This window comes from Arthrobacter sp. GQ119 (assembly GCF_059759125.1).
Map to the genome: position 1 here is coordinate 55559 of NZ_JCAXEA010000001.1, position 362890 is coordinate 418448.

A 362890-nucleotide genomic window follows, 5' to 3' on the forward strand; every position below is an offset into this window, starting at 1 on the left:
GGTTGATGGCCAGCACGGTGACCACGATCTGGACCTCGTTGCGCAGGCCCTTGACGAACGCCGGGCGCAGCGGACGGTCCATCAGGCGGCAGGCCAGGATGGCTTCCGTGGACGGGCGGCCTTCGCGGCGGAAGAACGAGCCCGGGATACGGCCGGCGGCGTACATGCGCTCTTCGACATCAACCGTCAGCGGGAAGAAGTCGAAGCCTTCGCGCGGGTGCTTGCCGGCGGTGGTGGCGGAGAGCAGCGCGGTGTCTTCGTCGATGTACACCATCGCTGCGCCGGCTGCCTGCTTGGCAAGACGGCCGGTTTCAAAGCGGATTACACGCTTGCCAAAGCGGCCATTGTCAATGACTGCTTCTGAGAACTGGATTTCGGGACCCTCCAAGAGAGTCACCTCCGTTTCTTTGGTAACGGAAGTCCAGCCGCATCAACCCAGTCCAGCATCTGTCTACTGGCCTGCACTGCACCCGGTCATCGATCGAGACCCTCGGGCCGGCTTCAGTCAGCGAAGCTTCCCGGGGATCACTACCGAGGACCGCGAATGCGTGATGCGGTTGATCCTCCTGTTTAGTTTTCTACTGAAGAAGGCGGCCCGTTCCGTGCAGGAAAGGGCCGCCCCCTAAGTCAGACTAGCGGCGCAGGCCGAGACGCTCGATGAGCGCACGGTAGCGGGCGATGTCAGTCTTCTTGAGGTAGGTCAGCATGCGCTTGCGACGACCAACCATGGCCAGCAGACCGCGCTGGGTGTGGAAGTCGTGCTTGTGCTCCTTCATGTGCTCAGTGAGATCCTTGATCCGCTGAGTCAGGACGGCAACCTGGACCTCGGGTGAACCGGTGTCGCCTTCGGTGGTTGCGAATTCCTTGATGATGGACTGCTTTACAGCGGCGTCAAGTGCCACAATAACTCCTTGAGATGTGCCGTGAGGCCCGAATCAGTAACTCACTGCCGGGTGTGCAGGCGCGCACCAGCCCGTCAAAGCAGGCGGTACGCACGAAACAGGATCCAGCAACCACGGACTGCAGCCGGATCCACCGTTTAGTTTACCGGCCTTGTCGCAATCTTGTCGAAACGCCGCGGCAGCAGTCCGCGGACGGCTGCCATGCCGCGGTGGAGCTCCGCGAAGCTGGTGCTCAGCGGCGACAGGCCGATCCTGATGCCTTCCGGGGCACGGAAATCGGGGATGACGTCCTTGTCCCACAGTGCGGCGGTCACTTCCCGGAAGGACGGATGGTCGACGGTGATGTGGCTGCCCCGCAGCTCAGGGGCGCGGGGTGTGGCGAGCCGGACGCCTGCCGGGGCCAGCCAGGCGTCATGGAGTTCCAGCGCGTACGCGGTCAGGTGCAGGGATTTTTCGCGGACTGCCGCCATCCCCACTTCCTCCAGCAGGTCAAGGGTGCCGCGCATCGCGATCATCCCGAAAATGGCCGGGGTTCCGCTAAGGAAGCCGCGGATGCCCGGAGCAGGCTCATAGCCGGGGCCCATCTCGAATGCGTCCCGGCGTCCCATCCAGCCCCAGATGGGCTGGGCCAGGCCCGCAAGGTGCCTGGCATTGACGTACGCGAACGCGGGCGATCCGGGCCCGCCGTTGAGGTACTTGTAGGTGCAGCCCGCGGCAAAATCGACGCCGGCTGCGTCCAGCTCCACCTCCACCGAACCCGCCGAGTGGCACAGATCCCACACCATCAGCGCTCCGGCGTCGTGCACTGCCGCCGTGATGCCCGGCAGGTCCGCGAGGAACCCGGACCGGTACGCCACATGGCTGAGGAGCACGACGGCGGTGGACGGCCCCGCTGCCTCCCTCACCTGGTCAAGGGTTACCCCGGAGTCGGGGTCGGCGTCGATCCAGCGCAGTGTCAGCCCCTCTTCCCGTGCGATGCCCTCGACAAGGTAGCGGTCCGTGGGGAAGTTGTCGGTGTCCAGGACGATCTCTGTCCTCGCAGGATCCTTGACGGCGGCAAGGGCGGCGCGGATCAGCTTGTAGAGCACCACGGTGGTGGAATCGGCAAGGATGGTCTGGCCGGGTGCGGCGCCCAGGACGACGCGGCCCAGCTGGTCTCCTATGGCCTGGGGCAATTCCAGCCATTCCTCGTCCCAGCCGCGGATCAGGCGGCCTCCCCAGCCGGCATGGATGAAGGCGTTGATGTCGTCGGCTGTCCGTTTGAGCGGGCGGCCCAGGGAGTTGCCGTCAAGGTAGGACAGGTCCGTGTCCGTCCCGATGAACTTCTCCCGGCAGGCGGACAGGGGGTCGGCGTCGTCGAGCAGGTGGGCGCGCTCGAGGAGTACGTCGTCGTGGGCCTCGCTAAGGGTGGTCACTGGCCGATCTCCGTCCGCACGGCGAACAGTTCGGGGAAGAATGTCAGTTCGAGGGCTTTCTGGAGGAAGGCCACGCCGCTGGAGCCACCGGTTCCGCCCTTCATGCCGATGGTCCGCTGCACGGTCCGCAAGTGCCGGAACCGCCACAGCTGGAAGTTGTCCTCGAGGTCCACGAGTTCCTCGCATGCCTCGTAGGCGCCCCAGTTGTCGGACGCGTTCTCGTAGATGTGCTTGAACAGCGGGACGAGCTCGGGCGCGAACTCGTGGGCCTTGGTGACGTCGCGGTTGAGGACGGAGGCGGGTACCTCGAAGCCCTGACGGTGCAGGTACGCGAGGAACTCGTCGTAGATGCTCGGAGCGTCAAGGACTTCCTGCAGCAGGGCGTGGGCCTCCGGGTCCGATTCAAAGACCGGCAGCATCTTCCGGTTCTTGTTGCCCAGCACGAATTCCACGGCCCGATATTGGCTTGACTGGAATCCCGAGGAGTTCCCGAGGAAGCCGCGGAACTGCGAATACTCCGTGGGTGTCAGGGTGGCGAGCACGGACCACTGCTCGGTGAGGGTTTTCTGGATGTGCTTGACGCGGGCGATCCCTTTCAGGGCAGTGCCCAGATCGTCCGCCCGGAGGTGTTCTGCCGCGCTGCGAAGTTCATGCAGCACCAGCTTGAGCCAGAGCTCGGTAGTCTGATGCTGGATGATGAACAGCATTTCGTCATGGTGTTCCGGTGTGCTGACGGGCTGCTGCGCACTCAGCAGCGTGGGCAGCTGCAGGTACGCCCCATAGCTCATTCTGGAACTGAAATCGCGGACGATTCCCTTGTCCAGTTTCCTGGTGTTCTTCTCCACGGTCACAGCGTTGCCTTCCTTGCCAAGTACTGTGTGGGGCGCCGAATCAGCGCTTGCGAAGGAGGTCGTGGGCCTGCACGACGTCCTGGCGCATCTGCTCCACGAGGGCTTCAGGCCCACGGTACGCCACCATGCCACGGAGCCTCGCGACAAACTCCACAACTACTGTCTGGCCGTACAGATTGAAGTCGTCAATGGATTCCTGGGGACGGTCGATGACGTGGGCCTCCACCTGGCGGCTGACGCCGTCGAAGGTCGGGTTGGAGCCAACCGAGATGGCGGCCGGCCACCGGGTGCCGTCCTGGTCCACCAGCCAGCCTGCATAGATGCCGTCGGCGGGGATGAGTCCGCTGGCGTCAGAGGAGAGGTTGGCGGTGGGAAAACCGAGGGCGCGCCCCCGGGCGGCCCCGTGGACCACTTCCCCGCGCATCTGGTGCGGGCGTCCCAGCACGGCAGCCGCCGTGGCGACGTCGCCTTCCATCAGTGCCTCACGCACCCAGGTGGACGAACAGCGGCGGTCCATGCCGCCGTCGTCGTGGAGGGGAAAGCCCTCCGAGCCGAATTCACTGATAACGAGAACCTCAAAGCCGAACTCCTCCCCCAGTTTCCGCATGGTGTTCAGGTCTCCGGAATTGCCGCGGCCAAAACGCGTATCGTGGCCAATGACCACGTGGCTCGCATGGAGGGCGTCGACGAGGACCGTGCCTACGAACTCCTCCGGGGTGAGGCTGGCGAGTTCGAGCGAGTACTTCATGACGAGCACCGCGTCCAAACCGAGTTCGCCGAGCGCCTGGAGCTTGTCCTGCAGTCCCATGATGAGCTCGGGTGCGGACTCCGGCCGGTGGACCTGGGAGGGGTGGGGGTCAAACGTGACGGCGACGGACCGTGCCCTATTCAGCCTGGCTGTCCGGATCAGCTGGGACAGCACCTGCTGGTGGCCGCGGTGGACGCCGTCGAAGTTGCCGATAGTGACAACGGAAGGACCAAAGTCGCCGGGGACTTCGGTCGGATCGTTCCAGATGTGAACCATCAACCTCGCCTTTTACTGCCTGACACGAATCTGTCCGGCTGCCGCCGGGGCGCCGGAACTCTCTAAGGTTACCCGCAATCGCCGGAGCGCACGGACGGCCGCCTGCGCCGGGATCAGTCCCGCGGCGGACCTAGCGAGCGGCCGCGGCGGGCCGCCTGCGGTACAGCCAGACCAGGCCCAGCACGGGGAGGACCAGGGGAATGAAGGCGTAGCCCCGGCCGAACAGGGACCACACCGTCTCATGCGGGAACTGGACAGCGTCGAAGACGCTCAGCGCGCCCACGACCACCACGCCGACGAGTTCCACGAGCACGGCGGCGACCGATATCCGGAACCAGATCCGCCCCGGCTTGGCGAGCGAAACCGTGGCCACAACGTAGACCAGAGCGGCGAAGGCGGACAGCAGGTAGGCCAGCGGCGCCTCGGAGAACTTGGTGAGGATCTGGTAGCCGGCGCGCGCGGTGGCTGAAATGGCGAACACCGCGTATACGGCGATGAGGAGGCGCCCCGGGCCCGTGTTGCGGGTGTCGGTGGTCTTGCGACTGTTATGTGCGGTGTGCGCGGGCGTTGCGGTCACGTTGTTTTCTTCCAATTCAGTACCAGATCTGGTTCATTCGCGCGGCCATGACCAAGGCAGTCACTCCCACGGCGGCGAGGACAAAATTGCTCCAGCGGGTCCGTTCCAGGATGGACCAGTACACCGCCGCGACGGGCAGCAGCAGGGCAGTCACGAGATAGCCCCAAAACTCCCAGGCCTCTCCCGCGATCGGCTCCCCGGCGATGACCCTGACGATCGAGCCCACGAGATAGACAAGCAGGGCCAGCTCCACAGCGGCCACCGACAGGATGGTGACATCGTTGGGGGCCTTCTTCAGGATTCCCGCGACCGCACAGATGACGGTGGACAGGAGCCCGACAACAAGGATGATGTAGAAATAGGCGTCCACGGTCAGCCAGCCCGCTCGCTGGGGGCGGTGCCGCCGGTTCCCGGCGCAAAGACGAGAACCGGCTTGGCGAAGCTGCCGGTATCAGCCAGCAGTGCCACGAGGGACCCGTCGGGAGCAAACGCCGCGGCCGGGCGTTCAGCGGTGGCCGCCTGGGCAGAGCCGGCCGGTGCCCCCGCAGCGATGCGGCGGCCAAAGGATATCTCCGTGGTTTCATCCGCGGTGAGCTCCCGGTTGGGCATCAGCGCACGGGCTGCCTGGGAGATATCCAGAACCTCGAGGTCGTCGGCAAGCTGTTCGAGGGTCCGGGCCTGGTCCAGGGAGTAGGGTCCCACGTGCGTCCTGCGCAGCGCCGTCAGATGGCCTCCGACACCAAGCGAGCTACCCAGGTCCCGGGCCAGTGCACGGATATAGGTTCCGGAGGAGCACTCCACGGTGACGTCAACGTCCACCACGGAACCGCCCCTGTCAGGCCGGATGCCGTGTACCTCGAAGCGGTGGATGGTCACCGCCCTGGCCGCGAGCTGAACGTCCTCGCCGGACCGGACACGGGCATAGGCCCGCTCTCCGTTGACTTTGATTGCGCTGACGCTGCTGGGCACCTGCTGGATGTCGCCCGTCAGGGATGCAATTCCGGCGCGGATGTCCGACTCCGTGACCGCGGCCGCGCTGGCCGTGGCCACCACCTCACCCTCGGCATCGTCAGTGACGGTGGATTCGCCGAGCCGGATGGTCGCCGTGTACGTCTTCGATGTTCCCACGATGTACGTGAGCAGGCGCGTGGCCTTGTTGATTCCAACCACGAGCACGCCGGTGGCCATGGGATCCAGCGTTCCCGCATGGCCCACTTTCCGGGTACCGGCGATCCGCCGCATCCGTCCAACCACATCGTGGCTGGTCCATCCCTGCGGCTTGTCCACTATTACCAGTCCAGAAAGCACGCCTCCCAGTATATCGGCGCGCGCCGACCCGCCCGTCAGCCTCCTTTCTCCCTTCAGGCCGGCAGGCCTGCAGCACACCAGCTGCGCCGGGCTAGGATGACGTCATGCCTGAGCTTGCACAGCACATACGCGACGTCCCCGTCAATCAAATCCGTGAAATCACCGAGGCGGCATGGCGAACGCCCGGTGCGGTGGTGCTGAGTATCGGCGAGCCCGGGTTTCCGCTCCCCCGGCACGTGCTGGACGCGGGCATAGCGTGCCTGGACCGCGACGAAACGAACTACACGCCAAACGCCGGAATTCCGGCGCTCCGGGAAGCCTTCGCCGCCAGGTTCCGGGAGCAGTCCGGCGCCGACATCGGCGCGGACCGCGTGTATGTGGTGGCCGGCGCGCAGCAGGGGCTGCACCTTGCCATGAGCCTCCTCCTCGGCCCAGGGGATGAGATCCTGATCCCCAACCCCGGCTATCCCACGTTCGCCATGACAGGCCGGCTGCTGCACGCTGTCCCTGTGCGCTATCCCCTCTATCCGGAGTACGACTTCCAGCCGCGGATCGAGGACGTGGAAGCGCTGATCACGGACCGGACCCGCGTCCTCATGCTCAATTCGCCGTCGAACCCCCTGGGTGCCGTGCTGGGCGAGGACGTGACCCGGCAGCTCGTAGACCTTGCGCGCCGGCATGACCTCTGGATCATTTCCGATGAATGCTATGAGGCATTCACCTATGACGTCCCCCACGTAAGCGCCGCGCGTTTCGACAGCAGCGAACCCGGTGAGGCGAGGGTGTTCACCTCGCTGACGCTTTCCAAGACCTATGGACTGACAGGACTTCGGATCGGCGCCCTCGTCTGCCCACCGGGACTGGAGCAGCGGATGAACAATGTGATGGAGGCTGTGGTCTCCTGCGTGGCCTCGCCCTCGCAGTATGCGGCCCTTGCTGCGCTGACCGGTCCGCAGGACTACGTCGCAAATGCGCGCGCACATTACCGGGCCAACCGCGATGCCGCCTCCGCCATCCTGCGCGCCAAGGGCATTCCGTTCCTCTCCGCACAGGGGGCCTTCTACCTGTGGGCGGACGTGTCCCATGTGAGCGGGGGCGATGTGCGGACCTGGGTCCGGACGTTCCTCGCGGAGGCGGGCGTGTCCTTCGCTCCAGGAACCGCGTTCGGGTCCATTGGAGAAGGCTGGATCCGGATCGCGCTGTGCAGCAGCCCGGAAGGACTCGTGGAGGGCGTCAGCCGCCTGCCGGCGCGGTGCTGAGTCCGGGCTGCCGCATGCAGCGTACGCCGTCAGCCGCGGCTGCCGGCGAGGGCTGACTCCAGCCAGGACCGCAGCGCGGGAGCAGGAGCCGCCCCGACCTGGCGGGCCACGACTTTCCCGTCGACGATGATCATCAGCGTGGGAATGGACTGCACGGCAAAACGCCGGGACAGTTCCGGGGCACGGTCCACGTCAACCTTCACGAGCTTGAGCTGCCCGGCCTTCTCGCGGGCAATCCCGTCAAGGACCGGGCTCACCGTCCGGCACGGGCCGCACCAGGCGGCCCAGAAGTCAACGAGGACCGGGACCGTGGACTGCTCAGCGATGCCGGTGAAATCACCGTCGCCCGCCGGAACGATCCATGGCAGGTCCTGGCGGCAGCTTCCGCAGCGCGGGTGCCCGGCGGCTGCAGCGGGAAGCCTGTTGGTCTTGCCGCAGCGGGGACAGGTGGTCAGCTGGGACTGCATGGGTCAGTAGTCGGTGCGTTCGACGTTATTGAGCCAGGCGTTAAAGGGAGCGCCCGACGTCGGAACCGGGGTGTGGCTGACCGGCAGCAGCTCCGGCCGGGTACCGCCGAAATATTCGTAGAACACCGCATCGTCGAATCCGGCGGCCGCGGCACCGTGGCGGTCGGCGGCGAAGTAGACGCGGTCGATGCGGGCCCAGAGCGCCGCCGCCAGGCACAGCGGGCACGGCTCGCAGCTGGTGTATAGGACGGCACCGCTGAGATCGAAGTTCGCCGTTTCCGCCGCCGCGGTGCGGATGGCCACCACTTCGGCATGCGCCGTGGGGTCGTTGTCCCGGGTGACGCGGTTGACGCCTTCATGCGCCGTTCCGTCCGCGGTGACCACGAGCGCACCGAAGGGTCCTCCCCCGGCCGCCACGTTTCTCTCGGCCAGGGCGACTGCCTCGGTCAGGTACTCCAGGACATCTGCTTCGGTCGGTTGCGCAGGCATGCTCTGATCATAGCCAGAACGGCGCGTTTTGCCGGGGCTTCCCCTCAGCGGTTTTCCGCGGCCATCGACATCTCCCTAAGAGCGGCGCTAAACTACGCGCGTTGGGGCGCCCTGTTTTTACGGGCCGGTTCAATGGTCTCTATGCACTGGATGCTAGCACCGACATTGGAGACGCAATGAAAAGCCAATTATCATCCGTAGCAGTTCTGGCCATCGCCACTGCACTCTTGGCCCCAGCCCCCGCCACTCATGCCTCCGAGAACAGCGTGCCAGCAGCACCCGTGGTTCTAGCCGGGGGGCTGGTGAGTCCCTTGCACATCGGCTCAGGGCCGAATGGCTCCGTCCTGGTAAGCGAGCAATTCGCCGGCAGGCTGACGCAAATCGCAGCGAACGGTGAACGTTCCGTAGTTTACGAAAACCCAAAGTGGTCTGTTGCTGGCAGCGACCGTCGCGGCGGAACTATCTACGTTGCTGAAAGTCAAGGGGCGGGCGGCTTTGACGGCATGCCGCTGGCGGGGCACATTCGGAGCATAGCTGCCGACGGCACGCAGCGGACCTTCGGCGATCTGGCTGCCCTGGAAATCAGCGAAAACGCCGACGGCGGCACGAGCTACGGTTTCGAAAACCTGCCCACGGAGTGCGCCGCCTTGCTGCCCCCGGAAGTGCGGGTGGCGTACAAAGGCACGGTTGACTCCCACCCCTATGGAATGGACATTGGCGTAAATGGCAGCACCATTTATATCGCTGACGCAGGAGCCAACAGCATAGTCGCTGTCAATGTGAAGACTGGAGAAACGGAAACTGTCGCAGTTCTTCCACCACGGCCTTTCCTTGTAACTGCCGAAGTGGCAGGGAGCCAGGGACTGCCGGCGTGCACGGTAGGCCATACTTACGCGTTTGAACCAGTCCCGACCGACGTTGAGCTGGGCCAGGACGGCTGGCTGTATGTAACGTCTCTGCCGGGAGGACCGGAAGACCCGGCGCTCGGTGCACGCGGCGCCGTGTTCAAGGTCAATCCGGACGACGGTGAGGTGAAAGTGTTTGCCGACAAAATTATGTCGCCGACCGGAATCGACATGGATGATGCCGGAAATGTGTATGTGGCGTCTCTCTTCGGGGAAGGTGTTCTCAAGCTCTCTGCGCACTCCGGCAAGCAGCGTGTGGTCCTGTCCGCGATGCTCACCGCCGATGTGAACGTCAGCGGCGGTAAAATCTACGCCACGGTGAACACACTGTCGGAGCCTCCGGCTCCGCCGGCAGGGCAGGTAGTTTTCCGCCCGCTCAAAGATCGCTAGATGTATTAATCGATAACCAGCGCAGGTCAAACCAGGGCTGGCATGAGAAATGGTGCGGCCGGATCCATTGGATCCGGCCGCACCGTTTTCTTTACTGCTTTTCTTTACTGCTGACTCGCTCTGGGCCTACTTGCTCTGGTCCTCGTCGATGTCGTCGTTGCCGCCGAGGACCGTGTCCTCTTCGTCGAAGTCGTCTTCGTCGATGTCCACGTCCGCCGGAACGTCGCTCTTGTACGGGTCCGCGTCACCGGCGTGCTTTGCGTTCTCCGCCAGCGCCGCAACCTCGGCGTCGCGCTTCTTCGCGGCGCGGAGCAGCTCCTCCAGGTTGGAGGCGTTCACGGGAATCTGGTCCGCAACGAACTCCAGCGTGGGGGTCAGCCGGACCGTGATGTTGCGGCCGACTTCCTGGCGCAGCACACCCCGTGCCTTCTCCAAGCCCTTCGCAGCATCAGCCTGCACGGCCTGGTCACCGAACACGGTGTAGTAGATAGTGGCGTGCTGCAGGTCATTGGTCACCCGGGCATCAGTGACAGTAATGCCCTCAAGCCGCGGATCCTTAACCTTCCGGCCAAGGGCCTCTGCAACAACAACCTTAATCCGCTGCGCCAACTTGGCAGCGCGTGCCGGATCAGCCATTTTTACTCCTAAAAATTTAAATGTACGACGGCGCAATGGCAGTAACGTACACAAGTTCGATTGATTGCCGTGCACTTGGGGGCGGGCCCCTTGTCGGCGGCAAAATGCGGGGCCGCCGGAAAATCCAACGGCCCCGCACCTATGTAACGCTAGGACACTTTAGACGCGCGGCTTCTCGCGCATCTCGAAGGTCTCGATGATGTCGCCTTCGTTGATGTCGTTGTACGAACCAAGCCCGATACCACACTCGAAGTCCGTGCGGACCTCGGTGGCATCGTCCTTGAAGCGCTTGAGCGTCTCAACGGTGAGGTTGTCGCCGATGACCTTGCCGTCGCGGCTGATGCGGGCCTTCGTGTTGCGTCGGATGATGCCCGAGCGAACGATGGAGCCTGCAATGTTGCCGAACTTGGAGGAACGGAACACCTCGCGGACCTCGGCGGTGCCAAGCTGGACTTCCTCGTACTCCGGCTTGAGCATGCCCTTGAGGGCCATCTCAATGTCATCGATTGCTGAGTAGATGACGGAGTAGAAGCGCATGTCCACGCCTTCGCGGTCTGCCAGTTCGGCAACACGCTCGGCGGGCTTGACGTTGAAGCCGATGATGACGGCGCTGTCGACCGTTGCCAGGTTGACGTCGTTCTGCGTGATGGCACCGACACCGCGGTGGATAACGCGGAGCTGGACACCCTCGCCGACGTCGATCTTGAGCAGCGCGTCCTCGAGGGCTTCCACGGCACCGGACACGTCACCCTTGAGGATGAGGTTGAGGGTGTCGATCTTGCCTTCGGCGACGGCCTGGTCGAAGTCTTCCAGGCTGATGCGCTTGCGGCGCTTGGCCAGGGCGGCGTTGCGGTCGGCTGCTTCACGCTTCTCGGCGATCTGGCGGGCGGTGCGCTCGTCAGCGGTCACGAAGAAGGTGTCGCCGGCGCGCGGCACGTTGGACAGACCCAGGACCTGAACGGGGCGGGACGGGCCGGCCTCGGTCAGGGCGCTGCCGTCGTCGTCGAACATTGCACGGACACGGCCGTGGGCCGTACCGGCAACGATCGTGTCGCCGACGCGCAGGCTGCCGGACTGGACCAGGACAGTTGCCACGGAACCGCGGCCCTTGTCGAGGTTGGCTTCGATCGCGATACCGCGGGCGTCCTTGTTCGGGTTGGCCCGCATGTCCAGAGCGGCATCTGCCGTGAGCAGCACGGCCTCGAGCAGCTCGTCGATGTTCAGGTTCTGGCGTGCGGAGACCTCAACGAACATGGTGTCGCCACCATACTCTTCGGGAACCAGGCCGTACTCGGTCAGCTGGCCGCGGACCTTGTCCGGGTTGGCGCCTTCCTTGTCGATCTTGTTCACGGCCACGACGATCGGCACGTTGGCCGCCTGGGCGTGGTTGAGGGCTTCCACGGTCTGGGGCATGACGCCGTCATCCGCTGCGACCACGAGGATGGCAATGTCCGTGACCTTCGCACCACGGGCACGCATGGCGGTGAACGCCTCGTGGCCAGGGGTGTCGATGAAGGTGACCTTGCGGTCTTCGCCTTCGTGGTTGTGCGTGACCTGGTAGGCACCGATGTGCTGGGTGATGCCGCCGTGCTCGCCCGCCATGACGTCGGACTTGCGGATGGCATCGAGCAGGCGGGTCTTACCGTGGTCGACGTGGCCCATGACGGTGACTACTGGAGGACGTGCCTCGAGGTCTTCGTCGCCTTCTGCCTCAAGCTCGGCGTCGAAGTCGATGTCGAAGGTGCTGAGCAGCTCGCGCTCCTCGTCCTCCGGCGATACGACCTGAAGCTTGTAGCCAAGCTCCTCACCCAGCAGTGCAAAGGTTTCCTCATCCAGCGACTGGGTGGCCGTTGCCATTTCACCGAGGTGGAAGAGCACGGTCACCAGCGCAGCGGGGTTCGCCTCGATCTTGTCGGCGAAGTCCGTGATGGATGAGCCACGGCGCAGCCGGACTACGGTGTTGCCGTCGCCGCGGGGTACGCTCACGCCACCCAGCGACGGGGCGCTCATCTGCTCAAGTTCCTGACGCTTTGCACGCTTCGACTTGCGCTGCTTGCCACGGCCTGCGCCGCCCTTACCGAAGGCACCCTGGGTTCCGCCGCGGCCGCGGCCGCCCTTGCCGAAACCGCCGCCGGCCGGAGCGCCGCCGCCTGCACCGGGAGCACCACCGGTGCCGGGGGCACCGCCGGGACGTCCCGGACCACGGCCTCCGCCGCCGGGACGGCCTGCACCAGCCGGTGCCGGACGCTCAGTGCGGTTGGGCATCATGCCGGGAGTGGGACGGTTTCCACCGGCTCCACCCGCGGGACGCGGACCACCAGCGCCCGGCGCGCCACCGGTACGCGGAGCACCGGGACGGGGACCGCCCGAAGCACCACCGGTACGCGGAGCGCCCGGACGGGGACCGCCGGCGCCTGCTGCGGGGCGGGGACCGCCGGGACGGTCACCGTCAGTGCGGCTGCCGCCCGGACGGGGCATGCCCTGGGACGTCGCGAACGGGTTGTTGCCCGGGCGCGGCGGACGGTCTCCGTCGCCGCCACGCCCGCGGGGCATGCCCTGGGACGTTGCAAACGGGTTGTTGCCGGGACGGGGACCGCCGGGGCGGGGAGCGGAGCCACCCTGTCGAGCCGCGGGCGTTGCCGGAGCTTCTGCTTTGGGGGCCGGACGCGCGCCGGGCTTGGCGCCCGTCGAGGGAGCGGCGGGGGCAGCCGGCGAGGGAGTTGCCGGGGTTGCGGCAGCGGGAGCAGCAGGTGCTGCAGGCGCGGCCGGCGCTGCCGGAGTTTCAGCCTTGGGTGCCGGTGCCGGAGCGGGTGCCGCTGCCGGGGCCGGAGCCTGGGCCTTCGGGGCAGCCGGACCGGGAGCCGGGGCGGGGCGTGATTCTGCTGCCTTGGCCGGAGCCTTGGGAGCGCTGGCGGGCGCTTCGGTCTTCGAAGCGGCCGCAGCCGGGAAGGCGTTACGGAGTTTCCGCACAACGGGGGCCTCAATGGTGGAAGAGGCAGAGCGAACGAATTCGCCCAGTTCCTGCAGTTTTGTCACTGCATCTTTGGAAGTAATACCGAGCTCTTTAGCAAGCTCATGTACGCGGACCTTGGCCACATTTCTCCTGTCTCGGTCCGCACCGAGCCAGGCACGAACCGTCTACTTCTTACTGCGGACCTCCGCCGCGAGTGCAGCTGAAAGGTCCATTGCAGAGCGCAACAAAGTTGTCATCGTTGCGCACTCATCGCTGGGAACTCATCGGGTTTCCATCAGTTTTCTGACCCGCTTTCAGGTTGGACGGTTGTTGCTGCGGCCACCGGGGTGTCCACGGCGTGCGTGCCTGCCATGATCCGGCGTTCGACGGCTGCGGTCTCGGTTGCGCCCCTGAGGGCCCTTCCAAATGCACGCCGCTTGACCGCCAGGGCCAGGCACGCTTCGCTGGGGTGCAGCCATGCACCCCGGCCAGCCATCCGGCGTCGTTCATCCACTACGACGGCGGATGATCCGCCGGCGTCGGAGACGAGCCGGAGTAACTCAGACCGTGGCCCTTTCTTTCGGCATCCGATGCAGGTACGTTCCGGCTGATTCCCGAGGTGTTGCACTGCTGCCACTGTCGAGTATCTTCCTGCCTGTACTTATCTGCCTGCCCGCTGCTCTGCCGCTGCCGTCTGGCAGAGGCGGGAACACATATGGGCACACTGATGCCGGCTGCTAGGCACGGTCATGTTCCATTCTAGCCCCTCAGGGCCCCCTGACCCGAAATGCCGGACGAAACTGCCCGCTGCAATCGCGGGCAGTCTCACATCCGGCCCAGGCGCGGGTGAACTGCGGAAACGTTCCTTTTACGTGCGCGGCGCTGCAGCGTCGGACACAATATCGATGCGCCAGCCGGTCAGCTTCGCCGCGAGCCGGGCGTTCTGGCCTTCCTTGCCGATGGCGAGGGACAGCTGGTAGTCCGGCACAACAACGCGGGCGGACCGGGTGGCCTCATCCGTAATGGTGACGGAATTCACACGCGACGGGGACAGTGCGCTGGCGATGAACGTTGCGGGATCCTCGCTGAAGTCGACGATGTCAATCTTTTCGTCGTTCAGCTCGGTCATGACTGCGCGCACGCGGGAACCCATTTCGCCGATGCAGGCGCCCTTGGCGTTAATGCCGGGGGTGTTGGCCTTCACGGCGATCTTGGTGCGGTGCCCGGCTTCGCGGGCCAGCGCGACGATCTCCACCGAGTGGTCGGCGATTTCCGGAACTTCCAGCTCGAAGAGCTTCCGCACGAGGCCCGGGTGGGACCGGGACAGCGTGATGGAAGGGCCCTTGGTGCCGCGGTGCACGTCGATCACGTAGGCGCGGAGCCGGTTTCCGTGGAGGTACTTCTCCCCCGGGACCTGCTCGGGCGGCGGCAGCAGCGCTTCCACGGTTCCCAGGTTGACCTGGATCATGTGCGGGTTGTTGCCCTGCTGGATCAGTCCCGCTACGAGTTCGCCCTCGCGGCCCTTGAATTCGCCCAGGACGTTGTCGTCCTCAACGTCGCGAAGCCGCTGGAGGATGATCTGGCGCGCGGTGCTCGCCGCGATCCGGCCGAAACCGGCAGGCGTGTCCTCGAACTCGCCGATGGGCACGCCGTCGTCGTCGATTTCCGTGGCCCAGATGGTCACGTGCCCGCTTTTGCGGTCCAGTTCCGCGCGGGCTTTCTCGAAGGCGCCCGGGGACTTGTGGTAGGCGACCAGCAGTGCCTGCTCGATTGTGGGGATGAGGAGATCCAGCGGGATTTCGCGCTCACGCTCCAGGAGTCTCAGTGCGCTCATGTCAATATCCATCAGGCCTCCTCAGAAGGTCCATTGTGCTCATTTTCCAGACCGGCCTCGTCGAGGTGGCTGAACTCAATTTCGACTTTTCCGCTGCGGATCTTGTCGAAAGGAAGTTTTACGGGGTCACCCTGCTTGGGCTTCATGCCTTTTTTAACGGCAATTTCCGGGACCAGCGTCACACCGGAATCGTCAACCGACTGGATCCGGCCCGTGACGTTGTCACCCTGGATCACGCTGACGCTCACCATCCGGCCACGGGCACGGTGCCAGTGCCGGGGTTCCTTCAGGGGGCGCCCCACTCCCGGCGAGGAAACCTCGAGGTCGTACGGGCGGCTGTCCGTGCTGGGGTCGTTGTCCAGAATGTCGGAGAGTTCCTTGGAGATGTCCGCGATGACATCGAGGCTGACCCCGCCGGTTTCTTCCTGGGGCAGGTCCACCACCACGTGGACCACGCGGTTGGAGCCTGCGACGTTGATGGCAACATCCTCCAGGTACAGCCTGTGCGCCTGAACCGCGGGCTCAAGCAAAGACCGGAGGCGTTCAGCCTCGGGGTTAAGGACAGCCGCGGGCTCAGCCTTTCCCGCGTCGGTCCGGTCTGATGAAGTCGTGGCTTCTGCATTGCTCACGATGCCGGCCGCCTCCCTATAGATGATGTTGTGACTACTAGCGTAACGATATTCCGGCGGCCTTGGTGCACGGAGTTCGCTGCGGCCATGACAACATAGTCTGTTGTGAAAGACGACACCAGGGAAAGCGGCCGGACGACGAACTATTTCCGGTATGCCCTCGCCGCCTTCACGGCTCTTCTGGTGCTCAGCCTGGGTTTTGCGCTGATTCCGCGGCCCTCTGCGGAGCCCGCCGCCCCGCCTTTTTCCGAGCAGGCACGGGCATCCGCCCTGGCTGAAACCCTGCGGCTGCGGTCAGTCAGCCAGCAAATGGCAAAGGACTCCTCCGGTGCCGAGCGGCTGATGTATTCCCGCACTGTGACATTGCTGACTACGCAGGCGAGGGCACTGCTGCTTCCCTCCGATGCCACTGAGTCTGCTGCTCCTTCCCCGTCGCAGACGGAACCTGCGGGGTCGGAATCTGCGGGGTCGGAGTCTGCGGGTTCGAAGACTGCGGGTTCTGAGACTGCGGCGCCGGCCGCCGCCGGTGGACCTCCAACTGCCTCTCCTCCGCCGTCGGCTTCCTCGCTGTCGGCCGGGCTGTCTGCCAGCGGCAAGCTGCGCCTCGCCCATGCCCACACAGCCGACGGCGGGATGGCGCGCCTGCTGGCGGCCGTCGGCACCGCTCAGCTGGTGCAGGCGATCGCCCTCGCCGGGGCTTCCGGGACACCGGTTCCTGACCTGCCTCCCGCCCCGGCACCAATGCGTACCCTGGCCGCCGGATGCCAACCATCCGGTACCGCAGCTATGCCTTCAGGCGAGGGAGCGCCGTCAGACGAGGGAGTGCCGACAGGCAACGGAACGCCGGCGTCCGTCCCGGCCGAGCCGGCCGGCACGGTACCGCCGGTGGGCGCTGAGCCAAACGAGTCCGCCGGTGCTGCCTCCGCAACGGCTGCCCTCGGACGCGTAGTCCGCACGGAGGTGGAGACCGTCTACGGCTACCAGGTAGCGCTCACCCGGCTCGATGACCAGGCGGCCAGCCAGCGTGCCAGGGATCTGTTGGCCACGCACGAGGCACTGGTGGACGAAGCAGAGACCCACACCCGTGTCCACTGCGCGCCGGTCCCGCCCCGCGAACCCGGCTATGCGCTGGATGCATCATTCCTGAAGAATCCGGCCACCGGATTGGCCAGCCTCGAGGCCGGCACCTTGCCCGTCTACGGCGATCTTGTGGCGCTGAGTGACGGGCCCACCAGGCACTGGGCAATCGCATCGCTCCTGGGAGCCGCACAGCGTGCCGTTGGCTGGGGATCCGATCCCGGCCCCGTCCCCGGACTGGTGCTCGACACCTCGCAGCTTCCCCCTTTGCCGGAAACCGCCACGCCCACAGCGTCGCCTTGACCCCACCGTCCTAATTTCCCGCCGGCCTCTGGCAGGCGGGATGCGGGGGTGGTTTGCTGGATCCATGGAGTCAGCGGACGTTGCAGGATCTCCCCACAACGGATGGCACAACAACGAGCCCCACAACAACGACGTGGTCCACCGCCTGAACTGGCTTCGCGCCGGCGTCCTCGGCGCGAATGACGGCATCGTGTCGGTCGCCGCGATCGTGGTGGGCGTTGCCGGCGCCACCAGCGAGCACGGCCCCATCCTTGCTGCGGGCGCCGCCGGAATGGTGGGCGGCGCAGTATCCATGGCCCTGGGCGAATACGTGTCTGTCAGCAGCCAAAGCGACAGCCAAAAGGACCTGATCGAAAAGGAACGCCACGAGCTCTCCGAGGAGCCTGAGGACGAGCTGCTCGAACTCACGGCCATCTACCGGAGCAAGGGCCTCACCGAGGAAACGGCACAGAAGGTGGCCCGCGAACTCACCGAACACGATGCCCTGGCGGCGCACCTGTCAGCGGAACTGAATATCGACGAACAGGACATCGTGAGCCCGTGGCATGCCGCGTTTGCCTCCGCCATAGCCTTCACCCTGGGTGCGGTCCTGCCCATGCTTGCGATCCTGCTGCCTCCGGAAACCATCCGCGTTGCCGTTACATTCGGAGCCGTCCTGGTGGCCCTGGCCCTCACCGGTGCCCTCGCAGCATGGATCGGTGGCGGATCCAAGGTCCGCGCCGCCACACGCGTGGTGGTGGGCGGCGGGCTCGCACTTGCCGCGACGTTCACCATCGGCAACCTGCTGGGGGCCAGCGGGATCGTCTAGGCGGGCGGCGGCGCTGCCGCGCCCGCGGTATTTCCGGAGCCAGTGAACATCGGCCGGCGGGAGGGCCGCGTCAACTACGATGGGGCTGATGAGCCGCACAACTGCCCTTCCCATACCACCGGACTTTGCGCGCCGCTACTCCCGCAGCAGCGCCGGCCGGTCGTGGTTGGCTTCCCTCCCCGGGCTTGTGCGCAGCCGCATCGAGCATTGGGATCTGGAGGTTGACCTGGAGCCTGGCGCCCTGCCATGGAGCGGGCACGGCGGGATTGTAGTGCCGGTGCGGGCGCAGGGGGTTCCTGCGGCCCTGAAAGTGGCCTTCCCCCACGACGAAGCCCTCGTGGAACGGCATGCATTGGCTCTCTGGAACGGGCATGGAGCCGTCCGCCTGCTTGCCTCGGACGCCGGAACGTGCTCGATGCTCCTTGAACGGCTGGATGCCCAGCGGTCGCTCCAGTCAGAACCAATGGACATTGCCGCCGACGTGTGGGGCAGGCTCATGCGGGAGCTCAGCATCGTGCCCGACGGCCGGACGCAATGGCGGGAGTTCGTCCACGTCGCCGCAAGGGCGGAGCAGTGGAGCGACGATCTTCCCGCCGAATGGGAGCAGCTCGGACGGCCCTTCCCCCGGTGGCTCCTGGAAGCCGCACTTGAAGTGTGCCAGACCAGGGGCGCCGTGGGTCGCCGGACCGGCACTGACGTGCTCGTCAACACGGATTTCCACTTTCTCAACATCCTCGCAAGGCTGGACCGGCGCCCCGGACACGCGTCCTATGCCGCCATCGATCCGCAGCCCATGGTGGGTGAAGCGGAGTTCGCCGTGGCTCCCGTGCTCTGGAACCGGATACCGGACCTGCCTGCCGCGGACCCGGAAGCAGGGCTGCGGGCCCGATGCCGCGACTTCAGCATGGCAGCGGGGCTCGATGCTGAGGTAGCCCGCCAGTGGAGCGTCGCCCGCGAAGTGGACAACGCCCTGTCCTATGCTTCAAAGCCGGGCCACGGCGGTGACCTCGCCAGGTCCCTGTGGGTTGCCAGCACCCTTGCCGGACGGACACTGGAGGGGCTCCCCCCGGCGCATGCGCTGCCCGAGCCGGGCCAGGCCCCCGGGGATTCGCCACCGGTTTAGGGCAAGGGACTCCTGTGCCGTCAAGGGCGGCCGCGGACCGTTTCGAGTGCCACCCGCACCGCCTCCACTGCCGTGGCGACGTCCCCGGCGTCGGTGGTCCAGTTGCTCACGGATATCCGCACCACATCCCTGCCGTGCCAGCGGGACCCGGACATCCACACGGTTCCGTCGGCGATGAGCCTCTCCGCCACTTCGCGGGTTGTGGCGTCGTCTCCGAAGGCCAGCGTGATCTGCGTGAACCCCACCTCGTTCAGGACCTCCACGCCGTCAATGGCTGCGAGCCTTTCCGCCAGCTGGGCGGCGGTGGATGCAAGGCGGCGGACCTGTTCGGCCACGCCCTCGCGTCCCAGGGATTTCAGTGCTGCCCACACCGGCACACCCCTGGCCCTGCGGGAAAGCTCCGGAACCCTGTGGCTGGGATCGCCGGAACCGTCGGCATCCTGGAGGAGGTAGCTGGCGTGCAGTCCCATGGCGCTGCGCAGCGCCTGCGCGTCCCTCACGACGACGATGCCGCAGTCGTACGGGACGTTCAGGCTTTTGTGGGCGTCAGTGGCCCAGGAGTCGGCCTGCTCCACGCCTGCTGTCAGCCCGGCGAGTTCCGGGACGGCCGCGGCCCAGAGGCCGAAGGCTCCGTCCACGTGCACCCAGGCGCCGTGCGCCTTCGACACAGCGATCGCCGCGGTAAACGGGTCGAAGGCTCCAGAGTGGACGTCCCCGGCCTGCAGGCACACCAGTATCGGGGCGGGTCTGGGATCTTGGGCGCGGTGGTTCGGGTCGCCGTGTTCCAGGGCGATGCGGTCCAGGACACAGTCCAGCTCGGCGGCGTTGATGCGCCCCTGGCTGTCGGAGGGAACCACAGTGGGACTGCCCATGCCCAGATAGCGCAGCGCGAGGTCAACCGTCTCGTGGCGTGCCTCCCCCACAATGCAATGGATCCGGGGCGCACCGAAGAGTCCGTCGCGGTCCAGGTCCCAGCCGGCGTCCTGCATCAGCCGCCACCGCGCGGCCGCCATCCCGGTGAAGTTGGCCATCGTGGCTCCGGTGACGAAGCCGACGTCGGATTCCTCCGGCAGGCCGAGCAACTGGAGCAGCCAGTTGCCGGCAGCCTCTTCAATGGCGGCAATGGCCGGTGTGGCATAGCGGAGCGCAGAGTTTTGGTCCCATGAGCTGACCAGCCAGTCCGCCGCCATGGCAGCCGGCAGGGTGCCGCCGATGACCCAGCCGAAAAAGCGCCCTGAAGGCATGGCCATGAGGCCGGGTTCGGCGTGGCTGGCCAGGTAGTCCACGACGTCTGCCGGGGCCATGCCGGACTGCGGCAGCCCGCCGTCGAACGCTGCCGCGAGTTCACTGGCCGCCTGCTGCGGGCCTACCCTGCGGTGTGGCTGGCTTTCGAGCCAGCGGATGGCATGCCGGACGGCCGCAGCAAGGGCTTCCTCATACGGTTCCGCACCCGCTGACATAGAGGCATGCTACGCCGCTCCGGGGCACCTGCGAAGAGGCTGCTCAGGCGAAGTTTTCCTGCCAGACGTCGAAGCCAAGCTTGACGATGAGGGCACCGACCACGGCGAGGAACACCAGGCGCACGAAGCGGCTCCCCTGCCGGACCGCAGTGCGGGCGCCCAGGTAGCCCCCTGCCATGTTGGCCAGCCCCAGGAGCAGGCCGATTCCCCACAGCAGCGAGCCGTGCGGCAGGAAGAACAACAGCGCGCCGGCGTTCGTGGCCATGTTGACGATTTTGGCCTTGGCGCTTGCCTCAAGAAACGCGTAGCCCATCGCCGACACCAGGGCGATGACCAGGAATGACCCCGTGCCCGGACCGATCAGGCCGTCGTAAAAGCCAATCACGCCGCCGATGGTGCAGGCCACCACATAGTGGGTCCCGCCGTCGTGCCGGAGAACGGTCAGGTGACCGGCGTCAGGCTTGAGCGCCGTAAAGAGCGCGACGGCGACCAGGGCAACGACGATGATGGGCTTGAACACCTCGGCCGGCAGCCGGGCCGCCAGCAAGGCGCCCCCGAAACTGCCGGCCAGGGCTATGGCCGCCATGGGCAGCGCGGTGCGCAGGTCCGGCCGGACCCGCCCGTAGTAGGTGACGGCGCTGGTGGTGGTGCCGAAGATGGAGCCCATCTTGTTCGTGGCGAGTGCCTGCACCGGGGTGATGCCGGGCACCAGCAAAAGCGCCGGAAGCTGCAGCAGGCCACCGCCGCCCACCACGGCGTCGACCCATCCTGCGGCGAAGCCCGCCACCACGATCAGGATGATGGTGGCGAGCTGTATCGATTCGAAACCCGACAGCACCTGGGACTGCGGGGTGTCAGTTGCTGCGGACGGCGTTGACCACGAAGTCAACGGCCTTGTCCACGGCCACGTTTTCCGCTTCGCCGCTGCGGCGGTCCTTGATCTCGACGACGCCGTCCACGAGCCCCTTGCCGACGGCCAGGATCGTGGGGACGCCGATGAGTTCGGCGTCGCCGAACTTCACGCCCGGAGAGACCTTGGGGCGGTCGTCGTAGATCACGTCAAGGCCGGCGGCTTCGAGCTCGAGGGCGAGCTGTTCCGCCGCGGCGAAGATCTCCTCGCCGCGTCCGACGGCCACGACGTGGACATCGGCCGGGGCCACAGAGCGGGGCCAGACCAGGCCCTTGGCGTCATGGTTCGATTCCGCCAGGGCGGCAACGGCACGCGTCACGCCCACGCCGTAGGAACCCATGGTGACCACGACCTGCTTGCCGTTCTGGTCCAGGACCTTCAGTTCCAGGGCTTCGGCGTACTTGCGGCCGAGCTGGAAGATGTGCCCCATTTCGATGCCGCGCGCCGTCTCCAGGGGGCCGGACCCGTCCGGGGCTTCGTCACCGGCACGCACTTCGGTGCACTCGATGACGCCGTCCCAGCCGAAGTCGCGGCCTGCCACGAGGCCGAAAACGTGCTTGCCGGCCATGTTGGCTCCGGTCACCCAGGACGTGCCGTTGACGACGCGCGGGTCCACGAGGTAGAGGAGCTTGGCGGCGCCCTCGAGGCCGAGCAGGGGCGAACCCAATGACATGCCCGGGCCAAGATATCCACGGACGATGAGGGGGTTCTTGGCGAGGTCCTCGTCCCCCGCAGCCTCAACGGTGATTTCCCCGGCGACGGGGAGGTAGGCGCCGATGTTCGCCTCGACGCGCTTGAGATCGATGCCCCGGTCACCGGGCACGCCGATGACGACGATCTGACGCTCACCGGTGGGCAGGGTGACGGCGAGGACCACGTTCTTCAGCGTGTCGGCGGCAGTCCACGGGCCGCCGTCGGCATCGCTGCGGGGAACGAGCTCGTTGGAGGCGGCGACGAGGGTCTCGATAGTCGGCGTGTTCGGGGTGTCCCGGATCTCGGCCGGGGGTGCGTTGGTGTAGTCAATCTCGGCCGGGACAACGGTGGTCACGGCCTCGACGTTGGCCGCATAGCCTCCGGCGGAACGCACGAACGTGTCTTCGCCGATCTCCGTGGGGTGCAGGAACTCTTCGCTCCTGGAGCCACCCATGGCGCCTGCCGTGGCGGCCACCGGAACTACGTCCAGGCCGAGCCGTTCGAAGATCTTCAGGTAGGCGGCGCGGTGCGCGTTGTAGCTCGCGTCCAGCCCGGCGTCGTCCACGTCGAAGGAGTACGAGTCCTTCATGATGAACTCGCGGCCGCGCAGCAGGCCGGCACGCGGGCGGGCTTCGTCGCGGTATTTGTTCTGGATCTGGTAGATGCTCAGCGGCAGATCCTTGTACGAGGAGTAGAGATCCTTGACGAGCAGGGTGAACATTTCCTCGTGTGTCGGGGCGAGGAGGTAGTCACCACCCTTCCGGTCCTTGAGCCGGAAGATGCCCTCGCCGTACTCCGTCCAGCGGTTCGTGGCCTCGTAGGGCTCCTTCGGCAGCAGGGCAGGGAAATGGACTTCCTGGGCGCCGATGGCGGCCATCTCCTCGCGGATCACCTGCTCCACCTTGCGCAGGACGCTCAAACCCAGCGGCAGCCACGTATAGATGCCCGGCGCAGCCCTGCGGATGTAGCCGGCACGGACCAGGAGCCGGTGGCTCGCTACCTCAGCGTCGGCGGGGTCTTCGCGCAGGGTGCGCAGGAACAGCTTGGAAAGTCGAAGGACCACGGGTAAGTATCCGTTTCTGGGGGAAGTGCTGAAATGTCTGGGTACTAATCTACCGGCAAGGCAACGCCTCGGCTTCCGCGGGGGTTCCGCAGGGCTCGCGCCCAAGAACCGAACCGCAACAGAAGAGCCACGCCCCACAGAGAAGCCCCTGGCCGTCTCCGGCTGGTCATCCCTGTGGTGACGTGGCTCCACGGCCGGTCATGCCGTTAATTCTCTGAGACCATCCCGCACCCGCAGGCACGATTAGGTAGAACCTATGTGATGGCAGTCACCGATTTCAAATCTGCCTGCGTTAAATCTGCCTGCACTGAATCGGCCGCGCACTGAATCGTCCTGTACTGCACTCAGAAGAGAACCGTGGCGAACGTTCCCACCTGGCGGAAGCCAACGCGCTCGTACGTGGCGCGGGCGCGCGAGTTGTAGTCGTTGACGTAGAGGCTGGTGATCGGAGCTATTTTTTGGGCCAGCAGCACCACGGCCGCCATGTAGCCAGCGCTGAGGCCAAGTCCGCGGTAACTGGGGTTCATCCACACGCCCTGCACCTGGGTGACCTCTGAGGTCACGGCGCCGAGCTCGGCTTTGAACACCACTTCGCCATTATTGAGGTGCACCAGGGAGTGGCCCTGGCGGATCAGTCCCGCGACGCGCCGGCTGTAGAAGTCGCGGCCTCCGAGGTACGGGGAATAGCCCACTTCCTCCTCGAACATGGCGGCGCACGCGGGGAGGATGGTGTCGAAGTCGGCGTCCTGCCCGAAGCCCAGCTGCCAGTTGGGCTCGACGGCGGGCGGGCCGGCAATGGTCATCAGGGGCTGGTCCGCCCGCACTTCGTGGGCGAGGTGCCCCAGATGCTCCAGCTGGCTGTGCAGCGCCAGCACGGTGGGGGCGGGACCGAAGATGGACGCATACCTGCGGCCCGAACGGTGGGCTGCAGCAGCAACTGCCCCGGTCAGGGCGGGGGCAAGCTGCACCGGGACGAGGTTGGCGCCTGCCCAGCAGGCGCCAACCAGCGAATCTCCGTCGAAGACACCCAGGATGTTGGCGCCTCCGGGAGTCGGGGCAGCTGTCCCCGTCGATTCCAGATGGGACAGGATAAAGACATTGGCCACAGGATCAGCGCCGGCCAGCTCGCGCAGCCCGGCTGTGTCCGCGGCACTCAGTGCCCGGACAGTTATCCTGTCCGGAGCGGCTCCGTCCTTATGAGACGCTAACCACGGGGCTACCCTTGACAGCATCTTCGCCATCGGCCTCCCCCATCTCTTCCGCGATACGCATGGCCTCTTCGATCAGTGTCTCAACAATCTGGCTCTCAGGGACAGTCTTGATGACCTCGCCCTTCACGAATATCTGGCCCTTGCCGTTGCCGGAGGCAACTCCAAGGTCCGCTTCGCGTGCTTCGCCGGGTCCGTTGACCACGCAGCCCATGACGGCAACGCGCAGCGGGATCTCCATGCCTTCCAGTCCGGCAGTGACCTGCTCGGCGAGAGTGTAAACGTCCACCTGGGCGCGGCCGCAGGACGGGCAGGACACAATCTCGAGTTTGCGCGGGCGCAGGTTCAGCGACTGCAGGATCTGGTTGCCCACCTTGATCTCCTCGACCGGCGGGGCGGAAAGGGACACGCGGATGGTGTCGCCGATCCCCCGCGACAGGAGGGCGCCAAAGGCGGTGGCGGACTTGATGGTGCCCTGGAAGGCGGGGCCCGCCTCGGTCACGCCCAGATGCAGGGGCCAGTCCCCTTTTTCGGCGAGCATCTCGTACGCCGCCACCATGATGACGGGGTCGTTGTGCTTGACGGAGATCTTGAAGTCGTGGAAGCCGTGCTCCTCGAACAGGGAGGCCTCCCAGACGGCGGATTCCACCAGCGCTTCCGGCGTGGCTTTTCCGTATTTCTTCAGGATGCCTGGCTCCAGCGATCCGGCGTTGACGCCGATGCGGATGGAGGTGCCGTGGTCCTTGGCCGCCCTGGCGATCTCCTTGACCTGGTCATCGAACTTACGGATGTTTCCGGGGTTGACACGCACGGCGGCGCAGCCGGCCTCGATGGCCGCGAAGACGTACTTCGGCTGGAAGTGGATGTCGGCGATGACCGGGATCTGCGACTTCCGGGCAATGATCGGAAGGGCTTCGGCGTCATCCGCTGACGGGCAGGCCACGCGGACGATGTCACAGCCGGTCGCGGTCAGCTCGGCGATCTGCTGCAGGGTGGCGTTGATGTCCGTGGTGGGAGTGGTGGTCATCGACTGCACGCTGATGGGCGAATCGGAACCGACGCCCACGGGGCCGACTTTGATCTGCCGCGTCTTGCGGCGCGGAGCAAGGACGGGAGGCGGTGCGGATGGCATTCCCAGGCTGACCGAGGTCACGTGGTCTCCTTGTATCGAAAAATGTAGTGGGGGCTATGCGTGGTCGGCGAGAAGGCCGGTCACGGGAACCCATTCCGTGGTGCGGGTGCCGGAGATGGCGCCGGCGGAGGCGAAGGGGTCCTGTTTGAGAATGTCGTTCAGGGCGTTCTCGTCGGCGGCTTTGAAGATCAGCAGGGCTCCGGCGCCGTCACCGTAGGGTCCGCTCGCCAGGAGTACCCCGTCCTGGGCCAGTGCCGCGGTCCATTCGCGGTGCGAGGGGCGGCTGGCGCTGCGGGCTTCGGAGGATTCGGCGTCGTACACGTACTCAACAGCAAAAACAGTCATACAGATACCCTATCCCGCGGCTGCCCTAGCCGAGGAGCGCCACCTTCGTAAAGGCCGCAACGCCGGCAGCCCACAGCATCGACGAGAGGGTGCCAATGATGAACCGTTCGGCGGCGACCGGCGTCTCCTTGAGTTCGGCAAAGCGTCCCAGGCCTTTGATGGCCACCACGTAGGCGATGGCCACAGGCTGCCCGGCGAGGATGGCAAGGCACACGGCCAGCCGTTCCAGCACCCCGATGATGGCCCCGCCCCGCAGGATCCGCGTGGCGGGCTGTTCCGCCGGAGCATCACCCGGCACCGTGATATCACCGTTCACGGAGTTCCCGGGGGACGCCGTTCCTGCAGTCCCGGCGGGGCTTTCACGGTCCACGGTGACATCGGCGGAGGGGTCATCCGTGCCGGCGGCCGGACCGGCGGCGGCATCGGCTTTGTCATCGATCGTGCGTGCGAGCCTGAACACGAGGGCCGTCACCGGCCAGCCGACGAAGCCTGCCGTCAGCAGGGCCAATGCGATCCAGAGTGCGTTCACCGTTCTCCTCGGTTGGGTGCTTCCGGGCCGGATGCTTCCAGGACCAGCCCATGTGCGGTGGCCAGCAGCATTTCCACTGCGGGTCTCGCCGCCCATTCTTCCTGCCATCCGGACCTGATGATGGCCCGGCTCACCGATTGTTCGCTGATTCCCAGTTCCTGCGCCACCTGCTTCTGCTGCCCGTGCCGGCCGGGATCGTGCCCGTTCCGGGCACGCAGCGCGTCCACCACGCGCCATTGCGCCTCGGTGCGCTCTTGGACCAGCCGCCCCACGAGGCGCAGGACGGCTTCGGCGTTGGCGCACGCCCTGGCTCCGGCTTCACCCTTGCCCGTTTCGGCCGCGGCGCGCCGGACACCGCCGGACATGACGGCCAGCGGGACGTGGCTGGCCGCAGCCTTGGCCCGGTCCACCGCCTGCCGCGCCGCAACGAAGGCGGCCCCTGATCCTTCCCGGGGGCTATCGGGCAGCGGCTCATTCACGGACCCGATGCCGATGCCCACATACCAGAGGCCACTGCGGAGCGCGTGGAGGGCCACTTCCACCACATCCGCCGGTTCACGGAGGACGCCCTGGACCTCATCGCCCACCGAGCGTTCAAAGCCGCCGCCTGTCGGGCGCAGGCCGTCTGTCAGGCGCAGCCCCTCAAGCAAGGCGGGTACCCGGTCTATGTCGGTGCTGCTGCCGCGCTGGTCAATGGTCAGGACGTACATGCCACAACCGTAACCGGCAGATTCGCAAATATCAATCATAAACAGCTGATTAATACAAATCAGCCGAAAAACGCTGATAATTCGGAATCAGCTGAAAAAGGTTATCCGAAGAGATTGACGGGCTTCACGATGTCCGCATAGATGAGCAGCGCGCCCATGCCCATCAGCAGCACAGCCACCACATAGGTCACAGGCAGCAGCTTGGCGATATCGAACGCGCCCGGATCCGGTTTGCCGAAGAGCTTCGCCACGCGGCGCCGGGCCCCTTCGTACAGCGCCCCCGCAACGTGGCCGCCATCGAGCGGCAGCAGCGGCACCAGGTTGAAGACCGCGAGGGCGAAGTTCAGGCCGGCGAGCAGCCCAACCAGTGCGGCCAGCCTGGACTGCACCGGCACCTCTTCCATCGCCGCAACCTCGCCCGCCACCCGGCCCACGCCGACGACGCTGATGGGGCCGTTCGGATCCCGCGGCTCCTCACTGAACGCGGCCTGCGCCACGCCCGCAACCCGTGCGGGGAGGTTCAGGATGACGCCGGCAATCTGTCGGATATTCTCTCCCGCCATCGGCAGGACGGACGACGCCGGCTGGGCAACCAGGGCGGTCTGTGCACCGATGCCGAGGAAACCGACGTCCTGGTACATCGGCTTGCCCTGGTCGTCCTTCGCCTGCCGTCCGTCTGGGCCGATGACCGGACGCGACGACAGCACCGGGGTGACCGTTGTGTTCACGGGCGCGCCGTCCCGCTCCACCGTGATGCGTACCTCGCGGCCGGCGGATGCGCGGATCCAGCCGGTGAGCTCAGCCCAGTCAGTCACGGCCTTGCCGTCGAACGAGGTGATGACGTCCTTCGGCTTCAGGCCGGCGGCGGCGGCGGGCGTGAGCTTACACGCCGCGGAGTCCGGATCGACCGTCTCCCCCGCCTTGACCTGGCATTTCGAAACGTCGGCGACCGTCGTCGTCGGCTCGGCCAGGCCGAAGCCCATGAGCATCACAGCGGTCAGCACGAGTCCGAGCAGCATGTTCATGGCCGGCCCGCCGAGCATCACGACGATTTTTTTCCAGACCGGAAGCCGGTAGAACAGCCGGTTTTCGTCGCCCGGCTGCACCTCTTCATGGGCCATGGAACGCGCTTCGGTGGCGAGCGTCTGGAACATGCCGGTGCTGGAGGGGCGCACCGAACCGTCGTCCTTGTTGGGCGGGTACATGCCGATCATCGACACGAAGCCCCCCAGCGGCAGGGCTTTGAAGCCGTATTCCGTCTCACCCTTTTTCCTGGACCACAGCGTGGGGCCGAACCCGATCATGTACTTGGTGACGCGCACCTTGAACAGTTTGGCGGGAAGCAGGTGGCCCACCTCGTGCAGGGCAATAGAGGCGGCGATGCCCACCGCCACGAAGGCCACACCGAGGATAAAGAGGATAACGGGACTCATGCTTTGATCTGCTGCTTCCTAGAGACTGCTCACTGCTAAACGTTCGTGGGTGCGCGCGCGTGCCCACCTTTCAGCATCCAGCACGGACTCGACCGTCAGCCGGGAGGAACCCGGATGTTCGCTGAGGACAGCTTCGATGGTATCCACAATGTCCGTGAACCGGATGCGGCCACCATGGAACGCCATGACGGCTTCCTCGTTGGCGGCGTTGAATACGGCAGGGAACGTGCTCCCCTGCCTGGCCGCGTCCTTGGCAAGCCTGACGGCGGGGAACGCGGCGCCGTCGAGTGGCTCGAAGGTCCAGCTCGTGGCCTGGGTCCAGTCACACGCCGACGCCGCGTTCGGAACCCGGTCCGGCCACCCCAGGCCGAGGGCGATGGGCAGGCGCATGTCCGGCGGCGAGGCCTGGGCGATGACGGAGCCATCCACGAACTGCACCATGGAATGGACCACGGACTGCGGATGAACCACGACGTCGATGCGGTCAAGCGGGATGTCGAACAGCAGGTGAGCCTCGATCACTTCCAGCCCCTTGTTCACGAGGCTGGCGGAGTTGGTGGTGACCATCAGGCCCATGTCCCAGGTGGGGTGTGCGAGGGCTTCCTCCGGACTGACGCCTGCCAGCTGTTCGCGGGTGCGGCCGCGGAACGGGCCGCCGGACGCCGTGAGGATGAGCCGGTCCACCTCGGCGGCGGAGCCTGAGCGCAGGCATTGGGCGATGGCGGAGTGTTCGGAGTCCACGGGCACGATCTGCCCGTCCGCGGCGGCGGCCTTCACGAGCGAGCCGCCCACGATCAGGGATTCCTTGTTCGCGAGCGCGAGTGTGGCTCCGGCCTCAAGAGCGGCGAGCGTCGGCGCCAGGCCGATGGAACCGGTAATGCCGTTAAGCACAACGTCGGCATCCATGGCCGCGATCCTGGTGGCGGCGTCCGGGCCGGCGATGATGTCCGGCCGGTAGGACGCAAGACCTGCCGAACGGGCGGCATCGTCGATCAGTTCCTGGAGCCGGCCCGGGTCGCCGGAGGCGATCCCCACTGCCAGCGCCCGCGTATGGACGGCCTGCCGCGCAAGGAGTTCCAGGTTGCCGCCGCCGGCGCTCAGCGCCACCACCTCGAAAAGGTGCGGGGCGCCGTCGACGACGTCAATCGCCTGGGTGCCGATGGAACCGGTGGATCCGAGGAGGACGATTCTGCGCATTGCTTAAGTATCCCGCACCCGCACCGGCCGTCGGATGCGGAGGTTGCCCTCGCACAGAACAGCCGTCCCGGGACAGCGGTTCCCGGACCCTCAGCTCACACGAGTTAGGTAGACTACGCTCAACAGTGAGTACCCACCGAGGATCAGCCCATGAAGCGCAAGGCCACCGCCCTGGACGTCGCCAAACTGGCGGGCGTCTCGCGCAGCGCCGTGTCACTCGTGCTCAATGGCCGGGGTGACGGCAACGTCGCCCTCGAAAGCCAGCAGCGCATCCGGGAAGCGGCCGCGGCCCTCAACTACTCCCCCAACGCCATCGCCCTCAGCCTGCGGAACCAGCGGACGCGGGTGATTGGCATCGTGTCGGACCACGTGGTCGTCAGTGCCTTTGACGGGAACATCATTGGCGGGGCCGACGACGTCGCGCGGAGCCGCGGCTTTGTCACCGTAGCCATGGACACGGAGTTCGACGCCGCCCGGGATGCGAGCGCCGTCGAGACCCTGCTGGACCGGCAGGTGGAGGGACTCATGTACGTTACCGAGGGCCTCAAGCCCCTGGACGTGCCGCCGGGAATGCTGCGGGTTCCCTCGGTCCTGGCCAACTGTTTCGACAGCGCCCCGGCCCCGGCACTTTCCCATGTGATCCCGGACGAAGTGCGCGGCGGCATGGAAGCCGCCAACCACCTGCTGGGACTGGGCCACCGCGACATCGCCCTGGTGGCCGGCCCCGCCGAAGGCTCGGCCGCACCCCTCCGCGTCGCCGGCTACCGCGAGGCCTACTCCGGGCGTAACCTTCCGGTCCGGGAAGACCGGATCAGCTTCGCCGGATGGGACATTGACGACGGGTTCCACGGCGCCATGAAACTGCTCGACGGCGTACCTCCCGCCCAGCGGCCCACCGCCATCATGGCCGGCAACGACCGCGTCGCCATCGGCGTCATGCTGGCCGCCGCCCGCCTGGGCCTCAACGTGCCCGGGGACCTCTCGATCATGGGCTACGACGACGAACTGCACATCGCCGATACGATGGTTCCCGCGCTCACCACCATGGCACTGCCGCTTCGGGAGATGGGAGCCGCGGCCATGAACCAGCTGTTGGAACTGATCGAGGGCGACGGCGGTCCGGAACCCGCGCGGGTCGACGGCCTCGAGACACTGGTCCCCTGCCGCCTCATAGTCAGGGAGTCCACGGCGCCCGTTCCGGCTGGGCGCAGCTGAGTGCGCTAGTTGGGCTGGGCGAGTTCCCACACCTCGGCCTGCGCCCCGAGGGGAAGCTCCAGGTGCCATTCCTCACCGGGAAGCGGGTAGGCACGAACGGTGGTTGCCACACCGTTTGTCCGGTACACCTCCACAATGGACGCGTCCACGAAGATCCGGAGTGATCCGCCCTCCGGCAGCGGCTCCGCGAAGACGACCTGCTGGTTCCCGCCAGTCTCCCCGCCCCCTCTGCCAACAAGCAACAGGCGAACCTCGCCCAAGCCTGCGGAGATACCGCCGCCCTCCATCACCAACGCCTCCGCCGCACTTGGCAGCACCACTGTGCCGCCCCGGGCCTTCGCCACGGACTGGCCGCGGTAGGCCGTGATTTCGGGGGCAGGGGTGACGGCAAGGGCACCGTCCACCACGGAGAGTTCACGGGGGAAGGTCAGCACACCGGCCCAGCCGGCGGCGTCAATGTCGTCCTGGCTGCGTCCCCGGCGCCCGTTGCGCCCCGGGCCCTCGTTGGCCCAGCCCCACAGCAGGGCCCGGTCCTCCAGGGCGACGATCTGCGGTGCGTAGAAGTCGCGCCCATGGTCGGACCTCCCGCCGCCGCGGGGCGTGAAGACCGGCAACCCGGTTTCCGGGTCCTCGGTCAGGGAACCGATGAGGTGGCCCACTCCGTTGACGTGCTCGTGCTCGTCACCCGACAGCCAAAGCGAGAACATCATCAGCCAGGTCCCGGCGTCGGCGGAGTCCGCGGCGTACTGCCCGGAGGAATCCGGCACCCGCACCAGTTGCGGGCATTCCCAGATCTCAGCCGGCGTGAATTCGGAGGCCACCGGATTCTCCGACGTCAGCCAGATCCCCTGGTACTTCCAGTTGGACATGTCCTCCACCGTGTACAGGAGCAGCGCGGCCTGCCCGTTGGCGAGACCGGCACCCTGCATGGCATACCGCTTGCCGTTGAACCGGAAAATGAACGGGTCGCGCACCGCGGTGACCTGCCCGCCGTCGGGCATGGTGGCAGCCACGTGCCCTGTCTGTTCCCAGGTGACCAAATCGGAAGATCCGCGGGCGATGACCACCTGCGAGTGGCCCCCTTCGCCGCGGACGCCCGAGTACGCTGCGGTGGGAACACCGCCGTCGTCCGTCACCACACCGGTCCAGCAGCCGTACTCGTCCGGACCGCCGTGCTGCGGGCGCAGCGCCACCGGGTGTTCCTCCCAGCGCACCAGGTCGGCGGAGCTCACGTGGCCCCAGGCGATCCTGTGGTGCCGGGCGGAGTCCGGGTTGTACTGGAAGAACACGTGGTACCGGCCGTTGAGGTAGCTGATTCCGTTGGGGTCGTTAATCCATCCCTGCGCGGGACGCGGGTGGAACCGCGGGAAGGTGGGGTCGGTGTGGGCGGCGGCGACGTCGTCGAAGCGGACGGCGGCGAGGTCCTGGGAGGACATGACAGGGCCTTTCGGTGAGGAGGTTATTTTCCGGTGCCGGCCGTGAGGCCGTCCTGGAGTGCGCGCTGGCCGAACATAAAGACCACCAGCGCCGGAATCATGGACAGGACCACGCCCGCGAGCACCACGGAGATGCTGCCCGTTCCCAGGTTGCCCTGGAGCGAGACGAGTCCCAGCGGGAGCGTGAAGTTTTGTTCGGAGATGGTCAGAATGAGCGGGCGGAAGAACTCGTTCCAGTGGAAGTTGAACGCGAGGATTCCCACGATCGCCATGCCGGGTATCGCCAGCGGCGCGTAGACGGACCGGAACGTCCGCCAGGGCGACGCGCCGTCGATCGCGGCGGCCTCTGCCAGTTCGACGGGAAGGCCCATGAAGTATTGACGCATCAGGAAGGTGCCGAACGCCGTCGGAATGGCCGGGAGGATCAGCGCCAGCAGCGTGTCCGAGAGTCCCATGCCGCGGATCAGCATGAAGACGGGAACAATCGTGACCTGTACCGGCACCATCATGGTGGCCAGCACGATCGAAAACAGTGCGCCGCGGCCGCGGAACTTCAGGTGGGCGAATGCGTAGCCTGCCAGCGCCGCGGTGACCATCTGCCCCACCGCGATCAGCCCGGTCACCAGGGCGCTGTTGAGGACGAGAAGGAAGATGTTCAGCTGCCGGAAGACCTCGCCGTAGGACGTGAAGTCCGGGTCCCAAGGGATGAACGACGGCGGCAGTTTGAAGGATTCCGACGGCGACCGCAGCGACGTGGACAGAGTCCACAGCACCGGGCCCAATGTCATGGCGGCCGCGAGCAGCAGCAGGAGGAGGCGGACGGCGAACGGCCAGCTGAACCTGCGGCGGGTGGGTGAAGTTTCCGGAAGGCCCTCGGACAGCCGGGGGGAATGCCCGGGAGCCAGGCCGTGCTCTGTTGTGGTGGTCATGGCTGGCCTTACTGGTAGAAGACGAATCGCTTGCTGAGCCGGAACTGCGCGGCCGTGATGGCCATGATGATCAGGGTGAGGAGCACGCCGATGGCGGACGCCTGACCGAATTCGAGCCGCTGGAAGGCCGATTCGAAGATCACCATGACGGCGGTGCGGGTCGAGTCACCGGGGCCGCCGCGGGTCAGCACGTAGGGCTGGTCGAACACCTGCAGGGCGCTGATGATGGCCATCACCGAGGCCACCAGTGTGGTGGGGCTCAGCAGCGGCAGCGTCACGTGCAGGTGCTTGCGCCAGCCGGTGGCGCCGTCGATGGATGCCGCTTCATAGGTCTCCACGGGGATGGAGGCCAGGCCGCCGATGAACAGCAGGAAGGAGAACCCAAAGTTCTGCCACACGTACACCAGGATCACGACGGCGGCGGACCCGCCCGGCGTGGTCAGCCACGGCACCGCGGGGATGCCCACGAGGGACAGGAACCAGTTCACGACGCCGAACTGCTCGTTGAAGAGGTAGCGCATGAAAATGGACACCGAGGCCGCGGACAGGATCAGCGGGAAGAAGAACGCCGACCGGAAGAACACCCGCAGCCAGGCCGGCATCTTTTCCTGCACCATGACCGCGAGCGCCAGGGCGAGCCCCAGCTGGAGTGCCACGGCCACCACGACGAACACGATGGTGTTCAGGAAGGACACCCGGACGGTGGGGTCCTGGACCACCTGGGAGAAATTGTCGAAGCCCACAAAGGCGGGCGCGGAGATGATGTCCCAGCGGAAGAAGGCGAGGACCACGGAGGCCACGATCGGGACCAGCGTGAACAGGCCCATGCCGAGGATGGTGGGGGCAAGGAAGATCCAGGCCAGCCAGCGCTGGCTGTGCCTGCCGCTGGTCCGGGCGGCGGCGGATTTGGCTGTGGCTTTGGCATCAGGCGGCGTCCCCTTGCCTGCCGACCCGGCCACGTCCCGGGCAGTGGTGCTCATGACGTCCTCCTCAATGCCAGTTCGAGGTCGCGCTGCATCGAGGCGAGGGCCTGCTTGAGCTGGCGTTCGTCGCCGCTGACAGCCAGCGATACGTTCTTCATCAGGGCCGTTTCGACGGCGGCCTGCTGTGGTGGCGCCGGAATGGGGCCTGTGGTGGGGAACCGGTCAAGGGTGTCGTAAAAGACCTTCCAGTGGGCGGGGCCCTTGCCGGCGTAGAGCTGCCCGTTGACCATGGAGCGCCGCGCCGGGGTGGTGGCCGGGTTGGCGAAGATCAGTTCCATCGCCTCGCGGCTCGCACTGAATTTGACCCACTCCCAGGCGGCGTCCTTGTCCTTGGCGGTCTTCATGATCGCGTAGCCCGCGGTGCCGAACTGGTGGCGCTGGGTCTTCCAGCGCGGGAAGAACTGGACGTCGAAGTCGCTTGCGCCCATCCCGGCCTCATGCAGGCCCTGCACCCAGTAGCCGCCTGCCGGCGTGGTGCCGATGCGGTTGGAAGCGAACAGCCCCACGAGGGAGTTGCCGCCGCCTTCCTCCGGGCGGACACCGAGCCCGTCCCTGACCAGCCCGCGAAGGTAGTCGAAGGACTCAAACACACGGTCGTCGTCGGCGTTGGGCTCCAGCCACTGGTACCCGCCGGACCGGAGGCTGCGGGAGGGATCGCTGGCGTAGAAGCCGTCCCAAAGCCACTCCCCGCCGGCGGACCTGGTTTCCTTCAGGAAGCTGGTGTCATTCGCGTAGAGCCACGGCACTACCCCGCCGAAGAGCCGGTTGGTCCAGTAGTAGGGCGTGAAATCCGCGGTGCGGGCCTTGCGCATGGCGGCGAGGCTGTCGCGGAAGTCCAGGTGGGTCCAGTCGTCCGCCGGGCGGTCCAGCCCTGCCTGAGCGAACGCGGTGGTGTTGTAGTACATGTTGGCGGCGTTCCAGTCCATGGGGAGCTGGTACAGGCTGCCCTTGTACATGAAGGCCTCCACCAGGCTGGGGTGGACGTCGTCGAAGAACTCGGCCATGTCCGCGGCGTCGCGGCGCACGTACTCGTCCAGCGGGTGGGCAAGCTTTTCCGCGAAGAGCTGGGCGCCCTCCGTGGCGACGTACACCACGTCCGGCGGCGTGCCAGCGGCCACCATGGTGAGGATCTTGGTGAAGAAGTCTTTCCAGTCCACTGCCTGAATGGCCTGGACCTTCACCTTGATGTCCGGGTGCAGGCGCGTGAAAGCGTCGATGGCGCGCTGGCGGGCGGCGGCGTCCGCGGCGGTGCCCAGGATGGCGATGCTCAGGCTGTTGTCTCCGCGGCCCGGGATGTCCGTCCCGGAGAGCCGCGGCCACGATGCCGCGGTTGCTCCGATGATTCCCACGCCGAGGGCACCGAGGGCGGTGCGACGGGAGATCTCCCGTAAGTGCCGGTTAGTGGCTCCGGTCATGTCGAATTCCTTCCTAACACGTGTTAGGTACTGTATAAGACGCCCCTAACACGTGTCAAGAATCACACTTCAGGGCGGGTGACCGGGGAAGCTGCCCTTGCTGGAATCTGCATAGGATGGCAGGACCATGACCAGCCCGGACACCAGCACGCGTGCAGGAGCCCAACCGACCCGCGCCCCTCGACGCGCCATGGTGATGGCCGTCGCCTCACTGTTGGGGGCGACGCTGTTCTGGGCCGGCAACTACGTCGTCGGCGCCGGCGCTGTCGAAAGCATCGACCCCCTCACTCTCGTTTTGCTGCGTTGGGCCCTGGCCCTCCTCCCGCTGCTGGTGATCGCACAGGTCATCGAACGTCCGCAATGGCGGCAGGTGATGGCCGCATCCCCGTGGCTGATCGCCCTGAGCGCGTGCGGGCTGCTGGGCTACAACCTCCTGCTGTACGCGGCACTGGAACACACCGACGCGTTCAGCGCCTCACTCATCAATGCCTTCAACCCGGCGCTGATCACCCTGGCCGCCACCATCTTCCTGCGGGAACGCCTGACCCTGACGGCGATCGGCGGGGTGCTGATCGCCCTGGCCGGCGTCCTCGTCGTCCTCAGCGGCGGCGACCCGGCCACCCTGCTGGGCACGGGGTTCGGAACCGGGGAGCTTTTCATGATCGGCGCCATCGCGGCGTGGACCGCCTACACGATCACGGGGCGCCTGGCCCCGAAGGTCCCGCCGATCACCGCCACCGCCCTCCAAGCCGCCATCACCGTCATCGTGCTCACCCCGATCAGCCTCGCCACCGGCGGACCCGTCCTGCCGGCCACGGCCGAAGCAATCACATCCCTGGCCTTCATCGCGGTCTTCCCATCAGTGCTGTCCTACCTGCTGTGGAACCGTGCGCTGACCGTCATCCCTGCCGGCAGCGCCGGCGTGTTCCTGAACCTCATCACCGTCTTCACCGCCGCGATCACCATCCTCGGCGGCCACCCCTACACCGCCGCCCAGGTCATCGGCGGACTTGTCGTCATCGCCGGCGTCATCCTGACCAACGCCCCCAGCCTGCGTGTCGGTCAGAACCGGCCCTGACGGCTGCGCACCTTGACGCGTTTCTTGCCGTGAGTAACGTGGAAGCGTGGACTGGGCCGCGTGGCTTGACTGGTTTAACGCGCCGGACTACGAATTCGCCCGGCAAGTGCTGCAGCGTGGCGTCGCGGCACTGTTCTTCGTCGCGTTTCTTTCATCGCTGAACCAGTTCCCGGCGCTGCTCGGCGAGCGCGGACTCCTGCCCGTGCCGGACTACCTGGAAGCGTTCACCAGGCTGCGCCGACCCACACTGTTCCGCTGGCGCTATTCAGACCGGCTGCTGCGGGCGGTCTGCGGGTCGGGGATGGCCATCTCCGCACTTCTGGTTGCCGGCCTTCCGCAGCTCGGTCCCCCGTGGCTGCCGCTCATAGCCTTCCTGGCGCTGTGGCTGCTGTATATGTCGATCGTCAACGTGGGGCAGACGTTCTACGGTTTCGGCTGGGAGATGCTGCTCCTCGAGGCGGGCTTTACCGTGGCGTTCCTCGGCTCGGACCAGACCGATCCGCCCCGGACCATCCTGCTCCTCGTGGCCTGGCTGGTGTTCCGCCTGGAATTCGGCGCGGGCATGATCAAGATCCGCGGCGGCCGGGAGTGGCGGGACCTCACGGCACTGTACTACCACCACGAGACGCAGCCGATGCCCGGTCCGCTGAGCCGCCAGGCGCACCTTCTGCCCAAGCTGTTCCACCGGATGGAGGTGCTGGGCAACCACTTCGCCCAGCTGGTGGTGCCGTTCTTCCTCTTCGCCCCGCAGCCCATAGCCAGCGTCGCTGCCGGCATCATCATCTTCACCCAGCTCTGGCTCGTGGCCAGCGGCAATTTCGCGTGGCTGAACTGGATCGCCATCGTGCTGGCCTTCGCGGCGGTCAGCGATCCGGTGGCGCATGCCGTGCTTCCCGTCCTGCCGCTGGACTGGCACGCGGCCGGCGGCACCGAACAGCAGATGCCGCTGTGGTGGCTGGTCATCACGCTCGCGGCGACGGTGCTGCTCGTGGTGCTCAGCTACTGGCCAATCCGCAACCTGTTTTCACACCACCAGCTGATGAATGCCAGTTTCAACCGTTGGCAGCTCGTGAACACCTACGGCGCGTTTGGCACGGTCACCAAGCAGCGGATCGAGGTCGCGGTGGAGGGGACCCTGGATGAGGAACCGGACGATGCCGCGGACTGGAGGGAGTACGGCTTCAAAGGCAAGCCGGGAGACGTGCGCCGCCTGCCCCGGCAATACGCCCCCTACCACCTGCGGCTCGACTGGCTCATGTGGTTCCTGCCGCTCCGGACCGTCCATGAGGAGTGGTTCTACGCGTTCCTGGCCAAGCTGCTGGAGGCGGACAGGACAATGCTGCGCCTGTTGCGCGATGACCCGTTCGACGGCGAGCGCCCCCGCTGGGTGCGCGCCCGCACGTACCTGTACCGCTTCTCCAGCCGGGCAGAGTTCCGCGAGACGGGCCAGCGCTGGATCCGCACGCCGCTGTACGAGGCCATCCCGCCGCTTTCGCTGCGGCACGCGCCAGGACGGCGGCAGTAGCAGGGCGGCAAGTCAATCCGCCTAGGTGCTGGCGCCTGCCCGCCTGATGGTGGACTCCGCGTGCCTGAGGATGGGCCCGTCGATCATCTTGCCGTCGTACTGGAATACTCCGCTGCCGGCCGCGTTTGCAGCGTCCAGCAGTTGCCGGGCCGCGGCAACGTCTGCTTCGGACGGGGCGTAGGCGCCGCGCACCACGGCCACTTGAGTGGGGTGGATGCACGCCTTCGAGCTGAATCCGGAAGCCACAGCATCGCGGGCCTCGGCCCCGAGGCCTTCAAGATCCGGGATGTTGACGTAGACGGCGTCCACGGCTTCCTTGCCGAAGGCCCCAGCCGCCAGCAGCACAGACGACCGGGCATGCAGCGCCACGGCGCGGTAGCCGCCGTCGTCCTTCCTGCTCGAGGTGCCGCCGAGTGACGCGAGGAGGTCCTCCGCTCCCCACATCAGGCCCACCACGTTGGGCTCGGCGGCGATGGCAGGGGCGTTGATGATCCCGGCCGCCGTTTCGCACAGGGCAATGACGTGGAAGCCCCCCAGAGTCCGCAGCTGCTCCGCGCTTTCCGTCTTGGCGAGCATCACCGTGCGGTAGGGCGTATGCGCGAGGCAGTGGAGGTCCTTTTCGAAATCCTCAGTGCCTGCCGGGTTGATCCGGATGATGGTCCGCGTGGGTTCAAGCTCGGGGACATCGCCCTGGGCACCAACCTGGGCGAGGATTGCACCCCTGGCACGCTTTTTGTCTGCAGGGGCCACCGCATCTTCAAGGTCCAGGATGACGGCATCGGAGCGCTCAGCGGCCTTCTGGAAGCGTTCAGGGCGGTCGGCAGGGCAGAACAGCAGGGCAGGGCCCATGACGAAACTCATGGATTCATTCTCCCCCTTGAACCGGGTTCCGCGCCGCCTCCGCCTCCAGATGCGCCTCCCGCGTCCACATCAGGCAGCTGCGCGTCGCCAGGGCCACCACCGCGCCGTCCTGGTTCCGGCCCGTGTGCTTCATGGTGACAATGCCCTGCCCCGGGCGGGAGCCGGACAGCCTTTTTCCGGTGACGACGGTCTCGGTATACAGCGTGTCGCCGTGGTACAGCGGGCCCGGGAAGGACACATCGGTGAGCCCCAGCTGCGCGATGATGGTGCCCTGCGTCAGTTGGGCCACGGACTGCCCGACGACGGTTGCCAGGGTGAACATCGAGTTCACCAGCCGCTGCCCGAACGGCTGCCCCGCACTCCACGCCGCGTCCAGGTGCAGGCCCTGGGTGTTCATGGTCATCGTGGTGAACAGGACGTTGTCCGTTTCCGTGACCGTCCGGCCCGGGCGGTGCGCGTACACGACGCCCTCCTCGAGTTCCTCGAAGAACAGCCCGCGCTGCTCGATCACGCGGGGGCCGCCCGTGGTTGAGCCTGTCGAAACCCCGTCAGCACTCCCGTCAGGATGCGCCGTCATACGGTCAGTTCCTGGTCTTCCTCGAACAGCTCGGCGCCGGTGGCCGCGGCCACGTCCTCGACGGAAACATTGGGCGCCAGTTCGCGCAGCACCAGCCGGGACGCCCCGCCGTCAGCGACCACGTCAATCACAGCAAGGTCGGTGATGATGCGGTCCACGCAGGCCTTCCCCGTCAGGGGCAGCGTGCACTGGTCGACAATCTTCGGCCTGCCGTTCCGGTCCACGTGCTCCATCATCACAATGACCTTCTTGGCTCCGAAGACCAGGTCCATGGCGCCGCCCATGCCCTTGACCATCTTGCCCGGGATCATCCAGTTGGCCAGGTCCCCGTTGGCGGCCACCTCCATGGCGCCAAGCACGGCAACATCCACGTGGCCGCCCCGGATCATGCCGAAGGACAGCGAGGAGTCGAAGAACGCCGCCCCCTTGTTTACGGTGACGGTTTCCTTGCCCGCGTTGATGAGGTCAGGATCGACCTCATCCTCGCCGGGGTAGGGCCCGACACCCAGAATGCCGTTTTCCGAGTGCAGTACAACCTCCACCCCGGCAGGGATGTAGTTGGGAATCAGAGTGGGCATGCCGATGCCCAGGTTGACGTACTGCCCGTTGCTGAGCTCCTGGGCCACCCTCGCCGCCAGTTCGTTGCGGGTCCAGCCCTTGCCTTCAGGGTGCGGCGTCGCCGCACGGTATTCGTGGCGGACGCCTTCGGGGCGGGGCGGTGCCCCCGGCGAGCTGATCGACTCCATGGCTACGCTCCTGCCTGATCGGTGGTGCCGGACTCGGTGGTACCTGGCATTGCCGTGCCTGATGTGGCGGTGCCTGACATGGACGGGGCAGAGAGTGCCACCGTCCGCTTCTCAATGCGCTTCTCGCCCTGCGGCGCCACCACGACGCGCTGGACGAAGATTCCGGGAAGGTGCACGTGTTCCGGGTCCAGCTCCCCCGGTTCCACCAGCTCCTCGACCTCGGCAATGGTGGTCCGCCCTGCCATGGCGCACAGGGGGTTGAAGTTCATGGCCGTGGCGTGGAAGACCAGGTTTCCGTGCCGGTCCCCTTTCCAGGCGTGGACCAGGCCGAAGTCGGGTGCAAGGGACTCCTCAAGGACGTAGTCCACCCCGTTGAAGCTGCGCACCTCCTTGGGGGCGGAGGCGACCGCAATGCCGCCGTCGGCGTCGTACTTCTGCGGCAGGCCGCCCTCCGAGACCTGCGTGCCGACGCCCGCTTTCGTATAGAACGCGGGGATCCCGGCGCCGCCGGCGCGCAGTTTTTCGGCGAGCGTCCCCTGCGGGGTCAGCACCACCTCGAGTTCACCGGCAAGGTACTGGCGGGCGAACTCCTTGTTCTCGCCGACATACGAGCTGACGGTCCGCCGGATGCGCCCGTCCCGGAGCAGTATTCCGAGGCCCCAGTCGTCAACCCCGCAGTTGTTGCTCACCGTTTCCAGCTCCTTGGTGCCGGCGCGGTGGAGCGCATCGATGAGCGCCACCGGGATCCCGCACAGACCAAAACCGCCGACGGCCAGCGAGGCGCCGTCGGAAATATCGGCGACAGCCTCGTCGGCGCTGGCAACAACCTTGTCAATCATCATTGATCCTTTCAGGTCCCGACAGACTCGGCCACCGGGCCATTTAGAGCCCGAGTTCCCGGGCGATCAGCATCAGCTGGACCTCCGTGGTGCCCTCCCCGACCTCAAGGATCTTGGAGTCGCGGTAGTGGCGTGCCACGGTGAACTCGTTGATAAAGCCATAGCCGCCGAATACCTGGGTGGCATCCCGCGCATTGTCCATGGCCGCCTCGCCTGCGACCATCTTAGCTATGGCTGCCTGGGTCTTGAACGGCTTGCCCGCAAGCATCCGCGCGGCCGCGTCGTAGTAGGCCAGGCGGGCCGTGTGGGCCCGCGCCTGCATCCGGGCAATCTTGAAAGCGATGGCCTGGTACTTGCCGATGTTGTTCCCGAAAGCGCTGCGGTCCTTGGCGTAGCGGACCGAGAGATCCACGCAGCCCTGCGCGGCACCGGTGGCCAGGGCGGCGATGGCGATGCGGCCCTCGTCGAGGATGGAGAGGAAATTGGCATAGCCGCGGCCCTGCACGCCCAGGAGGTTGGCTTCCGGAACGCGGACATCCTTCAGCGTCAGGGGGTGGGTGTCGGACGCATTCCAGCCCACCTTGTTGTAGGCCTTCTCCGCCGTGAAGCCCGGTGTGTTGGTGGGCACCAGGATGGTGGAGATCTCCTTCTTGATGCTGCCGTCCTGGCGCTCCTGCTTGCCGGTCACGGCGGTGACCGTAACCAGCCGGCTGATGTCCGTTCCGGAGTTGGTGATGAACTCCTTATTGCCGTTGATGACCCAGGTTTTTTCGTCGCCGGCGCCTTCCAGCCGGGCCGTGGTCTTCGTCCCTCCGGCGTCGGAGCCGGCCTCCGGCTCGGTCAGGCCGAAACCTGCGAGCGCTTTTCCGGACGCGAGCAGCGGAAGCCACTCCTCCTTCTGCGCCTCGGTTCCGAAGCGGTGCACCGGCATGGCGCCGAGGGACACGCCGGCTTCCAGGGTGATGGCCACGGACTGGTCAACGCGGCCCAGCTGTTCCAATGCGAGGGCCAGAGCGAAATAGTCCCCGCCCATGCCGCCGTATTCCTCGGGGAACGGCAGCCCGAACAGGCCCATGTCCGCCATCTGCGAGACCACCTCGTACGGGAAGCTGTGTTCTTCATCGTGCTTGGCCGAGACGGGCGCCACGACCTCGTCGGCAAACTCGCGCACGGTGTTGCTGAGGTCCTGGTACTCCTCGCTGAGCTCAAAATCGGCCATACCTAGGCTCCCTTACGTTCATTGGCTGGATCTTGGGTGGGCGGTTCGCCGTTGTGGGAGGCCCCTTCGGCATGGATGGTGGCCAGCACCTGGTCTGCCTTCACCAGGTCCCCTGTCTTCACCGTGATGTGCACCGTGCCGGGCACTTCCGCCACGAGCTGGTGCTCCATCTTCATGGCCTCCACCGAAAGGAGCACCTGGCCGGCCGTTACGGCGTCGCTGTTATCCACGGAGACAGAGACGACGGTCCCCGGCATGGGCGAGCGGACTTCGGGATCGGCCGCGCCGACTTCCCGCTCGATGGCGGCCAGCACGCGCGCAAGCTGGGCCTCCCGGCTGAGCACTTCCAGCCCGCAACTCCAGCCGCCGCTGCCCACGTGGATGGTCTGCGGGCGGCCGCCCTCTGGACGGTCCTCCCGCTCGTACCCCAGGGCGAAGATCCGCTCCTGGCCGTCGACGTCCAGGTGTATCGACTCGCCTGTCAGCCCCAGGACGCGGACCTCGTGGTCAGGCCCGTCGTCGACGCGGACCAGGGCATGGCCCAGGTGACGGTCACTGAGCCACGTGACGGCAGTGGTGGCAATGGCCCCGCCGGGGAGGGCGAAGCTGATCCTCCTGGGCGCGGGACGGCCCAGCCGCCAGCCGCGGACACTGTCCCAGGGGGAGGCGATGCCGCGTGGACCCTCATCGCGGACCCAGAACTGCATGGCCGCTGCAATGAGCTCCGCATCGCCGGCGGTCCGAAACGACATCCCTGGCATTTTGCGGTCGATCAGCGTGGTGTCCAGGTGGCCGGCGCGGACGTCGTCGTCGTTGATCAGGAGCCTGAGGTATTCCACGTTCGTTCCCACCCCCAGGACGGTGTACCGGGCCAACGCCGCGTCCAGCCTGTCGAGCGCCGACTGGCGGTCCTGGCCCCAGGCGATGACCTTGGACAGCATGGGGTCGTAGTCACTGGAGATATCCAGGCCCTGCAGCAGCGAGGAGTCGATGCGGACGTGCCGGTCCGCCGGAGCCCCGGCCCCTGCATCGGCACCGGCACCGTCATCGGCCAGCGCGGCAAAGACTGTGCCGTGTTCGTCGAGCAGGACCACTTCGCCGGACGATGGCAGGAAGTTCCGTTCCGGAACTTCGGCGTACACGCGCGCCTCAACCGCGTGGCCGTCAAGCACGACGGCGTCCTGTGCCACGGTGAGCTCCTCACCGGCGGCGATGCGCACCTGCCACTCCACGAGGTCCACACCCGTGACCATTTCGGTGACGGGGTGCTCCACCTGCAGGCGGGTGTTCATCTCCATGAAGAAAAACTCGTCCGGGGCGTTGTCCGAGACGAGGAACTCGACCGTTCCCGCCCCGGTGTAGTGCACGCTGCGGGCCGCCTGGCAGGCGGCTTCACCGATGCGCGCACGCGTCGCACCGCCGTCGTTCAGGGATTCCAGCAGCGGCGACGGCGCTTCCTCGATCACCTTCTGGTGCCGGCGCTGCAGGGAGCATTCGCGCTCGCCGAGATGAATGACGTTGCCGTGGGTGTCCGCCAGGACCTGGACCTCGATGTGGCGGGGAGCAGCAACCAGGCGTTCCAGGAAGAGCGTGTCGTCGCCGAACGCGCCGGCCGCGACGCGCCGGGCCGTGGCCAGGATGGCGGGGAGGTCTTCCGGGCGCTCCACGATGTGCATGCCCTTGCCGCCGCCGCCGGCCGACGGCTTGATCAGCAGCGGAAAGCCGACGCCGGCCGCAGCCTCGACCAGTTGGCTGTCCGTCAGGCCGGGCTCGGCGATGCCGGGAACAACCGGGACGCCGTAGCCTGCCACGTGGTTCTTGGAGCGGATCTTGTCCCCCATGACATCCAGGGACTCGACGCCCGGGCCGATGAAGGCGATGCCGGCCGAGGCCAGCGCTCGGGCGAACGCGACGTTCTCGCTCAGGAATCCGTAACCGGGGTGCACCGCCTGGGCTCCGCTGTCTTTGCAGGCACGGATAATCGCCTCGATGTTGAGGTAGCTCTCCGCCGCGGCCGCCGGCCCGATCCGTACGGCGGCATCTGCTTCCCGCACGTGCCGGGCACCGGCGTCGGCATCGCTGTAGACGGCGACCGACCGGATACCCATGGCGCGCAGGGTTCTGATCACCCGGCAGGCGATCTCGCCGCGGTTGGCCACCAGCACGGTGTGGAACAGATTGGCATTAACTGGATTGGTCATGGCTGGCTCACATCCGGAAGAGGCCGAAGGAAGTCTCCGGCAGCGGGGCGCGGGAGACGACGTCGAGGGCAAGACCCAGCACGGTGCGCGTGTCCGCGGGGTCGATCACGCCGTCGTCCCAGATGCGGGCGGTGGAGTAGTAGGGGCTGCCCTGGTCCTCGTACTGCTGCCTGATGGGGGCCTTGAACGCTTCCTCATCCTCGGCGGACCACTCCTGGCCGGCAGCCTCGTACTGGTCCCGTTTGACCGTGGCCAGGACGCTCGAGGCCTGGTTGCCGCCCATCACGGAGATGCGGCTCGCGGGCCACATCCAGAGGAAACGCGGGGAGTAGGCACGGCCGCACATGGAGTAGTTGCCCGCACCGAACGATCCGCCGATCACCACTGTCAGCTTGGGCACGCGTGCCGTGGCCACGGCGGTGACCATCTTGGCACCGTTCTTGGCGATGCCTCCCTGTTCGGAATCCTTGCCCACCATGAACCCGGAGATGTTCTGCAGGAAGACCAAAGGGATGCCGCGCTGGTCGCACAACTCGATGAAGTGCGCGCCCTTGAGCGAGGATTCGCTGAAGAGCACACCGTTGTTGGCCACGATGCCCAGGGGGTGGCCGTGCAGCCTGGCGAACCCGGTGACGAGGGTGCTGCCGTAGTTCTTCTTGAACTCGTGGAACCTGCTGCCGTCCACGAGCCGGGCGATGACCTCGCGGACGTCGTACTGCGCGTTGACATCCGTGGGGACGGCCCCGTAGATCTCCCCCGGATCAACCACGGGTTCGACGGCGGTGTCCACGTCCCAGGCGGGGGCAGCGGGCCGGGGCAGCGTGGCGACGATGTCCCGGACAATCTGCAGGGCATGCTCGTCGTTTTCAGCGAGGTGGTCGGACACACCGGAGATTCTCGAGTGGACGTCCCCGCCGCCCAGTTCCTCCGCGGTGACGATCTCGCCGATGGCAGCCTTCACCAGCGGCGGCCCGCCCAGGAAGATGGTCCCCTGGTTCCGGACGATGACGGTTTCATCGCTCATGGCAGGCACATAGGCGCCTCCCGCCGTGCAGGAGCCCATGACCGAGGCAATCTGCGGAATCTTGGCCGCGGACATGCGGGCCTGGTTGAAGAAGATCCGGCCGAAGTGCTCCTTGTCCGGGAACACCTCGTCCTGCCTGGGGAGGAACGCTCCGCCGGAGTCCACGAGGTAGATGCACGGCAGCCGGTTTTCGAGGGCGATCTCCTGGGCCCGGAGGTGCTTCTTTACCGTCATGGGATAGTACGTGCCGCCCTTGACGGTGGCGTCGTTCGAGATGACCAGGACCTGGCGTCCGTGCACCAGCCCGATGCCCGCGATCACTCCGGCGCCCGGTGAATCGTCGTTGTACATCCCGTTGGCCGCGAGCGGCGCGATCTCCAGGAAGGGGCTGCCGTCGTCCAGGAGCTGGTCGATGCGTTCGCGCGGAAGCAGCTTGCCGCGGGACACGTGGCGCTCGCGGGACTTTGCCGGTCCGCCCAGCGCGGCCTCTGCGAGCCGCTTGCGCAGATCGCCTGCGAGCGCCTGCTGCGCAAGGCTGTTGGCCTCGAAGGCCTCACTGGTGGGATCCAGCCTGCTGGCGAGTGTCTCCATTGACTGCTTTCCGTTCCCTGGCCTGCCCGAAGGACCGGGCCGCCTATTTTCGGTTAGTGCCGTGTAACTGAAATTCAGGTTAGTCTCTATTAACTGTGATGTCCAACACACCGGAGGCTTGTTAGAGTTTGCTGGTTCGAGGAGGAAATGTGCCGATCACAGAGCAGGGCAGGCTTGCCGGGGGCGACCCGGCCGCACCACCGGAAGCCTTGGGCGACGACGCCCGTCCCACCGCCGCTACGCAGCGCAGCCGGGCCAAGGAAACCCGGCGTCAGGCGCTGCTGTCCGCCGCCGCATCCCTCTTTGCCGTCAACGGTTTCAACAAGGTGTCCCTTGAGGATCTGGGCGCCGCAGCCGGGGTCAGCGGACCCGCCGTGTACCGCCATTTCCCCGGCAAGCAGGCTGTGCTGGGCGCCCTGCTGCTCAGCGTCAGCCAGGACCTGCTGGACGGCGGCCAGAGGGTGGTGGCGGAGGCCCGCGACCCGGCGTCAGCCCTGGCGCGGCTGGTGCAGTTCCATGTGGACTTTGCCCTGAGCAACCCGGACGTCATCCGTGTCCAGGACAGGGATTTCAGCAACCTCTCCGCCGAAGACCAGGCACAGGTCCGGGCGCTCCAGCGCAGTTATGTGGAGCTCTGGGTCGATGTGCTTGCCGGCATCCACAGCGGAACGGACATGGCTGATCTCCGGATGCGGGCCCATGCGACCTTCGGGCTGATCAACTCCACGCCCCATTCCGTTCGGAACCATGGCCGCCGGATGGCCATCAAATCGGCCCGCCCGCTGCTGGAGAACATGGCGCTGGCGGCATTGACGGCACCGGACGCGCCCCCTGAATAGCCCTGGAGCCCTGAGTAGCCGTGGAGCCGGGTGGGCCGCTCCCCCGCTCCGCACTGAGGAGAATGGATGCCGTAGCAAGGGAGAGGTTCCTGACTTGCCCGCTTCGTGACGGCCAGCAGCGCTGCTGCAGGCACTGTCCATGAGGAGATCTGTCGGTTCAGCTTCCCTGCTACTCACCATGGCGACCGGGCCGGATGGGGTTGTGACTTGATAGGAACGTGCAGCTTAGCTCTTCAATGCTTTGTCCGCCCGGCCCGGTCACCGTGCTCGCCTTCACCAGGACCGATAGGAAAGGTGCGTATGAGTCTCGTAACGACGACAGCTCTGGTCAGGACAGTCACCATCGGAGTGGACACCCATTCACTCATTCACCATGCGCCGCGGTCGATCAGGACGGCCGGCTGCTCGGAACTGCGACGTTTTCAGCAGATCCTGAGGGCCATCAGGGGCTGTTGGATTGGGCTGCCGGATTCGGCATTATTAACGCCTTCGGGGTGGAATGCACAGGCTCCTACGGGGCCGGGCTGACCCGGCACCTGCTCGCGGCAGGGGTCGACGTCGTCGAAGTCAACCGGGGTCACGCGCAAGTGCGCAACAGGATGGGCAAAACTGACGCCATCGACGCAGAAGCCGCCGCCCGCAAAGTCCTCTCCGGGGAGTGCTCATCACCGCCGAAGGACACCACCGGAGTAGTGGAAGCCATAAGAAACCTTCACCTTGTGCGCGATTCAGCCATCAAATCCCGCAGCAGCGCCCTAACCCAGCTCAGGGACATCCTGCTCACGGCGCCGGGAGACCTCAGAACGCGCTTGGACGCCAAAACCCTCGAAGGGAAAGCCACTCAGGCACGGAGCCTACGACCCGTCCTCAGCCGCCTTCACGAGCCTGAACAGGCGGCGAAATACGCCCTTCGAGAGCTGGGCCGACGCGTCCAAGACCTCACGACGCAGATCAAAGAAGTAGAGAAGCACCTCACCCAACTGGTCAAAGCCGTTGCGCCGAGAACGGCTGCGCTTCCGCAGGTCGGAATCGTAAGCGTCGCCCAGCTACTCATCACCGCAGGGCAAAACGTCGACCGGTTCCACAGCGAGGCGGCTTTCGCCAGGCTCTGCGGAGTCGCGCCGATACCCGTCTCTTCCGGGAAGTCACACAGAATGCGGCTTCACCGAGGAGGTAACCGCCAGGCCAACAGAGTCATCTACCTCATCGCCATCTGCCGCCTGCGCTACGACCCGCGATCCCAGGCCTACCGTGACCGCAAACGCGCCGAAGGGCACTCCAACTCAGACGCCATCCGCAGCCTCAAACGCTATGTCGCAAGAGAGCTTTACTACACCCTCAAATCCGACCTGCAAGGGAGGGGCAAGAGTGATTAGTCATGGTCAGCAGGAGGTGTGTGTCCACTGATTCCACCGGGCTAGCCCATTATCAAAAAGGAGTGTGGCTTGTAGTCTCTGACTATGGAAGGCCCAGAAGGGCCCAGGCGCTGGGAACCCAAGATGACTCGCGGCGGATTTAATGTTCGTCTCCTTCACGATCATTGCGCTAGGGCAGTTTTTTGAATCCGGAAGGGCTTGCGCAGGTACCCGTCCGCGGCCCGGTAAGACCAGCCCGATTAACTGTCCGCTGAGGGGGACTTATATGGCACACTGCTACTCGCTGGCCGCCTGTCGCAGTGGCGACATCTTCGTGGTGACCAAGCTCGACCGGCTAGCCCATCGATCCTGGACGCGTATGAGATCACTGACGAACTCGCCGCGCGGGGGTAAAACTGAGCATCATGGATTGGTTCATGACCCTGCGGACCCGATGGGCAAGCTGCTGTTTAACATCCTGGCGATGGTTGCTGAGTTCGAGGGCGATCTAATCCGGGCCCCTACCAGAGAAGGCATGAAGATCGCCAAGGCAAAGGGTCGGCTGCGCGCAAAGAAGCCCAAACTCTCACCCCGACAGGAGGCCCACCTCGTCGAACTGTATTCTGCAGGCGAGCACACGATGTACGAACTAGCCGAGCCATTCTCCATTGGCCGTTCCACTGTTTATCGCGCCACCGAACGTGCCCGCCAGAAAGCGGAAATCACAGACAACCGCAATGCAGCCGACGTCCTCACCGAACGGAATGACGAAGACGGCAGGGGCAGCGGGTGACGCTCTCCCAACGGGTACCACGGCTGACCCTGGCCGCCTTCAGCGTGGCGGTCCTCTTGGGTGGGGCAAACTTTGTCGCGGTCCGGCTGAGCAATCAGGAGCTGGCCCCGTTCTGGGGTGCCGGCCTGCGCTTCGGCCTCGCCGCAGTGCTTTTCATCCTGATCGTGCTCTTCCTGCGTCTTCGTTGGCCGCGTGGCCGACTCCTGGCCTTGACGGTCCTCTACGGCGCCCTCGCGTTCGCAATCCCCTATGCGCTGCTGTACTGGGCCCTGACCCAGGCTACCGCCGGCACCGCCACAGTGGTCATGGCCGCGGTCCCGCTGGTGACGTTGCTCCTGGCTGTGACCCAGCGACTCGAGCGGTTCACGGTGAGAGCGCTGGCGGGGTCTGTCCTGGCCATCGGCGGCATTGCATGGATGGTCCTGGGATCGGAGGGACTCAGCGCTCCGGCAGGTTCGGTGCTGGCCATGCTGGCCGCGACCCTGTGCGTCGGCCAGAGCATCATCCTAGGAAAGCGGCTGTCTGGCAATCACCCAGCCATGACTAACGCTGTCGCTATGATAATCGCTGCAATATTGCTGATTATTCTGTCTGCCTCGGTGGACGAGGTATGGGTCCTGCCAAGTCAGCCCGGTGTGGCAGCGGCCTTGGCCTACCTGGTGACGCTGGGGTCGGTCGGCTTGTTCGTACTGGTCCTGCTTGTGGTACGTACCTGGACCTCGTCGGCGAGCTCGTACATGTTTGTCCTGTTTCCGGTGGTCACCCTGGGGCTGGCGGCTTGGCTCATCGATGAGCCGGTGACCCTGCCTGCCGTCCTCGGTGCCGCGCTGGTTATGACCGGAGTCTGGTTCGGCGCCCTGTCCCGGGCCGCATCGCCGGCTCCAGCCACCCCGGGTCCGGCGAATCGCGAATAGCGCGATTCAAGCCGTACCGTCAGCGACGGCGCGGAATGCCCCGTCTGCCACACGGCCACGGCGGAACTGTCGTCCATCCCGGCGGCGATGTCGACGTCGTCCGCGTACCCTTCACCGATGGTTCAGTGGGCAGCCGCCATTGAATGATTCGCGATGGCTTGACTATAGGAACATCAGGAACATCTCCCCGGCCTAACCCGCCATAAGCGGCCCCAGCCTGCACAGGCGGCCCGGGCCCTCATAACCGCAGTTGGGCAACAGCGGCCGTGAGGGCCCGGGCCGCTTTTGTGCGCGGAAGGACGGTCAAGGTTGGCTGCTCAGGTCAAGGTTGGCTGCTCAGGCCAAGGCCAGCGCCATGCCGGGATCCGCCAGGAGTGCGCCGACATCAGCGAGGAACCTCGAGCCCTGTTCCCCGTCAACCAGCCGGTGGTCGAAGGACAGGCTGAGGGTCATGACCTGCCTGAGGGCGATCTGGTCCTGGTATTCCCATGGCACCTTCCGCACGGCACCCATGGCCAGGATGACTGCCTCGCCGGGGTTCAGGATGGGCGTGCCGGCGTCGATGCCGAAAACACCGATGTTGGTGATCGAGATGGTGCCCCCGGAAAGCTCCGCCGGGCCCGTCTTTCCGGCCCGGGCGGTTTCGGTCAGCTCCGTCAGCGCAGTCGAGAGTTGGGCCAGGGTCATCCGGTCCGCGTCCTTGATGTTAGGGACCGTGAGGCCGCGCGGTGTGGCGGCCGCGATCCCGAGGTTGACGTAGTTGAACTGCACGATTTCCTGGTTGTCTTCGTCCCATCTGGAGTTCAGCGTCGGATTGCGGCGCAGGGCAAGCAGCGCCGCCTTGGCCACCAGCGTGAGGGGCGTGAGCTTGAGGCCGGCGAAGGCCTTGCCGGCCTTGAGCCGGGCCAGCAGTTCCATGGCCGCGGTGACGTCGACAGTGAGGAATTCCGTGACATGCGGTGCGGTGAAAGCACTTGAGACCATGGCGGCCGCCGTGAGCTTCCGGACCCCCTTGATGGGCGTTCGCACTTCGCGTTCGCCCTGCCCGGTCCCGGGAAATTGCTGTGCCGCCGGTTCCTGCGATGCGGCCGGCACATCCCCGCCCACAAAATTTCGCACATCATCCCGCGTTATCAGTCCGCCGGGGCCAGTGCCCCTGACCTCCTCGAGGGACACCCCCAGGTCTTTCGCCAGCTTCCGCACGGGCGGTGTGGAGCGGGGGCGCTCGTCCAGCATGGTTACGGCAGGCGCGGTGTCGGCGGGCCTGGTTTCGGCAGGCTCCCCCAGCCGCCGTGCGGCAGACTCCCGCGGTGGCTCTGCGGCAGCGAAGGTGCGCTGCCTGCGCACCGGATGCCCGGAGCTTTCGACGACGGCGCCGTACCCCACGAGGTTCGGTTCCCTTTTGGCAGCGGGAGCCACCGTCTCTGGTGGAGCCACCGTCTCTGGTGGAGCCGCCGTCTCTGCTGGAGCCACTGTCTCTGCGGCATCGGGCTGTCCTCCGGCGTCATTCTCCACCTCAAAGGAGACGATCGGTTTGCCGACCTCCACGACCGTGCCCGGCTGCTCATGCAGGGCGGTGATCACGCCTGCGAACGGGGAGGGAAGCTCCACCACAGCCTTGGCAGTCTCCACCTCGGCGATGATCTGGTTCAGGCTTACGGTGTCCCCAACATTCACCTTCCAGCTGACGATTTCGGATTCGGTCAGGCCTTCGCCGAGATCGGGCAGCCGGAATTCCTTGATCATGGTGGCGGTCATCCTTCCAGCCCGCTCAGCGAATTCGGCCGGCCGAGCGCCCGGTCCACGCCGTCGAGGATGCGGTCCAGGCTGGGGAGGTGGTGCATCTCCAGCTTGGAAGACGGGTACGGCACGTCAAAACCTGTGATGCGGACGGGAGCCGCCTCCAGGTGATAGAAACAGCGTTCGGTGATGCTGGCCGCCAACTCGGCGCCGAGCCCACCTGACTGCCCCGCCTCGTGGGTGATCACGAGCCTGCCGGTCTTGCGCACAGATGCCTCCACGGTGGAAAAGTCCACGGGAGCAAGTGAGCGCAAATCAATGACTTCCACTGACAGGCCTTCATCGGCGGCCGCCAGCGCGGCATCCCGTGCTGCCTTCACGAGCGGCCCATAGGCCACCAGCGTGACGTCGCGGCCGTCCGTCACCACCCGGGCCTTTTCCATCGACAGCGCACCGGCGACGTCGGTGGACTCGTCCACTTCGGCTTTGTCGTGGTAGCGCCGTTTGGGCTCGAAGAACAGCACCGGATCATCGCACAGGATGGCCTGCTGGATCATGACGTGGGCGTCCTGCGGGTTGGACGGGCTGATGACCCGCAGGCCGGAGGTGTGAGTGAAATATGCCTCCGGAGATTCGGAGTGGAATTCCGGGGAACCGATCCCGCCACCAAATGGGATGCGGACGGTGATGGGCATCTTGACCGCGCCTTGCGTGCGGTAATGCATCTTGGCCACCTGGCACACGATCTGGTCGAAGGCCGGGTACACGAACCCGTCGAACTGTATCTCCACCACGGGACGGTAGCCGCGGTAGGCAAGCCCCACCGCGGTGCCCATGATGCCGGACTCAGCCAGCGGGGTGTCAATGACGCGGTGGGTGCCGAAGTCTTTCTGCAGCCCGTCCGTTACCCGGAAAACGCCGCCAAGCGCTCCGATGTCCTCTCCCATGAGGATGACCTTCGGATCGTTTTCAAGGGATTTGCGCAGCCCGGAATTTATGGCCCGGGCAAAGGTCAACTGGGTCATCAGCGTGCACCTTCTTCAGAGGCGGCTCCTGCGGGATCACCGAAGGATGCCAGATAGCGGGAGTAATGGTCCTGCTGGCGGTCCAGCCACGAGTTTGGCGTGTTGTAGACGTGTTTGAAGACGTCAAGCGGCGCCGGGTCCGGCATGTTGATGCAGCCGGAACGCAACTCGCGGGCCACGGCCTCAGCCTTTTGGTGTACCGCGGCTTCCAGCTCCTGCGTGAGCAGGCCCTTGCGGTCCAGCAGTGCCTTGACCCGGCGGATCGGATCCTTCGCGGCCCAGTCCTCAAGTTCATTGGCATCGCGGTACCTGGTGGGATCGTCCGCGGTCGTATGCGGACCCATCCTGTACGTGACGGCTTCGATGAAAGTGGGTCCCCCGCCGCGGCGGGCGCGGTCCAGGGCAACCCGGGTGGCGGCCATTACGGCGAGGACGTCGTTGCCGTCCACCCGCATGCTGGGAATCCCGAAGCCCGCGGCACGGTCCGCAATGTGAATGTGGGACTGCAGCCTGACGGGTTCGGAAATGGCCCAGTGGTTGTTCTGGCAAAAGAATACGACCGGCGCCTGGAAGCTGGCCGCGAAGACCATGGCTTCGTTGACGTCGCCCTCGCTGGTTGCTCCATCGCCAAAGTAGGTGATGGCCACAGAATCAGCACCGTCATTCTGGATGCCCATCGCGTAGCCGGTGGCGTGCAACGTCTGCGAGCCAATGACGATTTGGGTGGTCGCCATGTTGACGGCGTAGGGATCCCACCCGCCGGCGGCGTTGCCGCGCCAGACGCGGACGATGTCCGTAAGCTTGACTCCCCTGCAGTAGGCAACTCCGTTGTCGCGGTAGCTGGGGAAGACAAAATCGTCCTCCCGGAGTGTCCTCGCCGAACCGATCTGGGATGCTTCCTGGCCCAGCAGCGGCGGCCACAGTGCCAGCTCACCCTGCCTTTGGAGTGCCGTGGCCTCCGTGTCGATCCGCCGAATGACCACCAGGTCCTCGTACAGCGAACAGAGCTGCTCGTCTGTCACATCCTGGACCCAGGGATCGTACTCGGGGTGGCTGACGCGTTCCCCTGCGGGGGTGATCAGCTGGACCAGGTTCCGGCCAGTCCCGCTTTGATGTCCGGTCCCGCCTTGATGTCCAGTCCCGCTTTGATGTTCTGCCCTGTTGCCCGGGCCTCCGGCGGGTGTACCGCCCTGGCCCGACTCGTCTGTCAACACAGTTGTGCAACCTTCTGACGTCGTGTCACCGTGCCGCGAAATGGACTCGTGATCCTTCCGCTTTACGGCCTTCCGGGCGCCGTTGCTCCGGATAATTGTGACCATACTCACAATGCTCAGGGGGTACAACCACCGCCGGGGAAACTGAGCATAATGCACCATCTGGCGGGCTCAGACCGTGCTAGCCTTGCGCATTATGCAAGCTTTGGATGGCACTGACACCCGCCTGCTTTCGGCATTGGCGAGGGACCCCCGCCGGACAGTCGTTGCCTTGGCCCAGAAGCTGGGCCTGTCCCGAAATACAGTCCAGGCCCGGATGGCGCAGCTTGAAAAGAAACATGTCTTCCTTTCCTTTGAGCGCCGGATTAATCCGGTTTCCCTGGGGTATCCGCTGATGGCCTTCATCTCCGTTCATGTCCAGCAGCGGAAGCTCGGCAGCCTCGCCGAGGAGCTGGCCAGCGTCCCGGAGATCCTCGAAGGTTACGGGCTCACCGGCCCGGCTGACCTGCTGCTGCGGGTGGTGGCGCTGGACGCCGAGGACCTGTTCCGGATCAACGGAAAAATACTTGCCTGCGACGGCGTGGAGAGAACTGACACCGCGCTGGCTATGGGAGAGCTGATTCCGTTCCGGATCCAGCCGCTCCTGGACCGCGGTTCAGCAGAAGAGTGATGGCTCCGCAGAAGAGTGATGGTTCGGCAGAAGAATGACCGGCTCCGCAGAAGAATGAAAGGCTCACCGTGAGCAACACCCAGAACCCTTTCCACCAGCGTCGGCGCCTGCGGCCGCCAAGCCGACTACCGGCGGAGAACCGCAAGGGACTCTGGATAGTCCTTGGCATCGTGGGAGGCGTCCTGTTGCTGGTGGCCGTGGGAGTCGCGCTCCTGATGAACCTGGTGGGCGGGGCAACCCGCCAGGCCTCGGATCTGGCGGACAGTTTCACCAGGCTTGTCATCTCGGGTGATACGGACAAGGCCTACGACGACTTCCTGGATCCGGCGCTGAAAGAACAACTGCCGCGGGAGGACTTCACCTCCGGCGTTCAGAATCTGCATCTCGACCCGTCCTGCACCACAGCCTTCGACGACGTCAAGGTCAGCGGTGAGGACGGCTCCAACATCGCGGACGTTTCCGGCGTCATCCAATGCAACGGCAGGGACGTGGACCTCGTTTACCGCTTTTCCGGAGAGGACGAGCTGAAGATGGTCACCATCCGGCTCAAACCAAAAGGCTGAGCCTCACGCGTCGCAGGCGGGAGCCCCCGTCACATTTTAGTGCGGGGGCTCCTGCCGTGCCTGCCCGTAGTCGGCGGGTCAGTGCTCCGCCGCGGTCAGTGGTCGACGGCCTTTTCCGCGCCCACACCGGTCAGCGAGCGGACTTCCATCTCGGCCTGCTTGGCGGGGTCTTCCCTCCTCTTGTCCAGGACCGTACCCAGCCAGCCGAGGAAGAAGGCCAGCGGGATGGACACGATACCGGGGTTGCTGAGCGGGAAGACCGCAAAGTTGACGCCCGGCATCATGGACGTCGCGGCGCCGGAAACCACCGGGGACAACGCGATCAGGAGAATGGCTGAGGCCAGGCCGCCGTACATGCTCCAGATGGCACCCTGCGTGGTGAACCTGCGCCAGAACAGCGAGTAGATGATCGTCGGGAGGTTGGCGGAAGCCGCCACGGCGAACGCGAGCGCCACCAGGAAGGCCACATTCTGCCCGTTGGCGAAGATGCCGCCCACAATCGCCAGGACCCCGATGACCACCACCGTGCGGCGGGCCACCCTGACCTCGGTATCGGCGTCGGCCTTTCCCTTGGCGATGACGCTGGCGTAAATGTCGTGCGCAAAGGACGCTGCTGCAGTGATGGTAAGTCCGGCCACGACGGCGAGGATCGTGGCGAAGGCCACCGCGGAGATGAAGCCCAGCAGCAGCGGACCGCCCAGGTGGAAGGCCAGCAGCGGAGCGGCCGAGTTGACGCCGCCGGGAGCAGCCTTGATGGTGTCCGCCCCCACGAGGGCAGCGGCGCCGTAGCCGAGGACCAGGGTGAAGAGGTAGAACAGGCCGATCAGCCAGATGGACCAGACCACGGATTTCCGGGCTTCCTTGGCGGTGGGGACCGTGTAGAAACGCATAAGCACGTGCGGCAGGGCGGCCGTGCCGAGCACGAGGGCCAGGCCGAGGGACATGAAGTCCAGTTTGGAGGTTTCCGTCTTGCCGTACTGCAGGCCCGGGTTGAGGACCGCAGGATTGTTGGCAGTGTCCACCGCGGCGCCCAGCAGGCTGGAGAGGTTGAAGCCGTAGATGGCCAGGACCCAGAGTGTCATGACGGCGGCACCGGCGATGAGCAGGATGGCCTTGATGATCTGCACCCAGGTGGTGCCCTTCATGCCGCCGATCAGGACGTACATGATCATGAGTGCGCCCACGACGATGATTACGAGCGCCTGGCCTCCCCAGTCGCTGATGCCCAGCAGCAGCGAGATGAGGCTGCCGGCGCCGGCCATCTGGGCCAGCAGGTAGAAGAAGCAGACAGCCAGCGTGGAGATGGCGGCGGCGATGCGGACCGGACGCTGCTTGAGGCGGAAGGACAGGACATCGGCCATGGTGAACTTCCCGGTGTTCCGCAGCAGCTCGGCCACCAGGAGGAGCGCCACGAGCCACGCGACGAGGAATCCGATGGAGTACATGAACCCGTCGTAGCCGTTGATGGCGATGGCTCCGGTGATCCCCAGGAAGGAGGCTGCGGACAGGTAGTCCCCGGCGATGGCCGTGCCGTTCTGCGATCCGGTGAAGGAACGTCCGGCGGCATAGTAGTCAGCGGCCGTCTTGTTGTTCCGGCTCGCCCGCAGGACGATCACCATGGTGACCGCGACGAACAGGCCAAAGATGCCCATGTTGAGGAGGGTTGTTTCCTTGAGTGCGGCGACGTCCACCGCTGTTGGAATGCTGATCATTTACCTGCTCCGCCCGCTGTGCTGCCGGACATTCCCGTATGCGTCCGGTCAAACCCGTCCGCCCCGTCAAACCCGTCCGCCCTGTCGAATTCGTGGTCTTCAATGCCGTGCCGGATGTCGGCGGCGATGGGGTCCAGCTTCCGGTTGCAGTAGCTGACGTACCAGCCGGTGATCGCAAACGTGGTGACGAACTGGAGCAGACCCATGATGAGCCCGATGTTGATGTTGCCCCACACCTTGGTGGACATGAAGCCCACCGCGTAGTCGGCCAGCAGGACATACGCGAAGTACCACAGCAGGAACGCAACGGCCATGGGAAATACAAAGCTGCGGTGGCGCTTGCGCAGTTCCTTGAACTGCCCGGTGGTTTGGACTTCCTCGAAGTCCGCGGACGCCGCTGCGTCCGGAGTTCGGGCATCAGTACCCATCTTTCCTCCTCGTTGAGAGTGTCTTCCACACCGGCTTTGCACGCTTCCACGGCCAGTGTGACCCCCATCACTGTGCTCCACCCCCGGGCGCGGTTCCAGTATTTGCGGGCTCCCGGGCGCCTAGCGGTGGCGATGCTGCGCCAAACGGCACGCGATACGCTGGGCAGCATGCCCGACTCCCCGCTCTACGCCGCAGCCGCCGTTGCGGTGATCGCCTTGGCGATTGCCGTCGTCGTGGGCGTTGGGCTCAAGGTTCTCCGGTCCTTCCGTGAGCTGGGCACCGATGCCGAGCGCGCCACCTACAACACCCTGCATGCGGCGTCGAAAGCCGGCCAGCACCTGCGGACGGGGCTCAATCCCGCAGGCGCCGCCAAGGCCAGCCGGCAGCTGCGGGGACTGCTGGGATGCGACGCCCTGGCCATTACCGATATCTCGGGGGTGCTGGCGTGGGACGGCGCGGCCGAGGAGCTCAAACCACGGCTGATGCCGCTGGCCGCCGATGTCCTTGCCGGCGGGCGGACGCAGGTGATAAACGCCGGGGAGTTTCCGGAGCTGACTTCCGGGCGCGTCAGTTCCGCGGTCATCGCACCGATCCGCGCCGGGTCCCGGGTGGTGGGCGTGGTGGCGGCCTTTGCGCCGTCCGCCGGTGCGGGGCTGGTGCGTGCCACGAGCGAGGTAGCCGATTGGGTGGCGGCCCAGGTGGAGCTTGCCGAACTTGATGCGTCGCGGACGCTGCTGATGGAGGCGGAGGTGCGGGCATTGCGTGCCCAGATCAGCCCGCACTTTATTTACAACTCCCTGAATGCGATCGCCTCCTTCATCAACACTGACCCGGCCCGGGCGCGTGAACTCGTCGTGGAGTTTGCGGACTTCACGCGCTACTCGTTCCGGCGGCACGGCGACTTCACCACGCTCGCCGAGGAATTGCGGTGCATCGACCGCTATCTCCTGCTGGAGCGCGCCCGCTTCGGTGAACGGGTCCAGGTCAGCCTGCGGATCGCTCCCGAGGTGCTGAGCACCGTCATTCCGTTCCTGAGCCTGCAGCCCCTGGTCGAGAATGCCGTCCGGCACGGCCTCGAAGCGAAGGAGGGACCCGGGCACATCACCATCACCGCCAATGATTCGGGCGCGTTCGCGGAGGTCACCATCGAGGACGACGGCGTGGGGATGGATCCGGTGCAGCTCCAGTCCATGCTCGCCGGACACACGGACGGGGAACACGTTGGCCTGCGGAACGTGGATGCACGCCTGCGGCAGGTCTACGGTGACGATCATGGCCTGGTGATTGAGACGGCGCCCGGCGAGGGGACGCTGATCACCATGCGCGTCCCAAAGTCCCAGCCCGGACACGACGCCTGAGGCGCGGGCACGGCGGCGGGAAGGCCCGGCGGGCAGCAGATAACCTTGAATCATGATTAACGTCCTCGTCGCCGACGACGAGTTGCCAGCCATTGAAGAACTCGCCTTCCTGCTGGGCAAGGATGACCGCGTCGGCACTATCCTCCGCGCTTCGTCAGGCGCGGAAGCGCTGCGGGCGCTGGAAACCCAGGCGGTGGACGCCGTCTTCCTCGACATCCACATGCCGGCTGTCTCCGGGCTGGAGGTCGCGGCGGTGATTTCCCGCAGCAGCCGCCCGCCCGCCGTCGTCTTTGTCACCGCAGACGACGACTGCGCGCTTGAGGCGTTTGAGCTGGCGGCGGTGGACTACCTCCTGAAACCGGTCCGCGCCGAGCGTCTGGCCCGCTCCGTGGGGCGGATCAGCGAGCTGATCGGCGACGGCGGCCCCGCACCGGAGATGATCACCGTGGACCAGGGCGGCACCACGAAAATGATCAGGCGCGACGACGTCACCTATGTTCAGGCGCAGGGCGACTATGCGAGGCTCCACACCGCTGATGCCAGCTACCTGATCCGGGTTCCGCTGGCGGACCTGGAACAGCAGTGGGCGGACGCCGGCTTCATCCGCACGCACCGTTCCTATCTCATTTCCCTGTCCCACGTCTCGCACCTGAAACTGGCCGCCGTGCGGCCCAGCGTCACGGTGGAAGCGGCCGAACTGCCGATCAGCCGCCGGCACCTGCCGTCCGTGCGGGAGAAACTGGAGGCCACCCGGATCAGGCCGCAGGCATGACACGGGTGAGGGTGACCGCCCCCCGCTCCGCGGCGCGGCCTGCCGTGGAGTCCCGCGAAGCGGCAGAGGAATCCGCGGTGGGGCAGGTCTTCGTCCGGTCCCTGATCCGCTCCCAGCTCCGGCTTGCCCTCGTGGTAGCAGGCGGTTTCCTGCTGGTCCTGGGGGCGTTTCCGCTGCTGGCTGCCATCCCGGGGCTGGCGGAGTCGCGGATCGCCGGCATTCCCCTCGACTGGCTGCTGCTCGGCGCAGGCATCTACCCCGTGATGGGGGTCAGTGCCTGGCTGTACATCCGAAGTGCGGCGCGGAACGAGGCCCGCTACCGCGACCTCGCCGGGGACAGGTGAGGGGCCGGTGAACCCGGCCGTCGGGATCGCGGCTTTTGCGGCGGTAACAGTCGCCACCGCGGTCATCGGCTTCTACGGACTGAGGATTTCCCGGACCACCGGCGACTTCTATGTGGCCTCGCGCACGGTCCCGCCGTGGTGGAATGCGTCGGCGATCGGCGGCGAGTACCTGTCCGCTGCGAGCTTCCTGGGCGTGGCAGGACTCATCCTGCTGTCCGGCACCGATGCGCTGTGGTTCCCTGTGGGCTACACCGCCGGATACCTGATGCTCCTGCTGTTCGTGGCCGCCCCGCTCCGCCGCTCGGGGGCCTACACCATTCCGGATTTCACCGAGTCCCGGCTGGATTCCCGTGCCGTGCGGCGGGTGACCAGCCTCGCGGTGGTCATCGTGGGCTGGTTGTACATCGTCCCCCAGCTGCACGGCGCGGCCCTCACGATCCGGACCACAACGGGCCTGCCCTCATGGGTGGGGTCCACCGCCGTCGTCGTGGTCGTGAGCCTGACCGTGGTGGCTGGCGGGATGCGCTCCATCACGTTCGTGCAGGCCTTCCAGTACTGGCTCAAGCTCACCGCACTGGCCGTGCCTTTCATTTTCATCGTCCTTGTCCTGGCGGAGAACAGTTCCCCCACCCTGGCCGCGGCTGCTGCGAACCCCACGGGCCTGGCACCCGCCGGCCCATACCAGAACATCTCGCTGCTGGTTGCCCTGCTGTTCGGAACGCTCGGGCTGCCGCACGTGCTCGTTCGCTTCTACACGAACCCGGACGGGCAGTCAGCCCGGAGAACCACGCTGATAGTGCTGGGCCTGCTGTCCGTCTTCTACCTTTTCCCCACTGCCTACGGTCTGGTCGGGCGGATGTTTGCGCCGGGACTTGCCCTGGCCGGGCAGGCCGACGCCCTCGTCCTGCTGCTGCCGGGACGCCTCATCGGCGGACCGGGCGGCGAACTGCTCTCCGCACTCGTGGTGGCCGGCGCCTTTGCCGCGTTCCTGTCCACCACCTCGGGGCTCGTGGTGTCGCTCGCCGGCGTGATCAGCCAGGATGTGCTGGGAGGCAGCGTCCGCGGCTTCCGGCTCGCTGCGCTCGTTTCCGCAGCGGTCCCGCTGGGCCTGGCGTTCATGACGGACTCGCTGGCCCTCGCCGGCAGCGTCGGCCTGGTCTTCGCTTTTACAGCCTCCACCATCTGCCCCGTACTGCTGCTCGGCATCTGGTGGCGGGGACTGACCGACGCCGGCGCCATCGCGGGCATGGCGACCGGCGGCCTGCTGTGCGGCGGCGCCATGGTGGCGGGCACCGTGCTGGGTGCCGGCACGCCCTTCTGGCTGGCCCAGCCGGCTGCTTGGACGGTGCCTGCCGCGTTCGCCGTCATGGTCCTGACGTCGCGGGCCACGAAGTCACGGGTCCCCCGCACGATCACGAAGGTAATGACCAGGCTCCATACGCCCGAAAGACCGCTGGCCACAGGCGCTGACATGACGCGGCGCTGAGACGCCCGGCGGCCGTATCGTTGGTCGGCGTAGCCAGCCAACGTGGGCGTGTCAGGCGAAGTCAGCCCCCGTATTCAGCCTGCGTGGCCAGCCTGCGTGGTCAGTCGATGGCGGCCATCAGCTCGATCACGCGGTCCAGGAACGCATCCACCTGGGTTTCCTCGTACCCGACCTGGCCCACCGCCGGACGGAACACCGCGCGCCGGACGTTGTCCACGCTGAGCGGCTTGTCCTCTTCAAGGTAGCCGATCAGGTCCACGCACAGCCTGTCCACGTCCCGGGTGTTGTAGCTGCGGGTCTTCTTCCCGGCCGGGCGGCGGAACCGCTCCCCGTCGGGCCGGTGCAGGCGGCCCCGCAGGGTGGCCGAAAGCTGCCCGATCTGCCGAAGCCACGCTTCCTCCCCCTGCGCGGCGATGAGTTCGTCCCGCTCACGGCGGGCGAAAGCATCTTCGAGACGGTCCAGTGCCGCGTCCACAGTAGTGGCGGAATAGCCGCCTTTGACCGGGTCAAAGGACACCGCGCGGACGTCGAAGCTTTTGACGGGGTGGGCGGCGGCGTCGGGTGACTCCAGGGAAACGCGCGCCCGTTGCAGGAACTGGTCCACCTGCCTGGCGTTGTAGCCATATTCGTTGCGGGGCACGCGCTCGAAAGCGGCCGGAATGTGCCGTTGGTTGTCCACTCTCACTATGTATCCTTCGGTGCTTTTCAGCTGCGTTGTAACCGCAACATTCTATGGCGGGCGGTTGTCAGGCTCCGGAAACGAGGACGAAGAGGAGATAAGCCACCGGGGAGGCGAACACAATCGAGTCCAGCCGGTCCATGACCCCGCCGTGCCCCGGAAGAATGCTGCTCATGTCCTTCATGCCGAGCTCGCGCTTGACCATGGATTCCGCGAGGTCCCCTGCGGTGGCGGACGCCACCATCCCCACGGCAAGAACGACGCCCACCCACCACGGCTTTCCCAGCACGAAGGTGCAGGCCAGAACGCCGATGAGCATTGCTCCCGCGATGGACCCCGCAAATCCCTCCCACGATTTCTTCGGACTGATCTTTGGAGCCATGGGGTGCTTGCCCAATGAGGCCCCCACAATATAGCCGAAGGTGTCGTTGGAAACCACGAGCAACAGCAGGATGATCACCTGCCAGGCGCCCTCCGGCACCGTTCCTCCCGGCCACGGGCCGACGGGCGTCACACCGCCCGCGACATGGAGCGGCAGTGCCGAGAAGCTTATGAGGAAGGGCACCCAGGCGAGGGTGAAGACCCCCGCGAAGATGCTGCGGGCCGAGCCTGTGGCGCTTTCGATGGAACGCCACAGGAGAACGGCCACGCTGCTGGCCAGCATGGCGAACAGCAGGCTTTCCAGCCCGCCGAAGTAAGCCGCAAAGGGCATCGCCACGGTGCCCACCATGACCGGGACGATGGGCAGCCGTGTGCCGTTGCCTTCCAGGGCGCGGAAGATCTCCCACACGCCGAACACGGCAAAGGTGGTGGTGACGGCGACGAAGCCGAGCGGCAGGAACAGCAGTCCGCCCAGGACCGCGAACAGCATGGCAAGCCCGACGGCGGTGGCCGCCGGAAGGTTGCGCCCCGCGCCCGGCGTGGGGTTAGGCCTAGGCTGCCGTGCCTGGCGGGTCTGGGATCGGTCCCGCGCTCCGGGGGCCTGCTGTGCCTGACCCATCAGACTTCGAGCAGCTCTGCTTCCTTGCGCTTCAGCAGTTCATCGATGCCCTCGACGTGCTGCTTGGTGATGGCGTCCAGTTCCTTTTCACCACGGCTGCCTTCATCCTCGCCCGCCTCGCCGTCCTTGACCAGCCGGTCCAGGGTTTCCTTGGCCTTGCGCCGGATGTTGCGGATGGAGACCTTGGCGTCCTCACCTTTGGACTTCACGATCTTCACGTATTCCTTGCGGCGCTCCTGGGTGAGCTCCGGAATGGTGATGCGGATGACGTTTCCGTCGTTGGACGGGTTGGCGCCGACCTCGGAATCGCTCAAGGCACGTTCGATGTCACGCAGGGCGGTCTTGTCATACGGCGTGATGAGGATGGTGCGCGCATCGGGAACCGCGAAGGACGCCAGCTGCTGAAGGGGCGTCGGCGTGCCGTAGTACTCCACCATCACCTTGTTGTAGAGGCCCGGGGTTGCCCGGCCGGTCCGGATCGAGGCGAAGTCTTCCTTGGCTACCTCAACCGCCTTGTCCATCTTGTCCCCGGCTTCGAGCAAGGTTTCTTCGATCACGATCTCTCCTCAGCAATTGGTTCCCGGCAGAACCGGGGCATCTCACAATCCGGGTTCCGCCCGATGGACGGAACCTTCCTAGAAATATCCTAGCTGTAACTAGGGGGTGACCAGCGTTCCCAACTGCTCGCCGAGGATGGCCCGGGTGACGTTGCCTTCGCCTTCCATGCCGAACACCACCATGGAAAGGTTGTTGTCCTTGCACATTGTCATGGCGGTCTGGTCCATGACCCTGATGTCCCGGCGGAGGGCGTCGTCGTAGCTGAGCTTTTCGAGCTTCTCGGCGGCCGGGTCCTTCTTCGGGTCGGCGGTGTACACGCCGTCGACGCCGCTCTTGGCCATCAGGACAACGTCTGCGTGGACTTCAAGGGCACGCTGGGCTGCAACCGTGTCTGTGGAGAAGTACGGCAGGCCGGCGCCGGCGCCGAAGATGACGACGCGGTTCTTCTCCATGTGGCGGATGGCGCGGCGGGGAATGTAGGCCTCGGCCACCTGCCCCATGGTGATGGCGCTTTGGACACGGGTCTCAACGCCCGCCTGCTCCAGGAAGTCCTGCAGGGCGAGGCAGTTCATGACAGTTCCGAGCATGCCCATGTAGTCAGCGCGTGAGCGGTCCATGCCGCTCTGGGACAGTTCGGCTCCGCGGAAGAAGTTGCCTCCGCCCACCACAATGGCGACCTCGACCTCGGGAATGGCTGCGGCGATCTGCTTGGCGACTGCCCGGACGGTGTCCGGGTCGACTCCCAGCTTGCCGCCGCCGAAGACCTCACCGGACAGCTTAAGGAGGACCCGGCGCCTGCTCTTCTCTGACTGGACTGAAGTATTGACGGCTTCCATGATGCCTTCCGTTGGTGGTTCTGAGCAAAGATTATCGTGCTGAGCGGCCAAAGCTCATATTCCGCCCTGGCCGGTGCATGCAAAAGGGGCGGCCACCGAAGTGACCACCCCATTGCTTGTTTGACTAGGAACCGACGCGGAAGCGCGTGAAGGCTGTTCCCTTGACGCCGGCCTCTTCGAGGACCTGGGCCACAGACTTCTTGGCATCCTTGGCGAAGGCCTGGTCAACGAGGACCTCACCCTTGTAGAAGCCCGTAACGCGGCCTTCCACGATCTTGGTCATGGCGGCTTCGGGCTTGCCCTCAGCCTTGGCGGTCTCCTCGGCGATGCGGCGCTCGGACTCGACCAGTTCAGCCGGAACGTCCTCGCGGGAGAGGTAGTTCGGGGCCATGGCGGCGATGTGGACAGCAACGTCGTGGGCTGCGGTGGCAGCAGCGTCGCCTTCGCCGTCAACAGCGAACAGGACGCCGACCTGGGCCGGGAGGTCCTTGGAGGTCTTGTGCAGGTAGGCATCGACCGTGGCGCCCTCGATGCGGGAGATGCGGCGGACCACTACCTTCTCGCCGAGGACAGCGCCTTCTTCGACAACAACCTCGGACAGCGGCTTGCCGTCCACGTCGGTGGCGAGCAGGGTCTCGAGGTCGGCGGCGCCGGACTCGACGGCGACGGCCAGGACCTTGTCGGCGAGCTGGATGAACTTGTCAGCCTTGGCGACGAAGTCGGTCTCGCAGTTGACCTCGATCATTACGCCGACGGTGCCGTCGACCTTCGCAGCAACCAGGCCTTCGGCCGTGGAGCGGCCTTCACGCTTGGTGGCGCCCTTCAGGCCCTTGATGCGAATGATCTCGATCGCCTTCTCGGCGTCGCCGTTGGCTTCGTCGAGCGCCTTCTTGACATCCATCATGCCGGCGCCGGTGCGCTCGCGCAGAGCCTTGATATCAGCGGCAGTGTAGTTCGCCATGTGAACCCCTCTGTCTAGAAAATTTATGTGGTGTACGGACTGACAGGACGGCAGCCCACATGGTGGGCCGCCATCCTGTCAGTTGCCCCGGCGCCCGAGAGCGCCGGGAAATCCCGGTGGAGTTGTTTACTTGTCGGCGTCGGTAGCCTCGGCAGCAGCCGGGGCTTCCTCTGCAGCCGGAGCAGCTTCAGCGGCGGGTGCCTCAGCAGCCGGAGCTTCAGCGGCAGCGGCCTCAGCCTTGCTGCCCTCGAGGAGTTCGCGCTCCCACTCGGCCAGCGGCTCTTCCGGAGTCTCGGTGGTGCCGGTTGCGCGCTGGTTGCGGGCGATCAAACCCTCGGCAACGGCGTCGGCAACAACACGGGTCAGGAGGTTCACGGAGCGGATGGCGTCGTCGTTGCCCGGGATCGGGAAGTCGACTTCGTCCGGGTCGCAGTTGGTGTCCAGGATGGCCACAACCGGGATGTTCAGCTTCTTGGCCTCGTCAACAGCCAGGTGTTCCTTCTTGGTGTCCACGATCCACAGCACGGACGGTGCCTTGGTGAGGTTGCGGATACCGCCGAGGTTGGACTCAAGCTTGGTGAGTTCGCGGCGGAGGAGCAGCAGTTCCTTCTTGGTGTAAGCGGAACCGGCGACGTCGTCGAAGTCGATCTCTTCGAGTTCCTTCATGCGCTGGATACGCTTGGCGACCGTCTGGAAGTTGGTCAGCATACCGCCGAGCCAACGCTGGTTGACGTACGGCTGGCCAACGCGGGTTGCCTGCTCGGCAATTGCTTCCTGGGCCTGCTTCTTGGTGCCGACGAAGAGTACGGTGCCGCCGTGTGCAACAGTGGCCTTGACGAACTCGTAGGCGCGGTCGATGTAGGACAGCGACTGCTGGAGGTCAATGATGTAGATGCCGTTGCGCTCGGTGAAGATGAAGCGCTTCATCTTCGGGTTCCAACGGCGGGTCTGGTGTCCAAAGTGGACGCCGCTGTCAAGCAGCTGGCGCATGGTTACGACGGGCATGCCGACGCTCCTTCCGGCAGGTCATTCATGAGAGCACCCGGAGGCCACTCTTACCCTGCCAATAGTTGACGGTTATTAGCTTCGCCCACGGCGGGCGACGCTCCTGGCATCCATTGCACTTCTCATCCGGGCTGTTGGCCCGGACCGCAAGAGGCACAATCCTCCTCCGGGAACCTAAGGCTTCCGGTGATGGAGGGCTGGATGCGCGTAGTCAGCTGCCGTTCCCCCGCACTCCTGAATGGGGCGTGCTGACGCTACCCAAGGGATTGGAATGCGTTGAGGGCACAGCAAACTGCTCCGTCAAGTGTACTACAGCGCTCCCCTGCCTCCGCACCATTCTTCCCGCCCTTAACGGGGTTTTCCACATAGCCCCTGAGGCAGGTTTTTATGGCAAGGCCTCCCCGCCAGGCTGGAGGGATGAAGACACACGCGCTCCCGGCCGTTCTCTTGCTCGCCGCCATGGCCGCCGCCCCGTCGGCACCGCCGCCAGCAGTACCGTCAGCATCGCCATCAGCACTCCAGGAAGAGCTGGGCGCGGCCTACGCTGCGCCGGCGGCGCCGTCGTGGAGCTGGCCGCTAAGTCCGCGACCGCCGGTCCTGCGGCCTTTCGACCCGCCGGACAAACCGTGGATGAGCGGCCACCGCGGCGTGGACCTGAAGGCAGCGTCCGACGGCGCCCCGGTCACCTCGCCGGAGTCCGGCACCGTCAGCTTCGTCGGGGTGGTGGTGAACCGTCCCGTCATCACCATTGACCACGGCAATGGCCTGCGCAGCAGCTTCGAACCCGTGCGCAGCAGCCTGGCAAAAGGCGACGCCGTAGCCAAGGGAGACGTCCTGGGTGCAGTGGTCATGGGACACTGCGGAGCCACACCATGTGTTCACTGGGGCGTGCGCCGTGGCGACGGATACCTGAATCCGCTCGAATTTGTTCTGGATCTCAGGCCATCCATCCTGCTGCCGCTGTACGGGAAGTGAGCCTAGACGATGGCAGAGACGCCGGTGACTGCGCGTCCTGTGACCAGCGTGTTCACCTCGTGCGTGCCTTCGTAGGAGTAGATGGCCTCGGCATCGGCGAAGATCTTGGCCATCTCGAAATCGGTCACGATCCCGTTTCCGCCCAGCAGGCTGCGGCCGATCGCCACGCTCTCGCGCATCCGCGCGGTGGTGAAAGCCTTTGCCAGCGCCGATTGCTCGTCCCTGGCGTCTCCGGCATCTTCCAGCTGGGAGAGCCGGACCATCATGCCCATTGAGCTCACGGCATTTCCCAGTATCTGTACGAGTTGGCTTTGGACCAGCTGGAAGGACGCGAGCGGGCGTCCGAACTGGTGGCGCTCAACGGCGTAGCGGCGAGCGACATCGAACGCGGCCAACTGCTGGCCCACAGCCTGCCAGGCCACGGCGAGGCGCGTGACTTTGAGGACTTTGTTGGTGTCCCGAAAGCTGTTGGCGTGTGCCAGCTTGAAGAAGTCCGGAACGGCCACATCCTGAAGGGTGATGTCCGCATTCTGGACCGTGCGCAGTGAGATCTTGTTCTCAATCTTCGTGGCACTGAACCCGGGAAGGGTCGTGTCCACGAGGAATCCCTTCACCTGGTTGTCGGCGAGATCCCGTGCATAGATCACCACCCAATCCGAAAACGTGGCATTGCCAATCCAGCGCTTGGCGCCGTTGAGGATCCACTGGCCGCCCTCCCGCCTGGCCGTGGTGCGCGTGCCGCCGGCGACGTCGGAGCCGCCCAGCGGCTCCGTCAGGCCGAAGGCGCCGATCTTCCGAAGGGAGTAAATATCGGGCAGCCAGGCGTCCTGCTGCTCGGCCGATGCGAGTGCTTCGATGGACCCGGTGAACAGACCGTCGTGAACGCCCATGAAGGTGGCAATCGAGGTGTCCGCACGGGTGACTTCAGCATGGACAATGCCGGCGAAGAGGTTGGAATGGCCCTGGCGCCGAACTGGGCTGACGAGATCTATCTCGGCCAGCTTGGGAATCAGCTCCATGGGGAACTCGCCACGGTTCCAGCAGTCCACGGCGATCGGCTTTACCTCGCGGGCCAGGAAATGCCGGATCTCCGCCAGCCGGTCCTGTTCCTTGCTGCCGAGCAGCTGTTCGAAAGCGAAGAAGTCGCCGTCGGCGTAGGGAAGGTTGTTGATGTCGATTGCGGCTTTGGACATGGGATTCCTTCACGGTGATCGGCAGTGACCCGACAGGTTCAGGCCTTGCGCACGAGTATGTTACTGACGAGTAACATACTCCACTTGCCGCGCTAAATAAAGCCGCCGCCGTTTCGACGGTTCCCTGCAGGCTCGACGTCACGCACCATCGAGTGGTGCAGGAACCGTCGAAATGGCCACAAAAACAAAAGGAGCCGCGGCCGACGTCGAAACGTCGGCCCCGGCTCCTGTGCAGAACAGGTAGGGCTACTCGGACTTGAACCGAGGACCTTAGGATTATGAGTCCCGCGCTCTAACCAGCTGAGCTATAGCCCCTTGTACCTGGGATGTGTCCCACATGCCCTGGCGCCCGGACCCCGGGGCCATCATCTGCGGGGCAAAAACACTCTAGCAAACTGGCGAACGGCTTTTGGACCATCCCCGGTTGAGCGGCACTTTCCTAAACGACTTTGTCCTCGTAGTTCGCGCCGCGGTACAGATCTTCAAAGGTCTGCAGGGTTCCCTGGATGCTGTGCGGCTCCACCATGCAGCGGCTCGCCTCGCCCATGGCCTTCCGTTCCGCTTCCGGCAGCCGCAGAATCCGGGTGATTTTCTGGGCGAGGTCGTTGCTGTCATTGGGTGTGAACAGGTAGCCATTCTCACCGTCCCGCACCAGGTGCGGAAGCGCCATGGCGTCAGCCAGCAGCACCGGCGTCGAGGCGGACATCGCCTCCAGCGTCACGAGGGACTGCAGCTCGGCCGTCCCCGGCATGCAGAAGATGTCTGCCCTGATGTACGCCCTGCGCAGATCCTCGTCGCTGGCGAGGCCCAGGAACTTCACGCGCTCCTGCAGCCCGAGCCGCTCCACGAGCGAATCCAGCTCCGGCCGTACCTCCCCGCCGCCCACGATCTCCAGATGGACGTTCAGATCCGCCGGGGTGGCTGCCACCGCCTTGATCAGTACGTCAACGTGCTTCTCCTCAGCCAGCCGGCCGGCAAAGAGCACCGTCGGGTTGGCATGGGGCTCGATAACCTCGTCCGGCTGGACTTCGTAGGCTGCAGAGTCGATGCCGTTGGACAGCGGCAGGACTTTCCGCAGGAAGGCGTGCTGGTGCATGGCCTTGGCAGCCAGCGGCGTGGGCGTCGTAACGACGTTGGCCTTGCCCATCACCTCGCCCATGTCCTTCCAGGAAATTTTCCCGATGATGTCCTTGAACCACTGGGGGAAGGGCAGGAACGGGTTGAGGTTTTCCGGCATGAAGTGGTTGGTGGCAACGATCCGGATACCACGCTTCAGTGCCTCGTACAGCACATGCTCGCCAATCATGTAGTGGCTTTGGATGTGCACCACGTCCGGCTGGACCTTGTCGAAGAGGAGGCTGATTTCTTTCTTGATCTCCCAGGGAAAACAGATCCGGAAATACTCGTGCGTGAAGACGCTGTGTGAACGAAGGCGGTGGACGGTGGCTTCCGCGCGGAACTCGGTGAAGCTCTTGCCTTTGTCCTGACGGCAGGCCAGGACGTGGACGTTATGGCCGCGGCCGGTCATGCCCTTCGCCAGCCGGTAGCCGAACTGGGCGGCACCGTTGACGTGCGGCGGATAGGTGTCGGCGGCAATCAGGACGGTCAGTGGGCGCTGGGCATCGGGCATGGTCATGTGGAGAGCTCCTGGGGGTCACGGCGCGGTCAGCTGTAGCTGTCCACACCGGCTGGCACTGGCACATATAGCGCTGGCACGTTCGCGCCTGGCCCGCTTTGGAAAAGTCGGCTAGTGGGACGCCCTGCCCGCGGCTTTCCGAGCGTCTTTCTTCCGTTTGGTCACCTCGGGGTGGTGCCGGGAGAGGGCGATTACCCCCACGATAGCAAGCGTTGCGGCCGTACCCATGGCTATCGCCATCACGGCGTGGACGTCAGGCCGCAACTCACCGAGGATAGCGATGCCGATCGCAATGCCCACAATCGGGTCGATCACCGTCAGCCCTGCGATGACCAGGTCCGGCGGCCCCGTGGAGTATGCACTCTGCACGAACCAGGATCCGAGCCCTCCGGCTGCCACAATGGCGACCACGGAATACCACGGGACATTCAGGAGGGCCAGGCCGTTGGGATCGAGCAGGTGCTTGCCGATGATGCGGGTCAGGACCGCCACGAAGCCGAACAGCACTCCGGCGCCAAGAATGTAGATGAAGGCACTCATGCGGTGCTTGAACATGGCCGCCAGCGTGCCGAAGAGACCCACCGCCAATCCAAGCAGCAGCACAATGGTGAGTTCGTCGTCGGCATTTACCTGGTGGTTTTCCTGCGTGACGTTCACGGCGAGCAGGACGAACAGCGCAGAACCGGTGACGCAGGCCGAGATGGCCACCACCGTGGCCCGGTTGATGCTCAGCCCCTGGTCCTTGGCATTGACCACCGTGGTGATGACCAGCGCGATGGCACCGATCGGCTGCACCACCGTCAGCGGGGCGGTCACCAGCGCAACAGCATTCATGCCCATACCCACGCACAGCAGCAGGAGCCCGAACACCCAGCGGGGGTTCCGCAGGAGGCGCAGGAATCCGTTGGAACTGAGGGCCAGCCCGCCTGTATCTGCCTTGACGGCGCTCCCCTGGCGCTGGGCGCCGAAGGCCAGGAAAAATGCGCCCAGGACGGCCAGGAAAACCGCAAGCCACACCATCAGCTGCCCCCGTCGTCGCCGGCGGCCAGCAGTTTGCCCTTGCGGCGGATGGCCCAGAAATAGTTGTAGGCCGCCACCCAGTGGCCGATCAGCCCCAGCCCGAGCACGATCCAGGCAGCAACGAAACAGGCACCGGCCAACGGAAAGTCCAGTTTCGAGAGCACCAGGAGCGGCGTGCCCAGCAGCAGCAGGCCGGTGCGTACCTTCCCGATCAGGCTGACCGGAAGGCCCGGATGGCTGTGGAAATAGAAAAGCGACATCGCAAGCAGCACGGCGTCCGGAATGACGAGCGCCGCCAGGAACCACCAGTGGACCACTCCCGCGATGACAAGCGTCACCGCAACGGCGAGCAGGGCGATCCTGTCGGCGATGGGGTCCATGACCCTGCCAAGCTTGGACGCCTGGTTGAACCGGCGGGCAACGTAGCCGTCCACCCAGTCCGTACTGCCCATGATTGCCAGCACCAGCACGGCGTACCCATATTCTTTTTGCGCCAGCACCAGCCAGATGAAGATCGGCACGCCCATGAAGCGCAATACCGTGAGGAAATTGGGGACAGTGAAGATCAGGTCACGATCGACGTGCGGCTGGCCGGGGCGGGAACCAGCGCCGATGAACCTCATCCGGTCCCCCTCTCCTCCGCCGGGGGCGTCTTCCTGTCAGAGTTCAGGACAACGCTCAGCTCTTGAACAATTTCCGTAGCAGGGCAAGCAGCACCGCAGTGGACGCCGCGAACGCCAGAAGGGGCTTCCACCGGCCTTCCAGCCGTTCCGGCAGTGACCCCGTGCCGACGTCCCCGGAGGATGAAGCGGACCGTGCCGCCAGCCTTTCACCGATCCGGTCCTTGCTGTCTTTGAGCTTGTCCCTGCCCTCATCCAGCCGGTGCCTGGCCACGCCAAGCAGAGCCTGCGTCTGGGTCTTGACGTCGATTTCTTCGCCGAGGTCGTCACGCACACCCGTGAGGTGTTCACGCCGCTGCTTCAGGCGGCGCTGGACTTCGGGCTCCGACACAGGCGGGACCTCGACGGCTTCTGCCGCTTTCCTGGACTCTTTCTCAGCCTTGGCCCTGGCCTTGGCAGCTGCCTGGGCTTCCTTGGCGGCCTTGGCCTGCGGCGAGTTGGGGTCCAGCACGGCGGCGTCGAAGTCCGAACCCTCTTTGGCAATACCGAGGTCATGCTTCAGGCCCCGGATGGTGTCCTCCGGCATCAGTGGCATGGCTTGCTTGAACTTCCGGAGACCTATGAGCCCGCCGATCAGGGCGATCAGCAGGAAGACGGCGCAGACGAGCAGCGCCGCGAGCCATGCGGGCATGATGGTGGCGAGTCCCATGATGGCGGCGACGATCAGTCCGGTGACCAGGAAAGCCAGGAACACCGCGGCCACTCCGAAGAACGCTCCGGCCACGCCGAGCTGCTTGCCCTTGCGCTTGACCTCAAACTTGGCCAGGGCAATCTCGTCGTTGAGCTGCCGCGGCGCCAGTTTGAAGATGAGCCTCAACGTTTTTGGCAGCGCAGTAATGCGCAATCCCTGGTTGGCCCGCCCGCTGTGACGCCCGCTCATAGGTTCCGCCTAACTGGTTCCATAGTCGATTCTTCTTCGGTTGCGCAGGGCCTTATCCCGGCTCGACGCGCCCACGCTGACAAAACTATCATTCAGGGTCGATACCAACTTCTGGATATACGCCACGGCGTGCCCTCCAACGATGTAAAAGTATGATCTTTGGGCCCTAGGATTGATCCCTGTGACCATCACCAACCCGGGCGATGCCCTGAGCCGACGCCAGAAATTCCTCTACATCCTCCTCCTTGGCGCCCTCACCGCTTTGGGCCCCTTCACCGTGGACCTCTACCTGCCGGCCTTCCCTGCATTGGAGAGCAGCCTGAATGTGTCGGAGGCCGCGGTTCAGCTGACCCTGACCGGCACTACTGTCGGCTTCGCCCTGGGGCAGCTGGTGGTTGGCCCGTTCAGCGACAAGTTCGGCCGGCGGGTGCCCCTCATCCTGGCCACCGCTGTGCATATCGGCGCCTCGGTGGGGGCCTCGCTGTCCACTGACATCGGCACCCTGGGCCTGTTCCGTGTCCTGATGGGCATCGGCGCCGCAGGCGGGGGCGTCGTGGCCATGGCCATGGTGCGTGATCTCTTCAGCGGCTATGCCATGGTGCGGATGTTCTCGCGCATGGCCCTCGTCAACGGACTGGCTCCCATCCTGGCGCCGGTGATTGGATCGCAACTGCTCCTGGTGATGGAATGGCCGGGCATCTTCGTATTCCTGGCCTGTTACGGCACCACGGTGATCGTCGCGGCCATGTTCCTGGTCCGGGAGACCTTGCCGCGCGGGCAGCGGGGGCAGTCCGGGATGACTGCCAGCCAGCGTTACAGGACGCTCTTCTCCGACCGGATCTTCGTTGGCCTTTTGCTGGTGGGCGGCATGAACTTCGGAGGCTTGTTCACTTACCTCTCGGCCTCCCCGTTCCTCTTCCAGGACATCTTCGGCTTCACGCCGCAGCAGTACGGCCTGCTGTTCGGCGTCAACTCACTGGGCATCGTGGCCGGCGTCCAGACGAGTTCGCGGCTGATCAAAATGGTGCCGCCGCAGTGGATCCTCGCTGGCTCCACCGCCTGGATGTTCCTGATGGCACTGCTGATTGTCCTCTTCGATCAGCTGGGGTTCGGGCTCTGGGGCGTCCTGGTTCCCCTCTGGTTCTACATCCTCGGAACGGGCTTTACCTTCCCGAGCGTCCAGGTCCTGGCCCTGGCCAGCCACGGCGCCCAGGCCGGCACGGCCGCTTCACTGCTGGGAGCCTCCACGTTCCTGATGGCCGGCATCATCTCACCTGTGGTGGGCTGGGTCGGCGGGAGTTCCGCCACCCCGATGGGTGCCGTCCAGGCCTGCTGCATCTTCCTGGCGGCTGCTGCCCTGTGGCTCGTGGTCCGCCCCAAGACCGTGCCGTCCATCCACTAGTACGCTGGCCGCATGACGCGAAAACCGCACCGCAATGGCCGTGGGCTCTTCCTCGGCGCGATCCTTGGGGCCGTGGCCGGCTTCTTTGTCGGCCGGGCGGCCGGCAACGCAGCGGTGGGCATCATGCTGGGCGCCGTGGTGGGTTCGGCGCTGCTATACCGGGTCAATCCGGGGCCCTGGAACCGCGGTTGAAAAACAGTGGACCGCGGTTGAAGACAGGGAACCGCGCGGTTGAAGACAGCGGACCGCGGTTGAAGACAGCGGACCGCGGCCCGGACAGCGGCATCTGTTCCGCAGGGCCCGCCGAGAGTTAAAGTTGTTACGTGCCCCACTGGCAGGATCATCCTCCACTTCCGGCCACGTGGCAGCGGTGCGACACCGGCATACTGCCGTTGTGGTGGGACCGGCTGTGCACCCAGACCAGTGCGCAGTCGGCAGCTCTCTATGCCGCCGGACTCTTCACGGAAGACCGCCGGCGCCCCATAGCCCAGTGGTACAACCCGGCGTCCAGCGCAGCCCTCCTGGTGGCCCCGGAGACCTCTCCGGAATGGCCTGTGCAGCGGTTCGGCATCTTCTACGCCCCGCCCGACGGCGGCTTCACCCGCGTACACTCCTCACCCCATGAGTGGCATCCGCGCCAGCCCCGCACGCCTCCCACCGAAAGCGAGGCCTTCGCGGGCGCCGTCGCTGAAGCCGAGCGGTTCCTCCAGGTGGAGATGGACTTCGTCTGAGGCGGACCGTCGCCCTGCAGAACGCTCTGGCAGGCCGTTTCCCCGAGACAAAACCAGACACAAAACCAGACACAAAAAAGGTCCCGCAGCCGGCTGTAAGACGGCTGCGGGACCTGTGCGCTCCTCCTGCTGGACTTGAACCAGCAACCCTTCGATTAACAGTCGAATGCTCTGCCAATTGAGCTAAGGAGGAATGAAGCAGGTATGACATTAGCAAAGGTTTTGCCGGTATGGGAAATCGACGGCGGCAGGGGCAGGAAATACCCCGCCTGGGTATAAAAAAGTCCCCGTTCCGGGGGCCGGAACGGGGACTGTGCGCTCCTCCTGCTGGACTTGAACCAGCAACCCTTCGATTAACAGTCGAATGCTCTGCCAATTGAGCTAAGGAGGAATGAAGCGGATATAAGCCTAGCAAACACCCCGGCGGGAAACGAAATCGGGCATGCGCGGTCCTGCTGAAGAACGCCGTCAGCCGTCCGACGCGTCAGCCATAGGAACCGTCAGCTATCCGAACGCAGCGAGCGGCGTTCCATTTCGAGCATCATCAGTTCGCGGTTGAGCCGCTGGAACTCCTCCGGGTGGGCTGCCGCGTCCAGACGCTGCAACTGCCCCATCTTGTCTGCCTTCACGCGCGTGATCTGCAGTTCGAAAAGCCTGGCCAGGATATCCCTGCAGTATTTCTGCACGGCCTCGGCGGTGTGTGCCGGCAAGGGAACCACCGCGAGTTCCGAAACAAGCGGCTGCAGCGGTTCGGGCACCTCCTGGCGCAGCTTCTCGACCCACATCACGGGGTCAGCGGCATAGGCCAGCCCGGTGGCGCGGATTGCATCATGGATGGCCTGGTAGGCGGGGGTGGCGAACTGCACCGCGGTGAACCGTTCCCAGATGCCGCCGCCCAGCATCCCCGGCTCCTGCAATGCCACTTCCAGCGCTTGCCGCTCCATGGACGCCACCGGATCGCGGGGATCAGGGCGGTTATAGGACGGCATAACGCCCGACGCCGGCAGCGGGGCAACGCCGGGAGCAGAGTTCTGCGGGCCCTGGGCGCCCCGCTTGGCAGCAGCAGCCACCGCACGGCCTACCTCCTCAACGGGCATGCCCAGCCAGCCTGCGAGCTCGCGGGCGTAGCCGGGCCGGATGCCGGCGTCCTTGATCTGTGCCACCACGGGCGCCGACTCTCGCAAGGCTGCGATGCGGCCTTCCACGGTATCCAGGTTGTGCTTCCTCAGCGCCGCCCGGATAGCAAACTCGAACAGCGGACGCCGGGTGCTGATCAGCTCCCGGACAGCCGCATCCCCCCTCGTCTGCCGCAGGTCGCAGGGGTCCGCGCCGGTGGGCTCCACGGCGACGTAGGTCTGGGCCACGAAGCGCTGGTCTTCCTCGAACGCCCGCAGCGCGGCCTTCTGGCCGGCGGCATCGCCGTCGAAGGTGAAGATGACCTCTCCCCCGGTGCCGTCGTCGGACAGCAGCCGGCGGGCGATCTTGATGTGGTCGGCGCCGAACGCGGTGCCGCAGGTGGCCACCGCCGTCGGGATTCCCGCCAGGTGGCAGGCCATGACGTCCGTATAGCCCTCCACGACCACCAGCTGGCGGTCCTTGGCGATGTTCCGCTTGGCCAGGTCGATGCCGTACAGCACCTGGGACTTCTTGTAGAGGGTGGTTTCCGGAGTGTTGAGGTACTTCGGACCCTGGTCGTCCTCGTAGAGCTTGCGTGCGCCGAATCCGATGGTGTCGCCGGCGATGTCGCGGATGGGCCAGATCAGGCGGCCCCGGAAGCGGTCGTAGATGCCCCGGTTGCCTTCGGAAAACATCCCGGTGAGCTTCAGCTCCGCGTCGGTAAAACCGCGGCCGCGCAGGTGCTTGAGCAGGGCATCCCAGCCCTGGGGCGCGTATCCGACGCCGAAATGGTCGGCGGCTGCCCGGTCAAAACCCCGCAGCTGCAGGAACCGGCGGCCTTCGGTGGCACCGGGCGTCAGCAGCTGGGCGCGGAAAAACTCGTCGGCAATCTTGTGGGCGTCCAGGAGCCGCTGGCGCTTGCCCACTTCCTCACGGTTGGGGCCCGTGCCGCCGTCCTCGTAGCGGAGTTCGTACCCGATCCGCGCCGCCAGCTTTTCCACGGCTTCGTGGAACGAGGTGTGGTCCAGCTTCTGCACGAAGGAGATGACGTCGCCGTCTTCGCCGCAGCCGAAGCAGTGGTAGCGGCCCACCTGCGGCCGGACGGTGAACGACGGCGAGCGCTCGTCGTGAAAGGGGCACAGGCCTTTGAAGGAACCCAGACCCGCGCCCTTGAGCGTGACGTAGCTGTCAACGACTTCCTTGATGTCCGTGCGCTGGCGGACTTCATCGATGTCTTCGCGTTTGATCAGGCCGGCCACGGAGCCATCCTAATGGCGCGCACCGACAGGAACGCGCCGCTTGTGGCCCGCATCACCACAGGGACGGCAGGCTTCCGACGAGCCGCTCGTACATGGCCAGGGCCGAGCCGTCGGTCAGCGATGCCACCTGGTCGATGACCACCCGCAGCCGGGCGCCGTCGTCGGCCGCATCACGCCAGTCGGCCGCGAACATCGGTTCGAGGTGGCGGTCCCCGGAGGCGTTCAGCGACGTGACCAGGGCATGCAGGACTTCGCGCTGCCGCTCGTAGATGGGCTGCCGGTGGTCGGTGGTCATCACGAAGGTGGTGGCCAGGCCCTTCATCACGGCAATCTCCATGATGGTCTCATCCGGGACCATGAGCTCCGCGTTGTAGCGGGTCAGCTTTTCCGGCCCGTAAACGGCCCGGGTGGTTTCCAGCGCGCTCTGGCAGAACCTGCCGATCAGCTGGCTGGTCATGTTCTTCAGGGCGGCCATCGACTTGCGGCTGCCGTCCGCCTCGCGGACCCACACGTCCGTCGCTTCGAGCCGGGCCAGGGCGGCGTCAATGGCAGCGGGGTCGTTGTGCGGCAGGTACCACTGCTTGGCGTAGCCCACCACCCGGGCACGGTGGTCAGGGTTGTCCATCCAGCGCAGCTGGAAATGGCCGGCCACGATGGCGTCCTCGACGTCGTGCACGGAATAGGAAATATCGTCCGCCAGGTCCATGACCTGGGCTTCGAGGCAGGACCGCCGCGCGGGCGCTCCCTGGCGGATCCAGTTGAAGATGGGCAGGTCGTCCTCGTAGGCGCCGAACTTGCTGGTCCGCTGCCCGTGGATCACCGGGGCGTCCAAGGCGGACCACGGGTATTTCGCCGCGGCATCGAGGCTCGCCCGGGTCAGGTTCAGCCCGGCGGGACGGCCTTCGGGATCCAGCACCTTCGGCTCGAGCCGGGTCAACAGCCGCAGCGTCTGCGCGTTGCCTTCGAAGCCGCCGATCGCGTGCGCCATCTCGTTCAGGGCGGACTCGCCGTTGTGGCCGAAGGGCGGGTGCCCGAGATCGTGGCTGAGGCAGGCGGTGTCCACCACATCAGGGTCGCAGCCCAGGGCACGCCCGAGTTCGCGCCCCACCTGTGCCACCTCGAGGCTGTGCGTCAGCCGGGTGCGGACAAAGTCGTCCGTATCCGGCGCCACCACCTGGGTCTTGGCGCCGAGCCGGCGGAGCGCCGAGGAGTGCAGTACCCGGGCACGATCGCGCTCGAAGTCGGAGCGGTAGGTGCTTTTGGGCGGTTCCTCCACCCAGCGGGCGGAGTCCTGGGGTCCGTAGCCCGGCAGGGTGTGGGGCGTGGTGCGGGGCTCTGCCAGCCTGCTTTCACCCACCGGACACGTCCAGTTCCGCGGCGGAAATGTCCCGGGTCTGGTCCGCGTTCAGCTGCCGGCTGAGCAGCCAGTCCTTGGGCAGGGCCGGCTTCTTGGGCGAGCCTGCGCGGCCGCGGGGACCTTCGGAATCCGTGCCCGGGTACGGCAGGTCCATGTCCAGTTGCTCCAGCAGTTCGCGGAGCACCTCAAGGGTGGGCACGGTGGCCAGTTTGGCGCGCAGTTCCCCGCCCACCACGTAGCCCTTGAAGTACCAGGCCATGTGCTTGCGGATTTCGCGCAGGGCCTTGTATTCGTCGTTGCCGAAGGTCTCGACCATGAGCTCGGCATGGCGGTAGACGCCTTCGGCGACCTGGCGCAGGCCAGGCCGGTGGCGGTGGTCGCTTCCTTCGAAGGCGGCCTGCAGGTCGCCGAAAAGCCAGGGCCGTCCCTGGCAGCCGCGGCCCACCACCACGCCGTCCACGCCGGTTTCACGGACCATGCGCACCGCATCCTCCGCGGACCAGATGTCGCCGTTGCCGAGGACAGGGATGTCCGGGAGTGCCTCGCGGAGGCGGGCGATCGCTGACCAGTCCGCCTGGCCGGAGTAGAACTGCGCAGCCGTGCGGCCGTGGAGCGCGACGGCGGCGACGCCGGCATCCCGGGCGATCCGCCCGGCGTCGAGGTACGTCAGGTGGTCATCATCGATGCCCTTGCGCATCTTGATGGTGAGCGGGATGCCGCCCTTCGAGGCCTCTTTCACCGCAGTCTGCACAATCGCGGTGAAGAGGTCGATCTTCCATGGCAGGGCAGAGCCGCCGCCGCGCCGGGTGACCTTGGGCACCGGGCAGCCGAAGTTGAGATCGATGTGGTCGGCACGGTCTTCCTCCACCAGCATGCGGACAGCCTGTCCCACCGTGACCGGGTCCACGCCGTACAGCTGGACGGACCGGACCTTTTCGTCCTCGTCGTGGGAGATGATGCGCAGCGACTCCGGGGTGCGTTCCACGAGGGCGCGGGAAGTGACCATCTCCGCCACATACATGCCGCCGCCGTATTCACGGCAGAGCCTGCGGAAGGCGGTGTTGGTGATACCGGCCATGGGCGCCAGCACCACCGGGGTGTCCACGGTGATGGGGCCGAGCTTCAGCGGCGGAAGCTCCAGCTTGGGGGCAGGAGGCGTTGCTACAGCAGTCACCCGTCCATTGTCTCAAAGCCGGGCAAATCGGGCATGACGGCCCGCAGGCCGGGTTCAACCAGGCGGGTTCAGCCAGGCGGGTTCAGCCAGGCGGGTTCACTCGCGCTCGGCGGCGCGGCGGCCGCGCCGGGTGCCGGCTTGCAGGCCGGCGGAAGGACCGGCCGGTGACCGGCCTGCGGGCCGTTCCGCCGCCGTCGTCCGTTCCACGGCGACGGCGGCCGCCGCCGCCAGCGCGCCGGTGTCCTCGACGTCGTCGGGCGTTATGGCGGTCTGGCGGCCGGCGCGGATCCCGGTGGCCTTCACCACGAGGACCGCGATCAGCGTAGTGACGGGGATCGCCAGCACCAGGCCGATGGAGCCGACCAGGGTGCGGATGACTTCCTCGGACAGTTCGGCGCTGGTGAGCGCCTCCCCCAGCGGACGGTCGTAGAGCATCACGATGATGAGAATCGGCAGCGCGGCGCCGGCGTACGCGAAGGCAATCGTGTACACGGTCGAGGCGATGTGGTCCCGGCCGATCCTCATGGCGGACGTGAACAGCTTGCGGGCGCTCGTGGCCGGCGCCAGTTCGTACAGTTCCCACACCGCTGAGGACTGCGTGATGGTGACGTCGTTGAGAACGCCCAGCCCCGAGATGATGAGGCCGCACAGGATGATGCCCGAGATGGAGATGTTGCCTGAAATGTTTGCGAGCGTGGCAGCGTCGTGGCTTCCCACTCCGGCGAGGTTGGCGGCGTCAGTTGCCCAGGCTGCCAGCAGTGCGGTGATGCCCAGGCCGAACATCGTGCCGAGCAGTGCCGTGGAGGTCCGGGCCGAGAAGCCGTGGGCGAAGTACAGCACCCCGATCATGATCACCGTGGAACCCACCAAAGCCAGCAGCAGCGGCGGCTTTCCCTCCACAAGGCCGGGCAGCATGAAGCTCACCAGCACGAAATAGGCGCCGACAAGGCCGATCAGGGCGCGCAGCCCCCGCCAGCGCGCCACAGCCACCACGACGAGGGCGTACAGGACCGCCAACAGAATGATGGGCATGGTCCGGACGAAGTCCACGAAGATGTATGCCGGACCATTGGCGGCGGGGGCGTTCGGGCCCGCCGCCGCAGCACCCTGCGCGTTGGTGAGGTTGAGGTAGCGGATGTTGTCCCCCACGTCCACGCCATGGGATTTGGCGATATCCGGGTTGATCACCACTTTGACGGGGTTGCCGCCCTTGTCCGGCTCGGTGAAGGCGAAGGTGCACTGTGATCCGCCGTCGGACTGCCCGCCCGGCTGAGTTCCGGGGGTCCCCTGCTGCGGCGCCTGGCTGGCCGCCGCCGTACAGCTCTCGGTGACCACTCGCTGGATCTTGCCCGTGTCGAATGTCACGCCGGGTGCGGCGTTGTATGGGTTCGCCAGTGTGAGGCCTTCTCTGCTGCCCGAGGGCCAGAGCGCCGCCATGGCGGCCAACGTCAGGAGGGTCAGCGGAATCAGCACGGCAGCCAGGATCCGGTTGGCCTTCCGCCGGGCAGCCATCGCTTGGGGTGTTGGCTCCGAATGACCCGTATGACCGTGGGAGTGACCGGCGCCCATCAGCAGCAAAACCTCATGCTTGAACTCTACGGCGGTCACCTTAATGTTGATAATGGACGACAGGAAGTCGGAGGAACCGGAGTGAGCTACCGCAGGACTGCCAAACCTGAAGCGTCAGGAGCCGCGCAGAAAGCCATGCTGACCGTCCTGGCGCCGGCAGGCGTGACGCGCGGTGTGGCCCTGGTCCTCCACGGCGGCCGGTCACACTCGTTCGAACCCGTCCAGGCCCGCCATCTCAGCCCCGCCCGGATGGTGCCCTTCGCGCGGCACCTTCACCGGGTAGGCAAAAAGCACGGCCTGGAAGTCTGGATCCTGCGGAACCGGGTCCGCGGCTGGAACGGCGAGGAAATGTCCCCACTGAAGGACGCCCGGTGGGCCCTGTCCAAGATCCGCGAGCAGCATCCCGGCGTGCCGGTATACCTGCTGGGGCACTCCATGGGTGGCCTCACCGCCATCTGCGCGGCCGATGATCCGCAGGTGGACGCCGTGGTAGCACTTGCCCCGTGGCTCGACAATGCAACACCGGCCACCCCTCTCACGGGACGGAAGGTCCTGATCGTGCACGGCGACCAGGACCGCTGGACAAGCCCGACGGCGTCCCTGCGGTTTGCGCGGCGGGCGGCGCCTGCCGCCGAGGTGCTGCAGTACGTGTCGCTCAGGGGTACCGGCCACTTCATGTTCCGGCGTGTGCGCCTGTGGCACACCCTGGCCACCGGGTTCCTGCTGAAGGCCTTCGCCGAACGGGCCGGAATCCCCGATGGCCGCGCTGTCCGGGCTGCGGTTGTCTTTGACCGGCTGGTTCCGCCCGCCCCCGGAACGATGCCGGCCGTGCTGTGACCCCCTTCCCCCTGGACCGCTTCCTGGCCGGCCTGCCGTGGACGGCGCTCGGCGTCCTCGTCGTCCTCGCGGTGACTTTTTCAGTGGCGGTGGCCCAGCGCAGGCATTCGGTGATGGATGTGGCGTGGGGTCCGGGTTTCGTTGCCGTGGCAGCCGTGTCCTTCGGGCTGTCGTCCGGTGCCGGGGACGATGGGCGGCGTCTGTTGCTGCTGGCGCTGACGGGGATCTGGGGTCTGCGGCTCGGCCTGCACATCGGCTGGCGGGCCGCAGGCGGACACGAGGATCCCCGGTACACCGCCATGCTGGACGGCGCACCCGGATCCCGAAACACCTATGCCCTCCGCCGCGTTTATCTGCCGCAGGGCCTCGTGATGTTCTTTGTTTCGCTGACTGTCCAGGTGGGCATGTTCGCCGCCGGCCCCCCTGGGGTGGCTCGCCCTCGCCGGAACCCTGTTGTGGATCACCGGCTTCGTGTTCGAAACCGTGGGCGACTGGCAGCTTGCGGAGTTCAAAAGAGACCCCTCCCGGAAGGGAGGGGTCCTGGACACCGGGCTGTGGCGCTACACCCGGCATCCGAACTACTTCGGCGACGCCTGCGTGTGGGCGGGACTTTTCCTGGTGGCCGCCGACTCCTGGCCGGGCGCCCTCACGGCCCTCTCCCCTGCGCTGATGATCTGGACGCTGGCGGGCAAGACCGGCAAGCCGCTGACGGAGAAGGCCATGTCCGGACGCCCGGGCTACCGTGAATATGTGGAGTCCACGAGCGGGTTCATCCCTTGGCCACCGCGGAACGCGCCGCACCCGCGGAACGGGGCCTAGCCGTGGCGCGGGGCCTAGCCGTGGCGCGGGGTTCAGCGGCGCGGGGTTCAGTGGCCCATGTGGATGCGGAAACGGCAGCCCTCCGGCAGGCGCTGCAATCCGGAATCGACGCGTGCATGGCCAGCTTCCCGCTGGTTCCCGAACCGGGAAGCTGGTGGATGCCGGCAGACCAGGGCGGGGGCGCAATGTCCGAGGCGGAGCGCCAGAGGCTGGACGCCGAGGACCTGGCGAGGGGCCGCCGCCGGGGACCGGACCTGTCCGGTCCCCGGTGGGAGAGCTAGCTGAGTACGGGCGCTAGCCGAGTACGGGAGCCACCATTCAGCTGACGGGGATTGTCCGCCAGCTAGTCCGAGACGACGAACGTCTCGGCACCTTGGCGGCGTGCCTTGCCTTCTTCCAGAAGGGGCTCGACGACGGCGCGCAGCGCTGTCATGGAGTCGTCCAGTTCCATGAGAACCGGGTGCTGGTACGCGATCAGGGCCAGGAGGTCACGGACGGCGGCCTGTGCCTCGTCGGCGGCGAGTTCCGGCTCATGGCCAAGGAACACATCGGACGGCTGGCTGTTCTGTCCCTGCTCCGCGCCGGGCTGGGCGTAGCTGATGGCGAATGCCTGCAGCTTGCCCTTTTTCGATGCGGGAACGCCCTGGCCGAAGGCGCTGGCCTTTGGCGCGCGCAGCACGATCGCCCCGTGGGCGCCGCTGAGCTCGTCAAGGAACAGCCGCTGGACTGTGGGAATGCCCAGTTGGCCCGGGCTGTCCCAGTCGTGGACGGACGTGTAGTAGCGGCCCACCACATCGGACAGCTCCACGGAGCCGGTGGCCAGGTCCTCGATGCGTTCCGAGGCCGCTTCCTCGGAGCCGTCGCCGAACACCGGAAGCTTCAGGGCACCGGGTTCCACCACCACGAGCTGCGAGCGCTGGATCGGCGTGAGGCCGGCCGCCTCGGCGAACGCCGCGCCGGGGGTGGCCGGCTCCACCTTGCAGCGCAGCCGGGTGATGCCCGACGGCGACCCTTCGGCTTCGCGGCGCAGCATCATGAGCAGCGTGGAGCCTATGCCGGAGCGGCGATGGTCCCGGGCCACCTCCACATACACCCACAGGCGTTCCGGATGCAGCGTCGCCTCGTGGACCACGCCGGCTGCCACCGGGATCCCGACGCCGTCAACGACGTCCTCGGCCACGATGCAGCGCCGCCATGGTGTGTTGCTGGATGGCGCCAGCGTCCCGCGGAACTGTCCGGCCTGGACGGTTTCCGGATCTCCCCAGATTTGCAGGAGCGTGAGGTCATCGCCCTCGCGCCATTCGCGGTACTCGATCGCCACGGTCAGGCGCCGATCAGCCGTGCGGCCAGGTAGCCCTCCACCTTGTCCAGGGAGACGCGCTCCTGGCTCATGGTGTCGCGCTCACGGATCGTGACAGCCTGGTCATCGAGCGTGTCGAAGTCCACAGTGATGCAGAACGGGGTGCCGATCTCGTCCTGGCGGCGGTAACGGCGGCCGATCGCGCCGGCGTCGTCGAAATCGATGTTCCAGTTCTTGCGGAGCTGCACGCCGAGGTCCTTGGCCTTCGGGGAGAGGTCCTCATTGCGGCTGAGCGGCAGGACTGCGGCCTTGACCGGTGCGAGGCGCGGGTCAAGCTTCAGCACGGTGCGCACGTCCACGCCCCCCTTCGCGTTGGGAGCCTCGTCCTCGGTGTAGGCATCCACCAGGAAGGCCATGAATGAACGTGTCAGGCCGGCGGCGGGCTCGATGACGTAGGGGGTGTAGCGCTCGTTGGTGGCCTGGTTGAAGTAGCTCAGATCGGTGCCGGATGCCTTGGCGTGGGTGGAGAGGTCGAAGTCCGTGCGGTTGGCGATGCCCTCAAGCTCGCCCCACTCGGAGCCCTGGAACCCGAAGCGGTACTCGATGTCCGTGGTGCCCTTGGAGTAGTGGCTGAGCTTGTCCAGCGGGTGCTCGAAGAAGCGGAGGTTCTCCTCGCGGATGCCCAGGCCGGTGTACCAGGCCATGCGTTCCTTCATCCAGTACTGGTGCCATTCCTCGTCCGTGCCGGGCTCGACGAAGAACTCCATTTCCATCTGCTCGAATTCGCGGGTGCGGAAGATGAAGTTTCCGGGCGTGATCTCGTTGCGGAAGGACTTGCCGATCTGGCCGATGCCAAACGGCGGCTTCCTCCGGGACGTGGTAAGGACGTTGTTGAAGTTCACGAAAATGCCCTGGGCGGTTTCCGGGCGCAGGTAGTGCAGGCCTTCCTCGCTGGCAACAGGGCCGAGGAAGGTCTTGAGGAGGCCGGAAAATTCCTGCGGTTCGGTCCATTCACCGCGGGTGCCGCAGTTGGCGCAGGCGATGTCCTTGAGGCCGTTTTCCGCCGGGCGGCCCTTCTTCTCCTCGTATTCCTCCTCGAGGTGGTCGGCACGGTAACGCTTGTGGCAGGAGAGGCACTCCACCAGGGGGTCGGAGAAGACCTCGACGTGGCCGGAGGCTTCCCAGACCTGGCGGGGCAGGATCACCGAGGAGTCCAGGCCCACAACGTCCTCACGGCCGCGCACCATGGACTGCCACCACTGGCGCTTGATGTTCTCCTTCAGCTCCGCACCCAGGGGTCCGTAATCCCAGGCGGAACGCGAACCACCGTAGATCTCGCCGGCCTGGAAAACGAAGCCTCTCCGCTTGGAGAGGGAAATGACCTGGTCGAGGACGGATTTTGGTGCCATGGGAACTCCAATTTCTACAGGGCCGCTGGGTGCGGTCCGCGGTTTCTGGCCCCGAAACCCCGGCTGGTTGCCGGGCGGGGGTATGCGAAGGGGAAAACAGTGCAGGAAGCTGCGTGTCCTAGCCTACCGGGCGCTACCTCCGGAAGGCTCCCCGCGGCCACGGAAGGGTGGCGATCACGATGGCCGCAAGGGTCAGAACAGTGCCGAGGACCGTGGGTACCTCCACAACGCTGCCCGGCGCCGGCACCAGCAGGTCAAGCCCGAGCGAGCCAAGGAGCTGTCCCGCAATCATCCCCAGCCCGGTCACCAGCACACCCAGGCTGCGAACCAGCAGGGCTCCGAGGCCGATGAACACGCAGCCCATGGGGCCGCCGAGGTAGTACCACCACTCGCCCGGCAGCGGGTTGCCCGTACCGGCCACAGCCACCTTGACGAGCCAGGCCACCCACAGCACACACGTGCCGGCCATGAAGTTCACCAGGGTTGCCGCGATCGGGGTGCCGTAGTGCATGGTGGCAGTGCCGTTCATCGCCTGCTGGAAACTCATCAGGAAACCGGCCAGGACGGGAAGCATGACCGGCAGAATGAGCTGGGCGGGGTCGCCTCCTGCGGCGGCCGCTCCGCCGTCGGACGCACCGGAACCTCCACCGAAACGCGGCGACACCGCCCACGCGACGGCTGCAATGGTGAGGATGCAGCCGATGACACGGATGCCGGTCACTGCTTTCTTGCCGCCCGGACCGATGCCCAGCCGGTCCACCAGCAGCCCGCTGACCGTCTGTCCCGTGACAGTGGACACGGTGAACAGCGCAACCCCCAGCAGTCCGATGGTGAACGACTGGGCAAACACGAAGAAGGCGCCGATGCCGCCGGCCAGGACGTAGTAGGGCGGGAAGCGCCGTTCGCGTACGGCGGGAAGGATCCGGGCCAGGCCGGCCCTGCCGCGCGGCAGGATCAGCGAGACGAGAATCATCAGGACCAGGCCGGTGCTGAAGCTGACCACGGCGGCGGCAATGCCGTCTCCGAGGCGGGCGCCGAGCGCGCCGTTGATCCGCCCCTGGGCGGGGATGGCGAGGCCGGCGGCCACGGCCATCGGAAGACCTGCGGCAAGGGGCAGCCGCGGTGCGTGGGTCATTGCGTTTACCTAACGTCAGGCATCATTGCTTGTATGAGCAACCAGGAAATCGAAGACATCCCCATCCGCGACGACATGATCCGCCTCGGTCAGCTCCTGAAGCTCGCGAATCTGGTGGAGGACGGCGTCGAGGCCACCGAACTGATCAAGAACGGCCTGGTCAAGGTCAACGGAGAAATCGACGACAGGCGCGGGCGGCAGCTCCATCACGGGGACACGGTCACGCTCAACAATCGCACCGTCCGGATCAGCGCGCCCGGCGCCTGACCCCGGGGGACGTCGGAACAGTTACCGCGAACGGCTACTTGTTCAGCACTTCGTGCGTCAGGAACTCTGACACATGGCCGATCTCCTGGGCATTGATCCCGTGCCACATTCCGGTGTACAGGACCTTGGTCAGCTTCACGTGGCTGCGGACCCAGCCCATCGTGTATTCGATCTTGTCCTCGGTGATCACCGGATCCTGCTGGTCACGCCCCCAGAAGAACGGCACCGTACCGTCGAGTTCGGCGTCGCGAAACTCGCCGTCGGGTCCGGCATCGACGACAAAACCGGAAAGTCCGACGACGGCGGCAAAGTCAGCGGGACGCTTCCGCAGCAGCGTGGTGGCCATGGCCATGCCCATGGAAAACCCGAGGAGCGTGATGGACGGGTGGCTGGTTTTCACCGTGTCGAGCCAATCGAGGACGTATCCTGCCGCGGACTTCACCGCCTCCAGGGAGTAATCGACGGCGCCGGTCAGCGGGAACCAGGAAAAGCCGGATCCCATGGCGAGGGGCGCACGGACTGAGGCCACTGCAAAGTCGTCCGGGAGCATGTCCGCCAGGCTGAGCAGATCCTGCTCGTTGGCGCCGTAGCCGTGCAGCAGGACGAGCAGGGGCTTGCCGGCCCGAGCTTCCTCAGGCTTGGACCACAGGACAACGGGAGCGGGAAATGAGTCGGCTAAAGTCATGGCTCCATTCTTACAGTTACCCGCCGGCAACTGCCTACGCTGGCGCGGCCGGGCCGGGAAGGGCAGGATGTGAACGTGGACACGGAGGCCGTTGTACGCACCCGACTGGCAAGCCAGCAGCTGCGCGACCCCGCGGCAGCTTCGGCGGAGGATGCACTGAAGAACCTCCTGGCCGTCCAGGCCCAGGAGTTTCCCTATGCCCGCTGGTCGCTTGCCCAGCGAACCGCCGGTGCAACCGCGAACGACGTCGAGCAGGCAGTCGCTCACGGACGGATCCTCCGGACGCACATCCTGCGGCCCACCTGGCATTTTGTACACCGCGATGATCTGCCGTGGCTTCGGGCGCTGTCCGCCCCGCGCCTGCACCAGGCCAATGCCGGAATGTACCGCCGGGCCGGTATTGACCCGGCAGCAGCGGCCCGCAGCGGAGCGGCATTGGCAGCCGCCGTGGCGGGCGGCCGGCAACTGACGCGCGAACAGGTGGCGGCCGAACTCGAGCGCGCCGGCTTCGTTGCCAAGGGACTTGTCCTGGCCTACCTGATAATGCACGCAGAAATCAGTGGCGTGCTCGTCAGCGGAGCGCCGGTGCGGAGTGCCTCTGGCGCGGTCCCGCAGACGTACGCGTCCTTCGCTGAACGGGTTGGCCCGGACGCGGCCGGGGAGCTGCCGAGGGAACAGGCCCTCGCTGCCTTGGCGGTGCGGTATTTCCGGAGCCGCGGGCCTGCCACCGTCAAGGACTGCGCAGACTGGTCCGGGATGACCATGGCCGACATCCGCCTGGGCGTAGCCCTTGCCCTGGAGGACGATCCCGCGGCGCTCGAGCAAGCGGTGATTGACGGCGTCGTTTTCTACCTCGACCCTGGAGCCGAAACTTCTGGAGCCGTAACCCCGGGCCATGGCAGCGCGGAACACTCCGGTTCCGCCCCGCGCATCGATCTGGTCCAGTGTTATGACGAATACATCATGGGGTACTCCGTCTCCCGCGGATACCTCGGCGGGACCGCGCCTGCCTTCCCTGTGAACGACGCCCCCATCCATGTTGTACTGCTGGACGGTCGCATGGCCGGCGCCTGGCGGCACAGCTTTGTGCGGCCTGGGACACCCGGCCAGCGTTGCCACCTCGACATCCGGATGAGTGGCCCCCTTGGCCCGGCGGAAGGCCTCACCGCGGGAGCCCTGGCGGACGGAGCCCTGGCGGACGGAGCCTTGGCCGGCGCGTTGGACCGCGCGTTGGACCGCGCCGTGGCAGAGTATGAAGCGTTTCTGGGGATGCCGACAACGCGCTGACCGGCACACCCAGGGCTTCGGGGACTAAGCTGGATTGACACCCATGAGAGGCCCGCACTGCTATGAACAACCTGTTCTTCTGGATCATCATTCTGTCGTTCCTGATTCCCATCGGGTTGCGCATGTACCGGAGGTCGGTCCAACGGCGGGAGCAGGACGGAAACTTCTACGGGCAGAATCCGGGCGGGTTTCCGGGCCAGTTTCCGGGCCAGGGCAGGCCAAAGAACACGCCCCGGGACGGCTACACGCAGCAGGACTACATGAGCGGAGGCTTTGGCCATCCGCCGGCCCGTGACCGGGAGCAGCTTCCGCCTCTGGACCAGCCGTACCCGAATACGCCGTACCCCCAGTTCCCCCAGGCCGGCCAAGTTCCCCAGCCCGGCCAAGTCCCGCCGCCTGGAACACCTTTCGGGCAGCCCGGCGGCGTTCCCTATGAGGACAGCCCTGAGTACCGCGCCAACCCGCCGCAGCCGCAGCAGGCCGGTCCGCAGCCGGAAACGGGCCCGGCCACTCCCCCGCCCCCGGCCGCCCCGCAGGGTTACCGCGCACGCAAACTGGCCGAGCTCGACCAGCAATACAGCAACGGTGAAATCTCCATGGAGGAGTACATGTCCCGGCGCAACGACATCATGAACGGCTAGCCGCACAGGCTTCAGGCCGCCCGCGCCGTTTCCGCCCGGAACCGTTTGCGCGCTTTGGCAAGGCGCCGGTGTTCACGTCGTTGCTCGCGTCCTTGGCGTACTTCTTCGGGGCCCACGCCCTCACGCTGGATTTCCGGCACCAGCAGGGTTCCAGGCAGAGGCGGCGCGGTCGAATAGTAGCTGTGCCCGGTGGGGGTCCGTACCTCGAGAGTGTGCCTTGATCTCCCTGTGCCCGCTTCTCCACGGCCAGGCGCCCGGAAACGAGGTTTCACCGACCATCCATGCGATTCTTTGGTGTGGTTGCAGGCCTCGCAGAGTCCGGCGCCGTTGCCCGAGCTCGTGGTCCCGCCGTCATGCCACGGGATGATGTGGTCGTGGTGCCGGATCGGGGCGTCGCAGTAGGGCGTGCGGCAGGTGTCATCACGAGCGTGAATGAAGCGCCACAGCCCCGCTGGAAAGAGCCTGGCCCTCGAATCCATGGCGACCAGCTCGCCGCTGCCCGGGGCGGTGTACAGCCGCCGAAGCCACAGACCAAAGGCAGGGTCATCGGAGGCGGTGCCGCCGCCATATTGCAGGGTCTCCCTTGCCCAGGCTGCCGGGACCACGCCATAGCCGGGAAAACGGGCAGGTTCACTGTCACCTTGGAAAAGGGTCCGGTCGGTCATGATCAGCTGAATCTCGACGCCGGTGACTCCGCCGGGCGTGCCGGTGGCCCGCTCGACCAGGGTATCGGCCATGATCTGGCCCTCGGAGCGCGCATCTCCATCAGAACGTGCTGTGTCGGCATAGCGGCTCAGCGCCGCATATACTGCCACTCCTGCCTGTACGGGCAGCAGAGCGGTCAAGTAGGTCATCGTGTCCGGCGCTGGCCGCAGGCTGACTCGCCGCTCGGTCACGGCATGACTGGCCCGCTTCACCACCGAGTGTGGCTCCAGCGGGTAGGCGGCAGCCCGCACCGCCGCAATCAGGGCGCGGTCGCCCACGCCTGCAAGTGCCCCGGTGTCCGGGGCGAGCTCTTCATCCACAGCGCACCGGTCCGCCGCGGACAGGCATGCCGTCTCGCGCACCAGCAACGTAGCCCGCCACTCATTCAACTCCCCGGACTCCAGGGCTCCGAGAGTGCGCGGCATTTCCGTCACCAGCGCCTTCGCAAGGCCCAGCAGCCGGCCGCCACGGGCCGGAGACTCCCGCCGGGCCAGTGCGATCTGCGCGCCGACACCCTGACCCAGCTCATCCGCCGGCAGCCCGGTCTCGGCCTGCTCGCGGCGCTGCAGCACATCAAACGCCACCGCGACCCGGGCCTGCAACGCAGCCGCAGCCGACTTCAGATCCTCCAGATCCCGCAACTGGTCAATCAGGGCAGCGCTGTCAGCGCACGGCTGGACAGCGGCGAGGAACGCGGCCAGATCGCTGACCGTGACACCACCACCCGCTACTGCCGCTGTCGGAGCCTGATCCGGCCCGCCGTTGCCTTCCATGAGGACAGTCTTTCAGTGGGCACGGACATTATTAGCGGCCGTGAAGCAGCGACAGCCCGCGCCCCGCCGCTGTCAGCGGAGGGACGCGGGCTGTTCTGCTGCAGTCTGTCCTGCTCCAGGCTGCCCTGCTCCAGACTGCCCTACCCCCAGACCGGGTGGGGTTCGGCCTGCCGGCTAGTCGACCTGCGGGAACCCGAGATCGATGACGGATGTGGACGGATCGGGCCAGCGGGTGGTGACCACCTTGCCCCGCGTGTAGAAGCGGATGCTGTCCGGGCCGTACATGTGCGTGTCGCCGAACAGGGAGTTCTTCCATCCGCCGAAGGAGAAGGTTCCTACCGGGACGGGAATCGGCACGTTGACGCCCACCATTCCGGCCTCGACGTCGAACTCGAACTGCCGGGCGGCGCCGCCGTCGCGGGTGAAGATGGCCACCCCGTTGCCGAACTCGTTCTCGTTAACCAGGCGGACGGCGTCGCTGTACGTGTCCACGCGCACCACCGAAAGAACCGGGCCGAAGATCTCGTCGTCGTACACCTTCATGCCGGGCTTGACGTGATCCACCAGGCTGACGCCGATGAAGAAGCCGTTCGAATCGAACTGCTGCGAGCGCCCGTCGACGACGACAGTGGCGCCTTCGTCTTCCGCGCCTGCCACGTAGGAGGCCACGCGGTCCCGGTGCTCCGCCGTAATCAGCGGCCCCATCTGCGACGACGGGTCGGTGCCGGGACCGATCTTGAGGTCGGCCATCCGGCTCGTGATTGCCTTCACGAGGTCATCGGCGATGTTGCCGACAGCCACGAGCACGCTGACCGCCATGCAGCGCTCCCCCGCCGAACCGTAGGCCGCGGAGATGGCCGCATCGGCCGCCATGTCCAAATCGGCGTCGGGCAGGACCACCATGTGGTTCTTGGCGCCGCCCAGCGCCTGGACGCGCTTGCCATGATCTGCCGCGCGCTTGTAGATCGACTGGGCAATGGGCGTTGAACCCACGAAGCTGACGGCCTTCACGTCCGGATGTTCAAGCAGCACATCGACGGCCTCCTTGTCGCCCTGCACGACGTTCAGCACGCCGGCCGGCAGCCCGGCTTCGGCAAAGACCTCTGCGATAAAGACGGCCGAGGACGGGTCCTTCTCGCTGGGCTTCAGCAGCACGGTGTTGCCGCAGGCGAGCGCACTGCCGATCATCCAGAGCGGCACCATGGCCGGAAAGTTGAAGGGCGTGATGCATGCCACGACGCCGACGGGCTGCCGGACCGAGTGAACGTCGACGCCGCTGGAGACCTGTTCTGACCGCTCACCTTTGAGCATGTGGGACAGTCCGGTGGCGAACTCGATGTTCTCGAGGCCGCGGGAAATCTCACCTTCGGCGTCGGAGAGCACCTTGCCATGCTCGCTGGTCAGAATCGCCGCGAGCTCGGATTTGCGCTGCATCAGGATTTCGCGGACCCGGAAGAAGATATTGGTGCGCTTCGCGAGGCTCGTGGCCCGCCACGCAGGCAGCGCCGCCTTGGCCGCCGCGATGGCCTCCTCGACCCTGGCGGCCGAGGCAAGCGCCACTTCCTTCTCCTGCTCTCCGGTGGCGGGGTTGAAAACGGGTCCGAACCGGTCGGCGTCGCTGACACGGCTGCCGTTGATGAAATGGGGAATGGTTTCCATGGAGTGTCTCTTTCTTGCGCAGTTTCTTGGGGGCACGGGACTGGGACGTGCCGGGTAAATACAGGGCGCCCGCTACTTTGGCGGGCCCGGCTACTTGGCGGGCTGCAGGGAACCGTCCACGAGCTTGATGATCATCGAGCAGTCCTTGCCCGACTCTCCCGCGTCAATGAGCTGCTGGAACAGCTGCTGGACGTGCTTGCCGATTTCCAGCGGCGTCCCGGTGTCCTCCGCCGCGCTGATGGCCAGGCCGATGTCCTTGTTGGCAAGCTCAGTGGTGAACGTCGGCGCGAAATCGTTGTTGGAGGCGGCGGTGGAGACCACGCCGGGCACCGGATACCAGGTGCGCAGGGCCCAGCTGTCCCCCGAGGAGACCGAAGCGATGTCCCAGAACACCTGCTTGTCGAGGCCAAGGCGATCGGCCAGCACGGCACCTTCAGCCGTCGACGCCAGGTTGATGAAGAGCATCAGGTTGTTGCAGATCTTGGCTGCCTGGCCCGTGGTGGCACCGCCGGTGGGAATGATGTTGGAGGCCATCGGCCCGATGTAGCCCGTGGCGTCAGCCACCGCGCCCTCTTCGCCACCCACCATGAACGTGAGCGTTCCGGCCTTCGCCCCGCTCATTCCGCCCGAGACTGGGGCGTCCACGAAGCGGAAGCCGGCGGCAGCGGCGGCGTCGTGCAGTTCCTGGGCGGACGCGATATCGATCGTGGAGGAATCCACCAGGAGGGTGCGGGTATCGGCACGGGCCAGGACCCCGTCCGCGCCAAGGTAGACGGCCTTGGCGTGCTCGCCCTTGGGGAGCATGGTGAAGACGACGTCGGCGCCGTCAACCGCCTCGGCGATGCTCTGCACGGGTTTCACTCCGCCGGCCTCCGCGGCGGCGACAGCAGCCGGGTTGAGGTCGAATCCGCGCACCTCGTGCCCGGCCTTTGCCAGATTTGCTGACATGGAACCGCCCATGTTCCCCAGGCCGATCCAACCGACTACTGCCATCGCGTAAGCTCCTTTGCTTTTGGGTCCGGCCTCCGGGCCGGAAGATCTCTGTCAACCATCACATCCTGCTAGAGTGCAATCAAGGGGAAAAACTACAGATGGTATGTGCACTGATGCACATTGGGTGAAAGGACGCCAGGTGCGTCGGCTTCCAAGTCCGGACGATTTGCTGATTTTGCTGACCGTCGCCCGCCTGGGGCGGTTCAACGCCGTCGCGGAGACGCTGGGCACAACTCACACCACGATTTCCCGCAGGATCATGGCGCTCGACAAGCAGTTGGGCGGGCGTACGCTGGAACGAAGCCCGCATGGCTGGGAACTGACAGAGCTCGGAGCGTCAGCGGTCGCGGCGGCCGAAGCCATTGAAGAAACCCTTGGTTCACTCTCGGGCCTCATCGGCGAGGACAAGAACGCGCTCTCCGGCCTGGTGCGGATCAGCACATCGGACGGGTTCGGCGCCGAGTTCGTGGCCCCCGCGCTGGTCCGCCTCCAGCGCCGGAATCCGCAGCTGAATGTGGAGATGCTCAGCGCCACCCGGAAGGTCAGCCAGAACAGGTCCGGCGTGGATCTTGAAATCGTGGTGGGCCGGACCGATGTCAGCAACGCCCAGCCCATCTTCCTTTCCAACTACTTCCTGCGGCTCTATGCCAGCCCCGCCTACGCCGCAGAGCGCGGCCTGCCTGAAACGCTCGACGCCGTTGGGCAGCACGGCTTTGTGTCTTACGTTGAATCGGCACTCCAGGTGGCCGAGCTTGGCCACCGGGCCTCACAGCTGCCCATGCCGAAGTCCAGCTTCCAGGCAACCAGCATCTTTGCGCAGGTGGAGGCGGTACGCCGGGGTGCGGGCATCGGCCTGCTGCCGAATTTCATGGTGGCAGGCAGGCCCGACTTCGTGCCGGTGCTCCCGGACGACTTCCAGCGCCAGCTCGCCGTCTGGGCGGTGGCGCGGCCAGAGTCGCTGAGGTCCGGCAGGGTGCAGGCCGTCCTCGCGGCCCTCAAGGACGAGGTGCAGGAACGCCAGGACGTGCTCACGGCCTGACGCCGTCTGCCTGTAAAGGCTTTCAGGCCGGGAACACACCTCCGGCACGGAACTGAGTCAGGCACGGAACAGCCGCCTGACCACCTCTCCTGCGGTTAGCGCGTCCAGGCCCTCGTTGATCTCTTCCAACGGCTTGGTATCCGTATGCAGCAGCTCAACGGGCAGGCGGCCCTCACGCCAGTACCCCAGGTAGAGGGGGATGTCCCGCTCGGGCAAGGCGTCGCCCATGTAGGAGCCCAGCAAACGCTTGCCCGCACCGGCGAACTGCAGGGCGGGCACCGTCAGTTCTGCGGAGGGGTGCGGCAGCCCCACGGAGACCACGGCACCGCCGCGCGTCACGTGCTCCAGGCAGGAGGCAATCACGCGGGCGGAACCCACTGCTTCGATGGCGGTGTCCACGCCGTCACCGGTGGCCTCCGCGATCAGCCGCGCAGCCTCCTCTGGCGTGCCGACGGCAGTGGCACCGCAGTCCAGGGCGAGCTGGTGCTTGCTGGTGTTGGGGTCAATCGCGATCACGGCCGCGGCGCCGGCGAGGGCCGCTGCCATCACTGCGGAGAGCCCGACGGCTCCGAGGCCGAAAACGGCCACCGACTGGCCGTCGTCGACCGCTGCCGTATTAAGGACCGCCCCCATTCCGGTGAGCACGGCGCAACCGAACATCGCGGCCACCGTGTCCGGGACGTCGTCGTCAATGACCACCACCGATTCACGGGCCACGACGGCATAGTCTGCAAAGGCGGAGACGCCCAGGTGGTGGTTGATCCGTTCGCCGGACGGAGCCCGGAGCACCGCCTCACCATGCAGAAGGTCACCTGACCCGTTGACTTCGGCGGCACGGTGGCACAGGGCGGGACGCCCGGCCTTGCAGGCCCGGCAGGCGCCGCAGCTGGGGACGAAGACCAGCACAACGTGGTCCCCCACGGAAACGTCCGTAACGCCGTCGCCCACGGCTTCGACCCGCCCTACTGCTTCGTGCCCGAGCGCCATTGGAAGCGGCCTGACCCGGGACCCGTCAACCACGGACAGGTCTGAGTGGCACAGGCTCGAGTAGGTGATGGCGACGCCGAGTTCCCCCGCGCGCGGTGCGGGCCGGTCCAGCTCCTGCACGAGGAGCGGACGGGCTTCGGCGTAGCGGGTTCCGGAGGGAACGGTGGCATAGAGGACAGCTGCTCGCATGGAATTCCTGCCTTTGGGTGGATTGCCGGCACGCAGCTGCCCGGGCCTGCGTGGTCGCGGGTCCGGGCAGCTGGGCCGGCTGTTGTGCTTGCTTCCTGGTGGCTACTTTTTGCCGGCGGCCAGAAGGTCGGCGGTGCCCTGGGCGTCGGCGGCGTCGACGTCGTGCAGAGAAATGCCGCGGGTTTCCTTGAGGAAGAACACCGAGATCAGGGTCACGATGCAGGCCCCGAGGAGGTAGAGCGCCACAGGGGTGGAGGACTTGAAGCTGCCCAGCAGGGAGGTGGCGATGATCGGTGCCATGGAACCGGCCACGATGGACGTCACCTGGTAGCCCAGCGAAACGCCGGAGTAGCGCATCCGGGTGGGGAACATCTCGGCCATGATGGACGGCTGGCCGGCGTACATGAGGGCGTGGAACATCAGGCCGATGGTGATCGCGGCGAGGATGATGAGGTCATTGGCGGTGTCCATCATGGGGAAGGCGAAGAAGCCCCAGGTTCCGCCCAGGATGGCGCCGGCCATGTAGACGGGACGTCGGCCGAAGGCGTCGGACAGCTTGCCGACCAGCGGGACCGTGCAGAAGTGGATGAAGTGCGCCACCAGCAGGAGCAGCAGGATCCGGGACGTGTCGGTCTGCACGACGACCTTCAGGTAGGTGATGGAGAACGTCACCACGAGGTAGTAGAGGATGTTCTCGGCAAAGCGCAGGCCCATGGCGGTGAAGACGCCGCGCGGGTAGCGGCGGAAGACCTCGGCGACGCCGTAGCCCTTCTTCTCGACGGTGACTTCCTTGCGGGCTTCGAGGAAGATCGGTGCGTCCTGGACCTTGGTGCGGATGTAGTAGCCGATGATGACGATCACGGCAGACAGCCAGAACGCCACGCGCCAGCCCCAGCCGAGGAATGCCTCCTGGGACAGCGTGGAGGAAAGGGTGAACAGCACGCCGGTGGCCAGCAGGTTTCCCATGGGAACGGCCGACTGCGGCCAGCTGGACCAGAATCCGCGGGACTTGTTGGGGCTGTGCTCGGCAACGAGCAGCACGGCGCCGCCCCATTCACCGCCGACGGCGAAGCCCTGGACGAAGCGGAGGAACACCAGCATCGCCGGGGCCCAGTAACCGATCTGGGCGAAGGTGGGCAGGCAGCCCATGAGGAACGTGGAGACACCCACCAGGATGATGCTCAGCTGCAGCAGCTGCTTGCGGCCGAACTTGTCACCGAAGTGGCCAAACACGATGCCGCCAATCGGCCGGGCCACGAAGCCCACGGCGTAGGTGACGAACGCCGCGATGATTCCATCCAGCTCCGTCCCTGAATTGGGGAAGAACATCTTGCCGAACACCAGGGTGGCTGCGGAGGCATAGAGGAAGAACTCATACCACTCCACCACGGTTCCGGCCATGGAGGCCGTAACCACTTTCTTCAGGCCCGAGGCCTTGACATCGGTTTCCTCTACGCGGCTTGCGGCCGGGTTTTCCGTACTCATTGTGTGAACTCCTTCGGCGTCTTCGTCGACACCACATGGGACCAGGCTCTGGCGGACCTGTGATGTGTGCCACTGGCCGCCGTTTCCAACGAGTATGGTCTGCCCCTGCCGCAAGCTCAACGACAAATAGTGCAGGGCGCATCTGCATAAATGCACAGACACGGGGCACTAAAGCCATCGCCTGCGGCGTCGGAGCCGGTCCCGGGAGCCGGAGTTCAGGCTGGGAATCAGGCCGAGAAATGCCCGCGGAGCTGGGCGCTGAGCTGCCCGATCTCGGTGAGGAAGCCGTCGTGGCCGATCGGCGCTTCGATGACATGGACATCCACGTCACCCGGGAGGGCGTCCGCGAGTTCACGTGACTGGGACGGGAAGTACAGCCGGTCCGAGTCGACGGCGGCGATAAAGAAGTCCGCCGTGGTCCGCGCCAGCGCTTCCTTCAGGGTTCCGCGCCCTCGGCAGATGTCATGGCTCATGAGGGCTTCGGTAATGGCGATGTAGCTGTTGGCGTCGAAGCGCTGGACGAGCTTGCTCCCCTGGTGGTCCAGGTAGCTTTCCACCTGGTACCGGCCGCGGTCCCGGAGGGCATCCGCCTGCAGCGGAGCTTCGCTGTCCTGGGCGTTCCGGCCGAACCGGAAGTCCAGCTCGTGCGCCGAGCGGTAGGTAATGTGGGCGATCCGGCGGGCGAGGGCCAGCCCCGCTTCCGGGATCGGGCCCCCGTAGTAGTCGCCGCCGTTGAAGTTGGGGTCCTGGCGGATGGCGAGGGTCTGCGCCTGTGCAAAGGCGATCTGTTCGGCGGTGCTGCTCGCCCCCGCGGAGATCACGCCGCAGCGGCGCACCCGGTCGGGGAAGGTGACCGCCCACTCCAGGGCGCGGGCGCCGCCCATGGAACCGCCCACAACGGCAAACCAGCTGCTGATGCCGAGCTGGTCAGCCAGGCGCGCTTCGGCAACGGTGGAGTCCCGGAGGGTCACCAGCGGGAAGCGCGAGCCCCACGGCTTGCCATCAGGAGCGGCCGACGCCGGTCCCGTGGATCCGTAACAACCGCCCAGGATGTTGATGGAGACGACAAAGAACCTGTCCGTATCCGCCGGTGCACCCGGTCCGGCCAGCTGCTCCCACCAGCCTTCCTCGTCCCCGCCGCCCCGCGTCACATGGGTGCTCCCGGTGAGGGCGTGCTCCACCAGGATGGCGTTGGAGCCGTCGGCGTTGAGCGTCCCCCATGTTTCGTAGGCAAGCGTGACGTCTGGGAGGAATCCGCCGGCCTCGAGCTCGATGCCGCCGATGTTGGCATACTGGACTGTGCCGTCGGGAACACCGTCCGGAACTCGGCCGTCCAGAACTGTGCCATTGGGAGCTGTGCGATCCTGCACTGCGCCGTCGGGAACTCTGCCGTCCGGCACATCGGTGCGGGTAACGGAAATCGTCATCGGTATACCTCTTCTACGCGCTTGCCCGCCGCCAACTGGCCGGCAGGCCAGGTCTTCACCCGGGGCACCCCACCGCGGAAGGAGGGTTGCCGGCCAGCAAGCCGGGGCTGTCGCTGGCACTCATGACCTGGACCAAGCTTACGAAAGGGCCCACGCTCCGCGCGAAGATTGTGACGGCTATGTGACTCCAGCGGGCCCTGAAGGCTGGCGGCGGGCACCGGAGCGGATCCCGGAAATCTGCTCTTCCGCACATAGCCCGAACGGGTTAGGCAACCCTTAGCTGAGAGCCGCGTCACAAGATGCCAAGATGAGGGCATGCGCATGGATCACGTCTCTTACGCCTGTGAACACGATGGCCTGGCGGCCACCACTGAACGAATTTCGTCCGCCCTCGGCGTTGAAGCCGTGAAGGGCGGAGTACACCCCCGTTTCGGAACGCGGAACATGATTATCCCGCTCGCGGGACACAAATACCTTGAGGTCGTGGAGGTCCTGGACCACCCGGCGTCGGACAAAGCCCCGTTCGGACAGGCCGTGCGCGCACGCTCTGCCGCCGGCGGCGGCTGGATGGGCTGGTGCGTCGAAGTGGACGACCTCGCCCCGTTCGAGGAGCGTCTGGGACGCGCCGCAGTCAACGGCAACCGCAAGTTCCCGGATGGCCGCGAACTCGTGTGGAAGCAGATCGGCATCCTGGGCCTCATTGCGGACCCGCAGGTCCCGTACATGCTGAAGTGGGAGGGCGATCCTTCCCTGCACCCGTCCAACGCCTATGACAGCAACGTGAAGATGTCCAGCCTCACCATCGCTGGCTCCGCCGAACGGGTCACCGAGTGGCTCGGTGAGCCTGTCGAACGGCCCCTGGAGGATGTCGCCGTCAACTGGATGGCTCCGCACGGCACCCCCGGCATTCTGTCCGTCACGTTTGAAACCGCAGCAGGCGCCGTCACCATCTGACGCGCGCGGCAGCAGGCTGCAACTGCACAGCACGCTGCCACTACACTTCGGCCGCCATCAGCGGGTGTCAACGACGCCACCCACCGATGGCGGCCGAATTATTTTCCCTACCCCAGCCCGATGCTCTTTCCGAACAGGCTGAAGCCGACAAAGGCCACTATGTCCAGCAGTGCATGGGCGATGACCAGTGGCATCACCCGCCGGGTTTTGGTGTAGATCCAGGCGAACACCACGCCCATGATCGCATTGCCGATGAACGGCCCCAAGCCCTGGTACAGGTGGTAGCTGCCGCGCAGCATGGAGCTGGCGAAGATCGCCACCGGCACGGACCAGCCGAGCTTCCCGAGTCGGTCCAGCAGATACCCCACCACAATGACTTCCTCCACGATGCCGTGGCGGACCGCGGAAAGAATCAGGACGGGAATCGTCCACCAGTACGCGTCCAGCGCGCTGGGGATGATTGCCGTCGTAATACCCAGCGCGCGGCCCGCGGCATAGAGGCCCAGAGAGGGAATGCCGATCAGCGCCGCCAGCCCCAGTCCCTGGAGCAGGTCACGCCCGGGGCGGGCGAAGTTGAAGCCGAGCTTCCGGAAAGCCGAGCCGCTGTCACTGTCCGTCCCGGCCTTGGGCTGCCGCTGCTCCGTCATGAAGTACAGGACCAGCAGAACGGGCACCAGCGCGAAGATGATGTCCAGGAGCTGGTAGGTCAGATCGAAATATTCGCGAGTGCTTTGCGAACGGTTCAGCGTGGACGTGCCTTGGGCGAGCGGCGCCTGGCTCATCTTGTCCAGGAGCTGCACCACCGAGTAGGCGGCCGACTGGCCCAGCGACAGTCCCAGGACTATCCAGATTTCGATCCGCAGACGACGGCGGGAAGGAACCAACATGTTCCTATCTTGCCTGCAGTTGCTGGTACTTGCCTGTTGGGCTTCCGGACGTATCTGCCGCTGTTGGGTACCAGGCTGGCCCTATGCTGGGAAACTATGAGTGCGCCCGGGAAAATCATCATGATCCGGCACGGCCAGTCCGCCGCCAATGCCGACACCTCCATTTACAACCGGGTGCCCGACTACAGGATTCCGCTCACGCCTTTGGGTGTGGACCAGGCCAGGGCCGCCGGAGAACGCATCCGGCGCGAGCTGGATGGCCAGCAGGTGAGCGTCTATGTCTCGCCCTATCTGCGCGCCTACCAGACGCTGGAAGCACTCGATCTGGGCTCGCTCACGGAGCGGGTGATCGAGGAACCCCGGCTCCGTGAGCAGGACTGGGCCAATTTCCAGATCTCCGGCGACATCGAGGACCAGAAAGAGCTGCGGAACGCCTACGGCCACTTCTTTTACCGGTTCCGCGAGGGCGAGTCCGGGTCGGATGTCTATGACCGCATTTCGTCATTCATGGAGACCCTGTACCGGCACTGGGCCAAGCCGGACTACTCCCCCAACGCCCTGCTGGTCACGCACGGCCTGACGATGCGCCTGTTCTGCATGCGCTGGTTCCACTGGTCGGTGGAGTACTTCGAGTCGCTGAACAACCCGGACAACGCTGAGATCCGGATGCTGGTGCGCACCGGAGACGGCAAGTACGAACTCGACCAGCCCTTCACGCAATGGGTGGAGCGCCGGGTGGACGAGACCGTCCTCGACGCCCCGCCCGTGGTGTTCTAGGGCCAGCGGCTTTCTAGGGCCAGTGGTTTTCTGGAACGCTGCTGCCTTCTATGGCGCCGGCTCCCTAGGCCTGCCGTGTCCGCGGCGTTTCCGGCGCCACGATGACTTCGGTGCCAATGGCTTCAAAGGCGGCCTTGTCCTTGGCCGAGATGCCGGAATCGGTGATCAGCCGCGTGAACGCATAGCCGTCCATGGTGGCGAAGGCCCGGCGGCCCACCTTGGACGAGTCCGCAATCACGTAGGACACGCTGGCGCGGCTGGCCAGCAGCGCGTTGACGGACGCCTCGCCTTCCCCGGTGTTGGTGGGGCCCACCTCCGGATCGATGCCGTTGACGCCGATGAACGCGATGTCCAGCACCACCTTCTGCATGATGATGTCTGTGTACGGTCCCACGAGCTCGTACGAGCGCGGATTGAGGATGCCGCCGGTCACCATGACCTTGATATTGGGCCGCACCGCCAGCTGGCCGGCGATGTTGATGGCGTTGGTGACCACTGTCAGCGTGGGCTGGTTGGACGGCGAGTTGAGGTCCTCACGGGTGGCCAGGATCTGGGCCAGGGCGGTGCTCGTGGTGCCGCCGCAGAGCCCGATGACCATGCCCGGAGAGATGAGGGCCGAGGCGGCGAGGGCGATCTCCTGCTTGGCTGCCGCGTGGTCGTCACGGTTGTACCGTCCGGGGAGGTCGTAGGCCAGCGCGCCCGTGGTGGCCCCGCCCCGGGTCCTGGTCAGCAGCCGCCGCTTGGCCAGGCTGTCCAGGTCGCGCCTGGCCGTGGCCGGCGACACTCCGAGCCGGGTGACGATTTCGTCCACCTCCACCTGCCCGGTTTTGGCAAGGAGATCCAGGATCGCCGTCAGTCGGTCGGTGCGGGTCATGCTAGCCTCTCGGTGATCAAACTGCCGTCAGAATTGACGTTTTCTGATTGTAACAGACGGCAAACGATCATCTAACGTCACGCGGACGGCCGGACCCGCGGTCCTACCGGGCCCTGACCCCGGCCCGCCACACGGCGTGCGTCAGCGGCATTCCCGGGCGGTAGGCCAGGTGCGTCGCGGCCGGCGCGTTGAGCACATGCAGGTCCGCGCGGTGCCCGACGGCGATCGACCCCACCGCGCGTTCGCCGTCGGCGTCCTTCCCGGACTCACGCCCCAGCGCCAGTGCGCCGCCGTATGTCGCGGCGCGGACGGCTTCGTGCACGCTGAGTCCCATCTGCAGCACAGCGGTGGTCACACAGTATGCCATGGAACTCGTGTAGGACGTCCCGGGGTTGCAGTTCGAAGCCAGCGCCACGGGCACTCCGGCGTCCAGGAGGCGCCGCGCGGGCGCGAGCGGCTGGCGGGTGGACAGGTCGCAGGCCGGCAGGCAGGTTGCCACAGTGCCGCGTGAACCAGTGCCAGCGCCGGACCAGCTTGCGGCCAGCGCGTCGACGTCATCGTCGGACAGGTAGTTCACGTGGTCCACGCTGGCGGCGCCGAACTCGACGGCGAGCCGGACGCCCGCTCCGGGGCCCAGCTGGTTGCCGTGGACGCGCAGCCCGAGGCCGGCGGCGCGGCAGGCCTGCAGCACGCGGCGCGACTGCTCCTCGGTGAAGGCGCCCCGTTCGCAGAACACGTCGGCCCACTGCGCGTACGGGCGGACCGCTTCCAGCATCGCCCCGCAGACGAGGTCCGTGTACTCGTCGGCATCCATCCCCGCCGGCACCAGGTGCGCCCCGAGGTAGGTGACTTCGTCGGCCACCGTGGACGCAATCCGTGCACTCCGTGCCTCCTGCTCCACATCCAGGCCGTACCCCGTTTTGGTCTCCAGATACGTGGTGCCCTGTGAGACTGCCTCTGCCACCCGGCCGAGTGCGAGCCGCGTGAGGTCATAGTCCCCGGTGCCGCGGGTGGCCCCGGTGGTGACTGCGATGCCGCCGGCGCTGTAGCTCTCCCCGGCCATCCGGGCCTCGAATTCCGCGGTCCGGTCACCGGCAAATATCAGATGCGTATGCGAGTCCACCCAGCCCGGAAGCAGGGCGCGGCCGCCGGCGTCGTACGAATCATCCGCCGCCGGCGCGTCCGCCGCGGCTCCGAGCCAGGCGATCCGTTCCCCCTCGATCACCACAGCGGCGTTCCGTAATACACGCTGTTCGCGGTCCTGGGTCATCAGTTCGCCGATATTGGTAAGAAGGGTGCTCATGAATCCATTCTTCAGCGCCGGATGGACCACCGCGTCGCAGCGAGCGCCTCTGCTGTCCGGGATTCCGGACCCGGGCCCCCGCCGGAGCTGTGTCCAAGTATCTGGGCAGCGGCGATTTCGGCAATCGCGGACGACGTCTGGAACCCGTACCCGCCCTGGCCGGCGAGCCAGTAGAAGCCCGCCGCTTCGGCGTCGAAACCCGCCACGGGGATGCCGTCCGCCGCTTCGGTTCGCAGGCCTGTCCATGCGGTCCGTACGGCGCCGATGCCCAGCGTCGTCAGGGAATTGAGCCGGGCGATCAGGCGCTCCACGTCGCCGGGGAACGGCCGGGCGTCCTCCGCTGCGCTGACAACGTGTTCCGACGGCGAGATCAGGACGTCCTCCCCTTCCCTGCGGAAGTAGAAGGAGTCGTCCGCTGCCGCCACCATGGGGGTTCCCTCAGGGAGGGAATGTCCGACGGCGGCAATCGCCGCGGTGCGCCGGTACGGCTGGAGGCCGAGCTTTTCCACACCGCTGATGACCGCCACCTCGTCCGCCCACGCCCCCGCCGCGTTGACGAGCACGCCGGCCTGGAACGCCTCCTGCCCTGCACCGATCTCCCACCCGCTGCCGAGGCGCTGGGCCGAATGGAGCTGGGCACCCGTGATGATGTCCGCGCCCGCTGCCTCGGCCCGCGCCCGGTGGTCCTCCAGGAGGACCGGCGCGTTGCAGGCGAAGGAGCCGTTATCCAGGCCTGCCGCGGAGAAGCTTCCGGGCTTCAGGACCGGGCACAGCTCCAGCGCTTCGGCGTGGCTGATCATTCTCATTCGGCTGCTGGATCCTGACCTGACGGTTTCCTCGTCGCCGACCAGCATGAAGCTCCGCGGGGCCAGCACGGGCACGGGAAGGGCGGCGTCCCGCGCCGAGATCAGTTCCAGCGTGCGGACCGTCAGCTCCTGGACCACAGGCGGGCCAAAACTGGGGATCAGCTGCCGGGCCGAGCGGGAGGACGTGTGGTACGCCAACTGCTGCTCGGCCTCGACCAGCGCCACGCTGCAGCTGCCTGCCAGGGTGGACGCCAAGGACAGGCCGGCGATCCCGCCGCCGACAATGACCACGTCATAAGTTGCTGTCATGGCTCCATCCTTGCAGACGGCCGGGAACTATCCAGCTACGGTGTTCCGGCTCTTCACGAAGGCCCGGACGCACGTTTCGACGTCGTCGGAGCTGTGCGCCGCTGACAGCTGCACGCGGATGCGGGCGGCCCCACGCGGCACCACAGGGAAGCTGAAGGCCGTGACGAAGACCCCGTTCCGGAGCATCTCGTCGGCCACTTTCGCTGCCTGGACGGCGTCGCCGAACATCACCGGAACAATGGCGTGTTCGCCGTCGAGCAGCTCAAAGCCCTCCTCCGTCATGCGGCGGCGGAACAGCGCTGCATTCTCGAACAGGCGTGCCCTCAGCTCGCCGGAGGTCTCCACGAGATCGAGTGCCTTGATCGTGGCAGCCACGATGGCCGGGGCCACGGAATTGGAGAACAGGTAGGGGCGGGCCTTCTGCCGGAGCATGGCCACCACTTCACGGCGGCCGGAGACATAGCCGCCCGACGCCCCTCCGAGTGCCTTGCCGAAGGTGCCGGTGTAGATGTCCACACGGTCAGACACGCCTGCGTGTTCCGGGGTTCCGGCCCCGGTGGCACCCATGAAGCCGACAGCGTGGGAGTCATCCACCATGACGAGGGCATCGTGCTTTTCGGCGAGGTCGCAGATGGCCTCCAGCGGCGCCAGGTAGCCGTCCATGGAGAAAACACCGTCCGTGACGATGATCTTGCGGCGGGCTCCCGCGGCCTCCAGGAGCTTGGCTTCGAGGTCGGCCATGTCCTGGTTGGCGTAGCGGAATCGCTGCGCCTTGCAGAGCCGGATGCCGTCGATGATCGACGCGTGGTTCAGGGCGTCGGAGATGACGGCGTCCTCCGGACCGAACAGGGACTCGAAGACTCCGCCGTTCGCGTCGAAGCAGCTGGAAAACAGGATGGTGTCCTCCGTGCCGAGGAACTTGGACACACGTGCTTCAAGCTGCAGGTGGAGGTCCTGGGTGCCGCAGATAAACCGGACGCTGGCCATGCCGAAGCCGCGTTCGTCCATGGCTGATTTGGCCGCGGCGATGATGTCCGGGTGGTCGGCCAGGCCGAGGTAGTTGTTGGCGCAGAAGTTCAGGACCGGCGAGGGCTCCTGCCCGATCTGGCCTGCGGCGATGCGGTTGGCCTGGGGGGAATCGATGTGCCGCTCGGTCTTGTAGAGGCCGGCAGTACGGATCTCATCCAGTTCGCTCCGCAGCTGGTCTTTAATTGCTGAATACATAGGGGGCTCCTCGGCTCGTCAAAAGTCTCGTTGGGGTGATGATGGGGATCAGGGCTGCTCAGAATTGTGACCAGTCGAGCACAACCTTGCCGCCGACGCCTGCGCGGGCAATATCGAAGCCCTTCTCCCACTGCGCGGCCGGCAGCACGTCCGTGACCACGGCGGAGATGTTGGCGTGCAGGCTTGGGTTGGAGGACAGCATGGCGCTCATGGCGTACCAGGTCTCGAACATTTCGCGGCCGTAGATGCCCTTCAGGGTCAGCATATGGGTGACCACCTTGCCCCAGTCGATGTCGATCGGCTGGCTGGGCAGGCCCAGCATCGCGATGCGGCCGCCGTGGTTCATGTTGTCGATCATTTCCGGCAGTGCCGTGGGGTGCCCGGACATTTCGAGTCCGATGTCGAAACCCTCACGCAGGCCCAGTTCGCGCTGCGCCTCCCGGACACGCGTCGTGGAGACGTCGATGGCCAGGTCGACGCCGAGCTGCCGGGCCAGCTCCAGGCGCGGCGCCGAGACGTCCGTAATGGCGATCTTGCGGGCTCCGGCGTGGCGGGCCACGGCGATGGACATGAGGCCGATGGGTCCGGCGCCGGTGATGAGCACATCCTCGCCGACCAGCGGAAAGCTCAGGGCCGTGTGCACGGCGTTGCCGAAGGGGTCGAAGATTGCCCCGAGTTCCGGGGTCACGGAGGAATCGTGGTGGACCCACACGTTGGTTTCCGGGATGACCACGTACTCGGCGAACGCGCCGTCCCGCTGCACGCCAACGCTCACCGTGTGGATGCACATCTGCCGGCGTCCGGCGCGGCAGTTCCGGCAGATGCCGCAGACAATGTGCCCCTCGCCGGAAACCCGGTCCCCTACCTTGACGTCTCTGACGTCTTCCCCGATTTCGACGACTTCACCATAGAACTCATGCCCGGCGATGAGGGGGGCCGGGATGATGCTCTGGGCCCAGGCGTCCCACGACTGGATGTGCAGGTCCGTGCCGCAGATGCCGGTGGTCAGAACCCGGATCTTGACGTCGTCGGAGCCGGCTTCGGGCTCCGGACGGTCAACGAGCTCGAACCCGGCTTGCGCGCCGGCCTTGTACAGAGCCTTCATTGGCTTCCTTACGTTGGGCATGCGCTCAAGCTGCATGCGGGGTGGAATCTCCCTTCATTAGAGCCACTCCAACGCGTTAGCACAAGGGGATTTTTCTCAATCGACGATTTAGGAAAAGCTAAGGCATAAGATGGGGCCATGGAAATCCACCAGCTGGAATTGCTGCGCGAGCTCGGTGCCCTCGGAAGCGTCAAGGCCGTGGCGGACACGCTGCTGGTCACGCCGTCGGCCGTCTCCCAGCAGCTGGCACAGCTGCAGAAGAGCGTGGACGTTCCGCTCACGCGCAAGGAGGGCAGGAATCTGGTCCTCACGGAGGCCGGGCAGGTGCTTGCGGACGCCGGCGCCGCCGTCGTCAGCGCGATGGCCGATGCCCGCATGGCGATAGGCGCCTACCACGGCTCCACGGTGGCCCCGGTGACTGTCAGCGGGTTCCACAGCGCCGGGCAGGCACTGTTCGCGCCGCTCGCACGGCTGCTGGACGGGCCCGACAAGCCGAAAGTCCAACTGTTTGATGAGGACGTGGCACAGCAGGACTTCCCCGCCCTCACGGCGCGGTACGACCTGGTGCTGGCCCACCGCATGGACCACAGTCCGCGCTGGCCCACCGAGCGGGTGGCGGTGATACCCCTCGCGCATGAGCCCCTCGACGTGGCGCTTCCGGCCGGACACCGGCTGGCCGCCCAACAGTCGCTGGAACCGGAGGACGTCGTGGGCGAATCCTGGGTAACCAGCCGCACGGGCTATTCACCCGCGGACGTGCTGTCCGCCGTGGCCGCCGTATCCAGCCGTGAACTGAACATAGTGCACCGCATCAACGATTACTCCACGGTGGCGGCGCTGGTGGCCGCGGGCGGCGTGATCGGTCTGCTGCCGAGGCATACAGCACGGCCGGTGCTGAGTCCGGACATTGTGTTGCGCCCGCTCAGGGGCATCAGCACCCGCCGCAGGATCGATATCCTGGCCCGGCCTGAGAACCTGAAGCGGGCGTCCGTGATGATGGTGTGCGAAGCGTTGGAGGACATCATGGCCCGCCTCGTCCACGATTAGGGCACGTCGTCGCCCTGGCCCCGGCCTTGGCCGAGTCCCTTACCGTGACCGAGTCCCCTGCCTTGGCCGAGTCCCTTACCGTGCCCGAATCCCTTGCCTTGGCCGAGGCCTTTTCCCTTGCCGCCGGCGCCTTCAATGATCGTCGTCGCGGCGATGGACGCGCTGTTCTTGACGCCCCTGATGCGTACGGTGTCCCCCTGCTTGAGGTCCGCTGCTGTGGCGGCCGAGGGCTTGGCGCGTTTGCCCGCGTCGTCCTTGGGCGCGGTGCCGTCAGGAGCGGCTGCGGCCTGCTTGCGGATCCGGGTGTCGGCACCGATGGCATAGGCCAAGGTGTAGCCGTCCTCGCTCTTGACCGTGATGGACGTCTCGCTGACGGACTCCACGGTGCCCAACTGTGTGATCCGCGTTTCAAGGGTGCCGTCGCCCTTTTTGACAACGCTCTCGCTGTGAAGCTCACGCCCCTTGCCCTGGCCTCTGGCTTCCTCCGCTTTGCCCTGGCCGCCGGGCGCTGGCGGCGCGGGCTGTGAGGAAACCAGGGCGGCATCCTCGCTCCCGGCGGTCTCGCCGGCGGCCCGGACCGCCGCTGCTCCGGCCCCGCTCAGGGCGAGTACTACGGCGCCGGCCAGCAGGGCGCGCCCCAAAATGTTCGGTTGTAAAGCCGGCATGGCATGTCCTTCCTCCGCACCGGCGGGACTCCGGCGCCCTCAATCCAGACTTTAGGGTCGGGACCTTATGGAGAACATGGAGCCTAAAACCCGTTAACCCTCAACTGGGTGGCAGTAGGTGTCGTTCTGAGCCCTCAAAACGACGTTAACTGCCACCCAGTTGGGTGAAAGCGTTAGGCGCTGACGCCCAGCTTTTCCAGGATCAGTTCGCGGACGCGGCCGGCATCGGCCTGTCCCCGGGTGGCCTTCATGACGCCGCCGACGATGGCACCGATGGCCTGCACTTTGCCGCCGCGGATCTTGTCCGCGACGTCGGGCTGTGCGGCGAGGGCTGCGTCGATGGCTTCCAGGAGGGGACCGTCGTCGGACACGACGGCGAGGCCGCGTTTCTCGACGATCTCGGTCGGGGTGCCTTCACCGGCGAGCACGCCGTCCAGCACCGCGGTGGCCATCTTGTTGTTGATCTTGCCGTCTTCCACCATCTTGCTCAGTTCAACGATGGTGGCCGGTTGGACGCCGAGCTGGCCGGGATCGACGTCGGCGTTCTTGGCACGGCCCACGATCTCACCCATCCACCACTTGCGTGCCACGGAGGCCGTGGCACCGGCGGCGATGGTTTCCTCGATTTCATCCATCACGCCGGCGTTGACGACGTCACGGAATTCGAGGTCCGAGTAGCCCCAGTCCGCCTGAAGCCGCTTGCGGCGGGCCGCCGGAGGCTCGGGCAGGGTGGCGCGCAGTTCCTCGACCCATTCGCGTGAGGCGACCACGGGAACGAGGTCGGGTTCCGGGAAGTAGCGGTAGTCATCGGCGTCGGATTTTGCCCGGCCGGACGTCGTGGTGCGGGTGTCCTCGTGCCAGTGGCGGGTTTCCTGGATCACCGGCTCACCGGATTCCAGCACGGCGGCGTGCCGCTGGATCTCGTAGCGGACGGCGTGTTCGACGGCGCGCAGCGAGTTGACGTTCTTGGTCTCGGAGCGGATGCCGAAGCGTTCGCGGCCGTGCGGGCGCAGTGAGACGTTGGCGTCGCAGCGGACGTTGCCGCGTTCCATCCTGGCGTCGGACACGCCGAGGTTCTTGACGATCTCGCGGACCGCGGCCACGTAGGCCTTGGCCAGCTCCGGGGCCCGGGACCCGGCGCCCTCGATGGGCTTGGTCACGATTTCCACCAGCGGGACGCCGGCGCGGTTGTAGTCCACGAGCGAGTAGTCCGCGCCCTGGATGCGGCCGGCGGAGCCGCCGAGGTGGGTCAGCTTGCCGGCGTCCTCCTCCATGTGTGCGCGCTCAATTTCGACGCGGAACACGGTGCCGTCGGAGAGCTCGATGTCCAGGTGGCCGTCGTACGCGATCGGTTCGTCGTACTGGGACGTCTGGAAGTTCTTCGGGGTGTCCGGGTAGAAGTAGTTTTTCCGGGCGAAGCGGCAGTAGTCGGCGATCTTGCAGTTCAGCGCCAGCCCGATCTTGATCGAGGACTCCACCGCGGTCTTGTTCAGCACGGGGAGCACGCCCGGCATGCCGAGGTCCACTTCGTTGACGTTGGTGTTGGGCTCATCGCCAAAGACGTTGGGGGCGGAGGAGAACATCTTGGTCTTGGTGTTGAGCTCCACGTGGACCTCGAACCCCAGGACGGGATCATACTTCTCCATGGCCTCGTCGAAGCTCAGGATTGGATCGGACATCAGTGTGAACCTCCGTGGCTCGTAACAGTCTCGGCGAGGGAAGGTGCCGGCAGTTCGGGAGCCGGCAGTTCGGGAGCTTTGTCCAGCAGCGGACCGCCCCATTTCTCCTCAAGCAGGGATTCCAGCACGGCGCCCACCCGGTACAGGCGCGCGTCCTCGCGGGCAGGAGCCAGGAGCTGGATGCCGACGGGCAGCCCGTCCTCATCGGCGAGGCCGCCGGGCAGGGACAGGCCGGGAACGCCTGCCATGTTGGCCGGAATGGTGGCGACGTCGTTCAGGTACATGGCCAGGGGGTCGTCCAGCTTTTCGCCCAGCTTGAAGGCCGTGGTGGGGGCCGTCGGGGAAATCAGGACATCGGCCTTGGCGAAGGCGGCCTCGAAGTCGCGCTGGATCAGGGTGCGGACCTTCTGCGCCGACCCGTAGTAGGCGTCGTAGTAGCCGGCGGAGAGGGCGTAGGTGCCCAGGATGACACGGCGCTTGACTTCGTCGCCGAAGCCGGCGGCGCGGGTGGCCCCCATGACGCGCTCAATGGTCATGGGCGGCTGCTCGGGAAGCACACGCAGGCCGTACCGGACGCCGTCGAACTTGGCCAGGTTGGAGGAGGCCTCGGACGGCATGATGAGGTAGTACGCACCGAGGGCGTACTTGAAGTTGGGGCAGGAGACCTCGACGATTTCCGCGCCCGCCTGCCTGAGCAGCTCGAGGGACTCGTTGAAGCGGTTCTCGACGCCGGCCTGGTAGCCCTCGCCGTGGAGTTCCTTGATGATGCCGATCTTCATGCCGTCCACGTTGCCCAGCCGGGCGGCGGCGACGAGGTCGGCCAGCGGGTCGGGCAGCGAGGTGGAGTCGTGCGGGTCGTGGCCGCCGATGACCTGGTGCAGCAGCGCCGAGTCCAGGACGGTGCGGGACACGGGGCCGATCTGGTCCAGTGAGGACGCCATGGCGATGGCGCCATAGCGGGACACGCCGCCGTAGGTGGGCTTCACGCCCACGGTTCCGGTAACGGCGCCCGGCTGGCGGATGGATCCGCCGGTATCGGTGCCCAGGGCGAGCGGTGCTTCGAAAGCGGCGACGGCGGCCGCCGAGCCGCCGCCGGAGCCGCCGGGAATGCGGTCCAGGTCCCAGGGGTTGCGGGTGGGGCCGTACGCGGAGTGCTCCGTGGAGGAACCCATGGCGAATTCGTCCAGGTTGGTCTTGCCCAGGATGGGCATCTTTGCGGCGCGGAGCTTCTCCACGACGGTGGCGTCGTACGGGCTGTGCCAGCCTTCCAGGATCTTGGATCCGGCCGTGGTGGGCTGGCCCACCGTGACGATGAGGTCCTTGACGGCGATGGGAACGCCGGCAAGCTCGTGCAGTTCGTCGGCCGCAGCGCCGCCGGCGGCGCGGATGGCGTCCACTTCGGCGGCGACGGCGAGCGCCTCTTCGGTGTTGACGTGCAGGAATGCGTGGACGCCGCGGTCTCCGCCATCGACTGCGGCGATGCGGTCCAGGTGGGCCTGGACAACCTCGACGGCGGTGACTTCCCGGGCGGCCAGCCTGGCGGCCAGCTGGGCTGCGGTGAGGCGGATCAGCTCGGTGCTGTTGTTTTCAGTCATCTGTTTTTATGCCTCATCCAGGATGGCCGGGACCTTGAAACGGTTCTCATCGGAATCCGGAGCTCCGGAGAGTGCCTGCTCGGCGGTGAAGGTGTGCCCCACCACGTCCTCGCGGAACACGTTGTTCAGCGGAATCGGGTGTGAGGTGGCCGGAACGTCGTCCCCGGCGGCTTCGCTGACGGACTTCACCGCATCTACGATGACGGCCAGCTCGCCGGCCATCCTGTCCAGCTCTTCAGCACTCATCTCAATGTGCGCGAGCCGCGCGAGGTGCGCGACGTCGTCACGGTTGATCGCAGCCATGGATCTCCCCTGCAAAGTTCGAATTGTTTTCCGATCCAGTCTAGTGGGCAAACGTCAGTGCCCGCCTGACGACCCCCAGCGGGCTCCAGGCGGGCACATCCGGCCGCGCGGCGTGCCGCGGGCAGCTACAGGTTAGCCGATGCCGATGGCTCCGGTCAGCATCCCGACGGCAAGCATCACCAGGGAGACCACCGCGCTGCGCCACAGCACCTTCTTGTGGTGGTCGCCGAGGTCCACCTTGGCGAGCGAAACCAGCAGCAGGATTGCCGGAACCAGCGGGCTCTGCATGTGGAACGGCTGTCCGGTGATGGAGGCGCGGGCCATCTCGGCGGCGCTGATGCCGTAGTGGGCGGCGGTCTCGCTGAGGACGGGCAGCACACCGAAGTAGAAGGCGTCGTTGCTCATGAAGAACGTCATGGGGATGCTGAGGACGCCGGTGATGACGGCCATGAGCGGCCCCATGTCCGAGGGGATGATCTGCACGAGCCAGGCGGACATGGCCTCGACCATGCCGGTGCCGGTGAGGACTCCGGTCAGCACTGCGGCGGCCATGACCATGCTCACCACGGCAACGATGGACGGGGCGTGGGCGATGAGCTGGTTGGCCTGGTCCTTGACGTGGGGGAAGTTCACCAGCAGGGCGATGGCCGAGCCCACCATGAAGACGTACGGCAGGGGCACGAGGTCGGCGATGAGCATGCCCATCACGGCGACGGTGAGGCCCAGGTTGAACCACTGCAGCTTGGGACGGAGGGTCTTGCGGTTCGGGTCCAGTGCCGTGTCCGCCATGGCGGTGTCGCTGTCGTCGACCAGTGTCTCGGTGCGTTCCAGGACAGCCACGGACGAGCCTTCAGGAGAAAGGCCGGCGGGGGCCACACCGGCAGGGCCGGAGACCTTGCCGCCGCGGCCGGTTCCGCCGCCGGCGGTGCCGCCGTCGAACCCTTCAGCAGTTTCAGGGACACCCCAGATTTCCGGCTGGGTGGCGCGGAGCCGGTTGCGCTCCTGGATGCCAAGCAGCCAGGCGAAGGCCAGGACGACGGCGATGCCGGCGAGCAGCGACGGGAGCATGGGGACGAAGACGTCGTTGACGTCGATTTTCAGGGCGGTGGCGGCGCGGGCCGTGGGACCGCCCCACGGCACGATGTTCATGGTGCCGTTGGCCAGGCCGGCCACGCAGGTGAGGACCACCGGGCTCATCTTCAGGCGGAGGTAGATCGGCAGCATCGCCGCGGTGGTGAGGATGAACGTGGTGGAGCCGTCGCCGTCGAGGGACACGGCGGCAGCGAGCAGGGCGGTGCCCAGGACAACCTTGGCGGGGTCATTGCCCAGCTTGCGCAGGATGAACCGGACCAGCGGGTCGAACAGCCCGACGTCGATCATCAGGCCGAAGTAGATGATGGCGAACATCAGCAGGGCGGCGGTGGAGGTCATGGACTTCATCGAGTCCATGACCATGTCGCCGATGCCGAGGCCGGCGCCTGCAAACAGCCCGAAAACGGTGGGGACAATTATGAGCGCCAGCACTGGCGTCAACTTTTTCGTCATGATCAGCACCATGAATACCGCGATCATGGCGAATCCAAGTAATACCAGCACGGCCGGCTCCTTTTTAATGAACGGCACCACCTCGATGTGATGCGCACTACAGACGTTAGAGTGGCCCGGGTCACGGCAGTGCCTTTGGCTCAATTGATTGGCATACTGCTTATTGGGAGCATTTTGCGCATTCTGCTCACGGCCCCGCCCGGACCGTCTGCGCACAAGCCGGTAATGTCTACCCACGTCCTTGGCAGCCCTGCCTGCCTTTTCTTGCGTCGAGGAGGAGCGCCATGACCGCACCGTCCCGGCGCCTGCCGCTGCGGTTCTCCACGCAGACCCTGCTGCTGCAGCTGGGCGTGGTGCTCCTCGTCGTGCTCCTCAGCGCAGCCGTCCACGCCTGGCTGACCTACGAACGTCTGGGGCGCGAGGCGGAAAACCAGGCGCTCACGCTTGCCCGGACCGTGGCCTCGGACCCTTCAGTGCGCGCCGACGTTGCGCAGATCAGCCGACAGGAAGGCACTCCCCCGCGGGACCGGCTGTTTGCCGGTCCGCTCATGGCGGCGGCGGAAGGTGCACGCAACCGGACCGGCGCCCTGTTCGTGGTGATCACGGATGAAACGGGACTCCGGCTGGCCCACCCCGAGGCCGACCGGCTCGGCGAACGCGTCAGCACGGATCCTTCGGAGGCGCTGGCGGGCCACGAGGTCACCACGCGCAACACCGGGACGCTGGGCCCGTCGGCCGGCGCCAAGGTGCCGGTTTTCGCACCGGGTGCGGAACCCGGCGCCGGTGGCGCTGGTGCCGGTGCCGCCGGCACGGTCGTGGGCGAAGTCAGCGTGGGCTATTCCACCGAGACAATTGGCCAGAGCCTCCGGCGCGACATCGTGCCCATCGCCGTGACGGCGGCGGGATCGCTCGTGGCAGGTGTATTGGCCTCGTTCCTGCTCCGGCGCCGGCTGCACCGGCTCACGCTCGGCCTGGAACCGGAGGAGATCAGCACGCTGGTGCATGACCAGGTGGCTGTGCTGGAAGGTGTGGACGAGGGCGTGGTGGGCGTCTCCGCGGACGGCCGCATCAGCGTCTTCAACGCCGCAGCGCAGCGGCTCCTGGGGCAGCCCGACCTGACCGGCACGCTGTGGTCCGGGGCACCGGTTCCCCCGCAGCTCAGGGCGCTGACCGAAGCCGACGCCAGGGAGGGCGAAGCCGTGGAGCTGATCGCCGGCGGCAGGGTCCTGGTGGCGAGCGCCCGCAAGGCCCTGCACCGCCAGGAGGACCTCGGCTGGGTGGTCATGCTCCGGGACCGCACCGAACTGCAGCAGCTGACGCGCCAGCTGGACGCCGTCGGGACCATGTCCACGGCGCTCCGCGCACAGCGGCACGAGTTCGCCAACCAGCTGCACACCATCGCCGGCTTCATGAGCATCGGCCAGCACCAGCAGGCACGTAAATATCTGGAGAAGCTTGCCGCCACCGGGCCGCTGAAATTCCCGGTGGACCAGGCAGAGCTCCTGCAGGACCCGTACCTGCAGGCGTTCGTTGGCGCGAAGGGCGTGGAGGCGGACGAGCGCGGCGTGGCGCTCCGGATCGGGCCGGAGACCCTGGTGCGCGGGCAGGTCACGGAACCGCAGGACGTGACCACAGTCCTGGGCAACCTGATCGACAACGCGGTGAACGCCGCCGTCGCCGGTTCGGCCGGCGAGCGGTGGGTGGAACTTGAACTCCTCGACGAACCGTCGGACGACGGCGGGACCCTGCACATCGTCGTCGCGGATTCAGGCGACGGGCTGCCGGGCGGAACTGATCCGGAGGCCGTGTTTGCCGAGGGATTTACGACGGCGGCGGGCCAGGTCTGCACCGCAAGTGGACCCGTCCGCTCCGGAGGGGGACCCGTCCGCTCCGCAGGCGGCCAGGGCCTGGGGCTGGCTCTCGCCCGGCAGCTGGCGCGGCGCCGCGGCGGCGACGTCCGGGTGTTGGAGCCCGGCGGCGCGGGCGGACCCGGCGCCGTGTTCATGGCGACGCTCCCCGGTACCACCAATTCCGGCAAGGACTGACGGGCCGCGTGACAGGCAAACCTCCATATGAACGAGACACGACGATAGGACGATGATGTCTGAGGATTTCCGGGTGCTGATCGTGGATGACGACTTCCACGTCGCAAAGCTCCATGCCGCCTACGTGGATTCGGTGGCGGGATTTCTAGCCCTGCCGCCGGCCGGCTCGGCCTCACTGGCGCTGCAATCCATCCACAGCCTGCGGCCGGACCTGGTGCTGCTGGATGTGTACCTGCCCGACGCCTCGGGCCTGGATCTCCTGCACCAGCTGGACGTTGACACGATGATCCTGAGCGCGGCCTCCGATGCCGCATCGCTGCGGACGGCGTTCCGCCGCGGCGCACTCGGATACCTGCTGAAGCCGTTCACCGCGGAGTCTCTCTCCCAGCAGCTTCGGTCCTATGCCCGGTACCGGCGGATCCTCGGCCAGCCGGGGGCGTTGGACCAGGACACGGTGGAACGGGCCAAACGCGCCCTGATTCCGGGGGAAGTTTCGCCGTCGGCCAGGCCGCGCTCGGCCACTGAAGCGGCAGTGCTGGAATCACTGGTGCCGGGCGAACAGTACTCCGCAGCCGACGTCGCCGGGCGCGTCGGGGTGTCCCGGGCCACCGCCCAGCGGTACCTCTCATCGCTGGCGGATGACGGCTCCGTCGAAATCCAGCTCCGGTACGGGACCACAGGCCGGCCCGAACACCGCTACGGCCTCCCCTCCTCCTAACCAAGTAGCGCGAACTTGCAGCTAATGCCCTCAAAACCGGGATTTGAGGGCATTAGCTGCCAGTTCGCGCGGGGGGTGTAGGTGCTAGCTGGCGCTCTTCTGTGCGACCAGTTCGATTTCCACGAGCATCTCGGGATCGAGGAACGGCAGCACGTGAACCAGGGACAGCGTGGGGCGGATCTCGCCGAAGACCTCGCCGTGGGCACGGCCGGCGTCTTCCCACTTGCTGATATCGGTCACGTAGAGCTTGGACTGCACGACGTCGCCGAGGCCGAAGCCGGCGTCGGCAAGGACCTTTTCCAGCTTCTGCAGGATGTACTTGGTCTGCTCATAGAAGTCGCTGCCGACGATGCCGTCCTCGCCGCTTGACGACGTGGCAGAGATGTACAGCGTGTTGTCCACCTGGACCGCGCGGGAATAGCCGAGGGTCTGCTCCCAGACGGAGCCGGTGCCGAAGGTCTTGCGCATGGTGCGCCTTTCGCTGGGGCCGCACGCCCGCCGGCCGCGTTCGCAGCGGTGGGAAATGGGCCGGAGGAATGAGTCGGCACCACTCTAGGTCGGCTGGACGTCCAGCCGGAAAACCAGCAGCTTTATGTCGGTGTCCGGCACAAACCAGTCCCGCTCGGGAACACGACGGAATCCGGTCTTCCGGTACAGCCCGTGGGCGCTCTCCCAGGTCCTGCCCGTGGTCAGGGCCACGGCGCGGATGCCGTCCAGCGACCTGGCGTGCTCGATGATGGCTTCGACCATGGCCAGGCCCGCGCCGCTGCGCTGCACCGCAGGGTCCACCACGAGCATCCGGAATTCGAGTTCGTCGTCGAGGGCGATGTCCGCATACGGCTCGCCGGCAACCGCCAGTGTCACCGAGCCCACGACCTGCCCGTCCCGCTCGGCGACCCAGATGGTTGCCTGCGCCGCGCGCCGGGCCACGTCCTGGATCTGCCTCATGTACGGGTGGTCTGCGCTGTTAAAGTATCCCGCCGCCAGGTAGGAGTCGCGGGTAATGCGCGCTATCGCCTCGTAGTCGGCGGGGACGGCTGGACGGACAATGATCTGCGGCTGCACCTGTCAATGCTAGTTCCGGCTGCCGGATGCCCCGCGCGAAACAGGCGTTTCAGTGATTGAACTATCACCCCGCCTGCTGTCGTGTCAGAGCGGGAATTTGCCGGAAAGCTCCAGCGTGCCCGCGCACGTCCACGCCGCAAGCCGCTCCTCGTCGGACGGTCCGCCGTCCAGCGGGCTGGTCAGCCGCGGCCTGCGTACCCAGCAACCCGCTTCCTCGGCAATCAGCGCCCCCGCCGAAAAGTCGTGCTCGTTGAGGCCACGCTCACCAAAGGCGTCATGGGTGCCGTCTGCCACCAGGCACAGATCCAAGGCCGCGGAGCCGAGCCTTCGGATATCCGCAAAACCCTCCATGAGACCGCCGAGGAGACTGGCTTGGTCCTCCCGCGTGGCGGGATCGTAGCTGAAGCCCGTGGCAAGGATCTGCCCCTGGCGCCCAATCACGGGTCCAGTGAGCTGGGTCCGGCTGCCGTTGTGTTCGAGCCAGGCACCGTGGCCTCGGGAGGCGTAATACACGCGGCCCAGCGCCGGGGCGTTGACGACGCCGGCCAGCCACACGCCGTCGGCGTCGGCAACTGCCACGGAGGTGGCGTAGTAGACGATGTTGCGGATGAAGTTGGTGGTCCCGTCCAGCGGATCAATGGACCAGCGGAGACCGCTCGGATCCTCGGGGCGCGTGGTGCCCTGTTCCTCGCCGGTGATGATGTCCTGCGGACGGGCGGAGCGGATGGCGTCCCGGACCGCTTTCTCGGCCGCCACGTCGAAGGCCGTCACCCAGTCGCCTGCGGCGCTCTTATTGCTGACGTCCGCCAGGGCTGAGTCCTGGCGCGTGGAGAGGACCTCGGCACCGGCGGCAGCCGCCGCCTTTGCCACCTCAAGCAACTCGTTCACGTCCGGGCTCATTCGGCGCCGTTCCCGTCCAGGCCGGCGGATGCTTCCTCGGAGTCACCGGCGGGACGGTCATTGTCACCGTTGGCACCGGCGCCGTTCTGCCCGTTTGCCAGCAGTTCCCGGAATCCGGACTCGTCGAGGACGGGCACGCCCAGCTGTTCCGCCTTGTCCATCTTGGTCCCGGCGTTGTCTCCGGCGACCAGGTAGCTGGTGTTCTTGGACACCGAACCGGCCGCCTTGCCGCCGCGGACCAGGATGGCTTCCTTGGCCTCGTCGCGGCTGAAGTGTTCCAACGTCCCCGTGACCACGATGGTCAGCCCTTCGAGGGTGCGCGGCGTGGATTCATCCCGCTCATCCTCCATGCGCACGCCGGCAGCGGCCCAGCGGTCGATGATTTCGACGTGCCAGTCCTCGGCAAACCATTCCTTGAGCGCGGCGGCGATGGTGGGGCCCACACCGTCAACGCCGGCCAGTTCTTCTTCCGAGGCCTGCCGGATGGCGCCCATGGAGCCGAAGTGGTTGGCCAGGGCACGGGATGCGCGGGGGCCGACGTGCCTGATGGACAGGGCCACCAGCACGCGCCACAGCGGCTGGGTCTTGGCCTTTTCGAGTTCCTTGAAGAGTTTCCCGGTGGTTGCGGTGGGCTTGGACGGGGACTTGGCCGTGCCCTTGCTGTAGAAGTAGGGCACGAGTTCGTACTCTCCCGTGCCCACACCCTTGGTCCGCTTTTCGCGCCGGATCTTCACCGGGGCGAGATCCTCCGGCGTCAGGTCGAAAAGGGCGGCTTCGGTGGTGAGCGGCGGGACATCCGGCTCTGCCGGCTGGGTGAGTGCGATGGCGGCCTCCCAGCCCAGCGCTTCGATGTCGAACCCTCCCCGGCCGGCGAGGTGGAAAACCCGCTCGCGGAGCTGGGACGGGCAGGACCGCGCATTGGGGCAGCGGATATCGACGTCGCCCTCCTTCGCCGGGGCGAGCGGGGTGCCGCAGGACGGGCACTCGGTGGGCATAACGAAGTCGCGCACCGGCGGATGCTGCTGGTCACGCAGGGCGAGCACCGGACCCACGATCTCGGGAATAACGTCCCCGGCCTTGCGGAGGACCACGATGTCGCCGATTTTCACGCCCTTGGCCTTGACCACGTCCTGGTTGTGGAGGGTGGCCATTTCAACGGTGGATCCTGCCACCTTCACCGGCACCATGATGCCGAACGGCGTGACGCGCCCGGTGCGCCCGACGTTCACCGCGATGTCCAGGAGCTTGGTGTGAACTTCTTCGGGCGGGTACTTGTAGGCCACCGCCCAGCGCGGAACACGCGTGGTGAAGCCCAGGGCACGCTGGGTGGCGAAGTCATCCACCTTCACCACAATGCCGTCGATCTCATGCAGCAGGCTGTGTCGCTTGTCCCCGTACTTGGCGATGAATTCCAGGACTTCTGCCAGGCTGCCGAGCACCTCGAAGTACGGGCTGACGGGCAGCCCCCACTCCGCCAGCAGCTTGTACGTCTCGGACTGGCTGGCGCTCGGAAGGCCGTCGCGGGCGCCGATCCCGTGGACGAACATCTTCAGCGGGCGCTTGGCGGTCTCAGCGGGGTCCTTTTGCCGGATCGAGCCGGCAGCCGCGTTGCGCGGATTGGCCAAAGGCGCTTTTCCAGCCTCGATCAGTGCCTCGTTGAACTCAGCGAAAGCCTTGGAGGGAATGAACACCTCGCCGCGGACCTCCATCTCGGCGGGGAACCCGCTGCCGCTGAGCTGCTGCGGAATTTCCTTGATGGTGAGCACATTGTGGGTGATGTCCTCACCGGTGGTGCCGTCACCGCGGGTGGCCGCCCGGACCAGCTTGCCGTCCCGGTACAGCAGATTGACCGCCAGGCCGTCGATCTTCAGCTCGGTCAGCCACGCCGCTGCGGGGCTTCCAATCTTGGTGATGCCCGCCTCCGCCTTGGCGATCCAGGCTTCCAGCTCCTCGAGGGAAAACACGTCCTCCAGGCTGTACATCCGCTGCAGGTGTTCGACGGCTGCAAACGCCGCCGACACTTCCCCGCCCACTTCCTGGGTGGGTGAATCGTTGGATACCAGTTCGGGATGGAGCGCCTCCAGCTCCTCCAGCCGCCGGAACAGGGTATCGAACTCCGCATCGGATACGAGCGGCTCGTCCTCCTGGTAGTAGGCGAACCGGTACTTCCTGACGAGATCCGCCAGGTTCTGGTATTCGTCGCGGACCGACTCAGACGGAATCGCTTCCGGCTCGAGCTGGTCAATTCCGGATGCCTGGTCGGTTCCGGATGCTGCCGTTTCTGCGGGACCTGATGCTGTGCTCACAGACCTATCTTGCCTTACACCCCGGACATTGGGCCTGAACCGTCAGGCTTACCAGTGGCCCGCGAGGCGGTTCCTGGTCCACAGCGCGAGCACGAGGACGCCGAAGCCCACCAGCAGGACCCCTCCGGTGATGACGAAGACACTCAGGGTTCCGGCGTCCGGGCCTTGATCGTCCTTGCTGACGGCAGCAGCGTGGCTCGCCTTCGTGGGCGATTCAATCGGCTTGTTCCAATTGGACTCGGCCGTCGGGCTGGAATCGGAACGGCTCGGCGCGGCACTGGCCGTGGTGGGGACCGCCGTCGTGGGGGCGGAAGTAGTGGACGGTGCCGCAGTCGCCGTCGTTCGCCCCGTGGCCTGCGCGGTCGGAGCGGGCTCTGTGGTGGGGACAGCCGGAGCCGGATCCACGGAAGGCTGGGCCGGAGCCACCGGCTGTGTCGGTGCGGGCGCTGGCGGCTTCTTTGCAGGCGGCGGCGCCGGCGAAGGCTCGGCTGTCGGCGTCGGCGAACCGGTCGCGCACGGTTGTGTGGGCAGGCACAGCAGACCGGCCTGAGCGGCCCCCGCACCGGCTGCCAGCGCGACGAAGGCCAGCGCTGTGGCAGCGAGTCCGAGCACGAGCGCGGTCGGCAGGAAATGAGTTCTAGTCATGGGTCACCTTTGCTCCCGCGCGCAGGACTCCCCGCACCGAGTGTCTGTCCTGGGTATTTTCCTACAGGCCTTTTGGGACAACCAAATCCCTCACTGCCGGTTTTCCGGTGGCAGGGCGATCTGAAGCTTGCGCACCTTGCCCCTGCCCACGATGTAGCCCCTGCCGGGAATGAAGTCAGAGCTGACCCGCCCGAGCGATGTGTTGAGCAGGCTGTCGCCGTCAATGTCACCCGGGTTAATCAGGAGTCCGCGCCGTCCGGACTTGAACGGCTGGGCCAGCGACCATGCCGAGGACCAGGTGGAGGTCTCGGATTCACCCACGACCCACTGGTCGGCCTTGATCGAAGCCGTGACAAGCCGCTCCACGCCCGATTCGGCGAGGGTGCCCGTGAACTCCGTAAGTCCCTCGATGAAGATGGCCAGCTTCCCCGGGTTGGCCGAGGAATGGTCGGTCAGTGCCTCGACCGCCTCCTCGACGTCGTCGGCCCCCACCAGCGAACGGTTCCAGACCGGCAGTGATGCCACCGCGGATCTCCGCGAGGCGATGTACACGAGCTCGGTGTCGGGGTTTGAACGCCGCAGCGCATAGGCCAGCGTCACGAGCGCCACGGTCCGCCCGGAGCCCGGCGGGCCGGCAAGCAGCAGCGGGCCCTTGGCCAGGAGGACTGCGGGCTGAAGCGTCTCGTCGTCGACGCCGACCACGGGCTGGTCCGTCCGTCCGGCGGGCAGGATATCCAGGTCCACCTGCTCCGGCAGCCGTTCGATCCGCGGGGCCGGCTCCACGCCCTGACGAAGCATGGCCTCGCTGAGCTTGTGTACCTCCCGGGCCTGCAGGGCCAAGTTGGAGTTGCCGCCCAGAACGGCCAGTTGCACTTCGTGGTTGCCGAGGAGGCCGCGACCGGGAGGCGAGGCCTTGCCGAGGACGTCCTTCGGGACGTCCATGCTCATGTAGTCATCCTCGGAGGACAGCCGCAACACCAGCCGCCGCTGGATGGAGGCAAGCAACGACGGCGGGACCGAGTTGGGCCGGTCACCGGCAACAATGAGATGGATGCCCAGGGGACGGCCGTCTGTGGCCAGCTGCAGGAAGATGTCCCACAGCCCGGACAGCCGCGTGTACTCGTAGGCCTCCCGGAATGCGGACATGCCGTCCACGAGCACGAAGATGCGCTTCTCGTCCGGCATGCCGGCCAGCTTCCGGTACTCCACGATCGTGGATGCCCGGACCTCGGCGAAGCGGGAGGCACGGTCCTCGGCGAGGTCGCGGAGCCAGCGCAGGAGACGGCCCACCCGCTCGGCGTCATCGCCGTCGATGATCTCGCCCACGTGCGGGAGTTCCTCAAGCATTGTCAGGCCCGCGGAACCGCTGTCGATGCCGTACACGTGCACGGGGCCGCCGCGCGGCGTCACGGCGGCCGCGATGGCGATGCCCCGCAGGGCCGCGGACTTGCCCGAGCCGCCCGTGCCGTAAATGGCCATGTTGCCGTCCCGGTCCGGCTCGTAGAAGACCGTGGGCTGGTCCTGGCGGGCAGGATCGTCGGCGACGCCCAGCAGGAGCCGCTCGTCGGTGCGCGGGTTGGGGAGCAGGGAGAAGTCGTAAGTCAGGGCCAGTTCGTTCAGCCACGGCTTGCGTGGCGGTTCGATGGCCAGCATGTCCGCGGCGCGGATGACGTTGGCCGTCATCCGCGCGATGTCGTTGGGCCCTGCGGGTTCTTCCCTGAGGGCTGTCTCCGGCGCCGGGGTTTCCCAGGCGGGGCCGGAACCAAAGGCCATCTCCACGATGTCGATCTGCGGGCGCTGCGGCCGTTCCGTGGTCCAGCCGCCGGCGTAGCCGGTCTGGAAGCCCTGGATCCGGCCGGGACCGGTCTTCGCGGCGCCGCGCCCCGGAATGGAGGGATCGAAGTAGGCGGCGTCCGGTACCCCCAGGATGTCCGTGGCGTCGTCCTCATCGGCCATGCGCAGCGCGACCCGGAGGTTGGTGTTGGCACGCAGGCTTTCCTTGATGACACCGGCCGGGCGCTGGGTCGCGAGGATCAGATGCAGCCCGAGCGACCGGCCCCTGGCGGCGACGTCAACCACGCCGTCCACGAACTCCGGCACTTCGGTGGCCAGGGCAGCGAACTCGTCCACCACAATCACCAGGTACGGCGGCGCGTCCGGATCGGCGTCGCGCTGCAGGGCCAGCAGGTCCTTGGCCTTCTTTCGGTTCAGCAGGCGTTCGCGGTAGTGGAGTTCAGCACGGAGGGACGTCAGCGCCCGACGCACCAGGTGCGGGGAAAGGTCGGTGACCAGGCCCACGGTGTGCGGCAGGTGCAGGCAGTCGGCAAAGGCGGCGCCGCCCTTGTAGTCCACGAACAGGAAACTGATCCGGTCCGGGCTGTAGGCCGTGGCCATGCCCAGTACCCAGGACTGCAGGAACTCGGACTTACCGGCACCGGTGGTGCCGCCGACCAGCGCGTGCGGCCCTTCGTTCTTGAGGTCCAGGTACAGCGGCTCGACGCCCTTGGAGCCCACGAGGGCGCGCAACGATCCGTTGTCCTTGCGGTTCGCGACGGCGGTGGACCGGACGGAGTTGTTCTCCTGCCAGCGTTCAACCACTGCGTCGGGGTTATCCAGGAAGTCCTTGCCGATCAGCGCCGCATAGGACACGGCGCGTGGCAGGTTGGAGTCGTCCTCCAGGGGTTTCCCGGCGTCGACGACGGGCGAAAGCATGCGGGCCAGCTGGGCGGCGAGTTCAGCATCGAGGCTCTCGCAGCTGACGGGATAGGTGTGGCGCCCCAGCCTCACCTGCCCGGTGGTGGTGCCGTGTTCGCCGTCGACCTCCATGAAGTCGCGGCATGCGGCGGGAATCGCCTCCACGCCGGTGGCAACCCACAGAACGTGCACGCCGGCGTCGGGTCCGCGCTCCACCAGCCGGGTGAGCCGTCCACGGTCCACGGGGGCGTCGTCCTCGATGATGACCAGCACAGAGGGCAGCACCGGGGCGGGAACATCGCCGTCGTCGCCGTGGATGCCCGGCCTGAGGCCGGGGCCCTGCGACTGCAGCGCGGCTTCGCGCGATTCCACCAGATCCTCCAGGCGTGCCAGCAGGCTCGCCCCGCTGGCCGAGCCCGTGGCGAGATGGTCGCCGGCGAGCGGGCTGTGGCTCGAGCCAACGTGCGGAAGCCACTGCAGCCAGTTCCAGCGTTGCCGCGAACGGGCGGAGGTGATGGCCGCGACGGCCACCTCGGCGGGCGAATGGAGGCCCACCAGCTGCAGCACCATGCCACGTGCCACATCGTCCACCAGTCCCCGGGGCCCGGCCAGGCCGAACGCACCGGAGGAGCGCAGCTGCGACACCACGGGCACGCCCTCGATCTCCCGGAATTGCTGGAGGCATTCCTGGATTTCGAGCCGGAACTCCGCCTCGGTCTCCGCGGTGTTCGGTTCCTCGAGCGGGATCCGCGACGGAGCCGTCCCCAGCCCGAAGCGAAGGCCGAGGAAGCCCGGGTGCTCAGGACGGTGGGTCCAGAGCAGCGGGCCGAGCTTGTAAATGGAGTCCACGGTGTCGCTGACCGACGGAGCCTCCTGGAGCCGGACGGCCCGCTCCACCTGCTGCAGGGCGGTGAGCTCCTGCCGGAACGCGGCCATGGACTCCCGGTACTCCTTGAGCTGTTCCTTTCGTTCCCGCTTGCTCTGCAGTTTCTGGTCCACGTAGTGCCCGACGACGAACAGCGGCATCATCAGCACGAAGAGCATCGAGAGCAGGCTCTGCGTGACGGCGAACAGGACGGCCCCCATCAGCAGCGGGGCAACCAGCATGATGTAGGGGAACGCGTGGTGGTCCGGGCGTTTTGGTCCGGCGGGCGGGATCCGCCGGGCCGGCGCGAACCGGGGCACCACCCGGGGCGAACGGTTGAAATCAACCAGGGGCGACGTCGGTGCTGCCGCGCCGCTGCGGGCCAGCGGCACTACCGTGATCTCTGTGTCCCCGAGCGTTACCGTGTCCGAGGAGCTGAGCGTGGCCCGGGTGATGGGCAGCCCGCCCATCTGCAGTCCGTTGGCGGAGTTCGTGTCGACGATCTCGACGCTCTCGCCCACGCTGATGCGCGCGTGCCGCTTCGAGGTGAGAGGGTCCGTGAGCCGGATATCGGCGTCGCGGTCCCGGCCGATGTAGCTGGCGCCGGACGGCAACGAAAACTCGCGCCCGACGTCGGGCCCGGACAGTACGCGGAGTGTGGCGGCGGCGGGTCCCCGGCCCGCCCCCTGGCCGCCGGTCCCCGGGATGCCGAACTGGTCGCTGACCTGCGTCAGGGACACCACCGATCCGGGCCGCAATCCCGACTCCAGCAGGTGGTCTCCGCGGTTGAGCACCAGGCCGCGCATGCCGCCGGCCACGAACGCCTCGTCGATGCGGAGGGAGAGGTTCGGCGGGGCCGGGTCGTTCCGCCGCCCGGGGTCGGCGGTCCAGAGTTCCGTCGCGATGTCGGCCACTGTGGCCAGACCATCCACCGTGACGGCAAGGTCCTTGGCTTCGGCGGGATCACGGCGCAGCGTCAGGCGGATTTTCATCCTTCGTCGACCCCTCTCATCTTTTCAATCAGGTACAGGTCATCGGGGGTCACGAGGTGCGAGGTAACGGCGTGCTCCACAAGCCGGGCACGCCGGTTGGTGGCCAGTTTGCCGCCCCCTCCCCTGAGGCCGGCCACGCCGACGCGGTCCAGCTTGTCGCACACGTTGTCCAGCTTCCGGTTGAACCGGGTGAGTGCCCAGCCGAGGGTCTTTGCGGCGGCCGCGGACGACGGTATGGCGCTGAATCCGGTGCCTTCCCTGCGCAGCATGGGCTCGGCGAGCGCGACGATGAGTGCCTTCTGGGAGTCGGTGAACACGACGGGGCCAATGGTCGTGTCGCCGGCCGTGTCGTCCCCGCGGGTTTCCTGGCGGAACGCGGGGGTTTTCACGTGGACGCTGAATTCGTAGGTGGTGGGACCGGCCGTAAAGATGATGTTGGTGTGGCTGAAGACCAGGGGCAGCCGGGCGCCCGGCGACAGCCAGGCCTGCATGCCGCCGGAGGCGTCGGCCACCGTGGCCGAGAGCATGCTGCCGACGTTGCTGAGCCACCAGATGCCGTCGTACCTGGCAATCTGGAGGAAGCGGCGGTGGAGGTAGGGGTTGTCGTCCACCTCAAGGTCCCCTTCACGGCCGATGCTGAAGACGTCGTCGTCCGATGGCTCGTACCACTCGCCGCAGAAATCTACCGCAAGATCTCCCATTTTTCCGTGTCTCCTCATTAGCTGTTCAGGCCCATTGGCTGTTCGGGCCAGTGCGCGGCGTCAGACGCACGCAATGGAGTCCTCGCCCGCCGGGGATGCCGAACCGTCATTGCGCACGATGATCACCTGCACGCATGTGGGTTCACCGGGATTGGCGCTCACGTCGACGCTCCGCGCGGCGGTTGACAGGTAGTTCCCGCCGCCTTTGACGGTCTTGATCCGCCACTTGTACATGTCACCCTGTTTCGGCTGCGGGTTGGTCCAGGTGAACCGCACCTTGCCGCCCGCTCTGGCGCTGCCCGTGAGCTTGGCGACGTCCGGCACGGAGCCGTCGTCCAGGGCGTCGGCCGGCGGCTTGCTCGGCTGCTCACTCGGCAGGGCCTGGGGCGGCGGCGCGGCCGACGCGACAATGATGCCCACGACGACGGCCAGCACCAGGAGCGTTCCGCCTGCGATGGCCAGCCAGAGGTTCCGTTTCCCGTGGTCCTCGCTGGGTTCCGGGTTTTCCGGGTTTTCCGGTCCTTCTGCCTGCGGGGTCCGGCTGCTCCGGAGGACAGTGGCCCCCGCCCAGTCGCCCTGCTCCGGTTCGGCAGGCTGGAATGCCGCGGTCTGCGGGACGGCCTGCGGCAGCGGAGCCGGGGCCTGCTGCCCCTGCGGCACGCCATTCAGCGGCGTCACGCCGGTCAGCGGCCAGGTCCGTGACGGAAAAGTCGGGCCGCTCCCGGTTTTCTCGGGGTCGATGGAGGCAACGTTCCGGACCCGTGTCTCCTCCACGCCCTCGTCGGTGTGGTCATCCTCCGGGTGCCGCTCCTCCAGGACTTCGAACGGTGTTACCGAGAGGTTCAGCTCCGCCTGGATCCGCTGCAGCGAGAGGGCGAAGGCGTGGGCCGACGAATAGCGGGACGTCGCTGATTTTGCCATCGCCGTTGCCAGTGCGAGCTCAAGCGATTCGGGCACGTCGGCCCTGCCAAGGCGCGGCACGGGCATGCTGGTGATCCGCGAGATCAGTTCGCGCTGGGAGTTGTCCGCGCCGGGCAGGACAAACGGGGACCGTCCGGCCAGCAGCGTGTACAGGGTGGCGCCGAGCGCCCACACATCCACCAGGACGCCGTCGACGTTTCCGTCACGGAACTGTTCGGGCGGGGACCACGGAATGGACATCCCCGCGTCTTCGTCCGCGTCGCCGCCGAGCGTGCCGGAGATGCCGAAGTCCGTCAGCGCGGGACGGTTGTAGTCGGTGACCAGGATGTTGGCGGGCTTGATGTCCCGGTGCGCAATGCCGGCCCGGTGGGCGGTCTCGACGGCGGAGGCCACCTGGATGCCGATGGCCAGGACCTCGTCGACGCTGAAGCGCTGCCGCCGGTACCGGACGTCCAGGCTGGGCCGCGAGCAGTATTCCATGGCGAGGTAGGAGTGTCCGTCCTCGGTGACCTCGGCTTCGAAGATGGTCACGATGAAAGGGTGCGAGGACAGCTGCGCCATGAGGTTGGCCTCGGACTCGAACCTGCGCCGAGCGCCTTCTGTCTTGAGGCCGGAGAGCAGGACCTTCACGGCCACCTTGCGGCGTGGACGGTCCTGTTCATAAAGATAGACGTCGGAGAACCCGCCCGATCCGAGCAGGCTGACGTACGTGAAACCGGGGATGTGGGGCGGCGGGGCTGGCGGCCGCTTGGAACTCAAAGAATCTCCTCAAAACGCAACGAGACATCGTCGCCAAGTTCTGCGATGTCCCCGTCCAGGACGATCGCCATTTCATTCTGGGCCAGGCGGCGCGGCGGCTGGCCCTCGCGGACCAGCACAGTGCCGTTAGTCGCCTTGAGGTCGCACAGCATCACATGCCAGCCCTCGAGCCGGACCTCGATGTGGGACCGTGAGATGTCGCCGCCGGGGCTGGCCACCTGGACCAGCCGCGGCATGGCACCGCCCTGCACCCTGGAAACGGACGGCTGCCGGCCAATGACAAGTGACTCATCGAGTCCGATCACTTCACCGGTGGAGAGCCGCACCTGCCCCAGCCGGGGACGGGGCACCTGCACAGCGACGTCGGGAAGCGGCGCACCGCACATGGAACACTGCCCGTTGGTGGGAGGGTTCGCGTGGCCTTCTGCGCATACCCTGGCCAGCACCAGTGGACCGGCGGCCAGCGGACCGCCGCCCGGCGCTGCCCCGGACGCGGTTTGTGGCTGGGCCGGCGCAGCCCTGAGCTCACTCTTGAGAACGGTCTGGCCGTCGTGGTCGCCGTCGCCGGGAGTGGCCGGCGCCTCCGGATGGACCTGTTCCGGCTGCGGCTTGTCCGCGGCCGTTTCGGGACGGGCGGACATTGGGGTGAACGACGGCGGCGCAGGAGGACGCTGCCCGCTGTCACTGTGGGTGGCCCACGGCACGGAATCGATCAGCCCTCCCGCCGCTGCGCTTGCCGCCAGGCCCGCCTCCGCGTATCCGGTACTTGGTGACTGGTTCTCCGGTGACGGGCTTTCCGGTGACTGAATATCCGCTGAGGCATCCGGAATGTCAGGAGCACCGTGTGATGCGGCTGCAGCCTCCGGAAGGTCTTCATCGGCGTCTTCACCGGTCCGCACAGCCGCACCCTCGATGCTGCGCACCACGGTCTTGTCCCACAGATGGTCGTATGAACTGGTGAGTTCGCTGGCCGGCTGCAGCACCTCCGCGGAACTTCCGTCCTCTTCCAACGCCAGCTCGTCCGGCTGCAGCTCATCCTGCTGCGGCTCATCCGGCACCACAGCATCCACCCGCGTCTGATCGAATACGGTCTCGTCAGCCACCGTCTCATCAGGCTCTGCCTGCTCAGTCACCGCCTGCTCCGACACCGTCTCACCAGACTCTGCCTGCTCAGACACCGCTTCACTGGCCACGGCCGGTTCCAGGCTCGCCGCCGCTTCGACGGTTGCCACCGGCGGAGCCGCCATGGTTTCCGACGACGCTTCCACCGCCGCCAAGGTCACTGCCGCGGCACCGGCCGCGGCACCGGTTCCGTCCCCGGCCATGGCCAGCCGCAGTGCCTGGAGAAGGAACACGCCCTCTCCAACTGGCAGTTCAAGGGCGGGCAGCTCAGCGGCCGCGGATGACGGCAGGCCGGCCTGACCGCCTGACGCGCCGGGAATGGCCAGGCTGAACCACTCCGGAGAGTCCAGCCACCGCTCCGTCCACGTGGTGACATTCCGGCCGTCGAGCGCCACGGTGCCGCTCTCAAGGTGGACAGCCAGGTCGAGGTCGCCGCGGAGGAAAACCCGCAGTGACTCGCGGAAGCCGATGATGCAGAACTGGGGACAGCGGGACAGCGGCACCCCCAGGCCGCCCGTCACAGCGTGCAGTACCTCGTGTACCTCAGGCCCGCCTTGCAGCAGGTCCCAGACCTTCCGGACGAGGGCAGGTTCCGACTCCGGGCCCAAAATGACTGCCGTCCCCGAGCGGAGGATCCCGAACCAGCTGCCGGGAGCGTAGCTAGCTGCCGTCATTCACTTTCCCCGTTTCCCGGGTGGCGCGGCAGCGTGTCCTCGTCCTCCGCTTCGGCCGAGGTCCTCGGTGCGGTGGTGGAGACGCCGTCCTCGTTCAGGACATTCCGGGCATCGACGACTATCACCGTGACGTTGTCGCGGCCGCCGCTCCTCAACGCAGCCTGGATCAGCTGGTCCACGGCTTCTTGAGGGTCCGGGAACGCGCTGAGAATGTCAAACATCTGGTCGTCTGTGAGTTCGCCGTTGAGGCCGTCGGAGCAGACCATGATGCGGTCGCCCTCCTCGATGGGAAGCAGCCAGTAGTCAGCTTCCGTCTCATCTCCCGTGCCCAAAGCCCGGGTGACGACGTGGCGGCGCGGATGGACGGTGGCCTGTTCCGCGGTGATCTCTCCGGTGTCCACCAGCTCCTGCACTTCCGAGTGGTCCACGCTGACCTGCTCGAACCTGCCCTGGCTCAGCCGGTACGTCCGGGAGTCACCGATGTTCATGACGAGCCAGTACGGGATGCCCATCTGCTCCACCACCACCACGCCGGTCAGCGTGGTGCCCGCCCGGGATCCTGTGGCGGTGCGGATGGAGTCGTCCGCCATGGCCAGGTACTGCTGCACCACCGAGGCGGTGGCTGTCCGCTCTCCGGTGGCCAGCTGCGGAAGTGTTGCCAGGGCACGCACGCACATTCCGCTGGCGACTTCGCCGGCCTCATGGCCTCCCATTCCGTCCGCGACGGCGAATACAGGGTCGGACGCAATAAAGGAGTCCTCGTTGAGCTCGCGGCGAAGGCCGCGGTCCGTTCCGTAGCCGTAGCTCAGGTGGAGGCCTGGCTTGCTGCCGGCCGATTCGGTGCGGGCCGCCTGCTGTGAGTTCATGCCTGTCCTACGTTGAAGGTGCGGTCCCCGAAATGAACGGTGGTTCCGGGGCTGACAAATGATGGGACGCCGGGCACTAACGCGGTGCGTACGCCGTCCGGTGTGGTGACAGCACTGCCGTTGGTCGAGTTGCGGTCGGTGACCCATACGCCGGCGCCGTCGGTAAGCAGGTGCAGGTGCGTCTTTGAAATGGTCCGACCTGGATCCGGGACGGCCAGCAGCTGTGCCTGGGACTCTCCGGCACCGGCGGCGGGATTGCGCCCGATCAGCACGCTGCGCTCCAACCGGAAGTCGCGGCCGTCGTCGAGCCTTATCCGAAGCACGGCCACAGGCGGTGCCTCCTGCCGGGAACCGCGCAACTGCGTGCTGTCGAGCCCATCGTCAGGGTGGCCGGCATCCGGCGGGCCGGAGTCCGGCTGAGCGGGCCCGGGCCGGTGTGCGGCGCCGGCCGCCACGGCCACGGGTGAAGTGACCTGCTGGACAGGAGGGAGGTCCAGCGGGGCGAAGCTGTACGGCCCCTGGATGCCGCCGGTCGTCACTGGGTTGCGTCCGGCAGACACATCAAAAACAAGCGTTTTGGCGGCCCGGTCCTGCCAGCCCTGGAGCCCACCTTCCCTGTCCCAGGAGTTGGAGACGACGACCACGACGGCCCATGCGGCCCCCACGAGGGCCAGTGGGCCGAGGATCAACGGGGCGGCATCGAACCACTTGAAAATCACCACGACGACGGCGGCCGCAACGGCCAGCAGCACACCGGCGCCGGTGACGGCTCCCCGCAGGAAAACGGCGCCCGTCCCCGGGGCGTAACCGTCCTTGTCCGTAGTGCGGATGCCCATGGCCCGGCTGCCAATAGTGCTGCCGGAACGGCCCTCAATGCTGGCGAGGACGGCAATATAGACGAGGGTCAGGCCCACCGCGATGCCTCCCAGCAGGGCAAGTGTTCCGGTGTCGTAGACGATGAAGCCGCCGCTGCGGGAACTTGTCACGCTGGCGAAGCCGAGGGAAAAAAGGACCACGAGGACCAAGGCCGGTGCAAGCCAGTCAAGCACCGCGGCGCCGAGGCGCTTTCCGGGCGCCGCCGGGACCAGCTCCAGTTTGGTTCCCATGTCCGTTCCTTCCCCCTGCAGCTCCCCCTGCCGCTCCCCGTGCCGTTCCCCCTGCCCTGTGGGGTTGATGCTACCGGGAAACCTTACGGGCTGCGTTGCCGCCCCGCAGGCGCCACAGTAGCTCGCCCCGGCACGGAGCGGCTGTCCGCAGTGGCCGCAGCGCCTCGTCTGCACGGGCTTCCTGCCGCCAATCTTCGGGTCAGTCATGATCGGCCCGGCCCTCGCCATCCTTGGGAGCGCCCCCATCCTTAAGTGCGCTCCGGCGCAGCGTCACCGGCAGGCGCAGCCCCCGGACGAGGCCCGCCCCGGGGGCGCCGCGGCGGCTGAGCGCGGCGCGGGCGTCGGCGAGCAGCGACCGCGGCGAGAACCGCGCCTGCTGGCGTCGCCAGAAGCCGACCGTCCCCGTCATTTCCTTGAGCGAACCGTCCACGATGGTCCAGTACTCCCGGACCTCTTCTTCGCTGGGCTGGCCGGCTCCGAAAATGGAGGCGTCCGCCCTGTGGGCCAGCAGTGTGGTGGCAGTGCCCGTGGCGGGAAAGGCCCCCGCGACGACGGCGGCTGATTCCCTCCGGGTGGCGCGGCTGTCGACGGCCGCGCCCATGTCGGTTGCGAGGCTGAGGACCTCGTTCCATCCGCCGCCCACGCGCTGCGCGGGGTGTCCCTCGGTGAAGCGGGACTTGCGCCGCCGCGACTTCAGGAGCGCGATGAGCAGCAGCGGCAGCGCCAGGATTCCGAGCGGGATCATGGCGATGCCGACGGCGCTGAGGAGGGGACCCCAGAACAGCCAGGGGTTGTTTTTCTTCTCATCGGCGTCCAGCGCGTCCGGAGAGGAGTCCGGCGGAAGGTCCGCCGGCTCCTGCGGCGGGGGCGGGGGCTGCAGCACCTGCGGCTTGGGCTTGGACTTGTTTTCGGGGTCCGGCGGAATGGGAACGTTGTCCTTGGGCGGAGTCGGGTCGAAGGCCACCCAGCCGACACGGTCGAAGGCCACCTCGACCCACGCGTGGACGTCCTTGCCCAGGATCTTGATTTCCCCGGCACCGTTTTCGGGGCTCTTCGGATCGGGATAGAAGCCCATGACCACCCTGGACGGGATGCCCAGGTGGCGCAGCATAAGTGACATGGCCACGGCGTACTGTTCGTCGTCGCCGAGCATCTGCTTGGCCGTCAGCATGTCGCGGATGCGGGCAGCACTGTGGCCGGACACGCTCGGCAGCTGGCCATCGGCGATGAGCCCGTTGCTGAAGGCGCCCTTCTTTTGGAAATGGGCTTCGATTTGCCGCACCTGGTCCACGGCGGTGGGGGCGTCGGCCGTCAGGTCGTTGGCCTGCGCACCGACAACGGGCGGGATGTCCGCGACGTCCGGGAGAGTCATCTTGGCGAAGTCGTACTGTGTCAGCTGTCCGTGTTCGAGCTTCACCGGCTCCGAGACCTGGACGCTGTACGAGTCACCCCTGGACAGGCCGTGCGTGGTGACGGCGGTGTCCGTTCCGGAGTTGAAGTACAGTCCCGAGGCCGGCGTGGAGGAACCGGGCGCGAAGCTGAGGCCTGTGGTCTTCCTGCCGCCGGGAACGAAGTAGCCCTGGTAGTCCTCGACCGTGATGTCCAGGGTGTAGTCGTTCGTCGGGACCGGTCCGGCGGAATCCGCCAGCGTGTTGATGGATTTGGCGTCACCCACCTTGCTGAAGTTGCCCGACCCGTTGGGATCCATGGTGTAGTTCGTCCCGTTGAAGGCATCCAGCGCCCCGAGCCGCACGCGTGCGTCCTTGGGAAGGCCCTTGACCGCAAACAGCGCGTCATCCTTCTTGTCTTTGACGAAGTTGCGGAAGCTCGCCAGGGGTGTGACGTAGTCCTTGGGGTCGAACGGCGGCACGACGACGTTGCGCAATACCCGCCGCTCGTCCCCCGCGGAGATCAGGGGCGAGATGGCGGCCGTGATACCGACAGTGACGGCGATGACCGCGGCCCCGGCGGCCAGCCGCCGCATTCTGGCGCGGCGGGCGGTGTCGGCGTCGTGCTGCGGGCGGTTGACGGACACCTTCAGGGTGTTGCTTCGCCGCAGGCAGTCCCGGCGGAAGGTCGCCCACGCGATGCCCACAACAGTCAGGCCCACGCCCCGCTCCACGGTCAGGAATCCCGCGTTCGTGCTGAAGGCGATGCCGGTGACGAAAAGGGCCAGTACAGGCAGCAACGGCCAGTAGGGGCTCCTGGTCCGCCAGGTCAGGATGCCGCCAATGAGTGCGGCGATGAGCGAGCTGAGGAAGGGGACGATGAGCACTCCCCCGGCGGTGCCCACGGGAACCCCGACCGTAAGCATGTCCTTCCATGCGAACACGATGCCGAGCAGCAGCGTACGCAACGACTCGAGGCTCGGGATCACCCCGGCGATGGCCGCGCCGGGTACGGCGAGCGCGGTGCCGAGGACCAGGTATGCCCCGAGCGCCAGGGCGGTGGTGATCAGGAGCCCCAGTCGGAAGCGCGCGTTGCACGCGGCAATGGCCAGTCCGAGGAGGATGCCTCCGAACCCGGCGGCCAGGTAGTACGGGTCGCCGCCGAAGCTGAGGCTGAAGCCCAGGACCCCCAGCCCCAGCAGGATGGTGAGCGCTCCGGCGTCGAGCATTATGTGCCACGGCGGCTGGCCGGTGGTGAAGGCCGACGGAGGCGGAGCCTGCCGGCGCGGGCGGAGACCTGTTGCCTGGCTCATGCGGCTGCCTTTCGCAGGACGGCGGGAAGGTCGGAGAGTTCACCGAGGGTGAGCACGGTGAGGTCTCCGATGTTCGCGCGGGCAGGTGCAGCACCGGCATCGACCCGGACTGCGAGGCTGCGGACCCCCGGTGCCACCGAAGCACCTGCTGAACGCAGCTGGGTGGGCGTCACCTGGCTGCCCACCACGAAGAAGACCACCGAGGCGTTGGGGACGGTGTCGGCCAGCGACCGGGCGAGGTCGACGGCGGTCTTCCGCAGGGGGGTGCCGGTGATCCGGGTCATGCCGTCCAGCATGGTGCGGCCGGTCTCGCAGCGCAGCGGCCCCGATTGGGTGAGGACGTCCAGCTCGCGCTGTTCACGGATGGCCTGGCGTCCGATGGAGGCGGCGGCGGAGATGGCCATTTCGAATTCGTGCTCGGACGCGTACTCATCGGTGTTGACGGACAGCGATATGGCGAGGTGGGCGCGGCGGGTCTCTTCGAACTGGCGCACCATGAGCTTGTTGGTCCGGGCCGTGGTCTTCCAGTGGATATGGCGCCGGTCATCGCCCGGCACATAATCACGCAGCGCGTGGAATGAGACGTCTGCACTGGAGAGGTCGGTGGTGGGCATGCCTTCCAGGTCACGGATAAAGCCGGCGGCGGATCCTGCCAGTGCCACCGTCTTCGGGTGGACGTAAAGGTCCTGGGGCTTCGTCCAGAGCACCTGGCGGCGCAGGAGGTGCAGCGGATCGGCCCGGACGGAACGCACCGGTCCGACGACGATCACCGCGCGGCGTGCGGTGGGAATGGTGAAGAGGTCCTCGTGCACCTGCTGCGGTTTCATGCGCGGCAGGTGGAACACAGCCGTGGAAGCCCCCACGGGCAGCTCAAGGTCTGCGGGCAGCAGCGGACGCGCCGAGGTGTTGGACACGGCGATGCTGCCCACCGCGTCGTCCCCCACCGCAACCCGGGTCCGGGCCAGGTCCAGCAGGACGCCGTAGGAGGATCTGCCGAGGATAAAGCCGACGGCGATGAGGAACAGTACCAGCGCTGCGAGGGCAGCGGCCTTGGCCTCCTGCCAGCCGTAGGCGTCCCCGGCTGCCCACAGCAGCGCGGCCGCCCCCAGGACGGACCAGCCCAGGACGCTCACCACACCCAGCACGGGCTGGACGTGCCGTGACCAGCGGCCTCGGAGGGTTTCCCAGACCGGAGCAATGGCCTGCCCGGCGGTGCTGGCGGCCTCGGTCCATACCGCCGACGGGCGAAGCCGCACGTTCCTGCCGGTGGGGAGTCCGCGGTTGCGGAAGGGCCCGTCCGCGGAAAATGGCCGGCGAAGGCGGCCAGCAAGCCGGGTGAAGGGAGAGCCGGTGGACATGTATGGAACCTTTTTGTTAGCGCTGGAAACGTAAATTCAGGGCCGAAGCCCGCGGTCTAGACAGCTGCGCGCTGCTGGGGAGCGGCGACATCGGCCAGGACACGTGTCAGGACCGCTTCCGCCGTGGCTCCGGAGAACTCCGCTTCGGGGTCCATGACGAAGCGGTGGGTCCAGACGACCCCGGCCAGTTCCTTGATGTCGTCCGGGAGGACAAAGTTCCGTCCCTGGGCGGCTGCCCAGACTTTGGCTGCCCGGACCATGGCCAGCGCCCCGCGGACGGATACGCCGAGCCGGGTCTCGGGGGCGTTGCGGGTCTCCTCGCACAGCCGTGAGATGTACTCGAGCACCGCGGTGTCCACGTGCGTGGTGGCTGCGAGGTCGGCCATGTCCGCCACGGCCTGGGTGGTGATGACGGGGCGCAGGTCCTTGGAGCGGTCCTTGAGGTTGGTGCCGCCCAGCAGTTGCACGGTGGAGGCGTGGTCCGGGTACCCGATGGAGGTTTTGATGAGGAAGCGGTCCAGCTGCGCCTCGGGGAGCCTGTACGTGCCCGCCTGCTCGATCGGGTTCTGCGTGGCCATCACCATGAACGGGCGGCCCGCCTCGTAGGTGGTGCCGTCCACCGTGACACGGGATTCCTCCATGACCTCGAGCAGGGCGGACTGCGTCTTGGGCGAGGCCCGGTTGATTTCGTCGGCGAGGACAATGTTGCTGAAGATCGGCCCCTTGTGGAACTCGAACTTCTGCGTTTTCTGGTCGTAGATGGTCACGCCGGTGACATCCGAGGGCAGCAGGTCCGGCGTGAACTGGATGCGGCTGTTGGATCCCTGGACCGTGGCGGCCAAGGCACGCGCCAGCGACGTCTTACCGGTTCCGGGCGCATCCTCGAAGAGGACGTGGCCTTCGGCAAGCATCGCCGTGAACGTCAGCCGGATGACGTGGGACTTGCCCAGCACCGCCTGGCCCACGTTGGCGACGAGTTTCTCGAACGTGCCCGCAAACCAGGCGGCTTGCTCGGTTGTCATGGTCATGGGAGGTTCCTCTTCCGTTTCGTGCAGTCAGTTGTTGTACTCAAGGCGTTGTGCCCAGGGCGTGCGGAAAACACGCGGTCCTTACCGTCTCGGCATTCCAGGCGGCGGGTTTCCGCCGAGTGATGTGGTATCGCTCCGTACGTAGTTGCCGGCAGCGGGACCGGACGTCAGGTGGTACCACACGCCCGTGGGATTGTTGCTGGACGTGCTCCACACCACATAGTGGTCGCTCTGTGCGGTGATGCCGGTATCAAACCACCTTCCCGGGCTGATGCACTGGTCGGGGTTGGAGTTCCGGTAGCTGTCGGTGGTCCTGTTGGGCTCCGTGCAGGAGCGGACCGGAGTGGCCCGGATACTCCAGGACGTGGGCGGCGGCGGCGTCGGGTCAGCACCCGAGGTGGCGGCAGCAGAATCCGCTTGTCCGCAGTCCTTGTCGCCGTCCGTTCCGTTGCAGGCACGGACCGCAAGCGTGTGCCTCTCGTTCCAGCCCCCGACGTTGCGGCTGAACTGCCGGTCCAGGCCCACCGACCGGAAGCCGGTACCGTCGAAGTTGACCTCGTAGCGGTTGATGACGCGGCCATTGTCGTTCGGCTTGCTCCACGTCCAGTGCACCTGGGAATCGCCCTTGGCGGACGTGCCGCCGGTAACCACCGGGGCACCCGGCGGACCGTAGGGAACCGCTGAACCAATGGCCTTCGCATCCCCGGAAACGTTGTTCTTCGTGGAGTAGGCGATGATGTTCACCGTCACGTTCTGGCCGTTCGGCTGCCCGTAGATGGTGCCGCCGGGGGCGTTGATCGGGCCGGAGCCATAAGCCGTGGACCAGCGGTAGCCAATCTCCGATGCTTGCGATCCGTTCCGCTGCGCCTGCGTCAGCGGCGTGAACGTGACCTTCAGCTGGCCGCTGTTTCCCGGCGCCGCCACCGTGCCGCCGCCAACGGTCCCGGGCTTTCCCGCGGCGCGGATGGGCGCGGACTGGGCGCTGGTTCCGGATGTGCCGGCCTTGTTGGTGGCTGAGACGGTAAAGGCGTAGTCGGCCTCGGAGTTGGACACCGTGACGTTCTGGGAGGTTCCCGAGACCTGCTGGCTCTTCACCACCGAGCCTCCGCGCAGCGTGGTCAGCGTGTAGGCGGAAACGGCGTCGCCGTTGTTGTTGGGCGCGGTCCAGTTCACCTGCAGCTGGCTCTGCGTTCCCACAGAGCCGGCGCCGGTGACGCTCGGCGCGGCAGGAGTCAGCGGCGCACCGGCGGGTATCTCCGCAGCCGAGTACTGGCTCCATTCGGACGGGTCCTTGGCATCATTGCGCGCCAGGACGCGCACCTTGTAGGCCACGCCGTTCGTGAGGCCCTTCCAGACGTAGCTGGTGGCAGTCAGGTTCTGGATCTGCGCATTCTGGCCGCTCGGCGCCGGCGAGATTTCGAGGTCGTAGGACCTGACCGGCGACCCCTTGCTGGCCGGTGCATTCCAGCTGACGGAGAGCTGCTTGTCGCCGAACTTCAGCGCCGGAGCCAGTGGGGTGTCCGGTTTAACGTCTGGCCGCACTTCTGCCGAGGCGGGCGACCGCCCGGACTCGCCGAATTCGTTCGTGGCCGTCACCTGGAAGTGGTACTTGGTGTTGTTCACCAGATTGTTCAGGGTGCACGAGTTGGCTGGGCACTCCTGTTTGAATCCGCCTTCGCCGTAGACCGTGTAGTGGGTGATGGCCGAGCCCCGGTCCGCCGGTGCGGTCCAGTTCAGCAGCGCAGTGCTGTCACCCACGCTTTGGGCGTGCGGCGTAGTGGGGGCGAGCGGCTTGTCCTTCACGGTCAGCCGGATCCTGGCCGTCGCCTGCCGTGAAGCTTCCCCGGTCTTATCCGCGATGGTGTAGGCAACAACCATGGTTCCCGAGAAGCCGGAGGCAGGCGTGACCACAACGTTGTCCCCGTCAACGGCCACGTTGCCTGTCCCGGTCTCGGCCGTCGCGGCCACGATCTTCAGCGGCGTCTCCGGGAACGGGTTGGCGTCGTTCGCCAGGACCGGCACGGTCACCGGCTTTCCGGCCGCGGCACTGGGTTCCAGGTCGTCGTTGGCCACTGGCTTGGGGCGGTTGGAGGCTGTGACGGAGAGCCGGTACGTGGCGGTAGCCTCGAGCCCCCTGGGGTCCCTGGCCTTCACCTGCACGGCCCCGTCTTCGCCCGGCCGCGCGCCGTCCTTGGCGGAGACCGTGAGCGAGGCGCCCTCGATGCTGGCGTCGAAGCCGGCCGGAGCACCGCCGACGAGCTCGTACTTCATGTTCTCTGCATCGTCGCCGTCGGGATCGGAAACCAACTTGGCCAGGTCTGTCTGGGCAGACTCCCCCTGCGGCACGTCGACGGCGGCACCCAGCAGTGTGGGCGGGTTGTTGCGGTTCGGATCCGGCAGGACCTTGGTCCGGATGCTTAGCGTGGACTTCAGGCCTGCGGGGTCGTCCGGGCCGGTACCGTCGGTCACTTCGAAGGTGATGGAGCCGGGCCCCACGTAGTCCTTGCCCGCCGTGTACTTTAGCGCGGTGCCGTTGCCGGCCACGGGGTCGCCGGCATCCGCACCGATGAGCTTGATCCGGTCGGTCTGGGTCAGCCTGGGTGAGCGCCCTTCCCGGACCTTCACCCATTCGGGCAGGTTGGCCGTGACGGACTGGCCCGCCACCACTTCCAGAACATCGTCCTTGGCGAGCGTGGGGACCTGCTGCCCGAGGCCCGGCACCCAGATGATTGCGGTGGACTTCTTTCCGTCCACGTCCTCCACGGTGTACGGCACCAGCTGCGGCTGCCCGGTCAGTTCGACGACCACATTGCCGTCGGGGCCAGGGCGCGCGGTTTCGCTTCCGCTGGTGACCTTCAGGTTCTCGCCGACGCCGTCGGGGTCCTCGTCATTCTTGAGAACGGGAACGTCAACGGCTGTCTTGCCGAGGGTCTGGGCTGACGTCACACGGTCGTCCCGGGCTATGGGAGCCAGCAGCGGAACCTGGCTGTCCACGACCATTTTGATGGCGGCCTGGGCCGAGGCGCCACGCTCATCGGCGACGGCGTAGCGCACGTTGACGGTGCCCTCAGCGGCTGGGGCCTGCAGGAGGATGCGGCCGCTTTGCTTGCTGACTTCGGCCTTCAGGGCGGGGTCCGCCTCGATGCCGTCGGTGAGGATGCGGATCGGGTCGCCGTCGGGATCGGAGTCGTTGCCGGCGGCATCGACGGCGATCTGCCGGCCGGGGCGGACCTTGACCTCATCGTCCACGGGCGTGGGCTTCTGGTTGGTGTCGCCGCGGGGCGCGATCCCCACGGTGACCGTGCCGGTGTTCACAGCGCCCTGCCGGTCCACCACTTTGTAGCGGAAGGAATCCGTTCCGGCGCCGTCTCCGGCGGCGACAAAGTCGATGAAGTTGCTTCCGGCCGTCGCGGTCCCCATGGCGGGAGAGCTGTCGATGCCGGTCAGCTGGACGGAGTCGCCGTCGGGGTCTATGCCGTCCAGCGGAACCGGGATCCGCACCGTGCCGGCGGCCACCACCCGGGCCGTCAGGTTCCTGGGCTGCGGACGGGAATTTTCGGCACCTTCGAGGGGCAGGATGTGGATGGTGACGGCCGCGGCGCTTTTCTGCCCCTGCGGATCCACGGCGTTGTAAATGGCACGGACGGTTTTAGGCTCACTGCCGGCGATGAAGCGGAGCATGTTCTCCGACACGAAGCTTGTGCCGTTCGCGGCCTCGACGGGCTGGGGAAGGACCGGATCAACGGTCAGCTTTTCGCCCTGCGGATGTGTGTCGTTGTCCAGCACGGGGATGGTGACCACGTCATTGACGCGGACGTTGACCTCGTCGGGTTTCGGCTGCGGTGCCTCTACGACGGGCGGGGCCGGGACCGGCACCACCGAAACGCTGCCCGTGGCGGAATCCTTGCCGTTGGACATGGTGTACCGGAAGAGGAACGGATCCTTCGTCCCGGCGATGTCCGTGATCCGCAGGACGCTGTGGTTGAGGACGCTGACCGAGGCGGTGGCGTTTTCCGGCAGGGAAACGGACTGAAGCACCAGCACGCCGCCGGACGGATCCGAGTCGTTGGCCAGAGGGTCCAGCAGGACGCTGCCGCCGACCGGCAGGAGTGCAACATCGTGGACGGCAACGGGTTTGCCCGCGTCCTTGCCCGATTCGACATCAACGCGGATCAGGCCCTGGCTGCTCTGGGGTCCATTGCTGGCGACATACGTCAGGTACACGGGCCCGGGGGTGCGGCTGCGGAAGGTGAAGGTACCGCCGTCGGTGACGGGACCGAGTTCGGCAGGGCCGCTGGCCTCCACCTGGGCGAGCCGGAGGGCGCCGCCGTTCGGGTCGACGTCGTTCTTCAACGGTGCGATAACGAGGTCCTGGCCGGCGACGGCGGTCACGTGGTCCGCGTTGACGACGGGAGCCAGGGCGCCGGGGGGCTGGACGTTCACCACCACTTTTCCGGTGGTGGTGGCGCGTCCGTCCCAGACGGTGACGGTCACGGTTTTCTTGCCGGCCGTGGCTCCGGAATCCTGGAAGGTCAGGAGTCCGTCACGGCGGATTTTCACCTGGTCCTGCTGGTTGTCGGCCGTCGCCGACATGAGGACGAGGTCGTCGCCGTCCGGGTCCACCCAGTCGGTCAGGATGTTCTGGCTGACGGTTTTCCCCTGCTCCACGAGCAGCGTAGTGGGATCGCCCCGCTTGAAGGCGGGCGGCCGGTTCTCGTCCGGCCCAACGACGTTCAGCGTGACTTTTCCGCTTGCGGACAGGCCTCGGCCGTCGGCAGCGCTGTAATCGAAAGACTCCGTGCCCGGCGTGGCGTCGGCCGGGACCGTGATCTGGAAGGCTGATCCGCCGTAGATGCTCTCGAGGCCTCCTGACCGGAGGCCTTCACTGCCGGTGGAGGCGGTGAGGACGTCCCTGTCGGGATCGGAATCGTTGTCCAGCACGCTCAGGACCGTGGTGCGGCCGGGCCGGACGCCGACGACGTCGGGCTTGGTTTCCGGCGGACGGTTCGGTTTGGTGCGGTCCGGCAGGACGTTGATGGTGTTGTCGTCCGCGGATTCCTCGTCCTGGTCATCCGCCTGGTTCTTCGGCGGCACCACGTCGTCCCAGTTGTTGACCAGCTGCATGTTCTGGTTGACGAGCCACACATTTCCGGAATTCACGTCGTTGAGCACCACGAGGTCGCGGTTGACGCGGAACACGTAGCTGGGCGAGGCGCTGGCTTTCGGAACGGCCACGTTTTTGTCCTCGCCCTCGTTGGCGCAGTCGCGGACGTACTTGTTCACGCCGGACCACGCCGCGTGAATGCAGCCGCCCAGCTGGACAGGTGCGGCGGGAACCCCCTGGCCGCCTGGGGCGACCTGCCGCGCCGTCGAACCGTCCAGCGGCTGCTTCAGCAGCGCCTTGGGCGTGGCCACGGCCACTGCGTCCGACGCCGGACCGGACTGTTGGAGCTTGGCATCCCGTGCGTCCGGCACAGGCACTTCCCGGCCGCCTGGCAGGAACAGGCTGCCCCCGGCCGCGTCAAGGACCACCGGCTGGTCGCCCACCACGGCCAGCTGGAGGTCACCGGCACCCTTCAGCCCGTCCCAGGTGCTGGATTCCGTCTCGGCGGGCTCACCGTTGGCGTCCACGGAGGTGACGGTCACCTCGCCTGTCTGGGGATCCGCCGAGTAGATCCGGTCATCGGCGCCGACGGCGGATACCAGGCCCTCCGAACCGTCAACGGCCGGCTCGCTCGATTCCTCATCGAAGGCGTTCACGGTCGACGGCGACATCGCCCACATCTTGCCGGCGGCAGGGTCTGTGACGGAGATGACCTCGGAGCCGAAGCTGACCTGGGCGGCTCCCGGGAGCTGCTTGTCCCCGCCCAGCCGCATGTTGGCGGCGGAGACCTGGTTCAGGGTTGAGCCGGATTCGTCGTCGACGAACACCTTGCCGGCGTTCTGCAGCACATCGAAGGCGGTGCTGGCCGGCGTCACGGCTCCGTCGAGTACGCGCGAGGGGTAATTCAACCGGCCCACTGCGTTCCGGGACTTGCTGACCACCCATACGCCGCCGTCGTTGAGATCCACTTCGGTGGTCTTGAACCCCGGGTAGATGATCGCTCCGGCAACGAGTGCGAGGGCGGCCGCTGAAAAAGCGGTACCCGTGATGAGCTTGTTGCGGCGGTTCCTTGGCCCCAGCCTGCCGAACAAAGTTGACACAGCGTTATTATTCCCTTGACATCACAGCCGCCTGAGCGCAGCTTACGGGCCCCTGGTGAACACCAGGAGCCGTGACATTCCGCCACTCCCCCATAGAGACGCCGGAACAATTCTGAGTTCTGACTATTACATGGGCGCGGACGGCTTGTCCAAGAAGGGTCCGTACAGGACGCTCCGTTACCCGAGCAAGACTACCCACCTGCCATGCCATCGGCGATGGGGAGGAGTCCCCCACCCCGGGCAGGACCAGTCCAAGTGGCGGGACCAGTCCAGTTGGCGGGACCTAGTCCAGGACGAGCCCCTTGCCCTGGCCCCGGGCCAGGACCACCGGCAGTATCTCGCCGAAGCCGCGCACGTTTTCCGCGTCCTTCGGAATCAGGACAAAGCGCTCGTCCTGGTCAAGGGCTGCGGCGGTCATGGAGTCGATCAGCACGGTGCCGGGGTCTGCCAGCGTGGTCAGGCGGGCGGCCAGGTTGACGGTGGGTCCGTAAATGTCCCCGAGGCGGGACAGAATCCGGCCCCACACCATGGCCACGCGTGCCTCCGGAAGGATCTCGTCCCGGGTAAAGGCCTCGGCCAGAGCCAGCGAGATCTCCGCTCCCGCGGCCGGCGTCTCGGCGATGTACAGGACTTCGTCGCCCACCGTCTTCACCAGCCGGCCGCCGCCCACAGAGATGATCTCCGCGCACTTGTTCTCGAATCTCTGCACCAGCTTGGCCAACGTCTTTTCGTTCATCCGCCGGGAAAGGCTCGTGTAGGACACAAGGTCGGCGAAACCCACGGCCCGGGCCAGGGGCAGCGGCGCGTCGTCCTCGTCGCCTTCCCGGCCTTCCTCGCTGGCCTGGAGTCCCGCCTCTGCCCGGACGGCAAGGCGCTGCACGGCCGCGTTCAGCTGGCGCCGCCACGAGTAGACGAGCATCTCCTCGAGCGGGTCAACGAGTGCGGGCAGTTCATTCACTAGGCGCTTTCGGGCCACGGCGTCCGTGACGCCCTGCTCATGGACCATGTCCTCCACGAGCGCCTCGATCTGCCAGACGACCATGCGGTCGGTCATTTGGCCGATGGCGCGGGTGACCGAAATGGCGGCCTCTTCGGTGAGCTTGCCGGTACGGACCATGTCCACCGCGGTGCTCAGCGCAGCCTGGTCGCGCTCGGTGAAGGCAACCTCGTCGTCTCCGAGGTTGGGGAACCCCAGAGCACGCCACAGCTTCCGGGCGGACAGCAGCGACAGACCGGCACCGGCGGCTACCTCGCGCCGGCGCAACTTTCGCTCGCCGCCGAGGAGCCTCGCCTCAAGGGCCTTCATGGCGATCCGTTCGACGGACATCGTGCCGGTGGAAGGAGCCTCTACGGCGGCGTCGGCCACCTCGTCACTGCCGTCTCCCTGGCTCACGCGGTGATCCTCATCGTTCATCTCTCCCACCTTCTCTCACATCCCGCGGAAATCCGGAGTCGGACCCGTCCTGCACATGACCCCATTCAAAAAACTCATCCTTCGGCAGCTCGTCCAGCGCATCCAGCACAAACCTGTGGAAGGTGGCAACTTCGGGCACATCCCGTAGTACGGCGCTGAATTGGTGCCCGGCATCCAAGGATATAGTCCCGGAGCGCAACATCCGTTGGAGCACCGTCTGGGTGACCGTGACGTTGCGCACCGACGCCAGGAAGACCTGCTGGTCCCGCCGCCGGAGCATGCCGTAGCGGGCCATAATCCTGCGGCTCGTCAGAAAGTACCGGGTGCCGTGCCATCGCAGCAGCCGCGGCAGGCAGTATCCGCAGAGCCCCCATAGGGCAGCAAGCACACTTCCCCCGACCAGCCAGATAGTCCAGTCGGCGGTATATGCCGGGTATAGGTCACCGGGCCCGCCGCGAATGATCCACGCGCTGGCAAAGGCGGCCAGCGCAGGTGCCACAACGAACACCACCGCCGGAATGAACAGCATCCTGGGCTGTGGGCGGGTCATCACAATGACCTGCTCCCCCGGCAGGAGGTCTTTACGCATTGCCGCTTTCCGCAGACTCCCCAGGCGGAGTCCAGGGGCGCAGGTGGATGACGTCCCCGGCCGTCACCACATGCTCGCGGGCCGAGGAATCCACCACCAGGAGGGAGCCTGAGTCGTCCAGCCTGGACGCGTGCCCGATGATTTCGTGGTCGCCGGGAAGGTGGGCACGCACCTGCTGCCCCAGCGTGACCATGACGGCTTCCACGCGCTTGTGCAGCGAGGGGCCGCCCGCGAGGCCCGCTGTGGGGTCGCCGTCGGCGTTGCAGAAGCTGCGGTACAGCGTGCAAAACCGGGACAGGTAGCTCTTCAGGAGGGCCGTGCGGTCCACTGTATCGGCGCCTTCGAGCTGCACCGAGGTGGCCGTGGGCACAGGGAGCTCGGCCTCGGTCAGGGTGACGTTCAGCCCGGTGCCGAGGATCACGGGGGGCACGGAGCCGTCCCCCATCGGGCCGAGCTGGGCCAGGATGCCGGCGATCTTCCTGCCGCGGACCAGGACGTCGTTGGGCCATTTGAGCTCCGCGCGCAGCCCGGCCGTTTCCAGCAGCGCGTCGCGGAGCGCGAGGGCGGCCAAAAGCGAAAGCCAGGAGTAGGTCTGGGTCGGAAGCGGCCGGCCGTCGGCATTGACGGGGCGCAGGACGATGGAGACCAGGACGGAGCTGCGCTCGGGCGCCTCCCAGGTGCGGTCCAGCCTGCCGCGGGCAGCGGTCTGGTGCTCGGCGGTAAGGACGGCGAGGTCCTGCCATGCCTTGGGTTCGACGGTGACGGCGCGCAGGAGGTCGGCGTTGGTGGAGCCGGTGGTGTCTACCACCTTCAGCTGCGGGATGCCGTGTGCCGACAGGAATTCGGCGCTGCAGAGCGCTTCCCGGTCCAGAGCGGGCCGCTCCGGCAGTCCCCGCGATCCGGACAGATTTTCCTGCGCTTTTTCCTGTGCTTCGGGGCTTTCATCAGGGCGTGCGGCATCCATGCTTGCATCCTACCGAGTTGCCGGCCGTCGCAGCCGGTCCGGGCAGGCGCACGGGAAACTCAGAGGAAGATATCAGGTACCAGCTGGTCCTCGTCGGCGCCCAGGCTGTACGGCCGGAAGTCCCCCACACCGGCGGCGGCGAGCACCTGCTCGTCCGTGTAGAAGTTCCCGGACGGCGCGTCGGAGTCCGTGAGGTTGCCGCCGGTGAGCACGGCGTGGGCTGCATCCGCCATGATCTGCGGGCCGCGGGCAGCCAGGACCATCGACTCGCCACCCGGCATGTTCCGGATGGCAGCGGTATCGATCAGGGTGCATGGCCAGAGTGAGTTGACGCGGATGCCGTCCGCTTTGAGCTCCTCGGCCAGGCCCAGCGTGGTCAGGCTCATGCCGTACTTGGCCAAGGTGTAGGCGAGGTGCCTGCCGGCCCATTTCGGGTCCAGGTTCAGCGGCGGCGAAAGGGTGAGGATGTGGCCCCCGGCCGATTTGCGGAGCGCGGGCAGGGCGAGTTTGGACAGCAGGAAAGTCCCCCGGACGTTGATGTCCTGCATCAGGTCGTACCGCTTCATGTCGACGTCGTCGGTACGGGACAGGTCGATTGCTGAGGCGTTGTTGATGACGACGTCGATCCCGCCAAAATGTTCGACGGCGGCACCCACCGCATGGGCGACGTCGTCGTCGTTGCGGACGTCCCCCACCAGGGGAAGCGCCCTTCCGCCGGCGGCCTCCAGCTCATCGGCGGCGCTGAACACGGTGCCCGCGAGCTTGGCATGCGGCTGGCCGGTCTTGGCCAGCAGGACGATGTTGGCGCCGTCGCGGGCGGCACGCAGGGCAATGGCCAGGCCGATGCCGCGGCTGCCGCCGGATATCAGAATGGTCCGGCCGCGGAGCGATCCGGCGGCGCGGTAGGGGGTCTCTGGGAGTGCGAAAGCGTCGTTGCCTGAAGTCATACGGACACTCTAGCCGCTGAATGTTACCGATGAGTAACATAGACGACCCTGCCGACACGTTCGATGAAAATTGTAGGATCCCTACAGCAGCTCCCGGAATACGCGTCACTAGACTAGCCAACAGGGCCTTTGATTTGTGTGGAAGCTACTTAAAGTGGCTCTCCATGCCAAGACGGACGCCCCGGATTACGCTGCTACAGCATGCATCAGCTGCAGCACAACAGCTACAGAGCCGGAGACACTTCATGAGCCATGACCTGACCACGACGGCGGGAAAGATTGCCGATTTCCGCGACCGCCAGGCCAGGGCAGAGCAGCCCTCCGGCCCGGAAGCGATCGAGAAGCAGCACGCGCGCGGCAAGAACACCGCCCGTGAGCGCATCGACCTCCTCGTGGACGCCGGCTCCTTCGTCGAGTTCGACGCCCTTGCAGTGCACCGGTCCGCGGCCTTCGGCATGGAAAAGAAGAAGCCTCTCGGCGACGGCGTCGTGTCCGGCTACGGCACCGTGGACGGCCGCCTCGTGGCGCTGTACAGCCAGGACTTCAGTGTTTATGGCGGCTCGCTGAGCCAGGTCAACGGCGAAAAGATCGTCAAGGTCCAGGAATTCGCGCTGCGCAACGGCTGCCCGGTGGTGGGCATCAATGACGGCGGCGGCGCCCGCATCCAGGAAGGCGTGGCCTCGCTGGCCATGTTCGCGGACATCTTCCGCAACAACGTTCACGCCTCCGGCGTCGTCCCCCAGATCTCCCTCATCATGGGCCCCTGCGCCGGCGGTGCCGCCTACTCCCCCGCCCTCACCGACTACGTGGTGATGGTGGACAAAACCTCGCACATGTTCATCACCGGCCCCGACGTCATCAAGACCGTCACAGGCGAGGACGTGGACATGGAAACCCTCGGCGGCGCCCGGCAGCACAATGCAACCACGGGCACCTCCACCTACCTCGCCTCCGATGAAGCGGACGCCATTGAGTTCGTCCGGGAACTCCTGGACTTCCTGCCCTCCAACAACCTCTCGGAGGCTCCCGTGCTGGATCATCAGCAGGAGCTCGAGCTCGACGACGACGACCTTGCCCTGGACACCCTCATCCCGGACTCCGCCAACCAGCCGTACGACATGCGCAAGGTCATCGAGCAGGTCGTCGACGACGCCCACTTCCTCGAAATGCAGTCCCTGTACGCGCCGAACGTCATCATCGGCTATGGCCGGGTCGAAGGCCACACCGTCGGCATCGTGGCCAACCAGCCGATGCAGTTCGCCGGAACGCTGGACATCTCTGCATCCGAAAAGGCAGCCCGCTTCGTGCGGCACTGCGATGCCTTCAACATTCCCATCATCACCCTGGTGGACGTTCCGGGCTTCCTGCCCGGCAAGGACCAGGAATTCCAGGGCATCATCCGCCGCGGTGCAAAGCTCCTGTACGCCTACGCGGAGGCAACGGTGCCCAAACTGACCGTGATCACCCGGAAGGCCTACGGCGGAGCCTACATCGTGATGGGCTCCAAAAAGCTCGGAGCGGACCTCAACCTTGCCTGGCCCACGGCCCAGATCGGCGTCATGGGCGCGCAGGGCGCCGTCAACATCCTCTACCGCCGCGACCTCGCCGCCGTGGCGGAGAACGGTGGCGACGTCGAGGCCAAGCGCGCCGAGGTCATCCGCCAGTACGAGGAGGAGCTGCTCAACCCGTACCAGGCCGCCGAGCTTGGCTACGTTGACGCGGTCATCGCACCGTCGGAAACCCGCCTCCAGATCATCAAGGGGCTGCGGGCGCTGCGCGACAAGCGCGCCAGCCTTCCCACCAAGAAGCACGGAAACATTCCGCTGTGAACGCGCAGGATCCCGTGTTTGAGCCTGGCGAAACCAAGCCGCTGGTTGAGCCTGTCGAAACGCCGCTGTTCTCTGTCGTCAAAGGTGATCCGACGCCGGAAGAGCTGGCGGCACTGACCGCCGTCGTGCTTTCGCTCGGGACAGCCGAAACGGCTGAACGCGGCAAGCCCACCGTCCGCCACTGGGTGCGGCGGCAGCAACTGCGGCTCGCGCCGACGCCGGGTCCCGGTGCCTGGAAGCGCAGCCGGGGCTAGATCCCCGCCGCGGAGGCCTCTGCCGAAAACTCAGTGAGTCTTTCATAACTGGAGCAGCGCCGTTAGTCTCGTGGGGTGACTAGTGAACCTGCCGCCCCCGCGCGCCCCCGGACCGCAATCGACGCCGTCGCCGACGCCCACACCGACACCCTGGTTGCGTTGGATCCGAGCCTGGCCACCACGCTCGGCATCCCGGGGCACGACACCGAGTTTCAGGACTTTTCCCCTGCCGGGATCGCCAAATTCGCCGAGGCGGCCCGGACAACGCTCGCTGCCCTCGAGGGGCTGGAACCTGTTGATGACGTCGACGCCGTCACCCTCGATGCCTTGCGCGAACGCCTTGGCCTCGAACTGGAGATCCACGAATCGGGCTGGGATGCGGCAGAGCTGAACAACATCGAATCGCCTGCGCAGAATATCCGTTCCATCTTCGACCTCATGCCCACGGACACCGAGGAACACTGGTCCAACATCGCCGGCCGCATGCACAGTGTGCCAGGGGCCATCGACGGCTATATCGAGTCCCTGCGCGCGGCGCGGGACAGTGGCCGTGTCTCGGCCCGGCGCCAGGTGTCGATCGTCATCGAGCAGACCGCCAAGTACGCGGCTGCAGACGGCTTCTTCGCGAAGCTCGTTGCCGGGGCCAAGATGCCCGGCGGCCCGCTGCCCGCCGGGCTCCAGGAAAAGCTCGACGCCGGTGCTGCCGCTGCCAGGAGCGCCTACTCAGACCTGGCTGCCTTCCTGAGGGACGAACTGCTGCCGGTGGCACCCGGGAAGGATGCTGTGGGACGGGACCGGTATGCCCTTGCATCGCGGCTGTTCCTTGGCGCCGCCGTCGACCTCGAAGAGACCTACGCCTGGGGCGTCGAAGAACTTGGGCGGATTATTGCCGCCCAGGAACAAGTCGCCGGGGAAATCAAACCAGGTGCCTCCATCGCGGAGGCCAAGGAGATCCTCAACAGCGATCCTGCACGCCAGCTCAAGGGAACCGACGCCCTGAAGGCGTGGATGCAGGAGCTGTCAGACCGGGCCGTTTCCGATCTCGCCGGCGTGCATTTTGACATCCCGGACGTCATGAAGACACTGGAGTGCCTCATCGCGCCGACCGACGAGGGCGGCATCTACTACACGGGCCCGTCGGATGACTTTAGCCGTCCCGGACGCATGTGGTGGTCCGTGCCGGCCGGCGAGGACACGTTCACCACATGGGCGGAAACCACCACCGTCTTCCATGAGGGCGTGCCCGGGCACCACCTGCAGATCGCCACGGCCGTCTACCGGCGCGAACTCCTGAACAGCTGGCGCCGGAACGTCTGCTGGACCTCGGGACACGGCGAAGGCTGGGCGCTTTACGCGGAAAAGCTCATGGAGGAGCTCGGTTACCTCAAGGATCCTGGCGACCACATGGGCATGCTGGACATGCAGCGGATGCGGGCTGCGCGGGTGGTCTTCGACATCGGCATCCACCTTGAGCTGGAGATGCCGGCCCGCTGGGGGTCGGGCACCTGGACGCCGGAAAAGGGCTTCGGCTTCCTCAAGGAAAACCTCGCCATCAGCGAAGGGCAGCTGCAGTTCGAGTTCGCACGCTACCTCGGCTGGCCCGGCCAGGCGCCGTCCTACAAGGTGGGCCAGCGGCTGTGGGAGCAGATTCGGGCAGAGCTCGAAGCCGGGCCCGGCTTCGACCTCAAGGCGTTCCACACCAAGGCATTGAACATCGGCTCCGTGGGGCTCGACACCCTCAAGCGCGCCATGCTCGGGTAGTCTCTTCCTGCTTTCGCGCCATGGCCGCCTTCCTCCGCGTGCTGCTCCTTCGTCGCTTTGACGGACGCTTCCGGAAGACAGTCATGCCGCACAGTTGGAGATCTTTGCCACACGTACTGCGGGAATAACTTCATAAAAGACCGGCTCTTCGCTGGATTTCCGGGCATGTGGACGGTTGTCACGTGCTACTCCCGCGTAATATTTCTCAACCTCGGGTGGTAGCTGTATTTTGTGCGGCCGTAGGTTGTTCCGGTGAGCAATCAAACCAGCACCCCGTCTTCGTCCGGTCAGACCGGCTTCCAGCTGCCCCGGTGGGCAGGCTCCTTCGGCTTCCAGATCATCGCCGCCCTCGTAGTGGGGCTCGGGCTGGGCCTGCTGGCCAAGTACACGGGCAGCACCAAGGCCAGCCCGAATGGACTTGGCGCGACGCTGCAGACCATCGGCTCCAGCTACGTCTCGCTGCTGCAGACCGCCGTCGTGCCCCTGATCTTCACCGCCGTGGTGAGTTCCATCTCCAACCTCCGCGAGGTCTCCAACGCGGCCAGGCTGGCCTGGAACACCCTGCTCTGGTTCGCCATCACGTCCCTCGCGGCCGTGCTGATTGGCATCGGACTGGGCGTGCTGCTGCAGCCCGGCGCAAACACCGGCATTTCCGGCGAAACCAAGGAGTTCGCAGGGAAGTCCGGCGACTGGTGGGCGTTCCTGACCGGCCTGTTCCCCAAGAACTTCCTGGGCCTGGGCGCGAGCTCCACGGTGGCGGAATCCGGTGCCGTGACCACGGCCGTCAGCTTCAACGTGCTCCAGATCCTGGTGATCGCGATCGCCGTCGGAATCGCCGCCCTTAAGGTGGGCAAGCAGGCTGAGCCGTTCCTGGCACTCAACGCCTCGGCGCTTGCCGTCATCCAGAAAGTTCTGTGGTGGATCATCCGGATCGCGCCGATCGGCACGGTCGGACTCATCGGCAACGCAGTGGCCGTCTACGGCTGGGACACCATCGGCTCGCTGGGCAAGTTCACTGTGGCCATCTACGCCGGCCTGGCCCTGGTCCTCTTCGGCGTATACCCCGCACTGATCCGCTCCCACGGCCTCTCCGTCAAGCAGTACTTCTCGGGCGTGTGGCCGGCAGTGCAGCTTGCCTTCGTTTCCCGGTCATCCATCGGCACGCTGCCGCTGACCCAGCGCGTCGCCGAACGGAACCTGGGTGTTCCCCGTGCCTATGCCTCCTTCGCCGTTCCGCTCGGGGCTACCACCAAGATGGACGGCTGCGCCGCCATCTATCCGGCCATCGCCGCCATTTTCGTTGCCCAGTTCTTCGGCATCGAGCTCGACGTCAGCCAGTACCTGCTGATCGCCCTCGTGTCGGTCCTCGGTTCCGCTGCGACGGCCGGCACCACCGGCGCCGTGGTCATGCTGACCCTGACCCTGTCCACGCTGGGCCTTCCGCTGGCCGGCGTCGGCCTGCTGCTCGCCATCGACCCCATCCTGGACATGGGCCGCACCGCGGTCAACGTGGCCGGGCAGGCACTGGTCCCCGCCATCGTCGCCAAGCGCCAAGGCATCCTGGACGAGGCGCTTTACAACGCACCGCGCTCCGGGGATCCCTTCACGGATGATTCACCGGCTGAAGAGGCCGCCGAGGGGTCGTCGGAGGCCGGCGAAACCCCGACAGACCGGGAGCTGGCCGACGCCAGGGCGTAGCCGCACGCCCAAGATTCCGGTTAGGGTACCGTCATGGACGTCATTCTGGTTCCCGGATTCTGGCTGGACGCTTCTTCGTGGTCGGAGGTGACTCCCCCGCTGGTGGCGGCGGGGCACCGCGTCCATCCGCTCACGCTTCCTGGGCTGGAGGCGCCGGATGCCCCGCGCTCCGGCATCGGGCTGCGCGACCACATCGATGCCGTTGTCTCCGCAGTGGACGCCGTCGACGGCCCTGTGGTGCTCGTGGGCCACTCCGGCGGCGGGGCCATTATTCACGGTGCAGTCGATGCGCGGCCGGAGCGCGTGGCGCGGGCCGTTTACGTCGACAGCGGTCCGCTCGGTGAGGGCGGCGTCATCAATGACGAACTGCCCGCCGACGGCGACGAGGTGCCCCTGCCGCCGTGGGACGGCTTCGAGGAGGAGGACCTCGTGGACCTGAACGACGAACTGCGGGCGATGTTCAGGGCGCGCGCCATACCGGAGCCAAAGGGTGTGGCATACGACCGGCAGCACCTCCACGATGAGCGCCGCTACGAGGTGCCCGCCACCGTCATCGCGTGCGAATTCCCGACCAGCCTGCTCACCGAATGGATGGATGCCGGCCACCCGTACGTTGAGGAACTCGCGCGCATCCGCGACCTCGACCTGGTGGACCTTCCCACCGGACACTGGCCGCAATTCACCAAGCCGGCCGAATTGGGCGCGGCAGTGCTGGCGGCCGTGAACCGTTCGGCCTGAGCCCGTACCGGCACCGGAGCGTTAGTGCCGGCCGCCGCCAATCACACCCTGCTCCACCGCCTTGGTCACGGCGTCCGCTTCCGCCTGGGTGAGCGTGCCGTCTGCAACCGCCTGATCCAGGCGCGGCTTCAGCGCTGCCGCCCGGCTCTTCTGTGCTTCGCTACGCAGTTCTTCGAGGGCGGTCTTCACCTTGGCTTCATCCAGGCCGAGGGATTTAGCCAGGGATGCGGCCAGCGCAGCCTCCTTCGCCGCGCGGTCCGGCTTCCGTCCGTCCGCCGCCTGTCCGTCCCCTCTCGTCCCCGAAGGGCGGTTCGCCTCGCGGAATGCCCTGAGCGCGTCAATCAGCTTGGCCTCATCCACGCCCAGTTTGGCTGCAAGTGACGCTGCCTGCACGCCGCGATGGCCGTGGCCGTGCCCGTGCTTGCCCCAGCCGAACCGGTGACCGTCGGGAGCGGGCGTGCCGGAAGGGCTGCTGGACGTGGACGGGGGCGTTGGAGTGGCCGTCGTCGCCGCGGCCATTTCCGTCACACCAAACCCGGCACCGAGCGCCACCGCCCCCGCACTCAGGCTGAGGGCCACCTTCTTCATGCGATTCATGGTCTTCTCCTGGATCTGCCGGACAGGACGGCGCCTTCGCCGCCGGCCGTACCGGCCATGGGATCAGGATGCGCCTCCCGCATTGCGTGGGGCTATGAAAAGGCTGTGAAGTACATGTGAATATCGGGCCGAAGCTGTGAATGGGGATAAATCTTGCGCAGAGTGCAAAGATGCACGTAGTGTAAGTGGGTGTCTACTTCCAGTTCCGCCTCGCCGCCATCGCCTCCCCCGCCTCCCCCGCCTTCTCCGCCTGGCCCGGTCCCGTCCCCGACCCGCCGGGAACTGAACAAAGCCGCAACCCGGCAGGCCATTTCGGATTCAACCCTTGAGCTTCTGCGCAGCAAGGGGCCCGGCAAGTTCACGGTGGAGGACATTGCCGAAGCAGCGGGCATCTCCCGCCGTACGTTCTTCAACTACTTCAGCAGCACCGAAGCGGCCATCGCCTCTGTGACCCATGGCTTCCTCGACATCGCGCTGCAGCAGTTCCGGCTGCGGCCCGCGGATGAGCCCATCCTCGAGTCGGCGCGGGCGGCCCTCGTGGAACTGGCCGATCCGATGACCGTCGCGCCGATGGCTGAGCTCTTTAGCCTGACGCAGGCCAGCCCGCTGCTGGCGCGTTCCGAGCTGGAGGCGTGGGACCACTGCACGGAGCAGATCATTGCCGCCGCCCGCGAGCGCGCTGCCCACAGCCCGGCGGGTGACATGGACGAGCTTTACCTGCGCGCCCTGGCCGGTTCCGTCATCTCCTGCGGCAGAGCCGCCATGGAGGTGTGGTTCAGCCGCTGCGGAACGGACCTCTCGGCGGAATCCCTCGCCATCCTCCGGCAGCTGCTGATCGATTCGATGGGACTGCTGGGTGCCGGCTTCGCGGCACTGCCACCTGCCGCCCCGGAAACCCACCTCCCAGCCCCTTCCGCCGCCCCACACTCTCCAGAACGGTCCTGACATGGCACTTCTCCTCTACCGCCTCGGCAAGTTTTCCTACCGGCACCGCTGGCTTGTCATCTCACTGTGGCTTGCGGTCCTCGTGACCGTCGGCGGGTCGGCGGCGGCGTTCCACGGAACAATGTCCAACAACTTCCAGATCCCGGGCACCGAAACCCAGCAGATGGCGGACAAGCTCAAGAAGGAACTGCCCTCAGCCTCGGGCGGCTCCGCCGGAATCGTCTTCGAAGCCAACGATGCCCAGTTCAGCCAGGCCGGCAAAGACGCGGTGTCCGCCGCGCTTGCAAGGCTTCAGAGCCTCCCGGACGTCCGGGGAACGGTGGACCCGTTCGCCACCCAGGTCCGGCTGGACAAGGCTGCGGCCGACCTTGCCGCCGGCGAACAGAAGGCAGCCGAAGGCAAGTCCCAGCTGGACAAGGCCGCCGCTGAACTCGCCGCGGGCAAGGCCCAGCTGGAGGGTGCCGAACAGCAAATGGCCGCTGCCGGCCTGCCGCCGGCGGCCGTCGAAGCCCAGCTTGGTCAGCAACGGGCGGCCCTCGCCGCAGGGCAGGAAAAGCTCGACGCCGGTACAAAGGAACTGGAGGCAGCCAACGAGAGGCTCGCCCTCGGCAAACGCGAACTGGCTGCCTCCCAGGGGATGCGCTTCGTCTCCGAGGACGGCAAAGCCGCCATCGCCCAGGTTCAGTTCAGGACCTCCATCAACGGCCTTGAGCCCCAGGTCCGCCAGGAAGTCCAGGATATCGTCAAGGAAGTATCCTCCGCCGGTGTCACCGCCCTGCCCAGCAAGGAAATCACCGAGGACGTCTCCGAGATCTTTGGCGTTGCCGAGATCGTCGGCATCGCCGTGGCGGCGCTTGTCCTGGTCATCATGCTCGGCACGCTGATCGCCGCAGGCCTGCCCCTGGTCATGGCACTGGTGGGTGTAGCCGGAGGCGTCGGCGGCACGTTTGCCCTGAGCGGCGTTATCGACATGAGCTCCATCTCCCCGATGCTGGCCCTCATGCTCGGCCTCGCCGTCGGCATCGACTACTGCCTGTTCATCGTCAACCGGCACCGCAGCCAGCTGCTGGCCGGAATGGATGGCGAAGAATCCGTGGCCCTAGCCACCGGAACCGCCGGCAACGCCGTGCTCTTCGCCGGGCTGACGGTCATCATCGCGCTCGCGGCCCTTGTGGTGCCGGGACTGCCGTTCCTTGCCGTGATGGGCCTGTCGGCGGCCGCCACGGTGGCCGTCGCCGTCGTCGTCGCCCTGACCCTGACCCCCGCTGTGCTCGCGCTGGTGGGCAGGAGGCTGATCTCCAAGCGCGCGTGGGCCAAGGCTGAAAAGCACAACGCCAGCCCTGGCCACGAGGCCGAAGACCGGGCCAAGGACGAACACCGCAGCAGCCACGGCTGGGGCGGCCTTGTCACCAGGCACCCGGTGGTGGCCACGCTGGCCGGCGTCCTGCTCCTCGGCATCGTGGCCCTGCCGGCCAGCCAGTTAAGGCTCGCCCTGCCGGATGGCAGTTCCGAACCCGTCGATTCCCAGGCCTTCAAGGCCTACGACGTGACCAGCCGCAGCTTTGGTGAAGGCACCACCGGCCCGATCGTCGTTGTCGGCGACTTCCCCGAAGGCCTCAGCGAAGCGGATGCCAAGGCCAGGCAGCTGGACGTTGCCGATGTCCTGCGCACCACGGATAACGTCATTGCGGCCATCCCCGTCGCACTTAGCGAGGACCGCCGAACCGCGGTGTTCCAGGTCATTCCCAAGGAGGGACCGGCCAGCGCCAGCACCGTCGAGGTGGTCTCCGCGCTGCGCGCCGAGAAAGCCGCGATCAAGGACTCCCTCGGCGTGGGCATCGGACTAACTGGCCAGACTGCAGGCAACATTGACGTGTCCACCAAGCTCGGCGACGCCCTGCCCCCGTACCTGGCCATCGTGGTGGGACTCTCGCTGGTCCTGTTGCTCCTGGTGTTCCGCTCGATTGTCGTGCCGCTGCTGGCCACCGGCGGCTTCCTGCTGTCCCTGGCTGCTGCCTTCGGCGCTGTTGTGGCCGTCTACCAGTGGGGTTGGCTGGGGAGCGTGTTTGGCGTCGACAACCCTGGGGCCGTGCTGAGCTTCCTGCCCATCATCCTGATTGGTGTGCTGTTCGGGCTGGCCATGGACTACCAGGTCTTCATTGCCTCAGGCATGCGCGAATCCTTCATGGACGGGGAAACGGCCAAGGATGCGGTGCGTTCCGGCTTCAGCCACGCGTCCGCAGTGGTCACCGCCGCCGCCATCATCATGGTCAGCGTGTTCTCCGGCTTCATCTTCTCGCACCTGAATATGGTCCGGCCGCTGGGCTTCGCCATGGCATTCGGGGTCCTGGTGGACGCGTTCGTGGTGCGCATGACGATTGTCCCGGCCGTGATGTACCTGCTCGGCGAGAAAGCCTGGTGGCTGCCGCGCTGGCTGGAACGCATCCTGCCGGACGTTGATGTGGAGGGCGCCAGGCTGCGCAAGCCAGGAACGACGGCGGTGGGCGTCTCCGCGCCCGAGCCCGCCGGGGTCCCGGCCGGCTAGCGGGGCAGACAGCACCGTTCGTCACAGGCCATTCACGCCGCGAGCGCACGCTCCGCCGCACGCGCACCTCGGGTCCGCATGCGAACCTTCGCGTGGCGGCGGAGTTCTCGCCGTTGCCGGGTAACTTCCGTGTTCAGAGCGTCAAGCTGCGTCCCGGAGAGCGGCGGTGCTGTGGAGTGGTAGCTGTGGCCGGTGGGAGTGGTGAGTTCGAGGCTGTGCCGGAGACTTTTTGTTTCAACGGGGCCGGGACGTGGCCGGCTTGTCCAGCCAGAGGCTTCCTTCGTGTTATTGCAGGCTTCGCAGAGCCCTGCCCCGTTGCTGGTTGTTGTGGTTCCGCCGCGGTGGCAGGGCACGATGTGGTCGTAGTGGCGGATGGGCGCGTCACAGTAGGGCGTGCGGCAGGTGTCATCGCGGGCTTGAATGAAGCGTCGCAAACCGGACGGAAATAGCCGGGCGCGGGAGTCCATGGCGATGAGCGCTCCGGTGCCAGGTGCGGTGTACAGCCGGCGCAAAAACGTGCTGAGAGGTGTACCGGGGGAAGCGGCTGTCCCACCCTCACTGGCAGCGGCTTCCCTGACAGCATTGCGCGCCCAGCCCGCCGGGACGACGCCATATCCGGGGAGGCGGGCAGGCTCTGAGTCGCCCTGAAACAAGGTACGGTCCGTCATGATGAGCTGGATCTCGATGCCCGTGATCCCGCCCCGGGTACCGGTGACGCGTTCGACCAGGCTGTCGGCCATGATCTGGCCGCCGCCACGATTGTCGCCGCCCGAGCGCAGGGAATCGGCGTGCCTGGTGAGGGCCGCAAGCACGGCCACACCCTGGGCGACCGGGAGCAGCGCGGTCAGGTAGCACATGGTGTCCGGCGCCGGCCGAAGGCTGACGTGACGCTCGGCGGCGGCGTGGCTGGCCCGCTGGGTAACGGACCGGGGGTCGCGGCGGTAGGCGGCCCTGCGGGCGAGAGCAACAAGGGCGCGATCGCCGGCACCGGTGAAGGTGCCGGCGTCGGCCGCCAGCTCGTCGTCGACGGCACAGCGGTCCGCTGCGGACAGGCACGCCGTTTCCTTCACGAGCAGGGTGGCCCGCCATTCGTTCAGCTGCCCGTTCTCCAGGGCCGCCAGAGTGCGGGGCATTTCTGTGACCAAGGCCTTGGCCAGGCCCAGTAGCCGGCCGCCGCGTGCCGGAGATTCCCGCCGGGCCAGCGCGACTTGGGCCGCGACCCCGGTGCCCAGCTCTGATGCGGGCGTGCCGGCGTCGGCCTGCTCCTGGCGCTGCAGCAGATCGAAGGCGACCGCGATCCTGGCCTGGAGCGCGGCCGCCGCCGACTTCAGGTCCTCCAGCTCCCGCAGCTGGTCGATCAGCCCCGCACTGGCGGCCGCAGGATGCACCGCAGCCAGAGTTCCGATCACGTCCATGACCGTTACACCGCCTCCTGCTGCCGCCACTTCGGCTCCCCGATTGCCGTCCATGCCCATAGTGTTTCAGGCACCTGTGACATTAACAGGCGGATGCAGTGAGCAGTCCAGGCTAGGGAATCAGGACCACCTTTCCCCGGGAGCGGCGCCCTTCTATCGCAGGGGCGTTTTGTCGGCCTGGAGGGCCTCAATGCCAGCTGCCCAGCTGCGCCACAAGGCCAGCCGTAAAAGGGCCCACGAGCGAGGGAATAATCAGCCGCTGCGGTTGACAGCTGATCTGGGCGGAATCAGTCCCCGGCCGCCCACTGTGTCCTGGATTCGGCGGCAGGGTAGACGCCAAGGATCCGTACCTCGGTGGTGAAGAACTCCAGTTCCTCCAGCGCCCGGCTAAGCGGTGCATCCTCGGGGTGCCCTTCAACGTCCACCATGAACATGGTCGCGGCAAACTCGTTTCCCACCATGTAGCTTTCAAGCCGCGTCATGTTCACGCCGTTTGTGGCGAAGCCGCCCAGGGCTTTGTACAGGGCGGAGGGGACATTCCGGACACGGAACACAAAGCTGGTGACTGCCGGTCCGCGCAGTTCTTCCCGTCCGGGCAGCTCCGTTTCCCGGGCCAGGACTACAAAACGCGTGGTGTTGGAGGGATCGTCCTCGACGGCTGAGGCCAGAATCTCAAGGCCGTAGAGCTCGGCGGCGAGCGGGGGCGCCAGGGACAGCTTGGTGGGATCGTTCCATTCCCGTACCTCACGGGCAGACCCGGCGGTGTCGCCGGCGATCACGGGTTTTAGCCCAGCCTCGCGAATCAGCCGCCGGCACTGGCCCAGGGCGTGAATGTGGCTGTGGACCTCGGTGGCCGCCTCGATGGTGCTGCCGGGGATGCCGAGCAGATCGAAGTGGATGGGCAGAAAGAACTCGCCCACGATCTGCAGACCCGAGTGGGGCAGCAGCAAGTGGATGTCGGCTACCCGGCCTGCGATGGAATTCTCGATGGGGATCATCGCCAGGTCCGTCTCACCGCTGGACACCGACTCGAAGGCGTCCTCGAAGCTGGCGCAGGGAACGCTCGCCATCCCGGGGAACATCCGTTTGCAGGCAATATCTGAGTTGGCGCCGGGCTCACCCTGGAACGCAATTTTCTGGGCCATGATCCGTATCGTTTCACGCACAGTGGCGGCTAACCCAGCGACGGCGCCATAACGCCGTCATACGGGCCTTCGCCGGGCTAAATCCTCCAGTCGAACTCGTGCTCCGGGGCCCGCATCAGCGCACGCGCGTGTAGGTGAGGTAGAAGTCGTGTTCCAAGGGCGCACCCGGCTCGGTGCCCCGCTCCCAGCGGCCCAGAATGGTGTTGCCGTCCTCGCTCAGTTGGCCGACGTAGCGCTGCGGCCAGTCTGGCCCGTCGCGAAAAAGCGTCCAGACGCCGCCTTCGAGAGTCATCTCATAGACGCGTGCGACGCCGCGGGAGTCGAAGTAGTGCTGCTGCAGGCCGCCGTCGGGGCCGGTTGCGCCGATGACGCAGATACCGTTGGGGAACTCGGGGCGATCGACGGTCGAGCGCTCGATCAGGAAGCCACCTCCCTCAAGCCACTCGAACGTTGTCCTCCCATCAGCCTCCAGGCCGGGGACTGCGGTTTCCCACTCCCCGACCAGAATGTCGAGGCGCTCCAGCGAGCCACTCCTGTCCGATGCCATCGGTACTCCTCGTTAAGGTCCTGCGACGTTAAGGTCCTGCGAAATTTAAGGTGCCAGCGAATCAGGCCCAGCCTAGGGCTCCGGCGCCCCAAAGAACACTGGAGGGAATTAGGCTGGAACGGTGACCCGCCTCATTCTTGCCTCCCAGTCCCCCGCCCGCACCAAGCTGCTCAGCAACGCCGGCATCGCCCACGAAGTCCTTGTTTCCGATGTCGATGAGGACGCCGTCCAGGCCCGCTACGGCGTGACAGACCCGCACGACACCGCCCTGCTGCTCGCGCGTGCGAAGGCCGAGGCTGTGGCCTCCCTGCCCGAGGCCGAGGGCGCCCTGGTGATCGGCTGCGATTCAGTCTTTGAGTTCGACGGCGAGGCCCACGGCAAGCCCTACACCGCCGAGGTGGCCAAGGAGCGGATGCTCCGCATGAGCGGCAGCATGGGGGTGCTGCACACAGGTCACTGGCTGGTGGATTGCCGGGACACCGCCAACACCGCCAACTCCGACAACGGCGAGGACGACGGCGCCGGCGCCGGCTCCGGCGCGACGCTCGGCTCCGTTTCCTCCGCCGAGGTCCACTTCATGGAGATGAGCGAAGCCGAGATCGACACGTACATTGCCACCGGCGAGCCGCTTCAGTGCGCCGGGTCCTTCACCATCGACGGCTACGGCGGAGCGTTCATCCGTAAGGTCGACGGCGATCCCCACACCGTCGTCGGGCTCTCCATCTCCACCCTGCGCGGCCTGCTGGGCCAGGCAAAGGTGGATGTCACGGCGTTGTGGACCAGCGGCGCCGTCGATCCCTCCGAAGTCCGGGCCGAATGAGTCAATTGGCGGCACGTTGTAGCAACCCTACAAAGCAACGGCCGCGTACACGCGGATTCCGCCAGTAATATCGGCGGAATCCTCAAAATCAGGCTAGGCTCCCTGAAGGAAAGAAGGAGACGCCTTGTCAGTTAAGCCGGAGCAGTCCGCAAATCCAGAGCAGTTCACCGCCGCCCCGAGCCACGCAGGCGCCGTCCTGACGAGCTCCAAGCGGCTGAGCAAAGTGCTGATCGCCAACCGCGGGGAAATCGCCGTGCGCATCATCCGCGCGGCCCGCGACGAAGGCATCGCCTCCGTGGCGGTGTACGCAGACCCGGACCGCGATGCCCTGCACGTCCGGCTGGCAGACGAAGCGTACGCCCTGGGCGGCAACACTGCCGCGGAGTCCTATCTCGTCATGGAAAAGCTGATTGAGGTGGCCCACCGGTGCGGCGCCGATGCCATCCACCCCGGCTACGGCTTCCTGGCCGAGAACGCCCAGTTCGCTGCCATGGTCATCGGGGCCGGCATCACCTGGATCGGCCCGTCCCCGGAGGCGATCTCTGCGCTCGGCGACAAGGTCCAGGCCCGCCACATCGCCGAAAAGGTGGGGGCGCCGCAGGTCCCCGGCACGACTGACCCGGTGGAGTCCGCCGAAGAAATCCTCGAATTCGTGGACAAGTTCGGTCTGCCTGTGGCCATCAAGGCAGCCTTTGGCGGCGGCGGGCGCGGCATCAAGGTGGCCCGCACCCGCGAGGAAATCCCGGAACTCTTCGAATCCGCTGTCCGAGAGGCAACCGCCGCGTTCGGCCGCGGCGAATGCTTCATCGAGCGGTTCCTGGATGCTCCGCGCCATGTGGAAACCCAGTGCCTGGCAGACTCCTACGGCAACGTGGTGGTCGTCTCCACCCGCGACTGCTCCCTGCAGCGGCGCAACCAAAAGCTTGTGGAAGAGGCGCCGGCACCTTTCCTCACCGAAGAACAAAACCGCCGCCTCTATGAGTCGTCCAAGGCGATCCTCAAGGAGGCCGGTTACCTGGGCGCCGGGACCTGCGAATTCCTGGTCGGCCAGGACGGCACCATCTCCTTCCTTGAGGTCAACACCCGCCTCCAGGTGGAGCACTGTGTGTCCGAAGAGGTGACGGGCATCGACCTCGTCCGCGAGCAGTTCAGGCTGGCCCGCGGCGAGAAGCTGGGCTATGACGACCCGGAGGTCCGGGGGCACTCCTTCGAGTTCCGCATCACCGGCGAAGATCCGGGCCGGAACTTCATGCCCGCCCCGGGCACCGTCAGCACGCTGAAGAACCCCACCGGCCCCGGTATCCGGATCGACTCGGGCGTGGAGCAGGGTGACGTCATCAGCGGCAACTTCGACTCCATGCTGTCCAAGCTGATCGTCACGGGCGCCACCCGCGAGCAGGCACTGGAGCGCTCGCGCCGGGCCCTTGAGGAAATGGTGGTGGAAGGCATCCCCACCGTCATCCCGTTCGACCTTGCCGTGGTCAGCAACCCTGACTTCGCCCCGGCAGAGGGACCGTTCAAGGTCCACACGCGCTGGATCGAAACCGAGTTCGTCAATAACCTGCCGGTCTGGACGCCGGCAGGCGCCGCCCCCGAGGCGGAGGAAGCCGGCGAGCGCCGGACCGTGGTGGTGGAGGTCGGCGGCAAGCGGCTGGAAGTCGCCATCCCCGCATCCCTCGGATTCAGCGGCGCGGCATCGGGCGGCGGGAAGCCGGCCAAGTCCAAGAAGCGCAGCCGTTCAGGCGGCGCCGCCCAGGCGGCCGGCGGCAATGCCCTGACCTCCCCCATGCAGGGCACCATTGTGAAGGTGGCAGTGGCCGAGGGCGACGTCGTCGCAGAAGGTGATCTCGTCGTCGTGCTTGAGGCCATGAAGATGGAACAGCCGCTGACCGCCCACCGGTCCGGCACGGTGACCGGCCTGGCCGCGGCAGCCGGCCAGACCGTCGCGGCGGGCGCAGTGATTGCGACCATCGAGGACTGAAAACACGCATGAAAATGCCCGGTGTGAATTCACACCGGGCATTTTCATTTAAGGAGCTCAGGCCACGTTGTTTTCGTAGTCCGTGTCCTTGGTTTCCCGGGTGATCCACAACGCGATGAAGGTGAGCACCGCTGCGGCCGCCATGTAGACGCCCACGAGCCAGGTGCTTCCGCCGGCGGCCTGCCACAGGGCAATGGCGACGAACGACGCGGGAGCTGCACCGATCACGCTGGAGAGGTTGTACGCCACCGCGGAGCCCGTGTAGCGCACGTTGGCCGGGAACAGCTCGGGCAGGATCGCTGCCATCGGGCCGAAGGTGAGACCCATCAGGGTGAAACCCACGATGAGGCCGACGATCGCGGCACCCGCACCGGGGCCGAACATCGTGAACCACAGCGCACCGAACACGAAGATGCCCGCAGTCACGCCCAGGAGGAACTTCCGGCGGCCCCACTTCTCGGCCAGCGGGCCGGAGACCAGCGTGAAGATGCCGAAGAAGACGACGCCAAGGATCAGCATCCAGAGGAAGTCTCCGCGGGCGATGCCCAGGCCGGGAACGAAGTTGGCAATCTCGGCGGCGGACATGGGCTTGCCGGCCTTCTCAGCGGCGGCCTGTGCAGCCTCAACGGTGGCGGGCTTGGTGCCGTAGGTCAGGGTGAAGGACGTCATGATGTAGAACAGCACGTAGGTGGCCAGCATGATGAAGGTTCCGGCCACCACCGGGCGCCAGTGGCTCTTGAAGGTTGCCGTGAACGGGACCTTCGCCACCTTGTCTTCCTTGAGGACCTTCTGGAAGGACAGGCTCTCGACGAGCTTCAGCCGGACGTAGAGACCAACGATCACCAGGACGGCGCTCAGCAGGAACGGAATCCGCCAGCCCCAGGCGAGGAAGTCTGCGGCGCTGAGGGTTGCGTTGAACCAGATGAACAGCAGGTTGGCCAGGATGAAGCCGATGGGCGCGCCGAGCTGCGGGAACGTTCCGTAGATGGCGCGCTTTCCCTCGGGGGCGTTCTCCGTGGCCAGCAGGGCCGCTCCGGACCACTCGCCGCCCAGGGCCAGTCCCTGGGCGAACCGCAGCAGGACAAGCAGCAGCGGCGCAAAGATGGCCCAGCCGGGGACGGAGGCTGTAGGCAGCAGACCGATCAGGAACGTCGCAACCCCCATCGTGAGGAGCGAGGCCACGAGGGTGCCCTTGCGGCCGAACTTGTCGCCGAAGTGTCCGAAAAGAACCGATCCGATGGGCCGGGCGATGAACGCCACACCGAAGATCGCGAAAGAGCTCAGGAGTGCGTTGATTTCGGTGGCTTCCGGGAAGAAGAGCCGCGGAAAGACCAGCACCGACGCGGTGGCATAGATGTAAAAGTCGTAGAACTCGATCGTGGTGCCGATGAGGCTGGCAAAGATGACCTTGCCTTTGGAGTTCACCGGTTTGGCTGTGCCATATTCCGTTGACGTTACAGGGGATGACATGAAGTGCCGCTTTCTGAGAACTGGACGGACTTCGATGCCGACGCCGCCCGACTATGGAATAAAACAGAGTTCAATATTAGTTCCCGCAATCCAGCGAGTGGACAATTAGTCCACCATCCGGACGATCCAAATCGTCTCACCATGAGGGCTTCCGACACGCCTAACCCCGTTACTTTGCCGCCGATAGGCAAATGTCACAGCACGTTAACAAACGGCGACCGTCCTCGAAACGCGGCTTCCCTACCTTGGTAAAGACAACAATCCCCAAGGAGGTACACCGTGACTGCTGACCGCACCGCAGAATCCGGCACCGGCAATTCCCTCGATCTTGCCGCGGAGCCGACACCCGGGAGCGGCTCCGCATCCCTGAATGTGCAGACCGCTACAGCCACCGCCACCCCCGCCCTCGAGGTCCGCCCCGGCCGCTGGATTGCGAACTGGGATGCAGAGAACAAGCAGCAGTGGGAAAACCAGGGCCGCTCCATTGCACGCAGGAACCTCAACTGGTCCATCTTTGCCGAGTTCCTCGGCTTCGTCGTCTGGCAGCTGTGGTCGATCGTCGTCGTTCAGCTCCCCGCCGCAGGCTTCACGTTCACCACGTCCGAAATCTTCTGGCTCATCTCCATGCCGAGCCTCGTAGGCGCCACACTCCGCATCCCCTACACCTTCATGGTCCCGAAGTTCGGCGGCCGCAACTGGACCATCGTTTCGGCGCTGCTGCTCCTTATTCCGTCCATCGGACTCGCGATGTGTGTCTCCAACCCCGAGACTCCGTTCGGCGTCATGCTCCTGGTGGCCGCCCTGGCCGGCTTCGGCGGCGGCAACTTCGCCAGCTCCATGGCCAACATCACCTTCTTCTACCCTGCCCGTGAAAAGGGCTGGGCCCTGGGACTCAATGCGGCCGGCGGAAACCTCGGTGCCGCCGTGGCGCAGCTGGCCGTTCCGATCGCCATCACACTCCTGGCCGCCGGCACCGTGAATCTGCCCATGGCCGGCCTGATGTGGGTCCCGCTCATCCTGATCGCGGCGTTCGGCGCCTTCAAGTACATGGACAACCTCACCAGCGCCAAGGGTGACGTGGCCGGCTCCCTGGCCGCGCTCAAGGAACCGCACCTGTGGATCATGGCGCTGCTCTACATCGGCACCTTCGGCTCGTTCATCGGCTTCGCCGGCGTCTTCCCGAAGCTCATCAAGGACTACTTCCCGGCCTTCTCCTCCATCGGGGTCGGCACGGTGGCCCTTTCGCTGGCCTTCCTCGGACCGCTGGTCGGCTCCCTGGCACGCCCCTACGGCGGACGCATGGCGGACCGCATGGGCGGCGCCCGGATGACCGTGGCCGCCTTCGCCGCCATGGCCGTGATCACCCTAACCATGATCTGGACGCTGCCGCTGAAGAACTTCTGGCTCTTCCTGGTCCTCTTCCTGATGCTCTTCACCGCCAGCGGCTTCGGAAACGGCGCCACGTACCGCATGATCCCCGTCATCTTCGCCATCTCCAGCCGGGCAGCCCGCTCCGGCGCCAGCTCGGTGACAACCCAGCGCCTCGCCTCCTCTGCCCTCGGCCTGATCTCGGCGATCGGTGCCTACGGCGGGTTCGTGATCCCGCAGGTGCTGAACGCCTCCAACACGGCCAGCGGCTCCTACACGCCGGCGTTCTACGGCTTCGTCGGCGCCTACGTTCTGATGCTGGCGGTCTGCTGGTTCTGCTACATCCGCAACACCAACCGAAATGCGATGGGACACGTCTAACATGACCAAAAGCGCCGACACGCACTGCCCTTACTGCGCCTTGCAGTGCGCCATGACGCTCAAGTCTCCAGCGGCTTTGGCCCCGGCTGTCCAGCCGGGGCCACAGCCCGTGCTTGCCGCACCGGCCCAGGACGTGACCGCCCCTAACGCACCCGCGCTGAAGGGGCCGGCCCTCGAAGTGAACGGCCGCGACTTCCCCACCAACCGCGGCGGCCTCTGCCGCAAAGGCTGGACCTCGGCCTCGCTCCTGCAGCACCCCGGGCGCGTCACCGAGCCCATGTTCAAAGGTCCCGACGGCGTCTTCCGCCCCATCACGTGGGACGAGGCGCTCGCCCGCATCACCACCGCCGTCCGGGACACCCGTGCCAAGCACGGAGCGGACGCCATCGGCGTTTTCGGAGGCGGCGGCCTCACCAACGAAAAGGCCTACCAGCTGGGCAAATTCGCCCGCCTCGCGCTGGGCACGTCCCGCATCGACTACAACGGCCGGTTCTGCATGTCTTCCGCCGCCGCTGCCGGCATGCGCGCCTTCGGCCTGGACCGCGGCCTGCCGTTCCCGCTTGAGGCACTGAACACGGCCAGCACCATTCTGATGCTCGGTTCCAACGTCGCCGAGACCATGCCGCCCTTCGTCCAGCACCTGCAGGGCGTCCGCGACGCCGGCGGCCTGATTGTGGTGGACCCGCGGCGTTCCGCGACGGCAGCCTTCACCTCCGACGGCGGCGGAATGCACCTCCAGCCGCTGCCCGGCACCGACCTTACTCTCCTGCTTGGCCTGTCCCACGTGGTGATCCACGAGGGCCTCGTGGACGCCGACTACGTCGCAGCGCGCACCACCGGCTACGACGCCCTGGTCCGCAGCGTCAACGCCTTCTGGCCGGAGCGGGTCCAGTCCATCACCGGTGTTCCCGCCGGGCTCATCCGTGAAACCGCCCGCCTGCTTGCCGAGGGTGCCCGCCGCGGCGGCAGCTACATCCTCACCGGACGGGGCGTGGAACAGCACGTGGACGGCACCGACACCGCCACGGCAGCCATCAACCTCAGCCTGCTGCTCGGGCTGCCCGGAACGGCCCGCAGCGGCTACGGCACGCTCACCGGCCAGGGCAACGGCCAGGGCGGCCGCGAACACGGCCAGAAAGCCGACCAGCTGCCCGGCTACCGCAAGATCACCGACCCGGCCGCGCGGGCACACATGGCCAAGGTCTGGAACGTCCCGGAGGAACTCATCCCCGGCCCCGGGCTGCCTGCCGTGCAGCTGCTCAAGTCACTGGGAGAGCCCGACGGCGTGCAGTGCCTGTTCGTGCACGCCTCCAACATCGCCGTTGCCTCCCCCGATGCCAACGACGTCATCCGCAGGCTTCGCACCCTGGAATTCCTGGTTGTCTGCGACTTCTTCATGTCCGAGACCGCCGCCGAGGCCGACCTCGTCCTGCCGGTGCTCCAGTGGGCAGAGGAAGAGGGCACGCTGACCAACCTCGAAGGCCGCGTGCTCCGCCGCCGCCAGGCCATCCAGCCACCCGCCGGTGCCCGCAGCGAACTGTGGATCATGGCCAGGCTGGCAGAGGCACTCGAGGCGCCGTCCACCTACAGCGACGATCCCGAGACGGTTTTCGAGGAGCTCCGCCTGGCCTCCGCCGGCGGCGCGGCCGACTACTCCGGCATCGACTACGCCATGCTCGACGGCGGAGCAGCCGCCTACTGGCCCTACCCCGCGGGCAGCACCGGAACGCCGCGGCTCTTCCTGGATGCGTTCGCGCACGCTGACGGCAAGGCCGTCATGACCCCGGTGGCGCCCCGCCGCCGTCGTGCTCCGGGAGCACATGCCGACCCGACTGCGAAGCCTATGACCCTCATCACTGGCCGCCTGCTGGAGCACTACCAGTCAGGCGCCCAGACCCGCCGCGTCTCCGAGCTCCTCGCATCCCAGCCTGAAGCCAGGATGCAGATACATCCCGCCGCCGCAGCGGCCATGGGCATCACGGACGGCGCGCAGGTGTCAGTGGCGAATGAGCGCGGGGAGGTGGTGTGCCGGGCGGAACTCAGCACGGCCATCCGTCCGGAAACCGTGTTCCTGCCGTTCCACTTCCCGGAACTGGAAAGCGCGAACCGGCTGACCGAAGCCGCCACGGATCCCATCTCGGGGATGCCCGAATTCAAGTACAACAAAGTCTGGGTCCGGTTGGCAGCGAACCTACAGGACATCAGCGTTCTTCAGACATCGGAGGCCTCATGAGCGAGCAGATTGTAATTGTCGGATTCGGTCCGGTGGCGGCGCGGCTGGTCGACGAGTTGCTGCCCGCGCTGCGCGCCGGGCAGGCAGGGCTGACCGTCATCGGCCAGGAGCCTGACGCCGCCTACAACCGCGTCCTCGTCGCTGACCTGGGCGTGGGCCGCACCACGCCGGAGGCACTGGCCCTGGCCGACGCAGCTGCTCTCGCGGTGGACGGCGTCGATGTCCGGCTGGGCGTAAAGGTCAAGCGCGTGGACCGGGCACGGCAAAACGTCCTCCTCTCCGACGGCACGTCCGTCCACTACGACCGGCTCGTCTTCGCCACCGGCTCCCGGCCCGTCATCCCCAACCTCACCGGCATGAACCCGGACCCGGCAGCCCCCGTCCTCCCGCCCGGCGTCACCGCCCTGCGCGACCTCCGCGACGCCGAGGTCCTGCGCCAGGCTGTCGCGGGCCGCAAGCGCGTGGTGGTGCTGGGCGGCGGCGTGCTCGGCCTCGAGACCGCCCTCGCGGCGGCCGAGGAAGGCGCCACCGTTACCGTGGTGCACAACGGCCCCCACCCCCTCGGCCGGAACATCGACCGCGGCGGCGGAGCAGTGCTCGCCGCCAGCCTCCGGAACTGCGGCGTCCGCGTGGCCGCCAACGCCCGCTCCACGGGCGTTGAGCACAACGCTCCCGGCGGCGGGTTCTCGGCTCTGCTGCTCGACGACGGTTCGGCCATCGACGGCGACCTGCTGGTCCTCTCCTGCGGTGTCCGGCCACGGACCGAACTGGCGGAGGGCTGCGGGCTTTCGACGGGCACCGGCATCCTCGTGGACCACCACCTGCGCGCGCACCATGAACCGCACATCTTCGCCATCGGCGACTGCGCCGAGGTCCGTTGCCCGGACCCGGGCTGCCTCGAGTGCCGGACGGCGCGCGGTCCGTCCGGCCTGGTTGGTCCGGGGTGGAGGCAGGCCGAATGGCTCGCCGAATACCTGCTGCGGCTGGCCGAGGGACCGGAGGGTGACGCGGAGTCGCTGCCCCCGCTCCCCCAGGAGAAGCCCGGGGTGATCGTGCTCAAGGCCCGCGGCATGAACATGGCAGTGGCCGGGGACAACTCCGCCGAGCAGTGGCATGAGGACGTCCTGACCGCCGGAGCCGTCAACGGCAGGCCACGGCTGCAGATCGCCCAATGGGCCGATCCGGAGCACGGCCGCTATGTGAAGATGACCACCCGCGGCGGCGTGCTTGAGGGCCTGGTCAGCGTGGGAATGCCCCGCACCGCCAGCGAACTCGTGCAGCTCTTCGAGCGCGGCGCCGAACTGCCTGCGGACCGTTCCCTGCTCCTTCGTCTGGACGGTCCGGACCAGCTGGCGCCGTCCGCGGCTTCGAGCGATCCGGAAAGCACCGTCTGCCGCTGTGCAGGTGTCAGCGGCGGCAAGATCACCGAAGCCGTCACCGGCGGCTGCTCCACCGTGGCCGACGTTTCCTCAGCCACCCGCGCCGGCACCGGCTGCGGCGGCTGCCACGAGGACATCAAGGGGCTCATCGAAAAACACTTCCAGGCGGCAGCCGCCTAAAACCTGACCAGCACCCTTGCACAAGGGGCCTCCGCCCCCGCGTCACAGAAATCGGGCATGCCGCGGATGGCAGGTAGCATCTGAGCCATGAGTGCCGACGAAGACGACGACATCACTGATGAGCTGCTGGCCGACGCCGAAAAGCTCACGGGGCTGAGCCTTGAGCTCCTGGGGCTCGACCCGCATCCCGATGACATGACCGCCGAGCAGCGGCTGCAGTTCGACCCCGATGACCTGGAAGAGATGGCGTCCGTAGCTCCCGATGAAAGGCAGCGGTCCGTGCGCCAGACGCACCTGCTGGCGGGACTCCTGTGGAACTCCTCAAGCGTCCTCATGGACCAGCTGTTCCGTGACCTTGGAACGCTGGGCGAACTGGACACGGTCACGCCTGCCGACGTCGCCGGGACCTCCGTGCTGTCCTCGCTGCCGCCCCGGTTCGCCCACAGCTACGACGCCACGTTCACGCAGAAGTTCATCGTCGTCGCGGCGGACGTCACCGCATCGCTGGCGCGCGGCTGGACCGCTCCCGGCTGCCTCGCGGCCGAACTCGCTGTCCGCTGCCTGCTGGACCAGGCCCAGGTGACCGAGGAAATCTACGACCTGGACCTTCCCGGTGAGTGGCGGGCGATTGTTGAGGAAGTCCTGCTTGAGGACGCAGAGTGCGAAGCACTGTATTCGGACGCTGCCGGCACGCCGGACATCCAGCGGTGGTTCACGCCCTTCACCCCGGGCGACAGCGTTCCGGCGTACGCCTTCGCGTAACCCTGGATGTGCCTGACCCTAGTTGTGAACATGCAGGCGCCTGGCTGCTTCGGAAATCGAGCCGCTGAGCGACGGATAGACGGTGAAGGTGCTGGCGACGTCGTCCACGTGCAGTTTCTGCTTCACTGCGATGGCGATGGCGAAGATCAGCTCGGAGGCATTCGGACCCACCACCACGCCGCCGATCACAGTGCCTGACCCCTTGCGGGCGAAGATCTTGACGAAGCCGTCTTTGACGTTGCGCATCTTGGCGCGGGCATTGCTCTTCAGGGATAGCTTGATGATGTCGCCCTGGTACTTGCCGGACTCGATCTCCGCCTCTGACACACCCACGGACGCGATCTCCGGTGAGGTGAAGATGTTGGACGCGACCTGGTGCAGCTTGATGGGGGTCACCTGGTCCCCCAGGAAGTGCGCGATGGCGATCCGGCCCTGCATCGCGGCGACGGAGGCCAGTGCCAGGACGCCGGTGCAGTCGCCGGCGGCATAGATGTTCGGCGCGGTGGTGCGGGAAACGCCGTCGACCTTAATGTGGCCGCTCTCGGTGACCGCAACGCCTGCCTCTTCGAGGCCGATACCGGCGGTGTTCGGGATCGAACCCACGCAGACCAGGCAGTGGCTGCCGGTGACCTTGGTGCCGTCGCCGAGGGTGACCACCACGCCGTCGCCGGTGCGCTCCACGGCTTCGGCCCGGGCGCGGGACAGGACCGTCACGCCGCGGCGCTCGAACACCTCTTCGAGCACCTCGGCGGCGTCGGTGTCGGAGCCTGGAAGCACCCGGTCCCGGCTGGAAATCAGGGTGACCTTCGACCCAAGGCCGTTGTAGGCGGAGGCGAATTCAGCGCCGGTCACACCGGAACCCACCACGATGAGCTCTTCGGGCAGTTCATCCAGGTTGTAGATCTGTGCCCAGTTCAGGATGTGTTCCCCGTCGGGCCGGGCGGTGGGCAGCTCGCGCGGGTGCGCACCGACGGTCAGCAGGATCGCATCCGCCTCGACCGTTTCCGTGCCCTCGGCGGTGAGGACTTCGATGGTGCGGTTGTTAACCAGCTTGCCGGAGCCGATCAGGATGCGGACGTTCTGGTGTTCCAGGCCGGCGGTGATGTCGCGGGACTGCTGGCGTGCGAGGCCGAGCAGGCGGTCGTTGATGTGCTTGAGGTCCGCGCGCATGACGGGTACGAAGTCGCCGCCGCCGTCGACGTCCAGCTTCACGCCCAGCTCCCCCGCCTCACCGACCCGGGTCATGAGGTCCGACGTCGCGATCAGCGTCTTGGAAGGCACGACGTCGGTGAGTACGGCGGACCCGCCGAGGCCGGCGCGCTCGATGATGGTGACCTTGGCCCCCAGCGCGGCGGCAACCATGGCGGCTTCGTAACCGCCCGGGCCTCCGCCGAGAATTGCGATTCGGGGTGCGCTGAAATCAGGATGCATAGTCACAGTCAACCATTCTCGCCCATTGGCTGCCGCACCACCAACAAACTGCAAGCGCTGTGCAGGCGTGTGCTGCCGCGCTGGGCGGATTGCGCTTCGCGCTGGGCACCTGCGCTGCCGCACGATAGCTTGTACCAGTGAGTAATACAGAATTCCTGAACACTGACCCGTTCGAGGTTGCCCGGACCGCCGCCGACTACATCGCGGCCAAAACCGGCGTTGAGTCTCACGACGCCGCGCTGGTCCTGGGCTCCGGCTGGGCCGAGGCCGCCAACCTGATCGGTGAGACCACGGCAACCCTGGCGGCCTCCGAGGTGCCGGGCTTTTCCGCCCCTGCCGTGGAGGGCCATGTGGGCACCATCCGGTCAGTGCTGACGAGGGAAGGCAAGCGCGCACTGGTTCTCGGTGCCCGCACCCACTACTACGAGGGCAAGGGAGTCCGCGCCGTGGTGCACGGTGTACGCACCGCGGCGGCCACCGGCTGCAGGACACTGGTGCTCACCAACGGCTGCGGCGGACTCAATGAGAACTGGACACCGGGGACGCCGGTCCTGATCAGGGACCACATCAACCTCACCGCCACCTCACCGCTGGAAGGCGCCACTTTCGTGGACCTGACCGACCTGTACTCGGCCCGGATCCGCGGCCTCGCGCGGGAAGTGGACCCTTCCCTCGACGAGGGCGTGTACGCGCAGTTCACCGGGCCGCACTACGAAACCCCGGCCGAGGTGCAGTACGCCAAGCGCATCGGCGCCGACCTCGTGGGCATGTCCACCGCCCTGGAAGCCATCGCGGCACGGCACGCGGGCATGGAGGTCTTCGGAATCTCGCTCGTGACCAACCTCGCCGCCGGCATCAGCCCGGTGCCGCTCAGCCACGAGGAAGTGCTCGAGGCGGGCCACGCTGCCGGGCCGCGCATCTCCAAGCTCCTGGCCGAAATCATCGCCAGGCTCTGATCCGGCCTTCCGAAACAGTCGCGAAGATGTGACCGGGCGGCCGGCTTATCCGGCACCCGCCGCCCGGCTTTGACGATAGTTTGGATCCTATGATGTCCTCCGACGCCGACTCCCAGCTGTTCAGCGAGGCCCGCGCCTGGGCCGACATGGACCCGGATCCCGCCACTTCCGCATCCCTGGCCGAGCTCCTATCCCAGGCTGAGGCCGGTACTCCTTCCGCCCTCCAGCAGCTGAAGGACAGCTTCAGCGGCACGCTGCAGTTCGGCACGGCCGGCCTCCGGGCGCCCCTTGGCCCCGGACCCAACCGGATGAACCGGGTGGTGGTCCGCCGCGCAGCGGCAGGTTTCGCGAACTTCCTGACCCAGGCAGTCGAGGAGGCCTCACCGGGAACCCGGCCACGCGCCGTCGTCGGCTTCGACGCGCGGTACAACTCGGACATCTTCGCCCAGGAGACTGCCGCGATCTTCACGGCAGCGGGCATCGACACCCTGCTGATGCCCGCCGCGCTGCCCACGCCGCTGCTTGCCTACGCCGTGCGGGCGCTCGAGTGCGACGGGGGCGTGATGGTCACAGCCAGCCACAACCCGCCGCAGGACAACGGCTACAAGGTGTATCTTGGCCGCCACGCGGTGGAGGAAAGCGGCCGCGGCGCGCAGATCGTGGCTCCGTACGACGCCCTGATCGCGGCCGAGATCGACAGGGTGCCTGCCCTGGATTCCATCATCCTGGCCCAGAACGGCTGGGGTGTGCTCGAAGCCGGCATCGCCTCAGACTATGAGGCGGCCATCGCAGCCCTGGCAAAGGCGGATCTCTTTCCGGCCCGTGACCTCAAGATCGTCCTCACGCCCCTGCACGGAGTAGGCGGGGACACCGCAGTGGCTGTTCTCAAGGCAGCGGGGTTCACCGATGTCACGCTGGTCAGCGAACAGTCCCAGCCGGACCCGGACTTCCCCACCGTCAGTTTCCCCAACCCCGAGGAACCGGGGGCCCTTGACCTTGCCCTCGCGGCGGCCGCGCAGGCCGGTGCGGACATCGTCCTGGCCAACGACCCCGACGCCGACCGCGCGGCAGTGGCGGCCAAGGATCCCGACACGGGCGCGTGGCGGATGCTGCGCGGCGATGAAGTGGGGGCGCTGCTGGGCGCGCATGTGGTGGCGCGGTTGTCCGCGCCCACCGGGGAAACGCACGACGGCGTGTTCGCGAGTTCCGTTGTTTCCTCGCGGCTGCTCTCGCGCATCGCGGCAGCGGCAGGCTACGCCCATGAGGAAACCCTGACGGGGTTCAAGTGGATTTCCAGGGTTCCGGGCCTGGTGTACGGCTACGAGGAAGCGCTGGGCTACTGCGTGGCCCCGGACCTGGTCCGGGACAAGGACGGCATTTCCGCGGCCGTCCTGATCGCCGAGCTCGTGGCAGCCGCCAAGGCGGACGGAAAGACCATCTTTGACACCTTGGACGAGCTGTACCTGGTCCACGGGCTGCACGCCAGCGACCAGCTGAGCATCCGCGTGGCGGACCTGGGCCTGCTCAGCGCCATGATGAACCGGCTCCGCGTGAGCCCGCCGGAGTCGTTCGGCGGATCGGCCGTGGAATCCTCCATTGACCTTGCCGAAGGCAGCGACAAACTGCCGCCGACGGACGGGCTGCTCTACCTCACACGCGATCTCACCCGCGTGATCATCCGTCCGAGCGGCACGGAGCCGAAGCTCAAGTGTTACCTGGAAGTCATCCAAAGCGTAGGCTCGGCGGCCGAGCTGCCCGCGGCCCGGGCAGCTGCGCGGGCCGCACTGGACCGGGTGCTGGGCGACGTCCGCGAGGCCCTGGGGCTGTAGGGCCGGCCACAGGGCTGGGTTAAGGGTTGGGGCTACAGCGCGATTTCGACGTGGCCGTCTGCAATCCGTGCGGCGAACGTGGCAAGGCGAAGTTCAGGGCTGCCAAAGCACTCGCCGGTTTCCAGGTCGTAGACCTCTTTGTGGAGCGGCGACGCAATGGTGGGACGCGTGCCGCGTGATCCGAGGATGCCCCGTGCCATGACGAACGCGCCGGTGGCCGGGTCTTCCTGCGCCACCGCGAAAACCTCACCGGGCGCGGTGCGGAACAGTGCTATCTGGCGGCCGTCAACGAGTGCCGCCTCGCCCCAGGAGAGCTCCAGTTCGTCCACGGCGCAGACCCGGTGCCAGCCAGTGGCATACCCGGTGGTCAGATCCTCAAGTTCCAGTGTTGCCGTCATGTCGGCTCCTCTCCCTTTGCCTGCATCCCGGCGAACGGCCGGTTTCCGCGAGGCGATTTCGCCTGCTTTAGCCGCCACTGCGGCGGTATATCCAAAGTAGGTTCCCGGTGTTTCAAAGGCGTGCAGCCAATGTGTCCGGAACGTAAAAGACACCTCACTTGCCCGGAAATGTGTTCGTGATGCAGAAGTTAAGATCACGAAACAAAAGGGAAACTGAAGCGAAACTGCCCCTGCCTAGTCTGGATGGACAAGCTGCAGAGCCCCGTCTGCGGCCCATGCGAAAGGCCCCTAAGTGACCGGACAGACTTCAAGCACAGAGACACCGCGCCGCATCGTCGTCGCCGGAGGCGGCCCTGCTGCCCACCGTTTTGCGGACGCCATGCATGCCCGTGGCCTCGAAGGCTGGCAAGTAACTGTACTTACGGAAGAAGCGCATCTGCCCTACGACCGCGTTGCGCTGAGCAAGGCACTCACGGACAGCACCGTTGACCTCACTCTCGGCGCCGCCTCCATGTGGGACCACGAGGCAATCACCCTGAAGACCGGCGAGCGCGTCGTTAAGGTCGACGCCGCCGCCAAGGCGGTCGAGACCGCCGCCGGCCACCGCTATGAATACGACGAGCTCGTGGTGGCTACCGGTTCTGACGCCGCCAGGCTCCCGATCCCCGGCGCCGAGCACGTGCATGTCTACCGCACGCTCGAGGACGTCTGGGCCATCAACAAGTCCATCGCCGAACTCACCGGGAAGCTTGGCCGCAAGATCAACGCCGTCACCATCGGTGGCGGCCTGCTGGGCCTGGAATCCGCAGCCGGCACCGAACAGCTCGGCGCCACTCCCGTGGTGATCAACGGCGCCCCGTGGCTCATGAACACGCAGCTCGACGAGGGCGCCGGCCAGGCGCTGGGCCGCCTGATCGAAGCCAAGGGCTTCGAGGTCCACGGCGGCGTATTCCCGTCCGAAATCCTCGCCGACGACGACGGCCAGGTCACCGGCGTGCTGATGGCCGATGGCCGCACCATTGCTGCCGACCTCGTGGTCGTGGCCATCGGCGTCAGGCCCCGCGATGAACTCTTCCGCGCCGCCGAGGGTGAGGAACCCCTGTTTGATCTTGGCCCCCGCGGCGGCGTCGTCATCAACGATGACTGCTCCACCCAGGTCCCCGGCATCTGGGCGATCGGTGAGGTGGCAAACTTCGGCGGCATGTGCCTGGGCCTCGTGGCCCCTGCCAACACCATGGCCGAAATCGTGGCGGACCGGCTGCACGGCGGCGAAGCCACCTTCCCCGGCTTCGACACCGCCACCAAGCTGAAGCTGTCCGGAGTGGACGTGGCCAGCTTCGGTGACGCCTTCGCCAAAACCGAGCACGCCCTCGAAATTGTTTACGCGGATCCGGCGCGCGGCGTGTACCAGAAGATCGTCACCACCGACGATGCCAAGACCCTCCTCGGCGGCATCTTTGTTGGCGACGCCGCCCCGTACACCAGCCTCCGCCCGCTCCTGGGCCGTGAGCTTCCGGCCGAACCCGGCGCCTACCTGACTGCGGCCGGTGGCGGCGAAGCCCCAGAAACCGAGCTGCCGGACGATGCAACCCTGTGCTCCTGCAACAACGTGACGGCAGGCAGCATCCGCGACGCCATCAACGGCTGCGGCGCCTGCGACGGCAACGCCCCCGTCCAGGAACTCGGCGAGCTGAAGGGCTGCACCCGTGCCGGCACCCAGTGCGGTTCCTGCGTGCCGATGCTGAAGAAACTGCTGGAAACCGAACTCACGAAGTCCGGCGTCGAGGTTTCCAAGGCACTCTGCGAGCACATCGAGCTGTCCCGCCAGGAGCTGTTCGACGCCATCCGTGTCCTGGAGCTGACCTCCTTCGAAGAGATCATGGCCAAGTACGGCACAGGCGCAGGCTGCGACATCTGCAAGCCGACCATCGCCAACATCCTGGCGAGCCAGAACAGCGCCTACGTCCTGGACGCCGGCCGCGGCACCCTCCAGGACACCAATGACCGCGCCCTGGCCAACATGCAGAAGGACGGCACGTACTCGGTGGTCCCGCGGATCGCCGGCGGTGAGATCACCCCGAAGAAGCTGGGCGTCATCGCTGCTGTGGCAGAGAAGTACGGCCTCTACACCAAGATCACGGGCGGCCAGCGCATCGATATGTTCGGCGCCCGGCTGGAGCAGCTGCCGGAAATCTGGAAGGAACTGGTGGATGCCGGCTTCGAGTCCGGCCAGGCCTACGGCAAGAGCCTGCGCACGGTGAAGTCATGTGTCGGCTCCACCTGGTGCCGCTTCGGTGTCCAGGATTCTGTGGCCATGGCCATCCAGCTGGAGCTGCGCTACCGCGGCCTCCGAAGCCCGCACAAACTCAAGATGGGTGTCTCCGGCTGTGCCCGGGAATGCGCCGAGGCCCGCGGCAAGGACGTCGGCGTAATCGCCACGGCGGACGGCTGGAACCTGTACGTTGGCGGCAACGGCGGTGCCACCCCGGCGCACGCCCAGCTGCTCGCGAAGGACCTGGACGACGAGACGCTGATCAAGTACATCGACCGCTACTTCATGTACTACATCCGCACTGCCGACCGCCTGCAGCGCACCGCACGCTGGCAGGAGGAGCTCGACGGCGGCATCAAGCATGTTGAGGACGTCGTTGTGCATGACACCCTGGGCATCGCCGAGGAGCTCGAGGCGGCCATGGCCAAGCATGTGGACACCTACGTCGATGAGTGGGCCGACACCCTGACGGACCCCGAGCGCCTGCGCCGGTTCCGCTCCTTCGTCAACGCCCCGGACCAGAAGGACGACTCCATTACCTTCGTCCCCGATGAGCGCGGCCAGATGCGCCCTGCCACGGCTGAGGAAAAAGGCAAAGTGCTGATCGGGGCCTCCATCCCCATGAGGCCCTCCACTCCCGAACTGCTGGATGAGAACGAGGTATAGCATGCAGCTCAGCATTGATCTCACCGGACGCGAGGTCCTGGTTACGGGTTCGGACGCCGCTGCCCGCCAGGCGGTCCGCCGCTTCGAGGCGGCCGGAGCCATCGTCTACCGCCTCAGCACGCCGCAGGGTGCCGGGCACGACGGTCCCCTGCCCGAGCGACCCTTCCTGGTGGCGGCAGTCAACGACGGCCAGCCCGGCTGGGAACCCCTGCTGGAGCGCTGCCGCGCCGCCGGCATCCCTGTCTCCGCCGAGCCGGCCGCCGGCCCGCCGGGACACGTCACCCTGGTCGGCGGCGGTCCGGGTACGCCCGAACTGCTGACCGTCGCGGCCGTCAACGCCCTGCGCGATGCCGACGTCGTGTTCTACGACCGGCTGGCCCCCTATCAGGAGCTGGCGTCCATGACCTCGGCCGAACTGGTGGACGTGGGCAAGAAGCCCGGCCACCACAAGGTGAGCCAGGGCGACATCGAAAAGCTCATGGTGGAAAGTGCCCTGGCCGGCAACAACGTGGTGCGTCTCAAAGGCGGTGACCCTTATGTCTTCGGCCGCGGCGGCGAGGAAGTTGCCTCCTGCGTGGCAGCCGGCGTCCCCGTCCGGGTGGTCTCCGGCGTCACCAGCGCCATCTCGGTGCCGGCCGCTGCCGGGATCCCGGTGACGCACCGCGAAGTCAGCCACATGTTCACCGTGGTCTCCGGCCACGCGCCGCTGACCGAGCAGGAGCTCACGCACCTGGCTGGGCTGGGCGGCACGATTGTGGTCCTGATGGGCATCGGCACGCTGCACCACCTGGCCGCTGGCCTGCGCCGTGCCGGGATGCGCGCCGACATGCCCATGGCCGTGGTGGAGCGCGGATACCGGCCCGGCCAGCGCACCACCATCGCGGAACTGGGCACGATTGCCGCAGCCGCGGCAGGCTGCAGCAACCCCGCCGTCCTGGTGATCGGTGAGGTGGTGCGGGTGGCTGAGGCCAACCGCGGGCATGCCGAGGCCGCCGCCGACCTTGACCGCCTGGCGGCCTCCCTGCTGGAATCGTGAACGTCATGAGTGCACTGAATGCCATCGCCCCCGCCGAAACAGAACCTGTAGTGCGGGAACCGCACGAGTCGGCCGCCGCGGAGCCGGCCGCCGAGGCTCCGCTCGAAGGTTTCCGGATCGGCGTCACCTCACACCGCCGCTCCCGCGACCTGATCGAGGCCCTGGAGCGCCGCGGCGCCGAAGTGCTGCACGCCCCAGCCCTCAAGATTGCCCCGGTGAACGAGGACATGACCCTGATCGAGGACACCAAGGCCATCATCGCGGCGAAGCCGGACCTGTGCATCGCCACCACCGCCTACGGGATGCGCCGCTGGTGCGAGGCCGCGGACGCCTCCGGCATCGGCGAGGAACTGCTCGACACCCTGGCGGCTTGCCGGATGTTCGTCCGGGGGCCCAAGGCCCGCGGTGCGGTCCGCGCGGCCGGCCTCGCCGACGTCGGCATCAGCAGCGACGAAACCACGGCGACCCTCGTGGACATGCTGCTCCAGGAAGGCGTGCGCGGCAAGACCGTCGCCGTGCAGCTGCACGGCTACACGGATGTCCGCCAGCTTGAGCGGCTGCGGATGTCCGGTGCCACGGTGCTCACCGTCACGCCTTACCGCTGGGTGAAGCCCGATGGCGCAGACCGCCTGCCGCGGCTGATTGAGGCCGCCTGCAGCGGCAACCTCGACGTCCTGACCTTCACCAGCGCCCCGGCCGTGGACGCGATGTGGAGCACTGCGCACGAAATGGGACTGTACAAACAGCTCGTGGAGAGCCTGAAGACCACCGTCACCACCGCCGTCGTGGGTCCCGTGACCGCCCAGCCGCTGCTGGACGCCGGGATCACCCCCCTGGTTCCTGAGCGGTTCCGGATGGGTGCCCTGATCAGGCTTGTGTGCGAACACCTCGCACTGAACCATGTCCGCCGTCTGGAAACCCGCTCCGGCAGTGTGGAACTGCGCGGCCGCTCGCTGCGGATCGACGGCGAGCCGGTGGAAGTTGCCCCGGCTCCGCTCCTGCTGCTGCGCGCCCTCCTTGGGGCAGGAGGCGCCGTGCTCTCCAGGGAGTCGCTGTCCGAACTCCTCGAACTGCGCGGATCTGTGCACGCCCTCGACATGACGGTGAGCCGGCTAAGGTCATCCCTGCCCGACGGCCGTCTCGTGGAGACCGTGGTGAAGCGCGGCTACCGGATCCGCGTCTAGCGCCTCAGCACGCCGCGGGGCCGCGCCCGCCCACTCCGCCGCCCGGGATGGGCCCGGAGCGGCCCCGCGTTTCGTGTATTACCGTCGGGTAAAAACTGGCGAACAGGCGGGGATAATTTGGCAACAGCCGGGAAATATGTGCGAAAAACCGGCCGTCTACGCTGTGTCCTGTCAGCACACCAGGGCCGGAATCCGGCCCGCCTGCAGTATCTGAAAGGGCCCGCACATGTCCGCTCCGGCACAGTTTCCGCTCATCCCCACCGCTCCTGGCTCCGTCCCTGCTTCCGCCACGACCGACACCGCACGGACCGACACCCCACCGAAGGTGGTCATTGCCGGCGCGGGTCCTGCAGCCCGGGCACTCGTCAGCCAGCTCGCAAAAGTCAGGTTCCCGGGAACTGTCACGGTGTTGAGCAGCCGGGACGATGCGCCGGATGAGCTGCTCGACCTCGCGGCCCTGCCGTTTGTCTCCGTACGCTTCGGCCAGGCCGCAAGCCATGTCGACGCGGCAGCCCGCGTGGTGACCACCGCCGACGGCATGGAATTCAGCTATGACCAGCTGGTGATCGCCACGGGCTCGGCTCCCGCCCACTCCCCCGTTGAGGGCGCCGGCCGCTGCCTCAACTACTCCACGATCGATGACGCGGCCAGGATCGCTGACGCGGTCAGGGAAGTCACCCGGGTCCTGGGCAGGCGCCCCCTCGGAATCCTCGTCGGCACCGGAGCCGCCGCCGGGCAGGCCGAGGCTGTGCTCCGCGCCCGCGGCGTCCGGCCGGTCCGCACCACCGCCAGGCCCGCTGCCGTTGTCCCCACGCTGGCCGGTTCGGTCCTGCCCGCGGCCGGGATTGTTTTTGACGACGGCAGCCTCATGAACGGGGACCTGGTGGTCCTCGCTGAGGACCGGATCGCCCGGGACAGCCTCGGCGCCGCCGCAGGGGCGAAAACGGCCCCAGCCGGCGGAATCGTGGTCGGCCGGGACTACCGGACGTCTGTCCCCGGCATCTGGGCCATCGGGGACGCGGCATCGTTCGACGGCGTGCGGCTCGGACTGCTGGTGGCCTCCGGTTCGGCCGCGGGCGTCTGCGCCGCGGAGCTGATGTCCACGGTCCCCCGGACGCCGCTGGCCGCCGCCGCGTAGCCCCGGCTGGCGACCTCGGGCTATGGCAAGATGGTCACTCAGGGACCCGCGACACCCGCGGATCCTGTGGCCCACGAGGCCCGTGGAAAGGACCAGCATGAGCAACGAAGCCAGCCCGGGAGCGGGCACCGCAACCAGCCCGGAAGGCATCCCTGCCGGCGCTGAACCGTCCAACATCGCGTCCTACATTGACCACACACTGCTCAAGCCGGAAGCCAGCACGGCGGAGATCCTCAAGGTCTGCGCCGAAGCTGCCGAGTACCGGTTCAAGTCCGTCTGCGTGAACCCGGTCTGGGTGAAGACCGTGAAGAAAGCCCTCAAAGGCTCCGGTGTGCTGACGTGCTCGGTGGTGGGGTTCCCGCTGGGAGCCACGCCCAGCGACGTCAAGGCCTTCGAGGCGCGTGGCGCCGTACTGGACGGGGCGGACGAGATCGACATGGTCATCAACATCGCCGATGCCCGCGCCTCGGACAAGGGCGCGCTCGTGGACGACATCAAGGCCGTGGCCGAGGCTGTCCACGGCGGTGAAGCCATTCTGAAGGTCATCATCGAGACCGCCCTGCTCGGCGACGACCAGAAGGTCCTGGCCTGTGAGGCCGCCGTGGAGGCAGGAGCGGACTTCGTCAAAACCTCCACCGGCTTCAACGGCGGCGGTGCCACGGTGGAGGATGTTGCCCTGATGCGCCGGACGGTCGGTCCCCGCATCGGTGTCAAGGCGTCCGGCGGAGTACGTTCCCTGGCAGACGCTCAGGCTATGATTGCTGCAGGTGCAACACGTATTGGTGCCAGCTCCGGAATCGCGATCGTCAAGGGCGAACAGGGTTCGTCCGCCTACTGATCCGCCGGCAGCCGCCACAGTTTGAGCCCCGCGGGGCCGAGGAGGAATGAATGTCCAGCAAGACCACCACGCAGGTCAAGACACCCCAGAACGAGAACAGCCTGGTCACCAGCATTGTCCTCTTCGTCGTAATGATGGCCCTGTTCCTGGGGTCCATTTACTCGCTGTCCTTCCTGACGCTGGGCAACCCCTGGCCGATGGCCGTGTGCCTGGGCCTGTTCGCCCTCGCGTTCTGGATCCCGCAGACCATCCTTGGCCGCTCGGACTCCGCCGGCGAGCACTGAGCCGCCCCCCCCTTACAAAAAGCTGCAGCCCCGGAACGTTCCGGGGCTGCAGCCTTTTAAGCGCCCGCTCAGGGAATGCCCGGCAGCCCGCTCGCCAGCCTGGCCACGAGCGCCGCAGCTGCCGGAATGTGCGTGCCGGCCAGGGACCACGCCGCCCCGAACATCCCCACCATCGCGTAGCCGCTGACCGGTATGAGCACGAGCCATTCCCGCCGGGATCCGGCACGTCCCAGGACCGGAATGGACAGCGCCCCGTTGGACCGCCACACATTTTTCAGCAGAGGCAGCCGGCGCAGGGCCTTCGGCGGCCTGATGACGAGCGGCCAGAGCAGCGGCACGCCCCCGACGGTCACGAGGTCCCCCACGATGTGGACCACGACGCCGATCAGCATGGAGACCGGCAGCCAGGTCCACTGGTCCGGCGCGAACCACGTCACCAGCCCGGCCATTGTCAGCGCGAAGATCCAGTTGCTGATGAAGCCCGACTTGGGGAACAGTTTCAGGGCCTTCGCCGCGATATTGATCATGAACATGCACAGCAGGCCGGCGCCGACCGAGAGCAGTCCCCAGTGGCTCTGCAGCTGGATCTGCCCGGCCATGGCAGCGAGCACAACGAAGAATGCCGCCCCCAGCACAGAATGCGTCCCCTGCCGGTGCCCTCCGCTTGCGTTCTCGATCCCCCGCGCAATCGCATTGGACAGTGGCGGCAGCGAGTGGGCAATGGTACTCGAGCGGTGGTCCCAGTCGCATACCAAGGCGGTGCCCGCCGTCGCCATGCCGCCGATCAGCACACCGACGGGGTCCAGCGGATACCATCCCAGCGTATAGGGGCCTGTCGAGGCAACAGCCACCCACGCCGCGGCCCCTGACGCGGCGTGGTGTCCTCCCATCATCGGCTCAGCCGCCGACTGCCGGCGCGGCAAGCGGGGCGTCGGAGAAGATATTCCGGATCACGCCGTTGGCCCACTCCAGGATCTCGGCGTCCTGCAGGTCGCGGCCGCCGATCTTTGCCGTCTTCGGCTTGGGGATGAGCACGGCGTCCAGTGCCGGCTTGGACTGCGCGCCGGGGTACATGCGATTGAGCCGCATGGTCTTCGATTCCGGCAGCTGCGCGGGAGAGAACCGAATGAAGTTGCCCTGCAGCGCGACGTCGGACAGCCCGGCTTCCCGGGCGCCCACGCGGAAACGCGCCACAGCCACGAGGTTCTGGGCGGGCAGCGGCGGCTCGCCATAGCGGTCCACGAGCTCCGCAAGGACCTCGTCGATCGCCTCGTTCGTCACGGCTGCAGCCAGCTTCCGGTAGGCCTCCAGCCTGAGGCGTTCGCCCGGCACGTAGTCGTGCGGCAGGTGGGCGTTGACGGGAAGCTCGATCTTCATCTCGGCGGCCTTTTCCTCGGCCTCGCCGCGGTAGTCCGCCACGGCCTCGCCCACGAGCCGGATGTAGAGGTCGAAACCGACGCCCTGGATGTGCCCGGACTGTTCACCGCCAAGCAGGTTGCCCGCGCCGCGGATTTCAAGGTCCTTCATGGCCAGCTGCATGCCGGCGCCGAGCTCGTTGTGGGTGGCCACGGCCTTGAGCCGCTCCAGGGCTACCTCTCCCAGCGGCTTCTCCGAGGGGTAGAGGAAGTACGCGTAGGCCCGCTCGCGCCCGCGGCCCACGCGTCCGCGCAGCTGGTGGAGCTGTGACAGTCCGTACTTGTCCGCGCCGTCCACGATCAGGGTGTTCGCGTTGGAGATGTCCAGGCCCGTCTCGATGATGGTGGTGCAGACCAGGACGTCGAAGCGCTTTTCCCAGAAGTCCACGATGATCTGCTCCAGGCGGCTTTCGGACATCTGTCCGTGCGCCACTTCCACCCTGGCCTCCGGGACCAGCTCGCGGATCTTTGCGGCCGTGCGTTCGATGGTGGAGACGCGGTTGTGCACCAGGAACACCTGGCCTTCGCGCATGAGTTCACGGCGGATCGCTGCCGACGTCTGCTTGTCCGTGTACGGGCCCACGTAGGTGAGGACCGGGTGGCGTTCCTCCGGCGGCGTTGCCAGCGTGGAGGTTTCGCGGATCCCGGTCAGGGACATTTCCAGGGTGCGGGGAATGGGCGTGGCACTCATGGCGAGGACGTCCACGTTGGTGCGCATCTTCTTGAGCGCTTCCTTGTGTTCCACGCCAAAGCGCTGCTCCTCGTCCACGATGACGAGGCCCAGGTCCTTGAAGTCAAAATCCTTGGAGAGCAGCCGGTGCGTGCCGATGACGACGTCCACGGTGCCGTTCTTCACGCCCTCCACCGTTTCCTTGGCCTCCTTGGCACCCTGGAAACGGGACAGCGGCTTCACACTCAGCGGAAAGCCGGAGAACCGCTCGGTAAACGTCTCATAGTGCTGCTGCGCCAGCAGGGTGGTGGGGACGAGGACCGCCACCTGCTTGCCGTCCTGTACGGCCTTGAAGGCGGCCCGCACGGCAATCTCTGTCTTGCCGTAGCCGACGTCACCCGAGACCAGCCGGTCCATGGGGATTTCCCGTTCCATGTCCGCCTTGACCTCGTTGATGGTGGTCAGCTGGTCAGGCGTCTCCACATACGGGAACGCTTCCTCCAGCTCGCGCTGCCACGGGGTGTCCGGGCCGAAGGCGTACCCGCGGGAGGCCATTCTCGCGGAGTAAAGCCGGATGAGTTCCCCGGCGATCTCCTTGACTGCCTTGCGCGCCTTGGATTTGGTGCTGGCCCAGTCGGCGCCGCCCATCTTGCTGAGCACCGGCGTGTCGCCGCCGACATACCGTGTCACCTGGTCCAGCTGGTCGGTCGGAACGAACAGCCTGTCGCCGGGGGCACCGCGCTTGGACGGTGCATACTCCAGCACAAGATACTCGCGGACGCCAATCGAATTTTTGGAGCCCCCAGCAGTAACATTTCGCTGGATCAGCTCCACAAAACGGCCAATGCCGTGCTGTTCGTGCACCACGTGGTCGCCCGCCAGCAGCTGCAGGGGGTCCACGGCGTTCCGCCGCTTGGACGGCATGCGGCGCATGTCCTTCGTGGAACCCGCCGACGTGCGCCCCAGCAGATCGGCTTCCGTCAGCAGCCCAAGTTTGAGTCCGTCCAGGACAAAACCGCGTCCGACGGCGGCGGTGGTCACCTCGATGATGCCCGCCTGGGGCTCGTGGTCCAGGGAGTCCACGCGGGCACAGGGGATGTCTGCATCATGGAACAGCTCCGCCAGCCGCTGTGCCGGCCCCGGGCCCTCCGTGGCCACGACGATGCGCCACTGGTCCTTCACGTGGGAGCCGATGAAGTCCATCATCTCCGCCACGTCGCCCTGGTAGCCCCGGGGTTCCCGGGCATGAAGGTTGAGCACGTCGATGTCCGGCGCAAGCTCCTCGTCGGTGGCCAGCGAGGTGATGGACCACCAGGACACCTCGTGCGCCAGGGCCGAGGACCGGGTTTCCGCCAGCGAGCGGAAGCTGGCTGAGTGCAGGGCCGTCGAAGCCTGCGAACCGAGGACAGTGTCCAGCGCCAGAGGCGCCTTTCCGCCGTCGGACGCCGTGGACCATGCCGCCTCCAGGAACTCCTCGTTCGTCGCGGCGAGGTCATGGGCGCGGGTGCGCACCTTTTCCGGCTCGATCACCACGGAGATGGACCCGGCGGGCAGCTGCTCCATCAGGGGAACCATGGCGTCCACGAGCACGGGGGCAAGCGACTCCATGCCTTCCACGGCGATGCCGCCGGCGATCTTCTCCAGCATGTCCGCGGCCGCCGGCAGCTGGGACTTGAGTGTGGCGGCCCGGGACATCACCGACGGCGTGATGAGGATTTCGCGGCACGGCGGCGCGTGGAGCTCGGTGGGGTGGTGCAGGCCGGGCGAGGAGAGGGACCGCTGGTCGGCCACGGCGAACCAGCGCATCTGGTCCACCTCGTCCCCGAAGAACTCCACGCGGATGGGGTGGTCCTCGGTGGGCGGGAAGACGTCCAGGATGCCGCCGCGCACGGCGAACTCGCCGCGGTGTGTCACCATGTCCACCCGCGCGTAGGCGGCGTCGGCGAGGCTGCGGATCACATCATCGAAAGGGACCTCCTGGCCGACCCTCAGGGTGACCGGGACCAGGTCGCCCAAGCCGGCGACGATCGGCTGGACCACGGCGCGGACGGGAGCCACCACCACCCGCAAGGGACCCGCCGTCGATGTTTCCGGGTGGGCCAGCCGGCGCAGCACGGAAAGCCTCCGCCCCACGGTGTCCGAGCGCGGCGACAACCGTTCGTGCGGCAGTGTCTCCCAACTGGGGAACTCCGCCACGGAGTCGGCCGGGAGGTACGCGCGCAGCGCCGCCGCGAGATCCTCTGCCTCACGGCCGGTCGCCGTGACGGCCAGCACGATGCCGGGACGGACGCCGTCGGCATTCTCCAACCCCTCTGCCATCTCGGCCAGCAGCACCGCGCGGAGACCTGCGGGTGCGCTGACCTGGTAGTCCTCACTGCGCACGCTGAAGCTCCGGGACGCCTCCGCCTGGACGCGGGCGAAAGTCTTGTCTGCGGCAAGGACGCGTCGCAGGCCGCTGAGGGGCTGGCCTTTGCTGGGCTGGCCGGTGGGGCTCATGGCAGGATCTCCTGGAATATTCACTGTGAACGCAGGCAACACGAAAACCCGAAATTCGTGAGAATGCCGGGTCATCCCAGCCTACCGCGCCGGGAACCGGGCGGCATCCGGGCGGCATCCGGTCCGTCCCGGGCGGGCATCCGGCCCGTCCCCGGCAGGGTAGGACAGGCACGTTGCTAAGCTTGCTTGGCAGGTGGCGTCGGACCCGGCAATGCCGCCATCCTAAGGAGGCTCCCGTGAGCGACCAGACCGGAAATGACACCAGCCCGGACACCCGGAAGGGCAACAGCAGCGGCCGGACTGTGCTGGTCACCGGCGCCACGGGCTACATTGGCGGCAGGCTGGTCCCCCGGCTGCTCGACGCAGGGCACCGGGTCAAGGTGCTGGTCCGCTCCCCCGACAAGATCGCCGGCGTGCCGTGGTTCAACGACGTTGAGGTGGTGCGTTCCAGCCTCGACGATGCTGCCGCCATGGAGGACGCACTCAGGGGCGTCGATGTCCTGTATTACCTGGTGCACTCCATGGCGGCCGGCTCCGGCTTCGAGGCCAAGGAAAAGGACATGGCGGAACTCGTGGCCAAGGCGGCCGCGGCAGCGGGTGTGCAGCGGATCGTCTACCTGGGCGGGCTCCACCCCCGCAACACCGAACTGTCGACGCATATGCGCTCCCGCGAGGCCGTCGGCGAAGTCTTCCTGTCCGGTCCCGTGGATGCCATCGTGTTCCAGGCCGGAGTGGTGATCGGCTCCGGCTCCGCGTCCTTCGAAATGATCCGGCACCTTTCGGAAACCCTGCCCGTCATGCCCGCGCCCAGCTGGGTGCGAAACCGCATCGAAGCCATCGCCGTTCGGGACGTGCTGCACTACCTGGTTGGGGCCGCGTCCTTGGAAGAGCGGCTCAACCGTACCTTCGACATCGGCTCCCGGGACGTCCTGAGCTACGCCGGCATGATGAAGGAATATGCGGCCGAGGCCGGGCTGCCGCTGCGGCTGGTGCTGGCGCTCCCCATCCCCGCTCCCCGGCTGGCCGGCCTCTGGGTGGCGCTCGTGACCCCCATTCCGCTGTCCATGTCCCTCCCGCTGGTGCAATCGCTGCAGCACGACGCCGTCTGCGCCGAACATGACATCGACAACTACATCAGCCAGCCCGACGGCGGCCTCACCGGCTACCGCACGGCCGTCGCCCTCGCGCTGGGAAGGGAACGCGACGCACAGGTGGAGACAACGTGGGCCAACGCGGGAGCGGACGCCGATCCCCTGCCGAGCGACCCGGACTGGGCGGGACACACAGTGTACGTGGACGAGCGGAGCTTCCACGGCGACGTGGACCCCGCGCACGTGTGGACCGTCATTGAGGGCATCGGCGGCCGCAACGGCTGGTATTCGCTGCCGCTGGCCTGGAGCGTGCGCGGCTGGCTGGACAAAGTTTCCGGCGGAGCAGGCCTGCTACGGGGCCGCCGGCACCCCCACCACCTGGTCGCAGGCGAGGTGGTGGACTGGTGGCGCGTGGAGCGGATCGAGCGGGGAAAGCTGCTTCGGTTGCGGGCCGAAATGCGCGCACCGGGACGCGCCTGGCTGGAACTTGGCGTGGAACCCGACGGGAACGGGAGCCGTTACCGGCAGCGGGCCATTTTCTTCCCGAAGGGACTCAGCGGGCGGCTCTACTGGCTGGCCGTCCTTCCGTTCCACAGCCTGATCTTTCCGGCCATGTCACGCAATATCATGGCCGCCGCCCGGAAGATCGCCGGTGCGGAACAGGCCGGCGGCAATGGACACGGTGCCAGGGAGACGCAGGCAACCCCGTAGGATGTGTGGAGCAAAAAGCGTTTTGACCCCACAACAATGGAGGATCCATGGCACTGAGTGCTTCCACTACCCTGCCCCACGGCGTCGACAGCGTCACCGCCGTCTTCACGAATGAAGACTTCCAGCGCCACACCAGCGAATACGTTGGCGGCAGCCTCGAATCCTTCACCGTGGACGGAGACGTTGCCGGAGCCTTCAGCACCACGTCCGTGCGCACGCTCCCGACCACCCGGCTGCCGGAAATTGCCCGCAAGTTCGTCGGCGACACGCTCAAGGTGACGCAGGTGGAGAACTGGGACGCCCCCGCCGTCGACGGTTCGCGGCAGAGCACCATCTCCCTGAAGATCGCCGGAGCCCCGATCGATGTCTCGGCAGTCCAGCGGCTCGTGGCAGACGGCGGCAGCACCCGCGTTGAGCTCGAGGGCAACGTCAGCTCTTCCGTGCCGTTCCTGGGCGGCAAGATCGCCGACGCCGCCGAGCCCATGGTTGGCAAGGCCCTGAACATCCAGTCCCAGCAGGCGCAGGCCTGGCTCGAAAGCCACTAGGCGATGGACATCCCCGCGATCCTTGCCTGGGTCCTGATTATTTCGGGGTTCTGGTCACTCGTGGTGTGGCCGCAGTTCCTGCGCCGGGTCATGAAGGACCCGAGGGCGCGGGACGCCGCAGGCAAGGCCACCAAGTTCCTCACAGTGCACATCGTGCTGGTGACGGTGTCCATGATCCTGGGGGCGGCCACGGCCGGGATCGGGATCGCCGGGCTGATGGGCTAGCGGCTGCCCCAGCTGTACAGCCAGCCCTTGGCTGTGCAGCTGGGCCCCCTGCCTGGCTATATAGCTAGGCTGCCTGGTTGAGCGCGTCCTCCGCGGCAACCCAGGAAATCATGGCGCACTTCACGCGCGCCGCGTAGCGGGCCACCCCTTCAAATGCGGCGGCGTCGCCCAGCACCTCGGGATCGGCGTGGACCTTGCCGCGCGAACGGAGGACCTCCCGGAAATTGCCGATCACCGAGCGCAGCTCCTCCACTGACATGCCTTCGGCCATCTCGCTCAGGACGGAGGCGGAAGCCATGGAAATGGAGCAGCCCGCACCGTCCCACGCCAGCTGCGCAACGGTGCCATGGTCCACGGCAACCCGGAGGGTCACCTCGTCGCCGCAGACAGGGTTCAGCTGGTGCGACTGGCCGGTGGACGCGCCCTCCGGCACTGGCGTTTCCGCCAAGCCGCTGCCATGCCGGGCCTTGGAGTGGTCCAGGATAATCTGCTGGTAAAGCTGGTCGAGGCTCATGCTGCGGTACCTGTCTTCAGGGTTCCGGCACTAGGCGCGGAAGTAGGCGCGGACTCCGGAGACGGCATCCAGGAATTCGTCGACGTCGTCCGTGGTGTTGTACAAGTAGGCGCTGGCCCGTGTCGTGGCCGTGAGGCCAAGGCGCCGATGCAGCGGCTGGGCGCAGTGGTGACCCACGCGGACGGCGATTCCGCGTGCGTCCAGGAACTGGCCGACGTCGTGCGCGTGAACACCCGCGACGTCGAACGCTGCCAGCCCGATGCGGTCCTGTCCGGCAGCCGGTCCGAGGACACGGATCCCTTCAATGGCTTCGAGGCCCGCCACCATGCGCTGGCCGAGTTCGGACTCCCAGCGGTGGACGCGGTCTATGCCGGTCTCGGTCAGGTAATTGACGGCGGCGGCGAGCGCCACGGCCTGGGAGATCTTCTGGGTCCCGGCCTCGAACCTCTGCGGCGCGGCCAGGTATTCGGCCCGTTCCATGGTGACGGTGGTGATCATGGAACCGCCGGTCAGGAAGGGCGGCAGCACGTCCAGGAGGTCCTGCCTGCCGTAAAGCACGCCAATGCCGGTGGGTCCAAGCATCTTGTGGCCTGAAAAGACGGCAAAGTCGACGTCCAGCTGCTTGACGTCGAGGGACAGGTGCGGCGCCGACTGGCATGCATCCAGCACCACCAGTGCGCCGGCCCGCCGGGCAATGGCGACGAGCTCCGCCACCGGGTTGATCGTGCCGAGCACGTTGGAGGCGTGCGTAAACGCAAGAAGCCGCGTGCGCTCCCCCACGATCCCGGCTGCCTGGTCCAGGTGAAGTCTCCCCGAGTCGTCGACGGGAATGTATCGCAGCACGGCGCCGGTCCGGTACGCCAGCTCCTGCCAGGGAATGAGGTTGGCGTGGTGCTCCATTTCGGTGACCACGATTTCGTCCCCGGGGCCGAGCCCGAGCTCCCGCAGCCGGGCGTCACCGCGGCCCTGCGCAGCCCACAGACTCGCGTTGGAGAGCGCGTAGCTGATCAGGTTCAGGCCTTCGGTGGCATTGGATGTCCACACGACCTCCCCGTACTGCGCGCCGACGAAATCGGCAACGGTCTGCCGTGCGTCCTCGAACACCTCAGTGGCTTCGACGGCAAGGTGGTGGGCGCCGCGGTGCACGGCGGCGTTGCGCTGCTCGTAGAATTCCTGTTCGGCCTCGATCACGCTCAGCGGATTCTGCGACGTGGCACCGGAGTCCAGATAAACGAGGGGGCGGCCGTTGACCAGCTGGTCCAGGACCGGAAAGTCGTTCCGGATCCGGAGGACCTCGGCATTATCCATCGCAGGAAGCGCACGCTCCAGCGTGGTTGGCGTTGTTACTACGGCCAATGGGACTCCTTGGGATGCCTTGAGGTACCCCTCAATTGTCCCACAGCGCCGTATCCCCGCGGGTAGCCAGACGCAGGGCCAGTCAGAAGGCAGAACTAAGGGCCGGCGACGGCTGGGGGGAGAGCCTCGGTCTCAGAAGGCTCTGACGTCGCCGGCCCCGCCTGAACCCGGCCCCTGGGACCGGAAGCTCTTGCACTGCGAGACCTGGAAGTTCTTGGTGGCAGCTTCCGCGGTGACTTCGCCACCGGTTTCTGCTGCCAGTAACAGTTAATCGCGTACCGGGTCCTACAGCACGAGTATCGAGTACTCGTTTTTTCGGGTAGTCGGCTACTGGTTTCCGCAGGTAGGGGTGTCGCGGCCGGGACAGGAGACAACATGCCGATCGGGGCGCGGCGCAGAAGGGCCCGGACGGCAGGCGAAAGGGGCGATTCCACTGCGTTTGCGCCGCATGTGGAGGGCTTTGCGCGGGGGGGGTGCGAAGCTTCTTCGGCAGGCTACTTCTTCGGAAGGCTACTTCTTTGGAAGGGCAAGGGCGAGCTCGTCCCGCCTGCGCACACCGAGCTTGACGTAGCTCCGGTACAGATGCCCTTCAACGGTCCTCACCGACACCATCAGCTGCTGGGCGATCTCCCGGTCGGACAGCCCTTGCACTGCCAGCTCAACGATGTCACGCTCCCGGCGGGTCAGATGGACGCTCGGCATGGAGGCAACGAACGGGCTCTCCCGGAAGCGCTCACCCAGTTCCTGGTCGCACTTTTCGCGGTGGGCCACAGCCTGCCGCGCGCGTCGCCGCTCCCCAGCCGCGTCCAGGATGGCACCGGCCCGGGCATAGCCCTCCCTGGCGAGGTTGACCAGGCCTGCCTCCTCAAGGCCGGCAGCCGTTTCCATGAGCACGTCAGCATCCTCGCTGGCCCAGGCCTCGGCAAGCTGATGCCAGCCGGCGGCCCAGCGGCCTTCAACGTAGTCAGCAAGGGACGAAATCTCGTCGACCACCGATCGGTCCCCGAGATCGGAACAGAGGATCAGGCATTCCAGCCTGGTTCCCGGCTGGGCAACAACACGCGGTGACGCTGCCAGTTCCCGAAGCTTGGCCAGGCCGCTGCCCTTGCGGTCGAGATATTCGGCAGCCGCTGCCGCGTAGGCCTCGGCGAGGAGTTCACAGCCGGGCCCGCTGGCGTGCCTGGCGGCAATCAAGTCCTGTTCGAGGCGCTGCGCCTGTGCGCCGTCCCCCAGCCGCGCAGCCGCGTAAAAGGCGAGCGCCGTGCCGAACCGGAACTGCTGGAGTGGATCATTGATGCGAAGTGCTTCGACGGCGGGCAGTAGCACCTGGTAGGCACGCTCCAGCTGTCCTTGCCGGAGGAGACCCAGCCCGCGGAGGACGTGGAAACCCCCGCCGAAGGTGGCCGCCCCTTCGTTTTCCTCAGCATGGGGGCTGGCCAGTTCGTGCTCCGAAGTCTCCCAGTTGCCGGCCGCGAGCGAGGCTGAAACCAGGCGCGTCAGGACGAACTCGTTGAAGAAGTACAGGCCGCCCTGGAGTGCCTGCATGGAGGGTGCCGCTGCGAGGGCGGCGTCGTGGGCCTGATGGGCAAGCCCGGCCGAGACGAGGGTCTCGGCGAGCAGGGCATGCGCGACAGCACGGGTCGCCGCAGTCACCGTTGCGGGCAGGGGCTCGATCCTTTGGCGCTCCATTCCGGCGTCCCCTGATTCGGCAAATCCTGACGTGCTGTCCGGCGTCCCTGCGGCTCCGGCCGCGGCCACCTTGGCTTTGACGGCTCCGGAACCAGGGCCTCCCGATGCTGCTTCCAAGCCTTCGTCGTCGTCCAGGGAGGAAATAAGGTTCCGGATCCCCTCGTGGTCAGCGGATTCAGCCATCTCCAGCAGATGGTGGATACGGTCCTGCCAAGGGGCCTGGGGGTCGTTCCCGGCATCGTCGAGCTGCTTGCGCGACTCGGCCCTGATCAGCTCGGCAGACTTACCGAGCGCCAGATGTGCCGATGCCCTGAGCATGAGGACGTGAGGAGCTTCCGGGGCTGCTGCCAGTTCCAGCCAGCAGCTATCCAGGAGACCCGCGGCCTCCCGGTATTTGCCTTCATTGAAGAGTGCCCTGGCCGAGATGGCTTGGGCACGGGCACGCAGTGCGGGGTCCGTCACGTGGTCCGCCATGAGTCTCGCACCGGAGTTGTTGAACATCGCCGCAGCGAGCAAGGCCGCGTCGAGTAAGTCGGGGTCGGACACGTCCATCCCGCACTCCAGCGACCACTCGACCAGCCGCAGCCTGCCTTCGGCACCGGCCGTCACCGGATCGATGTGGCCCTCCAACTTTTGCCGCAGCTGGAGGCTTCGGGAAACTGACACCAGGTGCCGCATGGCTTCGCCAAGGACGGCGTGCCAAATCCTCAGTTGGCTGCGCCGCCCGCTGGATTCGCTCACCAGCTGGTGGTCCAGCAGGGACCGGACCACGGCGGCACCACACAGGTCCTCGATGAGGCCGCGATCCACGGGCTCGGCCAGGGCAATGAGCCGCAGGGCGTCCTGTTCTTCCGGCGTTCTGCGGAGAAGGTCTTTGACAACAACATCGGACAGCCTGGGCCCGTCCGCCGGCAGAGGCCCCAGCAGCAGCCAAATCCCGTTCCTCTTGGCAAGGATGCCCGCTTCGACCGCATCACGCAGAAGGCAGTCCAGGAGCATGGGGTTTCCGCCCGAAGCGGACCAAAGTGACTGCACCGTGTTGGCCGGGACCGTCCCGTGGAGCGCATGCTCCACGACTTCCGTCACCTGCTCCCCGTTCAGGGGCGGAAGATCGATCCGCTCTGCCTGGCCGTCGTACCACAACTGGTTCAATGCCTGCGGCAGTCCGGGGCGCGGACGCCCCGACGCCAAGACGCCGGCCCATCCGGCGGACATCATGTCCACCACCATGTTCGCCGTGGCTTCATCGAGGTGGTGGGCATCGTCAATGACGAGGAGCAACGGCACGTCCTTGCCTGCCTTGAGCTCCTGGAAATAGGCCCACACAGCCCTCAGTACTGCCACGGGAGAGTCTGCCTCTTCCAGCGGGAGAGCGGCTGTGTAGGGAGCCAGCACGCCATAAGGGACCTTGGCGAGCGAAGAACTGCCGTGGATCCGGAGGATGGTCATTTCGGCGGACAGATTCTCAGTGACGGCGTACGTGAGCGAGGTCTTACCGAGGCCCGGCCCGGCCATCAGGAACACGGCCTGGTTTGACCGGCTGCGGATGGTGCCGCAGACGTGGTCAATCACTTCACGCCGCCCGGTGAGCTGGCGCTGGTCTGCTGCCGGTTCCGACTTCTGGGTACGGCCCTTAGACGAGTCCAGGCAGATCACCCCTCGAAGTCACGCCGAGTTTCGTAAACACCTGGTACAGGTGGCCCTCGACTGTGCGGACGGAGACACCGATTTCCAGTGCAATGTCGCGATTCGACACACCCCGCCCGGCCAGGCGGGAAATCTGGCGTTCCCGTGCAGTAAGGAGCGGGCTGCCGCTGCTTGGGACGATCGGCAGGCTGGGAACTGTGGCTGTGAGGGCGTCCAACCGGGCCTGGGCAACACGGGCCGATGCGGAATCGCCTGAATGCCTGGCGAAGTCCACGGCGAGCGCCACGCACCGTGCTTCCACGGCGTCCAGTTCGAGTTCCGCGGCGAGGTGCGCGCCTTCCAAGAGCACTTTGGCGTCCTTGGTGCGGCTGCCGACGGCGATCAGCCGGGAAATCTCTGCCAGCTTCCCCTGCCGGTGGCCGGCCACCTCTTCCATGAGCCGGAATTCGTCGTCGCTTCCGTTGACCGTGGCACCAAGCAGGCTTATGCCGGCGAGCGTATAACGTCCCGCCGAGGCGTCCCTGCGGGCGGCGTCCAGGAGCCGTCTCACGGCATCCGGATCGCCGAGCCACCGCCCCGCCATGTCGGCGCAAAAATCAGTAATGGTCCGCGTGCGGAAATTGCAATGCCCGCGTACGCCCCGCAACTTGTCGAGGTACTTGTGGGCCTGGCCGGCGTTTCCGATCTGCGCGTAGGCAAAAGCCGTAGCGGCATAAGCAGCCTGGAGCATGTTCACGACCGGACGGAGTTCCAGCTGGGCCACGGCGGACAGCAGGGAATCCAGGGCCACGGCACCGCGGCCAGAGTATACGTAGGCGATGCCTGTGGCCAGTTCCATGGCAGACGTCCTGTGTGCCAGCCGGCGTTCCTCATGCCCCTTGGGCGGACCCACCAGGTCAAGGCAGCGCCGCCACTGCCCCGCATGGAGCAGCACGGAGAAAGCCGTCATGGCGAACATCTCGCGCAGTCCCGTCATGGGGCCTGCATCCGATAATTGGCCCCCGACCCGCCGCATCAGCTGGAGGGCGTCCATCTCCCTGCCCACCGCAGACAGGGCGTGCATCAGGATCAGGGCCGACTGGATGCGGAAGCCTGGATCCTTGTTGATCGCAGGATCGGCGGCCTCCTCAAGCGCCGGGATCATCGGCGCGTAGTCGCCCATGAAAGACCGGTATTCAAACTCTGCCAGCGTGATGACATTGGCAGCCGCCCCCAGGGCGTCCGGCCAGCTGCTCGCCAGTCCCGGTGCAACGCCCAGGCGCCGCCGGGCGTCGGTAATCTCCGCCGGCACCTTGCCGCACAACTCCGGCAGCCACATCATCACCCTGCACTTCGCAGCCACAACCCTGGCAAATTCCTCCACGCCCAACTGGTCCAGCTGTGCCTGGGAAATGCCGTCCAGGGCGTCCATGGCCTGGAGCGGCAGGTCCAGCAGGAGGTAGGCCGCGGCCTTGTGTTGCTGCCCGGCCACCCATTCCGGGTCGGTTCTCTTGAGTCCTTCGACGCAGCTGAGGGCAAAGCGGGGGTCGAACATCTGCACGGCTGCCTCGGCCGCTGCCACCGCCATGGCCGGACTGAGCTCTGCCTGGCATTCCTTCGTCCATGCGGCGAACTCAATGCGCTCTTCCAGGCTCAGTTTTGTCAGCTCGGGTTCCTTGTCGCCGAGCAGCTCGCTTCTGAGCTCCCGGCGCCGGGAGATGCTCAGCCAGGACCGTACGACATCCCCCAGGTACTGTTCCCGCAGGGACACCCAGCGGACCTCAGTGTCCCCCACCTTCAGCAGCCCTGCGTCCTCCATGTCAGCCACGATGTCCGTGCCGTACAGCTCGGTCAGCCGCGAGAGCGGCACCCGGCGCGCGCAGGACAGCATTTCCATGACCTCGCGGCTTTCCGGTGTTTCGCGGGACCAGCGGGAGCGGACAATGTCGTCCAGGCCCGCGGCGCCGTCAAGGATGACTTTGTCCCGCAACGTCCATACAGAATCGGAGAGGACAAGGTTCCCGGAGTGCTGCTGCTCCGTAACAAGGGCCTTGAGCAGCAGGGGGTTACCGCCGACGATGGCGTGGTAGGTACTCACGAGCGATGCCGACACACGGTGCCCCAGCAGGGTCAGCAGTACCTGCCGGGTCTGGAGCTCGTTCAGGTTTTCCAGCCGCACCTCGGTGAGGCGGCGGTCCGTCAGCAGCCAATGGAAGTCTGCGGGCAGGTCGCTGGTACCGGGGGCGATCGCGATCACCCGTGCCGTGCGGGTCAGCATGATGTTCAGCAGGATGCCGGCACTCATGTCATCGATCATGCCCGTGGTGTCCAGGGTGATGATGCATTCCCTGCCGCCGGCGTCGTTCTTGATCAGTGACGTGATGCCCTGAAGGATGGCCGTTGGTGACCCCATCGCGGACTGTGGAAGGCGGGCCAGGAGGAAGGCCAGGCAGCCGTAGGAGGTCTGTGAACCGGCGAGCGGGCTGCGCAGCTGGAGTGCCCAGACGTCCGGGCCAAGGTCGGCCACGGCGGTCCTGGCCAAGGAGGATTTGCCGACGCCGCGGGCACCGGTGATGACGACGCCGAGGGAGTCGGGATCCGTCAGGGCATTACGGATGGATTCGAGGTCGGCGCTGCGCGCTGGGACCGACCAACGTTGAAGGTCCGTTCCGCCGGCTGAAGCGCCTGGTCCCGCCAGCACCCCCGCCGTAGACCCACGCCCCCAACTCAGTGGCTCATTTGACATGAACTTTTCCTTACATCCCGCTTTGCAGGATAAAGGCCCCATCGCCTCCCCCGCTTAGGAGACAGACTACCCCGTTACCCCTGACATAAAACAGGGCAAGCGTTCCACAATTCGCCGTGTCCCCCAGCGTGGCCGCCGGCCGCCGCCGAGGTCAGACCTTGGCCGGATGGAATCGCTGCTGGGCCGCTGTGAGGCCGTCCCGAATCAGGAGCTCGACGGCGTCCGCTGCCTCATCTAGCAGGAAAGGCAGTTCCTTCTTTTCCGCCAGCGCAAAATCGCGCAAGACGAAGTCCGCTGTATCCATCCGCCCGGGTGGCCTGCCAACCCCCACCCGGACCCGGAGGTAGTCCTTGGTGGCGAGGGCCTTGGACATGTCCCGGAGACCGTTGTGGCCGCCCTCGCCGCCACCGATCTTTAGCTTCACCGTGTTAAAGGGAATGTCGATCTCATCATGAACTGCCACGACCCTGGACGGGTCGACGTCGTAGAACCTGGCCAGGGCAGCGACAGGCCCGCCCGAGACGTTCATGTAGGTCACCGGCTTTGCCAGGACCATGCGGGGACCACCAATGCTCAGCCGGCCTTCAAGCACCTGCGCCCGGGCCTTGTGGATCTTGAAGTTTCCGCCGATGCGGGCCGCAAGCTCATCGAGGACCATCTGGCCGACGTTGTGCCGGTTGCGGCTGTACTCGGGCCCAGGGTTTCCAAGGCCGACGATCAGCCAGGTATCAGTCATGGATCAATCCTAAAGTGGTTGCTTGGAGACTCCGCCCGGCGGGTACACCAGTGGCCGGGCCCAAAGGACCCGGCCACTTGTACGCACGCAAGAATGCGGTGCGGGAGAAACAGTGCCCTGATTACTCGGCGGCAGCTTCTGCGGCCGGAGCCTCTTCTGCTGCGGCACCTTCTTCGCCTTCTTCGGCCGATACAGGGGCCTCGGAGATGTTGACGACGAGAGCCTCGGCGTCGGTCAGCAGGACGGAACCCTTGGGGAGCACGAGGTCGGAGCCGTGGATGTGCTCGCCGGCGCCGCGGCCTTCGATGTCAACCTCAACGGCGGTGGGCAGGTGCGTTGCCTCGGCCTCGAGGGACACGACGGTCAGTTCCAGGTTGTGGACGGTCCCGGGTGCGGTTTCGCCGGAGACGTGCACGGGAACGTCCACGGTGACCTTCTCGCCCTGGCGGACGGTCAGGAGGTCGATGTGCTCGATGATCTGCTTGATCGGGTCGCGCTGGACGTCCTTGACGAGGGCGAGGTGGCCTTCACCGTCGATGTCCAGGGCCAGCAGGGCGTTGGCGGTGCGCACGGCCAGGGTGGTGGCCTTGGCCGGGAGGGTGATGTGGATGGGCTCGGCGCCGTGGCCGTAGATGACAGCCGGGATCTGGCCGGCCATGCGGGCACGGCGGGCGAAGCCCTTGCCGAATTCGGTGCGTACTTCTGCTGCGAGCTTCTGCTCAGACATGGATATCTCCTTGTGGCTTTGGGTTTTCTGCAAGCTTCTTGAGCTTCAGCAAGGGCGGAGGTCTGGAGCGACCTTCAACGCCGGGGCCCGGAGGCGCCCATCCAGAAGGGAGATTCAGACCCAGTCGATAACGGAGACCAGCAGTCCGGGTTCCCGTGTGTACGGTTTTCCGGTGCTCTCCCTCGCCAAGGTATCGGGATAGATCCTACCAGCGTCGGGACCGAATACTGAAAACGGACCCGACGCCTGCTGGTTGAGCTTGCCGAAACCCGGTCCCGGCAAGCTCACCCGGCGCAAGCTCAGCCGGCGGAACCGGACTGCGTCAGGCGTTGCCGTCGAACAGGCTGGTGACCGAACCGTCGTCGAACACTTCACGCACGGCCCGGGCGATGAGCGGCGCGATGGACAGCACCGTGAGCTCCGGGAAGCGCTTGTCTGCGGTTATGGGCAGCGTGTCCGTGACCACCACTTCGCGGGCGCCCGACTCGGACAGCCGGCGGGCCGCAGGGTCGGAGAAGACCGCGTGCGTCGCCGCGATGATCACGTCCTTGGCCCCGGCATTCTTGAGTACCGCGACGGCTCCGGAAATGGTGCCGCCCGTGTCAATCATGTCGTCGATCAGGACACAGGTGCGTCCCTCGATCTGGCCCACCACAGTCTTGGATACGGCCTGATTTGGAACCGTAAGGTCGCGGCTCTTGTGGACGAAGGCCAGGGGCGCGCCACCGAGGCGTTCGGCCCACTGCTCGGCGACGCGGACGCGGCCGGTGTCCGGAGAGACAACGGTGATGTTGTCCGCTGCGACCCGGGTGCGGATGTAGTCAGCAAGCAGCGGAATGGCCATGAGGTGGTCCACGGGGCCGTCGAAGAAGCCCTGGATCTGCGACGTGTGCAGATCCACGCTCATGATGCGGTCCGCTCCGGCCGTCTTGTACAGGTCTGCGACCAGGCGCGCGGAGATCGGTTCGCGGCCGCGGCCCTTCTTGTCCTGGCGGGAGTAAGGGTAGAAGGGCGAGACCACCGTGATCCGCTTGGCCGAGGCCCGCTTCAGCGAATCGATCATGATCAGCTGTTCCATGAGGTGGTTGTTCAGGGGTGCCGGGTGGGACTGGATGACGAAAGCGTCGGTGCCGCGGACGCTTTCTCCGGCGCGGACGTAGATCTCACCGTTGGCGAAATCGTAGGCGTCCACGGGCAGCAGCTCCGTGCCGAGCTCCTTGGCGATCTGCCGGGCAAGCTCCGGATGCGCCCGCCCTGCGGCGAGCACCAGCCTCTTTTCGCCGCGAGCCGTAATTTCGGTCATGGTTGCTTGCCCTCTTCTGTAGATACTGGGGAATTGGAACTGCGCGTTTCGCCTGCCGCCGCAGCCAGGGCCGCGGACACCGAACCCGGACGGTTGGCGATTACCCAGCCCTCCGCATTGCGCTGCGCTGCCACGGACAGGGCCAGGGCCCCTGCGGGTACGTCCTTCCGGATCACGGCACCGGCGCCGCTGTAGGCGCCGTCCCCCACCGTGACCGGAGCAACGAATACTGTGTTGGAACCGGTGCGGACGCCCGAGCCGATCACCGTGCGGTGCTTCTTCTCGCCGTCGTAATTAGCAGTGATGTTGCCGCAGCCGATGTTGGTGTCCTCACCGATCTCCGCGTCTCCCGCGTAGCCCAGGTGGGACAGCTTGGAGCCGCGGCCGATGGTCACGTTCTTGGTTTCGTAGAAGGCGCCGATCTTGCCGGTCTCGCCCAGCACGGTCCCGGGACGCAGATACGTGAACGGGCCGACGCTGGCCCCCGCGCCGATGTCCGCGCCGGAGCCGTGGGTGCGCGTCACCTTCGCGCCCTCGCCGATGCGGACATCGGTCAGGGTTGAATCGGGACCGACGACGGCGTCACGCGCCACGATGGTGCTGCCGTGCAGTTGCGTATTGGGCAGGATCCGGACGTCCTCCGCCAGGGTGACGGTGGAATCAATCCATGTGGTGGCCGGGTCAACGACCGTCACGCCGGCGCGCATCCAGGCGTCCACGATGCGCCGGTTGTGCTCCGCTCCCAGGGCAGCGAGCTGCACCCGGTCATTGGCGCCTTCGACCTGCCAGCGGTCCTCCGTGATGACTGCGGCAACCCGGCCGCCCGCCCCGCGCGCCAGCGCCAGGACGTCAGTCAGGTACTTCTCGCCCTGTGAATTGTCCGTTGTGACGTGGCCAAGGGCGTCCCTGAGAACTGCTGCGTCAAAGGCATAGATTCCCGAGTTGATTTCCAGGATCCCGCGCTCGTCATCGGTGGCGTCCTTGTGCTCGCGGATTCCGGTCACCGTGCCGTCCGCGCCGCGGAGGATGCGGCCGTAGCCCGTGGCGTCCTCGAGCAAAGCCGTCAGCACTGTGATCGCGTTGCCTTCGGACTCGTGTTTGGCGACAAGTTTGGCCAGCATGTCGCCGGTCAGCAGCGGCACATCACCGTACGTCACCACGACGGTGCCTTCCAGGAGCGCGTCGGCGTCCAGCGCTTCAAGGGCGACCTCGACTGCCCGGCCCGTACCGGGGATCTCGTCCTGGTCGACAATCACGGCCTCGGGGTCAAGCTCCTTGAGGTGGGCGGCCACGCGGTCGCGTTCGTGCCGGACCACAACGGCCACCCGCTGCGGATTGATGGCGCGTGCGGCGAGCAGCGCGTGTCCGACCATGGAACGGCCGCCGATTTCGTGAAGGATCTTGGGGGTACGGGACTTCATCCGGGTACCGGCACCTGCAGCTAGGACGATTACGGCGGCTGGGCCGGACTTCTCGGGGCTCACGTACGGGCTCTCCTTGCTCGGTTGCGCGGTCCTGCATCGGCTTGCCTGCGCGGCGGTGCCCGAGCCTGCGCCCGGAGCCGGCAACAGGCTTCATCCTACTGGACACCGCCGATGCAGCAGTTCCGCCCATAGGATTCGAACCTATACTCCACGGCTCCAAAGGCCGGGGTGCTGCCATTACACCAGAGCGGACCGTGCCGGGCGCTAAGCCCGGGCACGAGAACCAATTCTGCCACGAACGTTGAGGCTCGTGCGACCTCGCCCCGCACAGGCCGCATGAGCCTCCACACTGGCCCTCCGCGCTGGCCCGCCGCGCTGGCCTTCCGCAATGGTCCCTGAGCGGCAGGCGCCAACACGCCGCCAACCACGGCGCCTTCCTGGCATGGGGCATGATGGGACGGTGAGCAAGAGCACAGGGAGAACTGAGGGGACAGGAAACCCGGCAGCGACGGCGGAGGCACCTCCCGTGCGCATCCCACGGCCGCGGATGACGGGCCCCCAACGGCGTTCACAGTTGGTTGACGTGGGGCGGGGCCTGTTCGCCGTGCGGGGCCTGGACGGCACCACCATCGAGGAGATCGCCGCCGCCGCTGGTGTCTCCAAGCCCGTGATCTATGAACACTTCGGCTCCAAGGAGGGCCTCTACACCCAGGTGGTGGAGTTTGAATACAGATTCCTGCTGGCCGCCATCAATGATGCCCTCACCGAGGAAGCGAAGCCGCGCATCCTGGTGGAACGTGCCGCCCTGGCCCTGCTGACCTACATCGAGGACCGTACCGACGGCTTCCGCATCCTGATGCGCGACGCTCCCCCGTCCCAGCCCGAAGGCGCCTTCTCCACCCTGCTCTCGCACGTCACGGAGCGCGTGGAACACATCCTGTCCGACGAGTTCTCCCGCCGCGGGTTCGGCGCAGCTGACGGCGCCATGTACGCCCAGATGCTGGTGGGCATGGTTGCCATGACCGGCCAATGGTGGCAGGACAGCCGCCAGCCCGACAAGCGCGCCGTAGCCGCGCACCTCGTAAACCTCGCCTGGAACGGCCTGACCGGCCTGAAGAAAGACCCGGAACTCCGCAGCGAGGGGTAGCCCTCTCCGATGCCCACCTCCGCGGCGTGACGGGGCCCTCGCCCGTCGTCCGTGGTTGCCTTCGCGGTGCAGCGGACCTTCGCCGTCGCTTAGACACAGCGCATAGGGGCCCCTGCGGTCGCTGAGCGACCTCCGGAGCCCGATGCGCCGCGATGCGCTCCTCTGCGAAGGCCCCCAGCACCGCTCGTGATTTGCTTCAGGACCGCTGTTTATTCAGGACGGTCAGAGCGTCGCTTGCCCGCCTGCAGGCAGGCAGGCCCTCAGCAGGCAACCGTGGCGGATTGCCAGGACGTTGCGTCGGGTCTCGCCGTTGAAGGGTTTCGAGCTCAGAGTGAGCTTGGACCTCATCCCTTCCTTCCCAACGACAATCCATCGGTGAAGTAGGCCACGTCGGCGGACGGCGGTCCTTCCGAAGGAGCGCATCGCAGGGCATCGGGACGTGGAGGTCGCACAGCGACCGGAGCGTCCCTTTTGCCCTGTGTCTAAGCGACGCGGAAGGGGTGCCGTCCAGCGCCCTTGGCTTACTCCCCGAGGACTTCGAGGGCTTCGAGCCATTCGAGTTCGAGGGCTTCGCGGTCATCGGCCAGGGTCTTCAGCTTTTTGTTGAGCTCAGCCATGGTGTCGAAGTCGTTGTCGGCCGTGCTCTTGACCATTTGGGCGTGGATCTTTTCTTCCTGCTGTGTGAGCTTGCCCAGCTGGCGCTCGATGCGGTTCTTGGCCTTGCGGGCGTCGCGCTTCTCGGCTTCGGACGCTCCCGAGACGGCTTCTGCCGGGCCGGAGCTTGCGGATGTGACCGGGTTTCCGCCGCCGGTGATGGTGGATCCGGCCAGGGCGGATTCCCGGAGTTCAAGGTACTGGTCGACGCCGCCGGGCAGGCCGCGGATCTTGCCGTCGCCAAGGAGCGCCATCTGGTGGTCGGTGACGCGTTCCAGCAGGTAGCGGTCGTGGCTCACGACGACGAGCGTACCGGGCCAGCCGTCAAGGACGTCTTCGACGGCGGCGAGGGTATCGGTGTCGAGGTCGTTGGTGGGTTCGTCCAGCATCAGCACGTTGGGCTCCCCCACGAGCAGGCGCAGGAGCTGGAGGCGGCGGCGTTCACCGCCGGACAGGTCCCGGACCGGGGTCCACTGCTTCTGGTTGGTGAAGCCGAGCTGCTCCACGAGCTGGCCGGCTGTGAACTCCTTGCCGCCCACATTGAAGGACCGCTTTTCACGCTCGATGACCTCGATGACGCGGAGGTCTGCAACGTCGTCGAGCTCCTTGACTTCCTGGGTCAGTACCGCGGTGACCACGGTCTTGCCGCGCTTGACCTTGCCGGAGCTCGGCTGGATCTCGCCGTTGAGGAGTTTCAGCAGTGTGGTCTTGCCTGCGCCGTTGACCCCCACGAGTCCGAGGCGCTCGCCCGGCGCCAGGCGGAGGGTGATGTTGTTGAACAGCTTCTGGCCCTCGTCACCGCCGAGGAAATCCAGGGACACGTTTTCCAGGTCCAGGACGTCCTTGCCCAGGCGGGCGGTGGCCATCTTGCTCAGCGCCATGGAGTCGCGGGGTTCGGGGACGTCCGCGATCAGCGCGTTCGCGGCCTCGATCCGGAACTTGGGCTTCGCGGTCCGGGCAGGGGCGCCGCGGCGCAGCCAGGCGAGTTCCTTTTTCACAAGCTGCTGGCGCTTGCCTTCGACCACGGACGCCATGCGGTCGCGTTCCGCGCGGGCCAGCACGTAGGCGGCATAACCGCCGTCGAACGGGTCAACGATCCCGTCGTGGACCTCCCAGGTCTTGTTGCAGACTTCGTCAAGGAACCAGCGGTCGTGCGTGACCACGAGGAAGGCGCCCTGGTTGGCCCGCCAGCGCGTCTTCAGGTGCCGGGACAGCCAGGCGACGCCTTCGACATCGAGGTGGTTGGTGGGCTCGTCGAGCATGATGACGTCGTGGTCCTCGATGAGGAGCTTGGCGAGCGCCACGCGGCGCTTCTGGCCTCCGGAGAGGGCATGCACATTGGCGTGCCAGTCGACGTCGGACACCAGCCCGCCCATGACCTCGCGGATCTGGGCGTTGGCGGCCCATTCATAGTCCGCCTTGTCCCCAACAATGGCGGCGCCAACCGTGAGGTCGGCGTCGAGGACGTCGCTCTGGTCCAGGTAACCGACATTGACGTCTCCGCGCTTGGTGACGCGGCCGGAATCCGGTGTGGACCGCAGCGCCAGCAGCCGCATCAGCGTTGACTTGCCGTCACCGTTGCGGCCCACCATACCGATGCGGTCGCCCTCCTCGAGTCCGAGGGTGACGCCATCGAGAACGGTGCGGGTTGCGTACGAGACCGTGAGGCTCTCGCCGCCGAGCAGGTGTGCCACGGGGAACTGCTTTCTTCTGCGTATTTCTTCTGGGAATTCTTCTGCGAACGGGGGGGCAGAAAGTTTAAGGGTATTAAAGGAGCGTATCGGAGATGATGCGCGCGCCGGGCACCGGGCCGTGGACCGGGAGCGCTGTGAGCCCCTTGTGCCGGAGCTCTTCGGCGAGCCCTTCGGCGGCTTCCGGGTTGTGGGCCAGCAGGGCAATGGTGGGACCCGATCCCGAGACGATCCCTGCGATGGCTCCGCTTGATTCGCCGAGGCCCAGGGTGTCGCGGAGGGTGGGTGCCAGTTCGATGGAGGCCCGCTGAAGGTCGTTGACGAGCACCCGGCTCAGCGCGTCGGGGTCACCGCTGCGCAAGGCCTGCAGGATCTTCGGGTCTACGGCTGTGGGCTCGTCCACGTTGAGCCCTTCGGCCTCCCGCAGCCTGTCCAGTGTTTTGAAGACGTCCGGTGTCGAAAGCCCGAACTCGGCGGTGACCAGGACCCAGTCCATCTGGGCTTTGGCCAGGGCGGGAGAAAGATCATCGCCCACGCCAAGCCCCACCGCCGTGCCGCCCAGGAGTGCGAAGGGCACGTCGGCGCCCAGTTCCGCGGCCAGCTGGGCCAGTTCGTCCCGGGACAGGCCGCTGTTCCAGAGCGCGTCGCAGGCCAGCAGCGTGGCGGCAGCGTCAGCGGATCCGCCGCCCATGCCGCCCGCCACGGGAACCCGCTTGGTGATGTCGAGGTGTACCCCCGTGGAATGCTCGGATACCTCTGCCATGAGGGCGGCCGCCTTGTAGGCCAGGTTGCGCTCGTCGAGCGGAATGTCGACGCCGTCCAGGTCAAGCGTGCTGTCCGCATTGATGCCGACGGTAATGCCGTCCCCGGGGGTGCTGGTGGCGGCCACTTCCTCATACAGAGATACGGCCAGGTAGACGCTCGCCACGGAGTGATAGCCGTCGGGACGCAGCGGGCCCACATTCAGGGAGACGTTCACTTTGCCCGGAGCCTTGACCCGGACAGTCCTCGCCGCAAAGCGCCCTCTCACTGCGTTCATGCGTCCACGCTAGGGCATGGCAGTGCCGGGCTCCAACAAGGGCGCGGCGGTTCAACGGCACCCGCGTCCGCTGTTTCCGGAGTCAGACCCGCGCCAATCAAGCGTCCGCAGCCTGGCGGGCTTCGGCGATCCGGGCGAAAGCGGCAATGTCGATGACCTCACCGCGGGCAGTGGGGTCCACACCGGCCGCAACGAGGCAGCGCTCCGCCTCTGCCGCACTTCCGGCCCAGCCGGCCAGGGCAGCCCGAAGGGTTTTCCGGCGCTGCGCGAATGCGGCGTCGATCACGGCGAAGACCTGTTCCCGGCTGGCCGTGGTGGCCGGCGGTTCCCGGCGGGTGAACGCCACCAGCCCGGACTGGATCTTCGGGGCAGGCCAGAAGACGTTCATACCGATCACTCCGGCCTTGCGCATGCTGCTGTACCACGCAGCCTTGACCGACGGCACCCCGTAGATCTTGGATCCGGGACCGGCGGCGAGGCGGTCGGCCACCTCGTCCTGGACCATCACCAGACCATGCTGGATCGACGGAAAGTGCTGCAGGAGATGAAGGACCACGGGAACGGCCACGTTGTAGGGAAGGTTCGCCACGAGGGCCGCGGGCTCTGCCGGCAGTTCGGTGACCTTCATGGCGTCCGCGCGCACGAGATGGAAGTTGCCGGCGGCGTCCGGCCGCCACTGCCGCACAGTTTCCGGCAGTTTGGCTGCCAGTACCGGATCAATTTCGACGGCGACAACGGACTTCGCGGCGTCCAGCAGCCCCAGCGTCAGGGATCCGAGCCCGGGCCCGACTTCGAGGACTGTCTCCTCCGGCCCGATTCCCGCAGCGGCCACAATCCTGCGGATGGTGTTGCCGTCGATCACGAAGTTCTGCCCCAGCGTCTTGGTGGGGCGTACACCGATTTCCTCGGCCAGCCTGCGGATATCAGACGCGCCGAAGAGAGGGGCGGGCGCGGTACCGGGGGCGGAGGGGGTCGGGTCAGTCACCTAGGTATCCTATCCCGCCGCCACGCCACGTCAGGCAAGGGCGGGACTCAGGTTATGCGGGACGGCAGGCAGGCGGGACACAGGCATGAGGGACGGCAGAGGCCGGGCCCGGAGGTTCCGGACCCGGCCTCTCGCAACCCCCGCAGCCGTGGTCAGCTGCCGCAGAGGGCCTTGATGCCTGCGCTTCGCGTCGGGGCGTTTTTAGCCGCCTGCCGCCCAGCCGCAGCCCCAGGGCTGCAGGCCGCGTTCGGCGTAGACGCGGTTGGCGATGTCAATCTGCTGGGCCTTCGTGGCCTGGCTGGCATTGGGGGCGTAGGCGCCGCCACCGGCACCGATCCAGGTCTGGATGTCGAACTGCAGGCCGCCGTAGTAGCCGTTGCCGCTGTTGATCGACCAGTTGCCGCCGGATTCGCACTGCGCGATCTTGTCCCACATGGCCACGTTCATCATGGCCGGGGCGGCGGCGCCGGTGTTGGCGTCTTCCTGCGTCGGTGCGGGCTTTTCCTTCGTACCCACGGTAATTTTCTCCGTTACGGGCTCGAGCGTTGCGGTCCGGGAGACCAGCGTCCGGCTGGCTTCCCGGCCGTCGACCAGGACGAGCTTGTACTTCTTGGTCACCGTCCCGGGGACACCGGCCTGGGTGACTTTCTCTTCACCCTTGAGCATCTCGGCGCTGTCCGTGGTCAGCGTCTTGAACGGGACCTCTTCGGTGACGGTGGCCGTCTTGCTGGTATCCACGCGGGACACCTTGATCACCATGTTGTTGACGACGTGCGCGTTGGCCGGCTGCGAGGTGCGGTCGGCAGTTGCCAGCTTGACCCCGGCGTCCTTGAGTACTTCGCCAACAGTGGTGGCGGTGGTGGTGGTTTTCGCAGCCTTGCCGTCGGCCAGGATGCTCACGGTCTTCGGCGTCGAAATGGCTACAAACGAGCCGTCGACAGATAACTGGGCGGTCTTCGGCACCGATAGTTCGGATGCACTGGCCACTCCGAGCTGGGTCACCAGGCCGGCCACGTCCTGGGCCGTGGTGCTGACGGTCTTTTCTGCCCCGTCGAGGCTCACTTTGACTTCCTTGGCCAGATTTACGTTGATCACGGAGCCGTTCTCAACGTGCGCGTCCAGTGCGGGGGACACGCGGTCGGAGGCGTGAAGGTCCACCTTGGCGGCCTTGACGACCTGCTCCACGGTGCCGCCGAACGTCTGGACGGAGCTCACTTTGCCGTCAACGTTCAGGGTGACTGTCTTGTTGTTGCCCACAAAGGCCACCAGCCCGAGTACCAGCGCCGAGAGCACCGCCATCTGGGCGGCTACCTTGACGAAACTGAATTTGCCGTCCGACGTAAAGAACTTGACCACGATTGCCCATATCTTTGGAGCCATCCGGGCACGGGGAAAAACGCACAGGGGTACCTGCGGCAAGTCACCCGGGGGTGGCTCCGGACCAGCCCGGAGGTCTGCAGCAGGCTTGTGCGCCGCCACACTCACAAGGCAGGACACCAGAGGCGCCCTGCCTAAAAACGTGAGTGACATCATCCGGAGGCCTTCCCCGACCCCGGCTAATAGTTGTTCACTGTAACCGATCCGTTATAAACCGGCCAAAAATATTACATACCGGGTATGCATGGGCGGCGCCCGGACACCGGCCGCCTCACTCCCAGGATCCGTACGCCCGCACGGTATTTTCACTGATCCGGCCGCACAGCCCGGCCAGGTCCGAGTCTATCAATTCCGCCATGGCCCGCACCGTGTACGGGACCATGTAGCTGGCATTGGTCCGGCCCCGGTGGGGGTGGGGGGTGAGGAACGGCGCATCAGTTTCCACCAGGACCAGTTCCGGGTCGGCAACCGCAAGCGACGCCCTGAGGTTGGCTGCGTTCTTGAACGTGAGCGTTCCGGCGAAAGACATGAACCACCCTTCCCGGTTGCAGATCCTGGCCAGGTCCTCGTCCCCGGAATAGCAGTGAAAGACCACACGGTCCGGAGTGCCCTCCTCCCGCAGCACCTGAACGACGTCGTCGTGGGCGTCCCGGTCATGGATCTGCAGCGTCAGGCCAAGCCTTTTGGCAATGTCGATATGCCGGCGGAATGAATACCGCTGGTGGACCAGCCCCTCGCCCTCGGTGCGGAAAAAGTCGAGGCCGGTTTCCCCGATGGCCCGGATCCGGGGGTGCGCGGCAAGCTCCTCGATTTCGCGGAGCGCCGCCTCAAGCTCGCCACGCCGGGCATAGTCGGGGGCGTCGTTGGGGTGGATTGCCACGGCGCCGAGCAGCCGGGGGTCCAGATCAACCGCACGGACCGTAAACCGTGAGGATTCAAGGTCGGTGCCGACCTGGATGGCTCCCCGCACCCCTACGGCCTCGGCAGTGTCCAACGCGGCCCCGAGCTCCACCTGGGGGTCCGCGCCGGGGTAGTCGAGGTGGGTGTGGTTGTCCATCACCGGGACGGGCAAGGGCTCGGGAGCAGGAGGATAGCCCTGCTTGCCGGACCCGTCGGTTCCGGGCGCCCGGTACGCCTTGGGAGTCAGGGAATTGCACATTCCCCCAGCCTAGCGGCGGCGGCACTCCACGCGTTGACGGACCGGCGCCGGCCCGGGCAGCCGGAGTCCCGGCAGTGCGCCCAGAATTACCCGGAACTCTCTGTCAGGTACGGCAGTTGTCTTAGTAGGCTGGTACGGAGAGATGTGATCGCCCAAGACGGGCAACGGCAGGCTGCTGCTGCACCGTTTCCCGCGTCACTCAGGGCTGAAAGGTTGCCGATGGAACCGCACCGACGCACCAGGATGGATGATGACATAGTTCCCGGCGGAAAAGGATTCGCCGAAAGGGCTGCGCAGGGCGGAAACCAGTTCAACGGCCACAGGCCCGGCGCCCTGGGTCCCCAGGCCTTCCGCGCCGCAAGTGAACGCATCCTGACCGCCATCAACACGGTTATCGATGGCAAGGCTGAAGCCGCCAAGCTGGCCCTGACGGTGCTGCTGGCGCAGGGCCACCTGCTGCTGGAGGACGTGCCGGGGGTGGGCAAGACCCTCCTTGCAAAGACACTGGCGCGCACCATCGACTGTTCCGTCAGCCGGATCCAGTTCACCCCCGACCTCCTCCCCTCCGATGTGACCGGCGTTTCCATCTACAACCAGTCGTCGCGCCAGTTTGAGTTCCGTCCCGGTGCCGTGTTCGCCAACATCGTCATCGGCGATGAAATCAACCGCGCCTCGGCCAAGACCCAGTCCGCCCTGCTCGAATGCATGGAGGAACACCAGGTGACGGTGGACGGCCACTCCTACAAACTGGCCGAACCGTTCATGGTGGTGGCCACCCAGAACCCCATCGAGATGGAAGGAACCTACCCCCTCCCGGAAGCGCAACGGGACCGGTTCATGGCACGGATCTCCATGGGTTATCCGGACAAGGACTCCGAGATCGAAATGCTGGAAACCCATCAGGCCACGTCACCGCTGGCCCGGGTGACCTCCGTGGTGACATCCGCGGACGTCGCGGCGATGATTGCCACGGTCCAGCAGGTCTATGTGTCCCAGTCCGTGAAGGAGTACACCGTTGCCGTGGGTCGCGCCACGAGAGACAGCGCCATGCTGCGCCTTGGTGCCAGCCCGCGTTCAATGCTCCAGTTGCTTCGCGCGGCAAAGGCCACGGCGGCCCTGGACGGCAGGGACTTCGTGCTCCCCGACGACGTCGTGGCTGTTGCCGAGTCCGTGCTGGCGCACCGCATTATCCTGGACCGCAAGGCCGTCAGCACCGGAGAGACGCCCCAGAGCGTGATCCGCGGCGTACTCGCCAAGCTTCCGGTCAGCCAGGAGATGACCGAGTCCGCCCACGCCTCCCGGCAGGCCAGGGCTGCGGAACTGCGACCCAGCCGCTAGTCAGGATTCGCCATGGCACTCCTGGACCGTCTCCCCCGACACCTGTTCACCTCCCGCGGCTGGGGACTTCTGGGCGCAGGCATCATTTCCCTGCTCTGCGCCCAGGTCATGGGCCGCCGGGACCTGCTCGGCCTGGGTGTCCTCCTGGTGGTCCTGCCTCTTGTCTCGCTGGCCGGCATCAGGCTGGTCAAGCCCCGCTTCCGCGTGTACCGGGAGTTCAGCCCGGCCACGGTGGAGACCGCGTCCGCCACCACCGTGCGGCTGGCCGTCGCACGGACGGGGCCAGAGACCGGAAGGATCATCATGGAGGAACGGATCCCGTCAAGGTTCGGCGAGTCGCCCGCGTTCCGCTTTCCCTCCAGAACCGCCAGCGGCGGTACCAGCCGCTACGAGTACCGCCTGCGCTCCGGGAGGCGGGGCCAGTTCACGATCGGCCCGGTCACGGCCGAGTTCACGGATCCTTTCGGGCTTTCGCTGCACAGGCACACAATTGACGACGGCGACACGCTCACCGTGACGCCGGCCGCCGTCGAGCTTCCCGCCACGGGACTGGCCGGCGCCAGGGGCAACGACGGAATCACAGCCACGCGGATCCGGGCCAACCCCAGCGACGATGACGTCATGACGAGGGAGTACCGGCACGGCGATCCGATGCGGAGGGTCCACTGGCCCGCGACTGCCCGCCACGGCGCCCTGATGGTGCGGCAGGAGGAATCGGTGACCACGCCGGAGGCGACGATCATTCTCGATCAGCGGTATGGCGCCCACTCCGCCGGTTTCGGCGCGGTCTTCAGCGGCCAAGGCGACGACGGCAGCGACCTCGTCACGAGCGACACCTTCGAATGGGCCGTCACGGCCGCCATGTCAGTAAGTGCGCACCTGTCCGAACGGAATTACGCCCTCCGGTTTCTGGATGCCGCCGGCGATCCTGCATTCCACCGCTCCCCCTCCGCGCCGGAACCTGACTGCGAGGAATACAGCGGCGCGGCAGGACTCCAGTCCATCGCCGAGAGCCTGGCGGCCATCCAGCTTTCCGGTCCGCACCACATCCGCCGGGAGCACGAGACGTCGCTCCGGGAGCATTCCGGAGGCGGCGACTCCGGGCAGCCGGTGTTCGATGACCGGCTCATTGACAAGCTTGCAGCACACCGGATGCGCGGCCCTGTACTGGCGGTCCTCGGAAGAATCTCGCTGGCCGAGGCACGGGCGTTGGCGCCTGCGGCCGGTTACGCGGCAAACGCCTTTGCCATCGTGATCAGCGACAGGCCCGCGGAGTCCTCCGAGGTACTCGAGGCCCTGCGCCTCGGCGGCTGGCGTGCCGTGGCCGTGGATGCGGCCACGTCCCTGCCGGCCGCATGGACGTACTTCGATGAAGGCGACGCCACGCTGGCAGCTGCGGCTGCCGACGTACGGCGTGGTGCGGGCGTGGCCCGGTGACTCTCGCTCCCCAGCGCCAGACCGGCGCCGCCGCGCCGCAGCCATCGGCGGCTCCCTCGGAACGCCGCCGTCGTCCGGGTGCCGAGGCTTATCCCTGGGCGATGTCGGGGGCGGTGGCGGTCGCCGTGGCCGGGGCTTCCGTCTCCCTCAACGGGGTGCTGCGTGGATGGGCCTGGTTCCTCCCCGTGCTCACCACCATCATCGTGGTGTCGCTGACCATGGCGGGACTCCGCGCCCTGAGGGCGCAGCCGCTGCTGGTCACCCTGGGCGGCTTCGTGTCCCTGCTGTTCATCCTGATATTCACGTTCTTGCGCCGGGACAGCTTCGCCGGCTTCTTTCCCACGGAGGCCACAATGGCGGCGCTGGGCAGGCACCTCCGGCGGGCCAGCGAAACCGTGCTGTCGGAAAGCTCTCCGGTGGCGCCGAACGCAGGCATCGTCCTGGTGACGTGCGCCGCCCTGGGGCTGGTTGTCATTCTCGTGGACGCGCTTGCCCTCCCCCTGGGCATGCCTGCCACGAGCGGCCTGGGCCTGCTGGCCGTGCTCGTGGTGCCGGCCATGATCAAGCCACAAAGCGTCGGGCTGGTGGGGTTCCTTGGGGCGGCAACAGGCTTCCTGCTCATTCTTGCGTGCAGCCAGTGGTTCGCCCCGGACGCCCGGGTCCAGGCCGACACCGCGCGGAATCCCGGGCAGATCAAGCGTGCCGCCATGACCGGCGGCGTGGCGCTGGTGGTCACGCTTGTGCTGCAGCTCATCATTCCCGGCTTCGACCAGGGCACGTTCCCGCAAGGTTCGCGGCTCAACCCGTGGGCCTCCTCCAGCGGCCTGAACCCCATGATCAGCCTCGGCAACAGCCTCCGCCGCCCATCCGGCGACGGGCGGATCACCTATGCCACCAATGCCACCACTCCCCTCTATCTGCGCTCCGTGACAGTGGACCGGTTTGACGGCGAGGCGTGGTCCCCCGACGACCGCAACGCGTCCCGCCGGACTGGGCCAGGACGCATGGAGGTGGGCCATGAGATGCTGGCCCCGGAGCAGGTCCGCCAGGTCACTGTAGTCAACACCGGGCACTTCACCAGCCCGTACCTGCCCGTCCCCTATGCGCCCGAAGCCGTCAACGGACTGACGGGCCGGTGGAGCTGGGATCCCGCCACGCTAAGCATCAGGGGCACCGACACGAATTCGCGGAACCAGCAGTACCTGGTTCGGTCCTCAGCCCCAAAGCTGACACAGGAACTTCTGGACGGATCTTCGGCGCCCGTGAGTGGAATACCCGAGGAGTTCATCAGGCCGCCGGCGAACGTGCCGGAAGTCGTCCGGACCACCGCCGACTCGGTGACGTCGGACAGCAGGACCGCGTACGAGAAGGCAATGGCCATTCAGAGGTACCTGCGGGGCGGACCGTTCACGTACTCCCTCGAATCGCCGGTCCAGGGCGGCTATGACGGCAACGGCCTCTCAGTGCTGGCGGACTTCCTGAATCAGAAAAGCGGCTACTGCATCCACTTTGCGTCGGCCATGGCGGTCATGGCCCGCCTTGAGGGAATCCCCAGCCGGATCGCGGTGGGATATGCCCCGGGCCGGCTGACAGGGGCCACGGTGTCGGTCGCCGGTCAGGGCGCGCTTCCCGAATTCGAAGTGGATGCCCGTGACGCCCATGCCTGGCCGGAACTGTACTTCCAGGGGCTCGGCTGGGTTCCGTTCGAGCCCACCCCCTCGCGCGGTGTAGTTCCGCCGTACGCCCAGGACTCCTCATCAGGCGGCGCCAGCACGAACGACGGCACCAATGACGGCCTGTTGCCCACCAACGGCGCCACTCCCCCGCCCGCAACAGACCCCGCGCCGTTCCCCCTCCCCGGCGGCGGAGAGGCAGGGGCAGGGAACCGGATGGTTGCAGCGGCCTATGCGACGGCAGGAGCGCTCCTGCTGGTTCTGATCGCCGCGGCCCCGCGGATGGTACGGACGCGGCTGCGCTCCAGGCGCCTGCGGGGACCGGCGGCCCGGGGAGGGCAGGCGGCTGCACCGCTCGCTTGGGCGGAGCTGCGCGACCTCGCCACGGACTACGGCGTTCGCCCACTTCCCAGCGAGACGCCGCGCGCGTTCTCTGCCCGGCTTAGCGGTTCGCCGGCGCTGGGGCGGACTCCCGCCACGAATGCCGTTGAGGCATGGGCCCCGAGGCCAACAGGGCGCCCCGAGGCGGACACCGCCGTGCGTGATCTCACCGCGGCCTTTGAACGCCACCAATACGGCCGGCCGGCCGCAGGGACCGGCACGGCTGCGTCCGCTGACCCGTCCACGGCCGCTGACTCATCCACGGCCACTGGCCCGTTGTCGCAGGCTGACCCGTCCACAGCACAGAAGATCGCCGCAGTCCGGAGGGCGCTGCGCCGTAATGCGGGACTGATGGGACGCCTGCGCGCCGAGTGGCTGCCGCCGTCGGTGATGTCACACTGGGGCAGCATTGCCAGTGCACCGTTCCGGGCAGTCGGCAGTACGGCCGCGCATGCAGCAAAGGCCGCCGCGGGCTCCTGGACAAGGGCCCGCGACGGCCTGCGGCGGCTCCGTAACGGCTAGCCGGCGTACGGGTCGGCGATACCGATGTACTGGGTGTAGAGGTATTCCTCGATGCCCTCAAGGCCGCCCTCGCGTCCGAGCCCTGACTGCTTGACGCCGCCGAACGGCGCCGCGGCGTTGGAGACAACGCCGGCGTTCAGGCCGAGCATACCGGTCTCGAGCCGTTCGCCCATCCGGATGCCGCGGTTCAGGTCCTTCGTGAAGACGTACGCTACGAGCCCGTATTCAGTGTTGTTGGCCAGGCGAATGGCCTCGTCCTCGGTGCCGAACGTGATGATCGGTGCCACGGGTCCGAAGATTTCCTCGGACAGGATCCGCGTTCCCTCGGTGACGCCCTTGAGGATGGTGGGCTGGTAGAAGTAGCCCGCGCCGTCCACCGGCGCCCCGCCGACCACAGCCTTGGCGCCGGAGGCCAGGGCATCAGTGACGAGTTCGTGGACCTTGTCCCGGCTCTTGGCATCGATCAGCGGCCCGACCTTGGAGTCGGGTTCGGTGCCCCGGGCCGTGGTCATCTCCGCCATCTTCGCGGCAAACTTCTCCGCGAACTCGTCCGCGACGGACTCGTGCACGATGAACCGGTTCGCGGCAGTGCAGGCCTCACCCATGTTCCGCAGCTTCGCCAGCATGGCGCCGGCGACGGCGGCGTCGACGTCGGCGTCCTCGAACACCACGAAGGGGGCGTTCCCGCCCAGTTCCATGGAAGTCCGCAGGACAGTTCCGGAGGCGTCAGAGAGCAGGCGGCGGCCCACCTCGGTGGAGCCGGTGAAGGACAGCTTGCGCAGCCGGGCATCCTTGATCAGCGGGCCGGTGGTGGCCCCGGCCGTTGACGTGGGGATGACGTTCAGGACGCCGGCGGGCAGGCCCGCCTCCTGCATCACGGCGGCGAACAGCTGTGACGTCAGTGGAGTCAGGTTCGCGGACTTGAGGACCATGGTGCAGCCGGCGGCAACGCCGGGGGCGACCTTGCGCGTGGCCATCGCCAGCGGGAAGTTCCACGGGGTGATCAGCAGGCACGGGCCCACGGGCTTCTTAGTGACCAGCAGCCGCGACTTGCCGTCCGGGGAGACCGAGTAGCGGCCGAACGCGCGGACTGCCTCTTCGGAGAACCAGCGCAGGAACTCGGCGCCGTAGGTGACCTCCCCGCGGGCCTCGGCCAGGGGCTTTCCCATTTCCAGGGTCATCAGCAGTGCGAAATCCTCGGCCCGCTCGGTCACGAGCTCAAAGGCCCGGCGCAGGATCTCGCCCCGCTCCCGCGGCGGGACCTTCGCCCAGGACTCCTGGGCGGCGGCAGCCGCGTCGAGGGCCGCCATGCCGTCCTCGGCTCCGGCGTCGGCAATGCTCAGCAGAACCTTGCCGGTGGAGGGGTCTTCGACGTCGAAGGTCTTGCCTGATGCCGCGGGGCGCCACTCGCCGTTGATCAGCAGGCCGGTGGGAACAGAAGCGAGCAGTTCGCTTTCGCGCTCTGCGGTTACGGCGGACTGTGTAGTAACAGACACGGTGACTCCCTCGTCAGCAATCGGATTGCGGGTTGGTGCAGCCGCCTGCGGTGGGTCGCCTGGGGCTGCTTTTTCTTGGCTGGTTTAATGCCACGCTACTGCCCGCATCTCTCCAGTGTCTACGCATCCGCGCACTACGCACAGCCCATATTGCTGTGCAAATGCACAGCCCGGGAACCCGGTGGATCAGCGGGCCGCGAGCACCGCGGCATACAGCTCCCGCTTGCTGACCCGGACCTCTTCCGCCACCGCCGCCACTGCGTCTTTCAGCCGCAGTCCCTGCGAAACAAGCGCGTTGACGGCCTCCACGTTATCCTCCGGTGTTCCGGGCGCCCTCTCGGGGGCGCCGCCCACCACCACAGCGATCTCCCCACGGACTTCGTTGGCCTCGGCCCACTGCAACAGTTCCCGCAGTGTGCCGCGGAGGACTTCCTCATACGTCTTTGTCAGTTCGCGGCACACGGCCGCCTTGCGGTCCGGTCCGAACCGTTCGTGCAGCGCCCGCAGCATGGCCTCAAGACGGTGGGGCGCCTCGAAGAACACCATGGTGCGGCGCTCGGCGTCCAAATCAGCCAGCCGCGATGCGCGTTCACCGGCCTTGCGCGGAAGGAATCCCTCAAAGCAGAAGCGGTCGGTGGGGAGCCCGGACAGTGCCAGGGCGGTCAGGACAGCGGACGGGCCGGGAACGGCGGTCACCGTGAGCCCCGCGGCTACGGCTCCCTCGACCAGCCTGAACCCCGGATCGGAGACCGCCGGCATGCCGGCGTCCGTGACCATGACGATGGTCTTGCCCGCTCGTACCTGGTCCAGCAGCTCGGCTGTCTTGGTGGCCTCATTGTGCTCGTGATAGCTGATGATCCGGCCGCCCACAGTGACCTCCAGGCTTTGCACGAGCCGATGCAGCCGCCTCGTGTCCTCGGCGGCCACGATGTCGGCCGTGGCCAGCAGCTCGATCAGCCGTGCAGACGCGTCGCCCACGTTGCCGATGGGCGTGGCCGCCAGCACGATCCTCCCGGGCCGGTTTCCGGGAACGTCCGAACCCGCCGCCTGTTCGGAAGGGCCGGTCTGCGTGCTGTTCGGTTCATGGTCCACGCATCCAGCCTACTGCCGCCGGCGGTCACCGGGGCACTCGGCCGCAGGGGGGCGCCAGGAGGTGAATGGCGGAGGAACCCTGCAGGAGACGCCCAACTGCGAAAGGTAGCATGGGCACGTGACGCAGACCTCCGTTCGGCCTGATGCGGCCGGTTCCGCCAGTACACCGGCTTCCGCCGCCGAACCCGGGGCCCGCGGCCTCGAGGGCGCCGGCTGGATCAGCCGCCCGTCGGAAGCCTTCACCGCCGGGGAACTGACACGGCGCCTGATCGGGGGCATCCGGAGCTGGCGCGACTACCCGCCGTCGCTCAGGCTTTGGTTCTGGCTGGTGCCGGCGCTGACCGCTTTGGTGGGCGGGATCCTGCGCTTTGCCCGCCTGGAGGTGCCCGGGAGTTTGGTCTTCGACGAAACGTACTACGTCAAGAACGCCTACTCGTACCTCATCAGCGGCTACGAGCGGAGCTGGCCCGAGAAAGCGAACGACTCCTTCAACGCGGGAAATCCCGGGGTGCTGCTGGCGTCGCCCGAATATGTAGTCCACCCGCCCGTGGGCAAGTGGATGATTGCCGGCGGCATGTGGCTCTTCGGTCCGGACAACCCTCTGGGCTGGAGGTTTTCGGCGGCACTGGCAGGCACGATATCCATTGCCCTCGTGGCCCTGATCGCCCAGAAGCTGTTTGGTTCCTTAATCCTGGGTGCCGCGGCAGGTCTCCTGCTCGCCGTCGACGGCCATCACCTCGTCATGTCCCGGACATCACTGCTCGACATCTTCCTCATGTTCTGGATCCTGGCCGCGTTCGGTGCGCTGCTGATGGACCGCGATGATGGCCGGCGCCGCCTGGCCGTTCGGCTGGCACGGCTCGCGGCCGATTCCCCAACAGGCCAGCCGTCCCATCTTCAGCTGCTGTCCGGGCCTTGGCTGGGGGTCCGCTGGTGGCGCATCCTCGCAGGCGTCTGCCTGGGCCTTGCCGTCGGCACCAAGTGGTCGGCGCTCTTCTTCGTCGCCGGCTTTGGCCTTCTGACAGTGTTTTGGGATCTAAGCGCACGCCGTACCGCGGGCATCCGTGGCTGGATCAGCGCCGGCATCCTCAAGGACGGCATCGTGGCGTTTCTCAGCATCGTCCCCGTGGCGGCCCTGACGTACGTCGCCACCTGGGCAGGATGGTTCAGGTCAACGGATGCCTATTACCGTCAATGGGCTACGACGAATCCGAGTGTGGACTGGGGCTGGCTGCCGGACACCGTGCGGTCATTGGCGCACTACCACCTCGAGGCGTACAAGTTCCATCAGGGGCTGAGTTCTGAGCACCCGTACGAGGCCAGCGCATGGAGCTGGCTGGTGATGGGCAGGCCCACATCCTTTTACTACGAATCCCCCAAGCAGGGCACAGCCGGCTGCGACGTCAGCAGCTGCACTTCGGCGATCCTGTCCGTGGGGAACCCGCTGATCTGGTGGGGAGCCACGATCTCCCTGGTGGTGCTGCTGTTTTGGTGGGCGGGGCGCAGGGACTGGCGTGCAGGCGCCGTACTCGCTGCGGTGGGTTCCGGCTACCTCCCATGGTTCCTGTACCCGGAACGCACGATGTTCTTCTTCTACGCAGTGTCCTTCGAACCGTTCCTCATCCTGGCGCTCGTGTATGGCCTGGGCCTGGTCCTGGGCCGCAGGACAGACCCGCTGTGGCGCCGGCGGTCAGGACTGTACGGGATAGTCCTCTTTCTTGTGGGAGCTGTGCTGCTCTCCGCGTTCTTCCATCCGGTGTGGACCGCAGAGATCATCCCCTACCAGGACTGGCGTGTCAGGATGTGGATGCCTTCCTGGATCTGAGGCCCGGCAGCAGCTCAAAGCCGGACGGACCGGTCCTCGCCGACTTCGGCGCCGGACTCCGCTTCGGCATCGCCGCCTGTGCGGGACTTCCTGGCCCGCTTCGGCAGGCCGCGGCGGCGCCGGGTGGGCCACGTCAATATCAGGGTGACCACCGCAGTAAGCAGAACAAGCGCTGCGATGGCAATGCCCGCGTCGATCCAGAACTGCCCCGGGAACAACCGGATGAGCGTGTCTTCCAAGGCAAAGGTCCACGTACCGCTGGCGAAGAAGATCCGGTGGAACTCGGTAAAGAACTGTTCCCAGCCGAGCAGCGCCAGCCCGGCAAGCGCGGAGATAAACGCGAGCGTCACGATGGAGCCGGCGAACAGGCCGCGCCTGACACCGCCGGAGCTGCGGCGGCGCAGGTAGACGATGACGGCGATGCTCAGCAGGAGCAGGAGTGCGCCTGCGCCGAAGGCGGACAGGATCACAAGCTTGACATCGGCCATGTGGCTGACTTCGCCGTCCTGGAAGAGTTTCTCCCCGTTGCGGTTGACGAGTTCGCCGAGGTACCGCGGTCCTGACCAGTTGCTGAGGTAGTCCACGGCGTAGGATCCATAGGTCATGCGGTCGTCGGAGTTGAAGCCGTAGCCGTCACCGGGGAAGCCCGGCCGGTGGTACTCGATCCAGAGGAAGAGCGGGCTGGTGACGGCGCGCACTGCCAGGACCAGGAGGACCACGGGGTAGAAAACGGCGAGTACAACCTGCATGAAGCGCGGCAATACAGGCTTTGCGTTCGCCGCCTGCTCGCGCTCCGCGTTCCGGCGTTCCACGTCCTCGCGCGGCGGGCGGATCTGAAGGGCCGACGTCGGGAGCTGTTCACTGTAGTGGGCGCCACCGGATGGCGGCGTGTCGGCGTCCGGCGGCAGGTCCAATGGACCGTTAGCGGCGGCGGCAGCCTCGGCGGCCTTGCGGTCGGCCCTGCTTCCGGCCTGGACCTGGCCGGCAGGCTCGCCGTCGGCCGGCTCCCCGGCGCCGGAACCCTGGTGTGCTGCGCTGTCATCCGCTGCTGAGCGGTTGGCTGCGGCACCGTTGGAAGGGGCGTCCTCCGCGAACCTGGTCGCGGGGGAAGCCGACATCCACTCGAACGCCGGCTCATCGGAGTCGTGGGCAGGATCAAGCACCGGTTTGTCGGCTTCCCGCTGCGGATCGAGCCGTCTGGACGGGATCGAAGTATTGTCGTTCACTGCAGCTTCACTTCCGTAGGCGTCCGCGCTCCAGGCCGGTGCCAGGCAGCGCTGTATATCTCCTAAAGAGCCTACCGTCCGCTCCTCTGGCACGGCGAGATGAAACCCGCACTGCCGGAATCATGCGGCTATTTCGTTATAACCCTTGCGGCGTTCCAGAGCGTGGACGCTACGGTGTGCGGCAACTGATCTGCGGCAAATGGCGCGCGGCTGCTACCGCTTGGCGTACTGCGCCCAGGGGATGTTCCAGTCGCCGTAGCCCTCCAGCGGTTCGACCGGCGGCGCCCCTGTGTTCAGCGTCTGCACAACGTCCCCGCTCTTCATGTTGTTGAAGAACCAGGCAGCATCGGCGGGCAGCAGGCCAACACAGCCGTGAGAGACGTTGTACTTGCCCACGGCGCCCCAGGCGGACTGCAGGGCCTGGTGAACGTAGACACCGGAGGACGTCAGCCTGTTGGCATACTCAACCGTGAGCGGCGGGTAGTATCCCTTGTCCCCCGGTTTGAGGCCGATGCTTCCGGCGTTGAACTTGGAGCGGCGTTCCTGCTCCATGATCACCGCGTAGCCGGTGGGTGAGAGCCATTCGGCATCACCCAGGGTGACGGGGGCGGTCTTGACGAGCTTGCCGTCGAAATAGACCTTCATGGTCTTCGTCGTGTCATCCACCACGGCCAGACGCTGGGGTCCTACCTTGAACTGCACCTTGGCGTTGAAATTGCCGATCATGCTGTTGCCGAAATCGACGCCAAACAGCTTCATGTCCACAGTGACCTGGCTGTTGGAGGCCCAGAACTTCTCGGGACGGATGCGCACACGCTGGTCTGTGTACCAGTGCCACGCCACGGGCTGTTTCGAGGAGACTGAGATCTTTACGGCTTTCTCCACCGCTGCCTTGTTAGCCACGGGTTCGCTGAAGACGATCTCGATGGGCTGCCCGGAGCCGACCGTGGAGCCGTTCTCAGGGTAGACAGCAGCGTCGGCCTCGTTGGCGCTTTCGACGGTGGTGAACGTCTGCGCCTTCTTGGTCTCGCGGCCAGCTTCGTCAACGATCGTATAGCTGTAGTTGTAGACCGAGTTGAACAGGAGCGGATCCAGCGCTGTCCAGGTGCTGCCGTCGGCGCTCATGCTGCCCTTGACTGGCGCACCGCCCGCCGCCGGTGCCAGGATGACGTCCTTAAGCTTGCCGTTGACCGCCTTGACGGACGGTGCCACTGCGGGGTTAACGCCTTTTGCGCCGTCGGTGGGTGTCACACCCAGCTCCACGGCCTTCACCACCGGGGCTGCGAGGCCGGGCTCGTTGCGGACGGGCGTAGCGGCCTCGGACTCCGGAGCGGAGTTGGCCCATCCCGGCGCGGTGGCAACACCGAATCCGCCGGCGGCAACCGCCGTGCAAATCGCCGCGACCGCAAGGATCTTGCCGATCTTGCGGCTGCTCTTTTCCGTCATGACTGGTTCTCCATGTCCCCCGCCGGGCCGCCAACAGGCGTCCGTCCGTGTGCCCAGCAGAAGCGCTGACCAGTCAATTTTATCGCACGCCTCGGCCGCCCCGGTCCGCACGGCCCGGGGCGGGCCTCGCCGGGAGCCCAATTTCCGGGCTCCCGGCGTGCGTTCCAGCCTAGTACCGCGTTCGGGCCTAGTACCGGTAGTGCTCCGGCTTGTACGGCCCCGCCACATCCATGTCGAGGTAGTCAGCCTGGTCCTTGGACAGTTCGGTCAGTTCCACACCCAGGGCATCCAGGTGCAGGCGTGCCACTTTCTCGTCCAGGATCTTCGGCAGGACGTAGACCTGGTTGTCGTACTCCCGCTCGCCCTCAGGCTGGTCCTTCTTGGTGAACAGTTCGATCTGGGCGATTACCTGGTTGGCGAAGGAGTTGCTCATGACGAAGGACGGGTGGCCCGTGGCGTTGCCAAGGTTCAGCAGCCGGCCTTCGGAGAGCACGATGATGGACCGCGGGCTGGAGCCGTCTGCAGCGTCGTCCTCGAAGACCCATTCGTGGACCTGCGGCTTGATCTCGACCTTGCGGATGCCCGGAACGCGGGCGAGGCCGGCCATGTCGATCTCGTTGTCGAAGTGGCCGATGTTGCCCACGATGGCCTTGTTCTTCATGCCGACCATGTGCTCGGCCATGATGACGTCCTTGTTGCCCGTGGTGGTGATGAAGATATCGCCCTGAGCGAGCACGGACTCAAGTTTCGCCACCTGGTAGCCATCCATGGCCGCCTGCAGCGCACAGATAGGATCGATTTCGGTCACGATCACGCGGGCGCCCTGGCCGCGGAGCGCTTCGGCGGCACCCTTCCCGACGTCTCCATAGCCGCAGACCACCGCCACTTTTCCTCCGATGAGGACGTCAGTGGCCCGGTTGAGGCCGTCCGGCAGGGAGTGGCGGATCCCGTACTTGTTGTCGAACTTGCTCTTGGTCACGGAGTCGTTGACGTTGATGGCCGGGAAGAGGAGCTTGCCCTGTTCCGCCAACTGGTAGAGGCGGTGCACGCCCGTGGTGGTCTCTTCGCTGACGCCGTGGATTCCGGCGGCGAGGCGTGTCCACTTCTTTGGGTCCTCCGCCAGCGTCCGGCGCAGCAGGTCCAGCACGATGACGTGTTCCTCGGGGTCATTCTCCGCTGCAGCCGGAACCGCGCCGGCAGCCTCAAATTCGACGCCGCGGTGCACCAGCAGCGTGGCGTCGCCGCCGTCGTCGAGGATCATGTTGGGGCCAAGCTCCGGATTGGTGTCCGCGCCCGGCCACGTCAGGATCTGCTCGGCCGTCCACCAGTATTCCTCGAGGGTTTGGCCCTTCCAGGCAAAGACCGGAACGCCCTGGGGGTCTTCCACCGTTCCGGCGCCCACCACCACGGCGGCCGCGGCTTCATCCTGCGTGGAGAAGATGTTGCAGGACGCCCAGCGGACCTCGGCGCCGAGGGCTGTGAGGGTTTCGATGAGCACGGCAGTCTGCACCGTCATGTGCAGGGAGCCGGCGATGCGTGCGCCCTTCAGCGGCTGGCTGGGGCCGAATTCCTTGCGGAGCGACATGAGGCCCGGCATCTCGTGCTCGGCGAGGCGGATCTGGTGGCGTCCGGCCTCCGCGAGGGAGATGTCGGCAACCTTGTAATCGAGGGTCATTGGTGTCCTTTGCTGTATCCGGCGTCTTGCCTTCTGCGGTGCGGGCTGGGGTCTAGGCTGTTGAGGCGTCCGGAGTTGCCGGGCCGGAAGTTTCCGCGCTGGACGTTTCCCGGCTGCCCAGACGGGCATCGTGCTGGTCTGACCGGGCGGCGTTCGCGGCTGCCAGCAGTTCAGGGGGAAGGAGCAGCGGAATTCCGTCCTCGATCGCATAGCGCAGCTTTTCGCCGCCGGCCCCCGCGGCGGTGGTCACCAGTTCCTCGCCCTCCTGGGTCAGGGCCGAGCCGGTGACAGGGCACCTCAGGACGGACAGCAGTTCAGGACTGATCTTTGGCATGATGGAAGCTCCCTGGGTGGGCGAACGCGCGCCATGGCGGACGGATTTGCAGCTTCCAGCCTACCGCCAGTTGGCCTCAGGACGGCTCGCGCAGGACTCGGAGGTGCCCGCGGCGTGTGCCTTCGGTTCCGGCCGGCGCCTCAAGCGCGGCATGGGATCCGCGCTGCCCCTGCTGCGTTGCTGATGCTGCGGGCCGGGCGGCGGCCTCGCGGACTGCGTCGGCGAGGGCGAGAAGGTCGTCGGGTCCGGGTTGCTGAGGCTGGGACGGCATGGCCAGGCGCAGGACTTCCCAGCCCCGCGGAACGGTGAGCGAGTCGGCATGCTGCTCGCAAAGGTCGTAGCAGTGCGGCTCGGCATACGTGGCCAGCGGTCCCAGCACGGCCGTTGAATCGGCGTAGACGTACGTCAAAGTGGCCACCGCAGACCGGCGGCAGGCTGACCTGGAACATTGACGGATAGCACCCACGACATCACAGACTACTCCGGATGGCGCAGGATTTCCGACAATGACGGCACCCCGGGATTCGGCGGTGCGGCCCGGCGGGGATTATGTCGCGCAAATGATCCGGCGGGTCTAGAGTCTGTATATGCAGTCATCGCACCAAGATTCGGGTTTTACGGTCCGGTTGGCTGACCCCGAGGCTCCCCAGGATGCCGCCGGCTCGGCCGCCAGGCGGAGCTTTGCACAACGACGCCGCAACCGCCACGGACGCGGTCTTCGCGGGGAACTCATGTTGCCCTCGCTTCCCGCGTACCGGACACGCTCGGACCGGTTCGACGAACTCGTCATGGACTCCGCGCAGCGGCTCCACGATATCTGGGGCAAGCCTCTCGACGGCGTGCGTTTTGCGGTGGATGAAATCCCGCCAAACCTGGAGCAGCTGGTAGCCGACGGCTCGCCCCCGCCGATGGGCTGCTACACGCCCGCCACGGAGGATGAGGGGCCGATGATCACGCTGTACCGCCGCGTGGTCGAGCAGGGCTGCCCGGTCAAGGAGGAACTTCAGGACCTGGTGCATGACGTGGTGGTCGAACACACTGCGGAGATGCTCGGCGTGGCCCCGGAAACCCTCGACCCCGTCTACCGCCGGCGCTACTGACAGCCGCCGGGCCGCAGGCCTAGTACCCCAGCGTTACCGGGACTTTTTGCTGCCCCTCTGCGCCCGGCGTGATCGCGACGGTTGAGACATCGTTCCTGCCGTCCCGTTCAAGGAGCACCGTGCCGTAGGCGGCGCCGCCGGCCGCCGAAACCACGTATCCGACCACGGACGACTTTTCGATCTGCTCCGGCACCTTCAGCGACGTGGTGGTTCCGCCAGCGATGTCCGCGGTGGCCGCCGGCCGGACCTTTCCGTCGGCCGTGATGGGTGTGTACGAGATGGTGGCACGGTCTGCAAGCGCCCCGAGCACCAGGAACCGTTCACCTTCGGCGGGGACGGGAACGACGTGCTGGCTGCCGAGTCTGCCGGTTGACGGCGCCCAGGAGAAGTCCGTACTTTCGGCGGCCTTCAGCCCACGGGTGACGCGGGCAGCGGCCACGATTGTCACATCAGCGCTTGCGGAGACCGTGTACTGCCCTGCGGGGACTCCGGTCAGCGGAACCTCCGTCACGGTGCCGGCCTTGGCCGTGACCACACCGCCGCGGGGCAGCGCCTTCTGCCCGCCGCGGCCGAAGAGCCTGACTTCCACCACGGCGTCCACGGGACCGGGGACGGTGATGTGCAGGGAGGGTGCGGCATCGCCGAAGCCCCGGGTTCCGGTGAGATCCGCCAGGCCGTCAGCGTCCTGGATGTCCACGCCGGTCATGACCTGGAGGGCCGAGGGTGGCGTTCCCGGGGCAATGAAGTCAACTCCCCCGGGAGTAAGACCACGAAGCGCGCTCTGCTGGATGAATGCGCTCACGGGGCCGCCGGTGCTGCGGGCGTGGATACTCAGCCGTTCCTGGCCGGGGGCAAGGCCCGCGAGCACGATGGAGCGTGTTGTTCCCGGGCCAACCAGGAGTCCGCGGCTGCCGGGTGCCCGGATCTGGCCGTCCTTGCCGAACAGTTCGAGATTGACCGTGGCGGGAGTGGTTGAAGCGTTTGTCAGATGCAGGACGCTGCTGCGGCCAACTGCCGTGTTGGCGCCTGTCAGCCAAAGGTCATTGAGCGGTGCCTGGCAGGCTGCAGCGGCCGAGCCCTGCAGGTCGCCGTCCGTTGCGGAGTAGCTCATGACTCCGGCCGCAGCTGCCTGCCGGTTGCCAAGGGCGTCGGCGCTCAGGACGCTGACGTCCTTCACCGCATGTTGCGCGACGACGCCTGCCAGTTGGGCTGAGGCGCCCGCAGGGGCCGATGCGGTGCCCGGATCCTTAGCAATGCGCACGAGTTCGGAACCGTCCAGCGCTGAGAGCCTGCTGCCCGGAAGCAGAGCCCCGGCCGCGCCGACTACTGCTGCGGAGACCGCGCTCCTGGCCGTGGCGGACTCGGGGCTGAACTGCGGGTCCGTTCCCACGGGTGTCCCTTCGAGCAGCTTCGCCGGGCCGGGGCACACGTCTTGGCTCATGCCTGCCGGGACGGATGCCAGCGGCACCTCGAGTTCCTGGCCGCCGGACGGCTGCGGAGCGAACGATGCCGCCGCTACCAGCCCGCCCCCGGCGACAACGATCGCTGCCGCCGACAGCAGACCGGTCAAAGTTCCGCGGCGGCGTGCATCCCCGCCGCCCCTGTTCACCGCTGTGGACCCCTTCACCGCTGTGGACCCGGCCTTCTTTGCGGCTTTCGGCCGTGCGCCCCTGCGGGCAGCGGATGCCGGGGGGAACGCGGGTGCGGACGCCGGCGCCGCCGGTGTGCCGCCGTCGTTCTCTTCCTTATGCATTCTGGTATTCCTTACGCAGCGAGCCTTCATCCCTGGACAGCCCCGTGTTGGGGCGCCGCGCGGGCATGGGAAGCGCCAGCAGGGCGGTCAGGCCGATCACAGTTGCCTGGACGATGCCGGTCCAGAGGGCCCACGGATTGTCGTAGCGGACCGTAACGTGGCCGGCCTGCGGAGGCAGCGTAAAGGCCTGCGACCAGCCGGACGTGGTGGACGTCAGCTTTCGCCCGTCCAACCAGGCCGTCCATCCCGAATCCGCGCGCTCTGTGAGGACGAGCAGCCTTCCCTCGGGCCCCTTCGGCACGTCAGTGTCCACGCCCGTCAGCCCGGAGGGAAGGAGGTTGGTGGTGTCGCCCTTGGCATCGACGATGCGGGCGCGGTGTGCGACGTCGGCGGGCTGGAGGACCTGGTCGTTCAGCGGACTGACACGCCAGAGCCAGCCGGAGTCTGTCAGGCCAACGGCGACGAGACCCGGAACGGCGTCCATCCGGCTTGCGGTCAGCTGGGCCGCGGTGTCCGTGGACCGGAGGACAACGAATCCTACGCCCAGCCGCTCCAGCTCGGGCCGCGGGTCGACGCCATGGGCGGCGACCACCGTGGCGACAGTCGTGCGCAGGGCGGCAGTCACCTGATCATCCTCGCGCACGGATTCTTCACCCGGGACTCCACGGATATCGCGGGCCGAGGCGATGGTGGAGAGCGCATCAAGCGTTGTGCCCCCGCCCCTCATCAGCGAGGCAGAGTAGGTCTCGTTCGCCCCGATGCTGATCAGCAGGGTGCGCGTCTGCTCCGGCCCCTCGCCCCGGTCGATCGCTGTGGCCGGCAAGGTACGCGGATCAGTGGCAGCCACCATTCGGGGGGTACCGAGACCCGGCGATTCCTGCGGGTTCTGTGTGTTCTGTGGGGCCTGCGCGTCGGGCTGGACAACGTTCTGGACAGTCCAGGCGGCGAGCCCGGCCAGAGGCCCTGCCAGCAGGAGAGCTGTGGCAAGCGCGGCCGTGACACGGGCAAGGGCACGCCCCCTGTTCCGCGATGGCGCCCCAGCGCTTGGAGCGGCAGTCCAGGCGAGGTCCAGCAGGCGTTCGCCGCCGATCAGTGCAGCGCCCAGAAGCGCGAAGATCGCGGCGGATACCGCGGCGCCAGGGAATGGCGCGACCAGCTCCTCGGTGCTGGCGCCGGTGGCCACATGCCCGGCCAGCCAGCCGCCAGCGAGCGCGATGAAGGCGGCCACCCACAGGGCGCGGGCAACGAGGGCACGCCGGGAGGGAAGAAACAGCGCAGCCGCGGCCAACCCCAGCACCGGAGCCCCGACCAGAAGGGCGAGCAGCAGAGCCCACGGCACAGGGCCGGCCGCGAAGGCGGCCAGCCCGGACAGCCCGCCGGCAACGTCAAAGCTGAGCGGCTGGCCCAGGACCTGCTGCCACAGCGGCGCGGCGTCGAAGCCCAAGGGCAACCCCGGATCCGCCAACAGGGCCCGCGGACGGTCCAGCGTCGACACGGCGACGGGGATGAAAAGCGCGGCACTCGGCAGGAGGGCCCACCACAGCGTGCGCCCCCTCCGCCTGAGCGCGAAGCCGGCAAGGATGATAACGACGGCGGCCGGCACCAGCAGCGCAGGTGCCGCAGCGGTGACCACGGCGAGCGCCAGTCCGGCGGCGGCTGCCGCCGTCCATGACGGGGTCCCGTTGACGCCCGGCTTCACCGGAGGCTTCTCCGCGAAACGCCCTTCAGGCAGTGCGGGCAGGGCAAAACGTCCGCGTCCGAGGGCCGTCCCCGTGGCACGCAGCAGCGCCAGGACGAGGAGGGGCATCATGAGGTGGGCAAGGAGTGCTCCGATGCGCCCCTGGTTCAGCGCCACCTGGAGGGCGGGCGCTCCTGCCCATACGAGTGCTGCTGCCAGCCGGAGCCTGCGGCGGGACGTCAGCGCCCCGGCGGCGAACCAGGCGGCGAGGCCGGAGAGCGGCATGGCCAGGAGGAGCAGCCAGACAACAGCGCCGTTGGCGTTTCCGCCGCCCAGCAGGCCCAGGACCCAGAGGACATAGCCGAACGGATCGCCATGGCCGGGAAGCCCTGCTCCCAGCCCTATCCACCAGTTGGACGCCCGGTGCCAAATATCCTCCAGGCTGGCGGAGACCGGCAGGAGTGCGCCCCCGGCCACGGCGTCGGCGCTGAAGAGCCCCGCCAGACCCGCGAAGGAAGCGACGCACGCAATCATCACTGCCGCGAGTGCTCCATTGCCCACCCAGCCCCGTTCGTTGGTGGAGAGGGCAGCGAAGTCATCTGTCGAGTCGCCGCTGGGCTGTTCCGCCAGGGCGTCATTGCCGTTTTCCTCCGCCCGGGTGTCGTCCGCGCCGAGGGCCTCCATCAGCGAGCGGCGGTGGCTCCAGACTTCCCGGCGGTCAGTCTGCAGGGCACTGACCACTGAACGCCGGACCCGGCGCGTTCGTGCCGCACTCCGCCGGCCCCGGTAGATTGCCGCCGGCCGGCCGAGCGCCGCCGCGGTCGCCAGGAGTTGGGAAAACCCATGGCCCGGGTCCTTGACGGCGATGCTGAACACCAGCTTGAAGATACTGCCCAGGATTGCCGCGACTGCATGCACCGGGACCAGCCACAGGGGTGCGTGCTTGAGCCGGAGGTGAACCTGTGCCCGTCGCGCCGCGGCGCCGTTGCCCAGGGCATGGGGCCGGTGGGACACGTGGAACATCCTGGCGCTGGGCACCACCACCACGCGGTTACCGGCGAGGCGGTTGCGCCAACAGAAGTCGACGTCGTCCCCGGTTCCGGGTAGGGCGGGATCGAACCCCTTGAGGAGTTCCCAGACATCGCGCCTCACCAGCATGCCCGCAGAGTTGACGGCGAAGGTGTCAGAGCGTCCGTCGTACTGGCCCTGGTCCAGCTCATCAGCCTCGATCAGGGTGAGGCGTTCTGCCCAGCGGCTCGTCGAAAGGCCGACGTCGATGAGCCGGCGTTTGGCGTCCCAGTCCAGCTGCTTGCAGCCGGCCACGGTGACGGACGGGGCGCGTTCAACGGCGTACAGCAGCTCGGCCAGGGCTTCAGGTGCAGGCGCGGCGTCATCGTGCAGCAGCCAGATCCACTCCGAGGCTGCGTCCGGCGATTCCGGATTCCACGGCGCCAGGGCGGTGAGCCCGGCACTGACGGCAAAGCCCATTCCGGCTTTACCGGCTCCGACACCGGTGACGTTGCCCGGACCAAGCGCGCGCTCAAGGAGGGCAGCGGAATTGTCATATGACCCGGTATCAACCCCGATTGCCGCATCCGGCTGCCGGGTCTGGCCCGCCAGCGCCGCCAAGGTCCTGGGGAGATATTCACTGCCGTTGTGGGCAACCACAACGGCAGTGACATGTACTTCCTGAAGAATTAGACCGCTCGCTTCCTCAGCCGACGGCGCTCACGCTCGGAGAGGCCTCCCCAAATACCGAACCGCTCGTCATTCGCCAATGCATATTCAAGGCATTGCGACCGCACGTTGCAGGCTCCGCAAACTTTTTTGGCGTCCCTCGTAGAGCCGCCCTTTTCCGGGAAAAAGGCTTCCGGATCGGTCTGTGCGCACAATGCGTCCGTCTGCCAGCCGAGTTCGCCTTCGTCGTCAAAGTCGTCGGCGCGGGGAAGACCGATCCAGACCGGCTGCGCCAAGGTCCCCACCCCGGGTGCCCGGAGTTCCATGGGAGGATCATTGGGGTCCTCCTCGTCCTCCGGCCCCGCCCCCAGCAGCGCCTCGTGCTCCGCAAGGAAGGCTGTGGCCTGATCCTGCAAGGACGCGGTGGTGTCCAGGTTGTACCGCTCTGCGGCGTCCGGATCCGCCGGATCTACGTACCAGTCGCTCGGCACCCCCCGTGACCTGTATTTCGCCGTGGCCTGGCCGGCCACAACGGCTTCTTCCTGGATACGCTCAACATGCCCCATGCGTCCCCTCCTGAATTGGTCAGCCTCTGCCCGGACACTCGAGACACTCGGTTTGCGTGCCGGAGACTTTGCGATGGCTTTCAATACCTAATTACACGTGTGTAACTAGGGGGAGTCAAGCTGCAGACGGGATAATAATCAGTTCCGGACCGAAACAGGCGCCACGCCACGCCCAGGAATTAAATACGACGACGCGCCCCTGGGGAGCGCGGAATTTGACAGCAAGCTTACGGTCCAGCCGCCGCCTGTGCAATTGCTGGGAATACGGCAGGCGTCCGCCTGTTAACGCAAATGACCTTACTAATTCGTGTGGCGGACGTCACATCTCCCTCCGCTTGGGCAGTCGCCCGCCGTGCAGTGCAGACCTGGCGGGTGCAGACAGCCAGTGCAGAGGGCCACCGCAGCATCGGATAGTCCGCTGAACACTGCATTCTGGATAACACCGTATTCCGGGTAGACACAGTATTCCGGGTGGACACAGTGGGGCCGCGTGGCAAGATGTAGCCATGAACATCCCGGCCACTGACCTGATGACGGCCCTGCGCTCGGGCCACTCCACTTCCCCGCGGCTGACCTGGTACGGACCGGACGGGGAACGCGTAGAGCTTTCCGGCCGCGTCCTCGACAACTGGGTGGCTAAAACAAGCAATCTGCTGCAGGACGAACTCGACGCGGCTCCCGGCATGCGCCTCCGGCTGGACCTGCCGGCCCACTGGAAATCCATCATCTGGGCGCTTGCCGGCTGGCAGCTGGGCATGGAAGTCGTCCTGGACGGCAACGACGCTGACCTGCTCGCGACGGCCGCCCCCGCGGAAGCGGAAGATGGCTTCGACGCCGTCGTTGCCGTAACGCTTCCGGCTCTTGCGATGAAATGGCCCGGTGACCTGCCGGCCGGCGTAATCGACTACGCGGCCGAGGTCCGGTCGCACGGCGACGTTTTTATGGCCCACAGCGAGGCCGATCCGCAGCAACCCGCGCTGCGGAGTTCCAGCGGAGTCGCCGTGAGGCACGCGGACCTGCTGGAAAGCTTCGCGGCCAGCCATGGCGCCGGTACACGGCTCCTGGTCCGGGCGGACGACGGGTTGGAGGCGGCCCTGGCCAACGCTCTGGGTGTGTGGACCAATGACGGGTCAGTGATCCTGGTACACGGAGATGTGGAGCTTACGGACAAACTGCTCAGCGCGGAACGCGTCCACGGGGACTGACTGAAGCTTCACTCCCGGCGGGCAGCAGCGCCTTACGCGGGCAGTAGCGCCTTACTCGTGGCGGGCAGGAATCTCCGGATCGGTTGCTTCCCTCTCGGGGCGGGATGCGGCCGACTTCGCGGCGTGGCGGTGGCCCTCGATGAGTTCGTGGTCGTGGGAGAACTCCGGCTCCTGGTCCAGCTCCTGGTTGAACACGAGGAACCGGTAGGCGAAGAAGCGGACGACGGTGGCCACCAAAATACCCAAGACACCGGCAGCGAAAAGCATGTTCTTGTCCGTGACGCCCAACGAATACTTCGCCAGGGCGGTAAACCCGGTGGAGATGCCGATGCCGATGCCGTTGATGAGCACGAACATCAGGAATTCACGCAGGACGTTGGCCTGGCGCCGGTGCCGGAACGTCCAGAGACGGTTGGCAATCCAAGAAAACACGGTAGCGACCGAAGCGCCCACGAAGCGTGCCTTGGCCTCGCTGTCCGTCATGGGTCCATGCATGAGGTAGTACGTCAGCCCGTTGTCAATGACGAACGCCACACCGCCCACGGCACCGAATTTCGCCACCTCGCGCCAAAACAGCGAGGCGAGTCCCCGGATGCGCTCTGCAAGTGTGTTAATCATGACCCTCCGTGGCCGTGTGGATATTGGGGCCGATGGGCCAAGCTCCCATTTTAGCCCGGATTGCCCGTCGCGGCCCCAACGGGCGTGCGGATCGGAGCTGCTCCGCCCCCTTCCCTGCCACCGAATTTGCTGACTTTAGCGGGCTTCGTCGCCCCGAAGGCGGGTAACCGCGCTCCTTTTCTGTAGGCTGAGAGATGTGACTTTTCCAGTAATCGGCGTGGTTGGCGGCGGCCAGCTTGCACGCATGATGGCCCCAGCCGCCACAGCATTAGGCTTCGAACTCCGCGTCCTGGCCGAAGGTGAAGACGTTTCAGCCGTCTCGGCCGTACCCAACGCCCCGGTCGGCGACTACAAGGATCTGGCTGCCCTCCTGGAGTTCTCCGAGGGCCTGGACGTGATGACCTTCGACCACGAGCACGTACCGGCAGACCACCTGCACGCGCTGATCGCAGCAGGGGTGAACGTCCAGCCCGGCCCGGATGCCCTTATCAACGCCCAGGACAAGCTCGTGATGCGCGCGGCCATCGACCGCCTCGAACTCCCGAACCCCGAATGGGCGTCGGTTGACGGCGTCGAGGACCTGGTGGCTTTCGGCGACAAGGCCGGGTGGCCCGTGGTGCTCAAGACGCCCCGGGGCGGGTATGACGGCAAGGGCGTCAGGATTGTCGCCTCGCCCGAGGAAGCTGCACAGACCACCGACTGGTTCGAGGCCATGAGCCCCCTGCTGGCGGAGGCCAAGGTGGAGTTCAGCCGCGAACTCTCAGCGCTTGTGGCCCGCACGCCTGACGGCACCTCCCGGGCATGGCCGGTGGTGCACACCATCCAGGTCGACGGCGTGTGCGATGAAGTGATTGCTCCGGCGCAGGACATTTCGCTGGAGGTTGCCGCGGCTGCCGAAGACGCTGCCCTGCGGATCGCCAACGAGCTGGGCGTCACCGGTGTCATGGCAGTCGAGCTGTTCGAAACACCGGGGTCGGGGGCCGGGTTCCTTATCAACGAACTGGCGATGCGCCCGCACAACACCGGCCACTGGACACAGGACGGGTCGGTGACCAGCCAGTTTGAGCAGCACCTGCGGGCAGTCCTCAACCTGCCGCTGGGAGCCACTGACGTTCTCGGCACCGTGGTGGTGATGAAGAACTTCCTCGGCGGTGAAAACCAGGACCTGTTCTCCGCCTACCCGGCCGCGCTGGCCGCTGAACCCGCCGCAAAGGTCCACTGCTACGGAAAATCCGTCAGGCCGGGCAGGAAGATAGGCCACGTCAACCTGGTGGGGGCCAGTGTCGCGGACGTGGAATCGCTGCGCGAACGCGCCACCGCAGTCGCCAACATCATCCGCGACGGCAGGATCCCGTCCAAGGCGGCACCAGGAAAACCCGAGGAGAACGCATGAACCCCGAAACCGCAGCCACCCCGGAGACAGGTGCTCCCTCCCCGCTCGTTGGCCTGGTCATGGGATCCGATTCAGACTGGCCCGTCATGGAAGCGGCCGCTGACGCGCTTGCGGAGTTCGGCATCCCCTTCGAGGCCGACGTCGTCTCGGCCCACCGGATGCCCACCGAAATGATCCGGTACGGCCAGACCGCCCACGAGCGCGGCCTTCGCGTCATCATCGCCGGAGCCGGCGGCGCAGCCCACCTTCCGGGGATGCTGGCCTCGGTCACGCCGCTTCCCGTAATTGGTGTTCCCGTGCCGCTGAAGACCCTTGACGGCATGGATTCGCTGCTCTCCATCGTTCAGATGCCGGCCGGCGTCCCGGTGGCCACAGTCTCCATCGCCGGTGCCCGGAATGCAGGCCTGCTTGCCGTGCGGATGCTCGCCTCCGGCACGGACGACCTCGCGGTCCGCCTACGCGCTGACCTCCTGGAGTTCGCACAGGAGCTCAATGACGTTGCCAGCCGGAAGGGCGCCAATCTCCGGCAGAAGGTGAACGAAGTCTTCTCCGACGCAAACGTGGCCCTCCGGAGCGGCCGCTAAGGAACGCCATGCCCAACACCGAACTGCCCTCCAACGGACTCCTGACCGACCCCGTCCGGTACCCGGCGAGTGCTCCTGAACCCGTCCGGACCAAGCGCGCTTTCCTGCTGATCCTGCTCACCCTGTTTGTGCCGGGGAGCGCCCAGATCGCCGCCGGTGACCGGAAGCTGGGCCGCATCGCCCTGCGGGTCACGCTCAGCGCGTGGGTGCTGTTGGTCCTGGCATTGGTGTTGCTGCTCATCAACCGGACCCTGCTCATCAACATCATTACCAATCCGGTGGCCTCCCTGCTCATCGTCCTGATACTCGCCGCGCTGTCGGTCGGCTGGGCCGTGCTGTTCATCAACACGCTGCGGCTGATCCGGCCTGTGCTGCTGCCCAAGCGCAGCCGGCCCGCCGTCGCCGTGGCACTGGCAGTGGCTCTGGTGCTCAGCAGCGGTTCGCTCGGCTACGCCGCGTACCTGCTCAACGTCAGCCGCAATGCGATCGGCAGCATCTTTGCCGGCGGCCCGGCCATCGATCCTGTGGACGGCCGCTATAACTTCCTCATGATGGGCGGCGACGCGGGCGCAGACCGCACCGGCCGGCGCCCCGACAGCCTCTCCGTGCTCAGCGTCGACGCCAAGACCGGCGAAACAGCCATCATATCGATCCCCCGCAACCTGCAGAACGCCCGCTTCAGCGAGGACTCGCCCATGCGGCAGATCTACCCTGACGGCTACAACTGCGGCAATGACTGCCTCATCAACGCGATCAATACCGAGGTCACCAACGAACACAAGGACCTCTACCCGGATGCTGCAGACCCGGGCGCGCAAGCCACCCTGGAAGCCGTCTCGGGGACCCTCGGCATCACCGTCCAGGCATACGTCCTGGTGGACATGGACGGCTTCGCCAAGCTCATTGATGCGATGGGCGGGATCCGCATCAAGGCCGGCGGCTGGGTGCCCATGAGCGGCAACATGATCGATGAGGCCAACGGCATCCACGGCATGCCGCTGGGATGGATCCCCGCCGGTGAACAAAAGCTGGATGGCTTCCGTGCGCTCTGGTACGGGCGGTCCAGGGAGTTCGTCGATGACTATGCCCGGATCCAGCGGCAGCAGTGCGTCCAGCAGGCCATGCTCAAGCAGTTGGATCCGGCGACGCTCCTGGCCAAATTCGAGGACATCGCCAACGCAGGAACCAAGGTAGTGGACTCCAACATCTCCTCAAGCCAGCTGGGCAGCTTCGTTGACCTGGCGATGAAAGCCAAAGGCAAGGAAGTCAGCCGCCTCACCATCGGTCCGCCGGACTTCGACGCGTCATTCTCCACGGTCCCGGACTTTGACGTCATTCATGACCGGGTCAGCAAACTCCTCAGCAGCCAGGGCTCCGAGGAGTCACCGGCCGCCGCGCCGGACGATGCCCTGCAGCCGCAGTACGCAGGCGGCGGCAGCGGGCTGACGGCAGCCGGGCCGGCTGTGCCGGCCACAACGCCGGCTCCGCCGTCGTCGGACTTCACACCGGTGACCACCACGCCCGCCGGGGAGCCCATCACCGAAGAGATGCTGAACCAGCTAAAGCGCGAGGGGAATGAGCAGGCCCTCCGCGAACTGGTGGCCACGAACGGCCAGTGCGCTCCCCTGTGACAGAAACCCTGCTTCAAGAGAGAAGGACACCCGGCTGTGTACGAAATCGATAACGTCCTCCGGCCGTACGCCTGGGGATCGACGACGGCGATCGCCGGTTTGCTGCACAGGCCGGAGTCGGGCGGCCCGGAGGCGGAGCTGTGGATCGGAGCCCACCCGGACTCCCCTTCCGTCGCCGCCCGGCCTGACGGAACGTCCGTGCCCCTGGATGAGCTGATCGCCGAGGACCCCGGCCATTTCCTGGGGGAAGCCTCGGTGGCCGCATTCGGACCGCGCCTCCCTTTCCTCACCAAGGTCCTCGCCGCAGCGAAGCCGTTGTCGTTGCAGGTGCACCCCAGCCTTGAGCAGGCCCGCGCCGGTTTCGACCGCGAGAACGGCCAGGGCGTTCCCGCGGACGCACCGCACCGCAACTACCGGGACGACAACCACAAGCCGGAGATGATCTTCGCGCTGACGCCCTTTGCCGCGCTGTGCGGTTTCCGTGAGCCCGCGAAGTCCCGGGACGTTTTCCTCCACCTGGCCGGCTGCCTGGAGCTCTCGGGGGCCGGCGTCCCTGCCGTCCTGACCGCAGTGATCGATGACCTGTCCCGGGCGCCAGAGGGCAGCGCCCTGCGGTCGGCGTTTCAACGGCTGATCGCCGGCGGCGACGGCGTCGCCGAGGCATCGGCGAGCGTGGTGGAGGCGCTGGCCTCCGGCGCGCCCATGGCGCCGTACCAGCAGGAGCTCGCCACGGTTCTGAGCCTTAACAGCGAGTATCCCGGTGATCCTGGCGTGCTCATTTCCCTGTTGCTGAACCGGATCTCCCTGGAACCGGGCGAAGCCGTGTACCTCCCCGCCGGGAACGTGCACGCCTACCTTCACGGCATGGGTGTGGAAGTCATGGCCTCCTCGGACAATGTGTTGCGCGGCGGCCTGACACCGAAGTTTGTAGACGTGCCGGAGTTGCTGAAGACCATCGTCTTCGAGTCCGTGGGCGTGCCCAGACTCCCCACAGACGTTTCCGAACTCGGCCAGGAACTGTACCGGCCGCCTTTCCGGGAGTTCCAGCTGCAGCGGATCGAGCTGCTTCCAGACGGCGGCCCCGTGCCACTGGCCCAGTCTGGGGCAGCGGTGGTCATCGTGACTGCCGGCTCCGTCTACCTCGATTCACCCAAGGGTGACCTGCGGCTGGGCCGGGGCGGCAGCGCCTTCCTCCCGGCAGCCGATGCCCCTGTCAACGTCCACCCGGTGGCAGGTTCCACGGATACTGCCGTGGCCTTCGCCGTGACCACCGCACTGAAAGCTTGAGCGCCGTGGAGTACTTCCTGCAGACCCCGGCGTGGGCCGATTTCCAGAAGAGCCTTGGGCGCCGGGTCCACACACGGTCCGGCCAGGGGTGGAGCTTCCTGGCCATCGAAGAAAAGAACCCGGCAGGCAAAGTCCTGTACGCGCCCTACGGTCCCGTCGCAGACTCGCTTGCCGCGTTTGACGCCGCGCTGGCCGCCCTCGTAGACATAGCGAAATCCTGCGGCGCCGTATTCGTCCGGATCGAACCGGTGACGGCCGGGCTGGACCCGGAGACCGCGGCTGCCGCGCTGAAAGGCCGGGGAATGCGGCCCGCACCGGTCAACCAGCAGCCTGAGCTGAGCTGGATCGTGGACCTGGACCGCGACTTCAAAGACGTGCTGGCCGACATGAAGCCGGTCAACCGGAACCTGTACCGGAATATCCACAAGAAGGGTGTGACGTTCCGCTCCACCCAGGATCCTGAAGACATCCGCATCCTCCTGAACTTCCTGCACATGACGGCACGGCGCAACGGCTTCAAGCCGCAAAGCGACGAATACCTGACCGACGTGGCCTCCTCCCTGATGCCCGCCGGCGCCGCCACGCTGTTCGTCGCCGAACTCCACGGCAGCCCCATCGCCGCCGCTCTGGCCTACGATTCCGCCGACACGCGCACCTACGCCCACGCCGCCATGGACGATACCCACAGGAAGCTCAGCGCCGGGATTCCGCTGCTGGTCAATCTGATGGCCGACGCCAAGGAGAAGGGTCTCAAGCACGTCGATCTCTGGGGGGTGGCCCCTGCCGACGAACCCGACCACAAGTGGGCCGGTTTCAGTGCCTTCAAGAGATCCTTCGGCGGCCGGGAGATCGCCTACCCGGGAACGTGGGACCTGCCGGTCAACAGACCCCGCTACGCGGCCTATCAGGCGGCCCGCAGGCTCCGGGACGCACTGCGCTCAGCCCTGAAGCGCGTCAAGCGCTCCACCCCTGCGCACTCGGCCGTCTGAGCCCCCCTCTTAGCGCGAACTGGCAGCTAATGACGTCAAATCCGCGTTTTGAGGTCATTAGCTGCCAGTTCGCTCCCAAAGAATCGATGCGGAGGAGCCGCCGAGAAGAGCCCTGACCTTTTCGACGACGAATGGGCGGGCCCCTTCCAGGTCGCCCTGTTGGACGCGGACTTCCCGCCAGCCCAGACCTTCGGTTATCGCCTGCCGTTTGATGTCGCGGCGGTACTGGTCAGAGTCACCGTGGTGGGCGCCGTCATACTGAAGGGCGATCCGATGATCGGGATAGGCCGCATCAGGCCAGACCACCGGGTGGCCGAGCCCACTTCTCAGCACGACATTCAGTACAGGTTCGGGAAGTCCCGCCCGCACGAGCGACAGCCGCATCATCGTTTCCGGCGGTGAATCCGCACCCACTCGGATCAGGTCCAGGGCGAGCCTCGCCTTTCTCACCCCGCGCATGCCAGGGTGCTGGCTTACGATCTTCCGCAGGTCGGAAATGGTTGCCAGCGGCTGCCGCGGCAAAGGGAAATCCTCACTGTGTTCGACGACGATAGAGTCGCCGGCAGCCACGAGCTCATCGATGCTCAACAATGAGGCCAGGTCGAGCCAGGTCCTTGCCGGGGACGTGAGCCGAACGCCGTCGAACATCACCACTTCGCCGGGCTTGAAAGACAACTGGTGGCCCACAACATTCCGGCGGCGGGGCTGGCAACCGTCCGCCGGACGGGCGATGTGGATGCGCCAGTCCTGATCCAGCCAGGCCGGGAGGCAAATGCAGCAGATCCGGGCGCTGGTCGAATGAGTAAGCACGCAAGCGGGATCAAGCCGAGAGTAAGCGCGCACGTTGTCGGCCACGCTTCCCGTGCTGTGCAGCGGAAGCCTTATGCCTCGTGACGGTGTGACAATACCGTCCCGGCTGAGCTGCTTAGGGCTCAGACCCAGGAGATCTGCATCGGCGACAAGAAATGATCCGTGCGGAATCTGGGGAGGCATCGGCGTCCGGGACATGGTTCATTGTGGATCGGATTCGCAGGGGTGGGCGCGTTATCCACAGGCTGGCCCCGCCGCTTAAACGCGAACTGGCAGCTAATGCCCGCAAATCGTGGATTTTGGGGTCATTTGCTGCCAGTTCGCGCGGGGCGGTGGGGCTAGCTCTTGCGGGCGTAGCCTTCCCACTTGCTGGCCTGGTGCTCGCCGTCCACGAAGCGGATGGTGCCGGACTTGGAGCGCATGACGATCGACTGCGTCAGCACCTTGTCCTTGTCGTAGCGCACACCCTTGAGGAGGTCGCCGTCGGTGATGCCGGTAGCGGCGAAGTAGCAGTTGTCGCTCTTGACGAGGTCATTCGTAGAGAGAACCCGCTCAAGGTCGTGGCCGGCGTCGATGGCCTTCTGCTTCTCATCGTCGCTCGTGGGCCACAGCCGGCCCTGGATCACGCCGCCGAGGGACTTGATGGCGCAAGCCGCAACGATGCCCTCCGGCGTTCCGCCGATGCCCATCAGCGCATCCACGCCGGTGCCGGACCGGACTGCCGCAATAGCGCCAGCGACGTCGCCGTCCATGATGAACTTGGTGCGGGCACCGGCTTCGCGGATTTCCTCCACCAGCGGGCGGTGGCGGTCGCGGTCAAGGATCATGACGTTCAGCTGGTTGACCTTGACGCCCTTGGCCTTGGCGATCAGGTGCAGGTTCTGCTTGACCGGCAGGCGCAGGTCCACCATGTCCGCAGCCTCGGGGCCCGTGACGAGCTTCTCCATGTAGAACACCGCGGACGGGTCGAACATGGAACCGCGTTCGGCCACGGCCAGGACTGCCAGGGCGTTGTTGATGCCGAGTGCCGTCAGGCGGGTTCCATCGATGGGGTCCACAGCGACGTCGCACTCGGGACCGGTGCCGTCACCCACCTGTTCGCCATTGAACAGCATGGGGGCTTCGTCTTTTTCACCTTCACCGATGACCACGACGCCATTGAAGTGGACGGTGTGCAGGAAGGAGCGCATGGCGTCGACGGCGGCGCCGTCGGCCTTGTTCTTGTCGCCGAAGCCAACCCAGTGGCCACCGGCGATGGCCGCGGCTTCGGTAACCCGGACGAGTTCAAGGGCGAGGTTGCGGTCCGGCTCGTCGGTTCCGACGGCAAGCGACGGGGAAAGCGTTGAATACTTCTGGGTCATGGACGCTGGTGACACGTGAACCTCTTCTTCGAGTGGCGATCATTGGACCCGCAAATGCCAGGTAGGGCAGGCGCGGTGATTCCTCTGCTACTGATCATAGTCGTGGCGGAGCGCCGAGGTCATCGGATGACCAACGTTTGGACCAAATCCAAACCTCACCGCCGGAACAGGCGGAATGTGAGATCAGACCACCCATGGGCGACTATAGAAGGGTGAGTGAAACGCAGGACAAGTCCGCCCCCGACACCCCGGCAGCCGGCCACGGCTCCTCCCCTGACCCGGCTGCACAGCCGATCAAGCCGGTAATTCCCGCCGCTGCCGCCAAGCGGGCCAACGCGTCGGTCATAGGAATGATCATCGCCCTGGTGGTCAGCATTGCTGCCTTCCTGCCGATCGTCCTGATGAATCCCGCCCCGAAGTCCGACGGTTTCCGGCCTGACATCAACGTCAGCGCCGTCGCAGGCAACGCAGCAGATGTGGCGGGATTCACACCCGTCACGCCTGAGGTGGGCGACACATTCAGGCCGAATTACGCCCGATGGGTAGCCGGCACCGGCACCGGGGTCCCCACCTGGGAAGTCGGCTACCTCACTCCCAAGGAAGCCTTCATCGGCCTGGTCCAGACGCGCAAGGCGAACCCGACCTGGCTGCTGCAGCAGACCAAGAATGCCCCGGTCACCGGCACCCGCAACGCCGGCGGCAAGGAATGGGAACTCCGGGACACCGGCAAGGGCGAGAGGAGCATGGTGCTGGCCTATCGCGGAACCACCGTTGTCCTGAGCGGTGAGGCCCAACTGGACGAGTTCGCGGGCCTGGCGGCCGCCGTCGTGAAATCCCTGGAAAGTAACCCTGCCGTCACCGTTTCCCCCTCGGCGAGCCCCACACCGTAAGGTGGGGCCGTGACAACGTACCTGACCCCTGCCCTGGCCTGGCGCCGACTGCGCGAAGGCAATGACCGCTTCGTCAATGGCGAGTCCTCACACCCCAACCAGGACTCCTCACGGCGCTCCTCGCTCGTGGAAAACCAGCATCCCTTCGCAGTGATCTTTGGCTGTTCCGACTCACGTCTTGCTGCCGAGATCATCTTCGACGTCGGCCTCGGCGACGTATTCGTGGTGCGGACCGCGGGCCAGGTTATCGACGACGCCGTCCTCGGCTCTCTGGAATACAGCATCGGCGTTCTCGGCGTGCCGCTGATCGTGGTGCTCGGCCACGACAGCTGCGGCGCGGTCAGCGCCACCAAGGCCGCCGTGGAAACCGGCCAGATGCCCGTGGGCTTCATCCGGGACCTCGTCGAACGCATCACGCCGTCAGTCCTGACGTCCCTCCGCAACGAGCAAACGGAGGTCAATGACATGGTGGTGGAGCACGTCAAGCAGACCTCGCAGCGCCTGGTCGACAGCTCGCGTGTGATTTCCGACGCAATTGGAACCGGCCGGGCCGCGGTCGTTGGCCTCTCCTACAGCCTGGCCGAAGGCCACGCGGAGCTTGTTTCCGGAATCGGCGAGTTCTAAGGCTGCCGACGGCGGTCCCTTTCGCGACCGCTGTCGCAAGCAGTTCACGGTTTTCGATGCGGCCGCAGATCGCCCTAAGCTAGCCCCATGACTTCCACTGAAGAGTTCCGCATTGAACATGACACGATGGGCGAAGTCCGCGTCCCCGTGAACGCCCTGTACCGCGCGCAGACGCAACGTGCAGTCGAGAACTTCCCGATCTCCGGAAAAACCCTTGAACGAGCCCACATCGAGGCCTTGGCGCGGGTAAAGAAGGCCGCTGCCCAGGCCAACGCAGAACTGGGCGTGCTCGACGGCGAGCTGGCCAAGGCGATCGCGGAGGCTGCCGACGAGGTGGCCACGGGCAAGTACGACGGCGACTTCCCCATCGACGTTTTCCAGACGGGCTCCGGCACGTCCTCGAACATGAACACGAACGAGGTTCTCGCCGAGCTGGCTACCCGCGCCCTGAAGGCCGCCGGCAGCGACAAGGTGGTGCACCCCAACGACCACGTCAACGCCTCGCAGTCCTCCAACGACGTGTTCCCCACCTCCGTGCACGTCGCTGCCACCTCGGCCCTGCTCAACGACCTCATCCCTGCGCTCGGATACCTTGCCGAGTCCCTGGAGCGGAAGGCTGTTGAGTTCAAGGACGTCGTGAAGTCCGGCCGCACGCACCTCATGGACGCCACCCCGGTGACGCTGGGCCAGGAGTTCGGCGGCTATGCCGCACAGGTCCGCTATGGCATTGAACGCATCAACGCCTCCCTCCCCCGCGTTGCCGAGGTCCCGCTCGGCGGCACCGCCGTAGGCACCGGCATCAACACGCCGGCAGGCTTCCCGGAGCGCGTCATCGAACTCCTCGCCACCGACACCGGCCTGCCGCTGACCGAGGCCCGCGACCACTTCGAGGCCCAGGCCAACCGCGACGGCCTCATCGAGGCGTCGAGCCAGCTGCGTAACATTGCGATCTCCTTCATGAAGATCAACAACGACCTCCGCTGGATGGGCTCCGGCCCCAACACCGGCCTCGGCGAAATCGCCATCCCGGACCTGCAGCCGGGCTCCTCGATCATGCCGGGCAAGGTCAACCCCGTCATCTGCGAGGCGTCCATCATGGTCTGCGCCCAGGTCATCGGCAATGACACAGCCATCGCCTGGTCCGGAACCAACGGCGCCTTCGAACTGAACGTCGGCATCCCCGTCATGGCAGCCAACCTGCTCGAGTCCGTGCGCCTGCTGGCCAACACCAGCCGGGTCATGGCCGACAAGATGATCGACGGCATCACCGCCAACGTAGACCGTGCACGCTTCCTCGCCGAAGCCTCGCCGTCCATCGTCACTCCGCTGAACAAGTTCATCGGCTACGAGAACGCCGCCAAGATCGCCAAGAAGGCCGTGGCCGAAGGCCTCACCATCCGTGAGACCGTCGTCGCCATGGGCTTCCTGGAGCGCGGCGAGCTGACGGAAGAGCAGCTGGACACGGCCCTGGACGTCATGTCCATGACGCGCCCTCCGCACAAGGCGTAGATTCCAAAGAAGTACGACGGCGGCCGGTGCCTTCCAGTGGAAGGTGCCGGCCGGCGTCGTTCGAGGCTACCCGTCCTTCCGCGGCTCACCGGCGGCCCTGCGCTCTTCGGGCGTGTAGGCCGCCATCGCTGAGGCCTGTTCCATGGTGGCGCCCGACATCCTGGCCTCACGCAGCCTGCGCGTCTTGGCGGACTGCACGTTGAAGGCCGCGTCCAGGTTGCCGGAGGCATACGTCAGGGCGTCCTCCGCCTTGATCCCCAGGCCATGGGCGGTCAGAACGGCATCCTGGTTCGCGCCGAGATAGGTGAACTGCCAGCCCCACTGTGCCTGCTGGCGTTCCACAAGGGCCTTAACCATGGCACCGTTAGCTTCCCGGGAGGCGTTCTCATGCCCGTCCGTCAGCACAGCCACGAGCACCGTTCCCGGCCGCTCGTGATCCGGGAGCGCCGTCAACTCTGCCCCAGCTTCGCCAATCAGACGAACCATGGCATCATGCAGGGCAGTGGAGCCCCTTGGCTGAAGCACGAGAGGCGGAACGTCCTGGATGTCCCTGGCCTCGTAGACGCGCTCGTAGGTGTCGTCGAACTGGGCGAGGGACAGCCGGCACCGGCCTGCGACCGCCTGCTGTTCCTTGATGAACGCCGCGAATCCACCCAGGGTGTCATCAGCGATGGCGCTCATGGACCCTGAACGGTCCAGGAGCACGTAAACATGTGTTAGCCCTGCATCTGTCATGCTTCCCCATTTCCGGCTCCGGCTTCGCCAGCGCCATCTGATGCCAGCGGATTGGCTGGACAGGATCAGGTTACGGACGGTCACTGACAAAAAAGGGAACGTCGCACGTCAGCTCGGGCCTTGAGTACCCGGGCTTAGGCGGGCAGCACTGCCATCACGGCGGCCGCACCGGCGAGCATGAAGGGTCCGAAGGGAATGGCGGACTTGAGCGTTCCCCTCCGCGACACGAGCAGGGCGATGCTCCACAGGCCGCCGAGCAGGAACGCCGCGAAGGTGCCGGCGAATACGTGTGGCCAGCCCAGATACCCCAAATACATGCCGAGCACCCCGGCCAGCTTCACGTCGCCGAATCCCATCCCGGGCGGGTACACGAGCCGCAGGACAAAGTAGAACAGCCACAGCACCGCTCCACCGGCCAGGATCCGGAGTGCGGGCACCCCGAACAGCTGCGCCGCGGCGTCCGGCGGCCCGACGCCGGGCACACCCCCGCTGCCGGGCACCGACACGAGCAGGCTGATGACCGCCCCGAACAGCAGCGCCCCCGCCACCGCATAGGACGGGAAGACAATCCGGTTCGGCAGCAGGTGGTGGCGGACATCGATCACCGTCAGCCGCACGGCCATCACCGCAAAATAGGCGCACGCGGCCAGCACCAGCCAAAAGGCGGGAGGCGCTGCTTCCCAGAGTTCGCTGAGTCGTTGGATCACTCTCGGATGCTACTGGATATGCCCGATCCCCCGCTGGACCCGCGCGTAAACTGTGGATATGGGGACCTGGGACGCCAAGCACCGGCAGGAACACGGCGGGGCATCGACGCCCTCCGATTCCGCTGCATCCTTCCGAAACCTCTGCCGCTCCTCCCCCTGGAAGTGGCAGTCCCTCCGGTTCGAATACCGTGAGACGCCCGAAGGCAGGACCGTCCCCGTACGCGCCTGGCTGCGCCGCCCCGGTGCCCTTCGGCTCGAGACCACGGACGGGACCCTCATCCACAGCACCACCGGCATCAACGATTCGCGTGACAGCCTCTACATCAGTGCCAGCCGGAAGTCGTGGCTTCTGCCGGCGCATCTGGTCACCCCGGTGTACGACGACGGCGGGCTGGTCAGGCGCCGCCCGGAGGCTGCGTACGGCGAACCGTCGTTCGGGAACAGCCGCTTTGGCGCGGCGCTGGACCCGGTGGAGCTCGTGGGCAACGCGCCTGTTCCGCTGGAGTTCCCGCGGGCGAATGCCGTGGAACTGCTTGAGCCGGTGCGCGACGTGGACCATGAGGGACGTCCGGCCCGGGAGACGGTGGTGTCGCCGAACCTCGGCTACCGCCCGCTGGACCCGGAGAATCCCCTGTGCGGACCCGGCAGGACCCGGATCCGGATCGATGTGGGAACGGGGATCTGTGTGGCTGCTGAACCGCTCGACGGCGGAACCGGCGGAAGCGGCGGAAGCGGCGGAACGGGCGGAAGGGAGTTGCCCGGCCACTGGATCCGCATCCTGGCCGTCGACGAATACATGCTCGATGACCTCTTTGTGGCTGAGCCGGTAAACCTGACGGACGTCCGGGACCACATCCAGTGGCCGCTGCGTCCCAATCGGGCCTGACCACGCATCCCCCAAGATGGGGGTCGCCAGGGGCGCCTGTGACGAGAGGTCCCAGCCGGAACGAATACAGCGGACGAGGAACTGGGGACATAAAGCCGCGGATATGGACCAGCGGGCGCAGGTTTTCCCAAGCCGGCCGATGCAGACTCGAGGCATGCCCGCCGCCACCACGGAAGAATCACCAGCAGCCAAGGCAGCCCAGAAGAGGCGACGACGGCTGATGCTGATACCGCTCAGCCTCCTCGGCGCCATTGCTGTGGTGCTGGGCTATCTGTTCGTGACCGCCAAACCGGAGGCGAGTGTGCCACTGGGAGCCAGCGCCGTCATCCCAGGCGGCATGGCAAGGATAAACGGGGTCGTTCCCCTTGAGGATGACGGGTGGCTGCCTCCTGTGCCTTCGGACGCATTGGCGCAACCCCTTGCCGAGGGAAGTCACCGCGTGCGGCTGATTGTCCAGCACACAGCCTTGGAAAATACCGGTATCAATCTGGACACGTCCAAATATTCCGTCAGGGGAATGGGCGGCAGCAGTCTGCACCACTTGTGGAGCTCACCTGCCCTGGCGCAACTACGGCAGGGCGATTCGGTTGACGTCACCATGGTCTTTGAACTCCCGGACAAGGCCACGACGCTCGTACTGGAAGGCCCGGAAGGCACCCGGCTGTCCTTGGGGCTTGCGCATCACAGCGGTTAGGACGGACCCGCCCTCAGCCGAAAAGAATCACCAGCTTTTCGCAGGTTCCGGGCTACACACTTTTCACACGCTCGGGGGGCATGAGGATCGGTTCTTTCAACCCTGCGAAAGGCGAAGAGAATGCCCGTTTCACGGCGACAAGCATTAATCCTTGGAGGGCTTAGCGGCCTCGGTGTTGTGGGCGCCGGGCTCGTCACCGTCCCGATTTCCGGCGTCAGCGCCAAGTCCGCCAGCAAGCTCAGGGACAGTGACATGCCCAGACCGTACAACACGGCTCTGACCATTCCGCCCACGCTGCAGCCAACGCACACCACGGTGGCCGCCAACGGCGTCAAAACGAATCACTACACGCTCACCCAGAAACTGTCGACGGCAAAAATGCTGCCGCGGCTGACCACACCTATCCTGGGATACAACGGGGTCTTTCCAGGGCCCACCATCCACATCGACCAAGGCACGCAGGCAGTGGTCCACATGCGCAACCAGCTGCCGTCCAGCCACCCCTCCCTGGGGCATGCCCTGGCGACGTCGACCCACCTGCACGGGTCCGCCTCACTTCCTCAGTTCGACGGCTATGCCAATGACCTCACCCTGCCTGGGTTCTACAAGGACTACCAGTATCCGAATGCCCAGCCCGCGAGGACACTTTGGTATCACGATCACGCCGTCCATTTCACGGCGCAGAACGTGTACTCCGGGCTCGCAGGCCAGTACTTGATTCATGACCCGGCGGAGAAGGCGCTGCTTCCGCAGGGAAGATTTGATGTTCCGCTGACCGTTTCCGACGTCATGTTCGCCGCAAACGGATATCTGGGCTACGACGACCGGCAGCAGTCGGGCCTGTACGGTGACGTGGTACTGGTCAACGGAAAGCCATGGCCCGTGATGAAGGTGCAGAAGCGCGTCTACCGCTTCCGCATTCTGAACGCCTCAGTCTCCCGGTCCTACAGGTTCTATCTGAATACCGGCGAGCCGGTGACTATGGTGGCCACGGATGCAGGGCTGATGCCGGCAGCGCAGACAGTGGCGTCCTGGCGGCACGGAAGTGCAGAGCGCTATGAGATCCTCATCGACTTCCGCAAGTATGCCACCGGCAAGCGTATTGAACTTCGGAACCTGTCCAATGAGAACAACCGCGACTTCGACCACACCAACAAGATCATGGCCTTTGACGTGGTCGGCGATACCGTGGACCAGTCGGATCCCAGCTGGAATCGGATTCCCACCGCCCTGGTGTCAAGCCATGCTATGGACCTCTCGGCCAGCGCCGCCGTCAAAACCCGGCACTTCAGGGTCAAGCACGACGACATCACCAATATCTGGACCATTGACGACCAGACGTGGGAGGACGTCATCACCAGCGGTTTCAAGAAAGTACTGGCCGCCCCGGCACTGAACGCCGTGGAGATCTGGGAGATAGAAAACTCCTCCGGAGGCTGGTTTCACCCGGTCCACATTCACTTGGTCGACTTTCGGATCCTCAGCCGCAACGGAAGACTTCCCTTCACGTATGAAAAGGGCCCCAAGGACGTGGTCTACATCGGGGAGGATGAAACTGTGCGCCTGCTAATGCACTTCGGCCCGCATCGTGGCCGATACATGATTCACTGCCACAACCTGACGCACGAGGACCATTCCATGATGCTGCAATTCCGTGTGGGCCTTGGCGCCAATGAACCGGATCCCAACGATCCCATCACAGCAGCCCCGGCTGTCTGGGACAGCGTTCAGGACTAGTCGGCCATGAACCGGAGGCCCGTGGCCGGTGCCCTGCTCTGTCTCGCGGGCTTCCTCGCTCTCCGGTTCTGGGTTGTGGAGCCCATTTCGGTAGGTTCCGTCAGCATGGCCCCCACCGTCTCTCCCGGAAGCACAATTTGGCTGGACAAGCTCACTCCCCGGTTGGCCGGTGTCCGCCCGGGTGAACTCGTCATTTTCCGCAGTCCGGGCGACGGCGAACTGGTACTGAAGCGCGTTGTCGCCACGTCCGGACAGGAGGTGGCCATGCGGGACGGCGTTCTCTACGTTGATGACATTCCGGCCAGGGAACCGTTCGTGGACCAATCCACGATTGACGGCGTTTATTTCGGCACTGTCAGGGTCAACTACGGCGAGCTTTTCGTCTTGGGAGACAACCGCGAAGAATCGATCGATTCCCGGCACTACGGTTCCATCCGGGCAGATGCCGTGGAGGCTGTCGCCATCGGCATCCGCTAGGCGGATTCACCGCAAAAAGCAGCCGCGCAAGGTGACCCTTGCGCGGCTGCCACCCCATATGGTTCCTGAGTCTCAGACCCCTTCCAGCAGCTCCGTGACGAGTGCCGCGATGGGCGAGCGCTCGGAGCGGGTGAGGGTGATGTGGCCGAAGAGCGGGTGGCCCTTCAGGGTCTCGACGACGGCGGCGACGCCGTCGTGCCGGCCAACACGCAGGTTGTCCCGCTGGGCGACGTCGTGGGTGAGGACAATCTTGGAGTTCTGCCCGATGCGGCTCATGACGGTGAGCAGCACGTTCTTCTCCAGGGACTGCGCCTCGTCCACGATGACAAACGCGTCGTGCAGGGAACGGCCGCGGATGTGGGTCAAGGGCATGACCTCCAGCATGCCGCGGTCCATGACTTCCTCCACGACTTCCTGGCTGACGAGGGCACCAAGCGTGTCGAAAACAGCCTGCGCCCACGGGTTCATCTTCTCCGATTCCGAGCCCGGCAGGTATCCCAGCTCCTGGCCGCCCACGGCGTAGAGCGGGCGGAAGACGATCACCTTGCGGTGCTCACGGCGCTCCAGAACGGCTTCCAGTCCAGCACATAGCGCCAAGGCTGACTTGCCCGTGCCCGCGCGGCCACCAATCGAGACGATGCCCACGGCCGGATCCATCAGCAGGTCGATGGCAAGCCGCTGTTCCGCGGACCGCCCGTGGAGCCCGAAGACATCCCGGTCCCCCTTCACAAGGCGGACCTGCTTGTCCGCGCCTACCCGCCCCAGCGCCGAACCCCTGTTGGACAGGAGCACGAGTCCGGTGTTGACCGGCATCTCGGCCGCAGCAGGGATGAACACCGGCTCATGGCCGTAGAGCGTGGAAATCTCTTCCTCGTTGGCGTCGATTTCCGCGACCCCCGTCCAGCCCGAGTCCTTGACCAGTTCGTTGCGGTACTCATCGGCGAGCAGCCCCATGGCCGAGGCCTTGACTCTCATGGGAAGGTCCTTGGACACCACCGTGACGTTGCGGCCCTCGTTGGCCAGGTTCATGGCGACGGCGAGGATGCGGCTGTCGTTGTCACCGCCCCGGAATCCGGCCGGCAGGACTTCCGACGAAATGTGGTTCAGCTCCACCATGAGCGTCCCACCGGCGTCGCCCAGCGGAATGGGCTTGTTCAGTCCGCCGTGCTGGATCCTGAGCTCGTCAAGGAGCCGCAGCGCGCTCCGGGCAAAATATCCCAGTTCGGGGTCGTGCCGCTTCCCCTCAAGTTCGGTGATCACGACGATGGGCACAATCACCTCGTGCTCAGCGAAGCGCAGCAGGGCGCGGGGATCGGACAGCAACACCGAGGTATCAATGACAAACGTCGAGACGGCTGGCTGGGATTCTGACGTCAGGCCGGAAACAGCAAGACCGGCTGCGGCGTATTTCGTTGCCGCACCGGTCTTTGGAATGCCTCGCTCGTCGCGAGTGGTAGCCTTCTCACCCTCGTCCGTGATGACTTCGGGCAGTTGTTCAGAAATAGCCACATCGACTCCAGCCCCGGGGCACATGCCCGGAATCGTTATTGGTGAGGCGGCTCGGCCAAGAGGCCGGGCTCGGCCTCCCATACAACCGGTGCGAAAGTTCGCTCCATGTACTGGCCTCCCCGATCAGCCGGCGGTTTTGCCTGCTGATGCTCTTAACGTAAATCTACCCCGACTAATTTCCAACGGCCTGGCGCGGCGATTCCTGTTGCCGGCTTGTGAATTCGAGGTGAACGGGGAGGACGGACAGCGCCGGGTTAAGCGCCGAAGCGGCGCTGCCGCCCGGCGTAGTCACGGAGGGCGCGGAGAAAATCAACCTTCCGGAATGCAGGCCACAGCGCTTCACAGAAGTAGAACTCGCTGTAGGCGCTTTGCCACATCAGGAATCCTGACAGCCGCTGCTCCCCGGAGGTCCTGATGACCAGGTCCGGATCAGGCTGGCCCCGGGTATAGAGAAAACGGGAGATGTCGTCCACGGACAGGGTGTCGGCCAGCTCACTGATGTCGGCCTTGCGCGCCACGGCATCGTGCAGCAGTTCACGGACGGCGTCCACAATTTCCCGGCGGCCGCCATAGCCCACCGCGACGTTGACGTGGAGCTTTTCACGCACCGGAGTCCGGGCGGTCAGCGTGGTCAGCCGTTCTGCCAGATAGTCAGGCAGCAGCTCGGGCGCGCCCATGGCATGCACGGAAATGTCAGCGTTTTCGTCGAGACGGTCCAGGGTGTTCGCAATGATGCCCATGAGCAGGTCCAGTTCCTCACCGGAGCGGTTCATGTTGTCTGTGGAAAGCATGTAGAGGGTGACTACCCTGACCCCGAGCTCCTGGCACCAGCCCAGGAATTCGTGGATCTTGTCCGCACCGGCCTGGTGCCCCTGGCTCGTGGGGGCATTGAACTGCCGGGCCCAGCGGCGGTTGCCGTCAACCATCACGCCGATGTGCCGGGGAATCCTGTCCGGCTCGAGGGAGCGGAGCAGCCTGCGCTCGTAGAAGCCATAGAGGAACCCGGGCAATTCCATCCGGAGATTCACCTGACTTCCTGGCTGTCTGACTGCTGTGCAAATCCTAGGCTACCGTCCGCGGGGAGGGGGCGCGTGCATACGTCGTGCCGGAGACCTCCCTGGGGTGTACGGCCGGTCCGCCAAGCTCCTGTTACCAGTAAGTAACTTACTGAGTCGTAGGTTATTCTGGGGTGATGACGAGCAACACCGCCCCGGGCAGCCCGGACACCCCGGAGCACCGGCCAAACCCGGTGGATGACGCCGCCGTCCGCATCGCGGAACTGCTGATGATCAAACCCAAATGGCGCGGGTGGATCCACACTGTCACTGCTCCCCTGGCCCTGGCCGCCGGCGTGGTGCTTGTGCTGCTGGCACCCACCCTGGACCGCAAGGTCACCTCGGCCATCTATGCCCTGACCGGCGTTTTGCTGTTCGGCGTCAGCGCGGTTTACCACCGTGGCAGCTGGTCCCCTGGCGTGAAAATGGTTCTGAAGCGGCTCGACCACACCAACATCATGCTGGTCATCGCCGGCAGCTATACCCCGCTGGCCTGGAGCCTGCTGGAGCGGCCTACCGCGGTGCTGCTGCTCTGGCTGATCTGGTCCGGCGCCATCCTGGGTGTGCTGTTCCGGCTTCTGTGGACCAACGCCCCGCGCTGGCTGTACGTTCCGATCTACATTGCCTTGGGCTGCGGCTCGCTGTTCTACCTGCCTGACTTCTTCGCTGCCAGCGTGCCCGCGGCACTCCTCATCTGCCTCGGGGGCGTCCTGTACATTGCCGGCGCCGTCTTTTACGCGCTCAAAAAGCCGAACATCAGCTACGAGCACTTCGGCTTCCACGAACTGTTCCATGCGCTCACTGTGTTCGCCTTCGCCGCCCACTTCGCGGCGATTCTCATCGCCGTCTTGAGCTAGTGTCCTGAGCTAAATCCCCATCCGGCTGAGACGCTCCCTGACCTCGGGCACGGAGTCGACCGGCCGCTCGCAAACCATGTCGCGGCACAGATACACGAGCGGAGCGCCGTCCGCCCCGGCTGTGCGGCCATGCAGCAAGGGCACGGTCCCGGCCGGCACCGCTGCTTCCGCCTGCCCATCAGCCGCTGGGCCGTCACCCGCTGGCCCGTCACCCGCTGGGCCATGACCCGCGGTGCCATCGCCCACGGCGATGACCAGCCCCGGGCTGGGCGACCGCAGCAGCGCCCCGTGCAGGGCATCCCTTGCTGGGCCCGGGCGCCCGACGACGGCGGCCTCCACCGGGCCCTCGGCCGCTGCCTGCGCCGTGGCCAGCAGCCAGCCTGCCACTCGCGGAGCCCGCTCAGCCAGCGGCGGCAGCAGCGAAAGGATGTTGCCCGCCATGGCCCGGTGCTCGGACGAGCCGGACAGGGCCGCGTAGCTCAGCAGGACCCCGGCGAATGCCGCCGCGCCGCTGGGCGTGGCGCCGTCGAACGGGTCGAGGCCCGGCTGGCGGCCCTGGGCGTTGAACACCTGCGCTGATTCGCCGGCGGTATCCGCCAGGCTGCCGTCCAGGATGAACCGCGCACATGCCGCCGAAATGACCGACTCCGCCAGGCCATACCAGCGGAGATCCCCGGTGACCGCGAACAGCGCGAGAAACCCCTCGCCGCAGAAGGCGTAGTCCTCAAGGAGCCCGCCGATTCCCCGTGCGGCGCCGGCGTGTGAAACGCGGACGAGTTCCCTCTCGGCAGCCCTCCAGTGAACCTTCTCCAGGTAGCCCGCGATCCGCACGGCCGCATCCACCAGCCCGGGACGGTCCAGCACAGCACCGGCCTCAGCCAGCGCAGCCACGGCCAGCCCGTTCCAGCCCGCCACCACCTTATCGTCGCGTGCCGGCTGCGGCCGGTCAGCGCGGGCAGCAAGAAGGCGCGGCCGGACGGCGGCCCAGTGCGCGGCTTCCTCCGGGCTGAGAGCCCTGGCCGGGTGTAGCGGCGATCCGAGCTCCGAGACGGTTCCCTGCCCACCCACGTTCATGGTCCGGGCGACGGCGGCCCCGTCGTCCCTGCCCAGCACGTTTTCGAGATCGCGTGCCGTCCAGAGGTATGTGGCACCCTCGTGGTGCTCTCCGTTGACCACCGAGTCGGCATCGAGCGAGGACGCCAGGGCCACCGCTGCGCCATGCCCGCCGCCTGCCGGCAGCCCGAGGGATGCCAGCATCCATTCGCCCGTGCGAACTGCGACGTCGGCCGCTTCCGCCTCGGGAAAGCCGGGTGTTCCGCCGAGCCGGATCCAATGGACGTAGGCCCTCAGCAGTTGGGCATTGTCGTAGAGCATCTTTTCGAAATGCGGCACGGACCAGTCCCTGGTCACCGAATACCGCGCGAATCCGCCGTCGAGCTGGTCGAACAGCGCCGACCGCGCCATGGCGGCCAACGTCCGTCCGGCCATGTCGCGGGCCTCACCTGCCGTATCCGAGGGCACGGCCGCATGCCTCATCAGGAACTCAAGCACCGCCGACGGCGGGAACTTGGGGGCGGCGCCGAAGCCGCCGTCGTCGGGGTCTTCCGAGCGGCGCAACGAGCGGACCGCTGCCGGAAGAAGCTCCGGATCGAGCAGTCCGGGCGGCGCACTGAGGTTCACTGCGGCAGAGAGCTGGGCGCCGCCCATGTTCTGGGCGAGGGACCGGGCATTCTCCTCCACAGCTTCCCGGCGTTCCTCCCATGCGTCGTGTACCGCCTCCAGCACCTGCAGGAATGACGGCCGGCCGGGCATCGGACGGGGAGGAAAGTACGTGCCGGCGTGGAACGCGAGTCCGTCCGGTGTCAGGAAAACGGACATGGGCCAGCCGCCCTCCCCGCTGATCGCCTGTGTGGCGGCCATGTAGACGGCGTCGACGTCAGGCCGCTCTTCCCGGTCCACCTTGATGGCGACGAAGTGCGCGTTCAGGTAGTCGGCGGTGGCCTGGTCTTCGAAGGATTCATGGGCCATGACGTGGCACCAGTGGCAGGCGGCGTAACCGATGGACAGGAACACCGGAACGTTCCGGGCGGCGGCGCGGGCGAAGGCCTGGTCCCCGAAGGGCTGCCAGTGCACCGGGTTCCCGGCGTGCTGCCGAAGGTACGCCGAGGGCTCTTCACCCAGGGCGTTGCGGTCGCCGGGTTCAGGCGTCTGTTCTGCCCGCATTGTCTGATTTGCCTGCATTGTCTGATTTGCCTGCGGAATCCGCGTTGGCTGCGGTATCGGCATTGCCGTCGTGGGCGACGCCGGCAGCTTCAGCCGCAGCCATTCGCTCCTCCTCCACCTGGGCACGGTAACGCACCCGCCGGATGCGGCGCACCATGTCCACAATCAGCAGCGCCGTCAGCACTACGATGAACGCCGTCAGCAGGAAGCCGAGCAGACCGGGGGTCACCTGGTCCTCGGAAAGACCTGGCCGCAGGGAAGGCGAGGGGGCCGGGGAGGACGCCAGGGCGATGAGCAAGTGGTGCACAGTGGGAACTTTCTTGGTGGGCCGTGGCGCGGTCGTTTGGCCATCGCTCTAAGCCGCTATCTTCTACATGGGATAGAAACTGTCTGTTGTTTCTATCTTAGCCCTGCAAACAGGTCCTTTTCCGGGAGGTCGGCGGGCACCCGCGAATGGATCAGCGTGTAGTCCTCCCACGGCCATGCCCGGCGCTGCATGTCGGATGAAACGGCGAAAAAGAACCCCAGCGGGTCCACCTGCGTACGGTGCGCGCGGAGGGCATCATCCCGGGTTTCGAAGAAATCCCCGCAGTCCACCTGCGTGGTTGTCTGGTGCGCGGGCGGCGGCGCCGTGTGCCCCTCGGCGTCGGCCTCAAGCCAGGCAGCGAGGCGCTCAGCGTAGGGGGATTGGAGCCCTGCCTCTTCGAGGGCGAAATGCAGGGCGCGGAAGCGTTCGGGGCTGAAGGCGCGGTCGTAGTAAAGCTTGCTCGGCGCCCAGGGCTCGCCGGTACCGGGGTACTTTTCGGGGTCCCCTGCAGCTTCGAATGCCTCCACCGCCACCCGGTGCGCCATGATGTGGTCCGGGTGCGGGTAGCCGCCCTTTTCGTCGTAGCTGACCATGACGTGCGGCTTGAAGTCCCTGACGAGGCGCACCAGCGGTGCCGCGGCACGGTGGAGCGGCTGCAGGGCGAACGACCCCGGCGGCAGCGGCGGGAGCGGATCCCCCTCAGGCAGCCCGGAGTCGACAAAGCCCAGCCAGCGCTGCTTTACTCCCAGGATGCGGGCGGCCTCGTTCATCTCCAGCCTGCGGGCCCCTGCCATGTCCCTCTTGGGGTGCGGCTCGCCTTCCATGGCGGGATTCTGGATGTCGCCGCGCGATCCGTCGGTGCAGGTGGCCACCATGACGTCTACCCCGGCCGCGGCATACATGGCCATCGTCGCGGCGCCCTTGCTGGATTCGTCGTCCGGGTGGGCGTGCACGGCCAAGAGGCGGAGTGTAGGTGACGGACTCGTGGACGCTGTCATCGGGGACTGCTCCTCTTTCTACTGTTGCCGGGTGCAGTGCCGGGCACCGGATTTTTCCCCGGCAGATCGCCACTAAACTGGAATGGTGACTACCGAGGACAAGTCGGGCACTCCCCTGCCTGCAGACATTAGCCTAGCCAATCGCTATGGCGGTCCAAAGCGCAGGCTGTCCCGCAATGCCAAACGGGGTGCAGGGATTGCGGCCTTGGCGGCCGGGATCGGATTCCTGGCCTGGGTTTCGACGTCCTCGGCCATGTCCTCGGTCACATTCAAGGACATCGGCTACAGAACAGTCGACTCCACGCAGACCGAGGTGGACTTCCAGGTCTCCCGGGATCCCGGGACCGCCGTGAAGTGCGCGGTCAAGGCCCTTGACTCGAAGTTCGCCATCGTGGGCTGGAAAGTCGTGGACATTCCGACGCAGTCGGGACAGGGCGCAAAGTCGGGACAGGGCGCAGCGACCGACGGCGGCCGCACCGTTGCCCTGCGCGAAGTTCTGCGGACCGAATCGCAGTCCGTCTCGGCCGTCGTGGACAGCTGCTGGGTCCCCGGCGCCGACCGGTAAAGATGTGACCCACGCCGCTCGCCCTTTGGGTTTAATCCACAGGATTGACTACAATGGACCAATACCTTTACCCCGCTGAGTTGGTTACTGAGTTCCACAAGTGGCCACCGTGGCGGGGTCTTTGCTTGTATGACCTGCTTGCTAACCACTAGAGGAGATGTCCGTGTCTACCACCAACAGCGCGCCTGCAGCTTGGCTTACCCAGGAAGCTTTTGACCGCCTGAAGGCAGAGCTGGACCACCTTTCCAGCGCCGGCCGGGCGGAAATCGTCCAGAAGATCGAAGCTGCGCGCCAAGAGGGGGACCTCAAGGAAAACGGTGGCTACCACGCCGCCAAGGAGGAGCAGGGCAAGATTGAGGCCCGCATCCGCCAGCTCACCCAGCTGCTCCGCGACGCCCATGTGGGCGAGGCTCCCGCAGATGACGGAATTGTTGAGCCCGGCATGATCGTTGTTGCCCGGATCGCCGGGGACGACGAGACGTTCCTGCTCGGTTCCCGTGAGATCGCCGGAGACTCCGACATTGATGTCTTCAGTGAGAAGTCCCCGCTCGGCGCGGCCATCATGGGCCACAAGGAGGGCGACACCCTGAGCTACACCGCCCCGAACGGCAAGGACATCACCGTCGAGATCCTGTCAGCCAAGCCGTACGTGGGCTAGGCGGAAACTTACGTTTCGCGGTTCCGGCCGCAACGCATGACGCCGGTCCTCTCCGAATGCGGGAGGGCCGGCGTCGCGCTTTAACGCCTTAGCTCCGGCGGGCTGCGCTACGGGCGCGCAGCACCACGGCCGCCACGACACCGCCGACGGCGCCGCCAAGGTGCGCCTGCCAGGAGACAAAGCCCGCCATGCTCGGAATCAGCCCGAAGAGGATGCTGCCGTAGGCCATGAACAGCACGACCGACAGCAGGATCTGCCACCAGCTGCGGTTGAAGAAGCCGCGCACCAGGAGGAACGCAAACAGCCCGAAGACCAGGCCGGACGCCCCCACCGTGATCCCGCGGTTGCCGATCAGCCAGACGGCCATGCCCGATCCCAGCCAGCTGCAGGCCAGCGCGGTGAGGAAGACCCGCAGCCCCGACATGAAGACCAGGAACCCGAAAATCATCAGGGGCAGCGCGTTTGAAAGAACGTGGTTCAGGTTGGCGTGCAGCAACGGAAACGTGAAGATGTCAAAGATTCCGTCCGCACTGCGGGGCCTGAGGCCGAACACCCGGTTCAGGCCACGCAGCAGCGCCGTGTTGACCAGCTCGAGCGCGAAGAGCAGCACCACGAACGAGCCCACCACCAGGAGCCCGCCCTTGGCCCGCGACGCCGGGGTGTCCCGCGTTGCCGGAGGTTCGCCTGGTGTTTCCAGCATCTTTAGCTCCTAGTGCACAACGATCGGCTGAAAGCCCTCGGCGCGCAGCGCGGCCAGGACCTGTTCTCCGTGCTCATGGCCCTTGGTCTCGAGGTTCACGGTGATGGAGACGTCTCCCATGCTGATGGAACCTCCCACCCGGGTATGGTCAAGGCCCGTCACGTTGGCATCGTTCTCGGCGATGATCCGGGCAATGGTGGCGAGAGAACCGGGCCGGTCATCGAGCATCATCCGCACGGTCATGTACCGGCCTGCCGCTGAGAGGCCGCGCTGGATCACCTTGAGCATCAGCATGGGATCGATGTTGCCGCCGGAGAGCACCACGGCAGTGGTGCCCGGGTTCTCGATCTTGCCGTCCATGAGGGCAGCCACCCCTACGGCGCCGGCCGGCTCCACCACCATCTTGGCGCGTTCCAGCAGGAAGATCAGGGCACGTGCCAGGGAGTCCTCACTGACCGTGACCACGTCATCCACCAGTTCCCGGATGATGCTGAACGGAAGCTGTCCGGGCCGGCCCACGGCAATGCCGTCGGCCATGGTGGAAACCCTCTTCAGCGGCACCAGGGCGTCGGCGGCCAGCGACGGCGGGTAGGCGGCAGCGTTCTCGGCCTGCACGCCGATGATGCGGATCTCCCGGCCAAGTTCCTTGGCCCGTGCCTTGACTGCCACCGCCACGCCCGCCAGCAGGCCGCCGCCGCCGACCCCCATGAGGATGGTGTCGACGTCGGGCACCTGTTCGAGGATTTCCAGCCCGAGGGTTCCCTGGCCGGCCACGACGTCCACGTTGTCGAAGGGGTGGACGAAGACCGCGCCGGTGTCGTCAGAGTAGCGCTGCGCCTCGGCGAGCGCCTCGTCCACGTTGTGCCCGTGCAGGATCACCTCGGCTCCATGGCTGCGCGTGGCGGCGAGCTTGGGAAGCGCGACGCCGAGCGGCATGTAAATCCGCGCCTTGATGCCCAGGCTCTTGGCGGCGACCGCCACGCCCTGCGCGTGGTTGCCCGCGGAGGCTGCCACCACACCGCGTTTCTTGTCCGCCTCGGATAGACGTGCCATCCGGACGTAGGCGCCGCGGACCTTGAAGGAGCCGGCGCGCTGGAGGTTCTCGCATTTGAAGAAGACCTTGCCGCCCACCATCCCGCCCAACGCCCGGGATGATTCGACGGGCGTCCGGGTAATGATCCCGTCAAGCAGCTTCTGCGCCTCAAGGACATCGTCCAGCGTGACGGGAAGGCTTTCAGGGGTATTCACGAACTATTCTCCTTTGGGAAATTCAGCTTCGGAGCCCGGCGCAGACTGTCTGACCGGAGCACCTGTTCCACGATCGGCGTCTTTGCCGTGGCTGGGACTCGCACCCGGCAACCGGACTTCCTTGATGGTGTTGTCCTGGTCTGCGCTGGCCCGACCTGCCACGACACCGCCGCGCGCGCCAGCCAGCACCTGATCATGTTCCCACGTTCTGCCTGCAATATACCGAATTGCCGAGTTTGCTACGGCGAGGATGGGCACCGAGAAGAGCGCTCCGGGGATCCCCGCGAGGTAGGAACCGGCGGCGACGGCCAGGATAACGGCCACGGGATGCAGTGCCACGGCCTTGCCCATGACGAGCGGCTGCAGGATGTGGCTTTCCAGTTGCTGGACCAGGAGCACGATGCCCAGCATCACCAGGGCGTTGACGGGGCCGTTGGCAACAAGCGCCAGGAGTACGGCGATGGCGCCGGTCACCAGTGCGCCAACCACCGGAATGAAGGAGCCGATGAACACCAGCACAGCAAGGGGCAGCGCCAGCGGCACACCGATAATGGCCGCGCCCGCTCCGATGCCCACCGCATCAACGAAGGCCACGAACATCTGGATCCGCGCGTAGCTGACCATGGAGGCCCAGCCCCGCCGGCCGGCGCCGTCGGCGGCAATACGGGCACGCCGGGGCAGGAGCCGGACCAGGAAGGCCCAGATCCGGTCGCCCTCGAGCAGGAAGAAAATCAGGATGAACAGGGCAAGGATCATCCCCGCGGCAAAGTGCCCTGCCGTGCTGCCGAAGGAAAGCGCCCCGCTGAGGATGCTGCTGCTGTTGGTCTGCAGCGCCGCCGTCGCCTCCTGGATGTACTGGTCAATCTGCGCGTCCGACAGGTGGAGGGGTCCTTCGGCCAGCCAGTTTTGGACCTGCTGGACTCCGGCCAGGGCCTCGCTCCACAATGCCTGGAACCCCAGGGCCAGCTGCCGCCCTACCAGCGCCAACGATCCCGCGATCACCCCGATAAAGGCAAGGACCGTGATGGCGACAGCTGCCCCGTTGGGAAGCCGCTGCGAGCGCAGCCACTGCACCACGGGGCTGAGCAGGCCTGCGAGCAGGGCTGCCACCATGACCGGAATGATCAGGAAGCTGATCTTGCCGAGCAGCCATACGAGGGCGCCCACTATCAGGAGGATCAGCCCCAGCCGCCAGGACCACGCCGCGGCGATGCGGACACCGTAGGGAATGTCCTGCTCGAGTTCGCGTTCGGTCCGGGGCCGCGGGGGCGGAAGGATGGCTGTCCTGACCGGTTCTTCTGGTGCGGCGTCCTTGGCTGGCGTCATAGCCCCATAATTCCCTAGCTGTGCGGCTATGGGAAACGCAGCGTGCAGCACGCGCTGGCGGCGCCGCAGATCAGGAAGCGCTGTCCACCGAGGCGCTGATCCCCCAGGACATCGTGAATGACTCGTTCGGCGCAAGCCAGCGGAGGCCGTGGCCGGAGTTGAACGCGTTGGCCGGGCCGGTCATCGGCTCAATGGCCACGGCTTTGGGCCTGCCCGGATACTTGTTGGACACGAAAACGTGGACGAACACGCAGCCGGCGTCCTGCCACAGGCTAACGCTGCGGCCGTCGGCCGCTGACAGCGTGTGGCGGGCAATGCCGCCGTCGAAGTCCAGGTCCGTCAGGGACACATCGATGTCGAGCTCGCCCACCTTCCTGCCCTGCCGCAGGTCAGTGTCGCCGCTGACAGGCTCGGAGCTCCGCGGAATGAGCCTGTCGTCCGCTACGAGCCGCGTCCCGGCGTGAACGGTCAAGGTCAGTTCCTCGCTGGGAATCCCGCCCAGGCGAAGATACGGGTGGGCTCCCAATACGAAGGGTGCGTCCGCACTCGAGTCGTTGACCAGCGTCTGCCGCACCACCAGGCCCAGATCCTCGGCCAGGGAATACTCCACTTGATGCCTTACGAGGAACGGATAGCCGTGCTGGGGGAAGACCGGGGCCTCCAGGGTCACCGAAAACTCAGACTCGGACACCAGGGCGTACCCGGCGTTGCGCAGCAGCCCGTGGCTCGCGTTGTTCTTTGAAACCTCAGTGATGTCCAGTTGCTGCTTCGTGCCGTTGAGGTGCCACACGCCGTCTTCCACCCGGTTTGCCCAGGGCGCCAGCGTAATGCCGTTACCGCCTGGCGGGATATCGGCGTCTCCGTAGGACTCCGTCAGCTGGACACCGCCGCGGCTGTACCAGCGCAGGCCCGCGGCCAGCTCCGTCACGACCGCGAGGGCGTCCCCCCGCCTCAGTTCATACTGCCGCCCGGTGGCGAAACGCCTCCGTTCGGGCTGGTCAACGCTGGATTCAGAAAAGGCGCCGGAAGTCATGGACATACCGTACAGCGTGCGGGCACTTCGGCACCTCCCGGCCTTGTTCTCTTTTGTTAGAAACTATTTGTTTTTGAGCGTTTTATGCCACAATGGTGGTGTAGCCCATGCCGGTCCGTGGGCGTCCGAGACAGGTCAGAAGGAGGAGAGCAATGCTCGCAGCGCAGCGCCAGCACCTGATCCTCCAGGAAATCGAAGCGCAGGGCACCGTCCGTGTGGCCGCCCTGTCCGCTTCGCTCGGCGTCTCGGAAATGACAGTGCGGCGCGATATTGATGCCCTGCACGCCGACGGCCTGTTGCTCCGGGTTCACGGCGGTGCCACGCGCACGGGCACCTACGGTGCCGTCGAACCTGCGTTCCTCAGCAAGTCTTCCCAGGAAACAGAAGCCAAGCGTGCCATCGCCGCGGAAGCGCTGAAGCTGCTGCGGCCGGACATGACCCTGCTCATGTCGGGCGGCACCACAACCTACGAGTTCGCCCGTCTCCTCCCCCGCAACCTCGGCCTGACGGTGGCCACGAATTCCATCATGGTGGCCAACGCGCTGCCCGGTCCGGCGCCTTCGGGAACCGCCCGGCCGGCCACGGAAGACGGCGGAATCCGGACCCTGGTGCTGGGAGGCCAGCGGACGCCCTCTGAAGCCCTGGTGGGTCCCGTCACGATGCACGCCATGGAACACCTGCACGCGGACCTCTGTTTCATGGGAGTCCATGGCATCGACCCGCAGGCAGGCATCACCTCGCCCAACCTCCTCGAAGCCGAGGTCAACGCAGCCATGATCGCGGCCTCGGGAACGCTGGTGGTACTGGCCGATGCCACCAAATACGGGCTGGTCGGACTGGCCGGAATCGCGCCTCTTTCGGCTGTTCACACGCTGGTCACCGACGCCCGGATCCGTACCGGGCGGGACGGCCCCGCGGCGGCACGCCTGCTCCGGGAAACCATCCGCGACGTCCGCATCGTGCCGCTCACCTCCTCCGCTGGACATCCCCCGCGGGGAGCGCCCCCCGAGCCTGCAGCAGGCTTCCCCGCCCATCCCCCGGCTGACCGGAACCCTCCGGTTACAGCGAGCAAAGGACATGACGCATGACCCACATCACCAGCACCCATCTCGCCGACGGCCGGGAACTGCTCTATTTCGACGACGCCGGATCCGCCCGGCCGCGGTCAGTGGAGACCACGCCCGACCGCCGTGACCTCCCGGCCCGCGGTGAACCCGGCGAGGTCCGGTTCGACGCACTCACGGGAGAATGGGTGGCCGTGGCGGCCCACCGCCAGACCCGCACGCACCTCCCCCCGGCCGACCAGTGCCCGATCTGCCCCACCACCGACGCCAATCCCTCGGAAATCCCGGCGCCGGACTACGACGTTGTGGTGTTCGAGAACCGCTTCCCCTCCCTCGGGCCGGCCGTGGGCCCGGTCCCGGACCGCCCGGGCTGGGGCACCACGGGTCCCGCCTTCGGAAGGTGCGAGGTGGTCACCTTCACACCGCAGCACACCGGATCATTCAGCGGCCTCACCGAAACGCGCGCACGGACCGTGGTGGAGGTCTGGGCGCACCGCACGGCAGCGCTCAGCGCACTGCCCGGCATCAAGCAGGTTTTCCCCTTCGAGAACCGGGGAGCGGACATCGGAGTCACCCTGCACCACCCGCACGGCCAGATCTACGCCTACCCGTACGTCACACCCCGCGCTGCCGTCATGGGAGCAGCCGCCCGCAAGTTCTACGACGCCGCCGACGGCACCCGGACGCTGACCGGTTCCCTCCTCAAGGCAGAGCGGGAGGACGGCAGCCGGATGGTCATGGAAAGCGACAGCTTCAGCGCATACGTCCCGTTCGCCGCCCGCTGGCCCCTTGAAATCCATCTCGTGCCCCACCGCCAGGTCCCGGACCTGGCTGCCCTCAGCGGCGAGGAAAAGGACGAGCTGGCACACGTTTACCTCGACCTGCTCAAGCGCCTCGACGCCCTGTACCCGACGCCGACTCCCTACATCTCCGCGTGGCACCAGGCACCGGTCGATGACGTGCTCCGCCCGGCCAGCTACCTGCACCTGCAGCTCACCTCACCGCGCCGCGCGGCCGACAAGCTAAAGTTCCTCGCAGGGTCCGAGGCGGCCATGGGGGCCTTCATCAACGACACCACTCCGGAGCTCGTGGCGGAACGGCTCCGCGCCGTCACCGTCCCTGCCTCACCGGCCGAAGAACTCGCCCCGTCCGCCCCGGCAATGATCGAAGGAGCCCACGCATGACCGCCGCCAGCACCGCCCGCCTCGCCGCACAGTTCAGAAGCGCCTTCGGCCGGGAACCGGACGGCGTCTGGCAGGCCCCCGGCCGGGTCAACCTGATCGGCGAGCACACGGACTACAACGAGGGCTTCGTGCTGCCGTTCGCGATCGATAAGACGGCGCGCATCGCCGTCGGAGTCCGCGCTGACTCAACGGTCCGCCTCCTTTCCACCTACGGCGACCAGGGCATGACAACGGCAGATACCGGGCAGCTGGAGGCACAGTCCGCCAAGGGCTGGACCAAATACCCCCTCGGGGTCATCTGGTCGCTGCAGCAGCGCGGAATCGACGTGCCGGGGCTGGACCTGCTCCTGCATTCGAGCGTGCCCCTGGGCGCCGGGCTCTCCTCGTCCCATGCCATCGAGTGCGCTGTGATCTCGGCACTGAACGACATCACCGGTGCGGCCCTCAGCCCCGAGGACATGGTCCTGGCCACACAGCGCGCCGAGAACGACTTCGTCGGTGCGCCCACGGGCATCATGGACCAGTCCGCCTCGCTGCGCGGCTCGGCAGGCCACGCCGTGTTCCTGGACTGCCGCGACCAGATCGTCGAACTCGTGCCGTTTGAGGCCGAAGCCGCGGGCCTGGTCATGCTGGTGATCGACACCAAGGTTTCCCATTCCCACGCCGACGGCGGGTACGCCTCACGCCGCGCCTCCTGCGAACTCGCCGCTGAGGTGCTTGGCGTCAAAGCGCTGCGCGACGTCACCCCGGGTGACCTTGAGGAAGCCAGCGGGCTCCTGGATGAGGTTACCTTCCGCAGGGTGCGCCACATAGTCACCGAGAATGACCGGGTGCTGCAGACTGTGGAGCTGCTGCGCCGGGAGGGGCCGTCCTCGATCGGGCCGCTTTTGGACGCCAGCCATGTTTCCATGCGGGATGATTTCGAGATTTCCTGCGCCGAGCTGGATCTGGCAGTCGAAACGTCCCGGGTCAACGGCGCCATCGGCGCGCGGATGACGGGCGGCGGGTTCGGCGGGGCTGCCATTGCCCTGACGCCGGTGGCAGCGGAAGGGCGGGTGCGGACCGCCGTCGAACAGGCCTTTGTCCGGGCGGGATTTACCGCACCCGACATCTTCACCGTCACCCCGGCGGCAGGGGCGGTGCGGCTGGCGTAGCTCGGGCGTAGGCTGGGCCCATGCCGGAAGCAGTCATTGTTTCAACCGCCAGAAGCCCGATCGGCCGCGCCTTCAAAGGCTCACTGAAGGACGAGCGCCCGGATGACATGGCAGCCGCCATGGTGGGCGCAGCGCTGGCCAAGCTGCCGTCCTTCGATCCGACCGGAAACAGCGGTCCCGGACTGGATGACCTCTATCTGGGATGCGCCGAGCCCAGCGGCGCGGCCGGTTCGAACATGGCGCGGGTGGTCACCATCCTCGCCGGCCTGGACACGGTTCCCGCCTCCACCGTCAACCGGTTCTGCGCCTCCAGCCTGCAGACCGTCCGCATGGCCTTCCACGCGATCAAGGCGGGCGAGGGCCAAGCCTTCGTGAGCGGCGGCGTCGAGGCGGTCTCCCGATACCAGAACTGGGCAGGCGCGGGCGAAACGGACGCCGGCAACCACAACCCGCTGTTCGCACCGGCGCGCCAGCGCACCGCGGCACGGGCCGAGTCCAACACGCCGTGGACGGACCCGCGGCTGGGCGGGCGGATGCCGGACATTTACATCGCCATGGGGCAGACGGCCGAGAACGTGGCCACGTCCTACGGCATCGGCCGGAAAGAGCAGGACTCCTGGGCTGTGCTGAGCCAGAACCGGGCAGAGGCTGCCATCGCCTCCGGATTCTATGCCAGGGAAATCACGCCTTATGAGCGGCGCGACGGCACCGTCGTGGACCGGGACGATTCGCCCCGGCCCGGAGTCACCCTCGACGCCGTTAGTGCCCTGCAGCCCGTGTTCCGCCGGGACGGAACCGTCACGGCCGGCAACGCCTGCCCCCTCAACGACGGCGCGGCCGCCATGGTCATCATGAGCGACTCCCGGGCACGCGAGCTGGGACTTGAGCCGCTGGCCCGCATCGTCTCGACCGGCGTCAGCGCCCTCTCCCCTGAACTGATGGGCATGGGCCCGGTGGAATCCACGCGGCGTGCCCTGGCGTCCGCCGGACTGCAGATCGGCGACATCGACCTTGTGGAGCTTAATGAGGCCTTCGCCGTGCAGGTGGTTGCCAGCGCCCGTGAGCTGGGGATCGACTCCGCGAAGCTCAACATCCACGGCGGCGCCATTGCCCTGGGCCACCCCTTCGGCATGACCGGAGCCCGCATCACCACCACGCTGCTCAACGGCCTCCGCGAAACGGACGGAACCCTGGGCCTGGCGACGCTTTGCGTGGGCGGCGGACAGGGCATGGCCCTGGTGCTGGAACGGCTCAGCTGACTCCTGCCGGCGGCCCCGGCAGGGACATGGCAGGACAACCGGAAGGGCATCCGGAAGGGCATCCGGAAGGGCATCCGGAGGGACGCAAAGAGGGCCCCGCGTGAAGCGGGACCCTCTTTGTCAGTCGGATTCAGTTGGAGCACGACGGCGTCTGCCGTCGTTTCGTTCTATTCTTCGCCGCGGAGGATGGACAGCAGGCGGATGATTTCCACGTACAGCCAGACCAGCGTGACGGTCAGGCCGAAGGCCGCCGTCCAGGAGAAGCGCTCGGGGGCGCCGGCCCGGACACCTGCCTCGATGCTCGTGAAGTCCATGATCAGCGAGAACGCGGCCAGGCCGATGGCGAGGAGGCCGATGAACACACCGAGCGGAATTCCGAAGATTTCAACGCTCGTGCGCAGTCCGAACGGCGAATCGACGGCGCCTGTCCACATCATGACCATGTTGACCAGAGCAAAGACGGCGTAGCCGATGAGGGCGATCATGAAGAAGCGCATGGCCTTGGGAGTGGCACGAACCTTGCCGCTCTTGAAGAGCACGAGCGTGACAGCGAACACGGAGAGGGTTCCGATGACGGCCTGCAGTCCGACGCCCGGGAACATCCCATCCAGGATGCGGGTCAGTCCGCCAAGGAAGAGCCCTTCAAGGCCGGCATACGCCAGGATGAGTGCGGGCGAGGGCTGCTTCTTGAACGTGTTGACGAGCGCCAGGACGAAGCCGCCCAGCGCGCCGACGATCATCAGCATGGTGGCCAGGGGCAGGCTCACGAACAGCGTGACGGCGGCTCCGGCCATCACGGCGCCGAGGCAGGCTGCTGTCTTGATGATGACGTCGTCATACGTCATCCGCCCGGTTTCGGCCGGCCCGGCGGCGGGCCGGTTGTACATCTGCTGGAGCTGGTCCTGCGTCATGTTCTGCTGGGCAGCCCAGCCTGGTGCGTCCGTGACGGGGGCCTGGCCGTAGCCGCCCTGGCCGTACGGATTCTGGCCATACTGGTTCTGCCCGTACGCCTGCGGGACAGGCGGTGCCTGGGTGGCTCCACGGAAGTTCTTTCCGTTGAAGATCGGGTTTCCGCCAAGTGCCATTGCGGGTGTCCTCCATATAAGGGGTTGTGGGGATCTTTCCTTAGTTCAAACTATCAATTTCCACGCGCCAGCGGCAGGTAAAGTTCCATCGGCGCCGGCGCCGACACGGAATTGTGATCAACTCCAGCGCGGAAGCCAGCACAGAGGCGGCTACGGGACTGTTTAGGAATACTGGCACACAACAAAAGTTTTCATTAGCTTAACTGAAATACAGGCCTCGGCCGGCTTCACAGTTGTTATCTGATCGCTATACAGGGACCACCTTCGACGGCAAGGTTTGTACTGCCCGCGCTGTAACATGAGCGAAGTAGGGTGACACATATCACAATGAGTCAACAGCATTACGGGAACCACGAGCATCGCATCGCACCACCAGCTGTCATCTTCTCCGTTCACAGTGGCTGCAGGGAAAGCAACCACGACCACCCCCATGTGGAGGTTTTCAATTTGAGACGCACACCGAGAGGCCTGCCGCGCAGACGTCCGGCCGGACCGCTGAGGTATGTGGGGGCTATCGCCGCCAGTATCCTCGCTCTCCTGCTTGTCGCTGCACCAGCATCGCAGGCCGCCACCCCCTCTCCGACACCACCCACGTCGAACCAGCAGTTCCAGAACAGCATCAGCGGCTTCCTACGTGATGATGCGCGCGCCCCCATCGAAGGCGTGAAGATTACAGCCAAGAGCGGTGACTTCACCGGAACAGCAACCTCGGGTGCCAACGGGTCTTGGCGAATAGCGGTCCCAACCCAGGGAACGTACGAAATCGAACTCGATGAGTCCACCCTGCCGGAAGGCATCAAGCTCGCCGAGGGCCAGGCCAACCCGCGCAACGTGACCTTCAGCCAGACATCGAACCTTTCGGTGATTTTCGCGTTTGGCAAGGGCATCGTGGTCCAGCAGCAGGACTTCGGCCAGAACCTGCTTAACCGTCTGGTGGCCGGCCTGAGCTTCGGCCTCCTGCTCGCCCTCGCTTCCGTGGGACTGTCCCTGATCTTCGGCACTACGGGTCTCACCAACTTCGCGCACGGCGAGATGGTCACCCTTGGCGCTGTCCTGGTCTTCGCCTTTAGCGCAATGAACCTGCCGTTCTGGCTGGCCATCATCCTTGCCCTGTTGTGCGGCGGCCTGTGGGGGTATGCCCAGGACCGCGGCCTCTGGAAACCGCTGCGGAGCCGCGGCACCGGCCTCGTCCCGATGATGATCGTCAGCATCGGCCTCGCACTGGCGGTCCGGTACATCATCCAGTTCTACTTCGGAGGCGCCACCCAGCAGCTCCCGTTCGCGCAGAGCGCGGAGATACAGATCGGACCGGTTTCGATCTCCCCCAACAATCTGTGGTCGCTGGTGATTAGCGCCATCGTCATCGCGCTGATCGGCGTCGTGCTCCTCAAGACCCGGCTCGGCAAGGCCACCCGCGCAGTGGCGGACAACCCCGCGCTGGCGGCTGCTTCCGGAATCGATGTTGACGGCGTCATCCGGCTCGTCTGGATCGTGGGCGGCGTGCTTGCCTCCCTCGGCGGCATCCTGTGGGCCTATTACCGCCCCGGCGTCACCTTCGACATGGGCTCGCAGATTCTGTTGCTCATCTTTGCGGGCGTTACGCTCGGCGGCCTCGGCACCGTCTTCGGTGCCCTGATCGGATCCGTCATCGTCGGAATTTTCGTCGAACTGACCACCGTGTTCGGCCTCGCAGCCGACCTCAAATACGTGGGAGCACTGTTCATCATGATTGTTGTCCTCTTGTTCCGGCCCCAGGGCATTTTGGGCCGTCGCGAGCGCGTGGGTTAGGAGGCAGCCATGGACTTCGGATTCATACTTTCCAGCGCCGCGAGCGAGATCTTCAGCCCGACGACGGCGGCATACGCGCTAGCCGCGCTCGGCCTGGCGGTTCACTTCGGCTACTCCGGCCTGCTGAACTTCGGCCAGGCCGGCTTCATGGCGATCGGTGCCTACGGCTTCGCCATCTCCACGCTGACGTTTGGCGTTCCCTTCTTTGTGGGTCTGCTGATCGCCGTCATCTGCTCCGTCCTGTTCGCCATGGTGTTGGGTATCCCCACCCTCCGGCTGCGCGCCGACTACCTCGCCATTGTCACCATCGCCGCGGCGGAAATCGTTCGCTACGTGGTCACCACCAACCAGCTCACCGCTGTGACTGGATCAGCAAACGGACTGGCCGCCTTCGAAGGTGGGTTTTATGCCATGAACCCGTTCCCGGAAGGCTCCTACGTCGGGATGAACAACCGTGACTTCTTCATCCGGGTCGTGGGCTGGGGACTCGCCGTTATCTGCTGTCTCATCGTCTGGCTCCTCATGCGCAGCCCTTGGGGACGCGTGCTCAAGGGCATCCGCGAGGACGAGAATGCGGTGCGCTCACTAGGCAAGAACGTCTATGCCTACAAGATGCAGGCCCTCGTCATCGGCGGCATCCTCGGCGCATTGGCGGGGATGGTCTTCACGCTCCCCCGCGGCGCCGTCCAACCCGCTAACTATGGCACGGAGCTGACGTTCTTCCTGTGGACCTGCCTGCTGCTGGGCGGCATGGCCACAGTCCTGGGGCCGGTCATCGGCGCCATGATCTTCTGGGTGGTCCTGTCCCTGACACAGGGCATTCTCTACGGCCTGATCGAATCAGGCGCAGTGACCTGGCTAACCACCGTCCAGGCCGGGCAGTTGCGCTACATCCTGGTGGGCATCGCCCTGATGCTGCTAATGATCTTCAGACCGCAGGGTGTCTTTGGTAATAAGAAGGAGCTGGCGTTCGCATGAGCCACGGCGCACATTCAATGAACAACCCGGACCGCAACACCGCAAGTACAGTAAAAACCGCAACCACCAACGGCAACGACAGCGACGCCGGCACCAACTACATGACGGACAGCAACCCGATCGCCGTCGGAGAGAACACCCCCGGCTGCAAGAAGCGGGACCCGATCGTCGTCGCCGAAAACGTGACACGCAGCTTCGGGGGCATTAACGCCGTCGACGTCGACTATCTTGAGATCCCGCGTCACAAGATCACCGCCCTGATCGGCCCCAACGGGGCAGGCAAAACCACCCTCTTCAACCTGCTCACCGGCTTCGACACCCCGAATTCCGGCAAGTGGCAGTTCGAAGGGCAAAGCATCGCCGGCGTGTCCCCCTACAAGGTTGCACGCATGGGCATGGTCCGCACCTTCCAGCTCACCAAGATTATGGGCAAGCTGACGGTGATGGAGAACATGCGCCTGGGCGGCTCCGACCAGCCAGGCGAACGGCTGTCCAAGGCACTGTTCAAAGGGATCTGGGGCGGCAGGGAAAAGGAAATCACCGCCCAGGCCAACGTTCTGCTTGAGAAGTTCAAGCTGGACGCAAAGAAAGACGACTACGCGGCATCGCTGTCCGGCGGCCAGCGCAAGCTGCTCGAGATGGCGCGTTCCCTCATGGTCCGGCCCAAACTGGTGATGCTCGATGAGCCGATGGCAGGTGTCAATCCCGCCCTCACGCAATCCCTGCTGGACCACATCAAGAACCTGAAGGCTGAGGGCATGACCGTCCTCTTCGTAGAACACGACATGAACATGGTCCGCCACATCGCTGACTGGGTTGTTGTCATGGCCGAGGGAAAGATCGTGGCTGAGGGACCTCCCGGGGAAGTCATGAAGAACCCCGCCGTGATTGACGCCTACCTGGGCGCCCACCACGACGTCGACCTTGGTGACACCGAAGGGATCAAGGAACTGGAAGCTGTGCTTGAAGCCGACGAGGAATCCATTGTGGGAACCGAGGACGCAGGCATCATCGCTGTTGAATCAGTGGTCCCGGACGTCCAGAGGGCCGACCTTAAGCAACCAGACCTTAGCCCGGAAGCCCTCCAGACGCCGGGTGACGATGAGCCCAACTCCCCCCAGTCCGGATTGGCAGAACCTGGCCGCACAGACAAGGATAAAGAATGAGTGCCACGAGCGCAGCCCCATCGGCCCAGGAGGCATCGGCGGATGGCGCCGTAGTTAAGGTCACCAATCTGGTGGCGGGTTACCTCCCCGGCGTGAACATCCTCAATGGCTGCAGCATCGAGGCGCGCAAGGGCGAGCTGATCGGCATCATCGGACCCAACGGTGCCGGCAAGTCTACGCTGCTGAAGGCCATGTTCGGCCTGGTGAAAGTCCATTCAGGATCCGTGATTGTGCGCGGGCAGGACATTACGGGGCTTAAAGCCAACAAGCTCGTCACGCAGGGCGTGGGCTTCGTGCCGCAGAACAACAACGTGTTCGCCACCCTCACCATCGAGGAGAACATGCAGATGGGCATGTTCCAGCGGCCCAAGGACTTCGCCGAGCGCTTCGACTTTGTCACCAGCCTGTTCCCTGAGCTCGGCAAACGCCGCGCCCAGCGTGCCGGCTCCCTGTCCGGCGGCGAGCGCCAGATGGTGGCGATGGGGCGTGCGCTGATGATGGAACCAGCCGTACTGCTGCTGGACGAACCGTCGGCAGGCCTCTCCCCCGTCAAGCAGGATGAGACCTTCCTGCGCGTCCACGAGATCAACCGGGCAGGCGTGTCCGTGATCATGGTGGAACAGAACGCCCGCCGCTGCCTGCAGATTTGCGACCGCGGCTACGTCCTGGACCAGGGCAAGGACGCGTACACGGGAACCGGCCGGGAACTCATGAAGGACCCGAAGGTCATCCAGCTGTACTTGGGAACGCTGGCCGACGAAGTCTAGGCGGCACACCCGAGGCAAGCAGAAGGGCCGTCACCGATGGCGGTGGCGGCCCTTCTGTATGCCGTTCTGCATGCCGTTCTGAGTGCCTGCCGCGCTCTGCTGCGTGCTCTCCGAATCCAGGCTGCACCGAAGTGGCGCCGATGTCCGGGGCACTTTCCGTGCGCAGCAGAAGGGTCCCCGTCCTGCAGGACGGGGACCCTTCTTTTCCAGCTGGAGAAGGCGGCTTACAGCTTGCCGAATTCTTCCTTGGACGGCGCGTACTTGTTGTCGTCCTGGTACTCGTAGATTCCGATGTAGGCCTCGGTGGGGTCACCCTTGTCCGAGAAGGTCACCGGGCCGGACTGGCCGTCGTAGTCGATGTCCTGGCCGTTGCGGAGAAGCGTGACGCAGGACGCGAAGTCGTTGCACTTCTCGCCGACTTCCGACACCGCCTTAAGCTGCTTGGCAATCTCGGTGCCCTTGGTGCTCTTGGCAGCCTCTGAAGCCAGCGCGATCAGGTTGACTGCGTCGTAGGACTCACCGGCGTAGCTGTAGTCCTTCAGGGCCGGATCGATGGCGAGGAGCTTCTTCTTGAAGTCCTCCTTCGCGAACGTTCCCGGGATGGTTCCCTGGGCGCCCTTCAGCGTTCCGGGCTTGAAGTCCTTGCTGTAGTCGGACGTGTTGCCGTCCACCATGAACAGCTGCGTGGGCTTGACGCCCTTGCCGGTCAGCAGCGGCACGATGCTCTTGGCCTGGTCAAAGGTGATGAGGGCAATGGCATCCGGCTTGGCGGCGATGACCTTGTCCACCTGGCTGCTGAACTGCGAATCGCCCTCGTTGAAGAGTTCCTCGGCCACAACCTGGCCACCCGCTGCTTCAAAGGCTTCCTTGACGTTCTTCTGCAGACCGGTGCCGTACGCATCGTTCAGGACGATCATGCCGACAGTCTGTGCGCCACACGTTGCCATGTAGTTGCCCAGTACCTTGCCCTGCAGTACGTCGGACGGAGCCGTGCGCCAGTAGAGGTCCTTGTCCTCCCACGTGGTGAAGTCCGGCGAGGTGTTGGCGGGCGAGAACTGCACCACGCCGGCACCGGTGATCTGGTTGATCACCGTCTTGGAAACACCGGAGGATGCCGCTCCGATAATGGCGCTGACGCCCTGGCCCAGCAGAGCCGTGGTGGACTGCGTTGCGATATCGGTCTTCGTGTCGCCGGAGTCGCGGTGGACCACCTGGACCGGCTTGCCCAGGACGCCGCCCGCGGCGTTGACTTCCTTGATGCCGAGATTCACACCGGCGATCTCAGGCGGGCCGAGGAACGCCAGCGACCCCGTTGTCGGCAGGAGCGATCCAATCTTCAGCGGCGTCGGCGTGGTGGTGGTCGAAGCCGGCACGGAACCGGTCTCTGTTGCGGTGCTCGTGGCTCCGGCAGTGGCACTGGGTGCGGGGCAGGCGATGCCGCCTGCCGCAGCTGTGGTTTCCGTCGAGCCCGGGGTGGGGCTGCCGCCACAGGCCGTAGCCAGAAGGGCGACGCCGATGCTAAGCGCGGTTAGCTTAGCGACTCGGGGCGCCGCCTGGGGGAGTGAAATCATTTGAGAGTCTCCTCGATCGAAAGGTGCGAACGGCCTTTGATGCGATTGGTCAGGTGTTCCTGAGTTAGTTTTCAAGCTAGTGCAATTTGAGCGTGAACATAAGTGAGTAAGGTCACATCCTTATAACACTCGTTGCATATGGGACACCCGCGCCAAAGGAGGAGAGAGAAGGGGAAAACAGACCATTCCGGCCGGTCAGGCCACGGCCGGCCTGGTCCGGCCAGTCAACTGTGTACCCCAGGTGGGACTCGAACCCACAACACGCGGATTTTAAGTCCGCTGCCTCTGCCAATTGGGCTACTGGGGCGCCCGGTCAATGCTATCGCTTTCCGCTAGCGCTTCCCGCCTTCGGCGGTACTTTCAATTGCAGAGAAGGGCTCTGCGTACCGGAAAGCCCCATGAACGCCGCCTGGCCACAGCGCGAGCGGCAGGAACTGGAAGGCGTCGCCCCAGAGCTTGTCGGGTGCCTCGATGCCCATCGAAGACGCCGGAACAAAGCCGAAGCGGGAATAGTAGTCCGTGCTGCCCAGCAGCGCGATGCCCCGCTCCCCCGCCGCGTTGGCCCGGATCACCGTTTCCCGCATCAGTGCTGAGCCTATGCCGAGGCGCTGCAGCCTGGGAGTGACTCCTATGGGTCCAAGACCCAGCAGCTCAAGCCCGTCCGCCCAAGCACGCGTGCTGATCGCGTGGCCTACGATTTCACCGTCGATTTCGGCGACGACACTGAGTTCCGGCAGGTATTCGTCGGAGTCAAAGAGGCGACGCAGGAGGTCCACCTCCACGGGTTCACCATCCACGGGCAGCCCGGTAACCGGTGACACGGAAAACGCCTCCGCCGTCAATCGGAGGATCGCCTCCCGGTCCTCCGGTTTCTCGCTCCGCAGCTTCACCTCACGCGCTGGTTCCTGATCGGCTGCGTGCGCGGCAGAGAGCTCGGCCAGCACCTCAAGGGCACGGGCGGAATCACCAACCGGCACCAGCAGGTGGTCATGATGGAAGCCCGCCAGCACATTGCAGCTGATCCTGGCGTCCGTCAGTGCCCTGCTCACCGCTGCCGTCAGGCCCACGGCCTCCAGCTCCGAGTGAACCTCAAGCGTGATCCAGCCGGCCACAAAGTCGTACTTCAGCCCCAGCGCATCCGCCTCCGCCCTGGGCAGCACAGCCGTCAGCCCTTCGGCCTCCCGCACTGCGGCCTCAATTCCCGGGGCAAGGGGCTTTCCGTGGGGCCAGAGCACGTACACGTACTCGCCGCTTCGGAGCACCGGATGCATGGTGGCCAGGAGCGTCTGGAGATTCGTTTCACCGGTCATGCAGCCAGTCTAGACATACCGACAACAGGCAGCCGGGACACCCGGGGCGGAACCAGGCCGGACAACAGCAGCCCAAACAACGAAGCGGCCGCTCCCGGAAGGGAACGGCCGCCGTCGTTATTTACTGGCTCTTACTTGGCTTTCGCCGCAACAGGATCCTTGGAACTCTTTTCGGCGACGGCGGGCTTCGCTTCCGGCGGTGCAACCGGAGCGGCAGCCGGCTTGGGCGCCGGTGTGGCAGCCGCAACGAAGGCGCCGCGGGGGTTGTCGAGGTCTTCCAGCTGCGTGGTGTCGCGGCCCATGAAGAAGCTCAGGATCCACCCGAAGATCACGCGGATCTTGCGCTCAACGGTGGGGATGGCCATGCCGTGGTAGCCGCGGTGTGCCAGCCACGCGAGGCCGCCCTTGAGTCCGATGCGGCCCAGGAGGTTGATGTTGGCAACACCCTTCCACTCGCCGAAGCCAGCCACTGCACCAAGGTTCTTGTGCTTGTAGTCGGTCAGCGGCTTTTCCCAGCGGGAAGCCCACAGGTTCTTGGCAAGGCGCTTGGCCTGGCGCAGCGCGTGCTGAGCGTTGGGGACGCAGGTGCCGTCCGGAAGGCCGCCACCGGTGAGGTCGGGCACGGCGGCGATGTCGCCGGCTGCCCAGGCGTTCTCGATGATGCCTTCGTCGCCGGCGATGCGCAGGTCGGGAAGGACGCGGACACGACCGCGAGGCTCGAGCGGGAAGTCGGTGGAGCGGATCATCGGGTTTGCCTGCACGCCGGCAGTCCACACCAGCGTGTCCGACTCGAATTCCTGGGCCAGGGACTTGTCCGGCAGATTGATGAGCTTGAGCGAGCCCTCGGCGCTTTCAAGGGAGGTGTTCAGCAGCACCTCAATGCCGCGGCTGCGGAGGTGCTCCACTACCCAGACTGCCTGCTTCTCGGTGACCTCGGGCATGATGCGGCCCATGGCCTCGACGAGGACGAAGCGGACTTCCTCCTGCTTGACGCGGGGGTTGTTCTTGACGGCCGCGCGGGCGAGGTCTTCCATTTCGGTGATGCACTCGATGCCGGCGAAGCCGCCGCCGACAACCACGAAGGTCAGGGCGCGGGCGCGGGCAACGGGGTCCGTCATGGTGGACCCGAGTTCGATGCGTTCGAGGACCTTGTTGCGCAGCGCAACGGCCTCCTCGATGGTCTTCAGGCCGATCCCCTTGTCCGCCAGGCCCTTGATGGGGAACGTGCGGGTGATGGCACCTGCGGCCACCACGACGTCGAAGTAGGGCACCTCGAAGTTTTCGCCGCCGTCGGCCGGGGCAACCACGGCCGTGCGGTTGGCGTGGTCGATCGACGTGACGCGGCCCTGGATGAGCTCGGTCTGCTTGAGGTGCTGGCGGTGGGAGACCACGGCATGGCGCGCCTCGATGTTGCCGCCGGCAACTTCGGGCAGGAAAGGCTGGTAGGTCATGTAAGGCAGCGGATCGACGACGGTGACGATGCCACCGGCGTTCGCGATCTTCTTCTGCAGTTTGAGTGCTACGTACAGGCCGACGTACCCGCCGCCGACGACGAGTACCCGGGGACGGTCCTGGAGCTGAGGGGTGGTTGCCATGAATCCAGAATACAGTAGTTTGTGAAAATCTTCACTAACTGCCCGGGCCGCCGGAATCCACCTTGTTCAGCACCCCGGTTTCGGGGTCCTCGGCGCTGTCGCCGGACGCCCGGTACGCGCGGCCCAGCTGTATGGCGCCGGCCGCGATGATGGCAATGAAGAGGCCACCAAAACCGATGACGACGGCGGCAGGAAGCGCGCTGTCCAGCTGCGACGGCGGCTCCGCGACCGGTACCGTGGCCCGGGGCAGGGTGGGCTGTGCCGCCGCAGACTCGGCAGGCGCAGCCGCCGGGGGCGTGGGGGTAGCGAAGTTGCCGCGGCGGTGGACACGGATCCAGTCCGAGATCGACCCGAGCGGGTTGATCTTGGTCTCCGCGACATCGTCCTTCAGCGCGGCCTCGGCGTCCAGCACGCCGAAACCGTACAGCGGATCCTTACCGGGTGCCCCGGCGTCCTTGGCCGTGGAAACGATCCGGTTGATAACCTGCTCGGCGCTCATCTCCGGCCACCTGGAGCGGATGAGGGCTGCCACGCCGGAGACGATCGGTGTGGCGCCCGACGTGCCGGCCCATTCCGCGTAGCTTCCGCCGGGAAGCCCGCCAGCGAGCTTTTCAGCCGGCGCTGCCACCCCGATGCTGATGCCCTGCGATGAGGAGTCAACGCTGGCCTGCCCTTTGAGGTCCAGTCCGGCCACGGTGAGCACACCGGGGATGGTGGCGGGTGCACCCACCTGGACGTTGCCGCCGAGCCGGTTGCCGGCCGCGGCCACGATCACCACGTCTTTTTGCTCTGCGTACAGGAATGCCGCGTCCCAGGTCTGTGGCCACTCCGGGGACGTGCTGCCCAAGGAGATGTTGATCACTTTGGCCCCGTTGTCCACCGCCCAGCGGACAGCCTCGGGAATCTGGTCCTGGTCGGTCTTGCCGCCGGGATTCTCGGAGCCCAGCCATGTGGAGACCGCCAGGATCTCGGCTTCGGGGGCAACGCCGATGATGCCGTCGGACCTGGTCTTCGAAGCTGACGGTATCGGCGACGGCTTGGCGCTGGCCGTGGACTTCTTGGGCGGCGCCTCGTGGCCCCGTCCCGCCAGCATGGTGGCCACCAGCGTGCCGTGCTCGGGCTTGGCGCCGATGCTTTTCTGCCCGTCCGGTGTTCCCGCCCCCGAGACGTCATGGCCGCCGGCAATGGCGCCCTTGAGGTCCGGGTGGTTGCCGTCCACGCCGCTGTCGATGACAGCGACCTTCACGTCGGCGCCTTTGGAGATCTCCCAGGCCTTAGTGATGCCGGCTTCCTTGAGCCAGTATTCCTTGTCTCGCCAGGTGTCGGCCTGCGCTGCGGGGGCTGTTGCTATTGCTGCTGCAGCGACGCCGCCGGCCAGCGCCGCCGACAGCAGAGCCGAGACCGTCCGGCGGAACCGGGCTGTTGCTCTGGTCATTCACGATCCAATACTCGGTGGGCTGGTGCCTCGTTAGCTGACACTCAGGGCAATTCCGTCAAGAATATCGTGTTCGCTGGCGGTGGCCGTAATGACCTCTCCTGCGGTAAGCTCGCGCATCCTGGTGAGGATGCGCCGCCAGACCAGGGCACCGGCGCCGATTACATCGACGCGGCCGGGGTGCATGTAGGGCAGCGCTGCCCGCTGCGCCCGGGTCATGCCGAGCAGGCTGCTGGCTGCCTCCTCGATGGCTCCAATGGACAGCTCGGCGCCGTGGATGGCGGCCGGCAGGTACTCCGGCAGCTGCAGCGCATGCGCCGTGATCGTGGTAACGGAGCCGGCAACGCCGACGACGGCGGTGCTGCGTTCCAGCGGAACGGACAGTCCCGCTTCGGCGATCGCGGCGTCGACGTCAGCCTCCGCGGCGGCGATCTGTTCAGCGGTGGGGGGATCGCTTGTGAGGTGGCGTTCGGTCAGCCGGACGCAGCCGATGTCCACTGACTTCGCGGCGATCACGCCGTTCTGGTCCCCCAGGACGAATTCCGTGCTCCCGCCGCCCAGGTCCACCACGAGTACGCGGTCAGCACCGGACATCGGCAGCACGCTGCTGGCCCCGGCGAATGACAGTGCCGCTTCCTCGTCGCCTGAAATCACTTCCGGCTCCACGCCGAGGAGGCCGCGGATGCCGCCCACGAAGACCTGGCGGTTGCGGGCATCACGGGTGGCGGACGTTGCCACGAAGCGGACTTTCTCAGCCCGGTACTCGCGGATCGTCTCGGCGTAGTCCGCGGCGGCCGCGAAGGTACGCTCCAGGGCTTCGGGAGCCAGCTCGCCCGTGGCGTCCACACCCTGGCCCAGCCGCACAACGCGCATTTCCCGCACGATGTCGGTGAGTTTTGTCGGGCCGTTGCCGCGGTCGATGTCGGCGATCAGCAGGCGGATGGAATTGGTTCCGCAGTCAATGGCTGCAACCCTGGTCATTCGCTGGTCTCCTTCCTGGACTTCCGCACCGGAGCCGGCCGCCCCACGATGGCCGGCAGGCCCTGCGGCCCGTGCCGGCTAAGATCCCTGGACGGAGCTTCGCCCTCGGTGTCCCACGCGCCGTCGCAGTAGCAGCGGTCGGCGGTCCACCACTCGCCGATGGCCGCAATGGCTTCGTCGCCGAGAGGATTCACGCCGTGGCCGGCAGCGAGCGAGTGCCCCACGAGCACATGAAGGCACTTGACCCGGGCTGGCATCCCACCGGCGGAGACGCCGTCGATTTCGGGGACTTCGCCGATGCCGGACCGGCCCCCTATCTCGGCGCGGGCCAGCAGGTATGCCTCATGGGCGGAACGGTACGCCGCCGCCAGCGGTTCGTCCGCGGCGAGGCGGTCGTTCATCTCATTCATGAGACCGGCTGCCTCAAGCCGTGACACGGCGGAGGTGATTACCGGATGCGTCAGGTAGAACGTGGTGGGGAACGGCGTCCCGTTGCTCAGCCGCGGAGCCGTGGCCGCCACGAGGGGGTTGCCGCACACGCAGCGCGCCGGGATCTCCACGACGTCACGGACCGGCCGGCCCAGCTGGCGGCTCAGCACCTCCAGGTCGCGTGCCGACGGGCGTCGGGATTCCTCCGGCGCAGGTGCCGTGTTGTCGTCCACTGGCGCGGCCGTCCTTCCTGCCCGGATGTGGCTGTTCCAAAGGTGTCTGGGACAGTCCTGCGGCGGGCGCCGCTTAGTCTGTTGCCGAACGCCGGATGGATTCCCACAGGGAATCCACCCACGGCAGGTTGGCGGGGTCTTTTGCTGCTGCACCGGGCGGGCCGGCTGACTCGCCGGCCGGCAGGTCACTTCCGAACACCCAGTAGCCGGTCTCACCCGGCATAACCATGTTAATGCGGTCGCGGGCCTGCTGCTTGACGTAGTTCGGATCCTGCCAGCGTGAGACCTGCCTCTTGAGGTCGTCCTGGTCTGCCTTGCTGGCGGCGATGTCTGCTTCGAGGGCGGCGATTTCGGCCCGCTTGTCAATGAAGATCTTCACCGTGGGAGCCAGCATGATGGTGATGGCAATCATGACGACGGCCAGTGCCAGCATGCGTCCCGAAAATGCTTTGGCGGGGATGGGGTCGAGGTTTTCATCGGCTCCCGAATCAGCCGACGCCGCGGACTTGCTGCCGTTCTTCCCTGGTTCCTTCGCGGAGCCGCTGCCGGACGCCGCTGCCTTCCCCACGGTAGCTGCGCTGCCCGCCGTTGCTGCCTTACCCGCGGCTGCCGTGCCGGCCGCACCCTTTTCCCCGGCCGCGGTGTTCCCCGTGCCCGCATCCCTGGCCGCCCCGACCGGCCGGTGGCCGCCGAAGTCCGCCTGGATGACATCCCCCCCTGCGGCATCTGTCTCGGGCTGCCGGGTGGCTGGGGTCACCCGGGGAACTTTGGGACGGCGGGTAGCCATGACACTCCTGTAAACGCGGGACGCTGGCCTGAGGCGCTGGACGGCTCGACACTGGTTGGGCTGGATTCTATTTGAGCTGCATTATGGGCCGCGCCACCATGCTTTCAAATGCGGGCTCCCCTAAAAGCGAGCTCCCTTAAAACCGTGCGGCCTTAAACAAAACCGGTGGCTACGGTCTTTCCACCATAGCCACCGGTCAGTTGTTATTCCGGCTATTAGCCCTTGAAACGCGGGAAGGCGCTGCGGCCGGCGTAGCGTGCGGCGTCGTCGAGTTCCTCTTCAATGCGCAGCAGCTGGTTGTACTTGGCAACGCGCTCGGAGCGGGCCGGGGCACCGGTCTTGATCTGGCCGGCGTTGGTCGCGACGGAAATGTCGGCGATGGTGGTGTCCTCGGTCTCGCCGGAGCGGTGCGAGGTGATGGTGGTGTAGCCGGAGCGCTGTGCCAGGGACACGGCGTCCAGGGTTTCGGTCAGCGAGCCGATCTGGTTGACCTTGACCAGCAGGGAGTTGGCCGTGGCGGCGTCGATGCCCTGCTGCAGGCGCTCGGGGTTGGTGACGAACAGGTCGTCGCCCACTAGCTGGACCTTGTCACCGATGGTGTCGGTGAGGATCTTCCAGCCCTCCCAGTCGTTCTCGTCCAGCGGGTCCTCGATGGACACCAGCGGGTAATCGGCAACGAGCTCGGCGTAGTAGGCGCTCATCTCGGCGGCGCTAAGGGCCTTGCCTTCGAACTGGTAGGCGCCATCCTTGTAGAACTCGGAGGAGGCGACGTCCAGAGCCAGGGCGATGTCCTTGCCCGGGGTGTAGCCGGCGTTGGTGATGGCTTCCTGGATGAGGTCCAGTGCAGCGCGGTTGGACGGCAGGTTCGGGGCGAAGCCACCCTCATCGCCAAGGCCCGTGGAGAGGCCCTTGGCCTGCAGTACCGACTTGAGGTTGTGGTAGACTTCAACGCCCCAGCGCAGGCCCTCGGAGAAGGTCTCGGCACCGATCGGGGCGATCATGAATTCCTGGATGTCGACGTCGGAGTCTGCGTGCGAGCCGCCGTTGAGGATGTTCATGAGCGGTACAGGCAGGACGTGGGCGTTCGGGCCGCCCAGGTACTTGTACAGCGGCAGGTCAGCGGAGGCCGCGGCTGCGTTGGCGACGGCCAGGGAAACACCCAGGATGGCGTTTGCGCCGAGCTTGGCCTTGTTGGCGGTGCCGTCCAGGTCGATCATGGCCTGGTCGATGCTGCGCTGGTCCGTGGCGTCGAAGCCGGTCAGGGCCGGAGCGATCTGGTCGATGACGGCGTCAACGGCCTTCTGGACACCCTTGCCGAGGTAGCGTCCCTTGTCTCCGTCGCGGAGTTCGACGGCCTCGTGTTCGCCGGTGGAAGCACCGGAGGGAACTGCCGCACGGCCGATCTGGCCGTCGGACAGCAGAACTTCAACTTCTACGGTCGGGTTGCCACGGGAATCGAGGATCTCGCGGGCGTGGATGGCATCGATAAGCGCCATGAATATGCTCCTTATGGTGAAGCGATTTACTGGGAAACTAGCGGAAAGACTCGACGTCCTCGTCAGGGACTAGCGTAGTCGAGAGTGGTGAACGTTACGGAAACCTATCCAGCACACGGACGTCATGATCCCGGCGGAATCTGGTTCTGGTACTGGCGGACGGCGCCCCGGAGCGCCCGTTCGGCGTCGAAACCCTTACGGTGCGCAACCCCCACGAGGGCGAGAAGGAGCTCGCCGAGCTCCGCTTCGGTGGTGAAGGTTCCGGCAAGCTCAACCGGCGGACGGGCCGGCCCAACCGGGGCCTTGTGGTGCGCAGCGTGGGCCAGCCCTGCCCGGTCGGCCCGGTCCAGGGTCTTCTGCGCCCGGGCAAGGGCAGGCAGGGCTTCAGGGATGCCCTCAAAGTGGTTGGCCCGATCGGGCTTTTCGGCCTTCTTGACGGCGTCCCACTTGAGCACAATCTCCTCGACGGTGGCCGGGAACGTGTCCTGCAGGGAGCCGTCCGGCCGGAACACGTGGGGGTTGCGGCGGATCATCTTGGCGGTGATGCCCCTGACGACGTCGGTGAACGCGAAGGTGCCGCGCTCTTCGGCCAGCCGGGAGTGCAGCACGACCTGGAGCAGCACGTCCCCCAGTTCGCCTTTCAGTTCCGCTTCGTCTGCACCTGTCTCGATCGTCTCGGCGACCTCGTAGGCCTCCTCGAGGAGGTACTCCACGAGCGAGGCGTGGGTGAGGGCGCCCATCCAGGGACAGTGCTCACGCAGAGCGGCGACCACCCGCAGCAGCTCCCCCACCCCGTCGGGCGAGTCCTTAGCCAAGGTTCGCGTAGGCGTCGTTGATGTACTCCACCAGGGCTTCCCTTTCCTCGAGCGGGAGGAAGGAGGCCTCGGCTGCGTTGAGAGTGAGTTCCAGCAGGTCATCGAGGTCGTAGTCGAAGGTTTCCACCAGGAGCTCGAACTCGTCCGTGAGGGTCACTCCGCTCATGAGGCGGTTGTCCGTGTTGATGGTCACGTTGAAGCCCAGCTGGTAGAGCATGTCCAGCGGGTGGCTCTCGATGCCTTCGCCGAACCCGGCCACAGCACCGGTCTGCAGGTTGGAGGAGGGGCAGATTTCGAGCGGGATGCCGCGGTCCCGGACCCAGCTGGAGAGGTTGCCGAGGGTTACCAGCCCGATGTTGTCATCGTCTTCACCGGTGTCGTCGGTCTCGTCGAATTCCACCATGATGTCCTCGGCGATGCGGACGCCGTGGCCCAGGCGCAGGGCGCGGCCGTCCACCAGGGCCGACTGGATGCTGTCCAGGCCGGCGGCCTCTCCCGCATGGACGGTCGCGGGGAAGTTGTTTTCAGCCAGGTAGGTGAAGGCATCGCGGAAGCGCGACGGCAGGAAGCCGTCTTCGGCGCCGGCGATGTCAAAGCCGACGGCGCCCTTGTCGCGGTGGCGGACGGCGAGTTCCGCAATCTCGCGGCCACGGTCGGCGTGGCGCATGGCGGTGATGAGCTGGCCCACCTGGATTTCGCGGCCGCTCTCGGACACGGCGTCCACGCCCGCTTCGAGGCCTTCCTGGACGGCCTCCACCGCTTCATCCAGGGTCAGGCCCTGCTGGAGGTGCTGTTCCGGTGCCCAGCGGACCTCTCCGTAGACCACGCCGTCATCGGCGAGGTCTTCGACGAACTCCTTGGCCACACGGAACAGGCCTTCCTTCGTCTGCATCACGGCGACCGTGTGGTCGAAGGTCTCGAGGTAGCGCACGAGGGAGCCGGAGTTCGCGGACTCCCGGAACCACTCCCCCAGTGCGGCAGGGTCCGTTGAGGGAAGGGTGTGGCCAGCAGCCTCCGCCAGCTCAATGATGGTGGCGGGGCGCAGGCCCCCGTCCAGATGGTCGTGAAGGGATACCTTGGGAAGGCTCTTCAGGTCGAAGTCAAGGGCAGGGGCGGCGTCAACGATTGGCTCAGTCACATGCCAACTGTAGGGTTGGACGGCGTGCAACGCCAACGGCCCGGCCGTATTTGGGCCGGAGTCAGCGACCTGCGTCAATGGCCAGCGTCAGCGGCCCGGCTCCGCATCCGCGGTAAGGGCAACAGGCAGCGCGGCGGTGAGGCGATCGGCGTCGGCGCCCTGCGGCTCCGGGACAACGTCGTTGCGTCCGAGCCGCTTATGCCACCAGCGCAGCAGGTGGTCAATGACTATTCCCAGGATGACGGCGAAGACCACCGCGATGCCGGCTCCGAGCAGCGGGTTGTGGTGCAGCAATGGAAATGAGCTGGCCACAATACCGATGCCGATCGAATATCCCACCCACGTCACACACGCGAACGCGTCCAGCAGGAAGAACCTGCGGCGCGGGAAGCCCGTGGTTCCGGCGACGTAATTGACCGCCACGCGACCCCATGGGATGTAGCGTGCCGTGAAAATCAGCACCGCCCCGCGTTTCTCCAGTTCATAGCGTGCCCAGGCAAAGGCCTTCTGGACCTTCGGGCGGCGCATCCATTTCCAGCGGTTCAGACCGATCTTCCGGCCAAGAAGGTACGCCATGTTGTCGCCGGCCATCGCACCCGCAAGTGCAGTCAGCCCCAGGATCCAGAGATTGGGCTCTCCGCTGTGCCGGGAGAAGGCCGCCAAAGCGACGATGAGCGTCTCGCTGGGCACGACCATGGCGAAGCCGTCAACGAAGAAAAACAAAAGCAGAATGGGATAAATCCACCATTGACCCGCTGCATGGAGCACGGCCTCATTTATAAACTCCACGCGGGTGTTGCTCCTCGACAATGACAAGAACTGAGAGTGACGTAAATCGCTCTTCAGTGTCGCATGGCGGGAGAATATCCGCTATGCCCCTTTCAGGAAAATCACTCTTCCGCTAATGGCTCGGGAATTCTTCCGCGCAGCTTGGTGATAACGATGTCCACGATGATGCCCAGCACGATCGCGCAGACAATCGCGATTGCGGCCCCGAGCAGGTGGTTTTCCTCGAACCACTGGCCGAAAAACAACCCGATGGCCACCGAGTAGCTGGCCCACAGTGACGCGGACAGCAGCGTCAGTCCGACGAAGCGGGCGCGGGAGTAGTGCGTGGCCCCGGCTGTCAGGTTGACCGCCACGCGGCCGATCGGAACGAACCGCGCCACGAGGATCAGCGACGCGGGCCGCTTCCGGAGTTCGCGCCCGGCCCACCGGAATGCCCGCTGCATGCGCGGTCCCCGCATCCAGCGCCAGCGCTGGATGCCCACGCCCCGGCCGATGAGGTACGCGGTGTTGTCCCCGGTGAAGGCGCCCAGCGCCGCGATCGCCATAAGGAGCCATGGATTGGGGACATCCGCCGTCGCCGCGACGGCGGCCAGCCCGACCACCACGGATTCGCTCGGGATGGGCGGGAAGAATCCGTCAATGAAGCAGCAAGCCAGGACAATGAACAGGACCCAGGGCTGCCCCGCGGCCGCGAGGATGAAGTCGTTGATGGCCTGCACGGCGCTACGCGATGCGGTCGATGATGAGCTGCTGTGCCGGACGCGACCCCTCCGGAGCAATCGTGAATGCTTCCTCGAGTGATTCTTTGGCGCGGGCAAACTTGTCCGGGGTGTCCGTCAGCAGGGTCATGAGCGGCTCCCCCGCCCGCACAACCGCCCCCGGCTTCGCATGCACACGGACGCCTGCGCCTGCCTGCACCGTGTCCTCCTTCCGTGCACGGCCCGCCCCGAGGCGCCAGGCCGCAACGCCCACAGCCAAAGCGTCCAGCTCCACGAGGACACCGTCCGCCGGGGCGTAGATGGTCTCCGACTCCTTCGCCACGGGCAGCTTCGCCCTCGGGTCCCCGCCCTGGGCTGCAATCATCCGGTTCCAGACGTCCATTGCGCGGCCATCCTTGAGCGCCGCGGCAGGGTCGGCGCCGTTGACCCCGGCACACGCCAGCATCTCCTCCGCCAGCCGGACGGTCAGTTCGACGACGTCTTCCGGGCCGCCGCCGGCCAGCACCTCCACAGACTCCTCCACCTCGATGGCGTTGCCCGCGGTCAGGCCAAGGGGGGTGTTCATGTTGGTCAGGAGGGCAACCGTGTTCACCCCCGCGTCCTTGCCCAGGGCCACCATCGTCTCTGCCAGGTCGCGGGCGCGGGCCTCGTCCTTCATGAAGGCGCCACTGCCCACCTTGACGTCGAGCACCAGGGAGCCCGTGCCTTCGGCGATCTTCTTGCTCATGATGGACGAGGCGATCAGCGGGATGGCTTCAACGGTTCCGGTGACGTCCCGGAGTGCATACAGCTTCTTGTCGGCGGGGGCCAGGCCCGCTCCGGCGGCGCAAATGACTGCGCCGACGTCCTGGAGCTGTGCCAGCATTTCCTCGTTGCTCAATGCGGCGCGCCAGCCCGGGATTGACTCCAGCTTGTCCAGCGTTCCGCCCGTGTGCCCGAGCCCGCGGCCGGAGAGCTGGGGCACGGCCACTCCGAACACCGCCACGAGGGGCGCCAACGGAAGGGTGATCTTGTCCCCCACACCGCCGGTGGAGTGTTTGTCGCTCGTGGCCTTCACCCCGCCGTCGGGGCGCCGGAGGCTGGAGAAGTCCATCCGCTCACCCGAGGCGATCATGGCGGCGGTCCAGCGGGAAATCTCGGACCGGTCCATGCCGTTGAGCAGGATGGCCATGTTCAGCGCGGCCATCTGCTCGTCGGCGATGACACCCCGCGTGTAGGCGTCGATGGTCCAGTCGATCTGTTCGGGGCTCAGGACACCCTTGTCACGTTTAGTTCGAATGACGTCGACGGCGTCGAACGGCTCGCTCTTCTGGGTCACCGGGTTTCCTCCAGGTGTTGGGGGCCAAATGCGTCAGGCAGCACCTGGTCCATGGTTTTGATTCCGTGCGTGGTCATGAGTTCCATGCCGGGTGCCCGGAATTCGTACAGCAGTTGGCGGCAGCGCCCGCACGGCATGAGTACGTTGCCGCCGCCGTCGACGCAATAGAACGCCCGCAGGAGTCCGCCGCCTGTCATCCGGAGATTGCCCACCAGCGCGCACTCCGCGCACAGCGTCAGGCCGTAGCTGGCGTTCTCCACGTTACAGCCACTCACGATTCGTCCGTCCGCGGTGAGCGCAGCCGCCCCCACCGGGAACTTCGAGTAGGGGGCGTAGGCGTTCTTCATGGCACTGACGGCGGCCGCCTCCAGGGCCGGCCAGTCGACGTCGGATTGGCCGGCCACAGCTCGCGGCGGCGCCGGAATTTCTTCCATGGCCGTCAGCCCTTGACGTACGGAATGCCGCTGGCGGCCGGGGGACGCGACCTGCCGACGAGGCCCGCCACCGCCAGGACCGTCACCAGATAAGGCAGCATGGCCATGAACTGGCTGGGCACCGGGGTTCCGATGATGGTCACGATGCTTTGCAGGTTGTCCGCGAAACCGAACAGCAGCGCGGCGAAGAACGCACCGATGGGGTTCCAGCGCCCGAAGATCAGGGCAGCAAGTGCGATGAAGCCGCGCCCGCCGGAGATCTCCTTGGTGAAACTGTCGATCGCCACCAGCGTGAAGAATGAGCCGCCGATCCCGGCAACGGCGCCGCCAAGCGTGACATTCCAGAAGCGTGTGGCGTTCACCTTGATGCCCATCGTGTCCGCGGCCTGCGGGTGCTCACCGACTGCGCGGACCCGCAGGCCCCACCTGGTCTTGTACAGCCCGATCCACACCACGATTACCGCGATGTACATGAGGTAGCCGACCAAGGACTGTTTGAACAGGATGGGCCCGAGCACCGGGATGCTGGACAGCACGGGGATGTCGATGATGGGCAGCCTCCCCGGGGAATTGAACGCTGCCTTGTCGGCCTGCATCACGGTGCTGAACAGGAAGCCTGTCAGGCCCGAGACCAGCACGTTCAGGACCACGCCCACAATGATCTGGTTGACAAGGTATTTGATGCTGAACAGCGCCAGGACCATGGAGACGACGGCGCCCGCCACCGCAGCCGCCAGCAGCCCGATGAAGGGATTCCCGGTCATCGTGGCCACCATGGCCGCCGTAAAGGCGCCTCCCAGCAGCTGGCCCTCGATGGCGATGTTGATAACACCCACCCGTTCGCACAGCACGCCCGAGAGCGAGCCGAACACGAGCGGCACCGCCAGTGTCACCGAACCGGCGATCAGGCCGGCGAGGGAGATGCTCGGCGTGCGGGCACCGCCAACAACCCAGATGAGGAAGGCGGCCACGAAGAGCACGATGAACGCGACGGGCAACCAGCGGGGCGCGGCCTGGTCCCTGGTCTTGAGGTACACGGCGTACGCCGCCAGGCCCAGCATCAGGACCGACAGGACGATGCCGCCCATGAACCCCGGGACCTCCAGGGCCGGGAGCTGGAAGAAGTCCCCGCTGGAGGAGAGACCGAAACGCGCGGTCTGGTTGGGTCCCATGAGGCCGAAGAAGATCAGGGCCAGGACCCCGAACATGGTCAGCAGGACGGGGGTCTTCCAGGTGACCGGCTTCGCCGACCTTGCCGATTGGCGCCCGTCAGCGGGCTGAGAGGTTCCCGGCTCCCCTTTTCCCGGCCGGGGCGACGTTGCTGTTGTGCTCATGCTGCACCTCCGGTGGTTGCCGCCTTGGACTTCGCTGCGGTTGGCTGCTTCTTGCGCCGCGGATTCAGCCCGAAGACCGCCCGCACCAGCGGCGGAGCCGCTATGAACAGCACAATCAGCGACTGGACCACGAGCACGATGTCGATCGGGGTTCCGGTCTGGATCTGCATCTGCACGGCTCCGGCGCGGAAGGCGCCGAACAGCAGGCCGGCCGCAAAGGTTCCCCACGGCGTCGAACGTCCCAGCAGTGCCACGGTGATGGCGTCAAAACCGTAGGTGGCCGCGACGCCGTCCGTGAGGACCTTCTCCGTACCGGCAACCTGCGCCACGCCGGACAGGCCGGCGAGGCCGCCGGCGATGGCCATGGCCAGGACCGTCGAGCGGGACACGTTGATACCTGCGGTCTGTGCCGCCTTCGGGTTGGCCCCGACAGCACGGAACTCAAATCCCACAGTGGAACGGTTGAGGAGCCACCACACGAAAACCGTGGTGGCGATGGCCAGCAGGAAGCCGAGGTGGAGCCGGTACTGGCTGCCGAGAATCTGCGGGTACACCGCGCTGGGGTCCAGGATCGGGGAAATCGGGTTGGACTCCCCCGGCCGCTGGAACGCCGGCGTGTTGAGCAGATACCTCAACAGGTACAGGGCTATGTAGTTGAACATGATGGTGAGAATGACCTCATGGGCTCCGGTCCGGGCCTTAAGGTACCCCACCAGGCCGCCCCAGAAGGCCCCGCCGATGATTCCGGCCACGAGGACCAGCAGAAGGTGCAGGCCCACGGGGAGATGCAGGGCGAACCCCGCCCACGCTGCAAGAATGCCGGCCATGATGATCTGGCCCTGGGCGCCGATGTTGAACAGTCCGGCCCGGAAGGCCAGGGCAACACCGAGGCCGGCGGTGATCAGCGGCGTGGCGATGGTGAGCGTTTCCAGCAGCGGGGCGAACTGCCCGCCGATTCCCGCACCGCGGGGGTTGAACACGGAGCCTTGGAACAGCGCCACGTAGGACCGGGTGGCCGCATTCCAGACCGCGGACAGGAAGTCGGTGGGGCGGGCCAGCAGGTATGTGGCCGTGGTACCCACCTGCTTGTCCGTGAACGCGATCAATAGTCCGCCGAGAATCAACGCGAGCAGCACGGCAAGGAGGGACACCATGCCACTTCCAGTGAAGATCCTGCGCGCCAGGGTTTCCGGGCCACCCGGAATCTTGCCGCTCTGGGCCGTTGCCGGCACCGCCGAGGGTTCCATGGCTCCGCCGGCCGTGTCCAGCGACACCACTGCTGCGGTTTCCTCGTCAGCGGGCTTCGGCAGGTGGTGCTGGTCGGGGTGCTTGCCGGGGTGTTTGTCGGCACCGGGGCCTGCGGGGTTGCCGCCAGGGTCTTGCGGCTGGTTCTGGTCAGTCAAGGTCGCCTCCTTCGGCGTGGGAGGGGGACGCCGGTTCCTGCCCGCTGCGCGGTTCCTGCCTGCTGTGCGGTTCCTGCCCGCTGCGCGGTTCCTGCCTGCTCTGCGGGGCGGCGGGGTGATGGGTGGCATCAGCGTGGGCCTCGTCGGGTGAAAGCCCTGCCATCATGAGGCCCAGGACGTCGCGGCCCGTTCCGGCGGGCACGATGCCCACGAGTTTGCCCTTGTAGAGCACGGCGATGCGGTCGGCGAGTTCCATCACCTCGTCCAGTTCCGTGGAGACGATCATCACCGGGGTACCCGCGTCCCGTTCCGCCACGATGCGGCGGTGCAGGAACTCGATGGAGCCGACGTCGACACCGCGGGTGGGCTGCGAGGCAATGAACAGCCGCAGCGGCCGCGAGAGCTCCCGGGCCATCACCACTTTCTGCTGGTTGCCGCCAGAAAGCGTTCCGGCCGCCGCGGCCGCCGAGGGCGCGCGGACGTCGAATTCGCCGATTCTCGAGTTGGCGTTCTCCAAGACTTTGGCCGGGCTCATGCTGATGCCCTTGGCGAAGGGAGCCTTGTCGTAGAGGTCGAGCACCAGGTTTTCGGCTACGGAGAAGGTTCCCACCAGGCCGTCCACCTTGCGGTCTTCCGGGACAAAGCCGACGCCGGCGTGCAGCACTTCCTTGACGCTGCGGCCGAGGAGTTCCTTTCCGTCGAGCAGGATGGAGCCATGGACCCGCTCCTGCAGGCCCAGGATCGCCTCCGTGAGTTCGGTCTGGCCGTTGCCCTGGACGCCGGCGACGGCGAGGATCTCGCCCCGGGCGATGCTGAAGCTGATGCCGTCAACGGTGTGGTGGCCGTTCGGCGCGATGACGGTCAGGTCCTTGACCTCGAACGTGGTTTCCTGCGGCTTGGCCGGCGCCTTGTCCAGGGTGAGGCTCACCGCACGGCCCACCATCATCGAAGCCAGCTCCGTGGTGGCGGTGCCGGGCTCGGCGGTGCCCACCACCTTGCCGCGGCGTATCACCGTGATGATGTCCGAAATGGCTTTGACCTCGCGGAGCTTATGGGAAATGAAGACGATGGACGTGCCGCTCTCCTTGAGCTGGCGCATGATGTCCAGCAGTTCGTCGGTCTCCTGGGGCGTCAGCACCGCCGTGGGCTCATCCAGGATCAGTACTCTGGCGTTGCGCACGAGGGCCTTGATGATTTCCACGCGCTGCTGGACGCCCACCGGGAGGTCCTCCACGAGGGCGTCGGGGTCGACGTCGAATCCGTAACGGTCCGAGATCTCCCGGATCTTGCGGCGCGTGTCGTCAAGGTTCAGGAGCCCGCCCGCTTTGGTGGACTCGGCGCCGAGCGCTACGTTTTCAGCCACCGTGAACACTGGCACCAGCATGAAATGCTGGTGCACCATGCCAATGCCGGCCGCCATGGCATCTCCGGGGCCGCGGAAGCTAACTGGCGTGTCGTCGATGAGGATTTCACCGTCGGTGGGCTCGTACAGCCCGTACAGGACATTCATCAGGGTGGATTTTCCGGCCCCGTTTTCGCCCAGCAGACTGTGGATCTGTCCGGATTCAACAACCACGTCTATGTGATCATTGGCGAGCAGGGAGCCGAAGCGTTTGGTGATCCCCTTGAGTTCAAGTTTCAAAACTCTGACCAATCTCGTTGCGTCCGGAAGTGCAGGCCGGACGGGATATGTGGCTGCAGGACCAGCCTAGTGCCTGCAGTCATGGGTGGGCCGGACATCGCGCCACCAAAAGCGGCCCAACGAAAAGCGCCACCTCCCGTGCAGTCAATGACCATCCGGGCGGTGGCGCTATCGGAGGAAGTTACACCTTGGGGCTGGCGGCGGACTCAACCTTCAGCGTGCCGTCGACGATGTCCTTCTTGATCTGGTCCAGCTCGGTCTTGATGTCGGCGGGAACAGCCGAATCAAGGTCGTGGAAGGGGGCCAGCTGGACACCCTCATTCGCGAGCGTGCCAACATATGGCTCATTGCTGAATTTGCCGTCCTTGTCCTCTTTGACGACAGTCTCCACGGCAGAGCCCATCTGCTTCATGACAGACGTGAGCATGATGTCCTTGTATTCAGGGGCGGTAAGGAAGCCGTCGGAGTCGACCCAGATGAGCTTGACGTCCTTGCCTGCGGTCTTGGCTTCCTTCAGCGCCGCACCGGCGCCCTTGCCCACCGGGCCCGCAACGGGCATGACGATGTCCGCCCCCTGGTCCAGGAAGTTCTGGGTGAGCTGCTTACCCTTGTCCTGCTTTTCGAAGTCGCCGGTGAAGCTGCCGTCCTGCTTGGCCTTGTCCCAGCCGAGGAGCTTGACGTCCTTGCCCTTCTTCTCGTTGTAGTACTTCACGCCGTCGGCGTAGCCATCCATGAAGATGGTGACGGTGGGGATCTTGACGCCGCCGAACGTGGCAACAGTTCCGGTCTTCGAGGTGGCCCCGGCCAGGTAACCGGCCATGAATGCAGCCTGCGCCGTGTCATAGATGATGGGCTTGACGTTGGCAATCGGCTCGGGGTAGCCGAAGTCGATGATGGCGAAGTGGCTGTCCGGGTTGGCTTCGGCCTGCTTCTTGGTGGCGTCGCCGAGGAGGAAGCCCACAGTGACAGTAAGGTCGCAGCCCGCGGACACCATGGCGCGCAGGTTCGGATCGTAGTCGTTGTTGGTCTTGGACTCGACCTGGCGGACCTGGATGCCAAGATCCTTCTCCGCCTTCTTGAGCCCCTCGTAGGACGACTGGTTGAACGACTGGTCGTCGAATCCGCCGGAGTCAGACACGATGCAGCCGCTGTAGTCACTGGCCGTGGCCGTGGGGCTGCCTGCTTCGGGCGCAGGGCCGCAGCCGGTCAGCAGCAGGGCCGCCGCCCCAACGGAAGCCAGGCCGGCGACTGAACCGCGCTTAAGTGAACCGCGCTTGATGTTTGCAAGCATTGAGTTCTTCAAATTTCCTCCAGGAAGAAAGAGAGGGGCGCCACGACGGAGAGTCAATGAGTGTCCGTTTCTAATGCTCCACACTGAAATTCTGTTTTCACTGATGGTTTCGCAGCACTGCGCTAAAGCGCCTTATGCAAGCCACTGTAGTGGCCTGCACCACGCCCGAAAACCACATCCATGGCGGAAACTGAAGATTGTTGAGAACTTGTTACCTACGAGTAGGCCGGCGTCACGCTGGCCTCGGAGCCGGTCGGCAGCCCCGACAAACATAAGCGCGGGGCGGGGCTTAAGTGTCCGTTCGCGCGGCCGGGTCGAGGTCGCGGATGGTGCGGAGAGCCGCGGCGGTGAGCACCTGGATGCCGTAGCCGAGGGCGCGTTCGTCGACGATATAGTCGCCGCGGTGGAGGTCGTATTCTTCTCCGCCCGGCGTCTTCGTGCCCAGGCGCATCATGGCGCCAGGCAGCTCGGCGAGGAACCAGGCGAAGTCCTCCCCGCCCATCGACTGCGGGGTCAGGACCACGGCGCCTTCGCCGATCTCGGCCCGGGCCGCAGCCTCGATGAGGGCAGTCTCGTGCTCCGAGTTCACTACCGGGGGCACTCCGCGGGTGTGTTCCAGGTGCACGTCCACGCCGTAGTGCTCGGCCACCTGATGAACCACTTCGTCCAGGAGTTCGCCGGCGCTGTGCCAGGCGTCGCGGTCCAGGCACCGCATGGTCCCGGACATGTAGCCGGTTCCCGGAATCGCATTGGGCGCCGAGCCGGCGTTGATCTGGCCCCAGACAACGGACACGCCGCTGCGGACGTCCACGCGGCGGGAAAGCACTGCGGGCACATTCACCGCGATCTGGGCAAGCGCGAAGACGAGGTCCTCGGTGAGGTGCGGTCGCGAGGTGTGGCCGCCGCGTCCACTGAGTTCGATCTTGATGGTGTCCGAGGCGGAGGTGATGGCGCCGATGCGGGTGCCGATCTTTCCGACGTTGATCCGCGGGTCACAGTGCAGCGCCAGGATGCGCGGCACGCCTTCCAGGACACCCTGCTCGATGCATGAGTGGGCGCCGCCGGGCATGGTCTCCTCCGCCGGCTGGAAGATGATCCGGACCGTGGCGCCCAGCGGCGATTCCAGGTGCATGCGGTGCAGCACCAGGGCGATGCCCAGCATGGTGGTGGTGTGGACGTCGTGCCCGCAGGCGTGGGTCACACCGTGGTTCTTTGATGCGAAAGGCAGGCCCGTTTCTTCAATGATCGGCAGGGCGTCGATGTCGCCGCGCAGCGCGGTGGCGATGGGTCCCTCTCCGACGTCCACGGTGAGGCCGGTGCCGTCGAGGCGGCGCGGTTCCAGTCCGGCCTCGAGCAGGCGCTCCACGAGTTTGTCCGTGGTCCGGAACTCCTTGAAGGACAGCTCGGGGTGCGCATGCAGGTCCCGGCGGAAATCGATCAGTTCCGGCAGGAGCGGCTCGAGCCACGGCCCCACCAGCGCGGTGGGCTCAGCTTCAGTAGTGTAATTGCGCACACCACAACTCTAGCGAGGCGCGAAAGAATAACGGCATCGCCCTCGCCGCGTTACGGATTGCTAGAGAACGTCGGTGTCGCCTTTGGCCTTGAGGGCATCCACAGCCTGCTTCACCCGCTGGGAGTGCTGCTTGGTGGTGACCAGCAGCGCGTCCGGGGTATCCACAATGACCACGTCCTTGATCCCGATCAGCGCGATAACACGCTTGGTGTCCGAAACCACCACGCCGCTGGCGTTTTCGGTGAACACGCGCGCGCCCTCGCCGAGCACGGTGACCTCGTCCACTTCCTTGGCGCTGTTAAGCCGCCCCACCGAGGCGAAGTCACCGACGTCGTCCCAGCGGAAGGTTCCAGGCACGACGGCGACATCGCCGGCTGCCGCCGCGGGCTCGGCCACCGCGTAGTCGATGGCGATCTTGGGCAGGGTGGGCCATATGCGGGCGGTGACTTCGTCACGCTTCGGCGTGTCCCAGGCCTCGGCGATTTCCTGCAGGCCGTTAAACAGTTCGGGCTGGTTCGCTTCGAGGTGCTTGAGCATGAGGGAGACGGGCGCCACGAACATGCCGGCGTTCCAGACGTAGTCGCCGCTGTCCACGTACTGCTGGGCGACTTCCTCGTCCGGCTTTTCCACGAATTCCACCACTGCCTGCGCGCTCGGCGCGCCGGGGATGTGCAGGGAAGCGCCGGAGCGGATGTAGCCGAACCCCGTGGAGGGGTGGGTGGGCTTGATGCCGATCGTGACAATCTTGCCTGCCGCGGCGGTGTGAATCGCTTCCCGGACGGCGTCCTGGAAGACGTCATTGGGGCTGATCACGTGGTCGGCGGCAAACGATCCCATGATGATGTCCGGATCCCGCTGGTGCAGGATGGCTGCCGCGAGGCCGATGGCGGCGCCGGAATCCTTCGGCTCGCTTTCCAGCACGAGGTCGCCGTCCTGGACTTCGGGCAGCTGGCGGCAGACGGCCGCACGGTGCGCGTTTCCGGTGACAACGAGGACCCGGTTGCCCGCCAGGGGCTCAAGCCGGTCATAGGTGGCACGCAGAAGCGTGCTCCCCGAGCCGGTGAGGTCGTGAAGGAACTTGGGAGCTGCTGCGCGTGACAGAGGCCAGAGGCGGGTCCCCACCCCGCCCGCAGGAATCACAGCAATAAAACGGCTGAGAGGTGAATCCTGGCGTGTCACTTTGTCTTTACTCATCACGGGCTACTTTAGCTGACGACCCTCAAGGTGCGACCACGAAGGGCCCGCAGAATCAAATACAGGACTCTAAATGTGGCCTTCGTCTCAAAAAAAGGGCTGGAAAGCCTAAATTGAATAAGCTGTGAGCGAAGCCTAGATTTAGGCCTGAGCTACAAGTGCTCTCACAGCAGGCGTTCCCCCCGCATGGATCCCGTGCCAGCGCCGCTGTGTTGCAGGGAGGTTTATTCAGTGCCGACGAAACCAGCTGGCACCTTGTACCGCGGCCGTGAAGGCATGTGGTCCTGGGTAGGACACCGCATCACCGGTGTTGTGATCTTTTTCTTCTTGTTGGTCCATGTGCTGGACACCTCCCTCGTGAGGGTGTCGCCGGAGGCCTACACCGCGGTGATCGGTGCCTACAAGAACCCGCTGATGGCCCTGGGTGAAACGGGCCTTGTCGCAGCGATCGTATTCCACGCCTTCAACGGCCTGCGGATCATCGCCGTCGACTTCTGGAAGAAGGGCGCCAAGTACCAGCGCCAGATGCTGTGGGTTGTGCTCGGCCTCTGGATCGTCACGATGGTGGCCTTCTCCATCCGCCACCTGTCCCTCGCACTCGGAGGTCACTAAGCCATGACTGCAACACAGATTCAGTCCCCGCGCAGCGGCAAGATTTCCCCGCAGTACCGCCGCACCGGCAGTTCCCGCGGCAACTTCGAGATGCTGGCCTGGCTGTTCATGCGCCTCTCCGGCGTGGTGCTGGTTGTCCTGATCTTCGGGCACCTCTTCGTCAACCTGCTGGTGGGTGAGGGTATCCACGCCATCGACTTCGGCTTCGTTGCCGGCAAGTGGGCTGACCCGTTCTGGCAGTTCTGGGACCTCGCCATGCTCTGGCTGGCCATGCTGCACGGCACCAACGGCGTCCGCACCATCATCAATGACTACGCCGAGAAGGACTCCACCCGCTTCTGGCTGAAGATGGTCCTCTACACCGCCACCGCCGTCATCATCATCCTGGGCACCCTGGTGATCTTCACATTCAACCCGTGCCCGGTCGTCGACGGCGTCCAGCTCCCCGGTGGCTTCTGCCCCGCGTAGCGGACCGCGGCTGCCCGCCCCCTCCGGCGGGCTTCTGTTTGCGGAGCAGGCCACAGCCCGCCCGTTGTTTTATTGCGAATTTTGAGAGAAAGAGCGTCTGGTATGCAGGTCCATAAGTACGACGTCGTCATCGTCGGTGCCGGTGGCGCCGGGATGCGCGCCGCGATCGAATCCGGTCAGCGTGCGCGAACAGCAGTACTGACCAAGCTCTACCCCACCCGCTCCCACACGGGTGCGGCCCAGGGCGGTATGTGTGCAGCCCTGGCCAACGTCGAAGAAGACAACTGGGAATGGCACACCTTCGACACCATCAAGGGCGGCGACTACCTGGTTGACCAGGACGCCGCCGAAGTTATGGCCAAAGAAGCCATCGACGCCGTGCTGGACCTCGAGAAGATGGGTCTGCCGTTCAACCGCACGCCCGAGGGCCGGATCGACCAGCGCCGCTTCGGCGGCCACACCCGCGACCACGGCAAGGCTCCCGTCCGCCGTGCCTGCTACGCGGCCGACCGCACGGGCCACATGATCCTGCAGACGCTGTACCAAAACTGCGTCAAGCACAATGTCGAGTTCTACAACGAGTACTACGTCCTGGACCTGCTCACCGTCGAAGAGGACGCAGTGCGCGAGGACGGCACGCCGTACAAGCAGAAGCGCGTTGCCGGCGTCGTTTCCTACGACCTCGCCTCCGGCGAGCTGCACGTTTTCCAGGCCAAGTCCGTGGTGTTCGCCTCCGGCGGAGCGGGCAAGGTCTTCAAGACCACGTCCAACGCCCACACCCTCACGGGCGACGGCATGGGTATCGCCTTCCGCCGCGGCATTCCGCTGGAGGACATGGAGTTCTTCCAGTTCCACCCGACCGGCCTTGCCGGGCTGGGCATCCTGCTTTCCGAGGCCGCACGAGGCGAGGGCGCCATCCTGCGAAACTCCGAAGGTGAGCGCTTCATGGAGCGCTATGCCCCGACCATCAAGGACCTTGCCCCCCGCGACATCGTGGCCCGCTCCATGGCCAACGAAGTCCGCGAAGGGCGCGGCTGCGGCCCGAACAAGGACTACGTCCTCCTCGACCTGACGCACCTTGAGCCTGCGCACATCGACGCCAAGCTGCCGGACATCACCGAGTTCGCCCGCACGTACCTCGGCGTGGAGCCCTACACGGAGCCGGTTCCGGTCTTCCCCACGGCCCACTACGCCATGGGCGGCATCCCCACGAACATCAACACCGAGGTCCTCCAGGACAACGACACCGTGGTTCCGGGCCTCTACGCCGCCGGTGAGGTAGCCTGCGTTTCGGTCCACGGCTCCAACCGCCTTGGCACCAACTCGCTGCTGGACATCAACGTCTTCGGCAAGCGTGCCGGCATCGCCGCCGCAGAGTACGCCAAGACGGCCGGCTTCGTGGAGCTCCCGGAAGATCCGGAGGCCTACACAATTGAGCTCCTCAACATCGCCCGCAACGGCACCGGTGACGAGAAGGTGGCCCAGATCCGCAAGGAACTGCAGGACACCATGGACGCCAACATGCAGGTGTTCCGCACGGCTGACACGCTCAACCAGGTCCTCAGGGACATCGAGTCCTTCGAGGAGCGGTACACGCGCATCAACGTCCAGGACAAGGGCAAGCGCTTCAACCTTGACCTGCTGGAGGCCGTCGAGCTCGGGTTCCTGCTGGAACTGGCACGGGTCATGACGGTCGCAGCCCTGCACCGCGAGGAATCCCGCGGCGGCCACTTCCGCGAGGACTTCCCGGACCGCGACGACGAAAAATTCATGAAGCATTCCATGGCGTACAAAGAAGACCACGCACCGGCCGACGGTTCCGCGGAGGAGGCAATCGCCGGTGTTCGGCTTGCCACCAAGCCGGTTGTCTTTACGCGCTACGAGCCGATGGTGAGGAAGTACTAAAATGTCCGCTGAACTTGCTGAGCCAGCCTCCAAGATCGAACTGCCCGCGGGCGTCGGCGGCGGCGGGGAAATCCCCACGTTCGACATCACGCTCCGTGTGCGCCGCTACGACCCCGAGGTTTCCGCAGAAGCCCGCTGGGACGACTTCAAGCTGACCATGTACGGCACGGACCGCGTGCTGGACGCCCTGCACAAGATCAAGTGGGAAGTGGACGGCAGCGTCTCCTTCCGCCGGTCCTGCGCGCACGGTGTCTGCGGCTCCGACGCCATGCGCATCAACGGCCGCAACCGCCTTGCCTGCAAGACGCTGCTGAAGGACCTCGACACGTCCAAGCCCATCACGGTTGAACCCATCAAGGGCCTGCCGGTGGAGAAGGACCTGATCGTGGACATGGAGCCGTTCTTCCAGTCCTTCCGCGAAGTCATGCCGTTCCTGATCAACAAGGGCCACGAGCCCACCAAGGAGCGCCTGCAGTCCGCTGAAGACCGTGAGCGTTTCGACGACACCACCAAGTGCATTCTGTGCGCTGCGTGCACCTCGTCCTGCCCGGTGTTCTGGACCGACGGCCAGTACTTCGGCCCGGCCGCCATCGTGAATGCCCACCGCTTCATCTTCGATTCCCGCGATGATGCCGGTGACATGCGCCTGGAAATCCTGAACGACAAGGAAGGCGTGTGGCGCTGCCGCACCACCTTCAACTGCTCCGAAGCCTGCCCGCGCGGCATTCAGGTCACGCAGGCGATTGCCGAAGTCAAGCAGGCAATTCTCTCCCGCAAGATCTAGCACGCGTTTCGAACGGAAACAGCAGCCGACGGCGCCGCTCACCTGTGAGGTGTGTGGCGCCGTCGTCGTTTCACTCCAGACAGCCACTTACGAAAGGGGACGCGGTGTCCCGCTCCGAAAAAGTCAGTTTCGAAGGTTCCACCGGCGAATTGCTCTCCGGCATCGTCGACATGCCGGAAGGCCCTGTGAAGGGCTGGGGCGTGTTCTCGCACGGGTTCACCCTGGGCAAGGACAGCCCGTCCGCGTCCCGGATGTGCAAAGCGCTGGCGGATAACGACGTGGGCATGCTGCGCTTCGACAACCTGGGTCTCGGCGATTCCGCAGGATTCTGGTCCGAGGGCTCGTTCAGCCACAAGGTGGCGGACACGGTCAAGGCGGCCGAGTTCATGCGGGCCGAAGGGAAGCCGATTTCCCTGCTGGTGGGCCACTCCTTCGGCGGCGCCGCCGTGCTCGCTGCCGCCTCGGAGATTCCGGAGCTCGACGCCGTTGCCACCGTCGCCGCCCCGTTCTCACCCAAGCACGTGGCCCATGTCTTCGACGCCGCCCTGGACAAGATCTTGAGCGAAGGCAGCGCGGAGGTTGACCTCGGCGGCAAGCGCGTGGAGATCCGCCGGCACTTCGTCGAAGATCTCGAGAACGCCGACCTCACCGACTGCATCAAGCGGCTGCACAAGCCCCTGATGGTGCTGCACTCCCCCACCGACAACACCGTGGGCATCGAAAACGCCAGCAGCATCTTCCAGACCGCCCGCCACCCGCGGAACTTCGTGTCCCTCGAAGGCAGCGACCACCTGCTGACCGGCAAAGGCCAGGCGGCCAGGGCCGCGAAGATTATCGCGGCGTGGGCCGATCAGTACCTCGACGCCGGGCGGTAACCCCCGCCGGACGGGGACGTTCGACAGTGTGGTGCTTCTCGACGGGCGTTTTCCCGGGCTGCACCTGCCGTGGACCCCAGCCGGTGGGTTTCGCTGCCGGAGCCGCCTTCAGGTCCTCCTCGCGGATGGCCGCCCAGGCAGCCGCTATGAGATACACCTGGCTCACCAGGTTGAACCAGATAAGCAGCCCGATGATGATGGCAAATGGGGCCAGGATCGGATTCCGACCGGCGTTTGCCAGTAATTCCGTGCTGAAGATCTGAAGGACGGCGGTCCCCAGCGCCGCGAGGATGGTCCCTTCCAGCAGCGCCCGGCGGGACAGCTTGAGTCCTCCGGCGAACCGGAACATGATGAGCGCCGTAACCCAGCCCAGCAACAGCGGCACACCGATCTTGATCGACGTGGTCAGGGGCCAGGAGAGCAGCGGATCCAGCCGGAGTTGTCCGGCCACCCAGCCTGCTGCAGTACCGAAGACCAGCGACGCCCCTGCGCTGAGCACAAGAGCGATTCCGAGCAGCAGGAGGATTCCCGCGTCCTTGAGCATGAGGACCACAGGGTTCAGCTTCACTGGAGGCAGCTGATGTACGATGCGGAGGCCACCGCGCATCCCCGCTATCCAGCGGAGAGACGTCACGACTGTCACCGCGGCGGCGATAACTGCGGTCCAGCCGAGTCCGTCAGGGTTCAGCAGTTCCTCCGGGGCCACCAGTCCTTCCCGGCCCTCGGTTTTCAACAGTCCCGGCGCAGCTGCCGATACACTGCTGACGATTTGGTCCAAAAGTGCTGGTTGGCCGCGAAGCAAGAGTCCGGCAACGGAAAATCCGGTGGTGAGCAGACCGGTGATGGAAAAGAACATGTTGAAGCCAATGCCGGCGCTGAGCAGCGGTCCGCGCTGAAGATTGTAATGCTGCCAGGCACGCATGGGCCGGAAGGCGTTCAGCCCGGCGAGCAGCCACTGGACCAGGGCCAGGAGCTGCGGCACGGGTCCCTTACCCGACCCGCGGACCTTGCCCCACTCCACCTTCTTGCGGATGACCTCCAGCTTCAGGCGGGCGCGCTCAGTGGGAAGTGGTTGCCCCGCCAGCTTCGGCTGTTCGGAGCTGCCTCCGTTGGTCTTCAGGTTCGGTACCAAAGTCAAGCTCTTCCCGTAGCTGCCAAATACCGTCGGTATCGTGCTCGTAGAGTCCCATGCTAACCACAGGGAAGGTCGCCCTGTAGTCCTTTAGTACCGTTTCGGCCTCGTCCAGGCTTTCCGGGGCCACGTCATGGGCGACGGTAACGTGCGGGTGGTAGGCGAAGGGCAGCTCGCGTTCCAAAGGGCCGGTCTGGAGTTTCTCGTGCAGCTCGACACACTCCTCGAACCCTTCCTCCACGTTGATGAAGACCACCGGGGAAACCGGCCGGAAAGAGCCGGTGCCGGCGATGGTGACCATGAAGGGTGCTTGCGTGCGCGCTACTTCACGCACATGGTTCCGTGCGGCCTCCCAGTCCTGGGTGGGTGTGGTGGTGACGAGGGTAATGTGCGCCGGAATGACCGTGGCCAGGGGGTCCCCGAAGGACGCCCTCCACCGCTGCAGTTCCTTTGCGATTCCAGGCGGGAAGCCCAGAATGACCCCAAGGCTCATCCCGTCGCTGGCGTCGCTGTTGGCAGGCTTCGGAACGGGCATCGGCTTAGCGGGCTCCAGCGTATGGAAGGAAGCCGGTCTTGGCGTAGACGTCCTTGAGGGTGGCCGAGGCAATTTCGCGGGCCTTGTCCGCCCCGTGTGCCAGGAGTCGGTCCAGCTCTGCCGGGTCTGCGAGCAGTTCGTTGGCCCGGTTGCGGATAGGCGTCAGGCGCTCAGTCACGACTTCGGCCAGGTCCACCTTAAGGTGGCCGTACATTTTCCCTTCATAGGCCGCCACGAGTTGCTCCACGCTCTGGCCGGTGATGACCGAGTAGATGGTCAGCAGGTTCGAAACACCAGGCTTTGTTTCGCGGTCGAAACGGATCTCGGTTTCGGCGTCGGTCACCGCGGACTTGATCCGTTTGGCCGTGACCTTGGGCTCGTCGAGCAGGTTGATCAGGCCGGCCGGCGATTCAGCAGACTTGGACATCTTGACTGTGGGCTGCTGCAGATCATAGATCTTGGCAGACTCCTTCTGGATGAAGGGCTTGGGCACCGTGAAGGTTTGGCCGAAGCGGGTGTTGAACCGGGTTGCGAGATCGCGGCTGAGCTCCACGTGCTGGCGCTGGTCCTCGCCGACGGGGACACCGTGCGGCTGGTACAGCAGGATGTCCGCGGCCTGCAGGATGGGGTAGGTAAACAGACCGACGCTGGCGTGGTCCGAGCCCTGCCTCAGGGCCTTGTCCTTGAACTGCGTCATGCGGGAGGCCTCGCCGAAGCCCGTGATGCAGTTCAGTATCCATGCCAGCTGCGCGTGCTCGGGCACCTGGGACTGGACGAACAGGGTGCACTTGTCCACGTCCACTCCGCCGGCGATGTACTGGGCGGCCGTGACGCGGGTGCGGTGTGCCAGTTCGGCCGGGTCCTGCGGAACGGTGATGGCGTGCAGGTCCGGGATGAAGAAGATGGCGTCGTACTCTTCCTGCATCCGCACCCAGTTGACGAGGGCGCCCAGATAGTTGCCGAGGTGCAGCGAGTCCGCGGAAGGCTGCATCCCCGACAGGATGCGGTGGCGGATTCCGGTGTCCTGCCCGGCCGCGGTCTCCTGTTCGAGGCTGGCGGCGGCATCGGGCTCTTCGGAGGCTGCGGAATCGGTCACGATGGGGGTGGAGGTCATTCTGTCGGAGGCCTTAAGACTAGAGCCGGTAGTCCACTACCAGCGGTGCATGGTCAGAGAAACGGGTGTCCCACGAGGGCGCCCGGTCCACGACCGCCGAAACAGCTGCGGCGGCGAGGGCGGGGGTGGCCATGTGGTAATCGATGCGCCAGCCAGAGTCGTTGTCAAAGGCCTGGCCGCGCTGGGACCACCAGGTGTAGGGGCCGTTGACGTTGCCCGCCAGGCCCCTGTGGACATCCTTCCAGCCGATTTCCTCGCCGAAGAAGCGGTCGAAGTAGGCGCGCTCCTCGGGCAGGAAGCCGGCGCGTTTGACGTTGCCTTTCCAGTTCTTGATGTCCAGCTCGGTGTGGCCGACATTCAGGTCACCGGTGACCAGGGCATGGTCACTGTGCTTGGACAGTTCGGGCAGGCGCGTGGTCATGACGTCCAGGAAACGGTACTTGTCCACCTGCTTGGGTGTCCCGACGTCACCGGAATGCACGTAGGCGCTCACCACGGTGAGCTGTGAGGCGTTGCCCGCAGCGTCCCGGAGCCGGAAGTCCGCCTCAACCCAGCGGCCCGCGGTGGCGAAGTAGTCGTCACCGATGTGGGCGCGGGTCACGAGGGGCTCCTCGCGGGAAGCGATGGCGACGCCGGCGCGGCCCTTGGCCTCCGCCTCGGCGTGCAGGATGTGCCACCCGTCGCCCAGCAGCTTCCGGACAATCGCGTCCGGGGCACGGACTTCCTGCAGGGTGAGGATGTCCACCTCACGGTCCGCCAGCCACTCCGCCATGCCCTTCTTGTAGGCAGCCCGAAGGCCGTTGACGTTGACTGTTGCGATGCGAAGGTGGTCCTTCTTCAATGCCGAGCTCACCCGCTCCACTCTAGTCGATGATGGTTCCGGTCACCGGCTCACCCGAGCCGCCGGAGGACTTGATCATGTCCCTGGCGTTGGTAGCCGTAATTTCGATGGTCTCCAGGGCACGGCGGATCGTGTCCTGGTCCGCGGCGGCGCCCTTGGCCCGCTCCTGCTCCACGACCCGGACCTGCACCTGGACGATCTTGAAGGAGTGGTCAAGCTTCATGTCGCGGATCTCCTCGGCTTCGCCGCGTTCACGCACCAGGCGGGTTCCGCCCTGGTCGGCTGAACCGCGCGACGGCGCACGGCCGGCTGCCGCGTTGAAGGCATTCTGTGCTTCGTTCAGCTTCGCTCCGGCCTTCTTGGCTGCCTTCTGGATGCTGAACACCACGAACGATGCCAGCAGGAGCCAGAACAGTGCGATGACGGCCACGACCCAGCCGACGACGTCGTTCTGGTTGGCCGCGAAGATGACGGCCACCAGGAAAGCCGTGATCAGGACGAGGAGGCCGGGACCGCTGATGCGGAACATGGAGAATCCGCCCCTGCCCGGCTGTGAGGAAGATTTGGAGCTGCCCAAAGATTGCATGGTGCCATTGTCTCAAACCTGCGGGCGTGGTCAGGAATGCTTCCCCCGGAGGCGAACAGCTACTTCAGGAACAGGCTCCGGAGCCGGCCGGTGGTCAGCATCAGCCCCAGCACGATCATCACCAGGTAATAGCCGATGTGGATGGCTGTGGCCGGGGTGAAGGCTCCCGCGCTGATCTGGCGCAGCAGCTCCACGCCGTGCCACAGCGGCATCGCCTGGATCAGCCACTGGATGTACTGCGGGTAGACGCTCAGCGGATAGAACGTGGCGCTGAACAGGAACATGGGCAGCATGATGAAGTTGATCCAGTCCATCTGCTGGAAGGTCTTCATGAAGCTGGTGATGCCCATGCCGAAGCTGGCAAAGCCGAAAGCGATGAGGACCGAGGCCGGGATCATGAGCAACGCCCACGGCGTGGTGATGAGCCCCAGGAAGCCCATCACGGCCGTGAAGCCGGTGGCATACAGGAGTCCGCGCAGGAGGGCGAGGAAGATCTCCCCCGCCGCCACGTCCAGCGGGCCCAGTGACGTGCAGAGCATCCCCTGGTAGAGCTTGGCGAAGTTCATCTTGAAGAAGACGTTCCAGGTGGAGTCGTACACGGCGCCGTTCATGGCCGACACCGCCAGCAGGGCCGGCGCAATGTAGGCGGCATACGTGATCTCCTGGCCACCCGGCCCCTGGACCGTACCCACCACCGCGCCCATTCCGATGCCCATGGACAGCAGGAACAGCACCGGCTCGAAGAACCCGGACAGCATGACCAGCCAGTTGCTGCTCTTGGTGGCCATCAGCCCCCGGCCGATCACAGCCCTGGCGTTGCGCGAGTACAGCGGTCCGAAATGCCTGTTGCGTGCCTCCTCGGTGACACTGTGGCCCTGGGTCAGGACTGTCATTGCCCCATCCTCCTCACGAATTGGCGCTTGGTGAGCACCCAGCCAAACCAGGCGAGCCCCAGCAGGAAGGCGATATGGATGATGGTCAGCACGGGGGATTCGTCGTAGCCGTAGCTCAGGACCCGGCCGAGTTCCGTCCCGTGCCAGATGGGCGAAATCCAGCCAACCCAGCGAACCGCGAGCGGCAGCGTGTCCAGCGGGAAGAACGTCCCGGAAAAGAGGAACAGCGGCATCACGATGAACCGCATCACCATGGCGAACTGGCCTTTATCGTCCTTGATGGTGGCGGCGTATGCCATCAGCGGGAGCCCGAAGGACAGTCCCGCCAAGGTGGCCACGAAGATGGAGATCCACCCCCACCCGCTGGGCGAGGCACCGAACAATGCCACGATCGCAAAGTAGATGACCGACTGCGCGAAGAAGCGCACCGTAACGGCAATGATCTGGCCGGCCGCGATCTGCTCGGGCGTCAGCGGTGAGGCATGTGGCCCGTAGTAGACCCGGCGCCATTTGAAGCCGTCCATCACTGGAAAGGTAAATTCTGTGGCCGCCGTCATGACGGCGGCCGAGATGAGCAGCGCCGGAGCGATGTACACGAGGTAGCTGACCCCGCCAAAGGCTCCCGCCGCGTTGGCTTCCACGAGTGTGGCCAGGCCGACGCCCATCGCGAACAGGTAGGCAGCCGGCTGGCCCACGCTGTACAGGAAGATGGACCAGCCGTAGCCCTTCATCACGCGCAGGACCTGCTCCGCGAAATAGAAGGCGCCCCACCGCCGCGCCCTGGCGGCAGAGACCTCCGGTGAGTGGGCACGCAAAGTTGGCCGCGCCGTCGGACCTCCTGGAACGTCCGTTGAAAGTCGGTCCTTTCCTGAAAGCGGCTCAGTCAACGAGGCTCCTGCCCGTGAGCCGGAGGAAAACATCCTCGAGCGAGGACCGGCGCACCAGTGAGGTAAGCGGGCGCAGGCCGCGGGCGGAGACTTCCTCCAGGGCCGCCTCGCCGTCCTGCGTGTAGATGAGGACACGGTCCGGGAGGGTCTCCAGCCGCTCGCCGATTCCTTCGAGCTCCCGGCCGATACTGGCATTCCGCTCCGAGCCGAAGCGCAGTTCCAGGACTTCGCGGGTGGAATAGTTGCGGATCAGGCTGGCCGGCGAGCCCTCTGCCATGATCCGGCCTTTGTCCACCACGATGAGGCGGTCGCAGAGCTGCTCGGCCTCGTCCATGTAGTGCGTGGTGAGGATCAGCGTGACGCCCTGTTCCTTGAGCCGGAACAGGCGGTCCCAGAGGATGTGCCGTGCCTGCGGGTCAAGGCCTGTGGTGGGCTCGTCGAGCAGGAGGATACGGGGCTCGTTGATGAGCGACCGCGCGATGGTGAGGCGCCGCTTCATGCCGCCAGACAACGCGTCAACCTTGGATTTAGCCTTGTCTGTGAGCTGCGCGAATTCGAGCAGCTCGTCCGCCTTGGGCCGCAGGTAGCTCATCGGCAGCCCAAAGTAGCGCCCGTACACCAGCAGGTTGTCACGGACCCTGAGTTCTTCGTCCAGGTTGTCCTGCTGCGGCACAACGCCCAGGTGCGCACGGACTTCCGGACCGTGCTGTTCCGGGTCAAGGCCCATGATGGTCAGGCTGCCGGAGGTGCGCTGGGCCACGCCGCCGATCATCTTCATCGTCGTGGACTTGCCGGCGCCGTTGGGGCCCAGCAGCCCGAAGGACTCCCCCGCGGGAACGCTGAAGGAAATGCCGTCGACGGCGGTGACGTCGCCATAGGTTTTGGTCAGATTCTCAGCCGCGATGACGAACGGGCGCGGGACAGACCCGGATTCCTCGCTGGACACAGGATTTTCGGACGTTTCTTCAGAAGAGTGGAGTTCGGGCACCCCATCACGCTAATACCCGCCCGGGGCCAAAGGAATAGCTCGGTCTCAAAAAATCCATTCGTTTTCCGAGTCCGCGGCTGAAGTCCGTGAGCCGGCGCTATTTACCCTCGCCGCGCAGGACCTGAAGCCGCTCGCGGTACTCCGACTCGTCAATCTCGCCCCGGGCGTAGCGCTCCCGCAGGACGCTTTCTCCGCCCCGGGCGGTTGGCCGTTCGTGGTTGCGGCGCCAGGTGCGTCTGGCGCGCGCTGATCGTCGTCTGCTTAACGGCGTAGGGCGCCTACTCCAGCAAGAGTAGCCGCCCTACGGTGGTGCTGTCAGGCAAGGCCTGAGAGGCTAGGCAAGGCCTGCCTGGCGTTCGGCGCTTTCCACCACATTGGCCAGCAGCATGGCCCGGGTCATCGGGCCCACGCCGCCGGGGTTCGGGGACAGCCAGGCGGCGACGTCGGCAGCGTCGGGGTGCACGTCTCCGGTAACCACCGCCTTGCCGGTACCGTCGTCCACGCGGCTGACGCCGACGTCGAGCACTATGGCGCCCTGCTTCAGGTCCTCCGCCTTGATCATGTGCGGCGAGCCCGCCGCAGCGATCACGACGTCGGCCTGCCGGAGTTCGGCGGGCAGGTCAACGGTGCCGGTGTGGGCCAGGACCACGGTGGCGTTGACGTCCTTGCGGGTAAGCAGGAGGCCCACCGGACGGCCGATCGTGACTCCGCGGCCCACCACGAGGACGCGCTTGCCCTTGAGGTCGATGCCGTGGCGGGTCAGAAGCTCCACGCAGCCCTTCGGTGTGCAGGGCAGCGGGGACTTCATGGGTCCGCTGATATTGGCCACGAGCCGGCCCAGGTTCATCGGATGCAGGCCGTCGGCGTCCTTGTCCGGATCCATGGCCTCCAGGATGACGTCCTGGTCGATGTGCTTGGGCAGCGGCAGCTGGACGATGTAGCCGGTGCATTCCGGGTTCCCGTTCAGCTCGCGGACCACGGCCAGGAGCTCGTCCTGGGTGGTTTCCTCGGGCAGGTCGCGGCGGATGGAGTTGATGCCCACCTCGGCGCAGTCCTTGTGCTTGCCGCCCACGTACCAGACACTGCCTGGATCGGAGCCGACGAGGATGGTGCCCAGTCCCGGCGTGACGCCCTTGGCCTTGAGTGCGGCCACGCGTTCGGTCAGCTCGGCCTTGATGGCAGCGGCGGTGGCCCTGCCGTCAAGGACCTGTGCGGTTTTGGTGGTGTCAGCGGCCATCGGTTACCACTGCTCGTGCTGCGGGTACAGCGGGAAGTCGGCGGCGAGCTTGTCCACGCGTGCCTGCAGGGCTTCCACATCGGTGGCGGAGCCGGCCTTCAGCGCGGTGGCGATGATCTCGGCCACCTCGGTGAATTCCTGGGCACCGAAACCGCGGGTTGCCAGGGCCGGCGTGCCGATGCGCAGGCCGGAGGTGACCATCGGCGGGCGGGGGTCGAACGGCACGGCGTTGCGGTTGACGGTGATGCCCACGGAGTGCAGGAGGTCTTCGGCCTGCTGGCCGTCCAGCTGCGAGTTGCGCAGGTCCACCAGAACCAGGTGCACGTCAGTGCCGCCGGTGAGGACCGAGACGCCGGCCTCGGCGACGTCGGACTGGTTAAGGCGGTCGGCGATGATTTTGGCGCCCTCGAGAACGCGCTCCTGGCGCTCCTTGAATTCGGCACTGCCGGCGATCTTGAAGGCGACGGCCTTTGCTGCGATGACGTGCATGAGCGGCCCGCCCTGCTGGCCGGGGAAGACGTTGGAGTTGAGCTTCTTGGCCCACTCCTGCTTGGCCAGGATCACACCGGAGCGCGGGCCGGCGAGGGTCTTGTGCACGGTGGAGGTGACGACGTCGGAGTGCGGCACCGGGCTCGGGTGCAGTCCTGCGGCCACGAGGCCGGCGAAGTGCGCCATGTCCGTCCACAGGAGCGCACCGACTTCATCGGCAATGGAGCGGAAGGCGGCGAAGTCGAGGTGGCGCGGGTAGGCGGACCAGCCGGCGATGATGACCTGCGGCTTCTCGGCGATGGCCTGCTCGCGCAGCTTGTCCATGTCGATCCGGAAGTTGTCCTCTTCAACCTGGTAGGCAGCCACGTTGTAGAGCTTGCCCGAGAAGTTCAGCTTCATGCCGTGCGTCAGGTGGCCGCCGTGCGCCAGGGACAAGCCCAGGATCTTGTCGCCCGGGGTGATCATGGCGGAGAGTGCTGCAGCGTTGGCCTGCGCGCCGGAGTGCGGCTGGACGTTGGCGTATTCGGCGCCGAACAGGTTCTTCACGCGGTCGATCGCCAGCTGCTCGGCAATATCGACGTATTCGCAGCCGCCGTAGTAGCGGCGTCCCGGGTAGCCCTCGGCGTACTTGTTGGTCAGGACGGAGCCCTGGGCTTCCATCACGGCGCGCGGCGCGAAGTTTTCGGAGGCGATCATTTCCAGGGTGCCGCGCTGGCGGCCCAGCTCCTGGTCCAGAACTGCGGCGATCTCGGGGTCGAGTTCAGCCAGCGGCTGGTTGCTAACGGTGGCGGAAGTGCTGACGGAAGTCGGTGAAGTAGTCACGAAGAACTCCTGGCTAGGGATGGGCACTGCTAAGGTCAGGCTACCGGCTGGGGCGCGGCTCCGCCCCTGGATGACAGTTCCGGGCAGTCCCAGAACTCCTCCGTGCAGGGCGCCGCAGCGCACCCGGGAGACCGCGCACCTCAGGAAGCGCAGTGCTCAACCGGCAAAACATGACCCTCGGCCCAGGCGTACGATCCGTGGTCTTCGTGATTGCCGCTCCCTGGTGGTTAGCCACCCAACGCCAGTTGCGACGCCACCAGACTACCAAAAGCCCGCCCTCGGCGCGGGTAGGCTGTTCTTCGTGATTGAAGACCAGCCCGCCAAAGCGTACGTAATTACCCTGTCCTGCCCGGACCGCCCCGGAATTGTCCATGCCGTGGCCGGCGCCCTCCTCGTAGCGGGCTGCAATATTACGGATTCCCAGCAGTACGGCAGCCAGTCCACCGGAACCTTTTTCATGCGTGTTGAGGCGACCACATCCGCTGCCAGGGCCGAGGTCCAGGCTGCCCTGGAGCCCGTCGCTGAGGCCTTCGGCATGCAGTGGAGCCTGCATCCGGTGGGCCAGAAGGTCCGCACCCTCCTCATGGCCAGTAAATCCGCGCACTGCCTCAACGACCTGCTGTTCCTGCAGCGCTCCGGCACCCTGCCGATCGAGGTTCCGGCCATCGTCTCCAACCACAATGACCTGGCCGGGCTCGCAGAGTTCTATGGAATCCCGTTCCACTACATTCCCGTGACACCCGAGACCAAGGGCCAGGCCGAGGACCAGCTGCGGAAGATCATCGCGGAGGAAGGCATTGAGCTGACCGTCCTGGCCCGCTACATGCAGATCATCTCGGACGATCTGTGCAGGGAGCTGACCGGCAAGGCCATCAACATCCACCACTCCTTCCTGCCGTCCTTCAAGGGCGCCAGGCCCTACCACCAGGCGCACGCCCGCGGCGTGAAGCTGATCGGCGCCACGGCACACTACGTCACCGCAGCGCTGGATGAAGGCCCCATCATTGAGCAGGAAGTGATCCGTGTGGACCACGCCCGCACCCCCGAGCAGTTCGTGCAGATGGGCCGCGACGTTGAAGGCCGGACGCTCGCCCAGGCGGTGCAGTGGCACGCCGAGCACCGGGTGCTCCTGGACGGCAACCGGACCGTGGTTTTCAACTAGAGTCCGCGGAACCAGGATCCGGGGAGCAGGACGTGGCGCCGGCCGGGGACTACCCCGCGCCGCAGGACAGCGGCGAGGACAAACTGGCCGCGTACTACAACCAGCGCGCGGTCCTGCACCCCGAGCATCCGCTGACGCCACAGCGTGCGGAGCAGCGGGAGCGGTTCATCGCCCGGCTGAAGGCCGAGGGCCGGCACGCCCTGCTGGAAATCGGCACCGGCTCCGGGCTCGACGGGCAGAGGTTCGTCCAGGCGGGTATCCGCTACACCGGCGTTGACCTGTCCGAAGAGCACGTGCGGATCGCCACAGCCAGGGGCCTGGACGTCTCGGTGGCCAGTGCCCGGAACCTTCCCTTCGCCGACGGCGTGTTCCCTGCACTGTGGAGCATGAGCACGCTGCTGCACATCCCCAACCGGGACATCGACGACGTCGTCCGTGAACTCGTGCGGGTGGCCGCGCCGGGTGCGCCGATCGCCGTCGGCGTTTGGTCCGGGGAAGACGAAGAGGTGCTGAACCCCGAAGACCAGATCCGACCGCCGCGTTTTTTCAGCCGTCGAAGTGACGCTGCGCTGCGGCAGATCTTCGGCCGTCACGGCGAGATTGAGGAATTCGTGACGTGGCCGGAAGGCACCGGCGCAGAGTCCGGCCCCGGCGCCGGCCACTGGACGCAGCATTACCAGTTCCTGATCCTCCGGGCTCCGCGGCCCAGCTAGGTTGTTGCGGTCGCGTGGCTGACAACAGCGGCCAGCGGTTCCCAGCGGCAGTGTTTTAACTGAGACTGGTTAACACGATGCCTCTGCTCACCGATACTCCGCTGGAGCCCTTCATCGCCCTGCTCAAGTCCCAGGGGCGGCACGCCGTCCTGGATGTGTGCTGCGGCCCTGGCGACGACGGCCTCAGGTTTGTCCGGGCCGGGATCCACTACACGGGCGTGGACCCCTACGACGGGAATGTCCGCTACGCCGTCGCCCGCCGCCTCAGCGTGTCCGTGGCGGAGCCTGCACGCCTGCCTTTCGCGGACAACACCTTCCCGGCCGTCTGGGCGGTCGAGTCACTGGCGGGCCTCACCGCGGACCAGGCGGACGACGTCGTGCGGGAGCTTGAGCGGGTGGCGGAACCGGGCGCGCCGATCGCCGTCGCGCTTCCCTGAGATTCGCCGTCACCGCTGTGTCTTAGGCTGGGGGCATGGCTCCCATCTTCCCTTTCGCCGGCGACACGCCGGACATCCACCCCTCCGTCTTCGTTGCGCCGACGGCGTCCATCATCGGGCGCGCCACGCTCGCCGAGGACGCCAGCGCGTTCTACGGCGTCTCCGTGCGGGCGGACACGGCCGCTATCACGGTCGGCGCCGGCAGCAACCTGCAGGACAACGTGGTGCTGCACGCCGACCCGGGCTTCCCCTGCAGCGTCGGGGCGCGGGTCAGCGTCGGGCACAGCGCGGTGGTTCACGGCTGCACCGTTGAGGACGACTGCCTCATCGGAATGAGCGCCACCATCCTCAACGGTGCGGTGATCGGCGCCGGCTCGCTCGTGGCGGCCGGCGCCGTGGTGCTGGAAGGCACCGTGGTTCCGCCGCGCTCCCTCGTGGCCGGGGTCCCCGCCAAGGTGCGCCGGGAACTCACGGATGAGGAGTTCGACGGCGTGAAGCGGAACGCGGCACACTACCGTGACCTCGCGCAGGCACACCGCGAGGTCCACGCGGACTGATCCGGGTGTTCAGTCCAGCTGTGTTCAGTCGAGGCTGATCGGCCCCAGGGCGTCTAGCAGGTCACCGGGACCCGGGTTGGACACGGACGATGAACCACCCAGGTGGTTCACCACCCCCCAGACCGCATTGAGGCCGGTGGTCACGGCGCCCTCGGCCCAGCCGGCGGTGAAGGAGATATCGTCGCCGGCCAGGAAGATTCCGCGCTGGCCTTCCGGCAGGTTGTCCTGCTTGAAGTGGGTGAAGAGGCGCTGCTGGTAGCGGTAGTGGCCAGGCAGGTTGGCCTTGAACGCGCCCATAAAGTTGGGGTCCGCTTCCCAAGAGACGGTGATGGGCTGTCCCACGATATGGCTGGCGATGTCCACACCAGGGTAGATCTGTTCCAGTGAGTGCAGCATCAGCTCAACGCGCTGGTCGGCGTCGAGCGCGAGCCACTTGAGCGCGTCGTCGTTCCAAGTGTAGGACAGCAGGATCACGGCGGGCTTGTCCGGGCCGTTGTCCAGCAGGTAGGTGGCGCGGTTCAGCCGGTCCGTCAGGGTCATGGACATGGTTTCGCGTCCCGTGGCGGGATCAATGTCCTTCCAGAACGGCCGGTCCACCATCACGAAGGTTTTGGAGGACTGCATGTAGTGCGAGCGTTCAATCGCTGTCCAGAGTTCGGCGGGGAACAGCGCTTCCTCGGTGTGGATCCGTGTGGACAGGAGCCATGACTGGCAGGTGGTCACCACGGCCGGGTAGGAGGATTCGCGGCCCCACCGTTCGCGGATGCGGAGGTCGCCATTGGGGTCGCGGCTGATCCGGTCCACGGCTCCCCGCGGGGAGCCGGAGTGCAGGGAGGCCAGGGATGTGCCGTCGGCCCAATGGGTCATGCCCGACGGCGTGTGGTGCCACAGCGCCTCGGGGAGCCGCTGCGCTCCCCCGGCAATCAGGCGGTGCTGGTCATCGGCGTCTGTATAGACGACGCGAAGGATTTCCAGGATGGAATTGGGGAAGTCGGTGTCCCACCCGCCGGTGCCGAAGCCGACCTGGCCGAAGGCCTCGCGGTGGGCGAACCCCGCTTCCCTGAACGACTCGCTCGCGGCGATGAAGCCGTAGAAGGTCTGTTCGTCCAACAGCGGCAGCAGTTCGTTCCAGAGTTCCTTGATCCGGGCTGTGTCGCGTGCCCGGATGGCGTTCTGCATTTCGCTGAACTTGGCGCCGTCGTTCACCGCGGCTTTCCAGGCGTCGGCCACTTCGCGGAAGAACGGCGGCAGATCGGCCGCGGTGCTGGCATAGTGCCGTTGGCCGGCAAGTTCGATGACCGTGCTGGACGTGGCAGGTGCCAGCGGGTTCGGGAAGTCCTGGGTTTCCAGGCCCAGCAGATCCACATAGTGGTAGAAGGCCTTGCCGGAGACCGGGAAGCGCATGCCGCCCAGGTCCGCCACCACGCCGGGAGCAGACGGGAAGCTGGCAGTCCGCAGCCGGCCGCCGATCCGGTCCGCTTCATAGATCACCGGACGCAGGCCAAGCTTCATGAGTTCGTAGGCCGTGACCAGGCCGGAGAGCCCTGCGCCCACCACAGCCACCTCGGTGCCGTACAGCTCCGGCGGGACAGCACCCAGGCCATCCGGATGGGCAAGGTAGTGGTCATAACTGAACGGGAAATCCGGGTTCAGCATCGTGACGGGTGCCTGGCCCAGCCTGTCGGCTACGGCTGTAGCGGCGCCGATCGGGGCGAAGGTGGCCGTGCTGGACGGATCGGAAGCCGGTAATTCGGTAGCGGTTGTCATGGAAGCTCTGCCTTCATGGTTTCAGGGTTTGACGGGATGCTCGAAAGTTCGCGGCTGGACAATTCACGGTATTCCTCGTGCGTCAGGGAAGCCACCCTTGAATTGCGGCGGCCATAGCCGAAGTATGCCGCGAGGCCCACCAACATCCAGATGCCGAAGGTCACCCAGGTATCCGCCCCGAGGTTCGCCATCAGGTACGCACACATGAGGGCCCCGAGGATGGGAGTGAGCGGAAACAGCGGGACCGTGAAGGTCCGCTTGAGTTCGGGCCGCACACGGCGGAGGTAGATGACGGCAACGTTCACCAGCGCGAAGGCAAAAAGCGTGCCGATGCTCGTGGCGTCAGCCAGGGCGCCGAGCGGAACCAGGCCGGCGGTGACTGCCACGAGAATGCCCACGATCAGGGTGCCGGCAACTGGGGTGCCAGTCCTCGCGGAGATCCGGCCGAAGATTCTGGGAATGAGCCCGTCGCGGGCCATGGAGAGAAGAATGCGGGTCTGTCCATAAAGGACAGTCAGCACGATGCTGGCGATGGCAAGGACCGCGCCGACGGCGAAGACCAAGGCGATCCACGGCTGTCCGGTGGTTTCCTCGAGGATCTTGACCAGTGCTGCTTCGTTGCCGTCGAACCAACCCCAGGGACGGGCGCCGACCGCGGCCACGGCAACCAGGACGTAGATCGTGGTAACGATCAGCATGGAGAGCATGATGGCCCGCGGCAGGTCCCGCTTGGGATTGCGTGCTTCCTCACCGGCTGTAGATGCCGCGTCGAAGCCGATGTAGGAGAAAAAGACGCTGGAAGCGGCGGCTGAGACACCGGCTGCACCCATGGGCAGGAGCGGCTCGAAGTTGCCGGCGTTGAAGGCGGTGAAGGCCACTGCGCAGAAGAAGACCAGGATGCCCACCTTGACCACCACGATGGCGGTGTTAATCCACGCGCTTTCCTTGGCGCCCCGCACCAGCAGGATCATGGCGAAGAGCACGATGATCATGGCCGGGATGTTCACGACACCGCCATCTCCGGGCGGCTGGGTGATGGCATCAGGCAGGATCTGGCCGAAGACCGCCAGCGACTCGTTCACGTACTGGCCGGCGCCAACTGCCACGGCCGCGACCGAGACGGCGTATTCGAGCACCAGGCACCAGCCACAGACCCAGGCCATGCCCTCGCCCAAAGTGGCGTAGCTGTAGGAATAGCTGGAGCCGGCCACGGGAACCAGGCCGGCCATTTCGGCGTAGGACACTGCGGACAGCAGTGCGGCGAGTCCAGCGATGGCGAAGGAGATCCAGATGGCCGGCCCGGCCACCGGAACGGATTCCCCGAGGATCACCAGGATGCCGGTTCCCAATGTCGCGCCGACACTGATCATGGTCAGCTGGAAAACGCCGAAGCTGCGGATCAGGCGGTTTCCGCCGTGGCCGGTTTCGGCTTCATTGACCATCTGTCCGATCGGCTTGCGGCGCAGCAGCTGGGCTGCCAGGCCGGGCCTCCGGGGCGGCGCGGCCGGCCGCTGTTCTGTGTAGGTTGGCACAGTCATCGTTGACGTCCGTTCGTGAGTAGTTGTCCATTGCCCTCACCCCACCCTAGGGGTGTGAGCCGCCTCTCACCGTTGTGCAAAATGCCCTATAGTGTGCTGGCATGAGACGCAATGCACAACGGGGAGCCGCAGGAACCGAGCGGCTGAGCGTGGTCACGCTGGAGCAGTTCCTGGGCAAGCTGCCGCCGGAGCTGAAGATCCTTCACGACGGCGGCAACGGATCCGGCCTGCTGCGGTGGGTGGAGCCGAGCGAGCTGGAGGACCCCACGCCCTACCTGCTCGACGGCGAATTCGTCCTCACGGCGGGGCTGCCGTTTGTGGGTGAGGCGGGCGGCGAGACCCGGGTGGACGCCTACGTCCGGCGCCTGGTGGAAGCCCGCGTGGACGCCCTGGGCTTCGGCCTGGAACCGTACTTCGACGCCGTGCCGGCGGCCTTGGTGGAAGCGTGTGTACGGCACAACCTGACCCTGGTTGAGGTGCCCGCCACCGTGCCGTTTGCGGCTATCGGGCTGGAGTTCTCACAGCTGCTTGAATCGGAAAACGCAAAGGTCTTCAGGCAGCTGGCGGACATCAACCGGCAGCTGATGCGCGCGGTCCTGTCTGCCCGCCCCGAGCACGAACTCCTGGCCGCCCTGACCCAGAGGGTGCCGGTGTGGGCGGTCCTGGTCGGCGCAGACGGAAAGGCCCGTGCCCGGGCCGGCACCGGCGTCGAGCTTTCCGCACTGCAGCAGCTCCTGGACCGGCTTCTGGGCGGCAGCGGGCCCCGGGTGGAAATGGACTCCTTCGATGTTCCCGGATCCGAATTCGTGTTCGGCCATCCGCTGCGCAGCACGCGCGATGCCAACCTGGGCGCCCTGATCCTGGGAACGGACCGGCAGCTGACGCCGGCCCAGAACAGCGTGGTGTCCGCCGCCGTCGGGCTCCTGGAGCTGCTGGTCAGGCAGCGGACCAGCGGCTCCCTCGCACCGAGCCAGCTCGCCACTGCGCTGCTGCTGCACCCGGACAGCCTCGTCAGCGGAGGAACGCGGCATGTCAATGCACTCCGGGACCTGTTGGCCCAGAGCACTTCCTCCACGCGCTCCTCCCCGCTTCGCGTGGTGCAGGGCATCAAGGCGGCAGCGGCAACCGGCTCCGGCAGCGACAGCCCCGTCCGCGAATTGCTGCAGTGGCGGCGGCTGTTTGACACCAAGCTCGTGGAGACCACGGACTATGGCTTCGCCGCCGTGACCCGGCTGAAGGTTGATGATGCCCTGGTGGGCGAGATCGAGAGGCTTGGCTGGCTCCTGGTCATCGGGGAGGCCACGGAGCTGGCGGGGCTGGCGGGTGCCTACCAGCGCGCCACGTCGCTGCGCTCGCGCGTCCGGAACACGGGCAAGAGCGCCCGGGTGGATGACGTGTCGTGGACGGTGGCCGGCCTTCTTGGCCGCGAGGCCGGCACCATGCTGGCCGGCAGGCTGCTGGAGCCACTGCTCAGCCAGGAGCCGGAGCGCCGGGACGCGCAACTGGCAGTGCTGCGCTCATGGCTGGGCGAAAACGGGAGCTGGGATGCCACGGCAAAGGCGCTGGGGCTGCACAGGAACAGCGTCCGCCGGCAGATCAATGCCGTAGCGGAGCTGCTGGACGCTGATCTGGGTCAGGCACAGGTACGGGCCGAGCTGTGGATTGCCCTGCAGTACGTGGACGAGCTGTTGCCGTAGAAAGTTTTCCCTACGTTATTGGCGCGTGCTCCTGGTTCATGCTGTCCTCCCAGGCCCGGTAGACGTGCGGACGGCGCTCGGCAAGGTAGGGCACGGCGTCGCGGGCCTGCCGGGCTGCCTCCGCGCTGACTTCGGCGAACAGCAGCTCCGGCCCCGGCCCGGCGGCGGCGATCAGGGAGCCATCCGGCGCGGCTATCACGCTCCCGCCGAGGAACTCGCAGCCGTCCTCCGCCCCGGAGTGGTTGGCGTAGGCCACGGTCAGCTGGCTTTCCAGTGCCCTTGCACGGAGCAGGATCTGGGGCACCTCTTCGAAGCCGTGGGCCAGTGCAGTGGGAACCAGGAGCAGCTCGGCGCCGCGGGCCGCGGCCGCCCTGGCGGTCTCGGGAAATTCCACGTCGTAGCAGATAGCCAGTGATGTCCGGATCCCGTCCAGCATGACGACGGCGGGAGCTGCTTCAGCGGGGCTGAAGGCCTTCCGCTCCTCGGCACCAAACAAATGCACTTTGGCGTAGCTGAGCAGTTCCTCCCCCCGGCTGCTGGTGAGAGTGGCCGAGATGTGCCAGCGCCCGTCTGCCGCGATGGCAGGGAGGCTGTATACGAGGGCGATGTTGTGGCGCTTCGCAATGTCCGCCAGGGTCCGCCGGATTGCGGGAAGGTCGGCGGGGTCCAGTTCGGTTCGCACACGCAGCGGGGCATAGCCCACCGGAAACAGCTCCGGAGTCAGCAAAACGCGCGCACCGGCGGCCGCAGCCTGACGCGCCGCCTCCTCGACCGCACGGCAGTTGCCTTCCACGTCCAAAACACTGGAATTCGCCTGCATCAGTGCCAGCAACACCATGATCACCTCGAGAGATTGTGTCTACGTCCGCGGCTTCCGGACCGCCTTCCTCCTCAGCGTAGCCCCGCCTTCCACTGTCGGGGACGGGCCATTTGCACCTTCCGTGGCCGGCCGCGGGACGTATTGTCCGCCCTCCAGAACATCCGGACAACCGTGGCTATGCGTTAACTTCTTGACTACAACGCGCCGGTGGTGCACTCTTCTAAGCATGCCCTCAACATCGCGCTCAACGAGGAGCCGAACCAAAAACCCGGGGTCACAGTCTGCCCTCCGGCACCTGAACCAGCAGCGGATCATCGAATGCCTGCTTAACGGCCCCTCCACCCAGGCGGAGCTCGCCCGGCAAACGGGCCTGTCCACCGCCACGGTTTCCAACATCGTCAAGATCATGCAGGACTCCGGCCTGGCCTCGACCGAACCAATCACCAGTTCGGGGCGGCGGGCCCTCAATGTCCGGCTGAACAGCAACGGCGCCGTGGCCGTGGGCATCGATTTTGGCCGTCGGCATCTGCGCGTCGTGCTGGCCACCCTGAGCTACCACATCATCGCCGAGGAATCCGTGCTCCTGCCCCTGGGCCACCACGCGGACGAGGGCATCGAGGCCGCCGTCGCGCTGTTGACCAAGCTGCTGGCCGCGAGCAGTGTGGAGCGCAGCGCGATCGTGGGCGCCGGCGTCGGGATTCCGGGCCCTATCGACCGGCGGACGGGCACAGTGGCGCAGGGCGCCATCCTGCCTGAATGGGTGGGCATTAACATCCTGCAGCACCTTGAAAACACGCTGCAATTCCCCGTTTTCATCGACAACGACGCCAATCTTGGCGCTCTCTCGGAAGTCACCTGGGGGCCGCACAGCGGCATCAGCAACCTCATGTTCATGAAGATCGGATCGGGCATCGGCGCCGGGCTCATCCTCAATGGCGCGCCGTACTACGGGAATGTGGGCATTACCGGTGAAATCGGCCATGCCACCATCCACGAACACGGCCTGATCTGCCGCTGCGGGAACCGGGGTTGCCTCGAGACCATCGCGTCCACCACCACCATGATCGAGTTCCTGAGCCGGGGCAGGGACACGCCGATGAGCCCGGAAGACATTGTCCACAAGGCCCTGGCCAGGGACTCGGCCACTTTGCGCGTGGTGGACGACGTCGGTCTGGCAGTGGGCCGCGCCCTGGGCAATGTTGCCAATCTGATCAACCCGGAGGTGATCGTCGTGGGCGGGCCACTGGCCGGCCTCGGCGACATTCTGCTCGACCCTATCCGCCGGGGCTTGGTGCGACATGCCGTTCCCGTCATCGGGGAAACCACCACCCTGACGATGTCGTCCTTGGGTGACCGCGCCGAGGCCTTGGGAGCCGCCGCCTTGGTCTTCCAGCATGCGGGAATCCGGCGCTCGTAGCTTTTCGTTATCGGGCCGTTGCGTTAAAGACTTGACGACAATGGCTGTGATCCAGTTTACTTTTTCATCAGACGGCCCCTGCGGTTTGCGGGGCGGACAACGTAGTCACGCATTGGAGGCGTAAGGGCATATGACGTCCGACAGCACGCACAGAGAACCCGTAATCCTCGAGATGCGCTCCATCACCAAGGAATTCCCCGGCGTTAAAGCATTGGCTGATGTGAATCTGCGGGTGAAGGCGGGAGAGATCCACGCAATCTGCGGAGAGAACGGTGCCGGCAAGTCCACCCTGATGAAGGTACTTTCGGGCGTGTACCCGTACGGAACCTACACCGGCGACATCGTGTACCAGTCCGAGGTCCAGCAGTTCAGGGACATCCGGGCCAGCGAGCACGCCGGCATCGTGATCATCCACCAGGAACTGGCGCTCATCCCGGAACTGTCCATCACGGAGAACATCTTCCTCGGCAACGAGCCGGTCAAGCGCGGCGTGATTGACTGGGCCGAAGCCCGCACCCGGACCCGCGAGCTGCTGGCCCGCGTGGGACTCCGGGAGAACCCGGACACCCCCATCAAGGAGATCGGCGTCGGGAAGCAGCAGCTCGTGGAGATCGCCAAGGCGCTGAGCAAGTCTGTGAAGCTCCTCATCCTCGACGAGCCCACTGCCGCGCTGAACGAGTCGGATTCGCAGCACCTGCTGGACCTGATGCTGGGCCTGAAGGGCCGCGGCATAACCTCCATCATCATTTCGCACAAGCTCAATGAGATCGAGCAGATCGCAGACTCCATCACCATCATCCGTGACGGCAAGTCCATCGAGACGCTGGATGTGAAGGCAGACGGAGTTGACGAGGACCGCATCATCAAGGGCATGGTGGGGCGGACCCTGGAATCCCGTTTCCCGGACCACGAGCCCAAGATCGGCGAGGTCCTCTTCGAGGTCAAGAACTGGACCGTCGGCCACCCGCAGATCCAGGACCGGCTGGTCTGCAAGGGCTCCAACTTTTTCGTCCGCCGCGGTGAGATCGTGGGCTTCGCCGGACTCATGGGAGCCGGCCGCACCGAACTGGCACGCTCCGTCTTCGGCCGCTCCTACGGCCGGTACATCACCGGCAGCATCTATAAGAACGGCAAGGAACTTCAACTCAAGAACGTAAAACAGGCCATCGACGCCGGCCTCGGCTACGTTACGGAGGACCGGAAGTCCCTTGGCCTGAACCTGCTGGATGACATCAAGACCACCACTGTTTCCGCTGCGCTGAACAAGATCAGCAGGCACTTCGTTGTGGACTCCAACAAGGAATTCACAGTGGCTGAGCAGTACCGCAAGTCCCTGCGCACCAAGACGCCGTCCGTGGAGGAAGGCGTGGCCAAGCTCTCCGGCGGCAATCAGCAGAAGGTGGTCCTGGCCAAGTGGATGTTCACGGACCCAGACCTGCTGATCCTGGACGAGCCCACACGCGGCATCGACGTCGGGGCCAAGTACGAGATCTACGGCATCATTCAGCAGCTCGCCAACCAAGGGAAGGGAGTCATCGTCATCTCGTCCGAACTGCCTGAACTGCTGGGCCTCTCGGACCGCATTTACACCATCTTCGAAGGCGCCATCACAGGTGTACTGAACAAAGACGAGGCCAGCCAGGAAAGCCTGATGAAGCTGATGACCTCCGCCCGCAAAGCCGCCGCCTGACCCTCTGGAATCCTCCAGAACCTTCCAGAACAAGGACTGACACAATGAACGCGCTCAAGAAGCTCTTTGGCGGCAACACCCGCCAATTCGGCATGATCTTCGCCCTGGTTGCACTGATCATCTTCTTCCAATTCGCTACCGACGGCCGCACACTCACTCCAGGCAACGTCATCAACCTCTTCAACGGCAACTCCTACATCCTCATCCTGGCCATCGGCATGGTGCTGGTGATCATCGCCGGCCACATCGACCTATCAGTCGGCTCCGTCGCGGCGTTCGTAGGCGTCACCGTTGCGCTGGCCATCCGTGACTGGGGAATCCCGTGGTATGCGGGTATTCTGCTCGGACTTGGCCTGGGAATCCTAATTGGCGCCTGGCAAGGGTTCTGGACGGCGTATGTAGGGATACCCGCATTCATCGTGACGCTTGCGGGCATGCTCCTGTTCCGGGGTTTCAACCAGTTCGTCGGCAAATCCAACACCATCCCGGTCCCCGCCGACTTCCAGTACATCGGTTCCGGCTATCTTCCGGAGGTCGGTCCGAACACCGGCTTCAACAACCTGACCCTGCTGCTTGGCCTGCTGGGCGTCGCATTCGTGGTCTTCAGCGAACTCCGGGCCCGGCGCACCGCCAAGGCGCTCGGCGCAGAAGTCCCCGAGGCGTGGGTGGCCGTTACCAAGCTCGTACTGGTCGGCGGTGCCATCCTCTACGCGACGTACCTGTTCGCCACGGGCCGCCCGGGAACGTCCTTCCCGATCCCCGGCCTCATCCTTGCCGTGCTGGTCCTGATCTACGGGTTCATCTCCTCCAAGACCGTCGTCGGCCGCCACGTCTACGCGGTGGGCGGCAACCGCCACGCAGCCGAGCTCTCCGGTGTCCAGTCCAAGAAGGTCAACTTCCTGGTCATGATGAACATGTCCGTCCTGGCCGGCCTCGCCGGCATGATCTTCGTCGGCCGTTCCACCGCCTCCGGCCCGTTCGACGGCGTTGGCTGGGAACTCGACGCCATCGCGGCTGTGTTCATCGGCGGCGCGGCAGTGACCGGCGGCGTGGGCACGGTTATCGGTTCGATCGTCGGTGGCCTCGTGATGGCTGTGCTGAACAACGGCCTGCAGCTCCTCGGCGTCGGCGCAGACCTCACCCAGATCATCAAGGGCCTGGTCCTGCTGATCGCCGTGGCCTTCGACGTCTACAACAAGAGCCAGGGCAAGCGGTCCATCATCGGCATGCTGACCCAGAACTTCAACCGCCCCAGCGGTGGAACGCCGCTTCAGCCCGACGAAGTGACCTCGACCAAAGAAACCATCGCCCGGGAAGCCTGAGCACTGATCGCTCCCCGGACGCATTTCCCACCCCTATAGAAAGTGAACCAAGCAATGCGAATGATTGGTAAAGCAGGAAAGGCGGCAGCAGTCGCTGCCATTGCGGCACTGGCGCTGACAGCCTGCGGCCGTTCCGACACCGGCACAACGGGTGGTGGCACCGCAGGCGGCGAGGCTTTCCCCAAGGACTCCTCGATCGGCGTCGCGCTCCCACAGAAGACCAGCGAGAACTGGGTCCTGGCGGAAAAGCTGTTCAACGACGGGCTCACGGAAGCCGGTTTCAAGCCGGACGTCCAGTTCGCCAACGGCGGCGTCTCCGAACAGCAGAACCAGATCAGTGCCATGATCACCAAGGGCGCCAAGGTCATCGTCGTCGGCGCGATCGACGGTGCCCAGCTCGGCACCCAGCTGAAGCAGGCCAAGGACGCCGGCGCGACCATCATCGCGTACGACCGCCTGCTGCTGAACACCGAGAACGTGGACTACTACGTGGCCTACGACAACTTCAAGGTCGGTGAACTGCAGGGCCAGGCACTCCTCGAAGGCATGCAGAAGAAGAAGCCGCAGGGCCCGTACAACATCGAGCTCTTCGCCGGCTCCCCTGACGACGCCAACGCGAAGGTCTTCTTCGACGGCGCCATGAGCGTGCTCCAGCCGAAGATCGATGACGGCACCCTCAAGGTGCTGTCCGGCCAGACATCGTTCGGGCAGGCCGTCACGCAGGGCTGGAAAGCAGAAAACGCCCAGCGCCGCGCCGACACCCTGCTGACCGGCAGCTACGGCAGCGCGTCGCTGGACGGCGTGCTGTCCCCGAACGACACCCTGGCCCGCGCTGTCCTGACCGCCGTGAAGGGTGCCGGCAAGCCGCTGCCTGTCATCACCGGCCAGGACTCCGAGGTTGAGTCGGTCAAGTCCATCATGGCCGGGGAGCAGTACTCCACCATCAACAAGGACACCCGCAAGCTCGTTGAGCACGCGATCGTCATGGTCAAGGACATCCAGGCAGGCAAGACGCCTGAGATCAACGACGACAAGTCCTACAACAACAAGGTCAAGACCGTTCCGGCCTACCTGCTGGAGCCGGTCATCGTGACCCAGGAGAACGTCAAGACGGCCTACGTGGACGATCCGGTACTCGGACCGATCACCAAGTAGCCGCACCGACGGCGTAACACCAAACGCTCCACCCAAGAGCCCCGGCTCCCCCGCAAAGGAGGGCCGGGGCTCTTGACGTCCCACCCCGCCCCTTCCGCACTTCCTGCCGGTTCTGACCCGCCCCTCCCTCACTTTTCGCTTTCCCTGCTTCACAGCGCAAACACAGCCTGGACCCGTTTCCTGCACAGCCGCCCGAACGAGGGTGGATGTGAAGCCGGCACGTCAGCCGGCAAGCGACCCAAGGAGTACAGTGAGCGTCCTCGCACGGAGTGTAGGCAATGCCTTCAGAAACAAGGTCAGGACGGCAGCCGTCGTGGCCGTTCTTGCCGTAGCAATCGGACTGGCACTGGCGATGCTGGTGGCCAACCAGGCGGTCGGCGCCAAGGTCCAGGAGCTGAATGCGTCGGTGGGGACTGTGCTCACCGTCAACCCCGCGGGCGGCCAGGGCTTCGAGGGCGGCGGCGAGCCGCTGACCTCGGAGCAGGCCGCGACGGCAGCCGCCGTCCCCAACGTGACCGCCGTCGTCGGAACCCAAACGCTGCGGCTGCGCAACGCCACCGAAGCTGCCGCACAGGCGGCGGCAGGCCAGACGGGCGGACCGGGTGCAGGGTTTGGCGGTGCAGCCACCACCACAATGACAACAAGCCTCTTGCCAGCGATCGAAGCCGGGACCCTCGGTAATCGAAACCAGGAGACCGGAACCACCGGAAACCAGGCGGCACGCGCCTTCGCCTTGCCTATTACCGCCACCGGCACCGGAGCAGAGGTGGACAGCACCGGGGTGCCTTTGAAGATCACGGCGGGAACCGGGCTGGGTGACTACGCGGCTGCGTCCACCCAGGCGCTGCTGGGCACTACCCTGGCGGAAAAGAACGACTTGACGGTGGGATCCAGATTCGTCATCAATGAGCAGACTTTTACCGTTTCCGGTCTGTTTGACGCCGGGACGGCATTCGGCAACAACGCCCTTTACATCACGCTCCCGCAGGCCCAAACGCTGGCTGCACTGCCCGGTGAACTCTCCACCATGATTGTTACCGTCAACAGCATGGAGAACGTTGACACGGCCAAGAGCGACCTCCAGGCCACCCTCGGCGCGGATAAGGCGGACGTCACCCAGCCCCAGAACCTGGAGACTGCTGTCAGTTCGCTGGACAGCGTGCGGAACATTTCCTTCATCGCCTTCGTGGCCGCCCTCGGAACCGCCGGCCTGATCATCCTTCTGATCATGGTGATGCTGGTCCGCGAGCGCCGCCGCGAAATCGGAGTGCTGAAAGCCATCGGTGCCCCCAACCGCACCATTGGCCTCCAGTTCGTCCTGGAGGCGCTGGTCCTGGTGGCGCTGGGCAGTGCAGTGGGCGCGGCCATCGCCTCGTTTGCCAGCGGCGGGATCGCCAGTGCGCTCGTCAGTTCAAGCACCAGCACGACGCCGGCAGCAGCCCCCGGGCTTCGCGGTGCAGCGGGAGGTTTCCCCGGCGGGGGCCCGTTGGGCGGCGCCTCCCAGCTCCTGACCTCCGTCACCGCGAGCGCTTCCCCGGACGTGATCGCCGCCGGCATCGCGGCGGTGTTCGGCGTCGCCATCATCGGGGCTCTGGTCCCGGCCCTGCTCACCGCCCGAATCCGTCCCATCGAAGTCCTCCGAGGAGAATAGCCATGATTGAAGTTAAGAACCTCGTCCGCACGTTCAAAACCGGAGACCGCACCATCAGGCCGGTCAACGGCGTCAGCTTCGAACTGGAACAGGGGACGCTGGCCTCCATCGTCGGGAAGAGCGGCAGCGGCAAGAGCACCCTGTTGTCCCTTCTCGGTGCGCTGGACAAACCCACCAGCGGAGACGTCGTCGTCAACGGCGTCAGCCTGGCGGGGATGCCCGATGGCAAGCTGACAGAGTACCGGCGCCGGGACATCGGCTTCGTGTTCCAGCAGTTCAACCTGATCCCCAACCTGTCGGCGCTGGACAATGTGATGCTCCCGATGGAGTTCGCCGGCGTTCGGAAGGCTGTTCGGGAGCAGCGGGCACGCGAGCTCCTCCAGCAGGTGCAGCTCGACGCGGAGAAGCACGTCCGCCGGATCAACCGTCTCTCCGGCGGCGAGCAGCAGCGCGTTGCCATCGCCCGGGCGCTGGCCAACGAACCCAAACTGATCCTTGCCGATGAGCCCACCGGCAACCTTGACGAGCAGACCGGCGAGCACATCATCGAGCTCCTGAGTTCGCTCAGCACGGATCACGACACCACCATTCTCGTGGTCACGCACGACCGGCATCTCGCCAACAAGACCGACAGGCGCTTCAGGCTGCAGCAAGGCAAGCTGGCCGAGGAGCCCGCCCGTGCCCGTGCGGGTGCAGCCTCAGGGATGGCGGCCGCGGGGGTGTAGGTCCCGGGCGGCAAGTGCGGGTCGGCGCAAGCCCTCCCGCACTTCCCGCTGCCCGAACCCCAACCCTCCCGCTGCTCCTGCGCGTAATGCCACAACGCTCCTGCGCGCGGTGAGAGGATGGCGTCATGACTTCGCCCATCGCCACGCCGTGGCTTTTCAGCCAGTCCAACCAGGATCCTCGCGCCGCTACCGGTGCTGCGTTGCGCTGGGGAGTGATCGCCACCGGCCGGATCGCGTCACTCGTCTCCCGGGACCTGGCTCTCCTCGCTGACGCCGAGCTGTACGCGGTCAGTTCGCGCCGGCAGGAGGCAGCGGAGGCCTTTGCCGCGGAGTTCGGCTTCTCCACGGCATATGGGGACGACGGCGGCCAGCAGGGCTACCAGCGGCTCCTCGCCGACGACGCGGTGGACATCGTGTACGTGGCCACACCTCACGCCCAGCATCACCAGATGGTGCTCGCTGCCCTCAATGCGGGAAAGCACGTCCTGTGCGAAAAGGCCTTCACCATCAATGCCAGCGAGGCCGCCGAGCTCATAGCCGTCGCCCGTGAAAAGAAGCTGTTCCTGATGGAAGCCGTCTGGAGCCGTTTCCTTCCCAGCATGCAGCGGGCGTTTGAAATCGCATGCTCCGGCGAACTTGGAACCGTACAGTGGGTCACCGCGGATCTCGGATTCCCGGCACCGTACTCGCCCACCGCGCGCCTATGGGCCGTCAAGGACGGCGGCGGGGCGCTCCTCGACCTGACCGTCTACCCCCTGCTGTGGGCTCTGGGAACACTGGGATTCCCACATGCCGTCAGTGCCACGGGCACACTTAATGAGGACGGCGTGGACGCACAGAACGCCCTGACGCTGGAGTACCACCACGGGGCACAGGCACAGCTGACCTCGTCTCTCCTGGCTTACGGTCCCCGCGCCGCCACCGTGGCCGGAAGCCTGGGCTATCTTCAAACGCTCGGCTCCATTAATAACCCCAAGCAGCTTGTTATCGGAATCGGCCGCGAACCGCTTCGCACAGAGCACTTCGACATAGCCGGCCTGGGCTACACCTACGAGCTTCGCGAGGTGACGCGGTGCGTCCAACAGGGTTTGACGGAAAGCCCGGTCATGCCGCTGGAAGATTCGTTGAACACCATGCGGCTTTTCGACGGCGTCCGGGCGCAGCTGGGCGTCAGCTACCCAAACGATGCCCGCTGACAGCGCTCTGCTCCGGCGCGGGACTGTCGATTCGATGGATTTTTATACATTTGGCTCTGGACTCTGCCTTTCAAGGAGGCATAGGCTGTAAAAGATCGTCAGAGTGTTCGCAGACCGGGGGGTGTCGAGCATGGCCAGCAGTGCATTGTCGTGGTCCGCTCTGCGCCCCTTGCGTCCAGTGCTCATTGCGGGCGCGGCAGCCGTGGCCTGGCTTTCCTTCGCGGCGCCGGCCGCCGATGCCAGCACCCAGCAGGGGCAGGACTCCCTACTCGGCGGAATCTCTTCTGCGGCGACTTCGTCACTCAACAGCGAATCCAAGGCTGCCCGCGTCGCTCAAACGGCACAGAAAACCATTCATTCCGTGGCGGAAGCGCCTGCCAGGCACACGCGTGCTTTGGCTGCTCCCGCACCCGGTTCTGCCCCGATTCCACAGCCTGCGCCGGTACGTTCCGCTCCTGAAGCGGCACCCCGGGCCATACCCTCGCTCGCGAATGAGCTCGCTCCCCCGCTTCAGGCGGCCGCAGACACCCTGGCCCCGGTCAACGTGCTCCCGGCTGACACTGCGTCGCTCCTCACTGCGCCCGTGACCACTTTGGCGGACACGGCAGTCAGCGGCATCGCGGAGAAGGTGGCAGGAACTGTTGTGCGGCCGGTGACGGAAGCGGCACCTGCGTTGGAACCACACCTCGAATCCATTGCGGATGTCCTCGAAGGGGCGCCGCCGCTCGCGGCACCAGCCATTGCTCCCGTTGTGGACGTCGTTCAGGCACTCACCCCGTCGCAGAAGTCCGACGGCGTTCTACCGCTCCCGGCAGTCCCGGGACCCGCTTCCTCGGAAAGCGCTGACAGTGCCCGTGTTTCCACTGCGCATTCCCCTGTCCCGGTTCCCGTGGCCGCTGGCATCTCTGGGCTCAGGCCCTTGTTCCACGCTGCTGCCTTCCCTTCATTGGAACCGTTGGGTGCTGCGCAGTCTCCTCCCGGCATGTCCGCAGGAGAAGGGACGCCTTCCGGTGGCGAGGCGGACCCGGCGGCTGCCCCGCTCCCGGCTCCGCCCGCTGGCTCCGGATCGGGCAACGGCCAGTCTCCCGGCGGGCCCTCACCGTCAGCCGCCTGGCTGACCAGTCCGTTCGACTTCCTTCCGCCCGCGGGCCGTGTGCCTGCCAGCGGTCCGCCTCAGCACATCCCCTCACCGGTGGCTATCGACCCCGGCTCCTCGCCTGACTAGTTGGGCCTGCTCTGCCATTCCTTGTGCAGAAACATGGCCGATTTCGGGCCGCCTTGAGCGCCCGACAACAACTCTTCAGGAGACATCAAAATGCATCAGAACCTTCGCAGGGGCCTTCTGGGCACCCTCTTTGCCGGAGGGCTTTTAGCCCTCGGCGCCACCGCGGCTAACGCGGACACAACCGTCACCGGCACTGTTGCCGCCGGATCCGAGTCCGTTTCGGCGGACGTCATTGCTTCGACGTCGTTGGGCCTGCTGGGTGGTCCAACGACGTCGGGGTCTTCCCAAATCGCGGCTGTCGCTGACGTTAACCTCGGCAACGCCGCAACCGGCACCGGCACCACCGCCGACGCTGTGGTCGACGTGAACCTCGGCAACGCCGCAACCGGCACCGGCACCACCGCCGACGCTGTGGTCGACGTGAACCTCGGCAACACCACAGCGGCGCCAACAGGCACCGGCACCACCGCCGACGCAGTCGTCGATGTGAATCTCGGCAACGCCGTAGGCACCGGCACCACCGCCGACGCTGTGGTCGACGTCAACCTCGGCAACACCGGAACCGCAACGGGTAACGGCACGACTGCCGACGCTGTGGTCGACGTCAACCTCGGCAACACCGGAACCGCCACAGGCAACGGCACCACCGCCGACGCTATGGTCGACGTCAACCTCGGCAACACCGTAGGCACCGGCACGACTGCCGACGCTGTGGTCGACGTGAACCTCGGCAACACCGGAACCGCCACAGGCAACGGCACCACCGCCGACGCTATGGTCGACGTCAACCTCGGCAACACCGGAACCGCCACAGGCAACGGCACCACCGCCGACGCTATGGTCGACGTCAACCTCGGCAACACCGTAGGCACCGGCACCACCGCCGACGCTGTGGTCGACGTGAACCTCGGCAACACCGGAACCGCCACAGGCAACGGCACCACCGCCGACGCTATGGTCGACGTCAACCTCGGCAACGCCACAGGCAACGGCACCACCGCCGACGCCGTCGTTGACGTGAACCTCGGCAACGCTGTAGGCACCGGCACCACTGCCGACGCCCTGGTGGACGTCAACCTCGGCAACACCGGAACGGCAACGGGCACCGGCACCACCGCCGACGCCCTCGTCGACGTCAACCTGGGCACCGGCACCACTGCCGATGCCGTCGTTGACGTGAACCTCGGCAAGGCTGCAGGCACCGGCACCACCGCCGACGCCCTCGTCGACGTCAATCTCGGCAACACCGGAACCGCAACGGGCACCGGCACCACTGCCGACGCTGTCGTTGGTGTGAACCTCGGCAACGCCACAGGCACCGGCACCACCGCCGACGCTGTGGTCGACGTGAACCTGGGCAACGCTGCAGGCACCGGCACCACCGCCGACGCCCTGGTGGACGTCAATCTCGGCAACATCGGAACCGCAACGGGCAACGGCACGACTGCCGACGCTGTCGTTGGTGTGAACCTCGGCAACGCCACAGGCAACGGCACCACCGCCGACGCCGTGATCGACGTCAGCCTTGGGGAATCAGGGCTGCTCGGGGACGGCGGCCCGGCCGCTGCTGGCGCCGTCATTATCGGTCTGGGGACGGGAACGGATCCCTCTGTTGGTTTGGGCATCGACTTGGGCATCGACCTCGGGACTGGCACCGGAACGGGGACCACACCACCGGCAACGGACCCGGGTGATGGTTCCGGAAGCGGATCCGACCCCACGGACGGCACGGGTTCGGGTACGGACGACCCCACCGGCGGCACGGGTTCAGGTACGGACGACCCCACTGGCGGCCAAGGCACCGGCACGGACGGCGGCGGCGCGGGCTCGGGTACGGACGACGCCACCGGCGGCCAAGGCACCGGCACGGACGGCACCACCGGCGGCTCTGCTACCGGTGCGGGCTCTGACGGAAGCGGGATCGTGGTTCTGCCTGCAGGTGCTGTGACGACGAACGGCTCCGTTGCGGCCAACGCCCCGATGGCGGCCCTGGCCGCAGGCCAGACGCCCAGCGGCGCTCAGTCCCTGGCAAACACCGGAGCAGACGGGGGCCTGTTGCCACTCGCCCTCGCCCTCCTGGCCGTTGGGATGCTGATGGTCATCCGGAGGAAGAAGGCATAAATAGCGGTCTGGGCCCGCCCGGGGCGGGCCCAGATGAACATCACGGACCCATTGCCGGTGGTCCGGCTTCGGATGGTCAGAAGACCAGCGGAAGCCGGACCGCCGGCCGGGCTGTGCTTCCAACCCCCGGATTCCGGGCACAACCTGCGCGGCGTCCGCCGCCCCGCTCCCGTATTACCCTTAACGGGACCCACTGGCGGATAAGGACGGCAAAGTATTGGAAGATTCGCCCGGCAGCGTGACCGATGTACTGGACGGGCGCTACAGGCTCGGAGAAGTAATAGGCCGCGGAGGAATGTCATCGGTCTATACGGCCCGCGACGAAAACCTCGGGCGGGACGTGGCGCTGAAGCTCTTCGCTCCGCAAGCTGCAGACGCTGACGAGCTCAAGCGGCAGGAAGCCGAAATCAGGCTCCTCGCGACGCTCAACCACCCAAGCCTCGTGACACTGTTCGACGCCGGCGTGGACACGCGTGTGCCTGACCAGCCGAGACCGTTTCTCACCATGGAACTCGTGGAGGGCCAGGACCTTCGCGGCCGGCTGCGCCACAGCCGGGTTCCGCTCGACGAACTCGCCGTGATCGGCGCCGGGATCGCCGACGCCTTGGCCTACGTCCATGGTCTTGGCATCATCCACCGGGACATCAAACCTGCCAACATCCTCCTCGTCCAGGTGCGTCCCGGGGAGCCGCTGCGGCCCAAGCTCACAGACTTCGGCATCGCCCGGATCGCCGACGGTACGCGGCTGACTGCCACAGGCACCATGGTGGGGACGGCGGCATACCTCAGCCCCGAACAGGCGATGGGCTCACCGCTCTCGCCCGCCACGGACATCTACTCTTTGGGCCTCGTGCTGCTGGAATGCATCAAGGGAACCTTGGAATATCCAGGCAGTGCCGTGGAATCGGCGGTGGCACGGCTGCACCGTGCGCCTGAGATTCCCGGAGACCTGCCGGCTGAGTGGCAAGAACTCCTGACGTCCATGACGGCTTTCGAACCGCTGGACCGGCCGAGTGCCCCGGACCTGGAGATCGCCCTGCGCCAGGCGCTGGTTTCACCGGAAGGTGTCCCCGGGAACGTTGCCGGGGAGCACACCCGTGCCCTCCCCGCCCTGCCGGCCCGGCCCCCGTCCGTTCTCGCGGACAGCGGTCACGCCACGGCTACGCAGGACCGCGTCCGCCCTGCCGCCCGCCCCCGGCGCAGCCGACGCGCCTGGCTGGCGTCCTCTGTCGCTGCGGCTGCCGTGGCCGCCGGAGTGTTGGCGGTAACCCTCGCAGTCACTGCACCTGGAACGCCCGACGTCGTGACTTACCCCACGGTGACCGGCACCTTGGGCGATCACCTCCTGGAGCTGCAAAAGAGCGTGGAACCGTGACGGTGCACGGCCCGCTCCGCCTGCCGCCTGCCCTGCGGCGGCGGGCGGCGGTTGCCTTCGCGGGCGGCGTGCTTGCCTTGGGCCTGACGGGCTGCGGCGGTGCCGCTCCCGAACTCAAGGCCGACGCCGCGGTGCAGCTTCAGCAGCGCGTCCTCGCCGTCACCGGAGCAGCGGCGGGCGGTGATCCCGCCGGCGCACTCACGTCGCTGGAGCAGCTGGCGGCCGAACTGGATGCCGCCGCCGCGGACGGCCATGTTTCGTTCAAGCGCCACCAGAGCATCACCGTGGCCGTCGACGCAGTCCGTGCCGACCTTACGGCAGCGGTGGCTGTCAAGAAGGCCGAGGCGGCGGCAGCTGCGAAAGCTGCCAACCCCGCCTCGGCCACGACGCCGGCGGTTGTGGCCCCCGCGCCGGCTCGCGTCTCCGGTGACACTGCCCGGGGGAATCCCGGAAAGGACAACGCGGACGAGGACAACGACGACGCCAAAGGATCGGCAAAAGACAAGGACTAAAGAGTCCTTACTGTCTTAGCACTCTCGGCAAAGGCCCCTTGCGACCCGAGTTCAAGGCCGGATCAGCCGTCTTCGTTGGCGGCAGCCGCAGCTCTCTTCAATTGCCCGGCGCTTCGGACTACGTTGGAGGTGTTCCACCCAACATGCAGCAATCAGAACCGCGGGCGACAGCCCGCTCGCTGAAGGAGTGAACTACGCATGGCAACTGTGCAGGAATCCATCGAAGTCGATGTGCCCGTCAGCACGGCCTACAATCAATGGACCCAGTTTGAGGACTTCCCACATTTCATGAGCGGCGTCGACTCGGTGCGCCAGCTCGATGACACCACCGTTCATTTCGAAACGAGCATCGCCGGCGTCAAACGTCAGTACGACGCCCAGATCACTGTTCAGGAACCTGACCAGCGTGTCACCTGGGAAAGCCTGAATGAGCCACGCAACGCCGGAACCGTCTGGTTCGAGTCCTTGGGGCCGGAGCAGACGAAGGTGAACGTCGAACTCACTTGGGAGCCCGAGTCCGCGATGGAGAAAATGGGCGCTGCCGTTGGTCTTGACTCCCGCCAGGTTGCTTCAGACCTGAAGAAGTTCAAGAAGTTCATCGAGAGCCAGGGTTCGGAAACCGGCGCATGGCGTGAGAGCGTCCACGACGGCGAGGTGGACGACCAGCGAGGGGCCACCGGGACCGCTGGCATGGCCGGTGCCGCCGGAGCAGGTGCAGGACTTGGGGCTGCTGGAGCAGGTGCAGGGTTGGGCGGCTACGGTGCCGGCACGTCAGGCACCGCGGACGCGAGCGACGAAACCATCGGCACAGCCCCCTCGGCGGCAGATGACGCCACGGGCTACGCTGCCGGGCCCGGAATGGATGCGACGCCGGGCCGGACGTACGAGTCAGGCGACGCGTACGATGCCGCCGCCACCGAGAGGCCGGTGGATGCGGATCCGGACATGGCCGTCGACGCCCCCTACGGAGACACTGAGGAGGGCGAACCCCGCAACGAACCCAGGCTGGGCAACACCAGGCGGGACGAAACCCCGGAGCGGTAAGGGCCGCACTGGTCGGCGCCGCCTTCCGCCCCGCTGAACGTGAATGCTGAGAGTTAACGAAGAAGCGCCCCGCCACTCAAACGAGTGGCGGGGCGCTTGCTTGGTCTTAGCCCAGGCTCGCGACAACCTTGTTCAGCGTCGCAGACGGCCGCATGACAGCCGCAGCCTTTTCGGCGTCGGGGCGGTAGTAGCCGCCGATGTCGGCCGGTGAACCCTGGACAGCCAGGAGTTCGGACACGATGGCGTCCTCGTTGGAGCCCAGAGCTTCAGCGACCGCTGAGAAGGACGCTGCCAGATCTGAGTCCTCCGTCTGCTTGGCCAGTTCCTGCGCCCAGTACAGCGCCAGGTAGAAGTGGCTGCCGCGGTTGTCGAGCTCGCCGACCTTGCGCTTCGGGGACTTGTCCTCCAGCAGGAACGTGCCCGTGGCCCGGTCCAGAGTGTCAGCCAAAACCTGCGCCCGGGCGTTGTCCTCAGTGTTGGCCAAGTGCTCGAAACTGACGGCCAGGGCGAGGAATTCGCCGAGGCTGTCCCAACGGAGGTGGTTCTCCTTGAGGAGCTGCTGAACGTGCTTCGGTGCGGAGCCACCGGCGCCGGTCTCGAACAGACCGCCGCCGTTGATCAGTGGAACGATGGAGAGCATCTTGGCGCTGGTGCCGAGTTCGAGGATCGGGAACAGGTCGGTCAGGTAGTCGCGGAGCACGTTGCCGGTCACGGAGATGGTGTCTTCTCCCCTGCGGATGCGCTCGAGGGTGAAGGCTGTGGCCTTCACCGGCGACATGATCTCGATCTGCAGGCCCTCAGTGTCGTGCTCCTGCAGGTATTCCCGGACCTTCTCGATGAGCTTCGCGTCGTGCGCGCGGGTCTCGTCCAGCCAGAAGACGGCAGGCGTCTGCGAGGCGCGGGCGCGGTTGACAGCCAGCTTGACCCAGTCACGGATGGGCAGGTCCTTGGTTTGGCAGGCGCGCCAGATGTCGCCGGGGCCAACTTCGTGTTCGACCAGGACCGTTCCGGAGGCGTCCACGATCTGGACCTTGCCGGGGGCCTGGATTTCGAACGTCTTGTCGTGGCTGCCGTACTCCTCCGCCGCCTGCGCCATGAGGCCCACGTTCGGTACAGTGCCCATGGTGGTGGGGTCGAAGGCGCCGTTGGCGCGGCAGTCATCGATCACTACCTGGTAGATGCCGGCGTAGGAGCTGTCCGGGAGAACTGCCAGGGTGTCCGCTTCCTTGCCGTCCGGCCCCCACATGTGGCCGGAGGTGCGGATCATCGCCGGCATGGAAGCGTCAACAATGATGTCGCTGGGGACGTGCAGGCTGGTGATGCCCTTGTCGGAGTCGACCATGGCAAGGGCGGGCCCTTCTTCAAGGCCCTTCGCGATGGCCGCCTGCACGCCTTCGCGGACGTCCTCGGGGAGCTCTTCGAGGCCATTGAGGATGGCGGCGAGGCCGTTATTGGGGCTGATGCCGGCGGCGGCGAGCTGCTTGCCGTAGGTGTCGAACAGCTCGGAGAAGTAGGCCTTGACCACGTGGCCGAAGATGATCGGGTCCGAGACCTTCATCATGGTGGCCTTCAGGTGTGCCGAGAAGAGGACGCCCTCCTCCTTGGCACGTGCAACCTGGGCGGCAAGGAACTCGTCAAGGGCGGCAGCGCGCAGCACGGTCCCGTCGATCACTTCGCCGGCCAGGACCGGGAACGCCTTCTTAAGGACCTTGACCGTACCGTCTTCGCGGACCAGCTGAATCTCGATGGTGCCGTCGGCCGGGATCACCACGGACTTTTCGTTGGAGCGGAAGTCGTCGGCTTCCATGTGTGCCACGTTGGTCTTGGAGTCCGGAGTCCAGGCACCCATGGAGTGCGGGTTCTGGCGGGCGTAGTTCTTGACGGACAGCGGCGCGCGGCGGTCCGAGTTGCCTTCGCGCAGGACCGGGTTCACGGCGGAGCCCTTGATCTTGTCGTAGCGCGAGCGAATGCTCGTCTCTTCATCGGAGGAGGGGTTGTCCGGGTAATCCGGCAGCTTGTACCCCTGGGCCTGCAGTTCGGCAATGGCAGCTTTCAACTGCGGCACGGAAGCGCTGATGTTGGGAAGTTTGATGATGTTGGCTTCCGGCTTCTTTGCCAGTTCACCGAGCTCAGCCAGGGCGTCACCGATCTGCTGTTCTTCAGTGAGGTAGTCGCCGAACACGGCGATGATGCGGCCGGCCAGCGAAATGTCGCGGGTCTCCACCTGCACACCTGCGGTCGACGCGAATGCCTCGACGATCGGCAGGAACGAATATGTAGCCAGCATCGGCGCTTCGTCGGTGTGGGTATAGATAATTTTGGCCATGCTCGGGCGTCTCCCTGGAGGTCGGCTGTATGTGGAATCCGGTCTATTTCACCAACCTTTAACTTACCCGAGGTCATCCTGCAGAGCCCCACCAAGGTGGGCTGTATCACTTCGGTGACGGAATCCAGCGATTATCGGGGCCCGAGGTGTGCCCATTGTCCCCGGCGCCGCGTACCCCCTATCTTTAGCTCATGACAGAAAACCGCCTCACCGGCTGAATGCAGCCGGTATGCCCTGCGGCAGGGGCAGAAGGCGCTACCCCTACCTGGAACACATAACTTCAAACGACTTTTACAAAGCTTGTCATGTCCGGGTAGCCTCAATTCTCCACAGGTGCGCTGCTACGGCGCCCACCGATAGGTAGGACCACCATGACGAGCAACAAGTCTCTGGCCACTAGCCTCGTGAGCCTCTCCGCGGGTTTGCTGCTGACGCTCTCCGCGGCCGGCGGCGCAACGGCTTCTCCTGCAAAGGCGCAGGATCCCGTGCAGCCGCAGATCGCCAGCGCGACGCTCACCGCGTCAGCCGCGGCGAGTTACTGGACGCCCGAGCGCATGCGGTCCGCCGTTCCCGGTGATGTCCTCGCAGCGATGGCCGTCGCCCGGCAGGTCATCGTTCCCTGGCAGGTCAACGGTCCCCAGCAGCTCAACAGTCCCCAGCAGCTCGACGGCAATGGCCTCGCAGGCCTCGGCGAGCAGGGTTCCCTGACCAAGATCGCCGGCACATCCCGTAAAGGCAAGACAAGCGCTCTGCACAAAGACGAACTGCCCGTGAGCCACATCGGCAAGGTCTTCTTTACCCTGGGCGGCGCCAACTACGTCTGCTCCGGCAACTCAGTGGCCGCCGGCAACAAGAGCACCGTCTCCACTGCGGGGCACTGCCTCAACCAGGGGCCGGGTGCCTTCGCCACGAACTTCATTTTTGTGCCGGCCTACAAGGACGGGGCGGCTCCGTACGGCAAATGGGCGGCCAAGACGCTCTATGCGCCCAAGGAATGGAGCACCGACGGCAACATCCAGTACGACACCGGCTTCGCGGTGGTTGCCGAGCTTGACGGCCGGAAGCTTGCCGACGTGGTCGGTGCCACGGGCGTCGTGTTCAACCAGTCGCGAGGGCTGACGTACAAGGCGTTCGGCTACCCGGCGGCGTCCCCGTTCACCGGCAAGACACTCGTCAGTTGCTACGGGAAGGCGGGCAATGATGCCGTCAACCCGCAGTTCAACACGCAAGGCATTCCCTGCGACATGACCGGCGGTTCCTCCGGCGGTCCCTGGTTCCTCGCTGAGAGCACGGACGGCCCCTTGGGCTTCCAGAACTCGGTCAACAGCTATGGCTACGGCAGCCGCTCCACCGCGATGTACTCCCCGTACTGGGGTTCTGTCATCGAGCGGGTCTATAACCGTGCAGCAGCCGCCAGCTAAGGACGGACCGCCGCCCGGGGAGGACCCGGTAAGCAGCTCGGACGTCAGCCAGTCGCCGGAGGATATCCTGGCGTACTGGACGCCGGAGCGCATGGCTGAGGCGACACCGCGGGAGATCCTGCTCCCCTCCCCCGGGGAGGAACCTGACCGGGAACCCGGGGACGACTAAGCCCATGAAAGCCCGACGGCGGCTGTCCCCTTGAGGGGGCAGCCGCCGTCGGCGTGGGGACTAGTGGAAGAAGTGGCGCGCTCCGGTGAAGTACATCGTGATGCCGGCCTCGTTGGCTGCCGCGATGACTTCCTCGTCCCGGACTGAACCGCCGGGCTGGACCACGGCGCGGACGCCGGCGTCGATCAGGATCTGCAGGCCGTCGGCGAACGGGAAGAACGCATCGGAGGCTGCCACGGCGCCGCGTGCACGCTCGGGGGCGCCGGCGGTTCCGACATTGGACGCGCCGCCGGCACCGTCCACTTCGGACTCCACAGTCACGCCAAGGGTGTTGGCGCGCTCGACGGCAAGCTTGCAGGAGTCGAGACGGTTGACCTGGCCCATGCCGATGCCCACGGCGGCGCCGTCCGCGGCGAGCAGAATGGCGTTGGATTTTGCGGCGCGGCAGGCGGTCCAGGCGAAGGCGAGGTCGGCCAGCATGGCGTCGTCGGCGGCTTCGCCGGCGGCGAGGGTCCAGTTGGCGGGGCTGTCGCCGTCGGCGTCCACCTTGTCGGTGATCTGGACGAGCACGCCGCCGGAGACCTGGCGGATTTCGGCCGGGTAGCGGCCGTAGCCCTCGGGCAGCGCCAGCAGACGGATGTTCTTCTTCTTGGAGAGGACCTCCACGGCTTCCGGCTCGAAGCCGGGGGCGATGACAACCTCAGTGAAGATACCGGCCACGGTGCGGGCCATGCCGGCCGTGACGGTGCGGTTGGCCGCGATGACGCCGCCGAAAGCGGAGACAGGGTCGCAGGCGTGTGCCTTGGCGTGGGCGTCCGCGATCGGGTCTGCGGCGTCCGCGGAGCCGACGGCGACGCCGCACGGGTTGGCGTGCTTGATGATGGCAACAGCCGGCTCGGCGAAGTCGAACGCGGCGCGGAGGGCGGCGTCGGCGTCCACGAAGTTGTTGTAGCTCATGGCCTTGCCGTGGAGCTGGTCGGCCTGGGCGATACCTGCGGGGGCTGCCTTGTCCACGTAAAGCGCGGCCTGCTGGTGCGGGTTTTCGCCGTAGCGGAGCACTTCGGAGCGTTCCAGCGCGAGCCCGGCGTAGGCGGGCCAGTCGATGACCCCGTCGCCGTCCTCGTCCAGGAACTGGCTGGCGGTCCAGGTGGCCACGGCGTTGTCGTAGGTGGCGGTGTGGGCGAATGCCTTGGCCGCGAGGCGCTGGCGGGTCTTCAGGTCGAAGCCGCCCTCTGCCGCGGCGCGGACAACGTTGCCGTAGAACTGCGGATCCACCACAATGGCGACGGCGGCGTGGTTCTTCGCGGCGGAGCGCACCATGGCGGGGCCCCCGATGTCGATCTGCTCCACGACGTCGTCCTGCGCGGCGCCGGACTTGACGGTCTCCACGAACGGGTACAGGTTCACCACGACAAGGTCGAACGCCTCGATCTCCATTTTGGCGAGGGTTTCCATGTGGGCCGGAACCCGGCGATCGGCGAGGATGCCGCCGTGGACGCGCGGATGCAGGGTCTTGACGCGGCCGTCCAGCATTTCCGGCGAGCCCGTGACCTCCTCGACTTCCTGGACGGGGATGCCGGCGTCGGCAATCTTCTTGGCGGTGGAGCCGGTGGAGACGATCCTGACACCTGCGGCGTGCAGGCCCTTGGCCAGCTCCTCCAGACCGGTCTTGTCGTAGACCGAGATCAGGGCTCGGCGGATGGGAACACGGTCAAGCTGCGTCAGGGTCACAAAAGTCTCCGTCGTAATCGCGCGGCGGCATGCCGCGGTTGGTGGGGATACGGCCAGTTTATCGCGTCACGGGGGATCGCTTTCCTGCCCGCCCGAGTGTGAACGCGGCATGCTTGCCGCGCAGCGCAACGTAAGGTTTAGAACAGGAGGCGAGATGAACATTTTCACCACTGTGCCCAGCGGTGAACAGGTGGTCCAGGAACTGCCGTGGCGTTGGAGGGTGCAGGGCCGGATCTTCCTGATCGGCGGTCTGGGGTTCATGTTCGATGCCTGGGACGTGACCCTGAACGGCATTCTGATCCCGCTGCTGTCGTCGCACTGGCAGCTCACGCCGGGCGAGGCAGGCTGGATCGGGACGGCCAACCTGATCGGCATGGCCCTCGGTGCGTTTGTCTGGGGCACCATCGCCGACACGATTGGGCGCAAGAAGGCGTTCACCGCCACGCTGCTGATCTTCTCGCTCTTCACCGTTCTCGGGGCGTTCTCCCCCGACTTCATCTGGTTCTGCCTCTTCCGCTTCATGGCCGGCTTCGGCCTGGGCGGCTGCATCCCCGTGGATTATGCGCTGGTGGGTGAATTCACGCCGCGCCGGCAGCGTGGCAGGGTCCTGACCGCCATGGACGGCTGGTGGCCGGTGGGCGCCGCACTGTGCGGTTTTGTCTCGGCCGGACTGGTGGCGGCCTTCGCGGACTGGCGGCTGACCATGATGGTGATGGTGCTGCCGGCCCTCCTCGTCTTCTGGGTGCGCCGCAGCGTACCCGAATCGCCGCTCTTCCTTATCCGGAAGGGCCGACGCGAGGAGGCGGCCAAGGTCATCGACGACCTTGTCCAGGCCACCGGTGCGGAGCCGCGCGCCTACAGCCTGCCGGATCCGCAGGCAGTCCCCCGGCTGTCGGCAGGCAGCGCCTGGCAGCAACTGCGCGGCGTCTGGGCATTCAACTGGAAGATCACGGCTGCAACCTGGGGCCTGTTCTTCAGCATCCTCCTCGTCTACTACCTCTCCCTGACCTGGATGCCGCGGATCCTGATCGGCGCCGGTTTCGCCGAGTACAAGGCGTTCCTGACGACGGCGGGCATGGCCGCCGTCGGGCTTCTTGGGGTGGTGGCGGCCGCGCTGCTGGTGGAACGGATGGGCCGCAAATGGCTGCTGGCGATCACCGGCCCGCTGTCAGCGCTGACCCTGGTGATCGTGGCCTTCGTGGTGGACATTCCGACGGCGGCCGTAGTCTGGCTGCTGGTCTTCGGCTTCATCGTGCAGGTGGCCATCCCGGTCCTCTACACCTACGTTTCCGAGGTCTACCCCACCGAGCTCAGGGGTTCGGGCTTCGGCTGGGCGTCCACGTTCTCCCGGCTGGGCGCCGGCTTCGGGCCGCTGATCTTCGCCAACTACTTCTGGCCGGAGCTGGGCCTGGCAACGTCATTTGCCCTCGCCGGCGGCCTGGTCCTGCTGGCCGTGCTGTGGATGATGTTCTTCGCCCCCGAGACCCGGCAGCGCCGCCTCGAGTAGTGTCCGTGCTTTGTTGCATCACTTGTGGCGGTTCCGACCGAATGGATTAGCCGGGATGGGAACCGCCACAAGCGGTGGCGCAGCAGGGATGGAACTACTGGATGCAGGTGACGTGGACGGTGATGGACACGTCCCTGGTCTGGGTCACAGACCAACCTGTCTGCAGCCCGGCAGTGGCCGGCCGGCTCGCTGTTACCTGGTTGCTGGAGCCCGTCAGCAAGGCGCTGTAGCCGCCGCCCATAGCGACCTTGCCGGTGGGGCACAGCGCTGAGACGGTAGTGCCCGTACCGGTCACCGTCACCACAGAAACACTCGTGGAGGCGGCGGCACCCGTGGCTCCTGTAGCCCCCGTGGCGCCTGTGGCACCAACGGGACCGACGGCGCCCGTCGCACCGGTTGCTCCGGTGTCGCCCTTCTCGCCTTGGATGCCCTGCGCCCCTGTCTCGCCGATCACCCCGGTGTCGCCCTTCTCCCCCTGGATGCCCTGCGCCCCGGCCTCGCCTTGAATGCCCTGCGCTCCGGTCTCGCCGGTATCGCCCTTCTCCCCCTGGATACCCTGGGCGCCAGTTTCGCCGGTCGCCCCGGTCTCCCCTTGGATTCCCTGCGCTCCGGTCTCGCCGATCGCCCCGGTCTCCCCTTGGATTCCCTGCGCTCCGGTCTCGCCGGTCGCCCCCGTGTCGCCCTTCTCCCCCTGGATTCCCTGCGCTCCGGTCTCGCCGGTCGCCCCCGTGTCACCCTTCTCACCCTGGATACCCGGGATACCCTGGGCCCCGGTCTCGCCGATCGCCCCGGTGTCACCCTTCTCACCCTGGGCCCCGGTCTCGCCGGTCGCCCCGGTCTCACCCTGGATGCCCTGGATATTCCAGGAGATGGGCGTCTCCTTCTTGGTGTCACAGGTGGCGCCAGCGGAAAGAATCCGGACCTGGCCTCCGTTGTTCTTGCTGTAACAGGCGTTGATCTCACCGCCTGCAGACGTTGACACCGCATAGGCGGCGGTCGCGGCCCCCGTCCCGAGGACAAGGGCAACGGAAAGGCACACCACTTTGGGACTGGTTTTGGCAAAGCTGAATTGCGGCACTGGAGACCCCCTGGAAGGACAACGCTGAATAGGACGGTGTCAGCGTAAGGCGCGGATCCGGCCCCCAACCAGCGTGGTCAGGCGCCTCCAGCTACCCGTCTTTTAACGGGGTCTACCCGGTTTTTGGCGCGGACTACTCGCTTTTCATAATCGATCCCGCGCGGCGGTGCTCGGCGGCGAGCGACGCAAGGGTGGAGACGAGCAGCCGGCGCTCCACCACCTTGATCCGTTCGTGCAGGGTCTCTTCGGTATCGCCGTCCTCAATGGTCACGGCTTCCTGGGCGATGATGGGGCCGGTGTCCACCCCGGCGTCGGCCCAGTGCACGGTGCAGCCCGTCACCTTCACGCCGTAGCCCATGGCGTCCCGGACGCCGTGGGCTCCGGGGAAGGACGGCAACAGTGCGGGGTGGGTGTTGAGGTATTTGCCGTCGAAGGCGTCGATGAATTCCGGGCTCACGATGCGCATGAATCCCGAGGACACCACGATGTCCGGCTGGTATGCCGCCACAGCCTTGGTCAGCGCGGCGTTCCAGGCTGCGCGGTCCGCATAGGCCTTGAAATCCACCACGAAAGTGTCGATTCCTGCCGCGGCTGAGCGCTCCACTCCATACGTGCCGGGCCGGTCCGCGCCCACCGCGGCGATCTCCACGTCCAGCTCCCCCGTTTGTACGGCGTCGATGACTGCCTGGAGGTTGGAGCCGGTTCCGGAGACGAGGACTACTATGCGCATTGCTCAAGCTTAGGCGGCTGCTCGCGTAGGCTGGAAAACATGAACCCCACTCCCGGCCCCGACGGGTCACAGCGGACCAAACTTCCGCTCAGCGAGGGCGCAAAGTCCTCGCTGCTGAAAACACACACCCTGTTCCGCATGTTCATCGTGGCGGTGCTGGGCTCGTTTTTTGTATTCCAGCTCGACCTTACCTATCTCTGGCTGACGGCCATTCTGACGCTTGCGGGCATCGTTCTGGGGATCATCGTGCTTGTCCGCGCCGTCCGGCTCAAGGAGTCCAGGCTGGTGCTGTTCGGGTCCATCTCCGGCCTGGCCGTATCCGCCGTGATGGCGCTGCTGGTCCTGGTCTCCGCCGTGTTCTTCAATCAGGTGCGCGACTATCAGCAGTGCGCCCGCTATGCCCTGACGAGCCAGGCCAGCAACGATTGCCGGGTCCAGCTCGAAAACTCGATGCCTGGCCAGCTCCAGCCGGGCCGCTGACCGCGTCCGCTGCACGCCGCGCTTGGGGCCGTTACTTGCCGGGGGCGGCCCCGAGATCCGCTTCCCGCAGCTCCTGCCGGCGCTCCAGCCACGGGCCGGCTGCGTAACCGATGACGACGCCGATGCCGGCTTCCGCCGCCACCCAGACTGCCGTCCACAGCGGGTCGGGCCCGATGTCATGGAGGCGGCCGATTCCTGCCGAACCATGCGTTATACCTGCGAGCGTGCCTGCCAGCAGGCCAGCCGCGGTTCCGGCGATGATGCCCAGCACCAGAGTGGAGGCTGCAGCCGTGAACCACCGGACGCGCACCTTGATGGACAGCCACTCGTCAAAGTGGTTTTCCCCCTCACGCAGAAACCACCAACCGCCAAGCACCCCGGCGAGCACCGGCACTACGAGGGCCACGAAGCCGTAGTCGAGCGGGCCGGCAGGAATGGCCCCAAGGACCGGGACTGACGGAAGGGGCCCCACGGCCGTGCCCAGTGGGCCGACCTGGGAGCCCGCTCCGAGGGCGAAGCCCGAGCCGGACACCCAGGCGAGTGCAAAGACGGCGAGGTTGGGAATGAAGCCGAGCTGCGCAAGGGTGAGCGCCGCGCCTCCTACCGCGCCGGCGTCGAGCGCTTCATAGACTGCCACCACGAGGTTCCAGTGGATGAAAAGGTCAACGGCCAGCAGGGCCGAAGACAGCGCCAGGGCAGCCATGAGCGCGACGAAGCCGGCCTTGGCCGCGGAGGCCAGGTAGGAGCCGGCCCAGCGCGAGTGCTGGCTGGTCCGCGCGATCCAGTCCACGGCATCGACGCCGATCAGCCGGCTCCATGACCCGGCCTCGCGCCGTGCTCCGATCACCATGCCAAGCGCAAAGGGAATCAGGGGCAGCAGCGCGGCCCACCAGAGGAACACCCCGACGTCTTCGGTGCGGCACACGAATCCGGTGGCGACGCCGAATCCCGCATAAACCAGCCAGGAGCCCAGCAGCGCCTGCCACAGCTGGTCCGTATACGAGGCGCGGGCCAGGCGCCGGCCCGCCCGCCACGCGAGCAGGAACGGAACGAGCGTCATGCCCAGCGGGATGAGCGAGAGAGTGCCCGTCTCCGGTCCGGCGGCGGCACCGTCGACGACGGTAGTCAGGTACAGGGGCACCCCGTGGATGACCAGCCAGGCCTGGCCGGCCAGGCGCGCCAAGAAGTCGAACTGTGTGTCCCGGAAACCGGAAGTTGCCCACACCGCGACAACGGGGGCAATAACCACCAGGGCGGAAATAAATGCGGCCTGGGCCGACTCCAGCCCGCCCTGCAGCCACAGGGGCATGGGAAGGCCACGGTCACCGGTCTGATCAGCGCGCAGTTTCATCGTGGTCCATCGTGCCATGTGCGCCCTCGCCCAGCTGTTTTCGACAGGCTCTTCGGCGGAGAAGACGGCCGACGGCAAATCCCGTGCGGTGTGGTGCCGTGGCCGCAGCCAGCGCTTTTTACGGTGTGCGGACGTAAAATTAGCTTGTCCGCAATCAGTGGTTGGAGGCAGAAAAATGACGACCGCATCCCCACATGCACACGGCGTTCACTTTGGTCGCACAGACGTCCAGAACGTTGGCATGGGTGTTGGTATTGTCGCGTTGCTCGTAGGTATTCTCGGGTTCATTCCGGGCATCACCGCACGTTATGGCGAACTGATGTTCCTTGGGCCTAATTCGCACGCCATGTTGTTTGGCCTGTTCCAGGTATCCATGCTGCTCAACATTGTGCACCTGGTCATCGGTGGAACCGGCTGGGCCATGTCCCGCAGTGAAATGGGTGCGCGCAGGTTCCTTATGGGCGCCGGTGCGCTGTACATCATCCTCAGCATCTACGGGCTCAGTGTCGGAGTGGATTCGGCGGCCAATTTCCTGTCGCTGAACATGACGGATAGCTGGACCCTGATGGTGGCGGGTGTTCTCATGATTGTCGCCGGCTGGATGTTCTCGCGGCATCTGGCTGATGACAGGAAATAAACCCGGAACGCGAACGCCGGGAATAGGAGCCGCGAATGAGTAGATATCCAATCTGAAATTCGTACTACCGGTTGGTGCAGGTGTCCCGCGCAAGTTCGTGGGCGGCTGCACCAGCTTTGCGTTGGAGGTACTTCAGCAAGAGCCCTGGGTCGAAGACGTCCCACTGGATTGGGCCGTGTTTGGGCTGGGGCAAGGTTTGGGCTGGAGCAAGCCTCGAGCCGGTCAAAGCCTAGAAGCGGATCAAAGAGTACGGCTGGCTGGGCAGGTTGCCGGCTGTCCACGGCCGCTGGGACGGCTCGGTGGGAACGTGGCCCCGCCCGTCACGCACGACCACCCGCACCGTGGCAACGATTGCGACGGCGGCGGCTACTGCCAGAATTATCAGGACGACGACGATCGACCCGGCCATGACTCCAACACTCCTTAAGCCAATTTTACGGCCGAAAGAGGCTTCCATCCGGGGCATTCTTCCCGCCCGCCCGCAGATGATAAGCAGGCGAATAAATTTCCTCTGGACGCGGCCGCCGCCCGGGCATATCCTGATCTCCCATTGCCTCTGGGGGGGTGAATCGGAATGGGCAGTCACCTGCGCTCGTGGTGCACAGTTTCTGTGCGCGCCCTCCTCGTGCCCGCCCTGCTTGCATGTGCCTGGCTCATCTGGGGCGCAGGCACCGCCCAAGCATCACCCGAGTCGCCTGGATCCGCCGCTTCAGGGCTGCTCGATCCCGGCACGTCCGGTGATCCAGCGGGGTCGGTATCCGGCGTCCTGAGCACGAGCGCGGGCACCGCGACGTCCAAGGCCGTGTCCACAGTTTCGTCGCTGCCCGCTGTACAGGTCCTGCCGGCCCGCTTGACTCCGGTTGCTGACACCGTGGCCACCGTCGCCAGCACATCGGACGCTATCGTCGGCGAGGCGGAGGCTGCCGTCTCCACGGTGACCAAGACAGCGGCGCCGGCGCTTTCTCAGGTCGACAACGCAGTAGCCTCGGTGGACGACGCTGTTGCCTCATTGGAACCGCGGTTGCCGCGGCTTCCCGTTCCGGTTCCCGTGGTCCAGCTTCCCGTTCCCGTGGTCCAGCTTCCCGTCCCCAAGCCCTTGACAGGCCAAGAGGCACGGCCCGCCGTGCCGCCGGCACCTGCAGTGTCCACTCCGGACGCCGGACGGCGAGCCGCGGCGGTGCACCCAGTCCCTGCGGCCCAGGCCCCGGCAGCTTCCACCGCTAAAGCTTCCACCGTCAGCAAGCGTGCATCCGCCAACACAGCCGCCAACAGTTCTGCCGCCCCCGCGGCGGCGGAGATTCAAGAAGCCGGTAGCCGTGGCCAGACCCTGGCTCAGCTTCGTATGACCTCCATCAGCCACCCTTGGGCGACGAGCGCAGTCCAGACGGGTCCGCTGAGGGTCCCCCACAGCCTGTCCGGCCTGGACGTGGTCGGGCCCGCGGCCACTCACGGCCAGTCCGGCTCCTCCATCTCTGAGGGTTCCGGCGGGCAGGCCGCGGATGTCGCGGCCTTCTGGAACGCACTGCACCAGTTGACCGGCGAGCGCCGTCTTGACGCCGCCACCGTATTGCCTGCCAGCCCGGCATTCGATCCGGGGTCTTCCCCCGACTGAACAGGTCAACTCTGCCCTCATCACGGCAGAACCGACCACCTGCGCCACCGGCGTACGGATTCCAACGTTCATTCAGGAGAAAATGTCATGTTCACCCACGCCCCGCTGTCTGCTGTCCCCAGCCGTTCTTGCCGTGCAAGCATCGGCAACTGGCCCAATCTCACATCCGGTTTCATCGGCAACTGGCCGGATCCCATGACCAAGAGCAGCCTCACGTCGAGGTCCTGAAGTGCATGGGCAACGACGCTAAAAATGGTGTTTCCCGCCCTGCCTGGGGCAGCGCGGGAAACACCGTCACATTCCGTTTTCCTGCGTTCCGTTGAGAATCCCTCAGCTTTCCGGGGCTTTGTCCCCCGACGGGCTGCTGCCGGACTCTCCTGGATCCTGTTCCGAGGCGTCCACAGGCATCGTGGAGTCGGTTCGCCCGGACCCGGGCTCTCCCGCGGTACCTTCATCCGGGCCATCGCCGCTCTCCGGCGGCCTCGTTCCGTGACGGGCACCCAGCCGGGGTGACCGGGGAAAGTGGCTGATCACCCGCGCTAGTTCACGGCTCAAGGCGGTCCCCTCCACCATGTCCTGCGGCAGGGTTTCCTTCTCCACCTGACGGGCCGCAGCCAAGGCATTCAGCCCCGCCTCGGTGATGGCCACCTCGTTGCTTCTCCGGTCCGAGGGGCTGGACTTGCGGGAGACCAAACCAGCCTCCTCAAGACGGGCCAGCACCCTGCCCAGGGACTGGCTGCGGACATGGATATCTTCTGCCAACTGTTCCTGGTTCAGGGGTCCTGCGGTGAGGCCTTGAAGGGCAATGACTGCGGCATGGGTGAGACCGAGCTCTGCCAGGGCCTGGTCCTGACGGCGCTGGATAAGCCGGGCAGCCATCGACAGCAACTGGTGTGGACCCCACTGCTCCGCATCAGCGTTCGGGACCATCAGTTCCGCCCTCCCCATTCACGTATGAGCTTTCCCGAGGCCGCGCGTCGGCAGGTAACTGCCCTCCGGGGCCAGGGGAAACACCGGCGCCCAGCGCCTGCCGCGTCAGCGCCGTCCGCTGCCGGCAACGCTGTGGGCCTCGATTGCATCCGCCGCTGACGTGCCGGATGCCTCACGCCCGACGGTGTCCGACGCGTCGGCAACGTTGTAGGTGCCGCCGCGTCCGGCGGCAAATCCGGCGTCGCGCTCTGTGCCTGTGCGTCCTGTTGCGACGCCGGCGGCAGCCGCCCCGCCGTTAAGCTGGTAATGCGCGTAGAGCCGGTCTTCCTCGGATGGCTCCAGATGCCCGTCCGCATCCACGCTGGGTGCCTCCATGACCTGGTTCCTGCTGAACGGGACGACGATGCCGCTGCCCTCGAGTCGTGCGCCTGCTAGCGGGACATAGGACTGGGACGTGCCGAAGAGGCCTGTACGTGCCGTCACCCAGGTGGGCTGGCCGGTGTCGTCATCAGCGTAGATCTGGCCGATCAAGCCGATCTTGTCTCCGTCCGCGGAGAAGATGCAGCCGTCCTTGTTGAGCAGATCGTCGATATGTTCCTTGGTGAGCATGCTGCCTCCTTGGATCCTGACTACTGGTGCACTTCGTTGCTTTGGGGGCAATTCCAGCGGACTCGCAGCACCGGGCCGGAACGGCTGTTCGTCACGCCAGTCAACCTCACACGTATACCCTAAGCATGCTTACTATCAGACTGGCAAGCGGCTTGGCATTTTTCTTCCTACGGATCCGGTGCGCGTGGGCGCAGAACCGCCATTCTGGAGCCCTGGCATCTGCGGCGCCGCCGGCAGGCGTGCGGCATGATGACAAAAAAGCCAAGGGTGCTTACTATTTTTTAGTAAACATGCTTACCATTGCATGCCAGCAACGCTGGTTCCTGAAGCAGCAGCTGACCCTTTCGGAAAGAGAGAGCGAAGATGACAGAGAACCAATGGCCGCAGGACGGGAGCCTGACAGTTCCCCCGGCTACGCAGAACTCACCGGCTTACGGCTCGGGCATTTCCTCCGGGAGCCCGGCGTCAGCCTCGAAGACCGGTACCGCGAAGGAAGAAGCCTCGAACGTCGCAGGACAGGCCGCCGGCGCAGCCCAGAACGTGGCGGGCACGGCCAAGACTGAGGCGGCGAATGTGGCTGCCGAAGCAAAAACCAACGCCAAGGACCTTCTGTACCAGGCAAAGTCGGACCTTACCAGCCAGGCAGGGGCCCAGCAGCAGAAGGCCGCCGAAGGCATCCGCACCATCTCATCCCAGCTGCGTTCCATGGCTGATGCCCCGGACCAGCAGGGCGTTGCCTCCGACCTCATCCGCCAGGCTGCGGAACGCTCCGAATCCGTCGCCTCCTGGCTCGACAACAGGGATCCGGGATCACTGCTGAACGAAGTCAAGTCCTTCGCACGCCAGCGCCCCGGCACCTTCCTGCTGCTCGCTGCCGGAGCCGGCATGCTCGCCGGCCGCCTGGGCAGAAGCCTCCAGGCAGGAGCCCCGGCCAGCACAACAGCAGCCGGCACGGCGGTTCCGCCCCAGCCCGTGCAGCCCCCGGTCACCGAAGGCACCGTGGGAGCGGGTGTCGGCGCGCCGCTCTTCGACGAAACCGCCACGGCACGGCCCGGCTACGGACAGCAGGAGTACGGCACACCGGCCTACAGCGAACCGGTTGCCGGCGAACCTGCCTACGGTGAGCCTGCCTACGGTGAGCCTGGAATCGGCGAGCCCGCCCGTCCAGGCATGGCCGCTCCCGGCTCTGCCCAGACCCTTCCGGGAAGTTCCACTGCAGGGGTTCCGCAGCGTGACGTGGATGACCCCTTTGCCGAAGGTGAAGGACGTCACCTGTGAGCAGCCAGATACCGGAGACACCTCCCACCACCGCGCACGCCAAAGCGGACGCCAATTCCCTCGGGGATCTCCTGGGTGATGTTACCCGCGACCTCTCCACCCTGATGCGTCAGGAAGTGGAACTGGCCAAGGCAGAAGCGAAACAGTCGGCCACGAGGGCCGGCAAGGGCGGCGGCATGCTTGCCGGCGCCGGCGTAGCCGGCCACTTCGTGCTCCTGTTCCTGTCCGTCGCCCTCTGGTACGCCCTGGGCGAGCTGATAGGCCTGGGCTGGTCCGCCGTCGTCGTTGCCGTGATTTGGGGCATCATCGCCGCCATCCTGGCCTCGGTTGGCCGCAAGGAACTCAAAGCCATCAAGGGCATGCCCCAGACCGCCGAGACCATCCAGGAAATCCCTCCGACACTGAAACCCAATGGAGACAAACGATGAGTGAAAACCCGGACGCCATCCGCGCCGACATTGAAGCCACCCGCGCCCGCCTCGGCACCAACGTCGACGCGGTTGCAGACAAGGTCACACCGTCCAACATCGTCCACAGGCAGACCGACAAGGTCAAAGAGGCCGTCTTCGGAGTGAAGGAGAAAGTCATGGGAGCAGCGGAGCACACGTCGGAGCACGCCCACAGGGCTTCAGGCAGTGCCGGTTCCGCGATGGGTGACGCCGGCTCAGCCGTCAGCTCCACACTCCACGACGCCGGCACTGCCGTGGCCGACGCCCCGCACAAGGCAGCAGCGAAGACGCAAGGCAACCCCCTTGCCGCCGGCCTGATCGCCTTCGGCGCGGGCCTCCTGGTCTCCTCCCTGATTCCACCGAGCCAGAAGGAGCGCGAAGCAGCGGAGGCCCTGAAGACCGCAGCCGAACCGGTCACCACCCAGCTCACCGAAGCTGCAAAGGATATGGCGCAGGGGCTGAAGGAACCGGCCCAGGAAGCCATGGAAAACGTGAAAGCCACAGCCGCCGACGCCGCCGAGCACGTTAAGGGAGAAGGCCAGACGGCCGTCTCCGACGTCAAGACCAGCGCCGCGGACGCCAAGGACCACGTCCGGAACACCTAAGGGCCCAAAGCACGACGGCGGCCGCCTCCCCTTTTCGGTGAGGCGGCCGTCTCGCGTCCCCGTGCGTTTGGCTATCGGACCAGCGCCGCTTCAGCGAGCATGCGCTCCAGCCACGTGAGGTACCTTTCCTGCGTCCATCCGGCCTGAACCACCAGCAGGTCATATTGGTGAGGTGAGGTGAGCACCAGCAGGGTCGCGGCCATGTCCTCGGCGTCCAAGTCCGTCCGCAGCCCGGAGCGCGTCTGCAGCACCTTGACCACCTTCACAAAATCTGCCCGGATACGCTCCTGCAGCTCCGCATATGCTGCGGCGAGGTCGGAATCCCCCTGCGCGGCGGCCGCCAGCGCCTGCCACAGCTGTCCGACACGGCGGTTGAGTTCCGCCGCGAAAACAGCCAGCCCGGCGAGAGCCTCCGCGTTGCTGGTCTTCTGGAGCACAGCCTTGGCCTCGGGCACATCCAAGATGGAACGCCCGCCGTCAACACCCGCCGACCGGCTTTCCACCGCGGCGAGCAGGAGCATTCTCTTGGGGCCGTGGGCCTGAACGGTTTCCACGGATACACCCGCTTCGTCCGCTATGGCCCCAAGGGTGGTGGCCGTGAAACCCCTCGCCGCGAAACAGGTGCCCGCGGCATCGACGACCCGTTGCCGGGTGGCGCCCGCCTGGGCATCCCGGAGCGTGGAGCGGTACCGCCGGCGTTTTTCGTGATGCTGCATTTCCTTGTCCTGCATATTGACTACTGTGCCACAGTAATGAAAACTGTGACAACGTAAACAACCTAATAGGAGACCGCCATGGCATCGGTACTACTCTGCTCCAGTCCCTTGATTGGCCACGTAACGCCGATGCTCTCGGTGGCTGCGGGCCTCGTGCAACGCGGACATGATGTCCGGTTCCTCACTGGACAGCGCTACAAGGGCCGCGTGGAGGACACCGGAGCAAGCTTCCTGCCCCTGCCGCCGAAAGCCGACTTCGACGACACGAACCTTGATGCAGCTTTTCCGGGCCGGATTGGCCTCAAAGGCCCCAAGGGAATCCGGTTCGACATCAAGGAGATCTTCATGCGTCCGGGGAAAGCGCAATACGAGGCCATCCTCAGAGCACTCGCGGAACGCCCTGCGGATGCTGTTCTGGCCGAATCGCTGTTCATGGGCGCCCCGCTGCTGCTCAACCTCCCGCGGTCCCGCCGCCCGGCGGTAGTCAACTGCGGCATCGTGCCACTCAGCCTGGCCAGCAGGGACACGGCGCCGTACGGGCTGGGCATCCCGCCGATGCCTGGTGCGGCTGGCCGGATTCGTAACCGAGCACTGCAGGCACTGACCGAGAAAATTGTCTTCGGCCCGGTTCAGAAGTATGCCGACGCCGTCTCCATTGAGGCCACGGGGCGCCCCTTCCCGACGTTCTTCATGGACTGGCCCCGTGCCGCCGACCGCGTGGTCCAGTTCACGGTCCCGGAGTTCGAATATCCACGCTCGGACCTTCCGGGAACGGTGTATTTTGTTGGGCCCGTCTCCCAAAGCGGCAAGAACACTGCAGGAAACGCCGCCACGGACGCGCTGCCTGACTGGTGGGAGGAGCTCGACGCCGGCCGACCGGTCGTGCACGTCACGCAAGGCACCGTCGCCAACCGGGATTTCGATGACCTCATCCGCCCCACCATCGACGGCCTCGCTCATGACGACGTCATGGTCGTTGTGAGCACTGGCGGACGCCCGGTGGAAGCCCTCGCAGGTCCCCTGCCGGACAACGTGCGCGTTGCGTCCTACCTTCCCTACGACGAGCTGCTGGCCAGAACCGACGTGCTGGTCACGAACGGCGGTTATGGCGGTGTGCAATTCGCGCTTCGGCACGGCGTGCCGCTCGTCGTGGCGGGTGAAACCGAGGAAAAGATCGAAGTGTGCGCCCGCGTGGCCTGGTCAGGCGCCGGAATCAACCTCCGCTCCAACCGCCCCATCCCAGAAGCCGTGGCCAGGGCCGTCCGAACCGTCCTGACAGAAAATTCCTACCGCGAGGCAAGCAGCCGCATCGGGAACTCCATCCGAAAGTCGAGGGGCATGGATGAGCTGGCCGAACTGGTGGAGAGCCTTGCCACCTCGAGCCCACTCCCCGACGGCGCCGAGTAGGCCGTCAGCACCGAGGGCTCTGGCCGGGGCCTCGCCCCTTCCGTTCACGGGCTGCCGGCAACAGGCCCGGAGCAGCAGAATCACTGCAAGAATATGCGTATGACAGCCATCATCCTGGCGTGGGATCCTGACCACAGCGACGGCTGGAACCATGCCGCCGCCGTCGAACGTGTGCGGGAGACAGGCCAGGTGCTGACAGGCTGGGCCGTTGACGGCCCGGTAGACGTGCACGCCGGTGATGAGGCCTGGCTGTGGCTGCAGGGCCGCCGCCACGGACTTTTGGGCCACGGTCTGGTGGTCTCGGGAGAGGCCCCGGGGGCCGCACAGCCGGTGGCCGGCGAGCAGGGCGTGGGCTCCCGACGCATCACCGTGGCGTTCGATGCCCTCCTTCGGTCCGGCGACCAGATCCTGCCAGGCGTCCTTGCCGACGCTGTGCCGGAGGTTCCGTGGGAGGACCTGGCGCAGCCGGTGCTCGCCCTTGACCCGGTGCAGGAGTCGGGAGTCCGGGCCGTGTGGCGGGAGTCGGGACCGGCACAGGCGCCGGACCCCGTCCAGCTCGTGCCCGGGAGCTATCCGGAGCAAGCGGTCAGCCGGGTGCAGGCCAACCGCTTCGAAAGCAGCGTTGAGGCACGGCGGATCTGCGTGGCCCACCACGGCACCAGCTGTGCCGCCTGCGGCTTCTCCTTTGAGTCCGCCTATGGAGAGACCGGCTCGGGCTTCATCCAGGTCCACCATCTGGTGCCTGCCGGACAGATCGGCAATGACTATGAGCTCGATCCGGTGACGGACCTTGTTCCGCTCTGCCCGAATTGCCACGCGATGGCGCATCTGGATGTGGGCACGCCGCGGACGGTGGCAGAGCTCAGGCAGCTCATTGCCGGGGCAGGCTATCTGGCCGGACAAACGCTATCGCCGGAAGAACTGGAAGCCCAGCGGGATGCCCGCCGGATTCTGGAACAGCACTGATTCCGGAACAGCACCGATTCTTGAAAAGCCTCGTGGGCGGACGCCTCGGGGCGGGCCCGCGGAGCACCGGCCCGCCCCCGGATCCTGATCATCAAATTGCTGGACTTTCCCGTATGCGCCCGGCAAGACTGTCTATCACAGCTGGCAGTTTCGGCGCGCCCGGTGCCGGCCTGTACTGTGCCTCGCCTTTTTCAATGACGTGAAAGGACACATTCATGGAAGCCCTGTCAGCCTTCCTCCCAGCTATCGCCACCATCGTCGGGATCCTCGCCGGAATCGCTGTGATTTGGGTGGCCATAAAACTGATGTGGAAGGTTGCTGAGCCCAACGAGGCCCTGATCATTTCAGGCCTGACGCGCGGAACCCTCGAGAACACCGACGGAATGGACTTCAAGATTGTCACCGGCCGGGGCGCGCTCGTGATCCCGGGGCTGCAAACGGTGAGGGCCTTGTCCCTGACCCTGAATGAGAGGGAACTCACGGTCTCATGTGTCACCTCTCAGGGCATCCAGGTCATTGTCGATGGCGTGGTCATCTACAAGATCGGCGATGCACCGCCCTTCATCGCCAATGCCGCGCGGCGGTTCCTCGGCCAGCAGCCCAAGATGGAAAGCCAGGTCTACAACGTCTTTGAGGGACATCTCCGCTCCATTATCGGCAGCATGACGGTTGAAGAGATCATCCGCGAGCGCGACAAGCTGGCTTCGCAGGTCCGCGGCGCAAGCGGTGTGGAAATGGAAAAGCTCGGACTCGTCGTCGATTCACTGCAGATCAAAGACCTGCAGGATCCCACGGGATACATCCAGAACATCGCGAAACCGCACATTGCGCACGTCAAGATGGAGGCCCGCATCGCCGAGGCCACCAGGAACCGGGAGGCGGCAGAGAAAGAAGCCGAGGCGGCGGCGCAGATTGCCGACGCCCAAAGCGTCTCGGCCATCAAACAGTCAGTTGCCCAGGCAAACGCCGAGCGGGCCAAGGCCAATGCGGCCCAGGCAGGGCCGCTGGCGGAAGCAACGGCGCGGCAGCAGGTGGTAGTGCAGGAAACCGAAGTGGCCAAGCTGGAGGCGGACCGCGAGGAACAGAAGCTGCAGACGGTCATCCGCAAACCGGCCGACGCCAAGGCCTATGCGCAGCGGACCGAAGCCGAGGCCCAGAAGTCCGCGGACATCAGCGCCGCTGAGGCAAGGGCCAAACGGACGGAACTCGAAGCACAGGCCAATGCCCGGCGCGTTGAAGTCGAGGCCCAGGCCAGCGCTTCGGCTGCGGCGGCCATGGCGGGAGCCACGCGTGTGACAGGTGAGGCCGAGGCCGCTGCCACGAGGGCCCGGGGTGATGCCGCCGCGTCCGCGATCAAGGCGAAGGCCCTGGCGGAAGCGGAAGGCATCAAGGCACGCGGCGACGCACTGGAGACCAACCAGGATGCCGTCATCGCCCAGCAGCTGGCGGAGAACATGCCTGCCATTGTGTCGGCTGCGGCCGAGCCGTTCGGCCATGTGGGCCAGATGACGGTGCTGAACGGCGGCGACGGCCTCAACGGCATGATCGGCGGCATCCTCTCGCAGGCCGGCACGTTCCTTCCGCGCCTTTCCAGCGCGCTGAAGGACGGCCACGAGCCGTCAAAACGATCCCCGAAGCCGCCCAGTGCATAGGAACGTTGACCGCAGCCTGACAGGCAAGATCGGCAGGGTCACAGGGCGGATAGGCCCGGGCACGGTCGGTGAGGTGATGCTGCCGTTCCGCGGCGGGACCAGCGCCTTTCATGCCTACCCGTTCGACAAAACCAGCGTCTTCCCGGTCGGCGACAAGGTGCTTGTAATCTACTTTGAACCGCCCCAAACGGTTTTTGTTGATGAACTGCCGGACATCTTCCGGCCCGACGCCGCCGGATAAGCCTCTCGGAACCCGCGTCCTCCTGTTAACCCAACCTTTGCCTCAGCGTCACGCCCACTCCGCCGCAACGTCAGACGCCCCGATCACGGTGGAGGGGTGAGGATCGCAATAGTCGCTGAATCATTCCTGCCTCTGATGAACGGGGTTACGCACTCCATCCTGCGCGTGCTCGAACATCTGCAGGAGCGCGGGGATGAGGTGATGGTGATTGCGCCGTCGACATCGGACACCGATGTTCTTGATGTTGTCCACGGCGCGATTGTGCATCGGCTTCCCTCCGTACCGCTGGCCGGGTATGCGAATGTCCGGGTGGCCGTGGGTGGCGTGTATCGGGTCAAAAGAATGCTTGCCGATTACGCTCCCGACGTGGTCCACCTGGCATCGCCGTTCGTGCTCGGCTGGCGGGCAGCCCAGGCGGCCGCCCAGCTGGGCATCCCGACCGTGGCGATCTACCAGACTGAGGTTCCCAGCTACATGGCCCGCTATGGCGTGCCGTTCCTCGAGAACTGGGCCTGGAACCGGGTGGAGAACATTCACCTGCTTGCCGACCGGACGCTGGCGCCCTCCACTTTCGCGCTGAACCAGCTGCGCGGCCGCGGGATTCCGCGGGTGGAGATGTGGCGGCGCGGTGTGGATACCGCGCGTTTTGCACCGGAAAAGCGCGACGGCGCGTGGCGGGCATCCGTGGCACCCGGCGGTGAGCGGATCATCGGCTATGTGGGCCGGCTCGCGGTGGAAAAGCAGGTCGAGGACCTGGCAGTGCTCGCCGACGTCCCCGGCACACGGCTGGTCATCGTGGGCGACGGTCCGCAGCGGCCGGCCCTTGAAGAAGCCATTCCGAGCGCGGTTTTCACCGGGTTCCTGGGCGGCGAGGAGCTGGCCAGGGCGGTGGCTTCGTTCGATCTGTTTGTCCACCCGGGTGAATTCGAAACCTTCTGCCAGACCATCCAGGAGGCCATGGCGTCCGGGGTGACGGTGGTGGCTACCGGGCGCGGCGGCCCCCTGGACCTGGTGGAAAACTCACGGACCGGATGGCTTTACAGGCCAGGCGACCTGGCCGACCTGCGGAGCCGCGTGATGGACCTGATGGGCGACGACGCCAAGCGCCGTGCGTTCGCAGCGGCTGCGCACGCTTCAGTCCAAAACCGGACATGGCCGGCCCTCAATGCTGAACTGGTCCGTCACTACAGGGAGGTCATCGCCGCCTCCTCAGTGTCCGCCGGACGCCCAACCTCAGAAGGAGCAGGCCTGTGAAAATTTCTGTAATCGGCTGCGGCTACCTCGGTGCCGTACATGCAGCCACTCTCGCTTCCATGGGCCACACGGTGGTGGGGATCGACGTTGATCCTGCCAAAGTGGAGCGCCTGGCCGGCGGCGTTGCCCCCTTCTTCGAACCGGGCCTGGACGAGCTGCTGCGCGATGGCCATGCCACCGGCAGGCTCAGCTTTTCCACGGATTTTGGCGCCGCCGCCGGCGCCGAGATCCATTTCCTCTGCGTGGGCACACCGCAATCCAAAACGTCCGACGGCGCCGACCTCAGCTACCTGGTCTCGGCCACCGAAAGTCTCCTTCCACACTTAAGCCGCGGTGCCGCCGTCGTCGGTAAATCAACGGTGCCCGTGGGGACCGTTGACATGCTTGGCGGAATTCTTGCCGGCCGGCGGGACGTCCTCCTCGGCTGGAATCCGGAGTTCCTGCGCCAGGGCACCGCCGTGAAGGACACACTGGTGCCCGACCGCCTGGTGTATGGCGTGCCGGGCGGCAGGGACGCCGCCTTTGAACCGGGAAGCAGCACACCGCGGGGAGTCACTGCGGTGCTGGATGCCGTGTATGAGCCACTGCTGTCTGCCGGCATTCCGCGGCTGGTCTGCAACTTCGCCACGGCCGAGCTGATTAAGTCCGCGTCGAACGCGTACCTGGCCACAAAGGTCAGCTTCATCAACGCAATGTCGGAGTTGTGCGACGCGTCCGGGGCTGACATCAGCGAGCTCAGCGAAGCGATGGGCCTCGATCCCCGCATTGGGAGCCGGTACCTGCACGCGGGGCTGGGTTTCGGCGGCGGCTGCCTGCCAAAGGACATCCGGAGCCTGAAGGCCCAGGCCTCGAAGCTCGGCGTTGGGTCGGCGACGGAATGGATGCAGCTGGTGGACTCCGTGAACGCGCGTCAGCGGCTCCGGACAGTGGAGCTGGCCCGCGAGCTGTGCGAGGGCCATCTCGCCGGCCGCACGGTGACGGTGCTGGGCGCCGCGTTCAAACCGGACACGGACGACGTCCGCGATTCGCCGTCCCTCGACGTCGCCCTCCGGCTCGCCGCGGCCGGCGCGCACGTGACCGTGACCGACCCGAAGGCCATCAACACCGCGTGGATGCATTACCCGCAGCTGCGATTCGAGCCCTCGGCGGCCCGGGCGCTGGAGGGGGCCGAGCTCGTGCTGCTGCTCACCGAATGGGATGAGTACCGCACTTTGTCACCTGCCGTCGCCGGGCAGCTCGTACGGCGCCGGACGGTGCTGGACGCGCGAAACGTCCTGGACGCCGCAGGCTGGGAAGCCGTGGGCTGGACAGTCCGCGGCCTGGGAACGAACGCGGGCGCGCCGCTGATGGGCCCGGTCGAGGCCAAGTTCGCCCACTGAGCAACCCACCCGGACTCCCTTCGGAGTCTCCAGGGGTAGAGTCCGGCTTGGCCGGGACTCTATGATTTCTGGAGGGGGATGTTCATGACGAAAATTTGGTCTCACGCGGAGCACGCCTGATATGGGGGCTCCTTCGCCGCACGAGCAGCAGGAAGGTCCGGGGATCGGCCTCCAGTCAGTCTTCGATGCGCTGCCGGACGCCGTGCTGGTCATAGCCGATGACGGCTCGATCAGCCTCGCCAACACTGCCGCGGCGTCCATCTTCGGGTACGCCCGGCAGGACCTGACCAGCCGGGACCACCGGTTCGTGCTGCCCAACGGTTTCCCCGAGGGCTTTGACCGTCACTTCGCCTCTCTTCGCATCAACTCCGCCGCTCCGCCTCCGTCACCTTTTGAGACGTACGGCCTCCGCAGCGACGGCAGCGAGTTCCAGGGCGAGGTGGCCTGTTCCCTGCTTGAATCGGAGCAGGGAACATTCCTCGTGGCGTGCTTCCGCCCGACGTTCCACCGGGAAGAGACCGATGACGGGCTGCGCGAAGCGATGTCGCTGCTCAGCGCCACGCTGGAGTCGACGGCGGACGGCATTCTCGTGGTGGGCGTCGACGGCAAGATCGCCGGGATGAACGACCAGTTTTCTGCCATGTGGCACATTCCCCACGAGCTGCTTGCCACCCATGACGATGAAGCCGTGATGGGCTTTGTCCTGGGACAGCTCACTGACCCGCAGACCTTCGTGGAGAAAGTCCAGGACCTGTACGCGCACCCCGCCGCGGAGAGCCACGATGTCCTGGAATTCCTGGACGGACGCACTTTCGAACGGTACTCACGGCCCCAGAAGGTGGGCGACAAAGTGGTGGGCCGGGTCTGGAGCTTCCGTGATGTGACGCCGCGGCGGCGCGCCCAGGAACAGGCGAAGCAGGCGATGGCCGAACTCGCCGAGCAGGCCGCACAGCTGAAGGCCATGGCTTTCCAGGACCCGCTGACCGGGCTGGCCAACAGGAAACTGTTCCACGAGCAGCTGACTGAAGCGCTGAGCGGTGAGGGCAGCGCCGCCGTCGACGTCCTCCTCCTGGATCTGGACGATTTCAAGGAGGTCAACGATATCCTCGGCCATCACGCCGGTGACCAGATGCTCGTTGAGGTTGCCCGCCGGCTGCGGGCCTGCGTCCGTCCGGAAGATACTGTCGCACGGCTGGGCGGTGACGAGTTCGTGGTTCTCCTGACCGGTGCCCGGGATGCTGACAGCGTGGCGGAAGGCATCGTGGAATCACTGAACGTCCCGGTCTTGATTGATGGAGCCATGCTTCGGCCCAGCCTCAGCCTGGGTCTCGCTTCCATGGGTGAGGGCGTCATCGCGGCCTCGGAGCTGCTGCGCCGTGCGGACGTCGCCATGTACGCCGCCAAGGACGCCGGCAAGAATCAGTACCTGCGGTTCCGGCCGGAGATGATGACGGCGCTGGTTCGGCGGACGCACATGGAGGCCGGCCTGCGGCTCGCCATCGACAACGACGAGATCACCGTGAACTACCAGCCGATTGTCTCGCCCGGGCTCGGCGAGGTCACCCAGTTCGAGGCCCTGGCCCGGTGGGACCGGGGCGGCGAACGGGTTCCGCCGTCGCACTTCATTCCTACGGCGGAACGCAGCGGGCTCATTTCAGCCATCGGGATGCACATGCTGCGGGAAAGCTTCACCCAGCTTCGTTCCTGGCTGGACGGCTCCCGGGAACGGTCCCTCGCCGTGAACGTCTCGGGGGTTCAGCTGCGGGAACGCGGGTTCGCCGACGACGTGCTGCGGCTTGCGGAAAACTGCAGGATGAACCCCGGGCAACTGGTCCTGGAGGTGACGGAGAGCGTGTTCTTCGACCATGACGACCAAGTGATTCAGCAGCTGGGCACCCTCCGCCACGCCGGCGTGCGGGTGGCCCTGGATGACTTCGGCACAGGCTACTCCTCGCTGGGGCGGCTTCAGGACCTACCGGTGGACGCGGTGAAGATCGACCGGTCCTTCGTCTCCATGATCCGTACAGGCGCCGAGAAACTCCCGATCCTCAGCTCCATGATCAACATGGCCCACTCGCTGGGGCTCACGGTCACGGCTGAAGGGGTCGAGACTGCAGCGCAGGCGGCCTACCTGACGGACCTGCAGTGTGATTCCCTGCAGGGCTACCTGTTCTCGTTCCCCGAGCCGGAGACCGGCCTGGAGATCGCCCTCCTCCGCTCAGCCGATGCCATCGACGCGTTGGAGGGGATGCGGCTGCGGCGCTGAGCGCGGGCTTGCGCCCTACCCATGCTCCGCGGCCTGCCCGGCCCGGACCATCTCTTCGCTGCGGTCCCACAGCTCCCGCGCCAGCTCCGCGTCGTAGGCCTGCCTGTTGGCCTGGGCCAGTGCCCTCTTGGCGTAGTAGGCGCCGGGAACCCAGTCCCGGCCCGGCATGGTCGTCGCGAGCCACACCAGTGTGTCCGCGCCCTGTTCCGGGGTCAGCAGGAACCTGTTGATGAACGTCTTGTACGCGTGCCGGAACCAGCTCGTGGACTCCGCGGCGAAGTTGGTGGCCACTACGCCCGGGTGGAAGGCCGCCGCCGAGATTCCTGCCTCGCCGTAGCGGTTCTGCAGCTCCGACGTAAACAGGATGTTGGCCAGCTTGGACGTGCCGTACGCGCGGTTCGTCGAGTACGTGCGGTGGCCGTGAAGGTCGGCAAAATCCAGGTTCCCGAATCCGTTGGCCGCACTGGCCGTGTTGATGACCGTGGCGCGGCTTGCCAGCAGGACGTCCATGAGTTCGGTGGTGAGCAGGAACGGGGCCAGGTGGTTGATCTGGAACGTCTTTTCGTAGCCGTCCACGGTAAGCTCGCGCCGGCCCATGATCCCACCGGCGTTGTTGACCAGGACATCGATCCGCGCGTACTTTTCCTTCAGGGTCGCGGCCAGGTCTCGGACGTGCGCCAGTTGGGCAAAGTCGCTGAGGAAGTAGTCAGCCCCCAGGTCTGAGGCCACCGCCTTGGTTTTCTCCGCAGAACGGCCGACGACGACGATCCGCTCGCCTGCCCGTGCCAGGTTCCGTGCGGCTGCCGCGCCGATGCCGTCGCTGGCGCCGGTGATGACAATGGTGCGCTGCTGCATGAACCCAACCGTACCGGACGAGTGGTGG

The 362890-nt window shown here is 66.2% G+C and carries 312 protein-coding genes, 5 tRNA genes, 2 pseudogenes and 2 riboswitches (1 of these 321 only partly in view); of the genes and pseudogenes, 127 read left to right on the plus strand and 192 right to left on the minus strand.

What is annotated here, in order from left to right:
* The 8 genes from AC6CH3_RS00285 to truB form a co-directional block, all read right to left on the minus strand.
* Positions 1-388, minus strand: partial view of a polyribonucleotide nucleotidyltransferase gene (locus tag AC6CH3_RS00285; protein WP_498130816.1) — the 5' end (the start) only. Its footprint begins 1865 nt before the window's first position; 388 of the gene's 2253 nt are visible here — the first part of the coding sequence; its start codon is at positions 386-388; its stop codon lies beyond the left edge, outside the window.
* Between the two features lie 244 nt (positions 389-632).
* Positions 633-902, minus strand: coding sequence for a 30S ribosomal protein S15 (rpsO, locus tag AC6CH3_RS00290; RefSeq protein ID WP_498130547.1), 270 nt, complete (start codon positions 900-902; stop codon positions 633-635).
* Positions 903-1039: 137 nt separating this feature from the next.
* A complete protein-coding gene (kynU, locus tag AC6CH3_RS00295; protein ID WP_498130548.1) occupies positions 1040-2317 on the minus strand; it encodes a kynureninase in 1278 nt (425 codons plus the stop codon).
* The gene (gene kynA / locus AC6CH3_RS00300; RefSeq protein WP_498130549.1) at positions 2314-3168 is read right to left on the minus strand and encodes a tryptophan 2,3-dioxygenase; all 855 of its coding nucleotides are present in this window, start codon (positions 3166-3168) and stop codon (positions 2314-2316) included. Before kynA ends, kynU begins: the two co-directional genes overlap by 4 nt.
* Before the next feature lie 40 nt (positions 3169-3208).
* Positions 3209-4192, minus strand: a complete 984-nt coding sequence (locus tag AC6CH3_RS00305; protein ID WP_498130550.1) for a bifunctional riboflavin kinase/FAD synthetase — start codon at positions 4190-4192, stop codon at positions 3209-3211.
* 130 nt (positions 4193-4322) lie between these two features.
* The gene (locus AC6CH3_RS00310) at positions 4323-4769 is read right to left on the minus strand and encodes a hypothetical protein (protein ID WP_498130551.1); all 447 of its coding nucleotides are present in this window, start codon (positions 4767-4769) and stop codon (positions 4323-4325) included.
* 16 nt (positions 4770-4785) lie between these two features.
* On the minus strand, positions 4786-5139 hold the full coding sequence (locus AC6CH3_RS00315) for a hypothetical protein (protein WP_494034128.1): 354 nt from the start codon (positions 5137-5139) through the stop codon (positions 4786-4788).
* Positions 5140-5141: 2 nt separating this feature from the next.
* The gene (truB, locus tag AC6CH3_RS00320) at positions 5142-6077 is read right to left on the minus strand and encodes a tRNA pseudouridine(55) synthase TruB (protein ID WP_498130552.1); all 936 of its coding nucleotides are present in this window, start codon (positions 6075-6077) and stop codon (positions 5142-5144) included.
* A 104-nt stretch (positions 6078-6181) separates the two neighbouring features.
* Between truB and AC6CH3_RS00325 the strand changes: the two genes are divergently transcribed.
* Complete coding sequence (locus tag AC6CH3_RS00325; RefSeq protein WP_498130553.1) at positions 6182-7336, plus strand: pyridoxal phosphate-dependent aminotransferase; 1155 nt, start codon at positions 6182-6184, stop codon at positions 7334-7336.
* Positions 7337-7365: 29 nt separating this feature from the next.
* Here AC6CH3_RS00325 and trxA read toward each other — a convergent pair whose 3' ends face one another.
* Together trxA and AC6CH3_RS00335 are read right to left on the minus strand one after the other, a co-directional pair.
* On the minus strand, positions 7366-7803 hold the full coding sequence (gene trxA / locus AC6CH3_RS00330; RefSeq protein WP_498130554.1) for a thioredoxin: 438 nt from the start codon (positions 7801-7803) through the stop codon (positions 7366-7368).
* A 3-nt stretch (positions 7804-7806) separates the two neighbouring features.
* A complete protein-coding gene (locus tag AC6CH3_RS00335; protein ID WP_498130555.1) occupies positions 7807-8292 on the minus strand; it encodes a nucleoside deaminase in 486 nt (161 codons plus the stop codon).
* 101 nt (positions 8293-8393) lie between these two features.
* Here AC6CH3_RS00335 and AC6CH3_RS00340 point away from each other — a divergent pair, with 101 nt between their 5' ends.
* Positions 8394-9587: a ScyD/ScyE family protein gene (locus AC6CH3_RS00340; protein ID WP_498130556.1), complete on the plus strand. Its 1194-nt coding sequence runs from the start codon at positions 8394-8396 to the stop codon at positions 9585-9587.
* Between the two features lie 126 nt (positions 9588-9713).
* Here AC6CH3_RS00340 and rbfA read toward each other — a convergent pair whose 3' ends face one another.
* The 5 genes from rbfA to rimP all read right to left on the minus strand — a co-directional run bounded on the left by rbfA (position 9714) and on the right by rimP (position 15639).
* A complete protein-coding gene (gene rbfA, locus AC6CH3_RS00345) occupies positions 9714-10223 on the minus strand; it encodes a 30S ribosome-binding factor RbfA (protein WP_498130557.1) in 510 nt (169 codons plus the stop codon).
* Between the two features lie 159 nt (positions 10224-10382).
* Positions 10383-13319, minus strand: a complete 2937-nt coding sequence (gene infB / locus AC6CH3_RS00350; protein ID WP_498130558.1) for a translation initiation factor IF-2 — start codon at positions 13317-13319, stop codon at positions 10383-10385.
* 152 nt (positions 13320-13471) lie between these two features.
* Positions 13472-13813 (minus strand): YlxR family protein, encoded by a 342-nt coding sequence (locus AC6CH3_RS00355; RefSeq protein ID WP_498130559.1) that lies wholly within the window; start codon positions 13811-13813, stop codon positions 13472-13474.
* Between the two features lie 231 nt (positions 13814-14044).
* Positions 14045-15022, minus strand: coding sequence for a transcription termination factor NusA (gene nusA, locus AC6CH3_RS00360; protein ID WP_498130560.1), 978 nt, complete (start codon positions 15020-15022; stop codon positions 14045-14047).
* Positions 15022-15639, minus strand: coding sequence for a ribosome maturation factor RimP (rimP, locus tag AC6CH3_RS00365; RefSeq protein ID WP_494034120.1), 618 nt, complete (start codon positions 15637-15639; stop codon positions 15022-15024). Before rimP ends, nusA begins: the two co-directional genes overlap by 1 nt.
* 105 nt (positions 15640-15744) lie before the next feature.
* On the opposite strand from rimP, the gene AC6CH3_RS00370 reads away from it, so the two are divergent.
* From AC6CH3_RS00370 to AC6CH3_RS00380, 3 genes are all read left to right on the plus strand, one after another.
* Positions 15745-17019 carry a ferritin-like domain-containing protein gene (locus AC6CH3_RS00370; protein ID WP_498130561.1) on the plus strand — a complete coding sequence of 425 codons (1275 nt, stop codon included), beginning with the start codon at positions 15745-15747 and terminating at the stop codon, positions 17017-17019.
* Positions 17020-17083: 64 nt separating this feature from the next.
* Positions 17084-17827: a VIT1/CCC1 transporter family protein gene (locus tag AC6CH3_RS00375; RefSeq protein ID WP_498130562.1), complete on the plus strand. Its 744-nt coding sequence runs from the start codon at positions 17084-17086 to the stop codon at positions 17825-17827.
* Positions 17828-17915: 88 nt separating this feature from the next.
* The gene (locus tag AC6CH3_RS00380) at positions 17916-18950 is read left to right on the plus strand and encodes an aminoglycoside phosphotransferase family protein (RefSeq protein ID WP_498130563.1); all 1035 of its coding nucleotides are present in this window, start codon (positions 17916-17918) and stop codon (positions 18948-18950) included.
* Between the two features lie 20 nt (positions 18951-18970).
* On the opposite strand, the gene AC6CH3_RS00385 is transcribed toward AC6CH3_RS00380, so the two are convergent.
* The 10 genes from AC6CH3_RS00385 to dxr form a co-directional block, all read right to left on the minus strand.
* Entirely contained in the window at positions 18971-20410 is a 1440-nt protein-coding gene (locus AC6CH3_RS00385) for a pyridoxal phosphate-dependent decarboxylase family protein (protein ID WP_498130564.1), read from the minus strand.
* Positions 20411-20453: 43 nt separating this feature from the next.
* Positions 20454-21248 (minus strand): sulfite exporter TauE/SafE family protein, encoded by a 795-nt coding sequence (locus tag AC6CH3_RS00390; protein WP_498130817.1) that lies wholly within the window; start codon positions 21246-21248, stop codon positions 20454-20456.
* Positions 21249-21264: 16 nt separating this feature from the next.
* Positions 21265-23076: a proline--tRNA ligase gene (locus AC6CH3_RS00395; RefSeq protein WP_498130565.1), complete on the minus strand. Its 1812-nt coding sequence runs from the start codon at positions 23074-23076 to the stop codon at positions 21265-21267.
* Positions 23077-23420: 344 nt separating this feature from the next.
* On the minus strand, positions 23421-24308 hold the full coding sequence (locus AC6CH3_RS00400; protein ID WP_498130818.1) for a GNAT family N-acetyltransferase: 888 nt from the start codon (positions 24306-24308) through the stop codon (positions 23421-23423).
* Positions 24271-25437, minus strand: coding sequence for a flavodoxin-dependent (E)-4-hydroxy-3-methylbut-2-enyl-diphosphate synthase (gene ispG / locus AC6CH3_RS00405; protein WP_400577853.1), 1167 nt, complete (start codon positions 25435-25437; stop codon positions 24271-24273). The genes AC6CH3_RS00400 and ispG overlap by 38 nt, the downstream gene beginning before the upstream one ends.
* Positions 25438-25470: 33 nt before the next feature.
* A complete protein-coding gene (locus tag AC6CH3_RS00410; RefSeq protein WP_498130566.1) occupies positions 25471-25761 on the minus strand; it encodes a YciI family protein in 291 nt (96 codons plus the stop codon).
* Between the two features lie 25 nt (positions 25762-25786).
* A complete protein-coding gene (locus AC6CH3_RS00415) occupies positions 25787-26290 on the minus strand; it encodes a hypothetical protein (RefSeq protein WP_498130567.1) in 504 nt (167 codons plus the stop codon).
* Entirely contained in the window at positions 26287-27000 is a 714-nt protein-coding gene (locus AC6CH3_RS00420; RefSeq protein ID WP_498130568.1) for a MarR family transcriptional regulator, read from the minus strand. The genes AC6CH3_RS00415 and AC6CH3_RS00420 overlap by 4 nt, the downstream gene beginning before the upstream one ends.
* Before the next feature lie 101 nt (positions 27001-27101).
* Positions 27102-28433, minus strand: a complete 1332-nt coding sequence (locus tag AC6CH3_RS00425; RefSeq protein WP_498130569.1) for a M50 family metallopeptidase — start codon at positions 28431-28433, stop codon at positions 27102-27104.
* 18 nt (positions 28434-28451) lie between these two features.
* Positions 28452-29630 carry a 1-deoxy-D-xylulose-5-phosphate reductoisomerase gene (gene dxr, locus AC6CH3_RS00430; RefSeq protein ID WP_498130570.1) on the minus strand — a complete coding sequence of 393 codons (1179 nt, stop codon included), beginning with the start codon at positions 29628-29630 and terminating at the stop codon, positions 28452-28454.
* Between the two features lie 150 nt (positions 29631-29780).
* Between dxr and AC6CH3_RS00435 the strand changes: the two genes are divergently transcribed.
* Positions 29781-30845 carry a LacI family DNA-binding transcriptional regulator gene (locus tag AC6CH3_RS00435; protein ID WP_498130571.1) on the plus strand — a complete coding sequence of 355 codons (1065 nt, stop codon included), beginning with the start codon at positions 29781-29783 and terminating at the stop codon, positions 30843-30845.
* 5 nt (positions 30846-30850) lie between these two features.
* Here the strand turns inward: AC6CH3_RS00435 and AC6CH3_RS00440 are convergent, their stop codons facing one another.
* The 4 genes from AC6CH3_RS00440 to AC6CH3_RS00455 are packed head-to-tail and all read right to left on the minus strand — an operon-like array spanning position 30851 to position 35608.
* Entirely contained in the window at positions 30851-32281 is a 1431-nt protein-coding gene (locus AC6CH3_RS00440; protein WP_498130572.1) for a glycoside hydrolase family 32 protein, read from the minus strand.
* 23 nt (positions 32282-32304) lie between these two features.
* Entirely contained in the window at positions 32305-33210 is a 906-nt protein-coding gene (locus AC6CH3_RS00445) for a carbohydrate ABC transporter permease (protein ID WP_498130573.1), read from the minus strand.
* Between the two features lie 8 nt (positions 33211-33218).
* Positions 33219-34190, minus strand: coding sequence for a carbohydrate ABC transporter permease (locus AC6CH3_RS00450; protein WP_498130574.1), 972 nt, complete (start codon positions 34188-34190; stop codon positions 33219-33221).
* Complete coding sequence (locus tag AC6CH3_RS00455; RefSeq protein ID WP_498130575.1) at positions 34187-35608, minus strand: extracellular solute-binding protein; 1422 nt, start codon at positions 35606-35608, stop codon at positions 34187-34189. Before AC6CH3_RS00455 ends, AC6CH3_RS00450 begins: the two co-directional genes overlap by 4 nt.
* Before the next feature lie 127 nt (positions 35609-35735).
* Here AC6CH3_RS00455 and AC6CH3_RS00460 point away from each other — a divergent pair, with 127 nt between their 5' ends.
* Together AC6CH3_RS00460 and AC6CH3_RS00465 are read left to right on the plus strand one after the other, a co-directional pair.
* Entirely contained in the window at positions 35736-36686 is a 951-nt protein-coding gene (locus AC6CH3_RS00460; RefSeq protein ID WP_498130576.1) for a DMT family transporter, read from the plus strand.
* A 46-nt stretch (positions 36687-36732) separates the two neighbouring features.
* Entirely contained in the window at positions 36733-38211 is a 1479-nt protein-coding gene (locus AC6CH3_RS00465) for a lipase maturation factor family protein (protein ID WP_498130577.1), read from the plus strand.
* Between the two features lie 21 nt (positions 38212-38232).
* On the opposite strand, the gene AC6CH3_RS00470 is transcribed toward AC6CH3_RS00465, so the two are convergent.
* From AC6CH3_RS00470 to AC6CH3_RS00500, 7 genes are read right to left on the minus strand one after another with little or no spacing between them, the layout of a single operon-like run.
* The gene (locus AC6CH3_RS00470) at positions 38233-39072 is read right to left on the minus strand and encodes an HpcH/HpaI aldolase/citrate lyase family protein (protein ID WP_498130578.1); all 840 of its coding nucleotides are present in this window, start codon (positions 39070-39072) and stop codon (positions 38233-38235) included.
* Positions 39073-39076: 4 nt separating this feature from the next.
* The gene (locus AC6CH3_RS00475) at positions 39077-39649 is read right to left on the minus strand and encodes a MaoC family dehydratase (RefSeq protein ID WP_498130579.1); all 573 of its coding nucleotides are present in this window, start codon (positions 39647-39649) and stop codon (positions 39077-39079) included.
* The gene (locus AC6CH3_RS00480; protein WP_498130580.1) at positions 39646-40395 is read right to left on the minus strand and encodes a CoA transferase subunit B; all 750 of its coding nucleotides are present in this window, start codon (positions 40393-40395) and stop codon (positions 39646-39648) included. The genes AC6CH3_RS00475 and AC6CH3_RS00480 overlap by 4 nt, the downstream gene beginning before the upstream one ends.
* 2 nt (positions 40396-40397) lie before the next feature.
* Positions 40398-41234, minus strand: coding sequence for a CoA transferase subunit A (locus AC6CH3_RS00485; RefSeq protein ID WP_498130819.1), 837 nt, complete (start codon positions 41232-41234; stop codon positions 40398-40400).
* A 43-nt stretch (positions 41235-41277) separates the two neighbouring features.
* The gene (locus AC6CH3_RS00490; protein WP_498130581.1) at positions 41278-42453 is read right to left on the minus strand and encodes an acyl-CoA dehydrogenase family protein; all 1176 of its coding nucleotides are present in this window, start codon (positions 42451-42453) and stop codon (positions 41278-41280) included.
* Positions 42454-42455: 2 nt separating this feature from the next.
* Positions 42456-44654 (minus strand): acetyl/propionyl/methylcrotonyl-CoA carboxylase subunit alpha, encoded by a 2199-nt coding sequence (locus AC6CH3_RS00495; protein ID WP_498130582.1) that lies wholly within the window; start codon positions 44652-44654, stop codon positions 42456-42458.
* A gap of 7 nt (positions 44655-44661) precedes the next feature.
* A complete protein-coding gene (locus AC6CH3_RS00500) occupies positions 44662-46269 on the minus strand; it encodes a carboxyl transferase domain-containing protein (protein WP_498130583.1) in 1608 nt (535 codons plus the stop codon).
* A gap of 209 nt (positions 46270-46478) precedes the next feature.
* On the opposite strand from AC6CH3_RS00500, the gene AC6CH3_RS00505 reads away from it, so the two are divergent.
* The 4 genes and pseudogenes from AC6CH3_RS00505 (at position 46479) to AC6CH3_RS00520 (ending at position 50170) form a co-directional block, all read left to right on the plus strand.
* Positions 46479-47108: an SACE_7040 family transcriptional regulator gene (locus tag AC6CH3_RS00505; RefSeq protein WP_498130820.1), complete on the plus strand. Its 630-nt coding sequence runs from the start codon at positions 46479-46481 to the stop codon at positions 47106-47108.
* 300 nt (positions 47109-47408) lie between these two features.
* Positions 47409-48484, plus strand: a pseudogene (locus AC6CH3_RS00510) (IS110 family RNA-guided transposase).
* Positions 48485-48749: 265 nt separating this feature from the next.
* Entirely contained in the window at positions 48750-49256 is a 507-nt protein-coding gene (locus AC6CH3_RS00515) for a recombinase family protein (RefSeq protein ID WP_498130584.1), read from the plus strand.
* Entirely contained in the window at positions 49253-50170 is a 918-nt protein-coding gene (locus AC6CH3_RS00520) for a DMT family transporter (RefSeq protein ID WP_498130585.1), read from the plus strand. Before AC6CH3_RS00515 ends, AC6CH3_RS00520 begins: the two co-directional genes overlap by 4 nt.
* Positions 50171-50506: 336 nt before the next feature.
* Here AC6CH3_RS00520 and AC6CH3_RS00525 read toward each other — a convergent pair whose 3' ends face one another.
* Genes AC6CH3_RS00525 through pdhA form a run of 3 tightly spaced genes read right to left on the minus strand, consistent with a single transcriptional unit; the run spans position 50507 to position 54149 of the window.
* Complete coding sequence (locus AC6CH3_RS00525; protein WP_498130586.1) at positions 50507-51928, minus strand: dihydrolipoamide acetyltransferase family protein; 1422 nt, start codon at positions 51926-51928, stop codon at positions 50507-50509.
* Positions 51925-52935: an alpha-ketoacid dehydrogenase subunit beta gene (locus AC6CH3_RS00530; protein WP_498130587.1), complete on the minus strand. Its 1011-nt coding sequence runs from the start codon at positions 52933-52935 to the stop codon at positions 51925-51927. Before AC6CH3_RS00530 ends, AC6CH3_RS00525 begins: the two co-directional genes overlap by 4 nt.
* Positions 52935-54149, minus strand: a complete 1215-nt coding sequence (gene pdhA / locus AC6CH3_RS00535) for a pyruvate dehydrogenase (acetyl-transferring) E1 component subunit alpha (protein ID WP_498130588.1) — start codon at positions 54147-54149, stop codon at positions 52935-52937. The genes AC6CH3_RS00530 and pdhA overlap by 1 nt, the downstream gene beginning before the upstream one ends.
* 196 nt (positions 54150-54345) lie before the next feature.
* On the opposite strand from pdhA, the gene AC6CH3_RS00540 reads away from it, so the two are divergent.
* Together AC6CH3_RS00540 and AC6CH3_RS00545 are read left to right on the plus strand one after the other, a co-directional pair.
* The gene (locus AC6CH3_RS00540; protein WP_498130589.1) at positions 54346-54819 is read left to right on the plus strand and encodes an Lrp/AsnC family transcriptional regulator; all 474 of its coding nucleotides are present in this window, start codon (positions 54346-54348) and stop codon (positions 54817-54819) included.
* Positions 54820-54887: 68 nt separating this feature from the next.
* The gene (locus AC6CH3_RS00545; protein ID WP_498130590.1) at positions 54888-55382 is read left to right on the plus strand and encodes a hypothetical protein; all 495 of its coding nucleotides are present in this window, start codon (positions 54888-54890) and stop codon (positions 55380-55382) included.
* A 95-nt stretch (positions 55383-55477) separates the two neighbouring features.
* Here AC6CH3_RS00545 and AC6CH3_RS00550 read toward each other — a convergent pair whose 3' ends face one another.
* Together AC6CH3_RS00550 and AC6CH3_RS00555 are read right to left on the minus strand one after the other, a co-directional pair.
* Positions 55478-57094, minus strand: a complete 1617-nt coding sequence (locus AC6CH3_RS00550; protein ID WP_498130591.1) for a monocarboxylic acid transporter — start codon at positions 57092-57094, stop codon at positions 55478-55480.
* Entirely contained in the window at positions 57091-57522 is a 432-nt protein-coding gene (locus AC6CH3_RS00555) for a DUF485 domain-containing protein (protein WP_498130592.1), read from the minus strand. Before AC6CH3_RS00555 ends, AC6CH3_RS00550 begins: the two co-directional genes overlap by 4 nt.
* A gap of 168 nt (positions 57523-57690) precedes the next feature.
* Between AC6CH3_RS00555 and AC6CH3_RS00560 the strand changes: the two genes are divergently transcribed.
* The 4 genes from AC6CH3_RS00560 to AC6CH3_RS00575 are packed head-to-tail and all read left to right on the plus strand — an operon-like array spanning position 57691 to position 61483.
* Complete coding sequence (locus tag AC6CH3_RS00560) at positions 57691-58881, plus strand: sensor histidine kinase (RefSeq protein ID WP_498130593.1); 1191 nt, start codon at positions 57691-57693, stop codon at positions 58879-58881.
* A 52-nt stretch (positions 58882-58933) separates the two neighbouring features.
* Entirely contained in the window at positions 58934-59653 is a 720-nt protein-coding gene (locus AC6CH3_RS00565) for a LytR/AlgR family response regulator transcription factor (protein WP_498130594.1), read from the plus strand.
* Entirely contained in the window at positions 59650-59997 is a 348-nt protein-coding gene (locus tag AC6CH3_RS00570) for a DUF485 domain-containing protein (protein ID WP_498130595.1), read from the plus strand. The genes AC6CH3_RS00565 and AC6CH3_RS00570 overlap by 4 nt, the downstream gene beginning before the upstream one ends.
* 7 nt (positions 59998-60004) lie before the next feature.
* Entirely contained in the window at positions 60005-61483 is a 1479-nt protein-coding gene (locus AC6CH3_RS00575; protein ID WP_498130596.1) for a sodium/solute symporter, read from the plus strand.
* Positions 61484-61583: 100 nt separating this feature from the next.
* Here AC6CH3_RS00575 and AC6CH3_RS00580 read toward each other — a convergent pair whose 3' ends face one another.
* The 6 genes from AC6CH3_RS00580 to rpsB form a co-directional block, all read right to left on the minus strand.
* Positions 61584-62162: a DivIVA domain-containing protein gene (locus tag AC6CH3_RS00580; protein WP_498130597.1), complete on the minus strand. Its 579-nt coding sequence runs from the start codon at positions 62160-62162 to the stop codon at positions 61584-61586.
* A 67-nt stretch (positions 62163-62229) separates the two neighbouring features.
* Complete coding sequence (locus AC6CH3_RS00585; protein ID WP_498130598.1) at positions 62230-63162, minus strand: phosphatidate cytidylyltransferase; 933 nt, start codon at positions 63160-63162, stop codon at positions 62230-62232.
* On the minus strand, positions 63162-63719 hold the full coding sequence (gene frr / locus AC6CH3_RS00590; RefSeq protein WP_498130599.1) for a ribosome recycling factor: 558 nt from the start codon (positions 63717-63719) through the stop codon (positions 63162-63164). The genes AC6CH3_RS00585 and frr overlap by 1 nt, the downstream gene beginning before the upstream one ends.
* A gap of 99 nt (positions 63720-63818) precedes the next feature.
* Positions 63819-64556: a UMP kinase gene (pyrH, locus tag AC6CH3_RS00595; protein WP_400577896.1), complete on the minus strand. Its 738-nt coding sequence runs from the start codon at positions 64554-64556 to the stop codon at positions 63819-63821.
* 124 nt (positions 64557-64680) lie between these two features.
* Positions 64681-65517, minus strand: a complete 837-nt coding sequence (tsf, locus tag AC6CH3_RS00600) for a translation elongation factor Ts (RefSeq protein ID WP_498130600.1) — start codon at positions 65515-65517, stop codon at positions 64681-64683.
* Between the two features lie 126 nt (positions 65518-65643).
* Entirely contained in the window at positions 65644-66522 is an 879-nt protein-coding gene (rpsB, locus tag AC6CH3_RS00605) for a 30S ribosomal protein S2 (RefSeq protein ID WP_400577900.1), read from the minus strand.
* Between the two features lie 417 nt (positions 66523-66939).
* On the opposite strand from rpsB, the gene AC6CH3_RS00610 reads away from it, so the two are divergent.
* On the plus strand, positions 66940-67497 hold the full coding sequence (locus AC6CH3_RS00610; protein ID WP_498130601.1) for a M23 family metallopeptidase: 558 nt from the start codon (positions 66940-66942) through the stop codon (positions 67495-67497).
* A 2-nt stretch (positions 67498-67499) separates the two neighbouring features.
* On the opposite strand, the gene AC6CH3_RS00615 is transcribed toward AC6CH3_RS00610, so the two are convergent.
* From AC6CH3_RS00615 to AC6CH3_RS00640, 6 genes are all read right to left on the minus strand, one after another.
* Entirely contained in the window at positions 67500-68690 is a 1191-nt protein-coding gene (locus tag AC6CH3_RS00615; protein WP_498130602.1) for an acyl-CoA dehydrogenase family protein, read from the minus strand.
* Between the two features lie 241 nt (positions 68691-68931).
* A tRNA-Ile gene (locus AC6CH3_RS00620) sits at positions 68932-69005 on the minus strand.
* 124 nt (positions 69006-69129) lie between these two features.
* Positions 69130-70326, minus strand: a complete 1197-nt coding sequence (locus tag AC6CH3_RS00625; RefSeq protein ID WP_498130603.1) for a glycosyltransferase — start codon at positions 70324-70326, stop codon at positions 69130-69132.
* Between the two features lie 111 nt (positions 70327-70437).
* A complete protein-coding gene (locus AC6CH3_RS00630; RefSeq protein ID WP_498130604.1) occupies positions 70438-71346 on the minus strand; it encodes a DMT family transporter in 909 nt (302 codons plus the stop codon).
* The gene (locus tag AC6CH3_RS00635; RefSeq protein ID WP_498130605.1) at positions 71346-71969 is read right to left on the minus strand and encodes a CDP-alcohol phosphatidyltransferase family protein; all 624 of its coding nucleotides are present in this window, start codon (positions 71967-71969) and stop codon (positions 71346-71348) included. Before AC6CH3_RS00635 ends, AC6CH3_RS00630 begins: the two co-directional genes overlap by 1 nt.
* 55 nt (positions 71970-72024) lie before the next feature.
* Positions 72025-72906 carry a phage holin family protein gene (locus tag AC6CH3_RS00640; protein WP_498130606.1) on the minus strand — a complete coding sequence of 294 codons (882 nt, stop codon included), beginning with the start codon at positions 72904-72906 and terminating at the stop codon, positions 72025-72027.
* 181 nt (positions 72907-73087) lie between these two features.
* Between AC6CH3_RS00640 and AC6CH3_RS00645 the strand changes: the two genes are divergently transcribed.
* From AC6CH3_RS00645 to AC6CH3_RS00655, 3 genes are all read left to right on the plus strand, one after another.
* Positions 73088-74308, plus strand: a complete 1221-nt coding sequence (locus AC6CH3_RS00645; protein ID WP_498130607.1) for a multidrug effflux MFS transporter — start codon at positions 73088-73090, stop codon at positions 74306-74308.
* Between the two features lie 12 nt (positions 74309-74320).
* Positions 74321-74500 (plus strand): hypothetical protein, encoded by a 180-nt coding sequence (locus AC6CH3_RS00650; protein WP_494034076.1) that lies wholly within the window; start codon positions 74321-74323, stop codon positions 74498-74500.
* Positions 74501-74631: 131 nt separating this feature from the next.
* Complete coding sequence (locus tag AC6CH3_RS00655) at positions 74632-75039, plus strand: hypothetical protein (RefSeq protein ID WP_498130608.1); 408 nt, start codon at positions 74632-74634, stop codon at positions 75037-75039.
* A 120-nt stretch (positions 75040-75159) separates the two neighbouring features.
* On the opposite strand, the gene AC6CH3_RS00660 is transcribed toward AC6CH3_RS00655, so the two are convergent.
* The 6 genes from AC6CH3_RS00660 to AC6CH3_RS00685 form a co-directional block, all read right to left on the minus strand.
* A tRNA-Asn gene (locus tag AC6CH3_RS00660) sits at positions 75160-75232 on the minus strand.
* Positions 75233-75357: 125 nt separating this feature from the next.
* A tRNA-Asn gene (locus AC6CH3_RS00665) sits at positions 75358-75430 on the minus strand.
* A gap of 109 nt (positions 75431-75539) precedes the next feature.
* On the minus strand, positions 75540-77414 hold the full coding sequence (gene dnaG, locus AC6CH3_RS00670) for a DNA primase (RefSeq protein WP_498130609.1): 1875 nt from the start codon (positions 77412-77414) through the stop codon (positions 75540-75542).
* Positions 77415-77466: 52 nt separating this feature from the next.
* Entirely contained in the window at positions 77467-78771 is a 1305-nt protein-coding gene (locus AC6CH3_RS00675) for a deoxyguanosinetriphosphate triphosphohydrolase (RefSeq protein ID WP_498130610.1), read from the minus strand.
* Positions 78764-79945: a tRNA dihydrouridine synthase DusB gene (gene dusB, locus AC6CH3_RS00680; protein WP_498130611.1), complete on the minus strand. Its 1182-nt coding sequence runs from the start codon at positions 79943-79945 to the stop codon at positions 78764-78766. The genes AC6CH3_RS00675 and dusB overlap by 8 nt, the downstream gene beginning before the upstream one ends.
* Before the next feature lie 96 nt (positions 79946-80041).
* Positions 80042-81514, minus strand: coding sequence for a YibE/F family protein (locus AC6CH3_RS00685; RefSeq protein ID WP_498130821.1), 1473 nt, complete (start codon positions 81512-81514; stop codon positions 80042-80044).
* A gap of 135 nt (positions 81515-81649) precedes the next feature.
* On the opposite strand from AC6CH3_RS00685, the gene AC6CH3_RS00690 reads away from it, so the two are divergent.
* The 4 genes and pseudogenes from AC6CH3_RS00690 to AC6CH3_RS00705 all read left to right on the plus strand — a co-directional run bounded on the left by AC6CH3_RS00690 (position 81650) and on the right by AC6CH3_RS00705 (position 83451).
* A complete protein-coding gene (locus AC6CH3_RS00690; protein ID WP_498130822.1) occupies positions 81650-82351 on the plus strand; it encodes an alpha/beta hydrolase in 702 nt (233 codons plus the stop codon).
* Positions 82352-82464: 113 nt separating this feature from the next.
* Positions 82465-82701 (plus strand): annotated as a pseudogene (locus AC6CH3_RS00695) (DUF1295 domain-containing protein); the annotation flags it as partial.
* Positions 82702-82804: 103 nt separating this feature from the next.
* Positions 82805-83170: a DUF1295 domain-containing protein gene (locus tag AC6CH3_RS00700; RefSeq protein WP_498130612.1), complete on the plus strand. Its 366-nt coding sequence runs from the start codon at positions 82805-82807 to the stop codon at positions 83168-83170.
* 59 nt (positions 83171-83229) lie between these two features.
* Positions 83230-83451 carry a hypothetical protein gene (locus tag AC6CH3_RS00705; RefSeq protein WP_498130613.1) on the plus strand — a complete coding sequence of 74 codons (222 nt, stop codon included), beginning with the start codon at positions 83230-83232 and terminating at the stop codon, positions 83449-83451.
* Positions 83452-83513: 62 nt separating this feature from the next.
* Here the strand turns inward: AC6CH3_RS00705 and AC6CH3_RS00710 are convergent, their stop codons facing one another.
* The 3 genes from AC6CH3_RS00710 to AC6CH3_RS00720 all read right to left on the minus strand — a co-directional run bounded on the left by AC6CH3_RS00710 (position 83514) and on the right by AC6CH3_RS00720 (position 87014).
* Entirely contained in the window at positions 83514-84491 is a 978-nt protein-coding gene (locus tag AC6CH3_RS00710) for a GNAT family N-acetyltransferase (protein WP_498130614.1), read from the minus strand.
* A gap of 2 nt (positions 84492-84493) precedes the next feature.
* Complete coding sequence (locus AC6CH3_RS00715) at positions 84494-85879, minus strand: glycine--tRNA ligase (RefSeq protein WP_498130615.1); 1386 nt, start codon at positions 85877-85879, stop codon at positions 84494-84496.
* Positions 85880-86012: 133 nt separating this feature from the next.
* On the minus strand, positions 86013-87014 hold the full coding sequence (locus tag AC6CH3_RS00720; protein ID WP_498130616.1) for a DMT family transporter: 1002 nt from the start codon (positions 87012-87014) through the stop codon (positions 86013-86015).
* A gap of 33 nt (positions 87015-87047) precedes the next feature.
* Between AC6CH3_RS00720 and AC6CH3_RS00725 the strand changes: the two genes are divergently transcribed.
* Entirely contained in the window at positions 87048-87281 is a 234-nt protein-coding gene (locus AC6CH3_RS00725; protein WP_205654439.1) for an RNA-binding S4 domain-containing protein, read from the plus strand.
* 34 nt (positions 87282-87315) lie between these two features.
* Here the strand turns inward: AC6CH3_RS00725 and AC6CH3_RS00730 are convergent, their stop codons facing one another.
* A complete protein-coding gene (locus tag AC6CH3_RS00730) occupies positions 87316-87966 on the minus strand; it encodes an alpha/beta hydrolase (protein ID WP_498130617.1) in 651 nt (216 codons plus the stop codon).
* A 75-nt stretch (positions 87967-88041) separates the two neighbouring features.
* On the opposite strand from AC6CH3_RS00730, the gene AC6CH3_RS00735 reads away from it, so the two are divergent.
* Together AC6CH3_RS00735 and AC6CH3_RS00740 are read left to right on the plus strand one after the other, a co-directional pair.
* Positions 88042-89253, plus strand: a complete 1212-nt coding sequence (locus AC6CH3_RS00735; RefSeq protein ID WP_498130618.1) for a winged helix DNA-binding domain-containing protein — start codon at positions 88042-88044, stop codon at positions 89251-89253.
* Between the two features lie 62 nt (positions 89254-89315).
* On the plus strand, positions 89316-89894 hold the full coding sequence (locus tag AC6CH3_RS00740) for a hypothetical protein (protein ID WP_498130619.1): 579 nt from the start codon (positions 89316-89318) through the stop codon (positions 89892-89894).
* 11 nt (positions 89895-89905) lie between these two features.
* On the opposite strand, the gene AC6CH3_RS00745 is transcribed toward AC6CH3_RS00740, so the two are convergent.
* The 3 genes from AC6CH3_RS00745 to mmsB (AC6CH3_RS00755) all read right to left on the minus strand — a co-directional run bounded on the left by AC6CH3_RS00745 (position 89906) and on the right by mmsB (AC6CH3_RS00755) (position 94024).
* A complete protein-coding gene (locus AC6CH3_RS00745; protein ID WP_498130620.1) occupies positions 89906-91372 on the minus strand; it encodes an HNH endonuclease in 1467 nt (488 codons plus the stop codon).
* A 174-nt stretch (positions 91373-91546) separates the two neighbouring features.
* Positions 91547-93031 (minus strand): CoA-acylating methylmalonate-semialdehyde dehydrogenase, encoded by a 1485-nt coding sequence (locus tag AC6CH3_RS00750; RefSeq protein ID WP_498130621.1) that lies wholly within the window; start codon positions 93029-93031, stop codon positions 91547-91549.
* Between the two features lie 90 nt (positions 93032-93121).
* On the minus strand, positions 93122-94024 hold the full coding sequence (mmsB, locus tag AC6CH3_RS00755) for a 3-hydroxyisobutyrate dehydrogenase (RefSeq protein ID WP_498130622.1): 903 nt from the start codon (positions 94022-94024) through the stop codon (positions 93122-93124).
* 139 nt (positions 94025-94163) lie between these two features.
* Between mmsB (AC6CH3_RS00755) and AC6CH3_RS00760 the strand changes: the two genes are divergently transcribed.
* The gene (locus AC6CH3_RS00760) at positions 94164-95063 is read left to right on the plus strand and encodes a LysR family transcriptional regulator (protein ID WP_498130623.1); all 900 of its coding nucleotides are present in this window, start codon (positions 94164-94166) and stop codon (positions 95061-95063) included.
* 57 nt (positions 95064-95120) lie between these two features.
* On the opposite strand, the gene AC6CH3_RS00765 is transcribed toward AC6CH3_RS00760, so the two are convergent.
* The 3 genes from AC6CH3_RS00765 to metX all read right to left on the minus strand — a co-directional run bounded on the left by AC6CH3_RS00765 (position 95121) and on the right by metX (position 99151).
* The gene (locus tag AC6CH3_RS00765; protein WP_498130624.1) at positions 95121-96239 is read right to left on the minus strand and encodes a zinc-binding dehydrogenase; all 1119 of its coding nucleotides are present in this window, start codon (positions 96237-96239) and stop codon (positions 95121-95123) included.
* A 102-nt stretch (positions 96240-96341) separates the two neighbouring features.
* On the minus strand, positions 96342-97724 hold the full coding sequence (locus tag AC6CH3_RS00770) for an MFS transporter (protein ID WP_498130625.1): 1383 nt from the start codon (positions 97722-97724) through the stop codon (positions 96342-96344).
* Between the two features lie 227 nt (positions 97725-97951).
* Positions 97952-99151 carry a homoserine O-acetyltransferase MetX gene (metX, locus tag AC6CH3_RS00775; RefSeq protein ID WP_498130626.1) on the minus strand — a complete coding sequence of 400 codons (1200 nt, stop codon included), beginning with the start codon at positions 99149-99151 and terminating at the stop codon, positions 97952-97954.
* Between the two features lie 12 nt (positions 99152-99163).
* A riboswitch (SAM riboswitch) is annotated at positions 99164-99279 on the minus strand.
* A gap of 187 nt (positions 99280-99466) precedes the next feature.
* Between metX and AC6CH3_RS00780 the strand changes: the two genes are divergently transcribed.
* The gene (locus AC6CH3_RS00780) at positions 99467-100105 is read left to right on the plus strand and encodes a VOC family protein (protein ID WP_498130627.1); all 639 of its coding nucleotides are present in this window, start codon (positions 99467-99469) and stop codon (positions 100103-100105) included.
* A 107-nt stretch (positions 100106-100212) separates the two neighbouring features.
* Here the strand turns inward: AC6CH3_RS00780 and AC6CH3_RS00785 are convergent, their stop codons facing one another.
* Entirely contained in the window at positions 100213-100992 is a 780-nt protein-coding gene (locus AC6CH3_RS00785; RefSeq protein WP_498130628.1) for a CPBP family intramembrane glutamic endopeptidase, read from the minus strand.
* Between the two features lie 96 nt (positions 100993-101088).
* On the opposite strand from AC6CH3_RS00785, the gene AC6CH3_RS00790 reads away from it, so the two are divergent.
* The gene (locus AC6CH3_RS00790; protein WP_400577949.1) at positions 101089-101769 is read left to right on the plus strand and encodes a histidine phosphatase family protein; all 681 of its coding nucleotides are present in this window, start codon (positions 101089-101091) and stop codon (positions 101767-101769) included.
* A 64-nt stretch (positions 101770-101833) separates the two neighbouring features.
* Here AC6CH3_RS00790 and AC6CH3_RS00795 read toward each other — a convergent pair whose 3' ends face one another.
* The 5 genes from AC6CH3_RS00795 to tdh form a co-directional block, all read right to left on the minus strand.
* The gene (locus AC6CH3_RS00795; protein ID WP_400577951.1) at positions 101834-102643 is read right to left on the minus strand and encodes a DeoR/GlpR family DNA-binding transcription regulator; all 810 of its coding nucleotides are present in this window, start codon (positions 102641-102643) and stop codon (positions 101834-101836) included.
* A 103-nt stretch (positions 102644-102746) separates the two neighbouring features.
* A complete protein-coding gene (hutI, locus tag AC6CH3_RS00800; RefSeq protein ID WP_498130629.1) occupies positions 102747-103946 on the minus strand; it encodes an imidazolonepropionase in 1200 nt (399 codons plus the stop codon).
* Positions 103947-103957: 11 nt separating this feature from the next.
* On the minus strand, positions 103958-105061 hold the full coding sequence (locus AC6CH3_RS00805; protein ID WP_498130630.1) for an NAD(P)/FAD-dependent oxidoreductase: 1104 nt from the start codon (positions 105059-105061) through the stop codon (positions 103958-103960).
* Positions 105062-105088: 27 nt separating this feature from the next.
* A complete protein-coding gene (locus tag AC6CH3_RS00810; RefSeq protein WP_498130631.1) occupies positions 105089-106285 on the minus strand; it encodes a glycine C-acetyltransferase in 1197 nt (398 codons plus the stop codon).
* Positions 106286-106343: 58 nt separating this feature from the next.
* Positions 106344-107390, minus strand: coding sequence for an L-threonine 3-dehydrogenase (tdh, locus tag AC6CH3_RS00815; RefSeq protein WP_498130632.1), 1047 nt, complete (start codon positions 107388-107390; stop codon positions 106344-106346).
* Between the two features lie 138 nt (positions 107391-107528).
* On the opposite strand from tdh, the gene AC6CH3_RS00820 reads away from it, so the two are divergent.
* On the plus strand, positions 107529-108437 hold the full coding sequence (locus AC6CH3_RS00820; protein ID WP_498130633.1) for a LysR family transcriptional regulator: 909 nt from the start codon (positions 107529-107531) through the stop codon (positions 108435-108437).
* Here the strand turns inward: AC6CH3_RS00820 and AC6CH3_RS00825 are convergent.
* The 5 genes from AC6CH3_RS00825 to AC6CH3_RS00845 form a co-directional block, all read right to left on the minus strand.
* Complete coding sequence (locus AC6CH3_RS00825) at positions 108434-109102, minus strand: hypothetical protein (protein WP_498130634.1); 669 nt, start codon at positions 109100-109102, stop codon at positions 108434-108436. The two genes, AC6CH3_RS00820 and AC6CH3_RS00825, sit on opposite strands and share 4 nt — an antisense overlap.
* A 173-nt stretch (positions 109103-109275) precedes the next feature.
* Positions 109276-110781: an Asp-tRNA(Asn)/Glu-tRNA(Gln) amidotransferase subunit GatB gene (gatB, locus tag AC6CH3_RS00830; protein WP_498130635.1), complete on the minus strand. Its 1506-nt coding sequence runs from the start codon at positions 110779-110781 to the stop codon at positions 109276-109278.
* Positions 110781-112376, minus strand: a complete 1596-nt coding sequence (gene gatA / locus AC6CH3_RS00835; RefSeq protein WP_498130636.1) for an Asp-tRNA(Asn)/Glu-tRNA(Gln) amidotransferase subunit GatA — start codon at positions 112374-112376, stop codon at positions 110781-110783. The genes gatB and gatA overlap by 1 nt, the downstream gene beginning before the upstream one ends.
* Before the next feature lie 6 nt (positions 112377-112382).
* Entirely contained in the window at positions 112383-112679 is a 297-nt protein-coding gene (gene gatC, locus AC6CH3_RS00840) for an Asp-tRNA(Asn)/Glu-tRNA(Gln) amidotransferase subunit GatC (RefSeq protein ID WP_400577968.1), read from the minus strand.
* A gap of 132 nt (positions 112680-112811) precedes the next feature.
* A complete protein-coding gene (locus AC6CH3_RS00845; RefSeq protein ID WP_498130637.1) occupies positions 112812-114275 on the minus strand; it encodes a CitMHS family transporter in 1464 nt (487 codons plus the stop codon).
* A gap of 233 nt (positions 114276-114508) precedes the next feature.
* Between AC6CH3_RS00845 and AC6CH3_RS00850 the strand changes: the two genes are divergently transcribed.
* Positions 114509-116269 carry a sensor histidine kinase gene (locus AC6CH3_RS00850; protein WP_498130638.1) on the plus strand — a complete coding sequence of 587 codons (1761 nt, stop codon included), beginning with the start codon at positions 114509-114511 and terminating at the stop codon, positions 116267-116269.
* A gap of 55 nt (positions 116270-116324) precedes the next feature.
* A complete protein-coding gene (locus AC6CH3_RS00855; protein WP_498130639.1) occupies positions 116325-116987 on the plus strand; it encodes a response regulator in 663 nt (220 codons plus the stop codon).
* Positions 116988-117071: 84 nt separating this feature from the next.
* Here AC6CH3_RS00855 and AC6CH3_RS00860 read toward each other — a convergent pair whose 3' ends face one another.
* The 19 genes from AC6CH3_RS00860 to AC6CH3_RS00950 form a co-directional block, all read right to left on the minus strand.
* A complete protein-coding gene (locus AC6CH3_RS00860) occupies positions 117072-117455 on the minus strand; it encodes a RidA family protein (RefSeq protein WP_498130640.1) in 384 nt (127 codons plus the stop codon).
* 84 nt (positions 117456-117539) lie between these two features.
* Positions 117540-118052: a GNAT family N-acetyltransferase gene (locus tag AC6CH3_RS00865; protein WP_498130641.1), complete on the minus strand. Its 513-nt coding sequence runs from the start codon at positions 118050-118052 to the stop codon at positions 117540-117542.
* Positions 118053-118136: 84 nt separating this feature from the next.
* Positions 118137-118952, minus strand: coding sequence for an inositol monophosphatase family protein (locus tag AC6CH3_RS00870; protein ID WP_498130642.1), 816 nt, complete (start codon positions 118950-118952; stop codon positions 118137-118139).
* Complete coding sequence (ligA, locus tag AC6CH3_RS00875; protein ID WP_498130823.1) at positions 118949-121198, minus strand: NAD-dependent DNA ligase LigA; 2250 nt, start codon at positions 121196-121198, stop codon at positions 118949-118951. Before ligA ends, AC6CH3_RS00870 begins: the two co-directional genes overlap by 4 nt.
* 108 nt (positions 121199-121306) lie before the next feature.
* On the minus strand, positions 121307-121903 hold the full coding sequence (locus tag AC6CH3_RS00880) for a hypothetical protein (protein ID WP_498130643.1): 597 nt from the start codon (positions 121901-121903) through the stop codon (positions 121307-121309).
* A gap of 90 nt (positions 121904-121993) precedes the next feature.
* Positions 121994-126454 carry a type VII secretion EssC family protein gene (locus AC6CH3_RS00885; protein ID WP_498130644.1) on the minus strand — a complete coding sequence of 1487 codons (4461 nt, stop codon included), beginning with the start codon at positions 126452-126454 and terminating at the stop codon, positions 121994-121996.
* On the minus strand, positions 126451-127155 hold the full coding sequence (locus AC6CH3_RS00890; protein WP_498130645.1) for an FHA domain-containing protein: 705 nt from the start codon (positions 127153-127155) through the stop codon (positions 126451-126453). Before AC6CH3_RS00890 ends, AC6CH3_RS00885 begins: the two co-directional genes overlap by 4 nt.
* Before the next feature lie 60 nt (positions 127156-127215).
* Positions 127216-128835 carry a serine/threonine-protein kinase gene (locus AC6CH3_RS00895; protein ID WP_498130646.1) on the minus strand — a complete coding sequence of 540 codons (1620 nt, stop codon included), beginning with the start codon at positions 128833-128835 and terminating at the stop codon, positions 127216-127218.
* Entirely contained in the window at positions 128832-130631 is a 1800-nt protein-coding gene (locus tag AC6CH3_RS00900) for an FHA domain-containing protein (RefSeq protein ID WP_498130647.1), read from the minus strand. Before AC6CH3_RS00900 ends, AC6CH3_RS00895 begins: the two co-directional genes overlap by 4 nt.
* Entirely contained in the window at positions 130628-131497 is an 870-nt protein-coding gene (locus tag AC6CH3_RS00905) for a PP2C family protein-serine/threonine phosphatase (RefSeq protein ID WP_498130648.1), read from the minus strand. The genes AC6CH3_RS00900 and AC6CH3_RS00905 overlap by 4 nt, the downstream gene beginning before the upstream one ends.
* A complete protein-coding gene (locus AC6CH3_RS00910) occupies positions 131494-132603 on the minus strand; it encodes an RDD family protein (protein WP_498130649.1) in 1110 nt (369 codons plus the stop codon). Before AC6CH3_RS00910 ends, AC6CH3_RS00905 begins: the two co-directional genes overlap by 4 nt.
* Positions 132604-132802: 199 nt before the next feature.
* Positions 132803-135304 (minus strand): transglutaminase TgpA family protein, encoded by a 2502-nt coding sequence (locus AC6CH3_RS00915; protein ID WP_498130650.1) that lies wholly within the window; start codon positions 135302-135304, stop codon positions 132803-132805.
* Complete coding sequence (locus AC6CH3_RS00920) at positions 135301-136662, minus strand: DUF58 domain-containing protein (protein WP_498130651.1); 1362 nt, start codon at positions 136660-136662, stop codon at positions 135301-135303. The genes AC6CH3_RS00915 and AC6CH3_RS00920 overlap by 4 nt, the downstream gene beginning before the upstream one ends.
* A gap of 56 nt (positions 136663-136718) precedes the next feature.
* Positions 136719-137690 carry an AAA family ATPase gene (locus AC6CH3_RS00925; RefSeq protein WP_498130652.1) on the minus strand — a complete coding sequence of 324 codons (972 nt, stop codon included), beginning with the start codon at positions 137688-137690 and terminating at the stop codon, positions 136719-136721.
* Between the two features lie 81 nt (positions 137691-137771).
* Positions 137772-143894 (minus strand): Ig-like domain-containing protein, encoded by a 6123-nt coding sequence (locus AC6CH3_RS00930; RefSeq protein WP_498130653.1) that lies wholly within the window; start codon positions 143892-143894, stop codon positions 137772-137774.
* A gap of 283 nt (positions 143895-144177) precedes the next feature.
* Positions 144178-145308, minus strand: a complete 1131-nt coding sequence (locus tag AC6CH3_RS00935; protein ID WP_498130654.1) for an adenylate/guanylate cyclase domain-containing protein — start codon at positions 145306-145308, stop codon at positions 144178-144180.
* Positions 145298-145897 carry a PH domain-containing protein gene (locus tag AC6CH3_RS00940; protein ID WP_498130655.1) on the minus strand — a complete coding sequence of 200 codons (600 nt, stop codon included), beginning with the start codon at positions 145895-145897 and terminating at the stop codon, positions 145298-145300. Before AC6CH3_RS00940 ends, AC6CH3_RS00935 begins: the two co-directional genes overlap by 11 nt.
* Entirely contained in the window at positions 145890-146861 is a 972-nt protein-coding gene (locus tag AC6CH3_RS00945) for a biotin--[acetyl-CoA-carboxylase] ligase (protein WP_498130656.1), read from the minus strand. Before AC6CH3_RS00945 ends, AC6CH3_RS00940 begins: the two co-directional genes overlap by 8 nt.
* A gap of 59 nt (positions 146862-146920) precedes the next feature.
* Complete coding sequence (locus AC6CH3_RS00950) at positions 146921-147808, minus strand: SDR family oxidoreductase (RefSeq protein ID WP_498130657.1); 888 nt, start codon at positions 147806-147808, stop codon at positions 146921-146923.
* A gap of 245 nt (positions 147809-148053) precedes the next feature.
* On the opposite strand from AC6CH3_RS00950, the gene AC6CH3_RS00955 reads away from it, so the two are divergent.
* From AC6CH3_RS00955 to AC6CH3_RS00975, 5 genes are all read left to right on the plus strand, one after another.
* A complete protein-coding gene (locus AC6CH3_RS00955) occupies positions 148054-149637 on the plus strand; it encodes an acyl-CoA carboxylase subunit beta (RefSeq protein ID WP_498130658.1) in 1584 nt (527 codons plus the stop codon).
* Positions 149634-149891 carry an acyl-CoA carboxylase subunit epsilon gene (locus AC6CH3_RS00960; RefSeq protein WP_498130659.1) on the plus strand — a complete coding sequence of 86 codons (258 nt, stop codon included), beginning with the start codon at positions 149634-149636 and terminating at the stop codon, positions 149889-149891. Before AC6CH3_RS00955 ends, AC6CH3_RS00960 begins: the two co-directional genes overlap by 4 nt.
* 75 nt (positions 149892-149966) lie before the next feature.
* Complete coding sequence (locus AC6CH3_RS00965) at positions 149967-151652, plus strand: DUF885 domain-containing protein (RefSeq protein WP_498130660.1); 1686 nt, start codon at positions 149967-149969, stop codon at positions 151650-151652.
* 252 nt (positions 151653-151904) lie between these two features.
* Positions 151905-153350 (plus strand): dicarboxylate/amino acid:cation symporter, encoded by a 1446-nt coding sequence (locus AC6CH3_RS00970; protein WP_498130661.1) that lies wholly within the window; start codon positions 151905-151907, stop codon positions 153348-153350.
* A 33-nt stretch (positions 153351-153383) separates the two neighbouring features.
* Positions 153384-154088 carry an alpha/beta fold hydrolase gene (locus AC6CH3_RS00975; RefSeq protein ID WP_498130662.1) on the plus strand — a complete coding sequence of 235 codons (705 nt, stop codon included), beginning with the start codon at positions 153384-153386 and terminating at the stop codon, positions 154086-154088.
* Positions 154089-154109: 21 nt separating this feature from the next.
* Here the strand turns inward: AC6CH3_RS00975 and AC6CH3_RS00980 are convergent, their stop codons facing one another.
* On the minus strand, positions 154110-154685 hold the full coding sequence (locus AC6CH3_RS00980) for a hypothetical protein (RefSeq protein WP_498130663.1): 576 nt from the start codon (positions 154683-154685) through the stop codon (positions 154110-154112).
* Between the two features lie 282 nt (positions 154686-154967).
* Here AC6CH3_RS00980 and AC6CH3_RS00985 point away from each other — a divergent pair, with 282 nt between their 5' ends.
* Entirely contained in the window at positions 154968-155630 is a 663-nt protein-coding gene (locus tag AC6CH3_RS00985) for a TetR/AcrR family transcriptional regulator (RefSeq protein WP_498130824.1), read from the plus strand.
* A gap of 1 nt (position 155631) precedes the next feature.
* A complete protein-coding gene (locus AC6CH3_RS00990; protein ID WP_498130664.1) occupies positions 155632-158175 on the plus strand; it encodes an MMPL family transporter in 2544 nt (847 codons plus the stop codon).
* 32 nt (positions 158176-158207) lie between these two features.
* Here the strand turns inward: AC6CH3_RS00990 and AC6CH3_RS00995 are convergent, their stop codons facing one another.
* The 3 genes from AC6CH3_RS00995 to AC6CH3_RS01005 form a co-directional block, all read right to left on the minus strand.
* A complete protein-coding gene (locus AC6CH3_RS00995) occupies positions 158208-159590 on the minus strand; it encodes an HNH endonuclease (RefSeq protein ID WP_498130825.1) in 1383 nt (460 codons plus the stop codon).
* 287 nt (positions 159591-159877) lie between these two features.
* A complete protein-coding gene (locus tag AC6CH3_RS01000; protein ID WP_498130665.1) occupies positions 159878-160735 on the minus strand; it encodes a prephenate dehydratase in 858 nt (285 codons plus the stop codon).
* A 115-nt stretch (positions 160736-160850) separates the two neighbouring features.
* Positions 160851-161282, minus strand: a complete 432-nt coding sequence (locus AC6CH3_RS01005; protein WP_498130666.1) for a hypothetical protein — start codon at positions 161280-161282, stop codon at positions 160851-160853.
* A 121-nt stretch (positions 161283-161403) separates the two neighbouring features.
* Here AC6CH3_RS01005 and AC6CH3_RS01010 point away from each other — a divergent pair, with 121 nt between their 5' ends.
* Positions 161404-162102: a Maf family protein gene (locus AC6CH3_RS01010; RefSeq protein ID WP_498130667.1), complete on the plus strand. Its 699-nt coding sequence runs from the start codon at positions 161404-161406 to the stop codon at positions 162100-162102.
* A 124-nt stretch (positions 162103-162226) separates the two neighbouring features.
* Positions 162227-164083 carry an acetyl/propionyl/methylcrotonyl-CoA carboxylase subunit alpha gene (locus tag AC6CH3_RS01015; protein WP_498130668.1) on the plus strand — a complete coding sequence of 619 codons (1857 nt, stop codon included), beginning with the start codon at positions 162227-162229 and terminating at the stop codon, positions 164081-164083.
* A gap of 57 nt (positions 164084-164140) precedes the next feature.
* Here the strand turns inward: AC6CH3_RS01015 and AC6CH3_RS01020 are convergent, their stop codons facing one another.
* Positions 164141-165553, minus strand: coding sequence for an MFS transporter (locus AC6CH3_RS01020; RefSeq protein ID WP_498130669.1), 1413 nt, complete (start codon positions 165551-165553; stop codon positions 164141-164143).
* Positions 165554-165832: 279 nt separating this feature from the next.
* On the opposite strand from AC6CH3_RS01020, the gene AC6CH3_RS01025 reads away from it, so the two are divergent.
* The 4 genes from AC6CH3_RS01025 to AC6CH3_RS01040 all read left to right on the plus strand — a co-directional run bounded on the left by AC6CH3_RS01025 (position 165833) and on the right by AC6CH3_RS01040 (position 171856).
* Complete coding sequence (locus AC6CH3_RS01025) at positions 165833-167302, plus strand: MFS transporter (protein WP_498130670.1); 1470 nt, start codon at positions 165833-165835, stop codon at positions 167300-167302.
* A gap of 1 nt (position 167303) precedes the next feature.
* Positions 167304-169535, plus strand: coding sequence for a molybdopterin oxidoreductase family protein (locus tag AC6CH3_RS01030; RefSeq protein WP_498130671.1), 2232 nt, complete (start codon positions 167304-167306; stop codon positions 169533-169535).
* Entirely contained in the window at positions 169532-171094 is a 1563-nt protein-coding gene (locus AC6CH3_RS01035; RefSeq protein WP_498130672.1) for an FAD-dependent oxidoreductase, read from the plus strand. The genes AC6CH3_RS01030 and AC6CH3_RS01035 overlap by 4 nt, the downstream gene beginning before the upstream one ends.
* An 87-nt stretch (positions 171095-171181) precedes the next feature.
* Positions 171182-171856: a hypothetical protein gene (locus AC6CH3_RS01040; protein WP_498130673.1), complete on the plus strand. Its 675-nt coding sequence runs from the start codon at positions 171182-171184 to the stop codon at positions 171854-171856.
* Positions 171857-171874: 18 nt separating this feature from the next.
* Here AC6CH3_RS01040 and AC6CH3_RS01045 read toward each other — a convergent pair whose 3' ends face one another.
* The gene (locus AC6CH3_RS01045) at positions 171875-173293 is read right to left on the minus strand and encodes an NAD(P)H-quinone dehydrogenase (protein WP_498130674.1); all 1419 of its coding nucleotides are present in this window, start codon (positions 173291-173293) and stop codon (positions 171875-171877) included.
* Between the two features lie 131 nt (positions 173294-173424).
* Here AC6CH3_RS01045 and AC6CH3_RS01050 point away from each other — a divergent pair, with 131 nt between their 5' ends.
* Positions 173425-174243 carry a purine-nucleoside phosphorylase gene (locus AC6CH3_RS01050; protein WP_498130675.1) on the plus strand — a complete coding sequence of 273 codons (819 nt, stop codon included), beginning with the start codon at positions 173425-173427 and terminating at the stop codon, positions 174241-174243.
* An 89-nt stretch (positions 174244-174332) separates the two neighbouring features.
* On the plus strand, positions 174333-176072 hold the full coding sequence (locus AC6CH3_RS01055; protein WP_498130676.1) for a phospho-sugar mutase: 1740 nt from the start codon (positions 174333-174335) through the stop codon (positions 176070-176072).
* A gap of 32 nt (positions 176073-176104) precedes the next feature.
* Here AC6CH3_RS01055 and nirD read toward each other — a convergent pair whose 3' ends face one another.
* Positions 176105-176470, minus strand: a complete 366-nt coding sequence (gene nirD / locus AC6CH3_RS01060; RefSeq protein WP_498130677.1) for a nitrite reductase small subunit NirD — start codon at positions 176468-176470, stop codon at positions 176105-176107.
* A gap of 292 nt (positions 176471-176762) precedes the next feature.
* Between nirD and nirB the strand changes: the two genes are divergently transcribed.
* The 6 genes from nirB (at position 176763) to AC6CH3_RS01090 (ending at position 183888) form a co-directional block, all read left to right on the plus strand.
* On the plus strand, positions 176763-179408 hold the full coding sequence (gene nirB / locus AC6CH3_RS01065) for a nitrite reductase large subunit NirB (RefSeq protein WP_498130678.1): 2646 nt from the start codon (positions 176763-176765) through the stop codon (positions 179406-179408).
* A 1-nt stretch (position 179409) separates the two neighbouring features.
* On the plus strand, positions 179410-180444 hold the full coding sequence (cobA, locus tag AC6CH3_RS01070; protein WP_498130679.1) for a uroporphyrinogen-III C-methyltransferase: 1035 nt from the start codon (positions 179410-179412) through the stop codon (positions 180442-180444).
* A gap of 14 nt (positions 180445-180458) precedes the next feature.
* On the plus strand, positions 180459-181628 hold the full coding sequence (locus AC6CH3_RS01075) for a uroporphyrinogen-III synthase (RefSeq protein ID WP_498130826.1): 1170 nt from the start codon (positions 180459-180461) through the stop codon (positions 181626-181628).
* A gap of 226 nt (positions 181629-181854) precedes the next feature.
* On the plus strand, positions 181855-182766 hold the full coding sequence (locus AC6CH3_RS01080; RefSeq protein ID WP_498130680.1) for an FAD-dependent oxidoreductase: 912 nt from the start codon (positions 181855-181857) through the stop codon (positions 182764-182766).
* Between the two features lie 97 nt (positions 182767-182863).
* Entirely contained in the window at positions 182864-183604 is a 741-nt protein-coding gene (deoC, locus tag AC6CH3_RS01085; RefSeq protein WP_498130681.1) for a deoxyribose-phosphate aldolase, read from the plus strand.
* Between the two features lie 50 nt (positions 183605-183654).
* Positions 183655-183888, plus strand: a complete 234-nt coding sequence (locus tag AC6CH3_RS01090) for a hypothetical protein (protein WP_400578056.1) — start codon at positions 183655-183657, stop codon at positions 183886-183888.
* Positions 183889-183956: 68 nt separating this feature from the next.
* On the opposite strand, the gene AC6CH3_RS01095 is transcribed toward AC6CH3_RS01090, so the two are convergent.
* Both AC6CH3_RS01095 and mfd read right to left on the minus strand, forming a co-directional pair.
* The gene (locus AC6CH3_RS01095) at positions 183957-184781 is read right to left on the minus strand and encodes a metal-dependent hydrolase (protein WP_498130682.1); all 825 of its coding nucleotides are present in this window, start codon (positions 184779-184781) and stop codon (positions 183957-183959) included.
* Between the two features lie 4 nt (positions 184782-184785).
* The gene (gene mfd / locus AC6CH3_RS01100; protein WP_498130683.1) at positions 184786-188469 is read right to left on the minus strand and encodes a transcription-repair coupling factor; all 3684 of its coding nucleotides are present in this window, start codon (positions 188467-188469) and stop codon (positions 184786-184788) included.
* Positions 188470-188705: 236 nt separating this feature from the next.
* Here mfd and AC6CH3_RS01105 point away from each other — a divergent pair, with 236 nt between their 5' ends.
* The 3 genes from AC6CH3_RS01105 to AC6CH3_RS01115 are packed head-to-tail and all read left to right on the plus strand — an operon-like array spanning position 188706 to position 191041.
* A complete protein-coding gene (locus tag AC6CH3_RS01105) occupies positions 188706-190271 on the plus strand; it encodes an SDR family oxidoreductase (RefSeq protein ID WP_498130684.1) in 1566 nt (521 codons plus the stop codon).
* 47 nt (positions 190272-190318) lie between these two features.
* On the plus strand, positions 190319-190816 hold the full coding sequence (locus AC6CH3_RS01110; protein WP_498130685.1) for a DUF2505 domain-containing protein: 498 nt from the start codon (positions 190319-190321) through the stop codon (positions 190814-190816).
* Positions 190817-190819: 3 nt separating this feature from the next.
* Positions 190820-191041 (plus strand): SCO4848 family membrane protein, encoded by a 222-nt coding sequence (locus tag AC6CH3_RS01115; protein WP_498130686.1) that lies wholly within the window; start codon positions 190820-190822, stop codon positions 191039-191041.
* 64 nt (positions 191042-191105) lie between these two features.
* Here the strand turns inward: AC6CH3_RS01115 and sufU are convergent, their stop codons facing one another.
* The 9 genes from sufU to AC6CH3_RS01160 form a co-directional block, all read right to left on the minus strand.
* On the minus strand, positions 191106-191555 hold the full coding sequence (sufU, locus tag AC6CH3_RS01120) for a Fe-S cluster assembly sulfur transfer protein SufU (protein WP_400578066.1): 450 nt from the start codon (positions 191553-191555) through the stop codon (positions 191106-191108).
* Between the two features lie 30 nt (positions 191556-191585).
* Entirely contained in the window at positions 191586-192911 is a 1326-nt protein-coding gene (locus AC6CH3_RS01125; protein WP_498130687.1) for a SufS family cysteine desulfurase, read from the minus strand.
* Positions 192912-193421: 510 nt separating this feature from the next.
* Complete coding sequence (locus tag AC6CH3_RS01130; RefSeq protein ID WP_498130688.1) at positions 193422-196256, minus strand: LuxR C-terminal-related transcriptional regulator; 2835 nt, start codon at positions 196254-196256, stop codon at positions 193422-193424.
* Complete coding sequence (locus tag AC6CH3_RS01135) at positions 196234-198972, minus strand: LuxR C-terminal-related transcriptional regulator (protein WP_498130689.1); 2739 nt, start codon at positions 198970-198972, stop codon at positions 196234-196236. The genes AC6CH3_RS01130 and AC6CH3_RS01135 overlap by 23 nt, the downstream gene beginning before the upstream one ends.
* A 151-nt stretch (positions 198973-199123) precedes the next feature.
* On the minus strand, positions 199124-199708 hold the full coding sequence (gene pth / locus AC6CH3_RS01140; protein WP_498130690.1) for an aminoacyl-tRNA hydrolase: 585 nt from the start codon (positions 199706-199708) through the stop codon (positions 199124-199126).
* A gap of 121 nt (positions 199709-199829) precedes the next feature.
* Positions 199830-200435, minus strand: coding sequence for a 50S ribosomal protein L25/general stress protein Ctc (locus tag AC6CH3_RS01145; RefSeq protein ID WP_498130691.1), 606 nt, complete (start codon positions 200433-200435; stop codon positions 199830-199832).
* Positions 200436-200757: 322 nt separating this feature from the next.
* Positions 200758-201738, minus strand: coding sequence for a ribose-phosphate diphosphokinase (locus AC6CH3_RS01150; protein ID WP_498130692.1), 981 nt, complete (start codon positions 201736-201738; stop codon positions 200758-200760).
* Positions 201735-203222 carry a bifunctional UDP-N-acetylglucosamine diphosphorylase/glucosamine-1-phosphate N-acetyltransferase GlmU gene (gene glmU / locus AC6CH3_RS01155; RefSeq protein ID WP_498130693.1) on the minus strand — a complete coding sequence of 496 codons (1488 nt, stop codon included), beginning with the start codon at positions 203220-203222 and terminating at the stop codon, positions 201735-201737. The genes AC6CH3_RS01150 and glmU overlap by 4 nt, the downstream gene beginning before the upstream one ends.
* A gap of 120 nt (positions 203223-203342) precedes the next feature.
* A tRNA-Gln gene (locus AC6CH3_RS01160) sits at positions 203343-203414 on the minus strand.
* A gap of 295 nt (positions 203415-203709) precedes the next feature.
* On the opposite strand from AC6CH3_RS01160, the gene AC6CH3_RS01165 reads away from it, so the two are divergent.
* Complete coding sequence (locus tag AC6CH3_RS01165) at positions 203710-204309, plus strand: TetR/AcrR family transcriptional regulator (protein ID WP_498130827.1); 600 nt, start codon at positions 203710-203712, stop codon at positions 204307-204309.
* Between the two features lie 521 nt (positions 204310-204830).
* On the opposite strand, the gene AC6CH3_RS01170 is transcribed toward AC6CH3_RS01165, so the two are convergent.
* The 5 genes from AC6CH3_RS01170 to AC6CH3_RS01190 all read right to left on the minus strand — a co-directional run bounded on the left by AC6CH3_RS01170 (position 204831) and on the right by AC6CH3_RS01190 (position 211214).
* The gene (locus tag AC6CH3_RS01170) at positions 204831-206657 is read right to left on the minus strand and encodes an ABC-F family ATP-binding cassette domain-containing protein (RefSeq protein ID WP_498130694.1); all 1827 of its coding nucleotides are present in this window, start codon (positions 206655-206657) and stop codon (positions 204831-204833) included.
* Positions 206658-206730: 73 nt separating this feature from the next.
* Entirely contained in the window at positions 206731-207693 is a 963-nt protein-coding gene (locus AC6CH3_RS01175; protein ID WP_498130695.1) for a 4-(cytidine 5'-diphospho)-2-C-methyl-D-erythritol kinase, read from the minus strand.
* 97 nt (positions 207694-207790) lie between these two features.
* Positions 207791-208678: a 16S rRNA (adenine(1518)-N(6)/adenine(1519)-N(6))-dimethyltransferase RsmA gene (gene rsmA, locus AC6CH3_RS01180; RefSeq protein WP_498130696.1), complete on the minus strand. Its 888-nt coding sequence runs from the start codon at positions 208676-208678 to the stop codon at positions 207791-207793.
* 201 nt (positions 208679-208879) lie between these two features.
* Positions 208880-210058: a resuscitation-promoting factor gene (locus AC6CH3_RS01185; protein ID WP_498130697.1), complete on the minus strand. Its 1179-nt coding sequence runs from the start codon at positions 210056-210058 to the stop codon at positions 208880-208882.
* Between the two features lie 268 nt (positions 210059-210326).
* Positions 210327-211214 carry a TatD family hydrolase gene (locus tag AC6CH3_RS01190; RefSeq protein WP_498130698.1) on the minus strand — a complete coding sequence of 296 codons (888 nt, stop codon included), beginning with the start codon at positions 211212-211214 and terminating at the stop codon, positions 210327-210329.
* Between the two features lie 219 nt (positions 211215-211433).
* On the opposite strand from AC6CH3_RS01190, the gene AC6CH3_RS01195 reads away from it, so the two are divergent.
* From AC6CH3_RS01195 to AC6CH3_RS01205, 3 genes are read left to right on the plus strand one after another with little or no spacing between them, the layout of a single operon-like run.
* Entirely contained in the window at positions 211434-212552 is a 1119-nt protein-coding gene (locus AC6CH3_RS01195) for an AAA family ATPase (RefSeq protein ID WP_498130699.1), read from the plus strand.
* 12 nt (positions 212553-212564) lie between these two features.
* A complete protein-coding gene (locus AC6CH3_RS01200) occupies positions 212565-213989 on the plus strand; it encodes a DUF58 domain-containing protein (RefSeq protein ID WP_498130700.1) in 1425 nt (474 codons plus the stop codon).
* The gene (locus AC6CH3_RS01205) at positions 213986-216565 is read left to right on the plus strand and encodes a transglutaminase TgpA family protein (protein ID WP_498130701.1); all 2580 of its coding nucleotides are present in this window, start codon (positions 213986-213988) and stop codon (positions 216563-216565) included. The genes AC6CH3_RS01200 and AC6CH3_RS01205 overlap by 4 nt, the downstream gene beginning before the upstream one ends.
* Here AC6CH3_RS01205 and AC6CH3_RS01210 read toward each other — a convergent pair.
* Both AC6CH3_RS01210 and rsmI read right to left on the minus strand, forming a co-directional pair.
* The gene (locus AC6CH3_RS01210) at positions 216562-218061 is read right to left on the minus strand and encodes an NAD-dependent succinate-semialdehyde dehydrogenase (protein ID WP_400578085.1); all 1500 of its coding nucleotides are present in this window, start codon (positions 218059-218061) and stop codon (positions 216562-216564) included. The genes AC6CH3_RS01205 and AC6CH3_RS01210 overlap by 4 nt on opposite strands.
* 186 nt (positions 218062-218247) lie before the next feature.
* Positions 218248-219069 (minus strand): 16S rRNA (cytidine(1402)-2'-O)-methyltransferase, encoded by an 822-nt coding sequence (rsmI, locus tag AC6CH3_RS01215; protein WP_498130828.1) that lies wholly within the window; start codon positions 219067-219069, stop codon positions 218248-218250.
* A 202-nt stretch (positions 219070-219271) separates the two neighbouring features.
* Between rsmI and AC6CH3_RS01220 the strand changes: the two genes are divergently transcribed.
* A complete protein-coding gene (locus tag AC6CH3_RS01220) occupies positions 219272-220978 on the plus strand; it encodes a dolichyl-phosphate-mannose--protein mannosyltransferase (protein WP_498130702.1) in 1707 nt (568 codons plus the stop codon).
* Between the two features lie 14 nt (positions 220979-220992).
* Here AC6CH3_RS01220 and AC6CH3_RS01225 read toward each other — a convergent pair whose 3' ends face one another.
* The 5 genes from AC6CH3_RS01225 to AC6CH3_RS01245 all read right to left on the minus strand — a co-directional run bounded on the left by AC6CH3_RS01225 (position 220993) and on the right by AC6CH3_RS01245 (position 226125).
* Positions 220993-222204: a TIGR01906 family membrane protein gene (locus AC6CH3_RS01225; RefSeq protein ID WP_498130703.1), complete on the minus strand. Its 1212-nt coding sequence runs from the start codon at positions 222202-222204 to the stop codon at positions 220993-220995.
* Between the two features lie 213 nt (positions 222205-222417).
* A complete protein-coding gene (locus AC6CH3_RS01230; protein ID WP_498130704.1) occupies positions 222418-223650 on the minus strand; it encodes a L,D-transpeptidase in 1233 nt (410 codons plus the stop codon).
* Between the two features lie 187 nt (positions 223651-223837).
* A complete protein-coding gene (gene ahcY, locus AC6CH3_RS01235) occupies positions 223838-225325 on the minus strand; it encodes an adenosylhomocysteinase (RefSeq protein ID WP_498130705.1) in 1488 nt (495 codons plus the stop codon).
* Positions 225326-225377: 52 nt separating this feature from the next.
* A complete protein-coding gene (locus tag AC6CH3_RS01240; RefSeq protein ID WP_498130706.1) occupies positions 225378-225659 on the minus strand; it encodes a Trm112 family protein in 282 nt (93 codons plus the stop codon).
* A gap of 76 nt (positions 225660-225735) precedes the next feature.
* Positions 225736-226125 (minus strand): DUF3499 domain-containing protein, encoded by a 390-nt coding sequence (locus AC6CH3_RS01245; protein ID WP_498130707.1) that lies wholly within the window; start codon positions 226123-226125, stop codon positions 225736-225738.
* A gap of 121 nt (positions 226126-226246) precedes the next feature.
* Between AC6CH3_RS01245 and AC6CH3_RS01250 the strand changes: the two genes are divergently transcribed.
* Positions 226247-226759, plus strand: coding sequence for a metallopeptidase family protein (locus AC6CH3_RS01250; RefSeq protein WP_498130708.1), 513 nt, complete (start codon positions 226247-226249; stop codon positions 226757-226759).
* A gap of 19 nt (positions 226760-226778) precedes the next feature.
* Here the strand turns inward: AC6CH3_RS01250 and AC6CH3_RS01255 are convergent, their stop codons facing one another.
* The 3 genes from AC6CH3_RS01255 to AC6CH3_RS01265 are packed head-to-tail and all read right to left on the minus strand — an operon-like array spanning position 226779 to position 232433.
* Complete coding sequence (locus tag AC6CH3_RS01255) at positions 226779-228512, minus strand: DUF5719 family protein (protein ID WP_498130709.1); 1734 nt, start codon at positions 228510-228512, stop codon at positions 226779-226781.
* A complete protein-coding gene (locus tag AC6CH3_RS01260; protein WP_498130710.1) occupies positions 228505-231858 on the minus strand; it encodes a glycosyltransferase family 2 protein in 3354 nt (1117 codons plus the stop codon). The genes AC6CH3_RS01255 and AC6CH3_RS01260 overlap by 8 nt, the downstream gene beginning before the upstream one ends.
* 29 nt (positions 231859-231887) lie before the next feature.
* Positions 231888-232433, minus strand: coding sequence for a WhiB family transcriptional regulator (locus AC6CH3_RS01265; protein ID WP_498130711.1), 546 nt, complete (start codon positions 232431-232433; stop codon positions 231888-231890).
* A 506-nt stretch (positions 232434-232939) separates the two neighbouring features.
* On the opposite strand from AC6CH3_RS01265, the gene AC6CH3_RS01270 reads away from it, so the two are divergent.
* A complete protein-coding gene (locus AC6CH3_RS01270) occupies positions 232940-233638 on the plus strand; it encodes a TIGR03089 family protein (RefSeq protein ID WP_498130712.1) in 699 nt (232 codons plus the stop codon).
* A gap of 51 nt (positions 233639-233689) precedes the next feature.
* Here AC6CH3_RS01270 and AC6CH3_RS01275 read toward each other — a convergent pair whose 3' ends face one another.
* The gene (locus tag AC6CH3_RS01275; RefSeq protein WP_498130713.1) at positions 233690-234256 is read right to left on the minus strand and encodes a GtrA family protein; all 567 of its coding nucleotides are present in this window, start codon (positions 234254-234256) and stop codon (positions 233690-233692) included.
* A 244-nt stretch (positions 234257-234500) separates the two neighbouring features.
* On the opposite strand from AC6CH3_RS01275, the gene AC6CH3_RS01280 reads away from it, so the two are divergent.
* The 5 genes from AC6CH3_RS01280 to AC6CH3_RS01300 are packed head-to-tail and all read left to right on the plus strand — an operon-like array spanning position 234501 to position 240140.
* Positions 234501-235649, plus strand: a complete 1149-nt coding sequence (locus tag AC6CH3_RS01280) for a 5-(carboxyamino)imidazole ribonucleotide synthase (protein ID WP_498130829.1) — start codon at positions 234501-234503, stop codon at positions 235647-235649.
* Positions 235646-236233 carry a 5-(carboxyamino)imidazole ribonucleotide mutase gene (gene purE, locus AC6CH3_RS01285; protein ID WP_498130714.1) on the plus strand — a complete coding sequence of 196 codons (588 nt, stop codon included), beginning with the start codon at positions 235646-235648 and terminating at the stop codon, positions 236231-236233. The genes AC6CH3_RS01280 and purE overlap by 4 nt, the downstream gene beginning before the upstream one ends.
* 8 nt (positions 236234-236241) lie before the next feature.
* Positions 236242-237864 (plus strand): LCP family protein, encoded by a 1623-nt coding sequence (locus AC6CH3_RS01290; RefSeq protein ID WP_498130715.1) that lies wholly within the window; start codon positions 236242-236244, stop codon positions 237862-237864.
* Positions 237865-237900: 36 nt separating this feature from the next.
* The gene (gene manA, locus AC6CH3_RS01295; RefSeq protein ID WP_498130716.1) at positions 237901-239151 is read left to right on the plus strand and encodes a mannose-6-phosphate isomerase, class I; all 1251 of its coding nucleotides are present in this window, start codon (positions 237901-237903) and stop codon (positions 239149-239151) included.
* 5 nt (positions 239152-239156) lie between these two features.
* Positions 239157-240140: a lipid II:glycine glycyltransferase FemX gene (locus tag AC6CH3_RS01300; protein WP_498130830.1), complete on the plus strand. Its 984-nt coding sequence runs from the start codon at positions 239157-239159 to the stop codon at positions 240138-240140.
* Positions 240141-240197: 57 nt separating this feature from the next.
* Here AC6CH3_RS01300 and AC6CH3_RS01305 read toward each other — a convergent pair whose 3' ends face one another.
* Both AC6CH3_RS01305 and glpX read right to left on the minus strand, forming a co-directional pair.
* Complete coding sequence (locus tag AC6CH3_RS01305; RefSeq protein WP_498130717.1) at positions 240198-240995, minus strand: endonuclease domain-containing protein; 798 nt, start codon at positions 240993-240995, stop codon at positions 240198-240200.
* A 293-nt stretch (positions 240996-241288) separates the two neighbouring features.
* The gene (gene glpX, locus AC6CH3_RS01310) at positions 241289-242311 is read right to left on the minus strand and encodes a class II fructose-bisphosphatase (RefSeq protein WP_498130718.1); all 1023 of its coding nucleotides are present in this window, start codon (positions 242309-242311) and stop codon (positions 241289-241291) included.
* 194 nt (positions 242312-242505) lie between these two features.
* Here glpX and AC6CH3_RS01315 point away from each other — a divergent pair, with 194 nt between their 5' ends.
* The 3 genes from AC6CH3_RS01315 to AC6CH3_RS01325 all read left to right on the plus strand — a co-directional run bounded on the left by AC6CH3_RS01315 (position 242506) and on the right by AC6CH3_RS01325 (position 245334).
* Complete coding sequence (locus AC6CH3_RS01315) at positions 242506-243201, plus strand: DUF4245 domain-containing protein (RefSeq protein ID WP_498130719.1); 696 nt, start codon at positions 242506-242508, stop codon at positions 243199-243201.
* A gap of 9 nt (positions 243202-243210) precedes the next feature.
* Entirely contained in the window at positions 243211-243825 is a 615-nt protein-coding gene (locus AC6CH3_RS01320) for a carbonic anhydrase (protein ID WP_498130720.1), read from the plus strand.
* A gap of 87 nt (positions 243826-243912) precedes the next feature.
* A complete protein-coding gene (locus AC6CH3_RS01325; protein ID WP_400578119.1) occupies positions 243913-245334 on the plus strand; it encodes a class II fumarate hydratase in 1422 nt (473 codons plus the stop codon).
* A gap of 66 nt (positions 245335-245400) precedes the next feature.
* On the opposite strand, the gene AC6CH3_RS01330 is transcribed toward AC6CH3_RS01325, so the two are convergent.
* The gene (locus tag AC6CH3_RS01330) at positions 245401-246015 is read right to left on the minus strand and encodes a VWA domain-containing protein (RefSeq protein ID WP_498130721.1); all 615 of its coding nucleotides are present in this window, start codon (positions 246013-246015) and stop codon (positions 245401-245403) included.
* Between the two features lie 188 nt (positions 246016-246203).
* On the minus strand, positions 246204-246776 hold the full coding sequence (locus AC6CH3_RS01335) for a prepilin peptidase (protein ID WP_498130722.1): 573 nt from the start codon (positions 246774-246776) through the stop codon (positions 246204-246206).
* Between the two features lie 58 nt (positions 246777-246834).
* Here AC6CH3_RS01335 and AC6CH3_RS01340 point away from each other — a divergent pair, with 58 nt between their 5' ends.
* From AC6CH3_RS01340 to lepB, 4 genes are all read left to right on the plus strand, one after another.
* Positions 246835-247662 (plus strand): hypothetical protein, encoded by an 828-nt coding sequence (locus tag AC6CH3_RS01340; protein WP_498130723.1) that lies wholly within the window; start codon positions 246835-246837, stop codon positions 247660-247662.
* A gap of 154 nt (positions 247663-247816) precedes the next feature.
* On the plus strand, positions 247817-248356 hold the full coding sequence (locus AC6CH3_RS01345; RefSeq protein WP_498130724.1) for a hypothetical protein: 540 nt from the start codon (positions 247817-247819) through the stop codon (positions 248354-248356).
* A 120-nt stretch (positions 248357-248476) separates the two neighbouring features.
* Positions 248477-250093, plus strand: a complete 1617-nt coding sequence (locus AC6CH3_RS01350) for a multicopper oxidase family protein (protein ID WP_498130725.1) — start codon at positions 248477-248479, stop codon at positions 250091-250093.
* 6 nt (positions 250094-250099) lie between these two features.
* Positions 250100-250570: a signal peptidase I gene (lepB, locus tag AC6CH3_RS01355; RefSeq protein WP_498130726.1), complete on the plus strand. Its 471-nt coding sequence runs from the start codon at positions 250100-250102 to the stop codon at positions 250568-250570.
* Positions 250571-250642: 72 nt separating this feature from the next.
* On the opposite strand, the gene phoH2 is transcribed toward lepB, so the two are convergent.
* Together phoH2 and AC6CH3_RS01365 are read right to left on the minus strand one after the other, a co-directional pair.
* Positions 250643-252079 (minus strand): RNA 5'-3' helicase PhoH2, encoded by a 1437-nt coding sequence (gene phoH2 / locus AC6CH3_RS01360; protein ID WP_498130727.1) that lies wholly within the window; start codon positions 252077-252079, stop codon positions 250643-250645.
* A gap of 254 nt (positions 252080-252333) precedes the next feature.
* The gene (locus AC6CH3_RS01365; protein ID WP_498130831.1) at positions 252334-253095 is read right to left on the minus strand and encodes an isoprenyl transferase; all 762 of its coding nucleotides are present in this window, start codon (positions 253093-253095) and stop codon (positions 252334-252336) included.
* A 254-nt stretch (positions 253096-253349) separates the two neighbouring features.
* Here AC6CH3_RS01365 and trhA point away from each other — a divergent pair, with 254 nt between their 5' ends.
* Complete coding sequence (gene trhA, locus AC6CH3_RS01370; RefSeq protein WP_498130832.1) at positions 253350-253991, plus strand: PAQR family membrane homeostasis protein TrhA; 642 nt, start codon at positions 253350-253352, stop codon at positions 253989-253991.
* 9 nt (positions 253992-254000) lie between these two features.
* On the opposite strand, the gene AC6CH3_RS01375 is transcribed toward trhA, so the two are convergent.
* The 3 genes from AC6CH3_RS01375 to mca all read right to left on the minus strand — a co-directional run bounded on the left by AC6CH3_RS01375 (position 254001) and on the right by mca (position 257519).
* Entirely contained in the window at positions 254001-256214 is a 2214-nt protein-coding gene (locus tag AC6CH3_RS01375; RefSeq protein ID WP_498130728.1) for a thioredoxin domain-containing protein, read from the minus strand.
* Positions 256192-256521, minus strand: coding sequence for a hypothetical protein (locus tag AC6CH3_RS01380; protein WP_498130729.1), 330 nt, complete (start codon positions 256519-256521; stop codon positions 256192-256194). Before AC6CH3_RS01380 ends, AC6CH3_RS01375 begins: the two co-directional genes overlap by 23 nt.
* A gap of 92 nt (positions 256522-256613) precedes the next feature.
* Complete coding sequence (gene mca / locus AC6CH3_RS01385; RefSeq protein ID WP_498130730.1) at positions 256614-257519, minus strand: mycothiol conjugate amidase Mca; 906 nt, start codon at positions 257517-257519, stop codon at positions 256614-256616.
* Positions 257520-257604: 85 nt separating this feature from the next.
* On the opposite strand from mca, the gene AC6CH3_RS01390 reads away from it, so the two are divergent.
* A complete protein-coding gene (locus AC6CH3_RS01390; RefSeq protein ID WP_498130731.1) occupies positions 257605-258084 on the plus strand; it encodes a DUF4307 domain-containing protein in 480 nt (159 codons plus the stop codon).
* Positions 258085-258247: 163 nt separating this feature from the next.
* Positions 258248-258742: a transcription elongation factor GreA gene (greA, locus tag AC6CH3_RS01395; RefSeq protein ID WP_400578134.1), complete on the plus strand. Its 495-nt coding sequence runs from the start codon at positions 258248-258250 to the stop codon at positions 258740-258742.
* A gap of 88 nt (positions 258743-258830) precedes the next feature.
* Here greA and AC6CH3_RS01400 read toward each other — a convergent pair whose 3' ends face one another.
* The 4 genes from AC6CH3_RS01400 to AC6CH3_RS01415 form a co-directional block, all read right to left on the minus strand.
* The gene (locus AC6CH3_RS01400; protein ID WP_498130732.1) at positions 258831-259442 is read right to left on the minus strand and encodes a rhomboid family intramembrane serine protease; all 612 of its coding nucleotides are present in this window, start codon (positions 259440-259442) and stop codon (positions 258831-258833) included.
* A gap of 9 nt (positions 259443-259451) precedes the next feature.
* Positions 259452-260690: a threonine ammonia-lyase gene (gene ilvA / locus AC6CH3_RS01405; protein ID WP_494033952.1), complete on the minus strand. Its 1239-nt coding sequence runs from the start codon at positions 260688-260690 to the stop codon at positions 259452-259454.
* Positions 260691-260693: 3 nt separating this feature from the next.
* Entirely contained in the window at positions 260694-262016 is a 1323-nt protein-coding gene (locus AC6CH3_RS01410) for an AI-2E family transporter (RefSeq protein ID WP_498130733.1), read from the minus strand.
* Positions 262017-262086: 70 nt separating this feature from the next.
* Positions 262087-263049, minus strand: coding sequence for an aldose 1-epimerase family protein (locus AC6CH3_RS01415; protein ID WP_498130734.1), 963 nt, complete (start codon positions 263047-263049; stop codon positions 262087-262089).
* A 152-nt stretch (positions 263050-263201) separates the two neighbouring features.
* Between AC6CH3_RS01415 and AC6CH3_RS01420 the strand changes: the two genes are divergently transcribed.
* Genes AC6CH3_RS01420 through AC6CH3_RS01435 form a run of 4 tightly spaced genes read left to right on the plus strand, consistent with a single transcriptional unit; the run spans position 263202 to position 267710 of the window.
* The gene (locus AC6CH3_RS01420) at positions 263202-264137 is read left to right on the plus strand and encodes a DeoR/GlpR family DNA-binding transcription regulator (protein WP_498130735.1); all 936 of its coding nucleotides are present in this window, start codon (positions 263202-263204) and stop codon (positions 264135-264137) included.
* Positions 264134-265297 carry a galactose-1-phosphate uridylyltransferase gene (gene galT / locus AC6CH3_RS01425; protein ID WP_498130736.1) on the plus strand — a complete coding sequence of 388 codons (1164 nt, stop codon included), beginning with the start codon at positions 264134-264136 and terminating at the stop codon, positions 265295-265297. Before AC6CH3_RS01420 ends, galT begins: the two co-directional genes overlap by 4 nt.
* The gene (galK, locus tag AC6CH3_RS01430; RefSeq protein ID WP_498130737.1) at positions 265294-266451 is read left to right on the plus strand and encodes a galactokinase; all 1158 of its coding nucleotides are present in this window, start codon (positions 265294-265296) and stop codon (positions 266449-266451) included. Before galT ends, galK begins: the two co-directional genes overlap by 4 nt.
* Before the next feature lie 20 nt (positions 266452-266471).
* Positions 266472-267710 carry an acetyl-CoA C-acetyltransferase gene (locus AC6CH3_RS01435; protein ID WP_498130738.1) on the plus strand — a complete coding sequence of 413 codons (1239 nt, stop codon included), beginning with the start codon at positions 266472-266474 and terminating at the stop codon, positions 267708-267710.
* 167 nt (positions 267711-267877) lie between these two features.
* Here the strand turns inward: AC6CH3_RS01435 and AC6CH3_RS01440 are convergent, their stop codons facing one another.
* Positions 267878-268795, minus strand: a complete 918-nt coding sequence (locus AC6CH3_RS01440) for a Bax inhibitor-1/YccA family protein (RefSeq protein ID WP_498130739.1) — start codon at positions 268793-268795, stop codon at positions 267878-267880.
* Between the two features lie 447 nt (positions 268796-269242).
* On the opposite strand from AC6CH3_RS01440, the gene AC6CH3_RS01445 reads away from it, so the two are divergent.
* The 4 genes from AC6CH3_RS01445 (at position 269243) to AC6CH3_RS01460 (ending at position 273494) form a co-directional block, all read left to right on the plus strand.
* Positions 269243-270583, plus strand: coding sequence for a branched-chain amino acid ABC transporter permease (locus tag AC6CH3_RS01445; RefSeq protein ID WP_498130740.1), 1341 nt, complete (start codon positions 269243-269245; stop codon positions 270581-270583).
* 9 nt (positions 270584-270592) lie between these two features.
* The gene (locus AC6CH3_RS01450) at positions 270593-271561 is read left to right on the plus strand and encodes a branched-chain amino acid ABC transporter permease (protein WP_498130741.1); all 969 of its coding nucleotides are present in this window, start codon (positions 270593-270595) and stop codon (positions 271559-271561) included.
* Between the two features lie 101 nt (positions 271562-271662).
* Entirely contained in the window at positions 271663-272727 is a 1065-nt protein-coding gene (locus tag AC6CH3_RS01455; RefSeq protein WP_498130833.1) for an ABC transporter ATP-binding protein, read from the plus strand.
* On the plus strand, positions 272724-273494 hold the full coding sequence (locus AC6CH3_RS01460; RefSeq protein ID WP_498130742.1) for an ABC transporter ATP-binding protein: 771 nt from the start codon (positions 272724-272726) through the stop codon (positions 273492-273494). The genes AC6CH3_RS01455 and AC6CH3_RS01460 overlap by 4 nt, the downstream gene beginning before the upstream one ends.
* Before the next feature lie 224 nt (positions 273495-273718).
* On the opposite strand, the gene AC6CH3_RS01465 is transcribed toward AC6CH3_RS01460, so the two are convergent.
* The 21 genes from AC6CH3_RS01465 to AC6CH3_RS01565 all read right to left on the minus strand — a co-directional run bounded on the left by AC6CH3_RS01465 (position 273719) and on the right by AC6CH3_RS01565 (position 296921).
* Positions 273719-275065, minus strand: a complete 1347-nt coding sequence (locus AC6CH3_RS01465) for an ABC transporter substrate-binding protein (protein ID WP_498130743.1) — start codon at positions 275063-275065, stop codon at positions 273719-273721.
* A gap of 233 nt (positions 275066-275298) precedes the next feature.
* A tRNA-Leu gene (locus AC6CH3_RS01470) sits at positions 275299-275372 on the minus strand.
* Positions 275373-275397: 25 nt separating this feature from the next.
* Positions 275398-276375 carry an N-acetyltransferase gene (locus AC6CH3_RS01475; protein WP_498130744.1) on the minus strand — a complete coding sequence of 326 codons (978 nt, stop codon included), beginning with the start codon at positions 276373-276375 and terminating at the stop codon, positions 275398-275400.
* Between the two features lie 131 nt (positions 276376-276506).
* Positions 276507-277970, minus strand: a complete 1464-nt coding sequence (locus AC6CH3_RS01480; protein WP_498130745.1) for an NAD(P)/FAD-dependent oxidoreductase — start codon at positions 277968-277970, stop codon at positions 276507-276509.
* A gap of 34 nt (positions 277971-278004) precedes the next feature.
* The gene (locus tag AC6CH3_RS01485; protein ID WP_498130746.1) at positions 278005-279405 is read right to left on the minus strand and encodes a S8 family serine peptidase; all 1401 of its coding nucleotides are present in this window, start codon (positions 279403-279405) and stop codon (positions 278005-278007) included.
* 33 nt (positions 279406-279438) lie between these two features.
* A complete protein-coding gene (locus tag AC6CH3_RS01490) occupies positions 279439-280386 on the minus strand; it encodes a Ppx/GppA phosphatase family protein (RefSeq protein WP_498130747.1) in 948 nt (315 codons plus the stop codon).
* Positions 280383-281048: a DUF501 domain-containing protein gene (locus AC6CH3_RS01495; protein ID WP_498130748.1), complete on the minus strand. Its 666-nt coding sequence runs from the start codon at positions 281046-281048 to the stop codon at positions 280383-280385. Before AC6CH3_RS01495 ends, AC6CH3_RS01490 begins: the two co-directional genes overlap by 4 nt.
* A gap of 73 nt (positions 281049-281121) precedes the next feature.
* Entirely contained in the window at positions 281122-281835 is a 714-nt protein-coding gene (locus AC6CH3_RS01500; RefSeq protein ID WP_498130749.1) for an FtsB family cell division protein, read from the minus strand.
* A gap of 215 nt (positions 281836-282050) precedes the next feature.
* On the minus strand, positions 282051-283331 hold the full coding sequence (gene eno / locus AC6CH3_RS01505; RefSeq protein WP_498130750.1) for a phosphopyruvate hydratase: 1281 nt from the start codon (positions 283329-283331) through the stop codon (positions 282051-282053).
* Positions 283332-283453: 122 nt separating this feature from the next.
* On the minus strand, positions 283454-284071 hold the full coding sequence (locus AC6CH3_RS01510; RefSeq protein ID WP_498130834.1) for a MazG nucleotide pyrophosphohydrolase domain-containing protein: 618 nt from the start codon (positions 284069-284071) through the stop codon (positions 283454-283456).
* A 67-nt stretch (positions 284072-284138) separates the two neighbouring features.
* Positions 284139-285284, minus strand: a complete 1146-nt coding sequence (locus AC6CH3_RS01515; RefSeq protein ID WP_498130751.1) for an adenosine deaminase — start codon at positions 285282-285284, stop codon at positions 284139-284141.
* Between the two features lie 87 nt (positions 285285-285371).
* A complete protein-coding gene (locus AC6CH3_RS01520) occupies positions 285372-286073 on the minus strand; it encodes a DedA family protein (protein ID WP_498130752.1) in 702 nt (233 codons plus the stop codon).
* Between the two features lie 101 nt (positions 286074-286174).
* Complete coding sequence (locus AC6CH3_RS01525; RefSeq protein WP_498130753.1) at positions 286175-286792, minus strand: DedA family protein; 618 nt, start codon at positions 286790-286792, stop codon at positions 286175-286177.
* Positions 286793-286796: 4 nt separating this feature from the next.
* On the minus strand, positions 286797-288110 hold the full coding sequence (locus AC6CH3_RS01530; RefSeq protein WP_498130754.1) for a thymidine phosphorylase: 1314 nt from the start codon (positions 288108-288110) through the stop codon (positions 286797-286799).
* A complete protein-coding gene (locus AC6CH3_RS01535) occupies positions 288107-288544 on the minus strand; it encodes a cytidine deaminase (RefSeq protein ID WP_498130755.1) in 438 nt (145 codons plus the stop codon). Before AC6CH3_RS01535 ends, AC6CH3_RS01530 begins: the two co-directional genes overlap by 4 nt.
* Before the next feature lie 5 nt (positions 288545-288549).
* Positions 288550-289878, minus strand: coding sequence for an ABC transporter permease (locus tag AC6CH3_RS01540; RefSeq protein WP_498130756.1), 1329 nt, complete (start codon positions 289876-289878; stop codon positions 288550-288552).
* The gene (locus AC6CH3_RS01545) at positions 289875-291281 is read right to left on the minus strand and encodes an ABC transporter permease (RefSeq protein ID WP_498130757.1); all 1407 of its coding nucleotides are present in this window, start codon (positions 291279-291281) and stop codon (positions 289875-289877) included. The genes AC6CH3_RS01540 and AC6CH3_RS01545 overlap by 4 nt, the downstream gene beginning before the upstream one ends.
* A complete protein-coding gene (locus AC6CH3_RS01550) occupies positions 291274-292923 on the minus strand; it encodes an ABC transporter ATP-binding protein (protein ID WP_498130758.1) in 1650 nt (549 codons plus the stop codon). Before AC6CH3_RS01550 ends, AC6CH3_RS01545 begins: the two co-directional genes overlap by 8 nt.
* A 181-nt stretch (positions 292924-293104) precedes the next feature.
* Complete coding sequence (locus AC6CH3_RS01555; RefSeq protein ID WP_498130759.1) at positions 293105-294214, minus strand: BMP family lipoprotein; 1110 nt, start codon at positions 294212-294214, stop codon at positions 293105-293107.
* A 289-nt stretch (positions 294215-294503) separates the two neighbouring features.
* Complete coding sequence (locus AC6CH3_RS01560) at positions 294504-295727, minus strand: amidohydrolase (RefSeq protein ID WP_498130760.1); 1224 nt, start codon at positions 295725-295727, stop codon at positions 294504-294506.
* Between the two features lie 60 nt (positions 295728-295787).
* Positions 295788-296921, minus strand: a complete 1134-nt coding sequence (locus AC6CH3_RS01565) for a mannose-1-phosphate guanylyltransferase (protein ID WP_498130761.1) — start codon at positions 296919-296921, stop codon at positions 295788-295790.
* 231 nt (positions 296922-297152) lie between these two features.
* On the opposite strand from AC6CH3_RS01565, the gene sdhC reads away from it, so the two are divergent.
* From sdhC to AC6CH3_RS01590, 5 genes are all read left to right on the plus strand, one after another.
* Entirely contained in the window at positions 297153-297533 is a 381-nt protein-coding gene (gene sdhC, locus AC6CH3_RS01570) for a succinate dehydrogenase, cytochrome b556 subunit (protein ID WP_400479818.1), read from the plus strand.
* Between the two features lie 3 nt (positions 297534-297536).
* Positions 297537-298001, plus strand: a complete 465-nt coding sequence (locus AC6CH3_RS01575; RefSeq protein WP_498130762.1) for a succinate dehydrogenase hydrophobic membrane anchor subunit — start codon at positions 297537-297539, stop codon at positions 297999-298001.
* Positions 298002-298103: 102 nt separating this feature from the next.
* A complete protein-coding gene (gene sdhA / locus AC6CH3_RS01580; protein WP_498130763.1) occupies positions 298104-299906 on the plus strand; it encodes a succinate dehydrogenase flavoprotein subunit in 1803 nt (600 codons plus the stop codon).
* 1 nt (position 299907) lies between these two features.
* A complete protein-coding gene (locus AC6CH3_RS01585) occupies positions 299908-300690 on the plus strand; it encodes a succinate dehydrogenase iron-sulfur subunit (protein ID WP_400578187.1) in 783 nt (260 codons plus the stop codon).
* A gap of 104 nt (positions 300691-300794) precedes the next feature.
* Complete coding sequence (locus tag AC6CH3_RS01590) at positions 300795-301565, plus strand: alpha/beta hydrolase family protein (RefSeq protein WP_498130764.1); 771 nt, start codon at positions 300795-300797, stop codon at positions 301563-301565.
* Here AC6CH3_RS01590 and AC6CH3_RS01595 read toward each other — a convergent pair.
* From AC6CH3_RS01595 to glyA, 11 genes are all read right to left on the minus strand, one after another.
* Complete coding sequence (locus tag AC6CH3_RS01595) at positions 301522-302586, minus strand: YihY/virulence factor BrkB family protein (protein ID WP_498130835.1); 1065 nt, start codon at positions 302584-302586, stop codon at positions 301522-301524. The genes AC6CH3_RS01590 and AC6CH3_RS01595 overlap by 44 nt on opposite strands.
* A gap of 37 nt (positions 302587-302623) precedes the next feature.
* Positions 302624-303232, minus strand: coding sequence for a 2'-5' RNA ligase family protein (locus AC6CH3_RS01600; RefSeq protein WP_498130765.1), 609 nt, complete (start codon positions 303230-303232; stop codon positions 302624-302626).
* A gap of 4 nt (positions 303233-303236) precedes the next feature.
* The gene (trpS, locus tag AC6CH3_RS01605; RefSeq protein ID WP_498130766.1) at positions 303237-304346 is read right to left on the minus strand and encodes a tryptophan--tRNA ligase; all 1110 of its coding nucleotides are present in this window, start codon (positions 304344-304346) and stop codon (positions 303237-303239) included.
* Between the two features lie 19 nt (positions 304347-304365).
* Positions 304366-305199 (minus strand): exodeoxyribonuclease III, encoded by an 834-nt coding sequence (locus AC6CH3_RS01610; protein WP_498130767.1) that lies wholly within the window; start codon positions 305197-305199, stop codon positions 304366-304368.
* A 10-nt stretch (positions 305200-305209) separates the two neighbouring features.
* Positions 305210-305773, minus strand: coding sequence for a hypothetical protein (locus tag AC6CH3_RS01615; protein ID WP_400578195.1), 564 nt, complete (start codon positions 305771-305773; stop codon positions 305210-305212).
* A 59-nt stretch (positions 305774-305832) separates the two neighbouring features.
* Complete coding sequence (locus tag AC6CH3_RS01620) at positions 305833-306666, minus strand: ABC transporter permease (protein ID WP_498130768.1); 834 nt, start codon at positions 306664-306666, stop codon at positions 305833-305835.
* Positions 306663-307553 carry an ABC transporter permease gene (locus tag AC6CH3_RS01625; protein WP_498130769.1) on the minus strand — a complete coding sequence of 297 codons (891 nt, stop codon included), beginning with the start codon at positions 307551-307553 and terminating at the stop codon, positions 306663-306665. Before AC6CH3_RS01625 ends, AC6CH3_RS01620 begins: the two co-directional genes overlap by 4 nt.
* Positions 307546-308499 (minus strand): ABC transporter ATP-binding protein, encoded by a 954-nt coding sequence (locus tag AC6CH3_RS01630; protein WP_498130836.1) that lies wholly within the window; start codon positions 308497-308499, stop codon positions 307546-307548. Before AC6CH3_RS01630 ends, AC6CH3_RS01625 begins: the two co-directional genes overlap by 8 nt.
* A gap of 139 nt (positions 308500-308638) precedes the next feature.
* Positions 308639-308722 carry an SHOCT domain-containing protein gene (locus tag AC6CH3_RS01635; protein ID WP_498130837.1) on the minus strand — a complete coding sequence of 28 codons (84 nt, stop codon included), beginning with the start codon at positions 308720-308722 and terminating at the stop codon, positions 308639-308641.
* A 153-nt stretch (positions 308723-308875) separates the two neighbouring features.
* Positions 308876-309778 carry a bifunctional methylenetetrahydrofolate dehydrogenase/methenyltetrahydrofolate cyclohydrolase gene (locus AC6CH3_RS01640; RefSeq protein WP_498130770.1) on the minus strand — a complete coding sequence of 301 codons (903 nt, stop codon included), beginning with the start codon at positions 309776-309778 and terminating at the stop codon, positions 308876-308878.
* A gap of 3 nt (positions 309779-309781) precedes the next feature.
* Entirely contained in the window at positions 309782-311089 is a 1308-nt protein-coding gene (gene glyA / locus AC6CH3_RS01645) for a serine hydroxymethyltransferase (RefSeq protein WP_494033910.1), read from the minus strand.
* Between the two features lie 173 nt (positions 311090-311262).
* Positions 311263-311348, minus strand: a riboswitch (ZMP/ZTP riboswitch).
* A 42-nt stretch (positions 311349-311390) separates the two neighbouring features.
* On the opposite strand from glyA, the gene purU reads away from it, so the two are divergent.
* The 4 genes from purU to AC6CH3_RS01665 all read left to right on the plus strand — a co-directional run bounded on the left by purU (position 311391) and on the right by AC6CH3_RS01665 (position 313958).
* Positions 311391-312251 (plus strand): formyltetrahydrofolate deformylase, encoded by an 861-nt coding sequence (gene purU, locus AC6CH3_RS01650; protein WP_498130771.1) that lies wholly within the window; start codon positions 311391-311393, stop codon positions 312249-312251.
* 32 nt (positions 312252-312283) lie between these two features.
* Positions 312284-312964 carry a class I SAM-dependent methyltransferase gene (locus AC6CH3_RS01655; protein WP_498130772.1) on the plus strand — a complete coding sequence of 227 codons (681 nt, stop codon included), beginning with the start codon at positions 312284-312286 and terminating at the stop codon, positions 312962-312964.
* 77 nt (positions 312965-313041) lie between these two features.
* Positions 313042-313401: a class I SAM-dependent methyltransferase gene (locus tag AC6CH3_RS01660; protein WP_498130773.1), complete on the plus strand. Its 360-nt coding sequence runs from the start codon at positions 313042-313044 to the stop codon at positions 313399-313401.
* 35 nt (positions 313402-313436) lie between these two features.
* Positions 313437-313958, plus strand: a complete 522-nt coding sequence (locus AC6CH3_RS01665; RefSeq protein ID WP_498130774.1) for a gamma carbonic anhydrase family protein — start codon at positions 313437-313439, stop codon at positions 313956-313958.
* Between the two features lie 24 nt (positions 313959-313982).
* Here AC6CH3_RS01665 and AC6CH3_RS01670 read toward each other — a convergent pair whose 3' ends face one another.
* A complete protein-coding gene (locus AC6CH3_RS01670) occupies positions 313983-315725 on the minus strand; it encodes a flavin monoamine oxidase family protein (RefSeq protein WP_498130775.1) in 1743 nt (580 codons plus the stop codon).
* Positions 315722-317263 carry an APC family permease gene (locus AC6CH3_RS01675; RefSeq protein WP_498130776.1) on the minus strand — a complete coding sequence of 514 codons (1542 nt, stop codon included), beginning with the start codon at positions 317261-317263 and terminating at the stop codon, positions 315722-315724. The genes AC6CH3_RS01670 and AC6CH3_RS01675 overlap by 4 nt, the downstream gene beginning before the upstream one ends.
* 101 nt (positions 317264-317364) lie before the next feature.
* Here AC6CH3_RS01675 and AC6CH3_RS01680 point away from each other — a divergent pair, with 101 nt between their 5' ends.
* Positions 317365-318960 carry a PucR family transcriptional regulator gene (locus AC6CH3_RS01680; protein WP_498130777.1) on the plus strand — a complete coding sequence of 532 codons (1596 nt, stop codon included), beginning with the start codon at positions 317365-317367 and terminating at the stop codon, positions 318958-318960.
* A gap of 10 nt (positions 318961-318970) precedes the next feature.
* Here the strand turns inward: AC6CH3_RS01680 and AC6CH3_RS01685 are convergent, their stop codons facing one another.
* Entirely contained in the window at positions 318971-319798 is an 828-nt protein-coding gene (locus AC6CH3_RS01685; protein WP_498130778.1) for a nitrilase-related carbon-nitrogen hydrolase, read from the minus strand.
* Positions 319799-320006: 208 nt separating this feature from the next.
* Here AC6CH3_RS01685 and AC6CH3_RS01690 point away from each other — a divergent pair, with 208 nt between their 5' ends.
* From AC6CH3_RS01690 to AC6CH3_RS01745, 12 genes are all read left to right on the plus strand, one after another.
* The gene (locus AC6CH3_RS01690) at positions 320007-321197 is read left to right on the plus strand and encodes an ROK family transcriptional regulator (protein WP_498130779.1); all 1191 of its coding nucleotides are present in this window, start codon (positions 320007-320009) and stop codon (positions 321195-321197) included.
* A gap of 130 nt (positions 321198-321327) precedes the next feature.
* Entirely contained in the window at positions 321328-322887 is a 1560-nt protein-coding gene (gene mmsA, locus AC6CH3_RS01695; protein ID WP_498130780.1) for a multiple monosaccharide ABC transporter ATP-binding protein, read from the plus strand.
* 44 nt (positions 322888-322931) lie between these two features.
* Positions 322932-324209, plus strand: a complete 1278-nt coding sequence (mmsB, locus tag AC6CH3_RS01700) for a multiple monosaccharide ABC transporter permease (protein ID WP_498130781.1) — start codon at positions 322932-322934, stop codon at positions 324207-324209.
* A gap of 54 nt (positions 324210-324263) precedes the next feature.
* Positions 324264-325364: a substrate-binding domain-containing protein gene (locus tag AC6CH3_RS01705; protein ID WP_498130782.1), complete on the plus strand. Its 1101-nt coding sequence runs from the start codon at positions 324264-324266 to the stop codon at positions 325362-325364.
* Between the two features lie 250 nt (positions 325365-325614).
* Entirely contained in the window at positions 325615-327015 is a 1401-nt protein-coding gene (locus tag AC6CH3_RS01710) for an ABC transporter permease (RefSeq protein WP_498130783.1), read from the plus strand.
* Between the two features lie 2 nt (positions 327016-327017).
* The gene (locus tag AC6CH3_RS01715; RefSeq protein ID WP_498130784.1) at positions 327018-327740 is read left to right on the plus strand and encodes an ABC transporter ATP-binding protein; all 723 of its coding nucleotides are present in this window, start codon (positions 327018-327020) and stop codon (positions 327738-327740) included.
* Positions 327741-327865: 125 nt separating this feature from the next.
* On the plus strand, positions 327866-328936 hold the full coding sequence (locus AC6CH3_RS01720; RefSeq protein WP_498130785.1) for a Gfo/Idh/MocA family protein: 1071 nt from the start codon (positions 327866-327868) through the stop codon (positions 328934-328936).
* Between the two features lie 130 nt (positions 328937-329066).
* Positions 329067-330161 (plus strand): hypothetical protein, encoded by a 1095-nt coding sequence (locus AC6CH3_RS01725; protein WP_498130786.1) that lies wholly within the window; start codon positions 329067-329069, stop codon positions 330159-330161.
* 90 nt (positions 330162-330251) lie between these two features.
* A complete protein-coding gene (locus AC6CH3_RS01730; RefSeq protein WP_498130787.1) occupies positions 330252-332282 on the plus strand; it encodes a beta strand repeat-containing protein in 2031 nt (676 codons plus the stop codon).
* 295 nt (positions 332283-332577) lie between these two features.
* Positions 332578-333657 (plus strand): serine/threonine-protein kinase, encoded by a 1080-nt coding sequence (locus AC6CH3_RS01735; RefSeq protein WP_498130838.1) that lies wholly within the window; start codon positions 332578-332580, stop codon positions 333655-333657.
* Entirely contained in the window at positions 333654-334169 is a 516-nt protein-coding gene (locus AC6CH3_RS01740) for a mucin-associated surface protein (RefSeq protein WP_498130788.1), read from the plus strand. Before AC6CH3_RS01735 ends, AC6CH3_RS01740 begins: the two co-directional genes overlap by 4 nt.
* 198 nt (positions 334170-334367) lie before the next feature.
* Positions 334368-335213, plus strand: coding sequence for an SRPBCC family protein (locus AC6CH3_RS01745; RefSeq protein WP_498130789.1), 846 nt, complete (start codon positions 334368-334370; stop codon positions 335211-335213).
* A 106-nt stretch (positions 335214-335319) separates the two neighbouring features.
* Here AC6CH3_RS01745 and AC6CH3_RS01750 read toward each other — a convergent pair whose 3' ends face one another.
* Positions 335320-337539, minus strand: a complete 2220-nt coding sequence (locus AC6CH3_RS01750; RefSeq protein ID WP_498130790.1) for an NADP-dependent isocitrate dehydrogenase — start codon at positions 337537-337539, stop codon at positions 335320-335322.
* A gap of 371 nt (positions 337540-337910) precedes the next feature.
* Between AC6CH3_RS01750 and AC6CH3_RS01755 the strand changes: the two genes are divergently transcribed.
* Positions 337911-338960 (plus strand): trypsin-like serine peptidase, encoded by a 1050-nt coding sequence (locus AC6CH3_RS01755; protein ID WP_498130791.1) that lies wholly within the window; start codon positions 337911-337913, stop codon positions 338958-338960.
* Complete coding sequence (locus AC6CH3_RS01760) at positions 338941-339129, plus strand: hypothetical protein (protein ID WP_498130792.1); 189 nt, start codon at positions 338941-338943, stop codon at positions 339127-339129. The genes AC6CH3_RS01755 and AC6CH3_RS01760 overlap by 20 nt, the downstream gene beginning before the upstream one ends.
* A gap of 60 nt (positions 339130-339189) precedes the next feature.
* Here the strand turns inward: AC6CH3_RS01760 and purH are convergent, their stop codons facing one another.
* Positions 339190-340860 carry a bifunctional phosphoribosylaminoimidazolecarboxamide formyltransferase/IMP cyclohydrolase gene (purH, locus tag AC6CH3_RS01765; RefSeq protein ID WP_498130793.1) on the minus strand — a complete coding sequence of 557 codons (1671 nt, stop codon included), beginning with the start codon at positions 340858-340860 and terminating at the stop codon, positions 339190-339192.
* Positions 340861-341014: 154 nt separating this feature from the next.
* Between purH and AC6CH3_RS01770 the strand changes: the two genes are divergently transcribed.
* Positions 341015-342367 carry an MFS transporter gene (locus tag AC6CH3_RS01770; protein ID WP_498130794.1) on the plus strand — a complete coding sequence of 451 codons (1353 nt, stop codon included), beginning with the start codon at positions 341015-341017 and terminating at the stop codon, positions 342365-342367.
* Between the two features lie 94 nt (positions 342368-342461).
* On the opposite strand, the gene AC6CH3_RS01775 is transcribed toward AC6CH3_RS01770, so the two are convergent.
* Positions 342462-343445, minus strand: coding sequence for a hypothetical protein (locus tag AC6CH3_RS01775; RefSeq protein WP_498130795.1), 984 nt, complete (start codon positions 343443-343445; stop codon positions 342462-342464).
* Between the two features lie 133 nt (positions 343446-343578).
* Positions 343579-344175, minus strand: coding sequence for a phosphoribosylglycinamide formyltransferase (gene purN / locus AC6CH3_RS01780; RefSeq protein ID WP_498130796.1), 597 nt, complete (start codon positions 344173-344175; stop codon positions 343579-343581).
* 39 nt (positions 344176-344214) lie between these two features.
* On the opposite strand from purN, the gene AC6CH3_RS01785 reads away from it, so the two are divergent.
* Positions 344215-344655, plus strand: coding sequence for a hypothetical protein (locus tag AC6CH3_RS01785; protein WP_498130797.1), 441 nt, complete (start codon positions 344215-344217; stop codon positions 344653-344655).
* 31 nt (positions 344656-344686) lie between these two features.
* On the opposite strand, the gene AC6CH3_RS01790 is transcribed toward AC6CH3_RS01785, so the two are convergent.
* Positions 344687-346006 (minus strand): cell division protein PerM, encoded by a 1320-nt coding sequence (locus tag AC6CH3_RS01790; RefSeq protein WP_498130839.1) that lies wholly within the window; start codon positions 346004-346006, stop codon positions 344687-344689.
* A 241-nt stretch (positions 346007-346247) separates the two neighbouring features.
* Between AC6CH3_RS01790 and AC6CH3_RS01795 the strand changes: the two genes are divergently transcribed.
* Entirely contained in the window at positions 346248-346643 is a 396-nt protein-coding gene (locus AC6CH3_RS01795) for a DUF4383 domain-containing protein (protein WP_498130798.1), read from the plus strand.
* Positions 346644-346872: 229 nt separating this feature from the next.
* Here the strand turns inward: AC6CH3_RS01795 and AC6CH3_RS01800 are convergent, their stop codons facing one another.
* Positions 346873-347052, minus strand: a complete 180-nt coding sequence (locus AC6CH3_RS01800) for a hypothetical protein (RefSeq protein ID WP_498130799.1) — start codon at positions 347050-347052, stop codon at positions 346873-346875.
* Between the two features lie 201 nt (positions 347053-347253).
* Here AC6CH3_RS01800 and AC6CH3_RS01805 point away from each other — a divergent pair, with 201 nt between their 5' ends.
* Positions 347254-348255 (plus strand): hypothetical protein, encoded by a 1002-nt coding sequence (locus tag AC6CH3_RS01805; protein WP_498130800.1) that lies wholly within the window; start codon positions 347254-347256, stop codon positions 348253-348255.
* A gap of 330 nt (positions 348256-348585) precedes the next feature.
* Here the strand turns inward: AC6CH3_RS01805 and AC6CH3_RS01810 are convergent, their stop codons facing one another.
* Together AC6CH3_RS01810 and AC6CH3_RS01815 are read right to left on the minus strand one after the other, a co-directional pair.
* On the minus strand, positions 348586-349185 hold the full coding sequence (locus AC6CH3_RS01810; RefSeq protein ID WP_498130801.1) for a MarR family winged helix-turn-helix transcriptional regulator: 600 nt from the start codon (positions 349183-349185) through the stop codon (positions 348586-348588).
* A 105-nt stretch (positions 349186-349290) separates the two neighbouring features.
* Positions 349291-349794, minus strand: a complete 504-nt coding sequence (locus tag AC6CH3_RS01815) for a PRC-barrel domain-containing protein (protein ID WP_498130802.1) — start codon at positions 349792-349794, stop codon at positions 349291-349293.
* Positions 349795-350157: 363 nt separating this feature from the next.
* Between AC6CH3_RS01815 and AC6CH3_RS01820 the strand changes: the two genes are divergently transcribed.
* The 3 genes from AC6CH3_RS01820 to AC6CH3_RS01830 are packed head-to-tail and all read left to right on the plus strand — an operon-like array spanning position 350158 to position 352126.
* Positions 350158-351072, plus strand: coding sequence for a hypothetical protein (locus AC6CH3_RS01820; protein WP_498130803.1), 915 nt, complete (start codon positions 350158-350160; stop codon positions 351070-351072).
* Positions 351069-351500, plus strand: coding sequence for a phage holin family protein (locus AC6CH3_RS01825; RefSeq protein WP_498130804.1), 432 nt, complete (start codon positions 351069-351071; stop codon positions 351498-351500). Before AC6CH3_RS01820 ends, AC6CH3_RS01825 begins: the two co-directional genes overlap by 4 nt.
* The gene (locus AC6CH3_RS01830) at positions 351497-352126 is read left to right on the plus strand and encodes a DUF3618 domain-containing protein (protein ID WP_498130805.1); all 630 of its coding nucleotides are present in this window, start codon (positions 351497-351499) and stop codon (positions 352124-352126) included. The genes AC6CH3_RS01825 and AC6CH3_RS01830 overlap by 4 nt, the downstream gene beginning before the upstream one ends.
* Before the next feature lie 71 nt (positions 352127-352197).
* Here AC6CH3_RS01830 and AC6CH3_RS01835 read toward each other — a convergent pair whose 3' ends face one another.
* Positions 352198-352842, minus strand: coding sequence for a TetR/AcrR family transcriptional regulator (locus tag AC6CH3_RS01835; protein WP_498130806.1), 645 nt, complete (start codon positions 352840-352842; stop codon positions 352198-352200).
* A gap of 78 nt (positions 352843-352920) precedes the next feature.
* On the opposite strand from AC6CH3_RS01835, the gene AC6CH3_RS01840 reads away from it, so the two are divergent.
* The 7 genes from AC6CH3_RS01840 to AC6CH3_RS01870 all read left to right on the plus strand — a co-directional run bounded on the left by AC6CH3_RS01840 (position 352921) and on the right by AC6CH3_RS01870 (position 362007).
* On the plus strand, positions 352921-354249 hold the full coding sequence (locus tag AC6CH3_RS01840; RefSeq protein ID WP_498130807.1) for a glycosyltransferase: 1329 nt from the start codon (positions 352921-352923) through the stop codon (positions 354247-354249).
* Between the two features lie 99 nt (positions 354250-354348).
* Positions 354349-355215, plus strand: a complete 867-nt coding sequence (locus AC6CH3_RS01845) for an HNH endonuclease (protein WP_498130808.1) — start codon at positions 354349-354351, stop codon at positions 355213-355215.
* Between the two features lie 215 nt (positions 355216-355430).
* Complete coding sequence (locus AC6CH3_RS01850) at positions 355431-356867, plus strand: flotillin family protein (protein ID WP_498130809.1); 1437 nt, start codon at positions 355431-355433, stop codon at positions 356865-356867.
* The gene (locus AC6CH3_RS01855; protein WP_498130810.1) at positions 356860-357108 is read left to right on the plus strand and encodes an NfeD C-terminal domain-containing protein; all 249 of its coding nucleotides are present in this window, start codon (positions 356860-356862) and stop codon (positions 357106-357108) included. The genes AC6CH3_RS01850 and AC6CH3_RS01855 overlap by 8 nt, the downstream gene beginning before the upstream one ends.
* A gap of 96 nt (positions 357109-357204) precedes the next feature.
* Positions 357205-358362: a glycosyltransferase family 4 protein gene (locus tag AC6CH3_RS01860; RefSeq protein ID WP_498130811.1), complete on the plus strand. Its 1158-nt coding sequence runs from the start codon at positions 357205-357207 to the stop codon at positions 358360-358362.
* Positions 358359-359741 carry a UDP-glucose dehydrogenase family protein gene (locus AC6CH3_RS01865; protein ID WP_498130812.1) on the plus strand — a complete coding sequence of 461 codons (1383 nt, stop codon included), beginning with the start codon at positions 358359-358361 and terminating at the stop codon, positions 359739-359741. The genes AC6CH3_RS01860 and AC6CH3_RS01865 overlap by 4 nt, the downstream gene beginning before the upstream one ends.
* 121 nt (positions 359742-359862) lie before the next feature.
* On the plus strand, positions 359863-362007 hold the full coding sequence (locus AC6CH3_RS01870; protein ID WP_498130813.1) for an EAL domain-containing protein: 2145 nt from the start codon (positions 359863-359865) through the stop codon (positions 362005-362007).
* 15 nt (positions 362008-362022) lie between these two features.
* On the opposite strand, the gene AC6CH3_RS01875 is transcribed toward AC6CH3_RS01870, so the two are convergent.
* Positions 362023-362862 carry an SDR family NAD(P)-dependent oxidoreductase gene (locus AC6CH3_RS01875; protein ID WP_498130840.1) on the minus strand — a complete coding sequence of 280 codons (840 nt, stop codon included), beginning with the start codon at positions 362860-362862 and terminating at the stop codon, positions 362023-362025.
* Between the last annotated feature and the right edge of the window lie 28 nt (positions 362863-362890).

Excerpts from the sequence above, each read along its gene's own strand:
- AC6CH3_RS00305 (WP_498130550.1), bottom strand. The coding sequence starts at position 4,192 with ATGGTTCACATCTGGAACGATCCGACCGAAGTCCCCGGCGACTTTGGT.
- AC6CH3_RS00325 (WP_498130553.1), top strand. The coding sequence starts at position 6,182 with ATGCCTGAGCTTGCACAGCACATACGCGACGTCCCCGTCAATCAAATC.
- trxA (WP_498130554.1), bottom strand. The coding sequence starts at position 7,803 with ATGCAGTCCCAGCTGACCACCTGTCCCCGCTGCGGCAAGACCAACAGG.
- AC6CH3_RS00335 (WP_498130555.1), bottom strand. The coding sequence starts at position 8,292 with ATGCCTGCGCAACCGACCGAAGCAGATGTCCTGGAGTACCTGACCGAG.
- rbfA (WP_498130557.1), bottom strand. The coding sequence starts at position 10,223 with ATGGCTGATCCGGCACGCGCTGCCAAGTTGGCGCAGCGGATTAAGGTT.
- nusA (WP_498130560.1), bottom strand. The coding sequence starts at position 15,022 with ATGGATATTGACATGAGCGCACTGAGACTCCTGGAGCGTGAGCGCGAA.
- AC6CH3_RS00375 (WP_498130562.1), top strand. The coding sequence starts at position 17,084 with ATGGAGTCAGCGGACGTTGCAGGATCTCCCCACAACGGATGGCACAAC.
- AC6CH3_RS00380 (WP_498130563.1), top strand. The coding sequence starts at position 17,916 with ATGAGCCGCACAACTGCCCTTCCCATACCACCGGACTTTGCGCGCCGC.
- AC6CH3_RS00385 (WP_498130564.1), bottom strand. The coding sequence starts at position 20,410 with ATGTCAGCGGGTGCGGAACCGTATGAGGAAGCCCTTGCTGCGGCCGTC.
- AC6CH3_RS00400 (WP_498130818.1), bottom strand. The coding sequence starts at position 24,308 with ATGCTGTCAAGGGTAGCCCCGTGGTTAGCGTCTCATAAGGACGGAGCC.
- AC6CH3_RS00410 (WP_498130566.1), bottom strand. The coding sequence starts at position 25,761 with ATGACTGTTTTTGCTGTTGAGTACGTGTACGACGCCGAATCCTCCGAA.
- AC6CH3_RS00420 (WP_498130568.1), bottom strand. The coding sequence starts at position 27,000 with ATGTACGTCCTGACCATTGACCAGCGCGGCAGCAGCACCGACATAGAC.
- AC6CH3_RS00425 (WP_498130569.1), bottom strand. The coding sequence starts at position 28,433 with ATGAGTCCCGTTATCCTCTTTATCCTCGGTGTGGCCTTCGTGGCGGTG.
- dxr (WP_498130570.1), bottom strand. The coding sequence starts at position 29,630 with ATGCGCAGAATCGTCCTCCTCGGATCCACCGGTTCCATCGGCACCCAG.
- AC6CH3_RS00435 (WP_498130571.1), top strand. The coding sequence starts at position 29,781 with ATGAAGCGCAAGGCCACCGCCCTGGACGTCGCCAAACTGGCGGGCGTC.
- AC6CH3_RS00440 (WP_498130572.1), bottom strand. The coding sequence starts at position 32,281 with ATGTCCTCCCAGGACCTCGCCGCCGTCCGCTTCGACGACGTCGCCGCC.
- AC6CH3_RS00445 (WP_498130573.1), bottom strand. The coding sequence starts at position 33,210 with ATGACCACCACAACAGAGCACGGCCTGGCTCCCGGGCATTCCCCCCGG.
- AC6CH3_RS00450 (WP_498130574.1), bottom strand. The coding sequence starts at position 34,190 with ATGAGCACCACTGCCCGGGACGTGGCCGGGTCGGCAGGCAAGGGGACG.
- AC6CH3_RS00455 (WP_498130575.1), bottom strand. The coding sequence starts at position 35,608 with ATGACCGGAGCCACTAACCGGCACTTACGGGAGATCTCCCGTCGCACC.
- AC6CH3_RS00460 (WP_498130576.1), top strand. The coding sequence starts at position 35,736 with ATGACCAGCCCGGACACCAGCACGCGTGCAGGAGCCCAACCGACCCGC.
- AC6CH3_RS00470 (WP_498130578.1), bottom strand. The coding sequence starts at position 39,072 with ATGAGTTTCGTCATGGGCCCTGCCCTGCTGTTCTGCCCTGCCGACCGC.
- AC6CH3_RS00475 (WP_498130579.1), bottom strand. The coding sequence starts at position 39,649 with ATGACGGCGCATCCTGACGGGAGTGCTGACGGGGTTTCGACAGGCTCA.
- AC6CH3_RS00480 (WP_498130580.1), bottom strand. The coding sequence starts at position 40,395 with ATGGAGTCGATCAGCTCGCCGGGGGCACCGCCCCGCCCCGAAGGCGTC.
- AC6CH3_RS00485 (WP_498130819.1), bottom strand. The coding sequence starts at position 41,234 with ATGATTGACAAGGTTGTTGCCAGCGCCGACGAGGCTGTCGCCGATATT.
- AC6CH3_RS00490 (WP_498130581.1), bottom strand. The coding sequence starts at position 42,453 with ATGGCCGATTTTGAGCTCAGCGAGGAGTACCAGGACCTCAGCAACACC.
- AC6CH3_RS00495 (WP_498130582.1), bottom strand. The coding sequence starts at position 44,654 with ATGACCAATCCAGTTAATGCCAATCTGTTCCACACCGTGCTGGTGGCC.
- AC6CH3_RS00500 (WP_498130583.1), bottom strand. The coding sequence starts at position 46,269 with ATGGAGACACTCGCCAGCAGGCTGGATCCCACCAGTGAGGCCTTCGAG.
- AC6CH3_RS00515 (WP_498130584.1), top strand. The coding sequence starts at position 48,750 with ATGGCACACTGCTACTCGCTGGCCGCCTGTCGCAGTGGCGACATCTTC.
- AC6CH3_RS00525 (WP_498130586.1), bottom strand. The coding sequence starts at position 51,928 with ATGACCGCCACCATGATCAAGGAATTCCGGCTGCCCGATCTCGGCGAA.
- AC6CH3_RS00530 (WP_498130587.1), bottom strand. The coding sequence starts at position 52,935 with ATGACCCAGTTGACCTTTGCCCGGGCCATAAATTCCGGGCTGCGCAAA.
- AC6CH3_RS00540 (WP_498130589.1), top strand. The coding sequence starts at position 54,346 with ATGCAAGCTTTGGATGGCACTGACACCCGCCTGCTTTCGGCATTGGCG.
- AC6CH3_RS00550 (WP_498130591.1), bottom strand. The coding sequence starts at position 57,094 with ATGATCAGCATTCCAACAGCGGTGGACGTCGCCGCACTCAAGGAAACA.
- AC6CH3_RS00555 (WP_498130592.1), bottom strand. The coding sequence starts at position 57,522 with ATGGGTACTGATGCCCGAACTCCGGACGCAGCGGCGTCCGCGGACTTC.
- AC6CH3_RS00560 (WP_498130593.1), top strand. The coding sequence starts at position 57,691 with ATGCCCGACTCCCCGCTCTACGCCGCAGCCGCCGTTGCGGTGATCGCC.
- AC6CH3_RS00565 (WP_498130594.1), top strand. The coding sequence starts at position 58,934 with ATGATTAACGTCCTCGTCGCCGACGACGAGTTGCCAGCCATTGAAGAA.
- AC6CH3_RS00570 (WP_498130595.1), top strand. The coding sequence starts at position 59,650 with ATGACACGGGTGAGGGTGACCGCCCCCCGCTCCGCGGCGCGGCCTGCC.
- AC6CH3_RS00585 (WP_498130598.1), bottom strand. The coding sequence starts at position 63,162 with ATGGGTCAGGCACAGCAGGCCCCCGGAGCGCGGGACCGATCCCAGACC.
- pyrH (WP_400577896.1), bottom strand. The coding sequence starts at position 64,556 with ATGGAAGCCGTCAATACTTCAGTCCAGTCAGAGAAGAGCAGGCGCCGG.
- tsf (WP_498130600.1), bottom strand. The coding sequence starts at position 65,517 with ATGGCGAACTACACTGCCGCTGATATCAAGGCTCTGCGCGAGCGCACC.
- rpsB (WP_400577900.1), bottom strand. The coding sequence starts at position 66,522 with ATGCCCGTCGTAACCATGCGCCAGCTGCTTGACAGCGGCGTCCACTTT.
- AC6CH3_RS00610 (WP_498130601.1), top strand. The coding sequence starts at position 66,940 with ATGAAGACACACGCGCTCCCGGCCGTTCTCTTGCTCGCCGCCATGGCC.
- AC6CH3_RS00615 (WP_498130602.1), bottom strand. The coding sequence starts at position 68,690 with ATGTCCAAAGCCGCAATCGACATCAACAACCTTCCCTACGCCGACGGC.
- AC6CH3_RS00625 (WP_498130603.1), bottom strand. The coding sequence starts at position 70,326 with ATGACCATGCCCGATGCCCAGCGCCCACTGACCGTCCTGATTGCCGCC.
- AC6CH3_RS00630 (WP_498130604.1), bottom strand. The coding sequence starts at position 71,346 with ATGGTGTGGCTTGCGGTTTTCCTGGCCGTCCTGGGCGCATTTTTCCTG.
- AC6CH3_RS00635 (WP_498130605.1), bottom strand. The coding sequence starts at position 71,969 with ATGAGGTTCATCGGCGCTGGTTCCCGCCCCGGCCAGCCGCACGTCGAT.
- AC6CH3_RS00640 (WP_498130606.1), bottom strand. The coding sequence starts at position 72,906 with ATGAGCGGGCGTCACAGCGGGCGGGCCAACCAGGGATTGCGCATTACT.
- AC6CH3_RS00650 (WP_494034076.1), top strand. The coding sequence starts at position 74,321 with ATGACGCGAAAACCGCACCGCAATGGCCGTGGGCTCTTCCTCGGCGCG.
- AC6CH3_RS00685 (WP_498130821.1), bottom strand. The coding sequence starts at position 81,514 with ATGGGCGCCGGTCACTCCCACGGTCATACGGGTCATTCGGAGCCAACA.
- AC6CH3_RS00690 (WP_498130822.1), top strand. The coding sequence starts at position 81,650 with ATGCTGACCGTCCTGGCGCCGGCAGGCGTGACGCGCGGTGTGGCCCTG.
- AC6CH3_RS00715 (WP_498130615.1), bottom strand. The coding sequence starts at position 85,879 with ATGGCACCAAAATCCGTCCTCGACCAGGTCATTTCCCTCTCCAAGCGG.
- AC6CH3_RS00720 (WP_498130616.1), bottom strand. The coding sequence starts at position 87,014 with ATGACCCACGCACCGCGGCTGCCCCTTGCCGCAGGTCTTCCGATGGCC.
- AC6CH3_RS00725 (WP_205654439.1), top strand. The coding sequence starts at position 87,048 with ATGAGCAACCAGGAAATCGAAGACATCCCCATCCGCGACGACATGATC.
- AC6CH3_RS00730 (WP_498130617.1), bottom strand. The coding sequence starts at position 87,966 with ATGACTTTAGCCGACTCATTTCCCGCTCCCGTTGTCCTGTGGTCCAAG.
- AC6CH3_RS00740 (WP_498130619.1), top strand. The coding sequence starts at position 89,316 with ATGAACAACCTGTTCTTCTGGATCATCATTCTGTCGTTCCTGATTCCC.
- AC6CH3_RS00745 (WP_498130620.1), bottom strand. The coding sequence starts at position 91,372 with ATGGAAGGCAACGGCGGGCCGGATCAGGCTCCGACAGCGGCAGTAGCG.
- AC6CH3_RS00750 (WP_498130621.1), bottom strand. The coding sequence starts at position 93,031 with ATGGAAACCATTCCCCATTTCATCAACGGCAGCCGTGTCAGCGACGCC.
- mmsB (WP_498130622.1), bottom strand. The coding sequence starts at position 94,024 with ATGGCAGTAGTCGGTTGGATCGGCCTGGGGAACATGGGCGGTTCCATG.
- AC6CH3_RS00765 (WP_498130624.1), bottom strand. The coding sequence starts at position 96,239 with ATGCGAGCAGCTGTCCTCTATGCCACCGTTCCCTCCGGAACCCGCTAC.
- AC6CH3_RS00770 (WP_498130625.1), bottom strand. The coding sequence starts at position 97,724 with ATGAGTACGGAAAACCCGGCCGCAAGCCGCGTAGAGGAAACCGATGTC.
- metX (WP_498130626.1), bottom strand. The coding sequence starts at position 99,151 with ATGACGATTTCCGTTACCCGCACCGATGTGCCGGACGGCAGAGTTCCC.
- AC6CH3_RS00780 (WP_498130627.1), top strand. The coding sequence starts at position 99,467 with ATGCGCATGGATCACGTCTCTTACGCCTGTGAACACGATGGCCTGGCG.
- AC6CH3_RS00785 (WP_498130628.1), bottom strand. The coding sequence starts at position 100,992 with ATGTTGGTTCCTTCCCGCCGTCGTCTGCGGATCGAAATCTGGATAGTC.
- AC6CH3_RS00790 (WP_400577949.1), top strand. The coding sequence starts at position 101,089 with ATGAGTGCGCCCGGGAAAATCATCATGATCCGGCACGGCCAGTCCGCC.
- AC6CH3_RS00795 (WP_400577951.1), bottom strand. The coding sequence starts at position 102,643 with ATGACCCGCACCGACCGACTGACGGCGATCCTGGATCTCCTTGCCAAA.
- hutI (WP_498130629.1), bottom strand. The coding sequence starts at position 103,946 with ATGAGCACCCTTCTTACCAATATCGGCGAACTGATGACCCAGGACCGC.
- AC6CH3_RS00805 (WP_498130630.1), bottom strand. The coding sequence starts at position 105,061 with ATGACAGCAACTTATGACGTGGTCATTGTCGGCGGCGGGATCGCCGGC.
- AC6CH3_RS00810 (WP_498130631.1), bottom strand. The coding sequence starts at position 106,285 with ATGTATTCAGCAATTAAAGACCAGCTGCGGAGCGAACTGGATGAGATC.
- tdh (WP_498130632.1), bottom strand. The coding sequence starts at position 107,390 with ATGAAGGCTCTGTACAAGGCCGGCGCGCAAGCCGGGTTCGAGCTCGTT.
- AC6CH3_RS00820 (WP_498130633.1), top strand. The coding sequence starts at position 107,529 with ATGGAAATCCACCAGCTGGAATTGCTGCGCGAGCTCGGTGCCCTCGGA.
- AC6CH3_RS00825 (WP_498130634.1), bottom strand. The coding sequence starts at position 109,102 with ATGCCGGCTTTACAACCGAACATTTTGGGGCGCGCCCTGCTGGCCGGC.
- gatB (WP_498130635.1), bottom strand. The coding sequence starts at position 110,781 with ATGTCCGATCCAATCCTGAGCTTCGACGAGGCCATGGAGAAGTATGAT.
- gatA (WP_498130636.1), bottom strand. The coding sequence starts at position 112,376 with ATGACTGAAAACAACAGCACCGAGCTGATCCGCCTCACCGCAGCCCAG.
- gatC (WP_400577968.1), bottom strand. The coding sequence starts at position 112,679 with ATGGCTGCGATCAACCGTGACGACGTCGCGCACCTCGCGCGGCTCGCG.
- AC6CH3_RS00850 (WP_498130638.1), top strand. The coding sequence starts at position 114,509 with ATGACCGCACCGTCCCGGCGCCTGCCGCTGCGGTTCTCCACGCAGACC.
- AC6CH3_RS00855 (WP_498130639.1), top strand. The coding sequence starts at position 116,325 with ATGTCTGAGGATTTCCGGGTGCTGATCGTGGATGACGACTTCCACGTC.
- AC6CH3_RS00860 (WP_498130640.1), bottom strand. The coding sequence starts at position 117,455 with ATGCGCAAGACCTTCGGCACCGGCTCCGTCTGGGAGCAGACCCTCGGC.
- AC6CH3_RS00870 (WP_498130642.1), bottom strand. The coding sequence starts at position 118,952 with ATGAGCCCGGACGTGAACGAGTTGCTTGAGGTGGCAAAGGCGGCGGCT.
- AC6CH3_RS00880 (WP_498130643.1), bottom strand. The coding sequence starts at position 121,903 with ATGACTAGAACTCATTTCCTGCCGACCGCGCTCGTGCTCGGACTCGCT.
- AC6CH3_RS00885 (WP_498130644.1), bottom strand. The coding sequence starts at position 126,454 with ATGAAAATCCGCCTGACGCTGCGCCGTGATCCCGCCGAAGCCAAGGAC.
- AC6CH3_RS00890 (WP_498130645.1), bottom strand. The coding sequence starts at position 127,155 with ATGGGAGATCTTGCGGTAGATTTCTGCGGCGAGTGGTACGAGCCATCG.
- AC6CH3_RS00900 (WP_498130647.1), bottom strand. The coding sequence starts at position 130,631 with ATGACGGCAGCTAGCTACGCTCCCGGCAGCTGGTTCGGGATCCTCCGC.
- AC6CH3_RS00905 (WP_498130648.1), bottom strand. The coding sequence starts at position 131,497 with ATGAACTCACAGCAGGCGGCCCGCACCGAATCGGCCGGCAGCAAGCCA.
- AC6CH3_RS00910 (WP_498130649.1), bottom strand. The coding sequence starts at position 132,603 with ATGGGAACCAAACTGGAGCTGGTCCCGGCGGCGCCCGGAAAGCGCCTC.
- AC6CH3_RS00915 (WP_498130650.1), bottom strand. The coding sequence starts at position 135,304 with ATGAGCCAGGCAACAGGTCTCCGCCCGCGCCGGCAGGCTCCGCCTCCG.
- AC6CH3_RS00920 (WP_498130651.1), bottom strand. The coding sequence starts at position 136,662 with ATGTCCACCGGCTCTCCCTTCACCCGGCTTGCTGGCCGCCTTCGCCGG.
- AC6CH3_RS00925 (WP_498130652.1), bottom strand. The coding sequence starts at position 137,690 with ATGACCATGACAACCGAGCAAGCCGCCTGGTTTGCGGGCACGTTCGAG.
- AC6CH3_RS00935 (WP_498130654.1), bottom strand. The coding sequence starts at position 145,308 with ATGAACGATGAGGATCACCGCGTGAGCCAGGGAGACGGCAGTGACGAG.
- AC6CH3_RS00940 (WP_498130655.1), bottom strand. The coding sequence starts at position 145,897 with ATGCGTAAAGACCTCCTGCCGGGGGAGCAGGTCATTGTGATGACCCGC.
- AC6CH3_RS00945 (WP_498130656.1), bottom strand. The coding sequence starts at position 146,861 with ATGGATGCCGCACGCCCTGATGAAAGCCCCGAAGCACAGGAAAAAGCG.
- AC6CH3_RS00950 (WP_498130657.1), bottom strand. The coding sequence starts at position 147,808 with ATGACTTCAGGCAACGACGCTTTCGCACTCCCAGAGACCCCCTACCGC.
- AC6CH3_RS00955 (WP_498130658.1), top strand. The coding sequence starts at position 148,054 with ATGAGCCATGACCTGACCACGACGGCGGGAAAGATTGCCGATTTCCGC.
- AC6CH3_RS00975 (WP_498130662.1), top strand. The coding sequence starts at position 153,384 with ATGGACGTCATTCTGGTTCCCGGATTCTGGCTGGACGCTTCTTCGTGG.
- AC6CH3_RS00980 (WP_498130663.1), bottom strand. The coding sequence starts at position 154,685 with ATGAATCGCATGAAGAAGGTGGCCCTCAGCCTGAGTGCGGGGGCGGTG.
- AC6CH3_RS00990 (WP_498130664.1), top strand. The coding sequence starts at position 155,632 with ATGGCACTTCTCCTCTACCGCCTCGGCAAGTTTTCCTACCGGCACCGC.
- AC6CH3_RS00995 (WP_498130825.1), bottom strand. The coding sequence starts at position 159,590 with ATGGACGTGATCGGAACTCTGGCTGCGGTGCATCCTGCGGCCGCCAGT.
- AC6CH3_RS01000 (WP_498130665.1), bottom strand. The coding sequence starts at position 160,735 with ATGGCCCAGAAAATTGCGTTCCAGGGTGAGCCCGGCGCCAACTCAGAT.
- AC6CH3_RS01005 (WP_498130666.1), bottom strand. The coding sequence starts at position 161,282 with ATGGCATCGGACAGGAGTGGCTCGCTGGAGCGCCTCGACATTCTGGTC.
- AC6CH3_RS01020 (WP_498130669.1), bottom strand. The coding sequence starts at position 165,553 with ATGTCATCCCCTGTAACGTCAACGGAATATGGCACAGCCAAACCGGTG.
- AC6CH3_RS01030 (WP_498130671.1), top strand. The coding sequence starts at position 167,304 with ATGACCAAAAGCGCCGACACGCACTGCCCTTACTGCGCCTTGCAGTGC.
- AC6CH3_RS01035 (WP_498130672.1), top strand. The coding sequence starts at position 169,532 with ATGAGCGAGCAGATTGTAATTGTCGGATTCGGTCCGGTGGCGGCGCGG.
- AC6CH3_RS01040 (WP_498130673.1), top strand. The coding sequence starts at position 171,182 with ATGAGTGCCGACGAAGACGACGACATCACTGATGAGCTGCTGGCCGAC.
- AC6CH3_RS01055 (WP_498130676.1), top strand. The coding sequence starts at position 174,333 with ATGATGTCCTCCGACGCCGACTCCCAGCTGTTCAGCGAGGCCCGCGCC.
- nirD (WP_498130677.1), bottom strand. The coding sequence starts at position 176,470 with ATGACGGCAACACTGGAACTTGAGGATCTGACCACCGGGTATGCCACT.
- cobA (WP_498130679.1), top strand. The coding sequence starts at position 179,410 with ATGCAGCTCAGCATTGATCTCACCGGACGCGAGGTCCTGGTTACGGGT.
- AC6CH3_RS01080 (WP_498130680.1), top strand. The coding sequence starts at position 181,855 with ATGTCCGCTCCGGCACAGTTTCCGCTCATCCCCACCGCTCCTGGCTCC.
- deoC (WP_498130681.1), top strand. The coding sequence starts at position 182,864 with ATGAGCAACGAAGCCAGCCCGGGAGCGGGCACCGCAACCAGCCCGGAA.
- AC6CH3_RS01090 (WP_400578056.1), top strand. The coding sequence starts at position 183,655 with ATGTCCAGCAAGACCACCACGCAGGTCAAGACACCCCAGAACGAGAAC.
- AC6CH3_RS01095 (WP_498130682.1), bottom strand. The coding sequence starts at position 184,781 with ATGATGGGAGGACACCACGCCGCGTCAGGGGCCGCGGCGTGGGTGGCT.
- mfd (WP_498130683.1), bottom strand. The coding sequence starts at position 188,469 with ATGAGCCCCACCGGCCAGCCCAGCAAAGGCCAGCCCCTCAGCGGCCTG.
- AC6CH3_RS01110 (WP_498130685.1), top strand. The coding sequence starts at position 190,319 with ATGGCACTGAGTGCTTCCACTACCCTGCCCCACGGCGTCGACAGCGTC.
- AC6CH3_RS01115 (WP_498130686.1), top strand. The coding sequence starts at position 190,820 with ATGGACATCCCCGCGATCCTTGCCTGGGTCCTGATTATTTCGGGGTTC.
- sufU (WP_400578066.1), bottom strand. The coding sequence starts at position 191,555 with ATGAGCCTCGACCAGCTTTACCAGCAGATTATCCTGGACCACTCCAAG.
- AC6CH3_RS01135 (WP_498130689.1), bottom strand. The coding sequence starts at position 198,972 with ATGTCAAATGAGCCACTGAGTTGGGGGCGTGGGTCTACGGCGGGGGTG.
- pth (WP_498130690.1), bottom strand. The coding sequence starts at position 199,708 with ATGACTGATACCTGGCTGATCGTCGGCCTTGGAAACCCTGGGCCCGAG.
- AC6CH3_RS01145 (WP_498130691.1), bottom strand. The coding sequence starts at position 200,435 with ATGTCTGAGCAGAAGCTCGCAGCAGAAGTACGCACCGAATTCGGCAAG.
- AC6CH3_RS01150 (WP_498130692.1), bottom strand. The coding sequence starts at position 201,738 with ATGACCGAAATTACGGCTCGCGGCGAAAAGAGGCTGGTGCTCGCCGCA.
- AC6CH3_RS01165 (WP_498130827.1), top strand. The coding sequence starts at position 203,710 with ATGACGGGCCCCCAACGGCGTTCACAGTTGGTTGACGTGGGGCGGGGC.
- AC6CH3_RS01175 (WP_498130695.1), bottom strand. The coding sequence starts at position 207,693 with ATGAACGCAGTGAGAGGGCGCTTTGCGGCGAGGACTGTCCGGGTCAAG.
- AC6CH3_RS01185 (WP_498130697.1), bottom strand. The coding sequence starts at position 210,058 with ATGGCTCCAAAGATATGGGCAATCGTGGTCAAGTTCTTTACGTCGGAC.
- AC6CH3_RS01190 (WP_498130698.1), bottom strand. The coding sequence starts at position 211,214 with ATGTGCAATTCCCTGACTCCCAAGGCGTACCGGGCGCCCGGAACCGAC.
- AC6CH3_RS01195 (WP_498130699.1), top strand. The coding sequence starts at position 211,434 with ATGGAACCGCACCGACGCACCAGGATGGATGATGACATAGTTCCCGGC.
- AC6CH3_RS01200 (WP_498130700.1), top strand. The coding sequence starts at position 212,565 with ATGGCACTCCTGGACCGTCTCCCCCGACACCTGTTCACCTCCCGCGGC.
- AC6CH3_RS01230 (WP_498130704.1), bottom strand. The coding sequence starts at position 223,650 with ATGACGGAAAAGAGCAGCCGCAAGATCGGCAAGATCCTTGCGGTCGCG.
- ahcY (WP_498130705.1), bottom strand. The coding sequence starts at position 225,325 with ATGACCCTCGATTACAAGGTTGCCGACATCTCCCTCGCGGAGGCCGGA.
- AC6CH3_RS01240 (WP_498130706.1), bottom strand. The coding sequence starts at position 225,659 with ATGCCAAAGATCAGTCCTGAACTGCTGTCCGTCCTGAGGTGCCCTGTC.
- AC6CH3_RS01250 (WP_498130708.1), top strand. The coding sequence starts at position 226,247 with ATGCAGTCATCGCACCAAGATTCGGGTTTTACGGTCCGGTTGGCTGAC.
- AC6CH3_RS01255 (WP_498130709.1), bottom strand. The coding sequence starts at position 228,512 with ATGCATAAGGAAGAGAACGACGGCGGCACACCGGCGGCGCCGGCGTCC.
- AC6CH3_RS01265 (WP_498130711.1), bottom strand. The coding sequence starts at position 232,433 with ATGGGGCATGTTGAGCGTATCCAGGAAGAAGCCGTTGTGGCCGGCCAG.
- AC6CH3_RS01270 (WP_498130712.1), top strand. The coding sequence starts at position 232,940 with ATGAACATCCCGGCCACTGACCTGATGACGGCCCTGCGCTCGGGCCAC.
- AC6CH3_RS01275 (WP_498130713.1), bottom strand. The coding sequence starts at position 234,256 with ATGATTAACACACTTGCAGAGCGCATCCGGGGACTCGCCTCGCTGTTT.
- AC6CH3_RS01280 (WP_498130829.1), top strand. The coding sequence starts at position 234,501 with ATGATGGCCCCAGCCGCCACAGCATTAGGCTTCGAACTCCGCGTCCTG.
- purE (WP_498130714.1), top strand. The coding sequence starts at position 235,646 with ATGAACCCCGAAACCGCAGCCACCCCGGAGACAGGTGCTCCCTCCCCG.
- AC6CH3_RS01290 (WP_498130715.1), top strand. The coding sequence starts at position 236,242 with ATGCCCAACACCGAACTGCCCTCCAACGGACTCCTGACCGACCCCGTC.
- glpX (WP_498130718.1), bottom strand. The coding sequence starts at position 242,311 with ATGACCCAGAAGTATTCAACGCTTTCCCCGTCGCTTGCCGTCGGAACC.
- AC6CH3_RS01315 (WP_498130719.1), top strand. The coding sequence starts at position 242,506 with ATGGGCGACTATAGAAGGGTGAGTGAAACGCAGGACAAGTCCGCCCCC.
- AC6CH3_RS01325 (WP_400578119.1), top strand. The coding sequence starts at position 243,913 with ATGACTTCCACTGAAGAGTTCCGCATTGAACATGACACGATGGGCGAA.
- AC6CH3_RS01330 (WP_498130721.1), bottom strand. The coding sequence starts at position 246,015 with ATGAGCGCCATCGCTGATGACACCCTGGGTGGATTCGCGGCGTTCATC.
- AC6CH3_RS01340 (WP_498130723.1), top strand. The coding sequence starts at position 246,835 with ATGGGGACCTGGGACGCCAAGCACCGGCAGGAACACGGCGGGGCATCG.
- AC6CH3_RS01345 (WP_498130724.1), top strand. The coding sequence starts at position 247,817 with ATGCCCGCCGCCACCACGGAAGAATCACCAGCAGCCAAGGCAGCCCAG.
- AC6CH3_RS01350 (WP_498130725.1), top strand. The coding sequence starts at position 248,477 with ATGCCCGTTTCACGGCGACAAGCATTAATCCTTGGAGGGCTTAGCGGC.
- lepB (WP_498130726.1), top strand. The coding sequence starts at position 250,100 with ATGAACCGGAGGCCCGTGGCCGGTGCCCTGCTCTGTCTCGCGGGCTTC.
- AC6CH3_RS01365 (WP_498130831.1), bottom strand. The coding sequence starts at position 253,095 with ATGGAATTGCCCGGGTTCCTCTATGGCTTCTACGAGCGCAGGCTGCTC.
- AC6CH3_RS01375 (WP_498130728.1), bottom strand. The coding sequence starts at position 256,214 with ATGCGGGCAGAACAGACGCCTGAACCCGGCGACCGCAACGCCCTGGGT.
- mca (WP_498130730.1), bottom strand. The coding sequence starts at position 257,519 with ATGACAGCGTCCACGAGTCCGTCACCTACACTCCGCCTCTTGGCCGTG.
- AC6CH3_RS01400 (WP_498130732.1), bottom strand. The coding sequence starts at position 259,442 with ATGCTGGAAACACCAGGCGAACCTCCGGCAACGCGGGACACCCCGGCG.
- AC6CH3_RS01410 (WP_498130733.1), bottom strand. The coding sequence starts at position 262,016 with ATGACGCCAGCCAAGGACGCCGCACCAGAAGAACCGGTCAGGACAGCC.
- AC6CH3_RS01415 (WP_498130734.1), bottom strand. The coding sequence starts at position 263,049 with ATGACTTCCGGCGCCTTTTCTGAATCCAGCGTTGACCAGCCCGAACGG.
- AC6CH3_RS01420 (WP_498130735.1), top strand. The coding sequence starts at position 263,202 with ATGCTCGCAGCGCAGCGCCAGCACCTGATCCTCCAGGAAATCGAAGCG.
- galT (WP_498130736.1), top strand. The coding sequence starts at position 264,134 with ATGACCCACATCACCAGCACCCATCTCGCCGACGGCCGGGAACTGCTC.
- galK (WP_498130737.1), top strand. The coding sequence starts at position 265,294 with ATGACCGCCGCCAGCACCGCCCGCCTCGCCGCACAGTTCAGAAGCGCC.
- AC6CH3_RS01435 (WP_498130738.1), top strand. The coding sequence starts at position 266,472 with ATGCCGGAAGCAGTCATTGTTTCAACCGCCAGAAGCCCGATCGGCCGC.
- AC6CH3_RS01440 (WP_498130739.1), bottom strand. The coding sequence starts at position 268,795 with ATGGCACTTGGCGGAAACCCGATCTTCAACGGAAAGAACTTCCGTGGA.
- AC6CH3_RS01450 (WP_498130741.1), top strand. The coding sequence starts at position 270,593 with ATGGACTTCGGATTCATACTTTCCAGCGCCGCGAGCGAGATCTTCAGC.
- AC6CH3_RS01455 (WP_498130833.1), top strand. The coding sequence starts at position 271,663 with ATGACGGACAGCAACCCGATCGCCGTCGGAGAGAACACCCCCGGCTGC.
- AC6CH3_RS01460 (WP_498130742.1), top strand. The coding sequence starts at position 272,724 with ATGAGTGCCACGAGCGCAGCCCCATCGGCCCAGGAGGCATCGGCGGAT.
- AC6CH3_RS01465 (WP_498130743.1), bottom strand. The coding sequence starts at position 275,065 with ATGATTTCACTCCCCCAGGCGGCGCCCCGAGTCGCTAAGCTAACCGCG.
- AC6CH3_RS01475 (WP_498130744.1), bottom strand. The coding sequence starts at position 276,375 with ATGACCGGTGAAACGAATCTCCAGACGCTCCTGGCCACCATGCATCCG.
- AC6CH3_RS01480 (WP_498130745.1), bottom strand. The coding sequence starts at position 277,970 with ATGGCAACCACCCCTCAGCTCCAGGACCGTCCCCGGGTACTCGTCGTC.
- AC6CH3_RS01485 (WP_498130746.1), bottom strand. The coding sequence starts at position 279,405 with ATGACCAGAGCAACAGCCCGGTTCCGCCGGACGGTCTCGGCTCTGCTG.
- AC6CH3_RS01490 (WP_498130747.1), bottom strand. The coding sequence starts at position 280,386 with ATGACCAGGGTTGCAGCCATTGACTGCGGAACCAATTCCATCCGCCTG.
- AC6CH3_RS01500 (WP_498130749.1), bottom strand. The coding sequence starts at position 281,835 with ATGGCTACCCGCCGTCCCAAAGTTCCCCGGGTGACCCCAGCCACCCGG.
- eno (WP_498130750.1), bottom strand. The coding sequence starts at position 283,331 with ATGGCGCTTATCGATGCCATCCACGCCCGCGAGATCCTCGATTCCCGT.
- AC6CH3_RS01510 (WP_498130834.1), bottom strand. The coding sequence starts at position 284,071 with ATGGGCGCCCTCACCCACGCCTCGCTCGTGGAGTACCTCCTCGAGGAG.
- AC6CH3_RS01535 (WP_498130755.1), bottom strand. The coding sequence starts at position 288,544 with ATGGAAGAAATTCCGGCGCCGCCGCGAGCTGTGGCCGGCCAATCCGAC.
- AC6CH3_RS01540 (WP_498130756.1), bottom strand. The coding sequence starts at position 289,878 with ATGAGCACAACAGCAACGTCGCCCCGGCCGGGAAAAGGGGAGCCGGGA.
- AC6CH3_RS01555 (WP_498130759.1), bottom strand. The coding sequence starts at position 294,214 with ATGCTTGCAAACATCAAGCGCGGTTCACTTAAGCGCGGTTCAGTCGCC.
- AC6CH3_RS01565 (WP_498130761.1), bottom strand. The coding sequence starts at position 296,921 with ATGAGTAAAGACAAAGTGACACGCCAGGATTCACCTCTCAGCCGTTTT.
- AC6CH3_RS01575 (WP_498130762.1), top strand. The coding sequence starts at position 297,537 with ATGACTGCAACACAGATTCAGTCCCCGCGCAGCGGCAAGATTTCCCCG.
- sdhA (WP_498130763.1), top strand. The coding sequence starts at position 298,104 with ATGCAGGTCCATAAGTACGACGTCGTCATCGTCGGTGCCGGTGGCGCC.
- AC6CH3_RS01585 (WP_400578187.1), top strand. The coding sequence starts at position 299,908 with ATGTCCGCTGAACTTGCTGAGCCAGCCTCCAAGATCGAACTGCCCGCG.
- AC6CH3_RS01600 (WP_498130765.1), bottom strand. The coding sequence starts at position 303,232 with ATGCCCGTTCCGAAGCCTGCCAACAGCGACGCCAGCGACGGGATGAGC.
- trpS (WP_498130766.1), bottom strand. The coding sequence starts at position 304,346 with ATGACCTCCACCCCCATCGTGACCGATTCCGCAGCCTCCGAAGAGCCC.
- AC6CH3_RS01615 (WP_400578195.1), bottom strand. The coding sequence starts at position 305,773 with ATGCAATCTTTGGGCAGCTCCAAATCTTCCTCACAGCCGGGCAGGGGC.
- AC6CH3_RS01620 (WP_498130768.1), bottom strand. The coding sequence starts at position 306,666 with ATGACAGTCCTGACCCAGGGCCACAGTGTCACCGAGGAGGCACGCAAC.
- AC6CH3_RS01640 (WP_498130770.1), bottom strand. The coding sequence starts at position 309,778 with ATGGCCGCTGACACCACCAAAACCGCACAGGTCCTTGACGGCAGGGCC.
- AC6CH3_RS01660 (WP_498130773.1), top strand. The coding sequence starts at position 313,042 with ATGCCTCTGCTCACCGATACTCCGCTGGAGCCCTTCATCGCCCTGCTC.
- AC6CH3_RS01665 (WP_498130774.1), top strand. The coding sequence starts at position 313,437 with ATGGCTCCCATCTTCCCTTTCGCCGGCGACACGCCGGACATCCACCCC.
- AC6CH3_RS01670 (WP_498130775.1), bottom strand. The coding sequence starts at position 315,725 with ATGACAACCGCTACCGAATTACCGGCTTCCGATCCGTCCAGCACGGCC.
- AC6CH3_RS01675 (WP_498130776.1), bottom strand. The coding sequence starts at position 317,263 with ATGACTGTGCCAACCTACACAGAACAGCGGCCGGCCGCGCCGCCCCGG.
- AC6CH3_RS01680 (WP_498130777.1), top strand. The coding sequence starts at position 317,365 with ATGAGACGCAATGCACAACGGGGAGCCGCAGGAACCGAGCGGCTGAGC.
- AC6CH3_RS01685 (WP_498130778.1), bottom strand. The coding sequence starts at position 319,798 with ATGGTGTTGCTGGCACTGATGCAGGCGAATTCCAGTGTTTTGGACGTG.
- AC6CH3_RS01690 (WP_498130779.1), top strand. The coding sequence starts at position 320,007 with ATGCCCTCAACATCGCGCTCAACGAGGAGCCGAACCAAAAACCCGGGG.
- mmsA (WP_498130780.1), top strand. The coding sequence starts at position 321,328 with ATGACGTCCGACAGCACGCACAGAGAACCCGTAATCCTCGAGATGCGC.
- mmsB (WP_498130781.1), top strand. The coding sequence starts at position 322,932 with ATGAACGCGCTCAAGAAGCTCTTTGGCGGCAACACCCGCCAATTCGGC.
- AC6CH3_RS01705 (WP_498130782.1), top strand. The coding sequence starts at position 324,264 with ATGCGAATGATTGGTAAAGCAGGAAAGGCGGCAGCAGTCGCTGCCATT.
- AC6CH3_RS01715 (WP_498130784.1), top strand. The coding sequence starts at position 327,018 with ATGATTGAAGTTAAGAACCTCGTCCGCACGTTCAAAACCGGAGACCGC.
- AC6CH3_RS01720 (WP_498130785.1), top strand. The coding sequence starts at position 327,866 with ATGACTTCGCCCATCGCCACGCCGTGGCTTTTCAGCCAGTCCAACCAG.
- AC6CH3_RS01725 (WP_498130786.1), top strand. The coding sequence starts at position 329,067 with ATGGCCAGCAGTGCATTGTCGTGGTCCGCTCTGCGCCCCTTGCGTCCA.
- AC6CH3_RS01730 (WP_498130787.1), top strand. The coding sequence starts at position 330,252 with ATGCATCAGAACCTTCGCAGGGGCCTTCTGGGCACCCTCTTTGCCGGA.
- AC6CH3_RS01735 (WP_498130838.1), top strand. The coding sequence starts at position 332,578 with ATGTCATCGGTCTATACGGCCCGCGACGAAAACCTCGGGCGGGACGTG.
- AC6CH3_RS01745 (WP_498130789.1), top strand. The coding sequence starts at position 334,368 with ATGGCAACTGTGCAGGAATCCATCGAAGTCGATGTGCCCGTCAGCACG.
- AC6CH3_RS01750 (WP_498130790.1), bottom strand. The coding sequence starts at position 337,539 with ATGGCCAAAATTATCTATACCCACACCGACGAAGCGCCGATGCTGGCT.
- AC6CH3_RS01755 (WP_498130791.1), top strand. The coding sequence starts at position 337,911 with ATGACGAGCAACAAGTCTCTGGCCACTAGCCTCGTGAGCCTCTCCGCG.
- AC6CH3_RS01770 (WP_498130794.1), top strand. The coding sequence starts at position 341,015 with ATGAACATTTTCACCACTGTGCCCAGCGGTGAACAGGTGGTCCAGGAA.
- purN (WP_498130796.1), bottom strand. The coding sequence starts at position 344,175 with ATGCGCATAGTAGTCCTCGTCTCCGGAACCGGCTCCAACCTCCAGGCA.
- AC6CH3_RS01785 (WP_498130797.1), top strand. The coding sequence starts at position 344,215 with ATGAACCCCACTCCCGGCCCCGACGGGTCACAGCGGACCAAACTTCCG.
- AC6CH3_RS01790 (WP_498130839.1), bottom strand. The coding sequence starts at position 346,006 with ATGAAACTGCGCGCTGATCAGACCGGTGACCGTGGCCTTCCCATGCCC.
- AC6CH3_RS01795 (WP_498130798.1), top strand. The coding sequence starts at position 346,248 with ATGGGTGTTGGTATTGTCGCGTTGCTCGTAGGTATTCTCGGGTTCATT.
- AC6CH3_RS01800 (WP_498130799.1), bottom strand. The coding sequence starts at position 347,052 with ATGGCCGGGTCGATCGTCGTCGTCCTGATAATTCTGGCAGTAGCCGCC.
- AC6CH3_RS01810 (WP_498130801.1), bottom strand. The coding sequence starts at position 349,185 with ATGGTCCCGAACGCTGATGCGGAGCAGTGGGGTCCACACCAGTTGCTG.
- AC6CH3_RS01815 (WP_498130802.1), bottom strand. The coding sequence starts at position 349,794 with ATGCTCACCAAGGAACATATCGACGATCTGCTCAACAAGGACGGCTGC.
- AC6CH3_RS01820 (WP_498130803.1), top strand. The coding sequence starts at position 350,158 with ATGACAGAGAACCAATGGCCGCAGGACGGGAGCCTGACAGTTCCCCCG.
- AC6CH3_RS01830 (WP_498130805.1), top strand. The coding sequence starts at position 351,497 with ATGAGTGAAAACCCGGACGCCATCCGCGCCGACATTGAAGCCACCCGC.
- AC6CH3_RS01835 (WP_498130806.1), bottom strand. The coding sequence starts at position 352,842 with ATGCAGCATCACGAAAAACGCCGGCGGTACCGCTCCACGCTCCGGGAT.
- AC6CH3_RS01840 (WP_498130807.1), top strand. The coding sequence starts at position 352,921 with ATGGCATCGGTACTACTCTGCTCCAGTCCCTTGATTGGCCACGTAACG.
- AC6CH3_RS01845 (WP_498130808.1), top strand. The coding sequence starts at position 354,349 with ATGACAGCCATCATCCTGGCGTGGGATCCTGACCACAGCGACGGCTGG.
- AC6CH3_RS01850 (WP_498130809.1), top strand. The coding sequence starts at position 355,431 with ATGGAAGCCCTGTCAGCCTTCCTCCCAGCTATCGCCACCATCGTCGGG.
- AC6CH3_RS01870 (WP_498130813.1), top strand. The coding sequence starts at position 359,863 with ATGGGGGCTCCTTCGCCGCACGAGCAGCAGGAAGGTCCGGGGATCGGC.
- AC6CH3_RS01875 (WP_498130840.1), bottom strand. The coding sequence starts at position 362,862 with ATGCAGCAGCGCACCATTGTCATCACCGGCGCCAGCGACGGCATCGGC.